Consider the following 461,373-nt stretch of genomic DNA (forward strand, 5'->3'; position numbering starts at 1 on the left):
CGGTGCGGCTGCGGCGCTCGGCGCAGCCGTTGCCGGGGCTGCCGGTGCCGGTTCCGTCGCAGGAGCACTCGGCGCGGCTTCGCTTTTCGGCGACGGGGCGACCGGGCGCGGCGTTGTCTTCGGCGTGACTTGTGGCTTCGGTTGCGGCTTCTGCGGCTGGGGTTGAGGCTGCTGCGGTTGCGCGACGGCAGGCGTCGGGGCCTCTTGCACGAGCGTGGCGTAGATGGGCGTGGGCGGCGTAATCACCGCCGGTTCGCTATGCCATTGCAGCGCCAGCATGAGGGCCGCAACGTGCAATGCGATCACGCCGACCAATCGCAGCGCTTGCGAAGCACGCGGCGCCACCAACCAACTGGGTAGCGCCGGAACTTGCAGCAGCGGCATTGCGCCATTCGCTCCAGACATCGAACTCTCCTTGTGCGTCTTCGCAGACGCAGGTCATCAACGGCACCGAATCCCATCTCGTGTTTTTGCAAATCATTTGCACACGTGTGCAAAACGACGCAGAAGAAATGCGATTCGGACAACGAGACGAAGTGTAGAAATTCAGTGTGACCTCACCGTGACATGGCTGGCCGTGGTTAGTGAATTTTTCGTGTCGTCCGGACATCGTTCGCATCGGGTCCGTCGTCGTCTTGCTCACGCGAGAAATTGCAATCGAATGCAATCGCGGTGAAATCAATGCCGTGAAAACGCTTACTCTGGAGATACCGAATGTCGCTGCGTCGACGCATTCACCACATCGTCCAGCGTGTTGTAGAGCGCCTGACTGGAAGCGAGAATCGGGTTGCCGCGCGTGAGCCCATCGGCGGCGAGGAAGTCGCTGACCTGCCCGCCCGCTTCCTGCACGAGCACGATCCCGGCCAGACAATCCCACGCATGAATATGCGGTTCGTAGTAGCCGATGAGCCGTCCCGCTGCGGTGTACGCCATCATCAGCGCGCCCGAGCCGATGCGCACGAACATGCCGCCACGTGCGAGCCAGCCATCGAGAAACGCCAGAAAGTCAGCGCGATCGACGCGATGCGACACGCCCACACCCAGTACGCCTTGTGTCGGCGCATTCACGTCGGCAACGTTCAGCGCCGTGCTGACGCGAGGCACATCGGGCTCGCCGCCATCCGGTGAGCGTGGTGTCGAGGCACTCGCCATCACGGCATTGTCGACAAATGCGCCCAGCCCGGTTGCGCCGTGAAACAGCTCATCGGCATTCGGATCGTAGATCGCGCCGATGGCCGGCACGCCGTCAACGATGACGGCGATCGACACACACCACGCGTGCATACCGTGGAGAAAACACGCGGTGCCGTCGATCGGATCGACCACCCATGTGATGCGTGACGGCGCGGGCATGTCGCCTGCGGCTGCGCTTTCTTCGCCGAGGAAGGCGTCCGTCGGAAACGCTGCTGCAACGCGCTCACGTACCAGTTGTTCGATAGCGCGATCGGCCACGCTCACGACATCCTGCACGCCCTTGTATTCCACCGTGAGCGCGTCGCGCGTGCGAAACATGGCGAGGGCGCGAAGTCCGGCTTCGCGGGCGATGACTTGGGCGAGTTGGTAGCGCGCATCGAGCGTGTCGTCGTTGTCGACGCTTGCCGGCGAGGCCGTTTGACGTTCAGTTCCGGTCATTGGGCGGCTCCTACGATAGCGGCGCCGCGCGCATGCAAGCCAACGGCGACGCGCGTGCCGACGGGGAACGGGAGTTCGAATTGATGTGACAAGACCACGAGGTCTCCTGCGGAGGTTTGAACGAAGTACTGCGTGGCGCGCCCCAGATAGGTGGCGCGCCGGATTTCACCGATGGGACCGTGCAGCGCGTCGGCACGGTCTTCGGTATGGGGGACGGCCTGCAACGTCAACGCTTCCGGCCGGATAGCGACGCGAGCGTTAGTCAACGCCGGTCCGGCATAGGGCAGCCTCAGCAGCAGGCCGTGAAAATCGCATTGCGCGTGACCGTCGCGTTGTTCGGTGACGGGCAGATCGATCAGGTTGGCGTTGCTGATGAATGTTGCGACGAACGCATCGGCAGGCTGCTCGACGAGCGTGCGCGGCGCATCCTGCTGGGCGATCCGTCCGTCGTGCATGACGACGACCTGATCGCTGATGGCGAGCGCTTCTTCCTGATCGTGCGTGACGTAGACGACCGTCAGGCCGAGCTGAGTCTGAAGGTCACGAATATCTTCTCGCACTCGCACACGCAGACGCGCATCGAGATTCGACAGCGGCTCGTCGAACAGCATCACCTCGGGTTCCAGCACCAGTGCGCGGGCGACGGCAACACGTTGTTGCTGCCCACCCGATAGTTCGGCCGGCATGCGTTGCGCCATGGAAGCGAGACCGACACGCGTCAACGACTCGAAGACACGTTCGCGCAGTTCCTGCTGCGGCACGCGCGTGACCGTGAGGCCATAGGCTACGTTCTCGAACACTTTCATGTGCGGAAACAGCGCGTACGACTGGAACACCATGCTCACATCGCGATCACGAGCACCGAGACGTGTCACGTCGCGGCCACCGAGTGTGATGCGTCCTGCGTCCGGCAGCTCAAGCCCGGCGATCAGGCGCAGCGTGGTCGTCTTGCCGCAGCCGCTCGGCCCCAGCAGCGTCGTCAGCGCGCCCGGAGCGACCGTGAAAGACAGGTCGGGAATGGCGACGTGCGTGCCCCATCCTTTGCGGACGTTTTCAAAAACGAGTGCGCCGCGTGACGTGGATGAGGGTGCGGATTTGTTTGCGTTCATGCGAGTGATTTCCGGCCAATGCGTGGCATGTTGCCAAGACCTTCTGGCGTCGATTCAATCGCCAACACCGTCGATCGTGTGCGTTTGGTTTCGCTAACGCGCAGTGCGGTTTCCAACGAGACGACGATGATGAATAACGCGACAACCAGCACACCGGCATACGCCAGTGCCGGGCCATAGCTGCCATTCGAGATGAGACCAATCAGGTAGGTCGTTGCGAGATCATGGTCGGCGCTCACGAGGAACACGACCGCACTCACAGCGGTTGCCGCGCGCACGAATCCGTAGATCAGCGCCGCCGCACAGGCGGGGCGCAGCAACGGCAGCAGCACGCGGCGCAGCGTCGTCCAGCTACCGGCGCGCAATGTGGCCGATGCTTCATCCAGACTCGGATCGATCTGCGCCAGCGCGCCTACGGTCGTTCGCAAACCCATCGGCATGTTCCGGAACAGGAACGACAGCACGAGGATTGCGCCGGTACCGGTGAGCACCAACGGTGCGGCGTTGAACGTCTGCGCGTAGGCCAGCCCGATCACAGTGCCCGGAATCGCAAACGCGGCAACGAGTGCGCCCTCAAGCCAGCGGCGCCCAGCAAATTGACGGCGTGCGATCAACCAGCCGCCGAACACGGCGGCGACGGCGGTCAGCGGTGCGGCAATCGCCGACAGGCGCAGGGTTTCCAGTGCGGACGGCCATGCCTGCCCGGTGAGCGTAATCGCGCCGTCTTCCATTGCGACGCCGAATACATCCGTCAAGTGAGCCAGCGTCCAATGAAAATCGACGCCCCACAGCGTGACGAATCCACCGGCCAGCAACGTGCCATAGACGGCCAGCGTCAGCAGGCACCACGGGGTGACGAGCGCGGTCAGCGACCACGAGAGACGCGCGTCGAGCGGCGCCGCACGCCCGCCGCCGCCCTTGCCGTTCACAGCGACGTAGCTGCGCTCGCCGAGCCACCGGCGTTGCAGCGTGAACGCCCCCAGCGCCATCAACAGCAGCCAGACGGCGAGCGCGGCGGCGCGTCCGGGGTCTTGTTCAGCACCGACGACTGCGAAGTACAAATCGGATGACAGCACACGGAAGTTGCCGCCCAGCACCAACGGGTTACCGAAGTCGGCGAGGCTTTCGATGAAGCACAACAGCAGCGCGTTGGCGAGGCCGGGACGCATCATTGGCCACGTCACGGTACGGAAGGTCTGCCAATGCGTTGCTCGCAGCGTGGCAGCGGCCTCTTCCAGCACAGCAGGCAAGCGTTGCACGACACCCAATACCGTGAGGAATGCGACCGGCGTGAAGGCCAGACACTGCGCTAGCCAGAGTCCTAGCGGGCCATACAGCCAGCGGCCGGGCGTTACACCGAGCCAATCGGCCACGGCCTGCGTGATCGCGCCGTTTCTGCCAAGCAGCAGAATCAGTGCGAGGCCCACCGCGAACGGCGGGGTGATGGCAGGCAGCATCGCAACGCCGCGCAACAACGCCGCGCCGGTGCGCGAACGCGTCAGTGCGCTACGTGTGGCGAGCAAAGCCAGTGCAGCGCCAAGGATCGTGGATGTGACGGCGGAGGCGATGCCGAGCGCAATGCTATGCCAGCCGCTGCCGCACGCCCCGGCGCCGCGCACGCAGCCCAGTCGCCAGACGTCGGGCGCCAGCGTGGCCCACGCGGCGGGTAGATCGCCCCCAGCGTTGTGCCATGCGGGCACCAGTGAGAAGAAGCTGTTCGCGAGCGGCCACGCCACGAAAATGCCCAGCGCCAGTACCGTGGCGATGAGCACGCCGCGCGTGAAACCGTCGTGCGGCAGCTTAGCGAGCGTGGGCATAGATTTCGGTGTTCCAGCGCTGCAACAGACGCTTGCGCGTCGCCGGGTCGCCAAATCGCGCGGCATCGTAGTCGATCAACTTGATGCTGGACGGCTGCGGGGCCAGCTTCGGCACGGCGGCGTCGCGGTTCGATGGCATCTGGTAAGCGTGTGCCTGTTCTGCCAGCGATTGAACATCGGCACGCAGCGCGAATTCGTAGAACTGCTTCGCCAGCGCCGGATGCGCTGCCCCGGCGATCAGGCTCATGCCGCCAATCTCGAAGCCAGTGCCTTCACACGGTGCGACGGTATCAATGTCGAAACCGGCCACACGTTGCTTCACGAGGTCGTGCAGGAATTCGATGGCGATGCTGGCTTCGCCGCGCGATGCCGCTTCGCCCGGTGCGACGCCCGTTGCCGTGTACTGGCTGACGTTGGTGTTGAGCGCGCGAAGGTAGCGGAACGCTTCGTCTTCGCCCATCAGTTGTACGAGGGTGGCGAGTGCGACGTAAGCCGTGCCGGAGGCGTTCGGATTGGCGATTTGGATTTCGCCCTTCCACGCAGGCGAGAGCAGATCGCGCCAGCATTTCGGCGGCTCAAGACGGCGCTTGCGCAGCTCTGCGGCGTTGTAGCCGATGCCGAGCAGCCCCTGATAAACACCGACGGTGCGGTCGCGGCCGGTCTGTGCGAAACGTTGCGCCCACGGCTGCAACTGTGTCAATGCCGGGGAGCGGTAGGTCTCGGTCAGGCCTTCGAATGCGGCTTGCAGATGCGAATCGCCGGAGCCTGCCCACCATACGTCGAACTGCGGACGCGCACGTTGCGCGCTCAGCAGCGCGAGCGCTTCGCCAGCGCTCTTGCGGATCATGGCCACACCGACGCCAGTCTCTTTCTCGAAGCGCTTCTTCATCAGTTGGCACCATTCGAGATCTGCCGAGCAGAGCAGGCTCAGGCGATCGGCGGCGTGGGCGGTCGATGGCGGGAGCATCGCGGTGACGGCGACGACACTCAGGACAGCCGCCACCGAGCCGCGCGCGGCACGCAGCAGACGTGATGTCAGGCCGCTGCGGTCGCGGTGTTTTCGCACGTTGCACTCGTTTGCAATGGTGGGCGCAATGGCGGGAGGTTTGGGCTTCGTCAGCATGGGAAGGGTCGGAGTCGGTCCGTGTTGGGCGCGGGTCAGCCGGTGGTGGCTCGGCGCACGAAGGTGACGGGGGCGATGCGGACTTCTGCGGCGCGCGAGAAATCGGTGATGCGTTGGGTGAGCATGTCGACCACGCTATGGGCTAGCGCGTCGGTGTTCTGGGCGATGGTCGAGAGGCGGTAGCTATCGAGCGCGGCGTGCTGGATGTCGTCGAAGCCGACGATGCGAATATCTTCCGGGAAGCGGCGGCCGAACGCGCGGCGGGCTTCGTCCATGAAGCCGAGCGCGACCATGTCGGTGGCGCAGAAAACACCATCGGGTGCGCTCGACGCGTCGGCGAGCACTTCACGCGCGGCCAGTTGCCCGGCTTCGTACGACGAGATGGTGGAGTTGCACAGCGTGATCCGGTTCTTGCGTACGCCCAGACGCGCGAGTGCGTCGACATAGCCTTCGCAACGTTGGCGTCCGCTGAAGTGCGTGGCGTGCGGGCCGATGAAAGCGAAGCGCGTTGCGCCTGAATCGAACAGTTCGCGTGCGGCGAGTGCGGCGCCAGCGTGGTTATCGCTGTTGATGACGTCCGCGCCTTCCAGCTCGGGGGCACGGTTGATCATCGCGACGGGGACTTTGCGCTCGATGTATTCGCGCGCCAAGGAGAGCGGCGGCGCGCCGGAGGTCATGATGACACCGGCGATGCGGTAGCTCAGCAGCCGTTGCAGGGCGTAGCTGGTCTGGTCCGGATCGTCCGCATTCATGAGAATGGGCAGCAGGCCGCGAGCGGCCAGATGGTGCGCGATCGGGGCAAGCAGTTGGGCGCGAAAGGGACTCACCAGCGCGGAGGTGACGACGCCGACGAACGTGCTGCGGCCCTGAATCATGTTCCGGGCATTGATGTCGACGTGGTAGTTCAGCGTCTTCGCGGCTTCGAGCACACGGGCCCGCGTCTTCGGAGAGACGCTGGCGCCGGGCGTGAAAGTGCGCGAAACGGCGGAGCGAGACACCCCAGCCATGCGCGCCACATCCTCGGCAATCGCCCAGCTCTTTTCTTTGTCGGTCATCGAAACAATGGGAGCGGGTACGCAAGAGAGGCCAGCGCAGAAGTGGCCGCGCCAGCACGATGACCGGGTAGCTTAGAGGGGGGTTGTGTCGGGGATGTGACAGGGGGAGGCGTTGCGGGGTACTGAATGCGGGAGGTGCTGCGGGGTGACTTCGCGGTATGACGCGGTCAGCTCGCGAGAGTAGCTGGCCTGCCCAGAGGGATTCGAACCCCCGACCGTCGGCTTAGAAGGCCGATGCTCTATCCAACTGAGCTATGGGCAGTGCGTGTTGGCGGCGACCGAGTGTCGCTGCCGGAAGGTTCCTGTGACTAGTGCACTTTGCTGCGGATGATTCGCAATTGCAAGAATGCGCTGAAATGCCCGAGGAATCGGCGATTATAGCGCACGCGCATGCCAAATTCATCCGCGTGCCCTCAGGAGATGTCCTCTTTACGCGTCCCTCCCTTCCCATCTAGACTACTGACGTGGAGGGACGCGCTCATGAACGAGATCGAACGCGAACAACGCTACGGCGCACACAACTATGCCCCGCTCCCCGTCGTGCTCTCGCACGCCAAGGGCGTCTGGGTCTGGGATATCGAAGGCACCCGCTATCTCGACATGATGAGCGCCTACTCTGCCGTCAGCCACGGCCATGCTCATCCTCGCCTCGTCGCGGCGCTCACCGCGCAGGCGCAGCGGCTCGCCATCGTCTCCCGCGCCTTCTATTCCGATAAGCTCGGCGCCTTTCTCGAACGCCTCTGCGATCTCACCACGCTCGACGGCGCCCTGCCGATGAACACCGGTGCCGAGGCCGTAGAAACCGCCATCAAAGCCGCCCGCCGCTGGGGCTATAGCGTCAAGCGCATTCCCGCCGAGAAAGCCGAAATCATCGTCGCCGACGGTAATTTCCATGGCCGCACGACCACCATCGTCGGCTTCTCGTCCGAACCCGCCTATCGCGCCGACTTCGGCCCCTTCGCCCCCGGCTTCGTACGCGTCCCGTTCGGCGATATCGACGCCGTTCGCGCTGCCATCACCCCTAACACCTGCGCCGTCCTCTTCGAAACGATTCAGGGCGAAGGCGGTGTCATCGTGCCGCCCGACGGTTTCCTGCGCTCGCTGCGAGACCTTTGCACAGAACAGAACGTGCTGATGCTGCTCGACGAGATTCAATCAGGACTCGGACGCACCGGGCGATGGTTCGCCTATCAGCACGAAGGCATCGTCCCTGACGGGGTGATGCTAGGCAAGGCACTCGGCGGCGGATTGCTGCCAGTGTCGGCATTCGTCGCGAGACACGACATCATCGATCTGTTCGAACCCGGCAGTCATGGGTCAACGTTCGGCGGCAACGCGCTGGCGGCCACCGTCGCGCTCGAAGCGCTCGACGTCATGGCCGACGAAGACCTGCCCGGCAGAAGTGCGGAATTGGGGGAATATTTTCTCTTACGTCTGCGGGCGATTCATTCGCCCGTCATCCGTGAAGTGCGCGGACGAGGTCTCTGGGTCGGCATCGAAATCGATCCCGCACTCGCCGACGCCCACGATCTCGCCATGCGGTTGCTGCGTCGTCATATCCTGGCGAAGGAGACGCGCTCGACCGTGCTGCGCCTCGCCCCGCCACTCATCATCGAGCGCGCAGAAATCGACATGTGCGTCGGCGCGCTCAAGGCCGTGCTCGCCGAGGCAGAAGCCGAACAAGTCACGGCTTAATGTGCCGACGACTTCGACCAGAGATTCATCACCAGCACGCCGGCAATAATCAGCGCCATGCCAAGCATCGCCGCCGCATCGAGCTTCTGCCCGAACAGCACGCGTGACGCGATTGAGATCAGCACGATGCCCAGCCCCGACCACATCGCATAAGCAATACCCACGGGAATGGTGCGCAGCGTGAGCGACAGCATGTAGAACGCCACGCCATACCCCGCCACCACCAGCACCACCGGCCCCGCACGCGAGAAGCCGTCCGACGCCTTGAGCGCCGACGTGGCAATCACCTCCGCCACGATCGCCACCAGCAAGTACAGATACGCCATCGCTAACCTCCGGTTTTCAAGGCCGCCCATCATAACCGACAGCCCTCGCAAAATTGTCTTGCGCAATCTCGCGTCACCTTGCTAAAGTCGCCGTCACGGTGTGGCCAGCACACCGGCGTCGCTCGGACGGTTCCGGGCGCTTACGTTCCAGGATCAACATGTCAGGCTCCCAGAGCTCGCGCAGCTTTGCGCGCATCAATCGCCTTCCCCCGTACGTCTTCAACATTACCGCCGAACTCAAGATGGCGGCGCGCCGTCGTGGCGAAGACATCATCGACCTGTCGATGGGCAACCCCGACGGGGCCACCCCGCCGCACATCGTCAGCAAACTCGTCGAAGTCTCGCAACGCCCCGACACGCACGGCTACTCGACTTCGCGTGGCATCCCGCGTCTGCGTCGCGCCATCACCCGCTGGTACAAAGATCGCTACGACGTCGAACTCGACCCCGAGCGCGAAGCCATCGTCACGATCGGCTCGAAGGAAGGCCTCGCTCACCTGATGCTCGCCACGCTGGACCAAGGCGATACGGTGCTGGTGCCCAACCCGTCGTACCCGATTCACATCTACGGCGCCGTCATCGCCGGGGCGAACATCCGCTCCGTGCCCATGACGCCCGGCATCGACTTCTTCACCGAACTCGAACGCGGCATTCGCGAAAGCCATCCGAAGCCCAAGATGGTGATTCTCGGCTTCCCGTCTAATCCGACCGCGCAGTGCGTCGAACTCGAATTCTTCGAGCGCGTGATCGACCTCGCCCGCAAGCACGACATTCTCGTGGTGCACGATCTGGCCTATGCCGACATCGTCTATGACGGCTACAAAGCGCCTTCGATCATGCAGGTGCCGGGGGCGAAAGACGTTGCGGTGGAGTTCTTCACACTGTCGAAGAGCTACAACATGGCCGGATGGCGTATCGGCTTCATGGTCGGCAATCCGGATCTGGTCGCCGCCCTCGCGCGCATCAAGAGCTATCACGACTACGGCACATTCACACCAGTGCAAGTCGCCGCCATCGCTGCGCTCGAAGGCGATCAGACATGCGTGGAAGAGATTCGCGAGCAATACCAACGCCGCCGCGACGTGCTCTACAAAGGCCTGATCGAAGCGGGCTGGGCAGTGGATCTGCCGAAGGCGTCAATGTATATCTGGGCACGCATTCCTGAGCCGTATCGCGCGCTCGGGTCGTTGGAATTCGCGAAGAAGCTGCTGGCGCAGGCGAAGGTGTCCGTCTCTCCCGGCATCGGCTTCGGTGAGTACGGCGATGAGTATGTGCGCTTCGCACTGATCGAAAACGAATCGCGTATTCGTCAGGCAGTGCGCGGTATCAAGCACATGTTCCGTGACGACGGACTCGTCACACCGACCGTCGCGTAAGCCGTCGCGACACAGCATCGTCGTTTGACGTTGAAATACACCGGGGCTTCCGTGCAGACGGGCGCCCCGGTTTGCTTTTCAAGGCCGCTGAGAGTTAAGCCCGCGCTTCCAGATACCGGCTCGGCACGTCACCCAGCACGCGACGAAACGCCGACGTGAAGGCGCTCGGGCTGCCATAGCCCAGATCCAACGCCACACGCGTCACAGGCTGCCCCTCACTCAGGCGTGCGATCGCCGCCAGCAAACACACTTGCTGCCGCCATTCGGCAAAGCTCACACCGGTCTCTTCGCGAAACCGACGAGTAAATGTGCGCCGACTCATTGACGCGGCATCCGCCACCGCATCCAGATCGGTCGCAATCGACGGTGCCGCAAAAACGTTCCGGCACACATCCACCAGCCGCGGATCGCTCGGCATCGGCGCATGCAATGAAAGGCGCGGCATCGCGGCAATCTCCGAGACGAGAAAGTCCATGAGCTTGCCGTCCCGCCCGCTGATGTCATACATCGCTGGCAAATCCACTGCCTCATCCATCAACTGCCGCAGCAACGCCGACACCCCGAAAACGCAGCAATGCCGGGGCAGCCCCGCCGCCTCGGCAGCGTCGCTGGCAACGAAGGTGTTGAGCATCGTCACCGGGCCGCTCATGGTCATCTCGTGCTGCACGCCGGCCGGTACCCAACAGGCGCGCTGCGGTGGCACGAACCAGCGCCCCTGTGGTGTAGCCACCGTAATCATGCCGCGCGACGCGAACGCGAACTGTCCTCGCCCGTGCGCATGCTCGGGAAACGTCGATCCCGCCGCATAGTCGTTGGTGGTCACGACCACGTTGCGCGGCAAGGCTTCGTAGGGATCGAGCAGAGTATTTCGCATGGCCCGGATTCTACAGCGATTGACCCACTGTTGACGGCGGGCAATCTAGCGCGCCGCTACGATGCCTGTCTCGTCAGTGCATCGCACGTCGCCACGATCAACCTCCGGAGTCGATATGCCCAATACGTTCCACCGCGTGGGGAATGGCCCTCACGCTGTCTTTGTTCTGCATGGCTGGTTCGGCGATGCGCACGCATTTGGGCCCATCGAGACGTGGCTCTCGCAAGACGACTTCAGCTACGTCTTCATGGACTATCGCGGCTATGGCGGCATGCGCGAGGTCAGCGGCACATACACGATGGACGAGATCGCCAGCGACACCCTCGCGCTCGCCGACGCACTCGGCATCGCGACGTTCAGCCTCGTCGGCCACTCCATGGGGGCGATGGCCATAGAGAGAATCGCCACTCGCGCCCCCGAGCGTGTGCGAGCGTTGATCCCCGTCGCCCCGGTGCCGTGCGGCGGCGTGCCGTTCGATGCAACACGCCGAGCGCTGTTTGAAAACGCCGCGCATGACATCGAACTGCGCAAGACGATCATCGACCGAAGCACCGGTAACCGGCTGCCGTCGCGCTGGATCGACTGGAAGGCGGCCTACTCGCTATCCACCGCATCGCCCGAAGCGTTTGCGGCTTACTTCCGCACTTGGGCCGACACGGACTTCCGTCACGAAATCACCGGCGTGCATCCCATGAAAGTACTCGTCGGTGAGCATGATCCAACGTTCAACGCCACGCTCGCGAGCGACACGTACCTGCGACGCTACCCACTCGCCACACTCGACGTGCTGCCCAACACCGGTCATTACCCGATGAACGAAACGCCGCTGGCACTGGTGGCCGCCATCGAGTCGTTCCTGCATAGCGTCGGCGCATGAAAAAGGGGAGTCCGCAGACTCCCCTCCCCGTCGCAACCGCCACGACATCCCGACTCACGCACACCGTCAAGACGCCGGCAACCACTCCTGCAGGGTCACTTCGATGGTAATAAACGACAGGTTGCCGCCGCGCACAAAGCGCCCGGCGAACATGCGCCCCTCGGTGTCCGCGACCATGCCGTGCAGCATCGGCAGCGAGTCGGCGGGGTCAGTGCGCACATCGACTTCGCCGAACACGTTGAGGATTTCCACGCCCGGGCCCGGCACGAGTTGCTCGCGCCAGCCGTCTCCCGCGCGAAACGCGAGGCGTGCATCGATCAGACTGCCCACCGCCCCGCGCACGATGGCGCGCGAAATCGCATGCTCGGCACACAGCGCCTCGATGCTTTCGGTCAGGTCCTGATTCGGTTTGAGACGGGCCACCACCAACCGGCCCAGCGTGCCATTTTCTATGGCGACGGGAACATCGAGCGCTGCGCTCATGAGAGGTCTCCGGCAACGGGATGGAGCAAGTGAAAGCGCGTTTCCTCATCGTCTGCGGTCACATACCCGCCGTGCTCGAACAAGCACAAGCGGATCACCACGGGCTCGTCGCCGGCCCACGTGTGATCGAGAATCAGATGGCCACCGTGCAAGTTGCCCGTAGGGTCGGAAAACCCCGCATGGCAATGCAGCAATGTCGCACCGTCAGCCGTTCGGCCCACGGTGATGGCACCGCCGATCAGGTCCACTTCCCGGGTTTCGTCGACCGGCGCCCCATACCCGAAGGGGCGCTCTGTATCTGCGGTGTTCTCAATCATGTGATACCGCAGACCTCGCGCGGTCCCCGCGCAAAAACGGCCGACGCCGCCGCCGTACGCATAGCGGGATAACGCCGCGCGTAACGACTCGCCAAGATTCGCACCAGACCGGATCGTCACGCGCAGTTCGTGCTGCCCGCTCAACACGCAGTCTTCCACACGGGGTAACGTGGGGGCGCCTGCATGCCGATAGATCCGTGAAAGCGCAGGTTTCATAGTCGATAGTCTCCTTGCTCTTCGAGCATCGTCTTGATTTGCTTCTTCACGATCTTGCCGTAGCCCGACTTGGGCATGGCATTCCAGAACACGAAGCGGCGCGGCCACTTGTAGCGGGCAATACGCGCTTCGAGATGTCCCAGCAACTCGTCGGCTTGCGCGGCCATCCCCTCGCGGGCCACCACGACCGCCAGCCCGCTCTCACCCCACTTGGGGTCGGGCACGCCGAGCACTGCGCACTCCGACACCGCCGGGTGCGTGAGCAACGCTTCTTCGATCTCGCGCGGATACACGTTCGAGCCGCCCGAGATGTACATATCCGACGCGCGTCCCGTGATGTACAGGAACCCCTGCTCGTCGACATGACCCAGATCGCCGGTGTGGAACCAGTCGTTCTTGAACGCCTTGGCGTTGGCATCGGGGTTGTTGTGATAGCCCATGAACACTGCCGGGCCACGCACGCAAATCTCGCCGGAACCGAACGGCGGCTGACGCATGCCGTGCTCGTCGAGAATCGCCACCTCCATGCCCGTGCGCGGCAAACCGCACGTGCCCACGCGCGCATCGGGTGCGTCGTCGTCATCGCCATGCAACCACGGCGGCAGTACGGTAATGTTGCCCGTCACTTCGCCCAGACCGTAGTACTGCACGAGCACGCGGCCCAGCTTTTGCAGCGCGTATTTCTGATCGGCGCGATACATCGGCGCCCCCGCGTAAATCACAAAACGCAGCGAGCTGTGATCGTATTCGTCGACGGATGGATCTTCGACCAGCATCTTCACGATGGTCGGTACGGTGAACATGTTGTCGATGCGGTGACGCTCGACCGCCTGCCAGACCTGCGCGGCGTCCATCTTCTCGCCCGGCAGCAGCACGCTTGCGGCACCGCGCGCCGTGTTGACGATGGCGTGAATGCCCGCACCGTGCGAAAGCGGTGCGACGACCATCGAGCGGCTGCGATACGTGATGCCGGGCATCAGGTCCGCCAGATGGTTGGTGACGACGAACGCCATCTGCCCGTGCGAGAGCACACCGGCCTTGGGGTGCCCCGTCGTCCCCGATGTATAGAAGAACCACAGCGGGTCCTCGTACTCGACTTCCTCCTCGAACTCGGGCGCGCCCATGTGCTCGGCGACCAGCGTCTCGTAGTGCAACTCGCCAGCGCGCGGCGTGCCCAATGCAATCACGTGGCGCAGCGCAGGCGAAGCCGCTTTCACTGCGTCGACATGGCCTTCGAAGCCCGCGTCGTAGATCATCACGCAGGCCCCGCTCGACTGCCCTAGATAAGCGGCTTCAGGTGCGGTGATACGGAAGTTCGTGGGCACCCAGATCGCACCAAGTTTGAACGCGATCCACGCACTCTCGAAGATCGGCAGGTTGTTGCGCGAATGCACGAGCAGCTTGTCGCCCTTGCCCACACCGAGCTTGCGCAGCGCATCGACGACGGCATTCACGCGCGCGTCGATCTCGCCCCAGGTCGTCACCTTGTCGCCGATGATCAACCCCGCCTCGTCCGGATGGCGCCGGGCAACGTCGGCCAACAGGCGGCCGAGATTCATGACCTTCTTGAGCATCTTGCTCGTCTCCTCTGCTTTCCTCTTAGTCTTCTTTGCCCGGCCTGCATCGGCGCGCATAGGCGTCCAATAACAGGCCTCGGGCCGCGTGCCGGTCAGCGCGCTTCGAGAATGCTCACGTAGTTGGCCACCGCGGCGCCGCCCATGTTGAACACGCCCGCGAGTTTGGCATTGGGAATCTGCATGCCGCCCGCCGTACCGGTGAGTTGCATCGCCGCCATCACGTGCATCGAGACGCCCGTGGCGCCGACCGGATGTCCCTTGGACTTCAGGCCGCCCGACGGGTTGACCGGCAGCAGGCCGTCTTTTTCCGTCAGCCCTTCGGCCACGACGTTGGCGCCCTGACCCGGCTTGGCCAGCCCCATGGCTTCGTACTCGATCAGCTCGGCGATGGTGAAGCAGTCGTGCGTCTCGACCAGCGACAGGTCCTTGAGCGACACCCCGGCCACGCCGAGCGCCTGACGCCATGCATGCTGGCCGCCTTCGAACGCGAGCGCGTCGCGGCGCGAGAGCGGCAGGTAGTCGTTGACCTGCACGGCCGCCCGGAAGCCCACGGCCTTCGGCATGGTGCGGGCAACGTCGGCCTTCGAGATCACCAGTGCGGCAGCGCCGTCGGAGACCATCGAGCAATCGGTGCGCTTGAGCGGACCCGCCACAAACGGGTTCTTGTCGGAGACGTTGCGGCAGAAGTCGTAGCCGAAGTCGCGACGCATGTGCGCGTACGGATTGTCCGTGCCGTTGCGATGGTTCTTCGCCGCGATGCGCGCGAGCGCGTCGGACTGGTCGCCGTAGCGGTCGAAGTACTGCTGCGCAATGGTGCCGAACACACCGGCGAAACCGCCCGGAATGCCGGCTTCTTCACGCGCATACGAACACTTGAGCAGCACTTCGCCGACCTGCGGCGTGGCGAGCTCGGTCATCTTCTCGAAGCCGATCACGAGCACGTGCGTCGCCTTGCCGGCTTCGATCGATTGCAGCCCGCCGTGCACGGCAGCCGAACCCGTCGCGCAAGCGTTTTCGTAACGCGTGGCGGGTTTGAAGCGCAGGCCGGGAATGTTGTTGAAGACGAGCGACGACGGGAAGTCCTGATACAGGAAACCGCCATTGAAAGTGCCGACATGAATCGAATCGATCTGCTCGGGCGCGAGGCCCGCATCATCGAGCGCGGCTTGCGCGACTTGGGCCAGCAGAACTTCGGCGTCGACGTTATCGAGTTTGCCGAACTGGGAGTGGGCCCAGCCGGTAAGGCATGCAGCAACCATGAAGTTTCTCCGGAAAATTGGGGTGATCCAGACTCCGGTGAGCAATTTCGATGCCAGATTCGCGCGGTTCATGATCGCCACGGCATCGAAAGCCGATTGCGCGGCAAGACGGTGGAGCGATTCGCAGAAGATTCGCCCCGCCGTCCGGACACACGCTTATGGCGTGCGCGCAATTGACGTAAGCGTAAAGCGGGACTCCTAAGCGCATCAAGTGAATTCGAAAGCTTGGCGCATGAAACGAATTTGCTGTGGCGCAGCATGGCTCACCAAGGGAGGCAGGCGGTGACCCGACTGCGACAGGTGTCTCACCGGCGGCGACATTCACACGAGACAGTTGTCGCACGGGCCGCCGCGCCATGCGACAGGTGTCGCACGCCCGCTGGCCGTCGATTCCCTGCCCCGGCACGCCCGTCATGGTGCGCTATCCGCCTGTTCCACCAGACAAAAGCCGTTGCGCGGGCCTATTGGGATGCCGCTGAGATGACGTTGAGATTGCGTGGATGTTTAACAACGTAAGGGTTTTCCCGTCAGGGCGTCGAACTGGCATTCGATTTGCGTAAGATAGCCAAGCCACTTGTGAGCCCGCGTTCCGAGTTGGCAGGAAGGTTGCAGGGCAACACGCCTGACCCGTCCCGCTTCAGACGCAGTCACCAAACCTATAAATCAAGGAGACATGCAGTATGAGCACCATGGATCGTCGCCACTTCATCAAAGTCGTGGCCGCCTCATCGGCCGCTGCCGCCACGGGGTTGTACCAAACGCAGGCGCATGCCGCCGAAATCACGCTGAAGTTCGCCAACAACCTGCCGATCAGCCACCCGATGAACATCCGCGCCAAGGAGATGGCGCAGAAGATCGCGGATCAGTCGAAAGGCCGCGTGGACTTCCAGATCTACCCGAACAACCAGCTCGGCACCGATAGCGACATGCTGAGCCAGATTCGCTCGGGCGCCATCGACTTCTTCACACTCTCGCCGCTGATTCTCGGCACGCTCGTGCCGTCGGCGCAAATCTCGGGCGTGGGTTTCGCATTCAAGGACTACGGCCAGGTATGGGCCGCCATGGACGGCGATCTCGGTGCCCACGTGCGCGGGCAGATCGCCAAGACCACGGTCTTCGCGTTCGACAAGATCTGGGAGAACGGCTATCGCCAGATCACGACGAGCAACCGCCCGATCAACTCGCCCGCTGACCTCAAGGGCCTGAAGATTCGCGTGCCGACGAGCCCGCTGTGGACGTCGATGTTCCGCGCGTTCGATTCGTCGCCCACGTCGATCAACTTCTCCGAAGTCTATTCGGCGCTGCAAACGAAGATCGTCGAAGCGCAGGAAAACCCGCTCGCCCTGCTCACCACGGCCAAGCTGTACGAGGTGCAGAAGTACGTATCGATGACGAACCACATGTGGGATGGCTTCTGGTTCCTCGCCAACAAGCAGAAGTGGGACAAGATTCCGAAAGACTTGCAGGACATCATTACCGCCAACGTGAACGCCGCCGCACTGGTGCAGCGCGACGACGTGAAGAAGCTCAACGACGGCGTGATGGTCGAGCTCAAGCAAAAGGGTCTCGTGTTCAACGCACCGAACAACGAACAGTTCCGCGACAAGCTGCGCGCAGCGGGCTTCTACACGGAATGGCACAAGAAGTTCGGCGACGAAGCCTGGGCCATGCTCGAAAAGTACACCGGGAAGCTCGCGTAAATGGAAACGTTGACGATGACGGCCGAGCCCACGCACGCGCTCGCCCGCCTCTTCTGCCACGTCAACCGCGCGGTGATGAAAGTCACCGAGGCGGTTGCCGTGCTGCTGGTCGTGGCGGAGACTCTCATCCTGCTCGCGGGCGTAATCTCGCGCTACGGGTTCGACAATCCGCTCACCTGGTCGGATGAACTGGCGCAAATCCTGTTTATCTGGCTATCGATGCTCGGCGCGGTCATCGCGCTCGATCGCGGTGAGCACATGCGCCTGTCCGCCATCGTCAACAAGCTTCCTGCTGCGTGGCGTGACTGGTTTCAGACGATGGCCGCGCTCACGGTCTGCGTGTTCGTGGCACTCATCATCATGCCGGCGTACACGCATGCCATCGAGCAGATGGACATCACCACGCCCGCGCTCGAAATTCCCGATGGTCTGCGCGCCGCAGCACTGCCGGTCGGTGCGGCGCTCATGCTGCTTGCCGCAATCTCGCGCATGGCGCGCTGCTCCACGATGCGCCAGTTCGGGCTGGGCGTGCTGGTCGTCGCCGCGCTCGGTGCGGCACTGTGGCTCGGCCGCCCGGCGCTGATCGCGATGGGCAACTACAACCTGCTCGTGTTCTTCGTGCTGATCGTGGGCGTCTGTGTCGCGGGCGGCATTCCGATTGCGTTTGCGTTCGGGACGGCCACGCTCGGCTATCTCGCGCTCGTGACGGATGCCCCGTTGCAGATCGTCGTGAGCCGCATGGATGAGGGCATGTCGGGCCTGATCCTGCTGTCGGTGCCGCTCTTCGTACTGCTCGGTGCCCTGATCGAAATGAGCGGGCTGGCGCGCAGCCTGATCGAGTTCATGGCATCGCTGCTCGGTCACGTGCGCGGCGGTCTGCAATATGTGCTGCTCGGCGCGATGTTCCTCGTCTCGGGCATCTCCGGGTCGAAGGCTGCCGACATGGCCGCCGTTGCCCCGGCGCTGTTCCCCGAAATGCAACGCCGTGGCTCGAAACCGGAAGACCTCGTCGCGCTGCTGTCCTCGACAGGCGCGATGACGGAGACGATTCCACCGAGTCTCGTGCTGATCACCATCGGCGCGGTGTGCGGTGTGTCGATTACCGCGCTCTTCGTTGGCGGCCTGCTGCCGGCGGTGATCGCGACGCTCGCCATCGTGGTGGTGTGCTTCACCCGCTCGCGCAAGGAAGCGCCGAGCGCGGCCCGCCGCGCACCGTGGGGCGTGATCGGCAAGACGTTCATCATCGCGCTGCCGGCGCTTGCCCTGCCGATCCTGATCCGCACGGCCGTGATCGAAGGTGCTGCCACGGCCACGGAAGTCTCGACGGTCGGCATCGCCTACACGATCGTGATCGGCCTGATCGTGCACGCGTTCAAGAAGCATCTGAACTTCAAACGCCTCTACCCGCTGCTCACGGAAACCGCCGCACTCTCCGGTGCGATTCTGCTGATCATTGGCATGGCCACCGCCATGGCGTGGGCACTGACGCAGTCGGGTTTCTCGGCCAAGCTGGTCGGCCTGATGCACGGCGTACCGGGCGGACAGGTCGGCTTTCTGCTGATCTCGATGGTGGTGTTCATCGTGCTGGGCAGTGTGCTCGAAGGCATTCCGGCCATCGTGCTGTTCGGGCCGCTGCTGTTCCCTGTGGCCCGCTCGCTGGGCATTCACGACGTGCACTACGCGATGGTCGTCATCCTGTCGATGGGCATGGGCCTGTTCGCGCCGCCGCTCGGTGTGGGGTTCTACGCCGCGTGCGCCATCGGCAAGACGTCGCCCGACAAGGTGTTCAACCGCATGTGGACCTACATGGGCGCGCTGCTCATCGCGCTGCTGATCGTGGTCTTCGTGCCGTGGATCTCTATCGGCTTCCTGAAGTAAGCGGCGCGGCGTCAGGTCAGCGGGTCGTTGATGACCGCCCGCCTGACGCCACCGTTGCAACGGTTCGAATTTTCGCTGGGTAACTAACGGACTCCGCCTCACTGCTGGCGGTGGAGCCCGCGCTGTAAATCGAAATAAATTTAGGAGTCCATAGCATGACCGAGAAAGTAGCAGTTGTGACGGGCGGTGGAATGGGTATCGGTGCAGCCATTTGCGAGCGGCTGGTCAAAGACGGCATGACGGTCGTGGTCGCCGATCTGAACGAGGAAGTCGCGAACGAGACGGCAAGCAAGTTGCGGGCGGCAGGCGGCAACGCGTGGGCACTCAAGATGAATGTGGGTGAGGAAGCGTCCATTGCCGAGGGGTTCCGGCAAGTGGCGCAGAAGCACGGCCGTTGCGACGTGCTGGTTAATAACGCAGGCATCGCCAAGACGTTTCCGTTTCTCGAATACCCGCTGGATCACTGGCATCAGGTAATGGCCGTCAACCTGACCGGCACGCTGCTGTGCGGGCAACACGCCGCCCGCCTGATGCGCGAGCAACGCTGGGGGCGCATCGTCAATCTGGCCTCGGTGGCGGGCATTCTCGCGAGCGCGGGGCGCACCGCTTATGGCACGTCGAAGGCGGCCGTGATCGGCCTCACGCGTCAGATGGCCATCGAGCTCGCTCCGTTCGGCATTACGGCCAATGGCGTCGCGCCGGGCCCGATCGACACGCCGCTAACGAAGGTGCTGCACTCGGATATCTCGCGCCAGCACTACACGGAAACCACGCCGCTGGGCCGCTACGGCCAGCCGGAAGAGATCGCCGGGGCGGTGAGCTTCCTCGCATCGGACGATGCATCGTATGTGACCGGGCACATCCTGCCGGTCGACGGCGGCTTCGTGGCTGCCGGGATTCTGGAAATCTAAACCGCTAAACCGGAATCGGCATCGAGCATCAGCGCAGGAGGGTGTCCGGCAGATCGGGCACCACCCGCGCGCCCGGCACGCGCTGCATTTCGCGCCACGCGCGCTGGGCATTTTCAACAAACGTGGCAACACACGGGTTGTGGTTGTCGCGACTCCACAGTAGCGCCACCTCCGCCACGGGCGCATTGCGCAAGGGCTTGAACACCGCAGTGCCCGACGCGCTCGCGCTGCTCATCGACATCGGCACCATCGCCACGCCCAGCCCCTCCCCCACCAAATTGATAATCGTCTGCTGAAGGTTGGTTTCGAGCCGGATATGCGGCGCGAAGCCCGCGCGCCGGCAATGCGTGACGATCAGGTCGTAGACCAACGGGGCAATCTCGCGCGGAATGCTCACGAACGACTCTTCCGCCAGTTGGGTGGCGTCGAGCACGCCCACGTCGGCAAGTGCGTGCGTGCGCGGTATCACCGCCACCATCTCTTCGCGAAACACCGTCGCCGAATCCAGCCCGGTCAAATCTTCCGGACGGTACATGATGCCCACGTCGATACGGCCGGCGCGCACCGACTCGGCCAGCAGATTGGGCAGGGCTTCGGCCAGCTTCATGTCGACGCGCGGATACGCCGCAGCGTAAGTGCGCGTGAGCGCCGGCAAGATGTTGTAGGCCGAGGACATCATGAAACCCACGGTGATCGCCCCATCCTCCCCCGGCTGGCCGCCACCACGTTGCGTTTGGCCCGGTCGACCGAGTTGAGAATTTCCACCGCATCCTGATAGAAGCGCGCACCGGCACGGGTCAGGCGCACGCTCCGCCGCGTGCGCTCGAACAGCTGCACGCCCAGCTCGGCTTCCATCAAGGCAATCTGCCGCGAGAGCGGCGGCTGCGAGATATGTAATTGCTGCGCCGCGCGGCCGAAGTGCAAGGTTTCGGCCAACACGACGAAATACTGGAAATGGCGCAGCTCGATCATCTGATACCCCAGAGGTATTAATAGCGCACCAATATTGTATTGGATGTTATGACTGGGCGGTCGTATGCTCCATTTGCGGTCGCCACCCGAGCGAGACGCAAAATAAAGAGACGTGAGGAAACGCCAGGCCAAAAGCCACCGACGGCGACCTTTCGTAACGATACGAGAAGGAGACAGTCATGCCCGCTCACCTCGCTGTAGCGAACGCCCCCGCTCGACCTGTCGGATCGCTTGGCCCCCTCGGCAACCTAGGAACACTTGGCACAGTCGCCCCCCTCGGTACGTCCGCCGCCTTCAGCAACGTCGCAGCACTCGCCCCCCTCGCACACCCCGCCATGGCGCCCGCACCTGCCACGGCGGCCCAGCGCCAGATGCGCCCCGATTACCTCGCCATCGACGACCTCAGCGGCACCGACGCCCGCATGCGCGATCTGCTCGCGCGCGGCAAACGCTTCGTCGATCGCGGACTGCCGGTACTGATTCTCGGTGAGACCGGAACGGGTAAAGAGTTTCTCGCCCGTGCACTGCACGCGTACAGCGAACGGCGCGCACAAGCGTTCGTCGCGATCAACACGGCATCGATTCCCGAACATCTGGTCGAGAGCGAACTGTTTGGCTACCAACGCGGGGCGTTCTCGGGCGCGTTGCCCGGTGGCATGAAGGGCAAACTGCAACAAGCGGACGGCGGCACGCTCTTTCTCGATGAAATCGGCGATATGCCCTACGCCCTGCAAACGCGATTGTTGCGTGTGCTGTCGGAACGCGAAGTCACGCCGCTGGGCGCGAGCCGTGCCATTCCGGTCGACGTGCAGTTGATTTGTGCGACCCATCAGGATCTCGCGAGTGCCGTGGCGCAAGGCAAGTTCCGCGAAGATTTGTATTACCGCGTCGCCGTGGGTGTGTTGACGCTCCCCACGCTGCACGAGCGCGACGATAAGCCCGAACTCATTGCCCGCATGCTCTGCGACGAGTGGCCCGGCACGCGCATGGATCAAGCCCTCGGACGTGTGTCGGCGGACGCCATGACGCGTCTGCTTTCGTATGCATGGCCCGGTAACTTGCGGCAGATGCGCGCGGCACTGCGCTATGCGTGCGCGGTGATGAATGGGAATGTGATGCGGGTGGACGATCTGCCGCCAGAGTTGGCGGCAGCGGCGATGGCGTCACGCCATTCGACCATGAGCGCACACGATTTGCCGTTGCGAGAGGCGGCTGTATTGCCGATGCCGATGACGGCTTCGATGTCGGCTGTCACGCGTGCGGCCTCCGCGCAGAGTGCGTCATCGAGCATCGCAGCGACGGCAACGATCGCCGCGACCGAGCACGATGCGCCTCGTATGCAGGAACGTGAACGCATCTTGCAGGCACTCGCGCAGCATCGCTGGAACATTTCTGCGGCGGCGCGCACGCTCGGTTTTTGCCGCGCATCGCTGTATCGCAAGCTCAAGCAACTGAGCATTCCGCATGTGCGCGATTGCGCCGACGCGCTGACGTCAGGCCATTACGCGTGACAAAAGCATGTGACGAAAATGCAGGCAAAAAAAAAGCGCGGCCGATGAGGCCGCGCCAAGGTTTGGAGACTTTTCACTCAACGCAAAAGTCTACTTCTCGCGGAACGTAGTATAGGTGCGGCCCCGCGAAACATTCTCATCATTCGGCGCAATGATTTATTTGTCGACTCGCAATAGTCTGTAAAACCCCATAAACAAAGGGCTTTTTTGACGACGTGCGAAATCGCGCTCACATACATCTAGGAATTGTCGCATCACACGCGCTTGATTTGTCGCACTTGCGTGCTTCGATGACACGAGAATGACAGCGCGCTGTCGTGACCCCATCGGCGAACCAATTTGCCGCCGGTTTTTTCCGTCACGCGACACGCTCGACTGTCTGATTTCTACCGGCCGAATATCGCGAATCGCTGAACGGCATCACGACTTCATTCTTGACGTCATTGCGTTCGATTTCAGTGCCATGCACCACTCGCGCAAGTCGACACTTCGACATGAATTCGCAGCGCGGGAACCAATTCAAATCACGCGTGTCGCGCGCAAATCCAGTGCTGGCAACGCTTCGCAGCCGCCTCATCACCCCCGCCACACTGTGTCCCGAGCGCAACACACACCGCTTGCATTGCCATTTCTCGCCTAGGCTTAATCAAGCGAATCCCTTGCCACACAACGCTTTAGGACGCATCGACGTGATTCTTTTCAGAAGTGAAATAGATTCTTGCGGATTCTGAAATAGGCGGGAGTGATGCCCACTCATACACTGCCCCCTGTCAGCAGAACAGTGCCGATACCTGATCGGGTCCGCGAATGACAAACCGTCACCTCGACATGTTCTGTTTCGCCGCGTTCTGTTTTCACGCGAATTCTGCGATTCGTGTCACGTTACTGGAGCTTAAACCATGAAAAAAACTCTTCTTGCCGCAGCCGTTGTCGGCGCGTTCTCGGCGACCGCCGCGCATGCTCAAAGCAGCGTCACGCTGTACGGCTTGATCGATGCTGGCGTTGCTTACACGAGCAACTCCACCACGTCGGCGGCTTCGGGTTCGAAGAACTTCCGCGCAACGAGCGGCCTGATCAACGGCAGCCGTTGGGGCCTGAAGGGCTCGGAAGACCTGGGTGGCGGTAACAAGGCCATCTTCGTATTGGAAAACGGTTTCTCGATCAACAACGGTCAGTCGGGCCAAAACGGCCGTATGTTCGGTCGTCAAGCCTTCGTCGGCCTGCAGAACGACAAGTTCGGCGCTGTGACGATCGGTCGTCAATACGACTCGCTGGTTGACTACCTGGCACCGCTGACCCTGAACGGTTCGTCGTTCGGCGGCACGATCGCTTCGCACCCGTACGATAACGACAACACGAACAACTCGTTCCGTGTGAACAACTCGGTCAAGTACTCGAGCGCCAACTACAACGGCCTGACCTTCGGCGGCCTGTATGGCTTCTCGAACAAGGCTGGCGACTTCGCCAACAACCGTGCATTCAGCGCCGGCGTGAACTACGCAAACGGCCCGCTGACGGTGGCTGCTGCTTACTTGGAACGCCAAGGCAATCCGGGTAACAACAACGGTTCGGGCGCTGTCGACACGTCGAACGGCGGTGACTCGGTGTTCCAGTCGCAGAAGCAACGCGTCTGGGGTATCGGTGGTAACTACGCCTTCGGCCCGGCTACGGTCGGCCTGGTGTACACCCACACGCAACTGCAAGGTCTGTCGGGCCTGAACTACAACAGCACGGCTGTGTCGTTCAACAACGACGGTCTGAAGTTCGACAACTTCGAAATCAACGGTCGCTACATGCTGACCCCGGCAGTCTCGCTGTCGGCCGCGTACACGTACACGATGGCCAAGCAAGATTCGACGGATCAGAAGCCGAAGTTCCACACCGTTACGCTGCAAGCTGACTACCGTCTGTCGAAGCGCACCGACGTGTACCTGACCGGTTCGTACCAACACATCTCCGACAACGAAGGCACGGGCTTGCAAGCTGGTGTCGGCGCTGCCGGCGGTATGTCGTCGACCAGCTCGCAAACTGTTGTGGGCACGGGCATCCGTCACCGCTTCTAATCGACGCGGACAGAGCGCTGCCGGCAGTATCGCAGTGCTCTCGACATGAAAAAGGGCAGCCTCGGCTGCCCTTTTTCTATTGCGGCACTGATGGGGATTCAGTGCGATTCAGTGCATTAGCAAAGCATCAGAAGCGCGTCTCACGCGCGGCACGCAGGAAGTTATCGAGCACCGGCGTGCAATCCAAAAACTCCGGACCACCCGCGCGGTGAAACTCCGGGTGCCATTGCAGGCCCATCACGAACGGCGCCTTGCGATAGCGAATGGCCTCCACCACGCCATCTTCCGCACACATCGCTTCCACACTCAGATCGCGCCCCAGCGTCTTCACCGACTGGTGGTGAATCGAATTCACGATGGGCACATCGACCGGGCCGAGCATTTGCGCCAGCGATGAGCCTTCGGGGAAGGTCAACGTGTGGCGATTGTGCTCGTACGTTTCCGTCACGTGAGGAATCGCTTCCGGCAAATCGGTGGCGATGTCCTGATGCAAGGTGCCGCCGAACGCCACGTTGATCAGTTGGCAGCCACGGCAGACGCCGAGAATCGGCTTTCCTTGCTCGACAAACTCGTGCAGCAGTTCCAGTTCGTACATGTCGCGCATACGGTCGCCCTGCCATTCGTGGCGCGTAGCGACTTCCGAATACGTGAGCGGCGCAACGTCCGCCCCGCCCTGCAACACCAGACCGTCAAGATGCTTGGCGTAATCGTGCAGGCGGATATGGCTCGGGTGAAGCTGGCCTTGCGTATCGACCGTCGGAATCATGAACACCAGCACGTCGCGCGACATCACCCAGTGCGCGATCGATTCTTCGAGGTATTGCAGCGTTTTGCTGCGCAGGCCCTTGTTGCCGGGCTCCGGATGGAAGATCCGCGCGGAAATGCCGATCTTCAATGTGCGCTGCGTGATGCGCTGACCGGCGCGGTCGTACCACGCGCGAAAACGTGCGCCCATGATGCGTCGCAAGACCGACCACGGCGAATCGCCCGCTTGCAGGTAAGACGGCGCACCGCCCATCGATGCAGGGCTGCCGGGGCGCGGCGCGCTGCCGCCAAACGCGGGTTGATGGGGCGGTTCGCCGCCGCCTGAGCCACCTGAGCCGCCTGAAACACCTGAGCCACCTGAGCCGCCTGAGTCGCCTGAACCTCCTGAGGCACCCGCACCGCCCGCACCGCCCGACGAGGCAGACGTCGCACCAGTGCCGGTACCGATGGTCCCGCCAGCGCTGCCCACACCGGCGGCCTTGACGTCTTCGCGCGACGCGGCAACCGGCGCACCGATCGGATTGCGATCGGATGCCACTTCAGCAATCGGCTGCTGGCCGGCGGCAGGCGCCGCAGGGGTTGTCGGCGGCGTAGTCTGCGTGGCGGCAGGTGTTACGGCCACGCTAGCTGTCGTGGCCGGCGGCGATGGCGGTTCGGCCCGCGCATCGGCAGAGGCGCCCGGCTCCGATTGATGCACCGGACGGGTCAGCGTGTCGGGGTTGGGTGGCATGTCGGCAGAACCTTCTGCCGTGCCGCCCACCGGTTTGCCGGTCGCACGCGGCGAGGCCGGTGTCGCACCTTCAACGTACTCGGTGGAGGTCGTCGAGGCGCTCGATGAGGTTTCCGGGGTGGCGGGTGTTGCGGGTTTGGCTGCGCTCTTGTTCGCGTCGAGCTCGGGCTTGGGGGGCTGTTGCGGCGATTTCGGATCTTGAGCGTCGGTCATAGTGGCGTTGGATGCGTCCGCTAGGAGGGAAAAAAGGGGTAGACCACGGCGATTGGCAAATTATCCCGCCGCCCCTGTTACGCCGCAATCGCGAAAGCTGCCGTTTCCTCACTTGCCCGGCAGACACTACCGCGCGATGAAACCGTTGCGTTGCAGCGATGTCGAAGTCTTTTGTAACGCGTAGTGCGTGTCCATGCCTATCGGCAAGCCATGTCACTTGCGCGTATCATTCTCAATACTTTGAACGATGTTATACGACGTTTTAGACATTTGCGTCGGTTAAGCATGCCTTTCTGCATAACCACACTGTCTTGACGTTTGTTTTGGGAGTCTGCAAGTGAAACGTTTTCTGCGTCTGTGGCAAGTGGCGCGCCACGATTTCCGTATCCTTTGGCACGCCGTGCGCGACCCGCGCCGGCCGCGCTGGCTGCTGCCCGCCGTGGCGGCACTGGTCGTCTATCTGCTCAGCCCGTTCGACCTGATTCCCGACTTTGTGCCGGTTTTTGGCCTGCTCGACGACGTGGTGATCATCGGCATGGTGGTGCACTGGCTGGTCGGGCGCCTGCCCGTCGACGTACGCGAGGACGCCCGCGCGCATATCTTCACGCAACGCGCCTGAACGGCGGCTGCGGCGGCGACACCAACGCCACCGAAAAAGGGACGCCAGTGGCGTCCCTTTTCTTTTCTGCACGAAGGCCGGAGGCCCCGATTACGGCATCAGCAGCGTCGAGCCCGTCGTCTTGCGCGCTTCGAGATCACGATGCGCCTGAGCGACGTCAGCCAGCGCATAACGCTGATTGACTTCGATCTTCACGGTGCCCTTGGCGACTACATCGAACAACTCGTTGGCCGTCGCTTCCAGATCTGCACGCTTGGCCGTGTAGTTGAACAAGGTCGGACGCGTGAAGAAGAGCGAGCCGCGCGAGACCAGATCGGCCGTGCTGATCTGCGTCACCGGGCCCGAGGCATTCCCGAAGTTCACCATCGTGCCAAGCGGACGCAGACAGTCGAGCGAACCGATGAAAGTGTCTTTGCCGATCGAGTCGTACACCACCGGCACGCCTTCGCCGCCCGTGATGTCCTTCACGCGCTCGACAAAGTTCTCGCGCGTGTAGACGATCGGGTGATCGCAGCCGTGCTGACGTACCAGCGCGGCCTTCTCGTCGGAGCCGACCGTGCCGATGACCGTTGCGCCGAGCGCCTTGGCCCACTGGCACACAATCAGCCCCACGCCGCCGGCGGCCGCATGAATCAGGATCGTGTCGCCCGCTTTCACCGGATACGTGCGACGCAGCAGGTATTGCGCCGTCATGCCTTGCAGCATCATGGCGGCGGCCTGATCGTCGGTGATGGCGTCGGGCAGACGCACGAGCGGTGCGGCCGGCATCACACGCGCCTGCGAGTAAGCACCGCACGGGCGGCTGGCGTACGCCACACGGTCGCCCGGCTTCACGTGGGTGACGCCTTCGCCCACGGCTTCGACCACGCCAGAGGCTTCCATGCCAAGACCGGCGGGCAGCGGCTGCGGATACAGACCGGTGCGGAAATACACGTCGATGTAGTTCAACCCGACCGCGTTGTGACGCACGCGCGCCTCACCCGGGCCCGGCTCGCCGACTTGCACGTCCACGTACTGCATCACTTCCGGACCGCCATTCGTTTCGATGCGGATCGCTTTTGTCATCCTCGCTCCTTGATGATTCGGGGGTTTTTTCTGGGGATATCGGTTGCCTGCCGAGCGCCTGACGATCAGGTCGCCAGCGCCTTCGGCTGGGCCGCAAGACGAATGATCAACTGCTCCAGCAGCAAGCGCGCTGTCGAGCTATTGGTCGCGCACGGCACGTTATGCACGTCGCAGGCGCGCACGAGCGCATTGATATCGGGTTCGTGCGGCTGGGGCGTCATCGGATCGCGCAGAAACAGCACCATGTCGATGCGGCCTTCGGCCAGTTGGGCGCCGATTTGCAGGTCGCCGCCATGCGGGCCGGAGAGCTTGCGCTCCACGTCGAGGCCCAGCTCCGTGGCGATGCGCCCGCCCGTGGTGCCGGTGGCGACGAGGTCGCACTGGCGCAGCACGTCCACGTAGTCGCGCGCGACGGCCAGAATTTCATCTTTCTTCTTGTCGTGCGCGATGAGGGCGATGCGCACCTTCGGGGCGCTCGTGACGGTGGTTACAGTCATGTGGGAAGTCTCTGCCTAGAAAGTGCCGGCCTAGAAAGTACCGGGATAAGCGCCGCCGTCGATCAACACGTTTTGCCCGGTGATGTACCCGGCCTGCGCGCTGCAAAGGAACGCGCACGTCGCGCCGAATTCGTCCGGCTGGCCGAAGCGGCGCGCGGGAATCGCGGCGGCACGCTTGGCACGGGCTTCGTCGACCGACTGGCCGCTCTTGTCCGCCCACGCTTTCATCGTGCCGGCCAGACGGTCGGTGTCGAACGCCCCCGGCAGCAGATTGTTGATCGTGACGTTATGGGCGACGGTCGTGCGCGACAGGCCGGCCACAAAGCCCGTCAGGCCCGAGCGGGCACCGTTCGAGAGGCCCAGAATGTCGATCGGCGCCTTCACGGCCGACGACGTGATGTTCACGATGCGGCCAAAACGGCGGCCGATCATGCCGTCGACGGTCGCCTTGATCAGTTCGATCGGGGTGAGCATGTTGGCGTCGAGCGCGCGAATCCAGTCGTCGCGTTGCCATTCCCGAAAATCGCCCGGCGGCGGGCCGCCCGCGTTGGTCACGAGAATGTCGGGTTGCGCACACGCGGCGAGCGCCTGTGCACGGCCTTCCGGCGTCGTGATGTCGCAGGCGACGGCGGTCACCTTCACGCCCGTCGAGGCGCGGATCGCATCCGCCGCTTCATTGAGTGCCGCCGCCGTGCGCGCGACGATCACCACGTCGGCACCCGCTTCGGCCAGCGCCTGAGCGCAAGCGCGCCCCAGTCCCTTGCTCGCACCGCACACCAGCGCCGTGCGGCCCTTGATTCCCAGATCCATGGTTCAACCTTCCAAGTCAGTCGAGAATTCGTGGAAATACGGCCCTGTGAGCCGTCTTGCAGCGATTCTAAGGGAATCGGGAGATAGCCGCTGACGCGCGGCGTGATGGGCGGCGTGATGGGCCGCATTTTGGGCGCGCGGTGTCGAAAGCCGGACCGCCGTAGCCGGCATCGGCTAAAATCGCGGCCATGCGGGCCACACCGGCCCTGCCTCAGAATGCTGCCATGAAACAAGACAATCGCTTCCCGAATCTCTTCATCTGCGATCACCCGCTGATCCAGCACAAGCTCTCGCACATGCGCGACAAGGAAACCTCGACGCGCACGTTCCGTGGCCTGCTGCGCGAGATCACCTTGCTCATGGGCTATGAAATCACGCGCGACCTGCCGCTTACGACCGAGTCGATCGAGACGCCGATGGTCACCATGGACGCCCCGGTCATCGCGGGCAAGAAGCTGGCCATCGTGCCGGTGCTGCGCGCAGGCGTGGGCATGAGCGACGGCCTGCTCGATCTGGTGCCGTCGGCACGCGTCGGTCATATCGGCGTGTATCGCGACGAGCAACACCGTCCGGTCGAATATCTGGTGCGCCTGCCCGATGTGGCCGACCGCCGTTTCATCTTGTGTGATCCGATGGTCGCCACCGGCTACTCGGCCGTGCACGCGGTGGATGTGCTGCGCAAGCGCGGTGTCGAGGAAGAGAACATTGCCTTCCTCGCACTCGTCGCCGCACCGGAAGGCGTGAAGGTGCTGCACGACGCGCACCCGGGCGTGAAGTTGTACGTGGCGTCGCTCGACGAGCGTCTGGACGACCACGCCTACATCATCCCGGGTCTGGGTGATGCCGGTGACCGTCTGTTCGGCACGAAGAACTGAGTACACCGCAAAACGACCGGCGGCGGAACGAGACGTCCGCCATTGGTCGCTGAAGACGCTTGTAGAAAAGGACGCGTAGGCCCTGCCACGCGTCCTTTTTGTTTGTGCCGCGTCAGCGCGCCTTGCGCCGCGTCGCCATCGCCACGCCGATGGCGGCGAGCACCATCCCGCCCCACGCGAGTGGCGGCATGTGTTCCCCGACCATGATCCACGCGGCCAGTGCGGCGGCGGGGGGCACGAGAAAGAACAACGCCGAGACGCGGGACGCTTCGCCTCGCCGGATCATCGCCAGCAGCAACGAGATGGCCACGATCGAATTACCGATGACGAGGTAGACGAGGGACAGGCTGAGTTGCCACGTCCACGACACATGCATCGGTTCGAGCCACCATGCGAGCGGCAGCGTCGCGGCAAAGCCCACGGCGTACTGCACGAGGTTGGACGTGATCGGGTGCTGCCCGACGCCGAAGCGCTTTTCATACAGCGTGCCGCAAGTGATCGCGCCCAATGCGATGAAGGTGAACAGCAGGCCGAGTGCCGACGTCGCCTCCACCGCCGAGCGCGCCACGATCACCAGCGCCGCCCCTGCCAGCCCGAGCCCCAGACCGATCCAGTTCATCCCGCTCACACGCTCGCCGACCAGATGCGGCACCGCCAGCGCTACAAGAATCGGTTGCAGCGACGTAATCAGCGCCACGCTGCCCGCCGAGACGCCAATGCGCAGCGCGAGATACGTCATGCTGAAGTACAACGCCTGAATCAGCAGGCCGATGACGATGAGATGCCCCCACGCCGCAGCGGTCTTCGGCAAGGGCGGCCGCATCACGATGGCCAGCGGCGCGAGCAGCACCAGCACGAGACCGTAACGCAGCGCGAGGAACGTGAGCGGGTCGGCATACGCGAGGCCGATCTTGGCGACCGTGAAGCCGACCGACCACAGGAACAGGAAGATCAGCGGCGCGGCACGCAGCCACAACGGATCGTGGGCAACCCCGGTACGCACCGGGTCAAGTGAGGTTTTCAGAGACATCGGGAAGCGCAGACTCCTTCATTCTTATTGTTGTAAAGGGTGATGCGGGCCACCCGCGAGTGGCCGGGTAGCAATCGGTGACGGCTACCGGCGACGATTGCCGCCGAAGATGCTGCCGAGGACGCCACGTACGATTTCGCGTCCCAACTGACTGCCGATGGTGCGGGCCGTGCTCTTAACCATGGCGTCGATCGGTGTGTCCTTGCGGCTTGAACCGCGAGCGCCGCCACTGCCGCCGCTGCCGCCGCTACCCCCCCCCAGCAGACCGCCAAGCGAATCCTTCACTGCGTCGAGTAACCCGCCACCGGACGACTCTCCGCCCGTCGAGGCTGCGCCGCCCGGCGCGTCCGGTTGGCGGCTCTCTGTGCGGCCCACAAGCTTTTCATACGCCGACTCGCGATCGACCGCCGTCTCGTACACCCCCGCGACCAGCGAGTTCGCCATCACCGCCTGGCGCTCCTGCGGCGTGATCGGCCCGATGCGTGAGGCGGGCGGCGCGATGTACGCACGCTCTGTCACGGTCGGGCGTCCCTTTTCATCGAGCAGCGACACCAAGGCCTCGCCCACGCCCAACTCGCCAATGACCTTCTCGATATCGAGCGACGGGTTCGCCCGCATCGTCTGCGCAGCCACCTTCACAGCCTTCTGGTCGCGCGGCGAATAGGCGCGCAACGCATGCTGCACGCGATTGCCCAACTGTCCGAGCACGGTGTCGGGCACATCGACCGGATTCTGCGTGACAAAGTACACACCGACGCCCTTCGAGCGGATCAGGCGAACCATCTGCTCGATGCGCTCCAGCAGCGCCTTCGGGGCCTCGTTGAACAGCAGATGCGCCTCGTCGAAGAAGAACACGAGCTTCGGCTTATCAGGGTCGCCCACTTCAGGCAGGCGCTCGAACAACTCGGCCAGCAGCCACAGCAGGAACGTGCCGTAGATGCGCGGTGCGGTGAGCAGTTTGTCGGCGGCGAGAATGTTGACGATGCCGCGCCCCTGCGCGTCGGTCTGCATGAAGTCGTCGATGTTGAGCATCGGCTCGCCGAAGAACTTGTCGGCGCCCTGCTGCTCCAGCGCGAGCAACCCGCGCTGAATGGCCCCGACCGACGCGGCCGAGATATTGCCGTACTGCGTCGTGAAGCTCGACGCGTTCTCGCCTACGTGCTGGAGCATCGCGCGCAGGTCTTTGCTGTCGAGCAGCAACAGACCATTGTCGTCGGCAATCTTGAAGACGAGGTTGAGCACGCCAGTCTGCGTCTCGTTCAGGCCCAACAGGCGTGCGAGCAGCAACGGGCCGAGATCGGAGACGGTGGCACGCACCGGATGGCCCTGCTCGCCGAACACATCCCACAGCATGGCGGGGCTGCCGTGCCAGTCGGGGGTATCGAAGCCCAGATTGGCGATGCGCTCCTTGAGCTTGGGAGTCTCCACGCCCGGTTGCGTGATGCCTGTGAGATCGCCCTTCACGTCGGCGAGAAACACGGGCACGCCGATATCGGAGAACGCCTGCGCCATGACTTGCAGCGTGACGGTCTTGCCCGTGCCGGTCGCGCCGGTGATCAAGCCATGGCGGTTGCCCATGGCGGGCAGCAGGCCGAGCAGGTGCTGGTCGTTGCGGGCGATGACGAGCGGTGCCCCGGTTTCATGCGCACCGGCAGCGCCGGAGGATGAGGCGGATTCAATGGGAGATGCAGAGCGGGAAGTAGCGCTTGAAGCAGATGCGGGGGACGGCGACGCTTGCGACGGCGCGGGCTTCTTGGGCATGAGCGACCTCGGCAGTAGACACGGTGCGGGTCGTGACACGGCGCAGCAAACACCCGTGGCACGGTGCGGCGGCATGATAAAATTGCCTCCGATTATAGCGGCAGGTTGCCGCCCGGGCCTCGCAGGCCGAGGGCCATGCCTGTCAAGCGCCCGCTGCCCTTCGGTGGCGGGCGCTCCCGTTTCAAAGGCTGGCCGCGCGGCATTGCGCGGGCCGGCGGCATATTCAGCCGCACTGCGGCACGACGGAGAATTTCATGGCGGGTCATAGCAAATGGGCCAACATCAAACACAAGAAGGCTGCGGCAGATGCCAAGCGCGGTAAAGTCTGGACACGCCTGATCAAGGAAATCACCGTGGCAGCGCGTCTGGGCGGCGGTGACGCCGACAGCAACCCGCGCCTGCGTCTGGCCGTGGAAAAGGCCGCCGACGCCAACATGCCCAAGGACAACGTCAAACGCGCGATCGATCGCGGCGTGGGCGGTCTGGACGGCGCCAACTACGAAGAAATTCGCTACGAAGGCTACGGCATCAACGGCGCGGCCGTGATCGTCGACACCATGACGGACAACCGTGTGCGTACCGTTGCGGAAGTGCGCCACGCCTTCTCGAAGTTCGGCGGCAACATGGGCACCGATGGCTCGGTGGCGTTCCTGTTCACGCACTGCGGCCAGTTCCTGTTCTCGCCGGAAACGCCGGAAGACAAGCTGATGGAAGTTGCCCTCGACGCCGGTGCCGATGACGTCATCAGCAACGACGACGGCAGCTTCGAAGTGATCTGCCCGGCCAACGACTTCCAGACGGTCAAGACCAAGCTCGAAGCCGCCGGCCTGAAGGCCGAAGTCGCGGAAGTCACAATGAAGCCGCAAACCGAAGTGGTCTTCACCGGCGAAGACGCCCTGAAGATGCAAAAGCTGCTCGACGCGCTCGAAAACCTCGACGACGTGCAGGAAGTCTTTACCAACGCCGTCATCGAGGAATAAACAAGCATGAAGATTCTGGTTGTCGGCTCGGGTGGCCGTGAACACGCCCTGGCGTGGAAGCTCGCGCAATCGTCGCGCATCCAACTGGTCTACGTCGCCCCGGGCAACGGCGGCACGGCGCTCGACGAGCGCCTGCGCAATGTCCCGATCAGCGATCCGAACGTGCTCGCCGAGTTCGCCATTCGTGAAGGCATCGCCCTCACCGTGGTCGGCCCCGAAGCACCGCTCGCCGCCGGTATCGTCAACATCTTCCGTGCCCGCGGCCTGAAGGTGTTCGGCCCGACGCGTGAAGCGGCGCAGCTCGAATCGTCGAAGGACTTCGCCAAGGCGTTCATGAAGCGCCACGGCATTCCGACCGCCGATTACGAAACGTTCTCCGACGCGGCCAAGGCCCATGCGTACATCGACGCCAAGGGCGCGCCGATCGTAATCAAGGCCGATGGTCTGGCCGCCGGCAAGGGCGTGGTCGTGGCAATGTCGCTGGAAGAAGCGCACAACGCCGTGGACGCGATGCTCGCGGACAACAAGCTCGGCGACGCCGGTGCGCGTGTGGTCATCGAGGAATTCCTGCAAGGCGAAGAAGCCAGCTTCATCGTCATGGTCGACGGCAAGAACGTGCTGCCGCTCGCCACGTCGCAGGATCACAAGCGTCTGCTCGATAACGATCAGGGCCCGAACACGGGCGGCATGGGCGCCTACTCGCCCGCGCCGATCGTCACGCCGCAAATTCACGCCCGCGTGATGCGCGAGATCATTCTGCCGACCGTGCGCGGTATGGAAACCGATGGCATTCGCTACACGGGCTTCCTGTACGCCGGCCTGATGATCGACCCGCAAGGCAATATCAAGACGCTCGAATTCAACTGCCGCATGGGCGACCCCGAGACGCAGCCGATCATGGCGCGCCTGAAGGGCGACTTCTCGGTGGTGGTCGAACACGCGATTGCCGGCACGCTCGACAAGGTCGAACTCGACTGGGACCGCCGCTATGCGCTGGGCGTGGTGCTCGCCGCTTACGGCTACCCGGATAACCCGCGCAAGGCCGACCGTATCTCGGAGATTCCTGCCGAGACCGACGATTGCGTGACGTTCCATGCCGGTACGCAGTTGGAAAACGACGTGCTGTCGGTCACCGGCGGACGCGTGCTGTGCGTGGTCGGGTTGTCGGACACGGTGCGCGGTGCGCAAAGCGTGGCGTATCAGATGGTCAACCAGATCAGCTTCGACGGCATGCAATATCGCCACGACATCGGCAACCGCGCCCTCGCGCGCAAGCCGGAAGGCACCGCCTGATTGCGCTGCATTGAGGTGCTGCATTGAGGCGCTGCACTGAAGCGCCGAGACGTTGATGCCCCACGGCCCGGACGACCACAAATCGTCCGGGCCGTTGTCATTTCAGGCGCGACATTGTTGGAACGTGACGCGTCCGCCACGTCGGCGTCATTTCGTTATCCCATCGACAAGATTGACAAGCGAAACGCAACTTGGCACGCTGGCAGCGGCGCAACCTGCGTAGTTCCACGATGGAATGCGTGGCACACGCCCCCAGTCGCCCCCTCCGGCCAGCCTCGGCGGAACCCAGCAGTTTTCCCGACAGATCCCTCGCTCGACGGAGACGCGTATGTTCGACCTCAACAAGCTGGTCAACGATTATCTGGTGCCGTTCGGACTGAAGATCCTGATGGCAGTCGTCATCTGGATCATCGGTGGCATCGTCATCAATCTGGTCGCCCGCCTCGTGCGTGCCGCGATGACCCGCCGGGCCATCGATCCCACCCTCGTCCGTTACTCCGAATCGTCGCTGCGCATTGCCTTGCGCATCGCCTTGGTCATCACCATCCTCAGCGTCTGCGGCATCGAGACCACGTCGTTCGCGGCGCTGCTGGCCGCCGCCGGCATCGCCATCGGCGCGGCCTGGTCCGGGCTGCTGTCGAACTTTGCCTCGGGCATCTTCCTGATCGTGCTGCGCCCGTTCAAGACGGGCGACATGATCAGCGCCGGCGGCGTGACCGGCGTGGTCGACGAGATCGGCCTGTTCGTCACGACGATGACCACGGCAGACAACCTGCGCGTCTATGTGGGCAACACGAAGGTGTTCAGCGACAACATCACGGTTTATGACGCCAACGCGTTCCGGCGCGTCGATCTGAGCGCGCAGTTGGCCCATACGGTCGACGTGCAGGACGCCGTGACGCGGCTCAAGGCGCGTATCGCCCAGATTCCGAACGTGATGAGCACGCCCGCCGTGGACGTCGCCATTCTGGAGTTCAACCCGGCCGGGCCAGTGCTCGCGGTGCGTCCGTATTGCCATAACCGCGATTACTGGCAGGTGTATTTCGACACCAACCGGGCGATTGCCGAAGTGGGCGGCACGGCACACTGGCCGGTACCCGCGCCGCGCCAGATTCTCATGCCGCCACCGGCGGACGTGGGCGGCGGAAACGCCAGCGCGAACGCGCCGATCATCGGCACGGGCAATGCCGCTCCGGCAGGCTCACGGCCGAACGCTCCGGCCCCCTGAACGGCGCACTGAACAGCACACTGAACAGCGGGACGGGCTTCTCGAACGTCCCGAAAGTCACCTCAACACCTTGATTCGGGTCATCCGGGCGGCATAAACGCCGCCCCGGCGCCCCGCCTGGCGCCCCTGAACGCCCGCCAGCCGGTACAATCCGTCTATTACCAAAACGGGACGTAGAAGGATGACCGCGAGCACGACGGCGAAAGACGCCGCACAGATGCCGGACACCGGCGCAGTGCGAACTTATCTGCTCGGTCTGCAAGACCGTATTGTCGAAACGCTGGAACGGCTCGACGGCAAGCGCTTTCTCGCCGACGACTGGCAGCGCCCGGCCGACGGCGCGCTGCGTGGCGACGGGCGCACCCGCGTGCTCGACGACGGTGATTTCTTCGAGCGCGGCGGCGTGAACTTCTCCCACGTGGTGGGCGACAAGCTCCCCGGCTCGGCCAGCGCCTCGCGCCCCGAATTGGCCGGACGCGGTTTCGAAGCCCTTGGTGTATCGCTCGTCCTGCATCCCCGCAACCCGTATTGCCCGACCGTGCACTTCAACGTGCGCATTCTGATCGCGACCGCCCCCGGCGAAGCCCCGGCGTTCTGGTTCGGCGGCGGCATGGACCTCACGCCTTATTACGCGTTCGAAGACGACTGCCGGCACTTCCACCAGACCTGCAAGGACGCCCTTGATCCGTTCGGCACCGATTGGTACCCGCGCTTCAAGGCCTGGTGCGACGAGTACTTCTATCTGAAACACCGGCAAGAACCGCGCGGCATCGGCGGTATCTTCTTCGACGATTTCTCGGGTGGCGGCTTCGAGACGGGCTTTGCGGTCATGCAAAGCGTGGGCGACGCCTTCCTCGACGCGTATGTGCCGATCGTGGAACGCCGCCGCGGCATGCCGTACGGCGAGCGCGAGCGCGATTTTCAGGCGCATCGCCGTGGCCGCTACGTCGAATTCAATCTGGTCTGGGACCGTGGCACGCATTTCGGGCTGCAATCGGGCGGGCGTACCGAGTCGATCCTGATGTCGATGCCGCCGATCGTGAAGTGGCATTACGACTGGAAGCCCGAGCCGGACACCCCGGAAGCCAAGCTCTATACCGATTTCCTCGTGCGGCGCGAGTGGGTGTAAAGGCGACCCACGCATGACCGTCACCTCTCCCGCCGCCCGTGGCCCCAAGCGCATCGGCGTGCTCGGCGGCACGTTCGACCCGATTCACACCGGCCATCTGGCATTGGGCGCACTCTTTGCCCGCACGCTCGCACTCGACGAGCTGTTGCTGATGCCTGCCGGCCAACAGCCGCAAAAACAGGGCAGCACGCCCGCCGTGCACCGCTTGGCGATGACCCGGCTCGCCGCCGAATTGCTGGCGGAAGAGTTGCAACGCACGCATCCGGCCACGCAACTGATCGTGAGCACCCGCGAAATCGAGCGTGCCGGCCCCAGCTATACGATCGACACGCTGCGCGAGTTGCGCGCCGATTACGGGCCGCAGGCGTCGCTGTCGTTGCTGATCGGCTCGGACCAACTGGTGCGTCTGGACACGTGGCACGCCTGGCGCGAACTGTTCGATTACGCCCACGTGTGTGCGGCGGCCCGACCGGGTTTCAGCCGCGAAACGGCGTCCCTGCCACTGCGTGAAGTCTTCGCAGAAAGGGAAAAGTCCGCGCTCGGGGTACAATCCACGCCATGCGGCGGCATCCTGATCGACGACTCACTGGCCGTCGACATCTCCGCCACCGAGTTGCGCGCCGCACTGGCGCACGCGACAGACGCAGCCTCACGGCCTGCGAATCTGCCCGAACCCGTGTGGGAGTACATCCGCGCGCAACACCTGTATCGCGCCTGACAAGCCCTAGCGGCCCGCCGTCTCGCGCCCCTGTTTGCCTCTGCTTCACCAAGACAACGCACTATGGATATTCGTAAACTTCAGCGCCTTATCGTCGACGCCCTCGAAGACGTCAAGGCCCAGGACATCAAGGTGTACAACACCGAGCACCTCACCGCCCTGTTTGAGCGCGTGATCATCGCCAGCGGTACGTCCAACCGCCAGACCAAGGCCCTCGCCGCCAGCGTGCGCGACAAGGTCAAGGCTGCCGGCGGCGACGTCATCAGCATGGAAGGCGAAGACGTGGGCGAATGGGTGCTGGTCGATACCGGCGACGCCATCGTGCACATCATGCAACCCGCCCTGCGCCAGTACTACAACCTGGAAGAAATCTGGGGCGAGAAGCCGGTGCGCCTGAAGGCTGCGGGCACCAAGGCCGGCGTCAAGGCCAGCGCCGAAGATGACGGCGACGCGGAAGACGACGGCGACGACACCGCCGAAGCCAAGGCGCCGGCACGCCGCAAGGCCGCCAAGTAAGACCCGCCGGTTTCGCTGTCATGCGTCTGTACATTCTCGCGGTCGGGCACAAGATGCCCGGCTGGATCGAGACCGCCTTTGCCGAGTACGCGAAGCGCATGCCCCCCGAGCTGCGCATCGAGCTCAAGGAAATCAAGCCGGAGCAACGCTCCAACTCCCGCACCGCTGAGACCGTGATGGCCGCCGAAGCCCAGCGCATCGACGCGGCCCTGCCGCGCGGCTGCCGCCTCATCTGTCTGGACGAGCGCGGCACGGACCTCACCACGATGCGCCTCGCCCAGTCGCTCACCGGCTGGCAACAGGACGGCCGCGACGTGGCCTTCGTGATCGGTGGCGCCGACGGGCTCGATCCGGGCCTCAAGGCCCGTGCCGATACGCTCATCCGCTTGTCCAGCCTCACCATGCCGCACGGCATGGTGCGGGTGCTGCTCGCCGAACAGCTCTACCGCGCGTGGAGCATCAACGCGAATCATCCGTACCATCGGGTCTAGACGCCGGACAAATAAGTCAGAAATAAGTCACAACCGCTTGTGCAGTGCAACGGCGCGTTGTGTTTGTCTGCGGTCTTGGGCCCGGGCCGTGCCCCACGCCTACTGGCATAGCGCACCGGTGAATTCCAAAATTCTGTCAATCCCGTGCGAGACGCCGCCATACAACAAACGGTGCTGCACTGCGGGTGGAAAAAACACGACGGCGTGGTAGTCTACGCGGCGCTATACCGTTCGCACCGCGAACAGACAAGACTTCTCGTGAACCACCGGAGATTGGCATGAAGCAACCTTCCCTGCGCACGCTCGCCCTGGCCGGCGTCGGTGCGGCCCTGGCGCTCGGCATGAGCACGTCGGCCCTGGCCGCCACTGAGATCCAGTTCTGGCACTCGATGGAATCGGCGCTCGGCGAGCGCGTGAACCAGATCGCCAACGATTTCAACGCCTCGCAAAGCGATTACAAGATCGTTCCGATCTACAAGGGCAACTACGAGCAGGGCCTGGCCGCAGGCATCGCTGCTTTCCGTGCCGGCAACGCCCCCGCAATTCTGCAGGTGTACGAAGTGGGTACGGCCACGATGATGCAGGCCACGAAGGCTGTGAAGCCGGTCTGGCAAGTCATGAAGGACGCCGGCGAGCCGTTCGACGAATCGGCTTTCGTGCCGACGGTCGCGAGCTACTACGCCGACAGCAAGACCAATCACCTCGTGTCGATGCCGTTCAACAGCTCGACCCCGGTGCTGTACTACAACAAGGACGCCTTCAAGAAGGCCGGCCTCGATCCGAACACCGCGCCCAAGACCTGGGCCGACGTGAAGGCCGACGCCACCAAGCTCAAGGCCGCTGGACTCTCGTGCGGTTTCACGATGGGCTGGCAGAGCTGGACGCAGCTCGAGAACTACAGCGCATGGCAGGCCCTGCCGTTCGCCACGAAGAACAACGGCTTCGACGGTCTTGATGCCAAGCTGGTCTTCAACGGTCCGCAGCAAACCAAGCACATCCAGTTCTTGGCCGACATGGCCAAGGAAGGCACGTTCACGTATGTGGGCCGCAAGGATGAAGTGACCTCGAAGTTCTACAGCGGCGACTGCGGTATCGCGATGACCACCTCGGGTGCCCTCGCCAACATCGCCAAGTACGCCAAGTTCAGCTACGGCGTGGGCATGATGCCGTACGACGCGGACGTGAAGGGTGCCCCGCAGAACGCCATCATCGGTGGCGCCAGCCTGTGGGTGCTCGCCGGTAAGTCGTCGGCCGAGTACAAGGGCGTGGCCAAGTTCCTGAACTACCTCACCTCGCCGGCCGTGGCCGCGAAGTGGCACCAGGACACGGGCTACCTGCCGGTCACCAAGGCCGCCTACGAACTGACCGAGAAGCAAGGCTTCTACGCGAAGAACCCGGGTGCCGACATGGCCATCAAGCAGATGCTCAACAAGCCGCCTCTGCCGTTCACCCGTGGTCTGCGTCTGGGCAACATGCCGCAGATCCGTACGGTGATCGACGAAGAACTCGAAGGCGTGTGGAGCGGCAAGCAAACGCCGAAGGCCGCGCTGGATAAGGCGGTGGCCCGTGGCGACGACCTGCTGCGCCGCTTCGAAAAGTCGGGAAGCTAAGCGCTACCCCGCACACGGCACTGACAGCGATGCGCGTGCATTTCGTGCATCGGCCAATATGACCGTGACGTTACAATGACGCCACCCGGCCCGCCCACGCGGGCCGGGTTGGCGTTTTTTTCATTGGTTCAAATCGTTATGGCGCACAACTCAAGAGAACGCCCTCGCTTCGGTACCGGCTGGCTGCCGTACGCGCTCGTCGCTCCGCAGCTATTCATTACCGTCGTGTTCTTTCTGTGGCCCGCGGGCGAGGCCCTGTGGCAATCGACATCGACGCAGGACGCATTCGGGCTCTCCAGCCAGTTCGTCGGCTTCGACAACTTCACCTCGCTCTGGCGCGACCCGCTCTATCTCGCCTCGTTTCGCACTACGATGATTTTCAGCGGACTGGTGACGGTCTGCGGGCTGGTGATCTCGCTGCTGCTCGCCGCCATGGCCGATCGCGTCACGCGCGGCAAGCGCGTGTACCAGACGCTGCTCATCTGGCCGTACGCGGTCGCCCCGGCGATTGCGGCGGTGTTGTGGGCGTTTCTGTTCAACCCGAGTATCGGCCTCGTGACCTACGGGCTCGGCAAACTCGGCGTGGAATGGAACCACGCGCTGAACGGCGGTCAGGCGATGTTCCTGGTCGTGCTCGCGTCGATCTGGAAACAGATCAGCTACAACTTCCTGTTCTTCTACGCCGGTTTGCAGGCGATTCCGCGCTCGCTGGTCGAAGCGGCGGCTATCGACGGTGCCGGTCCGGTGCGGCGTTTCTTCGGGCTAGTGCTGCCGCTGATCTCGCCGACCACATTCTTCCTGCTCGTGGTGAACCTCGTGTACTCGTTCTTCGACACCTTCCCGGTGATCGATGCCGCCACCGGCGGCGGCCCCGGCCAGTCGACCATGACGCTCATCTACAAGATCTACTCGGAAGGCTTCAAGGGGCTCGACCTCGGTAGCTCGGCTGCCCAGTCGGTGGTGCTGATGGCAATCGTCATCGTGCTCACGGTCGTGCAGTTCCGCTTCATCGAACGCAAGGTGCAATACGCATGATCGAGAACCGTCGCGGCCTGGACATCTTCTGCCACGTCATGCTGGTGATTGGCGTGCTGCTGGTGGTCTTTCCGCTCTACGTGGCGTTTGTCGCCGCCACGATGAACGAGCGCGAAATTTTCAACGTGCCTCTGTCGCTCATCCCGAGCACGCACCTGCTGGATAATCTCAGCACGGTGTGGGGCCGGGGCACGGGCGACTCGGCGATGCCGTTCGGCCTGATGCTCGGCAACAGCCTGCTGATGGCACTGGTCATCACGATCGGCAAGATCTCGGTGTCGATTCTGTCGGCCTTCGCCATCGTGTATTTCCGCTTCCCGTTGCGCAATCTGTTCTTCTGGCTGATCTTCGTCACGCTGATGCTGCCGGTGGAAGTGCGTATTTTCCCGACGGTGCAGGTGATCTCGAGCCTCGGGCTCATCAACAGTTACGTCGGTCTGACCGTGCCGCTCATCGCGTCGGCCACGGCCACGTTCCTGTTCCGGCAGTTCTTCATGACGCTGCCCGATGAACTCGTGGAAGCAGCACGCATCGATGGCGCCGGCCCGATGCGTTTCTTCGTGGACGTGGTGCTGCCGCTCTCGAAGACGAACATCGCGGCGCTCTTCGTCATCACCTTCATCTATGGCTGGAATCAGTACCTGTGGCCGATTCTGGTGACCAACGCGCCGTCGATGACAACGGCCGTGGTGGGCATCAAGAGCATGATCGGCAGCGGGGATACCGCCACGCAATGGCAGCTCGTGATGAGCGCCACGCTACTCGCGATGCTCCCGCCGCTCGCTGTGGTGCTGCTCATGCAGCGTTGGTTCGTGCGCGGTCTGGTCGATTCGGAAAAGTAATCATGGCAAATCTCAAACTCCATAGCGTCAAGAAAACCTACGACCAGACGAACTACATCCTGCATGGTGTCGACATCGACATCCAGGACGGCGAATTCGTGGTCATCGTCGGCCCGTCGGGCTGCGGCAAGTCGACGCTGCTGCGCATGGTGGCCGGTCTCGAATCGGTCAGCGAAGGCAGCATCCTGATTGGCTCCCAAGTGGTGAACAAGCTGGAGCCGAAAGATCGCAACATTGCGATGGTGTTCCAGAACTACGCGCTGTATCCGCACATGGATGTGCGTCAGAACATGTCGTACGGCCTGAAGATTCGCGGCATCGACAAGAAGACCATCGACGAGCGCGTCATGGCGGCAGCGAAGATTCTCGAACTCGAACCGCTGCTCGCACGCCGTCCGCGCGAACTCTCGGGCGGTCAGCGCCAGCGCGTGGCGATGGGCCGCGCCATCGTGCGCGAGCCGGCTGTGTTCTTGTTCGACGAGCCGCTCTCGAATCTGGACGCGAAGCTGCGCGTGCAGATGCGTCTGGAAATTCAGCGCCTGCATCGCCGCCTGAAGACGACCAGCCTGTACGTCACGCACGATCAGGTCGAAGCCATGACGCTCGCGGATCGCGTGATCGTGATGAACAAGGGCTACGCGGAGCAGATCGGTACCCCCTCGGATGTGTACGAGCGCCCGGCGTCGTTGTTTGTCGCCAGCTTCATGGGCTCGCCCGCGATGAACCTGCTCAAGGGCCGTGTCGATACGGAAGGCCGCTCGTTCCAAGTGGATGGCGGTGGCCCGTCGCTGCGCCTGCCGCCCACGAGCATGGCGCACGCCAATCGCGAACTGGTGCTGGGCGTGCGTCCGGAGCATCTGGTGCCGGCGGAACAACCGAACGGCATCGGTGCATTCGCGGCGCAAACGAATGTCATGGTCGATCAGCTCGAACTGCTGGGTGCCGATAATCTGGCGCACGGCCGCTGGGGCGATCAGCACATCACCGTGCGTTTGCCGCACGAGCTGCGTCCGGCGGCAGGCACGGTGGTGCCGCTGGCCATCTCGGCAAAGGCACTCCACCTGTTCGATCCGTCCACCGGCAAGCGAGTCGAAGCATGAGCGAAAGCGCAACGCCTTCTCATTTGTGGCGCGCGTGGCCATACCCGCGCATCGTGTCTCATCGGGGGGGCGGCAAACTGGCCCCCGAGAACACGTTGGCGGCGTTCGAGACCGGCGCTTCACTCGGCCTGCAAATGGTCGAGTTCGACGCCAAACTCTCGGCGGATAACGTCGTCTTCCTGCTGCACGACGATACGGTCGATCGCACCAGCAACGGCCACGGTGCCGCCGCGCAGATGACCTACGACGAGATCGCGAAGCTCGACGCCGGGGCTTGGTTCGACGAGCGCTTTGCCGGACAGGTGATGCCCACGCTGGCGCAGGTCGCCGAGCGCTGTCAGGCACTCGGTCTCGCCGCGAACGTCGAGATCAAGCCTTGCCCGGGGCGGGAAGTCGAGACGGGCACGCTCGTGGCGCTGGCCGTGCAGGCGCTGTGGCCCGCCCATGGGCTGCCGCCGCTGCTCTCATCGTTCTCTTACGAAGCCCTTGAAGCCGCCGCCAAGGCCGCCCCCGAGTTGCCTCGTGGGATGCTCTACGAAGCCGTGCCGGCCCACTGGCGCGATGACGCGAAGGCGCTTGCCACCGTGTCGCTGCACGCCAGCCATAAGCACCTCGACGGCCCGCAGGTCGCCGAGATCAAGGCGGCCGGGCTGCAAATGCTGGTCTATACGGTCAACGATCCGGCCCGTGCCCGGGAGCTGGCCGCTTGGGGCGTGGACGCCATCTGCACCGATCGTATCGACCTGATCGGCGCTGATTTTCTCGCCGACGCCTGAGGATAGGCGGTTGGGGGGAGGCGTTATCTCTCCCCCTGAAACTGGCGGGCGGGGGCGCAAGGCGGCATAATAGGGCGTTCCCTTCGCCCAGCCTACCAAGCGGCCCGGTGCAGCCCGAAATCCCTTTCGAGCGCCGGGCTGGACGATTTCAAGCCAAGCCGCCCATGCCGTATATCTATCTCGCTTCGCAAAGTCCCCGCCGTCAGGATCTGCTGCACCAACTCGGTGTGCGTTTCGAACTGCTGCTCCCCTCCGCCGACGAAGACGCCGAAGCGCTCGAAGCCGTCCTGCCCGGTGAACCGCCCGACAATTACGTCCAGCGCGTGACCCGCGCGAAAGCCGAAGCTGCCATTGCCCGGCTCGCCCGCGCCGGTCTGCCCGATGCCCCCATCCTCGCCGCCGATACCACCGTTTGTCTGGACGGCACGATTCTCGGCAAGCCGTTCGACGACGCCGATGCCCGCGCGGTGCTCTCGCGTCTGTCCGGTACACGCCACCGCGTGCTCACCGCCGTGGCGGTGTGTACGGGGGATCAGATTCGTCAGGCGGTGAATATCTCGCATGTCTGGTTCCGGCCGCTGCGCACGGAAGAAATCGAACGTTATGTCGCGTCGGGCGAAGCCATGGGCAAAGCCGGCGCTTACGGTATTCAAGGCAAGGCCGCCGAATTCGTCATGCGAATCGACGGCAGCTATTCCGGCATCATGGGCCTGCCGCTCTGCGAAACCGCTGCGCTGCTGCGACAAGCGGGCGTCGACTTCTGACGCGTACCGAATTCCCAAGAATTTGAGTCTGGTCGACACTTTATGAACGAAGACATTCTGGTCAACATCACGCCGCAAGAGACGCGCGTAGCGCTCATGCAAATCGGCGCGGTGCAGGAGTTGCACATCGAGCGCACGCTCTCGCGTGGCCTCGTGGGCAATATCTATCTGGGCAAAGTCGTACGGGTACTGCCCGGCATGCAATCGGCATTCATCGATATCGGTCTGGAGCGCGCCGCGTTCCTGCACGTGGCCGATATCTGGCATCCCCGCACGAGCAACGATACGTCGGTGCCTCACCCGCAACCGCCCATCGAGAAGACGGTGTTCGAGGGCCAGACGCTGATGGTTCAGGTCATCAAAGACCCGATCGGCACGAAAGGCGCGCGACTGTCGACGCAGGTGAGCATCGCCGGGCGCACGCTGGTGTATCTGCCGCAAGAGCCGCATATCGGCATCTCGCAGCGTATCGAGAGCGAGGCGGAGCGCGAAGCGCTGCGCAGCAAGATTCAAGCGCTGGTGCCTGCCGACGAGAAGGGCGGCTTCATCGTGCGCACGATCGCGGAAGACGCCGCCGATGCCGAGTTGGCCAACGACATCGCCTATCTGCGCAAGTCGTGGCAGACCATCGGCGAACAGAGCACCCGTGTGCCGGCGCCCTCGCTGCTGTATCAGGATCTGAATCTGGCGCAGCGCGTGCTGCGCGACTTCGTGCATGAGGAAACCGGCAAGATTCTGGTGGACTCGCGCGAAACGTTCCAGAAACTGGCCGACTTTGCCGCCATTTACACGCCCGCCGTGCTGAGCAAGCTCACGCACTACACGGGCGAGCGGCCGCTGTTCGACCTGTACAACGTGGAGACGGAAATCGAGCGCGCGCTTTCGCGGCGCGTGGATCTGAAGTCGGGCGGGTATCTGATGATCGATCAGACCGAAGCGATGACGACGATCGACGTGAACACCGGCGGCTATGTCGGTGCGCGCAACTTCGACGACACGATCTTCAAGACGAATCTGGAAGCGGCGCTGATGATCGCGCGCCAGTTGCGCCTGCGCAATCTGGGCGGCATCATCATCATCGACTTCATCGACATGGAAAGCGCCGACCATCGCGACTCCGTGCTCGCCGAACTGAAGAAGGCACTGTCGCGCGATCGCACGCGCATTACGGTGAACGGCTTCTCGCAACTCGGGCTGGTGGAGATGACGCGCAAGCGCACGCGCGAATCGCTGGCTCACGTGCTGTGTGAGCCGTGCGCGATTTGTCAGGGCAAGGGGCAGGTGAAGACGCCGCGCACGCTGTGCTACGACATCCTGCGCGAAATTCTGCGTGAGTCGCGCCAGTTCAACCCGCGTGAATTCCGTCTGATCGCGTCACAAGAAGTGGTGGACCTGTTCCTCGAAGAGGAATCGCAACACCTCGCCATGCTCATCGACTTCATCGGCAAGCCGATTTCGTTGCAGGTGGAATCGTCGTTCCACCAAGATCAGTACGACATCATCCTGATGTAATCACCCTCGCGCGCGTCGCTCTCTCATGCCCTACTCCAACTACGACAATCTGGCGGCATCCAGCGAGGCGCTCGACAAGCACGCGGTCGCGCGACATTCGACCTGGGTCAGTATCTGGGTCAATGTCGTGCTCACCACGGCGCAGATCGTGATCGGCATCTTCGCCCGCTCACAAGCATTGATCGCCGACGGTATCCACTCGTTCTCGGACATCGTCTCCGATTTCGTGGTGCTGGCCGCTGCACGCGGCAGCGCCCGGGCACCGGACGCCGATCACCCCTACGGCCACAGCCGCTACGAGAACGCCGCATCGTTGTTTCTCGGCGCCATTTTGCTGGTGGTCGGCGCGGGCATGCTGTGGCGCGGTGTCGAACGCTTGCTTCATCCGGAAGAAATTCCGGAAGTCCACGCCATTGCGCTCGCGGTGGCCGTGCTCGTGCTGGTCTGCAAGGAAGGCCTTTTTCGCTACATGCTTCGCGCGGCACAGCGTGTGCGCTCGGCAATGCTCGTCGCCAATGCGTGGCACGCGCGCTCCGACGCGCTGTCGTCGCTGGTGGTGGCCTGCGGCATTCTGGGTAATCTGGCCGGCTACCGCCTGCTCGATCCGCTCGCGGCAGCACTCGTCGGCCTGATGATCGGCCGCACCGGCTGGAAATTTGGCTGGAACGCGTTGCAAGACCTGATCGACCGGGGCGTGGACGACGCCACGATGGTCGACATCCGGCAGCATTTGCTGAATACGCCGGGGGTGCGCGCCATCGACATGCTGCGCACGCGTCGCATGGGCGACGAGATCGTGGTCGACGTGCACGTTCTCGTCGATGCGCGGCTGTCGGTGTCGGAAGGTCACTACATCGCGGAACAGGCGCGGGCCGCGGTGATGAACGTGCCGCAAATTCTCGATGTGCTCGTGCACGTCGATCCCGAGAGCGATACGAAAGGCACCGCCTTGCAGCAATGGCCGGCACGCGCGGCAATCGTCGCCGCCGCCGAAGTGCTTTGCCGGGCGAACGCGTTGGCGCTGCACGACGTGAAGCTGCATTACATCAACAACGGGCTCGAAGCCGACGTGATCGTGGAGGGACTGCATGAACCGGCAACGTCCGCAGAGCACGCGGTGCAGGGCGACGCTTGCGGCGAATATGCCTCGCAAACCGTCGCCGACGCGCTCGCGGCGCGCTTCGGGCTGCGGCACGTGAGAGTGCTGCGTGTCACGGGCGAAACCATCACCGTGTCGTCGACAGCGTCGGCCGAATCTGCGTAACGTCTGTCGGCAAAGGTATCGAAAACAAAAAACGGCGCTTCATCAGCGCCGTTTTCCATGCAATCACCAACACCACCAGCTTAGTCTTCGTGCTTGTAGTCGGCGAACAGCATGCCTTGCTTGTCCTTGTCCGATACGAGCGGCGTGATGCCGTCGAGGGGCCAGGGAATCGCCAGCGACGGATCGTCCCAACGAATGCAGCGCTCGAACTGCGGCGCCCAGTAGTCGGTCGTCTTGTACAGCACTTCAGCGTTCTCCGATGTCACGACAAAGCCGTGCGCAAAGCCCGCCGGAATCCACAACTGCTTCTTGTTCTCAGCGCTCAACACCTCGGCAACCCACTTGCCGAAGGTCGGTGAACCCTCGCGAATATCGACGGCCACATCGTAGATTTCGCCCTGCAACACGCGCACGAGCTTGCCCTGCGGTTGCTTGACCTGATAATGCAAGCCGCGCAGGACACCGCGCGCCGAGCGCGACTGGTTGTCCTGCACGAACGAGAACGTGCCGCCCAGCGACTCATTGAAGTTGCGCTGGTTGAAGCTCTCGAAGAAATGGCCGCGCGAGTCGCCGAACACCTTGGGTTCGATGACACACACAGCCGGAATGGCGGTCGGGGTGACTTTCATAACAGTTACCGGTAAATATCAGGAGACGGCAGCGAACGGGCGCTCGGCCCATTCGACACGCTGGCAAATCAGAACACGCGCTCGCGCAACATCGCCAGCAGGTACTGGCCGTAGCCATTCTTCGCCAACGGTTGCGCCAGCGCTTCAATCGCGGCGGCATCGATCCAGCCACGACGGTAGGCAATCTCCTCCGGGCAGGCCACCTTCAGGCCCTGACGGCTTTCGATCGTCTGAATGAATGTGCTCGCTTCCAGCATCGACTCATGCGTGCCAGTGTCGAGCCACGCGTAACCGCGTCCCATGATCTGCACATTCAGCTTGCCGCGCCGCAAATACTCGTTGTTGACGTCGGTAATTTCCAGTTCGCCGCGCAGCGACGGCTTGATCGAGCGGGCGATTTCGATGACATCGTTATCGCAGAAATACAGGCCCGTCACGGCGTAGCGTGACTTCGGCTCTTTCGGCTTCTCGACGAGTTCGATGGCCTTGCCCGCATCATCGAACGTCACCACGCCGTAACGCTCGGGGTCGTGCACCGGATAGGCGAACACGGACGCCCCTTCGGTTTGTGCATTCGCGGCCGACAACAGGCCCGCGAAGTCATGCCCGTAGAACAGGTTGTCACCCAGCACCAGCGCGCACGGATCGTTGCCGATGAAGTCTGCGCCGATCAGGAAGGCCTGCGCGAGGCCATCCGGCGAGGGCTGCACAGCGTACTGAAGATTCAGGCCCCACTGGCTGCCGTCGCCGAGCAGTTGCTCGAAACGTGGCGTGTCCTGTGGGGTCGAGATGATCAGGATGTCGCGAATGCCCGCCAGCATCAGCGTGCTGAGCGGGTAGTAGATCATCGGCTTGTCGTACACCGGCAGCAACTGCTTCGAGACGGCCAGCGTGGCCGGATACAGTCGTGTGCCGGAGCCGCCGGCGAGAATGATGCCCTTGCGTTTGATGCTCATGCGCGCCTCGGTCTTATTTCTGATAATGCGTTTCGATCCAGCGCTGATACTCACCCGATTGCACCTGGCGCACCCATTCCCCATTGGCGAGGTACCACTGCACTGTCTTGCGCATGCCGGTCTCGAAGGTTTCGGCCGGACGCCAGCCCAGTTCACGCTCAAGCTTGCGAGCATCGATGGCGTAACGCCGGTCGTGGCCCGGGCGGTCGGTCACGAACGTGATCTGTTCGCCATACGACTTGCCATCGGCGCGCGGTGACAGCTCATCGAGCAACGTGCACAGGTGCTTCACTACCGACAGGTTGTTCTGTTCGTTCCAGCCACCCACGTTGTAGACCTCACCCAATGCGCCCTTGGCAAGCACTTCGCGAATCGCCGAGCAATGATCGCCGACGTACAGCCAGTCGCGCACATTGCTGCCGTCGCCGTAAATCGGCAGCGGCTTGCCCGCAAGCGCGTTGGCGATGACCAGCGGAATCAGCTTCTCGGGGAATTGGTACGGACCATAGTTGTTCGAGCAGTTCGTCGTGAGTACCGGCAGGCCGTAGGTGTGGTGATACGCACGCACCAGATGGTCGGACCCGGCTTTCGACGCCGAGTATGGGCTGTTGGGCGCGTACGGCGTGGTTTCGGTGAACGCGGGATCGGTCGGGCTCAGCGAGCCGTAGACTTCGTCGGTCGACACATGCAGGAAACGGAACGCGTCGCGTGCGTCGTCTTCGAGCGTGCCCCAGTAGGCGCGCGCGGCTTCGAGCATCGTGAACGTACCGACGATGTTGGTTTGCACGAACTCACCCGGGCCATGAATCGAGCGGTCGACGTGGCTTTCCGCCGCGAAATGCAGCACGGCGCGCGGACGATGTTCGACGTAGAGCCGGTCAAGCGCAGCACGATCGCAGATGTCGATCTGTGCGAAACGATGACGTGCATCGTGTTCGAGACTCGCCAGATTGGCCAGATTGCCGGCGTAGGTGAGTTTGTCGAGGGTCACCACCGGCTCGTCGTTTTGCGCCAACCAGTCTAGAACGAAATTTGCACCGATAAATCCGGCGCCGCCGGTCACGAAGATCATGAGTATCGAGAGTTGAGAGAAGTAGATTTAGCGGGTGCGCGGCACGCGCCCCATCAAGAAGAATTCGTCGTTCGGCCGCATGGACACCGCGTTCGCAATGCGATTGGACATGCCGAAAAACGCCGTGATCGCCGCAATATCCCAGATGTCCTCGTCGTCGAGGCCGTGGTCGCGCAGCTCGGCGTAATCCTGATCGCCCACTTCGTGAGCGCGTTCGCAGACCTTCATCGCGTACGTCAGGATGGCCTTCTGACGTGCGCTCAGGTCGGCTTTCAGATAGTTGACAGCCACCTGATCGGCCAGCAACGGCTGCTTTTCATAAATGCGCACCAGCGCGCCATGCGCCACCACGCAATACAGACATTGGTTGGCGGCACTCGTGACCACCACGATCATTTCGCGCTCGCCCTTGCTGAGGTTGCCCTCTTTGAGCATGAGCGCATCGTGATACGCGAAAAACGCGCGAAACTCGTCGGGACGGTGCGCCAGCGCCAAAAACACGTTCGGAATGAAGCCCGCCTTTTCCTGCACTTCGTCGATACGCGCCCGAATGTCCGCCGGCAGACTCGCCAGGTCGGGCACAGGAAAACGACTGATCGGCGGCTGGCTCATCGCAATCTCCTCGAAACGTGTTGTCTGGGCGCAGACGCCGGGTCGATTCCGCGCTGATTCCGCATTGAATCAAGCCCGGGGCGCCTGAATTAAGCCTCTTCCTGCGCGTATTGAATGCGGTGCAAATGCGCGTAGAGGCCATTATGCGCCAGCAGCGCCTGGTGAGAGCCCTGCTCCACAATGCGGCCGTGCTCCAGCACGACGATACGGTCGGCGCGCTCGATGGTCGACAGGCGGTGAGCGATCACCAGCGTCGTACGGCCTTCCATCAACACTTCGAGCGCTGCCTGCACATGACGCTCCGACTCCGAGTCGAGGGCAGACGTGGCCTCATCGAGAATCAGGATCGGCGCATCCTTGTAGATCGCGCGCGCAATGGCCAGACGTTGACGCTGACCGCCCGACAGACGCATGCCGTTGTCGCCCACGAGGGTCTCCACGCCGTCCGGCATGGCAGCGACAGCGTCGATCAGATTGGCCGCCCGCAGCGCCGCTTCGACACGCGGGGTATCGATTTCCTGTCCATAAGCAACGTTCGCGGCAATGGTGTCGTTGAAAAGCACCACGTCTTGACTCACAAATGCGATCTGACGGCGCAGATCGGCCAGCCGCAGGTCGCTGAGGGGAATATCGTCGAGCAGAATGCGCCCGCCGGTCGGATCGAAGAACCGCGGCACCAGATTGACCATCGTGGTCTTGCCGCTACCCGACGGCCCCACCAGCGCTACCATTTCTCCCGGAGCGACATCGAGCGAAATACGATCGAGCGTCGGGCGATCGGTCGCGCCGTAGTGGAAGCTCACCTGATCGAACGTCACGCGGCCCTTGGCGCGCTCGAGCGTGCGCTCACCGCCGCTGGGCTCGATTTCAACGTCCATCACCTCGAAGATGAGTTCGGCGGCCGTCATGCCGCGTTGCAGCGGCTGGTTCACGTCCATCAGATGCTTGAGCGGCGAGACCACAAGCAGCAGCGCCGTGACGAATGCCGTGAAGCCGCCGACAGTCATCTCGCCCGACGACGATTCGATCATCGCCACGGTAATCACGATGGCCAGCGCCAGCGATGCCAGCGCCTGAGTCACTGGCTGGGCGAGGCCACCGGAAACCGTCACGCGCATGGCATAGCCCCGCAACGTGCTCGTCATCTTGTCGAAACGCGACTTTTCGTACGCTTCGCCGTTATGAATCTTCACGACCTTGTAGCCGCCGACCGCCTCTTCAACCACGTACGACAGCTTGTTGGTCAGGGTTTGCTGCTCGCGGTTCAGGCGGCGCAGACGGCGGTTGATCTTGCCGACCAGCCAGCCGATCAGCGGCAAAATGACCGCCACGACGAGCGTGAGACGCCAGTTCAGATAAAACAGGTAGCCGAGCAGGCCGATCACGGTGAGCGAATCACGCACGAGCGTGATCAGCACGGTGGTCAGCACACCGAGCACCTGATTGACTTCGTAGACGATGGCGTTGATCAGCGTGCTGGTGGTCTCACGCTGAAAGTAGGCTGCCGGCGCATGCAGCAGACGCTCGAACATGCGCACGCGCAGGTCGAGCAGCACGCGGTTGGACACCCACGAAAGCATGTAATTGGCGGCGTACTGCGCCAGACCACGGATGACGGCCAGGCCGATCACGGCGGTCGGCACGTACCAGAGCTTCCACGGATCGCCGCCCGAGAAGCCCTTGTCGAGCACCGGCTTGAGCACGGCCGGAATGGCCGCCTCGGTCGCCGCGACCATGGCCATGGCAAGCACGGCCAGCAAGCCCATGTGCCAGTAAGGCTGGAGATAGCCCAGCAGACGTCGCAGGATCGGTCCGGAAGGCGGGTGCGGTGCGCTCATGTATTGGGGGAACGGCGGAAAAACCGCTATTCTAACGTACCGGCCTGCCCCGCCGGGACTCGTCTGCCCCGGCATCGGACGCTTCCGGAAAATTCATCGGAAAGCCGCTCATTCCGGCCCTTGCGAGCGCCTGCCCGGGATCGGAACCGGTATACTCCCGCCCATGGCAAGCGCACTCGAAGTTCTCCGTACCGTATTCGGCTATAACGCATTCCGTGGCGATCAGGCCGCGATCGTCGACCATGTGGCCGGCGGTGGCGATGCGCTCGTGCTCATGCCCACCGGCGGCGGCAAGTCGCTGTGCTACCAGATTCCCGCGTTGCTGCGCCCGGGCCTCGGCATCGTCGTCTCCCCGCTCATCGCGCTCATGCAGGATCAGGTTGACGCGCTGCTGCAAGCGGGTGTGCGCGCGGCCTATCTCAATTCCAGCCTTAGCTTCGACGAGGCCATCGACACCGAGCGGCGTGCCGCGCGCGGCGAACTCGATCTGCTCTACGTCGCGCCGGAACGGCTGCTGACCGATCGTTTTCTCGATCTGCTCGACCGGCTCGACGAGCGCGGGCAACTGGCGCTCTTCGCCATCGACGAAGCGCACTGCGTGTCGCAGTGGGGGCATGATTTCCGGCCGGAATACATTCAGCTCTCGGCGCTGCACGAACGCTATCCGAGCGTGCCGCGTATTGCGCTCACGGCCACGGCCGACGCGGCGACGCGCGAGGAAATCCAGACCCGGCTGGGACTCACCGAAGCGCATCTGTTCGTGTCGAGCTTTGACCGGCCGAATATCCGCTACGAAATTGTCGACCGCGACAACCCGCGCAAGCAGTTGCTGACGTTTCTGGGACGACATCGCGGCGAGGCCGGGATTGTCTACTGCCTGTCGCGTAAGAAAGTGGAAGAAACCGCCGCCTGGCTGGAGACGCAAGGTATTCCGGCCCTGCCCTATCACGCGGGTCTCGACGCGGATGTGCGCCGCACCCATCAGCAGCGGTTTCTACGAGAAGAAGGGCTGGTGATGTCGGCGACGGTCGCCTTCGGCATGGGGATCGACAAGCCGGACGTGCGCTTTGTCGCTCATCTGGACTTGCCCAAGAGTCTCGAAGCCTACTATCAGGAAACCGGCCGCGCGGGCCGTGACGGCGAACCGGCTGAGGCGTGGATGGCCTACGGGCTGAACGACGTGGTGGTGCACCGCAGCCGTATCGACGAATCCAACGCGCCGGACCTGCAAAAGCGCATCGAGCGTCAGAAGCTCGACGCCCTGCTCGGCTATTGCGAAGCCCCGCGCTGCCGCCGGACCGTGCTGTTGTCGTACTTCGGCGAGAGCAGTGAGCCGTGCGGCAACTGCGACGTGTGCCTGAACCCACCCGAAGTCTTCGATGGCACGATTGCGGCCCAAAAGGCGCTGTCGGCCATTTTGCGCACCGGTCAGCGCTTTGGCGCCGGCCATCTGGTCGATCTGCTGCGCGGACGCAGCACCGACAAGATGCGCCAGTTCGGTCACGAGAGCCTGCCGACGTTCGGCGTCGGCGGTGAACTGGACGATCAGGGCTGGCGTGCGGTGTTCCGTCAGTTGATCGCCCACGGCCTGATCGAGCCGGACAGCAGCCAATACGGCGCGTTGATTCTGAACGCGTCTGCACGCCCGGTGCTCAAGGGCGAAACTACGCTGTCGCTGCGGCGTCAGCGCGCGGTCGCCAGCAAGAAGAGTCGCTTTGCCGGCTACGCGTCGCCGGCCATCGAGCTGGATCCGGCCGATCAGCAGTTGTTCGACAAGCTGCGCGCTTGGCGACAGGACATGGCAAAAACGCAGGCGGTACCCGCGTACGTTATTCTTCACGACCGGACGTTGCGAGAACTGGCGCAGCGCCGCCCGCGTCACCGCGACGGACTGGTGGACATCACCGGTCTGGGCGAAGCCAAGATCGAGCGCTATGGTGAAGCGCTGGTCGAGTTGCTGAACGCCTGAGCGTCAGGTTTATGGTGCCGAGTGCATTGCTCGGCGCGAGGCTGTGCCTGCACCCGAGTTGCCTGAAAAGTCCGAACCCGTCCATTCCTGCATCTTCATGACTGAAGCCCAATCGAACTTGCCCGGTGTATCGAGTCCGTCGTCCTCGCCGGTGCCACACTCACCACAGCGCCTGCCTTTGACCGTCACGATTCTGACGCGCAACGAGCGGCACAACATCGCTGAGTGCATTGCGTCCGTCCGGGCGCTGGCATCGCAAATCGTGGTGCTGGACAACGCCAGCACGGACGGTACGGCAGACATCGCCCGCGATGCAGGCGCTGAGGTTCATGTCACCCCCGACTGGCCGGGCTTCGGGCCGCAGAAGAATCGCGCGCTGTCGTTTGCCACCCAACCTTGGGTGCTCTCGCTCGATGCCGACGAACGCATCACCCCGGAATTGGCCGCCGACGTTGCGGCCGCCATCACTTCGAACCGTCATGCGGGCTATCGCATGCCCCGTCTGTCGCAGTTCCTCGGCCACTGGGTACGGCATTGCGGGTGGTATCCGGACTACGTGCTGCGCCTGTTCCGCCGCGACGCCGGACGCTTCTCCGACAACCTCGTGCACGAACGCGTGATCGTGGACGGCGAGATCGGCACGTTGCCCAATCATCTGCTGCATTACAGCTACACCGAAGCGCGGCAGGTCGAGGATAAGGTGCAGCGTTATGCCAAGGCGGGCGCGAAAGAAATGGCGTTGCGTGGCAAGAAAGTCTCCGCGCTCAAGCCATGGATAAACGGCGGATGGGCCTTCGTGCGCACCTTTGTGCTGCGTCGAGGCTTTCTGGATGGCGCCACAGGTGCCGCGATTGCGCGCATGAACGCACGCAGTGCTTTCTTGAAGTACGCGCTGTTGAGGCGCGGGGACAACTGAAAACAGGCGAGAATCGGGCGAGCGACGGGCGAGCGACGGGCGAGCGACGGGCGAGTGACGGGCGAGTGACGGGCGAGTGCCTGCAAATAAAAAAGGACGCGAATACGCGTCCATTTTTATTTGATCGACGATCGACACCCCCTGAGCTCGCTACGACTGTCGATCGCTGGGCAATCGACTCGCCCTTACTTCGCGAGCGCTCGCTTGATACGTGAGCGGAACATCTGCCAGCGCAGTTGGCCATCGTCGACGGGCTCGCCCACCGAACCATCGCTGCCGGAGGGCACGACCTTGCCGCGACGTAGGTAGTAGCGATCGAAAATCTTCTGCGTCATACCCCACTTACGCAGAAACTGCGTGCGGCCATCGTTCTTCACAACCTTGCCCGTGCTCTTGCACTGGAAGTGGTAGACGAGACTCGCCCCCACACCGATGAACTTACGGCAGCCCGCCGCCCACAACTTCATCGAGAAATCATTGTCGCTGCTCATGCCCGGGCTCAGTTCCGTGCTGTAGCCGCCCACGAGGAACCACCAGTCGCGATGCACCAGCGTCGGCGGCCACGTGGCGCCGAACCAGTCCGCCTTCTGATACGTCGGCACCGCCGCGAGCAGTGCGGCCTCGTCGAACGTATCGACTTCGCGTCCAAAATCCGTCACAAGCACGCACGGATTGCCGGTATCCACGGGCTCGATCATCGTGCCCGAGAGCATGAACGCCTTGTCCGGCATCGCCTCGGCACGCTCGATCAGCGCGGTGTCCCAACCGGGGCAGCAATACATGTCGTCATTCAGGTAGACGATGTACTTCTCGCGCGCGAGCGCCGCCGCCTGATTCACGGCATAGCAGATCCCGATGTTGTCCGGCGACGCCGTGTGGTCGAGTCCCTCGGCGCGCACCCAGTCCAGCGTGCCGTCGGACCCATCGTTCACGTGAACGATGATCTGATGCGGCATGCCCGAGTTCTGGCGAATGCTGCGCACACAAAGTTGCAGCAGCGCGAGGTTGTTCCACGTCGGAACGATGATGGAAAACATCCGGAAATTCCTTGTTGATCAGGCCAATCGGGCGGACTCGACTACGCGTTCAGATAGTTCAATAAACGATCTGTACCGAGTCAGGCGTGAGCCACTGGCGAAGTTCGCCCAGCAGCTCATCGCCGGGCTGCACCTTCCAGTCGTCCCCGAGACGCGACTCGCATTCGGCGTCGGTGCGGCGGTAGACAATGTGCACCGGCAAACCCGTGGGTTTGTCGTCATCACCATTGCCGTTGCCATTGCCGTTACGTCGGCCAAAGCCACCGCCACCACCGCCGTTACCGCCTTTGAATCCACCGCCTCCGCCAAAGCCACCACTGCCACCACCGGCGCCGGCCCCAGCCCCAGCCGTTGCCGTCACGCGATACATCGTGCAGTGCGGTTGCAAGGTGGCCCGCAGACGTGTCCAGTCAGCATTGCCATTGAACGACAGCTTGAGCGCACGAGCGAATCGAGCGCGTGCGCGGCCCAGATCCATCAGGCTTTCCGTGGTGAAACGCAGCCCGCCGGTGAAGCTGTCGGGGCGCGCGCTGCCGTGGACGATCAGCAGCTCGTCCTCCTTGAACAGTTGCTTGTTCGCCTCGAATTGCTCGTTAAAGATCGCCACTTCGAGCGTGGCGGAGCCATCGTCGAGCTGGGCGATCACCATCTTGCCGCGCTGCGTCATCATCGTGCGCAGGCTTGCGATCACGCCGGCCACGAGGCGGTCGCGCCCCTCGCTTAAGTCCTTGATGCGCGTGCGCACAAAACGGCGCACCTCTTCGGCGTAGGAATCGAACATGTGGCCCGACAGGTAGAAACCGAGCGCCTGTTTTTCTTCCTGAAGCTTGCGCTTGTCGGTCCAGGCCGGTTCGTCGGCCAGCTCCAGCGGTGCCTGCAAGCTCTCGTCGCCCAAATCGAACAGACTGACCTGATTGGCCGCGGCACTCGCCTGCTCTGCGGCTTCCATGGCCATCGGCACCGACGCCATCAATTGCGCACGGTTATCGTGAATGGTGTCAAACGCACCGGCGCGGATCAGCGCTTCGATCGTGCGGCGGTTCACCATGCGGCGATCGATACGCTGGCAGAAATCGAACAGATCGGTGAACGGCCGCTCTTCGCGCGCCCGCAGAATCTCTTCGATGGCCGACTGACCGCTGCCCTTGATCGCGCCCAGACCGTAGCGCACGGTCTTCGAATCGGCCGGCTCGAAACGGTAAGCGGAGACATTCACGTCCGGCGGCAGAACGGCCAGACCGTTGGTCAGGCAGTCTTCATAAAGAATCTTGACCTTGTCCGTGTCGTCCATGGCCAAGCTCATATTGGCCGCCATGAATTCGGCAGGGTGATGCGCCTTGAGCCAAGCCGTGTAATACGCGAGCAGCGCGTAAGCCGCCGCGTGCGACTTGTTGAAGCCGTAGCCCGCGAACTTCTCCATCAAGTCGAAGATTTCGTCGGCCTTCTCGGCCGTCAGCCCGTTCTTGTCCGCACCCTCGCGGAACAAGCCACGGTGCATGGCCATTTCCTCGGCCTTCTTCTTGCCCATCGCGCGACGCAGCAAGTCGGCGCCACCAAGCGAGTAGCCGCCGATGATCTGCGCCATCTGCATCACCTGCTCCTGATAGACCATGATGCCGTAGGTCTCCTGGAGCACCGGCTCGACGCGCGGATCCGGATACTCCACCTTCTCGCGGCCATGCTTACGCGCGCAGAAGCTCGGAATCAGGTCCATTGGGCCCGGACGGTACAACGCCACCAGCGCAATGATGTCTTCGAAGCGATCGGGCTGGGCGTCTTTCAACATGCCCTGCATGCCCCGGCTTTCCAGCTGGAACACGGCCACCGTATTGGCTTTTTGAGAATGCTGAAGGCTGCCGGGTCGGTCAGCGAGACCTGCTCAAGCGACCAGTCCGCCATCTCCGGGTGCAAGCGCTTGATGTAGCGCTCCGCCCAGTTCAGGATCGTGAGCGTGGTCAGGCCCAAGAAGTCGAACTTCACCAGCCCGACGGCTTCCACGTCGTCCTTGTCGTACTGGCTCACAACGCCGCTGGCGTCTTCGCCGACGCCCTGCGTGTACAGCGGGCAGAAATCTGTGAGCTTGCCCGGAGCGATCAACACGCCCCCGGCGTGCATACCGACGTTACGCGTGAGGCCTTCGACGCGCTGCGCCAGTTCGAGCAACTGCTTGACTTCGTCTTCCGTGTTGAAGCGCTCGGCCAGTGCCGGCTCTTCCTTCATCGCGTCGTCGAGCGTGACCAGCTTGCCCGGCTTGAACGGAATGAGCTTGGCGACACCGTCGACGAAGTTGTAGCCGAGATCGAGCACGCGCCCGACGTCGCGCACCGCCGCCTTGGCTGCCATCGAGCCGAAAGTCGCGATCTGCGAGACGGCGTCTGCGCCGTACTTCTCTTTCACGTACTGAATGACGCGGTCGCGCCCGTCCTGACAGAAGTCGATGTCGAAGTCGGGCATCGAGACGCGTTCCGGATTCAGGAAACGCTCGAACAGCAGGTTGTACTTCAGCGGGTCAAGGTCGGTAATACCCAGCGCATAGGCGACGAGCGAACCGGCGCCCGAACCCCGGCCCGGACCGACCGGCACGCCGTTGTTCTTGGCCCACTGGATAAAGTCCGCCACGATCAGGAAGTAGCCGGGGAAGCCCATCTTGATGATCGTGCCGGTCTCGAAATCGAGCCGCGTGTAATACTCAGGGCGCTGCGCGTCACGCTCCGCCGCGTCGGGGAAGAGTTGCCCCAGACGCATCTCCAGCCCCTCTTTCGACAACTGCACGAGATAGTCGTCGAGCGACATGCCATCCGGCGTCGGGAAGAGCGGCAGCTTCGGTTTGCCAAGTTCGAGCGTGAGGTTGCAACGCTTGGCGATCTCGACAGAATTGGCAATCGCGGACGGCACATCCTCGAACGCGGCGATCATGTCGTCCTGCGTGCGGAAGCTCTGGTCCTGCGTAAAACGGCGCACCCGGCGCGCATTGCCGAGAATTTCACCTTCGGAGATACACACGCGCGCTTCGTGCGCCGTGAAATCATCGCCGGTCATGAACTGGATCGGATGCGTGGCGACGACCGGCAGCCCAACCTTCGCGGCCAGTTGCACCGCCTGCTGCACATACGTTTCCATGCCGGCCTGACCGGTGCGTTGCAGTTCGATATAGAACGCCCCCGGGAAGACCTTCGCCCAATGCTGCGCGCACTGCGCCGCCAGATCGGGATTGCCTGCCGCCAGCGCGGCACCGACATCGCCCATCTGCCCACCGGAAATCGCCAGCAGACCTCGCGCGAAGCCGTCGGGCTCAAGCCACGACGGGTCGATTTCTGCACGCCCGCGCCACTGATTGCCAAGCCAGGCCTTCGACAGCAACTGGCACAGGTTCAGATAGCCTTCCTTGTCGCGCGCGAGCAGCAACAATCGCGACGGTTTGTCGCGATCGGCAGCATTGGTGATCCAGGCGTCGCAACCGATGATCGGCTTGACGCCCTTACCGCGGGCTTCTTTGTAGAAACGGATGGCACCGAACATGTTCGCGAGGTCGGTGAGCGCGAGCGCGCCCTGCCCGTCCTTGGCCGCGGCTTTGACGACGTCGTCAAGGCGCACGATGCCATCGGCGATCGAGTATTCGGAGTGGAGGCGGAGGTGGACGAAACGAGGTTCTGACATGGGCCGTATTGTAACGCGGCGGCTCCGGATTTCGCGCGCCGTGTCCCCGGGGCCGGTGGCATATCTGCGCTTTTCGGACGGCACCGGCCGCCCCCTCGGAATTTGCCGCATCCGATGCGGGGGCATCGTCCGATTCCACGGGATATCAGCGACTTATGGGGTGAAATCAAAGTGCCTTCGGGCCAGATCGGCGATAATGGCGGTTTATTGCTTCACGCTTTTGCGAAACCCTGTTGCCATGTCTATCGTCAACATCGCCGCGTACAAGTTCGTCTCGCTCGACGACATCGCAACGCTGCGCCCAGCGCTGCTGGAACACTGTCAGGCGCTCGACCTGAAGGGCACCATTCTGCTGGCGCCGGAAGGCATCAACCTGTTTCTGGCCGGCCCGCGCGAATCGATCGACGCGTTTCTCGCCCGGTTGCGCGCCGACGCCCGCTTCGCCGACCTCGTGGTCAAGGAGAGTCTCTCCGAGGAACAACCGTTCCGCCGCATGCTGGTCCGCGCCAAGAAAGAAATCATCACCATGAAGATGCCGGTCATCAAGCCGGCCGACGGGCGCGCGCCCGGTGTGGAACCCGCCACGCTCAAGCGCTGGCTGGACGCGGGTCAGGACGACGAGGGCCGTCCGGTCGTGATGCTCGACACCCGCAACGACTTCGAAGTGGATGTCGGCACGTTCGATAACGCCGTTGATTATCGCCTGACCAAATTCTCCGAATTCCCGGACGTCATCGCAGCCCATCGCGAAGATTTCGAGGGCAAGACGATCGTGTCGTTCTGCACGGGCGGCATTCGTTGCGAAAAAGCCGCCATCTACATGCGCGACATCGGGCTGGAACATACGTATCAGCTCGACGGCGGCATTCTCAAGTACTTTGAAGATGTCGGCGGGGCCCACTATCAGGGCGACTGCTTCGTGTTCGACTACCGTACGGCACTGACGCCTGAGCTCGCACCGGCGGGCACCGTGCAGTGCTTCGCGTGCCGCGCCGTCGTCACGCCCGAAGCCCAGCAAAGCCCGGACTTCGTCGAAGGCGAGCACTGCCCGGCGTGCGTCGGTGAGAAAAGCGCAGCGACCGGCCAACGCGCCCAGAGCCCCGCCCCGTCCATCGCGGACTGAGGCACATCGGTGACGCGCGTCGAATCGGGCCGTACCGGGCACTATCGCGGCCGCTTCGCCCCCTCGCCGACCGGGCCGCTGCACCGCGGCTCGCTAGTCACCGCACTGGCGAGCTGGCTCGATGCGCGCGCGCACGACGGCGTGTGGATCGTGCGCATGGAAGATCTGGACGAGCCGCGTTGCATTGCCGGTGCGGCGGATGACATTCTGGCAACGCTCACACGACTGGGCCTCCACAGCGACGAACCCATTGTCTGGCAGAGCCAGCGGCACGCGCTGTACGAGGACGCGCTCGCTTCACTGACGGCGTCTGGCCGGGTGTACCCCTGCGGCTGCACGCGCCGGGAAATCGCCGACTCACTCACGCGTGACCATGCCCGCCACAGCACGCTAGCCTATCCGGGGACCTGCCGCGATGGCCTGCACGGCAAACCTGCGCGCGCCTGGCGACTGCGGGTACCCGACGGCAACGCGGCCTGCATCGGTTTCGACGACCGCTGGATGGGGCCACAGTCACAGGATCTCGCCACCGAAGTCGGCGATTTCGTGCTCAAGCGCGCCGACGGCCAGTGGGCATACCAGCTCGCCGTGGTGGTCGACGACGAAGCACAATGCATTACCGATGTCGTGCGCGGCACCGACCTGCTCGACTCCACCGCCCGCCAGATCTATCTCCAGCAATGCCTTGGCGCCGCCACGCCGCGCTATCTGCATGTGCCACTCGTGATGGCCGCCGACGGCGAGAAGCTGAGCAAGCAGAATGGTGCAGCGGCGCTAACGCTCGACTCCGATGAAGCCGTCCTCGCGGCCCTTCAAGATGCCGCTACCCATCTCGGCCTGCCGGCGGTGCTGAGTCAGACGACACATCGCGAAGATTTCTTCGCAGCGGCAACACAGGCATGGCGGGCGCAGCACGGCGACTGATCGCCATAAAAAAAGCCAGCGCGATACGCTGGCTTTTTTCATTCGACACGCTGAAGGGCCTTAGCCCTTGAAGCTCACTCAGTTGCTGGCCTTGCGCGGGAATCCCGCGAGCAGTGCCGCCACCTGACGCTTCGGTGCCTTCTCGGGCATGGCGCCGAAGGCGTTCGGCGCACCCGCGTCCTGCGACGGCTTGCTGTTTTGCTGAGCATCGTCGGCCGTGGGCGACGGCTCGTACGGCTTGTAGAAGAACTCGTCTTCCGGGCGAACGCGACGCTGACCCGGCAGGCCGCTGCTACCGCTGCGGCTGGCACGCAGGCCATCGTGACGGCCATGACGCTCGCTGCGGTCACCGCGCTCGGTACGTTCCGAACGCTCCGGGCGCTCACTGCGCTCAGGACGATCGCCGCGCTCATCACGCGAACGGCTACGGCGCTCCAGCACCAGCTCGCCACGCTTGAGTTCGCGCTTGATCAGCTTTTCGATTTCAACGAGGTGTTTGCGCTCGTCCGGGGCGCACAGCGAGATAGCCTCGCCCGATGCGCCGGCACGGCCAGTGCGGCCGATACGGTGAACGTAATCTTCCGGGTTGTACGGCAGATCGTAGTTGATCACGCCCGGCAGATCGGAGATATCGAGACCACGTGCAGCCACATCGGTCGCCACCAGCGCTTGAATGCCGCCCTGCTTGAAGGCTTCGAGTGCCTGCATGCGTTCGTTCTGCGACTTGTCGCCGTGAATGGCCGCCGTCACCACACCGTCGCGCTCCAGTTGACGCGCCAGACGGCTAGCGCCGATCTTGCTGTTCACGAACACGATGACCTGCTTGAGGTCGCGTTCGTTAAGAATCTGAACCACTGCTGCGCGCTTGTCGTCTTCCGGCACTTCGTAGACGATCTGCTCGACCGTATCGGCCGTCGCGTTGCGGCGTGCCACTTCGATCGTCAGCGGGTTGGTGAGGTAGCTCGACGCGAGCTTCTTGATTTCGTTCGAGAACGTTGCCGAGAACAGCAGCGTCTGGCGCTGCTTCGGCAGCAAATTCAGAATGCGCTGGAGGTCGGGCAGGAAGCCCATGTCCAGCATGCGGTCCGCTTCGTCCAGCACCAGCATCTTGACCTGGCCCAGATTGACCGTCTTTTGTTCGACGTGATCGAGCAGACGTCCCGGCGTGGCGATGAGAATCTCGACGCCACGGCGCAGCGCGTCCTTCTGCGGGTTCATGTCCACACCGCCGAACACGACGGTGTTGCGCAGCGGCGTGTGCGAGGCGTACAGACGCACGTTCTCGGCCACCTGGTCGGCGAGCTCACGCGTGGGCGTAAGGATCAGCGCGCGCACCGGATGGCGGGCAGGTGAAGCACTCGTATTGGCGTCGGGCAACAGGCGTTGAATGATCGGCAGCGAGAAGCTTGCCGTCTTGCCGGTCCCCGTTTGCGCAGCACCCATCACGTCGCGGCCGGAAAGTACGACCGGGATGGCCTGCGCCTGAATCGGAGTCGGACTGGTGTACCCCTGCTCGGCGATGGCCCGCAAGATGTCCGCATGCAGCCCAAAGCTATCGAAGCCAGGGGTAGGAACAGCATTCACATCAGCCATGGTGAAGGGACATCTCTTTTAAAAAAACGGGGGCCGCCACGCGGAAGGATCCGCATCAAAGCACACTCGCGAAAATTCAAGGGGCGCTGGGCGCCATGCTCAGGGCTGGCGCGAGAGGGGACTGTCAGGGGACAGATGCGTCGGGCGCCGCCGGACCTGGGAGGTCATTAAGAAGCGAAACAGACGCAATTCTAGCACTTGCGCACGACCAACGTGTGACAGCGAGGCTTTGCGGCACTTTGCGCCGGCCCGCACGAGGTGCTGCCGGACGCGATTTTCAACCCATTCGGGTCGCCTCATGCCTGAGCGAACAAGCACAAGGCACCCTTGCCGGCAGGACCTCAGCCCGATGCCCGGCAATACTGTAGCGATTGGCCGAGGAAGCGAACAGAAGCCACCTGACGCAGCCAGCGCGCCGCACACCACACCCACAACACTTATCGGCCCACGCCAGCTTTGGCGCTACCGTCCGAATTGACGGCCTTAGCAGCACCGGCCTTGCCGGCTTTCGCCTGAGCGGCGCGCTGCTTGGTGGCGTAGCGCTGCGCCAGCACGGCGCACACCATCAGTTGCATCTGGTGAAACAACATCAGCGGCAAGACGATCGCGCCCAGCGGGCCGGTAGCAAACAACACCTTCGCCATCGGAATGCCACTCGCCAGACTCTTCTTCGACCCGCAGAACACGATGGTGATTTCGTCTTCGCGCGAGAAGCCGAGCCAACGTGCCGAGAACGTGGTGATCGCGAGCATCACCGCCAGAATCACGGCGCAACAGCCCACCAGACCGACCAGCGCCAGCGGCGGAATCTGGTGCCACAGGCCGGTATTGACCGCCTCGCTGAACGCCGTGTACACCACCAGCAGGATCGAGCCCTGATCGACGAACTTGAGCAGCGCGCGATTGCGCTCGACCCAGCCGCCGATGGCCTTGCGCGACAACTGACCGGCGATGAACGGCACCAGCAGTTGCAGCATGATGTTGCCGATGGAGTCGAACGGCGACGCGCCGGTGTTGCCATCGTGGTGCACCACGACCAGCCCCACGAGGACTGGCGTAATGAAGATGCCGAACAGGCTGGAAGCCGAGGCACTGCACACGGCCGCCGGCACGTTGCCGCGCGCCATCGACGTGAACGCGATGGCCGACTGCACCGTCGCGGGCAAGGTGCACAGGAACAGAATGCCGAGATACAACTCAGGCGTCACCGCCCATGACAGCAGGGGCTTGAGCGCCACGCCGACAATCGGGAACACGACGAACGTGCTGGCAAAGACGAGCAAGTGCAGGCGCCAGTGCGTGGCACCTGCCAGCACGGCTTCGCGCGAGAGTTTCGCGCCATGCAGGAAGAACAGCAGGGCAATTGCTACGCTCGTCAGCAGGTTGAAGGCAACTTCGCCCTCGCCGTGCGCCGGCAGGAAGCTGGCGAGCGCTACGGTCGCCACTAACATCAACGTAAAGTTGTCGGGAAGAAAACGCGGTCGGGCCATCGTCAATCTCGGGTGAATCTCGAGGAAATCTCGGCGGGTCATGAAAGACAAAGCCCGTCCGCAAGAACACGGAACGCCGCAGCTCGGGGCTGACAGCGGGGTCGTGGGTCGATGCATGCGCGATCAATAGCGGATCAATATGCGATCGAAGGTGACCGGAAGTGTGCGCTCGCGATACGGGTTTTCACGTATTAGAGCGCAAGGATAGTTAAAATACAAATTCATTTAAAAAATTTATTCATACCAATAACGCATGAATATCTCGCTGCGCCAACTCAAGGTGTTCCTCGCAGTCGCCCAGCACGGCAGCTTCAGCCGGGCCGGAGAGGACATTGGCCTGACGCAACCGGCCGTGAGCCGTTGTATTCGCGAACTGGAACAAGAACTCGGCCTCAAGCTGGTCGACCGCACCACACGCGAAGTCACGCTGACCGAAGTGGGCGCTAGCCTCTCCGCAACGCTCGCCCGGGTGCTCGACGAACTGGAGAGCGCGTTGCGCGATACCCACGGGCTCGCAGAAGAGCGGCGCGGGCGCGTTCGGGTGGCCAGTGCACCGACCATTTCGGCCAACCTCATGCCCGAGTGCATCTCGGCGTGTGCCGCCCGCTACCCGGACATCACGCTCATGCTGCGCGATCAGGTGCAGACGCTCGCGACCGACAGCGTGCGGCACGGCGAAGTCGATTTCGGCGTGATCGTGGCATCGGAAGGCACCGACGATCTGGTGGGCGAGCCCATCATGGTCGAGCCGTTTCTCGTGGTGTGCGACCGCTCACATCGCTTCGCCAAGCAGTCGCAGGTCACGTGGAAAGAACTCAACGGCGAGAAGCTGGTGCTGCTCGATTACGCCTCAGGAAGCCGGCCGCTGATCGACCGGGCGCTGGCCGAACACGGCGCTTATTGCCAGATTGCACAGGAAGTCGGCCACGCCATCACCGTGTTCCGCATGGTCGAGGCGGGTATCGGCATCAGCATCATGCCGGCGCTGGCGTTACCGGCCATGCCCGGTTTGCCCGAGAACGGCGGCCGCCTCGTCGCCCTGCCCCTCGTGCCGCAGTTGGACCGCACCATCATGCTAGTGCGGCGAAAGAACCGCACGCTCTCCCCCGCCGCCCAATCGGTGTGGGAGTTGATCCAGCAGATCACGGCCAACACGCCGCACGCACTCGCCGCCAAAGCCGCGAAGGCAGCCAAGACAACGGTCGCAGCCAAGCCCCTTCGGACAACCGGCAAACCCTGACATGATTGGAGATGTCGACGAATAGGCGACGTAACCGCAACGTTGGCGAAAAATGAATTCAGTTATCGTCTGCGTTGACAGCTTTCTCGCGCGAAATGTAAGTGAGCACCTGCTACAATCGGCGTGCGTCGACTCCCCAAGCGCCTGACTGTCGCGTGAGCACTCATCCGGTTCTCACCCCACCATGCCTCGACGCCATGCCCGCACCCTGCGGGCATTGTGTTTCCGGTACGGCGTCATGGACTTGTTCATCAAATACTTCAGCCCGCTGTGGCTCTTTCACGCGGCTGCCGATCTGTCGTTCTGGCAGCGGCATCAACTCGACGCGCGCATGCAGGTCGTGAGCCGCTTCATGTGGCGCTACGTTATGCGTTGGAGTGTGGTGACGGCCATGCTGCTGGTGCCCGCCGCCGTGATGGCGCACGGCCTGGCCGCGACCGGACTCGCACTCGCGGGCGGCTTGTCGGCCAGCGTTGCGGTGTTGATGGCTGCCCTCGCGCTCGGCTGTCTGATTGGGTCGCGACTGCGTTAGTCTGCCGGTCGTTTCGTCATGAGCGTCGACTATCATGGAACGGCTCGCGCCGTACCGCCATGACGGGCGTGTCACGGCGCTTGCCCCTCTAGACCCTTAGGAGTTTTCCATGGCCAACGCCAAGATCCTGGTGGTGTTCTACAGCATGTACGGGCACATCTACACGATGGCTGAAGCCGTCGTCGAAGGTGCACGCAGCGTCGCCGGCGCTGACGTAACACTGATGCAAGTGCCCGAACTGGTTCCCGACGAAGTTCTCGAAAAAAGCGGTGCGAAGGCGGCACGCGCCGCGTTCGCGCATGTGCCGGTCGCGCGCGTCGAACAACTGGCCGATTACGACGCGATCATCTTCGGCACGCCCACGCGCTTCGGCAACATGACCGCGCAGATGCGCAACTTCCTCGACCAGACCGGCGGTCTCTGGGCCAAGGGCGCGCTGGTCGGCAAAGTCGGCAGCGTGTTCGCCAGCACCGGCACGCAGCACGGCGGGCAGGAAACGACGATCACCAGCTTTCACACCACGTTGCTGCATCAGGGCATGGTGATCGTTGGCGTGCCCTATACCGAACCGGGCCTGACCAATATGCAGGAAATCACCGGCGGCACGCCCTACGGCGCCACAACGCTCGCAGGCGCCGACGGCTCGCGCCATCCCAGCGCGAACGAGTTGAAGATCGCGAAAACGCAAGGCCGTCATGTGACGGAAATCGCGTCGGCACTCAAACACGGTCGCACGCTGTAAGCGGCAGCACCTTCCCCGATTGACCACAGACCCGCCCACGGCCGGTCTGTGGTCCGCATCAAGCCAATCTCAGCAACCTCAGATCAACTTCAGATCAACTTCAGATCCTTCAACACCGCACGGGCAATCCGGGCACGCTTGGGCGCGTCGGCGTCGCTGCGCATGTCCATGTTCAGCGCAACCGTGGTGATATTGCCGTCCCGTTCGATCCAACCGACCCACCAGCCAATGTCGTGCTTGCCATCGACATACCAGCCGGTCTTGCCGTGCAGGACGTAGTCCATGTTCGCTTCGGCAATCGAAATCTGCCGCACGATGTCCTGCGTGCGCGCCGAGAACGGCAACTGCCCGCGCGCCAGCCGTTGCAGAAACACCACCTGCTCACGCGCTGAAATTTGCAGGCTGTTGTCGACCCAATACGCATCCGCTGCGGACCCGATGGTGTGATTGCCATAGCCCACCGCATCGAGCTTGCCCTGCGCATAGGTCCGCGCAATCTTGCGCGACACAACCTGATAGCACGGCAGACACGACACCCGGAACGCATCGCGCAGATTCATTGCTGCGTTCCAGCGCTTCATGCTACGTGGCTTGCCATCCCAAGGAATGATTTCGCGCTCGTTGTCGAGTGCGCCAGACTCCAGCGCCAGCAAACTGTTGAATATCTTGTACGTTGAAGCTGGCGACATGCGCTGATTCGCGCGAGTGCTGTCATAGGCCTGATAGCCCCCGGTGCGGCCGTCGAGCACGATGATCGTGCCCTTCGCGCCTTCGGCGTCGAAGTACTTGCCCCAGTCGGCCCGCTCCACGATTTTCGGCGCTACGGCATTAGCGGCATTGGCAATAGCGTCCGCATGCGCCGGTATCGCAACCGCCAACGGGGATAACAGTGCAGCGGCGATTCGCAGCACAACGGCGCTACGACGCCAGCGAGAAAGCATCATCATTTTGGAGTCCTGATGTCAGTGGGTGGATGCAACGAGTGTCGTGAATCTCGAAGCGCTGGCCGGGCGCTTGCTTCCGAAAGCGCTTGCAGAATAGGAGGTGTTTCGACACGTGGAAAGTCACAGTGCCGTAACCGATGTAACCGCCGTATCATTGCCACGAAATCGGCGGATCCTGCCGGTAGTTGTTCCCTCGTTCACCGCTACTTTCCCGTGCGTCGCCATGCCTGACGATCGTGTTCGCCCACCTCACGCCCCCATGCCGACCGGCGCGTCCGCGCCTTCATCCCCGCTCGTCATCCGCCTCGATGCACCGCAGCACGTCGGCGATCAACCGGTGCGGTATCAGAGTCTTTGGCTGTTGATGCGTCTGTATTACGCGGCGCGCTTCGAGACGGCGTCCGTACCGCTTGCCGCGCTCAAATCGCGCTTCGCTCAGGCAGGCGACCTGCGCATGCTGGTAAGCCGGGCGTTCGCCGACTTCGCCGAATGGGGCGTCAGTGCCGGCTGGGGTGACGACCACCAAGCCGACGCGCGCCTGCTACCCACGCGCGGACGCGGCAAAGGGCCGTTCTGGCTGCCCAGCCACGAACTCGAGCGAATCGTCGTCACGATTGGCGGCACCGTGCCCACCGACGAACGGCGCACGCTTGCCACGTTTCTCGGCCTTTCGCCGGATGCGCCGCCCACGCTCGACACCCCGGCGCTCGACTACGTCATGCAGGACATTGCGTTCTGGCATCACGTCACGCTCGGCAAACGCGACATGCAGGACGGCATTTTCTTCGCGCCGTCCGACCCTGCGCCGCAAGGGCGCACCCGCACGCAGCGCACCGGCGCCATTCCGTCGTTTCATGCTGCGCAAGTCTGCGCGGTCGACGACGTGCAGCGCGGCATTGCCCTGCTGGCAGAGACCATCGTCTGGCGCCGCATGGGCGACGTGGCACGCGCGAAACGCACGCTCACGGCATTGGCCGAGACGTTCGGCGCGAATCAGCCCACGCAGAATGCCTCGCCCACCTTGCGCGCGATGCACTGGATCGTGCAGGCGTGGCAGGCGTATGCCTTACGTGACGAAGCGGGTGCCTTCGCGCATTTGCAGCGCATTAGCGACGATGCTTCGCTCGCACCATGCCTCGTCTACAACCCACGGATTCGTTTCGAAACGCGCAACTTGCAGGCGCTGCTGTACAAGACACACGCCGCACGTCCCGGGCCGCAGCCCGCGCGCGCGCAATCGGCGGCCGACGCCCTCGCCGCGTTCTCCGACGCCCTGCAAGCGGCGTTCGAAGCCGATTCCATCGAACTGGCCCAGCACGTCGCCGCGAATATCGGGCTCTCGCTGTGGTTGTTCTGGCAAGACTCGCTGATCGACCCGGCCCGGCGCCTCGCCGTGAGCGACGTGCAGCGGCAGGCATTGCGCTGGATCGGCTTGTCGGAATGGATTTGCGACCGCTTCGGTGTGGGCGGGAATTCCGTCTGGAACACGGTGTTCCTGCTGCGCATCGCGCGCGGTGCCGTGCCCGTGCGGCGCGACCCCGATCTGGCGACGCTGCGCGCGAGCACACCGCTGGCGGTGGACGCCTTTCTCGATGCCGTGCAACCGTTCGGCGCGCCGTTCTCGCGCGCCAAGGGCTTTTCGAAATGGACGGATGTGGTGGCGACGACACTGGCCGACCACGAAGATGGGCGCGTGCGCTTCGAGCCGTTGCAGCTCGCCAACCTGTGGTTCGAGATGCTGTGGTTTGCGCTGCATCAGGACGGCGACTCGCCTCAGGCCACCCACGCCGCGCAATCGCTCGGGCGCGTGCTGCCGATGCTGCCGCCGCCCGATCGCAGGTTCTTCCGCGACGCGTTACGGCTGATGCCCCGCGAGTTTCAGCGGGAAGTGCGGATCGCGGAGTAGCGTGATCCGCACGCGTTGGCGCAACCCGATGCGATTTAGCGCACGCCCGTCGGCGTCTTCGGCAGTGCCGAGCGGAACGAGATCGCCAGACGGTTCCATGCGTTGATGGTGCTCACCGCGAACGTCAGGTCGGCGATCTGCTTGTCGTCGAAGTGCTCGCGCAGGTCGGCAAAGACGGCATCCGGCACATGGCCGTCCTGCACGTTGGTCACGGCTTCGGTCCACGCCAGTGCGGCGCGCTCCGACGGCGAGTACAGCTCGGTCTCGCGCCACGCATCGAGCAGGTGCAGGCGGCGGGCTTCGATGCCGACCTTCAGCGCGTCGGCCACGTGCATGTCGATGCAGAATGCGCAGCCGTTGAGTTGCGAGGCGCGCAGCCACACCAACTCCAGCAGGCCATCGGGCAGGCCGCAGTCATGGAAGTAGCCGCTCAGGGCTGCCATGTGTTCGTAGGCACGCGGCGAGGCTTTGATGTAGTTCAGACGTTGCATTTTTTAAGTCTCCGTTGAGTGTCGGGAAGTCAGTCGATGGATGTAACGATACGGGCTCTTGGCCTGCTTCGAAAGAGCCAAAACCGAATAGAATCGGTAGGCCAAAAAGACGCCGGAGACCGTCCCTATGCGCGACACCTCAGACCTCAGCGCCCTGCGCCTTGCCGACGCCGCCCAAGCCACCGGCATGCCGACCTACCGTGCGCTGTATGAGCGTATTCGCGAGGGCATTCTCTCGGGCAAGCTCGCGCCCTCGTCGCGGCTGCCATCCACGCGCGCCTTGGCCAGTGAGCTCGGCGTCGCACGCGGCACCGTCGAAGCCGCCTACGAGCGGCTGGTAGCCGAGGGCTTCGTGATCGGACGCGGTGCCGCCGGCAGCCGCGTGAACCCGCACTTGAGCGGCACGCGACTCGACGCGGCGGCGAAAGTCTTGCCTCGCGATACCGGTCATGGCCGCATCGGCGACGAAAAAACCGCCCGCCTGAACCCTGATGAGCCACCCGCCATCGGTAGCCCTCGCGCGCCGCGCCGGAACCATCGCATCGAAAACCCGAGTTACGTGCCGCTCAGCGCGCACGGCACCCCATTGCCGTTACAGAACGGCATGCCGGCATTCGACGAATTCCCCCGCAAGTTGTGGGCGCGCCTCGCGGCACGCCATGCCCGCCACTTGCCAGCCGACGCGCTCAGCTATCAGGACGCCGCCGGTCTGGCACCCCTGCGCGAGGCTATTGCCGGGTATCTGGCCATTGCGCGTGGCATTCACTGCGACCCGGCGCAGGTCATCGTCACCACGGGCTTTCAGGGCGCGCTGGCACTGATCGCCCGCCTGCTGTTGCAGCCGGGCGACGCCGTCTGGTGCGAAGACCCCGGCTATTTCCGGGCACACGAAGCCTTGCGGATGGTGAAGGCCACCCTGGTGCCCGTGCCCGTCGACAGCGACGGGCTCGACGTCGCCGAGGGTGAACGCCGTGCCCGCCACGCGCGCCTCGCGGTAATTACGCCCTCGCACCAGTCGCCGCTGTCGGTAGCGTTGCCGCTGGAACGCCGTCTCGCCTTGCTCAACTGGGCGCAGGCCAATCAGGCATGGATCGTCGAAGACGACTACGACAGCGAATTCCGCTATACCGGTGCGCCGTTGCCCGCCTTGAAGAGTCTGGACGGTGGCGAGCGCGTGCTTTACGCGGGATCGTTCGGCAAAGTGCTGTTTCCCGGCCTGCGGCTTGGCTATCTCGTCGTGCCGCCCGCGTTATGCGACGACTTCACGGCAGCCACCGCGCTGCTCTCACCCGTGCACGGCTGGATCGAACAGGCGACCGTCACAGACTTCATCACGGAAGGCCATTTCAGCCGCCACATTCGTCGTATGCGTCAGCTTTACGGTGAGCGCCGGACGGCACTGGCCGACGCGTTGCGGCAGCATCTTCCCGGGCGTATCGAACTCGCGCAACAGGCGGGCGGTATGCATTTGCTGGGCTGGATCGAGCCGCATCGCGACGATCGTGCGGTGTGCCGTGCCGCCCATGTTCACGGGCTGGCGCCGGGGGCGCTGTCCTACTTCCGTATCGAGCGGCAGTTACCACCCGCCCTCGTGATGAGCTTCACGAATGTGCCGCAAACGAGCGCAAGCGATGTCGCCAAACGTGTCTCCCTCGCCTTCGACGACGATGAAAAATCGCATCGCGGATGACGCAGCGCAGCATTTTTCCGTTGTCGCATCGGAACAATTTTCGGATGGTTTTCGGGACATATCGCGCTTGTGTTTGCGTGTCATGTCGGTGTATCGTTGCCGCAAAGCTAGCGCAGGGGTCCTGCAACGTGAGTTGTGGGTGAGAAATACCCTTAGAACCTGATCTGGATAATGCCAGCGCAGGGAGCGTAGAAGTCACTCGCCCCCGTTCATGCTCCTGAGCCGCTTTGCGCCGAATTTGTCGGCGTCAACACGTGCCCCGCCAGGAGACATTGCATGAACGCCAATCCGAAGTTCCTCTCAGCCAACGCGCGCGTGGACGAAGCCGCGATCGCACCGCTGCCCAATTCCCGCAAGATCTATGTGAACGGTTCGCGCCCGGACCTGCGTGTTCCGATGCGTGAAATCTCGCAATCCGACACGCCCACGAGCTTCGGCGGTGAAAAGAACCCGCCGATTTTCGTCTACGACACGTCGGGTCCGTACACCGATCCGGACGCCAAGATCGACATCCGCTCGGGCCTGCCCGCCGTGCGTGCCGCCTGGATCGAAGAGCGCGGCGACACCGAAGCGCTGCCGGGGCTTTCGTCGGCGTATGGCCGCGAGCGTGCCGACGACTCGGCGACGACCGACCTGCGTTTCCCGGGCCTGCACCGCACGCCGCGCCGCGCCAAGGCCGGCAAGAACGTGACGCAGATGCACTACGCACGTCAGGGCATCATCACGCCCGAGATGGAATACATCGCCATTCGCGAAAACCTGCGCCGTCAGGAATACATCGAGAGCGTGCGCAACGCCGGCCCGCAGGGCGAGCGCCTTGCCAAGCTGCTCTCGCGCCAGCACCCGGGTCAGCATTTCGGCGCCAGCCTGCCCGCCGAGATCACGCCGGAATTCGTGCGCAGCGAAATCGCCCGCGGCCGCGCCATCATCCCGAACAACATCAACCACCCGGAATCGGAGCCGATGATCATCGGCCGCAACTTCCTCGTGAAGATCAACGCGAACATCGGCAACTCGGCCGTGACGTCGTCGATCGGCGAAGAAGTCGACAAGATGACGTGGGCTATCCGCTGGGGCGGCGACACGGTCATGGATCTGTCGACCGGCAAGCACATCCACGAAACGCGTGAGTGGATTCTGCGTAACAGCCCGGTGCCGATCGGCACGGTGCCGATCTATCAGGCGCTCGAAAAGGTCAACGGCAAGGCCGAAGACCTGACGTGGGAAATGTTCCGCGACACGCTCATCGAGCAGGCCGAGCAAGGCGTCGACTACTTCACGATCCACGCGGGTGTGCGTCTCGCCTACGTGCCGATGACCGCCAACCGCATGACGGGTATCGTGAGCCGCGGCGGTTCGATCATGGCCAAGTGGTGCCTCGCGCACCACAAGGAAAGCTTCCTGTACACGCACTTCGAAGAGATTTGCGAAATCATGAAGGCCTATGACGTGGCCTTCTCGCTGGGCGATGGCCTGCGTCCGGGCTCGATTTACGACGCCAACGACGAAGCCCAGCTCTCGGAACTGAAGACGCTCGGCGAACTCACGCAAATTGCGTGGAAGCATGACGTGCAGGTGATGATCGAAGGCCCGGGTCACGTGCCGATGCAGCTCATCAAGGAGAACATGGATCTCCAGCTCGAGTACTGCGACGAAGCTCCGTTCTACACGCTCGGACCGCTGACGACGGACATCGCCCCCGGCTACGACCACATCACGTCGGGCATCGGTGCGGCGACCATCGGCTGGTACGGCACGGCCATGCTGTGCTACGTCACGCCGAAGGAACACCTGGGTCTGCCGAACAAGGACGACGTGAAGGAAGGCATCATCACGTACAAGCTCGCAGCGCACGCGGCCGATCTGGCCAAGGGTCACCCGGGCTCGCAGATTCGCGACAACGCTCTGTCGAAGGCACGCTTCGAGTTCCGCTGGGAAGACCAGTTCAACCTCGGTCTCGATCCGGACAAGGCGCGCGAATTCCACGACGAGACGCTGCCGAAAGATTCGGCCAAGGTGGCTCACTTCTGCTCGATGTGCGGCCCGCACTTCTGCTCGATGAAGATCACGCAGGACGTGCGCGACTACGCCGCCAAGCAAGGCCTCACGGAAGAAGCCGCGCTCAAGCAAGGTATGGAAGTCAAAGCGGTCGAATTCGTGAAGAAGGGTGCCGAGATTTATCAACGCACCTGAGCGATGCGCTGAATGATGCTGCGTGGCGGCACTGCTGAGTAGCGGACAATCGGCCGATCGGCCGATCGGCAGTGGATTTGCCAAAGAAAAACGCGCCCGGGATCACTCCCGGGCGCGTTTTTTATCGCTCTTTCGTCAGTTACGCCTCAGACATCGGAATAGTCGTAGTTCTCCCCGCACCATTCGGAGCAAACGCCTTGATCGTCGCCACATTCAGCGCCGTCATGTCGTTGCGCAGTCTCCGGCACGCTTCGTGCGGACGCAACGACGTGTGCATCGATGTCGCCAGCGCGGTGAATGACTGTGTATCGGTCAACGGCAACCGGGCCGCCTGCATGACGTCTGCGTGCCGCATGCCCCAGTGACCGTCACCCAGCTGTTCGATGCCCAGTGCCAGTTTTGCCCAGTCGTTGGAACACACGGCGAGGGTCGCGGGAAGATCGTTGCGTGCCATCGCCTGCTGCATCGGCGAGCCGGTGGAGAGCGCAACGCGCAGCATCCAGTCGGTCGCGTCTTGCTGCGGGAGCGGGCGGCGGCCCGCATGCAGGTGCTGGTTGATCTGTTTGATGAAGGTGCTTACAGGGTCTCGCACGCGACACACCTGCGCCCACTCCTTCTTACCCACCAGATCCGGCTTACCGGTCCACCGACGTGCAGTATCGCCCACCGATTTCGCGACATCGGAGCGAACTACCTCATAGGCCGACGTGCTGTTACGCCCATCCGTGCCCAGCAGCGAACTGCTCACGACCTCGTTGCAAATCTGCGCGCGCTCGCTGCTGGCGACCGGCATGATCACCGGGTGATTCATTTGACCAGCGGTGCCCGGGGTGGCGGCAAATCCTGCCGGTCCCGCACAGACATACAACGTTTGCAGCGCCGACGCGCACAGGACCGGCGCTGCGCGCTGGGTGCCATTCGTTTTGGGCAATGCTGCGAAGGCGTCCCCCGCACCGGCAAGGCGATCGGCAAACGCAGCCGACATCGCCGCATCGAGCGGGTCGCCATTCGGTTTCAGCGGGGCGCCGGATGTCGCAGCGACCTCGCGAAGATCCTCCCGCATGGCATTTGCCAGCAACACCAGCGATGCCGGTGGCGCGCTGGCGCGAATCGACTCTGCCGGGTGCCCTTCCCGGGCGCTCTCGACACCGCCGCTGACACCGTTCTCGGCAGCTTGTAGCGGAAAGTCGTCATTGGGCGCATGCAGCGTGTTTCGGATCAGGCTGTTCGCGAGCAGTGCTTGTGGCAGTGAATGTGTGGCCAGTCCATGCAGCCCGGCAAAAAGCGGTTGCAAGCCATTCATCGTGAAGTCCTCCGTCAGTGCGGTGAGCGTGGCCATCGGCCACGGCCCCGACAAGGTGTCGAAGCGGCGTTCACGATGCCCGACAGGCATGGGTATCACTGTCGGTTCTGCGCACGCCCACTCCCCGCTCGCGCAAGCCACCGCCCAGTAGGAGACAGTGAACGTCCGTCGCGCCACGCGAACGTTGCCGGGATGCCGCTGTCGGGGCGACATGGACTTATGGCATGCTATCGGTCAGCGGCACAGCCGACGCGGCTGCTGCGCCCCCGTGGATTCGCCCCACACGCGAACGCTCCGAGGACGCGCTTTCCGCACCCCAGCCCGAAGGCATCTCAAAATGATGGCCACCCGGCCTTGTTTCGAAATGTCTCCGCGCAACCGGTTTCGCCCTGTCTTGGGGTGTCACCGCCTTGCTCCCGTCGCTGCTGTGCGCCTGACTTTGTACTTACAGGTGACAACAATATGAGTGGTTACGGCTTTCTTTTCAGTATCTTGCTGCTGGTTCTGGCGAGCGCATTCTTTTCCGCCGCTGAGATTTCACTGACCGCTGCCAAGCGCACCAAGCTTCAGGTGCTCATGGAAAAGGGCGACCAGCAGGCCATCAAAGTGCTCGCGCTCAAGGAGCAGCCCGGCAACTTCTTCACCGTCGTGCAGATCGGCGTGAACGCCGTCGCCGTGCTCGGCGGTGTGCTCGGCGAGAGCTTTCTGACCGGCTATCTGTTCGACTGGCTCTCGTCGTTCACCGATCAGGCCATGGCACTGCGGCTGGCCGGTATCGGCTCGTTCCTGTTCATCACCATCGCGTTCATTCAGTTTGCCGATCTGATTCCGAAGCGGCTCGCCATGGTCAACCCCGAGCGCGTGGCGATGTCGATCATCGACCCGATGCTGCTCTGTCTGAAGGTGCTGCGCCCGCTGGTGTTCATCTTCAACGGCATCGCGAACATGTTTCTGCGCATCTTCAAGCTGCCCACGCATGCCATCGAGAACATCACGTCCGAAGACATTGCCGCCATGGTCGGCGCGGGCGCCGAGGCAGGCGTGCTGCGCAAGCAGGAACTGCATCTGATCGAAAACGTGTTCGAACTGGAGTCGCGCACGGTCGGCTCTGTCATGACGTTTCGCGATGATGTGGTGTACTTCACCATCGCCGAGGAAGAGCGCAGCATCCGTCACAAGATCATCGAAAGCCCGCATTCGAAGTATCTGGTGTGCCGTGGCGAAATCGACAACGTGCTCGGCTACGTCGACTCGAAAGACTTGCTCCAGCGCATTGCCAGCGAAGACCTGTCGAGCGTGATTCGCAACCTTGACCGTCTCTACGCGAAGAAGCTGCTCGTCATTCCCGACACGCTCAACCTCTCGGAAGCGCTGGCTCGCTTCAAGGAAACCCGCGAAAGCTTCGCCGTCATCATCAACGAGTACGGCATGGTGGTGGGTGTGGTCACGCTCAACGACATCGTGGGCGCGCTCATGGGCGACGTGGTTCACCCGGCCGATGAAGACCAGATCGTGCAGCGCGACGAGCACTCATGGCTGGTCGACGGCGTGACCTCGGTCGAAGACGTGAAGAAGGCGCTCGACATCGACGAGCTGCCCGGCGAGGGCGAGTACGAGACCATCGCCGGCTTCATGATCTATCAGCTCAAGCGCATTCCGAAGAAGTCGGAAGCGACCGAAGCCATGGGCTACAAGTTCGAAGTGGTCGACATCGACAACTACAAGATCGACCAGTTGCTCGTCACACGAATGGGCGCAGTTGCCGAAGCCGCCATCGCAGCGCAGAAGCTGGCCCAGTCTCAGACACAGACGCCGACTTCCTGACGGGTGCGGGTCACGAAGGCGTCGCCTCGATGACCTGCGCCAACCGATCGGTCAATCCACCGTCTCGCTGCGTCGGACGCAGAATCGCCGACGCAATGACCTGCCACGGCGCATACAGCCACGCCTGACGGCGAGCACGGGTCACGCCCGTGTAGATCAACTCGCGCGACAACACTCGGCTCGACTGCTCGGGCAGCACGATGGCGACGCGCTCAAACTCCGATCCCTGCGACTTGTGGATCGTCATCGCGAACGCCGTCTCGTGTGCCGGTAAGCTCGCCGGCGAGTACAACCGGTACCCGCCATCCGGGGTGGCAAACGCCACGCGCAACGCGCCGCCCGGCCCGAGCGGCAGCGCGATACCGATATCGCCATTGAACAGATTCAGCGCGTACTCGTTCTGCGTCACGAGCACCGGGCGTCCCGCGAACCAAGCGCCGCCGCCAGCATTGAGTGCAACCCCCGCGCGACGCGCCAGCAATGCGGTGAGTTGCGCGCCAAGGAACTCCACGCCACGGCGTCCACCTCGTGTCGCACACAACACCCGGAACTGACCGAAAGCCGCGAACACCGGCTGCGCCACCATCGCAATGTCACCTGCCGTCGCGGCCCCCGGATCGCCGAGTTGACCGATAAGCGTCACCGCATCGGTCAATGCGTCGAGGTAAGCCCCATACCCGTCCGCCAGCGCATTGAGATTGGCGGCAGAAAGCTGCACGCCGCCGTCTTCACTGAGACTGACACGGTCGGAGGCTGCCGCCGATACCGATGCAGACGCCTGCGCGGACGCCGCTAGGGACGGCGACGTCATCGACGCACGCCCATGCCCCGATGCCAGTACGCGCTCTGCACTTTCCGTCGTGAACTCCTTGCGTGCGTCGGCCACACGCCCCGTCTTGATTGCCGTTGCCAGTCGACCGATCGCCGAGTTTTCACCGAAACGGTAAGTCCGTTCGAGCCAGACCACGGCATCCTCCAACCCGCGCGACACTCCGGCCGGGGCGTTTGGCGCGAGCGGTCCGTGTGCGGGCGGCGATCCCTTCGGCCAATCCAGCGCCTGCAACAACCGCCCTCGCATATCGACGGAAAACGCGCGTTTGGCACTCAGCTCACCGAACACCGCACCAGCTTCCACGGCGGCCAGTTGGTCCTTGTCGCCCAGCAGAATCAATCGCGCGCCCTCAGGCACCGCTTCCAGCAACTGCGTGGCCATCGACAAATCGATCATCGAGGCTTCATCAACAACGATCAGGTCGTAAGGCAGCGGGTTGCCCGCGTGATGGCGAAAGCGCCGACCGACCTGCTCTGCCGATTCGGGCAGCACCCCCAGCAGGCGGTGGAGCGTCAGCGCCGCCTCCGGCAAGGCTTGCCGGACAGCTTCAGGCAGATCCTGACGGGCAGTAAGCGCTTCCTGCATCCGTTGCGCCGCTTTGCCCGTGGGGGCCGCCAGCGCCACCCGAAGATTGGCGTCGCGTTCGAGCAGACACGCGAGCAGACCCACCACGGTTGTCGTCTTGCCGGTGCCCGGTCCGCCGCTGAGCACTACCAGCGAGCGTTGCAGCGCCAAAGCGGCTGCCGCCATCTGCCAGTTCGGTTCGGGCTGGCCATCGGAAGCAGTGGATGAGGCAAGCACGCCCTCACCGAAATACTTGCGCAACCGTTCGCGATCCTGCGCCGTCACTTCTGTCGTCTCCGACGTGGCCAGCTTGCGGCCAAGCGCCGCCGCGAGGCGCGCTTCGTACACGTAGTAACGCGCCAGATAGAGGCGGTCTTGTTCGTCGAGCAACAGCGGCCACGCGTCGGACTGCGCGTCGCTGGCCAGCACGGCGGCAAGATTGGCCGGCGCGCATAGGCCGCTGGCAAAAAGGGCGTCGCGCCACACCGACAGTGATGGCGAATCGTCGGGGAACAACTCACCGCTGGCCTGGGCATCGAGAAAATTGTCGAGCGGCACACAGACATGCCCTTCGGCGGTCGCCAGACTCACGGCCAGTGCCGCGCGCCAGACGTAGCGGCACGTCGACTCGTTCGCGCCGCGCCCGCGTGCGAGCATCGTCATGCGACGGGCGAAACCCTGCGCGAGTCTTACCACGCCGGTGTCGGCTTGCGCGGACCCGGCGGGGTCGTTCAGGTTGAGGACCTCACTCATGCGCGGCCCCCCTCGGTATCGCTCGCAGCATCGGGATCATCGCCATCCCCGCCAAATTCACCGTCGCGGCCATCGAGCGCCAATGCCTCGGCGAGCGCCACGTTCTCGCCAGCGGCAAACAGCCGATCAAGGGCATCGACCATCTCGCGCGCCGGCTTGTCGAAATAGACGCCCGGCACATGGTCTTCCAGCCGGTTGGCCTCGGCCCAGTCGGGACGCACGCCACGCACGAAGAGATAGAGACTTCCCGCCATATCGCGGTCGTAATCGTAGTCGGGCAGACGGCGTCGCAAATAGCGATGCAGCGCCAGCGTGTAGAGCAGGTATTGCAAGTGGTAACCGTGTTCCGCCATCGCCTCGCGCAGGCCGTCTGGTCCGTAGTTCTCGGGAGCCGTGCCCAGATAGTTGGACTTCCAATCGAGAATCCACCACTGCTTGCCGTGGCGGAACACCAGATCGATGAAGCCTTTGAGATAGCCGCGCAGCACCGTGGCATCGAGCGGCAGATCCGGATAACCGAACTGCCGCAGCAAACCACGCAGCGCATCGAGCGACACGGCGTCGGCCGGGTACGTGAACTCCATTTCCGTAAGCCGCTCGGTCATGGCCACATCCGAGAGATGCAAGCCGGGTCGCAGCGGGGTATTCAACGTGTCGCCCAGCATGCTCATCATCATGGCGCGCCACAAGTCGTTCTGTTCCGCCCCGCGTCCTGGCGGACGCTCGCGCAAGGCACGTGTGACCGCCTGCGGCCATTGGCCGCGCGCGGTGAAATCGGCCAGTTCGAACACACGGTGCAAGCTCTCGCCCGCTGCCGGGCCGCGTGGAAATCGCAAAATGTCGTCGGGGGGCGGCCAAGTGTCGTCGCCTTCGGGCGGCAAGGCGAACGTCGGCCCCGCATTGGCTTGCGCGTCGTAGTCCGGACGCGTGCGCTCAGGCGCACTCAGTTGCCCGCCACCCAACTGCGGCCCGGCATGCATGCCGGCCAGCAGACCGGAGAAGCTCCCAATGCGCCACACCTCGCGCAACGCGCGCGTGCTCGTGCGAGTGGAGAGTTCGGGCGGCGCATCGTGTCCGATACGCTCCCCGTTCACCAAGGCGTCGCCCACCGGCAAGGGAATCACGTTAACGGGGCCACCGGCGAGCGCCTTCCATGCGGTACGAATTGCGTCGACGCGGGCGTCGGCGTCGACGCTTGGCGAAATCCAGTCGTCGAAGGCAGTCCCCTGCCCGGCGGCCAGCCAGTTGAGCATGCCGCCGCAGGCCTCTTTCACGCTGCGGCGCGACGTGTAGATTCCCGCAGCAAGATAGCAACGGTAGACCGCGCGGGTCAGCGCAACGTACAACAGCCGCGCCTGTTCGGCCGACTGCTCGCGGCGCAGCGCACCGTGCGCAGGCGAACCTTTCGCGCCCGCCTCGGTAAAGTCGATGACTGCGTTCGGCCCGTCGTGATACTCCAGACCGTCGAGGCTGCCGCTGTCACGCACGGCGCCATCCCACAGGAACGGACAAAACACGACGCCGTATTCCAGCCCCTTCGACTTGTGGACCGTCACGATCTGCACGAGATTCTGATCGGACTCGAGACGCAACTGCGCGTCTTCACCGCCGCTGGCATTACGTTGCGACGCGAGCCAGCGCAGCAGTGCCGGCATGCCCGGTTGCTCGGCCCAACGGGCTTGCGCCAACTCAGCTAGGTGCATGAAGTTGGTGAGCCGCCGCTCGCCGCCTGCCTGCGCAACCAGACGCGCCGCCAGCCCCAACTCGCGCATGAGCGTGCGCCACATGGCGGAGAAGCCTCGCTCGATCCACAACTGCCGGTAGCGTTGCAGCCGCTCGATCCATGCAATCGCCTCGGCGTCGGACGCTTCGCTCGTCTGCATCCGGAACAACGCCGAGGCATCCAGTCCGAACAATTCAGTCGCGAGCGCAGCCCGCAACGCACGCACGTCACCCGGTGATTCGACGGCACGCAATACACGCAATAGCGTTTCAGCCTCATCGCTGGCAAACACCGAGTCTTGCGTGAGTTCGACGCTGCCCACCGCATGCTCGGCGAGCATGGCCTTCATCAGCGCACCCTGCCGATGGGTTTGCACGATGACGGCAATATCGCCCGGCGCCAGCGCGCGCTCACCGATCAGGACATCGCCTCGCGACGCGCCGCAGAGCAACCGCGCGACTTCTGCCGCAGTAGCACGTGCGCACGCTTGCTGGGCCTCATCCTTGGAGAGCGGTCCGTCCCCTTTGCCTTGCTCGCTGCCCTCGCCTTCCGGCAACCACCAGACCGTGAAGTCTGCGACGGTGCGCGCGTCGGACAACGGCGGGCGCGCGCGCTGCCCCGGGCGCACGGGTGGATACACCAGACCGTCGAGCACAAACGCGCGCTCATTGGCCCCAAACAGGCGATTCCCCGCTTGAATGATCGCGGGCGTCGAGCGTTGATTGACCGCAAGCGTGTATGCCGCATCGGCATTCTCACGAGCGGCCAGATACGTGTGCAGATCCGCCGCACGGAAGCTGTAGATGGCCTGCTTCGGATCGCCCACCATAAACATCGGACCGCTCTTCACGCGTCCAGTGGCGTCGCCTTCGTTACTGACTTCACCCCCATCGCGGCCATCGACGGCGTTCCCGTCCGTCAGCGCCGAACCCGCGCGGTACACCGCATTGAAGATGGCGAATTGCAGCGGGTCAGTATCCTGAAACTCGTCGATCAGTGCGCACGGGTAGCGCGTGCGCAGGGCGTCGGCCAGATCGGGATGCTGCGTCAACGCGCGCGCGATGTTGCCCAGCAAATCGTCGAACGACACGACGCGGAGTTCGCGTTTGCGCTGCGCCAGTTGATCGGGGGCCTCGTTCAGCCACGCACGCAGGATACGAAGCCACGCCATCGCGTAGCGCTCGTCGGCGTCGGCGCGCGCCTTCACCAGCACGTCGGCCAGCCCGAAGAAGCGATGATCCGGGGGCGTCTCCCCTTTCTTGATGTCCTTGGCCAAGCGCGTCGTCGTGAGCAGTTCCGCCTTGGTGTTGAGCAGTGCGCCGACGTCACCGGCGCTCAGATACCGCTGCCACGCGGAGACTGCCTGCGCCAGCGACGCCTCGTGATAAATGTTTTTCTTGAGCGATGGCAGCGCCTTGCCCATCAACTCAGCAATGCCCTGCGCCTCGGCCTCCCAGCACTCGCGGGCAATGGCATACGTTTCGAGCAGGGCCGCATCAGCGGCAGTCGAGGCCTCTGCGCGCACGGCGGCAGGCCAGCGCAGCGTCGACATCGGTTTTTTCAACCGCCGTGCCAACTGGTCGGTCAATGTGCCCGGCGAGCGTTTGCGATCGACCAGCCACGCGGCAAACCCATCGTCTTGCGCGGCCAGCGGCTCCACCACGCGACGCCAGAATTCGACCGCCAGATCGTGACGCACGCCGTTGTCGTCCGGCACCAGTTCGTAGGCAAACGGCAAGCCTGCCGCGAACGGCACTTCGGCAAGCGCTCGCTGGCAAAAGCCGTGAATCGTATGGATCGACGCCTGATCGAAGCCGCGCAGTGCCGCTTGCAGGCACTCGCGAATCTGCTTCACAGACATCTCGCCGCGCTCGATCAACCCGGCGATCATCACGGTAAAGAGCGGATCGCTACTCGCGTTAGGATCGTAGTCAGGGAAATCGTCGTCCCGGTCATCCCCGCCCTCCCCGCCCTCACCCTCGCCCGCTTCGTCCTCGCCGAACATTGGCGCGATGGCCGCGACCAAGTCCGACAGCCGTCCACGAATACGCTCGCGCAGTTCGGCCGTTGCCGCGTTGGTGAACGTCACCACGAGGATTTGCTCGACAGTAAGACTCTTCTCGAGCAGGAGACGCACATACAGGGCGCAAATGTTCCACGTCTTGCCGGTGCCGGCCGACGCTTCGATCAGGCAAACGCCATCGAGATCGCAGTGGAATACGTCGAGGTCGATAAGCTGCGTCATGCGCCCTCCACGAGTTCGAGATGGGCGACCAACGGGCCAAAAACGGTATTCGCAAGCAGGTCGAAAGGTGCCGCCAGCGGGTCTTCCACGCCTCGCCACACCAGCCGGGTGTACGGGTCGTCGGCATCGCCACGGGCGAACGCCGAGCCCTCCCATTGGCTTTCGGCGTCGCTGCGCTTGCCGGTGCTCGCGAGCTTCCATGCACTGCGAGCGAAGAATGGCAGCGGCCGCGTCTGCCCCAGCCGGTATAGCGCCACCAACTCGCCGAGCAACGTTGCGGCATCCGCCACCGGGCGCAGCGCGAACGTCTCGTCCTCGCCGTACCAGAGCGTGCGTGCTGCGATGTCCAGACCCGCATGCGCCGGTTGCTGCAAGTGGGCGCACAGCGCGAGGTGAGACAACCACGCCGCCAGCAGGTCGCTCGGACGCATGCTGCCGTAGCGGTACATCACGAGGCCGTAACGCGACACGGGCGCTAACCGCCCCTGCAACAGACACGGTGCCGACAATGTGGCATCACCATGCCATTCGGCCTGCGTCGCCTGCTGCCACGTGGCAGGCAATGCCGGGGCGAGCGGCAGCATCGTCAGGATCTCTTGCGTGCCTTCCGCCTGCGCTTCGCGCACTTGCGACGCCAAGGCCCGAAGCCCGCCCAGTTCGCGTCGACGCCACACAGCGCCCGTCGCCCCGCCGGGCAATTCGTGACTGACCAGCGCAATGCGCTCGATGGCGTCGGTTCGTGTCCGGGCATCGCCACCGTCCTCGCGCAACAGACGCGGCAGGAGCCGGGCAGCCAGTGCGTCGCGGCCTGCCCAGTCGAGCACGAACGGCTCATCGTCTTCGACCTCGGTGAGCACATCGCCAAGCGACAGCCCCAACCGGTCGCGCGACCACGCCCGCCCGGGATGGCGCCAGAACCGCAGCAAGTCGTCCAGCGTGAGGTGGGTTTGCGCAACCGCTGGCAGCGCCTCGGACACGAACGGCGTTGCCTCCGTCTCCGGTACCGGCGCCGCCAGTTGTGCCGCCAGTTGCCGCGCGGCTTCCCCGTTGGACACATCGTAGCTATAGAGCGACGCGTGCTGCCCGTCGAAATACGCGGGCGAGAACGGTTGCAGCGGATGCAGCACGACGAGTCGCTCGCGTGCCTCGCGCTGGTCATCGACGTGGAAACCTTGCGACGCCGGGGCCAGCAGTTGTCCCGTGAAATCCAGCAGTTCGTCCACGGCGGTCGACGGCGGCAACGGGGCGTTATCGCGCACGCTGCGTCCCGTGTAAGTCATCAGGAATCGATCCTGCGCGCACAGCAGCAGATCGAGAAAGAGATTGCGCTCATCGTCGCGACGCTGCCGGTCACCGCGTTGCGGCAACACGCGCATCAAATCGAATTCATCGGCACGCACGCGCCCGGGCAGCACACCGTCGTCCATGCCGAGCATGCACACCACCCGGTAAGGCAGCGAGCGCAAGCTGGGAATTGCCGCGAACGTGACGCGCCCCGAGGGCACCCCGCCACGTGTCGGGTCGTCCAGCGCATCAGCCAACACGCGCGCGACAACTTCCACCGGCACCTGCACCGCCGGAGCGCCGTCGGCAATCGCCGAACCGATCTGCTCGATCGCCATGCGCACTTCCGCCACGTCGTCGGCAAAGCGCGCATCGTCCGAGAAGAATTGTTCCAGCATGGCCAAAAGCTGATCACGCCATGCCAGCCCGGTGCGCTCGGTTTGCAGGGCGACTGCCGTGGCATCGAGATCATCGATCAGACGCGCCAGTTCCCCCAGCAACTCCGCACGCCCGCCTTCGATGCCTCCGATCGGCAGCCAATCGTCGACCGGCAACGCATCGTCCGGCAACGCATAACCGAGGAACAGCCGCATCATCGCGTCGCCCAGCGTGTGGCGCTCCAGTGCGGGCGTACCGTTCGCCACGTCCGATGCCTTTGCCTGCGCGCCCTGCGCTTCGAGGCGCAGCAATGCGTCGCCGCGCCAGCCACGGCGCGCGCCCGCCGCATGCAGCCAGTTCTGAATCGAATCGAGCACGTTGCCGCCGAGGTCATAGCGCTGCGCCACCGCCTCCGTGCGCGCCAGTTCCACGAGATCGGACGCCGCCACGCGCAGTTGCGGCAACGCCAGAATCGACGCGAACGCCCGGGCGACCGGGTTAGTGCGCGTGGGCGGCAGCCCAGTCACCAGATACGGAATGCGGGGCGTTGCCGTGCCGAACACGGCATCGATCAGCGGCGCCGCTTTGCCGAGGTCCGGCACCGTGATCAGCACATCGTCGGGCCGAAGGTCCGGAATCTCGTCAAAGCAGGCCAGCAACCGGTCGTGAAGGACCTCGATCTGGCGCGCGAGGCTGTGACAGACATGCACTTCCACGGAGCCGTCGGCGCCCACGCCGTCGGGCGCCCCGTAGCGGCCATCGTCGAGCGTGAGAATACCGTTTTGCAGCGCAGCGAGCAGTGTCGGCGCGGTATTCGGCTGGAACAGCGCCCGATCTTCCACCGCCTGCTGGGCAAGATCGGCGTAGAGCGCGTCGATGTGCGACTGGGTCTGGCGGCCCCACTCGGCCAGCAACGGATGCCCGACTTCCCGGTGAGCCGTTCCGTCGCGTCGCTTGAGATACGAGAGCCGGGACGGCGGCACGATATCGAACCAATAGCTCTCGCACGGGTTGAGCACGTACAGATGCACGTCGATCAGGCGCGACATCGCCTTGAGCATCACCATCGAGAGCGGCGGCATCGAGGAGAGTGCAAACACCGAGACGCGCGCGGGCCAGCCCGATGGCAGCGTTTGCGGCGTCAGTTGCTCGATCTGGTCGATGGCGCGCAGCGTCGGGTGCCGTTCGCGAATATCGAGATGCTGCAACGCCCGCCGCCACAACTCGCTCTGCCAAGCTTCGTCGTCACGCTGAACATCGCCCCAGCCGGCGGCCCCATGGGTCGGAATCGTGTCGCCCGTCTGCCAGCGTTCGAGCCAGTTCGGCCGGTAGGTCAGATATTGGTCGTAAATGTGCGCCAGCCGGTCGGCCAGCTCAAAGCGCATGACGTCGTCCGCCTCGGACAAATAGCCTGCCAGCCGGGGCGACGCCTTCACCCACGGCTGGGCGAGACACTGGTAAAGCGGCCAGACGAGCCGGTCGGGCGCGAAGGGCGAACTCTCGGGCACCGTCAGCAGCTTGCCCGCCATGTCCCACAGCCATTGCGCCAGATAGGCCAGCCGAACGTTGGCGCACACGCCGAACACGTCGGCGTAGTCCAGTTCGAGCCGGCGGCGCACCGCCACACTTGGCACGACGATGGTTTCCGAATGCATCGGGTCACCCGGCGCCTGTGCGAGATCGCGCAGCAGGGCAGCTTCGAGCGTAGTGAACCGGTTCGAGAAGAATAAGTGGAGCATGCGGGCGTGGCGACCTGATGGGACGGAAGGCTTAAGGGCCGGGGGTGATAAAGCAATGACCAAGGATCAAGGATCAAAGGCCAAAGCGACCAAGGAAACCCACGGCTGAGCGACTGTTCGCAAGCATAACAAAAGGGCCGCGCCGAGGCCCATCGGAGCCATCCGAAAAGCCGGACCTGTCGGGGTCACAGCACAGCCGGGCAGGTCGTGTAACCGGCAGTATCCCCTCTTCGCGCTACGCGGGCGTTGGGCTAGACTCCTGTCTGCGCCGCGCGCTACCCGCGCACGGCCGGCTTTGCAGCGGAACCCTCGCACCCGACGCATGGACTACCAGACCGATATCAAGAAGTTCTTATATAGCCACTATTTTTTCACCGGCACCCGGCAGGCAGTGGGTGTCGTCTTGCCCGCGCTCGTGCTGTTCTGGGGGCTCGATCAGCACCTGCTCGGCATCGAGGTCGCCTCCGGGGCGTTGTGCGCCAGCGTCGTCGACATCAACGGCCCCCTGCGTCACAAGCACACCGAACTGCTGAGTTGCACGCTGCTCGGCGCGCTGACGGTATTGATTACCGGCATGGCGACCGCCGCCCAGCCGTGGCAGCTCTGGCTCACCACGCTGATTCTCACGTTCGGCCTGTCGATGCTCGTGGTCTATGGCTTTCGCGCCTCGCTGGTGAGTTTTGCCTGTCTGATGATGATGGTGCTCAACGTCGAGGCCGATCTCACCCGGCATCAGGCCGTGCTCGACGCCGGGGCCGTGTTGATCGGCGGGCTCTGGTACACCTATTTCAGTCTGGTGGTGTGCCGTGTCTGGTGGTTTCGCATCGAACAGCAAACACTCGCCGAGTGTTTTTTCGTCACGGCGCAGTATCTCGAAGCCAAGGCGGCGTTCTACGACTCGTCGACCGATATCGACGATTGCTACCGCAAGTTGATCGCCGCACAGGTCAATGTGGTCGAGAAGCAGCAGGCCGCGCGCGAGATCATTCTGCGCAACCTGCCCCGGCTGCGCATCGGCAAGCTGGAACCCCGCCGCACGATGCTGTTCAATCTGTTCATCAACATCGTCGACCTGCACGAGGTCGTGGTGTCGGTGCACACCGACTACCCGATGCTGCGCCGCGAGTTCGCCAATGAAGACGTGCTCGTGTTCTTCCGCGACATGATTCGCAAGATCGCCGTCGAGGTCGATGCCATCGGCTACGCCATTGCCACCAACGAGCCGTCACGGGCGCAGCGCAGCTGGCGCGCGGAATTTCGTGCCATTGAGTACGAAATCGAACTGATGCGAAAACAGCAGTTGCCGCAGCGCGCGCCCGAGGCCTATCAGGCCGTGACCAGCACTTTCCGCCGGGTGTGGAGCGCCACGCGGGTGCTCGAACGCATGCATCGCAACACGAATATCGCCACGGCCGCCTCCGCCACGGAGATGCAGATCGATCAGGCGCTGTTGCGGTTCACCTCGCGGCAGAGCTTCTCGCCCAAGCTGCTGCGCAAGAACCTCACGTTCTCGTCACCGAGTTTTCGCCACGCGCTACGGGTGACGATCGCCATCACGGCTGGGCTCATCATCTGCGAGAACTGGTCACTGCTTGCGGGCCAGGCGCACAGTTACTGGGTACTGCTCACGATCATCGTGATCTTGAAGCCCGGCTTCAGCCTGACGAAGCAGAAAAACGCCCAGCGTCTCACCGGCACGCTCGTGGGGTGCGTGAGCGTGCTCGTCATCCTGTCGTTTGTGCACAAGCCGTGGGTGCTGTTCGCACTGATGTTCTTCTGCATGGTGATGGGCAACAGTCTTTCGCTCTTCAACTACGGCTTGTCCGTGGTGTTCATGTCGTCGTATGTGCTGCTGCTGTTCCACTTTCTGCTGCCGGGTTCGTTGTCGGTGGTGGGCGAGCGCGCCATCGACACGTTGATCGGTTCGGGCGTCGCGCTGGTGTGCTCCTACTTGTTCCCCTACTGGGAATACCGCCTGATGGGGCCGCTGATCCGGCAGGCCGTGCAATCGACCCGTGCCTATCTCGAGTCGTGCGCCGGTCGCGAAGGCAAGCGCGACGATCTTGCCTATCGCATGGCACGCAAGGACATGCACATCGCGTTCGGGAATTTTGGGGCGGCCTTCAAGCGGATGATGCTTGAGCCCAAGTCGAAGCAGGTGTCCGTGGGCGAGCTTAACGACCTGCTGGTGCAGAACCATGTGATGGCGTCGTACATCACTGGCATGTCGGATGTGTTGCCGCGTCAGATTGCCGCCGACAAGAGTGGCGAACTGGGGCAAGTCGTGTCGGCCATCAGCGACTTGCTGTCGCAAGCGGTGGCAGCCCCGGCCGCGTCAGTGCCGACCGACGCGCAGGCCGCCAGCGAGGCCATGCGTGACTACACGCGGCGTCTCGACGCGCTCGTCGTTGCGCAGGAGCAGCAGCCCGACGCGCCCGACGCCAATGTGCAGGAACTCAAGCAGGTGGTGCATCAACTGAAGCAAATGCTCCGCGCGGGCGAGCTGATTCTGCGCGATATGCGAGGAATCCGCCTGCCCGCGTGAGCCTGAAGGGTGGTGTGTGGGGGGCACGGGAAGCATGACGCGTGAAGTTTTAGATGTGAGCCGGCATCAGGTGATGCCGGTGCGCGTGGCGTAGTGATAGAGATCGACGTCACGATCGAGCCCGAGCTTGCGCATCGCGTTGGTCTTCTGTGAACTGACGGTCTTGACGCTGCGGCTCAGCTTGAAGGCAATTTCGCTGATCGTGAGCCCCGAAACGAAGAGCCGCACCACCTCCACCTCACGCCCCGAGAGTTTCGAAGCATCGGCTTCGGCATCGTCGGCGACCGAGTCGTGCAATCGCGTGGCCAACCCGGCAGGAATGTAGCGGCTGCCGTCGGCCACCACGCACACGATGTCGGCAATGGAACTCTGCTCGTCGAGTTTCGAGAGGATCGAGTGCACCCCCAGCTTGAGCATACCGCGCAGAATCGCCAGATTCTCCAGCATCGTGACGACGATGATCTTGATGGTAGGGAAGTACCGACGAACATAGCCGATGAGAAATAGCCCGTCTTTGAAGTGACCGCCGGGCATCGAAAAATCGGTCACGAGAATGTCGCACGGCGACTTGGCTAACAGGCTGACCAGCTCCGACGAGTTGGCCGCCTCCCCGACCAGTTGAATCATCTCCCGCTCTTCCAGCAAACGGCGAATTCCGTAACGCACAATCGGATGGTCATCTGCGACCACGACATTGATTGTCATCGCTGCCCCCTCCTTTGTTCATCATCTGGCAGAACTGCCGTGGCAGCACGGCGCTTCGTGCCTGCCATCGCAGCGAAGTGGGAACATTCTGGCAAAACGATTCGGCCCTCCTCGCTGGGAGATCACCCATAGACAATTCACTCGGGCACCCTTGCTACGCACTGTGGTCAACGCGCGAGACGCCCGGCCACTGCCTCATAGCGAGGTAACTTCATGCGAAAGGCTTGAACGCGCTCGCTTGAACGTGAAATCCCTCACGCCCGTCGCCGCCACCTTTGTGCTACTCGCGTCACACCGGCTCGGACAATTCGTAGCAGCGGCTTCCATGATTCCGAGAGCGAAGTTCGGAAATAGCTCAAACACCAACTCGCCAATCGGTGATCGGCCCCCGCAGATGCTCGGAAACGGCGCAATCAGCGGTGCCCGCACATGACGGTACGTGGCAGCGCGCTGGAATGAAAAACGCCGCGCTAGGCGCGGCGTTCAACGATGGCATCGGTACGAATCAGCCGGCTGACGCGCCGGAAGCCACACCGGGTGCGCCCGGTGCCACTGGTGCCACTGGTGCGTCGGGCGTATCCGTGGCAGCCGGTCCGCCGTCCTCAGGTGGCAAACCGTGCCAGCCGCCGCCCAGCGCCGTCACCAGCAGCACGTTGGCCGTGAACTGCCGCCCGAGAATCGTCAGCGACGTACGTTCCGTGCTGTACGCAGTGGCTTGCGCAGTCAACACGTTCTGGAAGCTGACGGTGCCCGCCTTGTACTGATTCAGGATGAGTTGTGCCGCCTCGCGCGACGACTGTACGGCCTGCGTCTGCACGGTCGCCTCGCGGCCCAGATAGTTCAAGGCCGCCAGATTGTCTTCGACCGACTGGAACGCCGTGAGCACCGTTTGACGATAAGTCGCCACCTGCGCGTCGTACGCCGCGATGGCCGCGTCGGTTTGTGCGCGGCGCAGACCGCCGTCGAACAGCGTCGCCGCCAGTGCCGGCCCGACCGACCAGAAGCGGCTCGGCAGCGTCAGCCAGTTGGCAAAGCTGCTGCTCTGGAAACCACCGGAAGCCGAGAGCGAGAGCGCGGGGAAGAACGCCGCTTTCGCCACGCCGATCTTCGCATTGGCCGAAGCCACTGCACGTTCGGCCGCAGCGATGTCCGGACGACGCTCCAGCAGTTGCGACGGCAACGCGCCCGGCACGCTCGGCAATGCCGCCCGCAACGGCGCCACCGTCAGCGAGAACGCCGCCGGCGCCTTGCCGACCAGCAGCGCGATGGCGTGCTCAAGCTGTGCCCGCGTGACTTCAATGTCTATCGCCGACGCCTGCGCCGACTGCAATTGCGTCTGCGCCTGAATCACGTCGGAGCGCTGCGCCACGCCCACCGCGTATTGGTTCTGCGTGAGCTTGAGCGTCTGCTCGTAGGCCGCGACCGTCCGGTCGAGCAATGCCTTCTGGGCGTCGGTCACCCGCAGATCGAAGTAGTTCTGCGCCAGCAACGCTTGCGCCGACAGGCGCGCATTGGCCAGATCGGCGGCACTCGCTGCCGCGCTAGCATCGCCCGATTCGACCGAACGGCGCACGCTGCCCCAGATATCCGGCTCCCAGCTGGCCGTCCCCGACAGGCTGTAGCTGTTCGAAATGCCGCCCGCGCCCGAGCCGCTCACGGCCGTGTTGCTCACGCGCGAGCTGCTGCGCGTCAGGCTGGAATTGGCGCCGATCGTCGGGAAGAACGCCGAGCGGGCCTGCGAGGCCACTGCCAGTGCCTGACGGTAGTTGGCCTCGGCGACCTTGATGTTCTGGTTGTTGACCTCGACCTGCGCCATCAGGTCGTTCAGCACCGTGTCCTGATAGATCGTCCACCACTCGCCCTTGGCGGCGGCGTCGTTCGGCTCCGCCAGCTTCCAGTCGCCGGTTTCCTTGAAGGCGGCCGGGGTGTCCATCTCCGGGCGCACGTAGTCGGGCCCGACGGCGCACCCCGCCAGCCAGAGCACGGCGCTCGCGGCGAGAAACGCAGCCGTACGGCGCGTGCGCAACGATGCACCGGCTCGCCCCACAGCGGGGTGACGGGCAGTGTTGACTTGACGATTCAGGGTACGAGGCATGGCACGGGTCGGCCCATCGGCCGAGACAGGAGAGTCAGATTCGGAAAAGATCGCGACGGCGGCACGCGCCATGGCCGGCATCGGCAGCCAGCAAAGCGAACCAAGCGGACGAAGTGAACGAAGTGGACGAAGCGGACGCAGCGAAAGCAGCGGTCGATTGAAGCGGCGATCAGCCATGGCCCACCTCCACGTCGCCGTGGCCGCGCGCACGCCAGCGCGCCCAGCGCAAGCGCACCCGGTCGAGATACAGGTACACCACCGGCGTCGTATAAAGCGTGAGCACCTGACTCACGAGCAGACCGCCGACGATCGAGATACCCAGCGGCTGGCGCAATTCTGCGCCATCGCCCGTCCCCAATGCGAGCGGAATGGCACCGAGCATGGCCGCCATCGTCGTCATCATGATCGGGCGGAAACGCAGCACGCAGGCATGGTAGATGGCATCGCGCGGCGCCATGTTCTGGCGCCGCTCAGCATCGAGCGCGAAGTCGATCATCATGATCGCGTTCTTCTTCACGATACCGATCAGCAGAATCACACCGATGAGCGCAATGATGCTGAACTCCGTGTTGAAGAGCAGCAGCGCCAGCAATGCGCCTACGCCCGCCGAGGGCAGCGTCGACAGAATGGTGAGCGGGTGGATGTAGCTTTCATAAAGCACGCCCAGCACGATATACACGGTGAGCAACGCCGTCAGAATCAGGAACGGCTGCGACGACAGCGCCGACTGGAACGCCTGCGCCGTGCCCTGAAAACTGCCATGCACCGACGTCGGCATGCCCAGACGCGCCACCGCATCGTTGACCGCGGCCTGCCCCTGCGAGAGCGACACGCCCGGCGGCAGGTTGAACGAGATCGTGCTCGCGGCAAACTGCCCTTGGTGCGAAACCCCCAGCGCCGTATTCGTCGGCCGATATTTCGCAAACGACGACAGTGGCACTTGCGCACCCGCAGAGGTCACCACGTAGATGTCTTTCAGCGACTCGGGGCTCTGCCACCACTGCGGGGCGACTTCCATCACCACTTTGTACTGATTGAGCGGGTTGTAGATGGTCGACACCTGCCGCTGGCCGAACGCGTCGTTCAGCACGTTGTCGATCTGACTCATCGACAAGCCCAGCCGCGACGCCTGATCGCGATCGACGTCGAGCGTGGTTTGCAGCCCCTTGTCCTGCTGATCGGTGTTCACATCGGCCAGTATCGGCAGTCGCGAGAGCGCGTTACGCACCTTCGGCTCCCACTCGCGCAACTGCTGCAAGTCGTCGGCCTGCAACGTGTATTGATACTGCGCGTTGCTGGAGCGCCCGCCCACCCGGATGTCCTGCACCGATTGCAGATAGAGCTGCGCGCCCGGCTCCTTGGCCAGCTTGATCCGCAGACGCGCAATGATCTGGTCGGCCGAGAGCTTGCGCTCGGACAACGGCTTCAACGTGACGAACATCGAGCCGCCGTTGCGATTCGAGCCACCGGTAAAGCCGGTCACCGTCGCCACGGCCGGGTCGGCCTGCACGATCTTGATGAAGTCGGCGAGCTTCTTTTCCATCGCCTGGAACGAGATCGCCTGATCGGCCTGAATGAAGCCGATCATCCGGCCAGTGTCCTGCTGCGGGAAGAAACCCTTGGGCACCACCGTATAGAGCCAGACGTTCAGGACGATGGTCGCGAACAGAATCCCCAGCATCAGCGGTCCGTGGCGCAACGCCCACGACAGCGACCGCTCGTACTCGCGCAACATGCCGTCGAACATGCGCTCGGTCCAGTTGCCCATGCGTGTCCAGATCGAGGGCCGGCGCGGCGGCTCGGTCGCGAGCGGGGCCGCGCCTTCGGGCACGCCCGGCGCCGCGCGCCCTTTGAGCAGACGCGCGCACATCATCGGTGTGGTCGTGAGCGACACCACCAGCGAGACCATGATGGCCGCCGAGAGCGTGACCGCAAACTCGCGGAACAGCCGCCCGACAATCCCACCCATGAGCAGCAGCGGGATGAACACGGCCACCAGCGAAATACTCATCGACAGCACCGTGAAGCCCACTTCGCGCGTGCCTTTGAGCGCTGCCGCGAAGGGACTCAGCCCTTCTTCAATATGCCGCGAGATGTTCTCAAGCACGACGATGGCGTCATCGACCACGAAGCCCGTCGCCACGGTCAGCGCCATGAGCGAGAGATTGTCGAGGCTGAAGCCGCACAAATACATCACGCCAAACGTGCCGATCAGCGAGACCGGCACGGCCACGCTCGGAATCAGCGTCGCACGCCAGTTGCGCAGGAAGACGAACACCACCCCGATCACGAGCGCGATGGAGATCAGCAGCGTGCGCTCCACTTCGCGCAGCGACGCACGAATGGTCGGCGTGCGGTCCATCACCACGTCGAGATTGATCGCAGCGGGAATAGACGCACGCAGGTTCGGCAGAATCGCGTTGATGCCGTCGACCGTCTGGATGATGTTGGCACCCGGCTGGGTCGTGATGATGAGCAGCACCGACGGCTTACCGTTGGCTGAGCCCGCGTTACGCAGATCCTGCACCGAGTCGACCACGTCCGCGATGTCGGAAAGCCGCACCGGCCGGCCGTTCTGATAACTGACGATGACGGGCAGATACTCCTTGGCCGTCTTCGCCTGATCGTTGGCCAGAATCTGCCAACGGCGGTCGCCATCTTCGAGCGCGCCCTTCGGCCGGTTGGCATTCACCGATTGAATCGCCGTGCGCACCGACTCGATAGGAATCTGATACTTGTTGAGCGCCGTCGGGTTGAGTTCGACACGCACCGCCGGCAGCGAACTGCCCCCCACGGTGACGTCGCCCACGCCTTCCAACTGCGAAATCTTTTGCGCGAGGATCGTCGACGCCGCGTCGTACATCTGCCCGCGCGTCAGGCTCTCGGACGTGAGCGCAATGATCATCACCGGCGCACTGGCCGGGTTCACCTTGCGGTACGTCGGGTTGCTCGGCAGACCGGTGGGCAGCAGGCTGCGGGCCGCGTTGATGGCCGCCTGCACGTCGCGCGCCGCACCGTTGATGTCGCGGCTCAGGTCGAATTGCAGCGTAATGCGCGCCGACCCGAGCGAACTGTTCGAGGTCATTTCGGTCACGCCGGCGATACGGCCAAGCGAGCGTTCGAGAGGCGTCGCCACGCTCGCCGCCATCGTCTCGGGGCTGGCGCCCGGCAGCGAGGCCGATACCGAGATGGTCGGAAAGTCGACCTGCGGCAGCGGCGACACCGGCAGCAGCCCGAAGGCGACAATGCCCGCGAGCGTAACGCCGATGGTCAGCAGGACAGTGGCGACCGAGCGCCGGATGAAGACAGACGACAGGTTCATCGCGTCTGACCGTCCGGGGTGTCGCTGACGGCATGGCCGCCATGGTCGCCGTGATTGCCATCATCCGACGGGCCGAAGCGCCGCTCGCGCCAGGCCCGCGCACGCATGGCCAAACGATCGAACCACAGGTAGATCACCGGCGTGGTGAAGAGCGTGAGCACCTGACTGACCATCAGGCCGCCGACCATCGTGATACCGAGCGGCTGACGCAGCTCGGAGCCCACGCCCGAACCCAGCATCAGCGGCAACGCGCCGAGTACGGCAGCCATCGTCGTCATCAGAATCGGGCGGAAGCGCAGCAGACACGCCTGATAGATCGCCTCGCGCGGCGCCATACCGTGCTCGCGCTCGGCCTCCAGCGCGAAGTCGATCATCATGATGGCGTTCTTCTTGACGATACCGATCAGCAAGATGATGCCGATGATCGCGATGATGCTGATGTCGTTGCCCGAGACCATCAGTGCGAGCAACGCGCCCACGCCCGCCGACGGCAGCGTCGACAGAATGGTGATCGGGTGGATATAGCTCTCGTAGAGCACGCCCAGCACGATGTACATCGTCACCACGGCGGCGAGAATCAGCCACAACGTGTTCGAGAGCGACGCCTGGAACGCCTGCGCCGCGCCCTGGAAGGTGGTCTGCGTGCTGATCGGCAGGCCGATGGACGCTTCGGCTTCGGTAATCGCCTTGACGGCGTCCCCGAGCGACGCGCCCTTCGCAAGGTTGAACGAAATCGTCGCGGACGGGAACTGGCTCTGGTGGTTGATTGCGAGCGGCGTGGGCTTCTCGGTAATCGTCGCGAACGACGACATCGGCACCTGCACGCCGGTGTTCGACGCCACGTAGATACTCTTCAACGCATCGGGGCCGCGCTGGAAGTCGGAGGACACCTCGAGCACCACGCGATACTGCGACGCCTGCGTGTAAATCGTCGAAATCAGCCGCTGGCCAAACGCGCTGTACAGCGTCTGGTCGACGGCCGCGGGGGTCACGCCAAGGCGGCTGGCCGTGTCGCGATCGATCTCCACATACGCTTGCAAACCGTTGACCTGCAAGTCGCTCGTCACGTCGGCCAGCAACGGCACATGTTTGAGCTTCTCGACGAGTTTGGGCACCCAGATGCCCAGCGTGTCCAGACTCGGGTCCTGCAATGTGAATTGATATTGCGTACGGCTGATGCGGTCTTCGATCGTCAGATCCTGCACCGGCTGCATGTACAGCGCGATGCCCGGCACGTGCTCCAGCTCCGGCTGCAAACGGCGAATGACGGCCGAGGCATCGAGCCCGCGCACGTCCTTGTCTTTCAGATTGATGAGCAAGCGGCCGCTGTTGAGCGTGGCGTTCACCCCGTCGACACCGATGAACGACGACACCGATTCGACCGCCGGATCTTTGAGCACTTCATTCACGAGCGCCAGTTGACGCTCACCCATGGCGGCGAACGAAATCGACTGCGGCGCTTCCGAAATCCCCTGAATCACCCCCGTGTCCTGCACCGGGAAGAAGCCCTTGGGCACCCACATATAGAGCAGCACCGTGAGCACGAGCGTGCCAAGCGCGACGAACAGCGTCGCAGTCTGACGGTCGAGCACCCACGTGAGCCATTCGCCGTACTTGGCGATGATGCGGTCGAACATCTCGCCGGTCTTGCGGTAGAACTTGCCCTGCTTCTCTTCCGGCACATGGCGCAGCAGCTTCGCGCACATCATCGGCGTGAGCGTCAGAGAGACGACCGCAGAAATCAGGATCGAGACCGCCAGCGTGACGGCAAACTCGCGGAACAACCGGCCCACTACGTCGCCCATGAACAGCAGCGGAATCAGCACGGCGATCAGCGAGAAGGTCAGCGAAATAATCGTGAAGCCGATCTGCTCGGCGCCCTTGAGCGCCGCCTGAAGCGGCTTTTCGCCCTGCTCCAGATAGCGCGTGATGTTCTCGATCATCACGATGGCATCGTCGACGACGAAACCCGTGGCAATCGTCAACGCCATGAGCGTGAGGTTGTTGATCGAGAAGCCCGCGAGATACATCACGCCGAATGTGCCGATCAGCGAGAGCGGCACCGCCACGCTCGGAATGATGGTGGCCGAGACGTTGCGCAGGAAGACGAAGATCACCATCACCACCAGCGCGACGGCGAGCACCAGTTCGAATTGCACGTCGGCGACCGACGCGCGAATCGTCGTCGTACGGTCGGTCAGCAGCTTCATGTCGACGCTGCCGGGCAGCGCACCCTGCAACTGCGGCAGCAGTGCCTTGACCTTGTTGACCGTCTCGATCACGTTGGCGCCCGGCTGGCGCTGCACGTTCACGACGATGGCCGGCGTGGTGTCGGCCCACGCGGCGAGCTTGGTGTTCTCTGCGCCGTCGATCACGTCGGCGATGTCGGACAGACGAATCGGGCCGCCGTTCTTGTAAGCGATGACGAGATTGCGATATTCATCCGCCGACGCCAGTTGGTCGTTGGCGTCGATGGTCGAGGCACGCAGCGGGCCGTCGAAACTCCCCTTGGCCTGATTGACGTTGGCTGCTGCGATCGACGTGCGCACGTCTTCGATGTTCAGGCCATACGACGTAATAGCACGCGGGTTGACCTGAATACGCACCGCCGGACGCTGCCCGCCCGAAATGCTCACGAGGCCAATGCCGGGCAACTGCGAGATCTTCTGCGCCACGCGCGTGTCGACCAGATCCTCCAGCTTGGGCAGCGGCATGGTCTTCGACATGATCGCCAGCGTGATGATCGGGGTGTCCGCCGGGTTGACCTTGTTATAGATCGGCGGCATCGGCAGGTCGCTCGGCAGCAGGTTGCTGGCGCTATTGATGGCGGCCTGCACCTCCTGCTCAGCAACGTCGAGCCCGAGATCGAGCGAGAACTGCAAGGTGATCACCGAGGCGCCGCCCGAACTCGTCGACGACATCTGGTTGAGGCCCGGCATCTGGCCGAACTGACGCTCAAGCGGTGCCGTGACCGAAGACGTCATCACATCCGGACTCGCGCCCGGATAGAGCGTGACGACCTGAATAGTCGGGTAGTCGACTTCCGGCAGTGCCGAGATCGGCAACAGCCGGTAGGCGACAAAACCGGCGAGCAGAATCGCCAGCATCAGCAGCGATGTGGCAACCGGTCGGAGAATAAACGGGCGGGACGGATTCATTGGCAGCGTCGGGGGAGCATCTCTATGGGCGGCGTGCAAGCGGGCACCGGCATGGGCGCCGTGCCCGCGTATTCGATCAGCGGGTTCAGCAGGGGCGGCAAGGGCAGCAGGCTCACGCTCGCCGCACCTTACTGCCCCGGACGGCGATGGCTGCCATTGCTATTGCGCTTCTCGCCCGGCTGGCGCGGTGCGGTGGCCGCCGCACGGCTCTCGGCAGTGATCACCTCCACCTTGGCGCCGTCGCGCAGCTTGTCCATGCCGTCGATCACGAGCTTCTCGCCCGGCTCGATGCCCGACTCGACCGCGACGTTGGTGCCGTCGGTCGGTCCGAGCTTCACGGTCTTGAGCTTGACGGTCTGGTCGGCCTGCACGGCATACACGAAGCTGCCCTGCGTGCCGCGCTGCACGGCCGCGCTCGGCACGAGCGTTGCATCCTTGAGCGTATCGACCAGCATCTTCACGTTGACGAACTGGTTCGGGAACAGCATGCCTTCGGTATTGGCAAACGCCGCCTTGAGCTTGACGGTGCCCGTCGTCGTATCGATCTGGTTGTCGATGGAGGCGAGTTTGCCGCTGGCCAGCTTGATCTTGCCCGCCCGGTCGAATGCCTCGACCGGCAGCGCCTCACCGGCACGCGTGCGCTTGACCACGCGCGGCAGGTTGTCTTCGGGAATCGTGTACACGACCGTGATGGGCGTGACTTCGTTGATGATCACGATGCCGTTGGTGTCGGACGCGTGGATGATATTGCCCGGGTCCACCTGACGCAGGCCGGCCAGTCCCGAGACCGGCGCGGTGACGCTGGCGTAGTTCAATTGCAGGCGGGCGTTGTCCAACTGGCCCTGATCGGACTTGACCGTGCCTTCATATTGTTTGACGAGCGCGCGCTGGGTATCCACGGTCTGCGCGGCAATCGAGTCCTGCTTGAGCAGCGTCTCGTAGCGCGCCAGATCGAGCTGCGCATTCTTGAGCAGCGCCTGATCGTGGGCGAGTTGGCCTTCCTGCTGGGTCACCACGACCTGGAACGGCCGCGGGTCGATCTCGGCGAGCAACTGGCCTTCCTTGACCATGTCGCCTTCCTTGAAGTGCACCTTCATCAACTGACCGTCCACGCGCGAATGCACGATGACGCTGCGCGTCGGGGTCACGGTGCCAAGGCCGTTGAGGAACACGGGCAGGTCGCCCTTCTTCGCGTCCACCGCCGTCACCGGCGTGGCCGGCATGCCCCCAGCGCCGGCCATACCGGCGGGCGGGCCGCCGCGACGGCCACCCTGCTGGGCAGGCCCTTGGGCGTTCTGGGCCTGTAGGCGGTAGTAAACACCGCCTGCGATCAACACCAGAATCAACCCGATCACGCCCGGCACGAGCCAGCGGCGCTTGCGCGAGGCCGGTGGGGTTGCCCCCATGTCGCGGCGCGCCCCGGCTGCGGGGGACGTGGGCGGCACTGACGAACGACCGGAATCGTTCGGTTGGTCGGAACCGTGGGGACCGTGCTCGGTCATGACTTCCTCGTTACAACGGAGTGTTTAGCGGATTCGTCCGGTGCGGACGACGTTATTTTTCTGATTGCTGCGGCGCGGCAAGCTGGCCCGGCGGGGTTCCCCGCCCCTATGCCTCGCCGAAATCGGTGGATCAGCATAGCAGACGGACGTGACACCTTTGTGGGGCAGGACCAAAAAGCGCTTTATGCCGTAAGGGACCCGGTACGCGGGAGATGGTTCGCTGTCTGGCGATGCTTCGCAGACCTGCTTATTCCCGCGTGCCGCGCCTCGCAGTGCCTGACCGCAGCGTTCTCCTCGGCCACTTGCGAAAGGCCTGCAAGGCGAGAAAGTGCGGTTGGGTGTGCATGGAAGTGGTGATGCGCAGACAGTGCGAAGCTTAAATGATGTTCGTGGAAGTGCGCGGATTTCGTGCGCTGACGGCACAGGCTCTATTATTACGCATGATTACAGGTGACCAACACTGTAATGCCCGGAAACAAAACGCGTGCAAAGCCGCACGGGGAGGCCACTATCATGACGACACAACCTGTCAGAACGAATATGAAGATTCTTGTTGTCGACGACGATCCCGATCTGCGTGACCTGCTGCGTGAATATCTCAGCCGTCACGGCTTCTCTGTTGCTGTCATGCACGATGGCGACGGGCTAGCTGCGCGCCTCGAACGAGAGCGCCCTGCGCTGATCGTGCTCGACCTGATGATGCCGAAGGTCGACGGTCTGACGGCGCTGCGCGATCTGCGCGCACGCAACGACGACGTGCCGGTCATTTTGCTCACGGCACGCAGCGACGAAATCGACCGCATCGTCGGGCTCGAGATCGGTGCCGACGACTATCTCGGCAAGCCGTTCAGCCCGCGCGAGTTGCTCGCCCGTATCAACGCAGTGCTGCGCCGGCGCAAGTCGCCCGACGCCGCCGTGCCCGAGCAGCGCGAGAACTACACGTTTGGTCCGTTCGTACTCGACTTTCGCAGCCGCACGCTCACGCGCGATGCGCAGTTGCTCACGCTGTCCGACGGTGAGTACGGGTTGCTGCGCCTGTTGGTCAATCACGCCATGCAGGTGCTCTCGCGTGAACGCATCATCGAATTGCTTTACGGCGCCGACAGCGACGTGAACGATCGCGGCATCGACGTGCAGATCTGGCGCTTGCGCCGCCTGCTCGACGAAGACGCTCAGAGCCCGCGCTTTATCCAGACCGTGCGCGGGCGCGGTTACATCTTTGTACCCGACGGCCAGCGGGCCGATATGGCAGCCGGCTGATGCGCCGGGGCCCGGGTCGGTTGTTATACCGGCGTCGTACGCTATTTCCCGAAGCCTTTCGTTGGAAGGGCTTCGCTTACCGGTCTGGCAAGGACTCCGGCAATGCTGGCAATGCTGTTAACCCCGGGCCACATGCGGAGCCCCGCATGAAAGGCCGTTTCGACACGCTGTTTGGCCGTCTGGCGCTGCTTATCATTGCCGCGCTGGTCATCAGCCATTTCTCGTACCTGACGATCCTGCGCAGCGATCACGACGATACGCGCGTACAGAACGCCGCCGAACAGATGGCGTTCATCATCAAGGCGGCCGCCGAAGTCCATGACGGCCACTCGGAGCTCATGCTGCCGGATCTCGTGCAGGTGGTGCCGGCCACGTTTGCCCATGGCGACGTGTTCGAGCCGCCCAGCAAGACTCAGCGTCTGACCACGGAACTGGCGCGCCGCCTGCCCGCCGGCACTCAGTTGCGGGTCGAGCGCACGCCGCCGCCGCGTATCTGGGCGCGTCTGCCGGGTCGCGATTACTGGATTGCCACGCCCGTGCTGTCCGTGCGCAACCCGCCCGGCACCGCCACGATCCTGCCGGGTCTGGCGGCCGTACTCGGTATCACGGTCATCTTTGCGCTCTTTGCCGCCTGGCAATTGCAGCGCCCCGTGCGCGATATGGCGGCCGCTGCCGAGCAACTGGCCACCCATCGCATCCGCACACCGGTGAAGGAGCGCGGTCCGCTGGAAGTTCGCCAGTTGACCGAGCGCTTCAATCGCATGAGTCATGACATCGTGCAGACCGACCGCGAGCGCAACACGATGCTTGCCGGGATTGCCCACGATCTGAAAACACCGCTCGCCCGGTTGCGGCTGCGCGCTGAGATGATCGACGACACGCAGATGAGCGAGGGCATCACGCGCGATGCCGAGTCGATGACGCGCATCGTCGATCAGTTCCTGCTGTTTGCACGGGGCATCGAGTCGGATAGCGCTGCGTCGCCGGTGGAAGCACGCATGCAGTCGCTGATTCAGCCGTTCCTCGATCAGGGCTACGCGATCGAGCTCGATCTTCAGGCGGGCCCGAGCTTCAAGCTTAAGCAGACCTATCTCGAACGTATCGTCAACAACCTGCTCGACAATGCCGTGACGTACGGGCGCGCGCCGATGGCGATCCGCACGTCGCAAGATGCGAGCGGCTGGCAACTGGTCATCGAAGATAGCGGGCCCGGCATTCCCAATGAAGACATCAACCGGATCATTCGCCCCTTCGTGCGGCTGGACCCGGCGCGTGGCGGCAACGCGCACTGCGGGCTGGGGCTGGCGATCGTCGACAAGCTGACGCAGCAACTGGGCGGGCGCGTCTCGTTCAGCAATCGCCCGGCGGGCGGGCTGCGCGTCACGTTGATGTTCCCGCCGGACGATCCGGGTGCGGCTTAACGTTGTTACGTCGTACCGGTGTATTGGTGTCTCGGTGTAACACCCCGCAAGATTCTCCCCGCGCACTGACTTCTCGTCTGAAACACCCATGAAAAAACCCGCCGTCCAGCACTGGACGGCGGGTTTTATTCATTACGGGCACTGCATCACATCAAGCCACAGCCAGGCGATCCGGGATGGGGGGCAATACAACTACTGGGCTGCTGCTTTACTGCTCTCAGGGACACGTTGGAGATGGCTCAGCGCGATGTTTCTTGTAAGACACCGCAATGACGCTTCGCCCCGCCTTCCCTGGCATGTGACCGGCAATGCCTGTCCGGCAACGACACCGGCTTTACTTGATCAGGAACTTCTCTTTGTTCTTGCCAATCCACTTGGGTGCGCGACCGCGACCCGACCACGTCTCGCCAGTCGCCGGATTCGCATACTTGGCAGCGAGCGGCGCACGGGCGGCGCGACGGCGGCCATCGGTCGTGGCAATGCCAAGGTCCTTGGCGGTCAGCTCATACTCTTGAATCTTCTGCTTGAGTTCTGCAATGACTTGCGAAACTTCCTTGGCACGAGCTTCGTCCGCTTGCTTTTCAAGCTTCTCGATCTGCGCGCGAATTTCCTTATAGTTTGCCATCTGGCGTGTCCTTACATTGTTAAAATGGATCGCCACTTAAAATAGCACGAGTTTTAACAAATTGAAAACAGCATTTCCGAAGTATGAGTCTGTGCCAGCACAAATCGCATTGAATCTCCCGAGCACAACTTCAGAATATGCACAGAATCAGGGCATGAATCCCGGAATTTCCCCAGCATTCCTCCCGTCATTACCCCCAGCTAATGTTGGCCAATACCACGCAATCTGGTGGAAATAGCGAAGCGAGTCATCAGGACTCCGCATTGCCTGAGCCGCTGTGCAACATTCGGCAAGACTTCGTAAGGATTCGCAACAAAACCCCATGGACCACAACACAGACTGGCATCCCCAATAAAACGCAGCCCAAAATATACGATCACAAATATTTAAGAGCACGCCGATTAGTCTGTTATCCAAAACACTACTGACATTCGGGGATTTCACATCGGCGTAGCGCAATTTCCGGATAAGCACTACGGTGAATTCGCGCAAGCCATTGGTTCAGATTCAGGCCACGCATGATGCGTGACATGAAAACGGGCCGCGCTCGTTCAACGGAATGAACACTCACGCAATATCTGCGGATAGCTTCCATGAATTGCGCAGCAAGCCATGCTGCGTCGCGCCATCGATAAATCGGGACGGAAATTCTTTCGTTAACGTATACGTCAATTCGCTATTGCGCACCCATGCATCAATGTCATTTCCCCGCCCGCGCCGGTTTCCGTAAGATGAGAATTGCCGTGAATGCCGATTTTCCCTCGGAATTCTCCTGAATGCCCATCAGGTAAGGCTGAGCGTCGATTTCAAGGATCGGCATTTGCGCGTTTAGAATTAAGCAAATGACGAATTCCCGTTCTTGGTAACTTGGCAACGGATTTCCGCCGCTTTCATTGATTCGCTCGATTCGCATGACAACTTCGCCCTCCGCACCGGCGCTGCCCGAGCGCCACGACATGACGCCGGTCACGCTCACCACCGCGCGCACCGTACTCCGCCCGTGGCGGACGGAAGATTTGCCCGCGTTTGCCGCCCTGAATGCCGATCGGGAAGTCATGCGCCACTTCCCGACGACACTCGACCGCGCCCAGAGCGATGCCGTCGCGCAGCGCCTGCGCAACCATATGGAAACCAACGGCTTCGGTCCGTGGGCGCTCGAGATCCCGGGGGTTACGCCGTTTGCGGGGTTTGTGGGGCTCATGCGCGTCGGATTCGACGCGCCCTTTGTCCCCGCCGTGGAAATCGGCTGGCGACTCGCCCGGCCGTGGTGGTCGAGCGGCTACGCCAGCGAAGCGGCCCGCGCGGCCGCCCGTTTCGCGTTTGAGGTACTGCAACTCGACGAGTTGGTGTCGTTCACCGTACCGGCCAATGTGCGCTCGCGTGGCGTCATGACGCGCATCGGCATGCGCCACTGTCCCGACGAGGATTTCCTGCATCCGCTGATTCCGCCGGGTCACCGGCTGCGCCGCCATGTGCTGTACCGCTTGAATGCCGACGAACTGCTTCAAGCCATGCCGCCAGCATCAACCTGATGCTGTGATGTCGATGACGCACATCGATCAAGTCGATCAAGTCGATCATGTCGGCCGTATTTGCCATCAATTGGCGGCGCACAAGCGATCGGCGTCGTCTTAGCGATTGAAGGCGGCACGTGCGTTATGGGACAATCCATCTCTTTGCGCCAGCCGTCCCCCCCATCGTGTCGCGCGCCGTCATTATTCCGCTCATCATCGCTTGCGCTCTGTTCATGGAGAACATTGACGCGACGGTGATCACCACCTCGCTGCCAGCCATGGCACGCGACCTGCACCAGGACCCGATCTCATTGAAGATGGCACTCACGGCCTACGTCGTGGGGCTGGGTATCTTCATTCCGATCTGCGGCTGGGTCTCCGACCGTTTCGGCGCACGAAACGTTTTCCGCACGGCCATCGGCATCTTTATGGCCGGGTCGATTCTGTGCGCGTTGTCGTTCTCGCTGCCGACCTTCGTCTTTGCGCGCTTCCTGCAAGGCGTTGGCGGCGCGATGATGGTGCCGGTCGGCCGGCTCGTCATCTTCCGCGCGGTGCCCAAGCACGATCTGGTCAAGGCGATCGGTTACCTGACGATGCCTGCCCTGCTCGGCCCGGTCATTGGGCCGCCACTGGGTGGCGCGATCACCGCCTATCTGCATTGGCGCTGGATCTTCTTCATTAATATTCCGGTCAGCCTGCTGGGGATCTATCTCGCGGGTAAATACATCGATAACGACCGGGGCGGCGATGCCGGCAAGCTCGACACGGTCGGTTTCGTGCTGTCTGCGCTGGGCAGTGGTTTGCTGATGCTCGGGCTCGCCATGATTGGCGAACATCAGGTGGCCGACAGCGTCGTCATCGTCATGTGCGTGCTGGGTGCGCTCTTTCTCTACGGTTATTGGTGGCACGCCAATCGCACCGAAGCACCGCTGCTCGACTTCCGGCTGCTGCGCATCCCCACGTTCCACGCGAGTGTGGTCGGGGGTTCGCTGTTTCGCATCGGTCTGGGCGCCGTGCCGTTTCTGCTGCCGCTGGCGTTGCAGGAAGGGCTGCACATGGACCCGTTCGAGTCCGGCATGATTACCTGCGCTTCGGCGTTCGGTGCGATTTTCATGAAGGCCATTGCGCAGCGCGTGCTGGCGCGCTTCGGTTTCCGGCGCGTGCTGATCGTCAATGCCGCGTTCGCCGGACTGGCGCTCGCTTCATACGGCCTTTTCACGCACAACACGCCCGTGCTGGTCATGTTGGGCGTGGTGGCGTTCGGCGGCTTCTTCCCGTCGTTGCAGTTCACCTGCCTGAACTCAATCGTATACGCCGACATTGCAAGCGGCGACGCGAGCCGTGCAACCAGCCTCGCCAGCGTAATTCAGCAGTTGTCGCTGGGTCTGGGCGTGACGATTGCCGGGATGGTGTTGCAGGCGAGCAGCCGACTCGCGGGGCATGAACAACTGACGGCCAGCGATTTCCTGCCCGCGTTTCTCGTCATCGGGCTGTTCTCGTGGCTCTCGATTCCGGTCACCCGCCGCCTGCCCGCCGATGCGGGGACCGAACTGGCAAGACGGCACTGACGTTTGCGGATCGGGCGCGGATCACCACCCGCCGCCCGTCAGCCCTTCGTCGATCCCATCGATTCGACATGTTTTGCCGCCCGTGCGGGCAGCATCGCGTGAATCGCCATACCGGCGAGCATCGCCAAGACGAACGTCAGCCCCTTGCCCGAGCCCGCGCCGAGTAATACGAGCGCCGGCCCCGGGCAGATCCCGGCAATCCCCCATCCGATACCGAACAGCAGCGCGCCGAGCACCAGACGCTTGTCGATGCCGTGCAGGCTCGGCCATGCGCGCGGCTCACCCGTCCATGCCATGGGCTGCGCACGCGCCAGTCGGAAGCCGACCAGACCGACGGCAATGGCACCGCCCATCACAAACGCGAGCGACGGGTCCCAGCGCCCGGCGATATCGAGAAACCCGAGTACCTTCGCCGGGTTGGCCATGCCGGCGAGAATCAGGCCGAGACCGAAGATCAGCCCGCCAACGAACGCCAGTGCAAGCTTCTTCATGCGGCACCTCCGACATGCAACACATGACGCACGACGAACACCGTGAGGAAGCCCGTCACCATGAAGCACAGCGTAGCAACCAGCGATCGCCACGACAGCCGCGACAAGCCGCAAACCCCATGACCGCTCGTGCAGCCCGAGCCGAGCCGAGTGCCAAAGCCGACAAGCAAGCCCGCCCCGGCCAACATGGCGAAACTCGCGTCGATCTGCGCTTCCGGCACGACCGCCAACAGGCGATACGCCCAAGGCGCTGCCATCAGGCCGACGATGAACGCCAGCCGCCAGCCGACGTCCCCCGCACGCGGGCGTAACAAGCCTCCGACAATGCCGGAGATGCCAGCGATGCGGCCATTGGCGAGCATGAGCCAGACGGCGGCCACGCCGATCAGCACGCCACCGGCCAGCGCAGTCCACGGCGTGAAGTGAAGGGTATCGAGGGTCATGGGCAGTCGATTCAACAGAGAAAATGCAGACGACGGGCGAGGTGAGACGGCGGACGGCGCACGGCGAAGGCCTTACCGGCTCAGTGCGTCACGGTTTAGGGCAGAACTGATCGTAGAGGCAAGACAGCACCGCCAGCACGGTGGCATCGCCCACCGCGTAATAGATACGTTTGCCGTCGCGTCGCGTGGTGACGAGTTGCTCCGTGCGAAGTACGGCGAGTTGTTGCGACAAGGTCGGCTGCCGGATATCAAGCTGCGACTCCAACTCGCCCACCGAGCGTTCGCCCTGAGTGAGCTGACACAAAATCAGCAGCCGATCTTCATTGGCCAATGCGCGCAGCAACTTGGTCGCATCGCGCGCGGCCGTGCGCAAGCGCGTGACGTCCAGCGGCGCCCCAGTGCCTGCGTCAACTGGCTTCACGGATGTCAGCGGCGTCGCGGCAGGTGAAGCATCGAAGGCCCCAGAGGCATCGGAGATATTGGCGTGCAGGGGTGACGAAGTGGCACGTGGCATGGCAGGATCGAGGCAATTCGAGGGCGGACGCCGCGCGACGCTATGTCACGCATATCGCGTACACTTTACTCGTTTATAATATATCAATCGATAAACCTTTGCAGGAGCCCGGCCATGTCAGCCACCGCAGCCCACATCGAAGCCTTTTTCGACACCGGCACCTCGACGGTGACCTATGTCGTATTCGATGCGCCGGGCGGTCGCGCGGCGATCATCGATCCCGTGCTCGACTACGACCCGAAGGCGGGCCGCACGCATACGGGTTCCGCAGAGCGCGTGCTTGATTTTCTGAAGGCGCAGCAACTGACGGTTGACTGGATTCTGGAAACGCACGCGCACGCCGACCACCTGTCGTCGGCGCGCTGGCTCAAGGAGCGCGTGGGCGGACGCATCGCCATCGGCGGGCATATCCGCGACGTGCAACACGTTTTCAAGAAGCTGTTCCATCTCGGGGCCGACGTGCCGCCCGATGGCTCGCAGTTCGATCACCTGTTCGACGATGGCGAGACGTTTGCCATCGGCAATCTGCAAGCTGAAGCGATGTTTGTTCCCGGCCATACGCCGGCCGATATGGCCTATCGCGTCGGCGATGCGGTATTTGTCGGCGACACGCTCTTCATGCCCGACGTCGGCACGGCGCGCTGCGACTTCCCCGGCGGGAATGCGCACACGCTCTATCGTTCGATCCGCCGCTTGTTGTCGCTGCCCGAAGCCACGCGTCTGTATATGTGCCACGACTACCCGCCCGCGAGTCGCGTGGCGAACTGGCAAACGACGGTCGGTGAACAGCGGCGCGCGAACATCCATGTGCACGACGGCATCGACGAAGACGCCTTCGTCGCGATGCGCGAAGCCCGCGACCGAACGCTCGACATGCCCACGCTGATTCTGCCCGCCGTGCAGGTCAACATTCGCGCCGGTGACATGCCTGCGCCCGAGTCCAACGGCACGCGCTATCTGAAGATTCCGATCAACGCGCTGTAAGTCATGCGCTCAACGCGGCTGGCGCGGCAAGTTGCGACGCCAGCGCCTGACGCGCCTGCGTGACCCAATCGGGCTCACCCCGGCGCGCGGGCAACAAATGAAACTCCGCCTCAGGCAGCTTGGGCAAGCGCCGCCCGCTCACCAGCTTGTCGATCCGCATGAGCGACGGCCCCGCCGCCGACGCGTTCAGACACGCCACCCCGAGTCCCGCACTCAACGCCAACTGCAACCCCGCCACCCCCGACGCCACGTGTGCAATCGTGTACGGCACATGATGCGTGTCGAGCCATTGCGTGGTGAAGCGATGCAGCGCACAGGTATCCGGCAAGACGAGCAGCGGTAACGGCGCATCGGGATCGAGCACAAAATCGGGGGCTGCCACCCAGTCGAGCGACTCGCGAGACAGCGCGAGCGTCCCGGCAACACCATCGCGTCCGAGCGACTTGCCGAGAATGCGCATCGACACACCGATATCGAACTCGCCCGTGTCGTAACCCGTTTCGATCACACCGCTCTTGAGAATCGTCACATGGATGCGCAGCGCGGGGTACACCACCCCGAGATGCCGGAGCATGCGTGCGACTTCCCCCGGGCGAAAGTAGTCGGTAATGGCCAGCCGCAGTTCCCCCGACAGTGAAAAACCACGCACGTCGTGCCATGCCTGCTCGCTGTGTGCGAGCAACTGACGCGCATGCCCCAGCAGGCGCTCGCCTGCTGCCGTCGTCGCCACACCGAGCTTGCCGCGCGTGAACAACGACACCCCGGCGCGCGCCTCCAGCTTGCGGATCTGTTCGCTGACCGATGACTGCGAGAGAAAGACCAACGGCGCCGCCGCCGACAGGCTGCCGGCATCCGCGACTGCGACGAAGGTACGCAACTGATCGAAATCGAATCCCGGCGCCATGATCTCATCCATTTGTTAAACCGATGGATCACATCGTAAATTCCCACTTTTCCGATGTCAACCGAGACCCTAGACTGAAGTCACGCTTTTCAGGCGCCCGAACGGAGCCAACTTAAGGGCCAAACCCGGCGCCAACACTTTCGTCACCCCTTCAGGAGTCTCGTCATGCCCCATCTCGTTCTGCAACTCTCCGGCACGCCCAACGACAAGCTCACCCGCGACGCCGTGCGCGCTGTCTCCCAACTCACCGTCGATGTGCTCCACAAAGCGCCCGACGTGATCGCCGTCACCGTCGACTACATTCCTCACGAGCGCTGGTTCATTGGTGGCGCGCCACTCTCGGAGCAAGGGAAAAACGCCTTCCATCTGGATATCAGTGTGACCGACGAGACGAATACGAAAGCCGAGAAAGCACAATACATCGCGCAGGTGTTCGAGACGCTGGCGGGCTTACTCGGCAACGTGCACGCATGCTCGTACATTCACGTGATCGACGCGCGCGCTGCCGCTTACGGTTACGGTGGCCGCACACAGGAATTCCGGCATCAACACGCCGGGAAGTAAGCGACCGGCACTGTTCGTAGTCGGTTGACCGGCAGGCAATCCCGACTGCCTGCCGGCTTCGCAAAAACACGTGAAACCCGCTGCCCATGCGGCTTTTCGGCCAACAGAACGAAACAATTCCAACACTTTCTTACGACTATTTGCTTCGTTATTCGCCACATCACCTCGTACGATGAAAGCGCATTCAAAGACATCGCTTTCAAGGGGGCGAATATGAAAAAACTGACTCTTACCATCGCGCTCGTTGCCGCCACGCTTGGCGGTATTGCTGTGGCACCCGCTCAAGCTCAGGTAGGTGTTTCGATCAGCATCGGCGCACCGCCGCCGCCGCGCTATGAAGTGGTACCGGCGCCGCGCGTCGGCTATGCATGGGCACCGGGCTTCTGGGATTGGGACGGTCATCGCCACGTATGGGTGGGCGGCCACTGGGAGCGTGAGCGTCCGGGCTATGCCTATCGCGCACCGGCCTGGCATCAGGGCCCGCATGGCTGGGCGCTCGATCGCGGCGGTTGGGACCACGGCCGAGGACCGGATCGTCATGATGACCACGACCACGATCACGACCATCGCTACGACCACCACGGCTGATCTTCCGGCAGGATGGCGAGCGTGACTATCGGCACGCTCGCCTTGCCGATCGATAGGAAACACCCCGCACGCCGGCGCTTATCTGCGCCGGCGTTTTGCTAAGAAAAATCGATTGGTTGGGCCCGCATGCGCGCCCCGTTATCGTGTGAAACCCGCTCGCCACTATCCGTGACGAGCTACCGCCGAACCCTGTCCGGAATATCCCCGGCGGTATCGAGTGAAGGTTTTACGCGTTTTAAAAAACGGAGCCCATCAGGCCATGCAAAACAACAATCGCACACCACGCGCCAATTACACCCAGCCCACCCAACGTCGCCACCGCAGCCATACGTCTATCGTCGCTGCCGCCCTCCTCAGCGCCGTTGCCCTGTTGCCGCTCGCGGCGCATGCCGACAAGCTCGACGACATCAAAAAGGCCGGCGTGCTGCGCGTCGCCACGTTCGACAGCAACCCGCCGTTCGGCTACGTCGATGCGAAGTCGCACAAGATCGTCGGACTGGACGTCGACTACGCCAAGGCCATCGCCGACAAGCTGGGTGTGAAGCTCGAACTGCAACCGACGAACCCCGCCAACCGCATCCCGTTCCTGACGTCGAAGAAGGTCGACCTCGTGCTCGCCAACTTCACGATCACGGACGAGCGCGCCAAGCAGATCGATTTCAGCATTCCGTACTTCTCGTCGGGTCAGCAGTTCCTCGCGAAGAAAGGCACGCTCTCGTCGGCGGATCAGCTGAGCAAGCTGCGCGTCGGCGCCGACAAGGGCACCACCAACGAAATCACGCTGCGCGAGAAATTCCCGAGCACGACGATCGTGGCCTTCGACGACACGCCGTTCGCCTTCGCGGCGCTGCGTGCGGGCACCGTGCAGGCGATTACGCAGGACGGCCCGAAGCTGGTCGGCCTGCTCGCCAACGTGCCCGACAAGCAAAACTACGAAATCCCCGCGTTCACGATCTCGAACGACTACATGGGCGTGGGCGTGCCCAAGGGTGAAGAGCGTCTGACGGCCTTCGTGAACGACACGCTGCGCGGTCTGGAGAAGGACGGCACCGCCGTCAACATCTACAACCGCTGGTTCGGCCCGCAAACGTCGCAGCCGCTGCCGCGTCTGTTCAAGATCGGCGACAAGGTCTGAGCCTGATACCGCCAGCAATCCCGGCGGTGACCCCGCAGTGACCCGCCCGCCAGCCGGGGTACAGGAGGATGCGTCCTCGTGTGCCCCGGCGTTTTTGCTTGGACACCCCCTGTCATGATCGATTGGCTCGCCCCGAAATACGTCAGTTGGCTGCTGCACGGCTTCGTCGTCACCGTCGCGCTGGCGGCCGTGGTGAGCGCCGCCGCCACATGGCTCGGTTTCGGGCTCGCGCTGGCACGCAACTCGCAAAGCGCGCTGCTTTCACGCCCCGCGGCGGCATTTGTCGCGCTCATGCGCAACACACCGCTGCTGGTGCAATTGTTCTTCTGGTACTTCGGCGTGGCCGCGCTGTTGCCTGCCGGTGTCGTGGCATGGCTTTCGCAGCCTCACGCGTGGCATCTGGTGCTGTTCGACATTCGCTGGCCCGCGCTTGAGACGCTTGCCGGTTTCGTCGGCCTCACGCTTTACACCACCGCATTTATCGGCGAAGAAATTCGCGCCGGATTGCGCGGCGTGCCGTCCGGTCAGACGCATGCGGCCGCAGCGCTCGGGCTGAGCCGTTATGCCGTCTTCCGGCACGTGGTGTTGCCGCAAGCGGTGCGCATTGCGCTGCCGCCGCTGTTCGGCCAGTACATGAATGTGGTGAAGAACTCGTCGCTCACGATGGCGATCGGCCTGGCCGAACTGTCGTATGCGTCGCGTCAGGTCGAGACCGAGACGTTCAAGACGTTTCAGGCGTTCGGCATCGCCACCCTGCTCTACGTTGGCGCGATTGCCCTGATCGAAGCGGTCAGCCTCGCGACCACTCACCGCCACGCGGCGGCTCCTTCGCGCTGATCATGAATTTCTCTGCCGTTATCGATAACCTGCCCTATCTGCTGTGGGGCACCTTTCCCGATGGCCCGCTCGCCGGTGCCGCCCTCACGCTGGTGCTCGCCAGTACGAGTGCGGTGGCGTCGGGCCTGCTCGGTCTTGCGGGTGGCATTGCATTAGCGATGTGGACGGGACCAACGCGCTGGCTGCTCACGCTGATCATCGGCTTCTTCCGCGCGATTCCCGTGTTGATGCTGATCTTCTGGACGTATTTCCTGCTGCCGATTCTCTTCGGCGTGGACGTGCCCGGACTCGCCACCGTCGCGTGTGCTCTCTCGCTCATCGGCGGTGCGTATCTCTCGCATACCGTCTACGCCGGTATTCGCGGCGTAGGTACGGCGCAGTGGCAGGCCGGCATGTCGCTCGGCCTCACGCGTGTGCAGACGCTGCGGCACGTGGTGCTGCCGCAGGCGCTGCGCATGATGGCGCCGTCGTTCGTGAATCAGTGGATTTCGCTCGTGAAAGACACCTCGCTCGCCTACATCGTCGGCGTGGCCGAGTTGTCGTTTCTGGCGACGCAGGTCAACAGCCGGTTGATGGTGTATCCGGCGGAGGTGTTTGCGTTTGTCGCGCTGATCTACTTCGTGATGTGCAGTGCGCTGGAATGGCTTTGCGGAAAGGCATTCAGCCAATCGGCGCCGACGCGGGGCAGCGGGCAAGCGGAACAAGCTGACCCAACGCAAACGCCCCGGCGCGGCTGGCAACGCATCAGGACGATGCGTGGGTTCAGCTTGCCGGGGCGTTGGCGGACAACTAGCGTTTCTGCGGTGTCGGGGGCGTCGGGGGCGTCAGGCAATTCCGCTGAATTACCTCCGGCCTCCGGGCGCCGCGTCGACTTCAGTCACGATTGGCCTGGATAACCGTGAGCGCCGTCATGTTGATGATGCGTCGCACGGTCGAGCTCGAGGTCAGCACGTTGACCGGAGCGCCCACGCCCAGCAGGAACGGACCCACGGCAACATTGCTGCCCGCGCCCGTTTTGAGCAGGTTGTAGGCGATGTTGCCCGAGTCCACGTTCGGGCACACCAGCAGATTGGCGGCACCCTTCAGACGCGAATGCGGCAGGATGCGGCTGCGCAGACCTTCGTCGAGTGCGCAATCACCGTGCATTTCGCCGTCGATTTCCAGATCGGGCGCCTGCGCCGACACCAGATCCAACACGCGACGCATCTTGGTGCCCGAGGCGGCACTCCCCGAGCCGAAGTTCGAACGCGAGAGCAGCGCGACCTTCGGGTTGAGGTTCAGCCACGACATCTGCTTGGCCGCGGCGATCGTGAATTCGGCGATTTGCTCGGCCGTCGGATCGTCGTTGACGTGCGTGTCCACGAGCGCCACGGTGCGCTTGTCGAGCAGCAGAATGTTCATGGCGGCGTAGGTATTCGCGCCGGCCTGCTTGCCGATCACTTCATCCACGAAGCGCAGGTGGTCGTGATACGCGCCCACGGTGCCGCAAATCATGCCGTCGGCATCACCCAGACGCACCATCATCGCGCCGATCAGCGTGAGACGGCGGCGCATTTCCACGCGCGCCATTTCCTTCGTAATGCCGTCGCGGCAGCGCAGTTCCCAGTAGCTGGTCCAGTACTGGTGGAAGCGTTCGTCGTAGTACGGGTTGGTCACTTCGACGTCTTCGCCCAGACGCAGGCGCAGACCGAACTTCTCGATACGGGCGAGCAGCACTTCCGGGCGGCCGACCAGAATCGGGCGGGCCAGCTTTTCGTCGACGATCACCTGAACGGCGCGCAGCACGCGCTCTTCTTCGCCTTCCGCAAACACGATGCGGGCCTTGCCGCCGTCGCGCACGAGTTGCTTGGCCGCCGAGAAGATCGGCTTCATGAACGCGCCCGAGTGGTACACGAACTGTTGCAACTGGTCGGCGTAGGCGTCGAAGTCGGCGATCGGACGCGTCGCCACACCGTCTTCCATGGCGGCACGCGCCACGGCCGGGGCGATACGCACGATCAGGCGCGAGTCGAACGGCTTCGGAATCAGGTATTCCGGGCCAAACGAGAGGTCATAAGCGCCGTAGGCGGTCGCTACCGAATCGTTCGGTTCTTCTTGCGCGAGTGCGGCAATCGCGTTGACCGCGGCGATTTCCATGTTGCGCGTGATGGTGGTCGCGCCCACGTCGAGCGCGCCACGGAAGATGTACGGGAAGCACAGCACGTTGTTGACCTGATTCGGGAAGTCCGAACGGCCGGTGGCGAGCACCACGTCGTCGCGGGCAGCACGGGCATCTTCCGGGAAGATTTCCGGCGTCGGGTTGGCGAGCGCCAGAATCAGCGGGCGCGGGCCCATGGTCTTCAACATTTCCGGCTTGAGCACGCCGCCGGCCGACAGGCCGAGGAACACGTCGGCGCCGTCGATCACTTCAGCCAGCGTGCGCTTGTCGGTCTTTTGCGCGAAGCGGGCCTTGTCCGGGTCCATGCCGACCGCACGGCCTTCGTAGACCACGCCGTCGATGTCGGTGGCCCACACGTTCTCGATGGGCAGGCCGAGGTCGACCATGAGGTCCAGACACGCCAGGGCAGCCGCACCGGCGCCCGAGGTCACAACCTTCACTTCCTTGATGTCTTTGCCCACGACCTTCAGGCCGTTGATGAACGCGGCCGAAACGGTAATGGCGGTGCCGTGCTGATCGTCGTGGAAGACCGGAATCTTCATGCGCTCGCGCAGCTTGCGCTCGACGGTGAAGCACTCGGGGGCCTTGATGTCTTCGAGGTTGATACCGCCGAAGGTGGCTTCGAGGCTGGCGATGATCTCGACGAGCTTGTCGGGGTCACTTTCGGTGATTTCGATGTCGAAGACGTCGATACCGGCAAATTTCTTGAAGAGGACGGCCTTGCCTTCCATCACCGGCTTGGAGGCCAGCGCGCCGATGTTGCCCAGACCCAGCACGGCGGAGCCGTTGGTGATCACGCCCACCAGGTTGCCGCGCGCGGTGTAGTTGAACGCTTTGGCGGGGTCGGCGGCAATTTCCTGACACGGGATGGCAACGCCCGGGGTGTAGGCGAGCGCCAGGTCACGCTGCGTGACGAGCGGCTTGCTGGCCGTCACGGAGATCTTGCCCGGGGTAGGGAACTGGTGATACTCCAGGGCTGCCTGGTGATCGTTGTTGTTGCTCATGGGCGTGTCGTCCTCGTTGGATGTCATCTCTGTCGTGCACCGCCCGGCCGTTCTTCGAGACGGTTGCCGCCCGGTGCACCTGATTGCGAAGCCATTCTAGGCAGCCGCTATTGCGAGGCGATTCTGAATTACTATGGGGCCATCATATTTTCGTTATGAGCGTACTTTCCCTGCTACGCCGGGGATGCCGTGGATATCCGGACGGCGGGGCGCTCGCAGGATTCGGGGATTCAGGGGGTAGGAGTGGTGCCTTTCGATACGGGCGAGGTGGTGCGGCGTCTGACGACGCGGCTCAAGATGCGCCATCTGGTGCTGTTGTTGCAGATTCAGCAGCATGGCTCGCTCACGCGCGTGGCGGAGCACATGGCGACGAGCCAGCCGGCCGTGACCAGCGCGCTCGCCGAGCTGGAAAGCATGCTCGGCGGCCCGCTGTTCGACCGCACCCCACGCGGCATGACGCCCACGCCGTTGGGCGAAGTGGTGCTCGCGCGGGCGCAGGCGATGGTCCACGATCTGGACCACCTGACGCGCGACATCGAAGCCGTGATGGCTGGCCATGCCGCACGCCTGCATGTGGGCGTGATTCCCTATATTTCGGGCAAGACGCTCGCTGCCGCGATTCAGCAAACGCTCGCGCAGATGCCGCAACGGCTCACCGTCACGCTGCACGAAGGCACGAGCGAAGCGCTCATGGCGCAGTTGCGCGATCACACGCTGGACGTGGTGATCGGGCGCGCCGCCGCCAGTGTCGATCTGACGCAGGTGCAATTCGAGGTGCTGATGCACCAAATGCCCCGCGTCGTGGCCAGCCGCCGGTTGGCCGCGCGGCTGGGGCGCAGCGCCCCGGTTTGGGCACAACTCGCCGAGCTGGATTGGGTCATGGGCGCCCCCAATACGCCGATGCGCGATCAATTGGCCGACTTGTTCCTGCATGCCGGGGTGGTGCCGCCCGTGCCTGTCGTAGAGAGCTTTTCGTCCCGCCTGACGGGTGAACTGCTCGCCAGCAGCGAGCGCGCCGTGTCGCTGTTGCCGGCCGACATCGCCGAGGAACTGGTACGTGTTGCAGGCGTGGCCGTGGTGCCGTGGTCGCTCACGTGGACGTTGCCGCCCGTGGCGATGTTCACCCGCCGCGAAAACCCGCGCGAGACCCATCAACGCTTTACGCAGGCGTTGCGGGCCCAGTATCAGGCGATGACGGGATCGGTGTGAACGTGGTTCAGCGGTAGCCGGGGTAAGGCGTGGAAAGGGTTTTCCGTCGGAAAACCCGGCAAATTCGCGAAATAACCGCCTTTTGGCACGTTTGTTCGTCGATTGCGATTCGACCGTCAGCCGTAAGGTAACGGCATGAATGATGCCGCCCCCTTCGCCCAGTCGCCTCACCAGATTTTTCTCGCCCCCGCGCTGCTGCCGACGCAAGTCGGTCCGGCAGGGTTGCGTTTCGACTTCAACGACGGCGCACGGGTCGTCATCCCCGATTTCGGACAACCGTTGCCGTGGCGCGTGCGCCTCTTCGACACGCGCGACGATGCCACGCTCATCGAAACCGAGTTGTCTTCGGGGGTCGTGCGCAGCCCGGCGAAGTACTTCGTGCCGTACGGCATCACGATCTGGCTCAATAACGTCGTCGTGTTCGAACATCGCTACGACGCCCGCGATCAGGACGTGCTCGTCCAGTTCGCGGTGGCCGCCCTCGGCGATGTGCTCGGTTGGCTGCCCTATGCGCTGCGCTTCGCGCGGGAACATGGTTGCCGTCTCGCGTGTGTGGTGACACCCGCCGTCGCTTCGCTGTTTCGCGACACGTATCCCGAGGTGGATTTCGTGGCGCAAGAGAACGTCGAGCGCCGCAAGTATTACGCGACCTACAACATCGGACTCTTCTTCGACGACGACGCCCTGACGCAGCAACCGCGCGACTTTCGCGAGACGGGGCTGCATCGGACGGCGGCACATATTCTCGGTGTGGACGAAGCGGAAGCGCCTGCACGGCTAGGCCTGCCGGATACGTCGCCTCCGTTGGCGGCGCCGTACGTGTGCATCGCCGTGCAGAGTACGGCGCAGTGCAAATACTGGAATCGTCCGGACGGCTGGGAGACGGTGGTCGCGGGCTTACGCGCGCGTGGGCTTCGCGTGATCTGCATCGATCAGAAGCCTCGTCATGGCAAGGGCGACTTCTGGCAGACCATTCCCGAGGGTGCGGAAGATGCGACGGGCGATCTGCCGCTCACGGAGCGCGCACGGTGGCTGATGCATGCAAGCGCCTTCATCGGGCTGTCGAGCGGCTTGTCGTGGCTGGCATGGACGGCAGGCACGCCAACGGTGCTGGTGTCCGGTTTCACGCTGCCGCACAACGAGTTCGCTACGCCCTATCGCGTGATGCCAGAGAACGCTTGCACCGGCTGCTGGCACGACCCCGCACTGCGCTATCGGCACGACGACTTCCACTGGTGCCCACGCCACCACGGTACATCACGTGCCTTCGAATGCACTCGCGAGATCACGCCGGAACAGGTGCTGGCGGCGGTGGATCGGATACCGGGGATTACGGTGAATGGGGTGTGACTTTGTAGATCAGAAATCGAGTGCTTCGAGATCGGCACTCGTCAGATTGCGCACCCGCCGGGTTTGCTCCCGCAGTTTCAATGCAGCCAATGCGGGGTCCGATTCAGCGTATAGATCCTGGAGTGTTGCGCCGGGGGCAACGGCGTCCAGATAGCGCAGTATTTGCCCGAACGCGAGACCCGGGTCACCGTGCTCAATGCGATAGATGGTGTTGCGCGAAAGTCCCGCACACGCCGCTACATCGGTCTGCTTGAACTGACGCGCCGTGCGCAACCGGGCAAGGAGTTGGCCCAGACGCGTGGCTTCGGCCTGCAATGCCGAGGATATCGATTTACTTTGGGATATTTTCATGATCGTGAAATCGGGCGTTAAAGCGCTAATGTTTGATTTTACGATCATGCGGATTTACGTAGATATCACTCCGGCCGGCGCCGGAATGCCCACCAGCCGGCGGTCGCCGTGCCGGTCGCCACGATGGCGACGAGTACCCAGAACCCATGCGGATGCTCGGCAAGCGGGATACCGCCCACGTTCATCCCGAAAAAACCCGCCACGATGTTGATCGGCAACGCCAGCACCGTCACTACCGTCAGCGTGTAAATCGTGCGGTCCGTGCGCTCGCTGACCATCGCCGCAATTTCTTCCTGCAACAACTTGATGCGCTCGAGCAGCGCCGACAAGTCGTTGAGCACCACCGCAAACTCTTCTGTTGCCTGACGGAATTCCTGCACGTCTTCGGCATGCCCCCACACGGGCGGGCGGCTCAGCAGCCGGAAGAGCGCCGCCGGCTCCGGCGCCAGCAAGCGTTGCAGCCGCACCAGCACCCGCCGCAGCGAACCCAGATCGGCGCGGTTACTCTCGATACGCTGCTGCAACAGCCGGTCTTCCACGGTATCCACGCGGCGGCTGGTCTCGCGCACGATGCGCTCCAGTACGTCCGCCTGATCGCGCAGCAAGTGCACCAGCAACGCCAGCGGCGAGCGAAACGCCTCGCCACGTTTGACCGACGCGCGCAGCTTGTCGATCGATCGCAACGGTTTGACCCGCCCGGTCACCAGCAGCCGTGCATTGGCCGCCACCCGCAACGTGGAAATCTCGGACTGCGCGATGTCGAACGCGAAGATCACGTCGTTGATCACCGCCAGCAACCAGTCGTCGGAATGCTCGATGCGCGTGGAGCGCGACCCTTCGGTCAGGGCGTCAAAGAACTCGTCGGGCAGGCTCATGTGCTGTTGCAGCCACTTCTCGCACGCCGCGTGCGCGAAGTTGAAATGCAGCCACAGGAACCCGTCGGCGTGCTCGCCTCGGGCGAGCTTCGCCAGCCACGCCAGCGCCTCGCCGGAATCGACCGGCTCAGGCGATGCGCCCTCGGTGAAGTGATAGCCGTAGATCAATCCCGCCTGATCGCAGCCATAAGCATGATGAGCAAGGTCGGCAAACATGCGCACTGTCGGAGCCAAACGTGGGAAAGCCGGTAACGTTGTGACGGCCGGTAAAGCTCGACGCGTCGGGAAAGCCGCGCCAGAATGTGGCGGGACCGATCATCATGACAATGTCATATGTCTTTTATGTGACAGTCACAAAACCGTTGTGAGCGCGGAGCGCCCCGGTGCGCGGCCCTCGCCAGCGCCATGCGGGTGTCATAGAATCGTCGCATACTCAGTTGCTCAACCGGATCGAGCGTGCATCGTCTGCCAAGGGATCTGCGGTGGCTGTCAAACTCGCGCACCCGGCACCACGCCGCCCGCCGCCTCCTCCACCTCGTTACTCACGTCACGCGGGGTTTTCTCCGCCCCGTACCGAGATCGTCGCCATGACAAAATTCGACTCCGATGCCGACCACGACGCCTCCCTCGCGCGTCGCCTCCAGGATGACCTGATCGATAGCTACGACGAAGAAATCGAGATGGAAATCGACGATCTGCGCCTGCCCGGTCTGAACGATCTGACCGACACCGCGCGCAGCGAACGTCTGCAATATTTCCGCGAGCTCTTCCGTCTGCAAGGCGAACTCGTCAAGCTGCAAGACTGGGTGATTCGCAGCCGTCACCGCCTCGTGGTGATCTTCGAAGGCCGCGATGCCGCCGGCAAAGGCGGCGCCATCAAGCGCATTACGCAACGCCTGAACCCGCGTGTGTGCCGCGTCGCCGCCCTGCCGGCACCTAACGACCGCGAACGCACACAATGGTATTTCCAGCGCTACGTGCAGCACCTGCCCGCTGCCGGCGAAATGGTGCTATTCGACCGTAGCTGGTACAACCGCGCAGGCGTCGAGCACGTGATGGGCTTCTGCACGGATGACGAGTACGAAGAGTTTTTCCGCTCGGTGCCCGAGTTCGAGAAGATGCTCGTGCGCAGCGGCGTGCAGATCGTCAAATACTGGTTCTCGATTTCGGACGAAGAGCAGGAAGCACGCTTTCTCGCCCGCATTCAAGACCCGCTCAAGCAGTGGAAGCTCAGCCCGATGGATCTGGAAAGCCGTCGCCGCTGGGAGAGCTATACGCGCGCGAAAGAAGTCATGCTGGAGCGCACCCATATCCCCGAAGCGCCGTGGTGGGTGGTGCAGGCCGACGACAAGAAACGCGCTCGCCTGAACTGCATTCACCACCTGCTCGCACAAGTGCCCTATCACGACGTGGAACGCACGCCCGTGCTGCTGCCCGAGCGCGCCCGCAGCGAAGACTACATGCGCCACCCGGTGCCCGACACGATGATCGTGCCGGAGATTTATTGAGAATTATCGGGAGATAAGGTTGGCGCGCAACGCGCCAACCGGCTGCGGCCGTGTGACACAGACTCACTACGGCCGCAGTCGAAAATACAGTCGAGAAATTAATGCGAAGTCAGCGGTGCCGGCGCATGAGTGACCGGCAAGCACAGCGTGACGCGCAAGCCGCCATCCGGTGACGTTGCCAGCCGCACCGAGCCGCCCAGTCCTTCGACCAGACGCCCCACTAACGACAAGCCGAGGCCGCAATGGCCCTCGCCGCCACGCGAAGCATCGAGCCGCACGAACGGCCGCATCGCCAGCGCCACCTGATCTTCCGGAATCCCCCCGCCGCAGTCGGTCACTTCGATGTAGCCGACGTCGCCCTCGCGCCACGTCGCCAGCCGCACCGGCGGCTCGCCGTGCTCCAGCGCGTTGTCGACAAGATTCGACATCACGCGATCGAGCAACGTGCGCGGCAACTTGAAATCGGAACCCGCGCGCAGGTCGCAGGTGAACAACGCTTGATCAGGACACGACGTGCCCGCCACACCGCTCACCTCTGCGCCGCCACCAGTCCTTTCACTACCTTCGGCATCGGCATAGGCAAGCGCTTCGACGACCATGTCCGTGGTCATCAGCGCCGGGACGGCGGTGTCACACGCGTCTTCGGCCGGGAATTGCTCGCGCAGAAACGCGTCGACGCCGACGAGCGGACTCGTATCGGCCTCGTCGCGGGCATAGGCAAGAAACTGCTGAACGATGTGGTTGATGGAGGCGATATCGCGCACGAAGCCATCGCGCGAGCCTTCGTTATCGATCAGATCGGCGCGCAGACGCAGACGCGTGAGCGGCGACTTCAGATCGTGCGCAATCCCGGCGAGCATGATCGCCTGATTGTCTTCCGCCTCAGCCAAACGCTTGGCCATGTCGTTAAACGCGTGCGCCAGGTCGCGCAATTCGTGCGGCCCTTGTTCGGGCAACAGCGCCGGGCGGCGTCCCCGGGCGATCACCCGTGCGGCTTGTGCCACGCGCGCAATAGGACGCTGCATCTGCCAAGCCATCAGCAATGCCAGCAACACCGCCCCAATCAGAATGCCGACCGTCTCGCGCACGAAGGGCGGCATCGGCGGCAAATCGAGCGGGATGACGATCCATTGATCGTGGTTCGGCAGCAAGACCCACAAGCTGCTGCGCTTCGGCTCTTCACGCACATGCAATTGCGTGCCGGGGGGCAGCTTCGAGAGCAGTTCGTTGCGCAGATGCGAAGCGCGTCCGTCTTCCGACGGATCGGCAAACACCGGGACCTGCGCCACCGGCACGCGCCGCAACCCGCGCGGCGGTGCGAGGCTGCCCGGATCGACGGCGCGCTGATCGACGCTCTGGATGGCGATGAGCAAGCCGCGCGCGAAGCCGTCCACTTGCTGGCGGGGCCGCTGGTAGAACACCAGCGCGCTCCACACGATATGCATCACCAGCAAGACGCCGATACCCAGCAATGCCATGCGCCCGAACAGCGTGTCGCGCAGCCGCCAACGCAATTTCACGCCATCGACTCCCGCCAGCCACGCACCGCACGCTTGGCCACCGGCGCCACTGCCGCAACCGCAGCCACCGGCGACACCGCAAGCGCGCGGCCATCGTCAGCGCCACCGGCGTCATGCTCGCGCGCGTCCGAGGTCGCATCGGCCGACAACTCGCCGCCGGGCACAAACACGTAGCCTTTGCCGCGAATCGTCTGGATATAGCGCGGCTCGGACGGATCGGTTTCGATCAGGCGGCGCAGACGCCACACCGGCACGTCGAGGCTGCGATCGCGGAACGAGATGCCGTCGCCGTACAGCATGGCGTGCAGCTTCACACGCGGCAGCACTTGCATAGGATGTTGCGTGAACGCCTTGAGCATCGCGAACTCAGTGTCGCGCAGCGGCAGACGCTCGCCCTCGCGCTGCAAGGTACGCAGCGTGAAATCGAGTTCGAACGGACCGAACCGGTACGGCGCGCGCGCGTCGGGCGCACTGGCCGCCACCGGGCCGCGCCGGCGCAAGACCGCGTGAATGCGCGCGAGCAATTCGCGCGGATCGAACGGCTTGGCAAGGTAATCGTCGGCGCCCAATTCCAGACCGAGCGCCCGATCGAGCGGACCGCCACGTGCCGAGAGCATGATCACGGGAATATCTTCCCCGGCCGCGCGCAAGTCCTGCAAGGCACGCAGGCCATCACGCTCGGGCATCATGATGTCGAGCAGAATCACCGACGGACGCTCAAGTTCGAGCCGGCGCAGCAACGACGCGCCGTTGTGAAGCACCGAGACCTGCATACCGTTGGCATGCAACAGCTCACGCAGCAGGTCGCGCACGACGGGATCGTCGTCGACCAGAAGAACATGCAGACTCATGAAGGAATTCTCGCTAATTTAGGCTCGGCCCAGCTCACGCAGGGAGGCCGAACTCTGGACTGCCGCTACGGCAGGGTCTTGCGCGGTTTGCTGTACCGACTGCACCGGCTCGGAGGCAGCGGATTCGCGCACCCCGGAGAGCGATCGCAGCGCATTCGTAAAACGGTCGGGCGATGACGAAGCGCGGCGTGTGCCGACGGTAGCGGCGGTGCCCTGCCCCGGCAAACGCCAGGCCCGATGTAGCGCCGCACCCGGCGCGCCAATGCCTGAGGACATGGTTTGTGCTCCCACGGTGTCGAGATACGCTGAAGTTTGCGCGCCCGTCCAGCCACCCGTTGGCCGAAGCATCCAATAAAATGGCATCCAATCCTTATTTCAGAAAGGATTGGTAAGGCAGCCTGATGCGCAGCCCAGCCGTTCGCAAACGCCACCCGGTCAAAAAATGTAGATTTGAGCGACGTTGCGAGCGATAGCGCGAAATTATAGTCATCTTGGCGCATGCACGCTGGTTTCACGTGTTGCAGCATTCACCCCGTATGTCTCGTGGGAGGTCGTATGCGCTGTCCAATCTTCACATTGTGCAAACGCGCGGCCACGGCGCTCGCCTTGGGGATTGCCGTCGCCGCGACGGCCAGCGCCGCCCCAGTGGCCTTGCCGGGTGCGGCTTCCGGCGCTGCGACAGACCCATCGGCCGCGAGCGCCCGTGACGATCTGCGCAATTTCGGCAGCGATCCGTTTCTCCACATTTCCTCGGCGGTGGCCGACTGTCCGGTGCCATTAGGCCCATTTATGCGCGAGTCCGACTGGATAGCCGACGCCCATCACCGCATCGAGAAAGGCAATCACTGCTGGTTCGAGGGTCGCTGCCGGCTCTCCAACAGCTATCGCTACGATGTCGAGGTTGCCGAGAGCGCGCAGCGAAGGCTTGCTTCCATCGCCGCCGACATCCCGTGGAAAACGCAGACCTCGCTCTGGCTCACCTTCCAGCGGCGCATCATCGTCATGCAGGGCTGCATGGCACCGGGTTTTCCGCTCGCCAAACTCATCAAGGCGCTGGGCCAGACGGCCGATGTCGAGGCCGTGGTCGATCAGGTCGTCATCCGCCGCCCCGGAGCACCGTTGCCCGCGCTGACCTACCCCACACCGGATCACCCGTCGTTGCCCGTCGGAGCACATCCCCTGCCGTGAGGCACACAATCGAACCGAATTCGACTGAAAGCGACATAAATCCACCGCCGGTCAATTCTGTTCACAAAGTTGCAACAACTGAAAACAGTTTGTCTCGGCCCCTTTGATTAGGATCGCCACATGTCTGCACAACGGTGCGGACGCGGTGCTTATTTCCTGATCAATGACGCTCTCACGCAAGTTTCGCCTCACCCGTCGCCGCAAGACCGCCGCGGCTGTCTTTCTCGCGCTGTGTGCCATCGCGGCGTGGCAATGGCCGCACGCGAAACCGCCGGCTTATCTCAGTGCCAAGGTCACGCGTAGCGATCTGGAAGATGCCGTACTCGCCACGGGCGTGCTTCAACCGATCAAGCAAGTAGAAGTCGGCTCGCAGGCCAACGGGCAGTTGCGCTCGCTGAAGGTCGTGCTCGGCGACAAGGTCACCAAGGGACAATTGCTCGCGGAGATCGATCCCACACTCAGCGAGAACGATCTTCGCGAAGTGACCGCCGGTCTCACGACGCTCGCCGCCGACCGGCGCGCCAAGGCGATTCGCCACGCGCAGGCCGAGCGCGAGCTGGCACGCCAGCGGCAGATGGCCCGCGAGGATGCCACGTCACCACGCGACTTTGAAAAGGCCCGCACCGACTACGAGGCGTTGAGCGCAGAACTGGCCGCACTCGACTCGCAAATCAGCCAACAGAACGTCAAGGTCGATAAGGCCCGCACCAACCTGTCGTACACGCGCATCACAGCGCCGATCTCGGGCAGCGTGACGCTGATCAGCACGCAGGAAGGCCAGACCGTCACGGCGATCTATCAAATCCCGACGATTCTCAAGATCGCCGACCTGTCGAAGATGACCGTCAAGGCGCAAGTCTCCGAAGCGGACGTCGTGCGTATTCGCGAAGGGCAACCGGTGTATTTCACGATTCTGGGGGCGCCGCAGACGCGCTACGAAGGCAAGCTGCGCGTGATTCAACCTTCGCCCGAGAAGATCAACAACGCGATTTTCTTCAACGCCCTTTTCGATGTGCCCAACCCGAGCGGTGTGCTGCGCCCCGACATGACGGCGCAAGTCTCGATCGTGCGCGAGCGCATCTCGAACGCACTGACATTCCCGTCGGTCGCGCTCGGCGAACAACGCGCCGATGGCCGTTACAAGGTGCGCGTACTGGACGCCAAAGATCACGCACAACCCCGCTGGGTCAAGGTCGGACTCGACAATCGCCTGATGGCGCAGGCGCTCGACGGGCTCGCCGAAGGCGATCGCGTGGTGACCGCCGATCCGACCGACGCGCCCCCGCCGGGCAGCGGCGACACCGGAGGCGGCCTGCTGTGACGCACGCGCTCCCACCGACCGACGCCATGTTTCCGGCATCCGATATGCCGGACGACGTGCGCGACGGCACGCCCGCCCGCGCCCCGCTGCTGCGCCTGTCGGGCGTGGCGCGCTCGTTTGGCGAGGGTGTCGGTACCGTGACCGTCTTGCGCGACGTCGAACTGGTCATCCAGCGTGGCGAGATGGTGGCCATCATGGGGCCATCGGGCTCCGGCAAATCGACGCTGATGAACGTGCTCGGGTGTCTCGACCGGGCCAGCAGCGGGTGCTATGAAATCGATGGCCGCAATGTGGCCTCGCTCTCCGACGACGACCTCGCCGCGCTGCGCCGCGAGCACTTCGGCTTCATTTTTCAGCGCTATCACCTGATGGGGCACCTCACGGCGCAGGGCAATGTCGAAGTGCCCGCCGTGTATGCCGGGACCACGAAGACCGCGCGTGCGCAACGCTCGGCAGCTTTGCTCGGGCGACTGGGACTCGGCGGACATCTGTCACACCGGCCGTCGCAAATGTCCGGCGGGCAACAGCAACGCGTGAGTATTGCGCGCGCGCTGATGAACGGCGGCGACATCATCCTCGCGGACGAACCGACCGGGGCGCTGGACAGCCGCAGCGGTCTGGAAGTCATGCAGATCCTGTGTGAACTGCACGCACGAGGTCACACGATCATTCTCGTCACGCACGACCCCGGCGTCGCCGCGTGGGCGCAACGCGTCATCGAAATTGCCGATGGCCGCATCGTGCGCGATCGCGTGAACGACACACCGCGCACGGCAGAACTTGCCGCGCTGACGCGTGAACGCACGCAGACGCAAACACAAACACAAACGCCGACAGAGACACAAGAAGACACTCGCGCTGGGCAGATTGATCACATCAGTGCAGCAGAGGCCCCGACGACCGATGACATCGCCATGCAGAAGCCCCGGGCAGTCGAAGTGCGCCGTCGCTGGCTCGCCGGGTGGCCGAAGTTCTCGGAGAGCTTGTCGATGGCGTGGCATGCGCTGGCTTCGCACCGGTTGCGCACGGGGCTCACGATGCTCGGCATCGTCATCGGCATCACGTCGGTGGTCTCGCTCTCCGCCATTGGCGAGGGCACCAAACGCCGCGTGCTCAACGATATCGGCAGCATCGCGCCGAACACGATCACCGTGCTGCGCGGCAGGGACTTCAACGACGACAAGGCCGCCGAGATTCGCACGCTGCTGCCGCGCGACGCCGAACTGCTCGCCGCGCAGCCGTACACCGACAGCGTGTCGCCGCAGGTGAACGCGCGCACGGTACGCGTGCGCTTCGGCCGCATCGATACCGACGCCCAAGTGCATGGCGAAGGCGCGAATTTCCTGCGGGCCAACGGGCTGAAACTCGCGCGCGGGCGTGGCTTCGATACCAGCGAGGTCGAGCGTCAGGCGCAGGTGACCGTGATCGGCGAAAACGCGTTGCGCAAGCTGATGCCGAACGGCGGCGACCCGATCGGTCAGATCGTGCTGGCGGGCTCGTTACCGCTGCGGGTGATCGGTGTGGTGCGCGACCGTTCGTCGATGTTCGTCAGCCGATCGCTCAACCTCTACGTGCCGTGGTCCACCGCCGCGAGCCGTCTCGCGGGTCAGCAGCATCTGGAAGCGATCACCGTGCGCATTCTCGACGGTCATCCGCCGTCAGCGGCGGAAGCGGGCATCGTGCGCGTGCTGACTCGGGCGCACGGCAACAAGGACTTCTTCACGTTCAACATGGACACGGTCGTGAAGTCGATCTCGCGCACCAGTCAGATGCTGACGCTGCTGCTCTCGTTCGTCGCGCTGATTTCGCTCGTCGTAGGCGGCATTGGTGTGGCGAACATCATGCTGGTGTCGGTCACGGAACGCACCCGTGAGATCGGTATTCGCCGTGCTATCGGCGCACGGCGGCAGGACATCCTGCGCCAGTTTCTGATCGAGGCGGTGTTGGTCTGCCTGATGGGCGGTGCCGTCGGCGTGGTGCTGTCGTACGCCATCGGCCAACTCGTCGCGTTTGCGGTGCCGCAGGTGGCCGTCGTGTTCTCCGTCAACACCTTTGCGGCGGCCGTGTTATGCGCCAGTGTCATCGGCGTCGCCAGCGGCTGGTGGCCGTCGCGCAGTGCGGCACGGCTCGACCCGGTCGATGCGCTGGCCCGTGAATGAATTGCCCCCCAACCGTCCCGCTGCGCCCCCCCCCTCAGGCACGGGATGGATTTATACCCCGCGCGCGATTCGGTGTCGCGCGCGGGGGTCTTTTTGACGATTCGATGACCCGCTCCCTGTTACGTTTCCCGACGCCTTCGCCGTCCCGCGCCCGTCTGCCCGTGCTGTCTGTGCTAAGCCTCGCCTTGCTGCTCGCCGGGTGCGGTCTGATGCGTACCGATTACGAACGTCCGGCGCTGCCGGTGCCCGCGCAATACCGCACGCCCCTCGATGGCACCCCATCGACCCGCGCTGCCTCACAGGCCCAAGCGGCGAGTGATACGCCTGCTGAAATCGATCCGTGGTGGCAAGGCTTCGGCGAATCCGGTTTGAACATGCTCGTCACCCGCGCGCTTGCGGGCAACCCGGGGCTGGCGCTCAAATCGCTTCAGGCGGATCGCGACGCGCTTCAGGCCGGGCTGACGGGGGCGAATCGCTGGCCGCAACTCTCTGCCTCGATTGCGGGGGCTAAGTCGCGTTCGCTCGATGGTGGCAACGCGGCCATTGCCGCGATTGGGCAGACGCAAACGACGTCTGGCACCAACGCAAGCATCAGCTATGAAGTGGATTTGTGGAACAAGCTCGCCGCGCAACGCGATGCGGGCAACTGGCAAGCGGCTGCCAGCGCATGGGATCGCCGCGCCGCCGTGCTCACGCTGTCGAGCGACGTCGCGTCGCTGTACTGGCGTCTCGCTTATCTGAACGACAACGTACGCAGCGCGAAGGACGATCTGGCTTCCGCCGACAAGGTCGTGGCGCTGGTCGACGCACGCCGCCGCGCCGGGGCCGTATCGGCGCTCGACCCGGTGCAGGCACAACAGGATCGCGACACCGTTGCTGGCGCATTGGCCGATTGGGAACGTTTGCGCGATCTCGCCCGGCATGCGCTGGCGAATGCACTCGGCGAACCGGCTCAGACACGCTTTAACGAGCGCGAGTCGCTGGCAGACACGACGTTGCCCGAGGTGGCGCCGGGCTTGCCCGCTGAATTGCTCGCGCGTCGCCCCGATCTGGCTGCGGCCGAAACCCGCGTTCGGGCGCGATTAGCCGATGTCGATGCGGCACGTCTGTCGTTTTATCCGTCGCTCACGCTCACGGGGTCGACCAGCACCACCAGCGACTCGCTGTCGCGCTTGCTCGCCAATCCCGTCGGCACGCTCGCCGCGACGATTGCCATGCCGTTCCTGCAAATTCAGACGGCGCGCTTCACGACGGCACTCGCCCGCAATGACTTCGAGCAATCGACGGTCGTGTTTCGCAGCACGCTGCTCACGGCACTCAAGGAAGTAGAAGATGCGCTCTCGACGCGCGAGCGCACGTCGGTACAGTACGAAGCGCTGGCGCGGGCGGCGACACTCGCGCAGCGCGCTTCGGCATTATCGGGTGCGCGTTATCGCGCCGGTGACATCGACTTGCAGACGTGGCTCGATGCACAACGTCTTGCGCGGCAGGCACGCCGGAACGCCGCGCAATCGCGCCTCGATCAGATCGACGCAACGCTCACGCTCATCAAAGCATTGGGGGGATCGGCGAGCGGCGAGGTTTGATCAGGCGCTTAATCGACCCCGTCAGCGGCAACATCGGCGGTAACATCGGCGGCAATGCGCGCGGCAACCTCAACGTGGCGCCGAGGGCGGATAAGGCTCGCCGAGATCCCAACGCGACTGCCAGTGCGCGACGTACTGGCGCGCAATGCCGGGCATATCGCGAATGACGATCACGTTCTCGGAATTGCGCGTCTCGGCGGACGGCGCAAAGTTGAACGAGCCGGTTTCCACCGTATGGCCATCGACGATGATCGTCTTGTCGTGATGGATATTGAAGTGGTCGTTGGTGCGCAGCGCCACGCCCTGCTCCGTCACGAAGTCCATCGCCGCCTTGCTGGCTTTGCCGGTATTGCGCTTCTTGTCGATCACCACACGCACATCCACGCCGCGTTTTTTCGCGTCGACCAGCGCCTGCATGATGTCAGGCGCCTGAAACGAATAGGCGAGCATCTGGATGCTGTGTTTTGCGCTGCCAATGGTCTCCAGCACCAGCGTGCGCGCCGAGCCCTCAGGGGAGAAGCCGACGCGAATATCGGGTTCGGCATAGGCGGCCGATAGCGGCGCAATGCCGATCAGCGCCGCCAACATGAAATTTCGAAATGTCGTCATGTTTCGAGTGTCGCCAGCAGCGCCGCCACGTCGGGATACTTCAGCCGATAGCCGAGCTCGCGCTTCAGACGCGTGTTGTCCAGCCGGCGCGATTCCGACATGAACGACAGCAGCGTCGGCGGCAACTCGCGCACCGCCGCTTCGCGCGAGATGCGCGGCGGGCGGGCCAGACCGAGCGCATCGGCAACACGGTCGAAGTATTCGCCCATGCGCCATTGGGTGTCGTCGCTCGCATGCACCACGCGTTGCGGCTTGCCGCGCCACATTGCCCGGATCAGAATCGCCGCCAGATCGTCCGCATGAATATGGTTGGTGTACACGTCGTCCGATTCGCGCAATGCGGGTGTGCCACGCTCAAGACGCGCCGTCGGCAGCCGCTCGGCGGCGTAGATCCCGGGAATGCGGACGATGGACGCGCGCCAGCGCACCCGGGCCCGCTCCGCCTGCCGCCAACTGGCGCGCACACCCGCAACGCTCGTCGCACTGCCCGGTGAGAGCGTGCGTGGCGGCCCCGCCGCCCACTCGCGGCGCGCATTACGGGCATGCGCGGACGGCCGCCCCAGTGCGCGCAACGTGCGCTCGGCGTCCACACGCCGCTGCCCGCGCGGCGAACGCGCTTGCGGCGTGCGAGTCTCATCCACCCGCGCCCCGCCGCAATCCCCATACACCCCGCTGGTACTGGCGTAGACGAGGATGCGACGCGAAGCGCGTGCGCCCCCCTCGGGTACAATATTGGGCTTCGAGGGCCGCAAAAGTGCGGCCCGCAAACGGCGCGTGCGCAGGTCCTGCGTGCCGCTGCCGGCCACACCGTCAGGCGGGGCCAGATGCAGCACACGCGGCGCCAGATGGGCGATACGGGCGAGACTCGCGCGGTCGTCCAGATTGGCCGCAACGGGCACAGCACCCGCCGCACGCAAGACGGCATGACGCGCATCGCTGGACGTCACGGCGTAGACGCGAAAACGTTTGACGAGGGCCGGCAGTGCACGCATGCCGACATCGCCGCAGCCCACGACCAGAAGGCGTGGGCGACCGAGGGATTTGGACGGATTTTTCATTTTTCGGATTGTAGTATGGCTTACAACGTTACCCTCGTGCCGAGCGGGCGCGAGTTCCAGGTCGAAGACGGCGAGGCACTGCTCTCGGCCGCGCTACGTCAGGGCATCGGCCTGCCCTACGGCTGCAAGAACGGTGGCTGCGGGTCATGCAAGGCGAAGCTCGTCGAGGGCACCGTCGAGCACGGCGCGCACTCGGTGACTGCGCTCACCAAGGACGAGGAAACGCGCGGTTTCGCACTGCTGTGCTGCGCACACGCCAAGAGCGACGTTGTCGTCGAGAGCCGCGAAGTCAAGGGCATCGGCGACATCCCGGTCAAACGCCTGCCGTGCCGCGTGAATGCACTGACGCGCGTCGCCGACGACGTCATCGTCATGCGCCTGCAACTGCCCGCGAACGAGCGCTTTCAGTACCTCGCCGGCCAGTACATCGAATTCATCCTGAAAGACGGCCGCCGCCGCAGCTATTCGATGGCCACCGCGCCGCACGAAGAAGGCTTCATCGATCTGCACCTGCGCCATATGCCCGGCGGCGTGTTCACCGATCACGTCTTCAACACGATGAAGGAGCGCGAGATCCTGCGCTTCGAAGGCCCGCTCGGCACGTTCTTCCTGCGCGAAGATTCCGAGAAGCCCATTGTGCTGCTCGCCTCGGGCACCGGCTTCGCGCCGATCAAGGCCATCGTGGAGCACGCCGTGCACAAGGGCCTGAATCGCCCGATGACGCTGTACTGGGGCGCTCGCCAGTTGAAGGACATCTATCTGCGCGATCTGGTCGAACAATGGACGCGCGAGATTCCCGGCTTCTCGTTCGTGCCGGTACTCTCCGAAGCCGCACCGGAAGACCAGTGGCAAGGCCGCACGGGGTTCGTGCACCGCGCCGTGGTCGAAGACCTGCCGGATCTGTCGGGCTACGAGGTGTACGCCTGCGGTGCGCCGGCCATGGTCGAGTCGGCACGCCGCGACTTCATCGCCCACCACCGCCTGCCGGAAGACGCGTTCTTCGCCGACGCCTTCACCACCGAGGCGGACAACCCGGGGAGCGGCAACTGATCGCCGGGCGCGCGTCATTTGGCGGATAGCGACAGATGCATGAACGCGACAGTTCACGCATTCCCTTTGACAAGCGCCGCATCATCGCCTTATTCTTGCCGACATGAACCTGATTGCCATCGCCTCGATCCGACGTCGCCGTACGCTGCCCCTCCCGGGATGCCGCGCGGCGCGCTATGGACTGCGATAACAAGCGAGTTCTCAAGCACAGCAAAGCCACGGGCACACCCCGTGGCTTTTTTTATTCCTCGTCTCTTTACCTTTCGTCCTTCGGAGACCGTTATGTCGCTTGCTTCCCAATCCGCCGCATCGTCATCGTCAACTTCGTCGACCTCGAAAACTTCGTCTGACGCGAAGTTTGCCGAGTTCGCCACTCACGCGCTGTTGCCGATCACGTCGCGCCCGGATCTCGTGTTCACCCACGGCAAAGGCGCGTGGCTGTATGACCACGACGGCAAGCGATATCTCGATTTCATTCAGGGCTGGGCCGTGAACAGCCTCGGTCACTGCCATCCGGTCATGCGCGATGCACTCGCCACGCAGGCCTCGCAACTGCTGAACCCGAGCCCCGCGTACTACAACCTGCCGATGATTGAGTTGGCCGACCTCCTCGCGCGCCTGTCAGGGCTGGGCAAGGTGTTCTTCGCGAACAGCGGCGCCGAAGCCAACGAAAGCGCCATCAAACTCGCCCGCAAGTGGGGCCAGTTGCATCCGAACCCGGCCGGTGGCGCGCGCTTTGAGATCATCACGTTCAAGAACGGTTTCCACGGCCGCACGATCGCCACGATGTCGGCCAGCGGCAAGCCGGGCTGGGATACGATTTTCGCGCCGCAGGTGCCGGGCTTCCCGAAGGCCGATCTCAACGACATCGCTTCGGTCGAGGCCCTCATCGGCCCCGATACCGTCGCCGTGATGCTGGAGCCGATTCAGGGCGAAGCGGGCGTCGTGCCCGCCACCGAGGCGTTTCTCAAGGAACTGCGCGCGCTCACGAAGGCGCGCGGCCTGCTCCTCATCGTTGACGAAGTGCAGACGGGCTGCGGCCGTACCGGCACGCTCTTCTCGCATCAACAGGCGGGCATCACGCCCGACATCATGACGCTCGGCAAGGGCATCGGCGGCGGCGTGCCGCTGGCCGCGATGCTTTGCGGCGACGAGTTCGCCGTCTTCCAGCCGGGCGATCAGGGCGGCACGTATAACGGCAACCCGCTGATGTGTGCCGTGGGCCTCGCCGTGATGCGCACGGTCAGCGCCCCGGGCTTCCTCGAATTCGTGCGGGCACAGGCCGATTACCTGAGCGCCGGGCTGGAGCATCTGTCGTCGCGCTACGGTGGTCAGGGCGAGCGCGGTGCCGGCCTGCTGCGTGCGCTGCTGCTCGGGCGCGACATCGGTCCGCAACTGGTAGAAGCGGCGCGCGACATGGGGCCGGACGGCCTGCTGCTCAATTCGGCTCGCCCGAACTTGCTGCGCTTCATGCCTGCACTCAACGTGAGCCGCGACGAAATCGATCAGATGCTTTCGATGCTCGACTCGCTGCTCGCCAAGCACGCGTAATACCTGTGGCCACGTTCCCAGATTCTCAGAGGAGAGACCCACGATGAACGACATGAGCCAGGCGCACGCGACGCCACCGGCCGACGCCATCGTCGAAATTTCGCCCGATCCGGCCAGACTGGATATCAGCTTCATTCACAAGGCGCTGTCGACGCAGACGCATTGGGCGAAAGACATTCCGCGTGACACGCTCACGCGCGCGATTTCGCATTCGCTGTGCTTTGGCGCGTATGCCACGCATGTCGAAGGCGGGCCGGTGCGGCAGGTCGGCTTTGCCCGTGTGATTACCGATCGCGCCACGTTCGCTTATCTGGCGGACGTGTTCGTCGATCCGTCGATGCGCGGCCTGGGTATCGGCAAGCGCCTGTGCGAGAACGTGCTCGCGCACCCGGCATTGCAGAACCTGCGGCGCTTTCTGCTCGCCACCACCGATGCGGCGAGTCTTTACGCACGTTATGGCTTCGAGCCGCTGGGCGAGCCCAACAAGATGATGCAGATTCACCGGCCGGATATTTATACCGGCAAGGAGAATGCATCGTGATCGCGCTGGCCACCGACATCCATATCCGCACGTTCGACGACACCGATACCGACGCGGTGATCGCGCTCTGGCGGGAGGCATTTCCCGAGTACAACCGCGCGGACAAGCCGCATCGTGAGCCGCGCCGCTCGATCGCCAATAAGGTCGCGATGCACGACGGCCTGTTCTTCGTCGCCGTGCGCGATCGCAAGATTGTCGGCACCGTGATGGCCGGTTACGACGGGCATCGTGGCTGGGTGTATTCGCTGGCGGTCGCAACATCGCTACGCCGGCGCGGCGTCGCCAGTGCGTTGCTGCGTCATGCAGAAATCGCGCTGACCGAGCGCGGTTGCCTGAAGCTCAACTTGCAGGTGCTCACGCAGTCGCGCGAAGCGCTCGCCTTCTACGCGGCACACGGTTATGCCGCCGATGATGTCGTGAGTCTGGGCAAGCGTCTGCCGCTCTCGGCCGGTGCAGGGGCGTTGCTGTAAATGTTGGAATTGCTAGCGTCGTTGCCATGAAAAAAAGAGCGCCGGAGTTTCCTCCGGCGCTCTTTTCCTTTCGGCAACGCGTCGACGTATGCGTATCGATGCGTGCCGACTCGCGCAGACTTACTCCCCGAGATACGCGGCGCGCACCTTCGGATCGTCGAGCATGTCTTTCGCGTTACCGGTCATGGTGACGAGCCCGCTGTCCATCACATAGCCACGGTTTGCGGCCTGCAACGCGAGCCGTGCGTTCTGCTCGACGAGCAGCACCGTCACGCCTTCACTCGACACCGTACGAACCACTTCGAAGATCTTGTCGACCATGATCGGCGAGAGGCCCATCGACGGCTCGTCGAGCAGCAGCAACTTCGGTTGGCTCATCAGTGCGCGAGCCATCGCAAGCATCTGCTGCTCACCGCCCGAGAGCGTGCCGGCGAGTTGGTCCTTACGCTCCTTCAGACGCGGGAAGATACCGAACATCTTGTCGGTGTCGTTCTTGATCCCGGCCGTGTCGTTGCGCAGATACGCCCCCATCTGCATGTTCTCGAGGATGGTCATGCGCGTGAAGATGCCGCGACCTTCCGGCACCATCGCCAGCCCCTGCTTGAGCAAATCGAACGCCTTCACGCCGCGAATCGACTTGCCCAGATACTCGATATCACCATCGGCCCACGGCAACAGGCCAGTGATGGCCTTCATCGTGGTCGTCTTGCCCGCACCGTTCGCGCCAATTAGCGTGACCAGTTCGCCCGGCTCGATACTCAGGTCGATCCCCTTGACCGCCTTGATCCCGCCGTACGCGACTTTCAGGCCCTTGATCGTCAACATTGCGCTCATCAATGGCCTCCTGCACCGAGATACGCTTCAATCACCGCAGGATTTTTCTGCACATCCTGCGGCAAACCTTCGGCAATCACCTTGCCGTAATCCAGCACCGTCATGCGGTTGCACAAGCCCATCACCAGCTTCACGTCGTGCTCGATGAGCAGAATCGTGCGGCCATCGCTGCGGATCTTGTCGAGCAAGCCGCGCAATTCGATCTTCTCGGTCGCGTTCATGCCAGCGGCCGGCTCGTCGAGCGCGAGCAGCTTCGGGTCGGTGGCAAGCGCACGCGCAATCTCCAGACGGCGCTGGTGGCCGTACGAGAGGTTGGCCGCCGTGTAGTTGGCGTATTTCGCCACACCCACGTACTCGAGCAGCTCCATCGCGCGGTCGCGGATGGCACGCTCTTCGGCCTTCGCCCCCGGATACCGGAGGATGGCGCCGATCACGCCCATCTTCGTACGCACATGGCGCCCGACCATCACGTTCTCGACGACGGTCATGCCGCCGAACAGGCGAATGTTCTGGAACGTGCGGGCAATGCCCGCGCGCGCCACTTCATGCACGGCGGTCGGCTTGTAGGCGCTGCCGTCGAGCGTGAATTCGCCGGAATCAGGCGTGTAGAGCCCGGTGATGACGTTGAAGAAAGTGGTCTTGCCGGCACCGTTCGGGCCGATCAGTCCATAAATTTGCCCCGGCTTGATTTCCAGGCCCACATCGGTGAGGGCCTGAAGACCGCCGAAGCGCTTGTTCACGCCCTTCACGGACAGAAGAATTTGTTCGCTCATAGTCAGATCATCTCCCTCGGCTTACAGAGTCCGTTCTTCCGGACGCGGCGACGGCCACAGGCCGGCCGGACGGTACAGCATGATCAAGATCATGGCCAGACCGTACAGCAGTTGCCGGATCACCTCGGGATCGACGATGACGCTGCCGAACAACTTCATTTGCAACGGGCCCATGGTCGAGCGCAGGATCTCGGGGAACGCCGAGAGCAGCACACCGCCCAGAATCACGCCCGGAATGTGCCCCATACCGCCGAGCACCACCATCGAGAGCACGACGATCGACTCCCAGAAGGTGAACGACTCGGGCGAGACGAAGCCCTGGAACGCCGAGAACATGCCGCCGGCCACACCGCCGAACGACGCGCCCATGGCAAACGCGAGCAGCTTGATGTTGCGCGTGTTGATGCCCATCGCCTTGGCAGCGATTTCGTCTTCACGAATGGCCACCCACGCCCGTCCGATGCGCGAGTGCTGCAATCGCACGCAGATGAACGCGATGACCAGCGCGAGGAACACGAACAGGTAGTAATACATGTACACCGAGCTGACCTGTATCCCGAAGAAGTTGTGCGCCTTCGAAAAATCGAAGCCGAACAACGACGCGGGCTGGATGCCGGTGATCCCCTTCGGGCCGTTGGTGATGTTCACCGGACGGTCGAGGTTGTTCATGAAAATACGGATGATTTCGCCGAAGCCCAACGTCACGATGGCCAGGTAGTCACCCCGCAGACGCAGTGTCGGCGCCCCCAGCAAGATGCCGAATATCGCCGCCACCGCCGCCCCGATCGGTATCGTGAACCATACGGGCACATGCAGCCCGCCGGGGAACAGATGCCCGATCCACTCGAACTGTGTCGTGAGGTGCGGTGAGCTGAGGAAGGCGGTAACGTACGCGCCCACGGCATAGAACGCGATGTAGCCCAAGTCGAGCAGGCCGGCGAAGCCCACCACGATGTTCAGACCCAGCGCGAGCATGATGTAGAGCAGCGCGAAGTCGAGCACGCGCACCCAGTAGTTGCCGCCGGCATAGCCGACGAGCACCGGGGCGAAGATGGCCGCAAGCAGGAAGAAGGCGAGGCCGCGATAGGCCTTGCGTGTGGCGGCGGCCGCCGAAATTTGCGTGGCCGGGCCCGACGAAGTTTGCACAGGTTGATTCATTGTGTTTGTCCTCGCCGCTTATGCACGATCTGCCACGCGCTCGCCCAACAAACCGGACGGACGGAACACGAGCACCACGATCAGAACGACGAAGGCGAATACGTCCTGATAGTTACTTCCGAAAACACCACCGGTGAGGTCACCGATGTAGCCGGCACCCAGCGCTTCGATCAGGCCGAGCAGCACGCCGCCGACCATGGCGCCTTGCAGGTTGCCGATACCGCCGAGCACGGCGGCGGTGAACGCCTTCATACCGGGGATGAAGCCCATGTAGAAGTGCGCATTACCGTAGTTCGACGCCATCATCACGCCCGCGAGCGCCGCCAGTCCGCCGCCCAGCGCAAACGTCGCCGAGATCACGAAGTTGGGGTTCACGCCCATGAGACCCGCCACGTTGCGGTTCTCTGCGGTAGCGCGCATGGCACGGCCGAGCTTGGTACGGTTCACGAGCTGCGTGAGGCCGAACATCACGAGGAACGCGACGACGACGATCACGATACCGGTGCCGTTGGTCACAGCGCCCGGATGGTTACCGCGCTCCGGGATGACCGTCATGGCATCGGTAGGCAGCAGTTGCGGGAACGACAACGGGTTGCGCGACCAGATCAGCATGGCGATCGTCTGCAACAGCAGCGACACACCGATGGCGGTGATCAGCGGCGCCAGACGCGGTGCGTTGCGCAGCGGCCGGTACGCGACCCGTTCGATCACGAAGTTGGTCAACGCACACACGGGCACACACACCGCGGTGGCGATGGCCAGCATGAGCACCGGATTCATGTTCGGTGCGATCTTCATCAGCAAGTTGATGGTGGACAGCGCGACCATCGCGCCGATCATCATCACGTCGGCGTGGGCAAAGTTGATGATGCCCAAGATGCCGTAGACCATGGTGTAGCCCAGCGCAATGATCGCGTACACGCTACCAAGCACGAGGCCGTTCAAGATTTGTTGGATAAAAATATCCATGAAGCTAACTCCTTGTTCCCCGAAAACGGGCTCCCAGCGCGCTTCACCGATAGGCGTCGCAGGGGTGGCTGAGAGAACTGCGGGTGTTGAGGCTGATCCTGGTTCAGGAGGGGGGGCCGTGCCCGTCATGCAGGCACGGCTTCGTTCCGCAGATGAAGAAACGGCACCGAAAGGGTAGGCAACGGTGCCGTTTCATGGCGCTAGCGCCCGGGAGTTACATCTTCACCACGTCAAGCACGCTCTTCTTCTTGTTCTGATAGTTGTAGAGCGTAATCACCGGTTCCTTCATGTCGCCCTTGCTGTCGAAAGCGATGTGGCCAATGACACCCTTGTAGTCGGTGGCCGGCATGGCCGCCAGGATCTTGGCCGGATCGGTCGAGTTGGCACGCTTCATCGCGTCGACGATCACATTGACAGCGTCATACGTGAACGGGGCGTAGATCTGAATCGGCTGGTTGAAGCGAGCTTCATAACGCTTGGAGAAGTCGTCGCCGCCTTCCATCTTCGACAGTGCCATACCCGCTTCCGAGCAGACGATGTTGTCGATGGCGTCGCCAGCGAGTTCGGCCACCTTGTCGGTACACACGCCGTCGCCGGCCAGCACCTTGGAGCCAATACCCAGTTCCTTCGACTGCTTGGCGAACGGGCCGCCGGTCGCATCCATACCGCCGTACATGATGATGTCCGGCTTCTCACCCTTGATCTTGGTCAGAATGGCGCGGAAGTCCGTGGCCTTGTCGTTGGTCGCGTCGTGCGAGAGCACCTTCAGGCCATTGGCCTTGGCGGTCTTCTCGAACTCGTCGGCCAAGCCCTTGCCGTAGGCGGTCGCATCGTCAACGATGGCCACCGACTTGGCGCCCAGCGTCTTCGTTGCGTAGTTGGCCAGTGCCGGACCCTGCTGAGCGTCCGTCGCCACCACACGATAGGCCGTCTTGAAGCCCTGTTGGGTGTAGGCCGGGTTGGTTGCCGACGGGGAGATCTGCACGATGCCCGCATCGCTATAGATCTTCGAGGCCGGGATCGTCGTGCCCGAATTCAAGTGGCCCACCACTGCGACGACCTTCTCGTCGACCAGTTTCTGTGCAACTTGGGTAGCGGTTTTCGGATCGGCCGCATCGTCTTCAGCCACCAGTTCCAGCTTGACCGGCTTGCCGTCGATGGTCAGACCGGCCTTGTTGGCTTCCTCAACGGCGAGGCGTGCACCATTTTCGTTATCTTTGCCCAAGTGAGCAATTTGGCCCGTCAACGGTGCAACGTGACCAATCTTGATAACAACCGCATCGCCGCCCCCGCTGGCGGCAGTCGTCGCGGCAGGTGCAGAAGCGGCACCCGAATCGGCCTGCTTTTCTTCCTTCTGACCGCATGCCGCCAACAGCGTCACTGCGGCGACTACGGGCAGTACCTTCGCGAACTTGAGTTGCATGTGATTATCTCCTGATTGTCGGCGGTTTAATAAAACGCCAATAACGCCAATTCAATGTTTCGTATGCGAAACGCGCGCATTGTAACTCCATTCTTTGCGGCTGCGACGCCCGCCGCCACAGGGTTTTCCATAATGGAGGCCTAAGGTTTATACCGACTTGTGCAACCCTATTTTTTCAAAAGTGCAACCCCGCTTTCGATCAAGGTTTTACAGACCTGGGCGAATCCGCTCAGGCGGCTCCATGGTGCATACAATGCACCAAATATGGGATTCATCACCATAGTTATTAATAAAGCAAATTACGTGCCCGATCGATTTGGAGCGAATACTCTAATTAAGTGAATATATAAATAATTAGATAATTGAAAAACGAATGGCGTTATTTTGTATTAATTCACTAAGTGATGAATTGCGGAAATCACGCAGGTGGTTTTAATGGCCGAGACGGCGAAATCCGCCAAATCGTCATTGCGGGGATTCCGCAAAAACGTACGCAGAATTGCGTAGAGGTCGCGTGGGGTTTTACTTGAATTTGCGCGCGCCTATTGACGACGCGCAAGGGTATGGGGAGCGTCGCATGGGTCGCTTTCAGAAAGCGCTGGAGCGGGCCGTGGCAGGCTTGGCGAGGGGAGGAAGGAAAGCGAGGCGGGGCGGACGAAGACGGACGTAACACAACAAAAAGCCGGGGCGCGCATCGTGCGCAACCCCGGCTTTCCCGGCCCGCAAACTTACGCGGGCCGGCAGACGATCATGCTGACAACCTAAAACTTACTCGGCGACCGGCGTCAGGCCCTTCGGCAGCGGGAACGCGATGTTCTCCTCGACGCCTTCGAGCACCTTGACCTGATTGACGCCGAGTTCGCGCAGACGCGCAACGATCGACTGTGCGAGCACTTCCGGTGCCGAAGCGCCTGCCGTCACGCCGATACGACGCTTGCCGTTGAACCACTCGGGCTTGAGCTGCGCCGGCGAATCGATCATGTAGGCCGGCACGCCCATCTTCTCGGCCACTTCGCGCAGACGATTCGAATTGGAGCTGTTCGGGCTGCCCACCACCACAACGACATCGCATTGCGGCGCCATGAACTTCACGGCGTCCTGACGATTTTGCGTCGCGTAGCAGATGTCCTGCTTCTTGGGCTCGGTGATCAGCGGGAAGCGCTTCTTGAGCGCGTTGATCACTTCGGCGGCGTCATCGACCGACAGCGTCGTCTGCGTGACGAACGCCAGCTTCGTTTCGTCGGCGACTTGCAGGGCGAGTACGTCTTCGATGGTCTCGACGAGGAACATGCCCTCGCCCGACTGCCCCATCGTGCCTTCGACTTCCGGGTGGCCCTTGTGGCCGATCATGATGATCTCGTGCCCCTGGCCGCGCATCTTCGCGACTTCGACGTGCACCTTGGTCACGAGCGGACAGGTGGCGTCGAAGATGCGCAGACCGCGCTCCTGAGCTTCGGCACGCACGGCTTGCGACACGCCGTGAGCGCTGAAGATCAACGTGTTGCCCGAGGGCACGTCGGTCAGCTCTTCGACGAAAATCGCGCCTTTCTTGCGCAGGTTCTCGACGACATAGGCGTTATGCACGATCTCGTGACGAACATAGATCGGGGCACCATACATGGACAGCGCGCGCTCGACGATCTCGATTGCACGGTCGACGCCCGCGCAAAAACCGCGCGGCTGGGCCAGCAGAATTTCCGCGTCCGACAGGGTCGGCGCAACGACTTGGGTGGCGCTCATTTCGATTCCTACAGAATGCCGATAATCTGGACTTCGAACACAATCGGCTGTCCAGCCAAAGGATGGTTGAAGTCGAACAATGCCCAGCCGTCACCCAACTCGCGCAGGATGCCCGCATAGCGGCCACCGCTCGGCGCGTTGAATTCGACCAGATCGCCCACGGTATATTCTTCGCCGAAATTGCTGTTCTCTTGCAGCGTCTTCATCGTGACACGTTGCAGCAACTCGGGATTGCGCGGGCCAAAGGCCTGCTCCGGGGCAAGTTCGATACTACGGCGCTCCCCCACATTCATGCCCAGCAGCGCCTGTTCGAGCGTCGGCGCCATCTGGCCGCCGCCCAGTTGCAGCGTGGCCGGCGTGCCTTCGAAAGTGTTGACGATATCCGCGCCGTCAGGGGCGCCAATCCGGTAGTGCAGCGTCAGATAGGAATCGTCCTGAACCACGGGGGGTGCGACAGAATTCATGGGGGTCTCACAGCAAGGTCAAGCTAATATTGTAAATGACGACGCGTTGCGCGTCCGGCTCCCCCTACGCGCAGTCCGGAATTTTACCTCCAGCGGCTGTATTTCTCTTTAGTGACATCGCGGCGATTCATGCGCGCGGCGGTGTCTGCGCCTGGAGTCGTCATGTCCATCGCCCAATGGCCGCTCGCCGAGCGGCCCCGCGAAAAAATGCTTGCCCGTGGGGCTAACGCCCTTTCCGATGCCGAATTGCTCGCTATTTTCCTGCGCACCGGCTCGCGCGGACGTAATGCCGTCGATCTTGGCCGCGACCTGCTCGCGCGCAGCGGCGGCTCATTGACCCGCCTGCTGGCCTCGCCGTTCGAGACGCTGCGGCAAATTCCCGGGCTCGGTCAGGCCAAGTTCGTGCAGTTTCAAGCCGCACTCGAAATGGCCCGCCGCATGCTGGGCGAGCGGCTGGAGGCCGGCGATGTGCTTGATACGCCGTCACGCGTGCGCGATTACCTTCGACTGACGCTGCATGATCACTCGCGCGAGCGCTTCGTCTGCCTGTTTCTAGATGCCGGTCATCGTCTGGTGAGTGCCCGCATCATGTTTGAAGGCACCCTCACCCAGACCTGCGCCTACCCGCGCGAAATCGTGCGCGCCGCACTCGAAGTCAATGCCGCCGTGGTAATCGTCGCCCACAACCACCCCTCGGGTGTCGCCCTGCCAAGCCCGGCAGATCTAGCACTCACGCGGTTGCTCGGCGATGCGCTGGCGCTGCTGGAGATACGTTTGCTCGATCATTTCATCGTCGCCGGCGATAGCGTGTACTCGCTCGCCGAGCAGGGCGAGTTGTGATCTGCACAACAATTTAGCAAGCAGTTCGCCTTCGCGGGCCGCTTGCGCTATAATCCGTCCCTTCCCGAATCTCCGACAGGCGCTTCCCACCATGGGCTCGCGTCCTACATCGTCCAAAAGCGATTGATTTGTCTGGGATTTTTGTGGTATCATCGCGGTCTGTCTTTTCGACTCACCACTTTTTTTTACACAGAATTCTGGGTTAGGAGTGCTTCATGGCACGCGTATGTCAAGTGACCGGGAAAGCGCCGATGGTCGGCAACAACGTTTCCCACGCCAACAACAAAACCAAGCGCCGTTTTCTCCCGAACTTGCAAAATCGCCGGTTCTGGGTTGAGAGCGAAAACCGTTGGGTGCGCCTGCGTATCTCGAACGCTGGCCTGCGCCTGATCGACAAGAACGGCATCGATTCCGTTCTCGCCGACCTGCGTTCGCGCAAGGCCATCTAAGTTTTAGGAGCTCATCATGGCAAAAGGCGCTCGCGACAAGATCAAGTTGGAATCGACCGCTGGTACCGGTCATTTCTACACGACTACCAAAAACAAGCGTACCAAACCGGAAAAGATGGAAATCAGCAAGTTTGATCCGGTCGCTCGTAAGCACGTGCCGTACAAGGAAACCAAGATCAAATAAGATCAACAGGTTTTCTCGCAGCGGTTCGCTGCTGCGTTCAATGCCCCGCCTCTGGCGGGGTTTTTCATTTGGGCGTCCCGAAATTCACCAAGCTACGCGTTGCGTAGTCATGCCTTCTCCGATTTCGCCGATGTGCGCATAGGGTCATGTGCCACGCGCGTATTGACTCGCTATACTGGCTCACTTCCCATCATGCGAATCACGTCACCGAGATGACGTCGATTACGGAGACAGCCCGTATCATGAATTTCGATGTCGTCATCGTCGGCAGTGGACTCGCCGGTCAATCCGTCGCCCTTCATCTGGCCAACACCTGCCGGGTCGCACTGGTCGCAAAACGCCCGATGCCCGAAGGCGCCAGCGACTGGGCGCAGGGCGGCATCGCCGCCGTGCTCGATTCGGCCGACAGCGTCGACGAACATGTGGCCGATACCCTCATCGCCGGCGCCGGGTTGTGTGACGAGGCCGCCACGCGTTTCATCGTCGAACATAGCCGCGAAGCGATCGAATGGCTAATCGGTCAGGGCGTGCCGTTCACGCGGGACGAAGGTGCCGAACTCGGCTTTCACCTCACGCGCGAAGGCGGTCACAGCCATCGCCGCATCATTCATGCGGCCGATGCTACCGGCCACGCGGTGATTACCACGCTCACCGAGCGGGTACGCCAACACCCCAACATCACGCTGTTTGAAAACCACTTCGCCGTCGATCTGATCACTTCGGATCGCGCCGACGCTGCGCCGACCGCCGGCCGCCATTGCCAAGGACTTTACGTTCAAGATATGGCCACCGGCGCGGTCCATGCGATGACCGCGCGTCACACGGTGCTGGCCACCGGCGGGGCGGGAAAGGTCTATCTCTACACGACGAACCCCGACACGGCGACGGGCGATGGCATCGCGATGGCGTGGCGCGCCGGTTGCCGGATCGCGAACATGGAATTTATCCAGTTCCACCCAACCTGCCTTTACCACCCGTATGCGAAGTCGTTTCTGATCAGCGAAGCGGTGCGCGGCGAAGGTGGCCGGCTGGTGCTGCCGGATGGCACGCGCTTCATGCCGCAACACGATCCGCGCGCCGAACTGGCGCCGCGCGACATCGTGGCGCGCGCCATCGATTTCGAGATGAAGAAGCACGGACTCGATTGCGTGTATCTGGATATCAGCCACCAGAGTCCCGAATTCCTGCGCGAACACTTCCCGACGATTCTCGCGCGCTGTGCCGAACTGGGTATCGACATCACGAAACAGCCGATTCCGGTGGTGCCCGCAGCCCATTACACCTGTGGCGGCGTCGTCACGGATATGAACGGCCGCACGGATTTGCCGGGACTTTATGCGGTGGGCGAAGCGACTTATACCGGCCTGCATGGCGCGAATCGACTCGCCAGCAATTCGCTGCTCGAGTGCATCGTGCTGGGCAAGGCCGCCGCGGAAGATATTCAGCGCGATGAGGTGTCGCTGCCCGGCATCACCGACGTGCCCGCATGGGACGAGAGCCGCGTGGCCGATGCGGATGAAGAAGTCGTGGTCGCCCACAACTGGGACGAATTGCGCCGGATGATGTGGAATTACGTCGGCATCGTGCGCACAAGCAAGCGCCTGGAGCGCGCGCAGCATCGTATTGCGTTGCTGCGCGAGGAAATCGCCGAGTACTACGCGAACTTCCGCGTGAGCCGCGATCTGCTGGAACTACGGAATCTGGTCGATGTGGCGTCGTTGATCGTCGACAGCGCGCTGTCACGCCACGAAAGCCGCGGGCTTCACTACTCTCGCGACTTCCCCGACACGCTGCCCAAGGCATTGCCGACAGTACTTTCGCCAGTGCTGCCCCGCAAGCGCTGACTCGCGCCGCCTCGATACGCTCGCCCAAAGAAAACGCCCCGAACACTGGATCAATATCCAACGTTCAGGGCGTTGTTCTGAGACTGAAGTCAGTGGGGGCGCGCCTGCCGCACTCCCCGCTTGCTCCTGTTGCAGCGATTAGCCCACCGTCTCGAGAATACGCATCGAGAAATCGGTGGCGCGCACATCCTTGGTGAGACCACCGACGGAAATACGGTCAACACCGGTCTCTGCAATCGCGCGCAGCATCTCCAGATTGATGCCGCCCGACGCTTCCAGCACGGCACGCCCATCCGTCACACGCGCCGCTTCGCGCATCATTTCCAGCGTGAAGTTATCGAGCAGGATCGACTTGGCGCCGCACTCCAGCGCCGTTTCCAGCTCTTCAAGCGACTCCACTTCGATCTGCACCGACGCGCCATCGGCAAGCCGGTCGGCGTTCGCGAGCACCTGACGAATACCGCCCGCCGCCGCGATGTGGTTTTCCTTGATGAGAATACCGTCGTACAGCGCGAGACGCTGATTCGCCCCGCCGCCGACCAGCACGGCAAATTTCTGTGCAAGACGCAAACCCGGCAGCGTCTTGCGCGTATCGAGCACGCGCGCCTTGGTGCCTTCGACGATGTCCGCATAGCGGCGCACCGTGGTCGCCACGCCCGAGAGCATCTGAAGGAAATTCATCGACGTGCGCTCGCCCGTCAGCAACGCCCGTGCGGGACCGTGGATGTCGCACACCGCCGAATCGGGGGTCATGCGCTCGCCTTCGCGGTAATGCCACTGAACGCGAACCGATGCATCGATGCTGCGCATGCAGGCCTCAAACCATTGCACGCCACACAACACAGCGGCTTCACGCACGATGATGCGCGCATGCGCCATCTCGTCGGCGGGGACCAACAAACCCGTCAGGTCCCCTGCGCCGATGTCTTCGGCCAACGCGTCACGCACGTTGCGCGAGAGTGCGGTCTGGAGGGGTTCGCCGAACGTGGCGAACTCGGGAGAGAGTGCCTCGGTAGTGCTCAGAGATACGGATTGCGTCATTATTATGCGGGGCCTACACCGGCAAACAGCGCGCCGTCGCGCGCGAAATCGCCACTAGCGCGCACGTTCTTCTTGCGCGCTTCGGCGAACGACAACATACGGTCGATACACGTGTGGGCTCGCTGGCCAATCTCCGCGTCGACATGAATTTCGTTCTGTCCGGACTCGAGAACGTCGGCCAGATTTTGCAGACTGTTCATCGCCATCCACGGGCAATGCGCACAGCTCTTGCAGGTGGCGCTGTTGCCGGCCGTCGGCGCTTCGATGAAACGTTTGCCGGGTGCCGCCGCCCGCATCTTGTGCAGAATGCCGTTGTCGGTCGCCACGATGAACTCGGTCGCGTCCATCGTCTGTGCCGCCGCGATCATCTGCGACGTCGAACCGACCACGTCGGCCAACTCGACCACCGCTGCCGGCGATTCCGGATGCACGAGCACCTTCGCATTCGGATGCTCACGACGCAGCAGCTCAAGCTCGGTCGCCTTGAATTCGTCGTGCACGAGGCATGCGCCCTGCCACATCAACATATCGGCGCCAGTCTGCTTTTGCACGTAGCTGCCGAGATGGCGATCCGGCGCCCACAGAATCTTCTTACCTTGCGCGTGCAGATGCGCCACGATTTCCAGCCCGATCGACGACGTCACCATCCAGTCGGCACGTGCCTTCACCGCTGCACTGGTGTTCGCATAGACAACCACTGTGCGGTCGGGATGCGCATCGCAGAACGCCGCAAATTCATCGGCCGGACAGCCAAGATCGAGCGAACAGGTCGCGTCGAGATCGGGCATCAGAACGCGTTTTTCGGGACTGAGAATTTTCGACGTCTCGCCCATGAAGCGCACACCGGCCACCACCAGCGTCTTGGCCGAATGATCGCGGCCGAAACGCGCCATTTCGAGCGAGTCGGACACGCAGCCGCCCGTCTCTTCGGCGAGATCCTGCAAGTCGGCATCGACGTAGTAATGCGCTACCAGCACGGCGTCCTGCTCGACGAGCAGACGCTTGATACGCGCCTTGAGCGCCGCGCGTTCCTCTTGCGACGGTGCATCCGGGACGCGTGCCCAAGCCTGGGCAACGCACAGGGCGCCGCTCGGTGCGGGGCGCTCGAATTCTACGGATTTGAGTGAGGCATTCATTTTCGCTGGGTCTGTGGGGACCGGAATGACAAAACCCCGCCCTAGCGGGGTTTCGATTATGCGACAAAAACGAAATTCTGGCTGATTCGCCTTACGCGTAACGGCGCAGTCGCGTCGCGAATTCTTGCAACGCGTGAATCCCGCTTTGTTCGGCACGATGACACCAGTTCTGCAACTGGCTCAGCAACTGCTCGCGCGAGGCGTTCGAGCGTTCCCAGATACCGGCCAGTTCGCTGCGCAGTTCGTAGTACGTCTGCACCGACTTGCTGTGCGCGAAGATTTCGCCGAGTTGTTGCTTCTGCGGCTCTTGCAGCGAGGCTTCGTCGTGATGCAACCACTTGCGGGCGCCGCGCAACAACTGATACTCGCCAACCTGACGCTTTTCCTTGAAACGGGCCAGCTCTTCGCTATACGCACGCTTGAAGGTCTTGGCGTAGCGCTCCATGACTTCGTAGCGGTTCGAGAGCACGGCCTGCAACGTATCGTCATCGCACGCGGCCTTGTTCTTTGCGAGCTTCGGCGTCGGCGCAATCTTCTTCACCTTGGCCAGACCCACCGCCGACAGAATGCGGATATAGAGCCAGCCGATGTCGAACTCGTACCACTTGTTCGACAGCTTGGCCGACGTGGCATACGTGTGGTGGTTGTTGTGCAGCTCTTCGCCACCGATGATGATGCCCCACGGCAACAGGTTCGTCGACGCGTCGGCGCAGTTGAAGTTACGGTAGCCCCAGTAGTGGCCCAGACCGTTGATCACACCTGCCGCCCAGAACGGGATCCACACCATCTGCACAGCCCACACGGTCAGACCGATGGCGCCGAACAGCGAGATGTTGATGATCATCATCACGCTGATACCGAGAATCGGAAAGCGCTTGTAGATGTTGTTCTCGATCCAGTCGTTCGGCGTACCGTGACTGAATTTACGCATCGTTTCTTCGTTCTTCGCTTCGGCACGATACAACTCGGCGCCTTCGGCGAGCACCTTCCACAGGCCACGCGTTTGCGGGCTATGCGGATCTTCCGGCGTTTCGCACTTGGCGTGGTGCTTGCGGTGAATCGCAGCCCATTCGCTCGTGATCATGCCCGTGGTCATCCACAGCCACAGACGGAAGAAATGGGCGACAACGGGGTGCACGTCGAGCGCACGGTGCGCCTGGCAACGGTGCAGATAGATCGTCACGCCGGCAATCGTCACATGGGTGACGATCAACGTGAAGAAGAAGATCTTCCAGCCGCTCCAGTCGAGCAGGCCGGTCGAGAGAAATCCAAGGAGACTGTCCAGCAAAATATCACTCCAAACTAATCAATACGGTGGCAATGGCGGCAATGTTGCCGCGCCTTGTCTTGTCGGGCCATGCGGAGGGCCAGCCACCGCGTCCGGTCTCGTTCTTGCGCTCGCTTGACGCTTTGATTCGCAGGAACTCCGCAAGTTGCGTAAATTCCTCGGGGCGAGTGAGCGCTAAACGTGCCAGTGAACGTCTGGTTTTTTATGGTTTGCGGGGCATTTTACCTGACGGACTGTTCCCCGTGTGTAACGTCCCCGCCACGCATTTTGTCGCAGGTCAAGGCACCGGCGTAGAAAAAACCGTCTACGGGGTCGGCTTTTTGCCCTCAACCGCCTGTGTTTGCGCCAGTTCCGGGGTACCCGGGGGCAAATTAACCCGGCTGACGGCGTCCGCCGGCCCGCCCGCAGGCACACCGTCGGCCCAGTCGTTCAGAATCCGTATTTCGCGTTGCGCATACGGAATTTCAATACCGTGCTCGCGAAATGTGCGCCAAATCCGCAAATTTATCTGTGATCGGATCGATCCGCTGCCTAAAGCCGGGTCTTGTACCCAAAAACCCATTTCGAGGTCCATACCGTCGGCGCCAAAGTTCAGGAGCAACGCCGAGGGCGGCGGGTCCGTGAGCACGCGAGGAATCCCCTCGGCAGCCTTCAGCATCAGCGACATGGCCAGTTCTACGTCGGCGCTGTAAGCCACCTGCACATTCACTTTGGCCCGCCCACGCGTCTCGGTGAACGAGTGGTTCTGCACCACGTCCGTGACGAGCTTCTCGTTCGGCACCAGCGCTTCCACCCCATCGAGCCCGCGCACGACCGTATATCGCGTGTTGATCTGAGAAACGGTGCCGTGATACGGCGCCACCGTGATCAGGTCGCCCAGCCGCACCGAGCGGTCGAGCAGGATGATGAAGCCCGACACCAAGTTCGACGCGATCTTCTGCAAGCCGAACCCCAGCCCCACGCCAAGGGCCCCGCCAAACACACCCAGCACGGTGATGTCGATACCCACAAACGACAGCGTGGCAAGCACGGCGATCAGCGTGAGCACGCCCTTGACCAGCCGCGACATCACCACCTTGAGGTTGCCGTCGAGCGTGGTGGTGCGCATGATCCGGTCTTCGATCAGCGACCCCACCCACATCGCCAGCACTAGCGTCACGCCGATCCAGAGGATGCCCGAGAGCATCGAGAGCAGCGTCAGATGGCTGGAACCGACGGCAAAACGCACGCTGGCGAGCCAGTTCAGAATGTCGTCATGCACGCCCAACACGTAAGCCAGCATCGATAGCCAGGCGAACGTGGTGAACACCCGCTCGAATACCTTCAACAGCCCGTAGGCATGGGGGGACGAGGCGAACAGGCGACGTGCGAAGTAGAACGCCAGATAGATCAGCGCCGTCCCGAAAAGCGGCACTTCGGCGAGGCGCAGCAGCGACACGCGCATGTACTCTTGCAGCACCACGCGCGTGAGCGCCACGCAAAGCCAGCCGAACATGGGGAAGAACGAGCGGCGCAGGCTCGACGAACCGGCCCGGCGCGACGGTGCCACCGACTCGAAATGGCGATCGAGGCGGCCGATCATCCAGCGCCGCAGGACGAGGGCCACGCCGAGCGCGACCACCAGCGCCACGATCTGCCAGATGATTTGCGGGTCGCCGAAGTCGCGTACGACGTCGCGCACCAACTTCGCGAAAGCCGGACTTTCCTGCATCGCCATTTCTCTTTTTTCCCTTCTTAGCTAACGCCCGCAAGCATGTGCCGGGTCACGCCGTGACTGGCGGCACTCGCTCATCCACCCACTGGCCGGTCGCCCGGCTTACTCCGCCGAGGCTTCCGGCGCTTCCGGTGCTGCAACTTCAGTAACTTCCGTGACTTCCGGTGCCGCCTTGGGTGCCTTCGGCGCCTTTTCAGCCGCACGGCGCTCGAACACGGCGGCAAAGAAGCCGTCTGTGGCATGGCGGTTCGGCAGCAGTTCCAGATACTTGCCCGTATCGAGCGCAATCTTCTGCGACGCCAGCAACTCGTTGGCCGGCACCAGTGCGAAGTCCGGATGCGCCGCCGCAAACGCCTCGGCGATCGCGCTGTTTTCTTCGTTCAGCAGACTGCACGTGGCGTATACCAATCGGCCGCCCGGCTTCACCAGCCGCGCAGCACTGGCCAGAATCGATGCCTGCTTTTGCGTCAGCTCGGACACCGATTGCGGCGACTGGCGCCACTTCAGGTCCGGATTGCGGCGCAGCGTGCCCAGCCCACTGCACGGCGCATCGACCAGCACGCGGTCGATCTTGCCTGCCAGACGCTTGATCTTGCTGTCGTTCTCGCTGTCGATCATCACAGGATAGACGTTCGACAACCCACTGCGCGCCAGACGCGGCTTGAGTTTCGCCAGTCGCTTGTCCGAGACGTCGAACGCATAGAGACGCCCCGTCGAGCGCATTTGTGCGCCGATGGCGAGGGTCTTGCCGCCGGCCCCTGCGCAGAAGTCGACGATCATCTCGCCACGGCGCGGTGCGACCAATTGACACAGCAACTGGCTGCCCTCGTCCTGCACTTCGATAGTGCCGGAGATGAACAGCGGGTGCTTTTGCAGCGCAGGCTTGCCGGCCAGACGAATGCCGTTCGGCGCAAACGGGGTCGGCTCGGCCGAGAACCCGTCGGCGCGCAGTTGGGCGAGCACGTCGTCGCGATTCCCCTTGATCAGGTTCACGCGGCAATCGAGCGGTGCCGGCTGATTCAGCGCGGCGGCCAGCGGTTCGAGTTCTGCGGCGTCAAAACGCTTCGAGAGGCGCTCGTACAGCCAGTCGGGCAAGTTGGTGCGCACGCGCGTGGACAGGCTTGCCGGATCGATCTGACCGACGTGTTCCAGCCATGTGACTTCGTCAGGCGTGGCGACCAGTTGCACCGACGTCAGACCGCGCGTGAAGGCCAGCCCCAGCAGCGCCAGACGGCGCTCCAGCGGGCCCGAACCACTGCCGGCGTGCTGACCGAATTCGAGCTTGCGGCGCAGGATCGCGAAAACCGTCTCGGCCAGCACACCGCGCTCGCGGTGGCCCAGCTTGGCGTTGGCGCGGAAATACGTGCTCACCAGCATGTCGGCCGGCCCGGTGAACGTGAGCACGCTGCCGAGCAGGCGCTGCGTATGTTCAAAGAGGGCGGGCGACAGATGGTCGCCACGCATGCGGGCGGTTTCGGCGGGCGGGGCTTCGGGGCGGCGATCGTTGCGGGTGCGGTCGTAGCGGTCGGGGCGCACGTAGCGCTCCTTCGTCTCGGACGACTTACCGCCTGAGCGGTTACCGGATTGATTTGCGCCATCGCGGCGCTGTGTCGGACGGGTGCTCATGCGTTCTCACCAAAAAGCCATTGCGGATCGGGCGTGCCATCGGCGGCGGGTTTGACTGTCACGCGGCCATCGGCCACGACCAGACGGTCTTCCACGAACCACCGCACAGCGCGCGGATAAATGATGTGTTCCAGCGGAAGAATACGCTCGGCCAGTGCCTCGGGCGTGTCTCCGGTCTTGACCGGCACGGCCGCTTGCAACACGAACGGGCCGTGATCGAGCTCGGCCGTCACGAAGTGCACGGTCGCGCCAACGATCTTGCAACCGGCTTCCAGTGCCCGCGCATGCGTTTGTAAGCCCGGAAACGCGGGCAGCAGCGACGGGTGGATATTCACGAGGCGCCCGGCGTACCGCTCGGTAAACTCAGGCGTCAGAATGCGCATGAAACCGGCGAGTACGACCAGATCGGGTTGGTGGCGGTCGATTTCGGCGGCCAACTCACCGTCGAAAACTTCGCGGGTCTTGCCGCGGCTGGGGACGACGGCGGCGGCGATGCCGTTCTCGCGGGCAAAGGCGAGGCCCTCGGCCTCGTCGCGGTTGGCGATGACAGCAGCCACGCGGGCCGGCCAGCCTTCCTCAGTACAGGCACGGACGATGGCTTCCATATTGCTGCCACGTCCGGAAATCAGGATGACAATGTTCTTCATCGCCGGATTTTATCATTGGCGCGCCGCACCAGACACGCGATCCGCGCCGCGAAGGCGCCGAAGCGTTTATAATTCAACGTTCTGCGGCGCCGCAATGTCGGATTGGCCGTCCTGCCAGGCACCCCGGGCCCGCCCCGCCGCCGCAGGCCGGCAGTCCCCGGGCAGCGCCGCGTAGCTTATCCACCAACGTTCATCAACGTCCTGTACTGACGCTTCCTTATCGTGCGAGTCTTCCGGGGTCTACCCAACGCGCAAAGCAAAGCGCCCTGTGTGCTGACGATCGGCAATTTCGACGGCGTGCACCTCGGCCACCAGGCCCTGCTCGCGCGCGTGCGCGCCGCAGCGGCTGCGCGCGGCCTGCCGGTATGTGTGATGACGTTCGAGCCGCATCCCCGCGAATACTTCTCCCCTGACAAGGCGCCTGCGCGCATCTCGAACCTGCGTGACAAGTTCGAAGCCCTGCGCGCCCATGGCGTCGACCGGCTGGTGGTTGAGCACTTCAACGCCCATTTCGCCAGTCAGTCGCCCGAAGACTTCGTTCGCAACATCATCGTCGACGGCCTGCATACGCGCTGGCTGCTCGTCGGCGACGACTTCCGCTTCGGCGCCAAACGCGCTGGCGATATCGAGTACTTGCGTGAAGCGGGCCGTCAGCACGACTTCGTCGTCCAGCAAATGCCGACGATCGCCCATGACGGCGTGCGCATCTCCAGCTCGGAAGTGCGCGCCGCGCTCGCCGACGGCAACTTCGAGCGCGCCCATGCGCTGCTCGGTCGCCCGTACGCGATCTCGGGCCATGTGGTGCATGGCATGAAGCTCGGGCGCAAGCTCGGCTTCCCCACGCTCAACATTCGTATCGCGCACAAGCATCCGGCCCTCGCGGGCATTTTCGTCGTGCAGGTGCATGGGCTGGCCGACACGCCGCTGCCCGCCGTGGCGAGCCTCGGCCTGCGCCCGACTGTCGACGATTCGGGGCGTGTGTTGCTGGAAGTGCATCTGCTGGACTTCGCGGGCGATTGCTACGGCAAACTCGTGCGCGTGGAATTTTTGCAGAAGCTGCGAGACGAAGCCAAATTCGACGGTCTGGCCGAACTCGAAGCCGCCATCGCGCAGGACACGCGCGAGGCACGTGCCTACTTCGCCCATGCGCTCGACGCCAACGGCCCGAGCGCACGACGCGACTTCGCCACCTCGGCAACCGACCGAATTAGTTGATCTTCGCCCGCGTGCACCGGCGCTTCGCGTCGCGCGCGCGGCCCGCTGCCGCCTCTGGCACCGGTCGTCGCTAAGCGTTCTACCGGCCCCGCCGGCCGGCACGCGACGCACACGGCACCAGCGCCCCACACCGATTTCCAAAAATTCGTAGCGAAGCACCATGAGCGAAAAGAAAGCCCCGAGCAAGTACCCCGTCAATCTGCTGGATACGCCGTTCCCGATGCGCGGCGATCTGCCCAAGCGCGAGCCGCAATGGGTCAAGCAATGGCAGGACAAGAAGATCTACGACAAGATCCGCAAAGCCAGCAAGGGCCGGCCGAAGTTCATCCTGCACGACGGCCCGCCGTATGCCAACGGTGACATCCACCTGGGCCACGCGGTCAACAAGATCCTGAAGGACATGATCGTCAAGGCGCGCAGCCTTGCCGGTTTCGACGCCGCCTATGTGCCGGGCTGGGACTGTCACGGCATGCCGATCGAAATCCAGATCGAAAAGCAGTTCGGCAAGCACCTGCCCGTGCGTGAAGTGCAGGAAAAGGCACGCGCCTACGCCGCCGAACAGATCGAGCGTCAGAAGCCCAACTTCAAGCGTCTGGGCGTGCTGGGCGACTGGGACAACCCGTACAAGACCATGAACTTCACGAACGAAGCCGATGAGCTTCGTGCGCTCGCTAAGATCATGGAGAACGGCTACGTCTACCGTGGTCTGAAGCCGGTGAACTGGTGCTTCGACTGCGGCTCGGCACTGGCCGAAGCGGAAGTCGAGTACAAGGACAAGACCGATCTGGCCATCGACGTCGGCTTCGCCTTCGCCGAACCGGAGAAGGTCGCCAAGGCGTTCGGTCTGGCCAAGCTGCCGACGGACACGGGCTACATCGTCATCTGGACGACCACGCCGTGGACCATCCCGTCGAACCAGGCGCTCAACGTGCACCCGGAAGTCGAGTACGCGCTGGTGTCGACCGAGCGCGGCCTGCTGATCCTCGCGACCGACCGTGTCGAAGACTGCCTGAAGACCTACGGCCTGCATGGCGAAATCATCGCGAAGACGAAGGGTGAAGCGCTCTCGCTGATCCGTTTCCGTCACCCGCTGGCCACGGCCGACGCCGGTTACGAACGCACCTCGCCGATCTATCTCGGCGACTACGTGACGACCGATACGGGTACCGGCATCGTGCACTCGGCCCCGGCCTACGGCGTGGAAGACTTCTTGTCGTGCAAGGCGCACGACATGCCCGATTCGGAAATCCGCATGCCGGTGCTCGGCGACGGCCGCTATCAGGACAGCCTGCCGCTGTTTGGCGGTCAGTCGATCTGGGACGCGAACCCGCACATCGTCGACGCGCTGCGCGAAGCCGGCACCCTGTTCCACTCGTTCAAGTACACGCACAGCTACATGCACTGCTGGCGCCACAAGACGCCGATCATCTACCGCGCGACGAACCAATGGTTCGCCGGCATGGATGTGACGCCGGTCGAAGGCGCACCGGGTGACGGCAAGACGCTGCGCGAGATCGCGCTCGCCGGTATCGAGGCGACCGAGTTCTTCCCCGCATGGGGCAAGCAGCGCCTGCACAACATGATTGCGCACCGCCCGGACTGGACGCTCTCGCGCCAGCGCCAGTGGGGCGTGCCGATGGCCTTCTTCGTGCACAAGGAAACCGGCGCGCTGCATCCGCGCACGCCCGAGTTGCTCGAAGCCATCGCCAAGCGCGTGGAAATCGAAGGCATCGAAGCCTGGCAGACGCTCGACCCGGTGGAACTGCTGGGCGACGAAGCCAAGGATTACGTGAAGAACCGCGACACGCTCGACGTGTGGTTCGACTCGGGCACGACGCACTGGCATGTGCTGCGCGGCTCGCACGCGCATGAACTGGGATTCCCGGCTGACCTGTATCTGGAAGGCTCGGACCAGCACCGCGGCTGGTTCCATTCGTCGCTGCTGACCGCCTCGATGCTCGACGGCCGCCCGCCGTACAAGGCGCTGCTCACGCACGGCTTCACCGTCGACGGCCAGGGCCGCAAGATGTCGAAGTCGATCGGCAACACGATCCTGCCGCAGGACGTCGCCGACAAGCTGGGCGCAGAAATCATCCGCCTGTGGGTGGCGTCGACCGATTACTCGGGCGAGCTGTCGATCTCGGACGAAATCCTCAAGCGCGTGACCGAAGGGTATCGCCGCATTCGCAACACGCTGCGCTTCCTGCTCGCGAATCTGGCCGACTACGACCACGCGAAGCATGCGATGCCGGCCGATCAATGGCTGGAGATCGACCGCTACGCCGTGGCGCTCGCCAATTCGCTGCAAACCGAAGTGCTCGGCCACTACGACCGCTATGAATTCCACCCGGTCGTGTCCAAGCTCCAGACGTTCTGCTCGGAAGACCTCGGCGGCTTCTATCTCGACATTCTGAAGGACCGCCTCTACACGAGCGCCCCGGATGCGCCGGCCCGCCGTGCCGCGCAAAACGCGCTGTATCACATCACGCACGGCCTGCTCAAGCAGATGGCCCCGTTCCTGTCGTTCACGGCGGAAGAAGCATGGCAGGTGTTCCAGCCGGGCAACGACACGATCTTCACGGAAACGTATTACCAGTATCCGGAAGTGGCGGAAAGCACACGGCTGCTCGAAAAGTGGTTCCTGCTGCGCAACGTGCGCGGCGACGTCACGAAGGCGCTCGAAGAAGCCCGCGCCGCCGAGCAGATCGGTTCGTCGTTGCAGGCCGAAGTGGAAGTGCGCGTATCGGGCCGCAAGTTCGACGTGCTGGCCAGCCTCGGCGACGATCTGCGCTTCGTGCTGATCACCTCGGCAGCCACCGTCAAGCAAGTGGCCGGCGACGCCGATGAAGGCGTGGTCGTCACGCCGTCGACGCATCAGAAGTGCGAGCGTTGCTGGCACTATCGTTTCGACGTGGGTTCGGACGCAGAACATCCGACCTTGTGCGGCCGCTGCGTGTCGAATCTGTTCGGCAGCGGCGAACACCGGAGCGCGGCATAATGGCTGGCAAAGCAGGCGCTCGTACGGGCGCAAGACGTAACAACGGCAGCAATGGCGGCGGTTCCCGCATTGGCACCACACTGGGTCTGGCCCCGTGGCTCGGAATCGCGGTCATCGCGATTCTGCTCGATCAGGTCACCAAGCTCACCATTCTGAAGACGTTCCAGTACGGCGAATTCCGCCCGCTGACCTCGTTCTTCAATCTGGTGCTGGTGTACAACAAGGGCGCGGCGTTCAACTTTCTGGCGGCCGCCGGCGGTTGGCAGCGCTGGTTCTTCACGGTGCTCGGCGTGGTTGCGGCAGTGGTCATCATGTGGCTGCTCAAGCGTCACAACGGCCAGAAGATGTTCTGCCTGTCGCTCTCGCTGATTCTGGGCGGCGCGCTCGGGAACGTGATCGACCGAGTGGTGTATGGCCATGTGATCGACTTTCTCGACTTTCACGTCGGCGGCTGGCACTGGCCGGCGTTCAACGTGGCCGACTCGGCCATTTGCGTGGGCGCCGTGCTGCTGGTGATCGACGAGTTGCGACGCGTGCGGCGCGGCAAGTAGCCACGCCAGAGCAGGATCTGCGGCACGGTTCGCGGGGGGGTAGCGTAAGACAGCATGACACCCCGTCGAACCGATGCCACCACCGTCGCGGCGCCCCGGAGGCGCCGCGCGGCACTTTGGAGGAGGCATTTTCAAATGGAACTTGCGGGCAAGACCATCGTCCTCGGACTCACCGGCGGCATCGCCTGCTACAAGTCGGCCGAACTCACGCGACTGTTCATCAAGGCGGGCGCGACCGTGCAGGTCGTCATGACCGACGCCGCCACGCAATTCATCACCCCACTCACGATGCAGGCGCTCTCCGGACGGCCGGTGTTCACCAGCCAGTGGGATAACCGCGTCGACAACAACATGGCGCACATCGACCTCTCTCGCGAGGCCGACGCCATTCTCATCGCCCCCGCCTCCACCGACTTTCTCGCCAAGCTCGCGCACGGCATGGCCGACGACCTGCTCTCCACGCTGTGCGTGGCACGCGACTGTCCGCTGCTGGTGGCACCCGCGATGAACCGGCAGATGTGGGGCAACCCGGCGACGCAACGCAACGCGGCGACCCTGCGCGGCGACGGCGTCACGATCCTCGGCCCCGACAGCGGCGATCAGGCGTGCGGCGAGGTCGGCGATGGCCGCATGCTCGAACCGGAAGACATCTTCGAAGCCGTCGCCGGTTTCTTCCAACCCAAACGTCTGGCAGGCCGACGCGTGCTGATTACCGCCGGACCGACCTTCGAGCCGATCGACCCGGTGCGCGGCCTGACCAATCTGTCGAGCGGCAAGATGGGGTTCGCCATCGCACGCGCCGCAGCGCAAGCCGGTGCCGACGTGCATCTGGTGGCGGGACCGTGCGCGCTCGCGACGCCGTACGGCGTGACGCGCAGCAACGTGCAGACGGCGCAGCAGATGTACGACCGTGTGCTTGCCGACGCATCGCACAGCGACATCTTCATCGCCGTGGCGGCCGTGGCCGACTGGCGGGTGCGCGAGGTCGCGCACGACAAGATCAAGAAGACGGGCGACGCCGACGTGCCCACGCTCGAATTCGTTCAGAACCCGGATATTCTCGCGGCGGTAGCAAAGCTGCCTAAGCCGCCGTATTGCGTCGGGTTCGCTGCCGAATCGGGAGATCTGGAAAAACACGGCGCCGAGAAGCGCCGCCGCAAACAAGTGCCGCTGCTCGTGGGCAACTTGGGGCCGGCCACGTTCGGACAGGACGACAACGAAGTCATCCTCTTCGACGATGCCGGTCAGAAGCGTCTGCCGCGTGCCGACAAGCAATCGCTCGCCCGCAGCCTGATCGTCGAAATTGCCGCACGCCTGCCTTCGCGCGCGCCCGGCTGAGCGCCGGCGCTCGCATGAGTACCTGAGCATGCCCCTACTGGCCTCGCGGCTGTCATCGTCGTTGTCCGGCGACGGTGACACACTGGCAACTCGCCACGGTTGCCCCGCGATGGGGGCCACACCTGCGTCGAACGATTCGCCGTAAGTGTTTTTTTGGCCACCGCAGTGGCTTTGTTCGCATCAATCGAATTAATTGCTCTAGTCGCATCACTGCCCCCATCGACTCCTGGGGGCCGCACACGATAACAATCAAAATGACGCAACCCGCTCCAACGTCGCGGCCAGTCGTCAGTGTCTACGGGACACTGAGCATGCTGGCCGCCATCATGTTCTTCGGCTTTATGACCATCGGCATGCCGCTGCCCGTGCTGCCGGTGTATGTCCACGAAACACTCGGCTACGGCTCGTTCGTCGTCGGCGTGACCATCGGTATCCAGTCGGTCGTGACGCTGCTACTGCGCTCCTACGCCGGGCGCACGGTCGACACGCGCGGCCCGCGCCGTGCCGTGCTCACGGGCCTGTGCGGCTGTGCCGCCGCCGGGGTGTTGTATCTGATCGCGTCCATGATCCCGAATCCCACGCTCGCACTGGGCGTGTTGTTTGCCGGACGCGTCGTGCTCGGTTTCGGCGAAAGTCTGTTGCTCACCGGCGGCATGTCGTGGGGCATCGGCCTGCTCGGCGCGGCGCACGCCAGCAAGGCCATTTCGTGGCAAGGCGTGTCGATGTACACGGCGATTGCCGTGGGGGCACCGTTCGGTGCCTATCTGCTGGAATCGGCCGGGTTCACCGTGGTGGCACTCGTCAGCATTGTCGTGCCGGCGATCTCCTTCGCCATTGCGCTGCGCCTGCCCGCTGCCGCGCCGGTCGGCGGCACCCGTCTGCCGTTCCTGCGGGTGGTCGGCCTCGTGTGGCGTCCGGGGCTGGCGATGACGCTCGGCAGCATCGGCTACGCCGTGATCGCGGCCTTCATCACCCTGTATTACGCCAGCCACGGCTGGACCGGCGCCGCCTACGCGCTCACGCTGTACAGCGGCTGCTTCATCGGCATGCGCGTTCTGTTTGCCCATGCGGTCGATCGCTTCGGCGGGCGCCGCGTCGCGATGTGCTCGCTCGTGTTCAGTGCCCTCGGCCAGTTTCTGCTGTGGGGTGCGGTCCATCCGAACATGGCGCTGATCGGCGCGGGGCTGACCGGCCTCGGCTTTTCGCTGGTGTTTCCGGCGCTCGGTGTGGAAGCGCTGCGCTCGGTGCCGCCGCAAAACCGGGGCGCCGCACTGGCGGCCTATTCGGCGTTCTTCGATCTGGCGTTGGGTCTGATTGGACCGATGGCCGGGTTGGTCGCGAACTATTTCGGTTACGCCTCGATCTTTTTCTGTGGCGCGCTCGGCGGCATCGTCGCCATTCTGATGATCGCGCGCTTGCCTCACGCCAACGCGGACCACGCGCCGGCCGGTCCGGCTGGCGGTGGTCATTGAGCTGTTCGAAGAATTGTCGAATTGTCGGTGCGTGCGGGCCTGAGAGAATTCCTGAAGGCTCGCGGCCGCACCGGAGGATGCAAGGAGCATCGATTCCATGACGCAAACCCGCAATCGCATCAAACTCTCGGTGCTCGACCAGACACCGGTGATTCACGGCCATAGCGCCGCAGATGCCATCGCCGCCACGGTCGAATTGGCCCAAGCGGCCGACGACCTCGGCTACACGCGCTACTGGTGCGCGGAACACCACGGCCTGCGTGGCGTGGCCAACCCTGCGCCCGAAGTCATGATTGCGCGGCTGGCCAGTGTGACCAAACGCCTGCGCGTCGGGTCCGGCGGTGTGATGCTGCCGTATTACAGCCCGTTCAAGCTGGCCGAGCAGTTTCTGATGCTCGAAGCATTGTTTCCGAATCGCATCGACCTCGGCGTCGGACGCGCGCCCGGTGGCGACATGCGCACCGCACGCGCTGTCGCCAAAGGGCCCTACGATGCCGGCGAGCACTTTCCGCAGCAAGTGGAGGAACTGGCCCGGCTCTTCGGCGGCACCCTGCCCGACGATCACCCCTATCGCGGCGTGCTGCTGCAACCGGCCGTCGAAACGCGTCCGGAGTTGTGGGTGCTGGGGTCGAGTGAGTTCGGTGGATTGCTCGCCGCACAACTCGGGTTGCGTTACTGCTTTGCGCACTTCATCAATGCGCACTACGGCCATCGCGTGACCGAGGCGTATCGCGAACGCTTCACCCCCGGTCAACTCGATAAGCCTTACTGCGCCGTGGCGCTGTTCGTGATCTGTGCGGATACCGATGCCGAAGCCGAAGCCCTCGAAGCGGGTGTCGACCTGCGTCGCGTGCAGATGGCTTACGGCATGAACGAACCGATTCCGAGTCTTGAACAAGGCGCAGACGCCAAGCCGCAATATCGTGACCGCGAGTTGTCGGTAATCGCGCGCGAGAAGCCCCGTAGTATCATCGGCACCCCGGAACGCGTGACCGCTCGCGTGCTCGAGTTGCAGGAGCAGTTCGATGCCGACGAGATCATCGTGCTGACGGTGGCCGGCAGTTACCGCGCCCGTCTGCGCTCGCACGAATTGCTGGCGCAAGCGTTCTCGCTGTCGGCATCCGACGGTGCCTCCGACTGATTTTTTACTGAACTACGCCAAGCCTACGCCATGAAACTCGACGTCAAGATCCTCGACGAGCGCCTGCGCTCGCAGCTCCCCGCCTACGCCACGCCGGGCAGCGCCGGGCTCGATCTGCGCGCGTGCCTCGACGCGCCGCTCACTATCGCCCCGGGCCAGACCGTGCTCGTGCCGACGGGGCTGGCGATCCATCTGGCCGATTCGGGCTACGCCGCGCTGATTCTGCCGCGCTCAGGCCTCGGCCATAAGCACGGCATCGTGCTCGGCAATCTGGTCGGACTGATCGACTCGGATTATCAGGGCCAGTTGATGGTCTCGACGTGGAACCGCGGCAACGAGCCGTTCGTGCTGAACCCGTTCGAGCGTCTGGCACAACTGGTGATCGTGCCGGTCGTGCAGGCCGAGTTCAATCTCGTGGACGAATTCCCCGAGAGCGATCGCGGTGCCGGTGGCTTCGGCAGCACGGGCAAGCACTAAACGTGTGACGCTGTGCCGCGTGGTTTGCGGCTGACGCGCCCATGAAAAAACGCCGCATATCGCGGCGTTTTTTCTTTCCAGCAGATCCGTCAGCGCATCGCTTACCGCGCTTAACGGATTACTCGACTTCGGCAGCTTCCGGCTCCGACCGGGCGTTGCCGTCCTCGGGGAACGACAGTTGCACCTGATCGTGCTCGTCGAGATCGACGGTCACACGGCCGCCGGTCGTCAGACGCCCGAACAGCAATTCGTCGGCCAGTGCACGACGAATCGTGTCCTGAATCAGACGCTGCATCGGTCGCGCACCCATCAGCGGATCGAAACCCTTCTTCGACAGATACGTGCGCAGCTTGTCGGTGAAGACAACCTCGACCTTCTTCTCGTGCAGCTGATCTTCCAGCTGGATGAGGAACTTGTCGACCACGCGCAGGATGATCTGCTCGTCGAGCGGCTTGAAGCTGATGATCGAGTCCAGACGGTTACGGAACTCCGGCGTGAACATCCGCTTGATGTCGGCCATTTCATCACCGGCCTGACGCTCGTTCGTGAAGCCGATGCTCGCACGATTGATCGTCTCGGCGCCCGCGTTCGTCGTCATGATGATGATGACGTTGCGGAAGTCCGCCTTGCGTCCGTTGTTATCCGTCAGCGTGCCGTGGTCCATCACCTGAAGCAGCACGTTGAAGATGTCCGGATGCGCCTTTTCGATTTCGTCGAGCAGCAGCACGCAATGCGGCTTCTTCGTAATCGCTTCGGTGAGCAGACCGCCCTGATCGAAGCCCACGTAGCCCGGCGGCGCGCCGATCAAACGGCTGACCGCGTGGCGCTCCATGTACTCCGACATGTCGAAGCGAATCAGTTCGATACCGAGCGTGAACGCCAGTTGCTTGGCGACTTCGGTCTTGCCGACCCCGGTCGGCCCCGAGAACAGGAACGCACCGATCGGCTTGTCTGTCTTGCCCAGCCCGGCGCGCGACATCTTGATGGCGGCCGACAGCGCGTCGATAGCCGGGTCTTGCCCGAACACCACGCTCTTCAGGTCGCGATCCAGCGTCTGGAGCTTGCCGCGATCGTCTGCGGACACGCTTTGCGGCGGGATGCGCGCGATCTTCGAGACGATCTCTTCGATCTCGCCCTTGCCGATGGTCTTCTTCTGCTTCGACTTCGGCAGGATGCGTTGCGCAGCCCCCGCTTCGTCGATCACATCGATCGCCTTGTCCGGCAGATGACGGTCGGTGATGAACTTGGCCGACAACTCGGCAGCCGCCGACAGGGCACTCGACGAGTACTTCACGCCGTGGTGCTCTTCGAAGCGCGACTTGAGGCCGCGCAGAATCTGCACGGTTTGCTCGACGGTCGGCTCGTTCACATCGATCTTCTGGAAGCGGCGTGAGAGCGCTGCATCCTTCTCGAAAATGCCGCGATATTCGCTGAACGTCGTCGCGCCGATGCACTTCAACTGTCCCGACGACAGCGCCGGCTTGAGCAGGTTCGAGGCATCGAGCGTGCCGCCCGATGCAGCCCCTGCGCCAATCAGCGTGTGAATTTCGTCGATGAACAGGATCGCGCCCGGGCGCTCTTTGAGTTCCTTAAGCACAGCCTTCAGGCGTTGCTCGAAGTCGCCGCGATACTTCGTACCGGCGAGCAGCGCGCCCATATCCAGCGAGAAGACCGTAGCGTCTTGCAGAATTTCGGGCACTTCGCCGCGCGTGACGCGCCAGGCGAGGCCTTCGGCGATGGCCGTCTTGCCCACGCCGGCTTCACCCACGAGCAGCGGATTGTTCTTGCGGCGGCGGCACAGCACCTGCACCACGCGCTCGACTTCCGACTCGCGGCCGATCAGCGGATCGATCTTGCCGTCGCGGGCGAGCTGGTTGAGGTTCTGCGTGTACTGCGCCAGCGGGCTTTCCTTGGCGCTTGCGCCCTCTTCGCCCTCGGTGCTGCCTTCACCGGCCTTGGCCGACTCGCCCGCAGCACCGGTCTTGGTGATGCCGTGCGAGATGAAGTTGACGACATCCAGACGCGTCACGCCCTGCTGTTGCAGGTAGTAGACGGCATGGGAGTCCTTTTCACCGAAGATGGCCACCAGCACATTGGCACCGGTCACTTCCTTCTTACCGTTGGAAGTGGACTGGACGTGCATGATGGCGCGTTGAATCACGCGCTGGAAACCGAGCGTGGGCTGAGTGTCGACCTCGTCGCTGCCCGGCACCGTGGGCGTATTGTCCGCGATGAAGTTGCGCAGGTTCTGGCGCAAATCGTCTAGATTTGCGGCGCAGGCGCGCAGCACCTCGGCAGCGGTCGGGTTATCCAAGAGGGCGAGCAACAGGTGCTCGACCGTGATGAATTCATGTCGGGCCTGGCGCGCTTCCATAAACGCCATGTGCAGGCTGACTTCCAATTCCTGGGCAATCATGCTTCCTCCATCACGCACTGCAGCGGGTGCCCGGACTGCCTTGCATGGCTAACAACTTGCTCAACTTTGGTCGCCGCGACATCGCGCGTGAAGACCCCACAAACTCCCCTGCCCTCTCGGTGGACCTTGAGCATGATCTGCGTTGCAGACTCCCGGTCCTTATTGAAATATTCCTGAATGACCATCACCACGAACTCCATCGGGGTGAAATCGTCGTTCAACAGTACCACCTTGTACATCGAAGGCGGCTTGAGCTGTTGCTCTTGCCGCTCCTGTACGGTGTCGTCATGCGTTGTCGGTAAGGTTGCCATACGTGGATTCTAAACAACTCCGGGGCGCAGGAAGCAATCGAAGCTCCTATTGCCGCCTGCCGCCGGTGTCCACCGGAATGCCAACACTCGCCAAATCGCCGCGTGCGTTGTCCAGCAAGGCGCCGCAGCCCCGACCACCGGGGGTGCCACACCCATATGAGTCAGCTTAACCCAAATTTCAAGGGCGTGTCGCGGCACTGCTTATGCCCTCCTAGATATAAGGGTAAAACCTGATCGAACTCATCTTCTATCGGCGAAAAAGGGCTTGACACTATTGGTAGTTAGCGAAAACAATCAACTTGGCGCTTTTCCTCTATAAGCGTTTTAAAAGAAAAGATGCCTGGGTGACCCTAAGAAGCCGCCGCGACTAGTCGGCGGGTTTTTCAGATGTGCTCGTTGTTGCGGTGATATGTAGTAGTCGTAATTGTTTAGGGGAAGTTTGTATGGCAACCGGTACGGTCAAATGGTTTAACGATGCCAAGGGTTTTGGTTTCATCACGCCGGATGAAGGTGGCGAAGATCTGTTCGCTCACTTCTCGGCGATCCAGATGAACGGCTTCAAGACCCTGAAGGAAGGTCAGAAGGTGGTCTTCGAGGTGGTGCAAGGCCCCAAGGGCAAGCAGGCTTCGAACATTCAGGCACCGTCCTGATACGCTGAGCTTCAATGCATCGGAAACCCGGCTTCGGCCGGGTTTTTTATTGCGCCGCACAAAAGACTGCACCACCTTGAATCTTTTGGATCCGTTTTTGAATACAAAACGAAACGCAACTTTCCACTCAGCATCCTGCGCACCGCACAATTTATCTGCGTTTAATCGCTTATAAAACCCGCCACATAGCAATATTCCACTCAGTTATTAAAATAACGCCCATCGATCCTGAGTTGCGGAAATCAATTACGCAATTAGCTGAAAAGGCTAAGTATTCCTACGCAGGCGACTGTCTGACAACGACAGCGATATGCCACAGATAAGCGTCGGAAATAAATAGCTTTTTTAACGAATACGGTCAGACCAAAACGGTCACAACCGCGAAGATGCCGTCCTAGCAAAAATGATTCATATGTGTCATTCAATAAAACAATGAATCATATGAGCCAACGTACTACCACCAGGGCACGATGGGTCATCGCGGCAAGCGAGCGCACAAAATCCTGTCGCGCAAACGCGACGGGCCGCCCGATCGGCAGCCCGTTTGGATGGATTTCCCTAGACCGGCCGCACCGGCCGCAGATCCATCTGTTCCAGAGACCCTTCGTCGGGTCGTCGGGTCCTCAGCCCAGATCGACGTACACCCTGCCCGCTTCAATCCGAATGGGATAAGTCTTCACCCCCTCGGTGAGCGGGGCGCACATCGCCGCGCCGGTGCGCACGTCGAACTTGCCCTGATGCAACGGGCATTCGATCTCGTGCCCTTCCAGAAACCCGTCGCACAAGCGCGCGTTCCCGTGGGTGCACACGTTATCAGTCGCGAACACCTCGCCGTCTACCCCGTACAGCGCAATGTCGCGCCCGCCCACCACCAGGCCAACGACGTCGTCTTCGGGGATGGCTTCGCGTGGCGCCGCCTCGATCCAGTTACCGCTCATGATGTCCTCGCTTTAGATCGGGTAGATCAGCGAGTTGGGAATCATCTCGCTGTCGAAAATGCACAACCGGGACGCGAATTTCCACCCGTCGCCAGTTTGTTTGACGATGTCCAGATAACGGCCAACCGACAGAATGTCGGTGAGCTGATCCGGCTTGGTCCGAAAGACCGCGTAGTTCGATTCCACGTGCAGCGTGGTCTCATCGAGCGCCTTGATGCTCGGCAGTCCGATCACGTGACGTTGGTAGTACGGGTCATGAAAGAGTGTGTCGCGGATGCCGTAGATGCGGTCTTGCAGCATGCCGCGGCTCTCAAACGAGAGTGTCGCGAGGGGCAGCCCCATGTCGTAGTTCTCGCGTGGCTGCACGCGGTAAATGCAGTCTTCTAGGAAAAACCCCGGCCACGCATCCCATTGCTGCGCATCGAGCGCCGCCGCATAGGCGGCATTGAGTTCTACAACGGCTTGAAACGTCAAAAAGTCGACCATCTTCTCGTGCCTCCTCAAACGCCCATCACGCGGCGCCAATACGCGTACATGCCGCGAATCAGCGTCTCGGTCACCATGTGGTCGGTGTTCTCCACGCCCGTGCCGCCCAGTTCCGCCAGCACGCGGTGCCAGGGCTTCTGCTCGAACCCTTCCTGCGAACATTCGATCGCCTCGCCATCGTCGGCCGACACGAAGCCTGCCGGGCCGAACAGGTTGGCCTGTCGCAAACGGCGCTGCGTCATCTCTTCGGTGTCGTCTTCGAAGCCAAAGTGCGTCCACACGAAGTCGAACGAATCGTGGCCGCGCGGCTGGATGTGACGTGTGGAAACCGAGTTGACCTGCTGCTGAAGAATGACGCTGGGAAAGAGCGTCATGAGCACCGCCGTCGGGCCCTTCCACCAGTCTTCCTGCACGATATCGAGAAAGCGCGTGTCGTTAAGCGACATCGCTTCCTTGAAGCTCGATACGCCCGACGTCACCTCTCCGCCACCGCCCTGACCGCGCGTGGAGATCATCGCGGCGTGACGGCCGTGCGCGTCCATGACCAGACGCGACTTGTTGTCCGCGCGCCAGAGCCCGAAGGTGACAAACCACGTGTGCAGCAGCCCCGGGTGATAGGGGTCCTTGATGTTCTCCTGCATCAGCTTCCAGTTACCCGGAATGCGTTGCTTGTTATAGCCGAGCAGCTTGAGCTTGCGGCCATCGAACAAGCGATCGAAGTACGCACCGATCTCGGGGCCGAGGAAGTCGTCGAGCGACTCGATGTCGTGATCGAACGACGCGAAGATCACACCGCCGCGCGTCGCCACCTTGAGTTTGGTGAGGCCGTGGTCTTCCGGCTTGAAGTCTTTCGGCATGCCGCCGTTGACCTTGCCGTCCTGCTTGACGCCCCGACGGAACGGCACACCCTGAAGGTTGCCCTTGAGGTCGTAGTTCCACTGGTGATAGGGGCAGTGAAAATCGGTCCGATTGCCACGCTTCTCGCGGCAGAATTTCATGCCGCGATGCGCACAAACGTTCTCGACCACATTGATCTCGCCGCTCGCATCACGCGTGACAATCACCGAGCGCTCGCCGATGACCGTGCGCTTGAAGTCACCGGGATTCGGCACTTCCGCTTCCAGTCCGACATAGTTCCAGTGGCCACGATAGAAGCACTGCTCAAGCTCGCGCCGATACAGATCCGTATCGGTATAGACACGAAACGGGATACGGCTCGTGCCCTCAGTGGGCCAGATTTCAGACGCTTCAGACGCCGTTGACGGCTCTGACATTCGTGTCGACGCCGGATCGTGTCCGGTCTGCGGTGTTGTACTCACGGTTGTCTCCTTTGAGGAATTCACGAAGCGCGTGACACCGGAGGGCAAAGACGCTGCGTCCCGATGCGTCGCGCAAAATCATGCCGCCCGGGCATAGAAGGCGTCGGCGTAGATATGGCTGGCATCCATCCCGCGCCCGCGCAGCAACGCGGTCGCGGCGACGACCATCGGCGGTGCACCACACAGATACGCTCGCCAACCGGCCAAGGCCCCGGCACCGGCAAAGTCGGCAGCAATCGCATCCGTCACGTGACCGAGTCGCGATCGCGGGCTGCCGTCCTCGGCGCAGACATCGGCGCAGACATCGGCGGCTGGGGTGACTGGAGTCGCTCGGGTGCCAGACGCGGCCGATATGCCGACAGCGGACACGCCACTCGTTGTCACAACGTGCAAGCGCAGACTGCCGTCATGGCGGGCGGCCAGTTCGCGCAACCATGCGAGGCCGTACACATCGGACGGCGAGCGTGCGCCCACATAGATTTCGATGGGATTGGTCATGCCACGGGCAATGGCGCCACGCACGATCGAAAGCACGGGTGCGAGCCCGGTGCCACCCGCCACGCACAGCATCGGGCCGTCGTGACGTGTACGCAGATACGACGTACCGAGCGGCCCCGACACACGCACGGAGTCGCCGACCTTCAGTTGCTCCGCGACGTAGCCGGTGACCGCGCCACCCGGCACACGGCGAATGTGAAATTCGAGCGTCCCGTCGGCGTCGATCCCCGCCATCGAGTACGGCCGGATGTGTTCCGGCGTGAATTGCAGCGTCGCATACTGCCCCGGCGAAAAACTCAAGGGTTTAGCTGGCTTGAGCACCAGACGCTGGATGTCGTGGGTGAGTGGCTCGATGGCGAGCACGGTCGCTTTGAGAATCTTGGCAGGGTGCACAACGACTTCGTCGATCTCCGGCAACTCGATCTCGCAGTCGCCTTGCACCGTTGCCTGACAAGCCAGCACGTAGCGGCCATCGGTCGACGCGGCGGCGTCACTCCCTGCGTTGTGCCGATACTCGTAGCCCCCGGCCTCCTGCACGTTGCCGGACACGACTTTGCAGCGGCACGTGCCGCAGCGCCCCGAGAGGCAGCTATACGAAATGGGGATCTGACGATCGGTGAGCACTTTGAGCAGATTGTCGCCGGGCGCGGCGGCAAAGCGCTCGCCGAGCGGTTGCACGCTGACTTCCATGGGGGGTTTGTCTCCGTTCTGTCGATACCCGCCGGGCACCGTTTGTCGCGTTGTTACGCCGTTTGAACGAAGGATCGCGCACAGGGCGATATAAACCAATAGAATCTCGCTTATATCTCCCATAGATTTCAGTGATAACACTAGCAAGACGTTCTAAGCCACGACTTACGCGACCTTGCCCTGCCATCGTTATCGCGACGCGCCCCGATTGCCCGCCATGGACCTGCACACTGTCGATCTGAACCTGCTGGTGGTATTCCAGCATCTGTACAACGCACGGCGCGTATCGCGGGTGGCGGAAGCCCTCGGCGTTACGCAGCCTGCTGTCAGCAATGCCCTCGCGCGCTTGCGCAAGTTATTCAACGACGAGCTGTTTATCCGCACCTCGCGGGGCATGTTGCCCACGCCGATGGCGACTGAACTGGCCGAACCGGTGGCTGCGGCGCTCGACGCCCTGCACGGCGTGTTCAATCGTCAGGTGGCGTTCGACCCCGCGACAAGCCAGAAGGCGTTTCAGATTGCGATGACGGACATCGGGGAAGTGCATTTCCTGCCGCGCCTGATGCACGCGCTCGGCGAGCAGGCCCCGGGCATTACGGTGAGCACCGTGCGCAACACGGCAATCAACTTGCAGGAAGAGATGGCGGCCGGACAGGTCGATCTGGCCGTCGGGCACCTTCCCGATCTGACGTCCGGCTTCTTTCAGCGACGACTTTTTCGCCAGAAGTACGTCTGCATGTTCCGCCCCGGACACCCCCTCGATCGGCCCGATGGCGGCAACGCCGGCACACTCTCACGCGACGATTTCGAGCGCGCCGAGCAAGTGGTTGTGGTGGCTGCCGGCACGGGCCACGGTCAGGTCGACGAGTTCATGGCGCGCGCGCACGTGCATCGCAATATTCGCCTGCGGGTGCCGCACTTCGTCGCGCTGGCCGATATCCTGCACGCGACCGATCTCGTCGCGACGGTCACCGAGAAGTTTGCCCAGCGCAGCGCGCAGCACTTCGGCTTGCGTTATGTCGAACATCCGATCGACGTGCCCGACATTCAGATCAATCTGTTCTGGCACGCGCGCTTTCATCAGGAGCCGGCCAGTCAGTGGATGCGCAACTTGCTGTTCGCTCTGTTTTCGGAATGAGGCACGCAGTGAGCGCAAGGACGGCGGTAGAGACGAGTTAGATCTGGGGCGGAGACGGCGCGACGTTCAACGCCCGTGCCACGTTTCCCAGAGGCCGCGCCAGAAGGCATTGGCGTTTCGCCGCGCCCGCCAGCGCAAGTTCGGCAGCGAGACGGCGAGCCACTGCGTGGCGTCGTCGATTCGCCGCTCGGTGAATCGATTCGGCGCGTTGAAGAGATCGAGATACGCCTGCCGGTAGTGCTCGACCATCGCGCTTTCCTGATAGTAGGTTTCCATCCAGCGTCGTGACGCCGCACCGATCTGCGTACGCAGCGATGCGTTCGTCAGCAACTCGACGAGCGGTGCCTCGGCGGCTTCGAGCGGCACGTCGACCCACGGCAATTCACACGCACCGGTCAGGCGGCGAAGTTGCGACTGCACGCGGTTGTCGAGATGACCGAGCGTGGGCTTGCCTTGCGAGAGCGCTTCAAGCCCCGATAGGTGGTAGTTGCCGGTCACACACTCATCGAGCGCGACGGCGGCGCTTTGTTTCAGGCGCAGGCACTCGTCATGCGGCGTGCCGGTAATCAGCCGGATCTCGCATAACCCACGGCGTTCGAGCCGGCGTAAGAGACGGAGCGTTTGCGGCGCGCCTTTGGTTTCCCATCGCTTGCGCCAGCCTGATGAACGCCCACTGGGCGAAAAGACCACAACAGGACGGCCCGCGTCGCTCGCCTGCTCAGGTTTTGGCATATAACGCGGATCGTTGAGCGGCACGACGTTGGGCACCACGCGCGCGAATGGATAAAAGCGCTCGGGGCCTTGCGCGATGACCAGTTGCGGGATCGGATCGTTGACGATTCGCTCGCGCATCGCCATGTCCTCGCGCGCCCACAACTCGGGCGCTGAATGGAACTGGCGTATCAGCTTCTTATTGGTGAAAAGCTGGGGGAAGTCGGCGCCGAACGTCTTGTCCATCGGAAATATCTGATGGATGTGGATAACGTCGGCGGCCGCAATCACCTCGAGTGCCACATCGCGCTGGCGTTTCCAGTCGATATCGACGGCGAACGTGCGCGTCTGATACGCGGCCGCGTCAAAGACGACGTGCCGCGCTTCGATATCGGTCAACCGGTTGAGCGCCGAGACGATGTTGCCCGGACTGCCCGCCACCGGCGTGTGCGAGATGTGGACGACCTTCATGAGGGCAGTCTAATCGCCGCCCTCGCGCCGGGGTTTACGTCGCGAGGGCCGTCCGCTTACAGGCGATTACGACGGTAATACTTGCGCGGGAGCGCCGCGCTACGCCTTACGCGTTGAAACCACCGTCGATGGTCAGGCTGGCCCCGGTGACGAAGCCCGCTTCATCGCTGGCGACGTAGGCGACCATTGCGGCGATTTCCGACGGTTCAGCGTGGCGCTTGAGTGCCATCAGGTCGTGCATCACACCGGCAAAATCGCCGGTCGCCGGATTCATGTCGGTCGCGGTCGGCCCCGGCTGCACGTTGTTGACCGTGATGCCACGCGGGCCGAGGTCACGTGCCATCCCTTTGACCAGCCCAACGAGCGCCGCCTTGCTCATCGCATACGCTGCACCGCCGGCGAACGGCATACGATCGGCATTGCACGAACCGATGTTGATGATGCGGCCACCGTCGCCCATGTGCGCAAGCGCCGCCTGCGAGGCCACGAACACCGAGCGCACGTTGACGTCGAGGATCCGGTCGAAGTCTTCGAGCGCCATGTCTGCGACGTTGGCCATGGTAAAAACGCCAGCGTTGTTCACGAGAATGTCGATCTTGCCGAATTCGCGGGCGGCTTCGTCGACGGCCTTGCCCAGCGCCACCGCATCGGCAGCATCCGCCTGCAAGGCCAGCGCGCGCCCGCCAGCGGCACGAATGCCTGCCGCGATGGCTTCGGCTTCTGCCTTCGAGCCTTTGTAAGTGAAGGCGACTGCGGCGCCATCGTCCGCCAGCCGCTGCACGATGGCCGCACCGATACCGCGCGAGCCACCCGTCACAAACGCTGCCTTGCCTTGAAATTTCGTTGCCATGATGCCACTCCGTTGTTTGGAAAAGTGAAGCCAGTATGGTCGGCGGATTACCTGCTAACTAGTCCATAATTCCGATCATCACTTTCAACCCAATGGAACAGGTAAGACATGGAAGCTCTGAACCTGCTCGAATCCTTCGTCCTCAGCGCGCGCACCGGCAGCTTCTCTGCAGCGGCGCGGCGACTCGGCATCACGCCTGCGGCGGTGAGCAAAAATGTCGCGCGACTGGAAGCGCAGATCGGCTTGCGGCTGTTTCACCGCAGCACGCGCAGTCTCACGCTGAGTGCCGGTGGCGAGTCATTCCTGCGGGAAATCGACGGGCCCTTTGCTGCACTCACCGACGCCGTGGCGCGGGCTGCCGAGCGCGAAAGCGCGCCATCGGGAGTGCTCAAGGTGAGCATGGCGCATGCCTTCGGACGCCAGTATCTGGTGCCCATGCTCGGTGAGTTTCTTACGCGCTACCCGGAGATCGTGCCCGACTGGCGCTTCGATAACCGCAGCGTGGATGTCGTAAGCGAGGGCTTCGACGCTGCCATCGGCGGGGGCATCGAGCTGACGCCCGGGGTCATCGCGCGGCGACTCGCGCCCACCTACACCGTAATTTGCGCGTCGCCGGCGTACATGACGGACCGTGCGATGCCCAAGCACCCCTCCGACCTGGCGTCGTTCGACGGGGTGATGCGCCGCTCGGGAATGTCGGGACGACTGCGCGCGTGGGAGTTGCGCAACGCACGCGGCGAGCGGGTCAATGTGGAAGCGCACACGCGCATGATCTTCGACGACCCCGAGGCGATCGCGCATGCCGTCGCACTCGGCTACGGCATTGCCCTATTGCCGATGCCCCACGCCGCGCCGCTGCTCGACACTGGCCGGCTGATACGGCTGCTGCCGGGCTGGTGCGAGGAATACGGCGGCCTGTTCGTCTATTACTCGAACAAGAAGCAGTTGCCGCTACGCACGCGGGTGTTCGTCGATTACGTGGTGCAATCGTTCGAGACGCAGAAACTGGCGGCTTATTTCGATGGGCGGTGAGTCGCACGCGCCCCGCCGGGGAGATGGCATGCCGAGCGCGCGGCGCAGCCGTTAGCGGTGCGCCAGAATGTTGAGGAGCCGGCCGAAGGGATCACGGACGTAAAAGCGGCGCACGCCCCAAGGTTCGTCCGCCGGACCGTATTCGATCTCCACGCCCGCAGCACGCATGCGCAAAAGCGCTTCGTCGACATCATCGACTTCGATCGACAAATCGGGCACCGGCGTACCCGCACCGCCCTCAGTCGCGACACTCATCTGCACGGTCATCTTTGCGGCATTGCCATACGTCGCGATCCAGCCGTGATCCATCAGCAAATCCAGTCCGAGCAATTCACCGTAGAAGTGCTGCGCGGCCTGCATCGCTTCGGGCGACGGCACGGCAATGTTTGCAACGATGCGGTTGACCTTCATCTGCTGACTCCCTTTCTGGTTTGTTGTTTCCGTCGGCATCGGGTTATCCCGATGGCGCGAACGCGTGACCGGTTCCTTGCCATACGTGCTCGCGTGCACTGTAATTGAATTGTCGTGCCGACGTCGTGCCGGGAATATGAGAACGTTCCCAGTCGGCCGCCTGGGGGGTGGGAGATCCGAACATGGATACCGCCAACACCGCACGCGCCGCACCCCGGTGCAGCGCCCGCATGCCCTTCGCGTCTGACACTGGGCGCCCCGGTCTTGAGTATCGCCTCCCGCTACGTGCCGAAACATGCCACCGAAACCTTTGGCGTGCCTGCCGCGTTGCCCTTCTTATCGTCGCTTGGACGGCGGCAGGCACCGCCTTCGGTCAAGCCGCCTATCCGCCAGCATCAATTGAAATTACGGTGCCTGCCGGCGAAAAAGTCGCAATCTGGGTGCAGCCTAACTACAGCGCGCTGTGCCGCTCACTGGGGCAACCCACCTTTCAACTCGACTCCGTTCCCGCACTCGGCGAAGTGTCTGCCGAGTGGATCGACTACACCGTACCGGCCGGACAACGCTGCGAGACGATGCGCTTTCCCGGCATGATCGTCTGGTATCAGGCGGGAAAGGTCGCGGGCACCGACGTCGTGACATGGACGGTCGGCTTTCCTCGCGAATTCACGAGCCGTATCCCATCGACCGGCGATCACCGGGTCACGACGACGGTGGTCGTTCAATAGCGACGTCGCTGAATTTCAGCGTCTAGGGATTATTCGGATTTGCTGCTTGGCGGCAGGTAAACGCTTGCGCTCGACGTATGGCGACGAAATAGAATTTGTCATGCCCCCCCTCCATTCGTCGCTTTCGAATTTCAGTCGCAGGTTTTCATGATCAAGATTTCTCCTCAGACACGAGCGAAGCTTCGCGGCGTCGCAAGCTACACCGTCATCGGTATCGCAGTGACCGGTGCCACCATCGGCAATATGGACCTCCCATTCGATCCACGGTACATCGGCGCCATCGTCGGTGCATCGGTCTCCGCGATCTGGCTCTTCACACGAAGGTGATGGCCCATGTTGCCGAACTTTCAATTCGACGGAAGCTGGGTCGATTGCTTTGCCGTGTTCCATGGCGCAGCGTATGTGGCATGGCGGATTTGGCGAACACGTTGCATGCCGGAAATCGCGGCCCCGGTTCGAGCCGAAGAGTTTGCGTTCGGCGTTGGACTCTTCCCGCAATACTTGCTGCTGCTATCCGTCATGTCGTCGACGATTGTCGAAGGCCTCGCAGAATCCAGCCAACTTAGTTTGTGCGTAGCAGGAAGCTATGCACTCGCCGCGATGTGGCAGGAGCGCAGGAACGGTCGTTTGCTCGCCCGTTAGCGCGATGGAATCTGTGGCGTCCCCTCGCGCGCACCGCGTCATTTCGCGACACTAAAAAACCCCGGCGAGCGTGGCTCAACCGGGGTTCTGATGACCTTCGCGTGAAACGCTGCGGCAGTCGCAATGAGTTGCAACCACCGTCCGACGTCTACCGCCAATCGTTGCCTTACATGTTCTCGATCATGACCGCGCCGAAGCCCGAGCAGGACACCTGCGTCGCCCCTTCCATCAGCCGGGCAAAGTCGTACGTGACCTTCTTCGAAAGAATCGATTTTTCCATCGACGCGATGATCAGATCCGCCGCTTCGGTCCATCCCATATGACGCAGCATCATCTCTGCCGACAGAATCTCGGAGCCCGGGTTCACGTAATCCTTGCCCGCGTACTTCGGTGCCGTGCCGTGCGTGGCTTCGAACATCGCGACCGAGTCCGACAGGTTTGCGCCCGGCGCGATGCCGATGCCACCCACTTGCGCCGCGAGGGCATCCGAGACGTAGTCGCCGTTCAGGTTGAGCGTGGCAATCACGTCGTATTCGGCGGGGCGCAACAGAATCTGCTGGAGGAAGGCATCCGCGATCGAGTCCTTGATCACGATGTCCTTGCCCGTCTTCGGGTTCTTCACCTTGCACCACGGACCGCCATCGATCTCCGTCGCACCGAACTCTTTCTTCGCGAGACCATACCCCCAGTCACGGAAAGCGCCTTCGGTGTACTTCATGATGTTGCCCTTGTGCACGAGCGTCACCGAGTCGCGGTTGTTGTCGATCGCATATTGAATCGCCTTGCGCACCAGACGCTCTGTCCCTTCGCGCGACACCGGCTTCACACCAATACCCGAGGTCTGCGGGAAACGAATCTTGCTCACACCCATTTCGTTTTGCAGGAACGCGATCAACTTCTTCGCGCCTTCGGATTCGGCTTCCCACTCGATGCCCGCGTAGATGTCTTCGGAGTTCTCACGGAAGATCACCATGTCGATCTTCTCGGGCTGGCGTACCGGCGACGGCACACCTTTGAAGTACTGCACAGGGCGAAGGCACACGTAAAGATCCAACTGCTGGCGCAACGCCACGTTCAGCGAACGAATGCCGCCGCCGACCGGCGTTGTGAGCGGGCCCTTGATCGACACGACGTAGTCCTTGACCACTTCGAGCGTCTCGTCAGGCAGCCACACATCCGGTCCGTAGACACGTGTCGACTTCTCACCCGCGTAGATTTCCATCCAGCTGATCTTGCGCTTGCCGCCATACGCCTTCTCTACCGCGGCATCGACAACCTTGAGCATCACCGGCGTGATGTCCACCCCGGTGCCGTCGCCTTCGATGTACGGAATGATCGGCGTGTCCGGGACGTTCAGAGAGAAGTCCTTGTTCACGGTGATCTTCTCGCCGGCCGGGACCTTAATGTGCTGATACGACATGGTGGGGCTCCAATTGGATAGATCGGATAACGCACGACAAGCGGCGGTATCGCCATCGGGCTTAACGCCCTATTGTAGTCACAGCGCTCGCCGCTGCGTACAGCAAGCCTTTAGTCTTATATAAGACATAAGACTTATTTTTCCGATTATGCATTAACATGTCAGGCCTGAACAGAGGTTGCCGCCCGGTGGCGCAGTCCGCGAAATCCGTGAAATGGGATGCCGCGAAATGCCGGGCGACGTGTAATGTCGCACTCCCTTATGTCGGCAATCTCCGATTTTCTCCTCTCGGTATGACACTTCTCGCACTCAACAAGCCCTTCGGCACGATCTGCCAGTTTTCGCCGCACCCCACGCGCCCGACGCTTGCCGAATGTGTGCAACGCCCAGATGTCTATCCGGCCGGACGACTCGACGCCGACAGCGAAGGCTTGCTGCTGCTCACTGACGACGGGCGCCTGCAAGCGCGCATCGCAGAACCCGAGCGCAAGTTGCCGAAGACGTACTGGGCTCAGGTCGAAGGCGCTTACGACGAGGCCGCCGTCGCCCGGTTACGCGCCGGGCTCGATCTTGGCGACTTCATCACGTTGCCGTGCGAGGCTCGCGAAATTTCCGAGCCCGAATCGCTGTGGCCACGCAATCCGCCGATTCGCTACCGCGCGAGCATCCCGACGCACTGGCTCGAAATCCGGCTCGTCGAAGGCAAGAATCGTCAGGTGCGGCGCATGACCGCTGCCGTCGGCAAGCCGACATTGCGACTCGTGCGCGTGGCCATCGGCCCCGTCGACGTCTTTGCGTTGAACCTCGCCCCTGGGCAATGGTGCGAACTGCCGCAACAAATACTTACACTTTCCGGTCAACGAAGCCGTCGCCCGACTCGTTGAGGGAACAGGTGCGCAACATACGCACCACTAATTGAAACGAGGAAACCAAGTCATGAACAAACTGCTGCTCGCCCTGACCGCCGGCCTGATCGTGTCCGGCGCCGCGATGGCCCAACAATCGGCGCCGGCGACGGCACCTGTCGCGCCGGCGGCGCCTGCAGCAGCAGCACCCGCTCCGGCGGCAGCAGCTGCCGACAAGGCTGCGCCGACGAAGAAGGCATCGCACAAGAAGCATCACCACAAGAAGTCGACCAAGAAGGGTCCGGCGACCCAGCCGCCGACTGGTAACAAGCCGTAATACTTCACTTCGTAAAAATCCGCGAGTGAGTTGTCAACCGATGTCCTGAATGGACGTTATTAGAGGTGACTCACTTCGCGGGTCAACGAGTTCACTACCCAAACATCGAGCTTCAACGAGGAATCTCATGAAAAAACTGATCGCTGCCCTGGTCGCTGGCCTGTTCGCAACTGGCGTGTTTGCTCAAGCTGCTGCTCCGGCCGCTCCGGCTGCTGACGCTGCTCCGGCCGCCGCCGCTAAGCCGGCTGCCAAGAAGAAGTCGACGCACAAGAAGTCGACTCACAAGAAGTCGGCGAAGAAGGCTTCGGCTGCTGAAGCGCCGGCCGCCGCCAGCAAGTAAGTACCGCGTCGCGCAGCTTTTTTGCGCAACTGACGGTAATAAGCAGGTTGCTCACGCAACCTGCTTTTTTTTCGTCCGGCGGCTACAATGACCCGCCATTCGTCTGACGTTTCAGACCTTCCCAGGAGTCGTTCGTGATCCGGATTTCACGTCAACTGGCCGCGCTCGCCGCCAGCACCACGTTCGCTGCCGCCGCTGCCGTCATGGCCCTCGCCCCGGCCACCGCCGCCGCGCAACAGATCAAGCAGCCGGGCGATTTCCCGACCATTCAGCTCTCCGCCGGCATGTTCCTCATCAAGGCTGAAGTTGCGGCCACCGAAGCGGATCGTGAGCAAGGCCTGATGTATCGCCAGAAGATGGCGCCGAACGCCGGCATGCTGTTCGTGTTCGAGAATCGCGCCATGAACTGTTTCTGGATGCGAAACACGGATCTACCGCTGTCGATCGCCTTTCTCAGGGACGACGGCACGATCGTGAACGTTGAAGATATGGCGCCGCAAACGGATGACAACCACTGCCCGCGCGAACCAATCCGCTACGCGCTCGAAATGAATCAGGGCTGGTTCAAGACCAAAAATCTGGGGCCGGGCACGAAGATCTCGGGCCTGCCGAAGCCGGCGCGCTGATTGGTTGACCCGCACAACGCTGATCACACCTCAACGACGCTCCGTGCCCGGGCGCCTCGAATGTCCCGGCAATGACGCGCTATCGTGCGCCGCTTGAAATCGCCAGTGCGGGCATCAGCGCCCGCTCCAGAAACCGGTCGAGCAGCCACGGATCGAAGTGGCGCCCCCGCTCGCCGAGCATCGCCTTCACAATCTGCGCCGGTGTGAGCGCTGCCCGGTACGGCCGGTGACTCGCCAACGCGTCGAAGACGTCCACCAACGCGACGATGCGCCCGGCCAGCGGAATACGATTTCCCGACAACCCGAACGGATAGCCCCTGCCGTCATATCGCTCATGATGCGTGCGTGCGACGCTCGCCGCCAGATCGCAGGCAGCCCCGCCGATGGCATTGAGCATGTCGGCGCCGAGTTGCGGGTGCATCCGCATCACCCGAATCTCATCGACCGTCAGCTTGCCCGGCTTCTCCAGAATCGAATTCGGAATACAAAGCTTGCCGGTATCGTGCAGCGCGGCGGCCAAGCCAAGCGCCTGCGCTTCGATCGCGGGCATCTCCAACGCCTGAGCAAAACGCCACGCCAGTCGACCGACGCGCCACATATGCGATGCGGTGCCGCCGCGCTTGTGTTCGGCTAGCCGGAAAAGCGTCCACGCCGCCGGCGGCAAGCTGCGCATGAGATGAGCATCGGCTAGCCAGTAGCGTTGATGCGACGGGTGGGGTGGTGCATCGTGAATCCCGCGTTGCGCAGCACGAGCATGGGCACGATGTGAGGAAAAGCAGGTATCGCGCGTTGGCGCAGGGTCTGGCATACGTCATCCGGTCGTTGGAAGTGCTTACTCTAACGACGCTTTCCCGTTCGAATCTTGACGTTGATCAACCGGCGCCACTCTACGGGCAAACCTGTGGCTGCTGAAAACAAAAAGCCCATCGCATGCGATGGGCTTTTGCTTCACCGGCGAGGCGCCGCGCTCGGGTCAGGCGCGTGACGCCAGGGTTGACCTCGTTGCCGGTAAATTCCGGGGTATTCGATTACGCGAAGTTCTTCGCTGCGAAGTCCCAGTTGACCAGACCCCAGAATGCCTCGACGAATTTCGGACGGGCATTGCGGTAGTCGATGTAGTACGCGTGTTCCCACACGTCGATGGTGATCAGCGGCTTGTCCGTGCCGGTGATCGGCGTGGCAGCGTTGCTGGTGTTCACGATGTCGACCGAACCGTCGGCCTTCTTCACGAGCCACGTCCAGCCCGAACCGAAGTTGCCCACGGCCGACTTCGAGAAGGTTTCCTTGAAGGCGTCGAACGAGCCGAACTTGGCTTCGATGGCCTTGGCCAGATCGCCCGTCGGTGCGCCGCTGCTCTTCGGCGACAGCGTGTTCCAGAAGAACGTGTGGTTCCACACTTGCGCTGCGTTGTTGAACACGCCGCCCGACGACTTCTTGATGATGTCTTCGAGGGACGCGTTTTCGAATTCAGTGCCCTTGATCAGGTTGTTCAAGTTCGTCACGTAGGCTTGGTGATGCTTGCCGTAGTGATACTCCATCGTTTCCTTGGAGATGGTCGGCGCCAGTGCATCGATGGCGTACGGCAGTTCAGGGAGCTTGTGTTCCATGGCGATTGTCCTTTGTGCTCTGAGGGGAACCCGATTTGCATTATCCGGAACCACCGATTCTAGGGCAGATGCGATAACCCCGCAAACCCGACGGTTACTCGTTTCACCGCACTTTGCGCTTCACGTGTGACGATTGTGTGCCGATCCCGGCTAATGGCCGCAGATTGTCTGCACTTCACCAACACTGGCGGGGCGGCACCGCTAAAAAGTATCGTCTAGCCTGACCTGGACATCACCAATGCCCACGTCCGCCGCGCCATCGGCCAGATGCATCGTGACTTGCTGGCCCCGCTGGAGCTTGCGCGGGTCGCGCACCGGCTGACCACGGCCGTCGAGCACGGCGGCATAGCCGCGCTGCAACGTGCGGCGCGGATTGAGGAGTTCCAACTGGGCGGTGGCGTCGACGAGTCGCTGCGTCGAGCGCTCGGCGCGGCGCGACATGGCCGTATGCAGACGCTGCGAGAGCAATGCGAGCCGCTCATGCTGCGACGCGACATCGGGCACGGCGCGCGCAAAACGCAGGCGCAGCATCTCGAACCGGCTGCGACGCTGCGCCAGCGGGCGCTCCAGCGCATGACGCATCCGGTCGGACAGATGCGCGAGTGCTCCCTGTTGCCGGGCAAGACGCTCACGCGGCGACACCAGACCGCGCGACAGACTGTCGAGCTGCTGGGCGCGCTGCTCCAGCGTGCGCCACATGGCACGTGTCAGGCGTTGTCGCTCGCGGTCGACCTCGCGCAGGCACTCGTCGCGCGCCGCGCTGATCAACTCGGCCGCTGCCGTGGGGGTGGGCGCCCGCACGTCGGCCACGAAGTCGGCAATCGTGAAATCGGTCTCGTGACCAACACCCGACACCACCGGAAGCTCGCTGCGAGCAATCGCGTGCGCGAGCACTTCCTCATTGAACGCCCAGAGATCTTCAATAGAGCCACCGCCACGACACAGCAGAATCGTGTCGACTTCACGGCGCGCGTTGGCGGTGTCCAGCGCTGCGGCCAGACGCGAGGCGGCATCGGCGCCCTGCACCGGTGCCGGATAAATCACGACCGAGACGTGCGGCGCCCGGCGCGCGAGCGTACTCAACACGTCGCGCAGCGCGGCCGCCTGCAACGAGGTCACCACGCCTACCCGGCGGGCGTAGCGCGGCAGCGGCCGCTTGCGATCGGCGTCGAAGAGCCCCGCCGCCGCGAGCTTCTCCTTGAGCCGCAAGAAAGCTTCATAGAGATTGCCCTGCCCCGCGCGCCGGATCGCCTCGACGTTCAGTTGCACCTCACCGCGCGGCACATACATCGAAAGCAGCGCCCGCACTTCCACGCGATCGCCCTCTTTCGGTGAAAAATCAGCGTGTTGCGCGCGGCCACGAAACATCACGCAGCGCATCTGCGCCTGCGCGTCCTTGATCGAGAAATACCAGTGGCCGCTTGCGGCGCGCGTGAAGTTCGAAATCTCGCCGCTCACCCAGGCGAGCGGGAAACTCCGCTCCAGGACCCCGGCGACGGCCTTGTTCAAATCCGAAACACTGAGCACGCGATCCGCACCACGATTGGGCCGGGCGTCGTCAAAAGAAAGGTTCATGCGATTCGGCAGGTCAAAAACTGTCCACAGGCCCGTTAATTTAAGGGTTTTCGCACCCCGCCGCCGCACTTTTCCTACATCGGGACGGTAAAGCCTTGACTGACGGGGCTGTCCAGCGGGTGTCGCACCCGCGTCACATGGCATTTTCGTGACAGCCAGCAGGATATACGGGCGCCCGGAGACATGTGCACAAAGTTATCCACAGGCTGTCTTTGTACATTTGGGAATCGAGAGGTTGCGGAGGTGTTCATATCTGAAACCATTCGCTGCTCATTTTTTCATCACGAACCAAAAATCTCCTTGCCGTCAAAGACTTGCCAAAAATATCCCAAGGTTGTCCACATCCTTGTGCTCGTTAGATGTGGAAAACGGTGCTTGCCCATCCCCACCCTGCACGCTACAGTGCGGACTCGTTTGCCCATCCCCGCAACAAGCAAGAGGTCGTCTTTGTTCGCCGTCATCCAGGCCGCCGGCTGGCCCATCTGGCCACTTCTCATCGCATCCGTCATCGCCCTCGCCCTGATCGTCGAGCGCGCCCTGTCGTTGCGCCGCGCACGCGTGCTGCCCAGCGGCGTGCTCGAAAACGCCATTACGCTCGCGCGCCGCTCGCCCGCCAAACACGACGCCACCGAAGCGCTCGCGCGCGGCTCGTTGCTCGGGCGCGTGCTTGCCACCGGCGTGCGTTACGTTGCCCATAACCCGCAAGGCCCGCGCGACGGTGCCAAAGAGGCGCTCGAAGAAACCGGCCGTGCCGTGGCGCATGAGCTTGAGCGCTTTCTGCCCGCGCTCGGCACCATTGCCTCGGTGGCCCCGCTCATGGGGTTGTTCGGCACGGTGGTGGGGATGATCGAGATTTTCGGCTCGCAAGACGCCACCGGCACCGATCCGGCGCAACTCGCGCATGGGATTTCGGTGGCGCTGTACAACACCGGGTTCGGCCTGATGATCGCCATTCCCGCGATGATCTTCTACCGGTACTACCGCACGCGCGTCGATGCGTTCCTCGTAGAACTGGAAACGCAGGCCGTCCATTTCCTCGATGCCACGCTGCCGCGGCACTGATCGGCGAGGCGCACGATGAATTTCCGTCGAGGCCTCTCCACGCGCGACGAGCCGGAGATCAATCTGATCCCGCTCATCGACGTGCTGCTCGTCATCCTGATCTTTCTGATGATCACCACGACCTACACGCGTTACACCGCGCTTAAGGTCAACCTGCCCACCGCCGATGCCGAGAAGGCAGTCGTGCCGCCGCGCCAGATCGTGGTGTCAGTGGGCGCGGACGGTAGTTATGCCATCGACCGGCAGGCCCTCGGCCAACGCGACGTGACAAGCCTGACGGCGGCGCTGCGGCAGGCCGCTGGCGCGCAGAGTGCCGGTGCCGAACCGCCGGTGATCATCATCAACGCGGACGCGAAGAGTACCCATCAGTCGGTCATCAACGTGATGGAAGCGGCGCGTGAAGCCGGTTTGTCGCGACTGACGTTCGCCGCTCGCTCGAATACCGCTAACGGCAAGCCCGCCCGATGACGACGCCGACCGACCGCGACGCCAACGACACGCGCAACACGACAGGCAAAAACAGCACTGCCGGTGATTCGGGTGCTCGTTCACGTGCGTTGGTCCCTCGGTTGTCGGGGTCGCTCGTCCATTGGGTGAGCGCGCAGTGGCAGCGGCGCGGTGTCATGGCATGGCTGTTGTGGCCGTTGTCGTGGATTTTTGCCGGCGTGGCCGCATGGCGGCGTCTGAGTTTCCGGCGCGGTTGGAAAACATCGACACGCCTGCCAGTCCCGGTGATCGTGGTCGGCAATCTCACCGTGGGCGGCACCGGTAAGACGCCGACCGTCATCGCACTGGTCGCGGCGCTGCGCCAACAGGGCTATCGCCCCGGTGTGCTCTCGCGTGGCTATGGGGCTCAGTTGTCACGTCCGACCGAAGTCGTCGCGACGTCACGCCCGGAAGATGTCGGTGACGAACCGCTGCTCATCGCAAAACGCACCGGCGTCCCCGTATGGGTATGGCCGGCGCGCGTCGAAGGGGGCCGCGCATTGCTTGCCGCGCATCCGGAATGCGATGTCATCGTCTGCGACGACGGGCTGCAACACTACGCACTTGCGCGCGACGTCGAGATCGCCGTCTTCGACCACCGGTTGGGCGGAAACGGCTTTCTACTGCCCGCCGGGCCACTGCGCGAACCGCTCTCTCGCCGACGCGACGCAAACCTCATCAACGATCCGTTCGGCAAGACGCTGCCCGACTGGCCCAATACGTGGCGCCTCACGCTGGCACTAGGCGACGCGTGGTGCGTGAACCAGCCATCGCTCTCGCGGCCGCTCGCTCACTTTGCCAGCGCTGGTCTCCCGGCTTCCGCTTCGGTCTCGGCTTCGACCGCCGCCCCGGCATCCGCAGCCCCGGCATCGCGGCGCATCCTCGCCGCTGCGGGCATCGGCGCCCCCGAGCGATTTTTTGCAGCACTGCGCGCGGCCGGTCTGAGCATTGAGACGCTGCCGCTGCCCGATCATTACGATTTCGCGACCAATCCGTTCGACGGGGTCGCGGCCGATGCCATCCTGATTACCGAAAAGGATGCAGTAAAATGCCTCACCTGGTCCGACCCGCGTGTGTGGGCCGTACCCGCCGAGGCAGCGCTCGATGCGCGCCTGGTATCCCTGGTAGTGGAGAAATTGCGTGGACACCCGACTGTTTGAAATTCTCGTCTGCCCGTTGTGCAAGGGCCCCCTGGAGTACGACAAGAAAGCCCAGGAACTGATTTGCCACGCGGATAAGCTTGCGTACCCCATTCGTGACGGCATCCCCGTCATGCTGGCCGACGAAGCCCGTCAATCCGTCGAAGGCACGCCGGTGCCGCTGACCGACGACAAAGCCGGATCGTGAGCCAAGTGACTGATTTTGTTGCTGTCGTCCCGGCGCGTCTCGCGTCGACGCGCCTGCCCAACAAGCCGCTCGCCGACATTGGCGGCAAGCCGATGGTCGTGCGTGTGGCCGAGCGGGCTCGCGAGTCGGGTGCCCGTCAGGTCGTCGTAGCGACCGATTCTCAAAGCGTTGTGGATGCGGTCGTCGCCCACGGGTTCGACGTCGTGCTCACGCGCGCCGATCACCCGACCGGCACTGACCGCCTCGCAGAAGTCGCGGTACAGCAGGGTTGGTCCGACGACACAATCGTCGTCAACGTGCAGGGCGACGAGCCGCTGATCGACCCGCGCCTCGTGCATGCCGTGGCGGGCCATCTCGCCGAACACCCGGAATGCGCGCTGTCGACGGCAGCACACCCGATTACCGACAACGCCGAGATTTTCTCGCCGAATGTCGTCAAGGTCGTGCTCGACGCGCATAGCCGCGCGCTGTACTTCTCGCGCGCCCCGATTCCGTGGTCGCGCGACGCCTGGAGTGCCGGCCTCGCGGATATCGCCGCATTGCCAGCGGCAACGACACCGGTGTATCGGCATATCGGGCTGTATGCCTATCGTGCCAAATTCCTGCGCAGCTATCCCAGCCTGCCGCAGGCACCGTTGGAGACGGCGGAATCGCTCGAACAGCTGCGTGCGTTGTGGCACGGCGAGCGAATCGCCGTGCTCGTGACGGATGACGCGCCGTTGCCGGGTGTCGACACCGCCGAAGACCTCGAACGCGTGCGCGCGTTGCTTCGCGACTGACCTTGTCACAGCGACGTCACACACGAACTCGTTCGTGACGTCGCGCGTCACTCGTTTCACCGCTCGCCTCAACGCACGAAATCCTCAAGTCATCCCCGTCAGCACCACACGGCGATCGTCCCGGAATTCGCACTGGCATTGCGCCAGCGAGCCCGCAAAACGCCGACGGGCGGGCACGTCGTGGCATAATCGCTTTTGATTCTCGCGAGCAGACCTCCGGTCGCGCGCGCCGCGCTGCTGCCAAGCGCGCCGCCAGCGCGCCATGTTGCGTGTCGTATTGCGTGCCGGTCAACGCCCCGCACGCCCACGCAAACCCCGGAGACGAGACTGCCTGCCGCACGCACAGCATTCACAAATCACAAACTTTCAGGAGTCATCGATGCGTCTGATTTTGTTGGGGGCACCCGGGGCCGGTAAGGGCACCCAAGCCACTTTCATCAAAGAAAAATTCGGCATCCCGCAAATCTCGACCGGCGACATGCTGCGCGCCGCGATCAAGGAAGGCACCCAGCTCGGTCTGGAAGCCAAGCGTTTCATGGACGCAGGCGATCTGGTGCCGGACGGCGTCATCATCGGCATGGTCCGCGAACGCCTGACCGCCGACGATTGCAAGAATGGCTACCTCTTCGACGGCTTCCCGCGCACCATCGCGCAAGCCGAAGCCATGAAGGAAGCCGGTGTCGCCATCGACTTCGTGCTCGAAATCGATGTGCCGTTCGATGAAATCATCACGCGCATGAGCGGTCGTCGTACGCACCCGGCGTCGGGCCGTACGTACCACGTCAAGTTCAACCCGCCCAAGGTCGAAGGTCAGGACGATGTGACCGGCGAACCGCTGGTGCAACGCGACGACGACAAGGAAGAAACGGTCAAGAAGCGTCTGGCCGTGTACGAATCGCAGACCAAGCCGCTGGTGGCCTATTATTCGGATTGGGCCAAGCACGGCAGCCCGGGCGCCATCGTCGACGCACCGCAGTATCGCAAGATCTCGGGCCAAGGCAGCGTGGACGAGATCCGCGCACGCGTGTTCGATGCATTGAAGTAAGCGCATCACCATCGCACCCGCGACCATGCGCCGACCCTCACCTATCCCGGTTGACGTTCGGCGCAGATGACGCAACAGAAAAAGGCGGCCAGTGCAGACTGGGCCGCCTTTTTTGTCTCAGGAGGATGACGCATGGAAATTCAGGGCAATGTGTTTCTGATCACCGGTGGCGCCTCGGGGCTTGGCGCGGCCGCCGCGCGCTGGCTCGCCGGACTGGGTGCGACGTCACGCGCGAGGACGACGGCAAAGCCGCCGTGGCCGCCGCGCAGACACTGGGCACGTTACGCGGCCTGATCAATTGCGCGGGTATCGCCATCGGCAGCAAGACCGTCGGACGCGACGGCCCGCACCCTCTCGATGCGTTCTCACGCGTCATCCAGATCAATCTGATCGGCACGTTCAACATGATCCGGCTGGCCGCCACGGCCATGAGCCAGACCGAGCCCAATGGCGAAGGGGAGCGCGGTGTGATCGTCAACACGGCATCGGTGGCCGCCTACGACGGTCAGATGGGACAGGCGGCTTACGCAGCATCGAAAGGCGGTGTCGCGAGTCTGACGCTGCCGGTAGCACGCGATTTGTCTCGCAGCGGCATTCGCGTCATGACCATCGCACCGGGCATCTTCGAGACGCCGATGATGCTGGCCATGCCCACGGAAGTGCAGGCCTCGCTCGGGCAGATGGTGCCGTTTCCCCCGCGCCTGGGCAAGCCATCGGAATACGCGATGCTTGTCGAACAAATCGTGCGTAACCCGATGCTCAACGGCGAAGTCATCAGGCTGGATGGCGCGATCCGCATGCAGCCCAAGTAGCCACGCGAGCGCCGCCCAAGGCACCCAGAGACACTTTGCCGCATCGCAGCAATTTGCTGTGCCGAGTATGACTACAATGAAACTCAGGCCGCACTCTGCGGCCGACTCCGACGCCGGTACATCGCCGGCCCCGCGTGTTCCCCCCGTCCCCCGAGGCAGGAGGCTGGCATGAAATCACTGGCGCAACAGATGTCGTTCTACCAGCGCTATCACCGCAGTCCCAAGAATCGTCTGACCCATTTCTTCGGCGTTCCCATGATCATCCTCGCGGTGATGCAGGCGTTTTCGTGGATCCCGCTCGGCCCCAGTGGCCTGAACGCCACGCATGTGATCGTGCTGGTCCTGCTGATGTACTACTTCCTGCTCGACGTGCCACTCGCGCTGGCCATGACCGCATTCTTCGCCGTCATGCTCGCGGTGACCCAGCATCTCGCCCGTCTGCCTTGGCCATGGGCACTGACCGCGTTCGGTGTACTGTTCATCGGCGGCTGGATCATCCAGTTGATCGGGCACCATTTCGAGGGACGCAAACCTGCCCTGCTCGACAATCTCTTCCAGATCTTCATCGCGCCGATGTTTCTGATGGCTGAAGTGTTTTTCTACTTCGGCTACAAGCCGGGACTGCGGCGCCAGGTGGATGAACTGGCTGCGCAATCAGCATGAAACAAAAACGCCAGCCTCATCGGCTGGCGTTTTTTCGTTTTGCTGCATGAGCGCCCGAATCCGGTGTTACCCGTGACTGCCCGGTCGACGGCTCAGGTCGTCAAGCACCTGCCGGATGGCGTCGGCATCTTCGGCTTCGGGTCGCTTGCTCAGATAAAGCTCAAGGTCATCTTGCGCCGGGCGTATGAGTTTGAGCCGCGCGTAGGCTAACCCACGGTCACGTTTCTCGATCGGCTGGTCGGGCAGCAGGAGGACCATGCGTTCCTGCACGGCCAGCAGCCGCTCCCACCGCTCGTTCTGCGTATAGATCGCCCGCAGATTACGGAGCATGCGCGCGAGGATCTCCCGCGGCGTTGCCGGCTCCAGAAACGGATGCAATAGCGCCCAAAGCGCCAGCTCCTGAATCGGTTCGGCGCTTTCGTCGCGGTAGTGCTTCAGATACGGCTCGACCATTTCCAGCAGTCGCTGCGGTGAAAGCGAATTGCCGGAGAGCGGATCGATGACCACGTCGCCGGCCGGCACCGCCAGTCTCAGCAGAAAATGACCCGGGAAGGACAACCCGCGCAGCGGCAGTCCGATCTGATGCCCGATCTCCATGCACAACACCGCGAGCGAAATCGGAATACCGCGCCGACGATCCAGCACGATATGCAGGTGGCTATTGTCGGGATCGTAGTAATCGTTCTGATTGGCAGAGAAGCCGAGTTCGCGGAAGAAGAAGTGATCGAGCAGTTGCAGCTTCTGCAATGGACCCGCGTCAGTCGGCAAGCGTCTGGACAGCCGAGCGGCAAACGCGTCGATCTGCGTGAGCGTGTCCTGCACGTCGAGATCGGGGTAGACGTCCTGCGCGATGGAGATAGCCGCTTCGGTCAGCGGCAGGCCATCGTCAGACGCCACCAGTGCTGCAAAGTACTCGAGAAAGCGATTCGCCATGCGGCACCCGTAGGTCCTGCCGCGTCAATTCGTGCGACGGCGGAAGAACGAGAAATTGAAACCCATGAGGAATAATGCGCCGAAATACACCACGGCGCATAGCACCAGACTCGCGCCCAGCAGCGCGATACGTGCGAGCGGCCGCGCCCCGAGGGCGACCCAGTCGAAGCTCTGCGTGAACCACAGCAACACACCGGCGAGAATCAGACACGCCGCCAGCAATTGCACGAAAAAGAGCCGCCAGCCGGGCGCAGGACGGTAAATACCCCGCTTATAGAGCCCCGCGAAAAGCAGCGCTGCGTTCATGCAGGCGCCCACGCCGATCGAGAGCGACAAGCCTGCATGCGCAAACCAGCGCACGAACAGCAAGTTCGACAGCTGCGTGGCAATCAATACCACGATGGCAATCTTCACCGGCGTCTTGATATCCTGTTTGGCATAGAAGCCCGGCGCCAGAATCTTGATCAGAATCAGGCCAACCAGTCCTACGCCATAGGCGGTCAGGGCATGGGCGGTCATCACGACGTCGTTGGCGTCGAATCGACCATATTGGTAGAGCGTGGCGGTCAGCGGTTCCGCGTAGACGAAGAGCCCCACGGCGCTTGGCGTGGCCAGCAAGAACGTCAGGCGCAGCCCCCAGTCGAGAAGCGCCGAATATTCGGCGCCGTCGCCATCGGCATTGGCACGCGAGAGGCTCGGCAGCAGAATTGTGCCCAGCGCCACGCCCAGCAACGCTGTCGGAAACTCCATCAGGCGATCAGCGTAGGCCAGCCACGACACGCTGCCCTGAGCGAGCCGCGACGCAATATTCGTATTGATGATCAGGCTGACTTGCGCGACCGACACCGCCAGCGTGGCCGGCACCATCTTCGCGAGCACCCGCTTCACGCCGGGGTTGCGCAAGGCGGCCACGATATTGATGGTGATGCGCGGCACCATGCCGATGCGGGCGAGCGCCGGCAACTGAATAAGCAGTTGCAGCACGCCGCCGACGATGACGGCGTAAGCCAGCGCGTAGACGGGGGTTTCGAGGTGAGGCGCGACCCACAGCGACGCGACGATCGAGCTGACGTTGAGCAGCACGGGCGCGAAGGCGGGCACCGAGAACTGACGCCACGTATTGAGCACCCCGGCGGCAAGCGTCGTGATCGAGATCAGGGTGATGTACGGGAACATGACGCGCGTCATGAAGACGGCGGCGTCGAACGTGCCGTTTTCGCGCGAGAGCCCGGTCGCGACCGCATAAACCACGCCGGACGCCCCGAGAACCCCGGCGACGGTGATCGAGAGCAATACCCAGAACAGCACCGTGGTGACGGAATCGACCAGTGTTTTGGTCTCGTCGGCGCTTCGCTGCGACTTGAATTCGGCCAGAATTGGCACGAATGCCTGCGAAAACGCCCCTTCTGCGGACAGACGGCGAAGCAGATTGGGGATACGGAACGCCACGTTATAGGCGTCGGTCATTGGACCGGCCCCGAACATGCGCGCAATGAGAATTTCACGGACCAGACCGGTGATGCGCGAAAGCATCGTAAAACCGCTGACCGTAGCGAGAGCTTTTAGCAAATTCATGTTGCGGGTATTATACGCACAGCATTGCAGCAAAGACGTTGCAATTTCCGTTGGCCTTCGGCTATAATCGACGGTTTCGAAGTCAATGGATTGCTTCCTGGCCACCGTGTCTCCCAGGGAGCCGAGCCAAACTGCATAGAAAGCCGCATCAGGCGGAGCAATTCAAGGAATTCACCGAACATGGCAAATACTGCACAAGCACGCAAGCGCGCGCGTCAAACCGTTAAGATCAACGCTCACAACTCGGCGCTGCGTTCGCGTCTGCGTACGGCTGTGAAGGCTGTCCGCAAGGCTATCGCCAAGGGCGACCAAGCCGCTGCCAAGGAAGTGCTGCGCACTTCGGCAAAGACGATCGACATCATTGCTGACAAGAAGATCGTTCACAAGAACACCGCTGCTCGCCAAAAGAGCCGCCTGTCGGCCGCCATCAAGGCGATGTCGGCTGCTGCCTAAGACAGCAGGTCGAAAGACCACGCTGCAAAGCACTACAAGTTGCTTGCCGGTTCTGACTTCGGTCGGAACACTAAAAAGCCCGCTTTATGCGGGCTTTTTTCTATTCTGCGACCGGAAACTACGACCATCGACGTTCCGCGCATCAGAACGCGTAGACGAGCCCCACCCGAATCGATTGCGTATTGCCGATCACGATGTTGTCGACCTTGCGGCTGAGCGACGAATTGATGAACTCGTACTGACCGCGCACATGCAAACTCGGCGTGATGCGATACGTGATGCCCGCACCGATGGCCGGGCGCACTTTGAACGTCGACGACTTCCGGATGCCCATCGCCTCCATGTCGGCCGTCGGATCGTTCTTGTAATTCAGCCCGTAGACGCCCACGGTGCCAAACAGCTCGAACTTGTCGGAGAGCGGATAAATACCCAGCGCCACGAGCCGGACGCCATGCATTGCAACGTTCTGGTTGCTCTTGAAGGAAGCGGGATCGCCACCCGGCCTCATCTGCCAACGCCCGTCAAAGGTATTTTTGAACGTGCCCAGCAAGGCATACCCCAGTTCGACAGCAAAGGCGGGCGAGATTCGGTAGCCAACACCGAGTTGCAGCGTCGAGGCCCCCTCCATCGTGGACGCCTCACTCACGCTCATTGCGGCGCCGCCAGCCTCAGGAAATCCGCCCCGAAGCGGGGTGTCGCCCGCCTTCGCGACGTTCGCGCCAATATCTCCATATACATAGAGGTTTGTGCTGGCCGGCGCGTTCGCTGCCTCCGCCACTTTCGCCGTCACACCCCAAGCGCCCAGCATGCACGCCGCCACCTTCCAGACTGCCTTTTTCATCGATAGACCTCTGCGGTGAAATCAACTCGCCGGACAGGGCAACTTACTCCGCCCGGCACCCGCTGAAAGCATGACGAAATGCCCCGCCAAGCGGTGTGGGCGAACTCCCGCTCGACAGTGGGAAAGCTCCGGGTTTTGCCTTGCTGGTCAAGGATGTGCGCGACGATGCCACAGAAAATCAGCGCGACAGAAAGGACACGTGAGGCAGGAAAGGTCAGGCGGGAGAGAAATCGGAAAAGGCAGGCGACGGTGAGTCAGGGCCAAAGGCCCGGCACTCACGTCAGGCCGAAGACATCGGCCCAGGGGGTACTGAAGAGTATTACTTTACGTCGGGAACGAAGCAGGCTTCGGTCAGTTGCAGATCGTTGTCGCGGGCGAAATTCATGACGAAATCGAACGCCATCGGCTCGATTTCGCGAAGTCGCTCGTCAACGACGACGCATTTGACGTCACCCACCATAATCGGGCGCACATAGGGGGAGTACTGCATGTATGCGTTCGGGCCGGTACCCCGGCCACAGAACGACACGGCGCCGCACAGACGTTCCGCCCAGTCACTCGGCCGGAACTTCTTGCCATCCCGGGTCAGACCCTGGATGAAATACTCGCGCGCGGAAACCTGGTCGGTCATATCGCTCAATCACCTCAAAAAAACACCTGACCAGCCATACGCGGGTAGCGTTGCTGACAGAGACAGTATTATATCTTATATAAGACTCAAACCCGTCTCCCCACCGTTGCCGCAGATGTTTTTTTCGGTCTTGCCAGCCCTTCCGGGCTGTGCCGCAGCGGTGTCGATCATACGCTTTTCGTGTGACGACAAAACGATTTGGTAGACTAGGGGTCTGCTCCTCCAAGTGGGGGAGCGGGCCTTAAGGCTTGTTCGTCGCGCCGACAGCGGGCGAGTTCCCGCCGGGTCTCCCGATCTCGTGTTTGCCTTCGTGATCCCCCGATTCTCGGCCTCCTGCAGAACATCCACATGACCACCGCTAAACCCATCAAGCATTACCTTCAATTTTCGGATCTGGCACTCGACGAGTACGATTACGTGCTCGAACGCACCCGCATCCTCAAGAAAAAATTCAAGAACTACGAGACCTACCATCCGCTGCACGACCGCACGCTGGCGATGATTTTCGAGAAAAGCTCGACCCGCACGCGACTGTCGTTCGAAGCCGGTATTCACCAATTGGGTGGGCACGCCGTGTTCCTGAACACGCGAGATACGCAACTTGGCCGCGGCGAACCGATCGAAGACGCCGCCCAGGTCATCTCGCGCATGACCGACATCATCATGATCCGCACGTTCGGGCAGGAGATCATCGAGCGCTTTGCGCAACATTCGCGCGTGCCGGTGATCAACGGCCTGACCAACGAGTACCACCCGTGTCAGGTGCTCGCGGATATCTTCACGTACTACGAGCATCGCGGCCCGATTAAGGGCAAGACCGTGACGTGGATCGGCGACGCCAACAACATGTCGTACACGTGGATTCAGGCGGCCGAGATCTTCGGCTTCCAGGTCAACATCTCGACGCCGCCGGGCTATCGCCTCGACCAAGCCATGGTCGCCGAATCGAGCCGTCCGTTCGTGCGCGAATTCGACGACCCGCGTGAAGCCTGCGAAGGCGCCGACCTCGTGTCGACCGACGTGTGGACCAGCATGGGTTATGAAGCCGAAAACGAAGCCCGTAAGGCAGCGTTTGCTCAATGGTGCGTGAATGCGGACCTGATGAAGCAAGCCAAGGCCGACGCCCTGTTCATGCACTGCCTGCCTGCCCACCGTGGCGAGGAAGTGTCGGCCGACGTGATCGACGGCCCGCAAAGCGTCGTCTGGGACGAAGCAGAGAACCGTCTGCACGTGCAGAAGGCACTCATGGAGTACCTGATGCTCGGCCGCGTCTGATCAGACAGACCGACGGCAAGCGCGACGCGCCAAAGGCGCCTCGCCTTCCGCTATCATCGCTAACGCGCCGCAGCGCTTGCCGCTCGGCGCGTTTTTTGATGTTTTTTGGCGTTAATTGACGATAGGGCAGCGATTTTCTGCCTTTCCTCATAGCCACACGATCTAAAGCGCACTGCCCGTCAGAACATTTCGCAATTTGCACCACTTCGGTGCGGATTTGTTGTGCACTGCACAAATGTCAACCGGGTCGACGCTCGAAACGTGCTAGCATGAATTCACCCCTGCCCGCCTGATGTGTTGGTTTTGCACCGACGCCGAGCCGCAGGATCTCCGACTTCCGAATCAAACCGCATCCGGTCATGACGCAAAACGCAACGCAGTTCGACAACGTTTCCGTAATCAAGCGCGCTAATACTTATTTCGACGGCAAGTGCGTCTCGCACACCGTGCTGTTCCCGGACGGCACCCGCAAGACGCTGGGTGTGATCTTCCCCGCCACGCTGGCGTTCGGCACCGATGCACCGGAAATCATGGAAGTGACAGGCGGCCGTTGCCGCATTCGTCTGGCCGGTCAGACCGAGTGGCAGGAATATGCCGCCGGTGAGCAGTTCTCCGTGCCGGGCAACAGCAAGTTCGATATCGAGGTCGTCGAGACGCTCGATTACGTTTGCCACTACGGCTAATCGCCGGCCAGCATCGCAACCGCACGGATTGATTCGCGCGGTTGCTCTCTCGGCCGGTTCAGCGCGGCCCGGCGCCGCTACCCACTATGTCGCGTCTGCCCCCCGAATTTGCCGACGATTCTGGCGACAATCCTGCCGACGATGCTGCCGGCAACCTTCCCTCTACGCCCCCCTCTGGCAACGCCAGTCTGTCCGACACCGCCGCGGCGCATGCGAATGGCGCCGCCACCGATCTTGAGCCCAGCGACGTCCCGTTGCTACCGCCTGACGGTCTGACGGCACCCGCGAAATCCGGCAAGACAGCCAAGACGGCTGAGCCCGCCAAAGCCCGCACCCGGTCATGCAAGCGCGACGCGGCAGAAACACCAGATACCTCCGACACCCTCGACGCGAAAGGCTCCGACGCCTCTGCAGCCAAAGGCGCCAAGGCGAGCGCAACGCGTCCGTCGCGCAGCCGTCGCGGCAGTGCCAAACGTAAGGGCATCGACCTCGGCCTGCAAGGCGGGGGCGCGCACGGCGCTTACACGTGGGGCGTGCTCGACAAGTTGCTCGAAGACGGACGTCTCGAGTTCGAGGGCATCAGCGGCGCATCCGCCGGCACCATGAATGCGCTCGTACTGGCGCACGGCCTGCTGGACCGGCCGGGTGTCGACCCACGCGAAAAAGCCCGTGAATCGCTGCACAGCTTCTGGCTGGGGGTATCACAGGCCGGCTCATCGGCCACGGCGTGGGCGCAAACCGTCTTCAGTTGGCTCAATGGCCGTCCGACCGAATACCCGGTGTGGCACGACTGGATGCAGAGCATGCAGCAGTGGATGATGCCGTTTGCGCAGCCCACGGCCGAAATCAACCCGCTGCGCACTGTGCTGGAGGCGCAGGTCGATTTCGAGCGTTTGCGCGAGAGTACGGCCACGCGCCTGTTCGTCTCGGCGACGAATATCCGCACGGGCAACATCCGCATCTTCCGCACGCATGAAATCACGCTCGACGTCGCGATGGCGTCGGCCTGCCTGCCGTGGCTTTTCAAGCCGGTGAAGATCGATGACGATTTTTACTGGGACGGCGGCTATCTCGGCAACCCGCCGCTCTACCCGTTCTATTACGAAACGCTCACGAGCGACATTCTGATCGTGCACATCAACCCGATCGAGCGCAAAGAGAAGCCTGTGCTGCCGGGTCAGATCATGAACCGCGTGAACGAGATCACTTTCAATGCGTCGTTGCAGCGCGAATTCCGTGCGATTTCGTTCGTGCACAAGTTGCTTGACGAAGGCTGGCTCAAACCGGAATTCCGCAAGCGTCTGAAGTACCCGTTGATTCACTCGATTCGTGCCGACAAGGAGCTGTATGACTTGTCGTCGTCGACCAAATTCGTGACCGACTGGCATTTTCTGACGACGCTGCGTGATCGCGGACGCGACGCGGCCGCCCGTTGGCTCGACGAGCATTTCAACGACGTGGGGGTGCGCTCTACGGTGGACTTGCGACGCGACTATCTCCAGCGGCTGCCGGACGCGACGTCGATCAAAGCATGAGCGGTTCGGGTTCGAGCGTGATGCCGAAGCGCGCGTGCACGCTGGCCTGCACGGCCTTTGCGAGCGCGACGATATCGGCCCCGCTCGCCCCGCCGCGATTGACCAGCACCAGCGCCTGACGCTCGTGTACTGCCGCCGTCGGCGCGTTATCGAGCGATTTGCCGCGCCAGCCGCATTGATCGATCAACCACCCGGCGGCGACCTTCCAGGTGCCGTCGGGCTGTGCATAGCCGACGATCTGCGCAAAGCGCTCGCGCAGCGAGGCAAACGTCTGCGCATCGACGACCGGATTCTTGAAGAAACTGCCGGCGTTGCCGAGTTCCATCGGATCGGGCAGCTTGCGGCGGCGAATATCGGCCACCGCTTCGAATATCTGCACCGCGCTGGGGGCCTCGACGCCCGCATCGGCAAACGTGCGCGACACGTCCGCATAGCCGGTCACCGCCTGCCACGGACGCGGCAGGCGCAGCGTCACCGACACGATGATGTAGCGCCCGGGTTCGCGTTTGAACAGCGAGTCGCGATAGCCGAAAGCACACGCTTCGCGGTCCAGCGTAACGAATTCACCGGTCGACGTGTCGAGCGCACGCAACGAGGCGAAACGCTCGGCAAGTTCGAGCCCGTAGGCACCGATGTTCTGGATAGGCGCCGCGCCCAGCGTGCCGGGAATCAGCGCGAGGTTTTCGAGCCCCGGGCACCCTTGCGCCAGCGTCCAGCCGACGAAGTCGTGCCAGACCTCGCCCGCACCGCCACGCACGTAGCTCGAATCGGCATCATCGGCCAGCCGCTCGCGGGCGCGAATCGCCATCTTCAGCACCACGCCGTCGAAGTCGCGGGTCAGCACAACATTGCTGCCGCCGCCGAGCACCAGACGCGGCAAGTCCGCCAGTTCAGGCATGGCGAGGGCGGCTACCAGCGCCGCTTCGCTATCGATCGTGACGAAGTAGCGGGCTGTGGCGGGCAGACCGAAGGTATTGAATTCGCGCAGGCTGACGTCGCGTTGCAACTGGAGCATGAAGAGTGGTGATGTGATTCAGCGGCCGGGCGGCCCCGCAAATGATTGCGGGATGGATGCAGAACGGACGCCTGAATTACAATGTCGGGCGAAAGAATTTTGCGCATTATACCGGCCATGCCGCGCAGTACCGTTGATTACCCGGATTGTGCGGATTGTCCGGATTGCCGGGACTGGCCGCCCCACGGCGCAGGCGCCTCAACGGCGCCGCACGCGGGGCCAGCCGTCCCTTTCACGAACCCTTTGTATTTCAGGAGAGCCAGATGCCATCGTTTGACGTGGTTAGCGAAGCCAACATGGTAGAGGTCAAGAACGCCATCGAGCAGGCCAACAAGGAAATCTCGACGCGTTTCGACTTCAAGGGGTCGGACTCGCGTGTCGAGCATAAGGAGCAGGAGATCACCCTGTTCGCCGACGACAACTTCAAGCTCGAGCAGGTCACGCAGGTGCTCATCGCCAAGATGGCCAAGCGCAATGTCGACGTGCGTTTTCTCGACTACGGCAAGGTCGAGAAGGTCAGCGGCGACAGAGTCAAGCAAGTCGTCAAGGTGAAGAAGGGCGTGGAAGGCGATCTGGCCAAGAAGATCGTGCGCCTGATCAAGGACAGCAAGATGAAGGTGCAGGCGAGCATTCAGGGCGACAGCGTGCGCATCGCCGGCGCCAAGCGCGACGATCTGCAAAGCGCCATGGCGCTGCTGCGCAAGGACGTGACCGACACGCCGCTCGACTTCAACAACTTCCGCGACTGAGCGTTGTTGTTTCAGCTAATAAAAAACCCGCAGTGTTCGCTGCGGGTTTTTTTATTGGGCGGGCGCGGTGAGTCCCGTGCCGCCCCTTACTTCTTCTTGCTGCCGATACGGCTTTCCTTGCCCGCGATCAGCTTGGCGATATTCGCGCGATGGCGATAGATCAGCAGAATCGCCATGACGATGACGGCGGGCGCATACGGCCCCAGGCCAAACATGAACACGTAGTACAGCGGTGCGAACACGGCCGCGACCAGCGCCGCCAGCGACGAATACCGGAAGAAAACGGCGATGATGAGCCACGTGGCGGCCACGGCCAGCCCGAGAATCGGGTCGATCGCGAACAGCACGCCCGCAGCAGTCGCCACGCCCTTGCCGCCCTTGAAGCGCAGGAACACCGGGTAGAGATGGCCGATGAACACGGCCAGCGCCACTGCCGCCAGACCGAAGTCGCCGACGCCCCAGGCGTCGGCAAAGCGCTCCGCGAGGTACACGGCGAGCCAGCCCTTGAGGGCGTCGCCGAGCAGTGTGAGCACGGCGGCCTTCTTGTTGCCCGAGCGCAGTACGTTGGTTGCGCCGGGATTGCCCGAGCCGTAGCTACGCGGGTCGGCGAGACCCATCGTGCGGCTGACGATCACCGCGAACGGCACCGAGCCGATCAGGTACGCGAGGACGATAAAAACCAGAGTGGCCATGAACTTCTAGCGTGAGGAAGATTTGTAATGGGCGCCATTCTACTTGAGACGCCCTGCCGCCCCATTCTGGCAAACACGGGGTTGCGCGAAGTCCTGGCGCGTCGGTGGCCGACGGTGGCTCGCGCTCAGTCGTCCGCCAGCGCGCACGACACTGGTTTAGCCGCGAGCGTGTTGAGCAGCACCTGCGGGGCAATGCCGATGAGATAACCGCGCCGTCCGCCATTGATGTAGATCTGCGGCAGATCGAGCACCGACGCCTCTACGTACACCACCATCGCCCGCTTCGTGCCGAACGGCGACGTGCCGCCCACCATATAGCCCGAATGCCGCTGCGCCACGTCGGGCTTGCAGGGGTCGACACGCTTGGCGCCGATCTGGCGTGCGAGATTCTTCGTCGAGACGGTGCGGTCGCCGTGCATCAGCACGATCAACGGGCGCGCCTTCTCGTCTTCCATGACGAGCGTCTTGATGACCGCGTGCTCGTCCACGCCCAACTGACGCGCAGACTCGCCGGTGCCGCCGTGCTCGACGTACTCGTAGACGTGTTCGGTAAAGGCCACTTTCTTTTGCTTCAGAAACTGCGTGGCCGGCGTTTCCGAGACGTGTTTGGTCTTGCTCATGGGCGCCTATTGTAATGAAACGCCCCTGCTGTGTCGCCGTCATGCGCGGGCATTACAATGCGGCCATGGCTGCTACCCCCGACACCTCGCAACAGGATGCGCTGGCCGCCCAATGGCTGGCGAACCTGCCGCCGCGCATCGACGCCCTGCCCGCGCGCATTGCGGCGCAAACGCCTGCACGCATTGCTCTCATCGACGACTTCCGACGGCTGACCTACGGGGAGCTGACCCACGCCGTCGCCACGTGTGCCGCCCATCTGCGCGAGCACGGTGTGCGCGGCGGCGATCGCGTGATGATCGTCGGCGAGAACGGCATTGCTTACGTCGTGCTGCTGCTCGCCGTGGCGGCGCTCGATGCCTGGCCGCTGCTCTGCAACGCGCGATTGTCGGCCACCGAGCTGGCCGTCATTCGCGATCACGCGCGCCCGCGCTGCGCGATCTTCACCATCGATGCTTCTCCCGACGCGGCCGCCCATGCGCGCAGTCAGGGCGCCGCCATCGTGTGGACCGATCTGGCACTGGGTGCGCTGGCGGCCACCGACGCCGACCCGCAAAGCGAGGCCGAGCCGGTGCAGACCGACCCGGCAGCGCAATGCGGCGCGCTCATTTACACCACGGGCACGACGGGTACACCGAAAGGCGTGCGTCTGTCGCATCGCAATCTGTTGTTCATCGCGGCGATTTCGAGCACGTTGCGGCGCGTCGGCGCTGACGACGTGGCCTACGCCGTGCTACCCATTTCGCATGTCTACGGCCTGACGTCCGTGTGTCTGGGCACGTTGTATGCCGGTGGCACCCTGCGGCTGGCGGCACGCTTTACCCCCGAAGCCGTGCTCGACTCGCTGGCCCACGACGGTCTGACGATATTGCAGGGCGTACCCGCCATGCACGCACGCCTGATGGCCCATGTCGCCAGTCAAGGCACCCCGCTAGTGGCCCCACGCCTGCGCTTCGTGTATTCGGGCGGCTCGCCCCTCGATGCCGCGCTCAAGGCGCGTGTCGAAGCGTTCTATGGCCTGCCGATTCACAACGGATACGGGCTCACGGAGAGCAGCCCAACGGTATCGCAGACGCTGCTCGATGCGCCACGTAACGACTGCGCCGTGGGCCCGGCGATTCCCGGCGTGTCTGTGCGCATCGTCAACCGGGAGGGACAGGATTTGCCTGACGGTGAAGTCGGCGAACTCTGGGTACGCGGCCCGAACGTCATGCTCGGCTATTACCGCGCACCGGAGCTCACCGCCGCCGCCATCACTCCGGACGGCTGGTTGCGCACCGGCGATCTGGCACGACGCGAGGCCGACGGTGCGCTCTTTCTCGCCGGACGCGCGAAAGAGTTGATCATCCACTCCGGCTTCAACGTGTATCCGATCGAAGTGGAACAAGCGCTCGCCAGTCACGCCGATGTCTTGCAAGCGGCCGTGCTCGGGCGTGAAGCAGACGGCAACGAGCAAGTGATTGCGTTTGTGGAAGCGCGCCCGGGACACGCGATCGATGTGGCGGCGCTCGCCGCTTGGGCCGCCGAGCGGCTGGCACCCTACAAACGCCCGGCAGAAATTCGCGTGCTTGACGCCCTGCCCGCCGCGTCGACGGGCAAAGTGCTCAAGCACAAGCTTAAGGCGCTGCTATAGGTCCCACTAGCGACGGCTGAATTCGTTTAGCCGCGCGGATGATGTTGCGCGTGCAGCGACTTCAATCGTTCGCGCGCCACGTGCGTGTAGATCTGCGTGGTGGAGATATCCGCGTGCCCAAGCAGCAATTGCACCACGCGCAGGTCAGCGCCGTGATTGATCAGATGCGTGGCGAACGCGTGACGCAACGTGTGCGGCGAGAGCGGTGCGTGAATGTCCGCGAGCTGAGCGTAGCGTTTGATCAGATACCAGAAGGCCTGCCGCGTCATGCCGTCGCCCCGTTGGGTAACAAACAACGTGTCGCAGGCTCGGCCCGCGAGCAGCACGCCGCGACTCTCCGCGAGATAGCGCGTCAGCCACCCACTAGCCTCATCGCCAAACGGCACCAGCCGTTCCTTCGCGCCTTTGCCGAAGATGCGCAGCACACCCTCGTTGAGACCCACTTCAATGGTCTTGAGCGCGACCAGCTCCGACACACGCAAACCACTGGCGTACATCAGTTCCAGCATCGCGCGGTCGCGCAAGCCGAGCGGCTGAGCGAGATCGGGCGCCCCCAGCAGCGCTTCGACCTGCGCTTCGGACAATGTCGACGGCAAGCGCTGTGCGCGTTTGGCCGAGGCAATGCGCAGGCACGGGTCCACATGCACGATGTGCTCGCGCAGCGCCCAGTGATAAAACCGCTTGAACACCGACAACCGGCGATTCACGCTACTGGCCAGACTCTCACGGCGCCAGGCGAGATACGCCGACAGTGCCGCCTCGTCGACGCCATCGAGCGCCATGTCGTGCTTGGCTGCCAGCCATTCGGCGAACAGGCGCATATCGCGCCGGTAAGCGTCGAGCGTATTGCGCGAGAGCCCGTCTTCGAGCCAGATCGTGTCGCAGAACTGGTCGATGAGCGTGGCGCTGCGCACATAGGCGGCACCCTGCGCGTCGAATTCGAGCACTTCATCCGCGTGCATGTCGGCGTCGGCCGTCTCGTCCAAATCGCCGATGGCCGCCTGCTCGAACGGCTCGTCGTCATCGAAATCGACGGCCGGATCGATCCCAGCCGCCGGGGTCTTTTTGCCGCGCGTCGTCAAAGCGTCGCTCCTTCCTGAGCCAGTGCCCATTGCACATGTTCGCGCACCAGCGCGGAGGGGTGATCCATGCGCGCCGCGAGTGCGTCGCGCAGCGGCTTGCGGGCACTTTCGTTCGCGATCTCACCCGGTGCGCTGACCTCACGCAGCGCATTCCCCAGCCCGACCGCCAGATTGCGCAGCCATCGCTCGTGGCCGATGCGGCGAATCGGGCTGCCTTGCAGCCGCGCAAGAAACTCGTCTTCGGTCCACGCGAACAATTCCACCAACGACGCGCGATCGAGACCGTTGCGCGGATCGAAATCGGGCAACGGCGACGGCTGCGCGAACTTGTTCCACGGACAGAAAAGCTGACAATCGTCGCAGCCGTAGATGCGATTGCCCATCTTGGCGCGCAACGGTTCGGGAATCGCGCCCTTATGTTCGATCGTCAGATACGACACGCACAGTCGCGCATCCACACGATAGGCCTCGGTGATCGCCCCGGTCGGACACACATCGCGGCATCGCTGGCACTGGCCGCAGTGCTCGCCGCGCGACGCGCCTTCATCGACAGGCAGCGGCACGTCCACGAAAATTTCGCCGAGAAAGAACAACGATCCCGCATCGCGCGAGAGCAGCAGGGTGTGCTTGCCTCGCCAGCCGAGACCGGCCTTCTGTGCGAGTTCCACTTCCAGCACGGGTGCCGAATCGGTGAACACGCGATACCCGAACGGCCCGATGGCCTGCGAAACCCGGTCGGCAAGTTGCTGCAAGCGATTGCGCATCACCTTGTGATAGTCGCGACCACGCGCATAGATCGACACCACCGCTTCGCCCGGCATATGCTGACGCGCCGCTTCGTGCGCGCGCCAGGTGGTCATGTCGGTGTCTTGGGGAAGGTAATTCATGCGCGCGCTGATCACGCGCACCGTGCCGGGCACGAGTTCGGCGGGACGGGCCCGCTTCATGCCGTGCGCGGCCATATAGTCCATATCGCCGTGACAGCCGTCGTCGAGCCACTGTTGCAAACCCGGTTCGGCGTGCGAGAGATCGGTGTCCGTGATGCCGACTTCGCCGAAGCCGAGTTCATGCGCCCACGTGCGAATTTGACCCGCGAGCGTCGACAGTTGCGCTGCACTGAGCGAAACAATCGCCGTATTGTCGCGCGAGGGCGACACTTCGGGCCCATCCGGCAGTGCCGATGGCTCGACTTGTGCGGCGGGAGCGGGGAAAATCACGGAAGCTTTCATCGACTCTATTTTACGCAATGCCCGATCACACAGCGTCCGCGCCACTGGGCGAGCGCATTTTTGCGCTCCCCGACGAAGCTGCCACCGAAGCCTTCGCAGCGGCACTCGCGCACGCCATCGTCTCGCGCATGGCCCACACCGACGCCGCCCACGCGGGCCTGCACGTGCAGCTCTCGGGCGATCTCGGTGCCGGCAAGACCACGCTGGTGCGTGCGGTACTGCGCGCGCTGGGCCACCACGGCCGCGTCAAAAGCCCGACGTATGCGCTGTGTGAACCGTACAACATCGACACGCCGCAGGGTGTATTGCCGGTCTATCATTTCGACCTGTACCGCTTTGCCGATCCGGCCGAATGGCACGACACGGGCTTTCGCGAGCATTTTGCCGGCGACGCCCTGTGTCTGGTCGAATGGCCCGAGAAAGCCGGCGGTCTGCTGGGCACCCCCGATTTACGCCTTTGGCTGGAACCAGTTGGCGATGGCCGACGTCTCACGACGAGCGCCTACACGCCGGCCGGCCTGGCTTGCCTGAACTCATGCTGATCAAACGCTTCGCCCGTACCGACGACGCCTCCTCGCCCAATGCCGGCCGCCGCCGCGCATTGCGCGCCGGCGCATCGACGCTGATCCTCGCCCTCACCGGCCCCCGCTTCGCTTTTGCCAACGCCATCGTCGCGGTGCGCGTGTGGCCTGCGAAAGACTACACACGTGTGACGCTCGAGACCGACAACCCGGTCAAGTTCCAGCAGCAGTTGATGGAGAGTCCGAACCGCTTCGTCATCGATCTCGATGAAGTGGATCTGAGCCCGACGCTGCGCGATCTCGTCGCCAAGATTCAGCCGAACGACCCGCAAATCGCGCAAGTGCGCGTGGGGCAGTTCAAGCCCGGCGTGGTGCGCATGGTCTTCGACCTGAAGGCCGGCGTGAAGCCGCAGTCGTTCACGCTGCCGCCGGTCGCGGGCTACAAGTACCGCACGGTGTTTGATCTGTATCCGGCAGTGGAACCCGATCCGCTCATGGAGCTGCTCGCGAAGTCCGGCCGCAAGGCCGAAGCGCTCGCGCAGCAGGGCCCGGCGCCGTCCTCGGGCGGCACACCGAGCACTGAAGAGAGCGAGGCGTTCTTCCAGCAATATGCCCAGCGTGATGCCGGCAACGCCGCCCCGTCACGTCCGCCCACGCCGTCCTCGTCGACGCGCCCGCCCCGCCCGGCCCCGGAGAAGACCCCGCCGCTCGCGCAGCGTAACGACGACGATGACGACGGTCTGTCCATCGCACCGCCGCCCTCGCGCGGCCCGAAAACGGCCCGGCTGCTCACCATCGCCCTCGATCCCGGCCATGGCGGGGAAGACCCGGGCGCCATCGGCAGCAAGGGCTCGTACGAGAAGCATGTGGTGTTGCAGATCGCCAAGCGCCTGCGCGACAAGATCGATGCGCAGCCCAATATGCGCGCGATGATGACCCGCGATGCCGACTTCTTCGTGCCGCTCGGCGTGCGCGTGCAGAAGGCCCGCCGCGTGGACGCCGACCTGTTCATGTCGATTCACGCCGACGCGTTCACCTCACCGGCGGCCAACGGCTCGTCGGTGTTTGCACTGTCCGAGCGTGGTGCCACCAGTGCCACGGCGCGCTTGCTCGAAAAGACACAGAACGCGTCCGACCTGATCGGCGGCGTGAACATCAAGACCAACGACCGCACGGTGGCGCACGCGTTGCTCGACATGTCGACCACGGCGCAGATTCGCGACAGCAAGGTGTTTGGCGATGCCCTGCTCAAGCAGATTGGCGGCCTGAACCGCTTGCACAGCGGCCGCGTCGAACAAGCGTCGTTTGCCGTGCTCAAAGCACCGGACATCCCCTCGGTGCTGGTCGAGACCGCCTTCATCAGCAATCCCGATGAAGAACAGCGGCTCAACGACCCGGCCTATCAGGAGAAGCTGGCCAACGCGCTGCTCACCGGCATCAAGGCGTATTTCGCGAAGAACCCGCCGCTGGCGAAGAACCGCACCGCCTGAACTCCGCCGACCCGTCTCCGAAGACCGGCATGGCAAACGAAAATGGCGCGCCCCGAGGGACGCGCCATTTTTATGTCTGAAGCTTGGCGGGTGAGGATGATCGCCCCGCCACCGCACCGTCAGGCGATCACTCGCCCTGGCTTTGCGGCACACGGCGACGGCCGCGCGTGAACATCTTCCACAGCGCGCCCAGTGCGATCGGCACCACGGCTGCGCTGATGCCCACCAGCACGATCACGTTCAGGTACTGCTTGACGATCGGCAGGTTGCCGAACACGTAGCCACCGCCCACGAGCAGCACCACCCAGATCGCCGCGCCCAGCACGTTATAGAGCTGGAAGCGTGCCCACGGCATGGCCGACACGCCTGCCACGAACGGGGCGAACGTGCGCACCACCGGCACGAAACGCGCCATCACGATGGTCTTGCCGCCGTGGTGTTCGTAGAAATCGTGCGTCTTGCGCAGCGCGTCGCGATCGAGAAAACGCCAGTTCTTCTCGTACACGCGCGGCCCGATCTTCGAGCCGATCCAGTAATTGAGCGTATTGCCGGTGATCGCTGCAATAAAGAGCAGCACGCCGAGCAACCACGGGTCCATGGCACCCGTCGCGGCAAACGCGCCGCCGATGAACAGCAGGGAATCGCCCGGCAGGAACGGGAACAGCACCAGCCCCGTCTCGACAAACACGATCAGGAACAGGAACAGATAGACCCAGTTTCCGTACTGATCGATAAACACACCCAAATGCTTATCGATGTGGAGCACCATCTCCAGCAACTGCACCAAAGTATCCAAGACGATTCCTCAAGATAAAGGATGCCAGCCCGTCCCCACGGGCGTACGACGAATCGCATCATACCAGCGCATTCATCGGGCGTCGTTAAGTGCCAATGGCGGCAAAAACCCCCCGCTCACCGGCTGTCGGTTCCCTTCAGCCACACCGGGCCCTGCCCCGACCTTCCTATGACTGCACTATATAGGGCTTTTATTAGCGTCAAGTTAGGTATTGCAGGCTGAAACACAGACCGACCTATGTCTTTGAGGGCAACCTTTATAATGGTTCCCATGTCTGCCACCCCGACCTCAAATTCCGCTGCCGAGCGCCTCGCCGGTGCCCCCGGTGACACCGCCAACGGTGCCGCCGACGCTGATCAAGCCGAGCGCCCGGCACGCCTGCCCGGCCCCATTCCGGCCGCTCTGGCGCCCGCCCGGGCCATCCGCGTCCTCCCCGACCAGTTGATCAGCCAGATTGCCGCCGGCGAAGTGGTCGAACGGCCCGCCTCGGTGGTCAAGGAACTGCTTGAGAACGCCCTCGACGCCGGTGCCCGCGCGCTCCAAATCAAGCTAGAAGAAGGCGGCGTGCGCCGTATCGCGATTACCGACGATGGCGGCGGCATGTCCTCCGAGCAATTGCCACTGGCACTCACGCGTCACGCCACCAGCAAGATTCGCACGCTCGACGAACTGGAATCGGTGCTCACCCTCGGGTTTCGCGGTGAAGCGCTGGCGTCCATCGCCTCGGTGGCCCAGCTCACGCTGTCGAGCCGCCAGATCGACGCCCCTCACGCCACAGCCATCGACGGCAATACCGGCGCGCTGACGCCCGCCGCCGGGCCGGTCGGCACCACGGTCGATGTGCGCGACCTGTACTTCAATACCCCCGCGCGCCGAAAATTCCTCAAGACCGAGCAGACCGAATTCGGCCACTGCATGGATGTCATTCGTCGCAGCGCACTCGCGCGCCCCGACGTCGGCTTCTCGATCCTGCATAACAACCGTGCGGTCGAGCACTGGAATGTGTCGGACGCCGCCACGCGGGTCTCGCGCGTGCTCGGCAACGACTTCGCCGATGCTCACCTCGCACTGGACGAAGGCGCGGCCGAGCTGCGCCTGTCCGGTTTCGTGGGGCTGCCCACGGCGAGCCGTGGCCGCGCCGATCAGCAGTATTTCTTCGTGAACGGCCGCTTTGTGCGCGACAAGCTGCTCACGCACGCCGTGCGCGCCGCCTATGAAGACGTGCTGCATGGCGACCGTTATCCCGCGTACGTGCTGTATTTCGAACTGCCGCCGCAACTGGTCGACGTGAACGTGCATCCGTCGAAAATCGAAGTGCGTTTTCGCGATGCGCGCAGCGTGCACCAGTTCGTCTTTCACGCGGTGCAGCGTGCGCTCGCACGCGCCGCCGGCAGTGGCGGCGCGACCCACGCTGCGCATGTCACCGAAGGCGGTGGTCTCGCCGCAGGGAATGGCAACAATGGCGGAGGCTTCGGCTTCATGGGCGCACGCCCGGCCGCCGGTTTCGGCACCCCGGGCGGCAGTAACTGGAATCCGCGCGCGCAACAAGGCACGCTGCCGGTCGCACAGCCGCTCTCGGTCTACGACAACCTATTCGGACGCGCCGCGCCGCCTGCGCCGCGCCCTTACGGCCAACCCGGCGTCACCGATGCCCCGGCGTCGGCTTACGGCTCGCTCGGCGCCCCGGGCTCAGCCACGGATGCGACTGGCGCGTCAATGACCGACGGCATGACGGCAGGTGCCACGCCTGACGCCATGCAGCTCGAACAGCCGCTCGGCTTCGCCCTCGGCCAACTGCACGGCATCTACATCCTCGCGCAGAACGCTTACGGGCTGGTGCTGGTCGACATGCATGCCGCGCACGAGCGCATTCTGTACGAACAGTTCAAGCACGCGCTGATCGAGCGCGTCGTGCCGGTGCAGCCGTTGCTCATCCCGGTGACGTTCTTCGCCGACCCGGTGGAAATCGGCACGACCGAAGAGCATCAGGAAACCTTGAAAGCCCTCGGTTTCGATCTCGCCGCCATGTCGCCGACAACGCTCGCCGTGCGCGCCATTCCCGCGTTGCTCGACGGGGCCGATGCGCAAGCGCTGGCCCGCGCCGTCCTCGCCGATCTGCGTCAGTACGGCGGCTCGCGTGTGCTCACCGAACGTCAGCACGAGTTGCTCGGCACACTGGCTTGCCACAGTGCCGTGCGTGCCAACCGGCGTCTGACGCATGAGGAAATGAACGCCCTGCTGCGCCAGATGGAAGCGACCGAGCGCGCCGACCAGTGCAATCACGGCCGTCCCACGTGGTATCAGCTCACGCTGAGCGATCTCGACAAACTGTTCATGCGCGGCCGTTGAGTTGCAGCACAAAGCACGACAAGGTATCCGGAAGTCCATGAATCACCCGCCCCCGATCATCTGCCTGCTGGGCCCGACGGCCTCCGGCAAGACCGCTGCCGCGCTTGCGCTCGCGCAAGACACGCCGATCGAAATCATCAGCGTCGACTCCGCCCTCGTCTATCGCGAGATGGACATCGGCACGGCCAAGCCCAGCGCCGCCGAGCTCGCCGCTGTGCCGCATCACCTGATCGACATCATCGATCCGCGCGACGCCTACTCGGCAGCCCAGTTTCGCAACGACACGCTGCGTCTGGTCGACGAGATCACCGCGCGCGGTCGCCGGCCGCTGCTCGTGGGCGGCACCATGCTCTACTACAAGGCGCTCACGCAGGGCTTGTCGCCGCTGCCGTCCGCTGACGCCGACGTGCGTGCACGCCTCGATGAAGAAGCCGCACGCGACGGCTGGCCCGCCATGCATGCACGATTGGCCGCTGTCGATCCGATCACAGCCGCGCGTCTCGCACCGAACGATTCGCAACGTGTTCAACGCGCGCTGGAAATCTTCGAGCTGTCAGGCAAGCCGATGTCGCAGTGGCTCGCCGAACAGGCGCAGGCCCCTGCCGAAGCATCGCCACACACCTTCATTCCCGTCGCGCTGGAACCGAGCGATCGCGCGGTGTTGCACACACGCATTGCCGAGCGTTTTCGCCTGATGCTCGCTGCCGGTTTCATCGAAGAAGTGGAGCGTCTGCGCGCGCGCGGCGACCTCGATCCGGGCCTGCCGTCGATGCGCTGCGTGGGCTACCGTCAGGTGTGGGAATACCTCGACGGCGAAACCGATTACGACACCATGCGCGACAAGGGCGTCTTCGCCACGCGCCAGTTGTGCAAGCGTCAGCTCACGTGGCTGCGCTCGATGCCCGAGCGTCATATCGTCGACTGCACCGCCAGCGACGCGCCGCAACGCGCGCTCGCCACCGTGCGCCAACTCTGGCAAGACTGACGCAAGTCCGAGTCAAAACTCACCTGCCCGCGTTCCGCCATGCCGCTGTGCGGAACGCATTCTGAATACCTCTCCCGCCTCCGTTGAAACCCTGACAGCTTTCCGGTTTGCATGTCGATTTTGATATGCTAATTTGCATATCAACGTTTCGATCAATTCAAAATTGCATCGAATCCACGATACCGGGAAGGGTGCCAATGACGCAGACTTCGATGGAACAGAGTGGGGTGCCGGGCGCGCTGCAAGGCGGTGCGCCAAGCGACACGCTACGGTTACCGGCAGGCAAGCCGCGCGGCATTTCGATCGGCAAATGGGCCGTGCGTGCGGGTGTCACGCTGATCTACCTGTTCATGCTCAGCCCGTTGATTTTCGTGATCTGGCTGAGCTTCTTCAAAGACGCGATCATCACCTTCCCGCCCAGCGGCTACACGCTGTCGTGGTACGCCAACGCGTGGCGCAATGCCGCGTTCGCCAACGGTTTCCTCCTCTCGCTGCAACTCGCTGCGTGCGCTGCCATCGGCGGCGTCATTCTTGGCGTAGCCGCGTCACTTGCACTCGCCCGTTATCGTTTCCCCGGCCGCCGCACGCTCGGCAACATCTTGCTGCTGCCGCTGGTCGTGCCCGGCATCGTTGCTGGCATTGCGACCTATCTGTTCTATCTGCGCGCCGAAAACATCTTCGATGTGGATATCGTCGGCACCTTCACCGGTCTGGTCGTCGCGCACATCTGCCTGACCATTCCGTGGACGATGCGTCTCGTGGGCGCGAGCCTCGCGCAGATCGACGGCACTATTGAAGAGGCCGCGCGCAACCTCGGTGCAGGCCCGTGGCGCACGCTCTGGCGCGTCACGCTGCCGATGCTGCGCCCGGCCATCGTCGCCGCCGTGTTGTTCAGCTTCATCGTGTCGTTCGAGAACCTCGAACTCACGCTGCCGCTCGTCGGTCCGGGCAAGACCACGCTGCCCATCGCGATCATGCAGTACCTCGAATTCAACCTCGACCCGACGATTGCGGCGGTCTCTGCCGCGCAGATCGTGTTGCTCGGCATCGTCATGCTGATCACCGATCGCTTCGTCAAACTCAGCCAGGTGATCTGACATGGCCAACGTCTGTCTGCGCGGTCTGCGCAAGCAATACGGCAACTCGGCGGCAGTGGCCGACTTCTCGCTCGACATTGCCGAAGGCGAACTCGTCGCCTTCCTTGGTCCCAGCGGCTGCGGCAAAACCACGACGCTGCGCATGGTCGCGGGGTTTGTGGAGCCGACCGACGGTGAAATCTGGATCGGCGGCAAAGAGGTCTCGCGCCTGCCGCCGCACCGGCGCAACACGGGCATGGTGTTTCAACGCTATGCGCTCTTTCCGCACATGACCGTCGCGGAAAACGTCGCGTTCGGGCTGGAAATGCGCCGCGTCTCGAGCGCCGATCGCGCGACCCGCGTGCGTGAAGCGCTCGACATGGTGCGGCTGACCCAACTGGCCGATCGCTACCCGCGTCAGCTCTCCGGCGGACAGCAGCAACGCGTGGCGATTGCTCGTGCGCTCGCCATCCGGCCCGACGTTTTTCTGCTCGACGAACCGCTCTCGAACCTCGACGCCAAGCTGCGCACCGAAGTGCGCGAAGAGATTCGCGCGTTGCAACAGCGTCTCGGCCTGACCACGATTTTCGTCACCCACGATCAGGAAGAAGCGCTCGCCATTGCCGACCGTCTGGCCGTGATGCACGACGGCCGCGTGCAGCAGATCGGCACCGCCGACGCCCTGTACGAGCGCCCTGCCAACCCGTTCGTGGCGAACTTTCTCGGCAAGATGAACTTCCTCGCCGGCAGCATGAACGATGGCCATTTCGTCACCGCCAAGGGCGAGCGATTTGCCCTCGCCAACGCTGCGCCTGATGCCACCACACTCGGCATCCGGCCCGAGCGCCTGCGCCTGACCGATGCGCCTGTCGGCAACGAGAGCGCCGTGCCCGTCACCGTCGACCAGACGATCTATCTCGGTTCCACGCTCGAATTGCGCCTGAAGAGCCCGCAGGGCGAGATGCTGGTGGCGCACGTGCCGAACACGGCGAGCGACAGCGCCGGGCGGTATGCGCCGGGCCAGATGCTCAAGGCGTGTTTCGCCCCTGGCGACTGCCTGCTGTTCAACGCCTGACCCTCTGCTTTCTTACCCGCGGTCCCGTACCGGTGCCGCCCTTTGTTTCGGCCTCACGTTAGGAAGGATGACGACATGACGCACGCCCTGAACCGCCGCACGTTTCTCAAGACCGCCTCCGGCCTGGTGCTCGCCCCGGCGCTCGGCCTCGAAGCCCTCTCGGCACGCGCGGCCGATGCCTGCCCGAACGTGGTGGTCGGCACGTGGGGCGGCGACTATCTGAATCTGCTCGAACAGAACATCGGCAAGCCGATCATCGAAGCCGCCGGTGGCAAGGTCACCTACGACTCGGCCGATCAGGTCGCGCGCATGACCAAGCTGCGCGCCGAAAAAGCGTCGCGCCGCGGCTCGCTCGACGTCGCCTGTCTGGCCGACCTCGACATGTACGACATCAACCGCTCGGGCATTCTCGAACCCATCGATGCCAAGCTCGTGCCAAACCTCGCCAACACGCTCGAATCGCTGCGCCGTCCGTACTCGATCCCGCACATCTTCAGTGCGATGGTGATCGTGTACAACCCCGAAAAGCTCGGCACGAAGCCCGACTCGTTCATGGCCGCGCTCGATCCGAAGCTCAAGGGCAAAGTCGGCTTCTCCGACATTCTCTACAACTTCAACGTGGTGAGCAGCTCGCTCGCGGCGGGCCATAAAGATGGCGATACCGCCGGTGGCATGCAGTTTCTGCGCGAGTTGCGCAAGTCGCAGCAACCGAAGGTGTACCCGTCGAACGAAGCCGTGGCGTCCGCGCTCAAGAGCGGCGACATCTGGTTCACCTGCATGTGGAAAGCCCGCGCGCTGCAATGGAAGAAGGCCGGCGTGCCGATCGAATACGTGGTGCCGAAGGAAGGTGCCGTGCCGGTGACGTTCGAAGCCGCCGTGCCGAAAAACTCGCAGTCGAAGCTGTGCGGATTCAACTATCTGAACGCTATGCTCGACCCGCGCGCGCAGATCGGTTTTGCCGAAACGATGGGCTACGCGCCGACCGTGAAGAACGCCAACCTGCCGCCTGCACTGCAACAGAGCGTGGGCTTCACGAACGCCGAACTCGATCGCATGGTCAAGCTCGACTACGCCAAATTCACGGCCGACAAGCCGGCGCTGCTCGACTTCTGGAACAAGGAATTCAAGGTGGGCCTGTGAACGCCGCAGCCGCGCCAGATTCTCCTGAGCCGACCATGCCATCGCCCACCCGCCTCCCATCGACCTCTCCAACGTCCCGAGCCGCCACCGCCCGCGCGGTGCGCGGCGCCTTCACGGGCGGTGCGCTGGCGTTTCCCGCCACGCTCGTCGTGCTGGTCGTGATCGTGCTGCCCGGGCTGCAACTGCTGCGCTACAGCCTGAACCGGTTCGATCCGGTCGACATGATGCAGGCCGCCATCACCGGCGAGAACTACATCAAGTTCTTCACCGATCCGTATTACCTGTCGGTGTTGTGGACCACCATCAAGGTCGCCACGCTGTGCACTGCGCTCGCGCTCGTGCTCGGATTTCCGGTTGCCTACGTGCTGGCGCGCACGCAGAGCCGCTTCAAGAGCCTGCTGGTGATCTTGCTGGTGTTCCCGCTGCTGGTGGGCAATGTGGTGCGCGCGGCGGGCTGGATGGTGATGCTCGGCAACGCGGGCTTCGTCAACTCGCTGCTCGTCTCGCTGGGCATCGTGCCGCAGCCGATCCGCCTGCTTTACACGCCGTTTGCCGTGGTCGTGGGCACCACAGCCGTCGTGCTGCCGTACATGATTCTCACGTTGCAGAGCGTGCTCGAGGGCATGGATTTCTCGGTCGAGGAAGCCGCCCGCAATCTCGGCGCCACCTTCCGGCAGACGCTGACGCGCGTGATTCTGCCGATGGCAGCGCCCGGCATTGCGGCGGGCACGATGCTCGTGTTCATCCTGTGCATGAACGCTTATGCGACGCCCGTACTGCTCGGCGGCACCGGCATCACGATGATGACGCCCTCCATCTACGACCAGATCGCGAAGGCGAACAACTGGCCGTTCGGCGCCGTGCTCTCGCTCGTCTCGATGGTGGTGACGTTTGCGCTCGCCATCGCCTCGCACTGGGTCATTCAGCGCCGCTACGCGAAGACGATGATGACCTGATTGATCTGCTTGAGTTGAAGAACTGAATGTGCTGATCCCCACCGGCTCAGGGCCTGTTCACCCGACTGCGCCGGACACTACCGATCGAAAGGATTTCGCCATGCCGACACTCTCCGATGCTACCCGCCAGTACCGCCGCGACCTGATGAACGATCTGATGGATCACACGCGCGTCGATGCCCTGATATTTACCGCTGCCGACTTTTTCCAATGGGCGACCAATTTTCACGTCGACGTGCAGACGTGGGAGCGCCCGATTGCGGTGTGTGTACCGCGTGACGGCGAGCCGTTCGCGGTCATGAACGAGCTGTCCACGCACCACCTGATGATGGCGCGCGAGCGGGGACATCTGTGGCTCGATCTCGACCGCGTCTCGCTGTATGCCGAACACCCGCGTGTGACGCAGCGTCTGCCGTTACTTGCCGAAGTGCCCTCGCTCATTGCAGAACGTCTTCGTGCCGCCGGTCTCGCGGGCGCTCGCATCGGTGTGGATGCAGCGGGCGGCCCGCTCGCGCGTGCCAGCGCGTCGCTGCCCGATGCGAAGCTGGTGCCGATGCTCGCCGAAATGCGCTCGCTGCGCTGGGTCAAACATGCGGAAGAGATTGCCATCATGCGCGCCGCGTCCGAACTTGCCGACTGGGTGCAGGACCGCTATCGCGAGAACATTCGCCCGGGACGGCTGGTGCAGGAGCTCGATTACTCAATGGCGGCCCTGATGGTCACTGAAGGCGCGAAGCGGTTCCCCGGTGAGAATCTGGAAGTCATGCGTTGCTGGACGCTCTCCGGCCCCGCGTCGGCCTCGCCGCATGGCGACGGCGCGTCGTGTGGCGCGGTGATCCGCGAAGGAGATGGGCTGGTGAACATCGTGATCCCGCGCCTGAACGGGCTCGTGATCGAGAACGAACGGACGTGGTTCTGCGGCAAGCCGTCGAGCGATCAGGCGAAGTTCTACGAAGTGGCGCGCGCTGCCAACGAAGCTGCCGTGAATGCGGCAGTGACCGGCAGACCCGTCTCGGGCATCGATGCCGCGGCGCAGGCGGTCATCGAGAAGGCCGGTTGCGGCGAATACATCCGCCATCGCACCGGGCACGGCATGGGCATCATCGGCCACGAATATCCCGACGACATGGCGTTCAATCATCGTCCGCTGCTCGCCAACGAGGTGTATTCCGCCGAGCCGGGCATCTATGTCTACGGGCTGGGCGGCTTCCGGCTGGACGACTCCGTCGTCACCGGCGACACCCCCGAAATGCTCACGCGTACGCCGCGCACGCTGGCCCACGCCACCATCGACTGAGCGCGCGCGAGACCGTACACGAGAGACATACGAGAGACATACGAGACACATACGCATAGCACCACGCATCGCACGCGTGCGCGGTGCTTGAGAGACACCGTCTGGGAGGAGAGGTTATGGAGTCGATTCTGTTGTCGAACTGCGCGTTGCTCGATCCGGTCAAGGGCGAGTTGCGCGGTGATCACGCGGTGCTGATCGAAAACGGCCGCATCAAGGAAGTCTCGGACAAGCCGATTCGCAGCCAGAGTGCGCGAGAGATCGACGTGCGCGGCAAGACCGTCATGCCGGGACTGATCGATCTGCACGTGCATGTGCATGCCACGCAACTCAATCTGTCGGCGCAGGCGCATCTGCCTAACGTGCTGGTCACGCTCAAGTCGGTGCCGATTCTGCAAGGCATGTTGCGGCGCGGCTTCACGACCGTGCGCGATGCCGGCGGCGCCGGGCACGCGATCAAGCACGCGGTGGAAAGCGGCTTGGCTGAAGGCCCGCGCCTGTTCGTATCGGGTCGCGCCATCAGCCAGACCGGCGGACACGGTGATGGCCGCCCGCGCACCGACTATATCGGCACCGATGGTCCTTGTCCGTGCTGTGTCCGCGTGGGCGCGCTGTCGCGTGTCGCCGACGGCGTGGACGAGGTGCGCCGCGCCGTGCGCGAAGAACTGCAAATGGGCGCCGATCAGATCAAGATCATGGCCTCGGGCGGCGTGGCGTCGCCAACCGACCCCGTGGGCGCGTGGGGCTATTCGGAAGACGAGATCCGCGCCATCGTGGCCGAAGCGCGCGGGCGCGGCACGTATGTCCTCGCGCACGCCTACACGGCCGCCGCCATCGAGCGCGCGGTGCGATGCGGTGTGCGCACGATTGAACACGGCAATCTTGTCGATGCACCGACGGCCCGCTTCATGGCCGAACAGGGCGCGTACGCGGTACCGACGCTGGTGACTTACGACGCGCTCGCGAACGAAGGCAAGTCGCTCGGTCTGCCCGACGACAGTGTTGCGAAAATTGCCGACGTGCACGCCGCCGGGCTGCGTTCGCTCGAAATCTTCCGCGAAGCGGGCGTCAAGATGGGCTACGGCTCGGATCTGCTCGGCGAGTCGCAGCGGCTGCAATCGGATGAATTCCGGCTGCGCGCCGAAGTGCTCTCGCCCGCCGAGATTCTGCGTAGTGCGACGGTGGTCGGTGCGGAGGTGTTGGGACAGTCGGGCCAGTTGGGTGAAATCGTGCCGGGCGCCCATGCCGACGTGCTGATTGTCGACGGCGACCCGTTGCGCTCGCTCGACTGCCTGCTGGGTCAGGGCGAGCGGATTCCGATGGTGATGAAGGGCGGTAAAATCCACGCTTTTGCGCTCTAGGGTCTGCTCACCTTAGGCAAACGCGCCGGGGCACTTGTGTGCCCCGCCTTCTCTTCGGGAGACCTGATGGATTTTCGGCACGTCGACGCCTTTCGGGCGCTGATGCTCACGCGCACGACCACCAAGGCCGCGCAAGTGCTCGGCACGTCGCAGTCGGCGGTGAGCCGGCTGGTGGCCGACCTTGAGCGGCTGACGCGGCTCACGCTGTTCGATCGTGCACGGGGCCGGCTGGAGCCGACTGCCGAAGCGTTGGCCTTGTTCGAAGAGGTGGAGCGCCGCTACGCCGGGCTCGAGAACATCCGCGAGTTCGCGCTGAACCTGCGCAACCCCGATCAGGCCGTGATTCGAGTGGGCTCGGTGGTGTCGTTCGGGTTGGGCTATTTCGCGCGTGTGATGGCCGGGTACCGTGCGGTGCATCCGAGCGTGCAGCTTGCACTGGTCACGGGGGCGTCGGATCTGATTCGCGATCAGGTCGTCACGCGTCAGATCGCGCTCGGGCTGCTCACCGACACCAAAGATGTGGCTGCCACCGACGCCGTGTCGTTCGCCAAGCTCGACGCCATTTGCGCGCTGCCGGCCGGTCATCCGCTGGCCCGCAAGAAGGTCATACGGCTCGCCGATCTGAAAGGGCAGCCGATCCTCTCGTACGAGCCCACCGACATGGTGCGCTGGGGCATGGACCAACTCTTTATCGAGGGCCGCCTGCATGAGCAGGTCGTGGCCACCGCGCGCTACTCCGTGAACATCGGCACGATGGTCAAGGAGAAACTCGGCATCGGCCTGCTGCACCCGGTGGCGGCCTACGACTTCCTCGACTCCGATCTCGTCCTGCGACGCTTCGAGCCGTCGATGCCGTTCCACACGCTGCGCGTCACGCCCCGCTCGGCGGCACCGAGCGCGCAGATCGACGACCTCGTGCGGGTGATGGAAACCACACTCGACGACGTGATGCGCGCGGTCGAAGATCGCATGAAGCGCTGAGCGCGAGGGCCCACGGCGAAGCGCCTTATGCCGCGTCTTGCGCAAGCGCTTCGCGAACCGATGCGCGCTCGCTAACGCGTGCGAACCAAGCGCGCAGGTGGCGGTATTCGCTGAGATCGATATCGGCGTTATAGACCGATGTCATCCAGTTCGCATTGCCCCAGCGGGTAATGGCGAACAGGTACGCGTCTGCCACCGTGAACGAGTCGCCCATGAGGTATGTCTGGCCTTCGAGTTGACGATCGATCCATGCGAATCGCGCCGCCAGCTTCGGGCGCGCCGTCTCCACATACTTGCCTGCGGCCACCGCATACAGCAGCGGAATAAAGCCTTTGTGGATCTCCGAGCTCAGGAAATTGAGCCATTCGAGCAGACGGTATCGGGCAAGCGTGCCGTGCGCAGGCACCAGACCGGTTTCCGGGCGCTGATCGGCCAGATACTGCGCGATGACCACGCCTTCTCGCAGGCACGTCCCATCATCGAGCTCCAGCACCGGCACGTAGCCAAGCTCGTTGACGTCGTAGAAATTGCTGCCATCGTTGAGCAGATGCTTGCGCGCGTCGACGCGAATTACTTCCGCGGCCAACCCTGTCTCCTGCAAACCGATACAGATCGCCAGCGAACAACTTCCCGGTGCGTGATACAGCTTCATTGCGTTCTCCTTTTGAACCCTGATGGCGGTGAGGAAACGACTATCGCTCACCCGGTATAAAAAGAGAAGAAGGCAAATGTTTGTGATATAGGTACAAAAAATATACCTACTCAGGTGCCCAATGAAGGAAAGTGCGACCGGTTGTTCTGTCGAAGAATCGATGCGTTTGCTCGGTGGACGCTGGCGATTGCTGATCGTCTCCTACCTGCTCGACGGGCCGAAGCGATTCAATGATTTACGGCGCGACGTACCGGGTATTTCACAGCGCATGCTCACGCTCGATCTGCGCGCGCTGGAAGACGCCGGGTTGGTTAAGCGGACCGTGTTCGCCGAGGTGCCTGTCAGAGTTCAGTACGAACTCACCGCAGACGGTGAGCGCCTGCGCCCCGTGGTCGCCGTGATGCAGGAATTCGGCCTCTGGCTCAAGGCGCGTCCGACAGCGGCTGACGATGCACAGTGAGGCCAGCGTCTACAGCATCCGGTCGCACATGAAGTCCACAAACACGCGCAGCTTGGGCGACAGATGACGGCTCGACGGCCAGAGCATCCAGAACTGACCGGGGTTCTCCAGATAATCGCCGAGAAAAACCTGAAGCTCGCCTGCCGCAAGCGCGTCGCGTGCGAGAAAGTCGGGCATGTACGAGATGCCGAGTCCGTGCGTGGTCGCGCTCAGCAATGCCTCCATGTTGTTGCACGTGAGGCCCGTGTGCAGTTTGGGCTCACGCGACACATCGGCGACGAACGCCCACGGCTGCAACTTTCCGGAAGTCGGAAAGCGAAAGCGGATGCACGTGTGGGTTTCGAGATCGTTCGGTGTTTGCGGCGTGCCGTGCTTGGCAAGATAGGCGGGCGATGCGCACAGCACGAAGCGAAACGGCCCCGCGCGGCGCGACATGAGCGTGGAGTCCGGTAGATCGCCGCTGCGAATCACGACGTCCAGCCCGCTTTTGATCAGATCGACAATGCGGTCGTCGAAATCCAGATCGAGCTCGATTTCCGGGTACTTTTCGGCGAATGCGGGCAACAACGGCATGACGAATCGATAGGCCGTCACCGGCAACCCGATGCGCAACTTGCCGCGTGGCGTCTGCGACACCTGCGAGAGCATGGCGCGCGCATCGGCCAGTTCGTCGAGCACGCGCCGGCAGCGTTCGTAATACATCTGGCCGGCTTCGGTGAGATTCACGCGCCGCGTGCTGCGCTGGAAAAGCCGCACGCCGAGTGTCGCCTCCAGCCGCGCAATCTGCTTGCCGACCGCCGAGGCCGACACCCCCGTTGCCTGCCCCGCCGCCACGAAACTCAACGTTTCCGCCGCTCGCACGAACGCGGTGATTTCCGCCAGATTGTCCATCCTCATGCCCTCCCGTTCGGATTGCGGCGCACCGCCCGCTGCCGCTCGACGCTAGCGCCATCGAGCGACGCTTATTGCGGAATATTATTCCTCAATCTACGAACCTTTCGCCTGTTTATCCCGCATTCACGATTTTTTAGCATGTATGGGCTGGCCCCCCCTCTGCGTTTCGATGCGCGTCAGCGCGTCATCTTCAGGACTCTCTTCATGTCGATCGCCACTTCCCAGCCTTGGCCGCCCGCCGACGCGTCATTGCGCCGCCGGCTGCTGGGCTTGTTTTCCGTTTGTCTGGCCGCGTTGCTGCTGCCGATGAGCTTTTCGGGCGGTGCCGTCGCCACGCCAGCCATCGGCGCCGCATTGCACGGCAGCGCTTTGGAGATGCGCTGGATTACCAGCGCGTTCATGCTGGCTTTCGGCGGGTGCCTGATGGCCGCTGGCGCGTGCGCCGACGCCTTCGGACGCAAACGCATCTTCCTGCTAGGCGTGGGATGTTTGCTGCTCACTTCGCTGGCCCTCGCCATGTCGCACTCGGCGCTCGCCGTCGACTGGCTGCGTGCATTGCAGGGCGTCGCCGCCGCTGCGACGCTCGCGGGCGGTGGTGCGTCATTGGCGCAAGACTTCGACGGACACGCCCGGGCGCGTGCCTACGGTTTGCTGGGCACGACCTTCGGCGTAGGGCTGGCGTTCGGCCCGCTGCTCGCTGGGGTGCTCATCGCGCGCTTCGGTTGGCGGGGCGTGTTCGCCGCTACCGCTGTCATCGCCGCGTTCGCGCTGTGTATCGGCGCACGCTGCATGCGCGAATCACGCGATCCGGCCGCCGCCGGGCTCGACTGGCCCGGCACGCTGACTTTCACCGGCGCGCTCGCGTGCTTCACGTACGGCGTGATTCAAGCACCCGCCATCGGTGCGACGGCACCGGAGGTCATCGGCTCGCTCGTATTCGCGCTGGTGCTGACCATCGCGTTCGTCGTCATCGAGCGGCGGGTCGCGCATCCGATGCTGGACCTGACGCTGTTTCGCTACGTGCGCTTCATCGGCGTGCAGATGTTGCCCATTGCCACGTGCTGCTGTTACATCGTGCTGCTCGTGTTGTTGCCGCTGCGCTTTATCGGCGTGCATGGCGACAGCGAGATCGTGGCCGGGATGCGCATGATGGCCATGTCGCTGCCGATGCTCGTCGTGCCATTCGTCGCGACACAACTGGCGCGGCGCATGCCTGCGGGCGTGTTGTGCAGTTCGGGGTTGGTGCTGGCGGCCGTCGGACTGGTGTGGCTCGCGCGCACCGCAGGCGCACCGAGCACGTTGCACAGCGGTGTGCTGAATCCGGCGTTATGGCCGATGTTGCTAATCGGCGCGGGCAGCGCGGTGCCGTGGGGACTGATGGACGGGTTGTCGGTGAGCGTGGTGCCGACCGAGCGCGCAGGCATGGCGATGGGCATCTTCAATACGACGCGCGTCGCAAGCGAAGGCGTCGCGCTGGCGCTCGTCGGGGCGGTGCTGATTGCGCTGATTGGCACGCATCTGCCCGATCTGCACGGCGCGGTGGCGCCCGACGTGGCGCGTGAAGCCGTCAACCGGCTGGTCGCGGGCGACATGCGTGGCGCGGTAGCCAGCGTTCCGGCATGGGGAGAGGCGGCATTGCGCGATGCCTACGAACAGGCTTTCGCGACGCTGCTCGACCGGCTCGCCATCGTGACCCTGCTGTGTGCGGCTGTCGTGTTTGCGTGTCTGGGCGGCAAACCCCGCACCGGTGCCTCTGATCTGGGCGAACCATCGACGGACATCGGCACGCGCTGACGCGCACGCTACTGCGACAAAGCTGCAAAAAAGAAAGCCCGCCGAGGAGATCCCCGGCGGGCTTTTCTTGCATTCCTTGCCGGGAGGGCGGGCCCTCCCCGGTGTCTTACGAGACGATCGAAACTTACGAAACGATCGTCTGCGCTTCACCTTCGCGGCGCTCGCGGACCGTGCCCAGACGGTAGACCGTCTCGCCCGAGGCTTCGAGGTGCTTGACCGCAGCGTCGGCATCCGCCGCCGACACGATCACGGCCATGCCGATACCGCAGTTGAAGACGCGGTGCATTTCAGCGTCGGCGACCTTGCCGTGTTCTTGCAGCCACTGGAACAGCGGCGGCAGCGTCCACGCGTCCTTCGACAGGTCGGCGGTGAGGTTGTCGGCCAGCACGCGCGGAATGTTTTCCACGATGCCGCCACCCGTGATGTGGGCCATGCCCTTGACCGGCAGCGTTTCCATCAGTGCCAGCAGCGGCTTGACGTAAATACGCGTCGGGGCCATCAGCACGTCGCGCAGCGGCTGGCCGTGGAAGTCGGCGTCCAGATCCGGCTTGGCCACTTCGATGATCTTGCGCACCAGCGAATAACCGTTCGAATGCGCGCCCGACGAGGCCAGACCCAGCACCACGTCGCCCGGGGCGATGGTCGTGCCGTTGATGATCTTGCTCTTTTCCACCGCACCGACCGCAAAACCGGCCAGATCGTACTCGCCGTCCGGGTACATGCTCGGCATTTCCGCCGTTTCGCCGCCGATCAGCGCGCAACCGGCCAGCTCGCAGCCTTGGGCAATGCCCTTGACCACGGTCGCGGCGGTGGCCACGTCCAGCTTGCCGCAGGCAAAGTAATCGAGGAAGAACAGCGGCTCGGCGCCTTGCACCAGAATGTCGTTCACGCTCATCGCGACCAGATCCTGGCCCACGGTATCGTGCTTGTTCAGGGTGAAGGCCAGCTTGAGCTTGGTGCCGACCCCGTCGGTGCCCGAAACGAGTACCGGCTCCTTGTAGCGCTTGGGCACTTCGAAGAGCGCGCCGAAGCCGCCAATGCCACCCAGCACGCCGTCGCGCAGGGTTTTCTTCGCAAACGGCTTGATCGCTTCGACCAGTGCATCGCCTGCTTCGATATCGACGCCGGCGTCGCGATAGGAAAGTCCGGAAGTTTCGTTAGGGTGTGACATGACGGGAATGCATCAAGGTTCGGTAAAATGCGATTTTACCCGATGCGCGGCCCCTGCTGGCACGCAAACGGGATATCGGACGCCGGCCCAGTGCCGGCGTGCCCTGCAAACCGTATGGCGCCGGCCTTCCGCCGGCTTATCTTCGTTCGTGATCCAGCAACTGTTTCTCGACCTCGGCACACCGCCGCCCGCCACGTTCGACAATTTTATTGTCGGGCCCAATCGCGAGGTGGCGCAGACGCTCGCCGGTTTGCCTGCCGATTTGTCGGCCGGCACCGCACGCGACCGCGGCATCTACCTGTGGGGGAGCGCGGGGTCCGGGCGCACCCATCTGATGGAAGCGCTGGTCCATGCCGTGGGCCCGGGCGCGCGCTATTTGCGCCCCAACAGCCCGCTGGCCGCCTTCATGTTCGATGAATCGAGCACCGTCTACTGTGTGGACGACTGCGACAACCTCTCGCCGAACCAGCAGATCGCCGCCTTCAATCTGTTCAACGAAACCCGCGCCCGGCCGCACTGCGCGTTCGTCGCCGCCGGGTCACAGCCCCCGGTCGACATGCCGCTGCGCGAAGATTTGCGTACGCGACTGGGCTGGGGTCTGGTTTTTCATATCGTGGGTCTGGACGACGACGGCAAGAAACAAGCGCTGCAAAACGCCGCGCGCGAGCGCGGCCTGCAACTGGCGGCCGACGTGCCCGCCTATCTGCTGACCCACTTCCAGCGCGACATGTCGAGCCTGATGGCCCTGCTCGACCGGCTGGACCGTTTTTCCATGGAGCAGAAGCGGGCCGTGACCCTGCCGCTGCTGCGCCAGATGTTGACTCACGCCGATCCCGCCGCCCCCGACGGCAAAAACTGACTGGCACTGAGTGCTGTCCGCTTCAGGTAAAATTCGCGCAATGACCAATTTAGCTCTCTTCGACCTCGACCACACCCTGCTGCCTACGGACAGCGACAAGGAGTGGGGCCGCTTCCTCGTGCGCCAGGGCGCCGTCGACCGCGACACATACGCGCAGGCCAACGAGGCCTTCTATCAGGACTACCGTGCAGGCCGGCTCGACATGCCCGCCTATCTGCGTTTCTGCCTGGCGCCGCTCGCCCGCTACCCGCGCGATCAGCTCGACGCCTGGCACGCGCAGTACATGGAAGAGTCGATCCTGCCGCACGTGCGCCCCGAAGCGCTCGAATTGCTCGACATCCACCGCAAGGCCGGCGATCTGTGCGCCATCGTGACCGCGACCAACACGTTCGTCACGCGCCCGATCGCCAAGGCCTTCGGCATCGATCACCTGATCGGCACTGAACCGCAAACTGTCGGCGACGACCCGCAGGCCCGTTACACCGGTGCCTACGTCGGTACGCCGAGCTTCCGCGAGGGCAAGATCACCCGCACCGAAGCCTGGCTCGCGAGCCTGGGCAAGACGTGGAGTGACTTCGACCACGCATTCTTCTATAGCGATTCTGCCAACGACGTCCCCCTGATGGAGAAAGTGAACCATCCGGTGGCGACCAATCCCGATGAAGCTCTGCGCGAAATCGCGCTGGCGCGTCGCTGGCCCATTCTCGAGTTGTTCCAGTGATACGCAAACTCATCAAGAAGCTGCTCGGCAAAGAAAGCGGCTCCCCCGACGCCGCTTACAGTGCCACCCCTGCCGGCACGCCGGTCGTCATTCCCGTGTCGGTGCACGGCATCGACCCGACGCTGCTCTCGAAGAACGCCGTGCGCGTGACCGACACGCTGCAACAGGCCGGTTTCAAGGCGTTCATCGTCGGCGGCGCGGTCCGTGACCTGCTGCTGGGCATTGCACCGAAAGACTTCGACGTCGCCACGAGCGCCACGCCCGAGCAAGTGCAGCGCCTGTTCCGGCGCGCACGCATCATCGGCCGGCGCTTCCAGATCGTGCACGTGCAGTTCGGGCAGGAGATCATCGAGACCTCCACGTTCCGGGCACTGGTCGACGCGATCGACAGCGAGCAGATCGGCGCACGCCGTCCCAAGAAGGGCGAACTCGATCGCAAGACCCACGTGACCGATGAGTCGGGCCGCGTGCTGCGCGACAACGTCTGGGGCGAGCAGGATGAAGACGCGGCCCGCCGCGACTTCACCGTCAACGCGATGTATTACGATCCGGCCGCGCAAACGGTGCATGACTATCACCACGGCTGGGAAGATATTCAGAAGCGCGTGCTGCGCATGATCGGCGACCCGGCCACGCGCTATCGCGAAGACCCCGTGCGCATGCTGCGCGTGGTGCGCTTTGCCGCCAAGCTCGGTTTCAAGATCGACGACGCCACGGCCGCACCGATTCCGGAACTCGCGCCGCTCATCGACAACGTGCCTGCCGCGCGTCTGTTCGACGAAATGCTCAAGCTGCTGCTCTCGGGCCACGCCTGGGGTTGCGTGCAGCAACTGCGCGAACAGGGCCTGCATCACGGCCTGCTGCCGCTGCTCGACGTGGTGCTGGAACAGCCGCTGGGCGAGAAGTTCGTGACGCTCGCGCTGGCCAACACCGATGCCCGCATTCGTGCGGGCAAACCGGTTTCGCCGGGCTTCCTGTTCGCGGCCCTGCTCTGGCACCTCGTGCTCGAGAAGTGGCAAGCGTATCAACGCGCCGGCGAATATCCGATTCCTGCGCTGCACCTCGCGATGGACGACGTGCTCGATGCACAGACCGGCAAGCTGGCCATCCAGCGCCGCTTTGTCGCCGACATGAAGGAAATCTGGGGCTTGCAGGTGCGTCTGGACAAGCGCGTCGGCCGCACGCCGCTGCGCCTGCTCGAACACCCGCGTCTGCGCGCCGGTTACGACTTCCTGTTGCTGCGCTGCGAATCGGGTGAAGTGCCTGCCGATGTGGGCCAGTGGTGGACCGACTTCCTCGAAGGCGACTCCGTCACGCGCGACGCACTGCTCTCGCAGGGTGCGGCTTCGGGCAGCACGCCGGCCGCCAAGCGCCGTCGCCGCCGTCGCAAGCCGGGCTCGCGTGGCGATGGTGGTAATGAGGGTGGCGATGGTGGTGAAGGCGGCGGCAACTCGGGGGGGGCAAACTCGGGCGGCGATAGTGGTGAGAACGCTACCAGCGAGAAAAATGGCAAGCGGGTATCATCGCGACAGCATGGTTCCGAAGGTGCTTCATGACTGTTGCCTACATCGGGCTGGGTGCCAATCTTGGCGACGCCCGTCAATCGATGAAGGACGCCATCGTCTGTCTCGCGCAGCAAATTGGCGTCACGATCATCGGTAAATCCGATTTCTATCGCACCGCTCCCATCGAGTCGAGCGGCGACGACTATCTCAATTGCGTCGTTGCCGTCGAGACGTCGCTGACTGCGCGTCAATTGCTCACGCTGTGCCTGAAGATCGAGTTGCACTTCGGGCGTGAGCGGCCGTACAAGAACGCGCCGCGCACGCTCGATCTCGATGTTCTCCTCTACGGCGAAGACCGCATTGCCGAGCCGGATCTGATCGTGCCGCATCCGCGCATGGCAGAACGCGCCTTTGTGCTGCGCCCGCTCGCCGACCTCGCTCCCGAACTCGACATCCCCGGTGTTGGCCGCGTCAGCGCGCTGCTGCCGGCGGTGGCCGATCAGCGCATCGAACGTGTCGCGCAGTGCTGCTGCCCGACCAAGCGCGCCTACGCATCATGATCGTCCGATGAGATCGCCCGTCCTCGGGCGTTTTCGCTATCTGGCCGTCGAGGGCCCCATCGGCGTGGGCAAGACATCGCTCGCACGGCGTCTCGCCGACGCGGCCGGTGCCGACTTGATGCTCGAACAGCCCGCGAACAACCCCTTTCTCGAGCGTTTCTATCGCGACAGCGCGCGCTATGCGCTGCCCGCGCAATTGACGTTTTGTCTGCAACGCGTCGACGAAGCGATGGAAATTGCACGACGCGATATCGAAGGCAAGCCGATCTTCACCGACTTCCTGCCGGAGAAAGACGGCCTGTTTGCGCGGCTCACGCTGGCCGATGACGAGCTCGCGCTGTACCACCGCCTCGTCGCTCACATCGAGCGGGCGCACCGCGCACCGGATCTCGTGATTCATTTGCAGGCGAGCCCCGAGACACTGTTCTCGCGCATTCAGAAGCGCGCGATTCCGATGGAGCAGCAGATCCCCGACACGTATCTGCGCGCGCTATGCGACATCTACGGCGAATTCTTCTATCATTACGCCGCAGCGCCGGTATTGACCGTCGATACGGAACAGTTCGACCCGGCGCACAATGACAGCGATTTCGCGCTGCTGATCGAACGCATCGATCAGATGCGCGGGCGCAAAGAAGTCTTCGTCAAGGGCGCGCGCCCCTGAGCCCACGAGGCTCGGCGGCGCCTCTGCCTCTCTCTCCGATCCATGCGTCGTCGCGGGCGTACGACATCACCCGTCCCCGCCCGGCGCGCCAGTGACTCCTCCTGAACCGAGGCCGACATGAGTTATCTCCAGGAATCCAATCGCAAGGCCGTGACTGTGCCCGGGCTTGCCGACATGCGTGCGCGCGGCGAAAAGATCGCGATGCTCACCTGCTATGACGCCAGCTTTGCCGCCCTGCTCGATCGCGTGGGCGTCGACGTGATGCTGATCGGCGATTCGCTCGGCAACGTGATTCAAGGCCAGCGCACCACGCTGCCCGTCACGCTGCGCGACATCTGCTATCACACCGAAACCGTGGCGCGTAACGCCAGCAAGGCGCTGGTGGTGGCCGATTTGCCGTTCGGCACGTATGGCACGAAGGAACAGGCGTATCAGAGCGCCGTGGCCGTGATGCAAGCCGGTGCGCAGATGGTCAAGATCGAAGGCGGCGCGTGGCTGGTCGATACCGTGCGCTTCTTGGTCGAGCGCAGCATTCCGGTGTGTGCGCACTTGGGTCTCACGCCGCAGTCGGTGCACGCGTTCGGTGGTTTCAAGGTGCAGGCTCGCGATGAAGCCGCCGGGCAACAACTGATTGCCGACACGCGTGCCTTGCAGGCAGCGGGCGCGCAGTTGGTGGTGCTCGAAGCCATTCCGGCAGCGCTGGCCACGAAGGTCACGCCCGAGTTGCCGACGATGCCGACCATCGGCATTGGTGCCGGCCCCGACTGCGACGGTCAGGTGCTGGTGCTGCACGACATGCTGGGCGTGTTCCCCGGCAAGTCGCCGAAGTTCTCGATGAACTTCATGGACGGTCAGCCGAGCATCGCCGCTGCGGTCGAAGCTTATGTGCAGGCGGTCAAGCACGGTACGTTCCCGGCACCGGAGCATTGCTTCTAAGGGGAATCGCCATGAGCACGAGCATTTTCAAGCAACGACTGATGACGCTCGTGCTGCCGGCATGCCTGCTCGCAGGTGCCGGAAGTGTCGCGGCACAAGGGGCTCAGAGCACCTTCGTGCCCGACGCGAATATCGAAGCGGCCGCGCAGCACTATGCAGCGGACGCGGTGCGCTACGCGTTGATTCAATACTCGGTGACCCTCGACGGATCGGAGAAAAGCATCGCCGGCGTCGAGACGGTACTGGGCAAGTTGCACGACGCCTACGTCTCACAAGACCCCAAACCCGCCGACACCAAAGTCCTGCAATACGCGCAAGTCTTCGGCAGTTATATCGGCGAAGTCTATCGTCGCAATCACGGCGGCCAGTGGGGTTTGGTCACCCTCGGCGACCAACGTTTCCCCGGCATGCAGAGTGAAGGCGGCACCCGTTTTTCCCCATGGGCGAAAACGTACAACCGAATCACGCAGGGCAGCGAAGACAACATCGTCAGCTATTACGACGTTCTGCTAACGATGCCGGGCAATAAGTAAAAACGAACGCCTTCGATGCGCCGTCACGCGCTCGCCTTCGGCAACGTCAACACCACCGCAAACCCTTCCCCATCGATGCGCTCGAAGGCCATTTGGCCGCCATGCGCGCGCATCACTTCGGCCACCATCGCCAGCCCCAGACTCGCGCCTTCGCGGCCATCGGCACGTGACGAAAACGGCGTGCGCACGCGCTGCCATTCTGTCTCGGGAATGCCCGGGCCATCGTCGAAGAAACGCAGGCGCCACTGATCGCCATCACCAGTCACGTCCACGTACAACCGATGCGGCGCGCCGTACGCGAGCGCGTTGACCAGCACGTTCTTGATCGCCTCGCGCAAGCTCAGCGCATCGCCAACGATCATCGCCGGTACGCCCGCCCCCGCCGAGGTTTCAGGCATTTGCAGCGAGAAATCGATATCGCGATCGGCATACGACAGCGTCTCGCGCATCGCATCCTGCAACAACTCGCCCAGATCGACAGGCGCCGGCGCCACGCTATCGGCGCGGTGCTGCACCATCGCGTGATTGATCAACTGGTGAATGAGCCCGCCCAAGCCGCGTGCCTGTTTCTGAATGCGGGCAATGTGTGACTGGCGAGCGGCTTCGTCATCGGTTTGCGTCAGCATTTCCGCTTGCGCGGTGAGCGCAGTCACAGGCGTGCGCAACTGATGTGCGGCATCGCCGATCACACGCCGCATCAGCGCGCGCGAGGTCGCCAGCCGCTGCATGAAGTCGTTGATCGCGCCGACTAACGCGAGCGTTTCTGCGGGTGCCGTGACCGCCAACGGCACGAGATCGTTCGAGTCTCGCTCGCGAATCGCCGCCTCGATCTGCTTGAGCGGTGCGAGCGCCTGACGCAGCGTCCATAGCGCCGCGAGCAACGTCAACACGCCGGTGGCAATCGTGATCAGCAGCGTGTTGTCCGCGAGATTTCGCGTGAATCTCACACGCGCGTTCTGCGTGTGCGCCATCGCCACGACCGCCCACGGATGCGCTGCCGCGACCGGCATGCGCCGCCCCACGATGGCAATGCGAATCGGCATCTCCTGATACGTGCCATCGACCACGATGGGGCCCTCGGCGAGCTTGTCCCACGGAATCGGCGGACGGAATTCCGAATCGCCCGCGACCGAGCGCCCGTTGGGATCGAGCACTGTGTAGAAAATTTGGTCACCGGGGGCGAGTGCCGAGAACGCCGCAAGTGGCACATCGACGTTCACTTCGCCGTTCTGATACCACGTGTTTTCCGCGACCTGAAGCGCACTGCCGAGCAACCAACGGTCATACGCACGGTCGACGGCGGCTCGCGTGGAGAACCAGATACCGAGCAGCACCGCCGCCACGGCGAGTGCCAGCACGACGCCCATCCGGACGACGAGCCGGAGATACAGTGACCGGCCGGGAACGATCATGACAGCACGAGTTGGTAGCCCAGCCCGCGCAACGTGCGAATCTGGAATTGCGCAGCAGCGAGCTTCTTGCGCAGGCGCGCGACGTATTGTTCGAGCGCGTTGGCATTCGGCGGCGATTCGTCGCCATAAAGACGATCCATCAACTCGTCTTTGCCGAAGATGCGCCCCGGACGGGCGGCGAGAATTTCGAGCAACGTCACTTCGCGACGCGTGAGTTCGACCGGCTGCCCGTCGATTTCCACACCGCGGCTCTTGCGATCGAGCGTCAGATTTGCGCAGGCGAGTTGATTGGTCGCGTCCTGCCCGGTGCGGCGCATGAGCGCACGCACACGCGCTTCGAGTTCGCGAAAATCGAACGGTTTGGTCAGATAGTCGTCCGCACCGAGATCGAGTGCGCGCACGCGCTCTTCGATTTCGGCGCACGCGGTGAGCATGAGCACACGCGTGGACAGTCCGCGCTCGCGCACACGTCGAAGCAACTCCAGTCCATCGACGTGCGGCAGCATCACGTCGAGAATCAGCAGATCGTAATCGTCACCGATGCGCGCCGCCGCCGAGGCGCCGTCCGTCTCGCAGTCGAGCGCGTGTCCGAGCCGCCGCAACTGCGTGGCAATCGCTTCCGCCACATCGACGGTGTCTTCCACCAGCATGATGCGCATGGTTACAAAGTCTCCTTTTCTGACTTGTCACGCGATAAACACAGGGTTTGTCCTAGCCCGGCTTATCCCGCTATGTCAGCTTCGTTACAGCTTCGCTGCTTAGTATCGGAGCCGATTATAAGAGCATCAATCAGGAGACAGGCAATGCCCAACAACCCCCATCCGGCCGCCGGGCCGGTGCCGGCTGGCGCACAGCCGTTGCTGGAAATCGATCAGGTCACGCTTCAGTACAAGACCGACGACTACCTCGTGACCGCCGCCCAGCAAGTCAGCTTCAACGTGTACCCCGGCGACCGGTTCGTGTTGCTCGGGCCGTCCGGTTGCGGCAAATCGACCCTGCTCAAGGCCATCGGTGGCTATCTGCCCCCCGTGAATGGCGAAATTCGCCTGAAAGGCCGCACGGTCACCGAGCCGGGCCCAGACCGCATGATGGTGTTTCAGGAGTTCGATCAATTGCTGCCGTGGAAAACGGTGCGCCAGAACGTCGAATTCGCGCTCACCGCCAGCGGTCGCCTGAAAGGCCGCGAAGCCGCCGATCGTGCCGCGCATTACATCGAGAAAGTCGGGCTGGCCAAGTTCATCGACAGCTATCCGCACACGCTCTCGGGCGGCATGAAACAGCGCGTCTCGATTGCACGCGGCATGGCCATGGAGCCGGACGTGCTGCTCATGGACGAGCCCTTCGCCGCACTCGACGCGCTCACCCGCCGCAAGATGCAGGACGAGTTGCTGCGCCTGTGGGACGACACGCGCTTCACCGTGCTGTTCGTCACGCACGGCATCGACGAAGCCATTCGCATCGGCACGCGCATTCTGCTGCTCTCGCCGCACCCGGGACAGGTCAAGGCCGAACTCAACAGCATTGCCCCCGAGCAACTGGGCACCGCCCATCAGAGCGCGCTCGAAACGCGTATCGACCAACTGCTGTTCGCGGCGCACTGAGGAAATTTCCATGACAACGTTGCAACCCGTGCAAGCCGCGCCGACGGCGTCCTCTGCCGAAGCCATCAAATCCGGCATCCAGCCCGTGTTCCGCCCCGAATTCGTACTGGAGCCGGTGCCCGCCGAACTCTCGTCGATCCAGCGCCCGCTCTCCACGTTCGAGACGCTTTACCGCCTGAGCTGGCTGCGCAAGACCGTCATCCTGCTGGTGCTGGCGCTGATCTGGGAAATCTACGGCCGCTGGCTCGACAACGCGCTGCTGTTCCCGAGCTTCACCGATACGTTGGAAGCCTTCGTCGGCGGTATCACGAGCGGTGTGTTGCTGCTGCGCGCAGTCGTCTCGCTCAAGACCCTGCTGATCGGCTACGGCATCGGTATCGCGCTGGCCGCGATACTCACGACGGTGGCCATCAGTTCGAAGATCGGCAACGACCTGCTCGAAACCCTCACGGCCATGTTCAACCCGCTGCCCGCGATTGCGCTGCTGCCGCTCGCGCTCATCTGGTTCGGTCTGGGCAACGGCAGCGTGATCTTCGTGCTGGTGCACTCGGTGCTGTGGGCCGTGGCGCTCAACACGCACAGCGGCTTTCGCGGCGTGTCGAAGACGCTGCGCATGGTGGGTCAGAACTACGGGCTCAAGCGCTTTGCGCTGGTGCAGCACGTGCTGATTCCGGCTGCGTTCCCGAGCATTCTCACCGGCCTGAAAGTGGGCTGGGCGTTTGCGTGGCGCACGCTGATCGCCGCCGAACTCGTGTTCGGTGTGTCGTCGGGGTCGGGCGGCCTTGGCTGGTACATCTTCGAGAACCGCAATTCGCTGGAGACGGCCAACGTGTTTGCCGGCCTGTTCTTCGTGATTCTGATTGGTCTGGCGGTAGAGAACCTGCTGTTTGCGCGCATCGAGAAGCGCACGCTGCACCGCTGGGGCATGCAGCACTGATTGACTGATTGATAAGTAACGCGCCTGCGCTTGATTTACTGGCGGGGGCGTGAATAATTCCAACGATCCGGAGACAAGAACACCATGAATCGACGTCATTTCACGCGCTGGGTCAGCACCCTCGCGCTGGCCGCCACGACGGCACTTTCCACTGTCGGCAATCTGGCCCATGCCGAAGCCAGCACCGTGCGCCTCTCGCACGGCTACGGCATTCTCTATCTGCCGCTGATGGTCATGCGCGACCAGCATCTCGTCGAGAAGCACGCGAAGGCACTGGGGCTGGGTGACGTGAAAACCACGTGGACGATCCTCGACGGCGGCAACGTGATCAACGACGCCATGCTCGCGGGCAACCTTGACGTGGCTGGCACGGGCGCGCCCGGCTTCATCACGCTGTGGTCGAAGGCGCACGGCATTCCGCGCTCGGAAGTGATCGGTCTCTCGGCGCTGTCGACCGGCCCGCTCTGGCTGAACACGAACAACCCGAACATCAAGTCGCTCAAGGACTTCACGTCGAAAGACAAGATCGCGATTCCGGGCATCAAGACCTCGCTCTCCGCCGTGCTGCTGCAAATGGCCGTGGCGAAGACGTTCGGTATCGAGAACTACGCGAAGCTCGACCCGCAGACGGTCAGCCTGAGCCATCCGGAAGCCGTGAGCGCCCTGCTCTCAGGCAAAACGGAAATCACGGCCCACTTCACGTCGCCGCCGTTCTCGTATCAGGAATTGAAGGACCCGCGCATCAAGCGCGTGCTCAACTCGACGGACGTGCTCGGCAACATCACGATTGACGTGGTGTTCGCGCCGAAGCAGTTCACGGTGCAGAATCCGAAGCTGGTGCAGGCCATTCTCGCCGCACAGGAAGAAGCGGCCGCCTATATCGCGAAGGATCACGTGGGCGCCGCGCAGACCTTCCTGCGCGTGTCGAAGATGAACCTGCCGCAAGCCGAAATCGAGCAGATGATCGCCGACCCCGGCCTGCAATTCACCACGACGCCCAATGGCCTGATGCAGTACGTCGAGTTCATGGGCCGCGCGGGCACGATCAAGACGCGTCCGGCGAAATGGAGCGACCTGTTCGTGCCGCAAATCGCGTCGCGTCAGGGCAGTTGAACGACTGCGGGCACCACGCCTCGCAGTGCATTGCACACGACGATGGCCTGCGCACTCAGCAGGTCATCGCGTGTCATCACCGCTTCGACCGCGTTGAATGCGCGGTCTTCGAGCAACACACTTCGCATCACCCCGGGCAGCACACCGCACGCGAGCGGCGGTGTCACCCACTGACCACCCAGCTTGACGAACACATTGCTTCGTCCGCCTTCGGTCAACTCTCCCCGGTCGTTGAAGAACAGCGTGTCGAACGCGCCGTTGGCTTCGGCGTGCTTCCACGCGGCGTCGTAGCGCTCGCGCACGGTGGTCTTGTGACGCAGGAACAGATCGTCGGCGCGCGTCGTATTGGTGGCGTCCGTGGCATCGGCGGCATCGGCCAGCAGCACTTTCACGGTGCGAGGCAGTGGTGTCAGCACGCCATGCGTGATGGCCGGGGTGCCGTCATGCGAGATCGCCAGACGCACGCGATGCGTGTCGTCTTCCGTCAACGTCTTCACCACGTCACCCAGTTGCGTGCGCAGCGCGGCTTCGTCGAACCGGAAGCCGAAGTACTGCGCCGACTTGCCCATACGCGCAAGATGACGACCGAGATGCGCGATGCCCGTGGCGCGCGTCGCCTGCATCGTCTCGAAGATCGCGAAGCCGGGATCGAGCGCGGTCAGAAAACGCGCCTTGAGTTTGCACTCTTCCCACTCTTCGTCCGCTGTGCTGTCGAGCACGATCCCCGCGCCCACACCGAGCCGTCCGCGACGCAGACCGTCCGTGCGCGGCGATTCGAGTTCGAGCGTGCGAATCGCGACCGACAGACAGAAGTCGCCTAACTCGCCGGGGGCATCCTCTCGTGCGTCGAGCCAGCCAATGGCACCGGTGTAGAGGCCACGCGGCGATGACTCCAGTTCGCCGATCAATTGCATCGTGCGATGCTTCGGCGCGCCGGTGATCGAACCGCACGGATACAACGCGCGCAAAACTGCGTGAAAAGGCGTCTGCTCGGGCAGCGTGGCCGTGACCGTCGAGGTCATCTGCAACACGCTGGCGAAGCGCGTGACTTCGAACAGCTTCGGCACCTTGACCGTACCGGGCACCGCGATGCGGCCGAGATCGTTGCGCAGCAAGTCCACGATCATCAGATTCTCGGCGCGGTTCTTCTCGTCGGCGGCCAACGCTGCGCTAAGTTCGGTATCTCTCGCGACATCGCCCGAGGCGGGCGCCGTGCCCTTCATCGGCTTGGCTTCGAGTTGCCCGCGCGAATGGCGCAGGAACAACTCAGGCGACAGCGAAAGAATCGCCCGGCCCGCCACGTTACGCGCGCCGGGCAGCACCACCAGCGCACCGTACGGCACCGGCTGACGCGCACGCAGGCGGCGATACAACGCGACCGGCGAGCCGAAGGCGTCGAAGTTCAGGCGATACGTGTAGTTGATCTGGTAGCACTCGCCCTGCGAGAGCCAGTCGTGAATGCGAGCGATGGCGTCGTCGAAGGCGGGCTCGCTGACGTCGCGCTGAAGCGCGGCGACACCAGCGACACCAGCACTACCGGCCATGCCAGTATTACCCGCGACGTTGGCGTCCGGCGCATCGTCCTGCGCCGCCAGCCAAGCCTGCGTCTGTGCCGCGTCGAGCTTCTGCAATTCACGGAACAGCAGTGCGCGGAATTGTCCGGGGGCGCGGCGTGTGGCCACCGTGTGCACACCGGCCAGACGCACGCCGAATTCGTAATCGGCCAGCAACACGGCGTGCAGGCCGTGACGCGTGGCGTCTTCAATCTCGCGTAGCGCGTCGGAAAGCACACCGGGCTCGTCGCAAGTTACCTCGCGTACGAGCCCGGTATACAGACGCGCCCCGCCGGCCGGGTCTGCACTGTCGTCCAACAGTGCGAACGCGGCCAAGGGCGCTTCAATAGACATGAAATTACTCGAAGAACTGCTTCACACGGTCGAACCAGCCCTTGGTCTGCGGGCTGTGACGCGCGCCGCCTTCCTTGAGCGAAGCGTCGAAGTCGCGCAGCATCTGCTTCTGCTTGTCGTCGAGCTTGACCGGCGTTTCCACCTGCACATGCACGTACAGATCACCCGGATAGCTCGCGCGCAGCCCCTTGATGCCCTTGCCGCGCAGGCGGAACGTCTTACCCGTCTGCGTGCCTTCGGGCACTTCGAAAGTGGCCTTGCCGTGCAGCGTCGGGGCGTCGATGTCGCCGCCCAGTGCTGCCGTCGCGTACGAAATCGGCATCTGGCAATGCAGATCGTCGCCGTCGCGCTCGAACACGTTGTGCGCCTTGATGTGGATTTCCACATACAGGTCGCCCGCAGGACCGCCGTTCACACCCGGCTCACCGTTGCCCGATGAGCGAATGCGCATGCCGTCTTCGATACCCGCCGGAATCTTGATTTCCAGCGTCTTGGTCTTCTTGAGCTTGCCCGAGCCGTGGCAGTTGGTGCAGGGCTCAGGAATGTACGAACCCGTGCCGTGGCACTTCGGGCAGGTCTGCTGAATGCTGAAGAAACCTTGCGACATGCGCACCGAACCCGAGCCGTTACAGGTCGGGCAGGTTTCGGGCTTGGTGCCCGGCTTGGCGCCGTTGCCGTGGCAGACTTCGCACTCTTCCCAGCTCGGCACGCGAATCTGCGTGTCGAAGCCGTTGGCAGCCTGCTCCAGCGTAATTTCCATGTTGTAGCGCAGGTCGGCACCGCGATACACCTGCGGACCGCCGCGGCCACCGCCACGGCCGCCACCGGGGCCGCCCTGACCGAAGATGTCGCCGAAGATGTCGCCGAACGCATCGGCAAAGCCACCGTAGCCCTGACCGCCCGCACCGCCGAAGCCGCCCATGTTCGGGTCGACGCCCGCGTGACCGTACTGGTCGTACGCCGCGCGCTTCTCCGGCTCGGAGAGCATCTCGTAGGCCTCTTTGACTTCCTTGAATTTATCTTCGGCGTCCTTGCTGTCCGGATTGCGGTCCGGATGGTACTTCATCGCCAGCTTGCGATATGCCTTCTTGATTTCGTCGCCGTCGGCGTTCTTGGCGACGCCAAGGACTTCGTAGTAATCACGTTTGGCCATAACTCTTTCCAATGTTGGCGCATGTCGCCATCAGGCAAAAAGCCGGGTCGAGATTCTCCGTGCGGAGAACTTCGATACCCGGCCCATACGCACGGCACCGGCAGACTCCTGCCCGTGCCGCGCGCCATGCACGCTTTACTTCTTGTCGTTGACTTCCTTCACTTCGGCGTCAACCACGTTGTCGTCATGCGGCTTGCCTTGCTCGCCACCGGCAGCACCTGCGGCGCCTGCCTGAGCTTGCATGTCGGCGTACATCTTTTCGCCGAGCTTCTGGCTCGCAGTACCCAGCGCTTCGACCTTGGCATCGATATCAGCCTTGTCCGAACCGCGCAGTGCGCCTTCGAGTGCCGTAATGGCCGACTCGATCGCTTCTTTTTCCGAAGCCTCGATCTTGTCGCCGTACTCGGTCAGCGCCTTGCGGGTGCTGTGCACCAGCGCATCGCCCTGGTTACGGGAGTCCGCCAGTTCGCGGGCCTTCTTGTCTTCTTCGGCGTTCAGCTCGGCGTCCTTGACCATCTTCTCGATCTCGGCGTCCGACAGACCCGAGTTCGCCTTGATGACGATCTTGTTTTCCTTGCCGGTGGCCTTGTCCTTGGCGCCCACGTGCAGAATACCGTTGGCGTCGATGTCGAAGGTCACTTCAATCTGCGGCGTGCCACGGGCAGCCGGCGGAATGCCTTCGAGGTTGAACTCGCCCAGCGACTTGTTGCCGGCGGCCATCTCGCGCTCACCCTGATACACCTTGATCGTCACGGCCGGCTGGTTGTCGTCAGCCGTCGAGAACACTTGCGAGTGCTTCGTCGGGATCGTGGTGTTCTTCGTGATCATCTTGGTCATCACGCCGCCCAGCGTTTCGATACCCAGCGACAGCGGGGTCACGTCGAGCAGCAGCACGTCCTTGCGATCGCCGGAGAGCACCGAACCTTGAATCGAGGCACCCGCGGCCACGGCTTCGTCCGGGTTCACGTCCTTACGCGGTTCCTTGCCGAAGAACTCCTTCACCTTGTCCTGCACCTTCGGCATGCGGGTCATACCACCGACCAGAATCACGTCGTCGATGTCGCTCACCTTCACGCCGGCATCCTTGATGGCCAGACGGCAGGGCTCGATCGTGCGTTCGATCAGCTCTTCGACCAGCGCTTCGAGCTTGGCGCGCGTGATCTTCAGGTTCAAGTGCTTCGGACCCGAGGCGTCAGCCGTGATGTACGGCAGGTTGATTTCGGTCTGCTGGGCCGACGACAGTTCGATCTTGGCCTTTTCAGCGGCTTCCTTCAGGCGTTGCAGCGCCAGCACGTCCTTCGACAGATCGACGCCTTGTTCTTTCTTGAACTCGCCGATGATGTAGTCGATGATGCGTTGGTCGAAGTCTTCGCCGCCCAGGAACGTGTCGCCGTTGGTCGACAGCACTTCGAACTGGTGCTCGCCGTCTACGTCGGCGATTTCGATGATCGAGATGTCGAACGTGCCGCCACCCAGGTCATACACGGCAATCTTGCGGTCGCCGCCTTCTTTCTTGTCCAGACCGAAAGCCAGTGCGGCGGCGGTCGGCTCGTTGATGATGCGCTTGACTTCCAGACCGGCGATGCGGCCTGCGTCCTTGGTGGCTTGGCGCTGGCTGTCGTTGAAGTACGCCGGCACCGTGATCACGGCTTCCGTGACCGGCTCGCCCAGATAGTCTTCGGCGGTCTTCTTCATCTTGCGCAGCACTTCGGCGGAAACCTGCGGCGGGGCCAGTTTCTGGTCACGCGCTTCCACCCAGGCGTCGCCGTTGTCGGCCTTGACGATCTTGTAGGGCATCAGGCCGATGTCCTTCTGCACTTCTTTTTCTTCGAAACGGCGGCCGATCAGGCGCTTCACCGCGTACAGCGTGTTACGCGGGTTGGTCACTGCCTGACGCTTGGCCGGCGCGCCGACCAGAATCTCGCCGTCTTCGACATAAGCGATGATCGACGGCGTGGTGCGAGCACCTTCCGCGTTTTCAATGATCTTGACCTGATTGCCTTCCATCACGGCCACGCACGAGTTCGTGGTGCCCAAGTCGATACCGATAATCTTGCCCATAAAATTTCTCCTAGCGTCCTTTGCGTCTTTCCGTCAGGCCTGTGGCCCGTTCAATTCATTGATCTGCACGACATATGGGTGCCGCGCGGTGCTTTTCAAGACCCTTCTTGCGGTCCGGTTTTGCCCCCGGCCGCCGCGATCTTCTCGCGGGCGGCGGCTACCGCCAGCCGGAACTGGGGCAAGCCCTGCCAGCCGGTCGCCCGGCCCAGTTTCTTACCGTGATGGAAGAAGAAAAACGTCGGCACCCCGTGCAGCGCGAAACGCCGGCCCAGCGCCATATCGGCATACACATTGGCGTGCAACCAGCGCAAATCCAGCGCTTCGATGGCCTCACGCTGCGACAGCATGGTTTTCTTGGCGACTTCGCAGTTAAAGCAGTCGACGCCCCAGAAAAACACCACGGCGAGTCCGTCGCCCGCCGCCAGCAAGCCCTCGTCGAACGTCGCCGCCGTCAGCTCGCGCATCGAGAATGCCTCGAAAGCCGTGCCGTCTACGCCGCGCATGTCCGGAAGATCGCTTGCCATGATGTCGTTATTGCCGAATTTGCCGCCGATCGTCTGCGGGCATCGTGCTGCCATGCCCGCGCCGTACCGCTCATCCTGAAAAAACCAAAGCTTGCCATGATGTCATGACAAGCTCGGTCACTCTGGATGCCTTTCTGCCGGCGCTGCTCGTTTTTTGAGCAGCTCCCCGGCTTATTGCAGTCCTGCTTGCTGCTTGCTGCTCACCGCTCGCCTTACTTGGCGGCAGCCACGGTCACCAGCGCCGGGCGCAGCACGCGCTCGGAAATCAAGTAACCCTTCTGGAGCACTTGCACGACGGTGTTCGGCTCCTGATCGGCCGGCACCATCGAGATGGCCTGATGCTGATGCGGGTCGAACTTGGCGCCTGCGGGGTCGATCACGCTGACCCGGCCGCGCTCCAGCGCCGCCAGCAGTTGGCGCAGCGTCAGTTGCACGCCTTCTTGCAGCTTGGTCACGTCGCCACTGGTGTCGGCGGCGGCAGCTTCCAGGCTGTCGATCACCGGCAGGAGGTTCTCGGCGAAGGATTCCACGGCAAACTTGTGGGCCTTGGTCACGTCTTCCTGCGACCGGCGGCGGATGTTCTCGGTCTCGGCGCGCGCGCGCAGGAGCTGGTCGCGCAGATCGGCCGCTTCGGCCTGTGCTGCAAGCAGCAGTGCCTCGACCGAGGGCAGCGCGTCGGTCGCGCCCGCAGCGTCGGTCGGGGCCGCGTCGGCCTGGGACGGAATCGGCTGGTCGGGAGTGTTTTGCTGTTCAGTCATGAGAATGAGTCGTCAAAAGGTTCTTGCAGCGCACCACGACGATGCGCCACCGGTTCAAATCCCTTTGGATAGTAGGGGCGTTCACACCGATTTCAAGAGTGGGCGGGCATTCTGTGCCCCGTGTCGGTGCGCGCGGCGTGCCGAAAAATATCCGGTTACACGCGTTACGAGTCCTCTATTGTATCGGCCGTTGCTGCGACCTAACATGAATTACGGTCCAGTCAGGATTTGTGCCGATTTCTGGACCCGGCCGCTCGCCGGACACCCCCCGTCCCGTTGAGCGTTATGTAGCGTTAGGAGCGCATCATGAAGCTGCCACTGGCTGTCGTCTTCATCCTTGCGTTGGTGACGATGGTAACGATTACGATCTGCCTGTCCGGTGCAGTCACCCGGCGCGACACCGAATATGGTGGCGTGCGTGCGGTGCTGAACCACTATGTCGACATGCCGGGCGTGCCAGCCCATCAGTCTTCGAACGGATTGCCCACTCGCTGATCCCAGTCTGACCGGACCACGCTGGACGCCCCGTTAGCCGTCGATTTTCCGGACTTGCCTGTCTCACCGTCTTACCGTTTTCCCGACTGCCCTGGTTCATTTCCGCTCCCTCTCGTCCGCCGCCGCGCATTTGCCGGCGGCGGCGTTCATTCGGGCATTGAAAACAGGGAAACGAACTAATCGCCCAGCCCGCCGATGCGGCGGCGGTCACGCTTGGTCGGGCGGCCGTGCATCTGCGCCGCCGGCTCCTGAAACAGTTGCCGGCGCTCACTTTCTTCAGCGCGCGCACGAATACTGGCTTCGGTTTCCTCATAGAGCGACTGGGCGATGGGCGCGGAGCCGCGCACCTCGGCAATCGCTTTGATACGGACTTCCCAGCGCGTGCTGCCGTTATCGACCGACAGGATGTCACCGGGACGCACGTCGCGCGCCGGTTTCACGCGCACTTCGTTGCACAACACGCGACCGCGATCTACCGCCTGCGTGGCGAGCGAACGGGTTTTGAAGAAGCGGGCGGCCCACAGCCATTTGTCGATACGCGTGGCGGCGTGGGCAGAATCATCAACCTTCACCGTCATGCGCGCGCTCCGGGGTTGGCCGCCGCATTCGCTTCATCGAATGCCGCCACGGCCGCGACCTGACGCGCCCGTGTGGACGCGGCGGCGGCAACAGCGGCGTCCGCCTGACCTTCAGGGGACAGCACCGGCCAGCCTTGCAGATTGCGCGCGGCAATCTCGCCAAGCGCCGTAATCCATGCGCTCGCACCGTTCAGGCAGGGAATGAAGTGGAACGCCTTGCCACCCGCCGCTTCGTAGATATGGCGGCCTTCCATATTGATTTCTTCCAGCGTTTCGAGACAGTCGGACGTGAAGCCCGGGCAGAACACGTCCACGCGCGGCGTGCCGCCACGGCCCAGCTCTTCGAGCGTCGGCGCCGTGTACGGCTGAAGCCATTCGGCTTTGCCAAAACGCGACTGGAACGTGAGACGGCAGGTCGTCTCGTCGAGACCGAGCGCCGCCGCCAGCAGGCGCGCGGTCTTCACACACTGATCGTGGTACGGATCGCCCAGATCGAGCGTGCGGCGCGGCACCCCGTGAAAACTCAGCAGCAGACGCTCGCCGGCGGTGAAGTCGGGACGGCCGTGCTGCTGCCAGTAGCCTTCCACTTGCTGGCGCAGTGCCTCGATATAGGCGGGATGATCGTGATAGTCGCGCACCGTTCGCACGTCGGGCTGGTTGCGCAGGCGGGCCAGCACGCGGTACACCGCGTCGGTGGCCGTCGCCGTCGTGCTGCTCGAATACTGCGGATACAGCGGCAGCAGCAAAATGCGCTCGACGCCGTTCTGGCGCAGCGCGCGAATACGGTCCGGAATCGACGGATTGCCGTACCGCATGGCGTAATCGACGACGACGTCGTAATCGTTCGCGTGCAGCAGGTTGCGCAGCGCGGTGGTCTGGTGCTCGGTGTTGACCTTGAGCGGCGAGCCCTCGCGCGTCCAGACCGTGGCGTACTTCTGCGCCGACTGGCGCGAGCGGAACGGCAGGATCACGAGACGCAGCAGCGGCTGCCAGATGAGCGGGGGAATTTCCACCACACGCGGGTCGGACAAAAACTCGCGCAGGTATCGGCGCACGGCCGCCGGACGCGGCTCGTCGGGGGTGCCGAGGTTGATCAGCAGAACGGCGGTCTTGCCGGACTGGCCATGCGAAATAGGTTCGGGATCGAAGCGCATGAGGCGTACTTTACCGCAAACCGGGACGAAATCCGGCGCGGCAATCAGCGCCAGCCACCGTCCCCGGTCAAGCGGGACGGCGGCGGGCGGTGCGCCCGATCAGCCGTGCTGATGCTCGTCTTCGTGGGCCGGACGATGTTCGGCCGACGTGTGCTGGCCTTCATGGGCGGGTGCATGCGCCTCAGGCTTGTTTTCCTTCGGGGCAGGCCGCGGTTGCGGGTGCTCCTGCGGCTGCGGACGCGGGGCCGGTTGCGGACGTTCCTGAGGTTGCGGGCGCTCTTGGGGCTGCGGACGCTCCTGAGGTTGCGGACGCGGTGCGGCCTGCGGGTGCTCCTGCGGCTGCGGCTGCGGTTGCGGGCGCGGTTGCGGCTGCACGTGCTCCTGCGGTGCCTGCTGCGGCTGCACGCGAGGCTGCGGCTGCGCCGGTTGCTGGAACGGCTGCGGTTCCGGACGCTGGGCCTGCGGGTGCGACTGATACTGCTGCGGGCGTCGTGCCGCCTCGGCGTCGTTGGGTTCCGGACGCTGCGGCTGGGCGGCCGGTGCGGTCGGCGCGGCCTGTGAAGTCGGATTCTGACGGTGCATCTGCATGTCGCGCTGTGCCGCGTCATGGCCCGGTTGGCCCGGTTGACCCGGTTGGCCCGGCTGGGCCGGTTGTGCCTGCTGTCCGCGCTGCCCCGGCTGACCATTCACTTCGCCACGCACCGTCGGCGGTTCCGGACGGCCCGGCTGCCCCATCTGACCCGGTACACCGGGCGGATGCGGCACACCCGGTACGCCCGGTACGCCCGGTACGCCCGGTTGACCCGGCACCCCGGGCTGTCCCGGCACTCCCGGTGCGCCATGCATCGCTGGCACGGCGCCAGTGGCAGGCAGCGCGCCGGTATGGTTCAGCGCAGGTTGCGCACCATTCGGACCGCTCGGCCCGTTCTGCCCGATCGGTGCACCCACTGGCCCGCGCGTCCCGACCACGGTCACGCGCGGCTGAACATGCGCTTGCGGTGCGGCAGCGCCCGGACGGTTGTTCGGTGTGAACGCCAGCGGCGTGCCGCCGGCATTGGGCACGGCGTGCAGGTTGCTCGTCAGCTCACGCGACGCCATCGGACGCACCACCGGCGCACGCGTGGCCAGCACCGGGCGGTTGAACGCGGCCATCGGCGGCACCCCCGCGGCGGGACGGCTGTTGCCGACCAGACTCTGCTGCACCGGCGCGACGCCCGGCGTGTTGCCCACTCGCCAGTTCTGACCGGCTCGCGGCGCCGCCAACGCCGTCGGCGCACCGACCGGGCGGCCCTGCACGAAGGCTTGCGCGGGCATGGTCGACACGGCACCGCGCACGTTGCGGTTCACGTAGATGTTGTTGATATTGGTAACGTTGTGGACGTTATTGATGTTGTTGATGTTGGTCGTGCTGATCACCGTCGAACGATTGATGTTGGTGACGTACGACGAACTGGCGTGATATGCCGGGCGATACGGGTCATGCGGTCCGAGTGCGAACCATGCCAGCCCGACGCCGCCGGCGGCAAACGCCACGCCCCACTGGTTGCCACCGCTGCTGCCGCCAACCCAGCCGACGAGTGCGGGCGCGTACACCGGACGCACGGCCACCGGCCCGGGCACCCAGCACCACCGCGTATCGACATACGCCCAGCGGCCATAGTGATAAGGCGCGAAGCCCCACGGCGCTTCGTCCACCCACGTCCAGCCCCACGGGTCGACCCAAACCCAGTGCCCCGTGCGGTACGGCGCCCAGCCGGACGGCACGCTCGACGGCACCCACACGGCGCCATAGGTCGGCGTGTCTTGCCACGAGCCGTAATCGTCGAGGCTCTCAAAACCGGTCATGTCGCGCGGCACATAGCGGGCGGAGACGGACGCGTCTTCGCGAGCATCGCGCTCACGCACCCATTGATCGAACGCGTCGGCGGCCAATGGCCCGGTCGGTTGCTGCACGAGGTTTTGCCCGGTGAAGGCGACGCGCTGCCCCTGACGCAGCGGCACCGACGCGCCTTGTCCGTACACGGTGCCCGCGCCTTGCCAGACGCTGACGGTGGTCACGCCATTCGGATCGACGTCGATTCGGTACTCGCCCGCCTGCTGCGGCACGAAGGCGAGATTGGGCGTATCGATTTCGTAAGGCTGGTTGGGATCGTAGCTGCGCAGACGCAAGCCGACGGTGCCTTGCGTTACGTTCAGTTGCACATTCTGGTCGGTCACGGCCGACAGCGTGACGCTGGTGGAGGCACCGATGCGCACCGCCGTGCCACCCACATGCATCTCGGCGCGGCTATTGCGGTCGACCCAGACGGCGTCGCCGGTGGTGAGCGGGCGATTGCGGTCGGCATAACGCCAGTCGGTGGTACCGGCGGGCGCGTAGGTCACGGTGCCGTCGAACTCGCCGAGCCGCGCCACGCGTCCGGGCGGATCGGCGCTCTGGGCTTGTGCCAGCGCGGGGGCGACCAGCGCACCGATGGCGCCGAACATCAGCCCGGCGCCAAGTAAGCGAACCACGGTCCGCCATGAATTCAGGGGTTTCATACCGACTCCCGGCCCTTCCGGCGGACCCGCATGCGTAGCGTGTGCTGCGTGCCGCCTTGTTGTTCTGTCCGAATCCTTCGGCGAGTCAACCAGCCCATTCACCCCGCCATAAGTGACACCTTGAGCGTAAGCCTGCCGCTTGTGACAGCGTGTAAATGAATGCTACGGGTTTGTAACGCGAATGCGTCGGGAATGCTGGCGAACCGGGCGATGCTGGCTAGCGCCCTCGCCCGGGCTCAGTGCTGGCTGAGCGCGTTGGAGAGCAGCTTGGCCGTGATATCGACGATCGGAATCACGCGCTCGTACGCCATGCGCGTCGGGCCGATCACGCCCAGCGTACCGACCACTTCGCCGTCCACTTCGTACGGTGCAGTCACGACGGTCATCTCTTCGATGGGCACCAGACTCGATTCGCCGCCGATGAAGATCTGCACGCCCTGCGCGCGGCTCGACACGTCGAGCAGTTGCAGCAGGCCGGTCTTCGACTCGAACACGTCGAACAGCTTGCGCAGCCGTTCCATGCTGGACGACAGATCTTCGACACCGAGCAAATTGCGCTCGCCCGAGATCAGCACGCTCTCTTCGCGCGTGGTGTCGGCCATGGCATCACTGCCGGCATCGACCGCCGCTTGCATCAGCGCGCTCATGTCGGAACGCAGTGCATCGAGCTCGCCACGCAAGTAAGCGCGCACATCGTCGAAGCTGTGACCGCCGAAATGGGCGTTCAGATAGTTGCCGGCTTCGACCAGTTGGGCGGGCGAGTAGTCTTTTTCGGTGAGGATGATGCGGTTCTGCACGTCGCCGTCGGGGGTGACGATGATGAGCAGCACGCGTTTTTCAGACAACCGCAGGAATTCGATCTGGCGGAAAACCTGACTGCGTCGCGGGGTCAGCACCACGCCCGCGAACTGCGACAGGTTGGACAGCACTTGCGCGGCGGACGCCACCAGTTGCTGCGGTCCGGCCGGTTGCAGGCGATTTTGCACCTGCGACGCGAGGCGATGTACCGCGTCTTCGAGCGGGCTCACGGAGAGCATGGTGTCGACGAAGAGACGGTAGGCGCGCGGCGTGGGGATTCGACCGGCAGACGTATGGGGACTGGCGACGAAGCCCAGCGCCTCAAGGTCGGCCATCACGTTGCGGATGGTCGCCGGAGAGAGATCGAGGCCTGAATAACGGGAAAGCGTGCGCGAACCGACCGGTTGGCCATCGGCGATGTACCGTTCGATCAGGGTTTTGAGGAGAGTCTGCGCACGTTGATCTAGCATGGCAAAAATTGTAACGCGAAACGTACGCACGCGGCGTTTGGCGCGAGGGCGTGTCGGCACAATGGCACAGCCTGACTTTGCGCGGCATACGCGATGGTTGCTGTCATCGACTTATGGTGTAATGGCGGCATGAAAACAGGGAGCCCTTTCAAGACCGTAGCGCTCGTCGGGAAGTACCATGCCGACGGCGTTGCCGAACCATTGCTCACGCTCGCGGCATGCATTGCCCAGCGCGGGCATCACGTCGTCTTCGAGCGCGATACGGCGCATAACATCGGCGCCGGTGCCGACCCGTACGGCACGCTCGATATTCAGGAGATCGGCACGCAGACCGACGTCGCCGTCGTCGTGGGTGGCGACGGGACGATGCTCGGCGTCGGCCGTCAACTGGCCGCGTCGGGGGTGCCGCTGATCGGTGTGAACCACGGGCGCGTGGGTTTCATCACGGATATTCCGCTCGACGATATGCGTCAGGTGGTGCCGGCGATGCTCGAAGGTCATTTCGAAGCGGAGCAGCGCACGCTGCTCGCCGCGCGCATCGACCGCGACGGGCAGACGCTGTTCGAGACGCTCGCGTTCAACGACGTGGTGGTGAACCGCTCGGGCATCTCGGGGATGGTGGAACTGCGCGTAGATGTGGACGGGCGCTTCATGTACAAGCAGCGCTCGGACGGCCTGATCGTCGCCACGCCGACCGGCTCGACGGCTTACGCGCTGTCGGCATCGGGCCCGATCCTTCACCCGCGTCTCGGCGGGGTCGTGCTGGTGCCGATTGCGCCGCACGCGCTGTCGAACCGTCCGATCGTGCTGCCGGACTCCAGCGACATCGTGATCACGATCACGGGCGGCCGCGAAGTCGGGGCGAACTTCGATATGCAGTCGTTTGCGGAACTGCGTCAGGGCGACAAAATTCTGGTGAGCCGCTCGGAGCATCAGGTGACGTTCCTGCATCCGGTCGGCTACAACTATTACGCGACGCTGCGCCGCAAGCTGCACTGGAACGAACATATTTCGGACGAAGACGCACCGCAAAACTGAGTCTGCCCACACGCCACCCCACCCGGTGGCGTGTGTTTTTGTGGGCGGGGAGCGCACGCCCGCTTAAACACAGGCCAAACACCGGCCCAACACTGGCTCTCCCGTTCGTCGCAAAGTCCCCTTATCATTGACGCTTCCCGCTGGCCCGCCGGGCCGGTGTCCGAACGTCAGGCACCCGATACCCCATGCTACGCAGTCTCTCGATTCGCGATTTTGTGATCGTCGATCGTCTCGATCTGGAATTCTCCGCCGGTTTTACGGTGTTCTCCGGCGAGACCGGTGCAGGCAAGTCGATTCTGATCGATGCGCTCGCGCTGGCCATGGGCGAACGAGGCGACGCCAGCATGGTGCGCACGGGACAGACGCGTGCGGATATCACGGCAGAATTTGCGGCGGATGCCGAAGCGCGCCCGGATCTAGAGGCGTGGCTGCAAGTGCAAGCGCTCACGCTGGAAGAACACGGCGGCGTGCTGTTGCGCCGCGTGCTGGATACGACCGGGCGTTCCCGCGCGTTCATCAACGGCACGCCCGCGACGCTCACGCAATTGCGCGAGCTTGGCGAGATGCTGGTGGACATTCACGGCCAGCACGCGCATCAGCAGTTGCTCCGCCCTGACGCGCAGCGCCGCCTGCTGGACTCGCACGCGGGTGCTACTGGGCTCGCGGCGGATACGGCGGCGGCACACAAGGAATGGCGGCGTCTGGTCAAGCGCTGTGAAGAAGCGCAGGGCCGCGATCGCGAGCTGCAACTGGAACGCGAACGTCTGGAATGGCAGACGGCAGAACTGGACAAGCTCGGCCCGCAGGAAGGCGAATGGGATGAGGTGAACGCAGAGCATCGCCGCCTCTCTCACGCCGCGAGCCTGATCAACGGCGTGCAGAGCGCGCTCGATGCGCTGGCCGAAGCGGACGGGGCGATCGTGCCGTCGCTGGGGCATGTGGTGCACCAGATTCGCGAACTGGCAGAAATCGACACAGGGCTCGCCGACGCGCTCGCCGCACTGGAACCCGCCGAGATTCAACTGCGCGAAGCGGTGCATTCCCTCTCGCACTACGCACAACGCATCGATCTCGATCCGGAACGACTGGCTGTCGTGGAGCAACGTCTCGACGCCCTGCACTCGGCGGCGCGCAAGTTCCGCGTCACGCCCGAGAACTTGCCTGCGGAACACGCCGAACGACGTGCGCAACTGGAAGAACTGACGGCGTCGCAAGATACGGCGGCGATGCAGGCCGCCACTGATGCGGCGCACGCGGCTTATCTCGAACTCGCCAAGACGCTGTCCAAAGCGCGCGCGAAAGCCGCCGCCTCGCTGTCGCGCGAAGTCACCCGCGCGATGCAAGACCTGTCGATGCCCGGTGGACGCTTCGAAGTGGCCATCACCCCCGCCGCCGAACCACAATCGTTCGGGCTGGAGACGGTGGAATTTCTCGTGGCCGGTCACCCCGGTGTGCCGACGCGCCCACTCGCGAAAGTCGCCTCCGGCGGCGAACTGGCGCGTATCAGCCTCGCGCTGCAAGTCATCGCCAGCAGCGCAAGCCTCACGCCCACGCTGATCTTCGATGAAGTGGATTCGGGCATCGGCGGCGCCGTCGCCGAAGTGGTCGGACGCCTCCTGCGCGAACTCGGCCAAGGCCGCCAAGTGCTCTGCGTCACCCACCTGCCTCAAGTCGCCGCGCTCGGCCATCAACACCTGCGCGTGAAGAAACGCAGCGATGGCGACTCCACCATGAGCGAAATCGAACCGCTGGGTCGCACGGAGCGCGTCGAAGAAATCGCTCGCATGCTCGGTGGCGTTGAAATCACCGCGACGACGCGCAAACACGCTCGGGAGATGTTGGCGCTTTAGTCCGAGCACGCTTCGCCCTCGCTGCGCCCTATCCCAAATGAAAAACGCCGGGGCTCACCCGGCGTCTTTCCCATCACTTTCGTTCAACTTACTTCCGCGCCGCCATCAAACCGGCCCAGCATCCGCGAACACGGAATCCCACAACGCCATCACGGCACTGCGCTCAGTCTCGATATCGACCGCCGGGACGCGCGCTGCCTCCACCCCATCGAGGCGCAATTTATGCTGGCGCTTTCGATACGTCCGGTAGGCCGCTGCGGCATCGTCTGCCAACTTCGCATCGATCAGCCCCAACTGTGCCGCCTCTCGCAGCAACGCGATGTTGCCCGCGTTACGCAACAAGGCCGGATGCGCGCCAGAGTGCAACAAGACCAGATACTGCACAGTGAACTCGATATCCACCATGCCGCCACGGTCGTGCTTCAGATCGAATAGCTGCGTCGGGTTCGGATGCCCCTCCAACACCTTGCGGCGCATCGCCACAATCTCTTGCGCCAGCGGCAGTGCCTCGCGCGGTGTCGCCAATACCTGCTTGCGAATGTCCTCGAACGTTGCGCCAATCGCATCGTCGCCCGCACAGAACCTCGCGCGCGTCAGCGCCTGATGCTCCCAGACCCACGCAGTATTCGCATTCCCCTCTCGGAACTGATACTGGCGGAAGCTCTCGATGTTGGTCACCAACAGCCCCGACAACCCATTGGGGCGCAGCCGCAGATCCACATCGAACAACATGCCCGCGCCCGTGTGCGTGGTCAGCCACGTCACAAAGCGACGCGCCAGTGCCGCGTACGCATCCGGTGCACGATCGTCGTCATCGTCGTACAGGAAAATCAGGTCGAGATCGGACGCGTAGCCCAATTCCTTGCCGCCCAACTTCCCGTACGCAATCACGGAGAAGCGCGGTACCTCGCGGTGACGCGTGGCCACATGCGGCCATACGGTCGCAATCGTCACGTCGACAATGACGTCGGCCAACTCGGACAACCGGTCGCCAATCGCCTCCACCGACAAGGTGCCCTGCAAATCGAGCAACAGAATGCGGAACACTTCCGCATGATGCGCACGCCGCAAGATATCCATCTGCACTTCGACATTACCCACCGCGCCCGACGCATTCAGACTCAGCAACAACTGGGTCTTGAATGACGGCCAGTCGAATGGTGCCGCCAGTGCCTCGTCGTCGAGCAATTCGTCCAGCAACTGCGGATGGCTGATGAGATAACCCGCCGCCCAGCGCGAACCCGCCAATACCTTGACCACGCGCTCAAGCGCACGCGGATACTCGGTCAGCAGTGCCAGATAGGAACTGCGACGGCTGATGGTCGAGAGCAGGTCCAGCATCCGTCCCAGCACAGCATCGGCTTCTTTCGTGCCCGAGGCGCCCTCGACGGCACGCTGCACCAGTTGATCGAAGCGCCGCCGGCTGGTCTCGTTGAGCGCCTTGTATCGCGACGATGTCCACACGGCGCGCAAGCGATCCAGCGCACCTTCGGCATCGCTGAAACCCAACTTCGTCAGTTGGTTGCCCAAGTCGCCGGTCTGCGCTTCATCCGCGAGACACTCACTCCACAACTCGGGCGGACATTCGCAATCGCCCTCGCCTGCCGAACCGCCCTTCTGCCCGTTCGCACCGGCCTTGTCGGCAAAAATCTCGTCGAACTGCGCCGCAACGAACTCGCGATGCTCGTCGAGTATGGTCATGAACGCCGCCTCGTCGGGAAACCCCATCGCCCTCGCCACCGCGAGACGGTCATCTCCGGGCACGGGCAGGATGTGGGTCTGCGCGTCGTCAAGATATTGAATCCGGTGCTCAAGCTTGCGCAGGAAGAGATACGCGTTCGCCAGCGCATCGGCCACGCTCTGCGCCAGCCAGCCGCGCCGGGCGGCAACGCCCAGCACCGCGAGCGTCGGGCGCACCCGCAACTCCGGCTCCTGCCCGCCGCGAATCAATTGGAAAACCTGCGCAGAGAACTCGACTTCGCGAATGCCGCCGCGCCCCAGCTTGATGTCGTTGATGCGTGCGGGTTTGGCCCGCGCGCGGCGTTCGGCCTCATGGCGAATCTGTTCGTGCAACGCGCGAATGGCCCCGATCACGCCGTAATCGAGATAGCGACGGAACACGAAGGGCTGCACCAACGCCGATAACAGCCGCTCGATTCGCTTGCCCGGCTCGCTCGCCACCTCGGAAACGAGACGGCCCTTGATCCACGCATAGCGCTCCCACTCGCGGCCCTGCACATAGAAATACTCTTCGAGCATCGGCAGACTGCACACGAGCGGGCCCGAATCGCCATTCGGCCGCAACCGCATATCCACCCGGAACACGTAGCCGTCCGGCGTCAATTCCGAAATCAGCCCGATCAGCTTGCGGCCGAGCTTGGTGAAGAATTCATGATTGGAAAGCAACCGCAGCCCGGCGGTGGTACCGCCATCCGGTGCCGTGGTGTCGCCGTCGTCTTCATAAAGGAAGATCAGGTCGATGTCGGACGAGACATTCAACTCGCGCCCGCCCAGCTTGCCCATGCCAACCACGCCCAGCGTCTGGCGCTCGCCCTCGGTATTGCGTGGCACGCCGTGGATCGCCTCCAGCTCGCGCGACAGCACGGCGATGCCCGCCTGCACGGCGAACTCGGCCAGCGCGGTCATCGCACCGGTCACTTCGGCCAGCTCGGCGCGCCCGTCGAGATCGCGCTGCATCACGGCGCACAAGGCCTCGACGCGCAACACGCGCAGGGCCCGCGTCAGTCCGGCCTCGTCAATGCCGCTCACGCCCGCAATGGCTTCGAAACGCCGTGCCAGCCAGCGCGCGTCGACGGGATGCTCACTCAGCGCAGGCAATGCCTCGGCCAGCGCAGGGCGGCTCGCCAGCATGCGCGCGGCATAACGGGAGTACGTCTGGATATCAGTCTGAATTTCGGGTGAACTCACTGGCGGGGTTCCGGTCAGCAATGAGAATGGAGACACACGATGTCTGTCGGCAAGACAGAAACACACCCCCAGCCGGTCGGCGATCCCCACGCAGCGAGGTTTCGCGGGTGTACGGCCGCACATCGAAACGCTCGAAACGCTCGAAACGCGCTCGTCGCGGGGCGTCCGACACCCTTGGCAGGGCCCTTTGGATGCCGCGCGGTGAACTTTCACGCACTTACGCGAGCTTTCGCCGGCTTACCCGCGTGAAATCAAACGGCGAAATACCTGTCTCTTTGTACGACGGTCCGCCGGTCGAACGGCCATGGGCTTGTGTTACAGTCTTTGCCACAGAAACTACCACATTCCCTCGTAGACGAGCAGCATGACCGACCGTAAGCCGCCTGCCTCGCCCACTGCGACCCGGTCCTGGTTCTCGTCACTGCCGCGTGGCATGCGCCTGGGCCTGGAATGGCTGCTGGCGCTCATCGTGGTCGTGTATTTCGGACTTGGCGCCGTCGTGCTGGCGACCCGGTACGTGATCCTCCCCCGTGTCTCGGATTACCGCCCTCAAATCGAGGCGGCCGCGTCGCGCGCGCTCGGTTTACCTGTGTCGATCGGCCGTATCGACGCCGTCTGGCGCGGTTGGCACCCCTATCTGACGCTTGAAGACGTGCGCATCCTGCACGCGCGCGCGCCCGCAGCCGCCCCCAGCAAGCCCCGCAACAACGCGAAAGCCACACCGGCGCCGGCCTCACAGGCCACGGCGCAAACCTACGCACCGCCCGGCGCGCCGCCGCCCGTGGAGCCCGGTCTCACGCTCCATCGCCTCGACGCGGTGCTCTCGTGGACGAGCCTGATCCACCTCGACCTGCGCCTCTCCAGCCTGACGCTCTATCAGCCGGATCTCAGCGTCGAGCGTCTCGCCGATGGCGCAATTCTCGTCGCCGGCATGCCGGTTTCCGGCAACGGCAGCGACTCGGACACGCAGGCGACGGATTGGCTCATGCGCCAGGCGCGCGTGATCATTCGCGGCGGCACGGTGCGCTGGCGCGACGCCACCCGCGATGTGCCGGAAACCGTCATCACCAACGTGAATGCGATGCTGCGCAATCGCGGCTTGGAACATCGCTTCGGCATGCAGGCCACGCCGCCCGCAGGCATGGTCGCCCCGCTCGACATTCGCGCACGCTTCACGACGCCGCTCTTCGCCCGTCCCGGCGAACTCAAGCGCTGGCGCGGTGAAATCTACGCCGACATCGGCACCATCGATCTCGCCGCCCTCGCCCAACACGTCGACCTGCCCGGCGAACACGACGCCCGCGACACGCGCGGCCGGCTCGCGGCACGCGCGTGGGTGAACTTCGATAACGGCGCCATCACCGGCGCCACGCTGCGCGCCGCCGGAGAAAACACCTCGGCGCAACTCGCCGACGACCTGCCGCCGCTGTCGTTCGATGCGACGCAGGGCCGGATCGACATCACCCGCATCGGGCCGCAGGCAGACAGCGGCTGGAACTGGCGTGTGCGTGACCTCACGTTGCAGGCAGCCGGCCGCCCGGCACTCGATGTCCCCGACATGCGCGGCAGCTACGCGCCGACCACGGCCGACCACGGCCTGCATGTCACGCTGGCCGGTCAACGCTTCGATATCGGTGCCGCCATGGCACTGGTGCCCGCACTCCCGATCGACAAAGCCACCCGCGACCAGCTCACGAGTTTCCAGCCGCGCGGCCGCCTTGCGAACTTCGATCTGAGCTATCAGGCGCCCAAGCCCCATGGCAGCACGAACTGGCGCGATCTGCCGGGTATCCGGCAACTGCCGCCGGAGCGCGATCGCTATCGGGTGGTGGCCGACTTCGAAGACGCGGGCATCGATAGCCTGCCCAATCCGAACCCGCCGGCCCGCGCAGGCGGCCCGAACGCCGGACGCCCCGGGTTCTCGCACCTGAGCGGACACATTGACGCGGATCAGTCGCGCGGCAGCCTCACACTGAATTCGAAGGGTTCGGTGCTCGACTTTCCGGGCCGTTTCGATCAGCCCCGAATCGCCCTCGACACGCTCACGGCGCGCACCAGTTGGCGCGTCTCGCATCCGGCCACGAAGCGCGATGCCCCGGCCGAGATACACGTGCGAGTGGACGCGCTGCATCTGCAAAACGCGGAACTCGCTGGCGACGTGAGCGGCACATGGCAGAACGGCGGCCGGGACAACGGCATCGTCGATCTGAAGGGCACGATCACGCGCGCCAATGCCAATGCAGTGCCGCGCTATCTGCCCACCGATATCGGCGCCGCTGTGCGCGACTACCTGCAACGCGCGCTCATTGCCGGCACCGTGCAAAACGCGCCGTTCGCCGTGCAAGGCGATCTGGAATTCTTCCCGTTCGATAAGGGCCACGGCAAGTTCCGCATCGACATTCCGCTGGTCGACGTGACGTTCAATCCGTCGCCGCTGCGCCCGGGGCATACGGAAGTCTGGCCGGCGTTCGAGAAGGTGCGCGGCAATCTGCGTTTTGACGCCGACAAGCTGCATATCGCCATCGACACCGGCTCGATCTACGGGGTCACGCTCACGCAGGTCATCGGCGATATCGACAAGATCGGGCAAGAGGATTCGACGCTCGTCCTCAAGGGCGACGCGCGCGGCCCGGCAGCGGACTTCGTGAAATACATCAATTCGAGCCCGGTCGGGCACTGGATCGGCGATTTCACCGACGAAACACGCGCGAACGGCACGGCACAGCTCGCCCTGCAACTCTCGATGCCGCTCGAACACACGGACCGCTCGAAGGTAACCGGTCGCGCACGCTTCCTGCGCAACGACATCGCCTTGATCAACGGACTCCCGACGTTCGGTGCCGTAGACGGCGAACTCGCCTTCACGGAACACGGCATTTCGATGGACAACCTGCGCGGCACGTTCCTCGGCGGCGATGTGCGCGCGTCGGGTGGCAGCCGCGACGACGGCACCATCGCACTGAATGTCGCCGGCACGATGAGCGCGCAAGGTCTGCGCGAAAACCGCGAAAATGCCACGCTCGCCCAACTCGCCAAGCGCATGACGGGTGCCACGCCCTACACGGCAGTCGTCACCGTGCGTCAGGGCATGACGGATGTCGCCGTGCAATCGACGCTCGCTGGCCTCGCGGTGAATCTCCCTGCGCCACTGGGCAAGAGCGCCGACGTGTCGCTGCCCGCGCGTTTCTCGCTACGGCCCCAGCCGAACACGGGCGGACGGCGCATCGATACGCTCGATTTCGCCATCGGCAGCGTGCAGGGCAATTACGTGCAGCAGCGTAATGGCAACCGCGTGGAAGTGCTGCGCGGCGGTATCGGGATCAATCAGCCGGTGCCCGCACCGCGCGAAGGCGTGCAAGCCACGGCGCAGTTCGACACGCTTGACGTGGACGCGTGGCGCAGCGTGATCGCGTCGCTCTCCACCGATGCGGCCACGCCGGGCACGCAAGGCACGCCGCCCTCGCCCGCCGAGACGGCCGCCGCCGCACGCGAGGAGTTCGGCGCACTCACGCCTTACTTGCCGACGCGACTGGCGTTACACGCGAAACAGGTGCGGCTGATGTCGCGTCTGTGGCCGGAGCTGGTGCTGGGCGCGCAACGCAATGACCGCGACTGGCAGGTGAGTCTGGCCTCCGATCTGGTCTCGGGTTTCGCCGAATGGCGCGCGCCGGACGCGAAGAATCCGTCGGGCGCGATCCGCGCGCGGCTCGCCAAACTGGTGATTCCCAAGGAGGAGCACGGCGACGACGTGCTCACGCAAGTGCTCGACGAGCCCAGCGACGAATTCCCCGCGATCGATGTGGTGGCCAACGACTTCGTGCTGCGCGACAAGCCGCTGGGACGCCTGCAACTCAATGCGCACAACGATCTGGAAGACGGCGTACCGGTCTGGCAACTCACCAAGCTGGAGTTGAGCAACAGCGCTGCCACGCTGGACGTGACGGGCAACTGGCGCACGTCGCGCCGGCGGGCTGCCGCGGCCACAGCCGCTGGCTCGGACGACGATATCCCGCGCCGCACGGTCCTCGACTTCAATCTCGACGTGAAGAATGCCGGCGGGCTGCTCGACCGGCTCGGCCTGCCTAAGACGCTCAAGGATGGCTCGGGCACGGTGTCGGGCCGCTTCGGCTGGCGCGGCGGCCCCGATGCCATCGATTACCCGACGCTCGGCGGGAAGGTGAAGGTCGAACTCAAGCGCGGTCAGATCCTGAAGGCAGACCCGGGCCTCGCGAAGTTGCTGGGCATCCTCTCGGTGCAGACACTCGCCAAGATCCTCACGTTCGACTTCAATAGTGTGGTCGGCAGCGGCCTGCCGTTCGACAACATCGACGGCAACGCGACGATGCAAGGCGGCGTGGCGAGTACCGACGATCTGACGATTCATGCGAACGCAGCCACGATTCGCATCGACGGGCATACGGATCTGGCGCGCGAGACGCAGGACCTGAACGTGCTCGTGCTGCCGAAGATCAATGCCGCGTCGGCCTCGCTGGCGTGGGCGATCATCAACCCGGCGCTGGGCATCGGCTCCTTCTTCGCGCAGTTGGCGCTTGGCGAACAGCTCTCGCGTACGCTCTCGACGACGTATCACGTGACCGGTTCGTGGGACAACCCCATCATCGGACAGGCGAGCGGCAATCAGAGTAAGATCGATGCATCCCCGGAATCCCGGCCCGAAGCCCAGAACACCGCCACGCCCAACGGGCTGCACGGCAACTGAGCCGGCTTTGCGAGCGTCTTTTCAGCGACTTCATGACGAGCCCCGATAGTTCAGCCACCCGCGCCACGCCAAACGCTCCCAACGCGCTGGCACGCGTGGCCGCAGTACAGATGGTCAGCGCCCCCGACGTCGCACGCAATCTCGCAGACGCCGGACGGTGGGTCGCCGAGGCGGCCGACGCCGGCGCGCAACTGGTGCTGCTGCCCGAGTACTTTTGCTACATGGGCCAGCGCGACACCGACAAGCTCTCCCTGCGTGAACTACACGGCCACGGCCCGATTCAGGACTTTCTGGCAGAAACGGCACGTCGCAACGGCGTCTGGCTGATCGGCGGCACGATGCCGCTGGCCGCCCCGGAACCCGAACGCGTCCTCAACACGACGCTCGTCTACGGCCCGGATGGCTCGCCCGCCGCGCGTTACGACAAGATTCACCTGTTCAATTTCGTCAAAGGCGAAGAAGCCTACGACGAAGCCCGTACGATTCGCCCCGGGGAAACCGTACGCACGTTTGAAGCGCCGTTTGGCCGCGTCGGCCTGTCGGTCTGCTACGACCTGCGTTTTCCCGAGTTGTACCGGGCCATGGGCGACTGTACGCTCATGGTCGTACCCGCCGCTTTCACCTACACCACAGGGCGCGCGCACTGGGAATTGCTGCTCCGCGCGCGTGCCATCGAAAACCAATGCTACGTGCTGGCGTCCGCGCAGGGCGGCGTCCATGAGAACGGGCGGCGCACCTGGGGGCATTCGATGCTGATCGATCCGTGGGGCGATATCGTCGCCCAGCGTGAAGACGACGGCGCCGGCGTGGTCGTCGGCGACATCGATCCGGCGAGACTTGCGGCCGTTCGTCAAAGCCTGCCGGCCTTGCGGCACCGGGTGCTGGGCGCCACCGACGATGCCCGAGCCACACACGCCGCACCGGCCACGCCTGCCCGCGCGCAAGGTTGACATTGCGTCTTCCGTCCCCATATTCCGAACATATTTCCTTGGCCTGACACCGCATGAAAATCATCGAACCCGGCATTCAGAACCTGGCCACCGCCCGTGAGCTGCTGCTCACCCCGTACGGCCTCGACGAAACCCACCTGCAACGCGCGCTCGGCGACATCTTCACGCACCGCGTGGACTACGCCGATCTGTACTTCCAGTACACCCGCAGCGAGGCTTGGAGCCTTGAGGAAGGCATCGTCAAATCCGGCTCGTTCTCGATCGATCAGGGCGTCGGTGTGCGCGCCATCGTGGGCGACCGCACGGCCTTCGCCTACTCGGACGACATCTCCGACATCGCACTGAAGGAAGCCGCTGCCGCCACGCGCAGCATCGCCACGGCAGGCCGTGGCCGCGTGAAGGTGGGCAGCAAGCTCTCGAACGTCACGGGCCGCGCGCTGTATCTGCCGTCCGACCCGCTCGCGTCGCTCGACGCAAACGGCAAGATTGCCCTGCTGGAGCGCATCGAAAAGCTGGCGCGCGCCAGCGACCCGCGCGTCTCGCAGGTGATGGCCGGTCTGGCCGGTGAATACGATGTGGTGCTGGTGGCCCGCAGCGACGGCGTGATCGCCGCCGATGTGCGCCCGCTGGTGCGCGTGTCGGTGACGGTCATCGTCGAATCGAACGGCAAGCGTGAAATCGGCAACAGCGGTGGTGGTGCCCGTCTCGACTACGGCTACTTCACCGACGATTTGCTCGCCAAGTACGTCAAGGAAGCCGTCGATGGCGCCATCGTCAAGCTCGACGCCCGCCCGGCCCCGGCCGGCGCGATGACCGTGGTGCTTGGACCTGGCTGGCCCGGCGTGCTGCTGCACGAAGCCATCGGTCACGGGCTGGAAGGCGACTTCAACCGTAAGGGCTCGTCGGCGTTCTCGGGACGCTTGGGCGAGCGCGTCGCGGCCAAGGGCGTGACGGTGGTGGACGACGGCACGCTGTCGAACCGCCGCGGCTCGCTCAACATCGACGACGAAGGCAACCCGACGCAGTGCACCACGCTCATCGAAGACGGCATTCTCAAGGGCTATATGCAAGACAGCCTGAACGCCCGTCTGATGAAGATGCCGGTGACCGGCAACGGCCGCCGCGAATCGTACGCCGCCCTGCCGATGCCGCGCATGACGAACACGTACATGCTCGGCGGTGACAAAGACCCGGCGGAAATCATCGCCTCGGTCAAGCACGGTCTGTATGCGGTGAACTTCGGCGGTGGTCAGGTCGACATCACCAACGGCAAGTTCGTGTTCTCGATGTCCGAGGCGTACATGATCGAAGACGGCAAGATCACGTATCCGGTCAAGGGCGCCACGCTGATCGGCAACGGTCCGGAATCGCTCAAGGACGTGACCATGATCGGCAACGACATGGCGCTGGATTCGGGTGTCGGTGTGTGCGGCAAGGAAGGTCAGAGCGTGCCGGTGGGCGTCGGCCAGCCGACGCTGCGCATGGAAAACATGACGGTCGGCGGCACGGCTTAAGGCCGCTGCGGTAGCGCGTCATCGCTTCTGTTGGCCCAATGTCACGGAAAAGATGGCGCACTGCAAAAAATGCGTGAAGCTTAGCAAAGCGCCCGGGTCAAACCGGGCGTTTTTGCGAGATTTCAAAATATCGTGCTTTAGCTACGCATTTCGACACGATGAAATGCAATATTTCCGCGCGTTTTGCGGACGTTTAGCGCAGAGTCACGGTTGCAGCGTCATCCGATTCGGCGTATAAAGTTGATTCTGTGCACGGCAAACGCCTGCGATGCAACGTCAGATATCCCTCATGACCGCCAATAAGTTTTACTTTTACTTTTTTGCGTATCTCACACCGCTGGCGGATGGAGAGGGACAGTTGCAGCAGTAAGCACCGAAACGAATCCTGAAAAACCGCCAGCGAGTCTGGCGGTTTTTTTTTGACCCGAATTCCCGAGAACCGAACCGCAGTCCGAACTGCCCAGGAGAAAAACCATGCCTCCCCACAACACCGATGATGTCCGTATTCGCGAGCTCAAGGAACTGACGCCCCCGGCGCACCTGATTCGCGAATCCCCCTGCTCGGAGAAGAGCGCGGACCTCATCCATCGCTCGCGCGGCGCTATCCACCGCGTGTTGCACGGCATGGAAGACCGTCTCGTCGTGATCATCGGCCCGTGCTCGATCCACGACCCGAAAGCCGCGCTGGAATATGCCGCGCGTCTGGTCGAACAACGCGAGCGCCTGAAGGGTGAGCTCGAAATCGTGATGCGCGTGTACTTCGAAAAGCCGCGTACGACGGTGGGCTGGAAGGGTCTGATCAACGACCCGCACATGGACAACAGCTTCAAGATCAACGACGGCCTGCGTCTCGCGCGCGAACTGCTCGCTGAGATCAACGAGCTGGGCCTGCCGGCCGGTACCGAATACCTCGACATGATCAGCCCGCAGTACATCGCGGATCTGGTGTCGTGGGGTGCCATTGGCGCGCGCACGACCGAGTCGCAGGTGCACCGCGAACTGGCGTCGGGCCTGTCGTGCCCGGTCGGCTTCAAGAACGGCACCGACGGCAACGTGAAGATCGCCGTCGACGCAATCAAAGCCGCCTCGCAGCCGCACCATTTCCTGTCGGTGACGAAGGGTGGCCACTCGGCCATCGTGTCGACCGCAGGCAACGAGGATTGCCACCTGATCCTGCGCGGCGGCAAGGCACCGAACTATGACGCTGCCAGCGTGCAAGCCGCTTGCGACGACATCGCCAAGTCGGGTCTGGCCGCGCGCGTGATGATCGACGCCTCGCACGCCAACAGCCAGAAGAAGCACGAGAACCAGATTCCGGTGTGCGAAGACATCGCCCGCCAGATCGCCGGTGGCGACGACCGCATCATCGGTGTGATGGTCGAATCGCACCTCGTGGCAGGCCGTCAGGACCACGTGCCGGGCAAGCCGCTGACCTATGGCCAGAGCATTACCGACGCGTGCATCAACTGGGAAGACAGCCTGGGCGTGCTCGACACGCTGGCCGAAGCCGTGCGTGCCCGCCGTCTGGCGCGCGGTTCAGGTAACTGATCCGGCGGTCCCCCGCGCAATCACCGGTACGCCGGCTGACAGTGCGGGAGGAATGCGAAGAAAACCCGGTCGATGCGACACCGCACGGCCGGGTTTTCTTTTACTGAATGCACTTCCCATGCGCCGGCTCACTGGCGCCGGCTCACGCGGATTCAGGCAGCGTTGCCAGTATCCCGCTCGCGCTGCCACAGCACGTCGTCACCGCCACCGGCGCGGTTGAGCACACGGGCCAGCACGAACATCAGATCCGACAGGCGGTTGATGTACTGACGCGGCGCCGGTCCCACGGTCTCTTCGGCACCGAGGGCGACCATCGCGCGCTCGGCACGGCGAGCCACCGTGCGCACCACATGTGCAAGCGCCGCCGCGCGCGTGCCGCCGGGCAGGATGAATTCCTTCAACGGCGGCAGTGCCGCGTTGTAATGCGCCAGCCAGCCGTCGAGCCTGACGACGTGCGGGGCACCCAGCAACGTATGACGCGGCGTGCTCAGTTCGCCACCGAGATCAAACAGGTCGTGCTGGATCGCGACCAGTACGTCGCGCACGTCTGCCGGCAGGTCTTCACACAGCAACACGCCGATATGCGAATTGGTTTCGTCGACTTCGCCGATGGCGACAATGCGCAGGCTGTGTTTGTCGACGTGGGCGCCGTCGCCCAGACCGGTTCTGCCGCCATCGCCCGCGCGCGTGACGATCTTGCTCAAACGATTCCCCATCTTGCGAACCCTGCTCCTTGCGGCATGCCATGCCCGCCGGTTGTCATGCCCCGGTGGCGGTACGACTCACCTTCTTGTGATAGAAAAACGTCATCTGCCATGCGTTGCCTGTTTTTCAGGCAGTCGTGACGACGCATGTCGACGACAAGTTCGTATGATATGACGCAAAGGGTGGGGAAAAACGCCGTCCCGGCGTAAAATCCACGCTCATGAGGTGTCAGGGCACGCGCGGTCTCCGACCAGCGCCCCCGAGACCCCGCCTAATAGGGGCACGCCAACGCCATCCCGCGTTGGCCGCCCGGAGACCTGAAGGAGAAAGCCGTGAATCACCCCCACCTGCCGTTTGCCGCCAAGCGTCCATTCCCCGACGCCTTGCTCACCGAGTTGCAAGCCCTGCTGGGCGAGCGTGTGAGCACCAAGGAGGCGCTGCGCGAGCACCACGGCCGTGACGAGTCTCCCTTCGACCCGATGCTGCCCGACGCCGTCGCGTTCGCGCACAGCACCGACGAGGTCTCGCAGATCGTCAAGCTCTGCGCCAAGTACAACGTTCCCCTGATCCCCTACGGCGCCGGTTCGTCGCTCGAGGGTCACCTGCTGGCCGTCGAAGGCGGTCTCTCGCTCGATCTCTCCGAGATGAACAAGGTCGTCTCGATCAACGCCGAAGACCTGACGGTCACGGTCGAGCCGGGCATCTCGCGCAAGGCGCTGAATGAAGCGCTGCGCGACACGGGTCTGTTCTTCCCGATCGATCCGGGTGCCGACGCCAGCATCGGCGGCATGTGCGCCACCCGCGCCTCGGGCACCAACGCCGTGCGCTACGGCACGATGCGCGAGAACGTGCTCGCCCTCACCGTGGTGCTGGCCGACGGCCGCGTGATCCACACCGGCACGCGTGCCCGCAAGTCTTCAGCTGGCTACGACCTCACGCGCCTGTTCGTCGGCAGCGAAGGCACGCTGGGCATCATTACCGAAGCGACCGTGCGCCTGTATCCGCAACCCGAAGCCGTGTCGGCCGCCATCTGCTCGTTCCCGAGCATGACGGACGCCGTCAACTGCACGATCCAGACGATTCAGCTGGGCGTGCCCGTGGCGCGCGTCGAGTTTGTTGACGCCCTCGCCGTGCGCGCGATCAACAAGCACTCGAAGATGGAACTGCCCGAGACGCAGACGCTCTTCTTCGAATTCCACGGCAGCGAAGCCGGTGTGAAAGAACAAGCCGAGACGGTGCAGGCACTGGCCGACGACAATGGCGGCACGGGCTTCGAGTGGGCCACCCGCACGGAAGATCGCAACCGCCTGTGGGGCGCGCGTCACAGTGCGTACTTCGCGATGCTGCAACTCAAGCCGGGCTGCCGCGCGGTAACGACGGACGTATGCGTGCCGATCTCGCGTCTGGCCGAATGCGTGGGCGAGACGGAAGTCGATCTGCGCGCGTCGAGCCTGCCCTGCCCGATCGTGGGCCACGTCGGCGACGGCAACTTCCACGTGGCGATTCTGATCGACCCGGACAAGCCCGAAGAGATCGAAGAAGCCGAGCACCTGAACCAGCGTATCGTCGAGCGCGCCATCCGCATGGGCGGCACGTGCACGGGCGAACACGGCGTGGGCCTGCACAAGATGGGCTTTCTCGTGACGGAACACGGCGAAGACGCGATCGACGTGATGCGCGGCATCAAGCTATCGCTCGATCCGCAGAACCTGCTCAATCCGGGCAAGATTTTCCGGTTGCGCTCGGCGGGCTGAGCACCGCATGAACGCTCCCGCGATTTCGCAAAGCCCACGCGACGCCGACGTGCCCGATCGGCAGACGCCGCTTGAAGAACGTCAGCGCCAGTTGCTCGATGCGCTCACGCAGATTCTGCCGGCGCACTGCATCCTGCATCGACGCGAGGACACGACACCGTACGAGTGCGATGGCCTCGCCGCGTATCGGCGCGTGCCGTTGGCCGTCGCGTTACCCGAATCCGAATCGCAGGTGCAGCGCATCTTGCAGGCCTGCCATCAACTCGGCATTCCCGTAGTGCCGCGCGGTGCAGGCACCAGCCTGTCCGGCGGCGCGATGCCCATTTCCGATGGGCTCGTGCTGTCGCTGGCCAAGTTCAAGAAGATTGTCGAGATCGATCCGTACGCGCGCACGGCCACCGTGCAGCCCGGCGTGCGCAACCTCGCCATCTCGGACGCGGCAGCCACTTACGGCCTCTATTACGCCCCCGATCCGTCATCGCAAATCGCCTGCACCATCGGCGGCAACGTGGCGGAAAACTCCGGTGGTGTGCACTGCCTGAAGTACGGCCTGACGGTACACAACGTGCTGCGCGTGCGCGCCATCACGATGTCGGGCGAAGCCATCGAATTCGGCTCGCTCGGCCCCGACGCGCCGGGCCTCGATCTGCTCTCGGTGTTCATCGGCAGCGAAGGCATGTTTGGCGTAGTGACCGAAATCACGGTCAAGCTCATCCCGAAAGCGCAAACGGCGCAGGTCATCATGGCGAGCTTCGACGACGTGGAAACCGGCGGCAACGCCGTGGCCGCGATCATCGCCGCCGGCATCATCCCGGCGGGGCTTGAGATGATGGACAAGGCCGCCACGCAGGCGGTCGAAGAGTTCGTGCACGCGGGCTACGACCTCGATGCTGCGGCCATTCTGCTGTGCGAGTCGGACGGCACGCCGGAAGAAGTCGCCGAAGAGATCATGCGTATCTCGCATGTGCTGCGCACATCCGGCGCCACCCGGCTTCAGATTTCGCGCAGTGAAGAGGAACGCCTGCGGTTCTGGTCGGGCCGCAAGAACGCGTTCCCCGCCGCCGGGCGCATCTCGCCCGACTATTACTGCATGGACGGCACCATCCCTCGCCGCACGATTGGGACTTTGCTCAAACGCATCGAGCGGATGGAACAACAATACGGATTGCGCTGTATTAACGTCTTTCACGCGGGAGACGGCAATATGCATCCGTTGATTCTTTTCAACGGCAACGACCTCGACGAATGGCATCGCGCCGAAGCGTTCGGTTGCGACATTCTCGAAGCGTGCGTCGAACTTGGCGGCACGATCACGGGCGAGCATGGCGTGGGCATCGAGAAGATCAACTCGATGTGCGTGCAGTTCTCGGCCGAGGAGCGTGACGCGTTCTTCGGTGTGAAGCGCGCCTTCGATCCGGTCGGCCTGCTCAACCCGGACAAGGGCATTCCCACCCGCGCGCGCTGTGCCGAATACGGCAAGCTGCACGTGCGCGGCGGCCTGCTGCCTCACCCCGACCTGCCGAGGTTCTGACGTGCGAGCACTGTCGGAATGGCTGCCGCACGACTGGCGGCAGCGGCTTTACATCATCATCTTCGAGGCCGACACCCGCGAAGGGCGTCTGTTCGACATCGCGTTGCTCATCGCGATCGTCACGTCGGTGCTCGTGGTCGTCGTCTCCAGCGTGCCGGTGGTGCAGGACACGCTGCCGCTGCCGATGGCCATTCTCGAATGGTTCTTCACGCTGCTGTTCACGGCCGAGTACATCGCGCGCCTGTTGTGCGCGCACCGGCCGTTGCGCTATGCGCTGTCGTTCTACGGCATCATCGATCTGCTCTCGATTCTGCCGACGTATCTCGCCATTCTCGTGCCCGAGTTGCACGGCCTGATCGACGTGCGGCTGCTGCGCCTGATGCGTGCGTTCCGGATTCTGAAGCTCACGGCGTATGTGAACGAAGCCGGCGTGCTGAGCCTCGCGCTGTATAACGCGCGCCGCAAGATCTTCGTGTTTCTCGGCTTCGTGTCGATCATCGTGGTGATCTTCGGCACGCTCATGCACATCATCGAGGGACCGGAGCACGGCTTCACGAGCATTCCTGTGGGCATCTACTGGGCCATCGTTACGCTCACCACGACTGGTTACGGCGACGTGGTGCCGGTGACCGGGCTGGGCAAGGCGATCACGGGTTTCGTGATGCTGCTCGGCTACAGCGTGATTGCGATTCCGACCGGGATCATGGGTGCCGAAATTCATCTGGCCATGCGCAAGCAGTCGGTTACGACGCGCACCTGTCAGGACTGCCTCACCGAAGGGCACGACGCCGACGCCCGCTTCTGCAAGCATTGCGGCAGCGAGCTTGGCCCCTACCAAACCGACACGCCGCCACCGGCCGAACCGAGCTGATGACCGACACGAACGACACTCTCGATCACTTCCGCGCCGTCATCGAACACGCCACCGCCCGGCGTCAGCCCCTGCAATTGCGCGGCGGCGGGACCAAGGCTTGGTACGGCCAGCAACGCGTAGGCGAAGTGCTGGACACGCGCACGTATAGCGGCATCGTGGCCTATGACCCGGCCGAGCTGGTGATCGTGGCGCGCTGCGGCACGCCGCTGGCCGATATCGAAGCCGCGCTGGCCGAACGCAATCAATTGCTGCCGTTCGAGCCGCCCTACTTCGGGCCCGGTGCGACGATCGGGGGCGCGGTGGCCGCCGGGTTATCGGGGCCGCGCCGCGCCGCTGTTGGTGCGGTGCGCGACTTCGTGCTGGGCGCGAAGCTGATGGATGGTCGTGGCCATGTGCTGAATTTCGGCGGACAGGTCATGAAGAACGTGGCCGGGTTCGACGTCTCGCGCATGCTGGCGGGCTCGCTCGGTACGCTCGGGCTGATTCTCGAAGTCTCGATCAAGGTGTTGCCGCAACCGTTTGCCGAACTGACGCTGCAATTCGAAATGAACGCAGTGGACGCGGTGCGCAAGCTCAACGAATGGGGCGGGCAACCGCTGCCGATCACGGGCAGTGCGTGGCGCAACGATTTGCTGGTGATTCGTCTGGCGGGTGCCTCGGCGGCGATCAAGGCGGCGCGCGTGAAGATGGGCGGCGAGTTGGTCGATGCGATTCATGCGGCCAAGTTCTGGCATGCGATTCGCGAGCAGACGGATAACTTCTTTGCCGACGCCGGACCGGGTCAGGCGCTGTGGCGTCTGGCCGTACCGTCCACGGCAGAACCGCATCGTCTGCCGGGCAAGCAGTTGATCGAATGGGGCGGCGCGCAGCGCTGGTGGATTACGGACGCCGACGCGCAGATCGTGCGTTCGGCCGCGCGTCAGGATGGCGGCCACGCGACGCTGTTCCGCTATGGCGAACCCGGCGTCAGTGTCTTCACGCCGTTGCCCGCGCCGGTGATGCGCATTCACCGCAACCTGAAGTCGGTATTCGACCCGGCCGGCATCTTCAACCCGGGGCGGATGTATCCCGAGTTCTGATCGTCGTTAGGCGTTAGCCTCGGTCGTTCACGTCAACCGTTCACGTCAACCCTTCGCGTCGACCAGACGCGTGACTTCCGTTGCGAGCGTGCGCACGGCGCGGTCGATCTCGCGGGTGAACGGGTGTCCGGTGTTCATGCGCAGGAAGTGGTCGTAGCGCGTGGAATTGGAGAACAGGCTGCCCGGCGCGATGCGAATGCCCTTGGCCAGCGCGGCGTCGAACAGTTGCTCCGAACTCACGCCACCCGGCATTTCTACCCACAGACTCAGTCCGCCGGTCGGTAGCGTCAGACGCGTGCCGGCCGGGAAATACGTGGCGATCGCCTCGGCCATCGCGGCACGCTGCTCACGTAAGTGAGCACGCAGGCGGCGCAGGTGCCGGTCGTACTTCGGCGAGTCCATGAACTCCCCCATCGCGATCTGCGCCAGCGCTTCGTTCGGACGCGTCTGCGCGTACTTCAGCATCTCGATACGCCACTGCCACTTGCCACCCGCGATCCAGCCCAAGCGCATGCCGGGGGCGAGCGTCTTGTGCAGCGACGCGCAGTGAATCACGTTGCCGGTGGTGTCCCAGCCGCGAATGGCGGCGGGTGTGGTGTCGTCATCACCGAGCGCTGAATAGGTGTCGTCTTCGATGATGGCGATGTTGCGCGTTTCGCCCCATTTGACGAGGCGTGCCTTGTGGGCGTCGGGCATCACCGAGCCGATCGGGTTCTGGAAATGCGGAACGACGATGACGGCCTTGATGTTGTCGTAGGTCTCGCAAGCGAGATCCAGCGCTTCGAGCGAGATGCCGGTCTGCGGGCTGGTCGGGATTTCGAGCGCGCGAATCCCCATGCTCTCGAGCGTTTGCAGCAGCGCGTAGTACGTGGGCGACTCGACGGCCACCACGTCGCCGGGGCTGGCCACGGCACGCAGCGCGAGATTGATGGCCTCGATGCAGCCATGCGTGACGACGATTTCTTCCGGCGCGATGTTCATGCGCGCGGCCAGCGCACGGCGGGCGATGGCCGCGCGAAAACGGGCTTCTCCGCCGCCCGGGGGCGGTATGCCGTAGAGCAACGGATTGTCTCGTAATGCGCGCAACGTTGCCTGACGCAGCTCGGTCACGGGATACAGCGCAGGTGCGCCGTGCGCCACCGCAAAGTTGGTGTGCACGTTTGCCTGAAGGCCGCGCGCAAGAATCGACGACACACGCTGATTGATACCGACGTACTGCGCGAGATCGGGCACCCACGGGCGCGGCTCGTCCAGCGGGGCGAGCGTGGCGCGTGCTGGCGTGCGCACGAAATATCCTGAGCGCGGACGCGCTTCGAGCACGCCCTGTGCTTCCAGATGCCGACAGGTCTGCAACGCGGTCGACAGGCTGACCTGATGCCGCTCCATCAGCGTGCGCACGCTAGGCATGCGGTCGCCGGGCACGAGCGTACCGGCCTCGATGGCGAGCAGATAGTGTCCGGCGAGTTGGCGATACAGCGGCAGGGCAGGAGGCGCAGCGGTCGGTGACGACGGGGATGACGACGGATTCACGTCCGGTCGAACGTCGGGCGGACTCGTGGCGGCTGAGGGCGGGGGGGCGATGGCGGCATCCATGGGGAGATCATCGGGCATCGGCGGCCACCATAACAGATACAGATTTGCGGAATTGGCATCGTAACAGATGCCCGCAAGCCCTTCTGTTATGGGCGAAACCGGTGAACTGTGTGCCTACCGGCGGGGGACACGGGTCGATACGCTATTCGTACCTGTTCAACGCACCGGAGTCTGTCATGGCAAAGCGCCCCCAAACCCTCCAACCCCTCTTCTCGTCCGATCTCGCCCTCACACAGGGCCGCCGGGACTCGCGCGCTGCCGCCACGAACACCCCCAACACCGCTGGTGACCTTGTAGCGCTGCCGGAGCAACTGACGCTGGCCCGCGCGCAGGCGTTCCACACGTATGTGCGTCGTGGCGCCGTATTCCATGTGAAGCGCGGCAGTGTGGCGCTCACCCCTGCCCCGCGCTGGCTTGCCGCCACGGTGTGGGCGGCGCCGGTTCAGTTGACTGCCGGGCACGCCTATGTGGTTCAGGAAACCGGCTGGCTGGTGCTGAGCACCGGGCAGGGTGCCGAATTGACCTGCCACGACGGCGACGCATCGCCCGAACGCGGGCTCACGATGCCGTGGCGTGTCCTGCGGGCGCGGTTCGGCTTTTGAGCAGATCCGTCGCCGAAACCGGGCCTGACGTCACACCGCCAACAAGCGCTCGATATCCGCACGGATCGCCTGAGGCTTGGCGGTCGGTGCGTAACGCTCGATGACCTTGCCGTTCGCATCGACCAGAAACTTGGTGAAGTTCCACTTGATCGCCTTGGTGCCCAGCACGCCGCGCTTTTCGTCCGTCAGATACTGATAAAGCGGCGCGGCGTCAGGGCCCTTGACGTCCACCTTGGCGAACATCGGAAACGTGACGTGAAAGCGCAAGTCGCAAAAGCTGCGAATCGCCTGCGCATCCCCCGGCTCCTGCTTGCCGAACTGATTGCATGGGAATGCCAGCACCTCGAAACCCCGTGGTGCCAACTCGGCGTACAACGCCTGCAAGCCTTCATACTGCGGCGTGAAACCACACTCGCTCGCCGTATTCACGATGAGCAAAACCTTGCCGCGATACTGCGACAAACTCACCGTCTCGCCCGCCAACGTCTGGACGGAAAAGTCATAGACCTGACGTGCCTGTGTTGCCTGCTGTGAACTCGCGCTCATCTTTGACTCCCTTTGATTGTCGGCACGCGCAGTCTGCCACAATTCGCGCGCCGTTCTGCGGCCATGCCCCCTTCGTTATTGGGTAGCACCTTGTTTTTTCCCGGGGTAGCACCTCCCCATACGCACAGCTATAATCGTTGGCCTGCACCCCCTATCGGCGTGCCGGTGACGCAATTCCGCTCCCGCCTGCCGCCCCATCGACGCCTGAACTCGCCTCATGTCGACCATCGCCGCTCACCTCGACGCCGTCCTCTCCCGGATCGCCCAAGCTACCGCCAACGCCCATCGACCCGCCGGCAGCGTGCAACTGCTCGCCGTCTCGAAAACGTTTGGGGCCGACGCGGTACGAGACGCCGTGGCCGCCGGGCAACGAGCCTTCGGCGAGAACTACGTGCAAGAGGCCCTCGACAAGATTGCGGCGCTGGCCGACGTCACCGTCGACGGCAAGGCGCTCGAATGGCACTTCATTGGGCCGCTGCAAAGCAATAAGACCCGCCCGGTTGCGGAGCACTTTGCGTGGGTGCACTCGGTTGACCGGCTCAAGATCGCGGAGCGCCTGAGCGCACAACGCCCGGCCGATATGCCACCGCTTCAGGTCTGCCTGCAAGTCAACATCAGCGGTGAAGCCAGCAAGAGCGGCATCGCCCCCGCCGACGTGCCAGAGACGGCGCGCGCCATCGCCGCCCTGCCCAACCTGCAATTGCGCGGCCTGATGGCGATTCCTGAACCCGACGACGATCCCGTGCGCCAACGCGCACCGCTGCGTGCCATGCGCGAATTGTTCGATGCGCTGCGCGCCGACGGTATGGCGCTCGACACGCTGTCGATGGGCATGTCCGGCGATCTGGAAGCGGCCATCGCCGAGGGTGCGACAATGGTGCGCATCGGCACCGCAATTTTCGGGGCTCGTGACTACGGGTCCCACGCCTGAGGCGCTACGGAATTATCGCGCGCAGGCGAATTCGGATGACGGACGAGTCGGATACTCGCCACGGCATGACACGGTAACGACGCAAACGACTCACGCAACGCAAAGGATGGTTATGAGAATTGCATTCATCGGCGGCGGCAATATGGCCAACGCCCTGATCGGCGGACTGGTGGGACGCGGCACGGCACCGCGCGACATTCTCGCGATCGACGTCAACGAATCGACCCGCGAGGGCCTCGTCAAACAATACGGTATCGAAACCGCCAGCGCGCCCAACGACCGCCTGCGCGACTACGACACGCTGGTGCTGGCCGTAAAGCCGCAAGTCCTCAAGGACGTGGCGCAAGCCCTGCAACCGCATCTGAACACGCAACTGGTCATCAGCATCGCGGCCGGTATCCGCGCGTCGGATCTGGCGCGCTGGCTCGGCGGCCATAACCAGATCGTGCGCTGCATGCCGAACACGCCTGCCCTGATCGGCATGGGCACCACGGGGCTGGCAGCCCTCTCGGGCGTGGACACCGATCAGCGCAAGCGCGCCGAAACGGTGCTCGGCGCCGCCGGCCAGATCGTCTGGGTGGAAAAGGAAAGCCAGCTCGACGGCGTCACGGCGATCTCGGGCAGCGGTCCGGCCTACGTGTTCTATTTCATCGAAGCCCTTGAGCAAGCCGCGCAAGAACTGGGCTTCTCGCCGGAACAAGGCCGCCAACTGGCCATCGCCACGTTCACCGGTGCCTCGCAACTGGCCGCGCAGTCGAGCGAACCCGCCAGCGTGCTGCGCGAGCGCGTGACCTCGAAGGGCGGCACCACGTTTGCCGCACTCAGCTCGTTCGATCGCGATTCGATCAAGGCTGCCATCGTGCGCGGCGTGCATGCCGCCAATACGCGTGCGAAGGAACTGGGCGACGAACTCGGCGATGCCTGAAGCTAACTGAGGTTCGACCTCACCGGCACGACCTGTCGGTGAATGAAAAAACGGCGCGAATGATCGACAGATCACCGCGCCGTTTTTCTTTTCGCACGACGGCTGGACGTCGGCATGGCCGGCGATGCCTCATCACGCTTTCGACGAAAGTCGTTTTCTGCAAGTCGCCGTTGGCGCTGGAACGCTAGTGTTGGCTGACCCAGTTCTGCATAGATGGTCAGCCCATGCGCGAGTGCAAACCCGAAGCCGCTCCTCCGGTTATCCCATCCAATGCGCCGGGATCGCGCCGTCGTGAGTTCTTTGCACGAATTTCCACCCGGGCGGCTGCGATGCTTCTACTGCCGCTGAGCGCATGTACCACGACCGGAAAGACACCTGCCCCGCACGAACCACGCAAACAGCCGGTGCCCTACCGACTCGACGAATCTGTCCACTCCCCGAATCAAACCTCTCGCGTCCGCACGCTGGTGTTGCATTACACCGAGCTTCCCCTCGCCGACTCGTTAGCGACGCTGATCGACCCGATACGAGGCGTCAGTGCCCACTATCTCGTGCCGGCGGCGGCTGAGGAGAGCGGGCAGTTCCGTGTTTATGTGCTGGTGCCCGAATCGCAACTGGCCCGGCACGCGGGTGTGAGCTACTGGCAAGGGGATCGCCCGCTGAACGGGACATCGATCGGCATCGAGATCGTCAATGGCGGCTTTCCGACCGAAGATCGGGATCTTTCGCCGGTCAAGCGCCAGTGGGAGACATTCGACGATGAACAGATTGCCGTCGTCGGCGAACTCGCGGCCGACATTGTGGCGAGACATCGGATTCTGCCGCACAAGGTGGTGGGGCATGCCGACGTGGCCCCCGGACGCAAGGTCGATCCGGGCCCCTTGTTTCCTTGGCGAACGCTGTACGAGCAACACGGCGTCGGCGCATGGCCCGACGATGACACCGTGAACCACTATCGCAACACCTCGCCGTTCGATGGCGATGTCGCCGGCTTGCAAGCGAAGCTACTGGCCTACGGCTATGACGCGCCGCAATCAGGTGAGTTGGATGCGCCAACCACCGACGTCATTTCAGCGTTCCAAATGCACTTTCGACCGGCACGCTACGACGGCGTGCCCGATGCCGAAACGCTCGCTATTCTCGACGCGTTGTTGGAGAAGTATTTCCACTGGCCACGTACGCGCCCACACCCGGTGCAGTTGGCGTAACGGACTCGATGTAAGACCTCAACCGTGCGCCGTCAGCAGGTAATGCCCGCCGATACCGGCGAAGACGGCGGCACCGAGCCAGTTGTTATGACGGAACGCCGCAAAGCACGGCATGCGCTCGCGCTCGCGAATCAGAAAGTAGTGATAGATCGCGCAACCCACCGCCACCGCCATGCCCAGCCAAAACGGCCAGCCGAAGCCCAGATACGCGCCCACACCGGCCTGAATGCCCAACGCCACAACGTAGCAAAGCATGATGGCGGCAACGTCGAAGCGTCCGAAGGTGATGGCGGAAGTCTTGATGCCGATCTTCAGATCGTCGTCGCGATCGACCATCGCGTATTCGGTGTCGTATGCCACCGACCAGAACACGTTGGAGAGCAGCAGAATCCACGCCAGCATCGGCACCTGATCCTGTACCGCCGCAAACGCCATCGGAATACCGAAGCCGAACGCGACGCCCAGATACGCCTGCGGAATCGCCAGAAAACGCTTGGTGAACGGATACGTCCCCGCGACGAACAGCGCCGGAATCGACAGCCACTTGGTCAGCGCATTGAGCGGCAGGATCAACAGAAAGCTCGCCAGCGCCAGCGTCGCTGCGACGGCCACCGCCTCCCACGCGCGAATGCGGCCTGAGGTGATCGGGCGCTCCTGCGTGCGTTTGACGTATTTATCGAAATCGCGGTCGGCGTAATCGTTGATGGCACAACCGGCCGAGCGCATCAGGAAGGTGCCGACGGTGAAGATCACGACGAGCAGCGGATCGGGATGCCCGCTGGAGGCAATCCACAGCGCGGCGAGCGTCGGCCACAGCAGCAGCACGGTGCCGATCGGCTTATCGAGTCGAACGAGTCGGAAGTACAGCGGAAGGCGTTGAGCGAGCAACATGGGCGGCACACAGAGAGACTTGTGGCGACATTGTAGGTCACGCGCCGGATGCCCGCCAAGGCGAGGTTCCGGCCAGCGAGACCTGATTGACCCGTTGGCTTACCAAATCCAGAACATCAGCAGCCAGAGCCAGTTGACCAGCGCCAGCGCCGCCACGATGCCGGCCATGCCGGCCAGACGACGGCCCAGCGTGCTCGCATGGCGGCCCGTCACACGCCAGCCCAGCCACAGGCTCCACAGCGTGGTGGCAGCCAGAATGGTGGCACGCACGTCATTGGCCCAGTACACCGGCAGATGCTCGGCACGCAGCAGGCTGACCGTGGTCGCCGACAGGCCGATGAACACGCCCGCGCCCGCAATCGGAATCAGCGCCTGCACCAGATGATTGAAGCGCGAGGTCTGCCACGAGCCCATCGCCCGGTTGGCCAGCGCAAAGATGATCGTGAAGGCCAATCCGAGCAACACGCCGTTACCAACGATGTAGGCGACGACCAGACCGCCATCGAGCCACGAGAACACGTCGCTCTGATCGGGATAGTTCGTGAATACGAACCACGGCGCATTGGTCTCGAACGGCCACATGATGTTGCGATCGATGAGCCACGACGCAATCGCCGTCTTGACGGTGACGAACCACGGGTTCACGGTCCAGTGAAACGCCCCGATGGCCACGCCGAGCAGGCCGTACATCAGGAGCACGCTGTCCCACACGCTGTTGTTTTCGGTCGCACCGAACTTCACGATTTCTTCGCTCGGCGAACGCCCGGCAAGCTCGATCGCGTCGCGGTGGCCGGCACAGCGGCCGCACATATGGCACTGCGCACCGCCCTTCATATTGCGCAGCGGCACGATGGGCGCGCAATTGACCGGGATGATCTTGTGACCGTTGGTGTGATACGACTGACGCCACGCGTCTTCGTTGACCTTGAAGTGGAACGGCGCGAGGCGCGCCAGCAACGAGAACACACCATTGACCGGGCACAGATACTTGCACCAGACACGCTTGTCGCGCCCGTAGAAGTAGCCGATCACCATCGCACCGATGGTCGAGCCGCCCAGCACGAGCAGCACGGCTTTCGGATACTGATAGACGCTGACCATCTGGCCGTAGAGCGTGGTCCCGGCAAACGCCACGAAGGGCCATCCGCCCCAGCGCATCCAACGCGGAATGGCGCGGCCACGGCCGTGACGGCTGGCGAATTCGGAGAGGGTGCCTTCGGGGCAGAGCACCCCGCACCACACGCGTCCCATCAAGACCATGCTGATGAGCACAAACGGCCACCAGATGCCCCAGAAGGTGAACTGAGCGAAGACGGTGAGGTTGTTGAGAATGTGTGCCGTCTCATCAGGCAACGGCATCATGACCGGCACGCAGATGAGGAATGCATAAACCAAAACGATGCCCCACTGCACGCCGCGGATCAGTTTGCCGTGGCGTTGCATCCAAAGGCCCACGCGGGCCAGCAGGTTCGGGACAGGTATGGCGATGCTCATGCTCAACTCGTGCTTCGGGGGATTGCTTCAGCGGCCTGACGGACTCTTTATCCAGCGTGGTCCGTGCAGGCCGGTCTGGCCAAGTGGCCAATCGGGCGGCTCGTGCCGCCCGAGTACCGCTCACTTACTGCTCACTTACCGCTTATGCAGCTTTAACCTGCTTGGCCGGGGCACCGGCGCGCTTCAACAGCGCCCAGATGAACAGCCAGTACAGCGCATACACCAACAGGTTCATGCCGGCCGGGTGGGCCCGGTAGCCGGTCAGCGTGGCGACCAGACCGCCAAACGGGCTGGTGTCGTCAAGAATCGCGGAAGTATCCCACAGTTGATCGACCAGTGTCGGCACGAGCTCCAGCGAGATCAAGCGGTCGAGACCCGACTCAAGCAAGCCCGCCGCGAGGAACAGCAACATGATTTCCGTCACGCGGAAGAACAGTCGCCACGAGAACACCTTCCCGCCCAGTTGCAACAGCCAGAACGTCAGCAGCGCCAGCACGAAACCGATCACCACGGCCAGCCACATCGTCAGCGGCACACTGCCCTGCTGACCGAAACCGATGCCATACAGGAAGATCGCGGTCTCGCTGCCTTCACGGGCAATCGCCAGCGCCACCAGAATCAGCACACCCCACCAGGTGCCCTGATCGTGCGTTTTCTGTAACGATGACTCCATGTCGCGCTTGAGCGTGCGGCCATGCCGCTTCATCCAGAAGACCATCTGCACGATCAGCACACAGGCGATCAGCACCATGGCGGTCTGGAAGTAGTCCTGCGCGTCGCCCGAGAGCACTTCGGTGAAACCGACCAGCGCGGCACCGAGTGCCACGGCGGCCGCAATCCCGAGGGCTACGCCGGCCCACAGATAGGGCAGGCCGCGCTTGGCGCCGTGCTCGGGGTTGGCCAGCCAGGCATGCAGAATGCCTACGACCAGCAGTGCCTCAACGCTTTCGCGCCAGACGATGAACATGACCTGACCCATCGTGCAATTCCTTTAGTGTTGCTCGTTGATACTTGTTGATGCTTGCTGATACTTACTTGGCGACGATCACGCCTTGTGCCTGCTGATGGAAGTCGTCGAAAAACTTGTACTCGCCCGGTTGCAGCGGCGCGATCACGACAAACGACTGCGCGCCCGGTGCGAGCACCTTTTCCTTGCGCAGTTGCAGGCTCTCGAACTCGACCGCGTTCGTGCCGGTGTTATGCACTTCGATCTTGATACGCTTGCCGGCCGGCACTTCGATGCGGGCGGGGTTGAGCTTGCCGTTGTTCATTTCCAGCTTGAACGTGGGAAGTTCGTCCGCGCGGGCAAGCGAGGGGCCGCCGAGTGCGAACAACGTGGCCAGCACGGCCATCATCGTGGCCAGCAGGCGCGCGATGCGCTGAATCATCCTTCATGCTCCAAATGAAAACAGCGTCGACCCGCCAACAGGCCAACGCTGCATCAAGATAGTCCGGGCTTAGTAGCCGCCCTTCTTGCCAATACCGCTGAACGTGAATTCGACGGTCTTCGTGATCGGCTTGAACCACGGACCCACGCCGGTTTCCTTGTCGACGTGACGGCCGAAGCACCACGGGCCCATGCCGCCGTGGGCAGCGTGCGCGCCCGATGCAGCCATCGCACCGGCGCCCATCTTGCAACCGAATTCGGCCAGCGTGCCCGGGGCATTCACCACCATCGTCAGCGTGTACTTGCCCACGCCGTCGAGCTTCACGTTGTCGCCGTAGTGCGGGCCATCGCTCGCGACCATCGGCATCATCAGACCTTCGATAACCTTCGCGCTACCGGCCTTCTGGAGCTTGTACGTGATTTCCAGACCCGGAATCCAGTCGCCTTCGGCGTAACCGTTCGGGTTCTTGGCCACGGCGTGAATATCTGCCTCGAGGTGGATATCCGACTTCTTGGCATCGTTCATCATGCCGGCCGGTTCCATCGTGATCGGTTGCAGATAAACGGTGTTGATTTCCATGCCTGCCGTGACCAGCGGCTTACCGATCGGAAACTCGGCGGCTTGCGCCAGGGTCGCCGCACCGGCGAGCAGCACCGCTGCCACGAGGGATTTCACGCGCATACAAACTCCAGAATGTGAGGAAGTTAATGCAAATTATTCTCAATAAGTTTAGCACTATCGCCACTACCCGACAAACCTGAAGTCGACGCTCCATGGGGTATTGCGGGGATTGAGAAGACGATCGGGACGCATTTTGCCCCATTTTTGCGCAGCGCTGGAACGCCTCGCTTCCGGCAGCGCGCCAACGTTGCGCACTGGCCAAATTCTCGGGGACGCCCGGCAGGCGCGGGGTTGGCCGCGACAGCAAGCCGTCGCGCCTTGCGGCGGCGCGCCAACGAGGCGCGTTCACCGCGGCATGGCGTCGCAGATTTCTTAGCAAACAGCCGCTTGGCGTTTACGGAAAATTACCAAGCCTGCGGAAAATCCCAAACGAGATAGCCAAACCGTCCTGCCCGATTGCCGGTCGACACCTTAGCGCCTAATTCTTAGCACCGAATTAGCACTGAATTAGGAATGGATCGGCGCCGGATCAGGGCAACACGCCACCCCGGTCGATCTTCCGGGCGAGTACCACCGACGTGGTGGTACGCGTCACGCCGTCGATCTCGCCGATGGTGTCGAGCAGCGCGTCGAGTTGATCGGGCGAGGCCGCGTGCAACCACGCCACGTAGTCGAACTCGCCGCTGACGGTACAAAGCAGATGAATCTCCGGCATCTTGTCGAGCCGCCTCTGAACATCGCGCCCCGAGCGCGGTTGCACGCTGATGCCTACGCACGCCTGCAAGCCGCCACCCACGGCGTCCTGCCCGAGCCGCACGGTGTAGCCAGCGATCACGCCCGCGCGTTCAAGCCGTCCGATGCGTGCCAGCACGGTCGTGCGCGCCACACCGAGCCGGCGCGCGAGATTGGCCGCACTTTCGCGGGCGTTCACGCGCAACAGCGCGAGCAGACTCCGGTCGAGTTCGTCGAGCGGTGTGGCAGACAGGGCCATCAGACCTCGCCTTGCGACGCAACGTCGCCATGGCACTTCAGTGGAATCTGCCAACAGCCGCGCTCGGCGCTACGCCGCGCAAACACCGCAGTCGTTGATCTCAGGGCGAGGGGCTTGCGGTCGGTGGTGTTCATGACGGACTCGGCAGGTGCGCGGACCCAATCGAGGCCCGCGAGCGATAAAGCGCAATTATAAAAGGTCCCTCGCCGGGCGGCACCCGGCATCTCCCCTCGCCGCCGCTATCACGCTTCGCCTGCCTTTCTCAAACCAAGAGATACGATGACATGGCAAAAACACGTCCCCGTCAACCGATCGTTGAAGCCGCCTCACAGGCACGTCGCACCCCCGCCGTACGGTATCCGGAGCGACTTACCCCTAGTCCTATCAAGGCCATAGCCTCGGGTATCCCCGCAAGCCCATGCTATTGACAACGCGGAATACCGATGCGCAAAATCACATCACTTATATGACGACGTACAAGAAAGACCCTCCAGCGCGATCGCGGTTGTCATCACCGTGAAAGCACTACCTGGCGCGTCGGCCCCGAACGTCACCGGAGACAGGCGTTAGCCATGCATTTTTCGTTGAATTTCGCCCCACTGGTCCCTTATTGGCCAGTTTTCCTGGAGGGCGCGTGGCTCACGCTGAAGATGACGGTGTTGTCCGTGATCATCGGCACGGCACTCGGCACACTCGTGGCGTTCGCCAAACGAAGCCGTTACCGCCTGTTGTCGCGTCTGTGCGCCATCTACATCGAGTCGGTGCGCAACACCCCGTTCCTCGTCCAGATCTTCCTTCTCTATTTCGGGCTCGCGAGTCTGGGCATTCACATGCCCACGTTCGCTGCGGCGGTCATCGCGATGGTCATCAACATCGGTGCCTACGCGGCAGAGATCATCCGCGCGGGCATCGAGTCCGTGCCGCGCGGCCAGATCGAGGCGGCCGAGTGTCTGGGCTTGTCGAAATGGCGCATCGCGTGGCACGTGATGCTGCAACCGGCCATCGAGAAGGTGTACCCCGCGCTCACGACGCAGTTCATTTTGATGATGCAGGCCTCGGCCATGGCGTCGCAGATTTCTGCCGAAGAGCTCACCGCCGTCGCCAACACGGTGCAGTCGGACACGTTTCGCTCGCTCGAAACCTACATCGTCGTGGCCGTGCTCTATGTGGCGCTTTCGCTGTTGGTGAAGCTCGTCGCGTGGGCGTTCGGCGAATACCTCTTCAAGCGCCGCCGCACCGTGCGACGCGCGGCTGCCCAGACAGCACAGGCTGCACGTCGTCGCGCGACAGCCGCCCGCGTGGCCGCCGCAAACCCGGGCAGCGCGACCAACACGAGCGGCACCCCCGCGCAACGGAGCGCGTCATGATCGGCAGTTTTTCGTGGACCTATCTGGGCTATCTCGTGCAGTCGATCGGCTGGACGCTGGTGCTCTCGCTGATCGCGTTCGTGCTCGGCAGCGCGGGCGGCTTTCTGGTGATGCTCGCGCGCATCTCGCCGCGTCGCTGGCTGCGCTTGCCGGCGCAAGTTTTCATCGAAGCGATTCAGGGCATACCGCTGCTGATTCTGCTGTTCATCGTGTATTTCGGCCTGTCGGCGTATGGCTTCGAATTGCCCGCCATCGCGGCCGCAGCGCTCGCGCTGATGGTCTACACGAGCGCGTATCTGGGCGACATCTGGCGCGGCTGTGTGGAAGCGATGCCGCCCGCGCAGTGGGAGGCGGCCGAGTGCCTGTCGTTCACGCGCTGGCAGACGTTGCGTCTCGTGATCATTCCGCAGGCCATCCGTTTGTCGCTGCCGCCCACGATCGGCTTTCTGGTGCAGATCATCAAGATGACGTCGCTGGCGTCGGTGATCGGTTTCGTTGAACTCACGCGGGCCGGCCAGATCATCAACAACTCGATTTTCCAGCCCTTCCTCGTGTTCTCGCTGGTGGGGGTGTTTTATTTCGTGCTGTGCTACCCACTCTCCCGCTGGAGCGCTGCACTGGAGGACAGGCTCAATGTCGGCAATCGTTAAGGTCAACCAGATTCACAAGCGCTTCGGCGACAACCCGGTGCTCAAGGGCGTGTCGTTCGAAGTGGAGCGCGGCAAGATGGTCGCGATCATCGGCGCGAGCGGTTCGGGCAAGAGTACGGCGCTGCGCTGTATCGACCGGCTGGAGACGATTGACGAAGGCTCCATCGAAGTGTGCGGTATTCGCGTCGAAGATCCGAAGATCGACCTGCACGAATTGCGCCGCGAAGTCGGCATCGTCTTTCAGAGCTACAACCTGTTTCCGCACCTGAGCGTGCGCGAGAACATCATGCTCGCGCTGCGTCATGTGAAGCGCATGCCGCGCAGCGAAGCCGAAACCGTCGCCAAGCGTGTGCTCGCGCAAGTGGGCCTCGCGGAAAAAGCCGACAGCTACCCGGAACAGCTCTCGGGCGGACAACAGCAACGTGTGGCCATTGCGCGTTCGTTAGCGATGTCACCGAAGGTCATGTTGTTCGATGAAGTGACCTCCGCGCTCGACCCGCAACTCACCGGCGAAGTGCTGCGCGTGATGGAAGATCTCGCCGCCGGCGGCATGACGATGTTGCTGGTCACGCACGAGATGGCGTTCGCGAAGCGCGTGGCCGATCAGATCATTTACATGCATCAGGGCAAGGTCTGGGAAGTCGGTCCGGGTGAAATGCTCGACGACCCGAAAACGCCCGAACTGCGCGCGTTCCTCGCCAATGGCCTGTGAGCGCACGCGTATCCGCTAGTCGCAGTTGACAACACATCACTCTAAGGAGACCACTGCATGAAACTCAAGACGATCCTCACTCAGGCCTGTGCCGCCCTTGTGCTCGGCGCGATGGCGCACGCTGCGCTGGCCGATCAGCTCGACGACATCAAGAAGGCGGGCAAGATTCGCGTCGCGATTGCCATGGGCACGCCGCTGTTCTCGTTTGCCGATGCGAACCTGCAACCGGCGGGATCGGACGTCGAGACGGCACAACTGCTCGCCAAGGATCTCGGCGTGAAGCTCGACATCGTCTCGGTGACCAATGCTGCACGCGTGCCGACGCTGCAAGCCAACCGTGCCGACGTCGTAGTGGCCGATCTGTCGATCACGCCCGAGCGCGCAAAGGTTATCGATTTCTCGGTGCCGTACGCGGTGATCTCGATCATTGTCGGTGGCCCGAAGGACATCGCCATCAAGAACTATGCCGACCTGAACGGCAAACGCATCGGCCTGACGCGCGCCACCGTCAACGACACCGAGACCACGCAAAATGCCAAGGGCGCGCAGATCGTGCGCTATGAAGACGACTCGACGCTGATTACGTCGATGGTCACGGGACAGGTGGATATCTTCTCGAGCACGCCGTCGAATCTGGCCGAGATGGTCAAGCGCGCGCCGACCAAGAACCTTGAGTTCAAGTTTATGCAGAAAGACTTCGATCTCGGCATCGCACTCAACAAGGATCAACCGCGCCTGAAAGAGTGGATCAACGAGTGGGTGAAGACCAATATGAAGAACGGCAAACTCAACGCGATCTACAAGAAGTACCACGGTCGCGATCTGCCGGACAGCGTGACGAAGGCGTCGTAACGCGCTATGTGCGGGTGCCGCTGCGAGATTGCGAAGCGATCAATCGTGGATGAGGATCGCAGCGGCACACACACCAGTCGCCACTTAGCGCCGTTTGTCGGCCATTCGGCCCGAGATCCGGGATACGGTCTCCGATGCAGACGATCTTCCCCGTGGTCTCGCACGTTTGACAATAGACTGCATCGCCTTCGTAAGCGATCGCTCTTCCATCGAGAAGATCGTTGCACGAGGGAGCTATCACACGGCCGCGCGCCGTTGTCGTGTCACCATCGCATATGTCGTGACGTGGGGTCATTCGGGGTTTCTCTGGAAGGTGATAAGAGTGCGCCGTCACCCAGCACCGCATGTGGACATGCCTCACCGGCGGTGCGCATTGCGCTCAATCCTACGTGGGCGAGAACGCCGCCTGCCGAGACGATGCGGCACGAGACACAGCGGCTGATGCGGCGTCCGGCTGCGACGCGGGCTTGATGTCCCACGGCAGGTCCATGATTCGGCGCGGCCTGAGATAGCTGCTGGCGTCGAAGTCGCGAAACCCTGCCCGCGAATCGTGAATGTGGTGATCGAAGAAACGCAGCAGGTTGGGCGACAGCGTTGGCGGGTTACCGTGCTCGGTCGCCACCTTGATGTGCTCGCACCCATCCCGGTCATCCATTTGGAGCGTGTTGTTCGTGCGCGTGCGCAGCGTGTTGCGTGTTCCCCATGGATAGCCAGCGACGATGGGATCGGTCGCCTCGGCTGTGTGCAACACCTGACTGATGTAGGGCAGATCCGGGTTGCCCCAGAGAAAGCCCACCGTCACGACAGTGCCTTCGACCAATCCGAAGTGAAAGCCTGTCTGACCCGCACCAGCGAACGGCTTCGCCAGGCGCATCGGACAACTCTCGAGTCCGGGCACTCTTTCATCGCGATCGGGGTGCAGGTGCACGGTGTAGCGGCCCTGCTCATCGAGGTATGGGCCCACATACCGATCTGGCGCAGCAATGGTGCCCGTAATGACACCGTCGATTCGAGGCCACGACTGCTCCCTCAACGGCAGACGATAGAGACGCTCAGCAGGCATCGCCGTGAATTCGACGGTGTACGCCGCCGTACGCGAGGCCCGGCATATCACACGCACCGCGAGCAAGCCGTGCGGTGCATCCGGTAACTCGCGATTGGAGAGTTTGAGCACCGCCGCTGGTGAAAGGTCGAGCACGTCGCCGGTGCCACGATATTCCACCTGCGCAGCCATTGCCGCCTCATGCCGCAAGTTCGCCTCTTCTTCCGCCTCTTGCTGCATCAGGCCCGGGGTGCCCCAGTGATGCGCTTCCCCGTAGGTAGTCTCGTCACCATGACGCGTCTTCTCGCCATTGGCGGTGTCCGACGTCGCCTGCTCGGGGTTGTAGGTCCGCACGCTGTGCGTTTTTGGAACGGTGGTCGCATACATGGCAAGCGTTTGCACCGACTCGGCACCACCGCTATCCAAGTTGCCGTGTTCCAGATAGGGGACATCCAGTGCCGCGTCTCGTCGATAGTGCGTGAGGTCGTCACAGAAACGAACGCGTTCGCAATGTTTGCCCGCTTCGCAAACGAACCAGATACCCGTGCGTCGACACAGCCGAGTGATAAACGCGAGATCGTCCTCTTCCCACTGCATGACGAATGCCGACTTTCGATAGTGCTTCGTCAGCGCCAGTTCGAAGTCCGCCTGAAGCTGATCGAAACCGTGCTCACGCAGTATCTGGCGAATAATCTCCGGAATGCTCCTGTCCAGAAAGAACCGACACTTCGGCGTATTGCGAAGCAGAGCGAGACGCGACTCAAGTACCACCTCGTAAGTCGACTGATCGCGACCTGTCTTCAATAGCGCGAACCCGGTAACCACGCCGTGCACGCGATGCTCCGGTTCCGGTCGTGATCGGGGGTGACGCAATCGCGGTTGCACGAGCAACGCGGCTGCCTTGTTCAGATAGTCCGTACGAGAGAGATCGTGCTGCTCATGAGTGAACCGGACCACGAACTTCGTCGGTTCGCCGATGGCGCGCATACCTTCGAAGTCGAGAATATCGGCAAGCGCCGCGCTGTGGGCTTGCGGCATGTCCAATCGGTAACACTGATGGGCGCCTGGCGTGCTTTTGCCCGCGCGATCGGACACTTCGGGAAAAGACTCAGTGGGGATCAACCGGATGCCTCGTTATATGCGCTTGGGGAATGTCTTGCGCACTGTAGGTGAAACATCCGGTGATCGATATGGGACAAGACGCAAATGCGAGATGTCCTATTTTTTTAAGACACCAACGTCACCGCCTTGCTATCGGCCAGCCGAATCGCACGGCGAACCGCCAATCCTCTGCCGAGGAATACGCCGGTGAATGCGCCGTAGGCAAGGCTGATCCACGCGGCAAAACTGCCTTGTTCGTGCAGCGCCGGATGTATGGCCAGTTGCACCGCCACGGCAAATTTCATCGCGAAGATTGCGAGCATCCATACCAACGGCATCCAGCTTCCCGGCACGAGCACCCTGCGTGTCTCAGGCAGCCAGCGCACGTCTCCCCAGATACCCAACGCGGCACGCATCACCACGACGATCACCACCGCGCTGGTCCACGCGATCAAAGACGGCGTGCTCGCACCAAACGTGTTCGCGACGCCATACGCCGAAAACAACGTCATGGCGACGGGCATCGCCAGTGCCGCCCACAAGGGCTTTTTCTGGGTGCGTGTCGCCGACAGGCCCAGCGCCACCAGCGCCAGAAACAGAACCCCGACCCACGTCGGGACATGTGACAGAAACGTCATCGCAACTCTCCGGAAAATGACCGCTCAGCGGCGGCGATGACCGAAGCATCGGAGATTGCGAAACACTTCTCGATGGAGATGCGACGAATGGCAGCGGCCGGGCGCGAGTGGCGATCAAGTTGCGTGAATGGCGGGAGTGGCGGGAGTGGCGCTAGGCAGCACCGCGACACGATGTCGCAACGCCAGGCGGCAGAATCGCTGGCCCCGAAATTTAGAACGCGGTAACTTAACGCCTTGCCCGCACGACGCCTGTCGCGTAACCCTCTCAACTCCCGTTCGCCGATGACCCGTTTTCCCCTGCCTGTTTCCGCCACGCGCACCCTGCTGCTCCTGATGCTGGCGGCCGCTTCACCAGCCTTTGCTGCGGGCGATATTGCAGAGGGAAAAACGCTCTTCACGTCGCGCTGTTCGTCGTGCCACTCGGTGGGCCCGATGGCGAGTTCGGGGTTCGGCCCGCAACTGAACGCGATCGCGGGCCGTCACGCAGGCAGCCTGAAGGATTTTGAGTATTCGAACGCGATGAAACAGTCAGGCATCGTCTGGGATGACAAATCGCTCGCCGCCTTCATCGAGAACCCGGGCAAAGTGGTGCCCGGGACCAAGATGCGCTTCTGGGGCATCAGCAATCCGCGCAAGATCGCGGACTTGCTGGCCTATCTGCACACGTTCAAATAATACGGTTCAGCCATCGACGCGCTGCGCTAGTGCGTTAAGCACCTCGGCAGTGGTCGTCGTCTCGCCGAGGCGCGGGAAGATTTTCTCGACGCTGTGCTCGTGAGAGACGAGATTCAGGTCGGTCATCGCGTCGAGCACCAGCGCCACGTTGTAGCCGAACTCGTGCGCATTGCGCGCGGTGGACTCCACGCCAATGCTCGTGGAAATACCGGCGAGCACCACCTGCGTGACACCGCGACGGCGCAGAAACTGGTCGAGCGACGTGCCGTAAAACGCCCCCCATTGCCGCTTGGTGACCGTGTGATCATCCGGCTGCTGTTCGAGCTCGGGAATGAGCTCGGCCCAATCGGCGGGAAGTCCTGCGTGCTTCGGGGCGTCGGTGCGGCCCGGCGGCAGACCGGCAACATTCACCAGCACCACCGGCAGACCTTTGGCGCGAAAGGCACGCAACAACGCGACGTTGTTGGCCGTGATATCGGCGACAGGGTGAGCGGTCGGCAGTCTGACGATGCCCTTCTGCATGTCGATGACGACAAGCGCGGGCAGGCCGGGACGGGAATCGAGTTGTGAGAGTGGCATCGCGGGTTTGATGTGTTTCAAGAGTTGCCGAGTCGGCGAATGAGGTCGACCGCAGAGACGAGCGTCTTGCGTTCGGCCGGCGTGAAATCAGCGACGGCATGCATCAGCCAGTCGTGTTTGGCGAGCCGCACCTTGCGCCGCGTCTCGCGGCCGTCGTCGGTGAGCGAAACGAGCATCTGACGGCCATCGTCCGGGTGCGGATACCGCCGGACGAGCCCTTCCGCCTCCATGACCGCCAACGTGCCGCCCATCGACTGCGGTTTCACGGCTTCGGCACGGGCGAGATCGGCGGTCGTCATCGGGCCCGCCTCTTCAAGGCGCGCCATGACGGCCACTTGCGACCAGCTCAGTTCACGAGTGTTGGTCACCGCCCGCAGGCGGCGCATGAGTTGGCCCATCACCGGCAACAGGTCGGCGATAGCGCTTTCGGATTCGTTGGGGACAGTCATGGACGGAGCATAGAACTCAGAAGGTCAACTTGCAAGTTAACCTTCCAATCTCATGGCACCGTTGAAGAAAGCTACGCTGGCGGCTTCAGAAGGTTCAGCCGGTCCAGCCGACGAACTGACTGCGCGTGTCTTGCCACGTCGTCAGGTTCTTGAGAATGAGATCGAGGATCGTCTCGGGATCTTCTTGGACGTCGCTGACGCTCAGCACGAGCGTGGTGTAGCCGAGCATTGCATTGCCCGCGACCAGCATGCGCTGAGCTTTCGACATTTTCTGTCGCCATTTTTCCGGATCTTTGACGTCGAGGCAGATAAAGGCATTGCCCGCTACGGCCTTGAGGTAAGCGCCGTTAATCTCCGGCCATGGAATCAGGCCCACGCCAAGCCTTCGGTCCAGAATGCCGTTGCCGTCAATCTGCAAACGGGGGCGTCCATCGAAGAGTTGACACAAGGCAATCGGAATGCCTGCCCCAAAAAAGACAATAGAACACCAACCGATCAACGCCGCCGAAGCCGCCGAATGCCGGTGCGTCCCGCCAGACCGGATGATGAAAGCACCGGCAATGACGAAGCCGAGACAACCCAGTAGCAGCAAAATATATTTGCGCTTGGACCGCTGAACAGAAAGTGATTGCATTCATTCCCCAAAGGTAGGTGCTGGATTGACGGACTGGCACGGCGCAACCGGGCGATGCGTTTGCGCGCAATGACGTCAGCCAAAGAACGTCATCGGCTCGATTGGAGGAGATCGGGATTCGGAAAGGAAGGCGTGACCGGTTCTTCGTGCGCGTGCGCTCAAAGAACGGTGTGTGGTACCGGGGACCGGACTTGAACCGGCAAGCCCGAAGGCGGCGGATTTTAAGTCCGCTATGTTTACCAATTTCATCACCCCGGCAGGGTCGCGCATTCTAACATCCCCACCGCGTTACGTCAGTTGAGTATCATGACGGCATGCGCGCGGTGCGCGCTCCACCGGAGATCGATCCCATGCTGGAGAATCTCGACCGCATCGCCCTGTCGCTAGACGCCATCGAATCCGCTGCCCGCGATGTCGCCATGCAATCCCCTCAGAATGCACAGGCGCTCTACACCGCGTTGATGGAAATTCGTAACGCCATCGCACTCGTCGCTCAGGAAGTCGTCCGGCTGGAGCACGAGATTCATGGCCCATCAGGTAACGGACCCACTTGATGCGCCGACGTAATGGTCTGACGTAGCGGCTGACAGCGGGCCAACAAGACGCGCAGCATCTCACGCGTTACCGTTCTCCAATGAAACGGCGCATCACTTTTGTGCGCGTTCCCAGACTCCCTATCCTTTCTATCGCTTCGTCGTCATGCCTGCCGATTCAGATAATTCCGATCGTCACGACGTATCTTTCCCGCCCTCCGCGCCATCAGTCGCGGGCGCCCAAAACGCCGCCGGGGAGCAAGTCTCGCCGCCCCCCTCCTGCTGGCAACTTGCTGTCGCGTTCGGTAGCGTCGGCGCGACGGGCTTCGGCGGCGTGCTGCCGTGGGCGCGCCGCATGGTCGTCGATCAGAAGCAATGGCTCACCGACCGCGAATTCGCCGAACTCCTGCCGCTCGCCCAACTGCTGCCCGGCCCGAACGTCGCCAATATCGCCACCGTTCTCGGCCGGCGCTTTCAAGGACCACGCGGTGCGGCCTCCGCGGTTGCCGGACTCTACTTCTGCCCGACGATCGTCATCATCCTCATCGGCGTCGCCTACGCGCAGTGGGGGCAGACGCAGGTCGTCCAGCATCTGCTCTCGGGACTGATGCCCGCCGCCACGGGGCTGGTCATCGCCACTGCCCTGCGGCTGCTCGCCGGGCTCGAACGACACTGGAGCACGCTGACCTTCGCCGCCGCAACCTTCGTCGGCAGCTTCGTCTTCGGCCTGCCCCTGCTGGCCGTACTCGGCGTGCTGGGCCCTTGCGCCATCCTCATGGCCTACCACCTGCGACGACAGCGCGACACCGATCGCATGCGCCCGCCGCCGGATGCCGCCTGAGCGCACCACACCATGCACACGCTCATCGATCTCTTTCTGCACGGTTCGCTCTGGTCGCTGCTCGCGGTCGGCGGCACCAACGTCACCCTCGCGGACATCCATCGCTACGCGGTCGAGACCCGCCACTGGATCACCGACGCGCAATTCGTCACCTTCTTCTCTCTGGCACAAGCCGCCCCCGGACCGAACGGCATGGCAGTCACGCTGATCGGCCTGCAAGCCGCCGGGCTGCCCGGCGCCCTCACCGCCACGCTGGCCAAATGTGCGCCGAGTTCGTTACTCGCGTATCTGGTCGGCGGCTGGGTCGACCGGCACGAGCGCTCGCCTTGGGTGCGGGCCGTGCGCGCCGGACTCGCGCCCATCACCGTTGGCCTGCTGGCCGCCAGCAGCGCCATTCTGGCCCGTGAAATCGACATCAATCTGGCTCGTACGCTGGTCACGCTCGTCGCCATCGTCATCACCCTGCGCACCCGCTGGAATCCGCTCTGGCTCATCGCCGGCGGCAGCCTGCTCGGTCTGACCGGGTGGCTGATGTAGGCCATCGATGTAGGCGGACCGGCTTGCCGCCCGCGCGCTGGCAATGTCCTCCCCGAGTGTCATACGGAGCGACGTCAACAGGTCTACAATAGAGCGCACGTTTCACAACACGGTGTGTCCCCATGACCGTCCCTTGTTGTACGTCGCAAGCCGAGGCGCCCTCCGGCACCTCCCCCTCCGCCACTGTCTCGCCCATCGCGCGCGATGGGCCCGATGGCGCATTGGGTGCATCCGGCCGCGCAGTGACCGGCCATACGCTCGCCGACCGGTTCGATGCCGTGCGTGCCGCATCGGTCGCGTTCGCCACCGGTCTGTCAGACGCCGACGCCACCGTGCAGTCGATGCCCGATGCGAGTCCCATCAAGTGGCATCTCGCGCACACGACGTGGTTCTTCGAGACCTTTCTGCTCGGAGAACACGGCGCGCTCTCGGGCAAGCGCTATCGTCCCTACGACCCGCGTTTCGCGTTTCTCTTCAACTCGTATTACGAAGCCGCCGGTCCGCGTCATCCGCGTCCGCAACGGGGACTGCTCACACGCCCCACGCTCGATGAGATCGTGCGCTATCGGCAGCATGTCGACAGCGCCATGCACGAGATGCTGCTGCATACCGATCTGCCACGCGAAATCTCCGATCTGATCACGCTCGGCCTGCATCACGAAGAGCAGCATCAGGAACTGATGCACACCGACTTGCTGCATCTGTTCGCGCAGAATCCGCTGCGGCCCGCGCATCGTGAAATCATTCGCGATGCCGATCGTGAACCGCATCGCAACCTCCCGTTGCAATGGATCGAACACGATGGCGGACGGCACACCGTCGGCCACGGCGGCGAGTCGTTTGCGTTCGATTGCGAAACTCCCGCGCATGACTACCTGTTACGCCCCTTTGCCATCGCCTCGCGCGTTGTGACCAACGGCGAATGGCGCGATTTCATCGAAGACGGCGGCTATCGCATCGCGGGCCTCTGGCTCTCGGACGGCTGGGCCACCGTGCAGCGCGACGGCTGGGGGCATCCGCTCTACTGGGAATTGCGCAACGGCGAATGGCACGCGATGACGCTCGCCGGCATGCAACCGGTCGACGACAACGCGCCCGTGCAACACGTGAGTTATTTCGAGGCCGACGCGTTTGCGCGCTGGGCCGGCAAGCGTTTGCCCACAGAACATGAGTGGGAAGTCGTGGCACACGCGGCAAACGCCGCGCACGAGAACTCCCCGATGCAGCAGCTCTATGGCCCGGTCTGGCAATGGACCGCGAGCCCGTACGTCGCTTATCCCGGATTCCGGACGGCAGCGGGGGCCGTCGGCGAATACAACGGCAAGTTCATGTGCGGACAATTCGTGCTGCGTGGCGGCTCGCTGGCAACCCCGGCAGGACACTCGCGTGCGACGTACCGCAACTTCTTCTACCCGCATCAGCGCTGGCAATTCTGCGGCCTGAGGCTCGCGGAGGACCGCTGATGTCGCATGCCACCCAAGCCACGGCATTTGTTTGCCCGTCACTGCCCGAGAACGCGTTTGCCACCGACGTGCTCACCGGTCTCGGCCATACCCCCAAGTCGCTGCCCAGTGTCTGGCTCTACGATCGGCGCGGCTGCGAACTCTTCGAGGAAATCACCGGCCTCGACGAGTACTACCAGACCCGCACCGAAACCGCGCTGCTCGGTGAATGTGCCGCCGCAATTGCCGATGTGATCGGTCCGGACGCCGTCGTCGTCGAATTCGGCAGCGGCTCCAGCCGCAAGACGCCGTTGCTGCTCGACGCCCTCGTCACCCCACGCGCCTATGTGCCGGTCGATATCGCCGACGATTTTCTCGACGACGCCGTCGCCGCATTAGCGCGCCGCTGTCCGGGCATTCCGATGCTGCCGGTGCGTGCCGACTTCACGCGGCCTTTCCGGCTTCCTCCACAATTGCACGACACGCAGGGTCCGCGTCTGGGCTTCTTCCCCGGCTCGACGATCGGCAACTTCGCGCCGGGTCAGGCCGCCGCGTTTCTGGCGCATGTGGGCAAGATGCTCGGAGCGCGCCGCCGCATGGTCGTCGGGGTCGATGCCTGCAAAGACCCGGCGGTGCTCCTGCCCGCGTACGACGATGCACGCGGTGTGACAGCGCAGTTCGACCTGAACCTGCTCGTGCGCATCAACCGCGAACTCGACGGCAACCTGCCGCTCGACGCCTTCCGGCATGAAGCACGGTTCAATGTCGCCGCGAGCCGTATCGAGATGCATCTGGTCGCCCAGCGCCCCTGCCACGCCGACGTGCTCGGCCAGCGCATCACATTCGCCGCCGGCGAATCCATCCACACTGAGAATTCTTACAAATACGGCCCCACGGAATTCCGCGCCCTCGCCACGTCGGCAGGCTGGGACGTGGAGCGCGTGTGGCACGACGCGCGCTCGCGCTTCGCCGTGTATCTGCTGGGCCCAGCCGGGAACGCCTGAGCGCCCCAACACTGTGCAGGTAACGCACAAACGCAGCAGCCCTAAAGTTCTGCTGCGTTTGTGCCGTTAACCTGAGGGGATCCACAGTAATCGCTCTGCAAACTGTGGATTCGACAGCGGTTTAATGAATCGCGGTGACTTGCTGGCGACGAATACGCTAGAATCGCCGCCATATGGGGCCACGCACGCCGCGAGACTGCGACGTGAATTGATGGCCATCTTCATAGCGCACGGCAACGACCCGGGCGCACCGATTACACGTATCGCTGCAATGACTTCACGCGCAACGGGGATGCACGTGGCACGGGCTCCGGCGACGCCGCATCCGGCCCGCTGCACTCAGGCAGACGCTCGCCGGGCCATGACAGGCTCGCGTGACGACTGGTATCGCGCCGTCGCAGTGGCCGGGAGCCTGTCACGATGAGCCGTATCTCTCTCACCCTGTCCGACACCGCACTCGCGGATCTGCAAAAGGACTTCGACGCGTTCGTGCGCATTTCTGCCGCCGTCGATCGTCACTTCACGCCGCCCCCGTTCGACGATTTTCTGCGCGCACGCCTGCTCGACAGCACCGTGCCGCTGACTGAAGCCGCCGTCGCGCAACTGCTCGCAGGCGGTCACTACGCGTGGGCCAAGCGCACCTTCGACAAACAGTTTCCGGATGTCGTCTCGATCATCCTGAATCAGGCCCGTCAGCATGGTTTCTACTTTGTCTCGCGCCCGGAATGGACGCGCGAGGACATGTCGCGTCAGGCCAGCCGCTGGGCCGAAGGCATCGTGCGTGAAGCGAAGGGAGAAGAGCGCATCGTAGAGTCGCTGGCCGGACAGATCGTCACGTCGGCACAAGACTTGCGCACGCTGGAAGCAACCTTGCAGACCCCCGCGTGGCGCGCAGCTTCAGTGTTGCGCGAGCGCGTATTCGAGGCCAAACGCGGCGTGGAAACGGCGCGCCCGTTGCAGGCGCGCGAGAAGCTCGGAGAATTGCAGGCCCTGCTCGATCTCGCCGTGATCTACGGTTCGGTCGGTCGTCAGGAGGCCGATCAAATTCTGGAATATCTGCGCGTGCTGCGCCCCGAGATCTTCAACGACGACCCGAGTGTGTTCGAGCGGCTGGCGGCGTGGCTGCGCCGCCTGCTCACGCCGTCGGCACCGCGTCCGGCACCGAGCGAAACGTCGCCCACCGCAGCCTCCGCGCTGGCGAGTCTGTCCGACGACACCTCCTCGCAGAACACCGAAAGCCTGCGCTCGCCGTTGACGCGCTGACACGCTGACGCGCTGACGCGCTGACACGATTAAGCCACGTCGCTCAACGCCCCGCGTCAACACGCCTTAGCGATTGAAGATCATCGCCACACCCGCACTCGCGATCAGCGCCCCGACCCACGCGCCAGCCGCCGGACGTTGACGCGTTCGGATCCATAGCAACGGCAGCACCATCACCGGCGTGGTCGCCGAGAGCGTGGCGATCACGCCGGTATTGCCGTGGCCCATGCCATAGAGCAGCAGTGTCATGCCGACGGCCACACCGACGAAGCCGGACAACGCGGTCAGCGCCAGCGTGCCGGGCGTGAATGCCGAGAAGATACTGCGCCCGCGCCGTGCGGCGAGTATCGTGAGCCCGAGCGCCGACACCCCCACCCGTACCGCCGATGCTCCGACCGGGTCAACACCCGCCGCCATCACGGGCTTGGCTATCAACGTGCCGATGGAATGACAGAGCGCCGCCGTCAGGCCGATCAAAACGCCAACACGCACATCGCCGCGTACCGATTCCCAGTGATGCGCATCGTCGCGCCGGCCGCCAAACGCAATGGCCAGCGCCACGCCGGCCGTCACCAGCGCAACGCCGACGATCGCTCGCCAACCCAACGCCTCGCCTAGCCAGAAGTAACCGAGCATGGCGGTCATCGGCGCATTGGTCGCGAAGATGATGGAGTTACGGCGCGGCCCGAGACGGCCAAGCGACGTGTAGAGAATGGTGTCGCCCACCAGAATGCCGATGAGCCCCGACGCGCACAGTCGCAGCCACTGCTCAGCGGTAAGCGACGGCCAGCCACGCAACACCGCCAGCGCGAAGAGCAGCATCGCGAAGACGAGCAGCATGCGGGCGTAGTTGAACGGGAAGGAACCGGCCTGGCGAACAGGCGTGATGGCGATCATGCCGCTGCAAGCCCAGCAAAGGGCGGCACCGAGCGCGGCGAGGTAAGCGAGTTGGGTTGTCATGGTCAGGGGGCAGACGGCGCGAAGTCGCAACCGCCCCCGCCGTTGGGACGCCATTATACGAGGCGTGCGCCCCATCCGGGTGCATCTTGTGAGGGCTCAGAGGTCCTCGTCGAGACGGTACAACGCGTCGAACATCGCGCGATAGGCCGCCGCCACCCCGAACGCGCCGCGCAACATGCGCAGGCGCGCTGCCGCATCGGGCGGCCCCGCCTCCTGCACCCAAAGCGACAACAACGGCGTCCCCCCGCAAACGCTGGCATCGTGGCGTGCGTGCGCGCACACCGCTGCGAAACCGTCGGCTGCCGAGGGATAGCGTTGCGATAACGCGTCGAACTGGGCTTCGATCTCGCTCACGGCGCGCGCTGCGGCGGGTGCCTGACACAACGCGCAGCACCCGACATAGCCCGGCATATCGCCCGCCGCTTCGATAATGAAATCGACCAGTGCATGCGTCGCATCGAACGCCCCGCTATCGAGAAACGTGCGCGCCGCCGCACCGCACCGCAACAACCCGGCCGCGAGCATGGTCGCCTGCCCGCGCTGCTCGCGGTACTGCCGCAGCAGAATCGGCCGCAACACGGGGTCGGTACAACGCTCGACGGCGATGCGATTGTGCACGTCGGCGCCGGCCGCCCGGTGATACATCTGGGCAAGAAACGCAAGCACCTGAATCTCGCTCGACTCCCCTGCGAGAAAACGCGCCCAGAACGGCGACGCGAAAATGCCGCGCATCCACACATCGCATATCTTCCCGAACGCCGGCACGATATCGGGATCGGTGGCAGGCAACACGCTGGCAAGCTCCTCGTCGACGAGCGTCGCGAGCCATGTGCCCGGGGCGGGTGCCGACGCCAGCAGCACGCCATGTTGCAGGCGCTCCAGCCATGCGGGCACGTCGGGCGAGGTGCCGTGCAACGTGCACGACACCTCACGCGACGCCACGGTGACCACGTCGCCCGCACACGACCATTCCGCGTGCGGCGACACGATGAGCCAGACCGCTGGACGCTGCTTCTCGGCGTCCGGCGCGGGACGAGGCACCTCGGATGAATTGGACACGACGGGCACCGCGCTCATCGGACAATCGCGCCAAGCAACGGCACATCCGCGCACGCCACGGCGCGAACGACGTCGATGTGCAGGTCGGCGAGCCCACTGTCAGGCGACATGACTGGCGTCTGACGCGCGCCGAACGAGACACTTCGATGGGCAACGCGGGGCTTTGGCGATGCTCGGCGAGGCGGGTTGTCTGAAGTGTCTGACGCAGACGGCAGATCGGGCGTGGAGCGTGCGGTGGGTGCGGGGGGAGTCACGGATGGCGTTGGGGTCAGTGCGGCGTAGGCCTGCGATGCCGAGCGTGAAGCTGGCACGACGGGCACAAACGGGAAGGGTAGCGGCGAGGCGTTGGTCGGCATGTCGGCTCCTGTCGAATCCTGCGAGCAAACGCTTACCTTAGGAAAACCGGAGGGTTTCGTGATTGGGGCACCGCTCTAGGAATTTTCACAGCGTCGATCCCGTCTTCACCCCGTGGACGCCGTATAGGACGACGCGCCTTTGCGTGGCTACCGGCGCGCATCGGGCGGCTGACGGCACCGACAACACCGCGTGCTGCGAGCCGCCGTTAACCGCGAGCGTCACGCGCAGGCGTCGCGCGGACCGCCTCGTGATCTCGCGTTGGCACAGCACTTTCGGAATTTACCCAAGAACCCTCACCGTAACTTCGCAGCCATCACCCTATCGTGCGTGCAGTCGCAATGACACGTGTCGCGCGAGTACAATCGTTTGGCTACGATATGTTGCCTCACGAGGAGTTACGCTCATGCATCTCTATCAGCGTCTGCCGATCTTTGTCTTCGAGATCGAAGCCTGCGAAGACCTGAAGTTCATCACGATGGCGATCCGCTTCAATCTGGATCACAGCGGCCAGCATTTGTCACTGGCCGACTGGCAGCGGCTGCCGTACGAGGCGCGCGAGACGCTGGCCTCCTGCGTACCCGGCGATGAGGATTTTGCAGCCCGTCTGGATGAGATTGCAGAACAACATCTGGGCCAGCCGATCGAGCGCAGCATCGACGCGGCGCCCACCGCGTGGCAAGACACCAACGCCCTGCCCCCGGGCTTGCTCAAACAGTGCGAACTGGCCGATCTGCTGCCGCCCGATGTCGGCGACTGGGGCACCCTCACCGCCTTCCGCCGTTATGTGCTGACCAAACTCTCGCGACGCGACACACTCAACCATTGCTTCGTGCCGGCCATGCTCGAGTTCGGTCTCGCACAGACACAAGCCGAACTTTGACGAACGGCGATGCTGGCCGCCCCGCGCGTCAGGTCACCGGCGCGGGGTTGAACAGGACGAGCGCGTTGTGCAATCCCCAACGCTCTGCCCACGTCTTCTCGCCGCTGGCCACCGCCAACATCAAGTGGAATAACTGCCAGCCCACGTCTTCGATGGTGGCGTCGCCGGTCGCAATGCGGCCCGCGTCCACATCCATCAGATCGTGCCAACGGCGCGCCAGATCGCTGCGGGTCGCGACTTTGATCACCGGAACTTCGGCGAGACCGTAGGGCGTGCCGCGTCCGGTGGTGAACACATGCAGGTTGATACCGGCCGCCAGTTGCAGCGTGCCGCAGATGAAATCGCTGGCGGGCGTCGCCGCGTAAATGAGCCCGCGCTGGCGCGAGCGGTCGAGCTTGTCGCCCGGTGACACCACGCCGTGAATCGGCCCGCTGCCCGACTTCACGATCGACCCCATCGCCTTTTCGACAATATTCGACAGCCCGCCCCGCTTGTTGCCGGGCGTCGTGTTTGCGCTGCGATCCACGCGGCCGCGCTCAAGATACGCGTCGTACCACGCCATCTCTTTGATCATGGCCGCCGCTACTTCGGGCGTTGCCGCGCGTGAGGTCAGTTGATCGATGCCGTCGCGCACTTCGGTCACTTCCGAAAACATGACCGTGGCGCCCGTGCGTACCAGCAGGTCCGTGGCGAAACCCACGGCAGGATTCGCCGTCACGCCCGAGAACGCATCGCTGCCGCCGCACTGCACGCCGACAATCAGCTCCGACGCCGGTACCGTTTCACGTTGACGCGCATTCAGACGCTGCAAGTGCACGTCCGCCGCAGCAAGAATCGAATCGATCATCGACAGAAAGCCGACATGGGCCTCGTCTTGCAGGCACACAGTGTCGGGTTTGCCGTCGGCATCCGCACTGCCGATGGGAATGCTGCCCGCCGGCAGCAGACGCTCAGGCTGGAGCTTCTCGCAGCCCAGACTCACCACCATCACCTCGCCGCCGAAGTTCGGATTCGTTCCGATGTTGCGCAGCGTGCGGATCGGCACAATGGCGTCCGGCGCGTCGATGGCAACGCCACAGCCGTAGGTGTGCTCCAGACCGACGACATCGTCGACATTCGGGTACTTCGGCAGCAACGTTTCCTTGATGCGCTTCACTGCGAATTCGACCACCCCGGCCACGCACTGCACGGTGGTGGTAATGGCCAGAATATTGCGAGTCCCCACCGAGCCGTCGGCGTTGCGATAGCCCTGAAACGTGAAGCCCTCCAGCGGCGGCAATGCCGCGGGCACGCGCGTGGCGATCGGCAGCCGGTCGAGCGACGGTGCCTCGGGCATATGCAGATTGCGCTCGTTGACCCAGCTACCCGCTGGCAATGGGCGCGCTGCGTAGCCGATGACCACGCCATAACGAATCACTGGCGCATCCTGCGCGAGATCCGCCAGCGCGACCTTGTGTCCCTGCGGCACCGCGTCGACGAGCATCAGCCCGTCGGCAAAGCGGCTGCCCACGGGCAAGCCGCCGTCGTTCACGACGATGGCGACGTTGTCTTCCGGCTGCATCCGGATGTAACGCGGTGCCGTTGCCGACTTGTTGGAAATATCCGACAGCCCCGATGTTGCCGAAGCTGCCGAAGCCGCCATTGATCCCGGTGTGCCGGACGCGGCTTCCTGCTGTGTATCGCCTGCGTGGCGCGTGTCCTGTGTTGAAGACATCTTGCGTACCTCTCCTCCTGCTGACTTGATCCCATCCGGCGTCGTTGATGTTGGCTCAACCCGCCGTCACTTATGCGTCATCATACATCTAGACGCTTGATGCGCGTACGCTTTCGCGGTTACGTCCGTATAGTGACAACCCCTTTCCGGGTTTATCCCAACTGCCATTCCGACAGCCTCCCTCTTGATCGACCGAATGACATGTTATACGATGACATATAACTAAGCGCCGGACGCTAGTTGAGCGATCCCTTTTATGACCGAATCCGGCCCCGCGGGCCGACAGGAACTGCCGAAATGACCGCACCCCAAGAACTCAAACAGATCGTCTCCGACGGCTTGTTGTCTTTCCCCGTGACCGACTTCGACGCGAATGGCGACTTCAACGCGCGCGCTTACGCGGATCGCCTGGAATGGCTGGCGCCGTTCGGTGCGACGGCCTTGTTTGCGGCTGGCGGCACGGGCGAATTCTTCTCGCTCACGCCGCAGGACTACAGCGCCGTGATCAAGACCGCCGTCGACACCTGCGCCGGCAAGGTGCCGATTCTGGCGGGCGCCGGCGGCCCCACGCGCATGGCCATGCAGTACGCACAGGAAGCCGAACGCCTCGGCGCGAAGGGCGTGCTGCTCATGCCCCACTATCTGACGGAAGCCAGCCTCGACGGCATCGCCGCCCACGTGGAACAGGTTTGCCAGTCGGTCAACATCGGCGTGATCGTCTACAACCGCGCCAACTCGAAACTCAGCGCCGACGAACTCGAGCGTCTTGCCGACAAGTGCCCGAACCTGATCGGCTTCAAAGACGGCGTGGGCGATATCGAACGCATGGTGCAGATTCGCCGCCGTCTGGGCGATCGCTTCTCATATCTGGGCGGTCTGCCCACCGCCGAAGTCTATGCCGCAGCGTACCGCGCACTCGGTGTGCCGGTGTACTCGTCGGCCGTGTTCAACTTCATTCCGAAGACGGCCATGGCGTTCTACCGCGCCGTGTGTGAAGACGATCAGGCCACGATGGGCCGCCTGCTCGACACGTTCTTCCTGCCGTATCTCGAAATTCGCAATCGTCGCGCGGGTTATGCCGTGAGCATCGTGAAGGCGGGCGCGAAGCTCGTCGGCCACGACGCCGGCCCGGTGCGCGCACCGTTGACCGACTTGCTGCCGCAGGAACTCGAAGCGCTCGACGCGCTCATCAAGAAGGTCGAAGGCTAAGGAGCCCCGCATGCAGATCACCGGTGAGATGTTGATTGGCCGCGCCGACGTGCGCGGCAGCGCGGGCTCGCTGGACGCGTTCGATCCTGCGCGCGGCGAGCGAATCGCCCCCGCGTTCGGCGCGGGCACCCCGCAGGACGTTGACCGTGCCTGCGAACTCGCGCGCGCCGCGTTCGATCCGTTCCGTGCATTGCCGCTGGCCAAGCGCGCTGAATTTCTCGAGACCGTCGCGCAAGCGATTCTCGATCTGGGCGACGCGCTCATCGAGCGCGCCCATGCCGAAAGCGGTCTGCCCGTAGCGCGCTTGCAAGGCGAGCGCGGTCGCACGGTCGGTCAACTGCGGATGTTTGCGCAGGTGGTGCGTGACGGGCATTTTCTCGACGCCACGATCGACCCGGCACAACCTGCGCGCCAGCCGTTGCCGCGTAGCGATTTGCGCCTGTCGAAGATCGGCCTCGGTCCGGTCGCCGTGTTCGGCGCGAGCAACTTCCCGCTGGCGTTCTCGGTGGCCGGTGGTGATACGGCCTCGGCATTTGCTGCCGGTTGTCCGGTCGTCGTGAAGGCGCACTCGGCGCATTTAGGCACCTCGGAACTCGTGGCCCGCGCCGTGCGCTCCGCAGTGCAGAAGCTAGGCCTGCCGGAAGGTGTCTTCTCGCTGCTCGTCGGCGAGCGCGCGGTGGGCGAGGCGCTGGTCGCGCACCCGGCGATTGCGGCGGTCGGCTTCACGGGCTCGCGCACGGGAGGTCTTGCCTTGCAACGCATCGCGCAAGCGCGGGCGGTGCCAATTCCCGTGTATGCGGAAATGAGCAGCATCAATCCGGTGTACGTGCTGCCCGAAGCACTCGCGGCGCGCGGTGAGGCGATTGCCAAGGGCTTCGCCGACTCGCTCACGATGGGCGTCGGTCAGTTCTGCACGAACCCGGGGCTGGTGCTGGGTATCGCGGGCGATGCGCTGGAGCGGTTCTGCCAGAGCGCCGGTGAAGCCCTCACCGCCAAGGCGGCGGGCACGATGCTGACGGCGGGCATTCATCAGGCTTACGACAAGGGCGTCGCACGTCTGGCCGATGAGGGCAATGTGTCGCTGGTGGCGCGCGGACAGGCAGGCACGGGATGTCAGGGGCAAGCGGCCCTCTTCCGCACGACGGCGGCGGCGTTTCTCGCCACACCGGCGCTGCACGACGAGGTGTTTGGCCCGGCGTCGGTCGTCATTGCCTGTGAGAGTGTCGACGAGATGATCGCGATCACCGAGCGTCTCGAAGGCCAACTCACCGCCACGCTGCAACTCGACGCAGGCGACGTGGAGACGGCACGCCGTCTGCTGCCGAGTCTGGAGCGCCGCGCCGGACGTATTCTCGCGAACGGTTTTCCGACCGGCGTCGAAGTGTGTCATGCGATGGTGCACGGCGGCCCGTTCCCGGCCACGTCGAACGCGATGTTCACGTCCGTCGGTGCCACGGCGATCGATCGCTTCCTGCGCCCGGTCTGCTATCAGGACCTGCCCGATGCGCTGCTGCCGGACGCCCTGCGTCAAGACAATCCGCTCAGTCTGTGGCGTCTGGTCGATGGTGCGCTAACACGATGAAGCAAGCCTGACGCGAAATCTAACGCGTTGACACCCGTGGCGCAGCGACCCGGCTTGAACGAGTCGCTGCGCCACGCACCTTTCACTTCACTCGTACAACCATCGTGCAGCCGCGCGTGTCACACGCGGCATGATGACGTACGTCATCAGTCCCACAATGATCGCCGCCGCCAGCAGCTTCGTCACGACGAAGTTGTCGAGCCACGGTAGCTGCAACGCGAGCCAGCGCACGGGAAGCGGCACGATCATCGTCAGCGGAAAAATCACCGATAGCGTCAACAGAAATTGCTTGTAGCGCTTGGCGGGCTTTTGCCCCGGCGCCGGGTGAAACCAGAATTCAAGCCCCGTCACAGTCTGGCGCTGCTCGTCGCGCGCGAGAAACGGCGTGACTTCACTCAGCAGCGTTTGCCGCGCATCCGACTGGAACCAGTCTTCGGCGTGCGGCAGCGAGTCAAAGCGCAGCGTCACGGTATAGACCGTCGAACCCGGCACGGGACGAAGGACATGGACCCCGCGATGCCCCGGAAAGCGCTCCGCGATGGGGACGATGCGCTTGAGCCACTGCTCGTACGCCGCGACGGATTCCGCCCGCACGTGATGCTCGATGACCGCCGTCACACTGTCGGGGCGTGGCAGGCGGCGGGCTGACAGATCGTCCAGCGAGGCGCTGCGCAGCGACGGATCGCGCGGATCGACGGAGGGCGTGGATTCTTCAAGTTGCATGAAAACCTCTTCGGGTCATTCAGATGATTTAGACGTAGCGCGGGATCGGCCCGTTTTGTGGCGTTGTATCGTCACCCAGATCCAGCATGACGCGATCGACATAACACCAGCCCCAACCTTCCGGCGGGTCATAACCTTCGATGATGGGATGGCCGGTTTCGTGGAAGTGCGCGTTCGCGTGGCGGTTGGGGGAGTCGTCGCAACAGCCCACATGGCCGCAGGTGCGACACAGTCGCAAATGCACCCAGCGGCTGCCGGATTTCAGACACTCTTCACAACCCAGCGCGCTGGGTGTGACGTGTTGAATGCTGTCGGTATGCGTGCAACGTTTGGACATGGCGATCTCTCCTCAAAGAGTTGCGAGATGCTGGTGGATAAATGCAACAGCCATCGCGCCTTCGCCCACCGCGGACGCGACGCGCTTCATCGAACCGTGCCGCACGTCCCCCACGGCGAACGAACCGGGCACGCTGGTTTCGAGTGGAAACGGCGCACGCGCCAGCGGCCAGCGCGCGGCTGTCAGCATCGCTGGCGTGAGGTCGGGCCCCGTGACGAGATAACCGGACCCGTCGCGCGCGATGGCCGTGTCGCGTGCCCAATCGGTATTGGGCAGTCCGCCGATACAGACGAACAGATGATGCGTCGCCAGCACCTGCTCGTCGCCGCTCTCGCGCTCGCGAACCGTGATCGCTTCCAGAAAATTGCCGCCATGCAGCGCGCTCACTTCACAGCCCACGACCACCCGAATGTTGGGCGTGCCCTGTATCTTCTGAATCAGATAATTGGACAGCGTATCCGCCAAGCGCGCGCCACGCACCAGAATGACGACTTCGCGGGCGTAAGCGGCCAGATGAATGGACGCCTGCCCTGCCGAGTTGCCGCCACCCACGACATACACCGTCTCGCCGGTGCACATGGGGGCCTCGCTCGCGCCTGCGCCGTAAAAGAGACCCAGTCCCTGCAATCGCGCCTCGTCCGGCAAGCCAAGCCGACGCCATTCGATGCCGGTCGCGCAGATGTTGGTGCTCGCGCAAAGCTGTGTGCCGTCGGCCAGATCGACGTGAATACCACCGTCGCCAAAGACGGCATAGATACCTTCGCGCAGCCGAAGAATCTCCGCGCCGAAGCGCACCGCCTGCTGGCGTGCTCGCTCGGCCAATTCGCTGCCACTGATGCCCTGCGGAAAGCCCAGATAGTTCTCGATCAGCGACGAGTTGCCCGCCTGTCCACCGATCGCATCGCGCTCGACGAGCACGGTACTCAAGCCTTCGGATGCGGCATACACCGCCGCGCTCAGCCCGGCCGGACCGGCACCGTAGATCGACACGTCGTATGCCTTTCGGCGGGGCTTTTCCACCCACCCCAGCCGCTTGGCGACGTCAGCAACGCTCGGATTGAACAATCGCGTGCCGTCGGGAAATTCACACACTGGCAGGCCCGGATCGTCCAGCCCGCGGATACCGGGAATGCGGCGCGCGGCGGCCTCGTCCAGCTCGACCCAATCGTAGGTGACTACGCTTCGGCTCAGGAAGTCGCGAATCTCGAACGCGCGTGCGGAATAGGCACCTCCGAGCAGTCGAACCCGGGGATGTTGGACGTCAACTGAATCGGTGGCAGCAGGCGATGTCATGACAGCTCCGTATCGTCGTAAGGTCCGGCGTCTATTGATTATCAGAGGCCCAACAACACGCGGCCTTCCTCAGCCAGCAAATCGTGCGTCTCGGGATGAGCGCGCATGTAGGCCGCAAAGACAGGGCACTGCGGAATGACCCGCAGTCCGCGCTCACGCGCAGAGGCGAGTCCCGCGAGCACCAGCTTCGTCGCGATCCCCTGCCCACGCAGCGCATCGGGCACCAGCGTATGGATGAACGTGATGACGTTGCCTTCGATCGAATAAATCGCAACGGCGTGCTCGCCCTGTGCCAGATATTCGAAGCGGTGCTTCGACGGGTTGTCGTGAACCTGAATCGGCGTGGATGACGTGGTCATGTAAGTGTCTCGGTAAGGGGTGCGGCTCAACGCCTGACGGGTTAAGCCGAACCCTCGGGGCACAGGCCCCTTGGCCCCTTGGCCTCTTAGCCTCGGATGAACGCCAGCAGGTCGGCGTTGAGCTGATCGGCGTGCGTGCTGGCGGTAGCGTGCGGCGCGCCGGCGTACACCTTGAACTGTGCGCCCTTGATCATCTCCGCCGCGAGCTTGCCTGTGGCTTCCATCGGCACGACTTGATCGTCGTCACCGTGGATCACGAGCGTAGGCACGTCGATCTTCGCCATGTCAGGACGGAAGTCCGTTTCAGAGAAAGCGGTCACGCAATCGATGGTGGCTTTGATCGACGCCTGCAACGCGATCTGCAACGTCTGCTTCAAGACACCCTGCGACACCTTGGCGCCCGGACGATTGGTGCCGTAAAAAACGGTGCTGAAGTCATCGAGAAACTGCGGGCGGTCGGCGGCAAGCCCTGCGCGGATCCCGGCGAAAAGCGAGGCATCGGGGCCCTGCGGGTGGTCCGCCGTCTTGACGAACAACGGCGTCACCGCGCTGATGAGCGCCAGCTTGGCAATCCGTGAACTGCCTTTGCGTGCGATGTAGCGCGTGACGTCGCCCCCGCCCATCGAGAAGCCCGCGAGGATCACGTCCTTCAGATCGAGCGCTTCGATGAGTTCCGCAATGTCGTCGGCGAACGTGTCGTAGTCGTAGCCGGTCCACGGCTGGCTCGACCGGCCGAAACCCCGGCGATCGAACGCGATGGCGCGGTAGCCGCGTTCGGCGAAAAACAGCATTTGCGCGTCCCACATGTCGGCGCTCAGCGGCCAGCCGTGACTGAAGAGGATGGGCTGGCCCGAACCCCAGTCCTTGTAGTAAAGCTCGGTGCCGTCGCGCAGTGTCAGAGTCGTCATGATGCGTTCCAAATAGGTGAGGAAACAAGATCGAAAAAACGAAGCATTTACCGTTGTCGTTCAGGCATCCGCACGTGACTTCCAGTCGTGCCATGCCACCAGCAGAAAACCGCCAACCAAACCCAGATGCTCGAAGAATGCGTTCTCGGCCATGAAGCGCCCGGGCTGCGGCATCTCCCAGAAACGAAGGGCCACGAACGTCGCGAACAGCGTGAACGCCGCCAGCGCCACGGCACCGAGCCAGCGGTAGACGCCCGTGAGGATGAGTGCGGACGCGCCCAACTCAAGCACGATGACCGCAGCAGCCATCGGCGCCGCCGGCGACACGCCGAAGTGCTGCATCTCGGCGATGGCCCCACTGAAGTCCATCGCCTTATCCAAGCCGCCCTGCAAGTAGGCGGCGCACAACAACAGCAGGGCAATCCACCGCAAGGCTGGCGCGGGTTGCCAACGCGCAAGGGTCGACGTGGCCATCGTCACACCGCCCAGCAGGCACAACCCAATGCGCCCCAGAAGCCCTTCAGATCGGAGACCGGCAGCTTGCTGCTCCACGCCGTGGCGTGCTGATGCGCGTGCACGTTGCAGTTGTTGGCGCAGGCGCAGGCCGCTGCGGCGTTGTGCAGCGCCTTTTGCATGGGCGTGCCATTTGCCGGCGCTTCCTTGTCGGCCCAACCGGCGTAGCCGCCGAAGGTGCGTGCAGGCGACCAGTCGGGCATGGCCACCGGCGGCGTGCCTTCGTCGAGCGACGCGAACGGACCCGCACCGTAGACGACCTTGCCGCCGACCATGGTGAGCAGTGCCGTCGTGTCGGCGATGTCCGATTCGGGGCAGCCGAAGAAGTCGCGGTCGGGCACGATCAGGTCGGCCAACTGGCCTGCCTCGATGCGGCCCTTCTTGCCGACTTCGTTGGAGAACCATGTGACCTTCTCGGTCCACATGCGCAACGCGGTCTCGCGGTCCACGCAGTTCGCCTGCGGGTAAAGCTGCATGCCGCCCACGGTCTTGCCCGTGACCAGCCACGACAGCGATACCCACGGGTTGTAGCTCGCCACACGCGTCGCGTCGGTACCGGCGGACACGTTCACACCCTTCTCCAACATCCGCTTGACGGGCGGCGTGGCCTCGGCCGCACCCGCGCCGTAGCGCTCGACGAAATACTCGCCCTGATACGCCATCCGGTGCTGCACGGCAATGCCGCCGCCGAGGGCTGCGATGCGGTCGATCGATTTCTCGGAGATCGTCTCGCAGTGGTCGAAGAACCAGTTCAGGCCTTCGAGCGGCGTGTCTTGGTTGACCTTCTCGAACACGTCGAGCGCACGTTCGATGGTTTCGTCGTAAGTCGCGTGCAGACGCCACGGCCAGCGGTTCTGCGCGAGCACGCGCACCACCTCTTCGAGTTCGCCCTCCATCTCGGGCGCCATGTCCGGGCGCGGCTGACGGAAGTCTTCGAAGTCGGCCGCGGAAAACACCAGCATCTCGCCCGCGCCGTTATGGCGGAAGTAATCGTCGCCCTGCTTGTACGTGGACGTCGCAGTCCAGTTCAGAAAGTCTTCCTTCTCCTGCTTCGGCTTTTGCGTGAACAGGTTGTAGGCCAGCCGGATCGTGAGTTGGCCCGCATCGGCCAACTGCTGGATCACCTGATAGTCCTCGGGGTAGTTCTGAAATCCGCCGCCTGCGTCGATGGCGCCGGTCACACCCAGACGGTTGAGCTCACGCATGAAGTGGCGCGTGGAGTTGACCTGATACTCCAGCGGCAGCTTCGGGCCCTTGGCCAGCGTGGCGTAAAGGATGGACGCGTTCGGCTTGGCAAGCAGCAGCCCCGTCGGGTTGCCTGCGCTGTCTCGCACGATCTCGCCGCCCGGCGGCGCAGGGGTATCTCGCGTGTAGCCCACCGCACGTAGAGCGGCACCGTTGAGCAGCGCACGGTCGTAAAGATGCAGGATAAAGACGGGGGTATCCGGGGCCACCGCGTTGAGTTCCGCGATGGTCGGCAGGCGTTTCTCGACAAACTGGTGTTCGGTGAAACCACCCACCACGCGCACCCATTGCGGGGCGGGCGTGATCGCCACCTGACGCTTGAGCATGCCCATGGCGTCGGCCAGACTGCGCACGCCGTCCCAGCGCAATTCCAAATTGAAGTTGAGCCCGCCGCGAATGATGTGCAGGTGGTTGTCGATCAGACCGGGCAATACCGGCTTGCCTTGCAGATTGACCACTCGGGTGGCGCTGCCGGCAAGCGGCAGCACGTCTTCGGCGCGGCCAACGCGCACGAAACGGCCGTCCTTGATGGCCACGGCGCTCGCCGTCGGATTGGTGCGGTCCAGCGTAGTGAAGCGTCCGTTGTGCAGGATGAGGTCGGGGGCAGTCGAGGTGGTCGAGGCAGTCGAGGCAGTCGTATCGTGCATGTCGGTTTCCTTGGCTTGACGAAGTGGAGCGTCGCGATACCGCGAGGATCAGGTGCGGTCTTTCTGCGTGGAAGGCGTGGAGGGCGTGGAGGGCGTGGCCGCGACGTCGGTCTTGTCGCAGCGCGGCAATTCGCCGAACACATGCGGCTTGACCTGCTGGCGCAACCACGAGGTCGTCACAGTCTCAGGCTTGACCCACCCTTTGACGAGCGGCGGGATCTGCTCGCCGAGCAGAATCCCGAGAAGCCCTACCAGAGCGATGACCGGCGGGGCCGGTGAGCGCACGTGGAACAGCGCGTAGATCACGCCAACGAGCATCCCGATGGCCAGTGACAGAAGGTAGGGCTTCATTGTGACGCTCCGGCTCAGGCTTCGTGGGCGTTGAACATCGTCTTGGCGTAGTTGATGCCGATACCGTACGAGCCACCCCACTTCTTCGCGATACCCGTGGTCATGTCGTACGTGTCGGTGCGCGCCCAGTCGCGTTGCAACTCAAGCAGATACTGCAAGGCCGTCATCGGGCGGGCGCCCGCCTGAATCATGCGCTCGACGGCACGCTCATGGGCCTCGGTCGATACATCGCCGCTGGCGTCGGTGATCACATACACCTCGAAGCCCTGATCGATCGCCGAGAGAGCCGGCCCGACGATGCACACGCCGGTCCACAGGCCCGCCAGCACGATGCGCGACTTGCCGATCTCGTTCACGCGGCGGATCACGCCCTCGTCCTCCCACGTATTCATCGAGGTGCGGTCCAGCATCGCCTGACCGGGGAACGGTGCCGTCACTTCGTCGAACATCGGGCCGCTGAAGCTCTTTTCGGCCACGGTGGTGAGGATCGTGGACACGCCGAAACCGGCAGCAGCGTTCGCGACCAGCGCCGCGTTGTTACGCAGCGTGACGGCGTCGATGGAGTGCGTAGCGAAGGCCATTTGCGACTGGAAGTCGATCATGATCAGCGTGTGGTCCTGCGGCGTGAGCAACAGAGCACCGGGCTTGGCAACAGCGACGGGTTTGGTGAGGGCCATGGTAAGTCTCCTAATGTCAGAAAAAGAAAAAATGAACGGGAAATTGCGTCTTGCTGTTCGATAAAATTCACTAAATCAACATCGGCGGCTCATGTATGCTTTCGTCTGTGTTTCCCGCCGCGTTGGAAGAAGTTTCGTCGGAATCAAGGCCCGCGAGGTTGAAGGTTTTGTCGACTTATCATCGAAAATTTCGATGATGGAAATTTTGGAGATTCACCCGTGCTCAAACTGTCTCTGGAAGCCATCGAAATCGTCGATGCCATCGCGCGCTACGGCTCGTTTGCCGCCGCCGCCGAGCGGCTGCACAAGGTGCCGTCGACCATCTCTTACGCCGTCTCCAAGCTGGAAGATCAGCTCGGCATTGCGCTATTCGTGCGCAACGGCCCGAGGGTCACGCTCACCGACGCGGGACAGGAAATGCTCAAGGAGGGCCGCTGGCTGCTCGCGGCTGCGGGCCAGCTCGAATCGCGCATGCGGCAAATCGCCACCGGCTACGAGGCGGAAATCCGGCTGGTACACGACTCGCTGATCCCCACGAGCGCCTTCAATCCCGATATCTGCGCCTTCGAAGACCTACGATGCGGCACACGCCTGCGCATTGGCACGGAGACGCTCACGGGTACGTGGGAGTTGTTGCGGGAAGGGCGGGCCGATCTGGTCGTGGCCGCCGGGGAAGGACCGGCAAGCGGTGGCTACAAGGCCGTGGCGATCGGCACGCTGGATTTCGCGTTCTGCGTGAGCGCCACCCACCCATTCACCAAGCTGGGACGCCCGCTCACGCGGGACGATCTGCTGGAGAACACCGCGATCGTCGTGGGCGACGGGGCGCGCTCGCTGGCCGATCGTTCAGTGGGACTGTTGCTGGGTCAGCGCCGGATTACCGTGCCCGGCATGCAGGCGAAGATTGCGGCGCAGTTGGCAGGACTAGGGCACGGTTTTCTGCCGCGCGCCTGCGTGTGTGCGGAGCTCACGCGCGGCGCGCTGGTGGAATTGCAGGTCGAGGAGCCCCGCCCGCCCGAGACATTCTGGCTGGCATGGCGTACCGAGCGTATGGGCGAAGCGCTGAAGTGGTGGAGTCAGCGGCTCAACCGGCCGCTGCTGCCGAACATCTTGTCGCTTTGATGACTCAGGAGGCCGGGCTTTCGCCCGCGGCCTCCGGCATTCCCGGTGACATCAGCCAGCCGTACAACGGCGTCACCGGCCCTTCGGCGAGTGCGCTCGCAATCGCTTTCAGGTCCGCCGAACCCGGCGCACCGATCAGGGCATAACCGACCTGCCCCTTGCGCCACGTGACCACACCCATGCGGTCGATGTGCTGCTCGGCCACCCCCTGATCGGGGCGCGGGTCCTTCACCACACACAGCGCAATCGGGTCGCCCTTCTCGGGCAGATACACCATCTGAACCAGCGCACGATCCTGCCAGCGCAGCCGTTGCACGCGCTTGAACGTCAAGCCTTGCGCCTTCAGATCGGGCACGCGGATATCGAGCTTGTCGTCGCGCTGAATGTCCGCCACGGTGCGCGCGGTGTCGCCGTCGTCCACATGCGTCGACGCGACGGTATCCCGCGCATAGAGTTGCTGATACTCGGCGGCGGCACGCACCCACGTCACCCCTTGCGGCGATTTCGGCGGCGGTGTCGTGGCACTGGTCAGCACCGCGCCGCCGAGTCCGGCTTTCTGCAAAACGCCCGGCAGCAACGGCATGGTGACCGCCGTCGCGGCAACCCCCGCCGCAAAGGCTGCGGCCAGCCACCACGGACGCACACGACGCCCCGGTGCCGACGTGTTAGCTGACGCCGACGAAGCCAACGATACGGGCGGTTCGTCATTCGCGACAGTGGCCGCCGGTCGCGCCATGCCACCGGCGTCATGCGCCGCGACACCCGGCGCCATCGGCTGACGTTGTGCATGCGCACGCAGCAGGGCGTCGAGATTGGCACTCAGACTTTTGGGAACCGGGGGCAGTGATTGCGACGCGAAGGTTTCGCGATATGGCAGGCGCGATGCGCGCAGCGAAGCCACCACTTCGGCCAGCACCGGCGATGCGGCCAGCGCGGCTTCGACTTCGGCGCGTTCGGCCGGGGCCAGTTCGTTATCGACGTACGCGAGCAGGCGGATATCGTCTTCGTTCATCACGCGTCCTCCTCACGTGCGCCAGCAGTGTTATCGATCCGGCGGGGTTGCCCCTCAGGGTTGCGGAACCGGTCGCCGATGGTGCGGCGAGCGCGTGACAGACGGCTCATGACGGTGCCGATGGGCACGTCGAGCACCTGTGCGGCCTCCTGATAGCTCAGGCCTTCGACCGCGACGAGCAGCACCACGAGACGTTGCGCCTCTGGCAACTGATCGACGGCGCCGAATACCTGGTGATAGCTCGCGAGATCTTCCGGCGTCGCGGCGTGCAAATCGGGCACCGTTTCCACGTCGGCGTCTTCCCACGCGAGGCTGCCGCGCGAGCGCACGCGGCGCGAGCGAATCTCGTTGATCCAGGTGGTATGCACGATGCTGTACATCCAGCTCAATGCCGACGTACCGGGCTGCCATTGATGCACGCGCTCAAGCGCATGCACGCAGGCGCGTTGCACGAGGTCTTCGGCATCGTGACGATCGCCCGCGATGCGCAGAGCGAATGCCCAGAGGCGAGGCAGCAGACCCGGGAGCATGCTGGGCAAATCCTGACCGGTCATCGGCGAATTTCCTGGCGGAGGGTGCCTGGCGGCAAGCCAGTCCGAAGCGTCGCTGGCGATGACCGCCAGCGTACGCCGCGAAATTATACTGAGCCGCCGCGAAACCTGCCCGACGGGAGTTCGCATCCGCGGCCTCCCGCTTCGCCCAGCCGGTGTTGGGTCACCTGCGTGAAATGGTTCAGACACCCCAACGCCTCGCTCACCAAATTCACTTCCTTCACTTCACTCAGGGCTTGATGGCGTGCCACACGTCCTTGAAGCCGTCGCCCTTCATGTCGCCGGGGGCAGCGTCTTTCGTGAACAGATACATCGGCTTGCCCTTGTAGGCCCATTGCTTCATGCCGTCGTCACGCGTGATGATCGTATAGTTGCCTTCGGCTGCCGCGCCCGACATGGCCATCACCGGCGGCCAGGCCTCGGCACACGGGCCGTTGCAGGTGCTCTTGCCGCTGCCGGCCACATCCTTGTCGAACGTGTAGACGGTACGGTTCTGGCCGTCGACCAGCATGCCGTTCGAGGTTTTGAACGGGGCTTCCGCGTGCGCAGCGGTGGCGGCAAACGCGCCGGCGGCGACGACGAGAGCGGTCAGAACAGCGGACATCGATTGACGTTGGTTCATCAGATTGGCTCCTCAGGTAATTGTCGGTGTCGACATTCACAGAACGTTCGCCCGCAGCGCTTTATTCCATCGCGAGCTATCGATATTTTCCGCTTGTCACCAACGCCCGTGGCCGCTTTGCGCCACACCTTTAGGTGCAGTGCAGCATTTGCATTTCGTCGCCGCAAACGACAACGGCCATCCGAGCCCCCTCGGATGGCCGTCACCGGGCAGGCCGCGCCGGGGGATATTCGGCGCACCTGCCTGACAAACTACCTTTTCGTTGCTTTCGTCTACTCGCCCTTTGGCGCTTCCTTCACGCGGCTGACCAACTGCGTCGGGCTCACGAATTGCAGCGCGATGAGCACCCACAGCAAGGTGATCGCCATATAGATCATGGCCATCGCATCAATCGACTGCGGCGCTCGCACGCCGGTAGAAAACACCGCGTAGTACAACGCCACCACCAGCGTCTGCGTATCGGGCCCCGCCGTGAAGAACGTCAGCTCGAACATGCCGATGGTGCGCACCAGCACCAGCAGGCCCGCCGCGAGCATGCCCGGCACCAGCAGCGGCAGCAGTACGTGACGGAAGTACTTGAACGTGTTCGCGCCGAAGATGCGAGCGGCCGCTTCGAGATTCGGATCGATCTGCTCGATGAACGGCGTCATCACCAGAATCACGAACGGCAGCGACGGCACGAGGTTCGCGAGAATCACGCCCGAGAGCGTGCCGCCAAGGCCGATCTTGTAGAGCACCGTCGCCATCGGAATACCGTACGTCACCGGCGGCACCATCAGCGGCAGCAGAAACACCAGCATCGCAATGCGCTTGCCCGGGAACTGCGCACGCGCCAACGCATACGCGGCAGGCACACCCAGCGCAATCGACAGCAACACCACTGCGCCCACCACTTCGAACGTCACCCACAGCACGTTGGCCAGTTGAAAGTCGTTCCACGCCTGCGCATACCAATGCAGCGTGAAGCTCTCGGGCAGCGGCGTGCCGAACCAGCGTGTGGCCACCGAGTTCATCGTGACGGTGGCAATCATCAGGCCCACGTTCACGAGGAAGAAGATCATCGCGCCCCACACCAGCACACGCCAGATACGGGCACCCGGCCCTTCGCGGCGGGACTGGCGCGACTGGCGGCGTGTGGCTTTCGCTTCGCGAGAAGCGGTGGTATTGCCCGCGGATGACGGCGTGGTCATGAAGTCTCCGTTCTGCACGGCCATGGCACCGGCCAGAGGTTTGTCTGCGGCGCTCATCCTTTGCCTCCCGAGGTCGGACCGCTGTAGAACGCCCGGCGTGCACCGAGCATGCCCGCCACGATCAGCAGTTGCACAAAGCCCATCACGATCGCCACGCACGAGGCGAGCGAATAGTCGTAGCTCTCGAACGCGGCTTCGTACGCCGCAATCGACACCACCCGCGTGGCACCGGCCGGCACGCCAAGCAGCACCGCCGACGGGAACACCGAGAACGCCTGCACGAACGACAGACACGCCGCCATCGTCAGCCCCGGCACCAGCAGCGGCAGATAGATCAGCCGGAACTGTTCCCACGGTCCGGCGCCGAGCGTGCCTGCCGCGCGGGCGAGCGTCGGGTCGATCCCCGTGACGTACGACAGAATCAGCAGGAACGCGAACGGAAAGCCCGAGATCACCAGCGAGATCAGCACGCCCCAGTAGTTGTGCGTCAGGCGCACTTCGTCGCTATACAGATGCAACGCGTGCAGCGCCTGCGGAAACCAGCCGTTCGGCCCGTAGTACGTCAACATGCCGTCGGCAATCAGCACCGTCCCGAGCGTGACCGGCACGACCAGCAGCATCGTCACGAACTTGGCCGCCGGTGTGTTGCGACGCAGCGCAAACGCTGCCGGAATCGACATACCCACGTTGATCAGCGTGGCTGGCACCGCGAGCTTGAGCGTGATCCAGACGGTCGGCCAGAGCGTGGATTCGGTGAAGAACTTGAGATAGTTCGCGAACACCCCGCCGCCTTCCATGGGCTGGAACGACAGGAACAAGCCATAGGCGAACGGATACACGAACATCGCCACCAACACCGCCAGCGCCGGGACGACCAGCCAGCCGCGCGCATCAAAGCGCATCCCGCGCTCACTGCGCTCGCTCGCCGGTGCCGAAGACGTGGCGGCACTCATGCGCGCTCTCCGGCATAGACCAGCGTGCGATCGGCCGGCACGTGCAGCGGCACGCGCTCACCCACGGCGAAGTCGCCGGGCAGGCGCGCATACAGCGGACCGAACGGCGAGGCCACGCGCAGCAGTGAGTCATGACCACCGTATTCCACGGTTTCCACCACGACCTCGAAGGCGTTGTCGTTGGCCGCCTGAGCGCGTTCGAAGTCATCGGGACGAATCGCCACGCTGACCTTGCCGCCGTTCGGCGATTCCATCAGCACGCCCTCGAACGACGCACCGCCCGCCGACACACGGGCGTGATCGCCCTGCGTCGACGTGACGGAGAAGTCCAGCACGTTGCGATAACCCATGAAACGCGCCACGTGCAGATTGCGCGGACGGCAATAGACGTCGCGCGGGATACCGATCTGCTGCACCACGCCTTCTTTCATCACGACGATGCGATCGGCCATCGACAGCGCCTCGTCCTGATCGTGCGTGACGTAGATCGTGGCGCGGTCGAGCTTGCCGTGAATGCGGCGAATCTCGGCGCGCATCTCGATACGCAGTTTCGCGTCGAGATTCGACAAGGGTTCGTCCATCAGCACCACCGGCGGCTCGATCACGATGGCGCGCGCAATGGCCACGCGCTGCTGCTGGCCGCCCGAGAGCTGGCCGGGCAGCTTGCGCTCGTGCCCCACGAGTTGCACGAGTTGCAGGGCGTCGCGCGAGCGCTTCTCGATCTCGGCACGTGGCACACCGCGCATGCGCAGGCCGAAGCCCACGTTCTCAAGCACGGTCATGTGCGGAAACAGCGCGTAGTTCTGAAACACCATGCCGAAGCCGCGCTTCTCGCTGGGCAGTACGTCGATGCGCTCGTCGTCGAGCCAGATCGCGCCGCCCGTGAGCGGCGTGAGCCCGGCAATGCAGTTGAGCGCCGTGGACTTGCCGCAGCCCGACGGGCCGAGCAAGGCGATGAACTCGCCCCGCTCGATCGTCAGGTCCAGCCCGTTCAGTGCGGCAACGGACTGGCCTTCGGCGTTGGTGAAACTACGCGCAACGTTGTCGAGGCGCAGGTGCTGAAAGTTGTGCTTCATGACGAAACCCTTGTGAATCGGCCAAGTTACTTCGACTTCAGAGCGCCGATCTCGGCATCCCACTTCTGGAAGGCCGCCACCATCGCGGTAGCGTCGAGCGGCACGGCGTGCGGGAAGTCCGCGATCAGCTTGGTGTACTCGGGACGGCCATACTTGGCGATCACTTCCTGACTCTTCGCAGGCGCGGCGGTGAGCGGCACGTCCTTCACGGCAGGGCCCGGATAGAAGTAGCCATCGTCGTAGGTCAGCGCCTGCTGTGCCGGCTCAAGCATGAAGTTGATCAGCTTGATGATCACGTCCATCTTTTCCTTCGGCACGCCCTTCGGTACGACCATGTAATGCGCGTCGTTCACCCACGTGAACTTGTCGAACGCCTGCACCTTGAAGCTCGCCGGCACGATACCCAGCGCGCGCGGGTTGATGTCCCAGCCCGTGACCGTCAGCGTCATGTCGCGGCTGCCTTCGCCCAGTTCCTTCATCACGGCCGACGTACCGCCCGGGTAGTACGGAATGCACGAATCGAGTTCTTTCAGGAACGCCCACGTCTTGTCCCAGCCCTTGATCGGATCATGCGGATCCTTGTCGCCGAGCAGGTACGGCAGGCCCATCAGGAACGTGCGGCCCGGGCCGGAGTTGGCCGGACGTGCGTAAATCAGCTTGCCCGGGTTCGCCTTGCACCACGCGAGCAGCTCAGCAGGCGTCTTCGGCGGGTTGCTCACCTTGGCCGGGTTGAATTCCACCAGCGGGCCGGCCGGCATGAAGGTCACGGTAAGGCCATAGCCCTTCGAGAGTTCCTGCATCGCGCGCACGTTCGGCGCGTACTTGTCGAGCACGCCCGGCAGTTGCGCGCTGTAGTCGGGCAGCAGACGTTGCCAGAGGTTTTGCTGGATACCGGCGGCGAGCGCATCGGTGCCGGTCAGCACGATGTCGATGTCGGCGCGGCCCGCGGCCTGCATGGCCTTGATCTTGCCCGGCAGTTGCGGGGCCGGTGCGTTGGTGAAGGTGATCCGGGAGACCAGATCCGGGTACTTGTCGCGGAACGCTTCGAAGCCCTTCTGCGTGAGCGCGAGGTTGCCCGCCACGTCCACGATGTTGAGCGTCACCGGCGCGGCAGCGGCGGTGTTCGCGATGCTCCCCACTACGGCGGCACATGCCAGTGCGCCTAGCGTGCGTTGCCAGAATCCCCTGCGGCTGAAGGCCATGCTGTCTCCTCTTTTGGTTAAATTTCTCGTAAGTCATCATATGACTGACGTTGTCATTTTGCAATTAGGAGACGCCGCGAAACATGTCAGAGATTTCCCTAGGATGACGAGACACCTTTGTTTTTATTGCGTTTAAAGCCTTATTTCAACAGCGAATAGCAGTAACGATCAGGGGAAACACCGATAGAGAGACGCCGGATGCGTCACCTAAATTACGGCCAGTCATACGATGACGTAAAAGATATCAGCGCACCGCAGATTGCGGTGCCGCAGAAGAGGCCGAGACACCGTGAAAATCCAGCGCATCACCATCACCCCGATTGCCTTTCGCGACCCGCCGCTGCTCAACGCGGCCGGCATCCACGAGCCCTACGCACTGCGCACCATCATCGAAATCGAGACCGATAACGGGCACGTCGGGCTGGGCGAGACGTATGGCGACGCGCCGGTGCTCACGCTGCTGCAAAACACCCGCGAGCATCTGATCGGCATGGACCCGTTCGACACCAACGGCCTGCGTGCCCGGGTGGCGGCGGTGGTCGCGCGTGGCGTGGGCGGTGAGCGCGTCGAGTACGAGTTGGCACCGGGCACTGACCCGCGCAAGGACGCCGAGAAAATCTACTCCGCCTTCGAAGTGCCGTTCCTCGATTTGCAAGCCCGGCATCTCGGCATTCCGCTGGTCGAATTGCTCGGTGGCGCTGTACGCAACGAGGTGCAGTACAGCGCGTACCTGTTTTTCAAGTACGCCCAGCACATCGACAACCCGTATGCGCCCGACCCTTGGGGCGAGACGCTCGACGCCACGCAACTGGTCGCGCAAGCCCGCACCATGATCGACACCTACGGCTTCGGCAGCATCAAGCTCAAGGCCGGTGCGCTCGATCCGAACGAAGAAGTGAAGTGCCTCAAGGCGCTCAAACGCGCCTTCCCCGACAAGCCATTGCGTATCGATCCGAACGGCAACTGGTCGCTCGCCACGGCGATCCGGATGGGCCGCGAGCTGGAGGGCGATCTCGAGTACTACGAGGACCCGACGCCCACGCTCGAAGGCATGGCCGAGCTGCATCGCGCGACCGGCATGCCGCTCGCGACCAACATGGTCGTGACCGATCTGCGCCAGTTCCGCGAGAACGTGCGCGTCAACGGCGCGCAGATCATTCTGTCCGACCACCACTACTGGGGCGGCCTGCGCGACACGCAAGTGCTCGCCCGCATGTGCGAGACGTTCGATCTCGGCCTCTCCATGCACTCCAACTCGCACCTTGGCATCAGCCTGATGGCCATGACGCATCTGGCCGCGAGCGTGCCGCGCCTGTCGTATGCCTGCGACACGCATTACCCGTGGCAGGCGGCCGACGAGGAAGTCGTGCGCGGCGGCAAGATCGCGATCCGCAACGGCGCAGTGGCGCTCACGAAGGCCCCGGGGCTCGGGCTCGAAATCGATCAGGACCAGTTGGCCAAGCTGCACGAGCAGTACCTGCGTTGCGGGGTTCGCACCCGTAACGACGCGGTTCAGATGCGCAAGTACCAACCCGGCTGGAGCGGCAAGGCACCGCGCTTTTGAACCGGCTTCTGAACCCTGCACACGCGGTATCCGAAGTCCCGAAGTACTGAAGCACCGATGCACCGTAATTTCAGAAACACAAGAAAACACACCACCTGAGGAGATGTCGTGAGACAAACGAAACTGATTGCCGGGCTCGCATTGGCCGGGCTCGCCGCCGGCGCCGTACCGGCGTTCGCACAATCGAACGTCACGTTGTACGGGATCGTCGACGATGCGTTGACGTACAGCAGCAACCAGAACGGCAAGTCCAACACGTATCTGCGCAACGGCAACCTGGCAGGCAGCCGCTGGGGCATTCGTGGCACCGAAGATCTGGGCGGCGGCACCAAGGCGCTGTTCCAGTTGGAAAACGGCTTTGACGTCAACACGGGCGCCTTCAGCTCGGCGGGCGTGATGTTCAATCGTCAGGCCTTCGTGGGCCTGAAGAACGACACCATCGGCACGGTCACTATCGGCCGTCAGTACACGCCGTACTACCTGATGGTCGGCACGATCGGCCCGGTCGCCTACGTCACGGGCGCAACCGGCGCACACCCGGGCGATATCGACGGTCTGGATACGACCATCCGCATCAACAACTCGGTGACGTACACGTCGCCGGTGCTGTGGGGCGTGACGGCCAGCCTGCAATACGGTTTCGGCGGACAACCGGGCGCCTTCAGCAAGGGCAACACGTATTCCGGCGCGTTGCGTTATGACGGCGGCCCGCTGTCGTTGGCGGCGGGTTACCTGCGCATGAACAACGTGGGTGGCGGCGGCACGAGCTGGAACAGTGCATCGACCGGCACGTACGGCACCTCGGCCGTCAATCAGGGTTACGTCACGGCCGACGTGCTGCAACACATTGCGTTCGCCGGTGTGTACACCATTGGTGGCCTGACCTTCGGCGCGAGCTACAGCAACGTGCAGTACAAGCCGGGTGCCGCGTCGCTGTTCCACGACACGGCAATCTTCAACACGGCCGGCGTGCATGCCTCGTGGATCGTGGCACCGCAGTGGCGTCTGGCCGCCGCGTACAGCTACACGGCAGCGTCGAAGGCCAACGGCATCAACGATGCCGCGACCTATCATCAGGTCTCGCTGGCGCAGGTGTACTCGCTCTCGAAGCGCACGTCGCTGTACGCGCTCGAAGCGTGGCAGCACGCCAACGGCAAGTCGCTCTCGGCGAATGCCACGAGCATCATCAACGCCGGTCCGGTGGTGGGCGACTCGCAGAACGCCACGCCGTCGTCGACGAGTTCGCAGTTCGTCGGCATGCTGGGCATTCGCGTCGACTTCTGACGTCTGCCTGTCTGTTGTCTGTTCCGATGGCCGGCGCCGTGCGCGCGCCGGCCGGTGCTTCATGAGTGGTCGCGAGAAGGCGCACTTTGGGCCGTCGGTGCCCTATCCCAATTCGGATGAGGTGTCGGCGGTCGATTCTTATCGGTTGTCGTATGTATGCGACGGTCGATAAGGTAAACTGGGGGCGTTTTTTTCGTCATCACCTCTTTATCCGACGCCATGTCCATGAACAGCTCGTTGCCCGCACGTCCTCGCCGCAAGTCTCGCAGCCTCACGGAAGAGGTGGTGAGTGCCTTGTCCGAGCAGATTCGCGCCGGCACGTTCCGGCCCGGCGACAAGCTGCCGACCGAGTCGGCCATCATGGAAAGTCTGGGCGTGAGCCGCACAGTGGTGCGCGAAGCGATTTCGCGGCTGCAAGCGGCCCAACTGGTGGAAACGCGTCACGGCATCGGCACCTTCGTGCTCGAAGCGCCGCGCGAAAACGCGTTGCAGGTGGACACCAACAGCATCCTCACGATGCTCGATGTGCTGGCCATTCTGGAGTTGCGCATTTCGCTGGAAACCGAAGCGGCCGGATTGGCGGCGAACCGCCGCACCGACACGCAACTCAAGCTCATGCGTCAGGCGCTCGATGACTTCGAGATGCATGTGCGTCAGCGCACCGGCAATGCTGTGACCGCCGACGTCGCGTTCCATTTGCAAGTGGCGACCGCGACCGGCAATCGTTACTTCCACGACATCCTCGAACAGCTCGGCAACACGATCATTCCGCGTACCCGCGTGAACTCCGCTGCGCTGGCCGACGACGATCAGGTGACGTATCTGAATCGCGTGAACCGCGAGCACGAAGATATTTACAACGCGATCGCGCGCCGCGATCCGGAGCTCGCGCGGCCATGCGCACGCACCTGACGAACAGCCGCGAGCGCCTGCGCCGCGCGCAGGAATCGGCAGCGCAAAACTGAGTCAGTCGAACTGAGTCAGTCGGTCAGCGGCATCGACTCAGTCAGCTCAGTCAGCTCAGTAGAGATTGCCTCGCACTGAGCGGTAATACCCCTCATCCATCTCCTGCGCGCGCGCTTTATCCAACCCGGTAAGCGCCGCCTTCATCTCGCCTAACGAAGGCACCGCCTTGCGGTCGAGTTGCGACTCGGCCCGCCAGAGCTTCGCGCGGTTGATCGCCTTGCCGCAGTGAAACAGCACTTCGTCGATCGTGACGACGATGACCGTCTTCGGCGTGCGCTCGTTTTCCTTCAGACGCATCAGCAAGTCCGGCGACGTGGAAATCTGTCCATGCCCGTTGATGCGCATGAAAACCTCCAGCCCCGGAAACAGAAACAGCATGCCGATGCGGCTGTCTTCGCTCAGATTGCGCAGCGACGCGATGCGGTTGTTACCCGGCCAGTCGGCAAACGCCACCGTCTTCTCATCGAGCGCATGAACGAAGCCGGGCTCGCCGCCGCGCGGTGAGGCGTCGAGCCCCTGTGCGCTGCCCGAGGCAAGACAAAAGAACGTAGCCGCCTTCAGATAAGCGACGTGAAACGGCAACAGACTCGGCATGACGCCCTTGACGATCATCTCCGACGGCGGGTCGTAGAGTTGATCGAGATCGATGGCGGTTTGTGTCATAGGCGTACCCTCCTTCACAGGTTTGCTGACGCAGCATATCGCTGGGCTCGGTGGCACTGATAGATTATTTCTGCCATTCAATAGCGCAAATGCGCCACAATTACCGCGCACCTATCGAGTCACCACGACCGCCATGACGTATCCCGAACATTTGCTGCCGAAGATCGCGCGCGTCCATTGCATGGACGCGACGGACCCGCCGCTCATCGCCGTGATGGGACGCATCGACGAGCCGCGCGGGTCGCAAACCCATCAGCATGATTCGGGGCAATTGCTCGGGCTGCTCGCCGGGCTGCTGACCGTGCGCACCAGCTTCGGCACGTGGGTCATCCCCACGACGCGCGCCGTATGGATTCCGCCGAATCATCCGCATGCGGCGTTTTCGCACGGGCCGTTCTATGGCTGGGCGGTGTACGTGCGCCCCGATCAATGTGGCGGCCTGCCCGACACGCCGCGCGCCATCGAAGTCACCGGCCTGCTACGCGAGGCAGTGTTGCGCGCCGCCGAGTGGGATCTGGGTCAACCGGATCGCAGGCAGACGAGCGTCGTGAACGTGGTGCTCGACGAGATTTCCGCGAGCGACGCCGACACCTTCCTGCTACCAATGCCGGGCGATGTCCGTCTGCGACGCATCGCCACCGCGCTCGTCGACAACCCGGCCGACGCGCGCACGCTCGACGAATGGGCCGCATGGGCCAACACCGCACCGCGCACCGTGAGCCGCCGATTTGTTGAGGAAACCGGGTTGACGTTTACCGCATGGCGGCAGCGCGCGAGGTTGCTTCGTGCAGTGGAGCTGCTGGCGGCGGGCCAGCCGGTCAACACCGTGGCGCTCGATCTGGGTTACGACAATGCCAGTGCGTTCATCGCCCTTTTCCGGCGCGCTTTCAACACCACGCCGGGGCGCTACTTTGCTTCGTAAGCTTAGTAAGCTTAGTAATACGGCATAACACATCGCCGGTGCGCCACCCCTCGCCCCCCCGTTCCCGATGACATTTGGCGGGAGTAGTATGTCGGCGAACCGGATCGCGCTTCACTCATCACGCTCACTCGCCGTGTTCCCTCGCTGAAGGCAAATATGAAAATGATGCCCGCCACGCCACGCGTTCGCCCGCTGCCTCACCGACTTCCCCGCCGCTACCGCGCTGCGATCTTCGCGGCCTTGCTGCCGATGACGATGCTCGCCAGCACACCGTGCGCACACGCAGAGGAAAACGAGTCCGAGGCCCCTGCCGCGACTGCAACTGCGGCTACGGCTGAGATCAAACCGGAGATCGTCGCCATTCCGCTGCCCGGTGCCGGCACCTTCGGCGGCGACGTGTCGATGCGCGCGGAAGTCTACAAACCCAGCGGCAACGGCCCGTTCCCCGTCCTGATCTTCGAACATGGCCGCTCCGGCGACCCTTTGGTGCGTGCCAAGCTGGACCACCCGATTCTTCAGGGGCATGTGCGGTTCTGGCTCAGGAAGGGCTTCGCGATCGTCGCACCGATTCGTGTTGGGTACGGTGCGACGGGCGGCCCCGATCGCGAGAACTCGGGCGCATCGTTCGGCAATGCGGGGGAATGCAAGCGCCGCCCTGATTTCCGTCAACTCTGGAAAGTGACCGCCGAGGCAAATCTCGCGGCAGTGAACTGGACGCGGGCGCAGCCATGGGCCGACAAGGACCGCATCGTGCTGGAGGGCCGCTCGGTTGGTGGTTTCACGACGGTGGCGACGGCCGCCGCACGGCCGCCCGGTGTCGTCGCCTATATCAACTTTTCGGGCGGGGCCGGGGGCTCGCCTGACAAGGCGCCGGGCCATAGCTGTGACCCCGAGCAAATGAAGGCGATTTACGGCGAGATGGGCAAGTCCACGACCATCCCCGGTCTGTGGCTCTATGCGAAGAACGACCAGTACTGGGGACCGGACGCGCCGAAGGGCTGGTTCGACGCCTTCGCCGCTGGCGGCAGCCCCGTGCAGTTCGTCCACACCGACGATCTGCCGGGCCACGACGGCCACATGCTGCTCACCTATGGCGGCAAGATGTGGTCGGTGCCTCTCGATAAATTCCTGAAGCAAATCGGGTTTTGAGTGAGTCCGCGATGCGCGCTCAGGCCCGCTGCCGGGTCCGGCGCTCATGCGGATCACTCGCGTGAATCACGCGAACTACAAAACGACACGTCAGAAGCGATACGTCAGCTTCACCCAGCCATTACGCGGTGCGCCGTAGGTGTAGCCGTTGTAACCACCCAACCCGGCCCAGTAGCGCTTGTCGGTCACGTTGCCGAGATTGAGCGACACGCTCAACTGACGCGTCACGTCGTAGCGCGCTAGCAGATCGATCAGCGTGATACCGCCCTGACGCGCCGTCAGCCCGCTGTACGTCTCCACATACGTGATCGCGCTCTGATAGCTCAGGCTGCCGCCGATCGTCACGCGGCTCAGCACGCCCGGCAGACGGTACGTCGTCGCGATGCGCAGGAGTCGCTGCGGATACGTCGGGTTAACCAGCGCGCCGGAGCGATCGCGCTTGGCGCTGTACGTGTAACCCGCCTGCACCTGCCAACCCGGCAACACCTGTCCCGCAACGGTCGCCTCGAAGCCTTGCGTCTTCGCACCGCTCACCGCCTTGTAAGCTGCGGTGCCACCCGGCGTGAGCGTGCCATCGGCCACGGCGAGGTTGTCTTCATACGTGCGGAAGATCGCTACCGCCGTGTTCAGACGTCCACCGAAATGCTCGCCCTTCAGTCCCAGCTCGATGTTGTTGCCGCGCTTGGGTGCCAGCGTATTGCCCGAGGTGTCCTGCACCGTGTTCGGCGTGAAGATGCTCGTGTAGCTCGAATACAGCGAGAAGTCCTCGCTGACATCGACCACCAACCCCGCGTACGGCGTGAACACAGCATTCTGTTCGATCGGTGTGCCGGTCACCATGGCACCGTTCGTGCCGTTGTTCCAGTAACGCGCCCATGACGTGGCGCGATACCACGTGAAGCGTCCACCGAGAATCACTGACACGCGATCGATCGGTTTGATCTGCGTTGCAGCGTAGATCGCCGTTTGCTGCGTCGTGCCGCCGAGCCGGTTGAGCGGATAGGCAAACGACGGCATGGCGATGCTGCCCAGATCGAGAATGTTGACCGGACGGCGGTCAAACGCATTGGGCACCGCCGAGTCGTTGCCGTAGTTGTAGTCGTTGTGGTTGATGCTCGCGCCGAACGTCGCCTGATGCGTGCGCCCGAACAGGTGATACGGCCCCGTCGCGTAGACATCGAACGCCTTGTTGATGCCATAGGCCGGATTGCTCGCGAGCTGCATCGTGCCCATTTGCGTGTTGGCGTTGATGTTGGCCGGATACAGCCAGATATCGCCGCTGTAGCGCTCGCGTTGATTGCGCGTCCACGAGCCTTCCGCCTTCACCTTCCACCCCGAGTCGAAGCGATGATCGAGATCGACAAAGACGCGATCGGTCGTCATGTTCCACAGACTCCACGGCGTGGAGGAATTGAACGAGCGCGGCAGGTTGGTCGCGGCACCGTTGCTGTAGAAGAGCGGGCTCTGGCCGAAGTTGGCGCCGTGAATCTTGTTCTTCTGATACTCGTAGCCGACCGAGATCGTGGTGTTGTCGGTGACGTCGGCTTCGACAATGCCGTAGAACACGTCTTCACGCGAGCGCTTGTCATCCACAAAATTGTTGCCCGCCGTGTGTGAGCCGACCACGCGTGCGCGCAACGAGCCCGATTCGTTGAGCTTGCCGCCCACATCGGCTTCGAGGTCGTAGCGGCCCCACGATCCGCCCCCGGCGGTGACGTAGCCTGCGAACTCCTTACTCGGACGCTTGCGTACGAGGTTGATCGCACCGCCGGGATTGCCGACACCATTGAGCAGGCCCGCCGGTCCGCGAATCACGTCGATCCGGTCGTACATCACCATGCTCAGCAGATTGCGCATGCCGGCAATGGTGTCGTACGAGAGGGTCGGCACGCCGTCGATCATGGTGGCGAGATCGAAGCCACGCGACGAAAAACTCGCACGCTCATCAAGCGTATCGACCACGATACCGGGCGTTTGCCGCAGCACGTCGGTCAGCGACATGAGGTTCTGATCTTCGATCTGCTGACGCGTGATGACCGTCATCGATTGCGGCGTTTCGCGCAGCGACAGGTCCATGCGCGTTGCCCCGTCGCTCACGCGCGTCGTGTACGAGCCGGTGCCCTCGGTCACGCGTTGCGTACCGGCAGTGACGTTCGTCGCGGGCAACGCCACCGTATCGGCATGAATCGACACTGTGCGGCCCGAGATGCTCACCCCGAGGCCCGAACCGGCGAGCGCCCGTGCGAGGGCGTCGCCCAGTGTCATGCGGCCTTGCAGCGCCGGTGCAACCTTGCCGACGGCGAGGCTCGCGTCGTAGCCGATGCCTACGCCCGACTGACGCGCCAGCGCGTCGATGGTGAGGGCGAGCGGTTGCGCGGGCAGCGACAGGTCGAGCGGCATGGCGGCCACACTCGCGTTGGCGGCCGTGGGGTTTTGAGCACGCACGTCCGTCGGAATCGAAGCCGCGCACAGGCAGGCGACGGCAATGCTGATGAGCGTGGCGCGTTGCCAGACCTGACGGTCGCGGCGAAGGTCAATGTCGCGAGCAATCGCGCGGGAATGCGGCGGCGTGGTCGAGCGTTTCGAATTGGGCAAAGCGTGCAGATGTCTGGTCATTTCCGTGAGTCTTCTGTTGGCTTACCCGGTGAAGACGCACGAGAACGCAAAAGACAGACAAAAAGTTTTTGACTTAGTGAAGTGCCGTGATGAGGGCCTGACCGTTCACCCGGCGCACACGCACCGGCAGCATCGCGGGCAGGCCTTGGAGAAAGCCCGCCGGATCGGATACCGGGAACGTGCCCGTCAGTTGCAACGTGCGCAAAGCAGCGACGTCGGCATCGGCGATGCGAATCTGTTGTGCCGGTTGCGCCAGAAAGTCGTTCCACTGTGCGATGGCCTGCGGCAGCGGCGTGGCCTGAAAGACCAGCCACCCTTCGCGCCAAGCCCCGACACTTTGCGATGTGACGACTTGCGGCGAGCCGATGCCACGCGGCGTGGTTCCCACGGCTTGGCCCGCGCTCAGCGTGACATCGGGGTCGCGATTCACGTGGACCTCGCCATCGGGCGAACGCGCCCACACGGCGACGCGCCCGCGTGCGACGGCCACGTCCATGCCGTCGTCACGCAGCGCCACGGTGAAGACCGTGCCCAGCACGCGCACGTTGCCAAACTGTGTGGCGACGCTGAGGGGCCGCGACGTATCGGGTTGCACGTCGAGATGCAGCCCGCCGCGCGAGAGTTGAAACTCGCGGCGGTTGCGGTAATAGGTGATCTGCACGTCGGTGTGCGGCGCGAGCGTCACGACGCTGCCATCGGGCAACGTATGCGGGCGCACCTCCCCTTTGCCGGTGCGCAGCGCCAGTGTCAGTGTCGGCTGCAACCATTGGCGCCGTGCAGCGCCGCCAAACACGATGGCGAGCCCGCCAACGCCGAGCCACGTCAACATCTGGCGGCGGGAGTGACGCACCGCGCCATCGCCTCGCTTCGGCACGGCGACACGGTCACGCAACGCGGTGCCGTCGGTCTGTTCCCAATACGATTGCGCAATACCGGCAGCGGCGTCGTGCATCGGGGCTTCGGCACGCCAGCCGGCGAGTTCGCGGGCAGCCGCAGTGGCGTCATCAGCGTCGCCATGATGCGTGCGCCCGATGAGCGAGAGCGCATGGGCGATCTGACGGCGCGACGGCTTCAACGCGCGCGACGTGGGCGTGGTGTCGGCAGATTCCGGTGACTGGGGAGTCCGGGTAGCGCGGGCGTTCATGGGCGGTAACTCACGCAATCCATGACGGCGCGCACGACGTGTTTGTCGATCGCTTCGAGGGACACCTGCATGTGGCCAGCCGCTTCGGCATAGCTCATGCCGTGAATGCGCACGAGGATGAACGCGTCGCGGCGTTTGCGCGGCATGCGTTCCAGACGGCTGAGCAACCGCTCAAGCTGCTGTCGAATATCCACGTGATGCTCGGCCGACGGCGCATGGTCGGCGCCGATGAGTGCCAACGTCTGAAGCATGCGGGCTTCGGCATCATGGCGACGCGCGTCGCTCACGATCAGATGCTTTCCCGTGCGATAGAGCAGCGCGCGCCAGTCACGAATCTCCGTGCCGCGCGTCTGCAAGGCGAGCACCTTCGCATAGGCCTCTTGCACCAGGTCTTTCGCGTTGTCGCGGTTGTTCAGCGATTTCGCGAAGAAATTGACCAGCTCGGTGTAGTAATGCGCAACCACGGCAGTCTTCCGGCAGCCCGCCGCATCCGCGCACGGAAAAGTTGAATGAGAATTACTCGCATTATGGCCGTGAGTGACAACGGGACGCAAGAAGGATTTTAGAGAATGGAACGAGACCGGCGGCGGCGTGGCCGGTTGTGACGAGGTATTGACGAGGTATTGACGAGGTGTGCCGCTCTCCGAATCGACGTCAGGACTGACGCTCAGTGCCTTCGGGACTTTCCGCTTCGCGGCGGATGCGCGCCAGCATGCGGCGCCGGATGAGGCCGCTGACCGGGCGGATGACATACCAGTACGGGGCGAACTTGCGCCAGACGGCAGGCGATGGGCAAAAGACGCGCGTTTCCGTCGTGAGGATGCTTTCTCCTCTGCCGTTCGTCTGCACGTCGAAGCCCATCACGAGTTGGCAGACGTTGTTGTTGTCGATGCCACGGAAGGCGTCCGGCGAGCGGACTTCTACCAACCCGTAATCGCTCTGCCAGAACGCGCCGATCAGACCGAAGGCCAGACTTTGATTGGCGTCGCGGCCAAGGAACATGAAGTCGCTGAGATCGAGCGGTGGCCGGTTTGAGCGGCCGAGCCACCGCGCGGGTGTTTCCCGGACCCGGATGGCCAGCCGGACCAACGGGTCGTCCTGCGCACGCTGACGTTGCACGCAATCCAGAATGACAGCGGACGGCGCGCGAATGGCGATCGCGTGAGATTCACGAAAATCAAAGCGCGGCAAGAAGTCGTCGATCAGCATGGCGTCCGGGTGATAGTGGTGACGTCAGCGAGTTTCGCCGACGTCGATGCGATTCCCGTCGGGGTCGGCAAAGACAAAGCTTCGCAGGCCGATGTCCATCGTGCGCAGGCCCTTCACGATACGCACCTGATGGCGTTCCAAATGTGCATGGAATGCATCGGCATCGGTCACCATCAGATGCGCCACGTTCTGTGTAGTGCCACGGTGCTGGCCGTCGCGAGACAGGTGCAGCTCGGCAGCGTCTTTCTTCAGGATGACAAAGCCTACGGGCGAGCCGGCCTCGAACACTTTTTCGAAGCCGAGAACGTCGAGGTAGAAACGTAGCGATCTGTCGAGATCGGCAACCGGCAGGGTGGGTGCCATTCGGCCGAACGACACGGAATGCGGGACACGATTGAGAGTATCCATGGGCGCTCCAGAGGCGACGCCTGCGGCTCCGAAGTGAACGGCGAAGGCGGTGCTTCGACGGGAGACAGGCATCAGATGGCGGAGCGGTGTCCGCGCGAACGGCGTATCCTAGCACGACCTTTTTGGCCGGTTCAGCCCTCACCCCCTCTCAAAACTATCAAGTGCACGACGCGTCGCCCCCCCTCACCTCCCTCTTCTGGCATGACGACATACTGCGCAGTCGCAGCGTGAGTGGCGTTGTGTTGTCGGGCGTCGTGGACTTGCCACCGCTGCCCGAGCGATTGGTCGCGGATTGGACGCGGGACATTTCGTCGCACACGCCATTGGCCGCTGGCGATGTCGAACCGATGCCGCTCGCGCGGGCGCGCATGCGTTGGCCGGACTATTCGCAATGTGTGCAGGCGGCGTATGACTGGACGGCGTCGCAGGGTCTGCCGGGTTTGCTGTCGGCGAGCGATGTCGCGTTGATGGCGTGTCGCGGCGCGCGCTATCACCATGACGGCGAGCAATACGGTGGCTTCGTATTCTGCAATTTGTTTCTCAGCGACGACTGCGGGCTGGACGTGCATTTCCCGTATGCCGGGAATGGTGGATATCGCATTCCCCTGACGCGCGGCACGATGCTAGTGTTCGACACTTGTCAGCCGCATGCTGTCATCCGGCGAGGTCAAGACGGCTTTGACGAGGCCGATTTCGGCAACCCGGCGAGTGCACTGGACGATGTGCAGATGTTTCTCACATGGGAACTGCCGGTGGACGACGCCCGTGTGATGCAGGCGCTCGGGATGGCCTTCGACGTGTTGCCGTCGAACGTGGCAGCGCCGCAGGACGCACAGGTTCTTGCGAACGGCGCCGCCGCCGTGTTGTGTGCGAATTCCGGGCGATGGTTGCCGGTGCCGGATGCTGAATAAGTGGGTGCTACGCCGGTAAGCACGTCAGCAGGTCATTCCCCTCTGAAGTCCTCAATCGCAAGATCGTACAAGCCAGCCCCCTGTCGGCTGCGCTAGTCTTTCGCTCTCGCATTCCCACACGACGGGTTCCAAAGAGAAGACTGCGTGTTCGATGTCACGACGCGACGTCGCGGTTGGCGTCAGCGTTTTTGTAGAAGGAAGTGTAATGAGTGGTTTGTATTCGCCATCGGTCGCGGCGCAGGCGTCGCCGTTTCGCACCGAATTGGCACGCGGCATGCGCGCGGCGCTGCCGGTGATGGTCGGCTTTATCCCTTTCGCGTTGGTGCTCGGGGCGCAAGCCGCCCAGAAGGGCTTGAGCGCCATCGAAGTGCCCCTGATGACCGGCCTCAACTTCGCGGGCGGCTCCGAGTTCACGGCGATCCGCATCTGGACGTCGCCGCCGCATATCGCGCTGATCATCGCCATGTCGCTGCTCGTGAATGCGCGACACATTCTGATGGGTGCGGCGCTCGCGCCGCGTATGCGTCACGTGCCGTTGCGGCGCGCGCTCGCCGCCCTTTTCCTGATGTGCGACGAGAGCTGGGCGATGGCGCTGGCAGACGCTGACGCGCGCGGCAAGGAACGCATCAGCTTCGGCTACTACGTGGGTGCCGCAATCAATCTCTGGCTGACGTGGGTGGCGTTCACGGCACTCGGTGCGGTGCTGGGTCCGGTGTTGGGCGATATCGAGAAGTACGGCTTCGACATGGCCTTTACGGCGGTTTTCGTCGTGTTGCTCAGGGGCATGTGGAAAGGCATGAAGGCCAGCCGTCCGTGGTTCGTGAGTCTGGTGGTGTCGGCGATCACTTATCTGCTGGTTCCGGGTGCCTGGTACGTTGCAGCGGGCACGTGTGCAGGGCTAATTGCAGCCGTCGCTCTGGAGAAGAAAGATGCTTGATGCGATGACGGTCCTGACCATCGTACTGATGGCTGCGTCGACCTATGCGACGCGTATTGTCGGCTTTGTAGCGCTGCGCGATCGCACGTTGAGCCCGCGCATGCGAGCGATTATGGAAAGCGTGCCCGGCTGCGTGCTGATCTCGGTGATTGCACCGGCGTTCGTGTCGCGCAACCCGGCAGATTTGCTCGCGCTTGCGGTAACGTTGCTGGTGGCGACCCGGTTTTCGTTGTTGCCGACGGTGGTGATCAGCGTGGTGGTGACCGGGGTGTTGCGGCAGGTGATGTGATTTCGCTGACTCGCGAGAGGTGCCTTTGACTTTGCTTACGTTGTCTCCGGGGGAATTGGACGGCCTGATCGTGCGGCCGCGCTGGCCTGCGCGTCATGTGCATGTCGACGCACGGGCGCTGAGTCATCTTCAGGCGATACAGCGTGAATTACCGCTCGAGATCGCTTTGATTCTGACGCGAGGTTTTGAGCCGAAAGCTTCAAATCTCGGGTTCGCGCGGCGCCAGTTTCGTGCGCTGGGTATCGGCGTGTTTCGCTTGGTCTACCCCTCCCGACACGACGAACTCGCCGACATCTTCGGCAGTAACGGACATGATGTCGATGGCACCCACGTCGACGTGTCTTTTCGTTTGCACGGTCGGCGTGTGCGGATGCTGCCGCTAGGCGTTTTTACACCTCCCTCGTGGCAACGGCGTCGTATGGCACGTTGTGCTTCGGCGCTGGCATTGGTGAAGTCGGCGCTCGTCAGCCAAGGGTTTTCGATTCATCACAATGAGACGGAGAGTCTGCAAATTCATTGTGATTTGATTAGCTAGTGCTGGCCACGCTTCGGGCCGCATTCACAAAGGCATCCAGCGCTGGCGTCTGTTGAGTCTCCGCGCGCGTCACTAATCCAACGGCCGGCATCGGCCACTCGTGCGACGCGTTCAGAATGGCAATGACACCGAGCTTTGCATATTGAAGCGCAATTGGCCGCGGAAGGAATGCGAGCCAATCGGTGTCTTGCAGCATCTGTAGATTCGCAAGCACCGAGACGCATTCGACCTTGGGAACTGGCACTGGCATCGCAGCATCGGTGAAGAATTGCCGAATCGATGTTCGCAACGGGGCGTCGCCCCCCGGGAATATCCAGTCGGCCGATGCCAGCATTGCCGGTGTGATGGTCTTACGCCGAGCGATCGGATGACCGCTTCGCGCGACGATGCAAACGCTCTCGTCAAACAGCGCCTCTCTGCGAAAGTGCGTCGCCGCTGTGCCGTCGCCTAGCCGGCAAATAACGCAATCGAGTTTGCCCTGCGAGAGCGCACCCAACATCCAGTCAAGCGACCCTTCATGAAACTCCGCCACCACGCGCGGGGCATCGTTTCCCAATTGCAGCAAGACCTTGCTCAACAGCGTCGGCATCGCGACCGGCATCATGCCGACGCGCACTTTACCTAGCGCACCGTTGGCAATGAGTTCGAGATCGCTGCCGAGTTTCTGCATTTCGACCAGCATGATGCGTGCCCGATCAATCACGATCTGGGTCGCGGCCGTGGGCCTCAAGCCGCGCGGATGGCGCTCGAATAGTTGGGTGCCGAACAGCGTTTCCAATTCACGAAGCGATTTGCTCGCAGCGGGTTGCGTCATGTGAAGACGTGCCGCCGCGCGATGAATGCTGAGCGTGTCCGCAAGCGTGACGAGCAACGCCAGATGCCGCGCCCGCAAGCGAGCGAGAAGATGTCCTTCAACGACTGATGGCATGGAATACCCCGATACCGGGAAGTTATCAGCACCTGAAAAGAAAGCATTACCGACGCACGGAAGCGCCATGTAATGCTACCTACGCGAGATTTATCGATACCTCAAGAAAACCGGAGACCCGTATGCAGAACATGCTTCGAAAGTGTGCAGCAATCGTAGCGTTGCTAGGTGCCGTTGGCTATGCGCCATTGAGCACGGCAGCGATGAAGGTGACGCTTCTCGGCACGGGTACGCCGATTCTGAACATCGACCGGTTTGGTATCAGCGTGTTGGTCGAAGCGGGTGATCAGAAACTGTTGTTCGATGCCGGACGTGGCGTCGCAATGCGCATGCATCAACAGCAGGTTCCGCTTCGCGACATCTCTGCCGTCTTCATTAGCTTACTGAATTCGGACCATATCACCGGACTGCCTGATCTGTATGCAACGGCACCACTGCCGACCGATGATGGGCGTTTAAAAACGCCGATGCGCCTCTATGGTCCTGACGGAATAGAGAACGTCGCGCAAGGCATCGAACTCATGTTCAAGGACCAGAACCGGATGCGCATGCTGGAAGGTGAAGTGGTCGAACCGGCGACGCACATCACGACGAAGCGGGTTGAGCCCGGGACGGTTTATGAAAAGGATGGCGTGAAGGTCACGGCCTTTTTGATCGAGCACGGCCACGTCAAACCGGACTTCGGTTATCGCATCGAATACGACGGGCATGCGGTGATCATTACCGATGACACGACGTATTCCGAGAACCTCGTTGCGCATTCGAAGCACGCAGACCTTATGGTGCAGAGTGTCGCCATCGGCAGCCGTGCTTTGGAGCGCGCCGCGCCGGATTACGTCAATCACTTCTACGGCTATCTCGCCAGTCCGGAAAATGCGGGTCGGATTCTGGCGGAAACCCAACCGAAGCTGGCGGTCTTTGCCCACATCTCGCTTTATAGCCAACCGGGCATCCCGCGAGCCACAGTGGATGAGTTGCGCGAACGCGTCCAGGCGGCCTATCGCGGAAATTTTGTTATCGGCGAAGATTTGATGAGCTTCTCGATCGATAAGCGCGGCGTGACACAACTGCCCTACTCAGCGGAAGTTCGGCACAAGGAGCCGGGCAGTCGCAATTTGCCGTAATTTAACGAAGCTCGTCGACATCGATCGATACCTCGTTGTGCGCTTATGTCAGTGGGCCAACGTGTTTTCCGGCCCATTTTGATTGTGCGTGTTCTGACTACGCGCCTTAAGCCACGCAATCAACTTCGCCGCCGGCATCGCTTTCGAGAACAGCCAGCCTTGTCCGTATTCGACGCCCTTGCTCTTCAGGTACTCAGCCTGAGCCTCAGTTTCGACACCTTCCGCTACGATGCCTAGGCCCAGTTCGTGTGCCATTTCAATGATGTGCGGCGCGACGACGCTCGAAGCCGCCCCCTGTCCGATCGTGTCGACAAACGACTTGTCGATCTTTAACACATCAACGGTGAAGGATTGCAGGTATGACAGACTGGAATAACCGGTGCCGAAGTCATCGATATACACAGGGTGACCGGCTTGCCGCAGCGCAGCGATGATCTTTCGTGCTGACTCGGCTTTGAGCAGACCGCGCTCGGTCGCCTCAATTCTGATTTGAGAAGGATGGATGCCCGTGCCCGACAAGCTCGCGTCCAGCTTTTTAATAAACCTGTCGGTTTGCAGATCCTCGCCGGCCACATTAATCGATACATAGAACGATGGCTGCGCGCGCAGCAATTCCTGAAGTTCTCGAACCGTTTTATCGAGCACCAGATCGGTTAACGGCTGGATAAGATCGTTCTCTTCGGCGACAGCAACAAAAATATCCGGCGGGATATTCTGGCCGTTCAGGTTCCAGCGAACGAGTGCTTCAGAGCCGACGCAAACCCCATCTTCAAGCCGCACGATCGGTTGGTAGTGCACCTCAATGTACCGGCGTGCGATGGCCCATTCGAGCGTGGCGGGGAACGAGACTTGACGGGAGATTCGCTTATAAGAGAGCCACCCGATCAGCCCGCCGACACCCACCCCGATGGCGAGCCAGACCGCGAGTAGCCTCGTCCAGTTGGCAATCAACCCACTGCGAGGTGCTTTGACGACGACGCCAATAGGCCGTGACGACGAGCGGGCGACCGCGTAATGCCATGTGTCGCTTTTGATCTGGCCGCCATGCCGCCACGCATCGAGCATGTCGTCGCCGTCGGCGCCGTACGACATGGCGATGATATTGTTGGTGTCGATGTTGACGGCAGCGATGGGACGTCGCGCCGGATCGATGATGTCCACATACGATTGCGGATTGATCGACACGTAATTGCCGTCGCGCCCGAATTGAATATCGTCACGAACGTCGCTAATGGGGTTGCGCTGCCGAAGCCAGACGAGATACCCGTCGTTACTGCGCCAACTCGGTGCCGGTAGCACGTAGTGTTTGTCGCGCACATCGCCAAGCAAAGGGGAACAAAGGTATTGCGAGTCGCCGTACGCGCCTGCGTCCTGAACGTAGCCGTAGTTGAAGATGACGCGAGACGCTCGTGCAATGTAGGCGGGGGAACAGCGGGGTTCGATACCGGCAGACAGATCGGCAATCGCGGCGAACGCCTGATAAGTGACCTGCTCGGCGCGCATGACCGCCTTCGCGGCAAACTGCTGGAGGTCTTCCTGCTCACGCTTTTGCGCGTCTTCGCGCGCAATGTAGATGCTGGTCAGCACGGGAAGCACCGTGCCGACACAACCGAGCGCAATGGATGCCGAAATGAGCGACAGTCGTCTGAACATTCTGCAAGCCTCCCCCGAGATTCACACACCACCAGAAGCGGTATTCCCTCGAACGGCGACAAGGGTCAGGATGCCTGCTGCGACCCATGACTTGGTCGCATACTAGCTGAAATTTGATAGGGGCGGGATTGCCGAACGTAGCGAAGGAGCCCGACGGGAGAACGTAACGCTGACGGCAAAAGAAAAAGCCCTGACAAGTCAGGGCTTTCGAATTTTGGAGGCGGGAGTCGGAATCGAACCGGCGTTCACGGCTTTGCAGGCCGCTGCATGACCACTCTGCCATCCCGCCATCAGGTATGCCGCATTGTAACCACTCGCTGTCGCCATCGAGGGCGCCCTTCGGATCGATCGCCGTGGGCTTTTCGGCAAATAAAAAGGGAAGCCAGGCTTCCCTCTGGATTTGGAGCGGGAGACGAGTCTCGAACTCGCGACCTCAACCTTGGCAAGGTTGCGCTCTACCAACTGAGCTACTCCCGCATGACACCCGACATCAAGGATTTATTCACTCAATGTCCAGTGTGAAAACTGGAGCGGGAGACGAGTCTCGAACTCGCGACCTCAACCTTGGCAAGGTTGCGCTCTACCAACTGAGCTACTCCCGCATTTTCATGCGTACTACCAATCCACACTACTCAAAATTTCGCTGCCGGGCTAACGCCGTAGCAGCGAGAAGGAGATTATGTCCAAACGTCGATTCAGTGTCAAGCACCTGCACTGAAAATTTGTGAAGAATTTTCTCCCCCACCGCGCAAATCCCGCACTTTCAGCGATTTACGCTCACATCTCACCCCCGCCACGCTCCCGAATCTGCGGCCACGCGCGGCGCAAATAATACAGCATCGACCACAGCGTCAGCACCGCCGCCACGTAAATCAGCCACGTGCCCCAGAACCGCGAGTCGAATCGCAACCCGTTCCACACCACCGTGCCGTTGAACAGCAACAACGGAATCGCCACCATCTGCGCCGCCGTCTTGATCTTGCCCAACTGATGCACCGCCACGCTGCGCGACGCGCCAATCTGCGCCATCCACTCACGCAACGCCGAAATCGTGATCTCGCGGCCAATGATGATCAACGCCACCAGCGCATTGATCCGCCCCATCTGCAACAACATCAGCAGGGCCGCCGCCACCATCAGCTTGTCAGCCACCGGGTCCAAAAACGCCCCGAAGGCCGAGGTCTGGTTCCAGCGGCGCGCCAGAAACCCGTCAAACCAGTCGGTCAGCGCCGCCAGCACAAAGATCGCGCACGCCACCCAATTCATCTGGACCGGGGTCAGACAGGTGGTCGGCAAGTAGTAAACGCCAACCACGAGCGGGATCAGGACGATCCGAAGCCAGGTCAGGAATATGGGGACATTAAAAGGCATGGCAGCATGAGTTCGGCAAACGGCAGTCGACACACGGCGCACTCGGCAGCCGTACCAGACCCGCATTGTGCCGTGTATGCCACGCAGCGACAAGGCCGAGGCACCGCTGCCCGGTTGACATATGCGTTACTGTGCCCCTATCTTGCTCGCAACCACCCGCCATTAGCACCGATCTCGTGAAACTGCTCTGGTCGTCTCTGCCCACCCTGCGACGCCGCCTTCTGCCGCCGCACGTGATCATCAGCCTGCTGGTCGGCCTCAACGGGCTGCTGCTCGTCGCCTCCGTCCTGCTGCGCGTGCCCGGCAGCGTCCTCGTCGACCTTTTCGTGCGCGGCGATCTCTCGGCGCTGGAGCGCATCGAAGCCCGTCATCTGCCTCGCCTGCTCTTTGGCCTGAACGCCATCGAGCGCATCGATTTCTCTCACCTGCCCCGCGCGCTCGTCGGCCTCTCGCTCGTCGCCCTCGCCTGCGGCCTGGTCATCCGCGCACGCACGGCTTGGGCCTTCTCCCTCGTGATGCTCGCCCTCGCGGCGATCATCAACGTTCATCTCAATATCCGCTTCGATCTGACCTTCGCCCTGTCGATCGTCTGCGTCCTGTTGCTGCTCTGGTATTGGCGCGAATTCGATCGTGCAAGCTTCGCCGCCGCCACGCTCTACACGCTCGTCGCCGTGTTCGCGCTGATCGTCTACGCGACGTTCGGCACGATGTATCTCGGCGCCGAATTCGCCCCGCCCGTCACCGATCTGGCCACCGCCTTCTACTTCGCCATCGTCACAATGACGACGGTCGGGTACGGCGACATCGTGCCGCACTCGACCGACGCCCGGCTCTTCACCGCATCGGTCATCATCTTCGGGATCAGCGTGTTCGCGACGTCGCTCACGGTGGTCATCGGTCCGCTTGTCGGCGGCAATCTCAAGAAAATTCTCGCGGGGAGATTTACTCACGTGATCCGCAAACAACACTTCATCGTGGCCGGTGCGTCGCCGCTCGCCATCAACGTGCACCACGAACTCACCAAACGCGGCTGGCCTGTCACGGTCATCATTGCGAGCGGCGTGGATAATCCGTACCCGGAAGACGCCGACGTGATGCACGGCGACGCCAGCGACAACGCCGTACTCACGCATGCCGGTATCGAACACGCGAAAGCCGTGCTCGCCCTGCGCGCCGACGATTCGGAGAACGCGTTCATCGTGCTCGCCGCCAAGGAAATTGCCCCCACGGTGCGGACCATCGCGTCGGTCAACGACAGCAAGCACCTGAGCAAGCTCAAGCGCGTGCAGCCCGACATGATCTTTGCGCCCCCTGTCGTCGGCGGCGAGTTACTCGCGCGCACGCTCTCCGGCGAGACGGTCGATAACGATACGGTGATGCGCCTGCTGTTTCATGGCGATACCGATAAGTGAGGGGTGAAAATTGATGCAGCCCACGCGATGCGTGGGCTGCGAAAAACGACGGCCGACGGGGAATGACCAATCTTCGGCGGACAGCCTGCGAGACGTCTGATGCCATCTCGGCGGCGGAGATTAGTCTCCGACTCCGTCAGTGCAGTTGGCGGAAGATCTGCTCGGCCAACGTCGTAGAAATGCCTTCCACACTGGCGAGTTCGTCAACGCTAGCCGCGGCCACGCCTTGCAGGCCGCCGAAACGCATCAGCAAGCGCTGACGGCGTTTTGCGCCAATGCCTTCAATCTCTTCGAGTCGTGACGTCTGGCGCGCCTTCGCCCGCTTGGCACGCATCCCCGTGATGGCGAAGCGGTGCGCCTCGTCGCGAATCTGCGCAATCAGCATCAGCACCGCGCTCTCGCGCCCCAACTCCAGCGGCGCACGGCCATCGGCGAAGACCAGGGTTTCCAGCCCGACCTTGCGGCCTTCGCCCTTGGCAACACCGACCAAACGGCCAATGTCGATGCCCAACTCGACGAACACCTGACGCGCCACTTCCACCTGCCCCTTGCCGCCGTCGATCAATACCAGTTGCGGCAGATTGGCTTCAACATCGGATACGTCCGACGGTACTGCCGCGTCTTTCACAATGGTGTCTGCCGTTACGCTCGCGTCTTGCGAATCGCCGGATGACGACGTGTCGGGCATGACCGCCGTCTCGGCTTCGGCGCGTGCCACGTCGGCCGCAACGGACGACGGGTCCGCCGCATCGCTCACCTTCTCGGCAGCCGCCTCCATCAGCCGGCCATAGCGCCGCGTGAGCACCTGACGCATCGCTGCGTAGTCGTCGCCCGGCGTGATCCCCGTGATGTTGTAGCGACGGTATTCACTCGTTTGCATCTTGTGATGATGGAACACCACGCACGACGCCTGCGTCGCCTCACCCTGCGTATGGCTGATGTCGAAACACTCCACGCGCAGCAACGCCGCGTCGTCGATGTCGAGCCCGATCGTCTGCACCAGCTCACGCGTGCGCGCCTGCTGACTGCCCTGCTCGGTCAGCAAACGGGTGAGTGCCAGTTGAGCGCCTTGCTCCGCCATGTCGAGCCATGCGCGTCGCTGGCCCTGCGGTTGACGCACCGTGACGATACGACGCCCGGCCTGCTCGGAAAGGACCGTCAACAGTTCGTCGCTGGGCAGCGCGTGGCTCATCACCAGCACCGGCGGCACCGATTGGCCCAGATAGTGCTGCGCCACGAAGGCTTCGAGCAGACGTGATTCGAGCGACGCCGCCGGGGTATCGGACGGCATGTCCGACACGATCTCCGGGGAGAGAGGCGATTCGGTGTCGATGGCGCTGGCGGTGTCTGCGCCGGTGTCGGTGTCGGTGTCGGTGATGTCAGTGGTGTCGGCGGCTTCGGTGTTGTCGGCCGCATCAACAGCTTGCGTCACTGCTGCTGGCACGACTTCGTCTTCGTCGAATTCGTCGGCGATGCCGCCCTCGACACCTCGCTCCACGTGCGCCGGGAAATACGCCTTGTCACCCAAATGACGGCCGCCGCGCACCATCGCGAGGTTCACGCAAGCGCGGCCACCGGCGTAGGCAACGGCGAGAATATCGGCATCGACATCGCCCGCCGTTTCCACCGACTGCTGTTGCAGCACGCCCGAGAGTGCCTGCATCTGATTGCGCACGACGGCCGCCTGCTCGAACTTGAGCGCCTCGGCGTACGTCATCATCTTCGCTTCGAGCGCACCGAGCACTTCCTTCTGGCGTCCGGAGAGGAACGCCGCGGCGTTGTTCACATCGCGCGTGTAATCCTCGTCGTTGATCGCGCCAACACACGGCGCACTGCAACGCTCGATTTGATGCAACAGGCAGGGGCGCGTGCGGTTGGTGAACACCGAGTCTTCGCACGTGCGCAGTTGAAACACCTTTTGCAGAATCTGGATGCTCTCGCGCACCGCCCATGCACTCGGGAACGGGCCGAAGTATTGCCCCCGGCGATCGACTGAACCCCGGTAGTACGCCATGCGCGGGTACTTATGCTGCGTGAGCTTGAGGAACGGATACGACTTGTCGTCGCGGAACAGAATGTTGTAACGCGGGTGCAGCGCCTTGATCAGGTTGTTTTCGAGCAGCAGCGCCTCGGCCTCAGAGCGCGTGACCGTCGTTTCCAATTTCGCAATGCGCGCCACCATCAACGCAATACGCGGCGATAACTGCGTCTTGTTGAAATAGCTCGACACCCGCTTCTTCAGATTGCGCGCTTTGCCAACGTAGAGAACGTTGCCTGCGGCGTCGTAGTAACGATAGACGCCCGGCAGGTTCGGCAACTGGGCGAGCACCTTGCGCGCGTCGAAAGCGGGAGCGTCCTCGGCCTTCGCCTTCGTGGCTTCTTGCGCGGGCTCCTGCGCGACCTTCGCCTCGGGGGCGGCTTTCGCTTTACGAGACTTGCGGGGTGGCGTGACGTCGTTGGCGTCTTCGGTCATGAACTCTGGGCATCTGAAGCGTCCTGCGAGGGGATCAAGCGGCGTTTGATTCGCCGTTGGCGTGAGCGCTGTGGCGGTGTCACGCGTCACAAGGACTAGAATCGCAAGTTTAGACCAATCCGCGTCGCCGCCTCGTAATGTCCCTGCCCACGCCTCACCTCGATTCGCCGCCCGCCGCTTTGCCCCTCGTGCCGCGCTGCGATCTCTTCTGTACCGTCGTCGACAATTTCGGCGACATCGGCGTGTGCTGGCGGCTCGCCCGGCAACTGGTGCGCGAGCACGGCTGGTCGGTGCGACTGTGGGTCGACGACTTGACGAGCTTCCGCTATCTGCGCCCTGACATCGATCCCGCACTGGCACAGCAACGCTGCGACGGCGTCGACGTGCGGCATTGGGGTGCGGACTTCGGACCGATCACCGACGATAACGCCCCGGGCGATATCGTCATCGAAGCGTTTGCTTGCAACGTGCCCGATGCCTACGTTCAGGCCATGCATGCGCGCAAACAAGCCGGACGCGCGCCCGTTTGGATTAATTTGGAATACCTGAGCGCCGAGGATTGGGTGGACGAGTTTCACTTGCAGCGCTCGATCCACCCGCAACTCGGTTTGGCCAAGACGTTCTTCTTCCCCGGCTTCACGGAGCGCACTGGCGGGCTGGCGCGTGAGCGTGAGTTGTTCTCCCGGCGCGACGCGTTCTACGCATCCCCCGAATTGCGCGATGCGTGGTGGCAACGCACGCTAGGGCTGGAATCCGCGCCGAGGAATGCCTTCGTCGTCTCGCTGTTTGCGTATGAGAATGCGGCACTTCCGGGGTTGCTGGCGCAATGGGCCGACAGCGCTACCCCAGTGGTGTGTCTGGTGCCGCAAGGACGTATCGCCCCGGCGGTCGGCGCTTGGTTTGGGCGTGACGCGCTGGGCGCACGCGAGTCGGCTACCCGGGGTTCGTTGACGGTGTACGGTTTGCCGTTCGTCCCGCAGGCCGATTTCGACGCGCTGCTGTGGGCGTGCGATCTGAATTTCGTGCGGGGTGAAGACTCTTTCGTCCGTGCGCAATGGGCGGCGAAGCCGTTCGTCTGGCATATCTACCCGCAGGAGGACAACGCCCACCACGCGAAGCTCGATGCGTTTCTTGGCCGATATCTGGCAGAGGATGCCCATCCGGCCACGGGCGAACTCGCACTGACCCAGACGTCGCGCGAAGCGCTGCGGACTTTCGTACATCTCTGGAACGGCTATGCCCAAACGCCGCCGGATTGGCCAGCACTGGCCGCCGCCCTGCCCGCGCTCACCGGCCATGCGCGTGGCTGGGCGACCCGGCAAGCGACCCTGCCTGACCTTGCGCGACAGTTGGCAAGCTTCGCGGAAAATCAGGTAAAATAGCTGGTTTTTCAACGCTTTGCTGCTGAACCTGCTGCCCCGGATCATTCCGGGCGGGCGCGGGAATCAAGCGGCGAATGGGCGTATGGAAGCGCTCAACAAGCGGCAAATCGCTTATTTCGTCACAGGATCTCGTTTTTTATGAAAACCGCTCAAGAACTCCGCGTCGGCAACGTCATCATGATCGAAGGTCAGCCGAACGTCGTGCTGAAGACCGAATACGTCAAGTCGGGCCGGAACTCCAGCGTCGTGAAGTTGAAGTACAAGAAGCTGCTGGCCGAAGGCCGTGGCGAATTCTCGTACAAGGCTGATGACAAGTTCGACGTCGTCATGCTCGACAAGAAGGAAGTGACCTACTCGTACTTCGCCGACCCGATGTACGTGTTCATGGACACCGAATACAACCAGTACGAAGTCGAAGCCGAAAACATGGGCGACGCCATCAAGTATCTGGAAGACGGTCTGGCTTGCGAAATCGTGCTGTACGACGAAAAGGCCATCTCGGTCGAACTGCCGACCACGCTCGTGCGCAAGGTCGAGTACACCGAACCGGCCGTCAAGGGCGACACCTCGTCGGGCCGCGTGCTGAAGACCGCCAAGATCAACGATCTGCTCGAAATTCAAGTGCCGCTGTTCGTCAACACGGACGATCTGATCGAGATCGATACGCGCACCGACGAATACAAGAGCCGCGCTTAAGCGATTGCCACCCGCCCGTGCCATCTCCGGATGGCGCAGTGCGGTGTGCAACGCGGTAGCCACAAAAAAGCGCTCGCCCCTTCGGGGTCGAGCGCTTTTTGTTTGTGCGCGAAACTCGGACGCTGGAATTATCCGCCGAACGTCTCGGCAATCAGTCGCTTCGCCGCCTGATACTCCGGTTGCGCGAGCATCTTCTCCCAGCCATGCACCTTGCCACGGCCCTTGAGATGCTTGATACGACGCTGTGACACCGTGTCGATATCCGTCTTCATCTCGCGCAGCAAACGGTCGGCCTTCTCCGGGCTGTTGCAGATGAGCACCATGTCGCAGCCGGCATCCAACGCGGCGTGCGCAGCGGTGACGACGTCGCCTGCGGCGCTCGCGCCCTGCATCGACAAATCGTCACTGAAGATCACGCCGTCGAAGGCATACTTGCCGCGCAAAATCTCCTTGAGCCACTTGGCGGAGAAGCCTGCCGGGTTCGGATCGACCTGCGGGTAGATCACGTGCGCGGGCATGACCGCCGCGAGCGACATGCCAAGCCAGTCGTAAGGCTGCGCGTCGACCGAGAGGATCTCGTCAAGCGAGCGCTCATCGACCGGAATCTCATGGTGCGAGTCGGCCGCCACAAAACCATGCCCCGGGAAATGCTTGCCGCAGTTCGCCATGCCAGCGAGCAACAGGCCGTGATTCAGACTCTTGGCGAGCATCGCCACGACGCGCGGGTCGCTGTCGAAAGCCCGGTCGCCGATCACTTGCGACGTACCGTAGTCGAGATCGAGCACCGGTGTGAAGCTCAGGTCGATATCGCACGCGCGCAATTCTGCGGCGAGCACGTAGCCGACCGCCGTCGTCACGCGCGTCGCCTTGAAGACATCGTCGTGCCACAGCTTGCCGAGCTTGCCCATCGCGGGCAGATGCGTGAAGCCGTCGGTGCGAAAACGCTGCACGCGCCCGCCTTCGTGGTCGACCGCAATCAGGATGTCGTCGCGCACTTCACGAATCTGCTGCGTGAGCGAGCACAGTTGCGCGCGGTCATCGAAATTGCGCGCGAACAGGATGACACCCCCGGTCAACGGGTGTTCGATGCGGCGAATGTCGTCTTGGCTAAGGGTCAATCCGACGACATCCAGCATCACCGGACCCGGCCTGCGCTTCGTCATTGCGTATTCTCCGATGCAATCTTGCGTGAAGCGATCGCGAACGCGACCGCATATTCTTTTTCATCCGTGATCGAAATCTCGATCGACAGTTGCCGTGCAGCCAGCCACTCGGCCAACTCGCCCGACGCCACCACCACAGGCTTGCCGGATGGCGCATTGAGCGTCTGCACGGCGCGCCACGTCATCGGCCAGCGCATGCCGAGACCGATGGCCTTGGACACGGCTTCTTTCGCAGCAAAGCGCGTACACAAATACGCAAGGCCGCGAACGGCAGACCGGTTCTGACGCGCGTGATAAACCTTGAGTTCCTCCGGCCCCAGCACCCGCTCGGCAAAACGCCCGCCGGTGCGCTCCATCACGCCCACGACGCGGCTGATCTGGAGGATGTCAGTGCCCACGCCGTAGAGGGTGGTCGGCGTGGCTGGCGTCGCTAGCGTAGTGACGGTGGCCGGTGCGATCGATGGCGTCGGCGCAGCGTCTTGGCTATCGCCGGGCGTATCGGATGCAGCGGGCCTGTCCGGCGGGGGCGTGTCCTGAATACTCATGGGAACGGGTTAGGGTTCGCGTTTGCGTGAGTGTCGTAACCGCCTGCGAGCGCAGTCGTCCGGCCGCTTAGCCGCGTGCCGCGATGCGGCTGGCGACCATGATCGCTTTCATCTCGCGCACAGCATTTTCCCAGCCGGCGAAGATGGCGTGCGCCACGATGGCATGCCCGATATTCAACTCGCTGATGCCCTCGATGGCGGCAATGGGCTGCACGTTTTCGTACTGCAGGCCGTGTCCAGCGTTCACTCTCAGACCCAGCGACACACCGAGAGCCACCGCGCGTTCGATGCGGGCGAACTCGGCTTCCCGTTCGGCTTCGTCATGCGCTTCGGCGTAACGCCCGGTGTGCAGTTCAACCACCGGCGCGCCCATGCGAGCCGCCGCACGAATCGGCGCTTCCTCCGGATCAATGAACAACGACACGCGGCTGCCCGCCTCGCTGAGTCGCTGCGTGGCCGCTGCCACCTGATCGTAGAGCCCCACGACATCCAGCCCGCCTTCGGTGGTGAGCTCCTGACGGCTTTCGGGCACGAGGCACACATCGTGTGCCTTGACCTTGCACGCGATGGCGAGCATTTCTTCCGTCACCGCGCATTCAAGGTTCATGCGCGTCTTGAGCAGACCGCGCAAATTCGTCACATCGTCGTCGCGAATATGGCGACGGTCTTCACGCAGGTGCAACGTGATGACGTCCGCGCCCGCCTCTTCGGCCAGCAACGCCGCCTTGATCGGGTCGGGATAGGTCGTGCCACGCGCGTTGCGCACCGTTGCGACGTGATCGATGTTCACCCCGAGGTCGATGGGGTTGCCGTGAAAGAAGAGGCTCATAGTTTTTGCAGGTCGAGCAGGATCTGCCGGGTATTGAGCGGCACGCCGCCCAAATGGTGGTTGAGAAGAAAGCGCATGAGCAGCTTGCTTTGCTGCACGGTCTGCGCGCGCGTGTAATCGTCTTGCTCCATGTCGAGCAGCGTCTGGCCACTCACCACGGGCCAGTCGGACAACTCGTCGCCACGCGCTGGCCGCACTCCCCAATCGGGGTGAAATACGTACTGCCGCTCGGGCACCACTTTGCCACGCGTCTGCGTGCAGCGGTCGAACGCCACGGCGTAACCGGTCTCACGCAACAGCACGCGCTCGAAGGCACGCAAGATGATGCCGGCCGGCTCGCCATGGGCGAGGTGATGCAATGTCGTCAGGTAATGCTGGAAGAGCTTGTCGTGCGGATCGTCACGCGCGCAAAACTTCACCAGGAGTTCGTTCAGATAGAAACCAGAGAGCAGCGCATCGCCTTCGAGCGGACGCAGCCCGCCCACCCATTCGGCCTTGGTCAGCGTGCGCAGTTCGCCCTTGCCGAGCCACGCCAGCGAGAGCGGTTGAAACGTTTGCAGCGCGCCACGCAGCGCCGAATGCGGGCGCTTGGCCCCTTTCGCGACCAACGCGATACGGCCATGGTCACGCGTGAGCACGTCGATGATCAGGCTGGTTTCGCGATACGGGTAGCTGTGAAGCACGAAGCCCGGCTGCTCGGTGACGCGACTTTGCTCGCGTTCCGCAGCCCGCGCCGGCGAAGGCGCGCGGCGCACGCGCTTGGTGGCCTTGGCAGTCTTGTCAGTCTTGTCAGTTTTGGCTGGCGGCGGGTCCGCATCGACCTTGCCCTTGCCAGTCACGTCGGCCTCGCGAAAGGCTTCCGACGCTTCGTCGTCGACCACCCGCGTCGCGGCACTGGCCGAGCGCGACGTGCGAGTGGGCCGCGACGGGCGGACCGGCTGGGACATCTGAGATGGGGATGCGGTCCGGGCAGCCGACGCCTTGCCGGCCGTCGGCGTCAGGTCAGCCGACGTGGCAATCTCGTCACGAGTCGTGTCGAGTTCACTCGTAGCCATACGCCCGCAGGCCGGCCTCATTGTCGGCCCAACCGCCCTTGACCTTGATCCAGACTTCCAGATACACGCGGCCGTCGAAGAGCTTCTCCATATCGATGCGTGCGTCGGTGGAAATCTGCTTGAGCTTCGCGCCCTTGTTGCCGATGATCATCGCCTTGTGGTTGTCGCGGTCAACCAGAATCGTCGCGAAAACGCGGCGCAGATTGCCTTCGGTTTCGAACTTGTCGATGATCACCGTGCTCGTGTACGGCAGTTCATCGCCCGTCCAGCGGAACACTTTCTCGCGCAGGATTTCAGCGGCCATGAAGCGCTCGCTGCGATCGGTCAAATCGTCTTCGCCGTAAATCGGCTCGCCTTCAAGCAGGTACGGACGCAACACGCCAAGCAGGCGCTTGATGTCGTCGGCGCGCTTTGCCGAGAGCGGAATGATTTCACGGAAATCGCGCACAGCCCCCACTTTTTGCAGGAACGGCAGCATCTCAGCGCGATCGGTAATACGGTCGAGCTTGTTGATGATCAGCAGCACCGGCACGTTGTCGGGCAGAAGCTTCATCACTTTCTCGTCGTCCGGGCCGAAATTGCCCGCTTCGATGACGAACAGCACGATATCCACGCTCGACAGCGTGGACGTGACCGCGCGGTTGAGCGAGCGGTTCAGTGCCGTGGCGTGACGTGTCTGGAAACCCGGGGTATCGACAAAGATGTACTGAGCGTCGTCCGTGGTGCAGATACCGGTGATGCGGTGGCGCGTGGTCTGCGCCTTGCGCGAGGTGATGCTGATCTTTTGACCGACGAGGGCGTTAAGCAGCGTCGATTTGCCGACGTTCGGACGCCCGACGATCGCCACGGTCCCGCAGCGAAAATCCGTCTTATCGTTCATGTTTGGAAACTCTCGTGATAGGGGCCGCGCACTGCGCTCTCCCCTTGAATGGTACTCAGGCGGCTGCCGGTGGTTGCTTTGCAGCTTCGACCTTGTCTGCCGCTTTGTCTGCCGACTTGTCTGTCGCCTTGTCAGTCGCTTTATCCGTCGTTTTTTCCGCGGCCGGAATCGCGACACGCGCTGCACCATGACCATGTGCGGCGGTCATCGCCGGCACCGGAATGCTGGTGGCTTTCGCATCCTTGGCATCCTTGGCGTCTTTGGTGTCCTTCGGCACGTCCTTCGCTGGCGTCTCCGGTGACGGCACACCCGCTGCCTGATCGGCCTTCTTTGCCTCCGACGCCGCAGCCTTCGCTGCGCGCTTCTTGGCGGCCTTCGCGCTCTTCTCGGCCTTGGGCTTTGCGAGCGCCGGCATCTTCTGCACTTCTTCTAGCGCCTTCTTGGCCGCCGCTTGTTCGGCCGCGCGACGGCTTGCACCTGCGCCGCCCACCTTGATGTCGAGCTTCGGCACTGCGCACTCGACTTCGAATTGCTGGTTATGCGCCGCGCCGTGCGTGGCCGTCACCGTGTATTGAGGCAACGCGATCTTGTGACCTTGCAGATACTCCTGCAACAGCGTCTTCGCATCCTTGCCCAGCGTTCTCGGATCGACGTGCTCAAGGACGGGCGTGTACAGACGCTCGATCACGGCGTACGCCGCTTCGAATCCACCGTCGAGGTACATCGCACCAAACAGGGCTTCAAGCGTGTCGGCCAGAATCGACGGACGGCGGAAACCACCGCTCTTGAGCTCACCCTCACCCAGTCTCAGAAATTCGGAAACGCCCAACACCTGCGCAATCTCGTACAACGACTGCTGCTTGACGAGATTGGCGCGCACACGCGACAGATCGCCTTCGTCGAGCTTGGGATAACGACGAAACAGAATGGCCGCAACGGAACAATTCAGAATGGAATCGCCGAGAAACTCCAGCCGCTCATTATTGGCGGCACTATGGCTACGGTGCGTCAGTGCTTGGCAAAGCAATTCCGCATCGTGGAAGCGATACTGGAGGCGTTCTTCCAGTTGATTCAGTGATTGAGGCATGGCGCAAGTATAGCGCGACGCTCCCGCCCCGGCGCGCGTCGTCGCCAAGAAACGACGGGCGAAACCGCCGTCCGACGGGCTTTTCAGACTCGCGTGAGGACGGTGGCTCAGACAACGCCGGGGTGATTACGGAGAGATCCCCCCGACTAGCCGAGCCAGCCGCATGATTGAATACAAATTCAGAAACAATAATGCGGAAATTAGCAATTTATTGCCAATCTCCGCATTAATAATCAACGTCGTCCGGATCACCCGTGTTTGCGGGTTACCGGCACACCTTCCAATTACTGGAAGCCGCCCAGACGCTTGAGGTTCGAGAAGTTCATCCAGATGAAGAACGCCCGGCCCACGATGTTCTGCTCGGGCACGAAGCCCCAGTAGCGGCTATCCGCGCTGTTGTCGCGGTTATCGCCCATCATGAAGTAGTTGCCCGGCGGCACCTTGCAGATCACGCCCTGGCTGTTGTACTGGCAGTTCTGCTTGTTCGGGAAATCGTCGGCGCCCATGATGTACGGCGGCACGTTCGGATCGTTCAGGATGCGATGCTTCACACCGCCCACCGTCTCTTCGAACTGCTTGTAGTAAGCAATGTGCTCGTCGTCGAAGAAGTCCGGCAGCGCGGTCTCCGGCACCGGCTCGCCATTCACCGTAAGCTTCTTGTTCTCGTAGGCCACCACGTCGCCCGGCACACCGATCACGCGCTTGATGTAGTCCATCGACTCATCTTTCGGGTAACGGAACACAACCACGTCGCCGCGCTTCGGCTCGCCCAGATCGATGACCTTCTTGTTGATCACCGGCAGGCGAATGCCGTAGTCGAACTTGTTCACGAGGATGAAGTCGCCCACCAGTAGCGTCGGAATCATCGAGCCCGACGGGATCTTGAACGGCTCGACCACGAACGAGCGCAGCACGAACACCGCAAGAATCACCGGGAAGAAGCTCGCCGAGTACTCAAGCCACCACGGCTGACGCAGCTTGTCGTCACGCACCTTGGCGCGCGCACTCGCGACTGCACCACCCTCCTGCACGCCAGAGCCCTGAATACCGGACCCCTGCAATACAAGCTGCTGCTGATCGAATTGCGTCACCGCCTGCTGTGCTGCCCGGCGGCGCGCCGGTTGAAACACCAACTTGTCGGCCACCCAGGCCACCCCGGTAACCAGCACCAGGATCAAAAGAATCAGGGCGAAATTCATGCGGGACCTGTCGCTACGTTATTTGTCTTCGACTTGCAAAATGGCGAGGAACGCTTCCTGCGGAATTTCCACATTCCCCACCTGCTTCATACGCTTCTTACCAGCCTTCTGTTTCTCCAGCAGCTTCTTCTTACGCGAGATGTCGCCGCCATAACACTTGGCCAGCACGTTCTTGCGCAACGCCTTGATGTTCTCACGCGCGATGATGTTCGCGCCAATCGCGGCTTGAATTGCCACATCGTACATCTGACGCGGGATGATTTCGCGCATCTTCGCCGCGACCTGGTTGCCACGACGACGGCTTTCCGAACGGTGCACGATGATCGACAGTGCGTCGACCTTGTCGCCGTTGATCAGCATGTCGACTTTGACCACGTCCGACGAGCGATATTCCTTGAATTCGTAATCCATCGACGCATAACCGCGCGACACCGACTTCAGACGATCGAAGAAGTCGAGCACGATTTCCGCCATCGGGATTTCGTAGATCAGTTTGACCTGACGGCCGTGATATTGCATGTCGAGTTGCAGGCCGCGTTTTTGCTGGCACAACGTGACCACGGAGCCCACGTACTCTTGCGGCATGTACAGGTTGACCGTGACGATCGGCTCGAGAATCTCTTCGATTCGGCCCGGGTCCGGCATCTTCGACGGGTTCTCGACCGTGATCGTCGTACCGTCGCGCTGCACGACCTCATAGATCACGGTCGGTGCCGTGGTGATGAGGTCCATGTCGAATTCGCGCTCCAGACGCTCCTGCACGATTTCCATGTGCAGCAAGCCCAGGAAGCCGCAACGGAAACCGAAGCCCAGCGCCTGCGAGACTTCCGGCTCGTATTGCAGCGACGCGTCGTTGAGCTTGAGCTTTTCGAGCGATTCGCGCAGGGCATCGTATTGGTTGGCTTCGACCGGATACAGCCCCGCGAACACCTGTGGCTTCACTTCCTTGAAGCCCGGCAGCGGTTCGGCCGCCGGCTTGGTCGTGGTGGTCACGGCGTGCGTGACGGTATCACCGACCTTGGCCGCGTCCAGTTCCTTGATGCCCGAGATGATGAAGCCCACCTGACCGGCCGACAGCGACTCGCGCTGTTGCGAACGCGGTGTGAACACGCCCACCTGTTCGACCGGATAGGTCGCGCCAGTGGCCATCAGTTGAATCTTTTCCTTCGGCTTGAGCGTGCCGTTGACCACGCGCACCAGCATCACCACGCCCACGTAGTTGTCGAACCACGAGTCGATGATCAGCGCTTGCAGTGCTGCCGTGGCGTCGCCCTTGGGCGGCGGCACCTTGGCGATGAGGGCTTCGAGCACCTCTTCGACGCCCAGACCCGTCTTGGCCGAGCAGCGCACGGCGTCGGTCGCTTCGATGCCGATGACGTCTTCGATTTCCTGAATCGCGTTCTCGGGTTCGGCCGACGGCAAATCGATCTTGTTGAGCACCGGCACCACTTCCACGCCGAGTTCGATGGCGGTGTAGCAGTTGGCAACCGTTTGCGCTTCCACGCCTTGCGAGGCGTCGACCACGAGCAGCGCGCCTTCGCAAGCGGACAGCGAACGGCTCACTTCGTACGAAAAGTCGACGTGTCCCGGCGTGTCGATCAGGTTCAGGTTGTAGATCTTGCCGTCGCGCGCCTTGTATTGCAGCGCTGCGGTCTGTGCCTTGATGGTGATGCCACGCTCGCGCTCAAGGTCCATCGAGTCGAGAACTCGGGATTCCATTTCACGATCGGACAAACCGCCGCTCAGCTGGATGATGCGATCGGCCAGGGTCGATTTCCCATGGTCGATGTGGGCGATGATCGAAAAATTGCGGATATGGTCCATGAGGCGGGGCTAGAGAAAAGTCGGTGCCATGAAGATTCGGCTCGGCAGCGGCTTTCGAGAGAATCGGCTAACACGACATTTTAGCCGAAAGCGCGGTCATTCCGGCCGAAATCGCGTGCATCGCGGCGTTTCATCGGTGGGGTTGGGGGAGCCGCCCTCATATCTTCGGGGTGGCTCGGCGAATCGTTGACCTACGGTGCGTGCAACGCCGCTTGCACGGCGGCAGCGTCAAAACGATAACGGCACAATTCGCGCTCGCCTAATGCCAGTACTGGCACGATTTCGTCGTATTTCGCTTCGAGTGCCGGATCGCTGTCGACATCCACGACTGTCACGGAGAAGTCCCACGCCGGGCGCATGGCCTCCAGCGCCGCAAGCATGTCATCGCAAAGATGACACCATTTGCGGCCGTAGAGGGTCAGCGCCGGCGCGGTCATTCCCGTCAAATCCGTCAATCCAGACCGGCTTACTTGCCGGCGGCCGGTGCGCGCGGACGCAACGGCACGAACTGCGTAGCATCGCCACGGCGCACGAGAATCGGCACCAGACGCTTCGGATCCAGCGCCTTGACCACCTCTTCGAACTGCTTCGCGCTCGTCACGTCGGTATCGCCCACACGCAGGATGATGTCACCCTGTTGCAGACCGGCGCGGCCGGCCGGACCTTCCGACAACTCGACCTGCACGCCACCGCGCAGCTTCAGGTCTTTCTTCTGTGCATCGGTCAGATCGGACACCACCAGACCCAAGGCATTCGGGTGCGGGGTATCGGCGCTGCCGCTTTGTGCTTTCGACGCCTTCGGTGTGTCGACATCGGCCTCGGCGATCGTAATGCGCAGATCCTGGTTCTTGCCCTTACGCAGGACTTGCAGCGTCGCACTCGCGCCCGGCTTGGTATCACCCACCATCCGCGGCAAGTCCGTCGCGTGATCGACAGGGCGGCCATCGAACTTCATGATGATGTCGCCCGGCTGCACGCCCGCCTTTTCGGCCGGGCTGCCCGGCTCGATGCTGCGCACCAGCGCGCCCTGCGCACGCGGCAGGCCCAGCGAATCGGCCACGTCCTTGCTGACCTCGCTGATCGCCACGCCAATACGGCCGCGCACGACCTTGCCGGTCTTCTTGAGCTGGTCGGCCACGCGCATGACTTCGTCGATCGGAATCGCGAACGAAATGCCCATGAAGCCGCCGGTCTGGCTGTAGATCATCGAATTGATACCGACGACCTCACCGCGCATATTGATCAGCGGACCACCCGAGTTACCGGGGTTCACGGCCACATCGGTCTGAATGAACGGCAGGTAGTCGCCGGTATCGCGGCCCTTCGCCGATACGATCCCGGCCGTGACCGTGTTTTCCAGCCCGAACGGCGAACCGATGGCCACGACCCATTCACCCACGCGCAACTTGTTCGAATCGCCAATCGGTACCGTCGGCAGATCCTTGGCTTCGACCTTGACCACCGCAACATCGGTACGCTTGTCGGCCCCAACCAGTTTGGCCTTGAATTCGCGCTTGTCGGTCAGCGTAACGTAGATGCTGTCGGCGCCATCGACCACGTGGGCGTTGGTCATGATGTAGCCGTCGGCGGACACGATGAAGCCCGAGCCCACGCCACTGTTCTGCTCTTCGTCCGGCTGCGGCTGACCACGCTTGGGCGCACCGCCCTTCGGGCCCGGCTGCGGCATCGGCACACCAAAGAAACGCCGGAACAGCTCGGCCATGTCGTCGTCCATACCGGGCGGCATGCCGCGCTGGCTGCGGCTGACGCGCTCGGTCGTACGAATGTTCACGACGGCAGGGCCGACGCGATCGACAAGCTGGGTGAAATCGGGGAGGTTGGTCAGCGGCGCGAGTGCGGCCGGCGCTGCCGATCCGCTAGCGGGCGCCGAGGCCGGTGCGGCGAAGGCGAGCGCTCCCGCCAACGAGGCGGTCATAACGCCGCCGAGCATGACACGAAGCAGGAGAGTCTTCTTCATTGGAAGATCGTAGTGCGCGATAGTCTGGGAATCCCTGAGGGCAACGCTGTCATGCGCACGGCTATCGCTGCCATGCGCACCTCGCTGCCCGGGCCGCTCCGTCACCGGTGGCGGCCCGCCCGGCAGCCGCTTACTTCGCCGGCTGCTTGAATTCGATACTTGCAGCGAATTGTTGCAGGGTGGCCTGCGGCACTTCGCCGAGCAAGGTCAGCCAATAGTCGCCGTGGCGCTTAATGAGGATGTTAGTCGCCCCAGCGCTGCCGTGGCCTTCCTTGCGGTCACGCGTGGCCGGCTCGATAAACACCGAAAGTCCTGCCATGCCGTCGGAATATACCACCTGCTGGACGTCCAGCGGTTTGCCATCGGCCGTCGAGCGCATCGTGCGGCGCACTTCACGCACGGCCTTGAAGCCCGGCACCTTCTTGTCGACGTCGATACTCCACCCCGCATCGGACAGATGCGTCGGCGCGATCTGCGGCTTGATGACGTGCCAGCCATGCGTTGCCTGAATGGCATGCACGATGCGCGCCTTCTCGCTCGGCACACCAATCGAGATTTGCGAGAACGCAGCCTGTTCGAGCAGGTGACCGTCGGCATCGATGGTCTGCGCACGCAGCAGCAAACCCGTGTTGCGATCTGCCCACAGCCGGTAGCCGAAGCGGTACTCGTCTTTCGGCGTGAGTTCGATCACCATGCAGTCGAACCCGGCCATGCGCTCATTCGGCAGCAACTTCGGCGAGTAGAAATCGAGAACGTCGCGATTGGGCGTTGCGAGCAATGCCGGGAACGAATCCTTGCTCTCGCGCTTTTCCTGGAAGACGGTCTTCTGTTCAGGAATCAGCGTGTAGACGTCTTCGTTCTGCCGGAGAATGCGGCGCTGGCGCCCATCGAGGGTTTCGAGTTCTTCATACTCGTTACCCTTGTCGGCAAAGTGACTGATCTTCGACGATCGCATGGTCGAGCCACGCTGATAGACGAAGGTGCCGACGTAATTCTGGGTCTGCGCGGCGCGGTGGATCTTGTTGAGCCACGCGCTGACTTCGCGCCGCTCGACCAACGGGTCGGCGGACGGTGCCGACGCCTGAGCCCACGCCTGTGATTGCAGCGTGGAGACCAGCAGGAAGGCAAACAGGAAGAAAGTGCGCCCCAAGGGCGCACGCGGCAAGGATTCGATACTCAGGCGCTGCATTTATTCATCCGCTTGCGCCGAGGCTCGCATGTAAGGAGACACGCTCTGGCCGATCGGCGCCGGAGCATATTGCTGATGCGCAGCCAGGTACTGGTCCAGACGCGCATCGCGCAGCACGATCAAATCGTTCGGACCTGCGCCGTTGGCGGCCGCAGCCACGGCAGCTTGCGGCTGCTGCGTGAGCGTCACACGGGTCAGGTTCGCACCCGCGGTGGCAGCCGACGGCGCTGCCGTCTGTGCCAGCACCTGCGGTTGTGCACCGCCGGCCGGGTGATCCTGCAAACGCGGCACCACGACCCACGACAGCGCAGCGACCGCAGCAGCGGCAGCCGCCGTCGGCAGAACGCGACGCACACGCAGGAACGGGTTGATACGGGTAATGCGCGAGCCGGCCGTGCGGGCCGCTTGCGCGTTGCTCGCCTGAACATCGGCCAGTGCGGCCGGAGCGAGCAGATGCGGCTCGGCTTCGAGGCGTGCGGCGAACGAGGCCATGAAGGCCGATTCCGAACGCGGTAGTGCCAATTCATCGGAACGCAGTGCGTCCCCGATCAGGTGGTAGTCGTCCCACAGAGGCCGGCCCGAAGTGTCAGCCTCATCCAGCAGGGCTGCCAACTCGTCCGCATCGAATTCCCCGTCAACCAACGCGGAAATCCGCTCGGCTTGCAGCCCCCGCTGCGTTTGCACCGTCGCTGATCCCATGATATCCCCCAACGAAAATAACTTTCCCGGCGGCGCGCTCACCAGCGCTTACCGTCAGGCGTGTCCAGCAGCGGCCTGAGCCGGCTGGCAATCGCTTCACGCGCCCGGAAAATTCGCGAACGGACCGTTCCGATCGGGCACCCCATGGCTTCGGCGATCTCTTCGTAGCTCAAACCCTCGATTTCTCGCAAGGTAATCGCCGTCCGAAGTTCATCGGGCAAAGCCTCCATCGCCGCGTTGACCGTTTGAGCAATCTGCTTGCTCATCAGCATCGACTCAGGCGTGTTGATATCCCTTAGTTGATCGGCCTCGGCAAAAGTTTCCGCTTCTTCAGCGTTTGCTTCAGTCGAAGTCGGTGCACGGCGCCCCTGGGTTGCCAGATGGTTCTTCGCCGTGTTGACAGCAATACGATACAGCCAGGTATAGAACGCCGACTCGCCGCGAAACTGCGGCAAGGCACGGTAGGCCTTGATAAAAGCCTCCTGCGTCACATCCTCGACTTCGGCGTGGTCGCGCACGAGCCGCGATACGAGGCGGATGATCTTGCGGTGATATTTCGCGACCAGCAGCTCGAAGGCGGCTTTGTCGCCTTTTTGCACGCGCTCGACAAGCGCCTGGTCGATTTCTCGTTCACTCACCTGATATGGATCCGTTTTTTCTCTGGCTGCCAGGTCCCGGTCGGGCCTGATTGCACCATGGCGGCATTTGCCGCCACAGCTGGGTATGTCTTTTGTACGCCGCACGCCCGGGCACACTCACCGGCGCGTGGGTAGCGGAACGGGACGCCTGCGCGGCGTCCCGCGAACTTAGACTCGCTGGAAGACCAGCGTGCCGTTAGTCCCGCCAAAACCGAAAGAGTTCTTCAATGCGACATCAATTTTCATGTCTCGGGCCACATTCGCGCAGTAATCCAGGTCGCAAGCGGGGTCCTGATTGAAGATATTGATCGTCGGCGGAGACTTTTGATGATGCACGGCCAACACGGTAAACACCGACTCCAGACCACCAGCACCACCCAAAAGGTGACCGGTCATCGATTTGGTCGAATTCACCACGACTTGCTTGGCGGCATCGCCCATCAGGCGCTTCACAGCAACCGTTTCGGCGATATCGCCCAGCGGCGTCGACGTGCCGTGTGCGTTGACGTAGTTCACCGCATCAGCGTTGATGCCGGCGTCGCGCAAGGCGTTCTTCATCGAACGCAGTGCGCCGTCGCCGTCTTCGCACGGTGCGGTCATGTGGTACGCATCGGCGCTCATGCCGAAGCCGGTCAGCTCGGCGTAGATCTTCGCACCGCGCGCCTTGGCGTGCTCGTACTCTTCGACCATCATCACGCCGGCGCCTTCGCCCAGCACGAAGCCGTCGCGATCGCGATCCCACGGACGGCTCGCCGTCGCCGGATCGTCGTTACGCTCCGACAGGGCCTTCATGGCGGCAAAGCCACCGATGCCCAACGGCGAAACAGTCGATTCGGCACCCCCGGCGAGCACGGCATCCGCATCGCCGTACTGGATCATGCGCGCGGCTTGACCAATACAGTGCAGACCCGTCGTGCAGGCCGTGACGATGGCAAGGTTCGGACCCTTCAGGCCGAACTTGATCGACAGGTGACCCGAGATCATGTTGATGATCGAGCCCGGCACGAAGAACGGGGAAATCTTGCGCGGACCGCCTTCGATAAGCGACTTATCGGTGTCCTCGATCATCGGCAGACCGCCGATGCCCGAACCGACCAGCACACCAATACGCTCGGCATTGGCTTCGGTTACGGCGAGGCCACTGTCTTCGAACGCTTGAATGCCGGCAGCAAGCCCGTAATGGATAAACGTATCCATACGGCGGGCTTCCTTCGCGGAAATGTACTTCTCGGTCTCGAAGTTCTTGACTTCGCCGGCGAAGTGCACCCGATGGTTGGTCGAATCGAACTTCGTGATGTTGGCGATGCCCGAGCGGCCGGCGACCAGATTCTCCCAACCTTCGGCAACAGTATTGCCGACCGGCGAGATCAGGCCCAGACCAGTAATGACGACGCGACGACGACTCACGATACTCCCCTTCTTCTGCTGGGTCATACAAAACAAAAGCCACAGAGGCGACAGGGTCCGACCCCGTGCTCCCTGCGGCTGACAGGTATCCCTGGCGCCGGGAACCGGTCGGCGCTCCGGCCGGCCAGGCGATCCGTAGGCCCTGTTTAGGCCTTGACGTGCGCGCTTGCGTAATCGATCGCTTGCTGCACGGTGGTGATCTTTTCGGCTTCTTCGTCCGGAATTTCCATGCCGAACTCTTCTTCCAGGGCCATCACCAGCTCGACCGTATCGAGCGAGTCGGCACCCAGGTCATTCACGAAGCTCGATTCGTTCTTGATTTCTGCTTCGGCAACGCCAAGTTGTTCCGCGACGATCTTCTTGACGCGTTGATCAATGTTTTCCATGCAAACTCTCCGGGGTAGTTAGTTCAGACAAGTGCGCGCATTTTAACAGGTTTGCCAAGCAAAGTTACCATGCGCCAAATAATGTTCAATGTCGCGCAAAATCACGTAATTCCATCACTATTTACGCGACCTGTCGTTAATTCATGAACATGCCGCCGTTCACGTGCAGCGTGGTCCCGGTGATGTAACCGGCCTGCGGCGACGCGAGGAACGCTACGGCATTCGCGATATCTTCCGGCGCGCCTAGACGGCCCAACGGAATTCGCGACTTCAGGGCTTCGTGCTGGGCTTCGCCCAATGCCTTGGTCATATCGGTATCGATGAAACCCGGCGCCACGCAATTGACCGTGATGTTTCGGCTGCCGATCTCGGCAGCCAACGAACGGGACATACCCGCCACACCCGCCTTGGCGGCCGCGTAGTTGGCCTGCCCCGGGTTGCCGGCCGAGCCGACCACCGAGGTCACGTTGATGATGCGGCCGTTGCGGGCCTTCATCATCGGCTTGATCACGGCACGCGACAGACGGAAGATCGCCTTCAGATTCGTGTCGATGACGTCGTCCCACTCGTCGTCCTTCATGCGCATCGCGAGGTTATCGCGCGTGATGCCGGCATTGTTGACGAGAATATCGAGCTTTCCGTATTGCTTGAGAATGTCGTCGAGCGCCGCGGCGACGCCTTCAGCGTCGGTCACGTTCAGAACGATGCCTTTTCCCGAAATACCGGCTTCGGCGAAATACGCGTCAATTCCCTTCGCACCAGCTTCGCTCGTGGCGGTGCCGACGACGGTGGCGCCCTGACGGGCCAGTTCGAGAGCGATGGCACGGCCGATGCCGCGCGAGGCACCAGTCACCAGCGCCACGTGATTGTCGAGTTGCTTGCTCATGAGAGGAATACCTTTGCCTGTTCTTTGCTGAGTGCTTACGAGATCTGGCCGCGCACGTCGGCGAGCGATGCCGGGTCGGTAATCACCAGCCCCGTGAGGGTGCCGTCGATACGCTTGGTCAGGCCGGTGAGCACCTTGCCCGGACCGCACTCGACCACTTGCGTCACGCCTTGACCGGCGAGCCACTTGACCGACTCGACCCAGCGCACCGGAGCAGCCGCCTGACGGACCAGCGCGTCCTTGATGCGGGCGACGTCAGTCTCGACGGCGACATCTACGTTATTGACGAGCGGGATTTGCGGCGCGTTGAACGTCACGCCCGCCAGATACTCGCGCAGGCGATCCGACGCCGGCTTAAGCAACGACGAGTGGAACGGTGCCGACACCGGCAACACGAGCGCACGCTTGGCACCCGCGGCCTTGGCCAGTTCGCACGCCTTTTCGACGCCCGCCTTGGCACCCGCGATCACGACTTGCGCCGGCGCGTTGAAATTAACCGCCTCGACCACACCGGCGGCCGACGCTTCGGCACAGACGTTGCGCACGGTATCGTCGTCCAGACCCAGAATGGCAGCCATACCGCCCTGACCGACCGGCACGGCTTCCTGCATGGCTTGCGCGCGGAAGCGCACGAGCGGCACGGCATCCTTGAAGGCGATCACGCCGGCAGCCACGAGCGCGGTGTATTCACCCAGGCTGTGGCCAGCCACGAACGCCGGCACGGCGCCGCCCTCGGCCAGCCACGCGCGGTACATCGCGTAGGCGGCGGTGAGCATGACCGGCTGGGTGTTGGTGGTGAGGTTCAGATCTTCGGCGGGGCCAGCGGCGATCAGCTTGGCCATATCCTGCCCGAGGGCGTCCGAAGCTTCGGCGAGCGTCTCGCGCACGACGGTGTTGTCACCGAAGGCGTCCAGCATGCCCACCGATTGGGATCCTTGTCCCGGGAAAACGAAAGCGAATGTCATGGCGCTTGGGTTTGCAGTCAGATTCAGGAAATAACGCGGCGCATTGTCGCGCGTCGTCGTGACGAGCGAGGCAGCCTCGGTGCGTGAGCGACACCCCACAATGGAATGCCCGACACGCGCCCGACGCCGCTGCGCCGGAGGGCTTTTACATGCGGAACAGCACCGCGCCCCAGGTAAAGCCGCCGCCAACGCCTTCGATCATGACGTTCTGGCCGGGCTTGATGCGACCGTCGCGAACCGCCACGTCAAGCGCGAGCGGAATCGAGGCGGCCGAGGTATTGCCATGCTGGTCGACGGTGACGACCATTTTTTCTTCGGGCAGACCCAGCTTGCGGGCCGTGCTCGTCATGATGCGCAGGTTGGCCTGATGCGGAATCAGCCAGTCGATCGCCGACTGCTCCAGTCCGGCCTTCTCCAGGGCCTCGTGGGCCACTTTCTCCAGCACCTTGACGGCCAGCTTGAACACCGCCTGGCCATCCATATAGAGGAACGCCTCGCCCTGCACCGCGCCGGCATTCACATTGCCCGGCACGCACAGAATGTTCGAGTGGCTGCCGTCGGCGTGCAATGCACTCGACAGAATGCCCGGCTCATCGGAGGCTTGCAGCACGACCGCGCCGGCACCGTCGCCGAACAGCACGCAAGTGGTGCGATCGTTGAAATCGAGAATCCGCGAGAACGTCTCGGCACCGATCACCAGCACATTGCGGTGGGCACCGGCACGGATGAAGTTATGCGCCGTAGCCATCGCGTAGGCGAAGCCCGAGCACACGGCCTGCACGTCGAACGCCGCACATCCGTTGGTGATACCGAGCTTGTTCTGCACGAGGCAGGCCGTGCTCGGAAACACGAAGTCGGGCGTGGAGGTTGCAACGATGATCAGATCAAGCTGGTTGGCGTCGAGTCCGGCCATGTCGAGCGCGCGCTTCGCGGCCTCGGTGGCCATGTCGCTGCTGCTCTGATCGGGCGCCGCGAAATGCCGGGCCTTGATACCGGTGCGCGCGACGATCCACTCGTCGCTCGTCTCGATGCCACGCGTGGCAAGCTCGTCGGCCAACTGCTGGTTGGTCACGCGTCGTGCCGGCAGGTAGCTGCCGGTACCGATGACACGGGAATGAATCGCGGACTGGGTCATCTTAAGATCGGTTGATCGGTTGGAGCGCCAGGGCGGGCGGGCATCAAAGCGCCGGAATGGCGCTCGCCGGCTTGTTGTCCTGGAGCTTGGTTTGATTCTCCTGCATGGCGTGCGACAAGCGGTCGAGCACACCATTGCGAACTGCATCATAGCCGCGTTTGATAGCCCATTCAAACGAGTAGGCGTCGGCCGAGCCGTGGCTCTTGATGACAAGTGCACGCAACCCGAGCAACGCCGCACCGTTATAACGACGGTGATCGACGCGGTTCTTGAAGCGGGTGAGAATCGGCAGCGCGACAACAGCGATCACTTTGGCCCACCACGTACGGGTGAATTCCTCTCTGATCATGTCGCCGAGCATTTGCGCCAGGCCTTCGGAGGTCTTGAGCGCGACGTTACCGACGAAACCGTCGCACACCACGATGTCGGTGGTACCGCGATAGATATCGTTGCCTTCCACGTTGCCGTAGAAGTTCAGCGTGGAGGCGCGCAACAGCTCGCCTGCCTGCTTGATGACGTCGTTGCCCTTGATAACTTCTTCGCCGATGTTGAGCAGACCGATCGACGGATGGTCCTTGCCATCGACCGCCGCGACGAGCGCGTGGCCCATTTCGGCGAATTGCAGCAGGTGGGTCGGCTCGCAGTCCACGTTGGCGCCCAGATCGAGCATCGTGGTGTAGCCGGCCTTCTGATTAGGCAGCACCGTGGCAATGGCGGGACGCTCGATACCCGGCAACGTCTTGAGCACGTAGCGCGAAACGGCCATCAGCGCACCGGTATTACCGGCGGACACGCAAGCCTGCGCGCGCGCTTCCTTGACCAGGTTCAGCGCCACACGCATCGAAGAGTCTTTCTTCTTGCGAAGCGCGGTCTCGACCGAGTCGTCCATAGCGACGACTTCGGTCGCATTGACGACGGACAGGCGCGGGTGATCCGTCACGCGCAACTTTGCGAGCTGCGCGTTGATGGCGTCCTGCTGCCCGACCAGCACGAGCTCGACATCGTCGGTGGATTGTACGAAGTGAACCGCGGCCGGCACCGTCACCGATGGGCCGTGGTCACCGCCCATACAATCGATCGTCAGGGTGACTGTCATGTCGACGTGATTGGCTTGCGGTACAGGTAACAAAAAAAGCGGCAGGATAAGTGCCGCTTTTGCCACATCGGACGATCAAACAGCGCCATGATGGGCGCGTGTCGTCTGTCGGGCCGAATTAGTCGTTCTTGGTCTTGATGACCTTACGACCACGGTAGAAACCGTTCGGCGAAATGTGGTGACGCAGATGCGTCTCACCCGACGTCGGTTCGACGGCGGTCGACGGTGCGGTCAGGAAATCGTGCGAACGGTGCATGCCGCGCTTCGACGGCGACTTCTTGTTCTGTTGAACGGCCATGATAACTCCTCAAAATATCGCGAAATTTTAACACAGTTCGAGCGCCGCCCTACGGTGTCGGCCTGTCGGCCCGACCTGTGCGACTAACGCAAACATGTACTTTGGTGAGCCGGAAACCCGGCCGCACTTTACTTTCCGTCCTTGTCCGGCGAGCGCTTGAGCGCTGCCAGCGCCGCGAACGGAGACGGCTTATCCTCTTCTTCGGGCTCGGGTTCCGGTTCGGTCAACCCGTCGCTGCCCGTGGCCAGCGCGTCGTGCACACTCGGACAAACCTCGTGTTTGGGCACAATCGGCAAAGCCAACAACAATTCTTCCTCGACCAACTCGCGCAGATCGAAATGCTTCGAGCCGACCAGCGCCTCGAGTTCGTCTTCATCGAGTGGACGGGCTTCGGCAGCCGCATCGTCGCGCACGACTTCAAACGTCGTCTCCGAGTCCAGCGGCTCCTGATACGGCGTCAGGCAACGCTGACACTCCAGCCACATCGGGCCCTCGACCGAGAGCGTCAGAAACTGCGCAACGGTGGGCTTGCCATCCGCACGCAACACCTGCTTTTCGCTGCCTTCGGCGCGCCAATGGAAGACGCTTTGCGTACGGGCGGCCTCCGAGACTTCAGGAGGCACTTCGGTTACCATGCGCGGCAAAGCCGCAAGTTGCACGTCACCTTCCGCCACCTGGCCGGTACGCGCGAATTCGAACAGATCGACGATATATTCGTTCATCACGCTCATCCTTGCCTTGGCGCATCTGACTGCTTATCAACGTCCCTTGCCCTCGCAGCGCCTTGATCCGACGCCGTTTTCCGGTGTTCGAACCCTGATCGCGCAGACTGGCGGGACCGAGCGCCAGATTGCAAAAGCCGTGAATTCTAAATAGTTTTTCGTTTCTCGTCAAACACTTAAACCCGATGACCGCACAGCCCCTGCCACCGCTGATCCTGGCCTCCGGATCGCGCTATCGCCGTGAACTGCTTGAGCGCCTGCGCCTGCCGTTCACAGTCGTCGTCCCGAACATCGACGAAACCCCGGCATCTGACGAAACCCCGCACGACACCTCGCTGCGCCTGTCGCGCGAGAAAGCCCAGGCTGTCGCCGCCCTTCACCCGGACGCCCTCATCATCGGCTCCGATCAGGTCGCCACCTTCGAAGGCCGTCAGATCGGCAAGCCCGGCAATTTCGAGAACGCCATGGCGCAGCTGCGCGACATGCGCGGCAAAGTCGTGGAATTTCACTCCGCACTCTGTCTGCACGACGCCCGCAACGGCCGCAGCCAAGCCACAGACGTGGTAACCCGCGTGAAGTTCCGCGATTTACCCGATGACGTGCTCGCCGCCTATCTTCACGCCGAGACGCCCTACGACTGCGCCGGGAGCGCCAAGTCCGAGGGGCTGGGCATCATGCTGCTCGAAACCATCGAAAACGACGACCCCACTGCCCTCATCGGCCTGCCGATGATCGCGCTCACGACGATGTTGATGCAGGCGGGAGTATCAATCGTGCCGCAGACCGTCTCGCAGACCGCACAGCAGCAAGGCGCTTCGGGAGCCAAGGCATGAGCGGCACGCTGTACCTGATTCCGAACACACTCGGCACTGCCACGCGGGGCGGCTTGCCCGCCGTGCTGCCCGAAGAGGTCCGCACGGTGACGGCCGGCCTGACGTACTTCGTCGGCGAACAGGCCAAGAGCACGCGCGCCTTTCTGAAACTGGTCGGCGTGAGCACGCCGATTCAGGAAATCGAAATCCGCGAGTTGAACGTCAACACGCCGCCAGCCGCCATTGACGCACTACTGGCACCGATTCTTGCGGGTGCCGACGGCGGCCTTGTATCGGAAGCGGGCTGCCCGGCGGTAGCCGATCCGGGTGCCCTGCTGGTGCGACGCGCCCACGAGAAAGGCGTACGGGTGGTGCCTTTCGTCGGTCCGAGCTCGATTCTGCTTGCCCTGATGGCCAGCGGCCTGAACGGCCAGAGTTTTGCGTTTCACGGCTACTTGCCGACGGATGCGGGCGAGCGCGCCAAACGGTTGCGCGAACTCGAACAGCGCTCGCGTAAGGAAAAGCAGACGCAGATCTTCATCGAGACGCCCTACCGCAACAAGACCATGCTTGATGCGCTGCTGCAAAACTGCGATGCGTCGACGCTGCTTTGCGTGGCCGTCGATGTCACGCAGGATGCGGAGCAGATCGTTGCGCATCGCGTGAAAGGCTGGCCGCAGAACAGCGTGGAACTGCACAAGCGCCCCGCGATTTTCCTGTTCCTCGCGCAGTAAAACGAAAACCCCACGAAAACTGCCGTTTCCGTGGGGTTTTTCATCGATTTTGCATCGAATACACCGCCTGCGAGCGGGTACTCGTCGCGTAACGCCAGTTACTTCAACGACAGCGACGAGCCCATCATCATCGTCTTCATGGCCGCCGTGCCAACCGCCGCCCCGAATCGGCGTGCCATGCGCTCGGGCAGGTTTTCCTTAACGGTGTAGTCGACCAGATCGGGGGCTTTCAGCACGTCGCGAGCAACTGAATCCACCGTGCCCGTACCGTCAGCCAGCCCCAATTCAATAGCACGCTGCCCCGTCCAGAACAGTCCGCTGAACAGATCCGGGTCGTCCTTCAGACGATCGCCACGCCCCTTCTTGACCGCACCGATGAACTGCTGATGCACCTGCTCAAGCATGTCGAGCGCGTACGTCTTCTGCTGATCGGTCTGCGGCGAGAACGGATCGAGGAAGCCCTTGTTGCGGCCCGCCGTCAGCAGACGCCGCTCGACGCCGAGCTTGTCCATGAGCCCCGTGAAACCGAAACCGTCCATCAACACGCCGATGGACCCGACGATGCTCGCCTTATCGACGTAGATCTTGTCGGCAGCCGCCGCCACGTAATAGCCGCCGGACGCACAAATCTCCTCGACCACGACGTACAACGGCTTCTTCGGATATTTCGCGCGCAAACGGGCGATATCGTCATAGATCATGCCGGCCTGCACCGGACTGCCGCCCGGGCTGTTGATCCGCAGGATCACCCCCGCAGCCGAGGAATCCTCGAACGCCGATTCGAGTGCCGAGTTGATCTTTTCAGCACTGGCCTGACCATCCGGGGCAATTTCGCCGCTCAGCGTCACGAGTGCCGTGTGCTTTCCTGAGCCACCACCCGATGACGTGCTGCTGCTCCCGTCGATATCGAAAATCGACCAGACGACGAGCGCAACGATCGCCAGCATCAGCAGACGGAAGAAGATTTTCCAGCGGCGAGCAGCGCGTTGCTCCTTGATGCCGGCCATCAGCACCTTTTCGAGCATCTCGCGCTCCCACGGCTTCACTTCGCGAGGGTCACGCGGGCTCCCGCTACCCCCAGATGGTGGACGCCCGCCGGGCGGCGGAAAACCGGGTTCGGTGCGGGGCGAATCGGGCGGGAGGGCGTCGGCCATACGTTGTCCAGAAAAGCTTTAGGAAAAGGCGGTAGAAGTTCGACTGTTGTCGCGCTCAGGTCGCATTCAGATCGCTTTGGTCATTCGCAGATCACTTCACGCGGTCGATGCAGGCGCATCGGGCACTTGTATATAGGCATCCGGCCACCACACGACCGTCGTCCCGGCAGCAGCGCCATCCGACGATGCCCCGTCAGCCTTGGTCGACTGCTCCTCGACCCGCACCGGCTGCAATGCGCCGCCACGGCACGGGCCGCCAACGCAATGCCCGGTATTGGGCTCGTACGTCGCGCCATGCGTAGCGCAGATCAAGTATAAGCCGGACGTCTCGAAGAACTGCCCCTCCGACCAGTCCAGCTCCATGGGCACATGGGCGCATTGATTGAGGTAGCCATACACCTGCCCGTCGTAGCGAATCACGAAGGCTGGCGTGCGATGTCCGCCGACCAGCACCTCGAAACGCACGCCAAGCCCGCCGTCCACCAGCGCGGTACCGGCACAGATCGATTGGGGTGCGGCGGCTTCGCTCACACGCGCTCCAGCAGCCACTCGCGCAGTTCCGCCACACTGCCCGCACAAAATGCGGGCGCGAGCGCCTCAAGCTGATCACGCGGATGCGCGCCGCCATAAGCCACCGCCACGCTCGCCGCGCCGGCGCTGTGCGCCATCTGCAAGTCATGCGTGGTGTCGCCGATCATGACGGTGCGGCGCAAATCCTGCCCAAGCTCACGGGTGAGTTCCTGAAGCATGGCCGGATGGGGCTTCGAGAATGTCTCATCCGCGCAACGTGTCGCGTCGAACGTGCGCATCAGGCCCGCCGATTCCAGCGCGCGGTTCAGGCCAACGCGCGACTTCCCGGTCGCCACCGCCAGGAATCGACCGCGCGAGCGCAGCTCCTCCAGCAATTCGCGCACACCCGGAAACAACACGGTGGCCTTATCACCTATCAAATAATGAAAGCGATAGCGCTCGGAAAGTCGCGGATAGTGCGCAGGATCGAGCGTCGGAACCGCCATTTGCAAGGCATCACGCAGCCCCAGACCGATGACATGGCTGGCCAGTTCGTCCGTCGGCACAGGCAACCCAAGATCGCGGCAAGCCGCTTGGATACAGCGGGTAATAGTGGGCGTCGAATCCATCAACGTCCCGTCCCAGTCGAAAACGACCAGGTCGAACTCAGGGCTTGGCATCGGCGGGAGCGCCTCGAAGTTGATTCAGGAATTGCTCACATTCTGGCGGTAACGCGGCTTCCAGTGCAATCGGCGTATCGAGCACGGGATGCGTGAACTTCAACCGCCAGGCGTGCAGGAACATGCGTTTGATACCGGGCTTGGCGCCGGGACGGGCGAGATTCTTGTTCAGCGTAAAGTCGCCGTACTTGTCGTCGCCCACGATCGGCGTGCCGCAGTGTGCCAGATGAACGCGTATCTGATGGGTTCGTCCCGTTTTCAGTTCCGCTTCCAGCAAGGTATATGGCGGAAATGATTCCATCATGCGAAATACGGTGTGCGACTGCTGACCGTCTTCCTGCACGCGGACGCGCCGCTCCCCTTCGGACGTGACGTACTTATATAGCGGCGCCTTGACTGCCCGCAGCTTGTCGCGCCATTCGCCGGTGACACACGCCAGATAACGCTTGTCCATCCGGTTGTGGCGAATCTGCTCGTGCATGCCGACCAGCGCGGCGCGCTTCTTGGCGAGCAGCAGAATGCCCGACGTATCCCGGTCGAGGCGGTGCACCAGCTCGAGAAACTTCAGTTGCGGCATGGCCCGGCGCAATTGCTCGATCACCCCAAACGACACGCCGCTGCCACCGTGCACGGCCACACCGGACGGTTTATTGATGGCCAGCAGGTAGTCGTCTTCGAACAGGACGGGGAAAGTGGCGGCGGGAACGTGGGTCTGCGGCTCGTTGGAACCGGCGGCCACGCGGACCGGGGGAATTCGGATGATATCGCCCAGGACAAGTCGATAGGCTGCGTCTACTCGCCCTTTGTTTACGCGGACTTCGCCGCTGCGAAGAATCCGATAAACGTGACTTTTCGGTACCCCTTTGCACTCACGCAGGAGGAAATTATCGATCCGCTGACCGGCCGAGCCGTCATCGACTTCGACCAAACGCACCTGTGGTGCGGGTGCCGGCGCAACCATTTTGTGCCGACTTTTGCCTAACTCATTCATTATGAATATAATTTGTCCGACAGAGGTGGCGGTAGCGGGAATCGTGCCAAATCCACACCTCTGCTGGTGCATACCCCAAAACGGTATTTTACTTGCACCCCGGGCAGGCTGCTCGTCCGGTGACCCTGGAGCAGCGAGCGCACGCACGTCACGCAGCGTCGGCAGGAAGTCTGGCCCATAGGCCGCTTCGGTCGCAGCGCGCATGACGCGGATAGAGTTGGTGGTTATAGAATTTTTTGGCGGTCAGACTGGAGTCCATTCTTTCAGGCTGATCGCTTTGTGAATATCGTTCGCGCAAAAGTCGAGATTGAGGCGCCGCCACAATAAGAATAAGTGTCGGCAGGCGCCCCGAGAAAATGCTGATGAAGTTTCTCGTGTTACGGACTGCAAACCCGAAGTAATCCGCGCTGTGCCGGCGTTATATGGCACTTCGGCGGTTCCGGGCGAGCGCGTTAGCGTATTCGCAGGCGCCTTTGCGTCCGTGGGCCTCATCGCCCGGACCTCCCCGGCAATTCTTCCACCTCCGGCTCGAACCTCGCGTGTTGGATAACTCGAGTGATACGTGCCCGACGCTCTGCGCATTCGCATTAGCGGCGGGTGGGAGTCGTTTTCATGAAACGCATGTTGTTCAACGCCACGCAGCAGGAAGAACTGCGCGTGGCCATTGTCGATGGGCAAAAACTCATCGACATCGATATCGAGACGGCCGGACGCGAACAGCGTAAAGGCAACATCTACAAGGGTGTCATCACCCGTATCGAACCCTCCCTCGAAGCCTGCTTCGTCAACTACGGCGAAGGCCGCCACGGCTTCCTGCCGTTCAAGGAAGTCGCACGCGCGTACTTCCGCGACGGCGCCGATGTGCGCAATGCGCGCATTCAGGATGCCCTGTCCGAAGGTCAGGAACTCATCGTTCAGGTGGAAAAGGAAGAGCGCGGTAACAAGGGCGCAGCCCTGACCACGTTCATCTCGCTGGCCGGCCGTTACCTCGTGCTGATGCCGAACAACCCCCGTGGCGGTGGCGTGTCGCGCCGCATCGAGGGTGAAGATCGTCAGGAACTGCGCGAAACGATGGGGCAGCTCGAACTGCCCGAAGGCATGAGCATCATCGCCCGCACGGCCGGTATCGGTCGCTCGGCCGAAGAGCTCCAGTGGGACCTGAACTACCTGCTGCAACTGTGGCACGCCGTCGAAGGCGCCGCCAACAACATCGAACTGCCGCGCGACTCGGCGCTGATCTATCTCGAATCGAGCCTGGTCATCCGCGCCATCCGTGACTATTTCCAACCGGATATCGGTGAAATTCTCATCGATACGGAAGAAATTTCCGAACAGGCCCGCAACTTCATGCAGGTGGTCATGCCCGACCATCTCAATCGCGTGAAGCAGTACCGCGACGACGTGCCCCTGTTCTCGCGTTTCCAGATCGAACACCAGATCGAAACGGCTTACTCGCGTCAGGTGCCGCTGCCCTCGGGCGGCGCCATCGTGATCGACCACACCGAAGCACTGGTGTCGATCGACGTGAACTCGGCGCGCGCCACCAAGGGTGCGGACATCGAAGAAACCGCCCTGCGCACCAACCTGGAAGCTGCCGACGAAGTCGCACGCCAGTTGCGTCTGCGTGACCTCGGCGGCCTGATCGTGATCGACTTCATCGACATGGAGTCGGCCAAGAGCCAGCGTGAAGTCGAACAACGTGTGAAGGATGCGCTCAAGCACGATCGTGCCCGCGTCCAGATGGGCAAGATTTCGCGTTTCGGCCTGATGGAACTCTCGCGTCAGCGCCTGCGCCCGTCGCTCTCGGAAGGCACGCACGTGACCTGCCCGCGTTGCAATGGCACCGGCCACATCCGCGATGCCGAATCGTCGGCACTACAAGTCCTGCGCATCATCCAGGAAGAAGCGATGAAGGAGCACACGGCAGCAATTCACTGCCAGGTGCCGGTCGAAGTCGCCGCCTTCCTGCTCAATGAAAAGCGTCAGGAAATCAACAAGATCGAAGCGCGCTTCAAGGTTGGCGTGCTGCTGATCCCGAACAAGCACCTCGAGACGCCGCATTACAAGCTGGAGCGCCTGCGCTTCGACGACCCGCGTCTGGACACGCCCAAGGCAAGCTACGCGCTGGCCGAGGAAGCCGCCCGCGCATCGGAAGACGATCCGGCCGGTTACAGCAAGAAGAAGGAAGACGTGCGTCCGCGTCAGGAAGCCGCCGTCAAGGGCATCACGCCCGAGCAGCCGGCCCCGGCAGCGCAGCCGCGCCCGGAACCGGTCGCCGCAACCCCTGCCCCGGCAGCCCCGGTGCGCAGCGGTGGTTTCATCGGTTTCGTGAAGCGTCTGCTGGGCCTTGAGCCTGCCGCACCGGCACCGGTGAAGGACGAAGCGCCGGCCAAGCCAGCAGCCCGTCCGCCGCGCGAGCGTCATGATCGTCCGCATCAGCAAAACCGTAATCGCCGCGGCAACGCCCGTGACGAGAACAAGACCGGCAAGGACAACGCAGGCCAACCGGCACGCGAAGGCCGCGCTGCGCGTCCGGAACGTGCCGAGCGCACGGACCGTAACGAGCAACGTGCCGATCGTAATGAGCGCAACGAACGCGGCGACCGCACGGAGCGCAATGAGCGCACCGAACGTAATGACCGCAATGAGCGTGGCGATCGTAACGAACGCAACGAACGTCAGGAAGGCCGCGACAAGCGCGAGCGCGACGATGCACAACGTCAACCGGCGCAGGAAGTGCGCGCCGAAGACGGTCGCGAACCGCGTGAAGGCCGCGAACGTGGCAATCGCCGCGATCGTAACCGCCGTCAGACCGAAGGTGCCGAGGGTCAACAAGCGGCTGCACCGCAACGCGCGGCGCAAGTGGCTGCCCCGCTGAGCGCCGGTGAAGACGCCGAGTACGATCAGCACGACCGTTTGGCCGCACAAGGTGCGCAAGCCGAAGGCGCCCAAGGCGTGGCCGGTGACGAGAGCGAACAGGCGAACGAAGAGCGTCGCCGCAGCCGTCGTCGCGGTCGTCGTGGTGGCCGTCGCGAGCGCGAAGCCGGTGAGCAGCAACTGCATGCTGACGGCGAGCAAGGCGAAGGCGCGGAAAACGCCGGTAATGCGGGTAACGCTGATCATGCAGGCAGCGCAGCGTCGGAATACGCTGCGGCGCCGGCGTTGACGGAAGAACGCGCTGAGCATGTGGCACCGCAAGCCGTTGCACCGGCAGTCGTAGCGGCCGCCGCTACCGCCGCCACGGTTGCTGCCGCACAGGTTCACACCGAACCTGCGCAGGCACCCGCTCAGACGTTCCAACCGGTTGAAACCAAGCCCGCCGTCGCAACGCCGACGCTGGAGCAGGTGCAAACCCAAGCGGCCCCGGTCGCCCCCGCAGCGCCGGTGGTTGCCGTCGCAACGGTGAGCGAAGCCGCCCCGGTGGCAACGCCGGAAGTGCCGGTGCAAGTCGTGACGGAACCGGTCGCACCGGCTGCTGCTGTCGTGCCCGTGAACGTTGCGCCGCTGCCCGCCGTGGAAGCTGCCGCACCGATCGTGCCGCCGGTCAGCACGCCGCTGCCGGCAGCAACGCCGGCCCCGGCACAGCCGACGGTACCGGCCGAAGCCCTGACCGAAATCGCCGCAACGGCCGCCAGCGCCAGCGCGCCGGTGCAAGTGGCCCCGGTAGAAACCGCCAAGCCGGTGGAAGCCGCCACGCAAGCGCCTGCCTACGTGGCACCGGCCGTCCCGGCACAACCGGAAGCGGCCGCTGCGGTCACGGAAGTCGTGACGCAGAAGCCCGTGTCGGTCAGCGTGACGCCGGTTGTGGAGCAAGGTGCGTTGGAAAGCACGCTCCAGAGCGTGGGTCTGGTCTGGGTTCACACCGATGCCGACAAGCATCGCGCAGCCAAGGAAGCCGCGGCGCAAGCCGCACCGGCACCGCGCGTGCAACGTCAGCGTCGTACGGCTGCACCGGTCAACACCGGCCCGATGGAGCAAGTGGAAACACAGACGTCGTCGGATCACGGTGCCTGAGATGGCATGACGTTGTCCTGACGCGGTCGATGCAGCCTCGGGCAACCGAGGCAATATCGAGCAAAGTCAGGCAACTGCCGTGACGCCAAAAAGGGGGCTTCGGCCCCCTTTTCCATTGGTGACACCCACCAACACAGCGACACAGCGACAGAGCGCCGCAGTGACTCACGCGAATATCGGGACGCCCTCGTGTTGTCCCGACTTGTGCGTGCGCCGCACTGCCCGTATCGTGATGCCTGACACTGGCTTGATGTCCCGCATCGAACTGGTTGCTGCCCGGACACCGGCGCGACGGTTTTTCCGTCCAATTTCCCGGTTTCGGCGGCGAACATGCCAATTCGCTAGAATGGAGACGCAAGCCAAGGCCCCACCATGACCGAAACGATTATCCGACTCACCGATCTGCGCACTGACGCGCGATATGCGACGCATACGCCGCAGATCCCTGCACAAGTGCGCGCAGCCAGCGGCCATCTTCAAGATGCGCTGGCCAGGCCGCTGCACGATCTGCGGATTTCGGTGACCGATCGTTGCAACTTCCGCTGTGTGTATTGCATGCCGAAGGACGTGTTCGACAAGGACTACACCTTCCTGCCGCAATCCTCCCTGCTTTCCTTCGAAGAAATCGAGCGTGCTGCCCGTCTGTTCGTCGAACATGGTGTGGAAAAGCTGCGTCTCACAGGCGGCGAGCCGCTGCTGCGCAAGCATCTGGAACGTCTCATCGAGATGCTCGCCCGCCTGCGCACGCCCTCGGGCAAGCCGCTCGACATCACGCTCACGACCAACGGCTCGTTGCTCAAGCGCCGGGCCCAGTCGCTCAAGGACGCGGGGCTGACGCGTGTCACAGTCAGTCTGGACAGCCTGGACGACACGATCTTCCGCCAGATGAACGACGTCGACTTCCCGGTCGTCAATGTGCTCGAAGGCATTGCCGAAGCGCAGCACGTCGGCTTGGGGCCAGTGAAGGTCAACATGGTCGTCAAACGGGGCACCAATGACGCCGATATCGTGCCCATGGCGCGTCATTTCCATGGCAGTGGCGTTGTACTGCGCTTTATCGAATACATGGACGTGGGCACCTCGAACGGCTGGCGCATGGACGAAGTGCTGCCGTCGGCCGACGTGATTGCACGCCTGAACGAAGCTTTGCCGGTCGAACCGCTCGAAGCGAACTATCCCGGCGAAACCGCCCAGCGCTGGCAATATCGCGACGGTGGCGGCGAAGTGGGCGTCATTTCGTCAGTGACGCGCGCGTTTTGCGGCACTTGTTCGCGTGCGCGTCTGTCTACGGAAGGCAAGTTGTACCTGTGCCTGTTCGCGAGTTCGGGTTACGACCTGCGCACGCTGTTGCGCAACGGCGCGAGCGACGCGCAGATTTCGACCGCCATCGGCGATATCTGGCAAGGTCGCACCGACCGCTACTCGGCCTTGCGCACGGCCGCGACGGGCTTGCCCGAAGATGCGCCGCCGAAAGTGGAAATGTCCTATATCGGCGGATGATCACCGGCAGCGGGTGTGGTGCCCCCGACGCGCAACATGCGTCGAATGCCCCCGACACCACGAGATACCCCGAGACACCACGCCACGCTGCCCGAATCCGAATTCCTGAACTCAACTCATGATTGCTGCTGCCCCGGACGCTAGTTGCGCCCGAGACTCTTTCGCTTTGCCTGAACGTGCGGGCGCAATGCCGGTCTGCACGACGGCACACCCGACAACACGCCCACGCGGCCTTCGCCTGCGCGCGGTGGCCATCGGACTCGCCACGCTGGCGATGCTTTGCGTGGCAGGTATGCCATCGCTGGCCCATGCCGATTGCGACCCGTCAGAGCGCGAGATCGCGAACCATCTCCTCACCTATAGCGGTCAGCTCGGCGAGCGCAACCCGCTGCGGCTCGTGCTGCGCACGTCGTCGGGCGGCAAGCTCGAAGGCCGCTACGCGAACGCCTCGTCGCAGAGCGACACGGTGCTCACCGGCAAGCTCGAGAACAAATCGCGCCTGCACCTGACGGAATTCGACGCGGGTGGTATGCCGCGTGCCACGTTCGAAGGCGAATTCGCCGCGCACGACGACATCAACCGCCAGCGCGGCGGTGCCTCGGGTAGCTGCGAAGTGATCTCCGGCCAATGGAAAGACCTGCGCAACGGCCGCACGGTGCCGTTCGAGCTGGCGATGTCTAATATTCAAACCGGCAAGATCGATCACCTGTACGGCGCGGCCGGTGCCAACGACGACGAGACGATCAATCGCGCGGCGGGAATGTTCCGCAAGGGCGTGCTCGACGATCGACGCGATGTCGTTGCCCAATCGATCCGTTATCCCGTGCGCGTGTCGATGCGCGGCAAGACGCTGATTCTGCGCAATCCGAAGTCGCTGCTGGCGCGTTACAACGAAATCTTCACCGACAGCTACGTGCGCGCCATCGGCGCCGCCGTGCCGCGCCTGATGTTTGCGCGCGACCAAGGGGTGATGCTCGGCGACGGCGCCGTCTGGTTCGACGCCACCGGACGCGTCATCGCACTCAACCGCTCATAACGGAAAACTCATGCCGAACCCGCCCATTGCCCGCGACGCCATTACCGGCCTGATTCTCGCGGGCGGGCGTGGGCAGCGCATGGGCGGACGGGACAAAGGGCTGCAACTTTTCGACGGACAGCCGTTGGCCGCGCATGTGCTTGCGCGATTGCAGCCGCAAGTCGGCACGCTGCTGATCAGTGCCAATCGGAATCACGCGGCATACGCGGCGCTGGGTGCCGACGTCGTCTCCGACGAGACGCAGGATTTCGCAGGGCCGTTGGCCGGCATGCTCGCCGGGCTGCGCGCCGCCAAGACCGAGTACGTGCTGACAGCGCCTTGCGACTCACCGTTGTTGCCGGACGATCTGGCGGCCCGCCTTAGCACCGCGCTGGTTGCACCCGGCACCTTCGCATCCTCACCGATCCCCCTCGCGGCCTACGCCGTCACCTCGGAAGGACCGCATCCGGTTTTCGCGTTATTGCATCGCTCGCTGGCCGACGATCTGACGGCGACACTGGCCGCTGGCGAGCATCGCGTAAGAGCGTGGCTGGCACGCCACAAGGCCGTACAAGTTCACTTCGGCGATGAGCGTCCGTTTTACAATGTGAACACGCTTGATGAGCTCCATACCGATACGCCGCGCGCCCCCCGGGATTCCGGGCACTGACTGACGGGCACAGATGCGGCCCGACCCGCCGCCATCGCCCGATGTCCGATGACGACGCCATACCGATGACAACACTGAACGAAGCCCTGGCCGGCTTGCCGGCGTACGACCCTGACGACATGACAGTCGAGTTGGCGCGCACGATCATTGCGCGCACCGCACAGCCTGTCGCCGCTATCGAACAAATTGCCGTACGCAGCGCACTGGGTCGCGTGCTCGGCCGCGATGTCATCTCCCCGCTCGACGTTCCCGCTTTCGAAAATGCCGCCATGGATGGCTACGCCTTCGCCGGCACCGCGCTGGCTGCGGGCGGCAAGGTGCGTTTGCGCGTGGCCGGACGCTCGTTTGCCGGACGCCCGTTCGACGGCGTTGCAGGCGCGGGCGAGTGTGTGCGCATCATGACGGGCGCGCTGCTGCCCGCCGGTTGCGACACCGTCATTCCTCAAGAACAGGTGCAACGCGAAGGCGACACGGAGATCGTGACTTTCACGGCCGACGCCGTCACGCCGGGCCGCCATGTCCGCCATATCGGGGAGGATCTTGCGACCGGTCAACCGGCATTGCTCGCGGGCAAGCGCCTGCGCCCTGCCGCGCTCGGTTTGCTCGCCTCGCTCGGCATCGCCGAAGTGCCGGTGCGCCGACGTATTCGTGTCGCATTCTTCTCGACCGGCGACGAACTGCGCTCGGTCGGCGAACCGCTCGTGCCGGGCAATCTCTACGACAGCAATCGCTACACGCTGTACGGCATGCTCCAGCGCCTCGGTGTTGAAATTCTCGATCTGGGCGTAGTGCGGGACGATCCGCAAGCCATTGAAGACACGTTGCGCACCGCTTGCCGTGACGCCGACGCGGTGATCACCTCGGGCGGCGTGTCCGTCGGAGAGGCCGACTACACGCGCGAAATGATGACGCGTCTGGGCAATGTCGTTTTCTGGAAGATGGCCATGCGCCCGGGCCGCCCGTTTGCGTTTGGCGAACTGGAAAGCGACGGTCATCGCGCCCTGCTTTTCGGGCTGCCGGGCAACCCCGCAGCCGTGATGGCGTCGTTCTACCACCTGGTACGCGACGGTCTTTTCAGCCTGATGGGTGCCGAGCCGCAGGCCACGCCGCGCCTGCCCGTGCCGACGACGACAGCCATCGCCAAGCGCCCGGGCCGTACCGAATTCCTGCGCGGCATTCTGGCCGCCGATGCACAGGGCCGCTGGCAGGTCACGGTGGCCGATGCGCAAAGCGCCGGTATCCTGCGCACGATGAGCGAAGCAAACTGCTTCGTCACGTTGGACACGTCGCGCGGCAACGTCGCAGCGGGCGAACTGGTCGACGTGATCGTGTTCGACGGGCTGGTCTAGGGTCCGGGTCGACGCGATTTTCAAAAGACAACACACCGAAATACCCGCAGGCTGCACTTCGACAGCCTGCTTTACACAACAAACCTGCAAACACACACGCGCAATGACAATCCGCAAACAGATCACTTACATCAGTCCCGGTCAGACGGCCAAAGCGCTGGTACTGGTCTACCTCACCTTCAGTATTCCGCTGGTGCTGCTCGCGTTTCTGGCGGCATTCCTGCGCTATGGCGATCTGCCGGGCCTCGCGTTCATTTCCGCCTTGGTCCTGAACGCCATCCTCGGCTTCGTGCTGCTCTGGATCGCCTGCCATGCCTACAACTGGGTGGCCGAGCGTTTCGGCGGCATTGAGATCGCGCTCGGCGACGTGCCCGACGAAGAAGACGCGTAACGTCCTGCGCACGCCGAAATATCTGAACCTTCCGACTGACGAGATTCCCACTATGTCCTTGAACTTGCGTGCGGCTACCCCGAACGACGTCGATGCCATTCACGGCTTGATGCGGGAATTGGCTGTCTTCGAGAAGCTGCTCGATATTTTCGAAGCGACACCGGCCAGCGTGCATGACGCCTTGTTCGGCGCCACGCCGGCGGCGGAATGTCTGATGGCGGAATGGGATGGCAAGCCGGTCGGCTATGCGCTGTTCTTCCACAACTTCTCGACGTTTCTCGGACGCCGTGGTCTGTATCTGGAAGATGTCTACGTGCAGCCGACGATGCGCGGCAAGGGTGTCGGACAAGCCTTGCTTCGACGCCTGGCCCGCATCGCTGTGGAGCGCGGCTGTGGACGCTTCGAGTGGACGGTGCTCGACTGGAATCAGCCGGCGATTGATTTCTATACCGCGCAGGGCGCAACGGTACTGCCGGAATGGCGTGTCGTTCGCATGGCGGGCGACTCGCTCACGCAGTTTGCCGAAGGCGACGCCTGACGCGCCTCCGGCCCGGGGCTTTCGAAACTATAGGCTCATGTGAGCTGATGGGCTGATGGGCTTACGGCACACAAGCTCACTCCTCGTCAGCCCCGATCTCCACACCCAGCAACTGCGTCGCCTCTTCACCCGGTAGCGCTTCAACGGTCTTGAGCTTGCGCGCCATCTGACGTGTACGCACTTCCGCCTGATCGATCGAGCGTGTGACCGTCTCCAACTGCGACTTCGTCCGGGCCAGCACATCACCGAACTTGGTGAATTCAGTCTTCACCGCGCCCAACACCTGCCAGACCTCGCTCGAACGTCGCTCGATGGCAAGCGTGCGGAAACCCATCTGCAAGCTATTGAGCAGCGCCGTCAGCGTGGTCGGTCCCGCGACCGTCACGCGATACTCGCGCTGGAGCAGGTCTGACAGCCCCGGGCGGCGCAACACTTCTGCGTAGAGTCCTTCGGTCGGCAAGAACAGCAACGCGAAGTCCGTCGTGTGAGGCGGTGCCAAATACTTCTCGGCAATGGTCTTGGCCTCCAGACGAATACGGGTTTCGAGCGCCTTGGACGCCTCTTCCACCGCCACCGGATCTGCCCGTTCCTGTGCGTCGAGCAGTCGCTCATAGTCCTCACGCGGAAACTTGGCGTCGATCGGCAGGTACACCGGCGTGCCGCTGTCGCCGTTCTGGCCCGGCAGCGCGATGGCGAATTCAACCCGCTCGCTGCTACCCGGCTTCGTGGCCACGTTCTTCGCAAACTGATCGGCCGTCAGCAACTGTTCGAGCAGTGCCTGCAACTGCACTTCGCCCCAGATGCCACGCGTCTTCACGTTCGTCAGCACACGCTTGAGATCGCCCACACCGGCCGCGAGCGTCTGCATCTCGCCGAGTCCGCGGTGCACCTGCTCCAGTCGATCCGACACCAGCTTGAACGACTCGCCAAGCCGCTGCTCCAGTGTCGCGTGCAGCTTCTCGTCCACCGTGCGGCGCATCTCTTCGAGCTTCGTCGAGTTGTTGACCTCGATGTCCTTGAGCTTTTGTTCGAGCGTCGCCCGCACTTCGCCAAGACGCCGCTCGTTACCCTCGGCCAACTGCGTCAGTTGCTGATGCTGTGCTTCACCAAAGCGACGCAGCGCCGACGTCTGCTCTTCGCGCATCTGCTGGCCATTGAGCACAAGGCTCTGGCGCACCGCATCGAGTTGGGCCGCGTTCGACTCGGTCAACTTCGCCAACTGCTGCGCAAAGCCGTCGATCTGATTGTTCTGCACCGTCGCCACGCTCGTCATCTGCGCGGCAAGCGTCTGCTGAAACTGCGCCATCTGCGCGCTCTGCTCGCCTCGCCCGGCACGTGCCGTCTCGGCAAACTCCTGACGCAGTCCACGCTCACTGCGCTCGGCCGCGCGCAGAATGTCGTCACGCGCGTTCGTGAGCGAATCGACGAGCGTCGCGCGCAGGCCGGCATCGCCATTGCGTTGCCACACCTTCACGGCGATCACAATCATCACCAGCAGATTCAGCGCTGCCAGCGCTACCAACACTATCTCCACACTTGCCTCCTTAGGCCTTACGCACGGCAGGGTTGAGCAGGCAGGGCGGTTTGCCCGGCGCCGATCCAAACCCCAACGCGGCAATCAGGTTATCTGCTGCCAGGCTCGCCATGCCCCGGCGGGTTGCGGCCGATGCGCTCGCGATATGCGGCGTCAGCACCACGTTCTGTACTTTGAGCAACTCGGGATGCACGCTCGGCTCACCTTCGAATACGTCGAGCCCCGCCGCGGCAATTCGCTTGCCGGCCAGTGCCTGCGCCAGTGCCGCATCGTCGACGATACCGCCCCGCGCCAGATTCACCAGCGTGGCCGTCGGCTTCATGGCCGCTAGCTCCGCCGCGCCGATCGTGTGATGGGTTGCCGCCGAATAGGGCAGCACGAGAATGACGTGATCCGCCGTCGCCAGCAGCGTGTCCTTGTCGACGTATGACGCCTTGCAAGCGGCCTCGGTGGCGGCATCGAGACGCGAGCGGTTGTGATACACCACCCGCATGTTGAAGCCCATGGCACGGCGCGCAATCGCCTGTCCGATGCGGCCCATGCCGATAATGCCCAGCGTGCTGCCGTGCAGGTCGGCCCCGAGGAACATGTCGTAAGCCCACTTATTCCAGTGGCCCTCACGCAGCCAGCGCTCCGATTCCGTGACACGCCGAGCGGTGGCCATCAACAGCGCCCAGCCGAAATCCGCCGTCGTCTCGTTGAGTACGTCAGGCGTATTGGTCGCCATCACGCCGGCGGCGGTCATCGCTTCGATGTCGAAGTTGTTGTAGCCCACCGCCATATTGGCGACCACACGCAAATGCGGCGCCCCGGCAAGTACCGACGCATCGATACGCTCGCTCGCGGTCGTGATCGCGCCAGCCTTGTCGGCCAGTCGTGCCCGCAATTCATCACTCGAATACACGGTGTCGGCGTCGTTGCGCTCGACCTCAAAGTACTGCGCCAACCGTTCGATCACGTCCGGAAAAATGGCGCGGGCCACCAGAATCTTCGGTTTCACCTATCGTCTCGCAGGAGTTGGCCGCTCATCGCACGACAACGCTACGGCACCCGGGCGCCATAGCGTTATTGCGTTGCGGCTCAGAAGAAAATCAAGGTCATCAGTACGAATAGCGGCAGCAGAATCGCGCCCGACCACAGCATATAGCCAAAGAAGCTCGGCATGCGAATGCCGCGTTGCTCCGCAATGGCCTTGACCATGAAGTTGGGTGCATTACCGATGTACGTGTTCGCCCCCATAAACACGGCACCCGCCGAAATGGCCGCCAGCGTGGCCGCCCCCGACGTCATGAGCGTTGCGGCGTCGCCGCCTGCCGTATTGAAGAACACGAGATACGTCGGCGCATTGTCGAGGAACGACGACAGGATGCCCGTCGCCCAGAAGTACATGACATTGTCCGGCGCACCGCCCGGGCCGGTCACCAGCCGGATCACCCAGCCGAGCGCGCCTGCTTCACCGGCACGCAGAATCGCCACCACCGGAATGATCGTCAGGAAGATACCCGCGAAGAGCTTGCCGACTTCTTTCATCGGCTCCCAGTTGAAGTCGTTGCCGACGCGCGCCGTGCGCGGCGTGATGGCGAGCGAAATCACCGTCACGACGAGAAGTCCCACATCGCGCGCCAGATTCTCCAGCGTGAGTGGCGTACCGAATACGTCGAACACGACACCCGGCTTCCAGATACCGCTCATCAGTACCAGCCCCACGGCGACCGCGAGCAGCACGAAGTTACGTTTGCCCTCGAGACGAAGCGGCGCTGCATGCGGCGTCGGATCGAGTTCTTCGATCTTTTCCTCCACCTTCTGACGGAAGTAGTACGAATCGATCAGGAAGAAGAGGACCAGCAAGATGGCGCAGGCCATCAGCGTTTCGGGCCAGAGGTGGCGCGTCGTCCAGAAGAACTCGACGCCTTGCAGGAAACCGAGGAACAACGGCGGATCGCCGAGCGGGGTCAGTGAGCCGCCCGCGTTCGCCACCAGGAAGATGAAGAACACGACCACGTGAACGTTGTGCTTGCGGTTGTCGTTTGCGCGAATCAGCGGGCGGATAAGCAGCATCGCCGCGCCGGTCGTGCCCATGATGCTGGCGAGTACCGTGCCCAGCCCCAGCAGCCCCGTATTGAGCCACGGCCCGCCACGCAGGTTGCCATGCAGGCAGATGCCGCCGGCGGTCGTGAAGAGTGCCGTCAGCAGCACGACAAAGGGAATGTATTCGGCGATCAGCGCGTGTACCGCGCCGTGCCAGGCCGCGCCTGCGCCATACACCAGCGCAAACGGCAACAGAAACGCCGCGCCCCAGAACGCCGCGATCTTGCCGAAGTGGTGATGCCAGAACGCCGGTGCAACCAACGGCCCGAGCGCGATCGACAGCAGCAAGCCTGCGAACGGCAAGCCCCACCACGCGACGAGTTGTGCGCCGTCCGGGCCGCCTCCTGCGGCAAGCGCGGCAGGACTGATCAACGTCAGCCCCACGGCGGCCACTGCTCCCCAAATGCCCTTCTGCATGGTTTCTGGTTCCTGTTGTTTGATGGACGATCTATTACGAGTCGCCCCTCTCGAAGGAGTGCCCGAAGCGGCAAAAGCTTGGGATATTTCCTATTTGGATCCGAAACAACCGCTCGAAAAGCGCGATACGACAAGCCTCAAGCGGCCTTCGTGCGCAATGCGACAGTTGTCTCACACCCCTTGTACAAAAAAACGAGTTCGGAAAGCGTGGACTGGGCGGGTGCCTCAATCAGCGCCCCACTCAGGCGCCGTCGACGATGATGACGTGAACGCGGTACGGGCCATGCGCACCCAGCACCAGCGTCTGTTCGATGTCGGCCGTACGCGACGGCCCGGCGATGAAATTGGTCGCGCGCGAGAGTTGCCCACGCTCGGTGCGCATCAGCCCGAAGGCATCTTCGTGGCCCGCGACGATGCGCGAGGCCGGCACGACAGCGATGTGCGTCTCGGGCAGCAACGTCGCCGAAGCAAATGTCTCCGGGCCGGACATCATCATCAGTGCGCCCGTTTCCGCCACCGCGCAGAAGCAGCCGGTAATGCCGACGAGATCTTCACCGAGCGGCTTGCGATATTCGACGTGGCAACCGACGCCCGCCCAATCCAGTTCTCGCAACGTCGGCCACGCAACCGCTTGCGTCACGAGCCCGTTCGCTTGCAGGTACTGCGCGGCAGCGGCCGGCACATCCTGCATTGCCTGCACGCGGGCAATCGTGGTCGAGAGCGCTTCGGCCTTGCCGATGAACGTGGCAACGAGATCGTCCGGCATCGCCGGGCGCGGCCCTTGCGGATGACGCGCCAGATAGTCCTCGGCCGCCGCCTGCTCGTTCTCGCGCGCCGCATCAGGGCGATGCTGGGCGTTGCGAATACGGGCGAAGATGCGATTGCGGGCGTCGGTGGTATCCATGGCTGCGTCCTGAGAGGCCGGCACACCGGTACATGGCCGGCGTCGTGTCGATTGTTTCGTAGGTGTCGGGTAGCCGCTGGCACACGTCCAGCGGGCGATGCGCAATTATAGCGGCACGCGATGCCCACGCACCGGGCATTCGCGCACTATCGGAATGGTCTGTCCCCACGCTCGGACGAGGCCCAAATCAACGTCGATTGGCCACTCGCAACGCGATTCAGCCCCGGCTGGGCGCCGGCTCCGGTGCAATCTCGAACACCTGGCGCAGATAGGCCAGATACGCGTCGTCGTCGCACATGTTCTTGCCCGGCGAATCCGACAGCTTGGCCACCGGCTGACCATTGCAGCGCACCATCTTGATGACGATCTGCAACGGCTGATAACCGAGGTCGTTGGTGAGGTTCGTGCCGACGCCGAACGCCAGCTTGCAGCGATCGCGAAAGCGTTCGAACAATTGCAGCACCTTGGGGATGTCGAGTCCGTCCGAGAAAATCATCGTCTTGGTATGCGCATCGACGCGGTTCTCGCTGTAATGCTGCAACAGGCGCTCGCCCCACGCGAACGGATCGCCCGAGTCGTGACGCGCTCCATCGAAGAGCTTGCAGAAGTACATGTCGAAATCGCGCAGAAACGCCGACATGCCGTACACGTCGGAGAGCGCAATTCCAAGGTCGCCGCGATATTCCTTGGCCCACGTCTCGAACCCGAAGATCTGCGAGTCGCGCAGACGTGGCCCCAATGCCTGACACGCCTGAAGATACTCATGCGCCATCGTGCCCAGCGGCGTCAGCCCCAATTTCGATGCGTAGTAGACGTTGCTCGTGCCCGCGAACTGTTCGCCCAATTCCTCGCGCAACGTGAGAATGACTTCCTCGTGCCACTCCTTGGAGAAGCGGCGGCGCGTGCCGTAATCGGCAATTTTGCAATCGCGATAGTCCACCGGCTCGGCCAGCATGCGAATTTTGTCGCGCAGGCGCTGACGTCCTTCTTCATAGGCAGGCACACGCTGGGTATTGCGGAAATACACTTCGTTGACGATCGCGAGCACCGGAATTTCAAACAGGATCGTGTGCAGCCACGGCCCCTGAATCGTGATGTCGATCTCGCCGTTGCCCTTGGGCGAGGGCTGCACGGTGACGTACTTCTCGTTGAGGTGAAAGAGATCGAGGAAATCGATGAAGTCGCTCTTGATGAAGCGCATGGCGCCGAGATAACTCAGCTCCGACTCCGTGAACCGCAGGCCGCACAGCAACCGGATTTCGTCGCGAATCTCGTCGACGTAGGGCGTGAGGTCAACGCCCTCCGTGCGGCACTTGAAGCGGTATTCCACCTGCGCCGCAGGAAAGTGATGCAGCACAACCTGCATCATCGTGAATTTGTAGAGATCGGTATCGAGCAGCGACGTGATGATCATGACGACAGGCCCCGGCGGGAGCACGCACAGAAGCAGCGAACGCTGCATATCGACGATGGGTGCACGACACGTGGGAGTCACCCCATGCCGCGCACCGCACGCGAGCGAATTTCCGTCCTTGCAGGGCAGATGAGATGTCACCGGCCTCGCAAGGGCACGCTCGATGGTACCGCAAAGCCGTGGCCCATATGACGCCGGCGACACCAGCCACAAGTCACCGAGCACCCTCACCCGCGACCCCGGGCTGCGCTACAATACGCGTTTTAACGGCCGATCGAAGCCGTTGCGCCCTACGTTCTGGAGTTGGCATGACCCACGTTGTCACCGAAAACTGCATCAAGTGTCGATACACGGATTGTGTCGACGTTTGTCCCGTCGATTGCTTCCGCGAAGGCCCGAACTTTCTGGCCATCGATCCGGACGAGTGCATCGATTGCGCGGTCTGTGTGGCCGAGTGTCCGGCAAACGCCATCTACGCTGAAGAGGACGTCCCGGGCGATCAACAGGAATTCATCGCGCTGAACGCCGAACTCTCGCCGCTGTGGCCGAGCATCACGAAGACCAAGGCCCCGCTGGCCGATGCCGATCAGTGGAAAGACGTCGCCGACAAGCTCAAGCTGTTGGAGCGCTAATTCGGCGGTGGCAGCCACATTCGATGCAGAAAAAGTGCATTTCGAGTGTTGACAGTGTCTGAAAATCGCCACTATAATCGCTTTCTGTTTTGATCCTCGATAGCTCAGTTGGTAGAGCGCCGGACTGTTAATCCGTAGGTCCCTGGTTCGAGCCCAGGTCGAGGAGCCAAGAATTACCGTAGCGATGGCCTCGCGCACGCGAGGCTTTTGTTTTAGTCGATGCACCGTTACAGCGATGCATGACATCCCAGTTTGATCCTCGATAGCTCAGTTGGTAGAGCGCCGGACTGTTAATCCGTAGGTCCCTGGTTCGAGCCCAGGTCGAGGAGCCAAAAACGCAGAAAGCCTCGCCAATCGGCGAGGCTTTTTTGTTTCCGGCGACGGCATCTACCCCTCCCTTCTCCCGTGTAAATGCCGTGCCCAATAAAAAACGGGGCACCGTTTCCGGTACCCCGTCCTTGTCAGTCACACCAGCACAGACTTACTCGCTGGCGGGTGCCCCGATCGGCGGCACGTGCGAACTGAGCGTTTCCGGACTGTTCACGCTCTCGATCCAGCGACGGCGCATCGGCTGGAGCAGGAACTTCGCCGCAATGGCGGCCGCGATACTGATCACGGCAGCGGCGATGAACACACGGTCCCAGTGACCACCCACGGCGAGCACCGACGCAAGCGGCACCAGCAGCGCAGCCGTTCCCTTTGCGGTGTACAGCGTACCGGCGTTCGACGCGGCATTCTTGCCACCGAACGTGTCTGCACACAGCGCCGGGAAGATCGAGAAGATCTCGCCCCAGCACAGGAACGTCATCGCAGCGAAGAACACGAACATGTACGGGTTCTGACCGAAGTGCATCAGGCCCAGCATCGCCACCCCTTCACCGAGGAAGATGATGAACATCGCGTTTTCACGACCGATCTTGTCCGACACGAAACCACACAGCGGACGCGTAAAGCCGTTGCAAAGATTGTCGATCGACAGCGTCATCGTGAGCAGCGGCAAGGTCGCACCGAAGAGCGTCATCGGCATCGAAGCAATGCCGTAGTCCTTCGCGATCGGGCCGATCTGCGCCGTGGCCATCAGGCCGCCTGCGGCCACTGCCACGAAGCACACATAGATCACCCAGAACACCGGCGTGCGAATCATCTGACCCGAGGTGTAGTCGACCTTGGTCGCCAGATTGCGGCGCGACACGGTGACACCCTTCGGTGCACGCGGCTTGACCATCAGCAGCGCGAGGATGAAGATCGCCACGCCTTGCACGATGCCGAAGTTGAAGAACGCCGCTTCGTAGCCCGACTCGCGAATCATGTTCGCAATCGGAATCACCGTCAGCGCCGCGCCCGCACCGAAGCCGGCCGCCGTGAGGCCAGCCGCCAGACCGCGCTTGTCCGGGAACCACTTGAGAGCGTTACCCACGCAAGTGCCGTACACGCAACCGGCGCCGATACCGGCGATGACGGCCGCCGTATAAAGCACGGTCAGCGTCGTGGCGTACGAGTACATGATCCACGAGAGCGCTACGCAGATAGCGCCGCCCGCAACGACCGGACGGGGCCCGAAGCGATCGACGAGCCAGCCTTCGATCGGCACGAGCCAGGTTTCCACCACGATGAAGATCGAGAATGCGACCTGAATCGCCGCGATGCCCCAATGGTTCTTGGCCTCCATCGGCTCGACGAACAGCGTCCACGAATATTGCAGATTGGCCACCAGGCCCATACAGATGATGCCGATCACCAGTTGTGACCAGCGCCCTCCCAGAAAAGAGGTTTTCTCCTCCGGTTGCGCAGCTGCTTGCATGACTTGCCTCCTGTTCCTGTCAGACGATTGCCGGCGGCCCGCCCGATCGCGCGCACCTGCGCGCTGTGAAGGGGGTACCACCGTCATCGCGTGTCGTCGCGCGTCACGGCTTGGGTGACAGCGCGTACGGCACGCCTCCTGGCGTTGCATGCGGCTCATGGTTGGCCGCTTGATCCTGGAGCGTCGCCTGGCGGCGCGCTCGCGGGGCTCGGGCCCCGGCTGACTGACTTGCGGAAGCGCCAAAGGACACTTCCGGCCCCCGCTTCGGCGCGGCGGCACAGGCGTTTGGCCCGTGCCGGCAAGTTGCCGACTGCCGAAGGGTGGCTACGGTAATGAATTCGAGTTCGGGTTGCGGGTCTGGGGCGCTGTCGGTTTGCCGAAGTCCCCCGCAGGCCGCACCCCGTCACTCAGGCGGGCGCGCCTCGCGGACGCGTGATCGCCGAATCGCCTGCCCACGACGGGCGGCAGGGAGATGAGGACCGCCGGGTGCCCCACAGCCATCGTGAGGACATGGGCGACGGATACGACTGGACAGCCAGTGCAGTGCAAACGCCGCACTCAGGCTGCCCGAAAGGAAAGGTGTGCTTACCCAACTTGTGTCTCCGACTTGTGCCGCGGCCTGTCCAACGCCTTCCGGTTCACTCCGGAGGGTTTCGCGGCGTCCGGATTTCCCCGGATTTTTGCGAAACTTTGGTGACCGCTCCGACAAATTGAATCTGATATACAAGATTCAATATATCGAATTAAGTATTTTTATGGTTCCAAAAGTAGTCGATGCCTGAACCACTGTCAACCCGAGTGCGCCCGCTTTCGGGTGTCGGTCAGCACGTGAACGGTGGTTGGCTTACGCGTGCGAGGTGAGCGCTTGATAACCGCGAAACGCGCGGCAGCCTTACGGGTGTGGGGTGACGGGCGGACTGAGACGCGTGACCCTGTGCTGCCGCAGCGTAGCGACGGGCAGTACAAGGTCAGGGAAAACGATGACGTTTTAGCAGGTGATGCGAGCGCGCCGGATGACGCCCGATTGGGGGGCAACGACGGCTGGCAGCAACGCCACCCGCCGTTCGATCAGACGGCGTCGGTGTCGCCCGAGTTGTCGCGGATGAAGGCGAGGTGTTCGCGCAGCGAGCGCTGCGCGCTGGCCGCATCGTGTGACGCCACGGCGTTGAAGATGCGGCGATGCTGATCGATCAGTTCGGCCAGATCGGCGCCGTGACCGACGATGGCGCGGTAGTTATCCACGACCGAGCCGCGCAGCAGTTCGAAGATGGCGTGCATCAGGTGAACCAGCACAAGGTTGTGCGTGGCTTCCGCAAGCGCGAGATGGAAATGGGCATCGAGTTCGGGCACCCGCGTCAGCAGCGACGCGCCACGAGCGTCCCCGTTTTGCCCGTCAAGGCCGTCCCGCCCTGCCGCAAAAGCCACCTCCAGCGCTTCGAGGGCCTGCGCCAGCCGCGCAATGTCCTCGGGCGTGGCACGCTCGGCCGCCAGCTCGACGGCCTTGGCTTCGAGCACTTCTCGCATTTCCAGCACGTCGTCGACCGTCTTGCTGTGCCGCGACATCAGTTGCGAGAGCGGTTCAGCGAGCAGTGGCTGGCTGGCATTGGCGACCAGATACCCGCCCCCGGCGCGCCCGACGATCAGCCCGCGCGACTCCAGACGCAGCAGCGCCTCGCGCAACGAAGGCCGCGAAACCCCCATCTGCTGGGCCAGATCGCGCTCCGACGGCAGTGCCGAACCGGGCGCGAGTCGCCCTTCAACGACCATCGTCTCCAGTTGCTCGTAGACCATGTCGGAGAGCCGCAGACGCGGCGGCGGCGTGACCGGCGCAAAGCTCGCGACGGCACCCGGAATATCGCTGTTGGATACGGTAGACATAGGCAGAGACGGCTCGGTAGACGACATGTCGGCTGGGGTTCTCGACGAAAAATACTCAGAGACGCAACGATACAGGATGGCACTCACGCCGGGGCAGGCCAGCGCCGCCCCGGACGCCCTCCCTCAGCGATCGGCTAGGAATCACCCTCAAATCAAGGGTTAACCCGGTAGTCGAAATAAGACCATTCCCTTTAGGATGACGTCATCGGACAACTGGTCGACCAGTCTACCAGTAGACCAGATAAAACATAATAACCGCCAACGACCTTTCGAGCACGAGACGCCCATGGCTTCGAATCCTCAACCGACACGCAGCCCGCCCGCCTCGGCCGGACCTGTGGCGCCGGACGCCCTGCTGCGCGACACGCCCCCGACCGGCACTGCCGGCGCCGCCAACGCCGCCGGCTTGCCAGCCTTGCCAATCGTGTCGGCTGAACCTGTCTTCCCGGCAGTCGACGAGCCCCAGCGCGCGGCCAGACTTGCGGCCTTGCGCGCCGCCGTCCCCGACGCCCTGTGGCTCACCGACCGTGAACAGATCACGCCCTATGAGTGCGACGGTCTGGCGGCCTACCGCCGCTTGCCACTGGCCGTGGTCCTGCCGTCGGACGAAGATCAGGTGTGCCGCATTTTGCGCGCCTGCCGCGAGCATCAGGTCCCGGTCGTGCCACGGGGCGCGGGCACCGGATTGTCGGGCGGTGCGATGCCGATTACCGACGGCATCGTGCTCTCGCTGGCGAAGTTCAAACGCATTCTCGAAGTCGACGCGTACGCGCGCACGGCCACCGTGCAGCCCGGCGTACGCAACCTCGCCGTGTCAGAAGCCGCCGCGCCTTATGGCTTGTACTACGCCCCCGATCCTTCCTCGCAGATCGCCTGCACGATCGGCGGCAATGTCTCCGAGAACTCCGGCGGCGTGCACTGTCTGAAATACGGCCTCACCGTGCACAACGTATTGCGCGTACGTGCCGTGACGATGGATGGCGATGTCGTGGAATTCGGCTCGCACGCGCTCGATTCGCCCGGCCTCGATCTGCTCTCCGTATTTATCGGGAGCGAAGGCATGTTCTGCGTCGTGACCGAAATCACCGTCAAGCTCGTGCCGAAACCGCAAGTGGCGCAAGTCGTCATGGCGAGTTTCGATGACGTGGAAGCGGGCGGCAACGCCGTAGCAGCGATCATTGCGGCGGGCATCATCCCGGCGGGTCTCGAAATGATGGATAAGCCCGCGACGCAGGCCGTCGAAGAGTTCGTCCACGCGGGCTACGATCTGAATGCCGCCGCCATCCTGCTGAGTGAATCCGACGGTACTGCGGAAGAAGTCGCCGAAGAAATCGCGCGTGTCTCGGCGGTGCTGCGCGCCTCGGGGGCTACGCGCATTCAGGTGTCGACGTCCGAAGCCGAACGCCTGCGGTTCTGGTCAGGGCGCAAGAATGCCTTCCCCGCGGCAGGGCGCATTTCGCCCGACTACTACTGCATGGACGGCACGATTCCGCGCCGCACGATCGGCACGCTGCTCAAGCGTATCGAAGCGATGGAAGTGCAATACGGCTTGCGCTGCATCAACGTCTTCCATGCGGGCGACGGCAACATGCATCCGCTGATTCTGTTCAACGGCAACGATCTCGACGAATGGCATCGCGCCGAAGCGTTTGGCAGCGACATTCTCGAAGCCTGCGTCGAACTGGGCGGCACGGTCACCGGCGAGCACGGTGTCGGTATCGAAAAAATCAATTCCATGTGCGTGCAGTTCTCGCCGGAAGAGCGCGATGCGTTCTTCGCGATCAAGCGCGCCTTCGACCCTGCCGGGCTGCTCAACGCCGACAAGGCAATCCCCACGCGCGCGCGCTGCGCCGAGTACGGCAAGATGCACGTGCGTAACGGCCTGTTGCCGCACCCTGATTTGCCGAGGTTCTGATGTCACAGGCCCCTACGATTTCCCCTCTCGCCACTGAAGTGTCGGGCGCACCGGCCGCACCGGCTGTTCAAGACACGCAAGCCGCTCGCCATGCGGCGCAGGCACTCGACGCCATACGCGCGCGCGTGCTCGCGGCCACCGCTGCGGGTACACCGCTAGACATTCACGGTGGCAACACCAAGCGCTGGTACGGTCAACTGCCGTCGGGCGAACGGCTCGACATGCGTGCCTATGCGGGCATCGTCTCGTACGACCCGGCTGAGCTCGTCATTACCGCGCGCGCCGGTACGCCGCTCGCCGACATCGAAGCCGCGCTCGCGGAGAAGGGCCAGATCCTGCCCTTCGAGCCGCCGCACTTCGGCCCGGGCGCGACACTCGGCGGTTGCATCGCCGCCGGTCTGGCAGGCCCCCGCCGCCCGCACGTGGGCGCACCGCGCGACTTCGTGCTGGGAGCCGTGGTGATGAACGGGCAAGGACAGGTGTTGCACTTCGGCGGACAGGTCATGAAGAACGTGGCCGGCTACGACGTCTCGCGCGTGCTCGCCGGTGCACTCGGCACCCTTGGCGTGTTGCTCGAACTCTCCATCAAGGTGCTGCCGCAACCGGTGGCCGAAGCCACGTTGCGCTATGCCATGCCGCAAGCGCAGGCCATTGATCAACTCAACCGTTGGGGTGGCCAACCGCTGCCGCTGATGGGCTCGGCATGGCATGACGGCGTGCTCAGCGTGCGTCTGGGCGGCGCGGCGGCCGCCATCGATGCCGCGCGCACGGCCATGGGCGGCGATCTGATCGACGTGATCGAAGCGCAGCAGTTTTGGCAATCGTTACGCGAACAGACACACGCGTTCTTCGCACGCTCGCCGATTGCCGCGCAGGGCGAAGCGCTCTGGCGTTTGTCGGTGCCGCCGACCACGCCGCCGCTCGCGCATGGCGATGAGCATCTGATCGAATGGGGTGGTGCGCAACGGTGGTGGATTACACCGCGCAGCGCCGCCGAAGTGCGCGCCATTGCCGCAGCGACAGGCGGGCATGCTACGCTGTTCCGCCACGGCGACAAGTCGGCCGGCGTGTTCACCGCACAACCGGCCGCAATACAAGCCATCGGCGAGCGCTTGCAGCAAGCTTTCGATCCGAGCCGCATCTTCAACCGCCACCGGCTGTACTGCTAAAAGACGATGCAAACGAACCTCGCAGAATTCCTCCGCCACACACCGGATGGCGACGAAGCCGAAGCCATTCTTCGCAAATGCGTGCATTGCGGCTTTTGCACGGCCACGTGCCCGACCTATCAGTTGCTGGGCGATGAACTCGATGGCCCGCGCGGGCGCATTTATCTCATCAAGCAGATGGTCGAGGGCCAGCCCGTGACGCGCGAAACGCAGCGCCATCTGGACCGCTGCCTCACCTGCCGCAGCTGCGAATCAACCTGCCCGTCGGGCGTGCAATACGGACGGCTGGCCGAGATCGGCCGCCGTCACGTCGACGCAAAAGTCGGCCGCCCGGCCGGTGAGCGCGCCTTGCGCTGGACACTCGCCCACGTGCTGCCCAACCGCGCGCTGTTTTCGCCGGCGCTGCGTCTGGGTCAGCAATTCCGCACGCTGCTGCCCCGATCGCTGCGCGAGAAGGTGCCGCACCGTCAACGCTCGGGCAGTTGGCCGCAGGGCAAACACGCGCGCCGCATGTTGATGCTCGAAGGCTGTGTGCAACCGGCCATGTTGCCGAACGTCAACAAGGCGACCGCACGGGTGCTCGACGCGCTCGGCATCGAGATGGTCCGTCCGTCGTCTGCCGGCTGCTGTGGCGCGATTCGCCTGCACCTGAACTATCACGACGACGGGCTCGACGATGCCCGCCGCAACATCGACGCCTGGTGGCCCGAGATCGAAGCGGGTGCCGAGGCCATCGTGATCAACGCGTCCGGCTGCGGCGCCACGATCAAGGAGTACGGCCACCTGCTGCGCCACGACGCGCAATACGCGGGCAAGGCACAGCGTGTCTCCGAGTTGGCGCGCGATCTCTCGGAAGTCATGCTCGATAACGTGGAAGCGTTGCAGCGCCGCATGCCGAACCGCAAGACAGGCAAGATCGCCTACCACCCGCCCTGCACGTTGCAGCACGGTCAGCAACTCAAGGGCGTGGTGGAGAAGCTGCTCGCGCAGGTCGGCGTGAACGTGATGCTGCCGCAGGACAGCCACATTTGCTGCGGCTCGGCGGGGACCTATTCGGTGACGCAGCCGGTGCTCTCGCATCAACTGCGCGACGCCAAGTGGAAGTCGCTCGACGCCCTTGATCCGGAACTGGTGGTGTCGGCCAACGTGGGCTGCATCTGCCATTTGCAGGCGACCGCCAAGGGCGAACATTCGCGCGATCACGCGCCGGTCCAGCACTGGATCGAGCTGCTCGACCGGATGATGACGCCGGCCCAGTGACTGCCGACTGCCGTACGGCAGCGTCGTCCCGAGGGTGTCTGCCGGATGGCACCCACCGGATGATGCCCGCATGATCCGATCCCCCTGATGTCGACCCGAGTGCTGCCGATCTAATCGGCAGCCTCATCACACCTTGCACGGCCGGCTGGCGATTATCCCCACAGGAGGGACAATCAATCCCGGCCGTGCCCGTTTATCTGGACGATCGCACTCCCTAGAATCGGGGCTAAGTCAGCACAACGTTGCGCTGACAAGCCAAACGTTGCACTGAACAACAACCGATTCCCTCGCTGGAGCCTGTCATGATCGATAACAAAACCGCCCCGTATGCCGCGCTGTTGCTGCGCGTTTCGCTGGGCATTCTCTTCCTCGCCCACCTGTCGTTGAAAGTGTTCGTGTTCACGATCCCCGGGTTTGTCGGGTTCTTCGGCTCGCTGGGTCTGCCGCCCTTCCTGGCGTATGTCACGATGGCACTCGAACTCGTCGGCGGCCTGATGCTGATTACCGGGTTTTATGCCCGCTGGGCTGCCCTGCCGCTCGCCGCACTGATGCTCGGCACCATCGTGAGCGTGCACGGTCACAACGGCTGGGCGTTCACCAACAAGGGCGGCGGCTGGGAATTCCCCGCGTTCTGGCTGGTCGCGCTGCTCGTGGTGGCACTGCTGGGTGACGGCGCCTGGTCGGTTCGTTCGGCCGCTCGCACCCGCACCGCGTAATTCTTTGCTGGAGAAATCGTCATGTCTGCCCTGCCCACGCTGTTCGTCTCCCACGGTTCGCCACTGCTTGCGCTCGAACCCGGTCGCACCGGCCCGTTGTTGACGGCGCTGGGCCGTGCAGTCCCGCGTCCGCGTGAAATTCTCGTGATTTCGCCGCACTGGTCCACGCCGACCCCGCGTGTCGGGAATCTCGCGCAGCAACGCACCATCCACGATTTCGGGGGCTTTCCGCGCGAACTGTACGGCCTGCAATACCCGGCCGCCGGCGCGCCCGCCCTCGCCGAGCGCACTGTGGAGATGCTGCGCGCCGCCGAATTGCCCGCCACGACCGACGACCAATGGGGTCTCGATCACGGCGCGTGGGTGCCGTTGCGCTACCTATTTCCCGATGCCGACGTGCCCGTCACGCAGTTGTCGCTGCAACGTCAGATGCGCCCCGAGTACCACTACCGCGTCGGCCAACTGTTGGCCCCGCTCGCGCAAGACGGCGTCCTGATCGTGGCCTCCGGCAGCTTCACGCATAACCTGCACGAAGTGTTTCGCGCACCGTCCGAGGACCGTGCGGAAGCCCCGTACTTGGCCGAATTCGTCGCGTGGTTCACCGAGCATCTCGCCGCCATGGATCTCGACGCGTTGTTCGACTATCGCGCCCGCGCCCCGCATGCCGAGCGCGCGCATCCGACCGACGAGCATCTGTTGCCGCTCTACATGGCACTGGGTGCTGCCGACAATGCGGCGAAGCAAACGCATTTCGATACCGGCGCGACCTACGGCGCGCTGCGCATGGACGCGTTCGCGTTCGGCAATGCCGCCCCGTCACTCGCAGAGGTCGCGGCACTGGCACAATAGCGGTCAACGTTCGCCGACCGATCTGCCGATCGGTCCGATACCTTCAGGAGCCACGCCCCGGCATGAATAAACTGCGCGAGATCGAGTGTTTCATCGCCGTGGTCGAGTCAGGCAGCTTCGTGAAGGCGGCCGCCGCACTCGGCATCTCGAAGACAGCCATCTCGCGTTACGTCGCCGACCTTGAAGCGCGGCTGGGCACGCGGCTACTGCAACGCACGACACGCCGCCTGTCGCTCACCGAGCCCGGGCAGCGCTACGTCGAGCGCTGCCGCCAGATTCTCTCCGAACTCGACGAAGCCGACGCTATGGCCGGCGAGCAGGACGGCCAGCCCGCCGGGCCACTACGCATCAACGCGCCGCACACCTTCGGGGTGCTCCATCTGGCGCCGCTATGGCCGACGTTTCTCGCCCAGCATCCACAGGTTTCGCTCGATATCACGCTCAGCGACCGTCTGATCGATATCGTCGAAGAGGGCTACGATCTGGCCATCCGCATCACGCGGCTGCCTGACTCGTCGCTCGTGCATCGCCGGCTGGCGGGCACCCGCATGGTGCTCTGCGCGTCACCGGGTTATCTGGCCCAGCACGGCACCCCGCAGCATCCGAGTGAACTCGCCCATCATGAAACCGTCGGCTACAGCTACTTCTCGCATCGTCGCGAGTGGCGCTTCGACGGCCCCGACGGGCCGGTTTCTGTGCGAACCCATGCCCGGCTGATTGCCGACAACGGCGACACCTGCCTCGCGGCGGCCGAAGCGGGCACAGGGGTGATTCTGCAACCGGCCTTCCTTGTGCAGGACGCGCTGCGCGAGGGCCGGCTCATCGAGTTTCTGCCCGAGTACACGCAGGGCGAGACCGGCATCTACGCCGTCTACCCGACCCGCAAATACCTGAGTGCCAAAGTACGTGCGCTGATCGACTTCCTCGTCGAAGCTTTTGCCATGCCTGGCTGGCGCGCGATCGACCGGCCCTGAACGGCACTCCCAACCTGCGCCTGACGCCCGGCACGCGGCCCCGCCCGGGGTCACAGCAACTTGCTTGCATCCCCTGCGAAAGCCCCACGAATCGCACAGAATCCCCCTGCAAAACACGGGAACTCCGTGGATATTTATTGTCCATTGCAAATGTCACTTATACTGTCGGGCCTGTCGTCTAATCTCGGATATTTTGGAAAACTTCTTACTGATCGTCGCTGCGATCCTGCTGGTGTTTCTTAACGGCTTTTTCGTGGCGGCGGAATTCGGCCTCGTCAAACTGCGCCAGACGCGCGTTCACATCATTGCCCGCCAACGCGGTTGGCGCGGGCGTGTCCTGGCCAAGGTTCACGGCCAACTCGACACCTACCTCTCTGCGTGCCAACTCGGCATCACCCTCGCCTCGCTCGGCCTGGGCTGGATCGGCGAGCCGGCGTTTGCGCGCGTGCTCACGCCGTTGTTCGCCGCCATTGGCGTCACCTCGCCCGAGCTGATTCACGGGCTGGCGTTCTTCATCGCGTTCTTCACGATCTCGTATCTGCACATCGTCGTGGGCGAACTCGCGCCGAAATCGATGGCACTGCGCATGCCGGAAGCCGTCTCGGTGTGGACGGCTGCACCGCTCTACGGCTTCTACTGGATGATGTACCCGGCGATCTGGGTGCTGAACCACAGTGCCAACCGCCTGCTGCGGTGGACGGGTCTCGACCCGTCGCACGGTGCCGAAGCGCACTACTCTGCGGACGAAATCAAGCTCATCGTGCGCGGAGGTGCTGCGAGTGAAAAACTCTCTCGCGACGACTGGAACGTGGTGGCCTACGCCATCGACTTCAGCGACCTGACCGTGTCCGATCTGATGCGCCCGATGAGCGAAGTGGCGGCGTTTCGACGCGACGCGACGTTCACCGAGAATATGGACACGGCCTACCGCCACCGCTACAGCCGCTATCCGTTCTTCGATAACGACGGTGAAACCGTGCTCGGCGTGATTCACCTGAAGGACTTGTTCCTCGCCGAACATCATGGTCAGTCGATTGCCGACTTGGGCAGCATGGCGCGGCCGGTTGAGCGCGTGAAGCCGGACATGCCCGCGCGCGAGCTGTTCCAGCGTTTTCGCCGGGGCGCACCGCACTTTGCCATCGTTGGATGGCCTGATCAAAAACCGATCGGCTTCCTCACGCTCGACAACCTGCTCTCGGCACTCGTCGGCAAGATTCGCGACGAATTCCGTCAAACGGAAGACGACTGGACGCGCATGGAAGACGGCACGCTGATTGGGCGCGGCAGCTTGCCGATCCTGACACTCGAGCGTGCACTGGGACTGGATATCCCCAGCGAACACGCCGAATCGGTGGGCGGCCTGATCATGGACGCCCTCGCCTATCTGCCGCGCGAAGGCCAGAAGATCGACTTCGACGGCTTCTCGGTCGTCGTCAAAAAGATGCAGGGCCCTCGCATCGTGCTCGTGCGTGTGTATCCCGATGGGGTGCGCGAAGCGGGCGAAGCGGGCGAAGCGGGCGAGGCCGCTGAAGCGCGTGAAGCCCGTGGCAAGGCCTCCGACGCCGCCTGACATCCCCTGCGACCCTAAGGATTTCCCGGAATGTGGCGGTGCAGCAACGGGCGGGTGATGCCTGATTGATGCCCGCTGCGTCCCCCGACAGACTACGCTCTATAAGTGCCAAATCCCGATCGAGGAAGGCATGCGTTGCGGGGGTATTACGTACGTCGCGCTCCGTACGAGCGTGGCCGTACGGCTGGGGCTGCGGCCAGGGGAGTCCCGAAGTGGACGACACGGGGAACACGGGGAAGTTGACGCTCGATGCGTTGATCGGCACCTGCTACGACGGGGTGCTCGACGAAGCGCGCTGGGACGAGGCACTGCGCGGCATCAACCGGTGGGTGGGGGGCATGGGCTTCCACTCGGTCACCTGGGACCGCTCACGCCACTGCGCGACACGCGACTCACACACACTGGAGACCTCGCCGGAAGTCATCCGCGAGTTTCTGGAAAAGCTTGCGCCTTCCGATCCGCGCGTGAGCCTGATGCTGCGCCAGCCCATTGGCCACGCGATGCGTTGCCACCATCACTTGAGCGACCGCTATGTCGCGCGCAGCGAACTGTTCAACGAATTCCTGATTCCCAACGGCGTGCGCTACACGTACGGCCTGCATCTCGAAGGCGCCGACGGCACCAGCGAATTGCTGGCGATCTTGCGCTCGCCGGATCATGTCCCGTTTGAAGACGCGGACGCCGACCCCGAACTCGAAATTCTGACGCAGCATCTGGCGCGCGCCGCACGCCTGCGCGCGGGCACGCGACACCTGCAAGCGCAGGCCGCGATGGGCATGGCCGTGCTCGATCAACTGGAACTGGCCGTCATCATTACTGACGACACGGCGCATGCTCACTACCTGAACGCGGCAGCGCACCAGTTGTTGGGAGAGACACGAAACATCGCCATCCGCAGTGGCAAGTTCGGGGCCTTGCTGCCGAACGACGAGCGGGCGCTGCGGCGCCTGATCGCGCAGGCCACGGCACCGATGCCGGTGGCCGGCAGCCATCGTCTGCACGGCGAGAATCAACGGCACTGGGTCGTAACCGCGCTGCCATTGCGCGAGTCTCACGCGTGCGCTGCGCCGTGGCAGCGCCCCATGACCATGCTCACCATCGGCGAGCTGGACCGGCGCGTGTCGTTGAGTCCTTACACGCTGAAGGTGCTGTTCGGGTTGTCGCCTGCCGAAGCCCGTCTGGCCCTAGCGTTGGCGGAGGGGACGGAATTGACGCAGTACGCGCTGGACGCGAAGGTGGCCATCAACACGGCGAGAACGCAGTTGCGCCACGTCTTCGACAAGACAGGGTGCCGCCGGCAAGCCGACCTGTTGCGGCTGCTGCATGCCATCCCGGCATTGCGAATTCACGCGCCGGCATAACCCGCATCGACGGGCACAGCGCAAGGGAATTTGAACGACGAGGCCGCTGATCGGGCCTCGTCGGTGCCACTCACACGAACAACACGCCATCAGGCGCGTGCGAACGCCTTGCGGTTCAGTTCGAGTTGGGTGATGAGCTTTTGCAGACGCGATTCGGCCGTGCGCGAGAGCGCGATATAGCGGCAGCCGATGTGATATTCCACGTCCTTCGGCAGCGGTACGGTGCGCAGGTTGCATACCTCAAGATCGACCTGCACCGTTCCGTAGTCGCGCAGTTCGACCTCGGCGTGCATGAGCATCGAGCCCTTCGGAATCTCTGCGGCCACTTCAGCGCGCGTGCGCAGCCCCAAACCACCAAGCGACAGATCGAATACGTTCAGACGCAGCGGTGCGTCTTCCGGGAACTTGACGGTGCATTGGTACGGATCAAGGATCGGCGTCTTCACGCGGAAATAATCGCGGCGCTGCAAGCGCACGAGCGATTCCGGATACGACGCATAGAACGCCGGGTAGCCTTCGTACTCGCGCTCTTCGATGTCGCCGATCGGAAAGTGCACCTGAATGCCTTCAGGCACCCCGACGAACAGCGCGCGCTTGTTGGCAAGCAGTGCGCGGTTTTCCGTCTCGACACCACCCCAGTCGAAATAGAAGCCACGGGCTTGCGGCTCGACCTTGAGCAATCGGGTGACGAGTTGACGTTGCCCGTTGGCGAAATACACCGTCATGAAGTCGCCGCGGGTGGCCAGGTGACGTAACACGCCCCCAATTTCAAGCGGATTGCTGATGCGATACGAGTCGTGCAGTTGGGACTCGTCGTCGGTGGGCGGCGGCGTCAGCTGCGGTTCTGTCGTTTCCATACCTGATCTTCTATTTATCCCCGATACGACCGCACAAGCCGTACGAATTAAGCCTTGGGACTGGCCGGGCCGCTCTGCCTGACGGCGACGAGACGAACTCCACGGCACTCGACGACACATCACGTGGCACCACGTGATTAACGGCCATCGCCCGGAAATATTGAGTGCATCGGCCTGTGGGCAAACTGCTCCCCGTACCCACACGCCACACTTGGGTGCCCGAAAGCACCTTCACCCCACTTACCTTGCTATTACGCGACTGCGCTGCGGATTCGGCTTAGCGATGTACCGCGGCCATCAGCGCGCCAAACCCCATGAACACGCCACCGCTGATCCGGTTGAAGGCCTTGAGCACGCGCGCTTCGCGCAGATACGGTGCAATGCGCAGACCGCCCGTGGCGTACACGAGATACCAGCTCATCTCGATGACGGCGAACGTGCCGAGCAGAATCGAGAACTGCGGCAGCTTGGCCGCGACCGGGTCGATGAACTGCGGCAGGAATGCGGCAGCAAACAGAATCGCCTTCGGGTTGCTTGCCGCGACCAGAAAGCCGGATTTGAAAAGCTTGCCGAAGCTGGAATCCTCCGCAGCGGCGGGGGCGCTCAGACTGGCAGCGTTATGGGTATCGACCGGCGAGCGCCAGCTCTTGTAGCCGAGATAGATGAGATAGGCGGCGCCGGCGTAGCGCAGGGTGTCGAACACCATCGGCCAGGCCTTGAGCACCGCGCCGAGACCGGCGGCCGAAATCGACATCATGGCAATGAGCGCGGTCATGCAGCCGGCCATCGTGCCGGCGGCGGGGCGCAAACCGTGGCGCGCGCCATGCGTCATGACGAGCAGCATGTTCGGGCCCGGCGTTGCCGACACGAAGAAGACGGTGACCACGTACAGCCACCACGTTTGCAGGCTCATGATTGCCTCGAAAAAATGCTTCACACATTACGATCAGGCATTGTAGCGTCGAACCGCTGCGGTGGCATCGTTCGCGTGCACGTCCTGCGCGTTTCAGTGACGATCGACGGTCCAGAAAAACAAACAGGCCCGATGACTTTCGTCATCGAGCCTGTTCTTTCCGTGGAGCGCCCCCGTTACCGGGGATACTCACGAATACGTATCAAGTGCTATTACAGCGGCTTGATGTTCGCAGCTTGCTTGCCCTTCGGGCCAGTCTTCACTTCGAACTGAACGCGTTGGTTTTCTTGCAGCGTCTTGAAACCATCTGCACGCACTTCCGAGAAGTGAGCGAAGAGATCTTCACCGCCTGCGTCCGGGGTGATGAAGCCGAAGCCCTTAGCGTCGTTGAACCACTTAACAATACCGGTTTCCATGTTTTTTCCTAATAAACATAATGCCTGGGGTCGACATGACCCCTCCAGCGCTGACAATCAAGGGAAAATGAAGGACTAGAAACCAGCGAGAAGCAGGAAAACTACGTCTGACAACAACTTCGCGGCTTGACAATCTGCAATTGGTTTTATACGTGGCAAAGCCACGCTTGTCAACTGGGAATATGCTGCATATTACGTAACAGTTTCTCGTATATAGCAGGGAATTTGCGCGTTGATCGACGATCAGAGAGGGTCTCGCAGCCCGTACAATGGGCGTTTTGCACCGTGCTCATGCCGTCGCCGCGCACCCGGACCCGTCTTTCGTGCTGCCAGAAGTAACCTTCAGGCAACTTTCGGCCACCCCGCTCAGCCTTGCCTGCTGTGCCTCGCGACCGCCTCTGGGCCCTAACCTGCCAACGGATGGAGCCTACTTACCTCGTGCGACCGCCCCGGTTGCAACCTGAAGTGCCGACGCCGCTTGCCGCGTCGCCTCACCCCATCGATTTGTGTAACAAACGCGATGTCCCTGCGGTTCACAAATTATCGAATCGGCGCCTCGGCTGGTCGCGCTGGCGTGCGCACGCCGTCAGTCTGGCCGTCTGCGCCACGCTGGCGGCCTGCGCAGGCACGCCGACCTACGGCCCGGTTCCCGCAGGCAGTTACCGCGTGGCCTCCGGAGACACCCTCTACGGCATTGCCCGCGCCAATAACGCCAGCACGGCCGATCTGGTGCGCTGGAACGGCCTGACCGACCCCGACAAGATCGAAGTGGGTCAGGTGCTGCGCGTCGTGCCACCAGCCGGCGCGTCCAGCGCCCCGGTGGCGGCTTCGGGTAGTGCATCGCCGGGGAGCACAGCCAAACCGCGTCCGAAGGCCCAGCCCGCCCCCAAGGCGGCACCTGCGCCGGTTGCGCCGCGCACGGCAACCAACAAGATTGCGATGATCTGGCCCGCCGACGGCCCCGTGCTGTCGAATTTCAATGGCAGCAGCAACAAGGGTGTCGATATCGGCGGCAAATCGGGTGACCCGGTCTACGCGGCCGCCGCAGGCAAAGTCGTGTACGCCGGCAGCGGCTTGCGCGGGTATGGCAATCTGGTGATGGTGCAGCACGACAACGGCTATCTGACGGCGTACGCCCACAACCGCGCCGTCCTGGTCAAGGAAGGGGCCGCCGTGACCAAGGGCCAGAAGATTGCCGAGATGGGAGACACCGACTCTCACGGCACCGTCAAACTGCACTTCGAAGTGCGCCAGAAGGGCACGCCGTTCAATCCTCGCGACTTCCTGCCGTCACGCTGATCGTCAGCGCTCACCGAGCGCACACAAACAAAAGGGCTGAGACCTGTACAAGACAGGACTCAGCCCTTTGTTCTTAACCTCGTAAGCTCAGTTCGGCGGGTTCAGCCCGCTCAAGCCGACGCCAGAAACCCCTGCGACAACCCATTGGCACGTGCATCACGCCAGTCGCGATGCGCGCGCGGATCGCTCCACACCAGCAGATGCAACGCCGCCAGCCCGCGCGGGTCGTTGAGCAGTTCCCACTTCTGCGTGTTCGTCAGCTTGGCCGGCCCCTTGAGCAGCGCCGCCTCGACGCGCCCGGCCCGAATCGTGTCGTGCTTCGGATCGTCGTGCGTCGGCGCCACGCTCGCGGCCACCAGCGCATTGGCCATCGGGTCGACCACCGCATCCACGAAGCTCACGTACGAGCGCGCCTCATCGGTGTACTTCTCCGTCATGCGCAGCTCTTTCGGCGGCCACGATTCTTCCGGAATCAGGAACAGGCGCGCCCGCTTCAGCCCGCGTCCCAGCGACACGCGGCTGGAGAACACCGACACCGGAATCGAAATCATCATCGAGCCGACGATCGGCATAAGCCACCAGATGAAATCGGGATTGAGCCAGTACACCAATGCGCCCCAGCCCATGCCGATGATCGTTTGCAGACCGTGACGGCGAATCGCTTCGCCCCAATGCGTCTCGGCGTCCTCACGCGGCGGCGATTTCCATTGAATGGCGATCCCCGTGAGTGCGGCCAGCACGAACTGCGTGTGGAACAACATGCGCACCGGCGCCAGCACCGCAGAAAACACGAGCTCGATGAACATGCTTACCGTCACCGCGAACCAGCCGCCGAAACGCTTCGCGCCCTTCACCCAGATCAGCAGCACCGCCAGAATCTTCGGCAGGAAGAGCAACGTGGCCGTCGCCGAGAACAACGCCAGCGCCCGCTCGGGATGCCACTCCGGCCAGACCGGGAACAACTGCCGCGGCGCCGTGAAGTACTCCGGCACGACAAGCGTGTGCTTGGCCAGTAGACATGTCGACAAAATCAGGAACACGAACCACAACGGCGCGGAGACATAAGCCATCGCCCCCGTCACGAACACGGCGCGGTGCACCGGGTGCATTCCTTCGGCGAGGAACAGCCGGAAGTTCATCAGGTTGCCCTGACACCAACGGCGGTCGCGCTTGAGTTCATCGAGCAGGTTGGGCGGCATTTCTTCGTAGCTGCCCGGCAGATCGTAGGCAATCCATACGCCCCAGCCAGCACGGCGCATGAGCGCCGCCTCGACGAAGTCGTGCGAGAGAATCGCGCCCGACAATGCGCCCTTGCCCGGCAACGGCGCGAGCGCGCAGTGCTCCATGAACGGCTTGAGACGGATGATGGCGTTGTGGCCCCAGTAGTGCGACTCGCCCAACTGCCAGTAATGCAGCCCGGCGGTGAAGAGCGGACCGTACACGCGCCCGGCAAACTGCTGCAAGCGCGCATAGAACGTCTCGCGCCCTGCGGCCAGCGGTGCGGTCTGGATCAACCCGGCACTCGGGTGCGACTCCATCATGCGCACGAGTTTGGTCAGGCACTCACCGCTCATCACGCTGTCGGCATCGAGCACGATCATGTAGCGGTAGTTGCTGCCCCAGCGACGGCAGAAGTCGTCGAGGTTGCCGCTCTTGCGCTTCACGCGGCGCTGACGCCTGCGATAGAAAATGCGGCCGAAGCCACCGACTTCGCGGCACAGTGCCTGCCACGCATCGACCTCGGCCGTACAGTTATCGGCCTCGTTCGAATCCGACAGGATGAAGAAGTCGAATCGCTCGAGCGAATCGGTCTTCGCGAGCGACTCATACGTCGCGCGAAGGCCCGCGAACACGCGGCCAACGTCTTCGTTACAGATCGGCATCACGATGGCGGTGCGCGCATCGGGGGCAATCGGTGCGTCGCCCGCCGCCATCTTCGAGATCATGTGGCGCTCGCCACCGACCAGCAGAACGAAGAAGCCGAAGATCGCGGTCCAGAAGCCTGCCGATACCCAGCCGAACAACAGCACGAACAGCGCGAGTACGGCGAATTCAAGCGGATCGGCCCCGTGATACGGCAACACCGACGCCATGAAGTGCGTGGCGAGTGCGGTCTGCGCGATCATCAGCGCAAGCAGCGTCCAGCGGCGGCGACGCCCCGCCTGCGACCAGCGGCCTTTCGGATCGGGGGCGTCACGCACCAGCGGATCGGGATCTTTGCGCCCCGTGATGGCGCGCCAGAGACGTCCCAGCGGATTGAGCGACCACGGACGCGGCACGAGCGACGTGCGACGCACCGGCGGCGCAATGCGCAGCGTCTCGACACCGCGGACTTCGTTCAAGCCTGCGGCAGCCGCCAGCGAACCGCCTTCCGTGAGCGAAAGACGCGCCGGTTGCGAAGCCAGCACGGCGTCGCTATCGGATTCGATTTCGGCGATATCGGGCACATGCCACGCCGTCGGAGCGACAGGCGACAGCACACCTGCCGGTGAGGCAGTCGCCTGCGTGCCGGCAGCGTCTTGCACTGGCGCGGTCACGGCGTCGCCCTCATCGGCATCGGCGGATTCCATGCCCTCTACGTCCGCAGCAACATCACTCGGCGGCACCACCGCAACCTCCTCACCATTCGCAATGCGAGCGGTGAGCAGACGCTGGATACGGGTCAGCACGTCGAGCGAATCGCCGCCGTCACGCTGTGCCTGAGCCAGCAATGCGCGGCGCTTTTCGGCGGGCAGGGGCAGCCGGTCGACGTAAAGCTCGTCGACCGGGATATCGGAGCGATCGCTCACTCGGGGGGTAACAGGTAGCTCCACGTTTCGGATAGGGTATTGCTGCCGTTGCGCAGATAAGCGCGCATTTCGACGGGTTTCTCGGAATCGAGGCGGCGCATGCGCAGCATGACGCGATAGCCTCCCGTGACGTCATTGCGCTGCGTCTGTACTTCGAGGATCTTGCCGTTGGCGTCGGTCGTTACATTGCCTTCGACTTTGGCGTCGTCCGTCAGTTTCTTGAACGCCGGTCCTTCGAAATCGATGGCGAACAGCTGACTATCGTCTGGTTTTCCCCGGTAGCCATGTCCCCGGCGGCTTTGTGTCACCCACGCCATCGGCGGGCGCTTGTCGTTATCTTTCTGCCACGACAGCTTGTACTCGAACGCATAAGGCTGCTTGGGCTTGGGCGGCGCATCCGGCACCCAATAGGCGACGATATTATCGTTCGTTTCGTCGGGCGTCGGAATCTGCACCAGCTCCACGCGGCCCTGCCCCCACTTGCCCTTGGGCTCGACCCAGGCGCTCGGGCGCGACTCGTAGTGATCTTCCAGATCCTGGTAGCTGCTGAAGTCGCGATCACGCTGCAACAGACCGAAGCCGGCCGGATTCGACAGCGAGAACGACGAGACCAGCAAACGCTTCGGATTGACCAGCGGACGCCAGATCCATTCGCCCGTGCCCGACTGGATCGACAGGCCATCGGAGTCATGCACTTCCGGGCGATAGTCCGGCGCAGGCGGTTGCTGGTTCTCGCCGAAGAAATACATGCTGGTCAGCGGTGCCAGACCCAGCTTGGTCACGTTCTCGCGCAGGAACAACTCGGCCTTCACATCCACGGTCGTATCAACGCCCGGGCGCAGAGTGAAGCGATACGCCCCCGTCGCACGCGGCGAATCGAGCAGCGCGAAGATCGTCAGGTCCTTAGCACCCGGTGCCGGACGCTGAATCCAGAACTCGGTGAAGCGCGGGAATTCCTCGCCGGAATTAAGCGCCGTGTCCAGCGCCAGTCCGCGCGCCGACAGGCCATATGTCTGGTTCTTGCCCAAGGCGCGGAAGTAGCTCGCGCCGAGGAAGACCATGACCTCGTCCTTGTACTTGGGGGTATTTACCGCGTAGTGAATGCGGAAGCCCGCGTAGCCCAATCCGCGCAATTGCTTCGGATCGACCTTCACCGTGCCGAAATCGAACTGATCGGGCGTGTAGCGCACTTCGCGCACGCTGTTACCGATGAGTTCATTGATCTTGACCGGCCGGTCGTAATACGAGCCCTCGTGGAAGAACATCAGCTCGAACGGCAGCTTCTGCGCGCGCCACAGGGCCTTTTCGGGCTTGAAGCGGATGCCGCGATAGCGGTCGTACGTCAGGTTCTGGAGATCCTTGGGCAGGTTCTGATCGGTCGGCTTGTAGCGGCTGTTCGCGAGCGTTCGCGCCTGTTTGGCCACGTCGTCGAACGAGAAAGCGTGCGCCGCGCCCGATACCAGCGCGCAGACACTGAGCATGCCGGCAAGCGCCAGACGCAAGGCACGGTGGGAAATCATGCGGGAAACCGTATTTGGCAGGAATTCCATCGGCAGTGGGGGTAGCGTGTAACGCGCGTACTGACCGTAGCCAGCGTGCGCTGAACGCGCAATTTTACCCGTTCATTTGCCGATTGACCAAAGCTGCACCGGCAAAACCTTCGAAGCGGGCACTCACATTACCCCAATCGTCCGCGCCGTCGCCGATTCAGCGGGGTCACTAATTTGTGACCATTTGTGACTTATATGAAAAACGGGCCGATTTTTACAGTTTATGTACGGTTTTCGTCGCTTCTTTGGCGCTTTCTTCGCCCCCGCGTCGGTGCCACCGATGCGATATCCACGCACCGGCGACGACGTCCCTGCGCTCGTCACCGATTGGCCAACGCGAGCAATCCCCCCAGCGCCATCAACGCGCCGCCGATCGTGCGGCGAACGGCGTGCTGACGGCGAACCATGGCCGCACGCATCCACCCGGCGGAGAAGCCCAGCGCCACAAGGCTGAACCAGGCCCAATGCGCGAGCGACATGAACGCTCCGTAGGCCAGCCCCACTTTCCAGCCCGTGCCGGCGTGCACCACCTGCGTGAACGTGCTGACGACAAACAGGGTCGTCTTCGGATTCAACGTATTGGTGAAAAAACCGGTCCGGAAGGCGCGCCAATGAGAGTGCGCCTCCTGCGCTGTCCCGCCTGGCTTGCTTTCTTGCGTGGCATCCGCCACTGGCGAGCGATCTCGCAGGGTGCGCCAGCCGATATAGATCAGATAGCCCGCCCCGACCCATTTGACGGCGGAGAACAGCCACGGCAGCCGCGTCATCAGCAGGCCAACGCCCACCAGCGTGTAGAAGACATGCACCTGCACGCCCGCTGCAATACCGAGTGCCGCCCATAACCCGGCACGGCGGCCATGCTGCCAGCTCGCGCGCGTGACCATGGCGAAATCGGCGCCCGGGCTGATCACGGCCAGTACTGTGATTGTCATGACGGCCAACAACTCTTGCATGATGAGAACTCACGGATCTGGGTCGGAGACCGCCCCCACGGCGATGCCATCGAAGCCCAGCAAATGAAATTCTGCCGAACATCAGGTGCCTTGAAAAACGATCCTTTCTCACGTCGATACGTGATAATTTCTCACGTATGGACCGTCCCCTGCCCCTGCATGCGCTGCAAGTCTTCGACGTCGCCGCCACCGAGTTGAGCTTTGCCCGGGCGGCGCAGCGGCTGTTTGTGACGCACGGCGCGGTCAGCCGTCAGATACGTACGCTCGAAGATGCGCTCGGCCTGCCGCTGTTCGAACGCCGCAACCGGGCGGTCTTTCTCACGCCTGTGGGAGAGCGTCTGCATGCCACAACGCGGCAGATGTTCGAACAACTGGCACAGACAGTGGCGAACCTGCGGCCAGTGGCCGCCTCGCGCACGTTAGTGGTCTCGTGCGAACCGACATTGGCCATGCGCTGGCTGATTCCGCGTCTTGGCGCATTTGCGCAAGCGCATCCCGACATCGCGCTGCATCTGCATTCGGCAGGTGGACCGATTGATCTGGCGAGCGCGGGCGTGGACGTCGCTATCCGCCGCAATGATTTCTTCTGGGGACATTCGCTCGTGGCCGAGCCGCTCGCCGACGAGTGGATCGGCCCGGTTGGCCTGCCAGCCACCTTCGAGGCGGCACACCCGGCACCGTTGCACACGCGCACCCGGCCACAGGCATGGCACGACTGGCAGCGGGCGATGAAAGCCGAAGGCCATGCGCCGGCATCCGGGCGCTATGGCGCGCGGGCGTCCGGCAGCCCGATACCGCCCTTCGAGCACTTCTATCTGAGTTTGCAGGCGGCAGGCGCAGGCTTGGGCGCGGCCATCGGTTCGGTGTACATGGTGAGCGACGAATTGCGCGCCGGACGCCTCACCGCACCGCACGGCTTCGTGCGCGATGGCTCGGCCTACGTAGCCCTCGCCCGCGAACCGTTCGATGCGAATCCCGCGACACAAGCCTTGTTGACGTGGTTGCGAAGCGCCATGGCCGAGTCCGCCTCAGTGTGGATTAAATCCGTGTGGATTAAAACCGTGTGAATCAACGCCGTGCGCATCGAAGCAGCGTAGATCGAAGCTCACTCGCGCCGGTCGCGTTCGCTTTCACCATGACTCGCGGGTTTCGGCAGACCGCCGCCACCGACCGGCGGCACCGGCACGGGTGACGGCCCGGCTGCGGCACTGGCGGCGTCGGCAGACTGCGCGACCGCTGGCGGCGCGGCGCGCGGCAACATCCTCACGCCACGCCAGTTGCCCCACTTGTAGTAGATGAGCGCCATCACCAGCGACACCCCAAACCCCAGCGGGAAACTCCACCAGATCGCCTCGGCACCCCACGACTTCTGCAACTGCCACGCAAACGGCAGCCGGATCACCCATTGCGAGACGAACAGGATCACCAGCGGCGCCGTGACCGCCCCTGTCGCGCGCACCACACCGAACAACACGATCGTCACGCCGAACAGCACGAACGACCACGCCACCACTGCGTTGATGTGCTGTGCTACCGAAATCGCGTAGCCATCGTCCGGTAGAAACGCGTTCATGAACTGACGGTTGAACAGCAAGATGGCCACCACCAGCGTGCCCGTCATCACGAAATTCAACCCGACGCCAACGCGCCCGATGCGCGAAACCCGGTCCCACAACCCCGCGCCGACGTTCTGCGCCGTCATCGACGACACACCGGCACCGATGGCCAGCGCCGGCATCTGCACATACGTCCACAACTGCGATGCCACGCCGTACGCCGCCGTCGTCTGCGAACCGTAGCCGTTGACGAAGCCCATCATCACCATCGCCAACGACGAGATCACCACCATTTGCAGGCCCATCGGCAACCCCTTGACGACGATCAGCCGCAGCAGTCCGGGGTCGATGCGCAGATACCGCCAGTCCTTGCGCGGCAGCCACAGCGGATCGCGCCGGCGGTAGAGCGTATAGAGCAGCGCCGCAAGGCTCACCGTCTGTGCGATAAGCGTGGCCCCGGCGGACCCCGCGATACCTAACGGCGGCACCGGCCCCCAGCCAAAGATCAGCAACCGGTTAAGCACCACGTCCAACCCGGCCGAGAGCAGCATGAAGCGGAACGGCGTGCGTGCATCGCCCGCGCCGCGCAACGCCATCATCACGAAGTTGTAGAAGTACATCACCGGCAGCGCGACGAAGATGATGCGCAGATAGGCGACGGCAAACGCCCGGGCGTCACTCGGGGTGCCCAACGCGTTCAGCAGCTCCGGCGTGAAGATATAGCCGAACACCGCCACCGCGGTGGACATCAGCACGAAGAACGTCGCACTCGTACCGACGATGCGCTGCGTGAGCACATGATTCTTCGCGCCGATCGACTGGCCGATGAGAATGGTGTTGGCCATGCTGATGCCGAACACGACACCGAGCAGGAAGAACAGCAGGATGTTGGCGTTCGACGCCGCCGTGAGCGCCGATTCGCCCAGATAGTGCCCGATCCACATCGCGTTGATCGACGCGTTGAGCGACTGGAGCACATTGCTGCCGAGCACCGGCAGCGAGAACCAGAAGAGGGTTTTGCCGATCGGTCCGCGGGTGAGGTCTTGTTCGGCCATGGGTGCCCTACTTCGTGTCGAGCTTCACGCCCGCCGCCGGTGTGGGTATCGCGCATCGGTGCGCGCGCAGGTTGTCGAGAAATCGCTCGATCAGCGGCAGGACCTTCGCCTCGATATCGGGATGCCCGTAGCCGAAGCCCGCAAAGTTGTAGTGCGTGGCACCGTCGACCACGGCAAGCCAGTGGCAGCCCGGCGGCAGATCGGCATAGGGCGTGGTGCGCTCCTGCCACTTGCCGTCGAGCGGCGCGTCGCGCGTACCCGTGACCAGCAGCATGGGCTTGCGGATGTCATGCCATGCCCCGGCCGGAAAGATCGGCCCGGGCCCTTGCGGCGAGAGCACCACGTAGCCGTCGAAACGGTCGTCACTGTCCAGCCCGAGCTTGTTCTTGGCGCCGGCTTCGAACATCACCGTCGCCGCGCCGGCCGCATGGCCGAAGAAAACGCTGGGGCCGGTGCGGCATTGCGAGCGTCCCCAGCGCAGTGCCGCACCCGTGTCTTCGAGACGGTCGTCATACACTTCGGGATCCGTAGGAAGCGCCAGCGAACCGTCGCGCATGCCGCCGCTTCGCACGCGATCGCGCAACGCGTCGCGGCCGTTGTCTTCCTTGTGCGCCATGGTGATGGCGAGCCAGCCGTATTGCGAAAGCGCGCGGCCAAGCCACGCCAGCGCGTCACGGTCATCGCCCGCACCGGGGCTCAGCACGGCGAGTCCGTTGCACGCCACGCTGGGACGAAACACATGCAACATGACATTCGCGCCGTCGCTGCGCAACACGCGCTGATCGGTGCCGGTGGCGGCCGACGAAGGCGTAGCGGTAGCGGTAGCGGAACTTGCGGCGGAAACTGAAGCGGCTGAGGAAGCGGCGGAAGGTGACGATGCCGCAGAAGGCGCAGAAGACGCGGAGGCCGCTTTCGGGAAAAGCTTGCCGACGATGGGGGTATCGGCGGCCGTGGCAGTCGTGGGAAACAGAACGGCGGTGCTCACTGCGCAGGTGGAGAACAAGGCGAGCGCGCCGAGCATTGTCCCGAGCGGTCGTCCCACTGTCCAGCGCGCCATTCCGAGCATCCGTTCTCCCCTGATTTCTGGAAGTGCAAAGTCAGGACACCGGTCTCGCGCCGAAGTCCCGCTGCGGCATCACACGATGGGTCATCTTAGCGTGAATTGCCGTGGGGCTCGCATGATTTTTGCGTGTCGGATGCGTGTCTCGCGTGCGCAACGCGTGCGAAGCCTGACGCTTGCGGGTCGCATGACTTCGTGTGCCACCCCGTGCGGCAACGGGGCGCACAGGATGACCGGAATCACGGTAGGGAGAATCGCCGGCCGAGCGCCGACGCATAACCTTCCGGATCGAAGCGCCAGGTCAGCGCAATCAGGGCGAGGTTCACGCCAACGAGGGCCACCCACGCCGGGGTGAAACCACCGGTCAGCGCACGCACCGCGCCAGCGGCAAACGGGGCAAGCGCCGCAATGCAGAAGCCCACGCCTTGCATGAACGCCGCGAGCGCGGCCGCATGACGGGGGTGCGCATGATGATCGAGCGCGAGTACGAGACCGAGTGAGAACGTGCCGCCCAGTCCGAAACCGATGGCGCCGATCCATAGCCACGGCGCCGCTTCGGGGGCGAACACCAGACCAACCAGCCCGGCGAGCGTCGCCACGAGCGCCAGCGTGAGCCACCGGCGTCGGTCGACGTTGCGCCGCGCCAGCCACGGTAATGCCAGCGCCGCGACAACCTGACAGGCCGTCAGCCCAGCGAGCAGCGCACCGCTTTGCGTCGCACTCATGCCCGCCTGCTGATAAAACGGCGGCAGCCACGCGACCATCGTCGTGTAGGTACAGTTGATCAGACCGAAATAGACCGCCAATGTCCACGCGCGACGGTTGCGCAGCAGATCGAGCATGGAAGGCTCACGCGTCGCGGCGCTCGTCACAGGCGTCACATTCACGCGCTTGCCAGGTTCACCATGTTTGCCCAGCAACTCGGCATGACGCGCCGCCAGCGCATCCGAGACTTCAGCCCCTGTCACCGCCGGAACGCCGAGCGGCGCACGCCACCATGCCAGCGCGGCGGCGCCGACCACCGCGAGCCACATCCCCAGCCCGACGCGCCAGTCGCCGGCCAGCGACGACGCCCACGGACTCGCCGCAGCGCCCAGCCCGCCGCCGCCCATGAGCGCCGCCGAATAAATGCCCATCATCGCAGTCATGCGCGCAGCGCTGTAGTTCGCTTTCACAACACCGGGGAGCAACGCCTGAATAATCGCGATGCCGATGCCCGACGCAAGCGCAGTCGCCAGCATGAGCACCGTGTCGTCGGCGACGAATCGCACACCACACGCCAGCGCGAGCGCCACCAGTCCCAGCAGCACGCCGCGCCGTTCGCCCAGCCGCCGCGTCAGGCTACTGGCGGCAAATGCGCCCGCGCCCATGGCGAGCACGGGCAACGAGGTGAGCAGCGCCGCCACCGGAAAACTCATCCCGGTGGCTTCCCGGATCTGCGGCAACAGCGGGCTGATGGACGTGAGTGTCGGGCGCAGCGTCAGGCCGACCGCGACAATCGCAAGCCAAAGCGTCATACCGCCACGCCCTCACGCACAACGACGCGTCCGTTCGCCACCACCCAGCGACGCGGCGCACGCGTGACGATGGCTTGTGCGGCATTCAAGGCATCCACCAGCACCAGATCGGCACGAGCGCCCACGTGCAAACCGTAGTCCTGAAAGCCGCACACCTGCGCGCCCTGATGCGTCACGCAGTCGAGTGCAATGTCGAGCTCGTCGTCGCGGCGCAGGTTGTAGCGCAGTCCGATCATCATGGCGCGCTCCAGCATGTCGGGCGAGCCATAGGGCGTCCACGTATCGCGAATGCCGTCGTTACCGCCCGCGAGCGGCACACCGGCACGGCGGCAAGCCATGAGCGGCGGCACCACGCGCGAGGGCGGCGCCGTCGTAATCAGCGACACACCGGCGTCGGCCAAGCGAGCGAGCAGCGACTCGGCACGCGCGGCGTCCAGTTCCCCCAGACAAAACGCGTGCGAGACGACGACCTTGCCTTGCATGCCGAGTGCCGCAATGCGCTCCAGCATCAGTTCGAACGAGAACACGCCCATCTCGCCCGGCTCGTGCAAATGAATGTCGACGGGGCAGCCATGCTTGTCGGCCAGCGCGAACATCGCGTCGAGCGACTTCGCCGGGTCGCGGTCGATGGCGCACGGATCGAGCCAGCCCAGCACGTCGGCACCACGCGCGAGCGATTCGTCCAGCAATGCGACGGTGCCCTCGCGCTCGAGCACGCCCGATTGCGGGAACGCCACGATCTGCATGTCGAGCGTGTCGGCCAGCGTCTCGCGGGTGGCGAGCACGCCGTCGAGATGGCGCAGCCCGGCGTCGGTATCGATGTCGACGTGGGTGCGCAGACGCGTCGTGCCGGCCGCCAGAAACGCACGGCCGAGCGCGAGCGAGGCGGCACCGGCATCGTGCCCGCTGCTCGCGCGCCACGAGCGCTCGTTGTCGATGCGATCGATCAGGCGCGAACCGCATTCGTTCACGTACCACGGCATGCCCCACGCCGTCTTGTCCAGATGCGTATGTGCTTCCACCAGACCGGGCATCAGCAGCGCGCCCTGCGCATCGATCGACTCCACGCCGCTGGCGGCGGCGGGCGCATCGGGCAACGACGGCCAGATGGCGGCAATCGTCGCCCGGCCGTCGGCCGTGCGTTCGATGCGCACGGCGACGGGTGACCCGTCGAGTGCGCGGGCATTGCGAATTTCCAGCGGTTTCAGACTATCCAGTACTGTCATGAATCAAGTTCCCTGCGCCAGTCCCGGCGCCACATTGCGAGCCCGCGTCAGCACGCTGACGATCACGAACGTTACCGCGTTCACGGCCAGTGCGACGAGCCCCATGTTGATCGATGCCACCGTATCCGGTGCGCCCGGCAGCAACGTATGCAAATTGACGTCGAGCGTCACGGCCAGCGCCAGCACCACGGCGCCCGCCCCGATACCGGCAAACGCGCCGTACTTGTTGCCGAACGGACGCGGCAACAAACTGGCCACGAACGACGGGAACAACTGCGTCAGCAGGCTCGATGCGAACAGCGCCAGCGCGACGAACGTCGCACCACCGCGCAAGACGAAGAACACCGCGACGAGTCCGAAGACCGGCAGCACGCGCTTGGCGAGCTTGGCCACGAAGGCATCGCTGGCGTGCGGTGCAAAGCCGTCGCGATAGACGTTCTTGGCGAGCAGCGTCGACGCATTGAGCAGAATCATCGAACCCGGCACCAGCGCGGTCAACACCCCGACGCCACCGATCACACCGACGAACCACGGCGAGAACGTCTGCTTCACGATGCGCAGCAACGCGAGATCCGAATCGGCGCCGGTGAGCCCCGGCACTTGCAGAATCGCGGCAAAGCCCACGAAGAACATGAACGCGATGACCATCTGGTACAGCGGCATCAGGATCGTGTTCTTGCGCACGGCCGTCTCGCTCTTCGCCGCATACACCGACGTGAAGACGTACGGGTACAGGTAATAGCCCAGCGAGGTCAGCAGAATCGTCGAGTTGTACCAGGACAGCGTGAGGCCGCTCGTCGGCATTTGCAGGAAGCCCGGACGCGCCGCTTCGATACGGTCGAACATTTCGCCGAACCCGCCGAAGTAGTGCAACGGCAGATAGATGCCGAGGAACACCGCGATCACGAGAATCAGGATGTCCTTGTAAATCGCAATACTGGCCGACCCGTGAATGCCCGACACCGTGATGTAGAGCACCATCGCGATGGCACCGCACCAGATCGCGACCGTCGGCGTAATCGTGCCGTACGACGCTTCGGACACGATGATGCCCAGCCCGCGCAACTGAATGATCAGCAACGCACTCATGCCCAGCACGGCGACCAGCGACACCACCACGCCCAGCGCCCGCGAGCGGTACGCCGTGGCGAAGAAGTCAGAGAACGACACGCAGTTGTGACGTGTGGCGTGACGCCATGCCGCCGGCAGCATCCAGTAGCCGAGCAGGTAAGCGAGCGCACCGTACGCGAGGATGTAGAACGCGGGCGGCCCCTTGCTGTAGGCCCAACCGCTCGCGCCCAGAAACGTGAACGTCGAGAAGGCCTCGCCGGCCATCAGCAGGAACACCAGCAGCGTGCCGAAGCCACGCCCGCCCACGGCCCATTGCTCAAGGCTCATCTTGCGGCCGCGGCGTGCGCGCAGGCCGATAAACAAGGCAAAGGCGAGAAACGCCGCAATCACGGTGAGGGCGGCATTCATGACGCGGCTCCCGGGGCCTTCTGGCCCTTGGCGGCGGACACCGCGCTGGCACGGTCGGCCGCAGCGGCCTCGCGTGAACCGTCAAAGCGGAACATCACCACCATGACAACCGAGGTGAGCAGCAGCCAGACGATGTTCCATGTCATCAGGAACGGCAGACCGGCGAGCCGGGTGCCCACATGTTCGGCGAGCCAGCCGCCGCTGTAGAAGGCCGCAATAGGCAGCGCGGCCAGACAATGTACGAGTTTCATGACGTCTCCAGACCCAAACAAATCCAAGGGGGATGGCCGCTGTCGTGCGGCTCGATGGTTTTAGCCATAAAATGGTTAACCATTTTTGTTGACCATTATCGGCAGTGCGATGCCAAAATGCAAGGTCACGGGGGCGGCAAGGGGCAAACCGAGGGTTTTCCGCAGACGAACAAGCGAGCGGAAGCGACGGGTACAATGCGCCCCACAGACACGTCTGCCGGGGCTTTGCTGGCGCGAGGACGTAAAGAATTTCCCGGCGATTCGCCGCTGAGTCCGCCGCTGAACTCGCCGCCGGGTCCACGGCCGGGTTCGCAGGTTCGCATTTCGATTCATGAGGAGGGTTGGTTTGAGCCGCACCGCAGAGGCCCACGAGGCACCGGCAGAAGATTCCCTCAGCGCCGGGAGCGCGGGACAGCAAATCGAGGCACGGGTGTATGCCGCCATCTCGCAAGCGTTGCTCTCAGGCAAGCTGCGCCCGGGCATGCCGCTGCGCGAGCGCAACCTCGCGCAGGCGTTCGACTGCACTCGCGGGGCGGTGCGCAAGGTGCTCGCCCGGCTGGGCTTCGAAGGCAAGCTGGTGCTCGAACCCAATCGCGGCGCCTTCGTGCCGCAACCCTCGCTTGACGACATCCGCCAGACTTACCGCGCCCGGCGCGTGCTGGAAACCGGCGTGATCACGAGCGTTTGCGGTCAATTGAGCGCGGTGCAGCTCGCGCAGCTCGACGCGCACGTGGCGCAGGAAGCCGACTCGCATGCGCAGGGCACACATGAGCGCTCGATCCGGCTCGCTGGCGAATTCCATCTGAAGTTGATCGACACGGCAAACAGCGCCGAGCTAGAAGCCTTTGCCCGTCAGTTGGTCGCGAAAACCGAGCTCTACAAGGCGTTGTTCGACCCGGCGGAGTTCATCCATTGCGCGCCCACCGAGCATGCGCAACTGGTGGCACGTCTTCGGGCAGGCGAAACGCAGGCGGCGGTGGCATTGGCGACAGCCCATCTGGACGAGCTGGAAGCGCGCGTACTCACCCGGGCAGCGGCCGCCGAGACCCCCGACTTCCACGCGATCTTTGCCGAGGCATTCGCCAACGCCGCGGTGCGCTGAGCGACGACACCCGGCACCGACGCGCGCTGCCGACTGCCCGTTGGCGCCCCGGCAGCGGTCCAGTGGCGTGTCTATGCCTGTTTCACGGCCCGCTGACGCCCGTCAAGCAAGGCGCAACAATCCCACCACGACGCACGGGTCACGTCGCACACCCGGCGCAATCGGGGTATATTTCGCCTCAACCCGATCCCCCTATCCACGGATTCACGGATTCACGGATCCCCCCCGCTTGACGCAAGAAGCCCGAAGGAAGCCCATGTCCCATCTGGTAGTCCACGGCGGCCAGCCCCTGCGCGGCCGCATCACCCCCTCCGCCAACAAGAATGCCGTCCTGCCGGTGCTGTGCGCCACGCTGCTCACCGACAAGCCGGTGCGGCTCATCGGCGTGCCCGAGATTACCGACGTTCGCAAGATCCTCGACATCTTTCGCCAGCTCGGCAGCGATGTCAGTGTCGACTTCGAAGCCGGTACGCTCGACGTGCATCACCTGAATACGAAGTTCGACCCGCGCACCGACCATCTGCCGGAAGAGATGCGCTCGTCGATCATGCTGGTGCCGCCGCTGCTCGCGCGTTTTGGCGTCGCACGCATCGAAGACAACATCAAGGGCTGCACGCTGGGTGTGCGCGAAATCGATCCGCACATTGAAGTGCTGCGCCACTTCGGCGGACGCGTCGAGCGCACCGAAGGCTCGCTGCTCATCCACGCCGACAGCGCCCGCCCGGCGATTCACCACTGGCTCGACTACGCGTCGGTGACCACCACGGAGAACTTCGTGCTGTGCGCCGCCTCGGCCAACGGACGCTCGCAGTTGAACAACGCGGCGTCGGAGCCGCACGTGCAGGAGTTCTGCCGCTTCATGCAGATGCTGGGCGTGCCGATCGAAGGCGTGGGTACCTCGCAACTGGCCATCGAAGGCGTGTCGAGCTTCGGCGGCGGTGAATTCCGCTTCTCGGAAGACTTCCACGAAATCACCACGTTCCTCGCGCTCGGTGCGATTACCGGCGGCGAGATCACCGTCAAGAACACTGCCCCGAGCAGTTTCCGCTGATCGACCGCACGTTCGCCAAGTTCGGCGTGAAGGTGGAGCATCGCGACGGTTGGTCGACCGCGACGGCCCAAGGCCCGCTCAAGGTGCAGACGCCGTTCACGAAGAACATTCTGACGAAGGTGGAAGCCGCGCCGTGGCCGTATTTCCCGGTCGACCTGCTGCCGATCTTCATCGCGCTGGGCGTGAAGGCCGAAGGCAGTGCCATGTTCTGGAACAAGGTCTACGACGGCGCCATGGGCTGGTCGACGGAGTTGTCGAAGTTCGGCGCGCACGTGTTTCAGTCCGACCCGCACCGCCTGATCACGTTTGGCGGCATTCCGCTCTCGCCGGCGGTGGTCGAGAGTCCGTACATCATTCGGGTGGCGATTGCGCTGCTGATGGTGGCGTCGAGTATCGACGGCCAATCGACGATCAAGAATGCGTTGCCGATCAAGCGCGCGCATCCGCGCTTTGTCGAGAACCTGTGCTCGGTCGGCGCCAACGTCGTGTGGACCGAACCGGAATAAGGTTTCGACCGGGGATCGGCAGGGCAAGAAAGCCGGCGTCCGGCCCCCCCGGGGGGGCCGGGCTCGCACAGAGCAGCGCGCCAACGGCAAACGACCCCCCGATCGCCTGCACGCCGGTCATCGCTGCGGCGAACCCGACGGCTGACCTTACCTGAGTCGCTATTGCCAGACGGCACGACACCTTTGCCCGACGGCATGTGATGTTTGCCTGACGGAAAAATATTTGGCGTGCGCGGCAAAACGCGCCACATCCCCCCGGTACGCCGGATCGAATGTGAAAGAATGACGGCCATCATGAGCGATCGCCCCCTGCCCTTGCCGCCGTCCGGCACAGTTCATTCCACGGCTGCTGCACGCCGTGCCGGCACTCCATGGTCCGCCTCCGCCCATGCCCGCCAGTTGTCCGGCGCGCGCGTGCTCGTGGTCGACGACAATCAGGAAGACCGCATGCTGCTGATGGATTTTCTCAGCCAGCAGGGCTGCCGGGTCTACATCGCGCAAGACGGCCGAGATGGCTACACCAAGGCGCGCACCGTGCAGCCCGATCTCATCCTGATGGATATCCGTATGCCGGTCTGCGACGGCCTCGGGGCCTGCCGCCTGCTCAAAGCCGACCCCGGCACGCGCCACATTCCCCTGATTTTTCTCACTGCCGCCGCCCTGCCGGGTGAGCGCGTCGCCGGGCTCACGGCGGGCGCGGTCGATTATGTGACCAAGCCTTACGACTTCGAAGAAGTGCGCCTGCGTCTGTCGATTCACCTCAAGGCCAATGCGCCCGCGCCGGCCGCCACGCCCCCCACGGCAGTGCCCGCCGCCGCCGTGGCAGCGATCGCCCCCGAAGCGCCGTTGCCTGTGCAAGCCCACACGCTCGATGCCGTGCTTTATCGCGCCACGCGCGCGCTGCTGCTGGGTCAGCTCGACGTCACGCCGGAACTGGCGGGACTGGCCAACGCCGTCGGCACCAACACCCGGCGGCTGAATCTGGCGTTTCGCCGTTGCGTGGGCGTGACCGTCTTCGACTTTCTGCGTGAAGAGCGCATGAAAGAAGCGCGCCGCCTGCTGACGGAGACCTCGCTCGACGTGCAGGACATCGCCAGTGCCGTGGGCTTTGCCAGCGCGGCCAACTTCGCGACCGCGTTTCGCGAGCGCTTCGGCATGCCGCCCAGCGGCTTTCGCGAACGCGGCGCACACACGGCGCCCGATACACAAGACACGCAAGACACACGCGCCGGTGATGCAGCGCCCGGGGCCGCACCGGGATCGTCGCAATGACCGCTGCGCCTGCGGGAAGCCCGGCGCAAGGATGGCGGCGGGCGGTGTGGGCCATCGTCATGCTGCTCGGCTGGCTGACGTTCGCGCACGGTGCGCTGGCCACCACGCCGGTCTCAACGTCGTCAACGGCATTGCCATCGCCATCGACATCCCCATCCCCGTCCGCCATCGATATCGCCGACGCGGCGTCGCCGCTCAAGCTCGACAAGCAGTTGCGCCTGCTGGTGGACCCTTCGGCCAAGCTCGACGCGGCGCAAGCGCTCGCCGCCCCCGGCTGGCGCGACGTCACGCCCAAGATGCTCAACCCCGGCTACAGCGAGTCGGCGTTCTGGATTCAGGGGGTCGTCGATAACCCCAGCCACCAGCCGGTCACCCGCTGGCTCAGCATCGGCATCGTGCGGCTCGAAGACGTGCGCTTTTACGCGATGCCCACCGGCACCACGCAACCCACGATCACGTGGCTCGCGGGCCACACCGTCCCACTGTCCCGGCATCCGATACGCTCGGAAACGTCAGTCTTCCCGATCTCGCTGGCCCCCGGCGAAAGCCTGACGTTCGCCATTCGCGTGCAGACCCGATCGTCGGTCAGCATCGTGCCGCAACTGTGGGTGCCGGACGACTTCCGCCGCATCGAATCGCGTAACGCCATGGTCGCGATGCTGTTGGCCGGCTCGATGCTGACCATTGCGCTGTACACGCTCGTACTCGGCATCGCGCGGCGCGACATCGTGTTCACCCTGCTCGCGCTCACCACGCTCACGCAGGTGGCGCAGGACATGGCGTTTCAGGGCTTCATCTACCGCTACCTCCTGCCGCAGGGGGGCGAATTCATCGTCCGTGCGCCGAGCCTGTTCTCGACGCTCACGGCGGGTGTCTTCAGCGCCATGGTCGTCATCTTCTCGGGCCTCAACCGAGTGCGGCTCTGGCGGTGGGTCTATCGCGCCATGATCGCGATCATGGCGTGCATGACCGTCTGGGTGGCGTTCGGTGATCATCGCGCGGCGGCTTTCACGCACCTGCAACTGCTCAGCGTCTTCAACGTCGTCTGGGTCGTGTCGATGCTCGATGGCTGGCGTCGCGGCCTCAATAACGCGCGGCTGTGTCTGCTCTCGTTCTCGCCGGGCTGTGTGGTGTTGTTCTGGCGGCTGGCCATCATCCGAGGCCTGTTGCCGGAAGACTGGCTGGCCAACACGGCCATGGCATGGAGCACGAACCTGTCGGTGCTGATCATGCTGTCGGTCATCGTGGCCGGGCGTTCACGCGAATTGGAACGCAAGCAGCGCGCTGCCCGGCAGGAAGTACTGGAAACACGCCGCGAAGAACAAGCACGGCTCGCCAACGCCGTCGATTCGCGCACGCGTGAGCTACAGGCCGCGTTGATCGCCGCCGATGAAGCCAGCAGCGCCAAGAGCGACTTCCTTGCGCGCATCAGCCACGATCTGCGCACGCCGCTCACGTCGATCATCGGCTTTGCCGATCTCGTTCAGGCGGGCGGGCGCGAAGACGCCGACCGGGGCCGCATCATCCGTCGCAGCGCGCATCACATGCTCGCGATGATCAACGACCTGATCGAGTACGCGGGCGGTGGCGCAGCCGACGCCCTGCATGTCGCCCCCGTCTATACCCACGCCTTCATCGACGGCGTCGCGCAGGAGGGCATGAGCCTCGCGCGCAAGCACGGCAATGCGTTCCTGCTTGATATTCGCGCCACGTTGCCGCCGTTGCTCACCCTCGATGCCAAACGGGTGAGGCAGGTACTGGGCAACCTGCTCGACAACGCGGCGAAGTACACCGCCGACGGCACCATCACACTCACGCTATCCGCATCGCCAGACATCACGCGACGTGATTTGGTCCACGTGTGTTTCGGTGTCGAAGACTCGGGTTGCGGTATCGCGAAGGAAGACTTGTCGCGTGTATTCGAACCGTTCGCGCGACTCGACCGTGCGCGGCGGCTGCCCGGTGTCGGGCTGGGTCTGGCCATCGTGCGGCAATGGGTCGAGCGCATGAAGGGCACGATCTCCATCGACAGCACGCCCAACGTGGGCACGCGCGTAGCGTTCACGCTGCCGCTACAGATCGCGCACGAAGGCGATCTCGTGGCGCAGTCGCTCGCAGGTGCCACGCATGCACTCCCCTCGCTCGACGGCACCGGACATCACATCTGGCTGGCGGAAGACTCCCCTGAGATCCGCCAGTTTCTGCATGACGAACTGGCCAGTCTGGGCTTCACCGTGAGCACGTTCGGCGACGGCGTGGCGCTGATCGCCGCACTGGGCAATCCGCTCGAGATGGCCCCCGATCTGGTGCTGACGGATCACATGATGCCGAACGCCGACGGGCTTAGCGTGGCGCGCGCGGTGCGCCGTTATTGGCCCGGCATGCCGGTGTTGGCCATTTCGGCGTCGCCGCAGGTGGTCGCGTCCGACGGCGGCTATACCGCCTGTCTGCTCAAACCGATTGAACTCGCCGACCTGCGCAACACGCTCGCCCGTTTGCTCGACCTGCAACGCGATGACGTCCGGGCCCCGGCGCATGACGATACCGGCGCCGACTTCGTGCGCCCGCCGCCCGAACATCTGCAACAGGCCCGGCAGTTGATTGCACTGGGCGCCATTACCGACCTGATGGACTGGGCCTGCGGGTTGAGCGAACAGGCACCGCAGTTCGATGGCTTCGCGCGTCAAGTGCATCAATTGGCCCAACGCGGCGATCTGGCCAGTCTCGAAGCGTTGTGCGAAGCCTGACGCGCCAGCGCGCCACACGGTAGGCGGTAGACATCGCGAAAAAACAAAAACGGCACGCCGGGTAGCGTGCCGTTTTCGTTTCGTTTTCGTGTCTTGCCGATCGCGATGCGTCGAGAACCGTCAATCTCTGAGCGGCTTATGCGCGGTCTCGCGTGCAGCGAAGAGCGCGATGGCGGTAATCGCCAGCGCCGCCGTCACGTAGAGCGACACCGATACCGTCGTGCCGAACTCCTTGTACAGACTCACGATGATCAGCGGCGCAAAGCCCCCGCCGAGAATGCCCGCGAGCGTGTAAGCCAGCGACGATCCGGCATAGCGCACGCGTGTCGGGAATTGCTCGGTGACAAACGCCGCCTGCGGCCCGTACATGATCGCGTGAATCACCAGCCCGATCACCACCGACAACACGATCAGTGCGGGGCTCGCCGTATCGAGCAGCACGAAGAAGCCGTACGCCCAGATCACCGCGCACAACACGCCGAAGCCATACACCGGGCGGCGGCCGAGCTTGTCGGAAAGCGCCCCGAACAGCGGCACCGTCAGCGCGTTGAAGGCCGTACCGATCAGCACCGCTGTGAGCGCGAGCGGACGCGACAGATGCAGCGTGCCGGTCACATACGTCAGCGTGAAGACGACCATCAGCGCGTAAAGCACATCCGAACCGATGCGCGAACCACCGGCCACCAGCAGGTTGCGCCAGTGCGAACGGAACACATCGGCAATCGGCATTTCTGCCTGACGATCCGAGTGCGCCATCGCTTCGAACATCGGCGTTTCTTCAACCCCGCGACGCACCCACAAGCCAAAGGCCACCAGCACCAGACTCAGCAGGAACGGCACGCGCCAGCCCCACGAGAGGAAATCTTCCGGCGAAATCGCCAGCGTGATGAGCGCAATCAACCCCGTGGCCAGCAACGTGCCGAACGAGGGTCCGACCTGCGTCCATGAGGCGTTCAGACCGCGCTTGCGCTGATCGCCATGCTCCACCGACAGCAGTACCGCACCGGCCCATTCGCCGCCGAGCGCCACCCCTTGCACGAAGCGCAGCGCCACGAGCAGCACCGGACTCCAGATACCGATCGACGCGTACGTCGGCAGCAACCCCATCAGGCCGGTTGTCAGCCCCATCACCACGAGTGTGAGCACGAGCACGGCGCGGCGGCCGATCTTGTCGCCGAGGTTGCCGAAGACCATGCCACCCAGCGGGCGCGACACATAACCGACCGCATACGTCGACAACGCCAGAATCGTGCCCGCGAGCGGATCGACCGACGGGAAGAACAGATGGTTGAAGACCAGCGCGGCGAGCGTGTTGTAGACCGTGAAGTCATACCATTCGAGCGTGGTACCGACCATGCTGGCCGTGGCGAGACGGCCCTTTTTCGACCGTTGCTTGCGCGCCTCGGCAGCGGCGGCGTCACCGTCGTTGCTGCGAGTGTCGCGAGCGTCCGTGTAAGTTGTCATGTGTGTCTCCGGGAGGGGCGTGAGGTAGCGAGAGGTGGCGCGGGTGGAATCAGTCGTCACCGGCACCGAGGCGCCAGAGCATCGCGAAACGGGTGACATCCGCAGCCGGCACGCCGTACGTGGCGGCGAGCGCCTCGGCGGCGGCACGCACGGCCTCAGCGTCGCTACCTTCGATGAGCACGACCGCATCGGCGGGCGGCAGCGGCGCGCCTTTGGCGGTGAGCGAGACCGACAGACGCGGCACTGTGACTTGCAGCGTGGCGCGCACGATGCCGTCGGCTTGTGCCAGTTCGCTCAATTGCGAAGCGAGACGGGCGTGCGACTTGGCGACGGTAGCCTCGTCGAGCACAAAGGCGGCAAGTTGGCCACCCTGTCCCTCACCGGCTTCCACGTCGAGCGTGCCGACACGGCGCTGCGTGCCCTGCATGCGGGCGAAGTTGCGCAGCGACCACTCCGTTTGATGATTGAAGGCTTGTGCGTAAGGCTCGCTGGTGAACACACCGGCGTCCTGCGTGCAGTACAGCGCCAGATACGGACGCGGGGTGTCGTGCAACGCCTTGAAGCGGCGCGCAAACCGGAAGCCCGGAATCGCCACACGCTCCTGCATGTGCTCCCGGTCGTACCAGCGGTTGAAGTCCGCTTCGAAAGCCGGGTCGATATTCGTCCAGATGCAGAGTTGGGCGCGCGGGGCAGTGGCAGTCATGAGGCAATTTCCATCGGTTTCGACAATCGGGGGGCCGGCCGGCGCATGGCATCGCTGCATGCGCATGGCTCGACCGTCGTTCCGAGTGTGCAAAACCGGGGGAAAAGCGTCCAACAAGAAATCAAATTTGCCGTAACAGCAAATTCTTATGACCCCTATGACCCGCCAGTGGCCGTAGGCCGGCGCCCCGCGCGAAGCCGGGCAACCACCGGGGTCCTCAGGACTCTGCGTCGCCCCAGGCCGGGGCCGTCATGGCAGCGGCGGGCGGAATGGCGATATCCGGCCCCATGTTGAGCGCGAACTCGCTCGCGGTGCGTTGCGCGAGGCGAGCGACGTTCTCGGCGAGCAGTGCGCCGGTGCGAAAGGAGCCGACCAGCGGCAAATTGGGGAAATTGGCGTTCACGCGCAGCAAATGCAGGCTGTGCTCGCCCAGTTCGCGCTGGATGATGGCGGGCGGCAGCATCGCAACACCGAAGCCGTCGACCACCAGCCGGATGATCGCCGCCACCGAGGTCATGCAGTGCACCCGCACCGGCCGCTCGGCCGCGACGGAGAACATCCGCTCCAGCGTCTTGTGCGGCCCCGAGTTGCGCGAAAAGCTCACCAGCGAAAAGGCCGCGAGGTCGGCCACGTCGAGCGTCTCGCCTTTCAGGTTGAGCTTGGGACTGGCGACCCAGCGCATCGGGAATTCCGCCAGCGGCAGGTTATCGATGCCCGTGCCGTGCTGCATGTCGGTCTGCAACACCAAATCGAGCGAACCCGCTTCGAGTTGCTTGCACAGGTTGATGGTCGTCTCGCTGGTGACCTCGATTTCGAGTTGCGGGTACTCCCGGTGAATCCGGGCCGCCAGATCGGGAAACCAGCTATGAACAATCGACTCCACGACGCCGATCTTGAGCACCCCCGGCGGCATGTCGGGGTCGGAGAGCTCGCGCTTCATCTCCTGCCCCAGCATGACGATGCGCTCGGCGTACGCGAGCGCCTTCTGGCCGGCGGCCGTCAGCGTGACCTCGCGCGCGCTACGGTCGAACAAGCGCACACCGAAACTCTGTTCGAGCGACGCGATCCGGCTCGAGACGCCCGCCTGCGTGGTGTGCAGCCGTTCGGCGGTCAGGCGGAAATTGCGCAGCTTGGCGAGCCAGACGAAGGTTTCGAGAAAGCGAAGGTTCATGCAGCGTGGCGAAGAAGAGTGTCCGGGAGCGAAGTCATTGGCGGGCCGCAGGAAGGCGCCGAAATTTGCGACGTCGACCCGCGTATCTGGCCATTTTAGTGGAACACAAATACCACACGCCGCCACGGTGCCGCGTAAGCCAGTCAATCCGATCCGGCCACCCAAGCCGATCAAGCCAATCAAGCCGGGCAACCGTCGCTTGTTACGTCCCGCGTTCCGGCGATGTTTCGTTTCCGTAACGTTTTAGCAAGGTTACGGCGGGGGCGGTTGCCCTCCCCACCGCGTCACGCCTTACAAATCAAATAGTTAAGATTTTCGAGACGCATGGCATGAGATTTGCTGAATTCAGGTAACGGCCCGTCGAGGCCGGAGGGCCGATTCCCTGGAGACTGTCATGTCATCAGCCCATTTTCGCCGTCCGCATCCGACAGTGGAACTCGCGCGTTGCGTGTTCCGCCAGCACTACATTCGCATCATGCAGGCCGATCGGCCCGGCAATTACGCCGTGCTGGTGGATGTCTGGCCGATGGACGGCCGCACGTTCGCCAGTATTGATCAGGCCAAGCTCGCGGCGATGCTGTTCATCCGCGACATGGAAAACGAGTGACCGAACGGGCGAACGGGCGACCGGGTCCACATGAGTCAACTTGAGTCCACGTAAGGAAGCCCGCGCCGGAACGTCCGGTGCGGCCAACGAGACGAGACCGACATGAAACACCACCACACACGCCAGGCCGCCGCCCACAGCCACGCCCTGTCCGCCGTGCCGAAAATGGCAGCGCGCCAGGAAGTCGTGCTCGATCCCGCGGTCGATCCCTTCGCCCGCATCGCGGTCGAAGCCTACGCCGACGCCTGCGCTCAAGAGCAACCCTGGCTCGCGGAGGCGCTGCAACGCCAATATCAACTGGCGGGCGGGACGCCATCGAGCGCCGCCGCCATGTGGCGCGTGTTTCACGCAGCGCAACGGCAGGCCCGCGAGGGCGATTCCTACGACGAAGCCGCATGGACCCATGTCGCGCTGCACCTGTGCGGTGTGCTGGGGGCGATGAACCTCTGAGTCAAGACGCGGCAGGCCTCGGCGAGACGGCTTGTTGCGCCTTCACAAACCGGGGCACGTAAAGGCCGGTTCCCCCCGCCATTTCTGGCATACTTCGTGCAGTTTTATTTGACGAAGTCTGCCAGGTATCCAATGAGCAAGGCCCATGCGCCGACCCGCAATCCCGGTCGGCATCTGTTTGCCACGATTGTCGGCATTCTCATACTGCTGTTCCCCGCTGCCGCGCTCGTCGTTCCGCGTGGCGGTAATACCGTGGTGTTCCTCATCGTCGCCTGTGGTGCAGCCTCGCTTTTCGCGATGCGCAAGTGCGCCAGGGGGCGGCCCGACATCCCGGCAGGCCCATACTTCAACGTCTTCGTCGCCTCGCTGTGTCTGCCGATCGTCGCGGTCGTTTTCGTCGAATTGCTGCACCGCGACGTGGTCGCCAATACGCTCGATTCCCCGGCTCGTTTTCTGCTCGCCGTGCTGGTCTTTCTCGGCCTGCGCCATATTGCGTCGATTATTCCCCGGTGGATCGATCTGACCTTCGGACTGGGCGCCATCTCGGCAGCCTTCATGGCGCTGTATTCGACGGCCGAAACGCTCGCCCCTCGTGCGGAAAGCACGTTTCTCAACCCCATTCACTTCGGCGATATCGCGCTACTGCTCGGCGTGCTCTCGGTCGTGTCGATTCATTGGCTTGCCCGTGACCGGTTCTGGCTCGTCGTCTTCAAGCTGATCGGGGGGGCCGCCGGATGCTACGCATCGTGGGCGAGTCAGTCACGCGGCGGCTGGGTAGCGTTACCCGTTTTGCTTGTCATCTGGCTGCTTTGCCGACCGCATTCGGCCAACCTGAAGCGCCGAGCCATCATTGCAGGGGTAGCCGTCGTGTTAGTGGCAAGCACCTTCCTGTCGAGCACCGTAAGAGACCGCTTCAACAACATTCACGCCGATCTTGCGAGTCTGAACGCCGGCCAGGCCGATACGTCGATCGGCATCCGGCTCGAATTGTGGAAGACCGCCGTGAAGCTCATCCGCGAGAATCCGTGGACGGGGCTCGGGGCGCACGGTTACCGGAACGCCATGCCGGCGATGGCAGCGGCGGGCGATCTCACCCCGATGGCGGCCGATTACGGCAAGGGCGAGGTTCACAATCAGATCCTGGCGTATTTCGCCGATTACGGGTTGCTCGGTTTGCTGGCTATTCTCGGCGTCTATCTCGGCCCGGCATACTTTTTCATTCGCGTCGGGGCCCTGCAAACACGCAGGCGAGAACAACGGGCAGCGCTGATGGGGTTGATGACCGCCGTGGCGTTCGCCGTCTTTGGCCTGACTGTCGAGACCTTCAACCTGAAGGTGACCGTGGCGTTCTACGCAACGATGCTGGCGCTTTTGGCCGCGCTTGCCTATCCTGACAGCCCACGCGACACCGCCGTTGCGGCCGAACGTTCCTAACCCGAGGCCGTAGTCCCTCCATGCTAAGCATCCTGATCCCGACCTGGAATAACCTGCCGTTCCTCAAGCTGTGTATCGACAGCGTGCGACGGCACTCGGGCGAAGCCCACGAGATTCTGGTCCACGTCAACGACGGCAGCGATGGCACGCTTGCCTGGGTACGCGAGCAAGGCTTGCGCCATACACACAGCACCGGCAACGTCGGCGTATGCCTTGCGCTCAACCAGCTCGCGCCGCTGGCGTCGCACGATCAGCTGCTGTTCCTGAACGACGACATGTTCGTGACCCCCGGCTGGGACACCGCCCTCATCGAGGCCGCCCGTGCGCTCGACACACCGGTGTATTACCTGTCGTCGGTGATGATCGAGCCCAACGCGGGCGTGAGCAAACAAGTGGTCTCGCAAGACTTCGGCACCACGACCGAAACCTTCGACGAAGCCGCGTTGCTGGCTTTCGCGAAGTCACTCGGCCGTAGCGATGTCAATGGCGTGCCCACGCAACCCACACTGGTGAGCCGCAGTCTCTGGCATCTGGTCGGGGGCTACAGCATCGAGTTCGGACCGGGCATGAGCAGCGACGACGACTTCCTGATGAAGCTCTGGCTGGTCGGCTGCCGTACCTTCCGGATCGTTGGCAAGAGCGTGGTCTATCACTTCGGCTGCCGCTCGACGGGCCGTGTGATCAAGAATCGCGGCAGCCGCGAGTTCTTGATGAAGTGGGGAATGACGCAGGCGGAGTTCAAGCGCGACTATCTCGATCACGCCGGCACGCCGGCAGGCAATGCGCTGCCCAATGTGCCGATGCCCAGCGGCAAGAGCCGCATCAAGCGCGCGCTGCACGGTGGCAAGCCCTATCCGCTGGAAGATCTGGCACGTTGGGACAAGAACGTGCCGAGCCATCTGAAGTTCGACAAGTCCTGAACCTCGCGCCATTCATGGCGGCCTGACGGTCTGGTGCCCGGGGTTTGCCGTCAGCAAGCAGAACACACTCACCCACGCGGCCGGCTGATATGCCGGCCGTGGTCGTTTCAGGCAGCGCGGGCCGTTCAGTGCGTCCGTCCGTCGCTGCCGCGCTCACTCATTGCCGTGGATGCCGGATGCGGGCCCAGGCGTGTTCGAGGCGTTGCACGGCGCTGTTGTCGGGGTGACGTGTCCACCACACCCCCAACTCCCACACCATGCCCGCGAGCAGCGCAATGACGGCCAGTGCGCCGATCGTGTACCAGATCTCTCCGAACGAGGTTGCCATATTCGTCTCCCAGAAATGCTTCACGCACCGTCAGCGACGGTGCGTGATTGCATTCTAGGCGACACATTCCGGCTTGCCTGCCGGGTCTGCCCTAGGACCAGATCCGCCCTAAGCCAGTTTGGCGTCGTCGTTGGCTCAGAGTTGTCCCATCGCGAGTTGCACGGCAAGGCTGCTCACCGACACCGCCGCCCACACCCCAAGACCCAGCAGAATCGGGCGGATGCCGGTCGACGCCATGCGGCGCAGGTTCGACGACAAGCCGATGGCGGTCAGTGCCACGATGATCAGGAACTCAGCTGCGTCGTGAATCCACGGTTGCAGTACCGGCGGCACCAGACCGGCCGTACGGATGCCCGACGCCACCAGAAAGCCCAGGATGAACCACGGGAAGATGCGGGCGAGACTGAAGTTGCCGGCACCCGAGCGCTTGGCGCGGTAGGCGACGATAGCGGCCAGCGTCAGACAGATCGGGATGATCAGCGTGGCGCGGGTCAGCTTGACGATCGTGGCGTAGTCGCCGGCTTCCTTGCTGTAGCTGTACCCCGCAGCGACCACCGACGACGTGTCGTTGATGGCCGTACCGGCCCACATGCCGAAGCCCAGGTCCGAGAGATGGAGCATGTGCCCAAGCATCGGGAACAGCACCACCGCGGCGATGTTGAACAGGAAGATGGTCGAAATGGCGAAGGCGGTTTCGTGGTCGTCCGGCTTGACGATCGGGGTGACAGCCGCGATGGCCGACCCACCGCAAATCGCCGTGCCGATACCGATCAGCAGCTTGAGCTTGCCGCCGACGCCCAGCATGCGGCCAAGCCCCCATGCCGACAGACCGGCCGCGGTAATCGTCACGGCCGTGACGGCCAGCGAGTCAAGACCGGTGTGCGCCACCTGCGACAAGCTCAGACCAAAGCCCAGCGCGATGATCGACCACTGCAACACGTACTTAGAAGCGAACTTGATACCGGCTTCGTAGCGTGCGCCGGGAGCGAAGATATTGCGAACGAGAATGCCCAGCAGAATGCCGAACACCGGGCCGCCGACGAGGGGCATCTGGCGGCCGAGCAGCAGGGCGACAAAGGCGATGACAGTCGAAAGGACAAGGCCGGCCCACGGGTTGTGTTGATCCGGCACCAGCGTATCCGGGCGGGATGCCGAAGCGGGGCGGGCGTCGTGGGTTCTCGTTGTCATGGCTGCACTCCTCTTGAATGCTTGCCAGTCTAAGAAAACCGCTTCAATAATAAAAATCGTTATATCGGATACGATATATAAATATTTCCGATATTTATGGGGATTCTGGCTAACTCGCTGAATTCGTTAGATTTTCCCGCAGCGCTTTGCGAGAAATGCCCCCGATGGGTGACTCGCAGGGGTCTGCGCTACACTCTCCGAAGCCTGCTTTGCGTGACATCCAGAACCCAAAAAACCCGGAGACCCGCCCCATGTCGCAAGCTGCCGATACCGATACCGCTACCGCTACCCGAGCGCACCACGCCGACTGGTATTTCGATTTCTCCTCGCCCTTCGCCTATCTCCAGTTCGAGCGCTTCGACACCCTGCCCCGCTCGCTCGCCATCGATCTCAAACCCATCGTGCTCGGGGCGATCCTCGTCCATGTGCAGACGCAAGGGCCCGCCGAGATTCCCGCCAAGCGCATCTTCACCTATCGCATGGCGCAATTTCGCGCAGAGCAGGACGGGATTGCGTTTCGCATGCCGCCCGTTCACCCGTTCCACCCGATTCGCGTCTTGCGGCTGGCCGTCGCGCTCGGGGCCACGCACGAGGTGGTGCGCACGATTTTTCGCTTTATCTGGGCGGAAGGGCGCGACGTCACCGACGAAGCGGGTTGGCGCGATCTGAGTGAACGGCTGGGACTGTCGCCGGAAGACGCGGCGGCACGCACCGACGCCCCCGAGGTCAAGGCCGGGCTGCGCGCAAACACCGAGGCGGCGATTGCTGCCGGGGTTTTCGGCGTGCCGACGTTTGCCTGCGACGGCGAGTTGTACTGGGGAGACGACGCTACGGTGCTGCTCAAGCACTGCCTGGCGCACCCGGAGTGGCTGCATTCGCCGGAAGTCGCGCGTTTGCAGCAAATCACGGTCGGTGTACGGCGCGAGCGCTGACCGAAGCGCTATCGCTTGCGGTTCAGCACTGACAGGAAGGTAGCGCGAAGGTAACTTCGCCGCCTTACTTGCCCGCGCCCAGTATCAGCGGCAGCGGTACCGCATCGGCCATCGCCGCATAGCCGGCGTCGCTCGGATGGGTGCCGTCGCCGCTGTCGAGTCGCGGCAGCATCCGCGTCGGTTGCCCCGGATCGCGCAACGCCGCGTCGAAATCGATCACGCCATCGAACGCGCCGCCCGTACGCACCCAGTTATTGACGGCCTCACGCACCGCTTCGCGCTCGGGCGGCAGTTTGCCCGGCGGAATCGTGGTGCCCAGAATTCGCACCCCTCGGGCACGCGCCGCAGCGATCAGCGTTTGATAACCCGCGATCATCTCGGGGGCGGTGACGATCACGTGTGGCACGTCGCAGTCGAGGCCCGCGTGCGGCGGCACGTAGCCGAAATTGATGTCGTTGATGCCGATCTGCACGACCACCGTGCGCACGCCCGGCTGCTCCAGCGCGTCGCGCCGGAAACGCGCCACGAGCCGCTCGCCGTAGCACGCCGAATCGTGCAGCAGGCGGTTGCCGCTGATGCCGAGATTGAGCACCGAGATATCGCGCCGGCCAGCGGCGTCGAGACGGCGCGCCAGCACGTCAGGCCAGCGGTGATTGGCATTGATCGAGCTGCGCATGCCATCGGTAATCGAGTCGCCGATGGTGACGATGGCGTGTGCCGGTGTCGCCGGCACGACACTCACGCCGGCCAGCCACAGGGTATTGGTGAATTTGGTACGAAATGCGGTCGGCGCTTCACTATCGACAAAGTCGCCCGCGCCGCTGAGAAATGCGGTCTGCTGGGCAATCTTGTGCCACGTAGTCGGCGTTTGCGCCTCACGCGTGAACAGGCTGATGGCCAGCGGCGCGCCCGCCCGAACCGTGATGGCGACCGGGTCGCTCTCGAGCGATGCGCCCGGCGCAATCTTCGCGACCGGCTGACCGCCGAAGGTCAGCGCGCGCAATGTCGACACATCGATCGCCGCCCCACGCACGGATGCCGCCACGCTTGCCCGCTCGATCACGAGCGGCTGTGTGCCATAGGCATTGGTGAAGCGCACCCGCACTTCACCACCGGACAGGCTAGGATAAATGACCTGCCGCACCGTGCGGCCGCCAACGGCCGGCGCCCGGTTAAACGACGGCGCGGCGGGATGCTGCGCCACCGCCTGAGGTGCCGTGGCCCATGTGCCGACGCGCGTGTTCTGCGCAATCGCGGGCGACGCGCATAGCGTCAGGGCGGCCGTTGCCGCGAGAACGTTGAGCGTGGAGAGCATGGGGCGTGCGCGCAGTGAGGGCACGCACAAGACAGCGCGAACGCGGTGCAGACCGTCTTTGAGAGAAAACCGGAGCATCGGCGGTATCGGGAACATCAAGACATCAAGACATCAGGGGCATCGGGGGCATCGGGGGCATCGGAGACATCGATGACGGCGGCGCAGCAACGATCAACTCCGCCACGGCACGCCGACGATAGCCGCCATTGTGCCTGATTGTGGCCGCCGGTAAGGACTTAGCGAGGACTTACATTGCCTTACCGCCGCGCAGCTAAACCGACTTCATCCGGTCGACGCGGCTGCCGTCACGAGCCGCCAAGCCTTGGCTGGCGGACCCGGCGTGCCGCGCCGCGATGAAGCGACTTGCCGACGCGTCCCGTCGGCGTGAATCAGCGCGTCGAAATCACGATGGCCACGCGCCGGTTCTGCGCCCGTCCGCTTGCCGTGCTGTTATCCGCAACCGGGTTGCGCTTGCCCGCGCCGACGGCTTGAATCCCCGCGCGTTGCATCCCCGAATCGACCAGCACAGCAGCGACGGCATCGGCACGGCGTGCGGAGAGTTGTTCGTTGTAGGTATCGCTGCCCACCGAGTCGGTATAGCCGTACACGCGCACCTCCGCGAGACCGACCTTCACGAGCGTCTGACCGATACGCATGACTGTCTGGCGCGCGGCGTCGCGCAGCACGAATTTGTCGGTATCGAACAGCACCGTGTCGGACAGGCCGAACTCCCAGCCTTCATCCGTCTGCACAAAGCCCTCGGACTTCAGTGCGGCGATCTGTTCCGCCGTGAGGCCATGCACCGGCGTGGTCTGGCAACCGGCAAGCGCGCCGACGCCGATCAGGCAGGTCAGCACGATCAGGCGACGGCCAAGCGTGCTCAAGTGTGTGAGATGTCGCGTGAAGTGTCGCGAAATGAAACGCGCGGCCCCTTCAATACCGGCATGAACCGGCGAAGTGCCCGGGCGCGATTGTGTGGTGTCAACTGCGAAGTTCAAGGTGATTCCCCATTGCGGTGTGTAATCCGGTCGTCGTTATCTTTATGGTGCTGCTTATTTTTCTGGTTGCTGCGCTTACTGCGGTACTGCGGTACTGCGTGTGCTGCTTTGTTCTGATCATCTTAGGTGCTGCGCGCCACCTTATCCCTTGGGGCTTTCCGCAACATGCCAAGTGCCGACACCGGCACGCTTGGCCTGATACATCGCGGCGTCCGCCGCGCGCAACAGCGCCGGGGCGTCCGGGGCGTGCGTCGGGTACAGCGCCACACCGATACTCATCGACGTGACGATCTCGCCGCCACCGGGCAGCGCAATCGGCTTTTCCATGGCGACCAGCAGGCTCTGCGCGAGGCGCACGGCGTTCGACGTCTGGCGCACGCCGGGCAGCATCACGGCGAACTCGTCGCCCCCCAGACGCGCCACCAGATCCCCCTCTCGCAGCGGCTGCCGCAGGCGCTCGGCAATCGCCACGAGCACCGCATCCCCGGCGTCGTGCCCCTGGTGATCGTTGATCTCTTTGAAACGGTCGCTATCCAGATACAGCAGCGCGACGTGTGTGCCCAGTTCGTGGGCATCGACCAGCGCCTGCGCGAGCCGCGATTCGAAATAAGCCCGATTTGGCAAGCCGGTCAGTTGATCGTGATTGGCTTGATGGGCGAGCGTCGCATTCTGCGCACGCAGGTGGTTCTGCCAGCCTTCGAATTCATCGAGCAGCGCGTTGAAGTCGTCGCCCAGCTCCTTGAGTTCGGCAATGGGCGTGGCCGCCACGCGTTGATGAAACGCACGCTCGCGCCGCACCGCGTGCGCCACTTCAGCCAGTGCGCGCAGCGGTTTGACGATATCGCGGTGCATGCGCTTTGCCAGCACCGTCGCCACGGCAAACGTCACCAGCAAACACGCCAGCACGCCGCCCACGCCACTCAATAGGAATACGAAGAATTGATGCCCTTGCCCCTGCACCTCGATATGACCGACGACGTCGCCGTCATGTCGAATCGGCAGCGTGACCGGCCCCGGCAACGCCACGTCGGCCACGGCGCGCTCCAGCGTCGCCAGTGCGCCGCCATCGGGCCGCCGCCACAGGGCAAATTGCGCGCCACGCGCATCGAGCACGCGCACCTGCACGACGTCCTCTTCATGAGCGATGAGGGCAATGGCTTCCTGCGCTGCCACGCGGTCACCGAACACCACCGCCGCCTCGACGGTGTAGGCAAGCGAGCGGCCCAGCAGCAGCAGATTGTTCTCGGCATAGACACGCAGCGCGATCCACGCCACCAGCGTCAGCGAGACAGCGGCCAGCACCACGGCGGAGACAGCGAGACGCAAGTGAGTGCGGCGCAAGACACCTTGCAGCGATGGCCGACGGCGACGTCTGACGGGCGCATCGGCGGCACTCGCAGGTGAGGACGATGACCGCTCGTGCAAGGCGCCGTTGACGTGAGTGTCGGTGGACGCATGGCCCGGCATCTCAGCCGACGACAGTCCGGCGAGGGGGGCTTGCGGCATGAAGGGGGCGTCGGGCGCGCCGGTCGGTGGGGGGATGGGGGGGCGTTGGATCGTCATGGTGTCCCCGGCTTGCGCGCCAGCTTCAGCACATTGGGGTGGACACGAACGCCGCTGCGCGCGACGGTGTCGAGGTTGATGTCGAAGGTCACACGATCGGCGTCGATGTTCAGGCAGAACATCGTGCCAAGCGTGCACGAGTCATTGCGCTCGCTGATCGTGAGCATCGGGTGGCCGGCGATACTGCTCAGCACTTGCCGGCGTTCGGCGTCGCTCACGGCACCGAGATAGAGGGCGTCGCACGAGGTGGCAACCGCGGGGTCGCCCACCGGCAGGCGTTGTGCCTCGACCGGCAGGCCGGCGCTCGGCAACGGGCCGGCGAGCAGATCGCGCGCATAGTCGGTGTTGCCGCTCACGCACAGCCGCACCTTGGCCGGCGTGGTGGGCCAGCGGGTGAAACTGATGATGCCCAGCACCACCTGCCGCACGTTGGCTTCGCGCGTGTTCGCCGTCGCGGACGCTGCCGGTGCTGCGGTAGCGCCTGACGCAACACCGCCGCCCGGCGCTTGCGCAGCAGCGGACCCCATGGCGAGCCACCACAGGCATAGAAAATAAAGCGCGACACGCACACGTGCAAACCGGGGTACCTGCTGTGGGTGCCTTCCCCTCGATGCCGTGCTGCCCGTCAACGCGCAGACGCAATACAACACTGTAGTCCTTAACAATTGCGAATCACCGAATGTCGATCCCGCGGTGTGCCGCCAGCCCCCATTCGAGTCAGGCCGCATCATACCGAAGCCCCGAGTGCGAGGCCATATGAACGAGCGGGCAGGTAAGGTTTCCTTCACCGGCCCGGTTGGCACACCCCTCCCATTTTCGACAGGCCACCCGCGCCTGCCGACATCGCACAGCATGCACGCGCGAACCCGTTTCCGAAAGCCCCGCCGCCTCCGCATTTTCCCTTGCACGCGCGCGCTTTTACCGTGGCAGAATGGTGCACATAACCTTTTGAAAAACAAGGTAAATCGGGCGGCACAGATCGCTCGAAAATCAAGAGATTCGCGACGCCAGGGAGGTGTTGCATGCTGCTGTGGAAGTTTGTCATTCCCGGTGCTCGACGCGCGCGATCATGAACGATCCGGTGCCGCGCCCAGTGCCCGACGTACAGGCCGAGTTGAGTCGCGCTGCGCTCGACAGTGCCCCCTATGCCATGTTCGTTTGCAACGACGACGGCATGATCGAGCGCATGAACACGGCGTTCACCCGCCTGACGGGCTATTTGCCCGAGCACCTTCTCGGTCAACGCAGCTTCCTCTCCCTGCTCGATCCCTCGGAACTCGCTCGCCGCCGCCTCCCCGCGCTAGCAAGCCTGTCCCCCAACGAAGACGTGCCTTACGACGACGAGTGGCACCTGCTCACCCACGTGCGCAGCTGGCTGCCGATTCGTCTGGCGCTGTCGTGTGTGGAGCACGCGCCGGGCGAGCGCCGCTGGGTCGGCATCGTGCTCGATCTCTCGCAACAGGTTCAGGTCGCGTCCCGGCTCTGGTATGTCACCCACCACGACCCCGTCACCCGCCTGCCGAACCAGACCCTGCTGAACGAACGGCTCGAACTGGCCATCCATCGCTGCGCCCGCCAACAGGTCGGGCTGACGGTGCTGCTCGTCGAACTCGATCACCTTCGCAAGCTGCGCAGCACATTCGGCCCACCCACCGCCGAACTCGCGCTACGCATCGCCGCCGAGCGGCTGCGCGAGGCGAGCGGGCCGGAAGACGCGCTGGCATGCCTCGGCAGCAGCCAGTTCGTCATCGTGACGAACGAAACCGGCGACGCGGCCCGCCTGCTGGCATCGCGCATTCAGACGCGTCTCGCCCAATGGGCCGATGTCGACCAGAACCCGGTCGCCCTTGACGCCAGCATCGGCGCAGTGAGCTATCCCGAACACGGCAACACGCCGGAGACGCTGCTGCGGCGTGCCCACCTTGCTCTCGCCGAGGCCAGTGCCAGTGGCGGCGGCATGCGCTTTTTCAGCAGCGAGATGGATGCTCAGGCACGCCGGCGCAATGAGCTGGAAAGCCTGCTGCGTGTAGCCGTGAACGAGCAGGCGCACTCGCAACTGCATCTGGTGTATCAGCCGCAGGTCAGTCTGGCGGATGGCGAGATTCGCAGCGCAGAAACGCTGCTGCGCTGGCGCAGTCCGGTGCGCGGTGCCGTCGGTCCGGCAGAATTCATCCCCATTGCGGAGACCTCCGGGCTGATTCTGCCGTTGGGCGAATGGGTGATACAGACCGCGTGCCGGGAAGCGAGCCGACTGCTGCGGCGCTGCGGCCATTTGCCGCGCATCTCCGTGAACGTGTCGGCGCAGCAGTTTGCCCGGCAGGACGTCGTGGGCATGGTCGAGCGCGCATTGCTCGCGCACGCGCTGGAACCCCGGCATCTGGAAATCGAAATCACGGAAACGGTGCTGCTGGGTGACTCCAGCGCCGCCGTCGGCACCCTGCGGGCTTTGCACGACATGGGCGTGGAGATTGCCGTCGACGATTTCGGCACGGGCTACGCAAGCCTCGCCTACCTCACACGCTTTCCCATCGACCGGCTGAAGATCGACCAGACCTTCGTGCGCGACATGCTCGTGCATCCGCCCAGCCTTGCCATCGTGAACGCGGTCATTGCCATGGCGCACTCGCTCGGACTGCGCGTGACGGCCGAAGGCGTCGAAACACAGGCGCAGGCACAACGGTTGAAAGAACTGGGCTGCGACGAGGGCCAAGGATACTGGTTTGCACGGCCCATCGACATGCATGGGCTGTATCACATCGTGGCACCGCTAGGCAGCGGGGCACGCCGCTGAAACGTCACCGCCTCCGCCCTCACCGCATCAACATGGCATAGTTGATTTGCCATTTTTTGGCACTTCCTGACAGGACATTGGCTCTCTAAGCTGAAGTCCTTTCCGGAGGATTCGCCATGTTCAACGTTTCGAAACTCTCGCGTACAGCGCGCGTGCCCCGCTCGCCACGCACTACCCACGTGGCGCCGCTGATGGCACACCGCACCACCGGTGTCCTCGCGGCGTTGGGTATCGCTGCCGCCGGTCTGGCCATGACACCCCCCGCGCAACGCGCGCTCCCGGGCTGGCTCGACACGTTCTGCACGCTGACGGCGAGCGCCACGACGGCCATGATGGCAAGCGCATCGGCAGGCAATGATGCGGCTGCTCGTCCCGCCACCAAGCTCACGCCACTGTCGTGTGAGCCCTTGGCCAACGCCCCCGGCAAATCGGTCACGACGGCGATCGTGGAATTTCCGCCGCTCGCCTTCTCGCCGCCCCATCGTCATCCGGGCGCCGTGACTGCCGTCGTGATCGAAGGCACGATCCGGTCGCAACTCAATGCCGAGGTGCCCGTCACCTATCACGCGAATCAAACGTGGTTCGAGCCGCCGGGCACCCTGCACACGATGTCCGAAAACCCCGACCCGGTGCACTCGGCGCGTTTGCTCGCGTTCTTCGTGACGAACGAGAACTGCGGCCCGCTGACCATCTACGAACCGGCTGCCCAGCCTTCGTGATCCGCGTGTCCGATCAGCCGCCGACACCGCATTCGCGAGGTGTTTTCAACGCTCGCGTGGCGCACAACACTACGGCCGCGAGACCGCACAAGAAGTACGTGCCGCCGAGCGTCTGCGCCATGCCCGAGAGCGTGAGCCCCGCGCCGATCAGCAGGTAGTAATACAGTCCGAGTACTGCACCGCCGGTGCCGAGCCGGTCACGATAACGCGCCAGTGCGCTGCTCAGAATGTTGGGAATCGCCAGCCCGAACGCCACAACCAGCAGCATGACCGGTACGAGGAACCACAAGGTGTCCGAGAGCAGCAGAATGGCGGCGCCGCTGATCGTCGCCAGCACGCTGGCCGTCATCACAATGCGTTGCGGCGCGACGTCGCGTGCCAGCAATCGCTTGTTGAGACTCGCGCCGATGCCGGAGCCAAGGGCGAGCGCCAGCCCCGAGTAGCCGAACAGCGTCGTGCTGACGCCAAGCCGCTCGAACATGAACGGCGCAAGGCTGTAGTACGAAAAGAGGCAGGTGTTGAATAGCGCGACGAGCGCCGCCGAGCACCAGATATCGAAGTCGCGCAGCATCACCCACAACGTCGCGAACAACGGCACCTTCGTGACCTGCGGCGGACGCGTCTCCGGCAAACGCATCACACTCCAGCCGAGCAGCGCGACCGCCAGCACCGCCAGCCCGCCGAACACCCCGGCGTAACCGTGCCAGCCCGCGAGCACCGCCCCCGAGAACATGCCGATAGCCGGGCTCACGGCGAGCGCCATGCCGACCATCGAAAACACCTGCCCCAACGCAGGCCCCTGATACCGATCGCGCAAGATCGTTTGTGTCACCACCGATCCGACCGCCGCCCCGAAGGCCGACGTCACGCGAGCGGCGAGCAAAGCACCGAAGGTATCGACGAACAGCGCCGCGACGCACGCCACCGCATAGATCGCGAGGCCGAACAGCATGGTCGGACGACGGCCGATCACATCACACATGCGCCCCCAGACGACCACGCCGATGGCAAACGCAAAAAAGTAGACCGAGAGCGTGCTGGCCGCGGCGGCCGGCCCCACGCCAAATGCCTCGCCGATATCGACGAGGGCTGGGCTGTAGATCGTCTCGGCGATCTGCGGAAACATTAGGAGCGCGATGGGCAACGCCATCTCGCGCCGGGTAGGCAAAGTCATGGAAAGCTCCTGGAAAGTGAAGGCAGCATCTTGCAGGGGCGTGGTCTGACGTATTATTGGTATTCCGTCGATTTATCCATCAAATCGGACAATTCTTTGCACCGCCCTCGCCATGGCATGGCTTGATCCTCAGGCAGCGTTCGATCCCGACACCCTGTCGCGCAACGCGATCGGCATTGCGTCCACGCTTGGCAATCACGACTCCGGGGCGCATCGACACCGCATGGGGCAGTGGCTGTTCACGCAGCACGGCTGCGTTCGCATCACGCTCGCGCATCAGTTGTGTCTGCTGCCGCCCACGCGCGCCGCATGGATTCCCCCCGGGGTAACGCATCGCGCAGTGACCGGCACGCCGGTGGAATACCGTTCGATCTTTCTCGGCGAGCCGTGGACCGACACGCTGCCCGCGCAAATCGAAGTCATCGAGGTCGGCGCGCTGCTGCGCGAAGTGTTCGAGCGCATCGCCTTCGCCGCGTGGGACACCGACTGGTCGACGGGCACCGCCAGCCATTTGTTGGCCTTGTGTCTGGCCGAGACCGCCACCGCGGCACGCCAACCGTTGCTGTTACCGCTGCCGACCGACCGGCGACTCGCCCCATTGTTTGCGCATCCGGAACAACTACCGCCCGCCCTCGCCGATCTGGAGCGCACCGTCGGCGCCAGCGTCAGGACCATCGGGCGGATCTTCCAGCGCGAAACCGGCATGAGCTATCAGCAGTGGCGTCAGCAATGGCGGCTGATTCGTGCCGTAGAGGGGTTATCGAGCGGCAGAACGCTTGCGTGGGTCGCGCACTCGCTCGGTTTCGCCAGCGAAAGCGCGTTCATCGCTTTCTTCAAAGGAATGACCGGCAAGACACCGGGTCAGTTGCGTCAGGAAGTTGCCCGACGAGACGTCACACACGGGCGCTAAAGTCGAACCATTGCCGGTGAAGGTCAGCGAATGTCACCCACGCGCTCACGCCCTGTGTGCCTTGCAAATTGCGCACCCGGCGCTGCTTTTTTCATGCAACCCGCGTGTCAAGACTCGCGTGCAACTTTAGAACGCGGTAAGGTACGTCGCGAAGGGAATCACCCCAAACGTCGTTGCAACGAGGAATTTCTCAATGAAAACCAAAGCCGCCATTGCCTGGGAAGCCGGCAAGCCCCTGACCATCGAGGAAGTTGATCTGGAAGGGCCGCGCGCTGGCGAGGTGCTGATCGAGGTCAAGGCCACCGGCATCTGCCATACGGACTACTACACGCTTTCGGGCGCTGACCCGGAAGGTATCTTCCCCGCGATTCTCGGCCATGAAGGCGCGGGCGTCGTGGTCGACGTCGGCCCCGGCGTGACCACGCTCAAGAAAGACGATCACGTCATTCCGCTGTACACGCCCGAGTGCCGTCAGTGCAAGTTCTGCCTGTCGCGCAAGACCAACCTGTGTCAGGCGATCCGCAGCACGCAAGGGCGCGGCCTGATGCCGGACGCCACGTCGCGCTTCTCGCTCGACGGCAAGCCCATCTTCCACTACATGGGCACCTCCACGTTCTCGAACTACATCGTCGTGCCCGAAATCGCCGTGGCGAAAGTGCGCTCCGACGCGCCGTTCGACAAGGTCTGCTACATCGGCTGCGGCGTGACCACCGGCGTGGGTGCCGTGGTGTACTCGGCGAAAGTCGAAGCGGGCGCAAACGTCGTGGTGTTCGGTCTCGGTGGCATCGGCCTGAACGTCATTCAGGGTGCCAAGATGGTGGGCGCCGACAAGATCATCGGCGTCGACATCAACCCGGGCCGCGTGGAACTCGCGAAGAAGTTCGGCATGACGCACTTCATCAACCCGAACGACGTCGAAAACGTGGTCGACACCATCGTGCAACTGACCGACGGCGGCGCCGACTACTCGTTCGAGTGCATCGGCAACGTCACGACCATGCGTCAGGCGCTCGAATGCTGCCACAAGGGCTGGGGCCAGTCGTTCATCATCGGTGTGGCAGCGGCCGGACAGGAAATCAGCACGCGTCCGTTCCAACTGGTGACGGGCCGCGAGTGGAAGGGCTCGGCCTTCGGCGGCGCGCGCGGCCGTACCGACGTGCCGAAGATCGTCGACTGGTACATGGAAGGCAAGATCAACATCGACGATCTCATCACGCACACGCTGCGCCTTGACCAGATCAACGAAGGCTTCGATCTGATGAAGCGCGGCGAGTCGATCCGCTCGGTCGTGCTGTACTGATCGACGCGATCAACGTCATCGACAGGGCCCCCGCCCCATCGTGACCCGCCCCGGCGAGGCAAGCGCCGCGTCACCCGATCCGGTGCGCCCACCGGGCCACCCGCTCGCGCCTCCTGCGGCGGGTGATCCCACCGGGCCGCTTGCCCGGGCACGTCGGCGGCGGCATCGCATCCGCCTGGCTGTCTTTCTGACGATGCTCGTCGCGGGTCTCGTCTTCACCACCTACAGTCTGGTTCGCGATGTTGGCCGCACGGGCGAGCATTCGATGGCGCTGCTGCCGTTTGCGCTGCTGGTCATCGCGCTCGTGATCGCTCTCGGCTTCGAGTTCGTCAACGGCTTTCACGACACGGCCAACGCGGTCGCTACCGTCATCTACACCAACTCGCTGCCACCCAGCATCGCGGTGATGTGGTCGGGCCTGTTCAACTTTCTCGGTGTGTTGCTCTCCAGCGGCGCGGTCGCGTTCAGCATCGTCTCGTTGCTACCGGTCGAATTGATTCTGCAAGTGGGTTCGTCGGCGGGCTTCGCCATGGTCTTCGCGCTGCTCATCGCTGCGATCGTCTGGAATCTGGCGACGTGGTGGCTGGGCCTGCCCGCCTCGTCGTCGCACACGCTGATTGGCTCGATCGTCGGTGTCGGCCTTGCCAATGCACTCATGCGCGGACGCGATGTGACTAGCGGCGCGGGCGGCATCGACTGGGGACAGGTCACCACCGTCGGATACTCGCTGCTGCTCTCGCCGATCATTGGTTTCGGCTGCGCTGCGGCGCTCTTTGTCGCCCTGAAGTTTTGCGTGCGCAACCCGGCGCTGTATGAATCGCCGAAACCGCGCACGCCGCCGCCGTGGTGGATTCGCGGCTTGCTGATCCTCACCTGCACCGGCGTTTCGTTCGCGCACGGGTCCAACGACGGCCAGAAGGGCATGGGGCTCATCATGCTGATTCTGGTCGGCACCGTGCCCATGGCCTACGCGCTCAACCACGCCATGCCCGACGCGCAGGTTGCTCAGTTCGTCGCCACGGCGCAGACCGCGCAGCGCTCTCTGGCCGCCCATCCGCCGCTGCCTGCCGGTGTCGCTATCGCGAGCACCGCAACCGCGCCGCCCCGCGACGTGCTCACCGCCTTCGTGCGCACCGAGACCCTCACGGCCGCCGTGGTGCCTGCGTTGTCGGTCCTCACCGGCGACATTGCGCAGGAAGTCGCCAGCCACGGCTCGTTTGCCCGCATGCCCGCCACCTCAGTAACCAATGTGCGCAACGACATGTACCTCGCCGCCGAATCGATTCGGCTATTGGAACGGCGGCGCGACACGGCAATTGCCCCCGACACGGCGCGCGCACTGCACGCGTTCCGGGCGCAACTCGACGAGGCAACGAAATACATCCCCTTCTGGGTGAAAGTAGCCGTGGCAATCGCGTTGGGGCTGGGCACGATGGTCGGCTGGCGACGCATTGTCGTGACCGTAGGCGAGCGCATCGGCAAGAAGCACCTGACCTACGCGCAAGGCGCATCGGCCGAGTTGGTGGCGATGGCGACCATCGGCGCGGCCGATCTCTACGGGCTGCCCGTGTCGACCACCCATGTGTTGTCGTCGGGCGTGGCCGGCACCATGACCATCAACGGGTCGGGGTTGCAGTGGGACACCATCCGGAATTTGTTACTGGCGTGGGCCCTGACCCTGCCCGCCGCGATCGTGCTCGCCGGCGGGCTCTACTGGGCGTTCCGGCAGGTATTCTGAGGCGCAGCGGGCGAATGGACGTGGCTCGACAGGGGCCGCAAAGACCTTCCCATTTTGTAAGCCCTGTAATGCGCACAAACATTGCCGTCCGGTTTCGATACGCGTGACAGCAAACCAAGTGGGCACTCCGCCGGTCGAAACCCATACAACATTACGAAGCGTGTCGTCCGGCGCGCATTTCGCCTGACGCCGGACACACGGTTACGACAGGGAGAATGCAATGAACAAAAGCTTCTTGCCGCTCGTCATCACGGGCGCCGCGACGGTTGTCACACTCGCGGCATTGCCCGGTGTGGCGTCGGCGCAAGCGAGTCAGGCCGTCATCAATTCCCCGGCCAACGTGCGGGCCGGCCCGGCGAGCGACTATCCGGTCGTCTCGCAGGCGGGGCCGGGCATGCCGGTGACGGTGTACGGCTGTTTGTCCGATTACACGTGGTGCGACATCGGCCTGCCGGGCTCGCGCGGCTGGATCTACGCGGCGCTGCTGAGCTATCCGTATCAGGGCAGTCCGGTGCCCGTGCTGAACTACGGCACGATGATCGGTCTGCCGATCGTGACGTTCTCCATCGGCGCGTACTGGGGCAACTATTACCGTGGCCGCCCCTGGTACAACGATCAGCGCTACTGGCACCGCCCGCCGCCCCGTCCACGCCCGCCGCATTGGGGCGGCGGCCCGGGACCGCGTCCGCCGGGCGGCCATTACCCGGGTCCGGGCCCGCGCCCGCCCGGCCATGGCGCAGGTCCCGGACCCCGCCCACCGGGACACGGTGCAGGTCCCGGCCCACGCCCGCCCGGTCACGGTGCCGGCCCGGGTCCGGGTCGTCCTCCCGGGCACGGGGCGGGCCCCGGCCCGCGGCCTCCCGGCGGCGGTGGTGGACACGGTCCGCGCCCGCCCGGCGGCGGCGGTGGAGGCCACGGCGGTGGTAATGGGGGCGGCCATGGCGGCGGTGGCGGCGGCCACGGTGGTGGCGGCGGTGGGCGTCCGGGCGGTGATCGCTGATCCCCGAACCGGCACCCGGAGTACGTGACCCCAATTCAGTGACCACTGCACGCGTTTTGGGAAAAACGCTTAAAATGTGAGCATTGCCGGCCAGGCGGAGGCGCCGATCAGGCGCCGATGGCCGGCCCGCAGGACAGCGAGCCCTTAGCAACGCAAGCACGCAACTGACACACCGGTGCCCCGGCGCCGGTGTTTTGCTAGCCAGCTTAACGGGCACCCGTCACATTGCAGACCACTTAGCAGATCTCTCAGACGTGCCGTCGCAGCCTCATCGCGCGACGTTCACGGCAGTCCGGCAAGATCCTCCGTAAGTCTCGATCGTGTTCGTCCCGCCCCGGCGTGCCTTTGCACGTCGCGGTTGCCTATCGCCATGCCGCGTCAGGTATGCACCACCCGTGCGTGCCGTCGGCGGCCTCGTCATCCGTGGCCGATGCCTTTGCAGCAGCCACGCACCCGAGAGCGATCAGGCATGAGCGGCGCTCGCCCACCCTGTGGCCAATCCGTCAGGCATGGGAACGAGCGGCCACAAGCCCAGGGTGCCCTTGCAGCCAGGTCGCGGGACATTGTTGCCCGCGGGATTTCTCCATGGCGCGCGTCACGCGTGCGCCAGAGACATACGTTGCAGGAACCTTTTGCAGGTCATGAGTCTTTTTCGAACCAAAAACATCGAGAACATGCTGGCGGCAAGCCGCACCGGCAGTCTCCGCAAGGTGCTGGGCCCCATCGATCTGGTCCTGATGGGCATCGGCGCCATCATCGGCACCGGCATTTTCGTCCTCACCGGCACGGGCGCGCTCACCGCTGGCCCGGCGCTCACCGTCTCGTTCATGATCGCGGCCACAGCTTGTGGCTTCGCCGCGCTGTGCTACGCCGAGTTCGCGTCCACGATCCCCGTCTCCGGCTCGATCTATACGTACAGCTATGCGACGCTCGGCGAGATCGTCGCGTGGATCATCGGCTGGGATCTGATGCTCGAATACGGTCTGGCGTCGTCGGCCGTATCGGTCGGCTGGTCGGGCTACTTCCAGTCGCTGGCGGCCGGCTTCGGCCTGCACCTGCCCGCCGTCATCACGGCGGCACCGGGCAGCGTGCCGGGCGTGACGACCTTCATCAACCTGCCCGCCGTCGTCATCATGCTGCTGGTCACGTGGGTGCTGTCGTACGGCGTGCGCGAGTCGGCGCGAATCAACAACCTGATGGTCGCGATCAAGATCGGCGTGGTGCTGCTCTTCATCGCCGTGGGCGTATGGCACGTGAAGCCGGCCAACTGGACGCCGTTCATGCCGTTCGGCACCAGCGGCATGTTCAACGCTGCGGCGCTCGTGTTCTTCGCGTTCATCGGATTCGACGCGGTGACCTCCGCCGCCGAGGAAGTGCGTAACCCGGGACGCGATCTGCCCATTGGCATCATCGGCTCGCTGATCGTATGCACGCTGCTGTATGTGGCGGTCGCCGCCATCATGACCGGCATCGTGCCGTTCGCGCAGTTCGCGGGCGTGGATCACCCGGTGTCGCTGGCCCTGCAATATGCGGGGCAGAACTGGGTCGCAGGCTTCGTCGATCTGGGTGCGATTCTCGGCATGACGACCGTGATTCTGGTGATGACGTACGGCCAGACGCGCATCACCTACGCGATGTCGCGCGACGGCCTGCTGCCGCCGATGCTCTCGCGCATCCACCCGACGCACAAGACGCCGTTTGCGGGCACGTGGATCATCGGCGTCGTGTTTGCCGTCATCGCCGGGTTCGTCCCGTTGGGCGTGCTCGCCGAGCTGATCAATATCGGCACGCTGTCGGCGTTCGCGCTGGTGTCGGTCGCCGTGCTCGTGCTGCGCCGCACGCGTCCTGACCTGCCCCGTGCGTTTCGCGTGCCCGGTGCGCCGGTGGTGCCGCTGATCTCCGCAGGCCTTTGCCTGTTCCTGATGGCCCACCTGCAAGCCGCGACCTGGATCGCGTTCGTGATGTGGCTCGCCATCGGCATGGTGATCTACTTCACCTACGCGCGCCGCAACGCGCTGCTGCACAACCACGGCGACGTGCCTGCGCAACCGCCGCAATAATCGAAAGTCGTCGGCAGTATCAAGTGGTGGTCCCTGTCATCAGGGCCGCCGCTGCTCCCTTTCCGTCTACCGACAATTCCGCATCCCGCCCTCGCGCGGGAGCGCGTATAGTCCGGCACAGGCCCCTGCTGCACGCTTGATCGTGTCGCGCGGGCCGCCCGCCTTCATGGCGGTTCTGCAAGTCGCTCGCTCGTGAATTCCGTTGCTTGCCGCTCACAAAGGCTCACAAAGCACCCACAAAAGGAACAAGAACATGCGTCGCTACGTCCTGCTTGCTGCCGTACCTGCCGCCTTCGCCGCCGGCTTCCTCTCGTCCCATCTGATGCCCAGCGCCGTGGCGCAGGCCACCGCCCTCACCCCGCAAATCATCGACGTCGGCGCCATGACCGACGAGCAGATCGGCAAGCTCGTGCCCAACGTCGGCACGCTGCGCTCGCGCACGCTCGTGGCCACGACCAACGGCACCGTCGCCGTGCAAAGCGGCAACGTGCCGCGCCACACGCATCAGGACGCCGATGAGATTCAGTACGTGATTGCCGGTAGCGGCACGTTCTGGCTGGGCGACCAGCAGCGCGACGTGCACCCGGGCGATCTCATCATCATTCCGCGTGGCACCGTGCACGCCGGGTCGCAAAACACCAGCGGCGAGTTCAAGGTGCTGGCAATCAAGCTGCCGCCGCAGGCACCGAACGACATCCAGTTCGTGAAATAACCGTCAGGTCTGCGCCGCCCGACGGCGGCGCAACCCGATGAACGTCAGTTCGGCAAACACCAGCACGGTCACGATTTGCACGGCGATGAACGCCACGCCCAGCGCGTTCGGCGCAATCCAGTCCGACGCGAGCAACACGGCACAGTCGAGCGCCCAGATCGCATTGATGGCGATCACTGCCCATGCAGCTCCCGCCGGCAAGGTCGTGCGGCGCACCAGCCACACCAGCGCCGCCCCATAGACGAGCAGTACCAGCCCGGTCGCGCGCAGACCGTCCGCGGGCAGATCCAGCAGTGCGGCCAGCGGTGCAGCCGCAAGCACCTGCAACAGCCCCACTGCGCCACTGACGAGTGCGTCGGCGAGCAACACGCGGGCAAGAAATAACGATTGAACCGACGTTTGCGCCGAAGACTGAAACGACGTTTGACGGGATGACATCATGGCGACCTCCATCGAAGTTGGACCGATCCGCGCCGCACGCAGACATCAACGTTGCGGCGGGTGATCAGGACGACGAGACATCGGGTCTCGCTGGCTGCCATCTTGGTGAGCCCACGACACGCCGTCGATTACCTGCGAGGTAATGGCGGTGCATTCCCCAGCCGCTATCATCCGTTTCATGACCACACCTGCTATCGGAACCCTGTTGCGCGACTGGCGTCAGCGCCGGCGCATGAGCCAACTCGATCTCGCGCTGGAAGCGGAGATCTCAACGCGCCATCTGAGTTTTGTCGAGACAGGCCGCGCGCAGCCGAGCCGCGAGATGCTGCTGCATCTTGCGCAGGCGCTCGACATCCCGTTGCGCGAGCGCAATGCAATGCTGGTTGCGGCGGGCTTTGCGCCGCGCTTCGAAGCCCGCGCGTTCGATGCCCCCGACATGGCGGTGGCCCGCGAAGCCGTGCAGCGCGTGCTCGATGGCCACGAGCCTTACCCGGCGCTGGCCGTCGATCGCCATTGGACATTGCTGGCGGCGAACCGCGCCGTCATGCCACTGCTCGCTGGCGTGGACCCATCGTTGTTAAGCGGTGCGGTCAACGTGTTGCGCCTGTCGCTGCATCCGGACGGGCTGGCACCCCGCATCGCGAATCTGCCCGAATGGCGCGCGCATCTGCTGCATCGTCTGCGTCAGCAGATTCATGCGAGCGGTGACGCCACGCTGGGCGAGTTGTATGAGGAGTTGAAGGCGTATCCGGTGAGGTCGCGCGAGCCACCGCCTGCGGTGCCGGCATCGGCGAGCATCTTCGTGCCGATGCAGTTGCGCACCGATGCTGGCCTGCTGTCGTTCTTCAGCACAACGACGGTATTCGGCACGCCGGTGGATGTGACACTCGCCGAACTGGCGCTCGAAGCGTTTTATCCGGCCGATGACGCGACGGGCCGGGCCATGCGCGCCATGGTGTTGTGACGCCGGGGCGCCGTCAGCCGAAATTACGGTTGAACCACACCACGCCGTAGCCGATGGCGAACATCGTGAGCAGCAGCGGCACAGAGATACGCAGCACCTGAATGACGAGCGGGCGCGGCGGCACATCCTCGTCTTCGGGCATGCGGTCGGCCTCGCGCAGCGCACCGGTACACAGCGCTGCCGCGACAGCACTCACGAACACCCAGAAGGTCTGGTTGTAGAGGAGTGCAACCAGCAGCAACGCCAGAGCGACGTTGCGGCCGTGATAGATCATGTTGACGGTATTGCGAAAGGCTTGCGGCGACATGTCGGTGTAGCGCAGGTATCGACCGTCAAGCGGCCCCCGCGCAAAAGTTCTTGTTATGTGACTTCAACCCCTGTTGGCACCGGGCATCGGACCGGGCGAAACGGAGCCATCGAAAGCTCAGTGAAGCATATCCACACTTAACGGCCGCTGCCACCACAGTCTTTAACATCAGTGCGATCGATGCGATCGGCACTCTCGGCACCATCCACCGTCATGCGAATGCGGTATTCTCGCTCGCATGACCGAACCCGCTTCCCTCCCAGCCCTCCCCACGGCGGCCGACAGCACGCCCGGGCGCGCCATCTACGTCATCGTGGCCCACCCGCGTTGGCGCGACTCACGTGTGAACCGCCGCCTGCTCGACGCCGCGCGCAGCATTGCCGGTGTGGACGTGAACGACCTGTATTCGACCTATCCCGACTTCAGCATCGACGTCGCTGCCGAACAGCAGCGCGTGGCGCGTGCCGACCTGATCGTGCTCGTGCATCCGATCTACTGGTACAGCATGCCGCCGCTGCAAAAACTGTGGTTCGACGAGGTGCTCACGTGGGGCTGGGCGTACGGACACGATGGCCACGCGCTCGCCGGAAAGGATCTCTGGCTGGTGCCGAGCACGGGCGGCCCGCAGGCCAGCTACTGCGCCGAAGGCTACAACCAGCACGACTTCGCCGACTTTCTGCCCGCCTATGAGCAGACAGCACGACTGTGCGGCATGCGCTTCCTGCCGCCGCAAGTGTTTTTCGGGGCGCGCCGCAGCGGCGATGCCACGCTTGACGCGCACGTGACTGAGTTCGCCGGTCGTCTGGCGACCTATCCGCAATGGCCGGAACTGATCTCGATGGACGCCGCCCCCGAGTGCAGCGACATCCCCGACAGCGACCGTCCGCGCTGCCCGCCGGAAGTTGCGCCGCCTGCGCTAAGCGCACCGGCCACCGCTGACGCTGACACCGACGCCCGTCCCGGGAGGGCCCTCTGATGGAACACGTCCCGTCGTGGCTGCTCGCCAGCCTGATCTATCTTGCGGCAGCGGTCATCGTGGTGCCGCTCTCACGGGCGTTGGGGCTCGGCGCGATCATCGGTTATCTCGCCGCTGGCATCGCCATCGGCCCGTGGGGTCTGGGGCTCGTCTCGCGTGTGGAAGACGTGCTGCACTTTGCCGAGTTCGGCGTGGTGCTCATGTTGTTTCTTGTGGGTCTCGAACTGGAGCCGCGCCGCCTGTGGAATTTGCGGCGGCCGATCTTTGGCTGGGGGTCTGCGCAAGTCATTGGCTGCGCCGTGCTGCTGTTCTGCGCAGGTTTTGCGCTCGGAGCCCCGTGGCGCATTGCCCTCGTCGCAGCGCTCGGACTGGCGCTGTCGTCCACGGCAATTGCCTTGCAGGTGATGGCCGAGCGCAACCTGCTCGGCACGCCCAGCGGACAGGCCGGCTTCTCGATCCTGCTGTTTCAGGACGTCGCGGCGATCCCGATTCTCGCGCTGCTGCCGCTGCTCGCCAACTCGGTCGACAGCCACGCCCTGACCGGCACCCAGCGTGCGCTCGAAGCCCTGAAAATCGTCGGCGTAATCGCGGCCATCATTCTCGGTGGCCGGCTGGCATTGCGCCCGCTGCTGCGCTGGATTGCCAACAGCAAGACGCCGGAAATCTTCACGGCCGCCGCGCTGCTGCTCGTCGTCGCCATTGCCGCGTTGATGCAGTGGGTTGGGTTGTCGATGGCGTTGGGCGCGTTCCTCGCCGGGGTGTTGCTGGCAGAAAGCGAATACCGCCGCGAACTCGAAACCGACATCGAGCCGTTCAAGGGGTTGCTGCTCGGGTTGTTCTTCATCGCCGTGGGCATGAGCATCGACTTCGGCGTGTTGTTTGCGCAGCCGCTGCGCATGCTGGCGGTGGTCGTCGGCTTCATGGCGGTGAAGGGGCTCGCGATCTTCGGGTTGTCGCGCCTGATGAAGCTCCCGTATCAGGAGCGGCCGATCTTCACGCTGCTGCTGGCACAGGGTGGTGAATTCGCCTTCGTGGTGTTTCAGTCGGCAGGCCCGCAAGTCTTGCCGCCTGCCGTGTCGTCATTCCTGATCGGTGCCGTCGCGCTCTCGATGCTGATCTCGCCGCTGCTGCTCGTCGCCATCGACAAGTGGCTGCTGCCGCGCTACAGCCTCAAGGGTTCGCCGCGCATGGAGGAGATTGCCGAGCCGCAGACGGCGAGCGTGGTGATCTGCGGGTTTGGCCGCTACGGCCAGATCGTCGGGCGGGCGTTGATACCGCAAGGTGTGTCGGTGACGGTGCTCGATCATGATCCGGACACCATCGAAAGCCTGCGGCAGATTGGCTTTCGCGTGTTCTACGGCGATGCCACGCGGCTCGACCTGCTGCGCATCGCCGGTGTCGCCAATGCACGCGCCGTGGTGGTCGCGGTCGACGATGTCGATCAGTCGCTGGAGATCGTGGATCTGTTGCGCGAACATTTTCCAGAGGTGCCGATCGTCGCGCGGGCACGCAACGTGGGGCATCTATTCCAGTTGCGCGACCGGGGGGTGAAGCACATCGAGCGGGAAGTGTTCGAGTCGTCGCTTCGCAGCGCACGTTCGGTGCTGGAAGAACTCGGCTGGCCGGCTGCCGAAGCGCGCGAAGCGACCATGGCGTTCCGGCGCGGCAACATCAAGTTGACGGACGAGATGTACCCCTTCTACCAGGACCGCAACAAGATGATTGCGAAGTCCAAGGAAGGCCGTCGTCAGTTCGAGGAGCAGATGACGCGCGAGCGCGAACAGCGCAAAGCGCAGCGGCAGGTCACGTTCGGCTGGGATGGTGACAAAGCGCCAGACATGACGCCCACGCCACCGGAAGCGCAAGAGAAAAGCGCTGGGCAATAATCGACACAGCGCGCAGTGTAAGTCTGCGCGCTGCGTCCGCCATCACACTATCCAGCGCATAGAGCCGCTTGTCGAACCACTAAACCGCGCGGCTTCATTCTGGCTTAATCGAACGGCTTGAAATGCCCGTCGGCCGGCACTTTGGCGTCGGTGCGCAGGCGTTCTTCGGCATCGGTGCCGGCCAAGCCGCGATAGTAGAGATGCACGGCAATCGCGGCCGAGTAGCGGCGAATTTCCACCAGCGTGAGGAAGGCGTGCGCGACCGACGTGAACATCAGGTATGGCGACTCTTCTTCGATCAGGCCGGCGACCTGATGCAAGCCGTGGCGGTGAAGCACTTCGGCAAGTTCGTCGCGGCTGCGGTGCGTGGTGGCATCCGTGGCCGGGTACATCATGCGCAGCAAGACGAGCGGATGCTCGGCGCACGCCAGCGACAGCGCCTGCACAACGGCGTGACTGTCGAGAGCCGTGGCCACGGCTTCACCTTCGGGACGATGCTGCGGAAAAAGTTGCTCAAGGGTCAACGTCATGATGAGTCCAATGCAAAGAAGCTGAAAAACAGCGACAGCGGGCTCACCAGTCTAGTGAGCCCTTGACTCAGGATAAACGCTGCCGGGCGATAACGCGCGTTGCGTCAAACGAAACAATTACAGCATATTTCAAACGCACTTTTGACGGGTGGACGTCTCACTTCCGCCGGGATTTCGTCTCGCATTCGCGCGCCGCGAACCGACAATTCTGCACGGCGCGCTCACATTGCCTGATGGTATGATTTTTGCGAATGCAGACCTGATCGATACCTCATGCGATATCCCGAACAGACGTCCGACGCGCAAGCGATAGCCGTCGCGGAGGCCGAGGCAGACCACGTCATGCGCCATTGGCAATACGATGTCGATGGCCATGTGGCAATTGGTTCGGACTCCCACAAGCAGATGTTTTGCCGCATGCTGCTGGCGTCGCACAACCCCTACAAGCCCGCCGTCATCGACTGGCCGGCGCTTCCGCCCGACGCCCTCAAACGGCTGACCGCGCTGCCCATCTGGGACATCGCCGTGCAGACCGAAGGCCGCGCGTCCATTCGCGTGGCCACCTACGCCGCAACCATTCAAGATCCGCTATTACGCGAAGCCCTCGTCATGGATGGCGAGGAAGAGGCGCGTCACAAGGTGGTGTTGTCCAAGCTGGTAGAAGCCTACGGCATCGAGCTGGCCCCCGAGCCCGCGTATCCGCCGCCGGACGATCCCGAATGGGCGTGGATGAAAACCGGCTTCAGCGAGTGCATCGACAGCTTCGTCGCGTTCGGGCTGTTCCGATCGGCCCAGCGTTCGGGTTATTTCCCCGAGGCCCTCGTAGAGACGTTTGAGCCGGTGATTCAGGAAGAGGCGCGCCACATCCTGTTCTTCGCGAACTGGGTGGCGTGGCATCGCCGCAACCTGCCGTTCTGGAAACGCCCGTGGTTTTACGCGCGCGTTGTCGCCGTGTGGGTCACGTTGATCTGGGACCGCATGGCAATCGCACGCGGCATCGACACCGACGGCGTGGCCCGCGATGCCAACTTCCCCGCGACCAGCACGGCCGAGATCGGCGAATCGCTCAAGCCGCGCGACCTGATTGCGCTGTGTCTGGAAGAAGACGCGCGCCGCATGGACGGCTACGACAAGCGCCTGCTGCGGCCGACCTTCGTGCCGAAACTGGCGCGTCTGGCGTTGCGCTTTATGAAAGCCTGAGGCCGTCACCGCTTTGCCCAGCCCAATGAAAAAAGCCGTCCCCAATGGGACGGCTTTTCACTTGATGCTGCGGGCGATACTGGCAGATCAGCTGCCTTCGCTCACATTCAGTTCGCCGGCAGCGCGGGCGCGGGCGAGTTCTTGCTTGACGTCAGCACGCGAAACGCTCGGGCCTTGCGACACGACGATCGGGTAATTCACGTCGTTTTCAGCCATCAGGCCTTCGGCACGGGCTTGGGCCAGTTCGCTCTTCACTTCAACGCGGCTCTTGGCTTCGCCCGAAGCGACGTACACCGGATAGTCGGCGTCGCCTTGCGGGATCAGACCGTTGGCGCGGGCTTGGGCCAGATCGGCCAGCACGGCAGCGCGGGTCAGCGGCGCACCTTGCGAAGCGACGTCAGGGTAGTTGTTACCGTTTTCAACAGCGTAGCTGGAGGCGGCTCCGAACGAAGCGGCGGCGGCGATAAGGGCGATTGCGATGTTCTTGCGGTTCATGTTTGAAAACTCCTGTCAGTTGCGACGGCTTTGTTTTGTTAAAGCGCCGTCGATGGAAGGAAGTCTAGAACTCGCAAATGCAATGAAAAACGCGATATTTGTCCACGAACTATTGCGTGTTTCGATGAGAATCACATGCCCGGTATTGGTGCAAACCCTGAGAAACCGCGCCCCGTAACGATCTCGGGGCGCGAACGTCTCAGTTGGCCAGCGATGCGCCGAGGGCGTCGAGCAAGAAATGTGTGCCCCGCTCGCGCGAACCGGCGTCGTCGTAGCCGTCGAGAAACGCGCCTTGCTCTGTCATGACGAGTTGTGTGCCGCCGTCATGCGCGCGCAGTTCGATGGTGGCGAGGGACGCCGAGATCTTGCGGGTGTCGAGATGCATTTCATAGGCGTAGACCAGACGCGTATCGGTCACGACGTCGAAATACTGCGCATCGAATGTCGAGACCATGCCACCGGCCCAGCGCCCTTTCGAGTGCTCACGGCCCCCGGGGCGCACATCCATCGAGCGCTCCAACTGGGTGAAGCCCGCGCCGCCGGTGAACCACCGGTCCTTGGCTTCGCGCTCGGTCAGTGCACGGAAGACGCGCGCAGGCGTCGCCGCATATTGCCGTTCGATACGAAATGTCGCGTGCACGACCGAACGATGCGAAGGCGCGTCCACGTCGAAGCGGGTGACTTCGCGGGCAAGTTTGTCGAGCGTCTGTGCCCAGCCTTGGCTTGCGCCGGCGGGCATCCACGCAAACGCCGGATCGACCACCGTATAGCGTTGCTCGACTTCAAGCCGCGTGCCGTCGCAGACATTGGCGAAACCCGCCGTCGTGTGCGCACGGAACAGGACATGCCCGGTGGCGTCCGTCACGTCCATCTCGATTACCAGCCGCACCGGCGCGTCGATTTCGGTGAACCGCCCGCGAATCCAGTGCGACTCGCCTTCGGGCGACTGCATCCGCAGTTCGAACACTCCGCCCACGCGCGCATCGACCTGCGCCTCGGGAACGGTATATCCAGTCGGACAAAACCAGCGTTTGACCGCTTCCGTCGTCGTCCATGCCCGGAACACGGCATCGCTCGCGGCCGCATAGGTCCGGCCGATCGTCATCGGTGGCAGGGGCGCCACGCCATCACTTGCTGTCCTCATGAATCGCTCCTTCGGGCGGCAGGTTGGCCAGATACTCGCCCAACCGGTCGAGATGGCCCTCCCACTCATGTCGGCGCTGGTTGATCCATCGCTCTGCAAGACTCAGCGCCTGAGGTTCGATCCGGCACGTACGCACACGGCCGGCCTTTTCCGTTCGCACCAATCCCGCGCTCTCAAGCACGGCAAGGTGCTGCATGACCGCCTGTAGCGACATCGCCAGCGGCTGCGCCAACGCACTCACCGACGCCGGCCCCTGCGCCAGGCGCACGAGCATGGCGCGGCGGGAAGTGTCGGCCAGCGCCTGAAACGTCAGATCGAGAGTGTTGTCATGGTCAAGCATGTGCTTGAGTATAGTCGCGCAAAATAGTAAAGCAAGCACTTTAGTATCAAATGCTTGCCGAGGGAGAAACCGGCTCAGGTGATGATGTGGTGATCGCCGCGCTCGCGCAGCTTCGCGGTGTGCTGGCGGTGCAGGATCTCGCGCAGCGATTGCTCGGTGGTGTCGGACATCGCGTCGAGCGCGAGGTCGTTGGGTTCGAGCCCGAACGGCTCTTCGATCTCGGCGCTCACGGCTTCGAGGGCGAAGAACGTGTACGAGATGAACGCCACGATCACCGGCGTCATGAGCCCGATCGAGTCGACCAGACCGAACGGCAGCAGCACGCTGTAGAGATACGTCACGCGGTGCAGGATCACGCCGTACGTGAACGGGATCGGCGTCGAGGCAATGCGTTCGCAGCCGCCGATGGCCTCGCCAAGCCGGTCGAGGTGCATCTCCATGACCTGCGCAAGCGGCGCGTCGATCTGGCCCTTCAGCCGGCGCTCACGCAACCACTCGCCTGCCATCAGCAAAATGGTGATCGGCTTGAATTGCTTGCGCATCAGGCACTTCACGTCTTCCGGGCTCAGCAGACGCTCGAAATCCGCGCGCGGGTCCGTGCCGCGCAACTGGTGGCGCATGCCGTGCACGAATGCGATCAGGTAGGCGACGAAACGCGGCGAATCCGAGGTGTCCGAGACCAGCGTCATCGACTGACGGGCGAGGGCGCGCGTCTCGTTGAGCACGCTGCCCCACAGCACGCGGGCTTCCCAGTAGCGGGCATAGCTCGTGGTGTTACGAAAACCGAGAAAGATCGCGAGCGTGATACCGATGAGCGAGAACGGCACGAACGTGAGCGGAATCTTCCACTCGAACACACGGCCGTGCGCCACGGTGACGACAATCGAAATGATCGTGGTGAAGATGAGCTGCGTGGCGATCTTGGGCACGATCGAGCCGCGCACGACGAAAAGCATGCGCAGCCAATGCAGATTGGGACGGACGATCATGGCGGCAAATGGCGCTCGCAAGCGCTCAGGACAGGCTGTGGGGGGAGCCAATTCGCGGGCATCATACGCCCCTGCCCCGCGTCCGGCAACGATTTCCGGCAATTTCAACGAATCTGGCGGCGACCGGCCAAACCTGCGCGCCGCGCCGCCCGGCGGGCTTGTCCGCTAGCGGCGCCGTGCCAAAACGGTGCATCGATGCCTGCGTCACATTGCCGCGGCTGAAATGGTTGCAACCGAATGCAACATCGCTATCCGCCGTGTGTGCGTCTCGCGAGAATGCAACTGCGCCGTCTTGGCGTGTACAAGTGCTCAATAACGATCATGAATCCACATCGCACTCAGGGTAAGTCTCGCGGCCTGGCCGCTCTCGCACTGGTCGCCGGCCTCGCCGGCGTGGTTGGCACGCTGTCTGGCTGCGTCGTCGAGCCGCCTCGTCCCGCGCCTGCCGCGCGTGTCGTGGTCGAGCAAGACCCGCACACCGTCGCCGTGCAGCGTCGCGAGCAGATCGACCGTCGTATCGGCAACGAATCGCGCGACATCGACAACCACGTGAACCAAGGCTACTACCCGCCGCCGCGCGGCTACGAGTTGCATCGCCGACTCGATGCCATCGCGCAGGAAGCGCGTGATATGGCCGCCCAGCACGGCGGTGGCTTGTCGGGTGACGAACAGCGCGCGCTCAATCAAGAACTCGATCAACTGCATCACATGATTGCTGGCTGATCTGCGGGAAGCGAGCCGCTTTACCCGTCGAACGCTCGCATGACAAAACGCCCGGTGGCTGCCAAGCCATCGGGCGTTTTATCTTGATGACGCATGCCCCTCGTTACTTCACATCGAGCGCTTGCGCCAACGTCACCGGGTCCTGAAAGATGCTGGAGAAGTCGAGCGCGCCATGACCATTAGCGCGATGCACTTCAAAGATGCGTCGTGCCAGATCGCCCAGCGGCGTCGCGACATCGCTGCTCGCTGCGGCCCCATGCGCAAGACGCAGGTCCTTGGCCATCAGGTCCGTCGCAAACCCGCCGGTGTAGCCACGCGACGACGCCGCGTTCTCCATCACGCCCGGACACGGGTTGTAGACCTCCAACGTCCAGTTACGCCCCGAGCTTTGCTGCATCACCGCCGAGAGCACCTTCGGGTCGAGCCCGTTGGCAATGCCCAGCCGTAACGCTTCACTCGTGCCCGCCATCAGAATGCCGAGCAGCATGTTGTTGCACAGCTTGAGCGTCTGACCGGCACCGAGCGCACCACCGTGATGAATGGCGCGGCCCATGTTGGCCAGCAGCGGCCGCATGCGTTCGACGAGCGCAGCGTCGCCCCCGACCATGAACGTCAGCGTGCCTGCCGCCGCCCCCGCCGTGCCACCCGACACCGGCGCATCGAGCAAGGCCGTACCGGCGCGCGCGAGCTTCGCCAATTGGCGCGGAATCTCCGGCGGCACCGTGCTGCTGTCGATCAGCACCGCATCGGACGGCGCATTGGCCAGCACACCCTCCGGACCGTCATACGCGGCAAGCACGTGCTCGCCTGCCGGCAGCATCGTAATCACCACCTGTGCGTCGCGGACGGCGTCGGCAATCGACTTGGCCGCCTGACCGCCCCCGGCAGCGAGCCGGTCGACGGCCGCCCCCGACAGGTCGAAGCCGCGCACCGTGTGACCGGCCTTGACCAGATTCGCGGCCATCGGGCCGCCCATATTGCCCAGCCCGATGAACGCGACGCGCCATGTGGGCTGAGAGGTCGTTTCCGTAGCCATCGTCATGTCTCCCGAAAAATAGCCGTGCGTTTTACTTCAGCGTGATTGTCGTGTTCACACCCGAGGGGCCCGTGCCGCGTGCTTGCCAGCGGGCCGTCACGGTCTTGGTCTGCGTCCAGAACAGAATCGCCTGCTTGCCGTTCGGGCCCAGATCGCCGAGCTTCGAGCCGCGCGAGCCCGTGAAGCTGAACCACGCCACCGGCACCGGAATCGGCAAGTTGATACCGACCTGACCGACGTCGATCTCATTCTGGAACTGACGTGCTGCACCGCCATCCTGCGTGAACAGCGCCACGCCGTTGCCGTTCGGGTTGGCGTTGACGAACGCAATCGCTTCGTCGAGCGTATCGACACCGGTCATGCACAGCACCGGCCCGAAGATTTCGTCGCGATAGATCGACATCTCGGCGCTCACGCCGTCGAAGATCGTCGGGCCAACAAAGTTGCCTTCCGGTGCTTCCTTCACGACATGCCCACGTCCGTCGAGCAACAGCTTTGCGCCCTCTTCTACACCGGCACCGATCAACTTCTCGATACGGGCACGCGCCTGCTTCGACACCACCGGACCGAGATCGGCCTTGCGATCGGTGCCCGGGCCTACCTTGAGCGCGCGAGCGCGTTCGACCAACTCAGGCACCCACTCACGGGCCTCGCCCACGAGCACGGCGACCGACGTGGCCATGCAACGCTGACCGGCCGCACCGAATGCCGCGCCCAGCAGATGATTGATGGCTTGTTCGCGATCGGCGTCCGGCAGGATCACGCAATGATTCTTCGCGCCCATCATCGCCTGACAACGCTTGCCGGCTTCCGACGCACGACGGTAGATATGGGTGCCGACGTGCGTCGAGCCGATGAACGAGACCGCCTTGATATCCGGGTGATCACAAATGGCGTTGGCCGTGTCCGGGCCGCCATGCACGACGTTCAGCACGCCCGGGGGCAGACCGGCTTCGAGCGCCAGTTCGGCCAGCCGCAGCGAAGCGCTCGGGTCTTGTTCCGACGGCTTGAGCACGAACGTGTTGCCGGTGGCGACCGCCAGCGGGAACATGAAACACGGCAGCATCACCGGGAAGTTGAACGCCGTGATACCGGCGCACACCCCCAGCGGTTCGATCAGTGTGTACACATCCACGCCGCCCGCCGCATTCTGCGCGTATTCGCCCAGTTGCAGCGAGGCGATCGAACACGCGTGCTCGACCACTTCCAGACCACGACCGATTTCGCCTTCGGCATCGGGCAGCGTCTTGCCATGCTCACGCGTGATCAGCTCGGCGAGTTCGCCCGTGTGATCGCGCAACAGTTGTTGAAAGCGCAGCATCACGCGCATGCGCGACGCCTGCGACGTGGCACGCCACGTCTTGTAAGCCGCCTTCGACGACGCGACCGCGGCATTGAGTTCTTCCGGGGTAGCAAACGGCACGCGTGCAATCACTTCCTGCGTGGCAGGGTTCACGACGTCGCGCCATTGCGACGTCTTCGACTCAACGCGACGGCCGTCGATGAGCAGCGGAATGGTAGGCAGGGACATGACACGCTCTCCAGATCGAAACGAATGCAAAGTTCAGGAATGGCGGCCTGCGGGGCGATGTTGAACAACGTCCACACCCCACACAGCGCCGCCGGTAACTCAAAGATAGGCAATCGGCGCGAGACCGTTGCCCGGCAGTTGAAGCAGTTATCGCGCTGCGGCGGTGGTCTTCACCAGCGAGCAGGTCGACTTCGACAACGGTTGGAACGCTTCGGTGGCGGGCACTGTCGCGACCGTGGTGTAGTAATCCCACGGGCCTTTCGACTCGGCGGGCGACTTCACGCGGAACAGGTACATGTCGTGAATCACGCGGCCATCGGGGCGAATCGAGGCGTTGTGCATGATCGGATCGCGAATCGGCATTTCACGCATCTTTTGCGCAACCACCTTGGCATCCACGCTCTTCGTCGCGGCCACGGCGCGCAAGTAATGCAGCACGCTCGAATACACACCGGCCTGCACCATCGTCGGTTTCAGGTCCTTGTACTTTTTCTGGAAGCGGGCCGACCACGTGCGCGAGGCATCGTCGAAGTCCCAATAGAAGCCATCCGTGAACATCAGCCCCTGCGCGGTATTCAGACCGAGTGCATGCACATCGGAGAGGAACACCAGCAGCGCCGCCAGCTTCTGCCCGCGTTGCACGATGCCGAACTCGCGCGCCTGCTTGAGCGCATTGACGGTGTCTTGCCCGCCATTGGCGAGCGCAACCACTTCCGCCTTCGAGCTTTGCGCGGACAACAGGAACGAGGCGTAATCCGAAGCGTTGAGCGGATGGCGCGATTGGCCCACGACCGTGCCGCCCAGCGCCTTCACGTTATCGGCGGCGTCTTTCTCGAGCGAGTGCCCGAACGCGTAATCGACCGTGATGAAGTACCACGTCTTGCCCCCGTTCTTGACCATCGCACGCGCCGTTGCGGCCGACTGCGAATAGGTGTCGAACATCCAGTGAAAGCCCGTGGGCGAGCAGTCTTCGTTGGTGAGGCGCGTGGTCGCGGGGCCGGAGAACAGCGCAATGCGCTGCTTATCCATGGCGATCTTCTGCACGGCGAGCGCCGCGGCGGAATTGGTCAGGTCGGCCACCGCGTCGACGTTGTCGCGATCAAACCATTCGCGGGCCTTGTTGGCGGCCACATCCGCCTTGTTCTGGTTGTCGGCCGAGACCAGATCGATCTTCATGCCCTTGCATTCGGCGGCCAGACAATCGTCGATCGCCATTTGCGCGGCGACCACCGACCCCGAGCCCCCCATTGCCGAATACGTGCCCGACATGTCGGTGAGCACCCCCACCTTCACCGGACGGTCCGGCAATTGCGCCATGCTGCCAACCGACATCATCCCAAAGCCCGCGCCCAGTCCCAGCGCGAGCAGCCACGGCTTGATCTTCATCGCTTTGTCTCCTGGTTTTTATCGTACGTCGCTGTCGTCTATGCGCAGCGCTCATGAATTGTATTTGTGCGAATTTGCTTTACATAGCACATAGCTGCATCTACTTTGTGCATAAATGCACATAGGAGACGGCGCCCATGGCGACCCGCAAGCACGCATCCGCCACCCCGGTCACGGGAGCAGAACCGCGCCCCGACTGGGACGACCTTCGATACTTTCTGGAAGTGGCGCGCACGCAGCGCGTGAGCGCGGCCGCGTTACGGCTGGGCGTCGATCACACGACGGTCTCGCGCCGCGTGCGGGCGCTGGAGCAATCGCTGGGCACACTGCTCTTCGACAAGTCGCGCAATGCAGGCTTTGCGCTCACGCACGAGGGCCAGCAGTTGCTGGTGCATGCCGAGCAGATGGAAACCACCTTGCAGTCGGCCTGCGAGCAGGTGGCGGGTTTGGGGCAGACGCTCTCCGGCCACGTGCGCATCGGCTCGACGGAAGCCTTCGGCACGTACTTCGTCACGCCCGTGCTCTCGCACTTTCAGCGCGAGTACCCGGCGATTCAGCTAGACGTATTGCCGGTGCCGCGCTTCGTGAGCCTGTCGAAGCGCGAGGCCGATATCGCCATCACCATCGAGCGGCCACAGCGCGGGCCTTATGTGTGCAGCAAGCTATGCGACTACCGGTTGCAGTTGTACGCGACGCCCGGCTATCTCGCGCAATACGGCGGCGTCGAAACCTTTGCCGACCTGAGCGGCCGCCGTTTCGTCAGCTATGTCGACGAGTTGTCGTTCAGTAACGAATTGCGCTATCTGGAAGATGTCGTACCGGGCTGCGACGTGGTGATGCGCAGCACGAGTGTGATCGCGCAATATCAGGCGGCATTGCAGGGCGAAGCACTGGCGATCCTGCCGTGCTTCATGGCCGCACAAGACTCACGGCTCGTGCCGTTGCTGGTCGACGAAGTCGTCGTCACGCGCAGCTTCTGGATCTATTGCCATGAAGAGTTGCGCACGCTCAAGCGCATCACCACGCTGTGGGACTACCTGCGCGACGCAGCCCAGCGCAACGAGGCGTTATTGCAGGGCGAAGCCGGGAAACTCGTGCAGGCGTGAGATCACAGATCGCGAATCTTGCGCTGCTCGCTATCGATCACCGACGGCACCGCAGCGCGCATCGCCTCGACAAAGCGAAGCAAGCGCGCCGGGTAGTGCTTCGCGTAGGGATAAATGATGTACATCGGCAGCGCGGTTGAACGCCAGTCCGGGATGAGTTGAATCAGGCGTCCCTGCGCGACATCTTCGGCCATCACCCACGCCGAACTCACGCCGACGCCCAGCCCACGCAATGTGGCGCTGCGCAAGACATACAGGCTGTCGGTACTCATGCGCGGTTCGAATGTCACGCGCGCACTTTCCCGGGTGTCCTTGTGCGTGAGCGTGATGTCATTTCGATAAAA

Annotated in this window: 411 protein-coding genes, 7 tRNA genes, 6 pseudogenes and 1 riboswitch (2 of these 425 running past the window's edge); of the genes and pseudogenes, 204 read left to right on the forward strand and 220 right to left on the reverse strand. The window is 63.4% G+C overall.

Features of this window, described 5'->3' with window-relative positions:
* The 7 genes from AT302_RS21050 to AT302_RS21080 form a co-directional block, all read right to left on the reverse strand.
* Positions 1-405, reverse strand: the 5' portion of a protein-coding gene (locus AT302_RS21050; protein ID WP_157125844.1) for an energy transducer TonB. Its footprint begins 318 nt before the window's first position; only the first 405 of its 723 coding nucleotides appear in the window; it begins with the start codon at positions 403-405; the stop codon falls past the left edge of the window.
* Between the two features lie 291 nt (positions 406-696).
* Positions 697-1,632, reverse strand: coding sequence for an inositol monophosphatase family protein (locus tag AT302_RS21055; RefSeq protein ID WP_058375690.1), 936 nt, complete (start codon positions 1,630-1,632; stop codon positions 697-699).
* Positions 1,629-2,741, reverse strand: a complete 1,113-nt coding sequence (locus AT302_RS21060) for an ABC transporter ATP-binding protein (protein ID WP_058375691.1) — start codon at positions 2,739-2,741, stop codon at positions 1,629-1,631. The genes AT302_RS21055 and AT302_RS21060 overlap by 4 nt, the downstream gene beginning before the upstream one ends.
* Positions 2,738-4,558 (reverse strand): ABC transporter permease, encoded by a 1,821-nt coding sequence (locus AT302_RS21065; RefSeq protein ID WP_058375692.1) that lies wholly within the window; start codon positions 4,556-4,558, stop codon positions 2,738-2,740. The genes AT302_RS21060 and AT302_RS21065 overlap by 4 nt, the downstream gene beginning before the upstream one ends.
* Positions 4,542-5,624, reverse strand: coding sequence for an ABC transporter substrate-binding protein (locus tag AT302_RS21070; protein WP_237171982.1), 1,083 nt, complete (start codon positions 5,622-5,624; stop codon positions 4,542-4,544). Before AT302_RS21070 ends, AT302_RS21065 begins: the two co-directional genes overlap by 17 nt.
* A gap of 92 nt (positions 5,625-5,716) precedes the next feature.
* On the reverse strand, positions 5,717-6,736 hold the full coding sequence (locus AT302_RS21075; protein WP_058375693.1) for a LacI family DNA-binding transcriptional regulator: 1,020 nt from the start codon (positions 6,734-6,736) through the stop codon (positions 5,717-5,719).
* 185 nt (positions 6,737-6,921) lie between these two features.
* Positions 6,922-6,998 (reverse strand) — tRNA-Arg (locus AT302_RS21080).
* Between the two features lie 218 nt (positions 6,999-7,216).
* On the opposite strand from AT302_RS21080, the gene rocD reads away from it, so the two are divergent.
* On the forward strand, positions 7,217-8,431 hold the full coding sequence (gene rocD, locus AT302_RS21085) for an ornithine--oxo-acid transaminase (RefSeq protein ID WP_058375694.1): 1,215 nt from the start codon (positions 7,217-7,219) through the stop codon (positions 8,429-8,431).
* On the opposite strand, the gene AT302_RS21090 is transcribed toward rocD, so the two are convergent.
* The gene (locus AT302_RS21090; protein ID WP_058375695.1) at positions 8,428-8,757 is read right to left on the reverse strand and encodes a DMT family transporter; all 330 of its coding nucleotides are present in this window, start codon (positions 8,755-8,757) and stop codon (positions 8,428-8,430) included. The two genes, rocD and AT302_RS21090, sit on opposite strands and share 4 nt — an antisense overlap.
* A 158-nt stretch (positions 8,758-8,915) precedes the next feature.
* On the opposite strand from AT302_RS21090, the gene alaC reads away from it, so the two are divergent.
* On the forward strand, positions 8,916-10,133 hold the full coding sequence (gene alaC / locus AT302_RS21095) for an alanine transaminase (RefSeq protein ID WP_058375696.1): 1,218 nt from the start codon (positions 8,916-8,918) through the stop codon (positions 10,131-10,133).
* Between the two features lie 94 nt (positions 10,134-10,227).
* Here alaC and AT302_RS21100 read toward each other — a convergent pair whose 3' ends face one another.
* Complete coding sequence (locus tag AT302_RS21100) at positions 10,228-11,007, reverse strand: AraC family transcriptional regulator (protein WP_058375697.1); 780 nt, start codon at positions 11,005-11,007, stop codon at positions 10,228-10,230.
* A 115-nt stretch (positions 11,008-11,122) separates the two neighbouring features.
* On the opposite strand from AT302_RS21100, the gene AT302_RS21105 reads away from it, so the two are divergent.
* On the forward strand, positions 11,123-11,884 hold the full coding sequence (locus tag AT302_RS21105) for an alpha/beta fold hydrolase (protein ID WP_058375698.1): 762 nt from the start codon (positions 11,123-11,125) through the stop codon (positions 11,882-11,884).
* A gap of 66 nt (positions 11,885-11,950) precedes the next feature.
* On the opposite strand, the gene AT302_RS21110 is transcribed toward AT302_RS21105, so the two are convergent.
* From AT302_RS21110 to AT302_RS21125, 4 genes are all read right to left on the reverse strand, one after another.
* Positions 11,951-12,367, reverse strand: a complete 417-nt coding sequence (locus AT302_RS21110; protein WP_058375699.1) for a PPC domain-containing DNA-binding protein — start codon at positions 12,365-12,367, stop codon at positions 11,951-11,953.
* The gene (locus AT302_RS21115; protein WP_058375700.1) at positions 12,364-12,900 is read right to left on the reverse strand and encodes a PPC domain-containing DNA-binding protein; all 537 of its coding nucleotides are present in this window, start codon (positions 12,898-12,900) and stop codon (positions 12,364-12,366) included. The genes AT302_RS21110 and AT302_RS21115 overlap by 4 nt, the downstream gene beginning before the upstream one ends.
* Positions 12,897-14,474 carry an acyl-CoA synthetase gene (locus AT302_RS21120; protein ID WP_237171983.1) on the reverse strand — a complete coding sequence of 526 codons (1,578 nt, stop codon included), beginning with the start codon at positions 14,472-14,474 and terminating at the stop codon, positions 12,897-12,899. Before AT302_RS21120 ends, AT302_RS21115 begins: the two co-directional genes overlap by 4 nt.
* A 95-nt stretch (positions 14,475-14,569) precedes the next feature.
* On the reverse strand, positions 14,570-15,736 hold the full coding sequence (locus AT302_RS21125; protein WP_058375702.1) for an acetyl-CoA acetyltransferase: 1,167 nt from the start codon (positions 15,734-15,736) through the stop codon (positions 14,570-14,572).
* Positions 15,737-16,416: 680 nt separating this feature from the next.
* Between AT302_RS21125 and AT302_RS21135 the strand changes: the two genes are divergently transcribed.
* The 3 genes from AT302_RS21135 to AT302_RS21145 all read left to right on the forward strand — a co-directional run bounded on the left by AT302_RS21135 (position 16,417) and on the right by AT302_RS21145 (position 20,225).
* Positions 16,417-17,436, forward strand: coding sequence for a TRAP transporter substrate-binding protein (locus tag AT302_RS21135; RefSeq protein ID WP_058375704.1), 1,020 nt, complete (start codon positions 16,417-16,419; stop codon positions 17,434-17,436).
* A 15-nt stretch (positions 17,437-17,451) separates the two neighbouring features.
* Positions 17,452-19,314, forward strand: coding sequence for a TRAP transporter large permease (locus AT302_RS21140; RefSeq protein WP_058379828.1), 1,863 nt, complete (start codon positions 17,452-17,454; stop codon positions 19,312-19,314).
* Positions 19,315-19,469: 155 nt separating this feature from the next.
* Positions 19,470-20,225, forward strand: a complete 756-nt coding sequence (locus AT302_RS21145) for an SDR family NAD(P)-dependent oxidoreductase (protein ID WP_058375705.1) — start codon at positions 19,470-19,472, stop codon at positions 20,223-20,225.
* Between the two features lie 28 nt (positions 20,226-20,253).
* Here AT302_RS21145 and AT302_RS21150 read toward each other — a convergent pair whose 3' ends face one another.
* Together AT302_RS21150 and AT302_RS28370 are read right to left on the reverse strand one after the other, a co-directional pair.
* Positions 20,254-20,904 (reverse strand): LysR family substrate-binding domain-containing protein, encoded by a 651-nt coding sequence (locus AT302_RS21150; RefSeq protein ID WP_322788715.1) that lies wholly within the window; start codon positions 20,902-20,904, stop codon positions 20,254-20,256.
* The gene (locus tag AT302_RS28370; protein WP_322788716.1) at positions 20,901-21,197 is read right to left on the reverse strand and encodes a LysR family transcriptional regulator; all 297 of its coding nucleotides are present in this window, start codon (positions 21,195-21,197) and stop codon (positions 20,901-20,903) included. Before AT302_RS28370 ends, AT302_RS21150 begins: the two co-directional genes overlap by 4 nt.
* A 335-nt stretch (positions 21,198-21,532) precedes the next feature.
* Between AT302_RS28370 and AT302_RS21155 the strand changes: the two genes are divergently transcribed.
* Together AT302_RS21155 and AT302_RS21165 are read left to right on the forward strand one after the other, a co-directional pair.
* On the forward strand, positions 21,533-22,708 hold the full coding sequence (locus AT302_RS21155; protein WP_058375706.1) for a sigma-54 interaction domain-containing protein: 1,176 nt from the start codon (positions 21,533-21,535) through the stop codon (positions 22,706-22,708).
* Positions 22,709-23,607: 899 nt separating this feature from the next.
* Positions 23,608-24,771: a porin gene (locus tag AT302_RS21165; RefSeq protein WP_058375708.1), complete on the forward strand. Its 1,164-nt coding sequence runs from the start codon at positions 23,608-23,610 to the stop codon at positions 24,769-24,771.
* 127 nt (positions 24,772-24,898) lie between these two features.
* On the opposite strand, the gene AT302_RS21170 is transcribed toward AT302_RS21165, so the two are convergent.
* Positions 24,899-26,266: a gamma-glutamyl-gamma-aminobutyrate hydrolase family protein gene (locus tag AT302_RS21170; RefSeq protein ID WP_064675127.1), complete on the reverse strand. Its 1,368-nt coding sequence runs from the start codon at positions 26,264-26,266 to the stop codon at positions 24,899-24,901.
* A 550-nt stretch (positions 26,267-26,816) separates the two neighbouring features.
* Between AT302_RS21170 and AT302_RS21175 the strand changes: the two genes are divergently transcribed.
* The gene (locus tag AT302_RS21175) at positions 26,817-27,098 is read left to right on the forward strand and encodes a YkvA family protein (RefSeq protein WP_058375709.1); all 282 of its coding nucleotides are present in this window, start codon (positions 26,817-26,819) and stop codon (positions 27,096-27,098) included.
* Positions 27,099-27,188: 90 nt separating this feature from the next.
* On the opposite strand, the gene AT302_RS21180 is transcribed toward AT302_RS21175, so the two are convergent.
* The 3 genes from AT302_RS21180 to AT302_RS21190 form a co-directional block, all read right to left on the reverse strand.
* The gene (locus AT302_RS21180; RefSeq protein WP_058375710.1) at positions 27,189-28,163 is read right to left on the reverse strand and encodes a quinone oxidoreductase family protein; all 975 of its coding nucleotides are present in this window, start codon (positions 28,161-28,163) and stop codon (positions 27,189-27,191) included.
* A 65-nt stretch (positions 28,164-28,228) separates the two neighbouring features.
* A complete protein-coding gene (locus AT302_RS21185) occupies positions 28,229-28,660 on the reverse strand; it encodes a methylglyoxal synthase (RefSeq protein WP_058375711.1) in 432 nt (143 codons plus the stop codon).
* A gap of 30 nt (positions 28,661-28,690) precedes the next feature.
* Positions 28,691-29,470, reverse strand: coding sequence for an SDR family oxidoreductase (locus AT302_RS21190; protein ID WP_058375712.1), 780 nt, complete (start codon positions 29,468-29,470; stop codon positions 28,691-28,693).
* Between the two features lie 224 nt (positions 29,471-29,694).
* On the opposite strand from AT302_RS21190, the gene upp reads away from it, so the two are divergent.
* On the forward strand, positions 29,695-30,345 hold the full coding sequence (gene upp / locus AT302_RS21195; protein WP_058375713.1) for a uracil phosphoribosyltransferase: 651 nt from the start codon (positions 29,695-29,697) through the stop codon (positions 30,343-30,345).
* A 112-nt stretch (positions 30,346-30,457) separates the two neighbouring features.
* On the opposite strand, the gene AT302_RS21200 is transcribed toward upp, so the two are convergent.
* On the reverse strand, positions 30,458-31,375 hold the full coding sequence (locus AT302_RS21200) for a DMT family transporter (protein ID WP_058375714.1): 918 nt from the start codon (positions 31,373-31,375) through the stop codon (positions 30,458-30,460).
* Between the two features lie 84 nt (positions 31,376-31,459).
* Entirely contained in the window at positions 31,460-32,953 is a 1,494-nt protein-coding gene (locus AT302_RS21205; protein ID WP_058375715.1) for a helicase HerA-like domain-containing protein, read from the reverse strand.
* Between the two features lie 437 nt (positions 32,954-33,390).
* On the opposite strand from AT302_RS21205, the gene AT302_RS21210 reads away from it, so the two are divergent.
* The 15 genes from AT302_RS21210 to AT302_RS21280 all read left to right on the forward strand — a co-directional run bounded on the left by AT302_RS21210 (position 33,391) and on the right by AT302_RS21280 (position 48,394).
* On the forward strand, positions 33,391-34,116 hold the full coding sequence (locus AT302_RS21210; RefSeq protein WP_058375716.1) for a YebC/PmpR family DNA-binding transcriptional regulator: 726 nt from the start codon (positions 33,391-33,393) through the stop codon (positions 34,114-34,116).
* 6 nt (positions 34,117-34,122) lie between these two features.
* Positions 34,123-35,409 carry a phosphoribosylamine--glycine ligase gene (gene purD / locus AT302_RS21215; protein ID WP_058375717.1) on the forward strand — a complete coding sequence of 429 codons (1,287 nt, stop codon included), beginning with the start codon at positions 34,123-34,125 and terminating at the stop codon, positions 35,407-35,409.
* A gap of 328 nt (positions 35,410-35,737) precedes the next feature.
* Positions 35,738-36,637 carry a mechanosensitive ion channel family protein gene (locus AT302_RS21220; RefSeq protein ID WP_058375718.1) on the forward strand — a complete coding sequence of 300 codons (900 nt, stop codon included), beginning with the start codon at positions 35,738-35,740 and terminating at the stop codon, positions 36,635-36,637.
* A 217-nt stretch (positions 36,638-36,854) separates the two neighbouring features.
* The gene (gene hemF / locus AT302_RS21225) at positions 36,855-37,766 is read left to right on the forward strand and encodes an oxygen-dependent coproporphyrinogen oxidase (protein WP_174554631.1); all 912 of its coding nucleotides are present in this window, start codon (positions 36,855-36,857) and stop codon (positions 37,764-37,766) included.
* Positions 37,767-37,779: 13 nt separating this feature from the next.
* Positions 37,780-38,484 carry a nicotinate-nucleotide adenylyltransferase gene (locus AT302_RS21230; RefSeq protein WP_058375720.1) on the forward strand — a complete coding sequence of 235 codons (705 nt, stop codon included), beginning with the start codon at positions 37,780-37,782 and terminating at the stop codon, positions 38,482-38,484.
* 63 nt (positions 38,485-38,547) lie between these two features.
* A complete protein-coding gene (gene rsfS / locus AT302_RS21235; protein ID WP_058375721.1) occupies positions 38,548-39,000 on the forward strand; it encodes a ribosome silencing factor in 453 nt (150 codons plus the stop codon).
* Between the two features lie 20 nt (positions 39,001-39,020).
* Positions 39,021-39,491, forward strand: coding sequence for a 23S rRNA (pseudouridine(1915)-N(3))-methyltransferase RlmH (gene rlmH / locus AT302_RS21240; protein ID WP_058375722.1), 471 nt, complete (start codon positions 39,021-39,023; stop codon positions 39,489-39,491).
* Between the two features lie 278 nt (positions 39,492-39,769).
* Complete coding sequence (gene ugpB / locus AT302_RS21245; RefSeq protein WP_058375723.1) at positions 39,770-41,101, forward strand: sn-glycerol-3-phosphate ABC transporter substrate-binding protein UgpB; 1,332 nt, start codon at positions 39,770-39,772, stop codon at positions 41,099-41,101.
* A 138-nt stretch (positions 41,102-41,239) separates the two neighbouring features.
* Positions 41,240-42,136, forward strand: coding sequence for a sn-glycerol-3-phosphate ABC transporter permease UgpA (ugpA, locus tag AT302_RS21250; protein ID WP_058375724.1), 897 nt, complete (start codon positions 41,240-41,242; stop codon positions 42,134-42,136).
* Entirely contained in the window at positions 42,133-42,978 is an 846-nt protein-coding gene (gene ugpE / locus AT302_RS21255; protein WP_058375725.1) for a sn-glycerol-3-phosphate ABC transporter permease UgpE, read from the forward strand. The genes ugpA and ugpE overlap by 4 nt, the downstream gene beginning before the upstream one ends.
* 2 nt (positions 42,979-42,980) lie before the next feature.
* Positions 42,981-44,078: a sn-glycerol-3-phosphate import ATP-binding protein UgpC gene (locus AT302_RS21260; protein WP_058375726.1), complete on the forward strand. Its 1,098-nt coding sequence runs from the start codon at positions 42,981-42,983 to the stop codon at positions 44,076-44,078.
* Positions 44,075-44,854: a glycerophosphodiester phosphodiesterase gene (ugpQ, locus tag AT302_RS21265; RefSeq protein ID WP_058375727.1), complete on the forward strand. Its 780-nt coding sequence runs from the start codon at positions 44,075-44,077 to the stop codon at positions 44,852-44,854. The genes AT302_RS21260 and ugpQ overlap by 4 nt, the downstream gene beginning before the upstream one ends.
* Positions 44,855-45,018: 164 nt before the next feature.
* Positions 45,019-45,618 (forward strand): Maf family protein, encoded by a 600-nt coding sequence (locus AT302_RS21270; RefSeq protein WP_058375728.1) that lies wholly within the window; start codon positions 45,019-45,021, stop codon positions 45,616-45,618.
* 42 nt (positions 45,619-45,660) lie between these two features.
* Positions 45,661-47,130, forward strand: a complete 1,470-nt coding sequence (gene rng / locus AT302_RS21275) for a ribonuclease G (RefSeq protein ID WP_058375729.1) — start codon at positions 45,661-45,663, stop codon at positions 47,128-47,130.
* A 25-nt stretch (positions 47,131-47,155) separates the two neighbouring features.
* On the forward strand, positions 47,156-48,394 hold the full coding sequence (locus AT302_RS21280) for a cation diffusion facilitator family transporter (RefSeq protein ID WP_058375730.1): 1,239 nt from the start codon (positions 47,156-47,158) through the stop codon (positions 48,392-48,394).
* Between the two features lie 80 nt (positions 48,395-48,474).
* Here AT302_RS21280 and rfbC read toward each other — a convergent pair whose 3' ends face one another.
* From rfbC to msbA, 5 genes are all read right to left on the reverse strand, one after another.
* The gene (gene rfbC / locus AT302_RS21285) at positions 48,475-49,023 is read right to left on the reverse strand and encodes a dTDP-4-dehydrorhamnose 3,5-epimerase (RefSeq protein ID WP_058375731.1); all 549 of its coding nucleotides are present in this window, start codon (positions 49,021-49,023) and stop codon (positions 48,475-48,477) included.
* Between the two features lie 68 nt (positions 49,024-49,091).
* On the reverse strand, positions 49,092-49,979 hold the full coding sequence (rfbA, locus tag AT302_RS21290) for a glucose-1-phosphate thymidylyltransferase RfbA (RefSeq protein WP_058375732.1): 888 nt from the start codon (positions 49,977-49,979) through the stop codon (positions 49,092-49,094).
* Positions 49,980-49,992: 13 nt separating this feature from the next.
* The gene (gene rfbB, locus AT302_RS21295; protein WP_058375733.1) at positions 49,993-51,051 is read right to left on the reverse strand and encodes a dTDP-glucose 4,6-dehydratase; all 1,059 of its coding nucleotides are present in this window, start codon (positions 51,049-51,051) and stop codon (positions 49,993-49,995) included.
* 27 nt (positions 51,052-51,078) lie between these two features.
* Positions 51,079-51,663 carry a peroxidase-related enzyme gene (locus tag AT302_RS21300; RefSeq protein WP_058375734.1) on the reverse strand — a complete coding sequence of 195 codons (585 nt, stop codon included), beginning with the start codon at positions 51,661-51,663 and terminating at the stop codon, positions 51,079-51,081.
* Positions 51,664-51,752: 89 nt separating this feature from the next.
* Positions 51,753-53,501, reverse strand: coding sequence for a lipid A export permease/ATP-binding protein MsbA (gene msbA / locus AT302_RS21305; protein WP_058375735.1), 1,749 nt, complete (start codon positions 53,499-53,501; stop codon positions 51,753-51,755).
* Between the two features lie 163 nt (positions 53,502-53,664).
* Between msbA and recQ the strand changes: the two genes are divergently transcribed.
* On the forward strand, positions 53,665-55,470 hold the full coding sequence (gene recQ / locus AT302_RS21310) for a DNA helicase RecQ (RefSeq protein ID WP_058375736.1): 1,806 nt from the start codon (positions 53,665-53,667) through the stop codon (positions 55,468-55,470).
* Between the two features lie 97 nt (positions 55,471-55,567).
* A complete protein-coding gene (locus tag AT302_RS21315) occupies positions 55,568-56,386 on the forward strand; it encodes a glycosyltransferase family 2 protein (protein ID WP_407668804.1) in 819 nt (272 codons plus the stop codon).
* Positions 56,387-56,571: 185 nt separating this feature from the next.
* On the opposite strand, the gene AT302_RS21320 is transcribed toward AT302_RS21315, so the two are convergent.
* Positions 56,572-57,423 (reverse strand): glycosyltransferase family 2 protein, encoded by an 852-nt coding sequence (locus tag AT302_RS21320; protein ID WP_058375737.1) that lies wholly within the window; start codon positions 57,421-57,423, stop codon positions 56,572-56,574.
* 58 nt (positions 57,424-57,481) lie between these two features.
* Positions 57,482-61,089: pseudogene (gene dnaE / locus AT302_RS21325) on the reverse strand (DNA polymerase III subunit alpha).
* Between the two features lie 229 nt (positions 61,090-61,318).
* On the opposite strand from dnaE, the gene AT302_RS21330 reads away from it, so the two are divergent.
* Positions 61,319-62,203, forward strand: coding sequence for a sulfurtransferase (locus AT302_RS21330; RefSeq protein WP_058375738.1), 885 nt, complete (start codon positions 61,319-61,321; stop codon positions 62,201-62,203).
* A 9-nt stretch (positions 62,204-62,212) separates the two neighbouring features.
* Positions 62,213-63,127: a tRNA glutamyl-Q(34) synthetase GluQRS gene (gene gluQRS, locus AT302_RS21335; RefSeq protein ID WP_058375739.1), complete on the forward strand. Its 915-nt coding sequence runs from the start codon at positions 62,213-62,215 to the stop codon at positions 63,125-63,127.
* Positions 63,128-63,205: 78 nt separating this feature from the next.
* Here gluQRS and AT302_RS21340 read toward each other — a convergent pair whose 3' ends face one another.
* Entirely contained in the window at positions 63,206-64,720 is a 1,515-nt protein-coding gene (locus AT302_RS21340; protein ID WP_058375740.1) for a DEAD/DEAH box helicase, read from the reverse strand.
* 437 nt (positions 64,721-65,157) lie between these two features.
* The gene (locus tag AT302_RS21345; RefSeq protein ID WP_058375741.1) at positions 65,158-66,210 is read right to left on the reverse strand and encodes a bile acid:sodium symporter family protein; all 1,053 of its coding nucleotides are present in this window, start codon (positions 66,208-66,210) and stop codon (positions 65,158-65,160) included.
* Positions 66,211-66,463: 253 nt separating this feature from the next.
* Between AT302_RS21345 and AT302_RS21350 the strand changes: the two genes are divergently transcribed.
* The 3 genes from AT302_RS21350 (at position 66,464) to wrbA (ending at position 68,724) form a co-directional block, all read left to right on the forward strand.
* Positions 66,464-67,450 carry a LysR family transcriptional regulator gene (locus tag AT302_RS21350; RefSeq protein ID WP_237171984.1) on the forward strand — a complete coding sequence of 329 codons (987 nt, stop codon included), beginning with the start codon at positions 66,464-66,466 and terminating at the stop codon, positions 67,448-67,450.
* 238 nt (positions 67,451-67,688) lie between these two features.
* A complete protein-coding gene (locus AT302_RS21355; RefSeq protein WP_058375742.1) occupies positions 67,689-67,982 on the forward strand; it encodes a hypothetical protein in 294 nt (97 codons plus the stop codon).
* 109 nt (positions 67,983-68,091) lie between these two features.
* Positions 68,092-68,724: an NAD(P)H:quinone oxidoreductase gene (wrbA, locus tag AT302_RS21360; RefSeq protein WP_058375743.1), complete on the forward strand. Its 633-nt coding sequence runs from the start codon at positions 68,092-68,094 to the stop codon at positions 68,722-68,724.
* 89 nt (positions 68,725-68,813) lie between these two features.
* On the opposite strand, the gene AT302_RS21365 is transcribed toward wrbA, so the two are convergent.
* Complete coding sequence (locus AT302_RS21365) at positions 68,814-69,671, reverse strand: OXA-62 family carbapenem-hydrolyzing class D beta-lactamase OXA-157 (protein WP_058375744.1); 858 nt, start codon at positions 69,669-69,671, stop codon at positions 68,814-68,816.
* A 220-nt stretch (positions 69,672-69,891) separates the two neighbouring features.
* Between AT302_RS21365 and AT302_RS21370 the strand changes: the two genes are divergently transcribed.
* Positions 69,892-71,574 carry a hypothetical protein gene (locus tag AT302_RS21370; RefSeq protein ID WP_157125845.1) on the forward strand — a complete coding sequence of 561 codons (1,683 nt, stop codon included), beginning with the start codon at positions 69,892-69,894 and terminating at the stop codon, positions 71,572-71,574.
* Positions 71,575-71,609: 35 nt separating this feature from the next.
* Here the strand turns inward: AT302_RS21370 and AT302_RS21375 are convergent, their stop codons facing one another.
* Positions 71,610-72,065 carry a carboxymuconolactone decarboxylase family protein gene (locus AT302_RS21375; protein WP_058375746.1) on the reverse strand — a complete coding sequence of 152 codons (456 nt, stop codon included), beginning with the start codon at positions 72,063-72,065 and terminating at the stop codon, positions 71,610-71,612.
* A gap of 127 nt (positions 72,066-72,192) precedes the next feature.
* Here AT302_RS21375 and pdxR point away from each other — a divergent pair, with 127 nt between their 5' ends.
* Both pdxR and thiC read left to right on the forward strand, forming a co-directional pair.
* Positions 72,193-73,755, forward strand: coding sequence for a MocR-like pyridoxine biosynthesis transcription factor PdxR (gene pdxR, locus AT302_RS21380; RefSeq protein ID WP_058375747.1), 1,563 nt, complete (start codon positions 72,193-72,195; stop codon positions 73,753-73,755).
* A gap of 104 nt (positions 73,756-73,859) precedes the next feature.
* A riboswitch (TPP riboswitch) is annotated at positions 73,860-73,958 on the forward strand.
* A 73-nt stretch (positions 73,959-74,031) separates the two neighbouring features.
* Positions 74,032-75,948 carry a phosphomethylpyrimidine synthase ThiC gene (thiC, locus tag AT302_RS21385; RefSeq protein WP_058375748.1) on the forward strand — a complete coding sequence of 639 codons (1,917 nt, stop codon included), beginning with the start codon at positions 74,032-74,034 and terminating at the stop codon, positions 75,946-75,948.
* Positions 75,949-76,087: 139 nt separating this feature from the next.
* Here thiC and AT302_RS21390 read toward each other — a convergent pair whose 3' ends face one another.
* Positions 76,088-77,341 (reverse strand): hypothetical protein, encoded by a 1,254-nt coding sequence (locus AT302_RS21390; protein ID WP_058375749.1) that lies wholly within the window; start codon positions 77,339-77,341, stop codon positions 76,088-76,090.
* Between the two features lie 372 nt (positions 77,342-77,713).
* Between AT302_RS21390 and AT302_RS21395 the strand changes: the two genes are divergently transcribed.
* Positions 77,714-79,075 (forward strand): hemolysin family protein, encoded by a 1,362-nt coding sequence (locus AT302_RS21395; RefSeq protein ID WP_058375750.1) that lies wholly within the window; start codon positions 77,714-77,716, stop codon positions 79,073-79,075.
* 10 nt (positions 79,076-79,085) lie between these two features.
* Here the strand turns inward: AT302_RS21395 and recD are convergent, their stop codons facing one another.
* Genes recD through recC form a run of 3 tightly spaced genes read right to left on the reverse strand, consistent with a single transcriptional unit; the run spans position 79,086 to position 88,593 of the window.
* Positions 79,086-81,224, reverse strand: a complete 2,139-nt coding sequence (gene recD / locus AT302_RS21400; protein WP_058375751.1) for an exodeoxyribonuclease V subunit alpha — start codon at positions 81,222-81,224, stop codon at positions 79,086-79,088.
* Positions 81,221-85,192: an exodeoxyribonuclease V subunit beta gene (gene recB / locus AT302_RS21405; RefSeq protein ID WP_064674987.1), complete on the reverse strand. Its 3,972-nt coding sequence runs from the start codon at positions 85,190-85,192 to the stop codon at positions 81,221-81,223. The genes recD and recB overlap by 4 nt, the downstream gene beginning before the upstream one ends.
* A complete protein-coding gene (gene recC / locus AT302_RS21410; protein WP_058375752.1) occupies positions 85,189-88,593 on the reverse strand; it encodes an exodeoxyribonuclease V subunit gamma in 3,405 nt (1,134 codons plus the stop codon). The genes recB and recC overlap by 4 nt, the downstream gene beginning before the upstream one ends.
* 322 nt (positions 88,594-88,915) lie before the next feature.
* Here recC and AT302_RS21415 point away from each other — a divergent pair, with 322 nt between their 5' ends.
* On the forward strand, positions 88,916-91,138 hold the full coding sequence (locus AT302_RS21415; RefSeq protein WP_058375753.1) for an FUSC family protein: 2,223 nt from the start codon (positions 88,916-88,918) through the stop codon (positions 91,136-91,138).
* 66 nt (positions 91,139-91,204) lie between these two features.
* On the opposite strand, the gene AT302_RS21420 is transcribed toward AT302_RS21415, so the two are convergent.
* The 5 genes from AT302_RS21420 to AT302_RS21440 all read right to left on the reverse strand — a co-directional run bounded on the left by AT302_RS21420 (position 91,205) and on the right by AT302_RS21440 (position 101,920).
* On the reverse strand, positions 91,205-91,843 hold the full coding sequence (locus tag AT302_RS21420) for a response regulator (protein ID WP_058375754.1): 639 nt from the start codon (positions 91,841-91,843) through the stop codon (positions 91,205-91,207).
* Positions 91,844-92,348: 505 nt separating this feature from the next.
* Entirely contained in the window at positions 92,349-93,938 is a 1,590-nt protein-coding gene (locus tag AT302_RS21425) for an efflux transporter outer membrane subunit (RefSeq protein WP_237171985.1), read from the reverse strand.
* Positions 93,939-94,107: 169 nt separating this feature from the next.
* A complete protein-coding gene (locus tag AT302_RS21430; RefSeq protein ID WP_058375755.1) occupies positions 94,108-97,260 on the reverse strand; it encodes a multidrug efflux RND transporter permease subunit in 3,153 nt (1,050 codons plus the stop codon).
* Positions 97,257-100,418 (reverse strand): MdtB/MuxB family multidrug efflux RND transporter permease subunit, encoded by a 3,162-nt coding sequence (locus AT302_RS21435; RefSeq protein WP_058375756.1) that lies wholly within the window; start codon positions 100,416-100,418, stop codon positions 97,257-97,259. Before AT302_RS21435 ends, AT302_RS21430 begins: the two co-directional genes overlap by 4 nt.
* 128 nt (positions 100,419-100,546) lie before the next feature.
* Entirely contained in the window at positions 100,547-101,920 is a 1,374-nt protein-coding gene (locus tag AT302_RS21440; protein WP_237171986.1) for an MdtA/MuxA family multidrug efflux RND transporter periplasmic adaptor subunit, read from the reverse strand.
* Positions 101,921-102,433: 513 nt separating this feature from the next.
* On the opposite strand from AT302_RS21440, the gene AT302_RS21445 reads away from it, so the two are divergent.
* Both AT302_RS21445 and AT302_RS21450 read left to right on the forward strand, forming a co-directional pair.
* A complete protein-coding gene (locus tag AT302_RS21445; protein ID WP_058375757.1) occupies positions 102,434-103,180 on the forward strand; it encodes a response regulator in 747 nt (248 codons plus the stop codon).
* Positions 103,181-103,326: 146 nt separating this feature from the next.
* Entirely contained in the window at positions 103,327-104,601 is a 1,275-nt protein-coding gene (locus AT302_RS21450) for an ATP-binding protein (RefSeq protein WP_058375758.1), read from the forward strand.
* A gap of 334 nt (positions 104,602-104,935) precedes the next feature.
* Here AT302_RS21450 and AT302_RS21455 read toward each other — a convergent pair whose 3' ends face one another.
* Together AT302_RS21455 and AT302_RS21460 are read right to left on the reverse strand one after the other, a co-directional pair.
* Entirely contained in the window at positions 104,936-105,226 is a 291-nt protein-coding gene (locus AT302_RS21455) for an H-NS histone family protein (RefSeq protein WP_058375759.1), read from the reverse strand.
* Positions 105,227-105,926: 700 nt separating this feature from the next.
* A complete protein-coding gene (locus AT302_RS21460) occupies positions 105,927-106,139 on the reverse strand; it encodes a hypothetical protein (protein ID WP_157125846.1) in 213 nt (70 codons plus the stop codon).
* On the opposite strand from AT302_RS21460, the gene AT302_RS21465 reads away from it, so the two are divergent.
* Both AT302_RS21465 and AT302_RS21470 read left to right on the forward strand, forming a co-directional pair.
* Positions 106,138-106,758 (forward strand): GNAT family N-acetyltransferase, encoded by a 621-nt coding sequence (locus AT302_RS21465; protein ID WP_237171987.1) that lies wholly within the window; start codon positions 106,138-106,140, stop codon positions 106,756-106,758. The genes AT302_RS21460 and AT302_RS21465 overlap by 2 nt on opposite strands.
* 215 nt (positions 106,759-106,973) lie before the next feature.
* Entirely contained in the window at positions 106,974-108,308 is a 1,335-nt protein-coding gene (locus tag AT302_RS21470; RefSeq protein WP_058379832.1) for an MFS transporter, read from the forward strand.
* A gap of 38 nt (positions 108,309-108,346) precedes the next feature.
* Here the strand turns inward: AT302_RS21470 and AT302_RS21475 are convergent, their stop codons facing one another.
* The 3 genes from AT302_RS21475 to AT302_RS21485 all read right to left on the reverse strand — a co-directional run bounded on the left by AT302_RS21475 (position 108,347) and on the right by AT302_RS21485 (position 109,630).
* The gene (locus AT302_RS21475) at positions 108,347-108,799 is read right to left on the reverse strand and encodes a DUF6691 family protein (RefSeq protein WP_058375762.1); all 453 of its coding nucleotides are present in this window, start codon (positions 108,797-108,799) and stop codon (positions 108,347-108,349) included.
* On the reverse strand, positions 108,796-109,242 hold the full coding sequence (locus tag AT302_RS21480; protein ID WP_058375763.1) for a YeeE/YedE family protein: 447 nt from the start codon (positions 109,240-109,242) through the stop codon (positions 108,796-108,798). The genes AT302_RS21475 and AT302_RS21480 overlap by 4 nt, the downstream gene beginning before the upstream one ends.
* Before the next feature lie 88 nt (positions 109,243-109,330).
* Complete coding sequence (locus tag AT302_RS21485) at positions 109,331-109,630, reverse strand: ArsR/SmtB family transcription factor (RefSeq protein ID WP_058379833.1); 300 nt, start codon at positions 109,628-109,630, stop codon at positions 109,331-109,333.
* A 240-nt stretch (positions 109,631-109,870) separates the two neighbouring features.
* On the opposite strand from AT302_RS21485, the gene AT302_RS21490 reads away from it, so the two are divergent.
* On the forward strand, positions 109,871-110,740 hold the full coding sequence (locus tag AT302_RS21490) for an MBL fold metallo-hydrolase (protein ID WP_058375764.1): 870 nt from the start codon (positions 109,871-109,873) through the stop codon (positions 110,738-110,740).
* 1 nt (position 110,741) lies between these two features.
* Here AT302_RS21490 and AT302_RS21495 read toward each other — a convergent pair whose 3' ends face one another.
* On the reverse strand, positions 110,742-111,656 hold the full coding sequence (locus tag AT302_RS21495) for a LysR family transcriptional regulator (RefSeq protein WP_084656378.1): 915 nt from the start codon (positions 111,654-111,656) through the stop codon (positions 110,742-110,744).
* Between the two features lie 153 nt (positions 111,657-111,809).
* Between AT302_RS21495 and AT302_RS21500 the strand changes: the two genes are divergently transcribed.
* The 5 genes and pseudogenes from AT302_RS21500 to AT302_RS21520 form a co-directional block, all read left to right on the forward strand.
* On the forward strand, positions 111,810-112,208 hold the full coding sequence (locus AT302_RS21500; protein WP_058375765.1) for a tautomerase family protein: 399 nt from the start codon (positions 111,810-111,812) through the stop codon (positions 112,206-112,208).
* Positions 112,209-112,421: 213 nt separating this feature from the next.
* On the forward strand, positions 112,422-112,796 hold the full coding sequence (locus AT302_RS21505) for a YXWGXW repeat-containing protein (protein WP_058375766.1): 375 nt from the start codon (positions 112,422-112,424) through the stop codon (positions 112,794-112,796).
* A gap of 259 nt (positions 112,797-113,055) precedes the next feature.
* Positions 113,056-113,931, forward strand: a complete 876-nt coding sequence (locus AT302_RS21510; RefSeq protein ID WP_084656379.1) for an ABC transporter substrate-binding protein — start codon at positions 113,056-113,058, stop codon at positions 113,929-113,931.
* Between the two features lie 114 nt (positions 113,932-114,045).
* Positions 114,046-114,768 carry an amino acid ABC transporter permease gene (locus tag AT302_RS21515; protein WP_058375767.1) on the forward strand — a complete coding sequence of 241 codons (723 nt, stop codon included), beginning with the start codon at positions 114,046-114,048 and terminating at the stop codon, positions 114,766-114,768.
* Between the two features lie 2 nt (positions 114,769-114,770).
* Positions 114,771-115,401, forward strand: a pseudogene (locus AT302_RS21520) (amino acid ABC transporter permease); the annotation flags it as partial.
* A 240-nt stretch (positions 115,402-115,641) separates the two neighbouring features.
* On the opposite strand, the gene AT302_RS21525 reads toward AT302_RS21520, so the two are convergent.
* Complete coding sequence (locus AT302_RS21525) at positions 115,642-117,930, reverse strand: NADP-dependent malic enzyme (protein ID WP_058379836.1); 2,289 nt, start codon at positions 117,928-117,930, stop codon at positions 115,642-115,644.
* 246 nt (positions 117,931-118,176) lie between these two features.
* On the opposite strand from AT302_RS21525, the gene AT302_RS21530 reads away from it, so the two are divergent.
* Positions 118,177-119,139: a LysR family transcriptional regulator gene (locus AT302_RS21530; protein WP_058379837.1), complete on the forward strand. Its 963-nt coding sequence runs from the start codon at positions 118,177-118,179 to the stop codon at positions 119,137-119,139.
* A gap of 135 nt (positions 119,140-119,274) precedes the next feature.
* Positions 119,275-120,489, forward strand: a complete 1,215-nt coding sequence (locus AT302_RS21535; RefSeq protein ID WP_058375768.1) for an autotransporter strand-loop-strand O-heptosyltransferase — start codon at positions 119,275-119,277, stop codon at positions 120,487-120,489.
* A 9-nt stretch (positions 120,490-120,498) separates the two neighbouring features.
* Here the strand turns inward: AT302_RS21535 and AT302_RS21540 are convergent, their stop codons facing one another.
* Positions 120,499-120,840, reverse strand: coding sequence for a helix-turn-helix domain-containing protein (locus AT302_RS21540; protein ID WP_058379838.1), 342 nt, complete (start codon positions 120,838-120,840; stop codon positions 120,499-120,501).
* Between the two features lie 65 nt (positions 120,841-120,905).
* Positions 120,906-121,931 (reverse strand): transporter, encoded by a 1,026-nt coding sequence (locus AT302_RS21545; protein WP_058375769.1) that lies wholly within the window; start codon positions 121,929-121,931, stop codon positions 120,906-120,908.
* A 371-nt stretch (positions 121,932-122,302) separates the two neighbouring features.
* Between AT302_RS21545 and ppk2 the strand changes: the two genes are divergently transcribed.
* Positions 122,303-123,223, forward strand: a complete 921-nt coding sequence (ppk2, locus tag AT302_RS21550; protein ID WP_058375770.1) for a polyphosphate kinase 2 — start codon at positions 122,303-122,305, stop codon at positions 123,221-123,223.
* Positions 123,224-123,321: 98 nt separating this feature from the next.
* On the opposite strand, the gene AT302_RS21555 is transcribed toward ppk2, so the two are convergent.
* From AT302_RS21555 to AT302_RS27735, 3 genes are read right to left on the reverse strand one after another with little or no spacing between them, the layout of a single operon-like run.
* Positions 123,322-124,743 (reverse strand): ATP-binding protein, encoded by a 1,422-nt coding sequence (locus AT302_RS21555; RefSeq protein WP_058375771.1) that lies wholly within the window; start codon positions 124,741-124,743, stop codon positions 123,322-123,324.
* A complete protein-coding gene (locus tag AT302_RS21560) occupies positions 124,740-125,594 on the reverse strand; it encodes a response regulator (RefSeq protein ID WP_084656381.1) in 855 nt (284 codons plus the stop codon). The genes AT302_RS21555 and AT302_RS21560 overlap by 4 nt, the downstream gene beginning before the upstream one ends.
* Before the next feature lie 18 nt (positions 125,595-125,612).
* Complete coding sequence (locus AT302_RS27735; RefSeq protein ID WP_157125847.1) at positions 125,613-125,870, reverse strand: hypothetical protein; 258 nt, start codon at positions 125,868-125,870, stop codon at positions 125,613-125,615.
* A 330-nt stretch (positions 125,871-126,200) separates the two neighbouring features.
* Here AT302_RS27735 and AT302_RS21565 point away from each other — a divergent pair, with 330 nt between their 5' ends.
* From AT302_RS21565 to AT302_RS21580, 4 genes are all read left to right on the forward strand, one after another.
* Entirely contained in the window at positions 126,201-126,782 is a 582-nt protein-coding gene (locus AT302_RS21565; RefSeq protein ID WP_174554618.1) for a hypothetical protein, read from the forward strand.
* A gap of 163 nt (positions 126,783-126,945) precedes the next feature.
* Entirely contained in the window at positions 126,946-128,103 is a 1,158-nt protein-coding gene (gene macA / locus AT302_RS21570) for a macrolide transporter subunit MacA (protein WP_058375773.1), read from the forward strand.
* A gap of 44 nt (positions 128,104-128,147) precedes the next feature.
* A complete protein-coding gene (locus AT302_RS21575; RefSeq protein WP_058379839.1) occupies positions 128,148-130,262 on the forward strand; it encodes a MacB family efflux pump subunit in 2,115 nt (704 codons plus the stop codon).
* 104 nt (positions 130,263-130,366) lie between these two features.
* Positions 130,367-131,848, forward strand: coding sequence for an efflux transporter outer membrane subunit (locus tag AT302_RS21580; RefSeq protein WP_058375774.1), 1,482 nt, complete (start codon positions 130,367-130,369; stop codon positions 131,846-131,848).
* A 69-nt stretch (positions 131,849-131,917) separates the two neighbouring features.
* Here AT302_RS21580 and AT302_RS21585 read toward each other — a convergent pair whose 3' ends face one another.
* Positions 131,918-132,457, reverse strand: a complete 540-nt coding sequence (locus tag AT302_RS21585; RefSeq protein ID WP_058375775.1) for a phospholipase D family nuclease — start codon at positions 132,455-132,457, stop codon at positions 131,918-131,920.
* Positions 132,454-133,449 (reverse strand): Rossmann-fold NAD(P)-binding domain-containing protein, encoded by a 996-nt coding sequence (locus AT302_RS21590; protein WP_322788717.1) that lies wholly within the window; start codon positions 133,447-133,449, stop codon positions 132,454-132,456. Before AT302_RS21590 ends, AT302_RS21585 begins: the two co-directional genes overlap by 4 nt.
* An 81-nt stretch (positions 133,450-133,530) precedes the next feature.
* Here AT302_RS21590 and AT302_RS21595 point away from each other — a divergent pair, with 81 nt between their 5' ends.
* The 4 genes from AT302_RS21595 (at position 133,531) to AT302_RS21610 (ending at position 137,127) form a co-directional block, all read left to right on the forward strand.
* Entirely contained in the window at positions 133,531-134,565 is a 1,035-nt protein-coding gene (locus AT302_RS21595; RefSeq protein ID WP_058375777.1) for a CDP-6-deoxy-delta-3,4-glucoseen reductase, read from the forward strand.
* A gap of 282 nt (positions 134,566-134,847) precedes the next feature.
* Positions 134,848-136,116 carry an acetylornithine transaminase gene (locus AT302_RS21600; RefSeq protein ID WP_084656383.1) on the forward strand — a complete coding sequence of 423 codons (1,269 nt, stop codon included), beginning with the start codon at positions 134,848-134,850 and terminating at the stop codon, positions 136,114-136,116.
* A 43-nt stretch (positions 136,117-136,159) separates the two neighbouring features.
* A complete protein-coding gene (locus tag AT302_RS21605; protein ID WP_084656384.1) occupies positions 136,160-136,657 on the forward strand; it encodes a GNAT family N-acetyltransferase in 498 nt (165 codons plus the stop codon).
* Positions 136,657-137,127 (forward strand): GNAT family acetyltransferase, encoded by a 471-nt coding sequence (locus tag AT302_RS21610; RefSeq protein ID WP_058379842.1) that lies wholly within the window; start codon positions 136,657-136,659, stop codon positions 137,125-137,127. Before AT302_RS21605 ends, AT302_RS21610 begins: the two co-directional genes overlap by 1 nt.
* Positions 137,128-137,247: 120 nt before the next feature.
* Here the strand turns inward: AT302_RS21610 and AT302_RS21615 are convergent, their stop codons facing one another.
* The 7 genes from AT302_RS21615 to AT302_RS21645 form a co-directional block, all read right to left on the reverse strand.
* Positions 137,248-137,961, reverse strand: coding sequence for an ABC transporter ATP-binding protein (locus AT302_RS21615; RefSeq protein ID WP_058375778.1), 714 nt, complete (start codon positions 137,959-137,961; stop codon positions 137,248-137,250).
* The gene (locus AT302_RS21620; RefSeq protein WP_058375779.1) at positions 137,961-138,734 is read right to left on the reverse strand and encodes an ABC transporter ATP-binding protein; all 774 of its coding nucleotides are present in this window, start codon (positions 138,732-138,734) and stop codon (positions 137,961-137,963) included. Before AT302_RS21620 ends, AT302_RS21615 begins: the two co-directional genes overlap by 1 nt.
* A 21-nt stretch (positions 138,735-138,755) precedes the next feature.
* Positions 138,756-139,892, reverse strand: coding sequence for an ABC transporter permease subunit (locus AT302_RS21625; RefSeq protein WP_237171988.1), 1,137 nt, complete (start codon positions 139,890-139,892; stop codon positions 138,756-138,758).
* Between the two features lie 18 nt (positions 139,893-139,910).
* The gene (locus AT302_RS21630; RefSeq protein ID WP_058375780.1) at positions 139,911-140,861 is read right to left on the reverse strand and encodes a branched-chain amino acid ABC transporter permease; all 951 of its coding nucleotides are present in this window, start codon (positions 140,859-140,861) and stop codon (positions 139,911-139,913) included.
* 214 nt (positions 140,862-141,075) lie between these two features.
* Positions 141,076-142,284: a branched-chain amino acid ABC transporter substrate-binding protein gene (locus tag AT302_RS21635; RefSeq protein ID WP_058375781.1), complete on the reverse strand. Its 1,209-nt coding sequence runs from the start codon at positions 142,282-142,284 to the stop codon at positions 141,076-141,078.
* Positions 142,285-143,052: 768 nt separating this feature from the next.
* Positions 143,053-144,024: a 4-hydroxy-3-methylbut-2-enyl diphosphate reductase gene (gene ispH, locus AT302_RS21640; protein ID WP_058375782.1), complete on the reverse strand. Its 972-nt coding sequence runs from the start codon at positions 144,022-144,024 to the stop codon at positions 143,053-143,055.
* Positions 144,025-144,032: 8 nt separating this feature from the next.
* Positions 144,033-144,488, reverse strand: coding sequence for an FKBP-type peptidyl-prolyl cis-trans isomerase (locus AT302_RS21645; protein WP_058375783.1), 456 nt, complete (start codon positions 144,486-144,488; stop codon positions 144,033-144,035).
* Between the two features lie 162 nt (positions 144,489-144,650).
* Here AT302_RS21645 and radC point away from each other — a divergent pair, with 162 nt between their 5' ends.
* The 4 genes from radC (at position 144,651) to nadB (ending at position 147,805) form a co-directional block, all read left to right on the forward strand.
* On the forward strand, positions 144,651-145,328 hold the full coding sequence (radC, locus tag AT302_RS21650; RefSeq protein WP_058375784.1) for a RadC family protein: 678 nt from the start codon (positions 144,651-144,653) through the stop codon (positions 145,326-145,328).
* A 215-nt stretch (positions 145,329-145,543) separates the two neighbouring features.
* Positions 145,544-145,777, forward strand: coding sequence for a 50S ribosomal protein L28 (gene rpmB, locus AT302_RS21655; protein ID WP_058375785.1), 234 nt, complete (start codon positions 145,544-145,546; stop codon positions 145,775-145,777).
* 16 nt (positions 145,778-145,793) lie between these two features.
* Positions 145,794-145,961 carry a 50S ribosomal protein L33 gene (gene rpmG / locus AT302_RS21660; protein WP_058375786.1) on the forward strand — a complete coding sequence of 56 codons (168 nt, stop codon included), beginning with the start codon at positions 145,794-145,796 and terminating at the stop codon, positions 145,959-145,961.
* Positions 145,962-146,203: 242 nt separating this feature from the next.
* Positions 146,204-147,805, forward strand: coding sequence for an L-aspartate oxidase (nadB, locus tag AT302_RS21665; protein ID WP_058375787.1), 1,602 nt, complete (start codon positions 146,204-146,206; stop codon positions 147,803-147,805).
* Positions 147,806-147,943: 138 nt separating this feature from the next.
* Here the strand turns inward: nadB and nadC are convergent, their stop codons facing one another.
* The 6 genes from nadC to purN form a co-directional block, all read right to left on the reverse strand.
* A complete protein-coding gene (gene nadC / locus AT302_RS21670) occupies positions 147,944-148,846 on the reverse strand; it encodes a carboxylating nicotinate-nucleotide diphosphorylase (protein WP_058375788.1) in 903 nt (300 codons plus the stop codon).
* 2 nt (positions 148,847-148,848) lie between these two features.
* Entirely contained in the window at positions 148,849-149,982 is a 1,134-nt protein-coding gene (gene nadA, locus AT302_RS21675; protein ID WP_058375789.1) for a quinolinate synthase NadA, read from the reverse strand.
* Between the two features lie 91 nt (positions 149,983-150,073).
* Complete coding sequence (locus AT302_RS21680; RefSeq protein ID WP_058375790.1) at positions 150,074-151,270, reverse strand: DesA family fatty acid desaturase; 1,197 nt, start codon at positions 151,268-151,270, stop codon at positions 150,074-150,076.
* A gap of 304 nt (positions 151,271-151,574) precedes the next feature.
* Complete coding sequence (locus tag AT302_RS21685) at positions 151,575-152,987, reverse strand: mechanosensitive ion channel family protein (protein WP_064674989.1); 1,413 nt, start codon at positions 152,985-152,987, stop codon at positions 151,575-151,577.
* A gap of 99 nt (positions 152,988-153,086) precedes the next feature.
* Entirely contained in the window at positions 153,087-154,448 is a 1,362-nt protein-coding gene (locus AT302_RS21690; RefSeq protein ID WP_058379844.1) for an RsmB/NOP family class I SAM-dependent RNA methyltransferase, read from the reverse strand.
* Positions 154,449-154,606: 158 nt separating this feature from the next.
* Positions 154,607-155,257, reverse strand: coding sequence for a phosphoribosylglycinamide formyltransferase (purN, locus tag AT302_RS21695; protein WP_058375791.1), 651 nt, complete (start codon positions 155,255-155,257; stop codon positions 154,607-154,609).
* A gap of 222 nt (positions 155,258-155,479) precedes the next feature.
* Between purN and AT302_RS21700 the strand changes: the two genes are divergently transcribed.
* The 7 genes from AT302_RS21700 to dut all read left to right on the forward strand — a co-directional run bounded on the left by AT302_RS21700 (position 155,480) and on the right by dut (position 164,449).
* Positions 155,480-156,472: a bifunctional riboflavin kinase/FAD synthetase gene (locus tag AT302_RS21700; protein ID WP_058375792.1), complete on the forward strand. Its 993-nt coding sequence runs from the start codon at positions 155,480-155,482 to the stop codon at positions 156,470-156,472.
* A gap of 160 nt (positions 156,473-156,632) precedes the next feature.
* Positions 156,633-159,470 carry an isoleucine--tRNA ligase gene (ileS, locus tag AT302_RS21705; RefSeq protein WP_058375793.1) on the forward strand — a complete coding sequence of 946 codons (2,838 nt, stop codon included), beginning with the start codon at positions 156,633-156,635 and terminating at the stop codon, positions 159,468-159,470.
* Positions 159,470-160,021 (forward strand): signal peptidase II, encoded by a 552-nt coding sequence (gene lspA, locus AT302_RS21710; protein WP_058375794.1) that lies wholly within the window; start codon positions 159,470-159,472, stop codon positions 160,019-160,021. The genes ileS and lspA overlap by 1 nt, the downstream gene beginning before the upstream one ends.
* 135 nt (positions 160,022-160,156) lie before the next feature.
* Entirely contained in the window at positions 160,157-161,359 is a 1,203-nt protein-coding gene (gene coaBC / locus AT302_RS21715; RefSeq protein WP_058375795.1) for a bifunctional phosphopantothenoylcysteine decarboxylase/phosphopantothenate--cysteine ligase CoaBC, read from the forward strand.
* A 254-nt stretch (positions 161,360-161,613) separates the two neighbouring features.
* On the forward strand, positions 161,614-162,831 hold the full coding sequence (locus tag AT302_RS21720) for an MFS transporter (protein WP_064674990.1): 1,218 nt from the start codon (positions 161,614-161,616) through the stop codon (positions 162,829-162,831).
* A gap of 97 nt (positions 162,832-162,928) precedes the next feature.
* Complete coding sequence (locus AT302_RS21725) at positions 162,929-163,972, forward strand: LLM class flavin-dependent oxidoreductase (protein ID WP_058375797.1); 1,044 nt, start codon at positions 162,929-162,931, stop codon at positions 163,970-163,972.
* Positions 163,973-164,002: 30 nt separating this feature from the next.
* Entirely contained in the window at positions 164,003-164,449 is a 447-nt protein-coding gene (gene dut, locus AT302_RS21730; RefSeq protein ID WP_039367384.1) for a dUTP diphosphatase, read from the forward strand.
* Between the two features lie 118 nt (positions 164,450-164,567).
* Here the strand turns inward: dut and clpA are convergent, their stop codons facing one another.
* A complete protein-coding gene (gene clpA, locus AT302_RS21735) occupies positions 164,568-166,865 on the reverse strand; it encodes an ATP-dependent Clp protease ATP-binding subunit ClpA (RefSeq protein ID WP_058375798.1) in 2,298 nt (765 codons plus the stop codon).
* Positions 166,862-167,176, reverse strand: coding sequence for an ATP-dependent Clp protease adapter ClpS (gene clpS, locus AT302_RS21740; protein WP_010807118.1), 315 nt, complete (start codon positions 167,174-167,176; stop codon positions 166,862-166,864). The genes clpA and clpS overlap by 4 nt, the downstream gene beginning before the upstream one ends.
* 443 nt (positions 167,177-167,619) lie before the next feature.
* Between clpS and AT302_RS21745 the strand changes: the two genes are divergently transcribed.
* A complete protein-coding gene (locus tag AT302_RS21745) occupies positions 167,620-167,826 on the forward strand; it encodes a cold-shock protein (protein WP_058375799.1) in 207 nt (68 codons plus the stop codon).
* Positions 167,827-168,449: 623 nt separating this feature from the next.
* On the opposite strand, the gene AT302_RS21750 is transcribed toward AT302_RS21745, so the two are convergent.
* The 4 genes from AT302_RS21750 to AT302_RS21765 form a co-directional block, all read right to left on the reverse strand.
* Positions 168,450-168,764 carry a non-heme iron oxygenase ferredoxin subunit gene (locus tag AT302_RS21750; protein WP_058375800.1) on the reverse strand — a complete coding sequence of 105 codons (315 nt, stop codon included), beginning with the start codon at positions 168,762-168,764 and terminating at the stop codon, positions 168,450-168,452.
* 12 nt (positions 168,765-168,776) lie between these two features.
* A complete protein-coding gene (locus AT302_RS21755; protein ID WP_058375801.1) occupies positions 168,777-169,250 on the reverse strand; it encodes an aromatic-ring-hydroxylating dioxygenase subunit beta in 474 nt (157 codons plus the stop codon).
* Between the two features lie 14 nt (positions 169,251-169,264).
* On the reverse strand, positions 169,265-170,524 hold the full coding sequence (locus tag AT302_RS21760) for an aromatic ring-hydroxylating dioxygenase subunit alpha (RefSeq protein WP_058375802.1): 1,260 nt from the start codon (positions 170,522-170,524) through the stop codon (positions 169,265-169,267).
* 123 nt (positions 170,525-170,647) lie between these two features.
* Positions 170,648-171,757: a 2Fe-2S iron-sulfur cluster-binding protein gene (locus tag AT302_RS21765; RefSeq protein WP_058375803.1), complete on the reverse strand. Its 1,110-nt coding sequence runs from the start codon at positions 171,755-171,757 to the stop codon at positions 170,648-170,650.
* A gap of 217 nt (positions 171,758-171,974) precedes the next feature.
* Between AT302_RS21765 and AT302_RS21770 the strand changes: the two genes are divergently transcribed.
* The gene (locus AT302_RS21770) at positions 171,975-172,895 is read left to right on the forward strand and encodes a LysR family transcriptional regulator (RefSeq protein WP_058375804.1); all 921 of its coding nucleotides are present in this window, start codon (positions 171,975-171,977) and stop codon (positions 172,893-172,895) included.
* Positions 172,896-172,961: 66 nt separating this feature from the next.
* Here the strand turns inward: AT302_RS21770 and AT302_RS21775 are convergent, their stop codons facing one another.
* Both AT302_RS21775 and AT302_RS21780 read right to left on the reverse strand, forming a co-directional pair.
* A complete protein-coding gene (locus AT302_RS21775) occupies positions 172,962-174,077 on the reverse strand; it encodes a glycosyltransferase family protein (RefSeq protein WP_058375805.1) in 1,116 nt (371 codons plus the stop codon).
* A 106-nt stretch (positions 174,078-174,183) separates the two neighbouring features.
* Positions 174,184-174,927 carry an SDR family oxidoreductase gene (locus tag AT302_RS21780; RefSeq protein WP_058375806.1) on the reverse strand — a complete coding sequence of 248 codons (744 nt, stop codon included), beginning with the start codon at positions 174,925-174,927 and terminating at the stop codon, positions 174,184-174,186.
* A 108-nt stretch (positions 174,928-175,035) separates the two neighbouring features.
* On the opposite strand from AT302_RS21780, the gene AT302_RS21785 reads away from it, so the two are divergent.
* Positions 175,036-175,959, forward strand: coding sequence for a LysR family transcriptional regulator (locus AT302_RS21785; protein ID WP_058375807.1), 924 nt, complete (start codon positions 175,036-175,038; stop codon positions 175,957-175,959).
* A 51-nt stretch (positions 175,960-176,010) separates the two neighbouring features.
* Here AT302_RS21785 and AT302_RS21790 read toward each other — a convergent pair whose 3' ends face one another.
* A complete protein-coding gene (locus AT302_RS21790; RefSeq protein ID WP_058375808.1) occupies positions 176,011-176,370 on the reverse strand; it encodes a VOC family protein in 360 nt (119 codons plus the stop codon).
* 410 nt (positions 176,371-176,780) lie between these two features.
* On the opposite strand from AT302_RS21790, the gene AT302_RS21795 reads away from it, so the two are divergent.
* The 3 genes from AT302_RS21795 (at position 176,781) to AT302_RS21805 (ending at position 177,740) form a co-directional block, all read left to right on the forward strand.
* The gene (locus AT302_RS21795) at positions 176,781-177,098 is read left to right on the forward strand and encodes a hypothetical protein (RefSeq protein WP_058375809.1); all 318 of its coding nucleotides are present in this window, start codon (positions 176,781-176,783) and stop codon (positions 177,096-177,098) included.
* Positions 177,099-177,245: 147 nt separating this feature from the next.
* The gene (locus AT302_RS21800; protein ID WP_058375810.1) at positions 177,246-177,425 is read left to right on the forward strand and encodes a hypothetical protein; all 180 of its coding nucleotides are present in this window, start codon (positions 177,246-177,248) and stop codon (positions 177,423-177,425) included.
* A 6-nt stretch (positions 177,426-177,431) separates the two neighbouring features.
* On the forward strand, positions 177,432-177,740 hold the full coding sequence (locus AT302_RS21805) for a hypothetical protein (RefSeq protein ID WP_058375811.1): 309 nt from the start codon (positions 177,432-177,434) through the stop codon (positions 177,738-177,740).
* Between the two features lie 166 nt (positions 177,741-177,906).
* On the opposite strand, the gene icd is transcribed toward AT302_RS21805, so the two are convergent.
* Positions 177,907-179,160, reverse strand: a complete 1,254-nt coding sequence (gene icd / locus AT302_RS21810; RefSeq protein ID WP_058375812.1) for an NADP-dependent isocitrate dehydrogenase — start codon at positions 179,158-179,160, stop codon at positions 177,907-177,909.
* 293 nt (positions 179,161-179,453) lie between these two features.
* On the opposite strand from icd, the gene AT302_RS21815 reads away from it, so the two are divergent.
* The 4 genes from AT302_RS21815 to AT302_RS21830 all read left to right on the forward strand — a co-directional run bounded on the left by AT302_RS21815 (position 179,454) and on the right by AT302_RS21830 (position 181,308).
* The gene (locus AT302_RS21815) at positions 179,454-180,044 is read left to right on the forward strand and encodes a pseudouridine synthase (RefSeq protein WP_058375813.1); all 591 of its coding nucleotides are present in this window, start codon (positions 179,454-179,456) and stop codon (positions 180,042-180,044) included.
* 52 nt (positions 180,045-180,096) lie between these two features.
* Positions 180,097-180,342 carry a hypothetical protein gene (locus AT302_RS21820; protein WP_058375814.1) on the forward strand — a complete coding sequence of 82 codons (246 nt, stop codon included), beginning with the start codon at positions 180,097-180,099 and terminating at the stop codon, positions 180,340-180,342.
* A 127-nt stretch (positions 180,343-180,469) separates the two neighbouring features.
* Complete coding sequence (locus tag AT302_RS21825; RefSeq protein WP_058375815.1) at positions 180,470-180,682, forward strand: hypothetical protein; 213 nt, start codon at positions 180,470-180,472, stop codon at positions 180,680-180,682.
* A gap of 134 nt (positions 180,683-180,816) precedes the next feature.
* The gene (locus AT302_RS21830; protein WP_058375816.1) at positions 180,817-181,308 is read left to right on the forward strand and encodes a DUF192 domain-containing protein; all 492 of its coding nucleotides are present in this window, start codon (positions 180,817-180,819) and stop codon (positions 181,306-181,308) included.
* A gap of 79 nt (positions 181,309-181,387) precedes the next feature.
* On the opposite strand, the gene AT302_RS21835 is transcribed toward AT302_RS21830, so the two are convergent.
* From AT302_RS21835 to xseA, 3 genes are all read right to left on the reverse strand, one after another.
* Complete coding sequence (locus tag AT302_RS21835) at positions 181,388-181,981, reverse strand: HD-GYP domain-containing protein (RefSeq protein ID WP_058375817.1); 594 nt, start codon at positions 181,979-181,981, stop codon at positions 181,388-181,390.
* 355 nt (positions 181,982-182,336) lie between these two features.
* Positions 182,337-182,915 (reverse strand): superoxide dismutase, encoded by a 579-nt coding sequence (locus AT302_RS21840; RefSeq protein ID WP_058375818.1) that lies wholly within the window; start codon positions 182,913-182,915, stop codon positions 182,337-182,339.
* Between the two features lie 201 nt (positions 182,916-183,116).
* Complete coding sequence (gene xseA / locus AT302_RS21845) at positions 183,117-184,490, reverse strand: exodeoxyribonuclease VII large subunit (RefSeq protein ID WP_058375819.1); 1,374 nt, start codon at positions 184,488-184,490, stop codon at positions 183,117-183,119.
* Positions 184,491-184,937: 447 nt separating this feature from the next.
* On the opposite strand from xseA, the gene AT302_RS21850 reads away from it, so the two are divergent.
* The 8 genes and pseudogenes from AT302_RS21850 to AT302_RS21885 all read left to right on the forward strand — a co-directional run bounded on the left by AT302_RS21850 (position 184,938) and on the right by AT302_RS21885 (position 190,684).
* Entirely contained in the window at positions 184,938-185,552 is a 615-nt protein-coding gene (locus AT302_RS21850) for a MotA/TolQ/ExbB proton channel family protein (RefSeq protein ID WP_058375820.1), read from the forward strand.
* A 15-nt stretch (positions 185,553-185,567) separates the two neighbouring features.
* A complete protein-coding gene (locus AT302_RS21855) occupies positions 185,568-186,020 on the forward strand; it encodes an ExbD/TolR family protein (RefSeq protein WP_058375821.1) in 453 nt (150 codons plus the stop codon).
* A 155-nt stretch (positions 186,021-186,175) separates the two neighbouring features.
* Positions 186,176-187,198, forward strand: a complete 1,023-nt coding sequence (gene lpxK, locus AT302_RS21860) for a tetraacyldisaccharide 4'-kinase (protein ID WP_237172210.1) — start codon at positions 186,176-186,178, stop codon at positions 187,196-187,198.
* Positions 187,179-187,385: a Trm112 family protein gene (locus tag AT302_RS21865; protein ID WP_058375822.1), complete on the forward strand. Its 207-nt coding sequence runs from the start codon at positions 187,179-187,181 to the stop codon at positions 187,383-187,385. Before lpxK ends, AT302_RS21865 begins: the two co-directional genes overlap by 20 nt.
* Entirely contained in the window at positions 187,382-188,164 is a 783-nt protein-coding gene (gene kdsB, locus AT302_RS21870; protein ID WP_058375823.1) for a 3-deoxy-manno-octulosonate cytidylyltransferase, read from the forward strand. The genes AT302_RS21865 and kdsB overlap by 4 nt, the downstream gene beginning before the upstream one ends.
* A 379-nt stretch (positions 188,165-188,543) precedes the next feature.
* Positions 188,544-189,209, forward strand: coding sequence for an adenylate kinase (gene adk, locus AT302_RS21875; RefSeq protein ID WP_058375824.1), 666 nt, complete (start codon positions 188,544-188,546; stop codon positions 189,207-189,209).
* A 132-nt stretch (positions 189,210-189,341) separates the two neighbouring features.
* Positions 189,342-190,021: pseudogene (locus tag AT302_RS21880) on the forward strand (SDR family NAD(P)-dependent oxidoreductase).
* Positions 190,022-190,189: 168 nt separating this feature from the next.
* Entirely contained in the window at positions 190,190-190,684 is a 495-nt protein-coding gene (locus AT302_RS21885) for an Mpo1 family 2-hydroxy fatty acid dioxygenase (RefSeq protein ID WP_058375825.1), read from the forward strand.
* A gap of 66 nt (positions 190,685-190,750) precedes the next feature.
* Here the strand turns inward: AT302_RS21885 and AT302_RS21890 are convergent, their stop codons facing one another.
* Positions 190,751-191,617 carry a SirB1 family protein gene (locus tag AT302_RS21890; RefSeq protein ID WP_058375826.1) on the reverse strand — a complete coding sequence of 289 codons (867 nt, stop codon included), beginning with the start codon at positions 191,615-191,617 and terminating at the stop codon, positions 190,751-190,753.
* 24 nt (positions 191,618-191,641) lie between these two features.
* Complete coding sequence (gene murJ / locus AT302_RS21895) at positions 191,642-193,237, reverse strand: murein biosynthesis integral membrane protein MurJ (protein WP_447639682.1); 1,596 nt, start codon at positions 193,235-193,237, stop codon at positions 191,642-191,644.
* A gap of 135 nt (positions 193,238-193,372) precedes the next feature.
* Between murJ and rpsT the strand changes: the two genes are divergently transcribed.
* Positions 193,373-193,645, forward strand: coding sequence for a 30S ribosomal protein S20 (gene rpsT / locus AT302_RS21900; protein WP_058375828.1), 273 nt, complete (start codon positions 193,373-193,375; stop codon positions 193,643-193,645).
* A 142-nt stretch (positions 193,646-193,787) separates the two neighbouring features.
* On the opposite strand, the gene AT302_RS21905 is transcribed toward rpsT, so the two are convergent.
* Together AT302_RS21905 and AT302_RS21910 are read right to left on the reverse strand one after the other, a co-directional pair.
* Positions 193,788-194,486: an outer membrane beta-barrel protein gene (locus tag AT302_RS21905; protein ID WP_058375829.1), complete on the reverse strand. Its 699-nt coding sequence runs from the start codon at positions 194,484-194,486 to the stop codon at positions 193,788-193,790.
* 319 nt (positions 194,487-194,805) lie between these two features.
* Positions 194,806-195,117, reverse strand: a complete 312-nt coding sequence (locus AT302_RS21910) for a DUF3579 domain-containing protein (protein ID WP_058375830.1) — start codon at positions 195,115-195,117, stop codon at positions 194,806-194,808.
* A gap of 348 nt (positions 195,118-195,465) precedes the next feature.
* Between AT302_RS21910 and argF the strand changes: the two genes are divergently transcribed.
* The 3 genes from argF (at position 195,466) to AT302_RS21925 (ending at position 198,610) form a co-directional block, all read left to right on the forward strand.
* Positions 195,466-196,392 (forward strand): ornithine carbamoyltransferase, encoded by a 927-nt coding sequence (gene argF, locus AT302_RS21915; protein WP_058375831.1) that lies wholly within the window; start codon positions 195,466-195,468, stop codon positions 196,390-196,392.
* Positions 196,393-196,751: 359 nt separating this feature from the next.
* The gene (gene ppnP / locus AT302_RS21920; protein WP_058375832.1) at positions 196,752-197,075 is read left to right on the forward strand and encodes a pyrimidine/purine nucleoside phosphorylase; all 324 of its coding nucleotides are present in this window, start codon (positions 196,752-196,754) and stop codon (positions 197,073-197,075) included.
* Positions 197,076-197,161: 86 nt separating this feature from the next.
* Entirely contained in the window at positions 197,162-198,610 is a 1,449-nt protein-coding gene (locus AT302_RS21925; protein WP_157125849.1) for a patatin-like phospholipase family protein, read from the forward strand.
* Here the strand turns inward: AT302_RS21925 and murB are convergent.
* Entirely contained in the window at positions 198,600-199,625 is a 1,026-nt protein-coding gene (gene murB, locus AT302_RS21930) for a UDP-N-acetylmuramate dehydrogenase (protein WP_064674991.1), read from the reverse strand. The genes AT302_RS21925 and murB overlap by 11 nt on opposite strands.
* A gap of 263 nt (positions 199,626-199,888) precedes the next feature.
* On the opposite strand from murB, the gene AT302_RS21935 reads away from it, so the two are divergent.
* Positions 199,889-200,374: a YajQ family cyclic di-GMP-binding protein gene (locus tag AT302_RS21935; RefSeq protein WP_058375834.1), complete on the forward strand. Its 486-nt coding sequence runs from the start codon at positions 199,889-199,891 to the stop codon at positions 200,372-200,374.
* Positions 200,375-200,460: 86 nt separating this feature from the next.
* On the opposite strand, the gene plsY is transcribed toward AT302_RS21935, so the two are convergent.
* Positions 200,461-201,066, reverse strand: coding sequence for a glycerol-3-phosphate 1-O-acyltransferase PlsY (gene plsY / locus AT302_RS21940; protein ID WP_058375835.1), 606 nt, complete (start codon positions 201,064-201,066; stop codon positions 200,461-200,463).
* A gap of 125 nt (positions 201,067-201,191) precedes the next feature.
* On the reverse strand, positions 201,192-201,686 hold the full coding sequence (gene ybaK, locus AT302_RS21945; protein ID WP_058375836.1) for a Cys-tRNA(Pro) deacylase: 495 nt from the start codon (positions 201,684-201,686) through the stop codon (positions 201,192-201,194).
* 65 nt (positions 201,687-201,751) lie between these two features.
* On the opposite strand from ybaK, the gene AT302_RS21950 reads away from it, so the two are divergent.
* Positions 201,752-203,317 carry a class I adenylate-forming enzyme family protein gene (locus tag AT302_RS21950; protein ID WP_058379847.1) on the forward strand — a complete coding sequence of 522 codons (1,566 nt, stop codon included), beginning with the start codon at positions 201,752-201,754 and terminating at the stop codon, positions 203,315-203,317.
* Positions 203,318-203,343: 26 nt separating this feature from the next.
* Here AT302_RS21950 and xerD read toward each other — a convergent pair whose 3' ends face one another.
* Both xerD and queG read right to left on the reverse strand, forming a co-directional pair.
* Positions 203,344-204,279: a site-specific tyrosine recombinase XerD gene (xerD, locus tag AT302_RS21955; protein ID WP_157125960.1), complete on the reverse strand. Its 936-nt coding sequence runs from the start codon at positions 204,277-204,279 to the stop codon at positions 203,344-203,346.
* Positions 204,280-204,395: 116 nt separating this feature from the next.
* The gene (gene queG / locus AT302_RS21960; RefSeq protein WP_084656388.1) at positions 204,396-205,628 is read right to left on the reverse strand and encodes a tRNA epoxyqueuosine(34) reductase QueG; all 1,233 of its coding nucleotides are present in this window, start codon (positions 205,626-205,628) and stop codon (positions 204,396-204,398) included.
* A 17-nt stretch (positions 205,629-205,645) separates the two neighbouring features.
* On the opposite strand from queG, the gene tsaE reads away from it, so the two are divergent.
* Entirely contained in the window at positions 205,646-206,170 is a 525-nt protein-coding gene (tsaE, locus tag AT302_RS21965) for a tRNA (adenosine(37)-N6)-threonylcarbamoyltransferase complex ATPase subunit type 1 TsaE (protein WP_058375837.1), read from the forward strand.
* The gene (locus AT302_RS21970) at positions 206,152-207,639 is read left to right on the forward strand and encodes an N-acetylmuramoyl-L-alanine amidase (protein WP_157125850.1); all 1,488 of its coding nucleotides are present in this window, start codon (positions 206,152-206,154) and stop codon (positions 207,637-207,639) included. Before tsaE ends, AT302_RS21970 begins: the two co-directional genes overlap by 19 nt.
* Before the next feature lie 127 nt (positions 207,640-207,766).
* Here the strand turns inward: AT302_RS21970 and AT302_RS21975 are convergent, their stop codons facing one another.
* Positions 207,767-208,435: a VTT domain-containing protein gene (locus AT302_RS21975; protein WP_058375839.1), complete on the reverse strand. Its 669-nt coding sequence runs from the start codon at positions 208,433-208,435 to the stop codon at positions 207,767-207,769.
* A 270-nt stretch (positions 208,436-208,705) separates the two neighbouring features.
* Between AT302_RS21975 and mutL the strand changes: the two genes are divergently transcribed.
* The 9 genes from mutL (at position 208,706) to AT302_RS22020 (ending at position 219,652) form a co-directional block, all read left to right on the forward strand.
* The gene (mutL, locus tag AT302_RS21980) at positions 208,706-210,784 is read left to right on the forward strand and encodes a DNA mismatch repair endonuclease MutL (RefSeq protein ID WP_237171989.1); all 2,079 of its coding nucleotides are present in this window, start codon (positions 208,706-208,708) and stop codon (positions 210,782-210,784) included.
* Positions 210,785-210,821: 37 nt separating this feature from the next.
* Complete coding sequence (gene miaA, locus AT302_RS21985) at positions 210,822-211,769, forward strand: tRNA (adenosine(37)-N6)-dimethylallyltransferase MiaA (protein WP_058375840.1); 948 nt, start codon at positions 210,822-210,824, stop codon at positions 211,767-211,769.
* A 197-nt stretch (positions 211,770-211,966) separates the two neighbouring features.
* On the forward strand, positions 211,967-212,866 hold the full coding sequence (locus tag AT302_RS21990; RefSeq protein ID WP_084656389.1) for an ABC transporter permease: 900 nt from the start codon (positions 211,967-211,969) through the stop codon (positions 212,864-212,866).
* Position 212,867: 1 nt separating this feature from the next.
* Complete coding sequence (locus AT302_RS21995; protein ID WP_058375841.1) at positions 212,868-213,920, forward strand: ABC transporter ATP-binding protein; 1,053 nt, start codon at positions 212,868-212,870, stop codon at positions 213,918-213,920.
* A 75-nt stretch (positions 213,921-213,995) separates the two neighbouring features.
* Positions 213,996-215,060: an extracellular solute-binding protein gene (locus AT302_RS22000; RefSeq protein ID WP_058375842.1), complete on the forward strand. Its 1,065-nt coding sequence runs from the start codon at positions 213,996-213,998 to the stop codon at positions 215,058-215,060.
* 35 nt (positions 215,061-215,095) lie between these two features.
* Complete coding sequence (locus AT302_RS22005) at positions 215,096-216,016, forward strand: ABC transporter permease (protein ID WP_237171990.1); 921 nt, start codon at positions 215,096-215,098, stop codon at positions 216,014-216,016.
* A 100-nt stretch (positions 216,017-216,116) separates the two neighbouring features.
* The gene (locus tag AT302_RS22010; protein WP_058375844.1) at positions 216,117-217,313 is read left to right on the forward strand and encodes a M24 family metallopeptidase; all 1,197 of its coding nucleotides are present in this window, start codon (positions 216,117-216,119) and stop codon (positions 217,311-217,313) included.
* A 116-nt stretch (positions 217,314-217,429) separates the two neighbouring features.
* Complete coding sequence (locus tag AT302_RS22015) at positions 217,430-218,671, forward strand: metal-dependent hydrolase family protein (protein WP_058375845.1); 1,242 nt, start codon at positions 217,430-217,432, stop codon at positions 218,669-218,671.
* Positions 218,672-218,737: 66 nt separating this feature from the next.
* Positions 218,738-219,652 carry a LysR substrate-binding domain-containing protein gene (locus AT302_RS22020; RefSeq protein ID WP_058375846.1) on the forward strand — a complete coding sequence of 305 codons (915 nt, stop codon included), beginning with the start codon at positions 218,738-218,740 and terminating at the stop codon, positions 219,650-219,652.
* Positions 219,653-219,677: 25 nt separating this feature from the next.
* Here AT302_RS22020 and gstA read toward each other — a convergent pair whose 3' ends face one another.
* A complete protein-coding gene (gene gstA, locus AT302_RS22025; RefSeq protein WP_058375847.1) occupies positions 219,678-220,304 on the reverse strand; it encodes a glutathione transferase GstA in 627 nt (208 codons plus the stop codon).
* A gap of 121 nt (positions 220,305-220,425) precedes the next feature.
* On the opposite strand from gstA, the gene AT302_RS22030 reads away from it, so the two are divergent.
* Entirely contained in the window at positions 220,426-220,764 is a 339-nt protein-coding gene (locus AT302_RS22030) for a winged helix-turn-helix transcriptional regulator (protein ID WP_058375848.1), read from the forward strand.
* Between the two features lie 9 nt (positions 220,765-220,773).
* Here AT302_RS22030 and AT302_RS22035 read toward each other — a convergent pair whose 3' ends face one another.
* Positions 220,774-221,655, reverse strand: coding sequence for a LysR substrate-binding domain-containing protein (locus AT302_RS22035; RefSeq protein WP_058375849.1), 882 nt, complete (start codon positions 221,653-221,655; stop codon positions 220,774-220,776).
* Between the two features lie 207 nt (positions 221,656-221,862).
* On the opposite strand from AT302_RS22035, the gene AT302_RS22040 reads away from it, so the two are divergent.
* Entirely contained in the window at positions 221,863-223,452 is a 1,590-nt protein-coding gene (locus AT302_RS22040) for an MFS transporter (protein ID WP_058375850.1), read from the forward strand.
* A gap of 124 nt (positions 223,453-223,576) precedes the next feature.
* On the opposite strand, the gene purM is transcribed toward AT302_RS22040, so the two are convergent.
* The gene (gene purM / locus AT302_RS22045; protein WP_058375851.1) at positions 223,577-224,623 is read right to left on the reverse strand and encodes a phosphoribosylformylglycinamidine cyclo-ligase; all 1,047 of its coding nucleotides are present in this window, start codon (positions 224,621-224,623) and stop codon (positions 223,577-223,579) included.
* A 148-nt stretch (positions 224,624-224,771) separates the two neighbouring features.
* On the opposite strand from purM, the gene hda reads away from it, so the two are divergent.
* From hda to AT302_RS22080, 7 genes are all read left to right on the forward strand, one after another.
* Positions 224,772-225,482, forward strand: a complete 711-nt coding sequence (gene hda / locus AT302_RS22050) for a DnaA regulatory inactivator Hda (RefSeq protein WP_058375852.1) — start codon at positions 224,772-224,774, stop codon at positions 225,480-225,482.
* A 40-nt stretch (positions 225,483-225,522) separates the two neighbouring features.
* Positions 225,523-226,203: a histidinol-phosphatase gene (locus tag AT302_RS22055; protein ID WP_058375853.1), complete on the forward strand. Its 681-nt coding sequence runs from the start codon at positions 225,523-225,525 to the stop codon at positions 226,201-226,203.
* Entirely contained in the window at positions 226,200-227,759 is a 1,560-nt protein-coding gene (pcnB, locus tag AT302_RS22060) for a polynucleotide adenylyltransferase PcnB (protein WP_058375854.1), read from the forward strand. The genes AT302_RS22055 and pcnB overlap by 4 nt, the downstream gene beginning before the upstream one ends.
* Positions 227,756-228,268 carry a 2-amino-4-hydroxy-6-hydroxymethyldihydropteridine diphosphokinase gene (folK, locus tag AT302_RS22065; protein WP_058375855.1) on the forward strand — a complete coding sequence of 171 codons (513 nt, stop codon included), beginning with the start codon at positions 227,756-227,758 and terminating at the stop codon, positions 228,266-228,268. The genes pcnB and folK overlap by 4 nt, the downstream gene beginning before the upstream one ends.
* Before the next feature lie 7 nt (positions 228,269-228,275).
* Positions 228,276-228,932, forward strand: a complete 657-nt coding sequence (locus tag AT302_RS22070; protein WP_058375856.1) for a deoxynucleoside kinase — start codon at positions 228,276-228,278, stop codon at positions 228,930-228,932.
* Positions 228,933-229,049: 117 nt separating this feature from the next.
* On the forward strand, positions 229,050-229,868 hold the full coding sequence (panB, locus tag AT302_RS22075; RefSeq protein WP_058375857.1) for a 3-methyl-2-oxobutanoate hydroxymethyltransferase: 819 nt from the start codon (positions 229,050-229,052) through the stop codon (positions 229,866-229,868).
* A gap of 11 nt (positions 229,869-229,879) precedes the next feature.
* Positions 229,880-230,401, forward strand: a complete 522-nt coding sequence (locus tag AT302_RS22080; protein ID WP_058375858.1) for a hypothetical protein — start codon at positions 229,880-229,882, stop codon at positions 230,399-230,401.
* A 23-nt stretch (positions 230,402-230,424) separates the two neighbouring features.
* Here AT302_RS22080 and AT302_RS22085 read toward each other — a convergent pair whose 3' ends face one another.
* Positions 230,425-231,813 carry a sensor histidine kinase gene (locus AT302_RS22085; protein ID WP_058375859.1) on the reverse strand — a complete coding sequence of 463 codons (1,389 nt, stop codon included), beginning with the start codon at positions 231,811-231,813 and terminating at the stop codon, positions 230,425-230,427.
* Positions 231,810-232,472: a response regulator transcription factor gene (locus tag AT302_RS22090; RefSeq protein WP_058375860.1), complete on the reverse strand. Its 663-nt coding sequence runs from the start codon at positions 232,470-232,472 to the stop codon at positions 231,810-231,812. The genes AT302_RS22085 and AT302_RS22090 overlap by 4 nt, the downstream gene beginning before the upstream one ends.
* Before the next feature lie 144 nt (positions 232,473-232,616).
* Between AT302_RS22090 and AT302_RS22095 the strand changes: the two genes are divergently transcribed.
* The 3 genes from AT302_RS22095 (at position 232,617) to AT302_RS22105 (ending at position 235,464) form a co-directional block, all read left to right on the forward strand.
* Complete coding sequence (locus AT302_RS22095) at positions 232,617-233,414, forward strand: ABC transporter ATP-binding protein (protein WP_058375861.1); 798 nt, start codon at positions 232,617-232,619, stop codon at positions 233,412-233,414.
* A gap of 4 nt (positions 233,415-233,418) precedes the next feature.
* Positions 233,419-234,351, forward strand: coding sequence for an ABC transporter permease (locus AT302_RS22100; RefSeq protein ID WP_371328819.1), 933 nt, complete (start codon positions 233,419-233,421; stop codon positions 234,349-234,351).
* Positions 234,352-234,435: 84 nt separating this feature from the next.
* On the forward strand, positions 234,436-235,464 hold the full coding sequence (locus AT302_RS22105) for an ABC transporter substrate-binding protein (RefSeq protein ID WP_058375862.1): 1,029 nt from the start codon (positions 234,436-234,438) through the stop codon (positions 235,462-235,464).
* On the opposite strand, the gene AT302_RS22110 is transcribed toward AT302_RS22105, so the two are convergent.
* The 5 genes from AT302_RS22110 to grpE form a co-directional block, all read right to left on the reverse strand.
* The gene (locus AT302_RS22110) at positions 235,452-237,371 is read right to left on the reverse strand and encodes a chorismate-binding protein (RefSeq protein WP_058375863.1); all 1,920 of its coding nucleotides are present in this window, start codon (positions 237,369-237,371) and stop codon (positions 235,452-235,454) included. The two genes, AT302_RS22105 and AT302_RS22110, sit on opposite strands and share 13 nt — an antisense overlap.
* 4 nt (positions 237,372-237,375) lie before the next feature.
* Positions 237,376-238,524, reverse strand: a complete 1,149-nt coding sequence (dnaJ, locus tag AT302_RS22115; RefSeq protein WP_058375864.1) for a molecular chaperone DnaJ — start codon at positions 238,522-238,524, stop codon at positions 237,376-237,378.
* Positions 238,525-238,659: 135 nt separating this feature from the next.
* Positions 238,660-240,585 (reverse strand): molecular chaperone DnaK, encoded by a 1,926-nt coding sequence (gene dnaK, locus AT302_RS22120; RefSeq protein ID WP_058375865.1) that lies wholly within the window; start codon positions 240,583-240,585, stop codon positions 238,660-238,662.
* Positions 240,586-240,680: 95 nt separating this feature from the next.
* Positions 240,681-241,088: a thioredoxin family protein gene (locus AT302_RS22125; protein WP_157125963.1), complete on the reverse strand. Its 408-nt coding sequence runs from the start codon at positions 241,086-241,088 to the stop codon at positions 240,681-240,683.
* Between the two features lie 233 nt (positions 241,089-241,321).
* A complete protein-coding gene (gene grpE / locus AT302_RS22130) occupies positions 241,322-241,867 on the reverse strand; it encodes a nucleotide exchange factor GrpE (protein WP_058375866.1) in 546 nt (181 codons plus the stop codon).
* A gap of 306 nt (positions 241,868-242,173) precedes the next feature.
* Between grpE and AT302_RS22135 the strand changes: the two genes are divergently transcribed.
* Positions 242,174-242,362, forward strand: coding sequence for a hypothetical protein (locus AT302_RS22135; protein ID WP_306439732.1), 189 nt, complete (start codon positions 242,174-242,176; stop codon positions 242,360-242,362).
* A 176-nt stretch (positions 242,363-242,538) separates the two neighbouring features.
* Here the strand turns inward: AT302_RS22135 and AT302_RS22140 are convergent, their stop codons facing one another.
* The 4 genes from AT302_RS22140 to hrcA form a co-directional block, all read right to left on the reverse strand.
* Entirely contained in the window at positions 242,539-242,940 is a 402-nt protein-coding gene (locus tag AT302_RS22140) for an RNA-binding S4 domain-containing protein (RefSeq protein WP_058375868.1), read from the reverse strand.
* Complete coding sequence (gene hemH / locus AT302_RS22145) at positions 242,937-244,094, reverse strand: ferrochelatase (RefSeq protein WP_064674992.1); 1,158 nt, start codon at positions 244,092-244,094, stop codon at positions 242,937-242,939. The genes AT302_RS22140 and hemH overlap by 4 nt, the downstream gene beginning before the upstream one ends.
* Positions 244,095-244,193: 99 nt before the next feature.
* The gene (locus AT302_RS27885; protein WP_167365818.1) at positions 244,194-246,632 is read right to left on the reverse strand and encodes a DUF6600 domain-containing protein; all 2,439 of its coding nucleotides are present in this window, start codon (positions 246,630-246,632) and stop codon (positions 244,194-244,196) included.
* A gap of 236 nt (positions 246,633-246,868) precedes the next feature.
* Positions 246,869-247,900, reverse strand: coding sequence for a heat-inducible transcriptional repressor HrcA (gene hrcA, locus AT302_RS22155; RefSeq protein ID WP_058375870.1), 1,032 nt, complete (start codon positions 247,898-247,900; stop codon positions 246,869-246,871).
* Positions 247,901-247,993: 93 nt separating this feature from the next.
* On the opposite strand from hrcA, the gene AT302_RS22160 reads away from it, so the two are divergent.
* Together AT302_RS22160 and recN are read left to right on the forward strand one after the other, a co-directional pair.
* Positions 247,994-248,938 (forward strand): NAD kinase, encoded by a 945-nt coding sequence (locus AT302_RS22160; RefSeq protein WP_058375871.1) that lies wholly within the window; start codon positions 247,994-247,996, stop codon positions 248,936-248,938.
* Between the two features lie 185 nt (positions 248,939-249,123).
* Positions 249,124-250,788 (forward strand): DNA repair protein RecN, encoded by a 1,665-nt coding sequence (gene recN, locus AT302_RS22165; RefSeq protein ID WP_058375872.1) that lies wholly within the window; start codon positions 249,124-249,126, stop codon positions 250,786-250,788.
* A gap of 105 nt (positions 250,789-250,893) precedes the next feature.
* Here recN and glnE read toward each other — a convergent pair whose 3' ends face one another.
* On the reverse strand, positions 250,894-253,659 hold the full coding sequence (gene glnE, locus AT302_RS22170) for a bifunctional [glutamate--ammonia ligase]-adenylyl-L-tyrosine phosphorylase/[glutamate--ammonia-ligase] adenylyltransferase (RefSeq protein WP_058379854.1): 2,766 nt from the start codon (positions 253,657-253,659) through the stop codon (positions 250,894-250,896).
* 421 nt (positions 253,660-254,080) lie between these two features.
* Here glnE and AT302_RS22175 point away from each other — a divergent pair, with 421 nt between their 5' ends.
* The 4 genes from AT302_RS22175 (at position 254,081) to aroG (ending at position 262,448) form a co-directional block, all read left to right on the forward strand.
* Positions 254,081-258,436 carry a YhdP family phospholipid transporter gene (locus tag AT302_RS22175; RefSeq protein ID WP_058375873.1) on the forward strand — a complete coding sequence of 1,452 codons (4,356 nt, stop codon included), beginning with the start codon at positions 254,081-254,083 and terminating at the stop codon, positions 258,434-258,436.
* Positions 258,437-258,468: 32 nt separating this feature from the next.
* On the forward strand, positions 258,469-259,386 hold the full coding sequence (locus tag AT302_RS22180; protein ID WP_064674993.1) for a carbon-nitrogen hydrolase family protein: 918 nt from the start codon (positions 258,469-258,471) through the stop codon (positions 259,384-259,386).
* A gap of 53 nt (positions 259,387-259,439) precedes the next feature.
* Positions 259,440-260,900 (forward strand): metalloprotease TldD, encoded by a 1,461-nt coding sequence (tldD, locus tag AT302_RS22185; RefSeq protein WP_058375875.1) that lies wholly within the window; start codon positions 259,440-259,442, stop codon positions 260,898-260,900.
* Between the two features lie 474 nt (positions 260,901-261,374).
* Entirely contained in the window at positions 261,375-262,448 is a 1,074-nt protein-coding gene (gene aroG, locus AT302_RS22190) for a 3-deoxy-7-phosphoheptulonate synthase AroG (RefSeq protein ID WP_058375876.1), read from the forward strand.
* A 152-nt stretch (positions 262,449-262,600) separates the two neighbouring features.
* On the opposite strand, the gene AT302_RS22195 is transcribed toward aroG, so the two are convergent.
* Positions 262,601-263,164, reverse strand: a complete 564-nt coding sequence (locus AT302_RS22195) for a cob(I)yrinic acid a,c-diamide adenosyltransferase (RefSeq protein WP_058375877.1) — start codon at positions 263,162-263,164, stop codon at positions 262,601-262,603.
* Positions 263,165-263,485: 321 nt separating this feature from the next.
* On the opposite strand from AT302_RS22195, the gene AT302_RS22200 reads away from it, so the two are divergent.
* From AT302_RS22200 to glcE (AT302_RS22215), 4 genes are read left to right on the forward strand one after another with little or no spacing between them, the layout of a single operon-like run.
* A complete protein-coding gene (locus AT302_RS22200) occupies positions 263,486-264,907 on the forward strand; it encodes an FAD-binding oxidoreductase (protein WP_058375878.1) in 1,422 nt (473 codons plus the stop codon).
* 7 nt (positions 264,908-264,914) lie between these two features.
* Positions 264,915-266,438 carry an FAD-linked oxidase C-terminal domain-containing protein gene (locus tag AT302_RS22205; RefSeq protein WP_084656391.1) on the forward strand — a complete coding sequence of 508 codons (1,524 nt, stop codon included), beginning with the start codon at positions 264,915-264,917 and terminating at the stop codon, positions 266,436-266,438.
* A 1-nt stretch (position 266,439) separates the two neighbouring features.
* Complete coding sequence (locus AT302_RS22210; protein WP_058375879.1) at positions 266,440-267,309, forward strand: ion transporter; 870 nt, start codon at positions 266,440-266,442, stop codon at positions 267,307-267,309.
* On the forward strand, positions 267,309-268,391 hold the full coding sequence (glcE, locus tag AT302_RS22215) for a glycolate oxidase subunit GlcE (RefSeq protein ID WP_058375880.1): 1,083 nt from the start codon (positions 267,309-267,311) through the stop codon (positions 268,389-268,391). The genes AT302_RS22210 and glcE (AT302_RS22215) overlap by 1 nt, the downstream gene beginning before the upstream one ends.
* Before the next feature lie 45 nt (positions 268,392-268,436).
* Here the strand turns inward: glcE (AT302_RS22215) and AT302_RS22220 are convergent, their stop codons facing one another.
* The gene (locus tag AT302_RS22220) at positions 268,437-270,002 is read right to left on the reverse strand and encodes an aminotransferase-like domain-containing protein (RefSeq protein WP_237171991.1); all 1,566 of its coding nucleotides are present in this window, start codon (positions 270,000-270,002) and stop codon (positions 268,437-268,439) included.
* A 158-nt stretch (positions 270,003-270,160) separates the two neighbouring features.
* Here AT302_RS22220 and AT302_RS22225 point away from each other — a divergent pair, with 158 nt between their 5' ends.
* Positions 270,161-270,586 (forward strand): hypothetical protein, encoded by a 426-nt coding sequence (locus tag AT302_RS22225; RefSeq protein WP_058375881.1) that lies wholly within the window; start codon positions 270,161-270,163, stop codon positions 270,584-270,586.
* Between the two features lie 30 nt (positions 270,587-270,616).
* Here AT302_RS22225 and AT302_RS22230 read toward each other — a convergent pair whose 3' ends face one another.
* Positions 270,617-271,132: a glutathione peroxidase gene (locus AT302_RS22230; protein WP_058375882.1), complete on the reverse strand. Its 516-nt coding sequence runs from the start codon at positions 271,130-271,132 to the stop codon at positions 270,617-270,619.
* Between the two features lie 217 nt (positions 271,133-271,349).
* Between AT302_RS22230 and AT302_RS22235 the strand changes: the two genes are divergently transcribed.
* The 3 genes and pseudogenes from AT302_RS22235 to AT302_RS22245 all read left to right on the forward strand — a co-directional run.
* The gene (locus AT302_RS22235) at positions 271,350-272,063 is read left to right on the forward strand and encodes a YggS family pyridoxal phosphate-dependent enzyme (protein ID WP_058375883.1); all 714 of its coding nucleotides are present in this window, start codon (positions 271,350-271,352) and stop codon (positions 272,061-272,063) included.
* Between the two features lie 112 nt (positions 272,064-272,175).
* Positions 272,176-272,988 (forward strand): pyrroline-5-carboxylate reductase, encoded by an 813-nt coding sequence (gene proC / locus AT302_RS22240; RefSeq protein ID WP_058375884.1) that lies wholly within the window; start codon positions 272,176-272,178, stop codon positions 272,986-272,988.
* Positions 272,989-273,212: 224 nt separating this feature from the next.
* Positions 273,213-274,157: pseudogene (locus AT302_RS22245) on the forward strand (N-acetylmuramoyl-L-alanine amidase); the annotation flags it as partial.
* 57 nt (positions 274,158-274,214) lie between these two features.
* Here AT302_RS22245 and ubiA read toward each other — a convergent pair.
* The 7 genes from ubiA to AT302_RS28275 all read right to left on the reverse strand — a co-directional run bounded on the left by ubiA (position 274,215) and on the right by AT302_RS28275 (position 279,715).
* Complete coding sequence (gene ubiA / locus AT302_RS22250) at positions 274,215-275,087, reverse strand: 4-hydroxybenzoate octaprenyltransferase (protein ID WP_058375886.1); 873 nt, start codon at positions 275,085-275,087, stop codon at positions 274,215-274,217.
* Positions 275,088-275,186: 99 nt separating this feature from the next.
* On the reverse strand, positions 275,187-276,581 hold the full coding sequence (locus AT302_RS22255) for a 4Fe-4S binding protein (RefSeq protein WP_174554619.1): 1,395 nt from the start codon (positions 276,579-276,581) through the stop codon (positions 275,187-275,189).
* Positions 276,582-276,723: 142 nt separating this feature from the next.
* The gene (locus AT302_RS22260) at positions 276,724-277,560 is read right to left on the reverse strand and encodes an FTR1 family iron permease (protein WP_058375887.1); all 837 of its coding nucleotides are present in this window, start codon (positions 277,558-277,560) and stop codon (positions 276,724-276,726) included.
* 52 nt (positions 277,561-277,612) lie between these two features.
* The gene (locus AT302_RS22265) at positions 277,613-277,936 is read right to left on the reverse strand and encodes a cupredoxin domain-containing protein (RefSeq protein ID WP_058379858.1); all 324 of its coding nucleotides are present in this window, start codon (positions 277,934-277,936) and stop codon (positions 277,613-277,615) included.
* A gap of 102 nt (positions 277,937-278,038) precedes the next feature.
* A complete protein-coding gene (locus AT302_RS22270; protein WP_058375888.1) occupies positions 278,039-278,650 on the reverse strand; it encodes an iron transporter in 612 nt (203 codons plus the stop codon).
* Between the two features lie 469 nt (positions 278,651-279,119).
* Complete coding sequence (locus AT302_RS22275; protein WP_058375889.1) at positions 279,120-279,581, reverse strand: Lrp/AsnC family transcriptional regulator; 462 nt, start codon at positions 279,579-279,581, stop codon at positions 279,120-279,122.
* A complete protein-coding gene (locus AT302_RS28275) occupies positions 279,581-279,715 on the reverse strand; it encodes a hypothetical protein (RefSeq protein WP_257786042.1) in 135 nt (44 codons plus the stop codon). The genes AT302_RS22275 and AT302_RS28275 overlap by 1 nt, the downstream gene beginning before the upstream one ends.
* A gap of 438 nt (positions 279,716-280,153) precedes the next feature.
* Between AT302_RS28275 and AT302_RS22280 the strand changes: the two genes are divergently transcribed.
* From AT302_RS22280 to AT302_RS22295, 4 genes are read left to right on the forward strand one after another with little or no spacing between them, the layout of a single operon-like run.
* Positions 280,154-280,948: an amino acid ABC transporter permease gene (locus AT302_RS22280; protein ID WP_058375890.1), complete on the forward strand. Its 795-nt coding sequence runs from the start codon at positions 280,154-280,156 to the stop codon at positions 280,946-280,948.
* Positions 280,945-281,598: an amino acid ABC transporter permease gene (locus tag AT302_RS22285; protein ID WP_058375891.1), complete on the forward strand. Its 654-nt coding sequence runs from the start codon at positions 280,945-280,947 to the stop codon at positions 281,596-281,598. Before AT302_RS22280 ends, AT302_RS22285 begins: the two co-directional genes overlap by 4 nt.
* A complete protein-coding gene (locus tag AT302_RS22290; RefSeq protein ID WP_058375892.1) occupies positions 281,582-282,310 on the forward strand; it encodes an amino acid ABC transporter ATP-binding protein in 729 nt (242 codons plus the stop codon). Before AT302_RS22285 ends, AT302_RS22290 begins: the two co-directional genes overlap by 17 nt.
* 57 nt (positions 282,311-282,367) lie before the next feature.
* A complete protein-coding gene (locus AT302_RS22295) occupies positions 282,368-283,162 on the forward strand; it encodes a transporter substrate-binding domain-containing protein (RefSeq protein WP_058375893.1) in 795 nt (264 codons plus the stop codon).
* A gap of 4 nt (positions 283,163-283,166) precedes the next feature.
* Here AT302_RS22295 and AT302_RS27395 read toward each other — a convergent pair whose 3' ends face one another.
* From AT302_RS27395 to AT302_RS22305, 3 genes are all read right to left on the reverse strand, one after another.
* Complete coding sequence (locus AT302_RS27395) at positions 283,167-283,508, reverse strand: PAAR domain-containing protein (RefSeq protein WP_322788718.1); 342 nt, start codon at positions 283,506-283,508, stop codon at positions 283,167-283,169.
* Between the two features lie 39 nt (positions 283,509-283,547).
* The gene (locus AT302_RS22300; protein WP_058375894.1) at positions 283,548-285,242 is read right to left on the reverse strand and encodes a type VI secretion system Vgr family protein; all 1,695 of its coding nucleotides are present in this window, start codon (positions 285,240-285,242) and stop codon (positions 283,548-283,550) included.
* 188 nt (positions 285,243-285,430) lie between these two features.
* On the reverse strand, positions 285,431-285,943 hold the full coding sequence (locus AT302_RS22305; protein WP_058375895.1) for a DUF6622 family protein: 513 nt from the start codon (positions 285,941-285,943) through the stop codon (positions 285,431-285,433).
* A gap of 282 nt (positions 285,944-286,225) precedes the next feature.
* Here AT302_RS22305 and AT302_RS22310 point away from each other — a divergent pair, with 282 nt between their 5' ends.
* Complete coding sequence (locus AT302_RS22310) at positions 286,226-286,618, forward strand: c-type cytochrome (protein ID WP_084656394.1); 393 nt, start codon at positions 286,226-286,228, stop codon at positions 286,616-286,618.
* Positions 286,619-286,624: 6 nt separating this feature from the next.
* Here AT302_RS22310 and AT302_RS22315 read toward each other — a convergent pair whose 3' ends face one another.
* From AT302_RS22315 to AT302_RS22330, 4 genes are all read right to left on the reverse strand, one after another.
* Entirely contained in the window at positions 286,625-287,197 is a 573-nt protein-coding gene (locus tag AT302_RS22315) for an isochorismatase family protein (protein ID WP_058375896.1), read from the reverse strand.
* Between the two features lie 17 nt (positions 287,198-287,214).
* Positions 287,215-287,646, reverse strand: a complete 432-nt coding sequence (locus tag AT302_RS22320; RefSeq protein ID WP_058375897.1) for a MarR family winged helix-turn-helix transcriptional regulator — start codon at positions 287,644-287,646, stop codon at positions 287,215-287,217.
* A gap of 94 nt (positions 287,647-287,740) precedes the next feature.
* Positions 287,741-288,280, reverse strand: a complete 540-nt coding sequence (locus AT302_RS22325; RefSeq protein ID WP_058375898.1) for an STM3941 family protein — start codon at positions 288,278-288,280, stop codon at positions 287,741-287,743.
* A 173-nt stretch (positions 288,281-288,453) separates the two neighbouring features.
* Positions 288,454-288,538: transfer RNA gene (locus AT302_RS22330), tRNA-Leu, on the reverse strand.
* A gap of 92 nt (positions 288,539-288,630) precedes the next feature.
* Between AT302_RS22330 and AT302_RS22335 the strand changes: the two genes are divergently transcribed.
* The 6 genes from AT302_RS22335 to AT302_RS22360 all read left to right on the forward strand — a co-directional run bounded on the left by AT302_RS22335 (position 288,631) and on the right by AT302_RS22360 (position 293,900).
* The gene (locus tag AT302_RS22335; protein ID WP_058375899.1) at positions 288,631-288,834 is read left to right on the forward strand and encodes a hypothetical protein; all 204 of its coding nucleotides are present in this window, start codon (positions 288,631-288,633) and stop codon (positions 288,832-288,834) included.
* Between the two features lie 145 nt (positions 288,835-288,979).
* Positions 288,980-289,654: a chromate transporter gene (locus tag AT302_RS22340; RefSeq protein ID WP_084656395.1), complete on the forward strand. Its 675-nt coding sequence runs from the start codon at positions 288,980-288,982 to the stop codon at positions 289,652-289,654.
* Positions 289,655-289,666: 12 nt separating this feature from the next.
* A complete protein-coding gene (locus AT302_RS22345) occupies positions 289,667-290,191 on the forward strand; it encodes a chromate transporter (RefSeq protein WP_058375900.1) in 525 nt (174 codons plus the stop codon).
* Between the two features lie 122 nt (positions 290,192-290,313).
* Positions 290,314-291,654, forward strand: a complete 1,341-nt coding sequence (gene egtB, locus AT302_RS22350; protein ID WP_084656396.1) for an ergothioneine biosynthesis protein EgtB — start codon at positions 290,314-290,316, stop codon at positions 291,652-291,654.
* Positions 291,654-292,637, forward strand: coding sequence for an L-histidine N(alpha)-methyltransferase (gene egtD, locus AT302_RS22355; RefSeq protein WP_058375901.1), 984 nt, complete (start codon positions 291,654-291,656; stop codon positions 292,635-292,637). The genes egtB and egtD overlap by 1 nt, the downstream gene beginning before the upstream one ends.
* A 420-nt stretch (positions 292,638-293,057) precedes the next feature.
* Positions 293,058-293,900, forward strand: a complete 843-nt coding sequence (locus AT302_RS22360; RefSeq protein ID WP_058375902.1) for a DUF4088 family protein — start codon at positions 293,058-293,060, stop codon at positions 293,898-293,900.
* A 66-nt stretch (positions 293,901-293,966) separates the two neighbouring features.
* Here AT302_RS22360 and AT302_RS22365 read toward each other — a convergent pair whose 3' ends face one another.
* Positions 293,967-294,860, reverse strand: a complete 894-nt coding sequence (locus AT302_RS22365; RefSeq protein ID WP_058375903.1) for a DMT family transporter — start codon at positions 294,858-294,860, stop codon at positions 293,967-293,969.
* 96 nt (positions 294,861-294,956) lie between these two features.
* On the reverse strand, positions 294,957-295,919 hold the full coding sequence (locus tag AT302_RS22370) for a hypothetical protein (protein WP_157125851.1): 963 nt from the start codon (positions 295,917-295,919) through the stop codon (positions 294,957-294,959).
* 760 nt (positions 295,920-296,679) lie between these two features.
* Between AT302_RS22370 and AT302_RS22375 the strand changes: the two genes are divergently transcribed.
* Complete coding sequence (locus AT302_RS22375; protein ID WP_058375905.1) at positions 296,680-297,156, forward strand: nitrate reductase associated protein; 477 nt, start codon at positions 296,680-296,682, stop codon at positions 297,154-297,156.
* 28 nt (positions 297,157-297,184) lie between these two features.
* On the opposite strand, the gene garD is transcribed toward AT302_RS22375, so the two are convergent.
* Complete coding sequence (gene garD / locus AT302_RS22380) at positions 297,185-298,717, reverse strand: galactarate dehydratase (protein WP_084656642.1); 1,533 nt, start codon at positions 298,715-298,717, stop codon at positions 297,185-297,187.
* A gap of 450 nt (positions 298,718-299,167) precedes the next feature.
* Between garD and kdgD the strand changes: the two genes are divergently transcribed.
* Both kdgD and AT302_RS22390 read left to right on the forward strand, forming a co-directional pair.
* Positions 299,168-300,079, forward strand: a complete 912-nt coding sequence (gene kdgD, locus AT302_RS22385; RefSeq protein WP_058375906.1) for a 5-dehydro-4-deoxyglucarate dehydratase — start codon at positions 299,168-299,170, stop codon at positions 300,077-300,079.
* A 10-nt stretch (positions 300,080-300,089) separates the two neighbouring features.
* Positions 300,090-301,661: an aldehyde dehydrogenase (NADP(+)) gene (locus tag AT302_RS22390; RefSeq protein ID WP_058375907.1), complete on the forward strand. Its 1,572-nt coding sequence runs from the start codon at positions 300,090-300,092 to the stop codon at positions 301,659-301,661.
* 87 nt (positions 301,662-301,748) lie between these two features.
* On the opposite strand, the gene AT302_RS22395 is transcribed toward AT302_RS22390, so the two are convergent.
* From AT302_RS22395 to AT302_RS22435, 9 genes are all read right to left on the reverse strand, one after another.
* Entirely contained in the window at positions 301,749-302,384 is a 636-nt protein-coding gene (locus AT302_RS22395) for an antibiotic biosynthesis monooxygenase (RefSeq protein ID WP_058375908.1), read from the reverse strand.
* Positions 302,385-302,412: 28 nt separating this feature from the next.
* Positions 302,413-302,721 carry a UBP-type zinc finger domain-containing protein gene (locus AT302_RS22400; protein ID WP_039367056.1) on the reverse strand — a complete coding sequence of 103 codons (309 nt, stop codon included), beginning with the start codon at positions 302,719-302,721 and terminating at the stop codon, positions 302,413-302,415.
* 12 nt (positions 302,722-302,733) lie between these two features.
* A complete protein-coding gene (locus tag AT302_RS22405; RefSeq protein WP_058375909.1) occupies positions 302,734-304,014 on the reverse strand; it encodes an NAD(P)/FAD-dependent oxidoreductase in 1,281 nt (426 codons plus the stop codon).
* 41 nt (positions 304,015-304,055) lie between these two features.
* Positions 304,056-304,373 carry a GNAT family N-acetyltransferase gene (locus tag AT302_RS22410; RefSeq protein ID WP_058375910.1) on the reverse strand — a complete coding sequence of 106 codons (318 nt, stop codon included), beginning with the start codon at positions 304,371-304,373 and terminating at the stop codon, positions 304,056-304,058.
* Positions 304,374-304,459: 86 nt separating this feature from the next.
* Entirely contained in the window at positions 304,460-305,281 is an 822-nt protein-coding gene (locus AT302_RS22415) for an alpha/beta fold hydrolase (protein ID WP_058375911.1), read from the reverse strand.
* Positions 305,282-305,341: 60 nt separating this feature from the next.
* Positions 305,342-305,755 carry a DoxX family protein gene (locus tag AT302_RS22420; protein WP_058375912.1) on the reverse strand — a complete coding sequence of 138 codons (414 nt, stop codon included), beginning with the start codon at positions 305,753-305,755 and terminating at the stop codon, positions 305,342-305,344.
* A gap of 2 nt (positions 305,756-305,757) precedes the next feature.
* Complete coding sequence (locus AT302_RS22425) at positions 305,758-307,686, reverse strand: amidohydrolase (RefSeq protein WP_058375913.1); 1,929 nt, start codon at positions 307,684-307,686, stop codon at positions 305,758-305,760.
* A gap of 48 nt (positions 307,687-307,734) precedes the next feature.
* The gene (locus AT302_RS22430; protein WP_058375914.1) at positions 307,735-308,037 is read right to left on the reverse strand and encodes a DUF1427 family protein; all 303 of its coding nucleotides are present in this window, start codon (positions 308,035-308,037) and stop codon (positions 307,735-307,737) included.
* Between the two features lie 14 nt (positions 308,038-308,051).
* Positions 308,052-308,714, reverse strand: coding sequence for an isochorismatase family protein (locus AT302_RS22435; RefSeq protein ID WP_058375915.1), 663 nt, complete (start codon positions 308,712-308,714; stop codon positions 308,052-308,054).
* A gap of 219 nt (positions 308,715-308,933) precedes the next feature.
* Between AT302_RS22435 and AT302_RS22440 the strand changes: the two genes are divergently transcribed.
* A complete protein-coding gene (locus tag AT302_RS22440; RefSeq protein WP_058375916.1) occupies positions 308,934-309,836 on the forward strand; it encodes a LysR family transcriptional regulator in 903 nt (300 codons plus the stop codon).
* Between the two features lie 4 nt (positions 309,837-309,840).
* Here AT302_RS22440 and AT302_RS22445 read toward each other — a convergent pair whose 3' ends face one another.
* The 7 genes from AT302_RS22445 to AT302_RS22475 all read right to left on the reverse strand — a co-directional run bounded on the left by AT302_RS22445 (position 309,841) and on the right by AT302_RS22475 (position 316,442).
* On the reverse strand, positions 309,841-310,848 hold the full coding sequence (locus tag AT302_RS22445; protein ID WP_058375917.1) for an anti-sigma factor family protein: 1,008 nt from the start codon (positions 310,846-310,848) through the stop codon (positions 309,841-309,843).
* Positions 310,848-311,402, reverse strand: coding sequence for an RNA polymerase sigma factor (locus AT302_RS22450; RefSeq protein WP_058375918.1), 555 nt, complete (start codon positions 311,400-311,402; stop codon positions 310,848-310,850). The genes AT302_RS22445 and AT302_RS22450 overlap by 1 nt, the downstream gene beginning before the upstream one ends.
* Positions 311,403-311,628: 226 nt before the next feature.
* On the reverse strand, positions 311,629-312,021 hold the full coding sequence (locus AT302_RS22455) for a COG4315 family predicted lipoprotein (protein WP_058375919.1): 393 nt from the start codon (positions 312,019-312,021) through the stop codon (positions 311,629-311,631).
* Positions 312,022-312,293: 272 nt separating this feature from the next.
* Positions 312,294-313,268, reverse strand: a complete 975-nt coding sequence (locus AT302_RS22460; RefSeq protein WP_157125852.1) for an ABC transporter permease — start codon at positions 313,266-313,268, stop codon at positions 312,294-312,296.
* Entirely contained in the window at positions 313,265-314,164 is a 900-nt protein-coding gene (locus AT302_RS22465) for an ABC transporter permease (protein ID WP_058375920.1), read from the reverse strand. Before AT302_RS22465 ends, AT302_RS22460 begins: the two co-directional genes overlap by 4 nt.
* Entirely contained in the window at positions 314,161-315,240 is a 1,080-nt protein-coding gene (locus tag AT302_RS22470) for an ABC transporter ATP-binding protein (protein ID WP_058375921.1), read from the reverse strand. The genes AT302_RS22465 and AT302_RS22470 overlap by 4 nt, the downstream gene beginning before the upstream one ends.
* 26 nt (positions 315,241-315,266) lie before the next feature.
* The gene (locus AT302_RS22475) at positions 315,267-316,442 is read right to left on the reverse strand and encodes an extracellular solute-binding protein (RefSeq protein ID WP_058375922.1); all 1,176 of its coding nucleotides are present in this window, start codon (positions 316,440-316,442) and stop codon (positions 315,267-315,269) included.
* A gap of 289 nt (positions 316,443-316,731) precedes the next feature.
* Between AT302_RS22475 and AT302_RS22480 the strand changes: the two genes are divergently transcribed.
* The 3 genes and pseudogenes from AT302_RS22480 (at position 316,732) to AT302_RS22490 (ending at position 320,255) form a co-directional block, all read left to right on the forward strand.
* A complete protein-coding gene (locus tag AT302_RS22480) occupies positions 316,732-318,006 on the forward strand; it encodes a glucarate dehydratase family protein (RefSeq protein WP_058375923.1) in 1,275 nt (424 codons plus the stop codon).
* A gap of 108 nt (positions 318,007-318,114) precedes the next feature.
* Positions 318,115-319,290 (forward strand): porin, encoded by a 1,176-nt coding sequence (locus AT302_RS22485; RefSeq protein ID WP_237171993.1) that lies wholly within the window; start codon positions 318,115-318,117, stop codon positions 319,288-319,290.
* A 225-nt stretch (positions 319,291-319,515) separates the two neighbouring features.
* Positions 319,516-320,255 (forward strand): annotated as a pseudogene (locus tag AT302_RS22490) (FadR/GntR family transcriptional regulator).
* A 55-nt stretch (positions 320,256-320,310) separates the two neighbouring features.
* Here AT302_RS22490 and AT302_RS22495 read toward each other — a convergent pair.
* On the reverse strand, positions 320,311-320,919 hold the full coding sequence (locus tag AT302_RS22495; protein WP_058375924.1) for an MSMEG_1061 family FMN-dependent PPOX-type flavoprotein: 609 nt from the start codon (positions 320,917-320,919) through the stop codon (positions 320,311-320,313).
* A gap of 133 nt (positions 320,920-321,052) precedes the next feature.
* Between AT302_RS22495 and AT302_RS22500 the strand changes: the two genes are divergently transcribed.
* Entirely contained in the window at positions 321,053-321,841 is a 789-nt protein-coding gene (locus tag AT302_RS22500; protein WP_084656397.1) for a helix-turn-helix domain-containing protein, read from the forward strand.
* Between the two features lie 156 nt (positions 321,842-321,997).
* Positions 321,998-322,990, forward strand: coding sequence for a dienelactone hydrolase family protein (locus tag AT302_RS22505; RefSeq protein ID WP_237171994.1), 993 nt, complete (start codon positions 321,998-322,000; stop codon positions 322,988-322,990).
* A gap of 90 nt (positions 322,991-323,080) precedes the next feature.
* On the opposite strand, the gene AT302_RS22510 is transcribed toward AT302_RS22505, so the two are convergent.
* From AT302_RS22510 to AT302_RS22530, 5 genes are all read right to left on the reverse strand, one after another.
* Entirely contained in the window at positions 323,081-325,606 is a 2,526-nt protein-coding gene (locus AT302_RS22510; RefSeq protein ID WP_084656398.1) for a TonB-dependent siderophore receptor, read from the reverse strand.
* Positions 325,607-325,679: 73 nt separating this feature from the next.
* Positions 325,680-326,750, reverse strand: a complete 1,071-nt coding sequence (locus AT302_RS22515; RefSeq protein ID WP_084656399.1) for a FecR family protein — start codon at positions 326,748-326,750, stop codon at positions 325,680-325,682.
* Positions 326,747-327,214 carry a sigma-70 family RNA polymerase sigma factor gene (locus AT302_RS22520; protein ID WP_058375926.1) on the reverse strand — a complete coding sequence of 156 codons (468 nt, stop codon included), beginning with the start codon at positions 327,212-327,214 and terminating at the stop codon, positions 326,747-326,749. Before AT302_RS22520 ends, AT302_RS22515 begins: the two co-directional genes overlap by 4 nt.
* 190 nt (positions 327,215-327,404) lie before the next feature.
* The gene (locus tag AT302_RS22525) at positions 327,405-327,959 is read right to left on the reverse strand and encodes a hypothetical protein (protein ID WP_058375927.1); all 555 of its coding nucleotides are present in this window, start codon (positions 327,957-327,959) and stop codon (positions 327,405-327,407) included.
* 24 nt (positions 327,960-327,983) lie between these two features.
* Positions 327,984-328,367, reverse strand: a complete 384-nt coding sequence (locus tag AT302_RS22530; RefSeq protein WP_058375928.1) for a glyoxalase superfamily protein — start codon at positions 328,365-328,367, stop codon at positions 327,984-327,986.
* Between the two features lie 227 nt (positions 328,368-328,594).
* Here AT302_RS22530 and AT302_RS22535 point away from each other — a divergent pair, with 227 nt between their 5' ends.
* From AT302_RS22535 to AT302_RS22550, 4 genes are all read left to right on the forward strand, one after another.
* Entirely contained in the window at positions 328,595-329,278 is a 684-nt protein-coding gene (locus AT302_RS22535) for a hypothetical protein (protein ID WP_237171995.1), read from the forward strand.
* Positions 329,279-329,483: 205 nt separating this feature from the next.
* Entirely contained in the window at positions 329,484-330,215 is a 732-nt protein-coding gene (locus tag AT302_RS22540; protein WP_058375930.1) for an AzlC family ABC transporter permease, read from the forward strand.
* Entirely contained in the window at positions 330,208-330,504 is a 297-nt protein-coding gene (locus AT302_RS22545; RefSeq protein ID WP_058375931.1) for an AzlD family protein, read from the forward strand. Before AT302_RS22540 ends, AT302_RS22545 begins: the two co-directional genes overlap by 8 nt.
* Positions 330,505-330,529: 25 nt before the next feature.
* A complete protein-coding gene (locus tag AT302_RS22550; RefSeq protein ID WP_237171996.1) occupies positions 330,530-331,039 on the forward strand; it encodes a hypothetical protein in 510 nt (169 codons plus the stop codon).
* On the opposite strand, the gene AT302_RS22555 is transcribed toward AT302_RS22550, so the two are convergent.
* The gene (locus tag AT302_RS22555; protein ID WP_064674994.1) at positions 331,032-331,967 is read right to left on the reverse strand and encodes a LysR family transcriptional regulator; all 936 of its coding nucleotides are present in this window, start codon (positions 331,965-331,967) and stop codon (positions 331,032-331,034) included. The two genes, AT302_RS22550 and AT302_RS22555, sit on opposite strands and share 8 nt — an antisense overlap.
* A gap of 122 nt (positions 331,968-332,089) precedes the next feature.
* Here AT302_RS22555 and AT302_RS22560 point away from each other — a divergent pair, with 122 nt between their 5' ends.
* Positions 332,090-333,091, forward strand: coding sequence for an MBL fold metallo-hydrolase (locus AT302_RS22560; protein WP_157125853.1), 1,002 nt, complete (start codon positions 332,090-332,092; stop codon positions 333,089-333,091).
* Between the two features lie 48 nt (positions 333,092-333,139).
* Here the strand turns inward: AT302_RS22560 and AT302_RS22565 are convergent, their stop codons facing one another.
* The 5 genes from AT302_RS22565 to pgsA form a co-directional block, all read right to left on the reverse strand.
* Positions 333,140-334,744: an EAL domain-containing protein gene (locus AT302_RS22565; protein ID WP_058375933.1), complete on the reverse strand. Its 1,605-nt coding sequence runs from the start codon at positions 334,742-334,744 to the stop codon at positions 333,140-333,142.
* A 215-nt stretch (positions 334,745-334,959) separates the two neighbouring features.
* Positions 334,960-335,033, reverse strand: a tRNA-Cys gene (locus AT302_RS22570).
* A 112-nt stretch (positions 335,034-335,145) separates the two neighbouring features.
* Positions 335,146-335,221, reverse strand: a tRNA-Gly gene (locus tag AT302_RS22575).
* A gap of 49 nt (positions 335,222-335,270) precedes the next feature.
* Positions 335,271-335,346, reverse strand: a tRNA-Gly gene (locus AT302_RS22580).
* Between the two features lie 175 nt (positions 335,347-335,521).
* Entirely contained in the window at positions 335,522-336,115 is a 594-nt protein-coding gene (gene pgsA, locus AT302_RS22585) for a CDP-diacylglycerol--glycerol-3-phosphate 3-phosphatidyltransferase (RefSeq protein ID WP_058375934.1), read from the reverse strand.
* Positions 336,116-336,291: 176 nt separating this feature from the next.
* Here pgsA and kch point away from each other — a divergent pair, with 176 nt between their 5' ends.
* Positions 336,292-337,527 (forward strand): voltage-gated potassium channel protein, encoded by a 1,236-nt coding sequence (gene kch, locus AT302_RS22590; protein ID WP_237171997.1) that lies wholly within the window; start codon positions 336,292-336,294, stop codon positions 337,525-337,527.
* A gap of 136 nt (positions 337,528-337,663) precedes the next feature.
* Here kch and uvrC read toward each other — a convergent pair whose 3' ends face one another.
* Positions 337,664-340,000 (reverse strand): excinuclease ABC subunit UvrC, encoded by a 2,337-nt coding sequence (gene uvrC, locus AT302_RS22595; protein ID WP_084656401.1) that lies wholly within the window; start codon positions 339,998-340,000, stop codon positions 337,664-337,666.
* A gap of 137 nt (positions 340,001-340,137) precedes the next feature.
* Between uvrC and earP the strand changes: the two genes are divergently transcribed.
* Both earP and efp read left to right on the forward strand, forming a co-directional pair.
* Positions 340,138-341,382 carry an elongation factor P maturation arginine rhamnosyltransferase EarP gene (gene earP, locus AT302_RS22600; protein ID WP_058375935.1) on the forward strand — a complete coding sequence of 415 codons (1,245 nt, stop codon included), beginning with the start codon at positions 340,138-340,140 and terminating at the stop codon, positions 341,380-341,382.
* Positions 341,383-341,520: 138 nt separating this feature from the next.
* Positions 341,521-342,078 (forward strand): elongation factor P, encoded by a 558-nt coding sequence (efp, locus tag AT302_RS22605; protein WP_058375936.1) that lies wholly within the window; start codon positions 341,521-341,523, stop codon positions 342,076-342,078.
* Positions 342,079-342,206: 128 nt separating this feature from the next.
* On the opposite strand, the gene nagZ is transcribed toward efp, so the two are convergent.
* From nagZ to AT302_RS22710, 21 genes are all read right to left on the reverse strand, one after another.
* Positions 342,207-343,241, reverse strand: coding sequence for a beta-N-acetylhexosaminidase (nagZ, locus tag AT302_RS22610; RefSeq protein ID WP_058375937.1), 1,035 nt, complete (start codon positions 343,239-343,241; stop codon positions 342,207-342,209).
* On the reverse strand, positions 343,238-343,597 hold the full coding sequence (gene acpS / locus AT302_RS22615; RefSeq protein WP_237172212.1) for a holo-ACP synthase: 360 nt from the start codon (positions 343,595-343,597) through the stop codon (positions 343,238-343,240). Before acpS ends, nagZ begins: the two co-directional genes overlap by 4 nt.
* Positions 343,598-343,853: 256 nt before the next feature.
* Positions 343,854-344,615: a pyridoxine 5'-phosphate synthase gene (pdxJ, locus tag AT302_RS22620; RefSeq protein WP_058375938.1), complete on the reverse strand. Its 762-nt coding sequence runs from the start codon at positions 344,613-344,615 to the stop codon at positions 343,854-343,856.
* Positions 344,612-345,562, reverse strand: coding sequence for a DNA repair protein RecO (gene recO, locus AT302_RS22625; RefSeq protein ID WP_237172213.1), 951 nt, complete (start codon positions 345,560-345,562; stop codon positions 344,612-344,614). The genes pdxJ and recO overlap by 4 nt, the downstream gene beginning before the upstream one ends.
* Before the next feature lie 94 nt (positions 345,563-345,656).
* Positions 345,657-346,550, reverse strand: a complete 894-nt coding sequence (gene era / locus AT302_RS22630) for a GTPase Era (RefSeq protein WP_058375940.1) — start codon at positions 346,548-346,550, stop codon at positions 345,657-345,659.
* A 55-nt stretch (positions 346,551-346,605) separates the two neighbouring features.
* Positions 346,606-347,637 carry a ribonuclease III gene (gene rnc, locus AT302_RS22635; protein ID WP_084656402.1) on the reverse strand — a complete coding sequence of 344 codons (1,032 nt, stop codon included), beginning with the start codon at positions 347,635-347,637 and terminating at the stop codon, positions 346,606-346,608.
* A gap of 284 nt (positions 347,638-347,921) precedes the next feature.
* Positions 347,922-348,836, reverse strand: a complete 915-nt coding sequence (lepB, locus tag AT302_RS22640) for a signal peptidase I (RefSeq protein WP_058375941.1) — start codon at positions 348,834-348,836, stop codon at positions 347,922-347,924.
* Between the two features lie 18 nt (positions 348,837-348,854).
* On the reverse strand, positions 348,855-350,660 hold the full coding sequence (gene lepA, locus AT302_RS22645) for a translation elongation factor 4 (RefSeq protein ID WP_058375942.1): 1,806 nt from the start codon (positions 350,658-350,660) through the stop codon (positions 348,855-348,857).
* Positions 350,661-350,851: 191 nt separating this feature from the next.
* Entirely contained in the window at positions 350,852-351,097 is a 246-nt protein-coding gene (locus AT302_RS22650; protein ID WP_058375943.1) for a glutaredoxin family protein, read from the reverse strand.
* A 29-nt stretch (positions 351,098-351,126) separates the two neighbouring features.
* Positions 351,127-352,638, reverse strand: coding sequence for a DegQ family serine endoprotease (locus AT302_RS22655; RefSeq protein ID WP_157125854.1), 1,512 nt, complete (start codon positions 352,636-352,638; stop codon positions 351,127-351,129).
* A 130-nt stretch (positions 352,639-352,768) separates the two neighbouring features.
* On the reverse strand, positions 352,769-353,827 hold the full coding sequence (locus AT302_RS22660) for a MucB/RseB C-terminal domain-containing protein (RefSeq protein ID WP_058375944.1): 1,059 nt from the start codon (positions 353,825-353,827) through the stop codon (positions 352,769-352,771).
* Complete coding sequence (locus tag AT302_RS22665) at positions 353,828-354,526, reverse strand: sigma-E factor negative regulatory protein (RefSeq protein ID WP_058375945.1); 699 nt, start codon at positions 354,524-354,526, stop codon at positions 353,828-353,830.
* A gap of 38 nt (positions 354,527-354,564) precedes the next feature.
* Complete coding sequence (gene rpoE / locus AT302_RS22670; protein WP_058375946.1) at positions 354,565-355,164, reverse strand: RNA polymerase sigma factor RpoE; 600 nt, start codon at positions 355,162-355,164, stop codon at positions 354,565-354,567.
* Positions 355,165-355,332: 168 nt separating this feature from the next.
* The gene (gene fabF / locus AT302_RS22675; protein ID WP_058379874.1) at positions 355,333-356,571 is read right to left on the reverse strand and encodes a beta-ketoacyl-ACP synthase II; all 1,239 of its coding nucleotides are present in this window, start codon (positions 356,569-356,571) and stop codon (positions 355,333-355,335) included.
* Positions 356,572-356,717: 146 nt separating this feature from the next.
* Positions 356,718-356,957: an acyl carrier protein gene (gene acpP / locus AT302_RS22680; RefSeq protein WP_058375947.1), complete on the reverse strand. Its 240-nt coding sequence runs from the start codon at positions 356,955-356,957 to the stop codon at positions 356,718-356,720.
* 136 nt (positions 356,958-357,093) lie between these two features.
* A complete protein-coding gene (gene fabG, locus AT302_RS22685) occupies positions 357,094-357,843 on the reverse strand; it encodes a 3-oxoacyl-ACP reductase FabG (protein WP_058375948.1) in 750 nt (249 codons plus the stop codon).
* Between the two features lie 35 nt (positions 357,844-357,878).
* Complete coding sequence (fabD, locus tag AT302_RS22690; protein WP_058379875.1) at positions 357,879-358,808, reverse strand: ACP S-malonyltransferase; 930 nt, start codon at positions 358,806-358,808, stop codon at positions 357,879-357,881.
* A gap of 145 nt (positions 358,809-358,953) precedes the next feature.
* Positions 358,954-359,943 carry a beta-ketoacyl-ACP synthase III gene (locus tag AT302_RS22695; protein WP_058375949.1) on the reverse strand — a complete coding sequence of 330 codons (990 nt, stop codon included), beginning with the start codon at positions 359,941-359,943 and terminating at the stop codon, positions 358,954-358,956.
* 43 nt (positions 359,944-359,986) lie between these two features.
* Entirely contained in the window at positions 359,987-361,039 is a 1,053-nt protein-coding gene (gene plsX / locus AT302_RS22700; RefSeq protein ID WP_058375950.1) for a phosphate acyltransferase PlsX, read from the reverse strand.
* 118 nt (positions 361,040-361,157) lie between these two features.
* A complete protein-coding gene (rpmF, locus tag AT302_RS22705) occupies positions 361,158-361,337 on the reverse strand; it encodes a 50S ribosomal protein L32 (RefSeq protein ID WP_023594409.1) in 180 nt (59 codons plus the stop codon).
* A gap of 128 nt (positions 361,338-361,465) precedes the next feature.
* Positions 361,466-362,059, reverse strand: a complete 594-nt coding sequence (locus AT302_RS22710) for a DUF177 domain-containing protein (RefSeq protein ID WP_064675131.1) — start codon at positions 362,057-362,059, stop codon at positions 361,466-361,468.
* Positions 362,060-362,244: 185 nt separating this feature from the next.
* Between AT302_RS22710 and AT302_RS22715 the strand changes: the two genes are divergently transcribed.
* Both AT302_RS22715 and AT302_RS22720 read left to right on the forward strand, forming a co-directional pair.
* Positions 362,245-362,892 (forward strand): Maf family nucleotide pyrophosphatase, encoded by a 648-nt coding sequence (locus AT302_RS22715; protein ID WP_058375952.1) that lies wholly within the window; start codon positions 362,245-362,247, stop codon positions 362,890-362,892.
* Entirely contained in the window at positions 362,889-363,605 is a 717-nt protein-coding gene (locus AT302_RS22720; protein WP_058375953.1) for an SAM-dependent methyltransferase, read from the forward strand. Before AT302_RS22715 ends, AT302_RS22720 begins: the two co-directional genes overlap by 4 nt.
* Before the next feature lie 98 nt (positions 363,606-363,703).
* Here AT302_RS22720 and AT302_RS22725 read toward each other — a convergent pair whose 3' ends face one another.
* The 4 genes from AT302_RS22725 to AT302_RS22740 all read right to left on the reverse strand — a co-directional run bounded on the left by AT302_RS22725 (position 363,704) and on the right by AT302_RS22740 (position 366,940).
* Entirely contained in the window at positions 363,704-364,759 is a 1,056-nt protein-coding gene (locus tag AT302_RS22725) for a S49 family peptidase (protein ID WP_058375954.1), read from the reverse strand.
* Between the two features lie 96 nt (positions 364,760-364,855).
* A complete protein-coding gene (locus AT302_RS22730; protein ID WP_058375955.1) occupies positions 364,856-365,290 on the reverse strand; it encodes a Rieske (2Fe-2S) protein in 435 nt (144 codons plus the stop codon).
* On the reverse strand, positions 365,287-365,949 hold the full coding sequence (locus AT302_RS22735) for an HAD-IA family hydrolase (RefSeq protein ID WP_058375956.1): 663 nt from the start codon (positions 365,947-365,949) through the stop codon (positions 365,287-365,289). Before AT302_RS22735 ends, AT302_RS22730 begins: the two co-directional genes overlap by 4 nt.
* The gene (locus AT302_RS22740) at positions 365,936-366,940 is read right to left on the reverse strand and encodes an RluA family pseudouridine synthase (RefSeq protein WP_058375957.1); all 1,005 of its coding nucleotides are present in this window, start codon (positions 366,938-366,940) and stop codon (positions 365,936-365,938) included. Before AT302_RS22740 ends, AT302_RS22735 begins: the two co-directional genes overlap by 14 nt.
* A gap of 612 nt (positions 366,941-367,552) precedes the next feature.
* Here AT302_RS22740 and AT302_RS22745 point away from each other — a divergent pair.
* From AT302_RS22745 to AT302_RS22775, 7 genes are all read left to right on the forward strand, one after another.
* Positions 367,553-370,954, forward strand: a complete 3,402-nt coding sequence (locus AT302_RS22745; RefSeq protein ID WP_058375958.1) for an Rne/Rng family ribonuclease — start codon at positions 367,553-367,555, stop codon at positions 370,952-370,954.
* 372 nt (positions 370,955-371,326) lie between these two features.
* Positions 371,327-372,454 (forward strand): GTP 3',8-cyclase MoaA, encoded by a 1,128-nt coding sequence (gene moaA, locus AT302_RS22750; RefSeq protein ID WP_058375959.1) that lies wholly within the window; start codon positions 371,327-371,329, stop codon positions 372,452-372,454.
* A 166-nt stretch (positions 372,455-372,620) separates the two neighbouring features.
* On the forward strand, positions 372,621-373,490 hold the full coding sequence (locus tag AT302_RS22755; protein ID WP_157125855.1) for a hypothetical protein: 870 nt from the start codon (positions 372,621-372,623) through the stop codon (positions 373,488-373,490).
* 10 nt (positions 373,491-373,500) lie between these two features.
* Positions 373,501-374,139, forward strand: a complete 639-nt coding sequence (gene mobA / locus AT302_RS22760) for a molybdenum cofactor guanylyltransferase MobA (protein ID WP_058375961.1) — start codon at positions 373,501-373,503, stop codon at positions 374,137-374,139.
* 65 nt (positions 374,140-374,204) lie between these two features.
* Positions 374,205-375,488 carry a molybdopterin molybdotransferase MoeA gene (moeA, locus tag AT302_RS22765; RefSeq protein WP_058375962.1) on the forward strand — a complete coding sequence of 428 codons (1,284 nt, stop codon included), beginning with the start codon at positions 374,205-374,207 and terminating at the stop codon, positions 375,486-375,488.
* 109 nt (positions 375,489-375,597) lie between these two features.
* The gene (locus AT302_RS22770) at positions 375,598-375,879 is read left to right on the forward strand and encodes a hypothetical protein (RefSeq protein ID WP_058379876.1); all 282 of its coding nucleotides are present in this window, start codon (positions 375,598-375,600) and stop codon (positions 375,877-375,879) included.
* Between the two features lie 52 nt (positions 375,880-375,931).
* Positions 375,932-376,417: a GNAT family N-acetyltransferase gene (locus AT302_RS22775; protein WP_058375963.1), complete on the forward strand. Its 486-nt coding sequence runs from the start codon at positions 375,932-375,934 to the stop codon at positions 376,415-376,417.
* A 76-nt stretch (positions 376,418-376,493) separates the two neighbouring features.
* On the opposite strand, the gene rmuC is transcribed toward AT302_RS22775, so the two are convergent.
* From rmuC to pncB, 5 genes are all read right to left on the reverse strand, one after another.
* On the reverse strand, positions 376,494-377,951 hold the full coding sequence (rmuC, locus tag AT302_RS22780; protein WP_407668805.1) for a DNA recombination protein RmuC: 1,458 nt from the start codon (positions 377,949-377,951) through the stop codon (positions 376,494-376,496).
* A 10-nt stretch (positions 377,952-377,961) separates the two neighbouring features.
* Positions 377,962-378,951, reverse strand: coding sequence for a 2-hydroxyacid dehydrogenase (locus tag AT302_RS22785; RefSeq protein ID WP_058375964.1), 990 nt, complete (start codon positions 378,949-378,951; stop codon positions 377,962-377,964).
* Between the two features lie 80 nt (positions 378,952-379,031).
* Complete coding sequence (locus AT302_RS22790; protein ID WP_058375965.1) at positions 379,032-380,456, reverse strand: sodium:proton antiporter; 1,425 nt, start codon at positions 380,454-380,456, stop codon at positions 379,032-379,034.
* 241 nt (positions 380,457-380,697) lie between these two features.
* On the reverse strand, positions 380,698-381,360 hold the full coding sequence (locus AT302_RS22795) for a LutC/YkgG family protein (RefSeq protein ID WP_058375966.1): 663 nt from the start codon (positions 381,358-381,360) through the stop codon (positions 380,698-380,700).
* Positions 381,361-381,577: 217 nt separating this feature from the next.
* Positions 381,578-382,774, reverse strand: coding sequence for a nicotinate phosphoribosyltransferase (gene pncB / locus AT302_RS22800; RefSeq protein WP_058379878.1), 1,197 nt, complete (start codon positions 382,772-382,774; stop codon positions 381,578-381,580).
* A 308-nt stretch (positions 382,775-383,082) separates the two neighbouring features.
* Here pncB and fdxA point away from each other — a divergent pair, with 308 nt between their 5' ends.
* The 3 genes from fdxA to AT302_RS22815 all read left to right on the forward strand — a co-directional run bounded on the left by fdxA (position 383,083) and on the right by AT302_RS22815 (position 383,738).
* Positions 383,083-383,406, forward strand: coding sequence for a ferredoxin FdxA (gene fdxA / locus AT302_RS22805; RefSeq protein ID WP_058375967.1), 324 nt, complete (start codon positions 383,083-383,085; stop codon positions 383,404-383,406).
* A 93-nt stretch (positions 383,407-383,499) separates the two neighbouring features.
* Positions 383,500-383,575, forward strand: a tRNA-Asn gene (locus tag AT302_RS22810).
* Between the two features lie 87 nt (positions 383,576-383,662).
* Positions 383,663-383,738: transfer RNA gene (locus tag AT302_RS22815), tRNA-Asn, on the forward strand.
* Between the two features lie 149 nt (positions 383,739-383,887).
* Here the strand turns inward: AT302_RS22815 and oxlT are convergent.
* Both oxlT and AT302_RS22825 read right to left on the reverse strand, forming a co-directional pair.
* A complete protein-coding gene (oxlT, locus tag AT302_RS22820; protein ID WP_058375968.1) occupies positions 383,888-385,207 on the reverse strand; it encodes an oxalate/formate MFS antiporter in 1,320 nt (439 codons plus the stop codon).
* A gap of 1,068 nt (positions 385,208-386,275) precedes the next feature.
* On the reverse strand, positions 386,276-387,085 hold the full coding sequence (locus AT302_RS22825; protein ID WP_058375969.1) for a FadR/GntR family transcriptional regulator: 810 nt from the start codon (positions 387,083-387,085) through the stop codon (positions 386,276-386,278).
* A 286-nt stretch (positions 387,086-387,371) separates the two neighbouring features.
* Between AT302_RS22825 and AT302_RS22830 the strand changes: the two genes are divergently transcribed.
* The 8 genes from AT302_RS22830 (at position 387,372) to AT302_RS22865 (ending at position 396,899) form a co-directional block, all read left to right on the forward strand.
* The gene (locus tag AT302_RS22830) at positions 387,372-389,000 is read left to right on the forward strand and encodes an FAD-linked oxidase C-terminal domain-containing protein (protein WP_084656406.1); all 1,629 of its coding nucleotides are present in this window, start codon (positions 387,372-387,374) and stop codon (positions 388,998-389,000) included.
* Positions 389,000-390,169, forward strand: a complete 1,170-nt coding sequence (glcE, locus tag AT302_RS22835) for a glycolate oxidase subunit GlcE (protein ID WP_084656407.1) — start codon at positions 389,000-389,002, stop codon at positions 390,167-390,169. Before AT302_RS22830 ends, glcE (AT302_RS22835) begins: the two co-directional genes overlap by 1 nt.
* A 6-nt stretch (positions 390,170-390,175) precedes the next feature.
* Positions 390,176-391,429, forward strand: a complete 1,254-nt coding sequence (gene glcF, locus AT302_RS22840) for a glycolate oxidase subunit GlcF (protein WP_058375970.1) — start codon at positions 390,176-390,178, stop codon at positions 391,427-391,429.
* Between the two features lie 302 nt (positions 391,430-391,731).
* Positions 391,732-392,145, forward strand: a complete 414-nt coding sequence (locus AT302_RS22845) for a DoxX family protein (RefSeq protein ID WP_058375971.1) — start codon at positions 391,732-391,734, stop codon at positions 392,143-392,145.
* A 21-nt stretch (positions 392,146-392,166) separates the two neighbouring features.
* Positions 392,167-392,994: a dioxygenase family protein gene (locus AT302_RS22850; protein WP_058375972.1), complete on the forward strand. Its 828-nt coding sequence runs from the start codon at positions 392,167-392,169 to the stop codon at positions 392,992-392,994.
* A gap of 62 nt (positions 392,995-393,056) precedes the next feature.
* Positions 393,057-393,968, forward strand: a complete 912-nt coding sequence (locus tag AT302_RS22855; RefSeq protein ID WP_058375973.1) for a LysR family transcriptional regulator — start codon at positions 393,057-393,059, stop codon at positions 393,966-393,968.
* A gap of 193 nt (positions 393,969-394,161) precedes the next feature.
* The gene (locus AT302_RS22860) at positions 394,162-395,538 is read left to right on the forward strand and encodes a hemolysin family protein (protein ID WP_237171998.1); all 1,377 of its coding nucleotides are present in this window, start codon (positions 394,162-394,164) and stop codon (positions 395,536-395,538) included.
* A 212-nt stretch (positions 395,539-395,750) separates the two neighbouring features.
* Complete coding sequence (locus tag AT302_RS22865) at positions 395,751-396,899, forward strand: hypothetical protein (protein WP_058375974.1); 1,149 nt, start codon at positions 395,751-395,753, stop codon at positions 396,897-396,899.
* 89 nt (positions 396,900-396,988) lie between these two features.
* On the opposite strand, the gene AT302_RS22870 is transcribed toward AT302_RS22865, so the two are convergent.
* The 3 genes from AT302_RS22870 to AT302_RS22880 form a co-directional block, all read right to left on the reverse strand.
* Entirely contained in the window at positions 396,989-397,756 is a 768-nt protein-coding gene (locus AT302_RS22870; RefSeq protein WP_058375975.1) for a flagellar brake protein, read from the reverse strand.
* 277 nt (positions 397,757-398,033) lie between these two features.
* The gene (locus AT302_RS22875; RefSeq protein ID WP_058375976.1) at positions 398,034-398,669 is read right to left on the reverse strand and encodes a LysE family translocator; all 636 of its coding nucleotides are present in this window, start codon (positions 398,667-398,669) and stop codon (positions 398,034-398,036) included.
* 212 nt (positions 398,670-398,881) lie between these two features.
* On the reverse strand, positions 398,882-399,085 hold the full coding sequence (locus tag AT302_RS22880) for a cold-shock protein (RefSeq protein WP_058375977.1): 204 nt from the start codon (positions 399,083-399,085) through the stop codon (positions 398,882-398,884).
* A gap of 591 nt (positions 399,086-399,676) precedes the next feature.
* Here AT302_RS22880 and AT302_RS22885 point away from each other — a divergent pair.
* Complete coding sequence (locus tag AT302_RS22885; protein WP_058379882.1) at positions 399,677-400,384, forward strand: peptidoglycan DD-metalloendopeptidase family protein; 708 nt, start codon at positions 399,677-399,679, stop codon at positions 400,382-400,384.
* Between the two features lie 110 nt (positions 400,385-400,494).
* On the opposite strand, the gene mdoH is transcribed toward AT302_RS22885, so the two are convergent.
* The 3 genes from mdoH to AT302_RS22900 all read right to left on the reverse strand — a co-directional run bounded on the left by mdoH (position 400,495) and on the right by AT302_RS22900 (position 405,676).
* Positions 400,495-403,173: a glucans biosynthesis glucosyltransferase MdoH gene (gene mdoH, locus AT302_RS22890; RefSeq protein WP_058375978.1), complete on the reverse strand. Its 2,679-nt coding sequence runs from the start codon at positions 403,171-403,173 to the stop codon at positions 400,495-400,497.
* Positions 403,170-404,693 carry a glucan biosynthesis protein G gene (locus tag AT302_RS22895; RefSeq protein ID WP_058375979.1) on the reverse strand — a complete coding sequence of 508 codons (1,524 nt, stop codon included), beginning with the start codon at positions 404,691-404,693 and terminating at the stop codon, positions 403,170-403,172. The genes mdoH and AT302_RS22895 overlap by 4 nt, the downstream gene beginning before the upstream one ends.
* A gap of 350 nt (positions 404,694-405,043) precedes the next feature.
* Positions 405,044-405,676 (reverse strand): LysE family translocator, encoded by a 633-nt coding sequence (locus AT302_RS22900; RefSeq protein ID WP_058375980.1) that lies wholly within the window; start codon positions 405,674-405,676, stop codon positions 405,044-405,046.
* 137 nt (positions 405,677-405,813) lie between these two features.
* On the opposite strand from AT302_RS22900, the gene AT302_RS22905 reads away from it, so the two are divergent.
* A complete protein-coding gene (locus tag AT302_RS22905; RefSeq protein ID WP_218918973.1) occupies positions 405,814-406,743 on the forward strand; it encodes a LysR substrate-binding domain-containing protein in 930 nt (309 codons plus the stop codon).
* Positions 406,744-406,781: 38 nt separating this feature from the next.
* On the opposite strand, the gene AT302_RS22910 is transcribed toward AT302_RS22905, so the two are convergent.
* The 6 genes from AT302_RS22910 to AT302_RS22935 form a co-directional block, all read right to left on the reverse strand.
* Entirely contained in the window at positions 406,782-408,287 is a 1,506-nt protein-coding gene (locus AT302_RS22910; protein WP_084656410.1) for an MATE family efflux transporter, read from the reverse strand.
* Positions 408,288-408,294: 7 nt separating this feature from the next.
* Positions 408,295-409,344, reverse strand: a complete 1,050-nt coding sequence (locus AT302_RS22915; protein WP_157125857.1) for an alpha/beta hydrolase family protein — start codon at positions 409,342-409,344, stop codon at positions 408,295-408,297.
* Between the two features lie 242 nt (positions 409,345-409,586).
* The gene (locus AT302_RS22920; protein ID WP_058375982.1) at positions 409,587-410,864 is read right to left on the reverse strand and encodes an MFS transporter; all 1,278 of its coding nucleotides are present in this window, start codon (positions 410,862-410,864) and stop codon (positions 409,587-409,589) included.
* A complete protein-coding gene (locus tag AT302_RS22925) occupies positions 410,861-412,090 on the reverse strand; it encodes an amidohydrolase family protein (RefSeq protein ID WP_058375983.1) in 1,230 nt (409 codons plus the stop codon). Before AT302_RS22925 ends, AT302_RS22920 begins: the two co-directional genes overlap by 4 nt.
* 3 nt (positions 412,091-412,093) lie before the next feature.
* The gene (locus AT302_RS22930; RefSeq protein ID WP_058375984.1) at positions 412,094-413,569 is read right to left on the reverse strand and encodes a sodium:solute symporter family protein; all 1,476 of its coding nucleotides are present in this window, start codon (positions 413,567-413,569) and stop codon (positions 412,094-412,096) included.
* Positions 413,566-413,820, reverse strand: coding sequence for a DUF3311 domain-containing protein (locus tag AT302_RS22935; protein WP_058375985.1), 255 nt, complete (start codon positions 413,818-413,820; stop codon positions 413,566-413,568). The genes AT302_RS22930 and AT302_RS22935 overlap by 4 nt, the downstream gene beginning before the upstream one ends.
* A 346-nt stretch (positions 413,821-414,166) precedes the next feature.
* Between AT302_RS22935 and AT302_RS22940 the strand changes: the two genes are divergently transcribed.
* The 4 genes and pseudogenes from AT302_RS22940 (at position 414,167) to AT302_RS22955 (ending at position 420,498) form a co-directional block, all read left to right on the forward strand.
* Positions 414,167-414,922 (forward strand): GntR family transcriptional regulator, encoded by a 756-nt coding sequence (locus AT302_RS22940; protein ID WP_237171999.1) that lies wholly within the window; start codon positions 414,167-414,169, stop codon positions 414,920-414,922.
* Between the two features lie 256 nt (positions 414,923-415,178).
* A pseudogene (locus AT302_RS22945) lies at positions 415,179-416,479 on the forward strand (UDP-N-acetylglucosamine 1-carboxyvinyltransferase).
* Positions 416,480-416,926: 447 nt separating this feature from the next.
* The gene (locus tag AT302_RS22950; RefSeq protein WP_237172214.1) at positions 416,927-417,751 is read left to right on the forward strand and encodes a response regulator transcription factor; all 825 of its coding nucleotides are present in this window, start codon (positions 416,927-416,929) and stop codon (positions 417,749-417,751) included.
* A complete protein-coding gene (locus tag AT302_RS22955; protein ID WP_157125858.1) occupies positions 417,748-420,498 on the forward strand; it encodes a hybrid sensor histidine kinase/response regulator in 2,751 nt (916 codons plus the stop codon). Before AT302_RS22950 ends, AT302_RS22955 begins: the two co-directional genes overlap by 4 nt.
* Positions 420,499-420,618: 120 nt before the next feature.
* On the opposite strand, the gene AT302_RS22960 is transcribed toward AT302_RS22955, so the two are convergent.
* From AT302_RS22960 to AT302_RS22970, 3 genes are all read right to left on the reverse strand, one after another.
* Positions 420,619-421,962: an MFS transporter gene (locus AT302_RS22960; RefSeq protein ID WP_058375986.1), complete on the reverse strand. Its 1,344-nt coding sequence runs from the start codon at positions 421,960-421,962 to the stop codon at positions 420,619-420,621.
* 49 nt (positions 421,963-422,011) lie between these two features.
* Positions 422,012-422,665 (reverse strand): DUF4286 family protein, encoded by a 654-nt coding sequence (locus AT302_RS22965; RefSeq protein ID WP_064674995.1) that lies wholly within the window; start codon positions 422,663-422,665, stop codon positions 422,012-422,014.
* A 217-nt stretch (positions 422,666-422,882) separates the two neighbouring features.
* A complete protein-coding gene (locus tag AT302_RS22970; protein WP_058375987.1) occupies positions 422,883-423,836 on the reverse strand; it encodes a LysR family transcriptional regulator in 954 nt (317 codons plus the stop codon).
* A gap of 394 nt (positions 423,837-424,230) precedes the next feature.
* Here AT302_RS22970 and AT302_RS22975 point away from each other — a divergent pair, with 394 nt between their 5' ends.
* The 4 genes from AT302_RS22975 (at position 424,231) to AT302_RS22990 (ending at position 427,247) form a co-directional block, all read left to right on the forward strand.
* Positions 424,231-424,443, forward strand: a complete 213-nt coding sequence (locus tag AT302_RS22975; RefSeq protein WP_058375988.1) for a hypothetical protein — start codon at positions 424,231-424,233, stop codon at positions 424,441-424,443.
* Positions 424,444-424,545: 102 nt separating this feature from the next.
* The gene (locus AT302_RS22980; protein WP_058375989.1) at positions 424,546-424,893 is read left to right on the forward strand and encodes a hypothetical protein; all 348 of its coding nucleotides are present in this window, start codon (positions 424,546-424,548) and stop codon (positions 424,891-424,893) included.
* Between the two features lie 132 nt (positions 424,894-425,025).
* Positions 425,026-426,327 (forward strand): O-antigen ligase family protein, encoded by a 1,302-nt coding sequence (locus AT302_RS22985; RefSeq protein WP_058375990.1) that lies wholly within the window; start codon positions 425,026-425,028, stop codon positions 426,325-426,327.
* A gap of 20 nt (positions 426,328-426,347) precedes the next feature.
* Positions 426,348-427,247 carry a glycosyltransferase family 2 protein gene (locus AT302_RS22990; RefSeq protein WP_058375991.1) on the forward strand — a complete coding sequence of 300 codons (900 nt, stop codon included), beginning with the start codon at positions 426,348-426,350 and terminating at the stop codon, positions 427,245-427,247.
* A 157-nt stretch (positions 427,248-427,404) separates the two neighbouring features.
* Here the strand turns inward: AT302_RS22990 and AT302_RS27745 are convergent, their stop codons facing one another.
* Together AT302_RS27745 and AT302_RS22995 are read right to left on the reverse strand one after the other, a co-directional pair.
* Entirely contained in the window at positions 427,405-427,575 is a 171-nt protein-coding gene (locus AT302_RS27745) for a hypothetical protein (RefSeq protein ID WP_157125859.1), read from the reverse strand.
* Positions 427,576-427,710: 135 nt separating this feature from the next.
* Positions 427,711-428,763, reverse strand: a complete 1,053-nt coding sequence (locus AT302_RS22995) for a YeiH family protein (RefSeq protein WP_058375992.1) — start codon at positions 428,761-428,763, stop codon at positions 427,711-427,713.
* Between the two features lie 251 nt (positions 428,764-429,014).
* On the opposite strand from AT302_RS22995, the gene AT302_RS23000 reads away from it, so the two are divergent.
* Complete coding sequence (locus tag AT302_RS23000; RefSeq protein WP_058375993.1) at positions 429,015-429,695, forward strand: 2-hydroxychromene-2-carboxylate isomerase; 681 nt, start codon at positions 429,015-429,017, stop codon at positions 429,693-429,695.
* A gap of 64 nt (positions 429,696-429,759) precedes the next feature.
* Here the strand turns inward: AT302_RS23000 and AT302_RS23005 are convergent, their stop codons facing one another.
* From AT302_RS23005 to AT302_RS23020, 4 genes are all read right to left on the reverse strand, one after another.
* The gene (locus tag AT302_RS23005; RefSeq protein ID WP_058379886.1) at positions 429,760-431,010 is read right to left on the reverse strand and encodes an SGNH/GDSL hydrolase family protein; all 1,251 of its coding nucleotides are present in this window, start codon (positions 431,008-431,010) and stop codon (positions 429,760-429,762) included.
* A gap of 389 nt (positions 431,011-431,399) precedes the next feature.
* Positions 431,400-432,008 carry an OmpA family protein gene (locus tag AT302_RS23010; RefSeq protein ID WP_322788719.1) on the reverse strand — a complete coding sequence of 203 codons (609 nt, stop codon included), beginning with the start codon at positions 432,006-432,008 and terminating at the stop codon, positions 431,400-431,402.
* A gap of 141 nt (positions 432,009-432,149) precedes the next feature.
* Complete coding sequence (locus AT302_RS23015; RefSeq protein WP_058379888.1) at positions 432,150-433,475, reverse strand: diguanylate cyclase domain-containing protein; 1,326 nt, start codon at positions 433,473-433,475, stop codon at positions 432,150-432,152.
* A 92-nt stretch (positions 433,476-433,567) separates the two neighbouring features.
* Entirely contained in the window at positions 433,568-434,098 is a 531-nt protein-coding gene (locus AT302_RS23020; protein ID WP_058375994.1) for a YfiR family protein, read from the reverse strand.
* Between the two features lie 542 nt (positions 434,099-434,640).
* Here AT302_RS23020 and AT302_RS23025 point away from each other — a divergent pair.
* Positions 434,641-436,362, forward strand: a complete 1,722-nt coding sequence (locus tag AT302_RS23025) for a putative bifunctional diguanylate cyclase/phosphodiesterase (protein ID WP_058375995.1) — start codon at positions 434,641-434,643, stop codon at positions 436,360-436,362.
* Positions 436,363-436,478: 116 nt separating this feature from the next.
* Positions 436,479-437,081: a cupin domain-containing protein gene (locus tag AT302_RS23030; protein ID WP_237172002.1), complete on the forward strand. Its 603-nt coding sequence runs from the start codon at positions 436,479-436,481 to the stop codon at positions 437,079-437,081.
* 13 nt (positions 437,082-437,094) lie between these two features.
* Here the strand turns inward: AT302_RS23030 and AT302_RS23035 are convergent, their stop codons facing one another.
* The gene (locus tag AT302_RS23035; protein ID WP_058375996.1) at positions 437,095-438,255 is read right to left on the reverse strand and encodes a multidrug effflux MFS transporter; all 1,161 of its coding nucleotides are present in this window, start codon (positions 438,253-438,255) and stop codon (positions 437,095-437,097) included.
* Positions 438,256-438,367: 112 nt separating this feature from the next.
* On the opposite strand from AT302_RS23035, the gene AT302_RS23040 reads away from it, so the two are divergent.
* The 6 genes from AT302_RS23040 (at position 438,368) to AT302_RS23065 (ending at position 445,975) form a co-directional block, all read left to right on the forward strand.
* Positions 438,368-439,165 carry an AraC family transcriptional regulator gene (locus AT302_RS23040; RefSeq protein WP_058375997.1) on the forward strand — a complete coding sequence of 266 codons (798 nt, stop codon included), beginning with the start codon at positions 438,368-438,370 and terminating at the stop codon, positions 439,163-439,165.
* A gap of 193 nt (positions 439,166-439,358) precedes the next feature.
* Positions 439,359-440,465, forward strand: a complete 1,107-nt coding sequence (locus AT302_RS23045) for an S-(hydroxymethyl)glutathione dehydrogenase/class III alcohol dehydrogenase (protein WP_058375998.1) — start codon at positions 439,359-439,361, stop codon at positions 440,463-440,465.
* Between the two features lie 193 nt (positions 440,466-440,658).
* Positions 440,659-442,203 (forward strand): inorganic phosphate transporter, encoded by a 1,545-nt coding sequence (locus AT302_RS23050; protein ID WP_084656413.1) that lies wholly within the window; start codon positions 440,659-440,661, stop codon positions 442,201-442,203.
* A gap of 220 nt (positions 442,204-442,423) precedes the next feature.
* The gene (locus AT302_RS23055) at positions 442,424-443,203 is read left to right on the forward strand and encodes an SH3 domain-containing protein (protein WP_058375999.1); all 780 of its coding nucleotides are present in this window, start codon (positions 442,424-442,426) and stop codon (positions 443,201-443,203) included.
* Between the two features lie 641 nt (positions 443,204-443,844).
* On the forward strand, positions 443,845-445,263 hold the full coding sequence (locus AT302_RS23060; RefSeq protein WP_058376000.1) for an amino acid permease: 1,419 nt from the start codon (positions 443,845-443,847) through the stop codon (positions 445,261-445,263).
* Between the two features lie 253 nt (positions 445,264-445,516).
* Positions 445,517-445,975 (forward strand): cupin domain-containing protein, encoded by a 459-nt coding sequence (locus tag AT302_RS23065; protein WP_058376001.1) that lies wholly within the window; start codon positions 445,517-445,519, stop codon positions 445,973-445,975.
* Between the two features lie 3 nt (positions 445,976-445,978).
* On the opposite strand, the gene AT302_RS23070 is transcribed toward AT302_RS23065, so the two are convergent.
* Positions 445,979-446,416: a hypothetical protein gene (locus AT302_RS23070; RefSeq protein WP_218918974.1), complete on the reverse strand. Its 438-nt coding sequence runs from the start codon at positions 446,414-446,416 to the stop codon at positions 445,979-445,981.
* A gap of 178 nt (positions 446,417-446,594) precedes the next feature.
* Here AT302_RS23070 and AT302_RS23075 point away from each other — a divergent pair, with 178 nt between their 5' ends.
* Positions 446,595-447,380 (forward strand): helix-turn-helix domain-containing protein, encoded by a 786-nt coding sequence (locus AT302_RS23075; RefSeq protein WP_058379892.1) that lies wholly within the window; start codon positions 446,595-446,597, stop codon positions 447,378-447,380.
* A 13-nt stretch (positions 447,381-447,393) separates the two neighbouring features.
* Here AT302_RS23075 and AT302_RS23080 read toward each other — a convergent pair whose 3' ends face one another.
* Positions 447,394-447,687, reverse strand: coding sequence for a hypothetical protein (locus AT302_RS23080; protein ID WP_058376002.1), 294 nt, complete (start codon positions 447,685-447,687; stop codon positions 447,394-447,396).
* Between the two features lie 238 nt (positions 447,688-447,925).
* Between AT302_RS23080 and kefF the strand changes: the two genes are divergently transcribed.
* Together kefF and kefC are read left to right on the forward strand one after the other, a co-directional pair.
* Positions 447,926-448,663 carry a glutathione-regulated potassium-efflux system oxidoreductase KefF gene (kefF, locus tag AT302_RS23085; protein WP_084656414.1) on the forward strand — a complete coding sequence of 246 codons (738 nt, stop codon included), beginning with the start codon at positions 447,926-447,928 and terminating at the stop codon, positions 448,661-448,663.
* On the forward strand, positions 448,663-450,549 hold the full coding sequence (gene kefC, locus AT302_RS23090) for a glutathione-regulated potassium-efflux system protein KefC (protein WP_058376003.1): 1,887 nt from the start codon (positions 448,663-448,665) through the stop codon (positions 450,547-450,549). The genes kefF and kefC overlap by 1 nt, the downstream gene beginning before the upstream one ends.
* A 104-nt stretch (positions 450,550-450,653) precedes the next feature.
* On the opposite strand, the gene AT302_RS23095 is transcribed toward kefC, so the two are convergent.
* Positions 450,654-451,079 carry a hypothetical protein gene (locus AT302_RS23095; RefSeq protein ID WP_058376004.1) on the reverse strand — a complete coding sequence of 142 codons (426 nt, stop codon included), beginning with the start codon at positions 451,077-451,079 and terminating at the stop codon, positions 450,654-450,656.
* 273 nt (positions 451,080-451,352) lie between these two features.
* Between AT302_RS23095 and AT302_RS23100 the strand changes: the two genes are divergently transcribed.
* Positions 451,353-452,279 carry a hypothetical protein gene (locus AT302_RS23100; protein WP_058376005.1) on the forward strand — a complete coding sequence of 309 codons (927 nt, stop codon included), beginning with the start codon at positions 451,353-451,355 and terminating at the stop codon, positions 452,277-452,279.
* Positions 452,280-452,366: 87 nt separating this feature from the next.
* Here AT302_RS23100 and AT302_RS23105 read toward each other — a convergent pair whose 3' ends face one another.
* The 4 genes from AT302_RS23105 to AT302_RS23120 all read right to left on the reverse strand — a co-directional run bounded on the left by AT302_RS23105 (position 452,367) and on the right by AT302_RS23120 (position 455,247).
* Complete coding sequence (locus tag AT302_RS23105) at positions 452,367-452,774, reverse strand: DUF4148 domain-containing protein (protein ID WP_058376006.1); 408 nt, start codon at positions 452,772-452,774, stop codon at positions 452,367-452,369.
* A gap of 199 nt (positions 452,775-452,973) precedes the next feature.
* Complete coding sequence (locus AT302_RS23110; RefSeq protein WP_058376007.1) at positions 452,974-453,918, reverse strand: SRPBCC family protein; 945 nt, start codon at positions 453,916-453,918, stop codon at positions 452,974-452,976.
* Positions 453,902-454,258: an ArsR/SmtB family transcription factor gene (locus AT302_RS23115; protein ID WP_058376008.1), complete on the reverse strand. Its 357-nt coding sequence runs from the start codon at positions 454,256-454,258 to the stop codon at positions 453,902-453,904. Before AT302_RS23115 ends, AT302_RS23110 begins: the two co-directional genes overlap by 17 nt.
* 74 nt (positions 454,259-454,332) lie before the next feature.
* Positions 454,333-455,247: a bestrophin family protein gene (locus AT302_RS23120; protein ID WP_058376009.1), complete on the reverse strand. Its 915-nt coding sequence runs from the start codon at positions 455,245-455,247 to the stop codon at positions 454,333-454,335.
* A gap of 321 nt (positions 455,248-455,568) precedes the next feature.
* Here AT302_RS23120 and AT302_RS23125 point away from each other — a divergent pair, with 321 nt between their 5' ends.
* Positions 455,569-455,970: a hypothetical protein gene (locus AT302_RS23125; protein ID WP_058379893.1), complete on the forward strand. Its 402-nt coding sequence runs from the start codon at positions 455,569-455,571 to the stop codon at positions 455,968-455,970.
* Between the two features lie 103 nt (positions 455,971-456,073).
* Here AT302_RS23125 and mmsB read toward each other — a convergent pair whose 3' ends face one another.
* From mmsB to AT302_RS23140, 3 genes are all read right to left on the reverse strand, one after another.
* Entirely contained in the window at positions 456,074-457,006 is a 933-nt protein-coding gene (gene mmsB / locus AT302_RS23130; RefSeq protein WP_058376010.1) for a 3-hydroxyisobutyrate dehydrogenase, read from the reverse strand.
* A gap of 31 nt (positions 457,007-457,037) precedes the next feature.
* On the reverse strand, positions 457,038-458,537 hold the full coding sequence (locus tag AT302_RS23135; RefSeq protein WP_058376011.1) for a CoA-acylating methylmalonate-semialdehyde dehydrogenase: 1,500 nt from the start codon (positions 458,535-458,537) through the stop codon (positions 457,038-457,040).
* A gap of 147 nt (positions 458,538-458,684) precedes the next feature.
* Complete coding sequence (locus AT302_RS23140; protein WP_058379894.1) at positions 458,685-459,872, reverse strand: ABC transporter substrate-binding protein; 1,188 nt, start codon at positions 459,870-459,872, stop codon at positions 458,685-458,687.
* Positions 459,873-460,060: 188 nt separating this feature from the next.
* Here AT302_RS23140 and AT302_RS23145 point away from each other — a divergent pair, with 188 nt between their 5' ends.
* Positions 460,061-461,029, forward strand: coding sequence for a LysR family transcriptional regulator (locus AT302_RS23145; RefSeq protein ID WP_058376012.1), 969 nt, complete (start codon positions 460,061-460,063; stop codon positions 461,027-461,029).
* 2 nt (positions 461,030-461,031) lie between these two features.
* On the opposite strand, the gene AT302_RS23150 is transcribed toward AT302_RS23145, so the two are convergent.
* Positions 461,032-461,373, reverse strand: the end of a protein-coding gene (locus tag AT302_RS23150) for a LysR family transcriptional regulator (RefSeq protein WP_407668806.1). It continues 678 nt past the right edge of the window; the window shows 342 of its 1,020 coding nt (coding positions 679-1,020); its start codon lies beyond the right edge, outside the window — the gene reads right to left on this strand; it ends in the stop codon at positions 461,032-461,034.

Source organism: Pandoraea norimbergensis, from assembly GCF_001465545.3.
Lineage (GTDB): Bacteria > Pseudomonadota > Gammaproteobacteria > Burkholderiales > Burkholderiaceae > Pandoraea > Pandoraea norimbergensis.

Coding starts and splice junctions, on each gene's coding strand:
- recO (WP_237172213.1), bottom strand. CDS start 345,562: ATGTCCCAGCCGGTCCGCCCGTCGCGGCCCACTCGCACGTCGCGCTCG.
- recD (WP_058375751.1), bottom strand. CDS start 81,224: ATGAGTGAGGTCCTCAACCTGAACGACCCCGCCGGGTCCGCGCAAGCC.
- AT302_RS21690 (WP_058379844.1), bottom strand. CDS start 154,448: ATGCGTGGCGACCATCTGTCGCCCGCCCTCTTTGAACATACGCAGCGC.
- egtD (WP_058375901.1), top strand. CDS start 291,654: ATGTCGCATGCCACCCAAGCCACGGCATTTGTTTGCCCGTCACTGCCC.
- AT302_RS23080 (WP_058376002.1), bottom strand. CDS start 447,687: ATGTCGCCGCAAGCCTTTCGCAATACCGTCAACATGATCTATCACGGC.
- AT302_RS22255 (WP_174554619.1), bottom strand. CDS start 276,581: ATGAGCATCGCCATACCTGTCCCGAACCTGCTGGCCCGCGTGGGCCTT.
- AT302_RS22360 (WP_058375902.1), top strand. CDS start 293,058: ATGAGCCGTATCTCTCTCACCCTGTCCGACACCGCACTCGCGGATCTG.
- AT302_RS21460 (WP_157125846.1), bottom strand. CDS start 106,139: ATGCGAATCGAGCGAATCAATGAAAGCGGCGGAAATCCGTTGCCAAGT.
- pdxR (WP_058375747.1), top strand. CDS start 72,193: ATGCGCGACACCTCAGACCTCAGCGCCCTGCGCCTTGCCGACGCCGCC.
- AT302_RS21390 (WP_058375749.1), bottom strand. CDS start 77,341: ATGCCTGTCGGGCATCGTGAACGCCGCTTCGACACCTTGTCGGGGCCG.
- AT302_RS22650 (WP_058375943.1), bottom strand. CDS start 351,097: ATGACCGCGCCGGCGCTGACCCTCTACGGCCGCAAATGGTGTCATCTT.
- AT302_RS21580 (WP_058375774.1), top strand. CDS start 130,367: ATGACCCGCTCCCTGTTACGTTTCCCGACGCCTTCGCCGTCCCGCGCC.
- xseA (WP_058375819.1), bottom strand. CDS start 184,490: ATGAACCTTTCTTTTGACGACGCCCGGCCCAATCGTGGTGCGGATCGC.
- panB (WP_058375857.1), top strand. CDS start 229,050: ATGAGTTATCTCCAGGAATCCAATCGCAAGGCCGTGACTGTGCCCGGG.
- AT302_RS22450 (WP_058375918.1), bottom strand. CDS start 311,402: ATGACCGGTCAGGATTTGCCCAGCATGCTCCCGGGTCTGCTGCCTCGC.
- AT302_RS23110 (WP_058376007.1), bottom strand. CDS start 453,918: ATGAGGACAGCAAGTGATGGCGTGGCGCCCCTGCCACCGATGACGATC.
- queG (WP_084656388.1), bottom strand. CDS start 205,628: ATGAAAGCTTCCGTGATTTTCCCCGCTCCCGCCGCACAAGTCGAGCCA.
- ppk2 (WP_058375770.1), top strand. CDS start 122,303: ATGACAAAATTCGACTCCGATGCCGACCACGACGCCTCCCTCGCGCGT.
- AT302_RS22525 (WP_058375927.1), bottom strand. CDS start 327,959: ATGCTGATCGACGACTTCTTGCCGCGCTTTGATTTTCGTGAATCTCAC.
- AT302_RS21935 (WP_058375834.1), top strand. CDS start 199,889: ATGCCATCGTTTGACGTGGTTAGCGAAGCCAACATGGTAGAGGTCAAG.
- AT302_RS22850 (WP_058375972.1), top strand. CDS start 392,167: ATGTCTGCCCTGCCCACGCTGTTCGTCTCCCACGGTTCGCCACTGCTT.
- AT302_RS21205 (WP_058375715.1), bottom strand. CDS start 32,953: ATGGGCAACCGCCATGGCTTGATCACCGGCGCGACCGGCACGGGCAAG.
- AT302_RS22415 (WP_058375911.1), bottom strand. CDS start 305,281: ATGACGACTCTGACACTGCGCGACGGCACCGAGCTTTACTACAAGGAC.
- AT302_RS22365 (WP_058375903.1), bottom strand. CDS start 294,860: ATGACAACCCAACTCGCTTACCTCGCCGCGCTCGGTGCCGCCCTTTGC.
- rsfS (WP_058375721.1), top strand. CDS start 38,548: ATGGATATTCGTAAACTTCAGCGCCTTATCGTCGACGCCCTCGAAGAC.
- ispH (WP_058375782.1), bottom strand. CDS start 144,024: ATGAGCGCCACCCAAGTCGTTGCGCCGACCCTGTCGGACGCGGAAATT.
- AT302_RS22515 (WP_084656399.1), bottom strand. CDS start 326,750: ATGAACGCCCGCGCTACCCGGACTCCCCAGTCACCGGAATCTGCCGAC.
- AT302_RS21595 (WP_058375777.1), top strand. CDS start 133,531: ATGGCTTACAACGTTACCCTCGTGCCGAGCGGGCGCGAGTTCCAGGTC.
- AT302_RS22915 (WP_157125857.1), bottom strand. CDS start 409,344: ATGGCGCGCTGGACAGTGGGACGACCGCTCGGGACAATGCTCGGCGCG.
- AT302_RS22305 (WP_058375895.1), bottom strand. CDS start 285,943: ATGACGTTTCTGTCACATGTCCCGACGTGGGTCGGGGTTCTGTTTCTG.
- AT302_RS23045 (WP_058375998.1), top strand. CDS start 439,359: ATGAAAACCAAAGCCGCCATTGCCTGGGAAGCCGGCAAGCCCCTGACC.
- rfbA (WP_058375732.1), bottom strand. CDS start 49,979: ATGAGCATCAAACGCAAGGGCATCATTCTCGCCGGCGGCTCCGGCACA.
- AT302_RS21395 (WP_058375750.1), top strand. CDS start 77,714: ATGAGTGGTTACGGCTTTCTTTTCAGTATCTTGCTGCTGGTTCTGGCG.
- AT302_RS22855 (WP_058375973.1), top strand. CDS start 393,057: ATGAATAAACTGCGCGAGATCGAGTGTTTCATCGCCGTGGTCGAGTCA.
- AT302_RS23020 (WP_058375994.1), bottom strand. CDS start 434,098: ATGGGGTCCGCTGCTGCGCAAGCGCCGGGCGGCGGTGTTGCGTCAGGC.
- AT302_RS21345 (WP_058375741.1), bottom strand. CDS start 66,210: ATGGCCCGACCGCGTTTTCTTCCCGACAACTTTACGTTGATGTTAGTG.
- earP (WP_058375935.1), top strand. CDS start 340,138: ATGTCCCTGCCCACGCCTCACCTCGATTCGCCGCCCGCCGCTTTGCCC.
- AT302_RS22965 (WP_064674995.1), bottom strand. CDS start 422,665: ATGACTGCCACTGCCCCGCGCGCCCAACTCTGCATCTGGACGAATATC.
- AT302_RS21630 (WP_058375780.1), bottom strand. CDS start 140,861: ATGGATATTTTTATCCAACAAATCTTGAACGGCCTCGTGCTTGGTAGC.
- AT302_RS23135 (WP_058376011.1), bottom strand. CDS start 458,537: ATGTCCCTGCCTACCATTCCGCTGCTCATCGACGGCCGTCGCGTTGAG.
- AT302_RS23060 (WP_058376000.1), top strand. CDS start 443,845: ATGAGTCTTTTTCGAACCAAAAACATCGAGAACATGCTGGCGGCAAGC.
- AT302_RS22335 (WP_058375899.1), top strand. CDS start 288,631: ATGCTGGAGAATCTCGACCGCATCGCCCTGTCGCTAGACGCCATCGAA.
- AT302_RS22740 (WP_058375957.1), bottom strand. CDS start 366,940: ATGAATGAGTTAGGCAAAAGTCGGCACAAAATGGTTGCGCCGGCACCC.
- AT302_RS22010 (WP_058375844.1), top strand. CDS start 216,117: ATGCCGACACTCTCCGATGCTACCCGCCAGTACCGCCGCGACCTGATG.
- ppnP (WP_058375832.1), top strand. CDS start 196,752: ATGACGCAAAACGCAACGCAGTTCGACAACGTTTCCGTAATCAAGCGC.
- AT302_RS22555 (WP_064674994.1), bottom strand. CDS start 331,967: ATGCCATCAGTCGTTGAAGGACATCTTCTCGCTCGCTTGCGGGCGCGG.
- rpmB (WP_058375785.1), top strand. CDS start 145,544: ATGGCACGCGTATGTCAAGTGACCGGGAAAGCGCCGATGGTCGGCAAC.
- AT302_RS22935 (WP_058375985.1), bottom strand. CDS start 413,820: ATGAAACTCGTACATTGTCTGGCCGCGCTGCCTATTGCGGCCTTCTAC.
- AT302_RS22320 (WP_058375897.1), bottom strand. CDS start 287,646: ATGACTGTCCCCAACGAATCCGAAAGCGCTATCGCCGACCTGTTGCCG.
- AT302_RS21515 (WP_058375767.1), top strand. CDS start 114,046: ATGATCGATTGGCTCGCCCCGAAATACGTCAGTTGGCTGCTGCACGGC.
- AT302_RS22325 (WP_058375898.1), bottom strand. CDS start 288,280: ATGCAATCACTTTCTGTTCAGCGGTCCAAGCGCAAATATATTTTGCTG.
- AT302_RS22005 (WP_237171990.1), top strand. CDS start 215,096: ATGCCATCGCCCACCCGCCTCCCATCGACCTCTCCAACGTCCCGAGCC.
- AT302_RS21990 (WP_084656389.1), top strand. CDS start 211,967: ATGACGCAGACTTCGATGGAACAGAGTGGGGTGCCGGGCGCGCTGCAA.
- AT302_RS22275 (WP_058375889.1), bottom strand. CDS start 279,581: ATGGCCCTGTCTGCCACACCGCTCGACGAACTCGACCGGAGTCTGCTC.
- AT302_RS22280 (WP_058375890.1), top strand. CDS start 280,154: ATGCATTTTTCGTTGAATTTCGCCCCACTGGTCCCTTATTGGCCAGTT.
- AT302_RS22910 (WP_084656410.1), bottom strand. CDS start 408,287: ATGGCCGAACAAGACCTCACCCGCGGACCGATCGGCAAAACCCTCTTC.
- upp (WP_058375713.1), top strand. CDS start 29,695: ATGAAACAAGACAATCGCTTCCCGAATCTCTTCATCTGCGATCACCCG.
- purN (WP_058375791.1), bottom strand. CDS start 155,257: ATGAAGAACATTGTCATCCTGATTTCCGGACGTGGCAGCAATATGGAA.
- AT302_RS21510 (WP_084656379.1), top strand. CDS start 113,056: ATGCAAAACAACAATCGCACACCACGCGCCAATTACACCCAGCCCACC.
- AT302_RS21800 (WP_058375810.1), top strand. CDS start 177,246: ATGATCAAGATTTCTCCTCAGACACGAGCGAAGCTTCGCGGCGTCGCA.
- AT302_RS27745 (WP_157125859.1), bottom strand. CDS start 427,575: ATGGCAACCTCGTTCGGAGAGATCTGGTACACGATCGGCGCACTGGCC.
- AT302_RS22055 (WP_058375853.1), top strand. CDS start 225,523: ATGACCAATTTAGCTCTCTTCGACCTCGACCACACCCTGCTGCCTACG.
- AT302_RS21625 (WP_237171988.1), bottom strand. CDS start 139,892: ATGAATCAACCTGTGCAAACTTCGTCGGGCCCGGCCACGCAAATTTCG.
- AT302_RS21890 (WP_058375826.1), bottom strand. CDS start 191,617: ATGGCGAATCGCTTTCTCGAGTACTTTGCAGCACTGGTGGCGTCTGAC.
- AT302_RS28275 (WP_257786042.1), bottom strand. CDS start 279,715: ATGAACACCACCGACCGCAAGCCCCTCGCCCTGAGATCAACGACTGCG.
- AT302_RS21780 (WP_058375806.1), bottom strand. CDS start 174,927: ATGGCAACGAAATTTCAAGGCAAGGCAGCGTTTGTGACGGGTGGCTCG.
- AT302_RS22205 (WP_084656391.1), top strand. CDS start 264,915: ATGAACGCTCCCGCGATTTCGCAAAGCCCACGCGACGCCGACGTGCCC.
- AT302_RS21415 (WP_058375753.1), top strand. CDS start 88,916: ATGGACTACCAGACCGATATCAAGAAGTTCTTATATAGCCACTATTTT.
- AT302_RS22230 (WP_058375882.1), bottom strand. CDS start 271,132: ATGAGCGCGAGTTCACAGCAGGCAACACAGGCACGTCAGGTCTATGAC.
- AT302_RS21575 (WP_058379839.1), top strand. CDS start 128,148: ATGCCGGACGACGTGCGCGACGGCACGCCCGCCCGCGCCCCGCTGCTG.
- AT302_RS21820 (WP_058375814.1), top strand. CDS start 180,097: ATGAACAAACTGCTGCTCGCCCTGACCGCCGGCCTGATCGTGTCCGGC.
- AT302_RS21150 (WP_322788715.1), bottom strand. CDS start 20,904: ATGATGTCCTCGGCCTACAACATCTTGCCGGCGCTCACGCGCACTTAC.
- AT302_RS21135 (WP_058375704.1), top strand. CDS start 16,417: ATGAGCACCATGGATCGTCGCCACTTCATCAAAGTCGTGGCCGCCTCA.
- acpP (WP_058375947.1), bottom strand. CDS start 356,957: ATGGAAAACATTGATCAACGCGTCAAGAAGATCGTCGCGGAACAACTT.
- AT302_RS21635 (WP_058375781.1), bottom strand. CDS start 142,284: ATGCAACTCAAGTTCGCGAAGGTACTGCCCGTAGTCGCCGCAGTGACG.
- AT302_RS22505 (WP_237171994.1), top strand. CDS start 321,998: ATGAAAATGATGCCCGCCACGCCACGCGTTCGCCCGCTGCCTCACCGA.
- AT302_RS23035 (WP_058375996.1), bottom strand. CDS start 438,255: ATGACTTTGCCTACCCGGCGCGAGATGGCGTTGCCCATCGCGCTCCTA.
- moeA (WP_058375962.1), top strand. CDS start 374,205: ATGACAACACTGAACGAAGCCCTGGCCGGCTTGCCGGCGTACGACCCT.
- AT302_RS22090 (WP_058375860.1), bottom strand. CDS start 232,472: ATGCGCATCATGCTGGTGGAAGACACCGTCGATGTGGCGGAAGCGATT.
- AT302_RS22900 (WP_058375980.1), bottom strand. CDS start 405,676: ATGCAAGAGTTGTTGGCCGTCATGACAATCACAGTACTGGCCGTGATC.
- grpE (WP_058375866.1), bottom strand. CDS start 241,867: ATGACTGAACAGCAAAACACTCCCGACCAGCCGATTCCGTCCCAGGCC.
- AT302_RS22035 (WP_058375849.1), bottom strand. CDS start 221,655: ATGGACAATCTGGCGGAAATCACCGCGTTCGTGCGAGCGGCGGAAACG.
- kefC (WP_058376003.1), top strand. CDS start 448,663: ATGGAACACGTCCCGTCGTGGCTGCTCGCCAGCCTGATCTATCTTGCG.
- AT302_RS22285 (WP_058375891.1), top strand. CDS start 280,945: ATGATCGGCAGTTTTTCGTGGACCTATCTGGGCTATCTCGTGCAGTCG.
- lepA (WP_058375942.1), bottom strand. CDS start 350,660: ATGGACCATATCCGCAATTTTTCGATCATCGCCCACATCGACCATGGG.
- garD (WP_084656642.1), bottom strand. CDS start 298,717: ATGCAGCCGGAAGACAACGTCGCCATCGTCGTGAACGACGGCGGCTTG.
- rlmH (WP_058375722.1), top strand. CDS start 39,021: ATGCGTCTGTACATTCTCGCGGTCGGGCACAAGATGCCCGGCTGGATC.
- AT302_RS22560 (WP_157125853.1), top strand. CDS start 332,090: ATGCAGAACATGCTTCGAAAGTGTGCAGCAATCGTAGCGTTGCTAGGT.
- moaA (WP_058375959.1), top strand. CDS start 371,327: ATGACCGAAACGATTATCCGACTCACCGATCTGCGCACTGACGCGCGA.
- AT302_RS22040 (WP_058375850.1), top strand. CDS start 221,863: ATGTCGATCGCCACTTCCCAGCCTTGGCCGCCCGCCGACGCGTCATTG.
- AT302_RS23075 (WP_058379892.1), top strand. CDS start 446,595: ATGACCACACCTGCTATCGGAACCCTGTTGCGCGACTGGCGTCAGCGC.
- AT302_RS22400 (WP_039367056.1), bottom strand. CDS start 302,721: ATGTCCAAACGTTGCACGCATACCGACAGCATTCAACACGTCACACCC.
- AT302_RS21445 (WP_058375757.1), top strand. CDS start 102,434: ATGACGACACAACCTGTCAGAACGAATATGAAGATTCTTGTTGTCGAC.
- AT302_RS21055 (WP_058375690.1), bottom strand. CDS start 1,632: ATGACCGGAACTGAACGTCAAACGGCCTCGCCGGCAAGCGTCGACAAC.
- AT302_RS21785 (WP_058375807.1), top strand. CDS start 175,036: ATGGAAGCTCTGAACCTGCTCGAATCCTTCGTCCTCAGCGCGCGCACC.
- msbA (WP_058375735.1), bottom strand. CDS start 53,501: ATGAGCGCACCGCACCCGCCTTCCGGACCGATCCTGCGACGTCTGCTG.
- AT302_RS21615 (WP_058375778.1), bottom strand. CDS start 137,961: ATGAGCGCAATGTTGACGATCAAGGGCCTGAAAGTCGCGTACGGCGGG.
- glcE (WP_084656407.1), top strand. CDS start 389,000: ATGTCACAGGCCCCTACGATTTCCCCTCTCGCCACTGAAGTGTCGGGC.
- AT302_RS22930 (WP_058375984.1), bottom strand. CDS start 413,569: ATGAATGCCGCCCTCACCGTGATTGCGGCGTTTCTCGCCTTTGCCTTG.
- AT302_RS23100 (WP_058376005.1), top strand. CDS start 451,353: ATGCGATATCCCGAACAGACGTCCGACGCGCAAGCGATAGCCGTCGCG.
- AT302_RS22395 (WP_058375908.1), bottom strand. CDS start 302,384: ATGCAACTTGAAGAATCCACGCCCTCCGTCGATCCGCGCGATCCGTCG.
- AT302_RS27885 (WP_167365818.1), bottom strand. CDS start 246,632: ATGAAACCCCTGAATTCATGGCGGACCGTGGTTCGCTTACTTGGCGCC.
- AT302_RS22135 (WP_306439732.1), top strand. CDS start 242,174: ATGAAGCTGCCACTGGCTGTCGTCTTCATCCTTGCGTTGGTGACGATG.
- AT302_RS21370 (WP_157125845.1), top strand. CDS start 69,892: ATGCCTGACGATCGTGTTCGCCCACCTCACGCCCCCATGCCGACCGGC.
- fdxA (WP_058375967.1), top strand. CDS start 383,083: ATGACCCACGTTGTCACCGAAAACTGCATCAAGTGTCGATACACGGAT.
- AT302_RS22310 (WP_084656394.1), top strand. CDS start 286,226: ATGACCCGTTTTCCCCTGCCTGTTTCCGCCACGCGCACCCTGCTGCTC.
- AT302_RS22845 (WP_058375971.1), top strand. CDS start 391,732: ATGATCGATAACAAAACCGCCCCGTATGCCGCGCTGTTGCTGCGCGTT.
- AT302_RS22735 (WP_058375956.1), bottom strand. CDS start 365,949: ATGCCAAGCCCTGAGTTCGACCTGGTCGTTTTCGACTGGGACGGGACG.
- AT302_RS21790 (WP_058375808.1), bottom strand. CDS start 176,370: ATGAAGGTCAACCGCATCGTTGCAAACATTGCCGTGCCGTCGCCCGAA.
- AT302_RS22720 (WP_058375953.1), top strand. CDS start 362,889: ATGAGCGGCACGCTGTACCTGATTCCGAACACACTCGGCACTGCCACG.
- AT302_RS21115 (WP_058375700.1), bottom strand. CDS start 12,900: ATGAAACCTGCGCTTTCACGGATCTATCGGCATGCAGGCGCCCCCACG.
- AT302_RS21375 (WP_058375746.1), bottom strand. CDS start 72,065: ATGCAACGTCTGAACTACATCAAAGCCTCGCCGCGTGCCTACGAACAC.
- AT302_RS22430 (WP_058375914.1), bottom strand. CDS start 308,037: ATGAAGCCCTACCTTCTGTCACTGGCCATCGGGATGCTCGTTGGCGTG.
- AT302_RS22220 (WP_237171991.1), bottom strand. CDS start 270,002: ATGCCCGATGATCTCCCCATGGATGCCGCCATCGCCCCCCCGCCCTCA.
- AT302_RS21495 (WP_084656378.1), bottom strand. CDS start 111,656: ATGGATGAGATCATGGCGCCGGGATTCGATTTCGATCAGTTGCGTACC.
- AT302_RS21560 (WP_084656381.1), bottom strand. CDS start 125,594: ATGAGTCTGCATGTTCTTCTGGTCGACGACGATCCCGTCGTGCGCGAC.
- AT302_RS23140 (WP_058379894.1), bottom strand. CDS start 459,872: ATGATGTCGGTTGGCAGCATGGCGCAATTGCCGGACCGTCCGGTGAAG.
- AT302_RS22905 (WP_218918973.1), top strand. CDS start 405,814: ATGGACCGTCCCCTGCCCCTGCATGCGCTGCAAGTCTTCGACGTCGCC.
- AT302_RS22530 (WP_058375928.1), bottom strand. CDS start 328,367: ATGGATACTCTCAATCGTGTCCCGCATTCCGTGTCGTTCGGCCGAATG.
- AT302_RS22695 (WP_058375949.1), bottom strand. CDS start 359,943: ATGACCCAGTCCGCGATTCATTCCCGTGTCATCGGTACCGGCAGCTAC.
- dnaK (WP_058375865.1), bottom strand. CDS start 240,585: ATGGGCAAGATTATCGGTATCGACTTGGGCACCACGAACTCGTGCGTG.
- mmsB (WP_058376010.1), bottom strand. CDS start 457,006: ATGGCTACGGAAACGACCTCTCAGCCCACATGGCGCGTCGCGTTCATC.
- AT302_RS22895 (WP_058375979.1), bottom strand. CDS start 404,693: ATGATTTCCCACCGTGCCTTGCGTCTGGCGCTTGCCGGCATGCTCAGT.
- AT302_RS22970 (WP_058375987.1), bottom strand. CDS start 423,836: ATGAACCTTCGCTTTCTCGAAACCTTCGTCTGGCTCGCCAAGCTGCGC.
- AT302_RS21200 (WP_058375714.1), bottom strand. CDS start 31,375: ATGTCTCTGAAAACCTCACTTGACCCGGTGCGTACCGGGGTTGCCCAC.
- ugpQ (WP_058375727.1), top strand. CDS start 44,075: ATGAGCGAAAGCGCAACGCCTTCTCATTTGTGGCGCGCGTGGCCATAC.
- rpmG (WP_058375786.1), top strand. CDS start 145,794: ATGGCAAAAGGCGCTCGCGACAAGATCAAGTTGGAATCGACCGCTGGT.
- uvrC (WP_084656401.1), bottom strand. CDS start 340,000: ATGACCGAAGACGCCAACGACGTCACGCCACCCCGCAAGTCTCGTAAA.
- rpsT (WP_058375828.1), top strand. CDS start 193,373: ATGGCAAATACTGCACAAGCACGCAAGCGCGCGCGTCAAACCGTTAAG.
- AT302_RS21270 (WP_058375728.1), top strand. CDS start 45,019: ATGCCGTATATCTATCTCGCTTCGCAAAGTCCCCGCCGTCAGGATCTG.
- AT302_RS21090 (WP_058375695.1), bottom strand. CDS start 8,757: ATGGCGTATCTGTACTTGCTGGTGGCGATCGTGGCGGAGGTGATTGCC.
- AT302_RS22270 (WP_058375888.1), bottom strand. CDS start 278,650: ATGCGCGTGAAATCCCTCGTGGCAGCGGTGCTGCTCGCCGGTGCGGCG.
- coaBC (WP_058375795.1), top strand. CDS start 160,157: ATGGAACTTGCGGGCAAGACCATCGTCCTCGGACTCACCGGCGGCATC.
- ugpA (WP_058375724.1), top strand. CDS start 41,240: ATGGCGCACAACTCAAGAGAACGCCCTCGCTTCGGTACCGGCTGGCTG.
- AT302_RS23125 (WP_058379893.1), top strand. CDS start 455,569: ATGAATCCACATCGCACTCAGGGTAAGTCTCGCGGCCTGGCCGCTCTC.
- AT302_RS22475 (WP_058375922.1), bottom strand. CDS start 316,442: ATGGCCTTCAGCCGCAGGGGATTCTGGCAACGCACGCTAGGCGCACTG.
- AT302_RS22030 (WP_058375848.1), top strand. CDS start 220,426: ATGAAGGAAAGTGCGACCGGTTGTTCTGTCGAAGAATCGATGCGTTTG.
- proC (WP_058375884.1), top strand. CDS start 272,176: ATGAGAATTGCATTCATCGGCGGCGGCAATATGGCCAACGCCCTGATC.
- AT302_RS23105 (WP_058376006.1), bottom strand. CDS start 452,774: ATGAACCGCAAGAACATCGCAATCGCCCTTATCGCCGCCGCCGCTTCG.
- argF (WP_058375831.1), top strand. CDS start 195,466: ATGACCACCGCTAAACCCATCAAGCATTACCTTCAATTTTCGGATCTG.
- AT302_RS22225 (WP_058375881.1), top strand. CDS start 270,161: ATGGCAAAGCGCCCCCAAACCCTCCAACCCCTCTTCTCGTCCGATCTC.
- AT302_RS21925 (WP_157125849.1), top strand. CDS start 197,162: ATGTCGCGTCTGCCCCCCGAATTTGCCGACGATTCTGGCGACAATCCT.
- rnc (WP_084656402.1), bottom strand. CDS start 347,637: ATGCCTCAATCACTGAATCAACTGGAAGAACGCCTCCAGTATCGCTTC.
- AT302_RS22715 (WP_058375952.1), top strand. CDS start 362,245: ATGACCGCACAGCCCCTGCCACCGCTGATCCTGGCCTCCGGATCGCGC.
- AT302_RS22020 (WP_058375846.1), top strand. CDS start 218,738: ATGGATTTTCGGCACGTCGACGCCTTTCGGGCGCTGATGCTCACGCGC.
- icd (WP_058375812.1), bottom strand. CDS start 179,160: ATGTCGTATCAGCACATTAAGGTCCCGGCCGGCGAGAAGATCACCGTG.
- AT302_RS22880 (WP_058375977.1), bottom strand. CDS start 399,085: ATGGAAACCGGTATTGTTAAGTGGTTCAACGACGCTAAGGGCTTCGGC.
- AT302_RS21775 (WP_058375805.1), bottom strand. CDS start 174,077: ATGAAGGTCGTCCACATCTCGCACACGCCGGTGGCGGGCAGTCCGGGC.
- purD (WP_058375717.1), top strand. CDS start 34,123: ATGAAGATTCTGGTTGTCGGCTCGGGTGGCCGTGAACACGCCCTGGCG.
- AT302_RS21425 (WP_237171985.1), bottom strand. CDS start 93,938: ATGCCTCGTACCCTGAATCGTCAAGTCAACACTGCCCGTCACCCCGCT.
- AT302_RS23005 (WP_058379886.1), bottom strand. CDS start 431,010: ATGCTCTCCACGCTCAACGTTCTCGCGGCAACGGCCGCCCTGACGCTA.
- AT302_RS23025 (WP_058375995.1), top strand. CDS start 434,641: ATGAACGATCCGGTGCCGCGCCCAGTGCCCGACGTACAGGCCGAGTTG.
- AT302_RS21140 (WP_058379828.1), top strand. CDS start 17,452: ATGACGGCCGAGCCCACGCACGCGCTCGCCCGCCTCTTCTGCCACGTC.
- AT302_RS22545 (WP_058375931.1), top strand. CDS start 330,208: ATGCTTGATGCGATGACGGTCCTGACCATCGTACTGATGGCTGCGTCG.
- AT302_RS21340 (WP_058375740.1), bottom strand. CDS start 64,720: ATGGCTGATGTGAATGCTGTTCCTACCCCTGGCTTCGATAGCTTTGGG.
- AT302_RS21120 (WP_237171983.1), bottom strand. CDS start 14,474: ATGCTCAAGAAGGTCATGAATCTCGGCCGCCTGTTGGCCGACGTTGCC.
- AT302_RS21750 (WP_058375800.1), bottom strand. CDS start 168,764: ATGAGCGGTAACTGGATCGAGGCGGCGCCACGCGAAGCCATCCCCGAA.
- efp (WP_058375936.1), top strand. CDS start 341,521: ATGAAAACCGCTCAAGAACTCCGCGTCGGCAACGTCATCATGATCGAA.
- AT302_RS23050 (WP_084656413.1), top strand. CDS start 440,659: ATGCTCGTCGCGGGTCTCGTCTTCACCACCTACAGTCTGGTTCGCGAT.
- recB (WP_064674987.1), bottom strand. CDS start 85,192: ATGACGCAGCTTATCGACCTCGACGTATTCCACTGCGATCTCGATGGC.
- AT302_RS22425 (WP_058375913.1), bottom strand. CDS start 307,686: ATGCACGATACGACTGCCTCGACTGCCTCGACCACCTCGACTGCCCCC.
- AT302_RS21165 (WP_058375708.1), top strand. CDS start 23,608: ATGAAAAAAACTCTTCTTGCCGCAGCCGTTGTCGGCGCGTTCTCGGCG.
- glcE (WP_058375880.1), top strand. CDS start 267,309: ATGACCGACACGAACGACACTCTCGATCACTTCCGCGCCGTCATCGAA.
- AT302_RS21060 (WP_058375691.1), bottom strand. CDS start 2,741: ATGAACGCAAACAAATCCGCACCCTCATCCACGTCACGCGGCGCACTC.
- AT302_RS21190 (WP_058375712.1), bottom strand. CDS start 29,470: ATGGATCTGGGAATCAAGGGCCGCACGGCGCTGGTGTGCGGTGCGAGC.
- lpxK (WP_237172210.1), top strand. CDS start 186,176: ATGGCATGGCTGTTGTGGCCGTTGTCGTGGATTTTTGCCGGCGTGGCC.
- AT302_RS21545 (WP_058375769.1), bottom strand. CDS start 121,931: ATGTTTGCCGACCTTGCTCATCATGCTTATGGCTGCGATCAGGCGGGA.
- AT302_RS22470 (WP_058375921.1), bottom strand. CDS start 315,240: ATGAAGCACAACTTTCAGCACCTGCGCCTCGACAACGTTGCGCGTAGT.
- macA (WP_058375773.1), top strand. CDS start 126,946: ATGACGCTCTCACGCAAGTTTCGCCTCACCCGTCGCCGCAAGACCGCC.
- pdxJ (WP_058375938.1), bottom strand. CDS start 344,615: ATGAGCCTCTTCTTTCACGGCAACCCCATCGACCTCGGGGTGAACATC.
- rfbC (WP_058375731.1), bottom strand. CDS start 49,023: ATGAAAGTCACCCCGACCGCCATTCCGGCTGTGTGTGTCATCGAACCC.
- AT302_RS21815 (WP_058375813.1), top strand. CDS start 179,454: ATGACACTTCTCGCACTCAACAAGCCCTTCGGCACGATCTGCCAGTTT.
- AT302_RS22110 (WP_058375863.1), bottom strand. CDS start 237,371: ATGTCTATTGAAGCGCCCTTGGCCGCGTTCGCACTGTTGGACGACAGT.
- nadB (WP_058375787.1), top strand. CDS start 146,204: ATGAATTTCGATGTCGTCATCGTCGGCAGTGGACTCGCCGGTCAATCC.
- fabD (WP_058379875.1), bottom strand. CDS start 358,808: ATGACATTCGCTTTCGTTTTCCCGGGACAAGGATCCCAATCGGTGGGC.
- AT302_RS21210 (WP_058375716.1), top strand. CDS start 33,391: ATGGCGGGTCATAGCAAATGGGCCAACATCAAACACAAGAAGGCTGCG.
- AT302_RS21885 (WP_058375825.1), top strand. CDS start 190,190: ATGAAATCACTGGCGCAACAGATGTCGTTCTACCAGCGCTATCACCGC.
- ugpB (WP_058375723.1), top strand. CDS start 39,770: ATGAAGCAACCTTCCCTGCGCACGCTCGCCCTGGCCGGCGTCGGTGCG.
- AT302_RS21465 (WP_237171987.1), top strand. CDS start 106,138: ATGACAACTTCGCCCTCCGCACCGGCGCTGCCCGAGCGCCACGACATG.
- AT302_RS22095 (WP_058375861.1), top strand. CDS start 232,617: ATGCCCAACAACCCCCATCCGGCCGCCGGGCCGGTGCCGGCTGGCGCA.
- AT302_RS22985 (WP_058375990.1), top strand. CDS start 425,026: ATGAGCAAGGCCCATGCGCCGACCCGCAATCCCGGTCGGCATCTGTTT.
- AT302_RS21805 (WP_058375811.1), top strand. CDS start 177,432: ATGTTGCCGAACTTTCAATTCGACGGAAGCTGGGTCGATTGCTTTGCC.
- AT302_RS27735 (WP_157125847.1), bottom strand. CDS start 125,870: ATGTCCTCAGGCATTGGCGCGCCGGGTGCGGCGCTACATCGGGCCTGG.
- AT302_RS22980 (WP_058375989.1), top strand. CDS start 424,546: ATGAAACACCACCACACACGCCAGGCCGCCGCCCACAGCCACGCCCTG.
- AT302_RS22195 (WP_058375877.1), bottom strand. CDS start 263,164: ATGGGGAATCGTTTGAGCAAGATCGTCACGCGCGCGGGCGATGGCGGC.
- AT302_RS22455 (WP_058375919.1), bottom strand. CDS start 312,021: ATGAACCAACGTCAATCGATGTCCGCTGTTCTGACCGCTCTCGTCGTC.
- AT302_RS22665 (WP_058375945.1), bottom strand. CDS start 354,526: ATGGGATCAGCGACGGTGCAAACGCAGCGGGGGCTGCAAGCCGAGCGG.
- AT302_RS22260 (WP_058375887.1), bottom strand. CDS start 277,560: ATGGGTCAGGTCATGTTCATCGTCTGGCGCGAAAGCGTTGAGGCACTG.
- AT302_RS22445 (WP_058375917.1), bottom strand. CDS start 310,848: ATGAACGAAGACGATATCCGCCTGCTCGCGTACGTCGATAACGAACTG.
- AT302_RS22540 (WP_058375930.1), top strand. CDS start 329,484: ATGAGTGGTTTGTATTCGCCATCGGTCGCGGCGCAGGCGTCGCCGTTT.
- tldD (WP_058375875.1), top strand. CDS start 259,440: ATGAAAATCATCGAACCCGGCATTCAGAACCTGGCCACCGCCCGTGAG.
- AT302_RS23145 (WP_058376012.1), top strand. CDS start 460,061: ATGGCGACCCGCAAGCACGCATCCGCCACCCCGGTCACGGGAGCAGAA.
- AT302_RS22315 (WP_058375896.1), bottom strand. CDS start 287,197: ATGCCACTCTCACAACTCGATTCCCGTCCCGGCCTGCCCGCGCTTGTC.
- AT302_RS21600 (WP_084656383.1), top strand. CDS start 134,848: ATGTCGCTTGCTTCCCAATCCGCCGCATCGTCATCGTCAACTTCGTCG.
- kefF (WP_084656414.1), top strand. CDS start 447,926: ATGACCGAACCCGCTTCCCTCCCAGCCCTCCCCACGGCGGCCGACAGC.
- AT302_RS21855 (WP_058375821.1), top strand. CDS start 185,568: ATGAATTTCCGTCGAGGCCTCTCCACGCGCGACGAGCCGGAGATCAAT.
- miaA (WP_058375840.1), top strand. CDS start 210,822: ATGAATCACCCGCCCCCGATCATCTGCCTGCTGGGCCCGACGGCCTCC.
- AT302_RS23055 (WP_058375999.1), top strand. CDS start 442,424: ATGAACAAAAGCTTCTTGCCGCTCGTCATCACGGGCGCCGCGACGGTT.
- egtB (WP_084656396.1), top strand. CDS start 290,314: ATGACCGTCCCTTGTTGTACGTCGCAAGCCGAGGCGCCCTCCGGCACC.
- AT302_RS22375 (WP_058375905.1), top strand. CDS start 296,680: ATGCATCTCTATCAGCGTCTGCCGATCTTTGTCTTCGAGATCGAAGCC.
- ileS (WP_058375793.1), top strand. CDS start 156,633: ATGAGCGAAAAGAAAGCCCCGAGCAAGTACCCCGTCAATCTGCTGGAT.
- AT302_RS22080 (WP_058375858.1), top strand. CDS start 229,880: ATGAGCACGAGCATTTTCAAGCAACGACTGATGACGCTCGTGCTGCCG.
- AT302_RS22290 (WP_058375892.1), top strand. CDS start 281,582: ATGTCGGCAATCGTTAAGGTCAACCAGATTCACAAGCGCTTCGGCGAC.
- AT302_RS22460 (WP_157125852.1), bottom strand. CDS start 313,268: ATGAGCGCCGCAGACAAACCTCTGGCCGGTGCCATGGCCGTGCAGAAC.
- AT302_RS21540 (WP_058379838.1), bottom strand. CDS start 120,840: ATGAAAATATCCCAAAGTAAATCGATATCCTCGGCATTGCAGGCCGAA.
- AT302_RS21525 (WP_058379836.1), bottom strand. CDS start 117,930: ATGAGCAACAACAACGATCACCAGGCAGCCCTGGAGTATCACCAGTTC.
- xerD (WP_157125960.1), bottom strand. CDS start 204,279: ATGCACGCGGATGAAGTGCTCGAATTCGACGCGCAGGGTGCCGCCTAT.
- AT302_RS23040 (WP_058375997.1), top strand. CDS start 438,368: ATGGCATGGCTTGATCCTCAGGCAGCGTTCGATCCCGACACCCTGTCG.
- AT302_RS27395 (WP_322788718.1), bottom strand. CDS start 283,508: ATGCGGTGCTGGGTGACGGCGCACTCTTATCACCTTCCAGAGAAACCC.
- AT302_RS23065 (WP_058376001.1), top strand. CDS start 445,517: ATGCGTCGCTACGTCCTGCTTGCTGCCGTACCTGCCGCCTTCGCCGCC.
- ugpE (WP_058375725.1), top strand. CDS start 42,133: ATGATCGAGAACCGTCGCGGCCTGGACATCTTCTGCCACGTCATGCTG.
- AT302_RS22390 (WP_058375907.1), top strand. CDS start 300,090: ATGCAGATCACCGGTGAGATGTTGATTGGCCGCGCCGACGTGCGCGGC.
- AT302_RS21110 (WP_058375699.1), bottom strand. CDS start 12,367: ATGAGCGCAGCGCTCGATGTTCCCGTCGCCATAGAAAATGGCACGCTG.
- AT302_RS21170 (WP_064675127.1), bottom strand. CDS start 26,266: ATGCCACCCAACCCCGACACGCTGACCCGTCCGGTGCATCAATCGGAG.
- AT302_RS21280 (WP_058375730.1), top strand. CDS start 47,156: ATGCCCTACTCCAACTACGACAATCTGGCGGCATCCAGCGAGGCGCTC.
- AT302_RS21770 (WP_058375804.1), top strand. CDS start 171,975: ATGGACCTGCACACTGTCGATCTGAACCTGCTGGTGGTATTCCAGCAT.
- recC (WP_058375752.1), bottom strand. CDS start 88,593: ATGCTCCACTTATTCTTCTCGAACCGGTTCACTACGCTCGAAGCTGCC.
- mutL (WP_237171989.1), top strand. CDS start 208,706: ATGTCTGCCACCCCGACCTCAAATTCCGCTGCCGAGCGCCTCGCCGGT.
- dnaJ (WP_058375864.1), bottom strand. CDS start 238,524: ATGGCCAAACGTGATTACTACGAAGTCCTTGGCGTCGCCAAGAACGCC.
- fabG (WP_058375948.1), bottom strand. CDS start 357,843: ATGAGCAAGCAACTCGACAATCACGTGGCGCTGGTGACTGGTGCCTCG.
- AT302_RS21490 (WP_058375764.1), top strand. CDS start 109,871: ATGTCAGCCACCGCAGCCCACATCGAAGCCTTTTTCGACACCGGCACC.
- AT302_RS21155 (WP_058375706.1), top strand. CDS start 21,533: ATGGCGCCCGCACCTGCCACGGCGGCCCAGCGCCAGATGCGCCCCGAT.
- lepB (WP_058375941.1), bottom strand. CDS start 348,836: ATGAATTTCGCCCTGATTCTTTTGATCCTGGTGCTGGTTACCGGGGTG.
- AT302_RS21145 (WP_058375705.1), top strand. CDS start 19,470: ATGACCGAGAAAGTAGCAGTTGTGACGGGCGGTGGAATGGGTATCGGT.
- AT302_RS22180 (WP_064674993.1), top strand. CDS start 258,469: ATGACGAGCCCCGATAGTTCAGCCACCCGCGCCACGCCAAACGCTCCC.
- AT302_RS22710 (WP_064675131.1), bottom strand. CDS start 362,059: ATGAACGAATATATCGTCGATCTGTTCGAATTCGCGCGTACCGGCCAG.
- AT302_RS21840 (WP_058375818.1), bottom strand. CDS start 182,915: ATGGAACACAAGCTCCCTGAACTGCCGTACGCCATCGATGCACTGGCG.
- AT302_RS22345 (WP_058375900.1), top strand. CDS start 289,667: ATGCACACGCTCATCGATCTCTTTCTGCACGGTTCGCTCTGGTCGCTG.
- AT302_RS21905 (WP_058375829.1), bottom strand. CDS start 194,486: ATGAAAAAGGCAGTCTGGAAGGTGGCGGCGTGCATGCTGGGCGCTTGG.
- recQ (WP_058375736.1), top strand. CDS start 53,665: ATGGCAAGCGCACTCGAAGTTCTCCGTACCGTATTCGGCTATAACGCA.
- AT302_RS22995 (WP_058375992.1), bottom strand. CDS start 428,763: ATGACAACGAGAACCCACGACGCCCGCCCCGCTTCGGCATCCCGCCCG.
- nadC (WP_058375788.1), bottom strand. CDS start 148,846: ATGACGCAATCCGTATCTCTGAGCACTACCGAGGCACTCTCTCCCGAG.
- AT302_RS21355 (WP_058375742.1), top strand. CDS start 67,689: ATGGACTTGTTCATCAAATACTTCAGCCCGCTGTGGCTCTTTCACGCG.
- dut (WP_039367384.1), top strand. CDS start 164,003: ATGAAACTCGACGTCAAGATCCTCGACGAGCGCCTGCGCTCGCAGCTC.
- AT302_RS21835 (WP_058375817.1), bottom strand. CDS start 181,981: ATGCGCAGCTTGCCGCCGGCGGCGTGGACGCTTTTCCGGCTAGCCGAA.
- AT302_RS22955 (WP_157125858.1), top strand. CDS start 417,748: ATGACCGCTGCGCCTGCGGGAAGCCCGGCGCAAGGATGGCGGCGGGCG.
- AT302_RS22790 (WP_058375965.1), bottom strand. CDS start 380,456: ATGCAGAAGGGCATTTGGGGAGCAGTGGCCGCCGTGGGGCTGACGTTG.
- AT302_RS21645 (WP_058375783.1), bottom strand. CDS start 144,488: ATGAATTCTGTCGCACCCCCCGTGGTTCAGGACGATTCCTATCTGACG.
- AT302_RS22510 (WP_084656398.1), bottom strand. CDS start 325,606: ATGACCAGACATCTGCACGCTTTGCCCAATTCGAAACGCTCGACCACG.
- AT302_RS22825 (WP_058375969.1), bottom strand. CDS start 387,085: ATGTCTACCGTATCCAACAGCGATATTCCGGGTGCCGTCGCGAGCTTT.
- AT302_RS22830 (WP_084656406.1), top strand. CDS start 387,372: ATGGCTTCGAATCCTCAACCGACACGCAGCCCGCCCGCCTCGGCCGGA.
- AT302_RS22295 (WP_058375893.1), top strand. CDS start 282,368: ATGAAACTCAAGACGATCCTCACTCAGGCCTGTGCCGCCCTTGTGCTC.
- hemF (WP_174554631.1), top strand. CDS start 36,855: ATGCCGGACACCGGCGCAGTGCGAACTTATCTGCTCGGTCTGCAAGAC.
- AT302_RS22990 (WP_058375991.1), top strand. CDS start 426,348: ATGCTAAGCATCCTGATCCCGACCTGGAATAACCTGCCGTTCCTCAAG.
- AT302_RS21755 (WP_058375801.1), bottom strand. CDS start 169,250: ATGGTCGACTTTTTGACGTTTCAAGCCGTTGTAGAACTCAATGCCGCC.
- ybaK (WP_058375836.1), bottom strand. CDS start 201,686: ATGAGCAAGACCAAACACGTCTCGGAAACGCCGGCCACGCAGTTTCTG.
- AT302_RS22000 (WP_058375842.1), top strand. CDS start 213,996: ATGACGCACGCCCTGAACCGCCGCACGTTTCTCAAGACCGCCTCCGGC.
- AT302_RS21480 (WP_058375763.1), bottom strand. CDS start 109,242: ATGACCCTCGATACCCTTCACTTCACGCCGTGGACTGCGCTGGCCGGT.
- wrbA (WP_058375743.1), top strand. CDS start 68,092: ATGGCCAACGCCAAGATCCTGGTGGTGTTCTACAGCATGTACGGGCAC.
- AT302_RS21995 (WP_058375841.1), top strand. CDS start 212,868: ATGGCCAACGTCTGTCTGCGCGGTCTGCGCAAGCAATACGGCAACTCG.
- lspA (WP_058375794.1), top strand. CDS start 159,470: ATGGCTGGCAAAGCAGGCGCTCGTACGGGCGCAAGACGTAACAACGGC.
- rocD (WP_058375694.1), top strand. CDS start 7,217: ATGAACGAGATCGAACGCGAACAACGCTACGGCGCACACAACTATGCC.
- AT302_RS21350 (WP_237171984.1), top strand. CDS start 66,464: ATGAATATCTCGCTGCGCCAACTCAAGGTGTTCCTCGCAGTCGCCCAG.
- AT302_RS22745 (WP_058375958.1), top strand. CDS start 367,553: ATGAAACGCATGTTGTTCAACGCCACGCAGCAGGAAGAACTGCGCGTG.
- AT302_RS22070 (WP_058375856.1), top strand. CDS start 228,276: ATGAGATCGCCCGTCCTCGGGCGTTTTCGCTATCTGGCCGTCGAGGGC.
- rfbB (WP_058375733.1), bottom strand. CDS start 51,051: ATGATCTTCGTGACCGGCGGCGCCGGATTTATCGGTGCAAATTTCGTT.
- tsaE (WP_058375837.1), top strand. CDS start 205,646: ATGCCCGATCACACAGCGTCCGCGCCACTGGGCGAGCGCATTTTTGCG.
- AT302_RS21180 (WP_058375710.1), bottom strand. CDS start 28,163: ATGACAAAAGCGATCCGCATCGAAACGAATGGCGGTCCGGAAGTGATG.
- AT302_RS21760 (WP_058375802.1), bottom strand. CDS start 170,524: ATGTCAGAGCCGTCAACGGCGTCTGAAGCGTCTGAAATCTGGCCCACT.
- AT302_RS22465 (WP_058375920.1), bottom strand. CDS start 314,164: ATGAGTGCCGCCACGTCTTCGGCACCGGCGAGCGAGCGCAGTGAGCGC.
- AT302_RS22160 (WP_058375871.1), top strand. CDS start 247,994: ATGGTTGCTGTCATCGACTTATGGTGTAATGGCGGCATGAAAACAGGG.
- AT302_RS22105 (WP_058375862.1), top strand. CDS start 234,436: ATGAATCGACGTCATTTCACGCGCTGGGTCAGCACCCTCGCGCTGGCC.
- AT302_RS22495 (WP_058375924.1), bottom strand. CDS start 320,919: ATGACACAAACCGCCATCGATCTCGATCAACTCTACGACCCGCCGTCG.
- purM (WP_058375851.1), bottom strand. CDS start 224,623: ATGTCACACCCTAACGAAACTTCCGGACTTTCCTATCGCGACGCCGGC.
- AT302_RS22725 (WP_058375954.1), bottom strand. CDS start 364,759: ATGGCCGACGCCCTCCCGCCCGATTCGCCCCGCACCGAACCCGGTTTT.
- AT302_RS21605 (WP_084656384.1), top strand. CDS start 136,160: ATGAACGACATGAGCCAGGCGCACGCGACGCCACCGGCCGACGCCATC.
- AT302_RS21910 (WP_058375830.1), bottom strand. CDS start 195,117: ATGACCGACCAGGTTTCCGCGCGCGAGTATTTCATCCAGGGTCTGACC.
- folK (WP_058375855.1), top strand. CDS start 227,756: ATGACTGTTGCCTACATCGGGCTGGGTGCCAATCTTGGCGACGCCCGT.
- rpmF (WP_023594409.1), bottom strand. CDS start 361,337: ATGGCCGTTCAACAGAACAAGAAGTCGCCGTCGAAGCGCGGCATGCAC.
- AT302_RS28370 (WP_322788716.1), bottom strand. CDS start 21,197: ATGATCGAGCTGCGCCATTTCCAGTATTTCGTCGTGTTGGCCGAAACC.
- AT302_RS22085 (WP_058375859.1), bottom strand. CDS start 231,813: ATGATCGTTCCCGGCCGGTCACTGTATCTCCGGCTCGTCGTCCGGATG.
- AT302_RS21435 (WP_058375756.1), bottom strand. CDS start 100,418: ATGAATCCGTCCCGCCCGTTTATTCTCCGACCGGTTGCCACATCGCTG.
- AT302_RS21320 (WP_058375737.1), bottom strand. CDS start 57,423: ATGTTTTCCATCATCGTTCCGACGTGGAACAACCTCGCGCTGCTGCAA.
- acpS (WP_237172212.1), bottom strand. CDS start 343,597: ATGGAGCGCACCGGCGGGCGTTTTGCCGAGCGGGTGCTGGGGCCGGAG.
- AT302_RS21260 (WP_058375726.1), top strand. CDS start 42,981: ATGGCAAATCTCAAACTCCATAGCGTCAAGAAAACCTACGACCAGACG.
- AT302_RS22500 (WP_084656397.1), top strand. CDS start 321,053: ATGACGTATCCCGAACATTTGCTGCCGAAGATCGCGCGCGTCCATTGC.
- AT302_RS21500 (WP_058375765.1), top strand. CDS start 111,810: ATGCCCCATCTCGTTCTGCAACTCTCCGGCACGCCCAACGACAAGCTC.
- AT302_RS21100 (WP_058375697.1), bottom strand. CDS start 11,007: ATGCGAAATACTCTGCTCGATCCCTACGAAGCCTTGCCGCGCAACGTG.
- clpA (WP_058375798.1), bottom strand. CDS start 166,865: ATGATTGCCCAGGAATTGGAAGTCAGCCTGCACATGGCGTTTATGGAA.
- mobA (WP_058375961.1), top strand. CDS start 373,501: ATGCCGAACCCGCCCATTGCCCGCGACGCCATTACCGGCCTGATTCTC.
- AT302_RS22420 (WP_058375912.1), bottom strand. CDS start 305,755: ATGGCCACGTCGACCCTTGCGCGTTGGCAACCCGCGCCAGCCTTGCGG.
- AT302_RS22920 (WP_058375982.1), bottom strand. CDS start 410,864: ATGACGCTTTGGCTTGCGATTGTCGCGGTCGGCCTGACGCTGCGCCCG.
- AT302_RS22565 (WP_058375933.1), bottom strand. CDS start 334,744: ATGTTCAGACGACTGTCGCTCATTTCGGCATCCATTGCGCTCGGTTGT.
- pgsA (WP_058375934.1), bottom strand. CDS start 336,115: ATGCCTTTTAATGTCCCCATATTCCTGACCTGGCTTCGGATCGTCCTG.
- AT302_RS23095 (WP_058376004.1), bottom strand. CDS start 451,079: ATGACGTTGACCCTTGAGCAACTTTTTCCGCAGCATCGTCCCGAAGGT.
- pncB (WP_058379878.1), bottom strand. CDS start 382,774: ATGATCATCACGTCGCTGCTCGATACCGATCTCTACAAATTCACGATG.
- AT302_RS21450 (WP_058375758.1), top strand. CDS start 103,327: ATGAAAGGCCGTTTCGACACGCTGTTTGGCCGTCTGGCGCTGCTTATC.
- radC (WP_058375784.1), top strand. CDS start 144,651: ATGTCCATCGCCCAATGGCCGCTCGCCGAGCGGCCCCGCGAAAAAATG.
- AT302_RS22660 (WP_058375944.1), bottom strand. CDS start 353,827: ATGCAGCGCCTGAGTATCGAATCCTTGCCGCGTGCGCCCTTGGGGCGC.
- nagZ (WP_058375937.1), bottom strand. CDS start 343,241: ATGACGAAGCGCAGGCCGGGTCCGGTGATGCTGGATGTCGTCGGATTG.
- AT302_RS21720 (WP_064674990.1), top strand. CDS start 161,614: ATGACGCAACCCGCTCCAACGTCGCGGCCAGTCGTCAGTGTCTACGGG.
- AT302_RS21430 (WP_058375755.1), bottom strand. CDS start 97,260: ATGAACCTGTCGTCTGTCTTCATCCGGCGCTCGGTCGCCACTGTCCTG.
- AT302_RS21365 (WP_058375744.1), bottom strand. CDS start 69,671: ATGATGATGCTTTCTCGCTGGCGTCGTAGCGCCGTTGTGCTGCGAATC.
- hemH (WP_064674992.1), bottom strand. CDS start 244,094: ATGCGCTTCGATCCCGAACCTATTTCGCATGGCCAGTCCGGCAAGACC.
- AT302_RS21420 (WP_058375754.1), bottom strand. CDS start 91,843: ATGACAATCAATGTCGTGGTCGCAGATGACCATCCGATTGTGCGTTAC.
- AT302_RS21745 (WP_058375799.1), top strand. CDS start 167,620: ATGGCAACCGGTACGGTCAAATGGTTTAACGATGCCAAGGGTTTTGGT.
- recN (WP_058375872.1), top strand. CDS start 249,124: ATGCTACGCAGTCTCTCGATTCGCGATTTTGTGATCGTCGATCGTCTC.
- AT302_RS22175 (WP_058375873.1), top strand. CDS start 254,081: ATGACCGACCGTAAGCCGCCTGCCTCGCCCACTGCGACCCGGTCCTGG.
- AT302_RS21315 (WP_407668804.1), top strand. CDS start 55,568: ATGACTGAAGCCCAATCGAACTTGCCCGGTGTATCGAGTCCGTCGTCC.
- AT302_RS21825 (WP_058375815.1), top strand. CDS start 180,470: ATGAAAAAACTGATCGCTGCCCTGGTCGCTGGCCTGTTCGCAACTGGC.
- hrcA (WP_058375870.1), bottom strand. CDS start 247,900: ATGCTAGATCAACGTGCGCAGACTCTCCTCAAAACCCTGATCGAACGG.
- AT302_RS22265 (WP_058379858.1), bottom strand. CDS start 277,936: ATGATGGCCGTGCTGGCCACGTTGTTCGCACTCGGCGGCCCCTCGCTT.
- clpS (WP_010807118.1), bottom strand. CDS start 167,176: ATGGCAACCTTACCGACAACGCATGACGACACCGTACAGGAGCGGCAA.
- thiC (WP_058375748.1), top strand. CDS start 74,032: ATGAACGCCAATCCGAAGTTCCTCTCAGCCAACGCGCGCGTGGACGAA.
- AT302_RS22925 (WP_058375983.1), bottom strand. CDS start 412,090: ATGACAGTACTGGATAGTCTGAAACCGCTGGAAATTCGCAATGCCCGC.
- AT302_RS22410 (WP_058375910.1), bottom strand. CDS start 304,373: ATGACCACGTCATCCACGCCGATTCAGGTTCACGACAACCCGTCGAAG.
- glnE (WP_058379854.1), bottom strand. CDS start 253,659: ATGCTGGCGAGCCGCCCTGCGCTGGCCGAGGCATTGCCTGCGCTGAGT.
- AT302_RS21220 (WP_058375718.1), top strand. CDS start 35,738: ATGTTCGACCTCAACAAGCTGGTCAACGATTATCTGGTGCCGTTCGGA.
- AT302_RS23120 (WP_058376009.1), bottom strand. CDS start 455,247: ATGATCGTCCGTCCCAATCTGCATTGGCTGCGCATGCTTTTCGTCGTG.
- AT302_RS22340 (WP_084656395.1), top strand. CDS start 288,980: ATGCCTGCCGATTCAGATAATTCCGATCGTCACGACGTATCTTTCCCG.
- AT302_RS21230 (WP_058375720.1), top strand. CDS start 37,780: ATGACCGTCACCTCTCCCGCCGCCCGTGGCCCCAAGCGCATCGGCGTG.
- AT302_RS22405 (WP_058375909.1), bottom strand. CDS start 304,014: ATGACATCGCCTGCTGCCACCGATTCAGTTGACGTCCAACATCCCCGG.
- plsY (WP_058375835.1), bottom strand. CDS start 201,066: ATGGCCACTCTGGTTTTTATCGTCCTCGCGTACCTGATCGGCTCGGTG.
- AT302_RS21685 (WP_064674989.1), bottom strand. CDS start 152,987: ATGGCGATGCAGGAAAGTCCGGCTTTCGCGAAGTTGGTGCGCGACGTC.
- AT302_RS21455 (WP_058375759.1), bottom strand. CDS start 105,226: ATGGCAAACTATAAGGAAATTCGCGCGCAGATCGAGAAGCTTGAAAAG.
- AT302_RS21440 (WP_237171986.1), bottom strand. CDS start 101,920: ATGACCGAGCACGGTCCCCACGGTTCCGACCAACCGAACGATTCCGGT.
- rng (WP_058375729.1), top strand. CDS start 45,661: ATGAACGAAGACATTCTGGTCAACATCACGCCGCAAGAGACGCGCGTA.
- AT302_RS21535 (WP_058375768.1), top strand. CDS start 119,275: ATGAATGATGCCGCCCCCTTCGCCCAGTCGCCTCACCAGATTTTTCTC.
- AT302_RS21765 (WP_058375803.1), bottom strand. CDS start 171,757: ATGGAAGTCAGCGTGCAACCGCTCGGCGAGCGCTTTGCCGCCGCGCCC.
- AT302_RS22435 (WP_058375915.1), bottom strand. CDS start 308,714: ATGGCCCTCACCAAACCCGTCGCTGTTGCCAAGCCCGGTGCTCTGTTG.
- AT302_RS21075 (WP_058375693.1), bottom strand. CDS start 6,736: ATGACCGACAAAGAAAAGAGCTGGGCGATTGCCGAGGATGTGGCGCGC.
- AT302_RS22125 (WP_157125963.1), bottom strand. CDS start 241,088: ATGCGCGGCGTAGACGGCACGGCTTTCGAGGCATTCTCGATGCGCGAG.
- kdgD (WP_058375906.1), top strand. CDS start 299,168: ATGACCGCACCCCAAGAACTCAAACAGATCGTCTCCGACGGCTTGTTG.
- AT302_RS22015 (WP_058375845.1), top strand. CDS start 217,430: ATGGAGTCGATTCTGTTGTCGAACTGCGCGTTGCTCGATCCGGTCAAG.
- AT302_RS22300 (WP_058375894.1), bottom strand. CDS start 285,242: ATGCCGCAAGCCCACAGCGCGGCGCTTGCCGATATTCTCGACTTCGAA.
- AT302_RS22960 (WP_058375986.1), bottom strand. CDS start 421,962: ATGACAACTTACACGGACGCTCGCGACACTCGCAGCAACGACGGTGAC.
- alaC (WP_058375696.1), top strand. CDS start 8,916: ATGTCAGGCTCCCAGAGCTCGCGCAGCTTTGCGCGCATCAATCGCCTT.
- AT302_RS21330 (WP_058375738.1), top strand. CDS start 61,319: ATGTCTATCGTCAACATCGCCGCGTACAAGTTCGTCTCGCTCGACGAC.
- AT302_RS21470 (WP_058379832.1), top strand. CDS start 106,974: ATGGAGAACATTGACGCGACGGTGATCACCACCTCGCTGCCAGCCATG.
- plsX (WP_058375950.1), bottom strand. CDS start 361,039: ATGACAGTCACCCTGACGATCGATTGTATGGGCGGTGACCACGGCCCA.
- era (WP_058375940.1), bottom strand. CDS start 346,550: ATGAACGATAAGACGGATTTTCGCTGCGGGACCGTGGCGATCGTCGGG.
- AT302_RS21585 (WP_058375775.1), bottom strand. CDS start 132,457: ATGACGACATTTCGAAATTTCATGTTGGCGGCGCTGATCGGCATTGCG.
- AT302_RS21065 (WP_058375692.1), bottom strand. CDS start 4,558: ATGCCCACGCTCGCTAAGCTGCCGCACGACGGTTTCACGCGCGGCGTG.
- AT302_RS21950 (WP_058379847.1), top strand. CDS start 201,752: ATGGCTGCTACCCCCGACACCTCGCAACAGGATGCGCTGGCCGCCCAA.
- AT302_RS22140 (WP_058375868.1), bottom strand. CDS start 242,940: ATGACGGTGAAGGTTGATGATTCTGCCCACGCCGCCACGCGTATCGAC.
- murB (WP_064674991.1), bottom strand. CDS start 199,625: ATGCTCCAGTTGCAACGCGACGTCAGCCTGCGCGAATTCAATACCTTC.
- AT302_RS22870 (WP_058375975.1), bottom strand. CDS start 397,756: ATGGAAACGACAGAACCGCAGCTGACGCCGCCGCCCACCGACGACGAG.
- AT302_RS23030 (WP_237172002.1), top strand. CDS start 436,479: ATGTTCAACGTTTCGAAACTCTCGCGTACAGCGCGCGTGCCCCGCTCG.
- AT302_RS21590 (WP_322788717.1), bottom strand. CDS start 133,449: ATGCGTGCACTGCCGGCCCTCGTCAAACGTTTTCGCGTCTACGCCGTG.
- AT302_RS21300 (WP_058375734.1), bottom strand. CDS start 51,663: ATGAGCCAGCCGCCGATCAGTCGTTTTCCTGTGCCCGACCTGGCGAGT.
- AT302_RS22795 (WP_058375966.1), bottom strand. CDS start 381,360: ATGGATACCACCGACGCCCGCAATCGCATCTTCGCCCGTATTCGCAAC.
- AT302_RS22875 (WP_058375976.1), bottom strand. CDS start 398,669: ATGAGCCTGCAAACGTGGTGGCTGTACGTGGTCACCGTCTTCTTCGTG.
- adk (WP_058375824.1), top strand. CDS start 188,544: ATGCGTCTGATTTTGTTGGGGGCACCCGGGGCCGGTAAGGGCACCCAA.
- AT302_RS22235 (WP_058375883.1), top strand. CDS start 271,350: ATGTCGACCATCGCCGCTCACCTCGACGCCGTCCTCTCCCGGATCGCC.
- AT302_RS21475 (WP_058375762.1), bottom strand. CDS start 108,799: ATGAAGAAGCTTGCACTGGCGTTCGTTGGCGGGCTGATCTTCGGTCTC.
- AT302_RS23000 (WP_058375993.1), top strand. CDS start 429,015: ATGTCGCAAGCTGCCGATACCGATACCGCTACCGCTACCCGAGCGCAC.
- AT302_RS22950 (WP_237172214.1), top strand. CDS start 416,927: ATGCTGCTGATGGATTTTCTCAGCCAGCAGGGCTGCCGGGTCTACATC.
- AT302_RS22975 (WP_058375988.1), top strand. CDS start 424,231: ATGTCATCAGCCCATTTTCGCCGTCCGCATCCGACAGTGGAACTCGCG.
- AT302_RS21105 (WP_058375698.1), top strand. CDS start 11,123: ATGCCCAATACGTTCCACCGCGTGGGGAATGGCCCTCACGCTGTCTTT.
- oxlT (WP_058375968.1), bottom strand. CDS start 385,207: ATGCAAGCAGCTGCGCAACCGGAGGAGAAAACCTCTTTTCTGGGAGGG.
- AT302_RS21620 (WP_058375779.1), bottom strand. CDS start 138,734: ATGAGCGAACAAATTCTTCTGTCCGTGAAGGGCGTGAACAAGCGCTTC.
- AT302_RS22655 (WP_157125854.1), bottom strand. CDS start 352,638: ATGAAGAAGACTCTCCTGCTTCGTGTCATGCTCGGCGGCGTTATGACC.
- ubiA (WP_058375886.1), bottom strand. CDS start 275,087: ATGTTGCTCGCTCAACGCCTTCCGCTGTACTTCCGACTCGTTCGACTC.
- AT302_RS21125 (WP_058375702.1), bottom strand. CDS start 15,736: ATGGTTGCTGCATGCCTTACCGGCTGGGCCCACTCCCAGTTCGGCAAA.
- AT302_RS21725 (WP_058375797.1), top strand. CDS start 162,929: ATGACGCAAACCCGCAATCGCATCAAACTCTCGGTGCTCGACCAGACA.
- glcF (WP_058375970.1), top strand. CDS start 390,176: ATGCAAACGAACCTCGCAGAATTCCTCCGCCACACACCGGATGGCGAC.
- AT302_RS23015 (WP_058379888.1), bottom strand. CDS start 433,475: ATGCCGGGCCATGCGTCCACCGACACTCACGTCAACGGCGCCTTGCAC.
- AT302_RS21185 (WP_058375711.1), bottom strand. CDS start 28,660: ATGACTGTAACCACCGTCACGAGCGCCCCGAAGGTGCGCATCGCCCTC.
- AT302_RS22775 (WP_058375963.1), top strand. CDS start 375,932: ATGTCCTTGAACTTGCGTGCGGCTACCCCGAACGACGTCGATGCCATT.
- nadA (WP_058375789.1), bottom strand. CDS start 149,982: ATGAATGCCTCACTCAAATCCGTAGAATTCGAGCGCCCCGCACCGAGC.
- AT302_RS21505 (WP_058375766.1), top strand. CDS start 112,422: ATGAAAAAACTGACTCTTACCATCGCGCTCGTTGCCGCCACGCTTGGC.
- aroG (WP_058375876.1), top strand. CDS start 261,375: ATGCCTCCCCACAACACCGATGATGTCCGTATTCGCGAGCTCAAGGAA.
- AT302_RS23115 (WP_058376008.1), bottom strand. CDS start 454,258: ATGCTTGACCATGACAACACTCTCGATCTGACGTTTCAGGCGCTGGCC.
- AT302_RS23070 (WP_218918974.1), bottom strand. CDS start 446,416: ATGATGTCATCCCGTCAAACGTCGTTTCAGTCTTCGGCGCAAACGTCG.
- gstA (WP_058375847.1), bottom strand. CDS start 220,304: ATGAAGCTGTATCACGCACCGGGAAGTTGTTCGCTGGCGATCTGTATC.